Consider the following 461,373-nt stretch of genomic DNA (forward strand, 5'->3'; position numbering starts at 1 on the left):
AACGGTCGAGTTCGTGCTCCCACGCGGACACGACTAGCGTCGCAACGCCGTTACCGATCGTGTTCGCAATCGCGAGACCTGTACCCATGAAACGGTGAATGCCGAGAATCAGCACCATGCCGGACACTGGAATAAGCGGGAAAACCAGCAGCGTGGAAGTGAGCATCACGAACGCGGCACCGGCCACACCACTTGCGCCTTTCGACGTCAGCATCGCCACGCCCACGAGCGTCAACTGTTGCGTCAAGCTGAGTTCGATATTGAACGCCTGGGCAATGAATAGCACAGCCATCGTCAGGTAGATGTTCGTGCCGTCGAGATTGAACGAATAGCCCGCCGGAATCACGAGTCCAACGACCGACTTCGAGCAGCCGAGGCGCTCGAGTTTTTCGAGCATTTGCGGAAGCGCGGCCTCAGAAGAACTCGTGCCGAGCACGATCAGAATCTCTTCGCGGATATAGCTCATGAAGCGAAAGATGCTGAAACCGAGCAGCCGCGAAATTGCACCGAGCACGACGATCACAAATACGGCGAGCGTCGCATAGAACGCGCCGATCAGCTTCAGCAGCGGCACAACCGCGCCGATTCCGTAGGTGCCGATCGTGAACGCAATGGAGCCGAATGCGCCGATTGCCGCCACCTTCATGATGATGTGAACGATGCCGAAAAACGTATGAGCAAAGTAGTCGATCATTGCAATCAGCGGGCGCCCGCGCTCTCCGGTCGCTGCAAGTGCCGCGCCGAACAGCACTGAGATCAGCAGGATCTGCAGCACGTTGCCCGACGCGAAGGCGCCCGTGACGGTGTCGGGGATGATGTGCATCAGAAACTCGACTGTATTCTGCTGATGTGCTGCAGTCGTGTAACCGGCCAGAGCTTTTGTGTCGATGGTGGCCGGATCCAGATTGAAGCCACTGCCCGGGTGAAAGATGTGCCCTGCTACAAGACCTATCACGAGCGAGAGCGTCGACACGATCTCGAAGTACAGCAGCGCCTTGCCGCCGACTCGCCCCACCTTCTTCATGTCGCCCATTCCGGCAATGCCGGTCACCACAGTACAGAAGATGATCGGGCCAATGACCATCTTGATGAGCTTGATGAATGCGTCGCCGAGCGGCTTCATCTTCACGGCGAGCGACGGCGCGAAATGCCCGAGCAGCACGCCGATAATGATCGCGGCAAACACGTGGAAATACAGCGTTCTGTAAAACGGCTTCTTCGCGCCCGGCGCGGACGAGGTCATGACGGCACTCTCGCTCATGAAGCCGCTCCGAATCGGCAAACCCGGGAATCAGTTCTAGTCATCTTCGTCTCCATCGAAATTGATGAGCGGAAAGTCGATAAATGTCGCTTTCCGCATGCCTGCCGTCTCACGCGGCAGTTCAGGACATGATTGCGGCTGCAACTACACGTCGAAGCCGTAAAGCCGCGCGGGATTCGTCACCAGCAGTTTTTCACGCAATGCCTCGTCCGGGCAGAAGCGTAATAGCAGATCGACCAGTTCGCCGTCGTTCGGCATGTCCTTGCTGATGTTCGGATGAGGCCAGTCCGTGCCCCACAGCACACGGTCCGGCGCGGCTTCGATCAGCGTCTGGGCGAACGGAATCGCATCGTCGAAAGGCCGGCGGCCTGCAGACACGCGCTCGGAACCGCAGACTTTGACCCATGCGAGCGGATTGCGCATCAGTTCGAGCAGTTGCCGGAACGGCTGTTGATCGAGGCCTGCTTCGGCGCGCACGCGACCCATGTGGTCGATCACGAACGGCACCTTGATACGCTCGATCCGCTCGGCGTACTGCAGGATATCCTGCGCATCCAGATGCAGCACGACATGCCAGCCCAGCCGCTCGATCCGCTGCAGTACCCGGTCGAACACGTCGAGATCCGGCGCGCCGCCAAGATGCGCGACGAAGTTGAAGCGCACGCCCCGCACGCCGCGTGCGTCGAGGTCGGCGAGTTGTGCGTCGGTCACATCGCCGTCGACTATCGCGACACCCCGATAACGGCCGTTGCCACGCGCTATTGCATCGAGCATCGCGGTGTTGTCGGTGCCGTGACAGCTCGCCTGCACGATCACACCGCGGCTCAGGCCGAGAAAATCATGCAACGCGACCAATTGATCGAAAGGCGCATCGGGCGGCGTGTAGCTGCGATCCGGCGCATACGGAAAAACTTCGGCGGGACCGAACACATGGCAATGCGCGTCGCAGGCGTTGGCGGGCAATTGCTGTGCGGGCCGGACAGGATGGGGATCGGGCGGCAAACAGGATTTCATGGAAGCGTCGTCTCTATCTGGATGGCCGCGCGGCGCGGCTCTCTATGTAAGCTGGTAGGTAACCTGCCAAATGAGTTGGCAAATGAGTTGGCAGATAAGCTGGCAAATGAGCTGCCAGGTAAGCTGAAGTAAGCCGATTGTCGCGGGGAGCGTCGCTCGATACAATCGCTATACCAAACTAGCTGATATGTGAATTTCACATACCTCCCGCCATGGACCTCAAGCAGCTGGAAGCGTTTGTGCATGTGGCCGAACTCGGCAGCTTCACCCGCGCCGCCATTACGCTCGACACCAACCAGCCTGCGCTGAGCAGGCTCGTGCGACAACTCGAAGTGGAATTGCGCCATACGCTGCTCGAGCGAAATGGCCGCGGCGTCGCGCTCACGCCCGCAGGTCAGCGAATGCTCGCTCATTCGAAAGGGATCCTTTCGCAGGTCCAGCGCGCGTCGCAAGATCTGGACGAGTTGCGCGGTACCGTCGGCGGGCATTTTTGCATTGGCATTACACCGAGCTTCGCGAAAGTGGCGACCAACGAACTGGTGCGCAGCTTTCGTACGTCGTTTCCCGGCGCGACCATTTCCGTTGCAGAAGGTCTGTCGACCTATCTGATCGAATGGCTGATGATGGGTCGTGTCGATGTGGCAGTTCTTTACGACACGTTCGATACACCGCTGATCGACAAACGCACCGTATTCACCGAAGAACTCTTTCTGATCGGTGCTGACAGCGAAGCGCAAGCCGAATCCGCACGCGAGCCGGTGGATGCAATCGCGTTGCGCGATATTCCGCGTTATCCGCTGGTGATTCCCGGGCGCATGCACGCAATCCGGCGCATGCTCGAATCAGTCGCTGCCGAGCAAGGGGTAAGGCTCAACATCGAACTGGAGGTAGATGCGGTGTCGTCGATTCTGGATCTTGTCAGCGAAGGCATCGGCTACGCAGTGCTGCCGCTCAACGCAACCGTGAGCGACGCGCTCAAACGGCGCTTTAGCGTCACACGGATTACCGAGCCGACTTTATTCAGCCGCCTTGCTATTGCGACGAGCAGCAAACATACGTTGTCGCAACTGGCGGTTCAGGCGATTGCAATGCTCGAAGAGCGGGCATTGCCCCTCTACAGTACGGTGCGCAGCAGGTAAGAAAAGAGGACGTCTTCGCCATAAGGCTTGCAGTACTTTAAATCGCTAATCCGTAATCACCACGGCAACCGCTTTTGCGTGGGTCAATTCAAATGTACCGAGCCGGCCCGCGCGAACGTCGAGTACCAGGCGCTCGAGAAACTCCACTTCGCGTTCGCGTTGCACGTCGTCGCTGGTTGCGGCCGCAATCTTGTCGAGGCACATCCGCCGGCGCGCCAGCAGGAAATTCACGGCACTAGTACGCCGCATAAAGAACTGCTCCATCTTCGTGTGATCAACGCATTGCTTGTTCTGGAAAGCGACCATAGCACGCGCATATGGAGCAAAAGAGCGGCGCAAAGAACTCGAAAGGAACACCGCTCGGCTGTCTTTTTCTGCTCTCGCCCCTCCCGATCAACGTTCGAAAATTTAAGCGCCGCTTTAACTGCAATTGCCTTCTGTTCGCGGCCGCAAACGCCAACATCGCGCCAATCCAGCCGTAGCGACGGAATTTCCCGGAGCGCATCTGGCAGCGCGCGACGCTTGCCGCTTTGCTATTGTCAGCCGCCAATACGATACTAGTAGCCTGTACGTATTCCGCCTTCGAGGAACTGCTAATGACTGCCCTGCTCACTCGCGAACTCGCTTCGAAATTCGCCAACCTTGCGCTCGCCCACCTCACGCGCGAATATCCGAACAAACTCACGCATTCGCTTGCCGGCCCCGAAGACGTCAAAAGCCCTCGTGCATTGCATCCGATCTTTTATGGCAGCTATGACTGGCACTCGTGCGTGCACGGCTACTGGCTGGTTCTTCATTTAATAGAGCGCTTTCCGGACCTGCCGGAAGCGGCACGTATCGTCGCAGTGGTCGACGAGCACTTCACCGCGGCAAACGTGGCCGGCGAGCGCGCTTATCTGGACTTGCCGCACAACCTTGGCTTCGAGCGGCCGTATGGCTGGGCATGGCTGCTCGCGCTCAGCGCGCAGTTGCATTCGTTGAAGCTGTCGGATGCTGCGCGGTGGGCGAAAACGTTCGCGCCGCTGACCGAAGTTTTCGTCGAACGCTTCCAGACGTTCCTTCCCAAGGCCACCTATCCGTTACGTGTCGGCACGCACTTCAACATGGCGTTCGCGCTTGCACTCACGCTGGATTTCGCGCGGCAAACGTCACACAGCCAGCTCGAAGCGCTGATCGTCAGTACCGCGGAGCGCTGGTTTTTGCACGACGTGGGTTGCCAGGCATGGGAGCCCGCAGGCGACGAGTTTCTGTCCCCTTCGCTGATGGAAGCCGAGTTGATGCGGCGTGTGTTGCCGCCCGCTCAGTTCGTCGACTGGTTCGGCCGCTTTCTTCCCGATCTGGGTGCGAAAAAGCCCGCGACGCTGTTTGAACCGGTTACCGTCACTGATCGCACCGACGGCAAGATTGCTCACCTCGACGGCCTCAATCTGAGCCGTGCATGGTGTCAACGCTCGCTGGCCCGCGCGCTACCGGCGCAAGACATACGGCGCGCAGTGCTGTTCGATTCGGCCGAGCGGCATTTGCAAAGCGCACTGCCTCACGTGGCGGGAGATTACATGGGCGAGCACTGGCTGGGCACGTTCGCTACGCTCGCACTGGAAGCATGAGTTGGGTGCAGGCCGGCTATGTCCGGCCTGCAAAACAGATCTGCGTGGGGCGACGGATCAACTCACAAATCGGGCGACAAATCGCGCGCCTCAAGCCGGACCTCTCGTAGAGCCCGCGAATCCGCCGCCACCTGCATCACTGTGTCGACAGCTTCTTCGGCTTCGCCGGCGCCTGGACCTTGTTGTACTGGAATTCCGGCGTTGCCTTCAAGGCTGCCTTCGTCGCGCCGGCCAGATAAAAATTGCCCGAGCGAATGTCGAGTGCTGCGATAGGCACCGCTACGTCATGCGACGCAACGCCAAGGAAACCGCCCGCAGCGACGATTGCTGCTGAAAGCGAGCCGTCCGGTGCCACCACCAGATCGCGGATCGAGCCGATCTTCTCGTTCTGGTCGTTGTACACAGCCTTGCCAAGAATGCTCTTCTTCACGCTCCAGCCGTTCAGCAGCGCATTGGACTGCTCGACGGTGACACTCAGGGGTTGCGTGCCGGCGACTTGCGCCTGCGCGCCAAAGCTCGTTGCAGCTACCGCGACAGCCACCAGAAGTTTGCCCAAAGTCATTCTATTTACTCCCTTTTTAGAAGATCTGACCGGCGCATAACCGCGCCGAACGAAACGCTGCGAAAGCATCATACCGGCTGCGACGCGCGGCTGCATGCTCGGTGACACAGGGGCGCAGCGCGCTGCATAGACAGGGCGGTAAAATCGCATCGGGCGATAACGCGCTGTTTCCGAGGTGGTGAGTTTGACTGAGCTTGAACACGGTTTCATCTTGACGCGGCACTGGCGGGACACACCCGCCGGCACCGAAGTCGATTTCTGGCTGGCAACGGACGGCGGGCCTCGTCATATCCGTCTGCGCCATCAAACATCGGTTGCATTCATTCCCGCTGAACAGCGCGAGCGCGCCGAAACCATCCTGCGTCGCGAAGCACCGCTCGATCTGCGTTCACTGGAACTGCGCGACTTTCATCATCGGCCCGTGATGGGACTGTATTGTCCGCAATATCGTCAGTTGACCGGCTTTGAAAAGCGCCTGAAGCAAGGCGGCGTCGACGTCTATGAAGCCGACATCTTTCCGCCCGAGCGCTACATGATGGAGCGTTTCATCACCGCGCCGGTCATGTTCAGCGGTGATCATGCACGCGACGGCGCGCTCGTGAATGGCGAGTTGAAACCGGCAGCGGACTATCGTCCTTCATTGAAACTCGTGTCGCTCGATATTGAAACGAGCGTCCACGCCGAACTCTATTCGATTGCACTCGAAGGTTGCGGGCAGCGTCAGGTGTATATGCTCGGGCCGCCGAACGGCGACGCGAGTGAACTCGACTTCGACCTCGAATACTGCGAAACGCGCGCACAGTTGCTCGAAAAGTTGAATACGTGGATGGAGCGACATGATCCCGATGCGATCATCGGGTGGAATCTCGTGCAGTTCGATTTGCGTGTACTTCAGCAGCATGCCGAACAATACCGCGTGCCGCTTCGGCTTGGACGTGGCGGCGCCGCGATGGAATGGCGCGAACATGGCCTCAAGCAGAACCATTATTTTGCGGGCGCGGCCGGGCGGCTAATCATTGACGGCATAGAGGCGTTACGCTCCGCGACGTGGAGCTTCCCGTCGTTTAGTCTCGAACACGTTTCACGCGCTGTGCTCGGCGAAGGCAAAGCTATCGACAATCCTTATCAGCGCATGGATGAGATCCAGCGCCGCTTCGACGAGGACAAGCCGGCACTCGCCCGGTACAACCTGAAGGATTGCGAACTCGTCACGCGCATTTTCGCCAGAACAGAACTGCTGCCGTTTCTGCTGGAACGCGCCACCGTAACCGGCCTGCCCGCCGATCGCAGCGGCGGTTCGGTTGCGGCGTTCACGCATTTGTATATGCCGCGAATGCACCGGCAAGGCTACGTCGCACCTAATCTCGGCGACGTGGCGGGCGCAGCAAGTCCCGGCGGATTCGTCATGGACTCACGCCCTGGACTTTACGATTCAGTGCTGGTGCTCGATTACAAGAGCCTGTACCCGTCGATCATTCGTACGTTTCTGATCGACCCGGTCGGATTGGTAGAAGGCATGCTGAATCCCGCCGACGATCAATCGGTGCCGGGCTTTCTCGGCGCCCGCTTCTCTCGCACGCGCCATTGCCTGCCGTCGATTGTGAGCCAGGTCTGGCAAGGCCGCGAAACAGCGAAGCGCGAGCAGAACAAACCGCTCTCGCAAGCATTGAAGATCATCATGAATGCGTTTTACGGCGTGCTCGGCTCGACCGGTTGCCGCTTTTTCGACCCGCGGCTTGCGTCGTCTATCACGATGCGCGGTCACGAGATAATGCACCGCACGCGCGAGCTGATTCAGGCCGAAGGTTATGAAGTCATTTACGGCGATACGGATTCGACCTTTGTCTGGCTCAAGCACGCGCACGGCGAAGAAGAAGCGAGCCGCATTGGACGAACGCTTGTCGACCATATCAACGCATGGTGGCGGCAGGATCTGCAACAGCGTTTCGGGCTGGAGAGCGCACTCGAACTGCAGTTCGAGCGGCATTACCGGCGGTTCTTCATGCCGACCATTCGGGGCGCCGAAGAAGGCAGCAAGAAGCGCTATGCGGGGCTTACTGTTTTGCCGGACGGCAGCGAAGAGATCGTCTACAAAGGACTCGAAACGGTGCGCACGGACTGGACTCCGCTCGCGCAGCAGTTTCAGCAGGAGCTCTATCGGCGCATCTTCACACAGCAGCCTTATCAGGACTACGTGCGCGACTATGTGCGCGATACACTCGCAGGCAAGCTCGACGATCAGCTCGTCTATCGCAAGCGCCTGCGCAGGCCGCTTGGCGACTATGAACGTAACGTGCCGCCTCACGTGCGCGCCGCGCGTGTCGCCGACGAATACAACCGCCGGCAAGGACGCCCGCTGCAATATCAGAACGGCGGCTGGATCAGCTACGTCATGACGATCGCCGGACCCGAGCCGCTCGAAACGCTACGCTCGGCCATCGACTACGAGCACTATTTGACGCGTCAATTGCAACCTGTTGCAGACGCAATCTTGCCGCTGCTGCGCGACGACTTTACGCGGCTGACGTCCGGGCAGAAACAGTTGTTCTGACGCGGTGCCAGCAGCGTAAAGTCGGGCAAGCCATATCATTCAGGCTTACTGCGGCGCCGGAAAGCCGAGCGCGTCCGCTTTGGTTCGCAACTCGGCAAAACGGCCACCTGGCGCGCTGATCGCCGTGTTGGGCACGGCCTGGCTCCTGTCGAGTTGCTCAATGCCGCTCGCGCCCGAAGTCGCCGTCGATACATTCGAGCAGGCGGAGCCAAAGGTGCCTTGCGTCACCGCGATCGCCGGCGCGTCGGTGCGCGCGGCGTCGGTGAAGTCGAGCGCATAGGCCAGGTTGAAGGTTGTCGAATCGCTCGCGCGCACGCCGAGCGGGTCCAGACCGAAGCGCCATGCGAGCAACTGGTGAATGGAACTCGGGTCGAACGGATAACGCGACACGTAGTTGGCGCGCACACGCGGTCCGAGCAGCATGCAGGGCACGCGGAAACCGAGCCGGCCGTCGTTGCCGAGTGCGGCCTCGGCGGCGGACACCGGCTTCACGGGCGGCGCGACATGCTCCATGAAGCCGCCCCACTCGTCATACACGATGATCATCAGCGTCCTGCTCCAGTTGGGGCTGGTGCGTAGCGCATCGTAGATCTGGCCGAGCAGCACCTGGCCGTTGCGCACGTCGGCGTGAGGATGGTCGTCGTTCGACGTGCCCTGCGCCTCGCCGCCAAAGCTCGGCTCGACCATGCAGAACGACGGCAACGTGCCCGCGGCTGCGTCGGAGAGAAAGTTGGCAAAGAGCTTCGAGCGGCCCACGTAACGCGTGCCGTAGAGCGCGGTAAACGGCACGTCATGGAAGTAGTAGGTGGACGAGACGTTTTTCGCGTCCAGGCGATCCCAGATCGTTGGTAGCGTCGACGTGGCGAGCGTGTCCGATAAGCGGTCTGTTTCGCCGCTGTGCAGATAGACGCGGTTCGGATAAGTGTCGGCCAGAATGCCGCTCATGTAATAGTCGCAGACGGTGTACTGCGGTACCGCGCCGCGATAGAAGTCGAGGTCTGCCGCCTGGAAATAACCGATCGGCAACAGGTCGCCACGCGCGAGGCTCGTGTTGGGCGTGAGCAGGAAGCCATTCATTGCGCCATTGGCAAGATGAACGCGTCCGGCGTCGTATGAGTGATTGGGGTCGGCGAACGAGCAGGCCTGGAAACCATAGGCGGCGTTCGAGGGGAGCGAGAACGGCGTGTGAGTTTCGCCAAATGCATCTTTGAAATTTCGACCGCTCTGTGCAGTTTCCGCATTGGGCACCCAGCCTAGCAGATGGTCGAACGAGCGATTTTCCATGGTGACGAGCACCACGTGGTCGATGCCCGAGGTGGCCGGATCGGGTAGCGCGGGACGCGGCAGATTCGCGCGGCCGGGAGGAATCGTGCCGACGGCTGGCGTTCCTCCGGAGCCGCCGCTGCTACCGCCTCCGCCGCCTCCTCCGCACGCCGACAGTGCTATCGAGCCTGCCAGCGCGGCAAGAACCTTGCGGCGGCCTGCATCGGGCGGATTGGTTGGCCTGGTCGTCATGATCGTCTCCCTTTGTTAGCTGCTTGCTGTTTTCGCGGAAGAATTCGCGTGGCGGATTTTTACCGCCGGGCGATTTCGTGCAACGAGGGAGCAATTACTGTTCCGCTAAAAAGAAAAGCCGGGCTGACAACGCAGCCCGGCTTCTTACACGGCAACAGGATTGGGCCAGCAATGGAAAACGGTAAGTGAGATGCCCACGCCGCGCCGGGCCTGAGCGATGCGGCACGGCCGGAAACAGCGACCTGCTGCAAGCCTTCGCAAAGCTCCAGGTTCAGGCCTTATGCGTCGGCAACCGGACTACTGATGAAGCGCAGCGCAAGCCGGTTCATCACGATTGCAACGGCCGCGATGATGGCGGGGACAGCCAGCACCGAGAACACTACCTGGAAGCTGAACCCGAGCGACAGCAGCGCACCGCCTACGAGCGAACCCAGAATCCCGCCGAGGCGCCCGAACCCGAGCATCCAGCTCACGCCCGTCGCCCGTGCCCGCGTCGGATAGCAGCTCGGCGCCAGTGCATTCAAGCCGGTCTGCGCGCCGCTCATGAAGAACCCCGCACACGTGACGAGAACCGGCAGCAGGCTCGACTTGAGCGTGCCCATGCCGAGCGCAAAGATGAATACGCCGCCCAGCAGGTAGGCCGCACCGATCACGCCGTTGCGGTCCAGACGGTCCATCGCGAAGCCCACCGCCACCGCGCCGACAGTGCCGCCCAACTGGAACATGCCGGTGATCGCGGCCGCGCGCTCGACGGGCAAACCGGCGTCCTTGATCAGCGTCGGCAGCCAGCCGGTCAGCAGATAAATGATCAGCAGTCCCATGAAATAGGTAAGCCACAGCATCAGCGTGCTGAATGCGTAGCCGTCGGCGAACAGCATCCGCACAGGCGCCTTGGCGGCGACCACCGGTTCAGGCGCCGTAAAGCGCACGTCGCTGCTGAATTCGTGGCCGCATACGCGCCCGAGCGTCGCCGCAATACGTTGAGTGGGCAGTTTGCGCACCAGCATCAGACGCGCGGATTCAGGCAGCAGCCACAGCAGCAGCGGCACGCTCACAATCGGCAGAATTCCGCCGAACATGAACACCGCGCGCCAGCCGTAGTGCGGGATCAGCGAAGCCGCGACGAAGCCGCCCGCGCCGGAGCCGAAATTAAAGCCCGTGAACATGATCGTGAGCAGCAGCGAACGATTGCGCGACGGCACATATTCGGAGAGCAGCGTGGTCGAATTCGGCATGGCGGCGCCAAGGCCGAGGCCCGTGAGAAATCGTAGCGCGACGAGTTGCACAGGCGTTTCGGCGAATGCGCAAATCAGGCTGAAAAAGCCGAAGCAGAACACCGAAGCAATGAGCACCTTCTTGCGTCCAATGCGATCGGCAACAGGACCCGCAGCCAAAGCGCCGACCGCGAGGCCGACCATGGCAGCGCTCATCACCGGACCGAACGCGGTGCGGCTCACATTCCAGTCATGCATGATGACGGGCGCAACGAAGCCCATCACGGCCGTGTCCAGGCCGTCCATCATGACGATCAGAAAACACAGAACGAGCACGAGCCATTGGTAGGGCGACACCTTTCGTGCGTCGATAAACGCCTTGATGTCGATTGAATCTGCAGATTTCATGCATGTCTCCGAAGAAAATAGTTTCCCGTCCCGGCTTTCCGTGGAAGCCGGGTTTTGTTCTTGCATCGAAATTGAAGGAGCCGCCAGCGCGCGGCTCAAGTGCTGCGCGCTAAACGGCGTCGGGCACGTTGCGCGTCTTTAAAAACGCTTCGAGGGTTTCGCCACGCATGCTTGCGTACATGCCCAGGTTGGTGATCTTCACCACGCGCGCGAATTTCTCGAGCACGAAGAAGCACACGCCGTAGCGGATCAGGCCGATCCAGTCGGCGTTGTCGACCAGCGTGCGTTCCTGCGGCGTGAGACCTGCCTTGTCATACGCCGCCTGACGATTTTCGAGCCACAGTGCGCGCGCCGCCGCTTCGCGCATCTGCCAGAAGAAGCGGTTCAGGCGCATCGCCTTGATGCTCTGGCGGATATCGAACGGATACGTGCCCGTCAGTTCTTCGACACCGATCAGTTGCGGATTCATTGCGCCACCTCGTCTTCGTAAATCGTCACGGCCATTGCGGTGCTCGTTGCAAGGTAGTAATTGCGATGCAGCTCGCGGACCTTTGAACCGAGCGCACCGCGCATGGCGAGCCACATGATCGTTTCGACGCTTTCCGCGCCGCCGAGGCGCACGTAATCGACATGCTTCATCGCGGCAAGACGTTGCGGTTCATGAACGATCAGGTCGAGGAACTCCATGTCCCACTCGGTGTTGTTAAAGCCGCTGCGCTCGCCGTGCACCTGGTGCGAAAGACCGCCCGTACCGACCACTACCACGTCGAGATCTTCTCCAAACGATTCGATCGCGCGGCGCAACGCCTGGCCGAGGCGATAGCAGCGGTTCGCGGTCGGTAGCGGATACTGCAGCACGTTGACCTGCACGGGCACCAGCGCAAGCGGCCAGCCGCCGGCATGAGGCAGCATCAACGAGAGAGGCGAATTGCAGCCGTGATCGAGCGGACGGTCCTGAAAGATTGTGAGGTCGAACTCGTCGTTGACCAGTTGCTCGGCAATGTGGATTGCAAGATCGGGATGGCCCGCGATATCCGGAAGAGGACGCTTGCCCGCACCCTCGTCCGCGAATTCATGATTGCCCGAGACGCCCAGAGCGAATGTCGGGTAACAGTCGAAGAAGAAGCTGTTCGCGTGGTCGTTGTAGAACATCACCATAGCGTCCGGCTTACGCTCGGCGAGCCAGTTCGCCACCGGCTCGTAGCCCTTGAAGAGCGGCGCCCATGCCGGGTCGTTCTGCTTACCCTTGTCGTACGCCATGCCGATAGTCGGCACATGCGAGGTGCCGATACCACCAATGATCCTTGCCATTTCGTTTGTCTTCCGTCGCTTCGTGCTGCGCAATTACTGCGGGCCAATCGGATACGTTGCAGGAAGGCTGAACACCTTCTCGCATTTCACTTGGGATACCAAGATAAGAGTTGCGCGGCTTTGTAGGAAGTACGGGTAAACCAATGTTACGGGGTCAATGAGTGCCTATATGAAGCCCCATTGCAGACTGTCTGAGCCTTGTATCAGTCCTGAAAGCCTTCTTCCGCTTGGAGCGTTTTGTATCCCAATTTCCCGTGCGCAGCATTTTCCAACGAGTTTTGGTGACAGGTAGCCATAAACAAAATAGATGCCTCTGAAACCAACTCGCAAGGTATGTCTCTACCGTGGTGCCGCGCGTTTTGCGTGGCTATACTGGACGACGTCCAATGAGCAGATGACGATGAACGAAACGACACAGCAGGCTATTGTTCAGACCTTACGCGAGAAGATCCTGGCAGGAGAACTGTCGCCGGGCCAACGCCTCGTCGAAGCGCAACTCGCGCAATCGCTCGGTGTATCACGTACGCCGCTGCGCTATGCACTCAGTGTGCTGTCTTCGGAAGGACTGCTCGACCGCTCGGGCGCGCGCGGCTATATAGTCCGCCGCTTCAGCGTACGCGACGTACTGAACGCAATCGATGTGCGCGGCGTACTGGAAGGTCTCGCCGCGCGTGCGGTCGCCGAGAGCGGCGTGGACGTCGCACTTGCCGCCGCACTCGACGATTGCCTGCGCGAAGGCGACGACATCTTTCGCAACGGCAACCTTCAACCCGGCGACGACGTGCGCTATGCGGCAATGAATGGGCGCTTTCATTCGCTCATCATCGCGGCAGCGCAGAACACGGCGGTTAGCGCCGCGTTGAGCCTGAACGACAAGATTCCGTTCGTCTCGCCCTTCACCATCGCATTCGACGAAGCCGCACGCGAGCGTCAATTCATGATGCTGATGTACGCGCACCGACAGCACCACGCGATTGCGGACGCGTTGAAGAAAGGCGAAGGCGCGCGCGTCGAGGCGTTGATGAAAGAGCACACGCACATATCGAAGGAAAGTCTGAATCTGTCGCTGCCGGCATTGCATCTGATCGCGGGCGCCGCATGACGCGCGACGCATCGCTCGTTGCCGTCAGAAACGACGCGCCCGGCAAAGCGCCTGCGAAGACCACGGCGCCCGCAAGCAGCAAGGACCTGCTCAATCTCGCGCAACTGCGCGCCTTCCGCCTTGTCGCGGACATGGGCAGTGCAACGCGTGCGGCCGCCGCGCTGTTTCGCGCTCAATCGGCGGTGACGCGCTCGGTTCAGGAACTCGAGTCGGCAGTTGGAGAACCGCTATTCGATCGCGGTCCTTCGGGCATGCTGCCCACCCCCGTTGGCCGGGCGGTGCTGCTTCGCTGCGAACGGATATTCGTAGAACTCGAAGAACTCGCACAATGGTGCGCTGCGCGGCAGGCACGCCGCCGCCCTGCTGCTGAAGGCGCACTGCCGGCCTATCTGCTGAACACACGGCGGCTGCAGATTTTCGTCGCGCTTGCACGGCACCGTCATATGCCGAGCGCGGCCAAAACGTTCGGTATCAGTCAGCCCGCCGTCAGCACCGCGGTTCGCGTGCTCGAAAGCGGCTCGGGACTGAGCCTCTTTCACCGGAGCCCCCGCGGCATTCTGCTCACCGCCGAAGGTGAAACGTTTCTGCTGCATGTGCGGCGCGCGTTGAACGAATTGCGCCACGTGCCCGACGATATCGCCGCCCTGCGCGGCAATATTCGGGGCGCGGTAACGGTCGGCGCGCTGCCGCTCGGGCGCACGCTGATCCTTCCCAAAGCGATTGCGAAATTGAGCGCGGACAATCCGGGCGTGCGGGTAGTCACCGACGAAAGCGCGTATGAAGCGCTGGTCGCGGGATTGAGAGCGGGTGACATCGACTTCATTCTCGGCGCGCTGCGCGACAACGACTCGACGAGCGGCCTGAAGAACGAGCGCTTGATGTCGGAAGACATGGTGCTTCTCGTGCGGCGCGATCATCCGCTTACGCGCGCTCATGAGCCGAACATCGCGGATCTGCGTGACGCGCAGTGGATCCTGCCGCGCAGTCACGCGCCCGCGCGAGCGCTGTTCGAAGCCCAGTTCAAACGGATGAAAATCAAACCGCCACTGCCCACGGTCGAAACCGCCGACCTCGCCGTGATTCGCGGCCTGCTGCTCGGCACCGACATGGTGGCGGCGCTGTCCGCACAGCAGTTGCACTACGAGGTGCAAGCGGGGCAACTCGCGGTACTCAAGGTGCCGCTGCACAACACGCGGCGCGAGATCGGGCTGACGATGCGCGCGGCCGGTACGCCCTCACCGGCGGCTCGGGCGCTGATCGACGCAATTCGTCTGTCGGTGGTCGAGCTCACGCGCACAGTCAGCGTCGCGGCTAGTTAGCGGCGGGTTGCGGCGACTGCCCGCTGATGGTCCGCTAGCGACCAGCAGCCAGGACCGCGGTCGTATCCGTCGCTAGACCTGCGGCTCCCATACCGAGGAAGGAATGCCGACCACACCGTCGAACAGCCAGCGCGCGGTGCGCAGCAACGCCGCGCTCAGCACTTCGGGCCGCTCGGGCTCGCCGCCGAGCGTGAGTTCGACGGTGAACTCGCCGGTCGGATGCTCGACGGAAACCCGCTTGCGTGCGCCTTCGAGTTCCACTTTCGCAATGCCGTCGCACACCGTACCGGGCAGCACCGCCGCCGTCGCCACACTGACTGCGCCGAGCACGCCAATCGATGCATGGCAGCGGTGCGGAATAAAACTGCGCGTGGAAATCGTGCCGCCGTTGCGCGGCTCCGCGACGAGGCACATCTTCGGTACCGTTCGGGCGCTGACGTCGCCAAGGTTCATCATCGGGCCCACGGCAAGCCGGATTTTTTCGATGCGCGCCTTGAGTTCGTCGTCTGCGTCGAGTTCTTCGCGCGTTTCATAACCGGTGCGTTGCAGGTCGCGCGCTCGCATCAGCACGAGCGGCATGCCGTTGTCGATGCACGTCAGTTCGACGCCTTCCACGGTGTCCTTGAGTCGTCCCGTCGGCAGCAGCGCGCCGCACGTCGACCCGGCCGTATCCCGGAACTCGAGCGGAATCGGCGCGGCGCCGCCCGGCACGCCGTCGATGCGCGCGTCGCCTTCATACGTCACGCGGAAGCCCGGCGTGCGGACCGTTGCAACCGCGATCTGCCCGGTGTTGACCATGTGAATCGCCACGCGCGTGATGCCGTCTTCAGCGTTGACGAGTCCGCGTTCAATCGCATACGGCCCGACGCCCGCGAGAATGTTGCCGCAGTTCTGGCCGAAATCGACGCGCGCCTCGTTGACGACGACCTGCGCGAACAGGTAGTCGACGTCGGCGTCCTCGCGCGACGATGGAGAGATGATCGCGACCTTGCTGGTCAGCGGGTCTGCACCGCCGATGCCGTCGATCTGCCGCGGATCGGGCGAGCCCATCACCGCGAGCAGCACACGGTCACGTTCGGCGGGCTCAGCGGGCAAGTCGGACGCCATGAAAAACGCGCCTTTGGACGTGCCGCCGCGAATCATCATGCAGGGAATGCGGGTCTGGGTGCGGCTTTGCATCGCGAGTCTCCATCGCTAATGGGCGGCTCTCATTGTAGTTTTCGATGCCACCGGCACAGCACCTAAAGCGGCCTGCAAGTCCATCCAATCTGTTTATCGACTATGCCTGATGGCGATCTGCAGCCTCGTTGCAAGCCGCCTGGAATGGCACGAATGCGAGCCTGCTGGCATGCGTTGACGCAACGTCCGCGTGAAACCGTTTTCTCCATACGAAATGCACGCGTTTGCCCATCGCCGGGGATTGGCTTCAAAACCGCCTTCTATTCGACCAATTGAAGCTCGGCCACCCAGCGCACACTGACATTGTGCCAATTGCGTCAGGAGCCTCAGATGTCTTCCCGTCATCGCCAGAATCGCCCGTTCGACGAAAACCTGCTCGAGCCGGCAACGGCCGAATGGACCAACCCTGCGCCCGACGCCGATGCGCAAACCATGCACGGCCTGCACATTGCTTCGCAGAATGTGTTGCACCTCGCGACGCAGACGTACAATGCTGCGGCGCGCGGCGACGATGCAGCGGCACAGGCAGCGCGCGCGTCGCTGGAACAGCAACTGGGTCTGACCACGCGTCTGATCGACGAGCTTGTTTCCGGCGGAGCCGACCAGCTCACGATGCACTGACCGGCCCCCAATAAAACAAGGCCGACAGCAATAACCGCGGTTTCCAATCTTCGAGACAAGAAATGAGCGCTTTGACGGTAATTCTCTGCATCTGGGCAATGGTTGCGTTCTGCGCGGTGCTGTTCATCCGCGGAGCCACGGCGCGCGTCGAGCGCCCCAGGAAGTCGACACAAAGCCGTCCGGCGCGCTTCTCAATCGCCGAATAAGGGCTCGGCGGGGCGCGATGCAGCGGGGCTCGCTGGATTGTGGTGAACGGTCGTTGCACGGCGCCGCTTGGGTGCCGTCATTCCCGCGCCGGCCAGGGCAAACCCTGCGCCGACCAGTCGAGTTCGACGCCGATCACCGAACGCTCGTCCGCGAACTGTGCAGCGAGCGTCACTGCGATGCACGGCCTGCCACTCGCTAGCGAAAGGTATGGATTGCTGGCGATCGCGACACCCGGCAACAGCACGGCATTGCGATAGTACGGCCGATGATCCCAGCGCGCGTCTCGCGGATTCGCCACCGGATGCAGCGAAGCGCCTTCCATGCTCCACGCCGGCCCCGGCACTTCGGGACCGAGCTGGCGTCCGGAAGCGTCGAGGATGAAGCAGCTTACGCAACGCTCGAACGTCGCCAGAGAAGAGAACGCGCGATCCATGGCTACGCCGGCATGCAACGCGTCCGCGGCCTCGCGCAACGCCACGCGGTACGGCTCGACCACGGATTCGAACAACGCATGCTGATGCGCGCGGCCCTGCGCGATCATGTCGAAAGCATCGTCAATTCGTAGATGCACGGAGCCAGGCGAAACGATCTGCGCTGCCGGCCGCCCAAGCAGATACCCTTGCGCGAAGTCCACGTTCGATTCGACGGCGAGAATCAGCTCCTCGGTCGTTTCCACACCTTCCACTACCACCAGCATGCCGGCCTGATGCAACAGCGACACGAGCTTCGGCAAGATCGGCTGTTCGGTGCCGTGGCTCGTCGCGCGTATCAGTTCGCCGTCGAGCTTGACGATATCCGGACGGATGCGCAGCAGCCGGTCGAGGTTCGACTGGCCGGCTCCGAAATCGTCGACGGCAATCAGGAAACCGTGTTCGCGATACAGCGCCGCCGCGCGCGACATCTCGCCGACACTGCCGCCGTGCGACTCGAGAATTTCCAGAATCACCTGTTGCGGCGCGAGTCCCACCCTTCGCACGATGGCGGCGAGGTCATCCGCATAACCGTCGGCGACGAACGTGGCCGGCAGAATGTTGAGAAACAGCCAGCCGTCGGCGGGCAGCGACGCGCGTGCGTTGGCAAGGTGCACGGCATGGCTCGCGCGGTCTAGCACGCCTTCGTCGTTGGAGGGCTTGGGCGCGAACAGCGCCGCGGGCGGCAGCAGCGTGCCGTCGTCCAGCTCGCCCCGCAGCAGCGCCTCGAAGCCCACCTGCTTCTGATGCGACAAGCTGAAAAGCGGCTGAAAATGGGAGGTGAGGTAATAGTCTTCCCATCGATGCCGCGAGTTCGACGCGCCCGCCGAGCCCGCCGCACCACAGGCGTCTTCGATCAGCGACTGCAGCGGTGCCTGCGGCAGCGGACGCTCCGAGCACACGCGATTCCTGCCCGAATGCTTGGCGCGCAGCAACGCTTCATCGGCGCGGTCGAGCAGCACCATGATGCTTTCGCCGCTGCGGTGTTCGGCCACGCCGAAACTGGCAGTCAGATTGCCGTCCGGGCGCTCAATCTCGGCAATTGCGCCGCGCAGCCGCTCGGCGAGGCGCAGCGCGCCGGCCAGTCCGTCGCATAGCAATATGGCAAATTCTTCGCCGCCGATCCGGCTCACGCTGTCCGTGCCCCCGGTTCCGTCGAGCAGCACCTGCGCGACCTCGCGCAACGCAAGGTCGCCCACCCCATGACCGAACCGGTCGTTCAACGACTTGAAGTTGTCGATGTCCAGAAAGATCGCGCTGACCTCTCCGCCCTGCGCCACGTCCGCGAGCCGCCGCTCCGCCTGGGCGACGAACGCGCGGCGGTTTTGCAGACCGGTCAGTGGATCGGTGGCCGCCAGTTGAGCCAACTGGTCCTCCAGCAGGAAGTGATTCCGCCGGAACCGGTAGAAGCCGAAATGAAATACGACCGAGGTCGGCAAGCCGATCGCCGCGATCCACATCCACATGACGACGTCGACGTCGGCCGTGCGCGGCGCGCCAGGCAGCAGCGGGATCGCTGCCGCATAGAAGAGCGCGCTGCCGACAAAGAAATGCGTCGGCGTGAGCCAGAGCGGCGCGGCGCAAACCGGTATCACGACCATCGCCGGCAGCGTCCACAGCAGCGGCTGTTGCAAGCCCACAACATTCAGCGCGAGTCCGCCGACGAGCGCGAGCGAAAACGCGACGCCGATTGCCCCGAAGGTCCACGTCGACTTCGCACGCGGGATGGCCAGCACCAGCAAAGCCAGCACTAGCGCACAGCCAAGGCGATACGCAAGCGGCGCCGCCGGTCCGCCGACAAACGCGCGCGCCGCGACGAGAGAGAGGAACGCAACGACGGTGAACGCCATTGTCACGGTCGACAGCGGACGCTGATGTTCAAGCGAGCGCCGGTGAAAGCGCTCGCGCAGACTGGCATCGGATGAGTGCTGCGTCGAAGTGAGGAGCATAAGGATGGGCTACAGGGCAGGTCCGGTCACTCTATCCATGTATATCGGCAAACATCTGACGAATGTTGAGCCTTTCCAAAAATATCCGGCAATAAATACGCGGGCGCTCGCTCGGATCAGGCGACGCAGCGACTGGGCCGCGCCCGCGCGCCGAATCCGCAATGCTCGGGGCTCGGCGATCATACTCCCGGCCGGAAATTAATTCCGACAAGATACAACCCTTGGCGGAAATGCACGTCGGTAGAAAAAGGAAGGCAAAGATCCTCAATGCCTTGAACAAAGTAGCCGTTAATACACCTGGAAGTTGTGAGCGCAACAGTCGTTTGCGAGCCACAGACTCATGGCAGAAGTTGCAATGCTTCGTGGTCCTTCTGTATGCAGCATAGGGTTCGCACGTATCGGCCAGGTGACCGAAAGTGGCTAAAAGTTAATGTCTTAAGTAGACTGCTTCAAAGTGTGCGGAAGCGCCTGGTGAAAGCGGTAAAACTAACCTACGCGGCCTTGCGCGAGTTATGCGAGCACTGTCCCTGCACCCGGTCGTCGCGGTCCTTTTTAGCCAGTTGGCATCGACGGCCATTTTCCAGAAAACATGGTTCCAATCCTCGATTACCTGCTCGGACGCCAGATGTCACCGCAATGGCGGGGCATGCTTTGCGCCTTGGCCTCGGAGTTCGAGGCGCAGATCGGCCGCGATGAATTGCGTCAACTGATGCACCGCGTGGGAAGTCGTTTTGCTGCGGCCCATCCGCTGCCTGCCTGCGACTCGACCACCGACCTCGAGCGGACCCTGAACGAGCGTTGGCAGGAAATCGATTGGGGATATGTCGAACTCGCCGACGACTCCGAGTCGCTACGCATCGTTCACTACTGCGCGCCGCTGCCGGCGTTCGGCAACGACGCGCTCGCGTGGACCCCGGCGTTCCTGGAAGGCGCGTATCAGACCTGGTTGAGCGCGCTTGGCGCGCAGGGCTTGTCAGTCGCACAAACCAGCGAGTATTCGCAAGACACGGCGCTCGAGTTCCGTCTCGGCCGTCATGCAGCGTGAAAGCCGTAACAGGCCAGGGCCGAGCTGCGCGCAGGACCGGTGCGCGATCAGCAACGGGCAGTCAGGTTGGGCACTGGTTTCGCGCCGCGACCGGAAGTAAGGACCGGGCAACGTAAAGCACTAATGAATGGCGGCAACATGAGTTCATCAAGCGACATCGAAAAATTATTCGATCACTTCGGCGGCGACGCCAACGCGTACCAGGAGATCGGGCGCGAGAACGAGGCGCATTCGGCGCGCACGCGCTGGCCGTTGCTGGTGACGCTCGATCTCAAGCAGCCGCTGATTCCCCCGATCGGGCAGCGCGCACAAGCAAGACCTCAACCGGTGGCCGATGAGGCCGCCGCGTTCGCCGTCGACCGTCAGGACCCGGCCACGCCGAAAGACGCGGCCTCGGTGACGCGCGCAAAGGCACCGCTTTTCACGCGCTCACATCGGCGCGACATTCCGCCGGTTGTCGTGGCTGCGGCAACGCCGGCCGCGCCGCGCGGCGCATCGCGCTTCGGTGCGCCCGAAACGCATGGCGAGCTCACGCAGGCAACGGCTTCGAAGGCGGCTGATGCTGCGTCGATGCCGGTTTCGTCTCCGGTTCCACCGGCAACGAGACAGGGCGAGCCGGTGGCTGTTGTCGCCCCTACCGCCAAGATCGCATCTATCGCCCCGCTCGCGCCAGTTTCCGCCGTGCCGCCGATCCCGCCGATTCCGCCCTTCATGCAGAGTGCGCCGGCCATCGCTGCTGCGAGCAATCCGCCCGCGGCATCGGCGCCAACATCTGCGGCCGCACCGGCATGGGCACAAGCGCCGGCGCCTGTCCGTTCCGGTCCGGGCGCCGCCCGCACGCCCCACGCCGCGCCCGCCCCCGCCTCGGCCCGCACGCAGCCCTTCATGTCTGCGCCAACGTCCATGGCAGCTTCGCAACCGACGTCGATCCTCGGCAAACTGTTTAGCTCGCAAGCGGAGACCGCGCCGCTCCACGCGGCCGCGCCCGCCACGCAAGCGGTGCCGCTGCAATCGCTGTTCGACCGCCTGCGCGGCACGCCGCGCGCAGCCGCGGCGTCGGCAGTCAGCGCCGAACCCGCCGAGTCCAACTCGTGGCTCGTCAACCGCCCGCGTCGCTCATGAAAGTCATTGCGGTAGTGTCCGCCAAGGGCGGCGTCGGCAAGACGACCCTCGCCGCGAACCTCGCTTCGGTGCTCGCCGCGAGCGGCCGCCGTGTGATCGCGCTCGACCTCGATCCGCAGAACGCGCTGCGTCTGCACTTCGGCGTGCCGCTCGACAGCATCGACGGCATCTCGCGTGCCACGCTGACCGGCGACGCATGGCAGTCGGTCATGTTCGACGGCGTGGACGGCGTCACCGTGCTGCCATACGGCGCGGTACTGGAAGACGACCGCCGCCGCTTCGAGGCGCATGTCGACCAGGACCCGCTGTGGCTCGCGCATGCGTTGCGCAGCTTGAGGCTCGAAGCATCCGACGTCGTAGTCGTGGACACACCGCCGGGTTCGTCCGCGTACGTGCGCGCCGCCTTGTGCGCGGCCACTTTCGCGCTGAACGTGGTGCTGGCGGACGCCGCTTCTTACGCGGCGATCCCGCAAATGGAGCGGCTGATCGACACCTACGCGGCGCCGCGCGCCGAGTTCGGCGGCGTGGGCTATGTCGTCAATCAGATCGACCAGTCGCGCCAGTTGACCAAAGACGTCCTCAAGGTTCTGCGCCAGATGCTCGGCGAGAAACTCTTTCCCGGCGTGATCCATCTCGACGAAGGCGTGAGCGAAGCACTCGCCTGCGACACCACGCTCATCCACTACGATCCGCTTAGCCAGGCCGCCGCCGACTTCCGCGCGTGCGGCACGTGGCTGATGTCGGCGGTCGACGCGATCGCTGTCTCGCCAAGGAATGTCGCATGAGCACGACTCATCCCGAAGGCATTGAAGCGAGCGAACCGTCGCGGTTCGAACGCTTTGTCGACGCACGCTTCTGGAATAGCCGCATCGTCACCGGTCTCGTCACGCTGTTCGCACTGGTGATGCTGTACTTCGTTTTCACGGTGCCGCTCGCTTTCTACGAGCAACTCACGTTCGCCACCTGCTGCTTCGTCACCGCGCTGCTGTTTCGCCGCCTGCAAGGCCGTTACGCGACGATGGTGATGATCATGCTCTCAGTGGTGACGTCGGGCCGCTACATGTACTGGCGGCTGACCTCGACAACTTATTGGGAGCATCCGCTCGACGCCGCGTGGGGTCTGCTGCTCGTGTCGGCGGAAGTCTATTCGACGCTCGTGCTGCTGCTCGGCTACTTTCAGACTGCATGGCCGCTCAAGCGCAAGCCGATGCCGCTGCCCGCCTCGCGCAGCGACTGGCCGACCGTCGACGTCTTCATTCCCACTTATAACGAGCCGCTTTCGGTGGTAAAGCCGACCATCTACGCAGCGCTCGCGCTCGACTATCCGGCCGAAAAACTGTCCATCCACGTGCTGGACGACGGCCGCCGTCCCGAGTTCAAGGCGTTCTGCGAGGAAGTCGGCGTCAACTGGACGATCCGCACGCACAACCGCCACGCGAAGGCGGGCAACATCAACGAAGCGTTGAAGATCACCAAGGGCGAATACCTCGCCATTTTCGATTGCGATCACATTCCGACGCGCTCGTTCCTGCAGATCGGCCTTGGCTGGTTCCTGCGCGACAAGCTGCTGTCGATGCTGCAAACGCCGCACCACTTTTTCTCCGCCGACCCGTTCGAGCGCAATCTCGGCACGTTCCGCAAAGTGCCGAACGAAGGCGAACTGTTCTATGGGCTCGTGCAGGACGGCAACGATCTGTGGAACGCCACCTTCTTCTGCGGTTCTTGCGCGCTGCTGCGCCGTACCATGGTCGAGGAGATCGGCGGCATTGCGGTAGAGACCGTCACTGAAGACGCTCACACCGCGCTGAAGCTGCATCGTCTCGGCTACACCACAGCGTATCTGGCGATTCCGCAAGCCGCGGGGCTCGCGACCGAAAGCCTGTCGGGTCACATCGGCCAGCGGATTCGCTGGGCGCGCGGCATGACGCAGATCTTCCGGATCGATAATCCGCTCACGGGCAAGGGCCTGAAGTTCGGCCAGCGGCTTTGCTATCTGAACGCGATGATGCACTTCTTCTACGGCATCCCGCGTCTCGTGTTTCTCACAGCGCCGCTGTCGTATCTGTTCTTCGGCGCGCATGTGATCGAAGCCGCCGCGAGCACCATCGCCATCTACGCATTGCCGCACATGATGCACGCGAGCATTACCAATTCGCGCATGCAGCGCTCGTTCCGCCATTCGTTCTGGGCCGAGGTCTATGAATCGGTGCTGGCGTCGTATATCACCGCGCCCACCTTGCTCGCGCTCATCAACCCGAAGCTCGGCAAGTTCAACGTGACGGCCAAGGGTGGCCAGATCGAGAAGAACTATTTCGACTGGGCGATCTCGCGGCCGTATCTGTTCCTGCTGTTGCTGAACCTGATCGGCTTCTGCGTGGGCATCGTGCATATCTATCTGAACTGGCATACCCGCAGCATCGTGCAGACCACCGTGCTGAACCTCGGCTGGACCACGTACAACATGCTGATTCTCGGCGCGAGCGTGGCTGCCGCGAGCGAGCGCCGGCAGATTCGCGCGGTGCATCGCGTGGCGATGGAAATGCCGGTCATGCTCAAGTTCTCCACGGGCCGCACGCTCGCCTGCAAGACCATTGACTACTCGGAAGGCGGCGTAGGTGTCGCGTTACCCGCGGCCATTCAGGTGCCGATGCACGAGCGTGTCACCGTGTCGCTTTTTCGCGGCGACGAGGAATACGCGTTCCCCGCCACGGTCGGCTTCACGGCGCCGGGCCGGGTCGGCCTGCGCTTTTCCGCGATGACGCGCGAGCAGGAATACGAGTTCGTCAAGACCACGTTTGCACGCGCCGACGCCTGGACCGGCTGGGCCGAGGGGCGCCAGCAGGACACGCCGCTGCGCGGGCTCTCGCACGTGCTGACGGTGGGCGTGCGCGGCATCGCAGGCCTCTTCGAGCATCTCTACAACGACCTGCGAAGCTCGATGAAAAGCCGTCCGGTGGACGTCAAGAAGCTAAAAACCAAAGACTGATCTATGCGCAACTGGATGGCGAAGGGAAGCATCGAACGCTCGAATCAGCAGCGTTACGAGTCGCACAGTGACACAAACTTGCAGCGCCGCGACGCGCAGCGCCCTCGCTCTTCACGGCTGACGCGCGGCGTCGCGTGCTGGCTCGCGTTGCAGACCGCATTGGCCGCGCCGCTCGCGTCGGTGGCCGAAGCGGCCGCTGCGGGGTCGGGCACCGTGGGAAAGGCAGACACGGCCAACTCAGCCAACGCAGCCGACACCGCCGCGCCGCGCACGCAAGCCGCGCTTCGAGCGCAGGCAACGCCGCCCGCAGCGGCGGCTGGGAACACGGCAACACATGCAACCGGCACGGGCAACGGCCCCGCGCCGAGTCCCGCCGTACCCTACGACCCGGCGATGATCGCGCAAGCGCCATTGGCTACGCCTACGCCGGCGCTCGCCGCGTCGGCGGTCAAAGCGCTGGGCGTCAAGACGCCGACCACCGCCGAACCGGGCACGCTGGTGCCGGGCGGCCGTCGCCAGACGCTCACGTTCGCCGACCTTGGCGCGCTCGATCCGCTGCAGTTGCGCGGCACCGACGGCCAGAACGGCGTCGCGTTCTCGGTGCGCGGCGACGAGGTCGTAACGGGCGCGATCCTGCATCTGATCTACAGCTACTCGCCCGCCCTGCTGCCGAACATCTCGCAACTCAAGGTGCTGGTAAACGGCGAAGTCGCGGCGACGCTGCCCGTGCCGCGCGACCAGGCCGGGATGCTGGTCGCGCGCGACGTGTCGCTCGACCCGCGCTTCGTCAGTGAATTCAATCACCTGAACGTGCAGTTGATCGGGCATTACACGGCGAGTTGCGAGGACCCGGCGAACTCGTCGCTATGGGCCACCGTCAGCAATGCAAGCTCGCTCGATCTGACGTACGCGTCGCTCGCCAGCAAGCCGGATCTCGCGGCCCTGCCGCAGCCGTTTTTCGACCGACGCGACGTACGACGCCTCGAACTACCGTTCGTATTCCCGCAGAAGCCGACAGCCGGCACGCTCGAGGCAGGCGGCATCGTGGCCTCGTGGTTCGGCGCGCTCGCCGGCTATCGCGGCGCGCTGTTCCCGGCGCAGCAGGACAACGTGCCGCTGTCGGGCAACGCCGTCGTGTTCGCCACCGACGACCAGCGCCCCGCCGGCGTCACGATTCCAGCCATCTCGGGCCCGACCATTGCCGTGGTCGACCGTGAAGCGCCGGCGCGCGGCAAGCTGCTGCTGGTGCTCGGACGCACCGACGCCGAACTGAAGATCGCCGCGCGCGCGCTCGGTATCGGACAGAACACGCTGACCGGCCAGAGCGTGACGATTACGCGGCTCACCGAACTCGCGAAGCGCGCGCCGTACGACGCGCCGAACTGGCTGCCCACGCATCGACCGGTGCGCTTCGGCGAGCTTGCCGACGCGCGCGACCTGACCGTGTCGGGCTACGACGCCGACACGGTCCACGTGAATCTGCGCGTACCGCCCGACCTGTTCATGTGGCATACCAAGGGCGCGCCGATCGACCTGCGCTACCGCTACACGGTACGTCCGCAGCGCGACCGCTCGTCACTGAACGTCAGCGTGAACAGCGGCTTCGTGCAGGCGCTGCCCATTCCGGCCGAGTCCAGTTCGGTATTCGACCTGAGCCATTATTTCGCGCGCGTGCTGCCCGACAAGACGGCCGAGGCGCGCCGTACCCTGCATATTCCGCCGCTGCTGCTGACCCCGCGCGCGCAACTGCGCCTGCACTTTTACTATGACATTCCGAATACCGGCGAATGTCATGGGCGGCTGCTTGAGAACGTGATCGGCGCGGTGGATCCGAATTCGACGATCGACCTGTCGTCGTTTCCCCACTACATGGCGTTGCCCGATCTCGCGGCGTTCGCGAACAGCGGCTTTCCGTTCACGCGCATGGCGGATCTGTCGGAAACGGCGGTGATCCTGCCGAACGACGCCGACTCGAGCGACTACAGCCTCTACCTGCTGACCATGGGACGCATGGGCGCATCGACCGGCTATCCGGTCGCGGGCGTGACAGTCGGCACCGCCGACGACGTCGACAAATACGCCGACAAGGACCTGCTGATTTTCGGCGCGCCCGGCAAGCAACCGCTACTTCAACGCTGGGCCAAGTCGATGCCGTTTTCGAGCGACGGCGACTCGCGCACGTTCCAGCTGTCCGACATCGTCTTCAAACTCGAGGACTGGTGGCACGGCGAGCGCGGCGTCGAGCGCCTGCCAGCGCGCGCCGACCTCACGCTTGTCAGCTCGAACGGCGACGCGCTCCTGACCGGCTTCGAATCGCCGCTGAAAAAGACCCGCAGCGCGGTGGCTCTCGTGAGCGCGGCCGGGCAGTCGGACGCCGATCTGTCGGCCGCCCTGCTCGACGCCGACGTGCTGCCGGAGATTCAAGGCGCGATGGCCGTGATCCACGGCCGCACGGTCACGATCACATCGAACGGCGACGCGTACTATGTCGGCCATTTGTCGCCACAGGAGTATCTGCGCTGGGCGCTGTCGTCGCATCCGTTGCTGCTGATGCTGGGCGGCGTGCTCGCGGCGCTGATCATCGCGGCGCTGTTCTACCGGATGCTGCGCTCGGTCGCGGCGCGCCGTTTGAAGGACTAACAGGACTGACATGCGGGTTCGAATCAACAGAAAACAAGGTGTGAAATTGGCGCTCTCGCTGGCGCTGGGCGTCGCGGCATCGGCGGCGTGCGCGAACGTGCTGAAGGTCGCGCAGAATGCAGCCGCGCCCGGCGCGTGCGGCGACTGGACTGGCTATCGAACTTTCGTCGAGCGCTTCGTGCAAGCCGACGGTCGCGTGATCGATTACTCCACGCCTACCCAGCAGACCACCTCCGAAGGCCAGTCGTATGGCCTCTTCTTCGCACTCGTTGCGAACGACCGCGCCACGTTCGACCGGCTGCTGAACTGGACGCGCACCAACCTCGCGGGCAATCAGTTCGATCCGCAAAATCTGCGCTTGCCGTCGTGGCAATGGGGCAGGAAATCGGACGGCTCTTACGGCGTGCTCGATCCGAATTCCGCATCGGACTCCGACTTGTGGATCGCCTACGATCTGCTGCAGGCCGGGCGCCTGTGGCATGACGCGAGCTACACGCAGCTCGGCCAGGCGCTCGCGGCGCGCATCGCGCGTGACGAGATGACGAACCTGCCTGGCGTCGGTCCGATGCTGCTGCCCGGGCCCGAAGGTTTCAAAAGCGGCGGCGTGACGCGCCTCAATCCGAGCTACCTGCCGTTGCCCGTGCTGCGCGCGCTTGCCCATGAAGTGCCGAACGGTCCGTGGGCGAAGCTCGCCGACAGCGCCTACAAGTTCGTCAAGACAACAGCGCCGCAAGGCTTCGCGCCCGACTGGGCGGCGTGGCAAAACGGCCAGTTCGTGGTCGACCCGAAAAACGGCGACACCGGCAGCTACGACGCGATCCGCGTCTATCTATGGGCGGGCATGGCGTCTCCTGCCGATCCGCTTGCGAAGCCATGGCTCGCCGCGCTCGGCGGCATGCGCGCAAAGGTCCAGCAAAACGGCTTCCCACCGGAGAAGGTGTCGTCGACCAACGGCTCGGCGAGCGGCGAAGGCCCGCTCAGCTACTGGGCCGCGCTCGCGCCGTACTTCAAGGCGCTCGGCGACGCGCACGGCCTTGGCCTCGCGCGCACGCATCTGGCCGCGCTCGACGCCAGCGTGCCTGGCCGCGAGCCCGTTTACTACGACAGGGTGCTGGGCCTGTTCGGCACGGGTTTCATCGACGGACGCTATCGCTTCGACGAAAGCGGACGCCTCGTGCCCAGCTGGAGAACCGCATGCGATTGAGCGCCCTCGCGTTGTCAATGCGCTTCGCGCTGAGCCTCCCGCTTGCCTGCTGCCTCGCGGCGGCCGCACCCGACGCGTTGGCTCAGGCGCCGGCACCAGGGTCGAAAGATCCAATGGGCGTGCTGATCGATCAGGGCAAGTACTGGCAATCGCATCAGCGCGGCGACCTCGCGGAGCAGGCCTGGCTGAAGGTGTTGCGCATCGACCCGAAACAGCCCGACGCGTTGTTCGGCATGGGCATGGTGCTCGCCGACCGCAAGGACGGCGCGGGTGCACAGCAGTATCTCTCGCGACTGAAGGCGGTGGCGCCGAACTACCCGAGCCTCGATGAACTCGGCCGGCGGCTCGGTGAATCGAGCCTGCGCGACCAGACCGTGAACGACGCGCGGCGGCTCGCGCAAAGCGGCCAGAGCGCGAGCGCGGTGCAGGAGTATCAGCGCGCGTTGAGCGGCAAGCCCGCCACGCCGGCGTTGCAGCTCGAGTACTACCAGGCGCTGTCGGCTACGCCGCAAGGCTGGGATCAGGCGCGTCGCGGACTCGAACAACTCGCGCGTGATAATCCGGACGATCCGCGTTACGCACTCGCCTACGCTCAGCATCTGACCTATCGCGACGTCACGCGCCGCGACGGTATCGCGCGGCTGCAAAAACTCGCCGGCGACAGCACGGTGGGCGCGTCGGCGAAAAAGAGCTGGCGGCAGGCACTGCTCTGGCTTGACGCGCGCCCCTCGGACGCCGCGCTGTACCAGGCGTATTTGCAAAGCGCGAACGACGACGCCGCAGTCAAGGCGCGCTTCGATTCGATGGTGCAGCAGGACAAGGCGGCACGTGAGCGCGCGCAGGAAAACGCCTCCGTCGACGCACGCGGGCGCACCGTCGCCGAGGGCTTCGCCGCACTCGATCGCAACGACGCGGCCACGGCGCGCGCGAAATTTTCGTCGGTGCTGGCTAATAGTCCGAACGACACCGACGCGCTTGGCGGCATGGGCATCGCCGCGCTCAAGCAGGAGCACTTCGCCGAAGCTCGCAACTATCTGGAGCGCGCGTCGCGCAACGGCAACCCGGCTCGCTGGAAAACCGCGCTGGATAGCGCGACGTACTGGACCTACACGAGCGACGCAATCGGCGCGCGCAGCAACGGCGAATTCGCGAAGGCGAAGTCGCTGTTCGAACGCGCCATCGCGATGAATCCTTCAGATGTCACCGCGCAAGTGCTGCTCGGTGAAATGCTGCTTGCGAACCGTGACGCGGCCGGCGCCGAACAGGCATACCGGATGGCGCTGCGCCGCCAGGCAGACAACCCCGACGCCATTCGCGGACTCGTCGGCGCGCTGGCCGCCCAAGGTCGCGGCGACGAAGCGTTGCAATTCGCCAATCGACTGAACACGGAACAGCAGTCGAAGGCGGGCGGCATCAATCGTCTGCGTGGAGAAGCGCAGGCGGCTCAGGCGCGCGCGGCCGAAGCGCACGGCGATCTGGGCAGCGCACGCAGTCTCTTCGAAGACGCGCTGCTCAACACGCCCGACGACCCGTGGCTGCGTCTGGACCTCGCGCGTATTTACGTGCGCCAGGGCGCGGTCGCGAACGCGCGCAGCATGATGGACGGCCTGCTCGCCGCGCATCCTGACATGACCGATGCGCTGTATGCGAGCGCGCTGCTGTCGGCGGAAACGCAGGACTGGTCAGCCGGTCTCGCCCAACTCGAACGCATTCCTGTCGCGCAACGCACCGACGCGATGGCGGCGTTGCAGCATCGGCTGTGGGTGCATCAGCAGGCCGATCTCGCCACACGCATGGCGCGCAGCGGTCAGACCCAACAGGCGCTCGCAACCTTGCGCGCAGCCGAGCCGGTGGCGGGGAACAGTCCCGAACTGATCGGCGTAATCGCCGCGGCCTACCAGCAGGCCGGCGATCCGAACCGCGCGCTGAGCCTGGTGCGCAGAGCGATGAACGCGGCACCCGGCAACACCGATCTGCTGCTGCAATACGCGGGCATTCTGTCGGCTACGCAGCAGCAAGCAGAGCTCGGCATGGTGATGCGCCGTCTGTCGTCGATGCAATTGACGCCGCAGCAGCGCACCGACTTCGCCAATCTGAATCTCGGCATCGTCATCAAACAATGCGACGCCGTGCGTCAGCGTGGCGACCTCGCCAGCGCCTACGACGTGATCGCGCCGTGGCTCGCGGCGATGCCCGACAATCCCGACCTGCAGGCCGCTTTGGGCCGCCTGTATGCGTCGGCCGGCGACGACCGCAACGCGCTCGAAAGCTATCGCGTTGCATTGCGGCGCAAGCCCGACGACCTCAATCTGCTGCAGGCGGCGATTTCCGCCGCGTCTGGTGCGAAGCAGTTCAGCTACGCCGAATCGCTGGCGTCGCAGGCCTTGAAAGCAGCGCCCAACGACCCGGGCGTGCTTGCCACCGTCGGCCGAATGTATCGCTCGGAAGGCAAGCTGTCGCTCGCGTCGACCTATCTGCAGCGCTCGCTGGTCGCCGCCAACACACCGCTGATGGCGAATGCGCCGCGCAATACCGCGGCGAGCAACGTGCCGCGCGGCTGGGAAGCAGCGATGCGCCGTATCGGCGCGACGCCGTTGCCCGGCACCAATCCTTTCGAGGGAAAAACCGCGACGCTCGCGCCGACCGAAGCCGATAACGCAGCGCCCGGCTTCAATGCTTCTTCGAACGCCGCGCGAGCTTCCCTTCCGTACTCGCAGTCTTCCTTGCCGACACAGACCGTGCCGAACTATCCGCCGCCCATGCAGCCCGCGCCATACGTCGCACCTTATGCGGCACCCGCGCAGCCCTACACGCCGAACAGCGCGCCCGCCGCGCTGCCGTACAACGCGCCTCGTCAGGGGGCCGACGCTGGCGGCTATGGCGAGGACAGCTACGGATCGAGCCAGTCCGGCGCACCGTTGCAGCCCTACCCTGGGCAGAACGGCCAGGCCGCCCAGCCGCAGATGCCGATGCAAGCTCCGATGCAGCCGGTGCAGCAGCAATACAACCCGGCTTACGCGCAGCAGGCGCCGTATCCGCAGCAGCAATACGGCACGCCCGATGGCTATGCGCCGACGCCCTGGCCCATGTCGCCCGCCGCGCGCGAGGCGCAGGCCAATGCCGGGACGATGCAGCCGCAGCCGTATGGCTCGACAACCGCAGCCGCAGCGAACGGCAAACGCACCGCGAGCAAAAAGCAAAGCGCGTCGAAGAACAGCCGCAACGCAGCCGGTTATGCACAGCAACAGCAACCGTATTACGGACAACAAGCTTATCCGCAACAGCAGCAACCGCAAGGCTACGCGCAACAGCCTTATCAGTCGTATCCGCAGCAGCAGGGTTATGGCCAGCAGCCGTATCAGCCCTATCCGCCGCAGCAGCAGGCCTATGGCAATCAGGACAATCAGGGCTATTACGGGCAGCAACAGCCTTACATTCCGCAGCCGCCGAGCGGCTATGCGCAAGCGTATTACCCGCAACAGCCGGGCATGAACGGCAGCGGCGGCAATGGCGCGAACTACGCGCAGCCAAACGTCGCCAATGCGCAGACCCTTGGCGTAGCCGAGGAACTGGCGCAGGTCAATCGCGAGCAGGCGAGCACGGTCTCGGGCGGCATTGTGTTTCGCAACCGCAGCGGCGAGGACGGCTTGTCCACGCTCACCGACATCGAAGCGCCGATACAAGGCCGCATCAAGGCAGGCAACGGCCATGTCGTGGTGACGGCAACTCCCGTCACGCTGGATGCCGGCACCGCGGCAGGCAACGTGTCGACGCTCGCGCGTTTCGGCGCGGGGCTGTCGAACAGCACGTCGGCAGCGGCGGCCGTTGCGGGCACCAACAATTACGGCAGCCAGACGGCGAGCGGCGTGGGCCTGTCAGTTGGTTACGAAAGCCGCAAGCTCAGCGGCGATATTGGCGTGACGCCCATCGGCTTTCGCGAGACGAACATAGTAGGCGGCGCGCAGTACAACGGCGGCATCACCGACAAGGTCTCCTATTCGCTCGCCGTCGCCCGGCGCGCGGTCACCGACAGTCTCTTGTCGTACGCCGGCACACGCGACGCTGCGTCCGGCCTCGAATGGGGCGGCGTCACATCGACCGGCGGCCTCGCGAGCCTTGCGTGGGACGACGGCACCAGCGGTCTGTACGTGAACGCGGCGTTCCAGTACTACGACGGACACAACGTCGTGACGAACACAGCCTGGAAGGGCGGCGGCGGCATCTACACGCGCCTCTTCAAGGACGCCGACCAGACGTTCACCATCGGTGTGAACACGACGCTGATGGGCTACGACAAGAACCTGTCGTACTTCACGTATGGCCAGGGCGGCTACTTCAGCCCCCAACAGTACGTGATCCTGAATCTGCCGATCGAATGGACTGGCCGCAACGGCGCCTTTACGTATGACCTGAAGGGATCAATCGGCGTGCAGCATTACCGGCAGGACGCATCGAACTACTTCCCGCTCGGCAACTCGGGCTCGTTGCAAGCGGCGGCTGCGGGTCAGGCGGCGCTAATCGGCAGCGGTGTCGATAGCGGCGCCCAGTACCCGGGGCAAAGCAAAACCGGCGTGTCGTATTCGCTGAGCGCTGTAGGCGAATACCAACTCGCGCCGCAACTGGCGTTCGGCGCAACGGCTTCGCTCGGCAATGCTTATCAATATCGCGAGTGGCTTGCCGCAGTCTACGTTCGCTACAGCTTTACGAGGCAGACAGGCCTGCAGCCGTTCCCGCCCACACCGCTCAGTTCGCCGTATTTGTCGCTGTCCAACTAGCGCACGTTTGATCGGGCTCGCGCGTCTGATTCCGCGGCGGCCCGATTTGCTGGACCGCCGTCACGGCGTTTTTCAGGCCGCGTCGGAGCCGGTTGCGTATTTGCGGCAATGCTCGAGGTATCCGGCGGCGTGACTGCTCACCAGTTGCACGATGCTTTTCCAGAGCCAGCCCGGTGCGTCGAGTGTCTTCGAACGGTTCTTGCGCAGCTCGGCGAGCCATGCCTTGCGTTCGGCAAGATGCATTTGCCGCGCGTGCGCCTTGCCCACTACCAGCGCAAGAAAACGCGCCGCCTTCGTCGCTTCGTCGCGAGTCAGTTGCTCGATCGTCAGCTTCATGTCCTGCGGCAGCAACTCGCGTATCACCACCGCGCGATCCGCAAGGCGCGCCGATCTCATCCGGTCGCCGAGCGAAGGCGACAGATGCCGCGCGCCCTCCACCACCCGCTCCGCGTTGTCGCGTGGCATTCTCACGCCCGCATAGCGAGGCGCCGCAGCGGGCGCTGCCTCCTTGATGTCGATCAGGCACAGATCGTCGCCGTCCACTGCAGCGCCGTCGATGTCGAGCAGCACCGCGTAGCGCAGCCGTCCGAGCGAACTGCAGCCCTTGACCCAGTAGGCGGCGTCGAGCACTTCGACGTCCGCCTCATCGCCTGCGCCACGCAATGCAGTCGCGAGTGCGGCAACTGACGTTTTACTGAACAGCTCGTCGATCTCGCGCCGCTCGTTTTTGGCAAGCGGCCAGAAACGGGAACCGAGCGGAATAGTCGGCTCGCTATCTTCGATACGCTCTTCGGCAAGATGGCGCCATGAACGCCGCACCGCTTCCTTCATCACGACGCGCACCGCCTCCGGTTTCTCCGCGTGAATGTCCGCCTCACCCGCGCTCTCGTCGAAGGCGCGTTCATAGCCGTCGGCCAGCGCCTCCATCATCTGAACGATCGTCACGCCTGGCAGGTCGGAACCGCGCGCTGCCGTCGCGAGCGAAAGCCCGAGCCGGATGAGGTCGTGCGCGGGATTGCCGATCACCGTCTGATCGAGATCGCGAATCTGGATCTCGACGCGGCCATTCGCATCGGCGACGGGCCCGAGATTGCCCGTATGGCAATCGCCGCAGATCCATACACCGGGACCTTCGGGTAGCGCGTGCCCTTCGATTCCGTCGAGCCACTCATAAAATCGGTTCGTGCTGCCTCGCACATACGCATGCGCGGAGCGCGCCATTCTCGCGTTGCGGCGCGCGGTCAGAAGCGGCTGGCGCGCTTCGGCTTCGGGGAGCTTCTTCGCCCGCTTGCTGAGCGGTTTGGACAGCTTGTTTGTTGTGACGGGCTTCTTCGCCATTTGTACGGTCCGCTCTTATCGATATTCGAAGCCGGCGCGGCACGTGTCCTCGCCAGCGCTTGTCGCGCGCATTGTCGCGTGCGCAAGCAACGACCTTCAGCAGGAATCGCGCCTATCGTGTGAAGCATTCTGTAAGGGCACATGAGGCTTCAACGGTTACTAGTGCGAGATATAAACCGCCGCCGGAGAATACGTTCTGAAGTTCTCTCCGACGTATGGGCATCGGCGCTTCTTTCCGCTTCCGGATGCGCTTGCGCACAGTGCGCAGGTAAAACTTGCGAGAGCATAGGGGCGACCGAAGGCTAAAGTGTGCCGGCGCCATACGAAGCCTTTACGCGCGCTATGTGAACCGGCAGACTGGAGGCCCACACATCCATGTGACCCTCTGTGGAGCGCAGCATGCCATTTCCGGCACAAGATCACGGCTGTCCTGGTTGGGGCGGCGAGATGGCGCGGCGCATCAGCGAATTCGACTGGTCCGCAACCGACGTCGGCGCGATCCCGAACTGGCCCCGCAGCCTGACCGCAACCGTGCAGCTGCTGCTTGCCTCGCCTGTGCCGCTCGTGCTGCTGTGGGGCAGAGCCGGCCACATGATTTACAACGACGCCTACGCGGTTTTCGCGGGCGGACGGCATCCGTATCTGTTGGGCTGTCCCGTCGAGACAGGCTGGCCCGAGGTCGCCGACTTCAATCGTCACGTCATGAATACGTGCCTTGCCGGCGGCACGCTGTCGTATCGCGACAAGGAACTCGTGCTGCTGCGCGAAGGCAAGCCCGAAGACGTGTGGATGGATCTGTACTACAGCCCCGTTGCAGACGACAGCGGCGCGCCTGCGGGCGTACTCGCCATCGTTGTCGAGACGACGGGGCGTGTGTTGACCGAGCGCTGGCGACAACGCGCCGAAGCCGAGCTGCATGAGACGAACGAACGCCTGCAACTCGCGCTGAATACGGGTGCCGTGCTCGGCACGTGCGTCGTGGATATGCGCACTCAAAAGATCACTGGCGACGAGCGCTTCGCCCGCACTTTTTCGTTGTCGGTGGACGAGGCCGCTCGGGGCGTCGATCACCGCGCGGCGACAAAAATGATCCATCCCGACGATCAATCGCTGCTCCAACATCTGACCTTCAAGGCGCTGTCCGGCGGAAAACCGTTTCGCGCCGAGTACCGGATTCGCCGCCCCAATGGCGATTACGTGTGGGTGCAAGCGAACGGCCAGTGCGAATTCGACGATAACGGCGTACCCACCCGGTTTCCCGCCGTGCTGATCGACATCCACGAACGTAAGATCGCCGAGCAGTCGCTGCGCCAGTTGACGGAGACGCTTGAACAGCGCGTTGCCGATGCGGTCGCCGCACGCGCCTTCGCAGAAGAACAGTTGCGCCAGGCGCAGAAGATGGAAGCGATCGGCAGCCTGACGGGCGGTGTCGCGCACGACTTCAATAACGTGTTGCAAGTGATCAACGGCAATCTGCAAATGATGGCCGCCGACACCGGGGATAATCCCGCAACGCTGCGCCGTTTGTCGGCGGCGACCGATGCCGTGAAGCGCGGCGCGAAACTGGCCGCGCATCTGCTGGCGTTCGCGCGCCGCCAGCCGCTTTCGCCGACGGTGCTCAATCCGCGCCGGCTGCTCGCGGGCATGAGCGAGATGCTGCACCGCGCGCTCGGCGAGACCATCACGATCAAAACGATATTGAGCGACGATCTGTGGAACGTGCAGGCCGATCGGAACCAACTAGAAAACGCGCTGCTCAATCTCGCGATCAACGGACGCGACGCGATGAAAGCCGACGGCACGCTCACTGTCCGTGCCGCGAACCGTGTGCTGGATGCCGCGTTTTGCAACGACCACGCGGAGCTGTCGCCGGGCGAATATGTCGTGTTCTCCATCACCGATACCGGCGCGGGCATGCGGCCAGAGGTGCTTGAACACGCGTTCGAACCGTTCTTCACGACCAAGCCGAACGGTCATGGAACGGGCCTCGGCCTCAGTATGGTGTTCGGCTTTGTCCGGCAAAGCGGCGGCCATACGCTGATTGAAAGCGAGGTGGGACAGGGTACGACCGTGTCGCTGTACTTCCCGCGCTGCTGCGAGCCCGAAACTCCCGAAACCGTCGATCAGACCGCCACGCCGGTAGGCGGCGGCGAAACGATCCTCGTTGTCGAAGACGATGCGGACGTGCGTCTGACCGCCGTCGAAATGCTCGCGCAACTTGGCTACAAGGTGCTGACTGCATCGAGTGGCGATGCGGCGCTCGAATTCATCCAGAGTGACATGCCGATCGACCTGTTGTTCACCGACGTGGTGATGCCGGGCAAGATCAAAAGCGTCGAACTGGCGCGCCGTGCCGCGGCGCGCTCGCCCGCGGTGCCGACCTTGTTCACGTCCGGTTATACGCGCGACGAGATCGTCCATCACGGCAAACTCGATGCCGGCATTACGTTGCTGTCGAAACCGTATCGACGCGACGATCTCGCGCGCAAGGTGCGAAGTGTGCTGCGTGCGTCGGCAGGGCCGGTTGCCGGTGCAACGCATGTCGGCAAGATGACCGACCGGGAGATCGCTGCGTGCGTGCCGCCCGTGGCCTACGATCCGTCGAGCGTCGAGACGCCGGGCGTTGAGATGCCGGACGGCGATGCGCCGGGCGTCGGCACGCCGGACGGCGCCGCGCGTGGGCCTGAAGCTCCTCAAGACGTCGCGCCCGAAGCTGCGCCGGCGCGCTCGCCGGCTCACGTGCTACTCGTCGAGGACGACGCCGATTCGCGCGAGGCGCTGAGCAGCCTGCTCGGCGCGCTGGGTCTCGACTGTACGTCGGTGGGGAGCGCGGAAGAAGCGCTGCCGCTCGTGCCGGCGCAACGCTACGACATTCTGTGCACCGACATCACGCTACCGGGCATGTCGGGCGACAATCTCGCGCGCGCGGTCCTGCGCGCACAGCCGGACGTGCAAGTGCTGCTGGTGTCCGGTTACGGCGCGCATGCGCCGATCGGCGACAGCATTCCCGGCGCGCGGATGCTCGGCAAACCGCTCGACCTCGCCCAGTTGCGGCGCGAGCTTGCGCAGTGGCTCGATCCCATCGAAGCCGCCTGGTGACGCCGGGCGCCTCCTGGCGCGGCGTGCGCTTTTCGCACCGCAAGCCGGAATGCGGCATATATTGGTTTATATCGATGAAGCCGCGCGCGGCGCGAAGCGCGCAGCGCATACGCGCCCTGGTATGATGCCGGGCGCGCGCCTGCTTTCCTGTCGCGTGGGCGCTTGACCTTCCGCCGCTTTTTGTCACGAGAGCCATCATGCCTTCCCAACACGACCCAGCCCCCGCTGCGAGCCCAAGCCCGACCAAGGCGAGGCGCAAAGAGCTGTCCATCACGGCGCGCAATCTTCTGATGGTAGCCGTCGGCGTGCTCGTCTTCGCGATAGTCTCGGGTGTGGTGCTGTATCAGCCGATCGCCTATGGCGATGCAATCCCCAACTTCGGCATCATTCTCATGCTGACGGTGCCAGTAATCGCGGGCGTCGCGTTCCGGGTGGGACTGGATGCGTGGCTCGACCGCGAGTAATAGAAGAGCGGGCAGCGGGTCGCTACCCCGCCCCACCCGGCACCACCACCCACACCTCCAGGCCGCCGCCCTCGCGCGCGTGAAACTCCACCCTGCCACCGTGCAGCCGCGCGATCCGCTCGACAATCGCGAGCCCAAGCCCCGTGCCGCCGCTATGCGCTCGCGCGTTCCTGCCGCGTTGGAAGGGTGCCTTCAACTCCTCGAGTTCTTCCGCCGATAACCCCTTGCCGCGGTCGCCCACTGCGACATACACCGTGTCGTCGGTCGCCCAGCTACGCACCGCCAGTCCACCGCCGCCGTACACGATCGCGTTCTGCATCAGATTCATCAGGAGCCGCATCATGCTCACCGGGCGATAGGGAATCAGCGGCAAGCGTGCGAGCGACAGTTCGAACTCATGCCCGAGTCCCGCGAAGTCGCCTGCAAGCCGCTCGATCAACGCGTTCAGATCGCCGGGTTCGGCTGGCTCCCGCTCGCCGCTGCCTGCGTAGTCCATGAACTGCTGCAAGATGGTTTCGATCTGGTCGAGGTAGGACTCCGCCGCCACCACGAAACTGCTGTCGCTGCTCTCCGGCATCGCCATGGCCATCGAAAGGCGGAGCTTGGTGAGCGGCGTGCGGATGTCGTGCGAGATGCCGGCTAACATCAGCGCGCGGGTCGCTTCCGCTTGTTGCAACGCGTGCGTCATCTGATTGAAAGCGCTGCTGACGGCGGCAATTTCCAAAGGGCCGGTGGTCGGCAACGGCGGCGGCGCGTCGCCGTCGCTCAGGCGCTGCGCCGCGCGCGTCAACTCCTGAAGCGGCCGGTTCAGGTGAAGCTGAATCGCGTAGCCTGTCAACGCCGCCAGCGCGGCAAGGCCGAGCGACAGCAGAATGGCCGCATCGAGCCCATTGCCCTGGGCGTCTTCGGGAATCGGCAGTGCAATCCAATACGGTGCAGCGGATGTGTTGGCCTCGGACGCGGCGGCGCCCGAGGCGACGGCTGCCGAAGCCGCGCCGCCCGGTCCATCGGCGGGCGCATGCATGCGAATCCAGAGGCGTTGGCCTCCTTCGGTCTGCCAGCGCGCCTCCATGTCGGCCGGAAGATGTTCCCGCAGACTTTCGAGAAACACCTTGCGCTGATAGTTGCGATACCCGCGCAAGACACTCGACGGCGGCTCCGCCAGCGCACTGCCGGGAAGCCGCGCACGCGCGTCAAGACGCGCAGCCAGCGCATCGCGCGCGGCGCGCGGCGTGCTTTGCAGCAGGTTGTCGAGCGTCGTCACATAGGTGGCGAACACAGCGGCCGCGCGCTCCACGCGAGGCCGCTGCACATAATGCAGCAGCACGCCGAGCGAGCACACCTGGCTCAATACGACGAGCGCGATCAGCAATGCAATATTGCGCGCGAGCAGTGTCCGCGGCAGCACCCGTTGCAATAGTGGACGGCTCATGAATCGACGTCCGCGATCAGCATGTAGCCGACGCCCCACACTGTCTTGATGAAGCGCGGCTTGGACGGATCGTTCTCGACGATCTGCCGCAGGCGCAGCACCTGCACGTCGATGCTGCGGTCGAGCGCATCGTGATCGCGCCCTCGCGCGCGAGCGAGCAGATTGTCGCGGCTTACCGGCCGGTTCGGCGACGACGCGAGCGCAACCAGCAGCAGCATCTGCGCCGAGTGGATTTCGAGCAGCGCGTCGCCGCGCATGAGTTGCTGTTTGCCGACATCGAGCACGAATTCGCCGAAGCGCACGCGTTGCGACGTGACCGTCACTTCGCCCGAAGCCATTTTCTGACGACGCAGCAGTGCATTGATTCGCGCCACCAGTTCGCGCGGAAGAAAAGGCTTCGCAAGATAATCGTCGGCGCCGGTTTCGAGACCCAGCACCCTGTCGAGCGGATCGCCCTTCGCGGTCAGCATCAGAATCGGCAACGTCTGCCCTTGCTCGCGCAAACGCGCACAGATCGCGAGCCCGTCCTCTTCGCCGATCATCAGATCCAATACCAGCAGATCGAACGGCTCGCGCTCGAGATAGCGGTCGAGCCGCTTACCGTCTTCCGCGACTCTGACGTCGAAGCCCTGCCCGCGCAAGAAACGCTGCAGCATGTTGCGCAGTTCGACTTCGTCGTCGAGCACGATGATTTTAGCGGGGCGATCCATGCGAAAGCTCCTCGTTTCAGGCGTCGTTTCGTGTTTTGCGCGCGGCCTGGCGTTCGGCAATGCGCTGCAATAACACGTAGAACGACGGAATGAACAGCACGGCAATGCACGTTGAAGCCAGCATACCGGAGAACACCGCGATACCGAGCGAGCGGCGCGCGCTCGCACTGGCGCCGGTAGCTACCACGAGCGGCACGACGCCGAGAATGAACGCGAACGACGTCATCATGATGGGCCGAAAACGCAGGCGCGCCGCTTCGACGGCGGCTTCTGCAATGCCCACGCCTTGCATACGCAAATGCCGGGCGAATTCGACAATCAGAATCGCGTTCTTCGCCGACAACGCGATCAACAGTACAAGGCCAATCTGCGTGTACAGGTTATTCGCGGCGCCGAGTAGTGCGAGCGTGCCGGCCGTGCCCAGCAGCGCGAGCGGCACGGCGAGCACGACCGCGATCGGTAACAGCCAGCTTTCATATTGCGCGGCGAGCACGCAAAACACGAGCAGCACACCGACTGCGAAGACCCAGTATGCGGAGTTGCCAACCAGCTTTTCCTGGTACGACATCGCGGTCCATTCATAGCCGATGCCGGCCGGCAGGATGCGCGCGGCTTCCTGCTCGAAGGCCCGGATCGCGTCCCCGGTGCTGTAGCCGCTAGCCGGGTTACCGTTGATGGCCGCCGCCGGTGCAAGGTTATACAGCGTCGCGACCGCCGGACCGACGCTCGTATGCGCGTCGATGAAAGTGCCCAACTCGACCATATGTCCGCTATTGCTGCGAATCTGCAAGCGGCGAATGTCGTCGGCCTCGCGGCGAAACGCGCCGTCCGCCTGCACGAATACGGGGAACGTGTGATTGAATGCAGTGAACTGATTGACGTAGGCCGAGCCCACGTAATCTTGCAGCAGATCGAACACATTGCCGACCGGCACTTGCAGCGATTCCGCCTTCGTGCGGTCGAGCGTCAGTTCGACGCTCGGCACCGAGGCGCGAAACGGACTGAACACGCGTTGCAGTTCCGGACGTTTCGACACGCTTGCGATCAGCGCATCGGTCGCGCTTTGCAGCCGCCGATAGTTCTGCGAGCCGTCGGTAAGCATCACCTGCATCTGCACGCCGCCGCTGTTGCCGAGCCCCTGGATCGGCGGCGGCACGATGACGACCGAGCGCACGTCGGGCAGCTTCGCCAGTTCCCTGTTCATGCGCAGATACAGCGAGCGGAGGTCCTCGCCCTTGCCGCGCTTGCTCCAGTCGTCGAGCGTGACGTAGATCAGCGCGGAATTCGGCAACGACGCGTTGTTATCGAGCGGCGAAATACCGCCGATCGACACCACGTGATTCACGCCGGGAATCGCGCCGATCCGCTTCTCGATCTGTGTGCTGGCCTCGCGCGTTCGTCCGAGCGATGCCGCGTCGGCGAGTTGCGCGGCAATGAGCATGTATCCCTGATCTTCGAGCGGAATGAAACTGGTCGGCACGCGCGTCAGCAGGAACGCCGATGCCGCGCCCAGCGCCAGCGCGATAACGAGCGCGAGCTTGCAGCGCGCGACGAACCACGAAACCGCCTTGACGTAGCCGTTCTCCACGCGCGCATAGGCCCTGTCGAACACGCGGTACACCACGTTCGGTTTGCCGGGCCGCTGGTGCCGCAACCAGCGCACGCTCTGCACCGGCTTGAGCGTCACCGCATTGATCGCGCTGATGATCGTGGTCGCAACCACCACGAGCGCAAACTGCCGGTACATCTGGCCGGTGACGCCGCCAAGAAACGCCGAAGGCAGGAACACCGACACCAGCACGAGCGTAATGCCGATGATCGGGCCGAGCAGTTCATGCATGGCGTCGATGGCGGCCTGCTTCGGCGTCTTGCCCTGCTCGATATGCTGCGTGATGCCTTCGACGACGACGATTGCATCGTCCACCACAATGCCTATCGCAAGAACGATCGCGAACAGCGTCAGCAGGTTGATGGAAAAACCCATCATGTAGATGGCGCCAAACGTGCCGACAATCGTGACGGGAATCGTCGTGGCAGGCACGAGCATCGCACGCCAGTTCTGCAGAAACAGCAGGATCACCGCGAGCACGAGCAACGCCGCCTCGAAGAGAGTCTTATAAACGTCGATCACGGATTGCCGCACGAAGGTCGTCGTATCGAAGGGCAATTGATAGGTGACGCCCTGCGGCATGTCTTTCGCGAGACGCGCCATGGTCTCCTTTACCGCATTGCCGACCTCCAGCGCATTTGCTTCGGGTAACTGATAGATCGCGATTCCGGCAGCGGGCTTGCCGTCGAGATTGAAGAACTGGCCGTAGCTCGACGAGCCGAGCTCGGTGCGTCCGACATCGCGAATGCGCACGAAATGGCCGCCGTCGTTCGAATCCGCCTTCACGATGATGTCGTCGAATTCATGCGGATCGGAAAGCACGCCACGCATCGTCACGGTAAGCTGGAACGCCCGGCCTCCCGCGTTGGGCTCCGAGCCGAGCTGGCCCGCGCTCACGTCCTTGCTCTGGCTCTGTATGGCCTGCATTACGTCGGCCGCGCTCAGATTGCGCTCGCTCAACTTCTGCGGATCGAGCCAGACCCGCATGCTGTACTGGCCGGTGCCGAACACGGTGACGTCGCCGACGCCCGGCAAACGCGCAAGCGTGTCGCGCAGATAAATGACCGCGTAGTTGCTGAGAAAAAGCGAATCGTATTTCGGGTTCGGCGATTGCAGCGTGTACAACTGCAAAATCGCCGTGGAGCGCTTCCTCACGGTCACGCCCTGCTGCTGAACTGCTTGCGGCAGTTGCGCGGTGGCCGCCGACACGCGGTTCTGCACGAGCACCTGCGCCTTGTCGACATCGGTGCCCACGGCGAACGTGACGGTGAGCGTGTAAGTGCCGTCGTTCGTACTCGTCGACTGCATGTACAGCGCGTTCTCCACGCCGTTGACCTGTGCTTCGATGGGCAACGCAACGCGGTCGATCACCGTCGTCGCGCTCGCGCCCGGAAAGTGCGCGACCACCTGCACGGTAGGCGGCGTGATCGGCGGATATTGCGCGACGGGCAGATTGATGAGCGCGACCGCGCCGAGCAGCATCGCGATCAACGCAATCACGTTGGCGAATACGGGGCGCTCGACAAAAAAGCGGATCATGAACGGCCCTGCGCTACGGCATCGACTGTCTGCACCTTGATGCCCGGCGCGACGGCGAGACCCCCGCCTGTCACGACCCTGTCTGCCGGACCGAGGCCGCTCTTGATCGCGCGCAGCGAACCGTACAGGCTGCCGGTCGTGACGCCGCGCTTCTCGGTCACGCCGCCGGCATTCACGACCAGCACCGATGCGCCGGCCTGCTCGCGCAGCAACGCGGTTTCCGGCACGAGCAGCACCTTCTGCGGCTCACTTACCGTAATATGCACCTCGACCGACATGCCCGGGATCAGATGCGTGTCGCGATTGGCGATATCAGCGCGCAACTTGATCGCGCCGCTCGCCGGATCGACTCGCGTATCGACGAATTCCAGCGCGGCGTCCTCACCTTGCTCCGGCTTGGCGCCGATCAGATTGACTCGCACGGTGCGCGGCGCTCGCGTAAAGAGGCCGATGCGGTTCGCGTCGCGCTCGTTCAACGTGAAGTTCACATATACCGGCTGGATGCGATCCAGCGTGGCGAGTTTCGTCGAATCCGATCCGCCCACCACATTGCCGACATCGAACGCGCGCGCGCCGATGCGGCCTGCGAACGGCGCGCGTATTTCCGTGTAGCCGAGATTGATGCGCGACATGTCCCGCTTCGCAAGCGCCTGGTCGCGGGTGGTCTGTGCCTTTTGCAGCGACGACTCCGAAGTCGCGTTGTCCGACGTGAGCTCCTTCTGGCGCTTCAGTTCCTGATCGGCGTTATCGAGCGAGGCCTGGTCGTAGACGAGTTGCGCGCGATACGTGTCCGGTTCGATGCGAAACAGCAGTTGCCCTTGCTTTACATTGGCGCCGTCTGTGAAGCCGATTTCCTTCAGTACGCCCTGAACGCGCGCGACTAGCGTGACGGTTGCCGACGGTGCGACGCTGCCGGTCAGATCGAGTTGCTCGCGCACTTCGCGCGACTCGGGATGCATGACGCTGACTTGCGGCAACTGCGCGGCCTGTGCGGCTGGGGCATTGCCGTCGTGGCAACCGCTGAATGCCGCGCTCAATGTCACGCTCAACGCCACGCTCAATGTCGTCAGCAGGGCAACGCGAGGCAAGGCGCGCAACGGACGGTACAACGCGGCGTGAAACGCTGGACGTCGCGGCTCTGCCGGCACGCGGGCATTCGCTGCGCCCTCGCCCACTGCTCTTCGATTGGCCATGTCGTTATTCCCCGCTTCGTTATTTACTGCCCGGCGGCGAGTTCGCGCTCGCACGCGCCAGCGCTGAATCGGCAGGCGGGTTCAACAGACGCCCCCAATCCGTGCGCCGCGCCATCTCTTCGGCGATCCGTTCGCTGACCACCTGCTGACCTTGCGCGACTTCCCATCCTCCGCCAAGCGCGCGATACAGCGACACCGCAGCAAGCGCCGCAATCCCCTGGTTCTGCGCGAGCGAATCGCCGTCGCGCAACGCCGAGCGTGAAGCGTCCAGCACCGAGTCGTAAGTCACGGAGCCGGAGCGATATTGAATGTTGGCAAGCCGCAATGCGCGCTGCGATGCGTCAGAAGCGCGCGACGACGCCGCCAGCGCATCGAGCGATGTGCGAAGCGCGGCAATCGCGTCTTCCACTTCTTTTTGCGCCTGCAGCACGGTGTTCTGATAGTCGAGCACCGCTTCCTGGAACGCCGCATCCTGGATTCGCACCGCGTTCTGAAGTTGCGCCCGGTCGAGAATGGGCAGCGAAATGCCCGCCGAGAAAAGACCGATCGTCTTGCCGCCCCATTGCGTTAGTCCAATGCCATGCTGTTCGCCGGATGACAAGCCGAACAGTCCCGTCAGCGATAACGACGGGTACAGCTTCGCCTTCGCCGCGCCGATCAGCGCCGACTGCGCCGCCGCGTTGAGTGCGGCCTGGCGCACGTCGGGACGGCGCCGTAATAGATCGGCGGGAATGCCTACGTCGATCTGCGTCGGCGGCACGGGGATCGCACTGCTGCCTTTCAGTTGCGCGTCGACGGCGTCCGGCGGATCGGCGAGCAGCACCGCGAGCGTGTCGCGATCCTGCACGCGCGCCTTGATGAGCGGCGGGATCTGCGCCTCGGTTTCGGCGACCAGCGTGGCGGCCTGCTCGACGTCGAGCTGACTCGACGCGCCGCGTTTGTAGCGCGCCTGGGTGAGCGTGAGGCTATCCTGGACGGACTTGAGGTTCTGCCGCGCTACGGCGATGCGTTGCTCCAACGCGCGCAGATCGATATATGCGTTGGCGACATCGGCGAACATCGACACCAGCGCGTTGTCGTACGCCGCCTCCGACACGCGCAATTGCGCGCGATCCGATTCGATCTGCCGGCGGTATTTCCCCCAGAAATCGATCTCCCAACCGGCGTTCACGTGCAGATGCTCGGCCCATAAATGAGCCGGCGGTATCGGCCCGACCCCGCTCGCGTTGATATGGCTCGCGCCAACCGACGCGCTGCCCGATTGCGGCAGGAGATTTTCCCCGCTGATCGCAAGCTGCGCCCGCGCCTTGAAGATATGCAGCCCCGCGACCTGCAGCGACAGGTTGCGCTCATAAGCGCGTTGTTCGAGCGCGCTCAGCACCGGGTCGTTGAACGCTTTCCACCACGCGGCCTCGCCGGCGGGCGTGCTCTGCGCGGCAGGCGGCAAGCTCTCCAGCCACTGGTTTTCCAGCGTGACGTCGGGCTCCCTGAAGTCCGGGCCAACGCTGATGCAACCGCTCAATGCCACGCCCATCGACACGACGATCGATGCGCTTACAAGACGCAAACGGCTTGACGGGGCAGGTTTCATCGCGTGAATCAGGCGTCAATGGTTGAGGGAGGGGTTCATGACGGTTGCGACAAGCGCGCGGCGCCAGCATCGTGTGGTTTCGCTGCAAGGCGCGCCGCTCAGTGCACCGCGCAGTGCCCCACTTAATGCGCTGCACCGCGTTCGCGCATATACGCCTCGATCTCCGGCAACGTGATGTAGCCGAGCTTCTGCGTGTCGATCTCGTCGAAGTGACTAGCGACCATCGGCATGCCGGCCGCGGCCTGCTCTTTCGTCAGCTTGCCGTCGTGCGTGGTATTGGCGTTCGCAAAACGCGTTTGCAACTGCGCAACCATGCGCTCCATGCGCTGCGGATTACCGCCTTGCGGCGCGGCCTGAGCGAACGTGACGGTGGACGCGCAGCACAGCAGGACGGCGGCGAGCAATTTTTTCATGACTGACTCCTTCGATAAGCCACCGAGCGTCGCCTGCCTGTGCCGCGATCCGTTCAATGACAGGCCGAATTCTTGTGGAACCCACGCCCCAAAGCAATTGCAGAGTTATGTCGATTAATGTCATGAAGCGCCGGGCGCCTTGGGAAGCGCCGGGGCGCATGGCGGAGTGCCGCCGTGTTGCCGCCGTTTATCGCTGCTCATTGCCGTTTATGGCCGTCAGTAGTGACGTATCGACGGCCACAGCTGTCCATTGCCTCGCGCGGCGACAGGCGCGGCGTGACATCGAATGAAATGAACGAGTGCTACCGTCAGGCGACGATTTGCGTAATTCTGATCTCGCGCCGCTCCGTGATGGAACGGGCCGATAGCGGCAGTGGCGCGTGCTTGAGCATACGACATGCGGACTGCAAGAACGCCTGGTGAATTCCCGTTGTCCTGAGGAATTGGGGAACACTACTTGCTCACCCACACAGGTAGTGCCGGAGCAGATTTACCGTTCACCTCTTTTTCCCGGACCACGTCGATGAACTACCCGAACCTGGACAGCGAGATCGCCCATCTCGAACTCGTGTTGGGGCGGATTTCGGTCAATGACCGCATTCCTCTTTCGTATTGGGAAAACCGCGTGCGCCTCCTGTCGCGTGCGGCGCTGGTGCCGGTGCAACGAGCCCGGCTGGCACGTCTCGAAGCCGTGCTCGGCGCATTGCGGGATTCCGAAGAAGCCGTCTGCGAAGCGCCTGGCATGCGCTCGAAGGACGTCCGTTCATGACCGAGGCGACCAGGGAACCGAAACACAAAGCACCCAATGCAGCAGCCGGCAGCGACGCGCCACGCGCGCAGGACGCCGGCGCAGACTCGCCTCATCTGAACGAGGGAGAGCAGGACCAGGCGGCGCATCACACCGCCCCGCACGCGCTCGTGCTGCATGAGATCGTCCGCGAAGAGGGCGAAGCCGCGCTCGAGCGGACCATCGGCGCGTTGATCTGGTCATCGCTCGCCGCCGGTCTGTCCATGGGATTTTCGTTTCTCACACAAGCCGTGCTCGATGCGGGCTTGCCGGACACGCCATGGCGCCATCTGGTGTCGAGCTTCGGTTATTCGATCGGTTTCGTGCTGGTCATCATGGGACGGCAGCAGCTTTTTACCGAGAGCACGCTGACCGTGGTGCTGCCGGTATTGACGCGGCGCGATCCACGCACATTGCTTAAAGCGATGCGTCTATGGGCCGTGGTGCTCGTCTTCAACCTCATCAGCACATGGATCTTCGCGGCGATGCTACGCATTCCCGATGTCTTTTCGCCCGCGGTGGTGGATGCACTCGGCGAGGTATCGCGTGCGGCGGTCGGCTCGGAACACATGCTGCCGACCATGGTGAAGGCGGTCTTCGCGGGCTGGCTGATCGCACTGATGGTGTGGCTGTTGCCGAGCGCGCGGTCCGGGCGTCTGTTGACCGTGCTGCTGATTACCTATGTGGTCGCCGTCAGCCATCTTTCGCACATCATCGCCGGATCGACGGAGGTTGCTTATGCGTTCCTGAGCGGCGACGCGAGCCTGCACGATTATTTCTTCCGTTTTCTCGTGCCGACGCTCGTGGGCAATACCGTGGGCGGGATGTCGCTGGTTGCGCTGCTCAATCACGCGGCCATCGCGCCTGAAATAAACGGCCATCGCTGAGCACGTTCAGTTGCGCGAGCGGCTCGGCGCCGCAAATGCGGCGGCACTCGTGGCTCGCCGCGGCGGCCTTCACAGGCCCTCGCGGCGAGCCGTGCGTCAGCCGATCAGAATCCGCGCGCCGAGCGCGAGCACCAGCGCGGGCAACATGACCACGACGCCGACCTTCAGGAACTTCCCGAAGCTGACGTCCTCGCCTTCGCGGCGGATTGCGTTGAGCCAGAGAATCGTCGCAAGCGAACCGGTGATCGACATGTTGGGTCCGAGGTCGACGCCGATCAGCAGTGCGTCGATCACGCGCTCCGGGCTATGCGCCTGCATCACCGTGGAACTGGCGATCAGCCCGGCCGGCAGATTGTTCATCAGATTGCTGCCGATCGCGATGGCGCTGCCGGCCCAGCCGGCGGTTGTCATTTCGTTGTGCGCGGCCGCCGAACGCGTTAGCTCTGCCAGCGTGCTGATCACACCGGTGTAATCGAGCATTTCGACGAGAACGAACAGCGCGGCCACGAGCGGCAGCACGCTCCACGATATCTCGCGGATCATCGGCAGCGGCGATTTGCGCTCCTGGATCAGCACGACGAGCGCGGTCGCCGCGCCGAGTATCGCAGTGGGCAGCCCCAACTGAATGTCGAACGCCGATACCGCCAGCAGCACGACGGCGGTCACAGCGATGCCGGCGAGCGCCACGCGTCCGCTCGACGAAAGCTGAAGCGGCTCGAGATTCGCCTCGCAGCTGCCTGCGAGCGCCTTGCGTTGGGTCCAGCGCAGCAGCGCATACGTGGCGACGATCGACAGCAGCGACGGCAACGCGAAGCGCATCAGCCACGGCACGAGCGCGGGCGTGTGATTGCCGTACAGCACGATATTGGCCGGATTGGAGATCGGCAGCACGAAGCTGGCTGCGTTTGCAATGAACGCGCACACGAACAGTAACGGCAGCGGGTCCGTCTTCGCCTTCTTCGCGGCGGCGAACACAGCCGGCGTGAGGACGACCGCGGTGGCGTCGTTCGACAGAAAGGCGGTAATCACCACGCCGACCAGATAGACCAGCATGAAAAGCTTGCGCGGCGAACCTTGCGCATGGTTGACGGCAAGCACCGCGACCCAGTCGAACAGCCCTTCCCGGCGTCCCACCTCGGAAAGCAGCATCATGCCGGACAGGAACAGATAGACGTCAGTGCCCTTGCCGACGGCTTCGACCGCGAGATGCAACGGCAACAGGCCGAGCGAGACCAGCAGCAGCGCGCCGGCCACCGCCCACACCGCTTCCGGCCATTTGAAAGGACGGGCGATCACGCCGGCCGTCGCAAAGGCGGCAATACCCCATGAAAGGAAAATCGAAGTCACAACGAAAGCCCTGAATGGATGGTTGTACGTGGGCAAGGCCCGGTGCGCAGGATACCCCAACTCGGCCCCGCCTCCGCTTGCCTCGCCCGACGTTGCAAGTCGCGAGCCAGCACGCATTACCGTTACCAGTACAACAATGTGTTCTCGCGCCCCCGCCTATTCAGGCTCTATTGACCTGCCTACTATTCGCACTCACTGCCACGACGCATGACCGACGCGAATGAACGACATATCCCGCCACACTGATACAGGCCGTTACCACAGCGCCGCAATCGCACTGCACTGGCTGATCGCCGTGCTGATCGTCGGCGGCTTTTATCTGGGCTGGATCATGACGGACATTCCCGGCTTCACGCCGACGAAGCTCAAGTATTTCTCATGGCACAAATGGATCGGCGTCACCGTATTGATGCTCGCCGTGGCGCGCGTTTTGTGGCGAGCGACGCATCGCGCACCGGCTCTGGATAGCGCGACACCCGCGTGGCAGAAGGCGGCGGCGCACGTCGTCCACGGCCTGCTGTATCTGCTGATGCTGGCGATTCCGGTGTCGGGCTACCTCTACAGTTCGGCGGCGGGCATTCAGGTGGTGTATCTCGGCATCGTGCCGCTGCCGACCTTCATTGGTCCGGATCCGGCGCTCAAGGCGACGCTGCGCACGGTGCATGTGCTGCTCAATTACACGCTGCTCGCGCTGGTCGCCATGCACGTGCTGGCGGCGCTGAAGCACCAGTTTGTCGACCGCGACGGCCTGCTCGCGCGGATGATTCCGTTCCTCAAATGACACTCATCGGCGCCCATTCGCTACAGCCTGTTGGCAATCAAATTCTTCACTGTGCGCAATGAACGCGCACGGGTTCGATAGGATGCGTATCACCATGAAAAACACACTCCATCACTCCATTCTCGCCGGCGTCGCCGCCCTTTCTCTCTTCGGTGCGGGCCTCGCGCATGCCGACGTCGACACGAGCAAAAGCACCGTCATTGCCACGACGAAGCAAATGAACGTGCCTGTCGACGGCAAGTTCAAAAAGTTCTCTGCGCAACTGTCGTTCGATCCGGCGAAGCCGACCGCGGGAAGCGCGAACGTGTCGATCGACACCGGCAGCTACGACCTCGGCGCGGACGACTACAACAAGCAGGCGCAAGGCAAGGAATGGTTCGACAGCGCCACGTATCCGGCCGCAACGTTTGTTTCCAGCGCGATCGCACCGGCGGGCGGCAATCAGTACAAGATCACCGGCAAGCTGACCATCAAGGGCAAATCGCAGACCGTGGTGGTGCCCGTCACGATTGCAAGCCAGGGCCCGACGCAGACGTTCGACGGCTCGCTGCCGATCAAACGCTCCCAGTTCGACGTCGGCACTGGCGAATGGAAGGACACGTCGGTCGTAGCCGACGAAGTCGTCATCAAATTTCACCTCGTCGCTTCGAAGAAGTGATTAAAAAAACCGAAGTAAAACCGCAAGCCTCATAGCACTTTTCGAAACCTGGAGAACATCTTGAAGAAACAATTTCTGATCGCCGCCGGCGCTCTCGCCGCCGCATTGTCGTTCAACGCAATGGCCGCCGACACTTACCAGCTCGATCCGACCCACACGGCCCCGAGCTTTGAAACCGATCACTTCGGCGGCGTGTCGATCTGGCGCGGCAAGTTCAAGAAGAGCAGCGGCACCGTTGTGCTCGACCGCGCGGCAAAGACGGGCACGGTCGACGTGACGATCGACATGAGCTCGGTGGATATCGGCAATGACAAGCTCGATTCCGAACTGGTCACCGACAAGTTCTTCGACGTTGCGAAGTACCCGACCGCAACCTACAAGGGCACGCAAATCCGCTTCGACGGCGACAAGCCGGTTGAAGTGATCGGCACGCTGACCATGCATGGCGTGACCAAGCCGGTCAACCTGAAGATCGAGTCGTTCAAGTGCTTCGTGAACCCGATGCTCAAGCGCGAAGTTTGCGGCACCGAATCGACCGCAACATTCAATCGCGATGACTTCGGCGTCGACTTCGGCAAGACCTACGGCTTCAAGATGCAGACCACGCTGCACATTCAGGCCGAAGGCATCAAGCAGTAAAGTCACGCCGGGCGCGGCCACGCGCCTGCCCCGCGCGCGCTCTCGCAGCGCGCGCATTCAGCCACGCTTTCGCTCAGGCGCCCGCGAGCGAGCGGAAGTCGTCCACGGTCTCAGTGTAAGTTCCGGTTTTTCCGTTCGACGTGACCGTGATGGTCACGCTCGACTCGTCTTTCGGCGTGATGGTCTCCACTGTGTCGCTCGTCGACAACTGGATCACGCCGCCAGTGACCTTGCCGCCGTTGACCTTGACGGGCGTGGGCGTGGACACGGCGAACGCGATCGTCGCGTCGGCGGCGTTCACGCTGATGTCGCCGCTGGTCGCGAGTGTATCGGTGACCGGATCGGCGCCATGCACACGCGAATACGTCAGCGACGTGATCGTGATCTTTCCGCTGATGCTGCCGGAGCCGGCCGTCTGGTTGCGATCGAGCGTCACCGTTGGGCTGCTCGCGATCGTCGTCGTGATGCCGGTGGCCGCGTTGTAGCTCATCGTGTAGCTGACCGTGCCGTTGACAACGGTCTTGCCGTTCGACGACACCAGTGTCAACGCATTGGCCGTTTCGATCGCGCTGTACGACCAGTCGTTCGATGCGTTGCCGACAATGCCGTGCACGTTCTGAATCTGCACGCTGACGGTGCCGGTAATCGACGCGCTGTCCGACACGCCGGGCGCCTTCACCTGCCCTACGCATTGATTGAAACCGACCGTCGCCGTCTCGCCGCTTTGCAGTCCGCTCACACCCGCACCCTGTGCGAGGACGCTGATCGAGCCGCTCGCCGGACACGAGGTCATGGTGTTGCCCGCGCCCGCCGTCACGCCCGTCAGCAGCGATTGCACGACCGACGTATAGATCGCCGCGACGCCAGGGCCCGACAACATGCCGAACGCGCCCGCATATCTTGCGACGTGCTCGCTCTGCACCGCCGACGACAACTTCAGCACGTTACTGCCGCCACTGCTGCCGCCCGAGCCGCCGCTGCATGCGCCGAGAACGGCGGCTGCGGCGACAGCGACCGCAACCGCGGCGCCAGATGAGCGGAACGTTTTCGAAACAGACATCACTACTCCAGATTTGAAAGGCTTCAATGAGTTGATTATCGAAGCGCGCCCGCTCGTTTCATTTGCCGAATAGCCCTTTAAAACGGGGTTAATCCGTCAAGGCAACGCGCTTTAATCGCCGGTTCGGAACAAGTTACGGGGCATTATTTCCGCTTCCGGCAAAGCGCCATACTTGAGCGCGAAGAGCCGCCACAATCCCCCGCTGTTCATTCATTTGAACCTCGCGATGAAATCGTAAAGTCCTCGCCATGCAATTGGTTCGTGTCGGGAGACAAGTGGTGGGACAGGTGAAACGGCAGGTAAAGAATACGGCTCTCGTCGCGATGGCCGCATTGGCGGTCTTCGGAAGCACGGCGCACGCGCAGGAGATTTATGTACACGGCGGCACGCTCGGCGCGGGCATCGGCGCGGCTTTGCCGCTCAATTCATGGGCGGGCGTGCATGCGGAATTCGAAGGTCTTGGCTTCTCGCATTCGGTCAACGTCGACCAGAACAAATACGACGGCCATCTCAAGCTGCTGCAAGGCGGTCTTTATCTCGACGTGTTCCCGTTCCAATCAAGCGGTTTTCGCCTGACGGCGGGCGCATTGATCAACGACAACGAGCTTTCGGCTCACGCCGTGCCCAATGCGGACGGCAACTACAAGATCGGCGACGACTACGTGCCGGCCGTGGGCGCCGCGCCTTCGGCCACGGTCACGCTGCCGCGGGTAATGCCGTATGTCGGGATCGGCTATGGACATAAGCCGGTTTCCAAGGGCTTCGGCCTGACGTTCGATCTGGGCGTTGCCTACGGCCGTCCGCGCACGCACTACAACGTGCCCGCCATTTACTCGATGTTCACGACTCAGGCAAACATCGACGAGCAGGAACAGAAAATCAGCAATACGGTGGAGCGCTACAAAATCTATCCGGTCCTGCAGATCGGCGTGACTTATCGCTTCTAGTCGATAGTCGCGGCCAGGCTTGAGTCGCGTCGCGATGCTGTCATCCAATGCGGCAGGCCCTTCGAAGCGTGGCAACGCGCACGCGTTCCCACGCCGCCGCTTGAACCGCGGTTTCTACGCTGTTCTCATTTGGAAGCATTGCAGTCGCCAGTGCCCCAACTGCCTGTGCCCTTGTGTTTGAGCGCAATGGTGAGCGTGCTTCCTCTGTTCGCCGTAATCATCTGTCCGTAACTGACGGTCGGAATGAACTGGATATCCGGCGCGACCGCGACAGGCGGATTGCGTGAACCATCGATCGTCAGGTCAAGCTGCACGGTGACGGTGTCGATATCGACGTCCCCGTCCCGCTTGCGCGCCGCCTCCTGCTTCCTGAAGTTGCACAATCCGTCGAGGACCTGTTCGAGGGCGGTCGGAATATCGACCGACTTGCCAGGAGGAATCGGCGGCGTATTGCAGCCGGCAAGCAGCAAGGGAAAAACGAACACAGGCAGACAGCGGTGGGCACGCATCAGCATCTCCTTTTCCGATCGGTATGACGAACGGCATATTGGGTCGCCACGAGTTAGATATTGTCCTTGCCGGCAATCAGCCGCACGCCGCCGCCGCACGCCGCAGGCGAACTAGAAGCTCACCGCAAATCCGAACGACACGCCATGCACATTGTGTCCGAACACATATCGCACTACCGCGCGCGTCCTGGTGATGATGACCGGATACCGGCTGCTGTCGAGTTCGAGGCCGACGCCCAACGAGGTGAGGTCGTTGAACCCCAGCACACCCGCGCTTTCGCCGAAATAATGTGAGTAAGCCGCTTCGAGCACATAGCGGACTGGCCGGTCCAACGCATGCCATCCGGTAGGCGCGCGCCAGCGAGTCCACAGGCTGACTTGCTGCGCCATGGCGGAACCCTGCACTGCCTGGGACGAACCGCCGAAGCTGCGCAAATAAATGTCCGTGGCCCGCAACTCAGCGTCGATTTCGTAGTTGTCACGGTAGCGCTCATAGTCGAGCATCAGCGACCCGCCGTAGCCATACGCGTCCAGCGAACCGTTGTCGAGAAACTGGAGGTTGGCATCGGTGGCGCGATTGAAGATCGTTTGCCCGACCTTCAGATCGCTGGAAACGCGGCCTAGCGTTCCGTTAAGGATCGGACGAAACACCAGTTCATTCGTGATCCGAAAATCCCAGCCGATGCCGACCGTGCCGCTGAACGTATTCCATTTTGTCGGCACCGGACGCTGTGCCGAGCCGTCGGACGCGACGAACACCGGATCGTAGCGACTGTAGGCGAGCGTGCCCTCCATGTACAAAGGAAACGACCGGCTTAACGTGAACCCGCCGCCAAGCTGTGTCTGGCCGAAGCTGGGATTGCCGGTAGTGCCGCTATTAACCGCCAGGTTACTGGTCGTGACGTCCGGAACAGTCGTATAACTCATGACGGCGAGCACGGCGTCCGCGTGCTGTTTCACGTTACCCCCGACCACAGCCGGTCCCGACGAGCGGCCCGGAAGGTCCTGCCCAAACGAAAGGCAAGGCAAAACGCTGAAGGCTATGGCTGCACATGCCAACGACGCCCGGCGTCGCCCATGGAGCCGCAGTACATGCATCGTCCGATCGACTGTAAGTCTGTCCGCGCCCAGTACGAACCAGCACACAGCGTACAGAACGCACATTGCACACTCCTGTATGTTGGGCCATTGCTTCCTGGTTCCGAAACACACGCCTCGTGCGGCGTATGACGTTTGCCTTGCTTATTCGAGCACCCAAAGTCGGCGGGGCACATGTCGAATTCAGAATAGACAAAATGCGCCGACGTGGCGGGAATATCGCCGCCGTACAGCGCCTACTTGTTCAGACGCTCCATCACGGCATCGTCGTGCCCGGCGGGCTGGCCGAAGCGGGAAAAGGCATCTGCGCGGGTCGCTGATCGTCGGGATCCGCCAGCGATGCCGCAGGCGGTCCGATGAATACTGGCAGTAGCATGACATCGCGCTCGGCAGCCGGCATTCTCGCGAGAGCATGCAGCGTCACTCTTGTCATCCAGCAGACATCGGCCGGGGTTGCAGTGGAAGGATTCGCTGTATATGCCATATACCGATCGACATTGGCCGGATCGCCGCCTAGTTCGATGACCACGGCACGAGACATTGCCTCGGACGCTGCCGCGTATTCTTCCCGCGTCGGCACGCGTACCGGCGCCGCCGAACCGCTGCTCACCATGATCTTGTAGACAAGATCGAGGTATAGCTCCGCTTGGGCGTCGGACATCTGCGCGATCGTGACGCGGTTCATTATCGTTACGATGTCGACGAGCCCAAAACAATTGACCGGGACCAGTTCGTCGAGCACACGGGTGAGCAGCACGAGGTAGCGCGATCGGTCGGCCGGCGTGAGACGTGCAAGGCCACTCGACATCATGGCTTCACGCTGTTCCGGATCGAGCAGCACATGAACGAGCGCCGGTGCGCCGCCTGGCACACGGGCACCGATAACGGGGTCGCGCGCTACCTTGTCGAACCACTCGAAGATGATGCGGGCTTTGGTCGAACCCTGGTTGATCCCGTACTGCCGCAGGATTTCATCGATATCGACAGCGCCGCGTTGGCGCGAAGCCGACCCGGCTGCAGCAGCATCCGGCGACTCATCGTGGAAGTCCAGATGAACCGCCGCATTCGCGCTCAACGAGATGAGGAGCGTGAACCATACAGTCAGCCGCAGCATCTCTCTCTCCGCAGTAGCGACAGGCGCAGGGCTCGCGATACGTTTCAAAATACATCCGGTCTTTTCTCCATGAACACGCAGAGCGGCATGAAGATCGACGCTGCGAAGCCCGCCGCCCAGTGACTCGATATACGGCCTCTTCTTCTCGTGCGCGTTTCTCTTGTGTGCTTCTCGTGTACTCAGTTGCCGATCAGGGCGCGAGTGTGACGGGCGATCATCAGTTCCTCGTTGGTCGGGACGATCCACACGCCGACCCGACTAGTGGGTGTACTGATGCACGAGTCGTTCGCCTGATTTGCGTCGGAGTCGATGTCGATACCGCACCACTGCGCGTATTCGCCGATACGCTGCCGAACCTGTGTCGCATGCTCTCCGATGCCTGCCGTGAACACCAATGCGTCGATGCCCTTGAGCGCCGCGATCAGCGAGCCAAGCTCGCGGCAGATCCGATACACATACAGTTCGACGGCGAAGCGGGCACGAGGATCGTCGCTCGCGAGCAGCACGCGCATGTCGCCGGAAATGCCGGAAACGCCGAGCAAACCAGACTGCGAGTACAGCAGGTTTTCCACTTCCCGCGTGGTCATGTTCAGTTCGTTGAGCAGATACAGGATCACGCCGGGGTCGAGGCTGCCTGAGCGCGTACCCATCATCAGGCCGTCGAGCGCCGTGAAACCCATCGTGGTCGCGACACTGCGGCATGCCGACAGCGCACACAGGCTCGCCCCATTGCCGAGATGCGCGACCACCGTGCGGCCGGCCGCGGCTGCCGGCGAGATCTCCGGCAGCCTGCTGGCGATGTACTCATACGACAGTCCGTGAAAGCCATATCGGCGTACGCCGCGTTCGGTAACTGCAGCGGGCAGCGCGAAGGCCTTCGCCTGTTCGGGTTGCGTTGCGTGAAAGGCCGTGTCGAAACAGGCGATTTGCGGCATCGCCGAATTGCGCTCCGCGATGATTGCGATCGGCTTCAGGTTATGTGGCTGATGCAGCGGCGCAAGCGGCGTCAGCGTGTGGAGTTCCGCGAGCACGCTTGCATCGACGAGCACCGGTGCGACGAAACGCGCGCCGCCGTGCACGACGCGATGCCCGACCGCCGTGAGGCGATGGCCTTCGCGGTGTCCGCGCAAGAAGTCGGCGATATGCGCGATCGCCCCGGCGTGGTCCAGGCTCGCGCCGTCGCCCCACGCGTGAGCGCCGGCCTGCGCGCCGGCCGCATCGAAGGCAGCGAAGTGCGGTGAACTGAAAAGCCCGTCAATCTGACCTCGCAGCACACAGGCGAGCTCGGCAGTTTGCGCATCGAAGGCGCTGAACTTGATGCTCGACGATCCAGCGTTGAGTACCAGGATGACGTCGGCCATGATCTACACCACGAGCCGATCTTCGCGGCCCTTGCTCGCCACCAGCGCCGCGACCGCGCACGACGCGAGCCGCGTGATAATCGAATCGGCGCGGCTCGTCAGGATGATCGGCACGCGCGCGCCGAGAACGATGCCCGCCGCGTCCGCGCCGGCTAGAAACGAAAGGCTTTTTGCCAGCATGTTGCCGGCTTCGAGATTGGGCACCATTAGAACATTGGCGCGCCCCGCAACCGGCGAATCGATCTTCTTCATGCGCGCCGCTTCGAGGTCGATTGCGTTGTCGAGCGCGAGCGGCCCGTCGACGAGCGCCCCTGTGATCTGATGACGATCAACCATCTTGCAGAGCGCCGCGGCTTCGATCGTCGACGGGACCTTCGGGTTCACGATCTCCATTGCCGAGAGAATCGCGACCCGCACTTCGTCCACGCGAAGCGCATGGCCGAGATCAATCGCGTTTTGCAGTATGTCGGCTTTTTCGGCGAGCGTCGGTGCTATGTTGATCGCGGCATCGGTGATGATCAGCGCGTTTGCGTGCCCCGGCACGTCCATCACGAAGCAGTGGCTCACACGCCGTTCGGTGCGCAAGCCGCCCTCGCGGTGGACGACGGCGGCCATCAGTTCGTCGGTGTGAAGGCTGCCCTTCATGATTGCCTCAGCCTTGCCTTCGCGCACCAGTTCGACGGCTTTCGCCGCCGCCGCGTGACTGTGCGGCACGTCGATCAGCGGATAGCCGGCTATCTGCAGCCCGCATTCTTCGGCGACGGCGCCAATGCGCTCGCGCGGACCTACGAGAAGCGGCGCAATCAGCCCCATCTGCGCCGCCTCCACGGCGCCTTCGAGCGATGCGCGATCGCATGGATGCGCCACGGCAGTCGTTAACGGCGGCTGGCTTTGGCAAAACGCGATAAGCCGTTGATACTTCTCGTGCGTACGCTCCACGATTCCTCCCGTGCATTGCGACAGTCGATGTGCCGCGCGCGGCGACACCGGCGACGCTGGTCATAGCCCGTTCAGAACGACTATCGCCGCCGCGCGCAGCCGCGGCAATAGGACTTTGGACCGATCTCCCCCAGCTTGACTTCGCGAGCCGCGAGTCGATCGACGCCTAAAACCGTCCGCGTCGCGTGTTGTCGTACATAGGATCGGGTGCCTTCTGCGTTTGCCGCAATATGCCTGCGTCGTCGAAATAGAAGTGGAAGATCATGTGATTAATATTGTTCTCCAGATAGCGATACGACCACACGTCGCGCTGCATTCTCTGAAAGCGCGCGGTTTCGAACGGGCGCCCGAAGTTGATGAGCACATCGTCGCGCGTCCACTTGCCGACCTCCGCGCGATAGAACTCGCTCTCCTGCAGCACCTGACGCATGCTCACCACTTTGCCGGACGCGTCGATATCCGCGACGGTCGTCGTGGTGCCCATCGGTTGCGTCGGCCACATCAGCCGCTGGCCGCCATCCGGCAGCTTGTAGGTCTCCTTGGGCGGGCCGAGCCGCGCAATCGCCGTCGACTGATCCGCGCCGGCTTCCACCTGCTGATGAGGTTGCACGCAGCCCATGAGCCCGGATATCAGCGCGCAAATCAACGCACATCTGATCTGACTATTCATGAACTTCTCCCATCGCTGATGAGTGCTCGCTGTCCCGTCTTTGCGCGGAGCCCTTCCTCAAATTGTTGCGAGCGAAGGCGGCGCGAGCATATCGGACGAAGGTCCTACGCTCGAAACTGTGGAGTGATGGCTAGAATCAGATTTTTGGCCGAGCAGGGATTGCCGCGAGTCAAGTGATCGTTCAGCGGCTCGCATTTGCGGCGTCTACTCAAAAACCGATGCACTAACGGGCGACTGGCTTGAGGCGTCAGTTGCGTGCCCGGAGGTCGAGGCGCCGCTGGAGGGCTCGTTGCCAGCTTCGTCCACGCCGCTTTTGCGCGAACGCGTTTGGATTCGGCGTCAGTACGATCGCCGTGATGGCACTCGAAATAATTAGAGTCGACGCAATGCCCGCTTACTGCACTAGCGGGCTCCTCGTTGACACGAAATACGGCGGCGGTCGGACCGCCGTCCGGCTTCGAAAGAATTCGGCGGACAGCGCATGATCCGCCGCAATCGTTAGTGCCTTTCGCGGCGATTAGTGCTTGCGGCAATGCGCGCGACAACCGGTACCAGGCGAGGATTGAACATGGGTATCGAACTGGCGCGACCGCTCGCCCGCGCGACGATTGCATCGATGGTGACTCGTGCGACCGCGCGTTGCGCCCGTCTCGCGAACTGCTTCAGTTGCCGGTTACTGACCGGATGCCTCGCCCATACCAACGCTGCGAACCAACCGATAACCGTCCATCCCAGCAGAATGTTCACCATGGTCACCGCGAACGCGTCCTCGCGTTCTCTGGCGTCGGCGATCATTGCGGGTACCAGGTACAGCATCAGCGCGCCGACAAACAATGCACCTTCGATAATTTTCAACATTTCGACACCTCGTGACAGCTTCGCTTAGCAGACGGCTTGCAGATTAATGGCCCGAGTACACATGGCCGACAGAGTCGGCAGTTTGACGGCCGCCGGATTCCGAAGAGGACGCAGCTACGCCGCCATACGAATCATTGACAGAACCAGCTGCACTGTTGCGTTCCGCTGCAACCGTCTGGGCACTTGGGCCCCGTTGCGAAGCAGGCGCCCCCACTGAAGGGCGGTAAGAAGGCGCAGGACCATAGCCGCTGGCAAACACAGGAGCGGCAAACGAAGTAGTGACGGCGACGAGCACAGCTGCAAGAAGTTTGCTTTTCATGATGACTCTCCGATGCGATTCTGAGGCAGCGCGAATCGGTGAGACACGCGCCGTTGACAAGAGTCAGTGTAGACGGCGCCTATCCTTTTTCTATACCCATAGGGTGAAATCACAATTGCTGCAGACCGAACAATGCCTCGCTACAAGGCCATGGCGGACTCGCGGGCCTGCTGCGGTTGGAATGGTTCGCATCGGGTAAGTCGAGAGACCTCCAATATCGGGGTCCCCAGAACATAGACGTGAAACAGGACTGAGCCATTGCGGCCAGCCTCGTCGGCCATGGTTTTGCGCGAGCACCTGGTGTTTCACCGTTTGCTCGCGCGCCGTCAGTGTATTGTCAGCTTCCGCCAAAGAAGATGTTGCATTGCGGGTTCACTCTGCACGGCCGGGCATGTTTCGAGCCGCTTTGTACCATCGTATCGGAGGTGCCACCGTACGCTTCCATCCCCGCACTTGGGTTGGAAACCTGCACCTGACCGCTGTCTTGCGGAGCGGCCTGAGGCGCTTTGGGCGTGCCTTGCGAATGCGCCAGCCCGGCGATCAAAAGCAGCCCAGCAACCGATCCAACCATCCGTCCTAGTTTCATATTGCCTCCTGATCCGCGTTGGATTATCCATTCATGCCGTTTCGTTATTCGCGCGGCGAAGTCGAAAACCAACACGCGATTTTCGGATTCAGGAAGCGCGCCTGCGGCCTGCGGGTCGAATCGCCCGAGACCGTGATCCAGGAAAGTTGGGAAGATACGAAGTGCAGTGCGCCCGGCCGAGACGGGGACGCAAGTTGGCGTGCGCATTGGCAATGCCGATAGATTTTGTGGACCCCTCGACACGAATAGTCGCCCTGCAACTACGTTATAGCGCGTGGGATGACGATTCGTTAGTGATTATTCGACCTCTCTCATGCGGGAAAACCGCAAAGCGATTCTTTGCCACGTTTTAGCCGGCGATGGTTGCTGGGGCGACCCGCTCGCCTCTGACCGAGCACAGTGAACGGTTGTGTTGGTTTTTGGCGCGCTACAACACCTCGCCGTGTTTGATCGAGTCCAACAACGGGCCGCTGCTGCGGAACCGCTCTGGTCGTTCGTTGCTTTACCAGCGGGCTTCGCAGGCGCGTCAGCGGTTTCGAAGCGTTGTCGGCACACTAGTTGCAAACGGTAGCTGCGCCACCAGGAGACAGTCATGATGCGGCTCTTTGCAAACTCAGTGCAATCGAAACCGACGTACGGCAACGCAATCGTCGTCATTGGCGCTATCGCATTCGTTGCGGTATGCGCGACCGGAATTGCTGCGTTCGCCGGGTTATTGCCCCAATCCGAAAGCGTCGCCGCCACAGTGACCGCGACACCGTTGGTGGACCTGCAGACTCAAATCAAACAAACAATCACGAGTCCATGATTCGGGAACCGCGAGAAGCGCTAGAAGCGCTAGAAGCGCGGATCGCATTTGCATGGAGTCGCGAATAGTCGCCGCCGCTCGGCCACGTTCTTCGCCTTTGCGTTTCGTTGTCCTACCATATCAACTACGGTAGGTTTGCACGCAACGGGCTGCGCCTCGTCTTCAAGCCTTGCTTCGTGTCCCGTCGCGTTTTGCGCATCTCCTCCGCGTTGCCGCGCCGCACATCGGGCAGATTGGCCGCGCACACGTCTCTGAACAGGAGCGGCCATGAAACGGATCGTCGTGATCGGCGGCGGCTTTGCTGGGTTGTGGAGTGCCATCGGCGCGGCCCGCAAGCTCGATGAGCAAGGCGCGAGCAATCAGGTCGAAGTCGTCATGATCAACCCGCACGCGCATCACAGCATCCGGGTGCGCAACTACGAAGCGGATCTCGCGGCCACGCTCGTACCGCTGAGCGATGTGCTCGGCCCCGTCGGCGTGCAATGGATCCAGGGCGCAGTTACGGACATCGATGTCGCCGGCAAACAGGTCACGTTGAGCGTCCGCGGACGCACTACGCCGCTGACTTTCGACAAGCTCGTGCTGGCCTCGGGAAGCCGCCTTGTCGACGCGCCGATTGGTGGGCTCGCGGACCATGCATTCAACGTCGATACATACGAAGGCGCCGAACGCCTCGAACGACGGCTTCTGAAAATGGTGCATTCACACGCTGCTGGAAGTCTGACCTTCGTTGTTATCGGCTCAGGCCTCACGGGCGTGGAAGTCGCCTCCGAGTTGCCGCATCGTGTGCGCGACCTCCTGGCCGCGAGCGGTGAGCGCCTGCGTGAGAGCGAGGTTCGCGTCATGCTGATCGAGCGTGCGCCACGGATCGCGATGGCGATGGGCGGTGCGCAACCGGTCATCGAGCAGGCATTGACGCAACTCGGCGTCGAGATGATGACCAATGTCGAGATCGAGCAGATTGACGACACTGGGATGACGCTGGCGGGCGGCAAGCGCGTCGACGCATCGACGATTATCTGGTGTGGCGGCATGCATGCGAGTCCGTTGACGCGCTGCATTCCTGTCGAGCGCGATGCGCTCGGGCGGGTGCCGGTCGACGAGAACCTGCGCGTAAAAGGTGTCTCCGACGTCTTCGCAGCCGGCGACGTGGCGCGCGCGCTGTTCGAAGACGGCAAGCATGAATCCGTCATGTCCTGCCAGCACAGCAGACCGATGGGGCGTTTCGCGGGGCACAACGTCGTCTGCGATCTGCTCGGTCTGCCGATGCTGCCGCTCGACATCGACTGGTACACGACCATTCTCGACCTTGGCGCTTGGGGCGCGGTCTATACGGAAGGCTGGGAGCGCAGGCTCGCCGCACAGGGTCAGCAGGCGAAGAACGTCAAACGGGTCATCAATACTGAGCGGATCTATCCGCCCCGCACCGGCAACCGCGCGGATCTTTTTGCGGCGGCGGCTCCGATTGTGCAGGCGCCGCCACCCATCCGCGGGTAACACGCCGTCAGCGCTTCGCGCGCTGGTGAATCGGTGTTCGGCAAACGGACTGCCGGCTTAGGTTCACGCGCGCTCCAAACCTGCGCGCGCGCCGCTTTGTCATCAGCGTCCGGGATGCTCTCCGAAGTACGTTCGAGCCCTTATGTGGTATTGCTCACAAATTGTTGCACTTTGTTTCAATCCGCCGAAGTCCCCGCCTGGCAACGGTTTTCACCCATCGGAACAGCTCGCGCGCGGCCGGGCTCGCCGTAGCAGGGTGAAGATTTCAAACGCCATACCGTTAAAGAACTTAACAAGTGAGGGACACACACCATGAAGATTGAACCCAGCAACTACCCGCTCGCGGCGCCGCGCAACACCACGCAGCGCGCAACGAACAACAGCGACACGAATGGCGCGATCGAATCCGTGAACCCCGCCGGCACTTCCGGTACGCAAAATACCGAGGTGAATCTCACGTCAATGTCCGCGCTACGCTCGTTCAGTGATCCGGATATCGATACCGCGAAGGTCGAGTCGATCAAAGCCGAGTTGCGTCAAGGCACCTACAAGATCGATTCGGGCAAGATCGCCGACGGCGCACTGAACTCCGTGCGCGAGTTGCTGCAAACGAGAACCCGGTAACCGGCGACCGAACCTGGCGACACTGCCGCGTAGGTAGCTCACGTCGCCGCGCAGCTCGCGACGCCCGCCCCAACAACAACGGCGCCCGCTCCTGCCGCTGCGACTGCTACTGTTTTCCCCTGATGGCTCGCGTCAAGCCTTGCTCGTCATAGGGTTTGGCCAGAACTACCGCCCCGGCAAGCCATTCGTTGCTCAACACGCTCGGGTCTGGATTGCCCGATGCAATCACGACATGCAGCTTCGGGTACTTCCTGCGCGCCTGAACTGCAAGCTCGCTGCCCGACATACCGGGCAAGCCCAGGTCCACGACCAGCACGTCTACGGGATGGGCGTCCAGAATCGGCAGCGCCTGTTCGCCACTTGCCGCGGTGAACACCCGGTGCCCCAGACTTTCGAGCATGTCTCCGGTGGACATCAGGATCAATTCCTCATCCTCGACCAGCAGCACCCGCAGCGCGGGGGACGCAATTTCGACGACAGGCCGTTCACGGGTAGGCCGCGCACGGACCGCCGGGGCCGGACGCTGGCTGTTCAGTTGCCGTTGATTTGCCAACACGTGACGGAGCCTTCGCGCCAAAGCCTCCCGGGTGTACGGCTTACTCAGCAACTCGATGCCTTCATCGAGGCGGCCGCCATGCACGATCGCGTTTTCCGTATAGCCCGACGTGAAAAGCACTGCAATGTCCGGCAACCGCTCCCTCGCCTTTCGAGCGAGTTCGGGACTGCGTAGCGGGCCAGGCATCACCACATCGGTGAAGAGCAGGTCGATCGGCACGCCGCTTTCTATGATGGCCCACCCGCTTTGCGCATCTCTCGCTTTCAGCACCCTGTATCCGAGGTCCGTGAGCATATCGACGACCGTATTGCGCACGTCTTCGTCATCCTCCACGACCAGGATAGTTTCCGTTCCCCCGACCGCCGGTGCAGTTTCAGCCTCTGGCGTGCGGTCCTCCTCCTGGCGGGACCGCGGCAAGTAGATACGGATGGTGGTGCCTTCGCCCACCTCACTGTAGATTTTTATGTGGCCTTCCGACTGCTTGACGACGCCCCACACCATGCTCAGGCCAAGGCCGGTTCCCTGCCCTTCCGGCTTCGTGGTGAAGAACGGTTCGAACGCGTGCTCCATGACTTCTCCCGACATTCCTGAGCCCGTGTCAGTGACGGCAAGCATCACGTACTGTCCTGGCCGGACGTCGGGGTGGGCAGCGGCATAGACGGCATCGAGCGACGCATTGCCGGCCTCGATCGTCAACTTGCCACGGCCTTTCATTGCGTCGCGCGCGTTGATGGCGAGATTGAGCAACGCGTTCTCCACCTGGCTCGGATCGACCATGGTGTTCCAAAGACCGCCGGAAATGACGGTTTCGATCTCTATCTCCTCGCCCAGAGCGCGACGCAGCATATCGTCCATGTCGCGGATGAACCGGCCAAGGTTGACCACCTTCGGCCGCATCGGCTGGCGTCGCCCGAAAGCGAGCAATTGCGAGGCAAGCTTCGAGCCGCGCGTGACCCCGGCCAGCGCGTTACGTAAGCGCCTTTCCCCGGCTTCATGACCATTGATATCTCTCGCCAGCAACTGGAGATTGCCCGCTATCACCTGCAGCAGGTTGTTGAAATCATGAGCGACGCCACCGGTCAGTTTGCCGATGGCTTCCATTTTCTGTGCGTGGCGCAGCGCCTCTTCGACGCGCTCACGCTCCTCGGCCGCGGTAAGTAGCTGTTCGTTCGCGGCCTGTAGTTCCAACGTCCTTTCGACGACCTTCGCTTCCAGCGTCTCGTTCAGGCGTAGCTGCCGTTCCTCGCTTTCACGCAAAGCCTGCTCGGTCAGCGTTCGTTGCGCGATTTCAGTCTGAGCCGCCTGATACAACCGTGCATTGTCGATGGCGATCGCCGCCTGGGCTGCGACGCCGAGCAGCAGGCGCTCGGCGCGCTCGGTAAATACATCCGGTTCGGGATGACCGAAGAAGAGCCCGCCCAGCACTTCGCCGGAGCGCGACACGACCGGAGCCGCCAGATAACTGCACACGGGCAGATGCCCTTCAGGCATGCCGAAATACGGCGCGCTATTGCCGTAGCGCGGGTCCCGCTTGATGTCGGCGGAGCGCACGATAGCCTCGCCGTTGAACGTCGGCGCGAACACCTTCGTGTTGCGCGGCATTGGAAATTTCGAAAATGCTTCGCGCGGCACGCCCGAGATCGAATAGAGCGTATAGCGCTCGCCACGCTCGTCGAGCACATTGTAGAAAAACGCTCCAAAAGCGGCGCCCGTGAGTTCTTTCGCGGCATCGGTGACGACCTGCACCGCCTGGTCCAGATCCAGTTCGGCCGCGATCGTCGCGCCGATTTTATTGAGGATCTCGAGCAGGTTGGCCTCGTCGCGCAGAGCGTGGCTCATCTGCCTGCGAAGGGTCGCCATGGCCAGCGCTGAGTCGACCCGCGCGACGAGTTCGCGCGCGGAAAATGGTTTGACGAGGTAGTCGTCGGCGCCGGCAGCCAAGCCATCGAGGCTCGCCTCCTCCCCCGCTCGCGCCGACAACGCGATGATGGGCAGGTCCTTCAGCGTCGCGTCGCCGCGGATGGAACGTATCAAGCCAAAGCCATCGAGCCTCGGCATCATGATGTCGGTGAGCAGAAGATCGGGACGGCGGCGGCGAATCGTCTCCAGTGCAGCCTGCCCATCCGCGACGACTTCCACGTGGTGAGAACCGCCCAGCAGACGTTGCACGTAGGCCCGCATGTCGGCGTTGTCGTCGGCCAGAAGAATGTGGGCGCCATCGGTAGCGGGCCGCGCCGCAGCCGTAACGGACTCGCCGCTTCTGTCTCTGCTCGAAGTCTCGTGAGGCGCCTCCGCGTCTGGCAACCAGCGCTCAGCCTCGCCGACGTAGGCCTCGACACGTAAGGCGCTCGAGCCGACCGGTCCTTCATGTTCGATCAGCGGAGTCGCCAGGTGCTTCGCGCCAAAAGGAATCGCAACGGTGAATACCGTCCCTTTGCCGATCTCGCTTTCTACGCGAACCGTGCCGCCATGCAGCCTGACAAGTTCCTCGACGAGCGCGAGACCAATGCCGCTGCCCTCGAATGAGCGACCGCGGGCTCCCTCGATACGGTGAAACCGCTCGAAGACCCGTGGCAGTTCCGCCTCGGGAATACCGGTCCCGGTATCGCGAACAACCAGTTCAGCCTTGTCGTGCTGCCTCAATTCGACCGATACCCCGCCTTCAAACGTGAACTTGAACGCGTTGGAGAGCAGGTTTAGAACGATTTTTTCCCACATGTCACGGTCGACATAGACCGGCTGTGTGAGCGTCTCGCAATCGACCGTCAAGGTCAGCCCCGCACGCTCCATGGCCGAGCGGAAATTGCTGGCGAGGTCCGTGGTCAGTTGCGCAAGATCCGTGGCTTGAAAGCTGGCCTTCAGGCGACCTGCCTCGATACGCGAAAAATCCAGCAGGGAATTGACGAGTTTCAGGAGCCGCAGGCCGTTGCGATAGGCGAGCTGAATTTGCCGAAGCCCTTCTTCGCCAAGTTGCTCCGGATCGGCGAGCAACTCTTCTATCGGCCCTAGCATCAGGGTCAAAGGCGTACGAAACTCATGACTGACATTGGAAAAAAACGTCGTCTTTGCTCGATCGATCTCGGCCAACGCTTCGGCACGTCGCCGTTCTTCCTCGTAGGCGCGAGCGCTCGCCAGGCTGGTCGCGATATGTGAGGCGGCTCGCTCAAGGAAGGCCTGGTAGTCGTCGTCGGCGGCGCCGCGTGGGCTTATCCCCGCGACAAGAATGGCGGCAACCGTTCCCGGGTGCGCCGTCGCCTGAATCGGAAGGATGAGCGCCTGAGTACACGGCTCGGGCCACGGACCGCCCGGGAGCGGCTTCGTGAAACGTTCGGCAAGATCTTCCACGAGGCGTTTCTGCCCTGTGCGCAGCACGCTGGCCAGAGGCCACGGCGTGTCGGCGTCGCCAAGGTCGATCACCGCCGGCGCAGCCGCACTGTCCCGGTCGACGCCGGTGAGTCCCATCAGGTGCGCCTGCTGTGCGTTGTCGTCGATCCGGTAAAGCAGACTGAATGGCACATCGACGCTTTTCGTGGCGAGCAGCGTCGCCGCGACTGCAAATACCTCTAGCTCATCGCGCCTCGCCGCCAGGGCCTCGGCAAGTTCGCGCAGCGCACGCTCACGCCGCTCTGCCAGAACCGAGGACGTCGTTTCGAGGACGGCATTGAAGATGCCCTCTACCTGTCCACCTTCACCCCGGATCGGGCTGAACGTGAAATTGAAATAGCACTCTTCGGTGTATCCGTGGCGGTGCATGGGCAGCAATTGGTCATGCTGCCAAACCCCGGCTCCGGTCTCCTGCACTTGATGAAATAGCGGACCGATCGTGTCCCAGATCTCGGGCCACACTTCCCTGCCCGGCCGACCCAAGGCACCAGGGTGCTTCTTGCCGGGAATGGAACTCCACGCATCGTTGTAGAGCAGCGCCAGTTCCGGTCCCCAGTAGATGGCGATGGGGAAGTTGGCTTCCAGACAAATGCTCAACGCGGACCGCAAGCTCTGTGGCCACGTTTCCGGTTCGCCTAGAGGCGTGGCGCTCCAGTTATGCGCGCGCAACAGCGCGCCCATTTCGCCGCCGCCATAAAGGAAATCATGAGCCACAGACACTGCTGCACGTTTTGCGTCGGATGATGTCTGGTCGCTCACGGCCACCTCAACGGGACAAAAAGGCAGACATTATCCTTCAAATAATGCGGTTCGTTGTGTGGTCATGTCGGACGATTGTCGTTGCCTCCGTGTTGACTCTTTGGCCCTTTCGCGGCCCTTGCATCGGGGTGGGCAAACAGTGCAAAAGACGCGCGTGAGAGCAAAATTTTCCGCTTGTAAGATCGCGACGTTTCGGGCGTCGGTCACTTGTCCCGTTGCTTGGATAGCTAGCGTCCCGCACGCGCAAAAATTGCGTACGCGCTTGTCACCGGCACGTGCGGTCGGGAATTCCGATGCAAGCATGCCGTTTCGTGGTTCAACTTGTGCAACACGTCGACCAACCTCGGCGACGGCAGGCGCGACAGACCGTTAGTTGCGTCAGAGAAGCCGCACGCCTGACGCAAAAACTGCACAGACGATGCGACGAGGACAAGGCCGCCCACCGCCTTCGGTCGCTGGCGCTTAGGAAGTTTTATACCGGGCGTGCGCCGCTAGCCACGCGACTTGCGCAGCGCCTCGCCTTTATGAACCGCGCGCTTGCCGCTCTTCTCGCTCTCCACTTCATACGACGGACTGGACGGCGATGCCGCAACAACGTGTCCATCGACTTTCGCGCGCTCGGTAATGACGCGTTTGACGTGTCCGTGCGTCTCGCCCTGCGGTGTGTTCCAGCTGACGCGATCCTTCGGTTTGAGATCCTTGCTCATTGCGACTCTCCGTTCATCAAGTGGTGGGACCTGGCTGCGCAGTCGACATGCCGCGCACGACATCAGTAGCAGTCACCAGCAATCACGTCGGCATCGCTCCATCGTTCGGACGATGGGGAGTCTCGCCTGCGATGGCCGCTCCTGTGCGGTCGTTGCGAACGTCGCCTTGCTGCCACGTCGACGCCTGGTCGTCCGGCAAGCAATCTCCCGTGCTGAGCGAGAGCAGCACGGGCACCGACTTGTACGACGGCGTCCCGCTACGCGCGTCGCAGTCGTGTAATGCGATGAGCCCGTTCGCCTCGGGATAGTAGGCGGCCATCGATCCGCGGGGAATGTCGTAAGCGACCGCCGTCAGCCCGCACAGACGACGCGATCCGCCGAGGCTCACGGTGTCTTCGATCGCTTCGACATCGACGAGATCGCCATGCTGCAGACCGCGCGAGTCGAGATCCTGCTCGTTGACGAAAATCACATCGCGACGACCCGATATGCCGCGATAGCGGTCGTTGTAGCCGTAAATGGTCGTGTTGTACTGATCGTGGCTGCGTATCGTGGCGAGCAGTAGCGCGTCGCTGCGATTCACGCGCGGATCTTCCATGACGCCGCTATGGGCGATGAAACGCGCGCGGCCGTCGGGCGTGTCCCAGCGGCGCGCAGACGCGGCGTTGTAAAGCCGGAAGCCGCCCGGTTCGCGTATGCGCTCGTTGTAGCGCTCGAATTGCGGAAAGACCGCTTCGATCAGGTCGCGAATGCGGCTGTAGTCCGCGACCCAGCCATCCCAGTCGAGCGTCGGATCGTCGAGCGATGCTTTGGCAATGCCTGCGACGATCGCCGGTTCCGAACGCAGATGCACCGACGCTGGCGGCAGCGATCCTTGCGACGCATGCACCATCGACATGGAATCTTCGACGGTGACAGACTGAGGCCCGCTTGCCCGGACATCCAGTTCGGTGCGCCCGAGACACGGCAGCAACAGCGTCTCTTTTGCGGCCAGCAGATGCGAGCGGTTCAGCTTCGTGGCGATATGCACAGCCAGGTCGAGCTTGCGGATCGCGTCGAAGCAGACGCCGGGGTCCGACATCGCGACGGGCAGATTGCCGCCCAGACAGATCAGCGCCCTCGCGCGGCCGTCGCGCATTGACTGCATCGCAGCAATCGCGCCGTGCCCGTGCTCGCGCGGAGGCTCGAAGCCGAACACGCGCTTGAGCGAATCGAGGAACGCAGGCGGCGGCACTTCGGTGATGCCCACCGTGCGATCGCCTTGCACGTTGGAATGGCCACGCAGCGGACAGATGCCTGCGCCATCGCGTCCAATGTTTCCTCGCATGAGCAACAGATTCGCAATCTGCTGGACGTTCGCGGTCCCGCTGCGATGCTGAGTGATGCCCATGCCATAACATACGATCACGGCGCGCGACTCCGCATAAATGCGCGCAAGCTTTTCGATCTCGTCGCGCGCAACGCCCGACGTCGACACGATCTGGTCCCACGGCGTGGCTTCCAGATCGCGCACCAGCTCGTCGAACCCGGTCGTGTGTTCGTCGATGAACGCGCGATCCACTACGCCCTCGCCTCCGTTACCGCGGTTCTCGCGGTCCATGTCGAGCAGCGTTTTCATCATCCCTTTCAGGACCGCGACGTCGCCGCCGATCTTGAGTTGCACATAGTCGGTGGCAATGGGCGTAGAGCGCCCGGTCGCCATTTCCATAGCGTCTTGTGGCGAAGTGAAACGCTCCAGTCCGCGTTCGCGCAACGGATTGAGCGCCACGATTTTCGCCCCGCGCCGCGCCGCGGCGCGCAGCGTCGCGAGCATGCGCGGATGGTTGGTGCCGGGATTGTGTCCGATGCAGAATATCGCGTCGCAATGATCGAAGTCGGCGAGAGTGACCGTACCCTTGCCGACGCCGATCGATTCGGGAAGACCCACGCTCGTGGGCTCGTGGCACATGTTCGAACAATCAGGGAAGTTATTCGTGCCGAACCGGCGCGCGAGCAGCTGGAACAGAAACGCCGCCTCGTTCGACGCCCTGCCGGACGTGTAAAACTCCGCCATGTTCGGATCGGGTAAGGCACGCAGCGCGGCGCCGATACGTGCGAACGCCTCGTCCCACTCGATCGGCACGTAACGGTCGGTGGCAGCGTCGTAGCGCATTGGATGAGTCAGCCGCCCCTCGTCCTCAAGCGCGAAGTCGCTCCAATGCCACAGTTCGCTGAGTGAATGCCGTGCGAAAAAATCGGGTGTCGTACGTTTGCTCGTTGCTTCCCAAGACACAGCCTTCGCCCCGTTTTCACAGAACTCGAACGACGACGTGCTGCGCGGGTCCGGCCATGCGCACCCTGGGCAATCGAAACCGGCCGGTTGATTAACCTTCAACAGCATCGTCGCCTCGCGCGCCACACCCATCTGCTGGCGCACGGCGCGAGCCACTGCCTGCAACGCTCCCCAGCCGCCAGCCGGGCCGCCATAGGGCCCGACGCCTGGTACATCCCGCTTGCTCATTTTCTGGTCCTCCGGTAAGCATCTGCGGGAGTGCGCAAGCGTTGTGCCCATGGGAGCGGCGGCGTTTTGGACTTCGCGCGGGCGGGATGTGGGGTGGATATCGCTGGCTGCAGGTGGCGGTGTGGATTAAAAGCTCGCGGATTAGTTTGGCTGCGCGTTTCCGAATTCGCGATCTTGCTAAATGAATGTGGTCAGGATTTGAGCGCTTCGCGAAGTTGGCTCATCCAGGCTTGAATAATCTTTTGGGACGCGGATTTGTCGGTTCGGCTGGATGCGGGCGTCGGCCTGCGTTGGGGTGTATGCCGAGGGCTCTGTGCGGCCACAAACAGTCACTCGACGCGAGCATCTGAATCGTCAACTATCGACGACGCCGGGCCTTGCGTTGTGCGCTAGGCTTCAAATGCAAAATAAGCGCCTGCACAATTCGGAAAACAGCGATGACGACGGTGTTCGTAGACACGACCGAAATTACAGACTGGCCCTCTCTTCATCGGGTCTTCTCGCGAAACTTTGGCTTCGCGCCGTTTTACGGCAATAACTTGGATGCGCTAATTGACTGTTTGGGTTACCTCGACGAGCCCGAAGCCGCGATGACGCAGGTGCACGTGAGCCCAGGATGCACACTAACGATATTACTTGGCGGTGTCGACAGTTTCAGAAAGCGCTGTCCGGACCAATTCGCGGGCTTGCAAGACGCATGCGCTTTTGTGAACTGGCGTCGTACGCGCGAGCACGGAGGTGCTCTGGTCGCACTCGCGTATCACGACTGATGCAACGGGCAACGGACGGCCAGATTGAGACGTTCGACAGAGCCGCATAGATCGTCAACAATGCAATGTCTGTCTGGACGCGACATATCGCATTCAATTTGAAGTAACCGATAGCGTCGTCGATTTGCTTCAGTGTCAATACCAGGATTCACGTATGTCCCGCTCCGAACGTCTCCTTCATCTCCTGCAAGTGTTACGTCGTTATCGACGTCCCGTGCGTGGCCAAGCCCTGGCCGAGGAGCTCGGCGTGAGCATCCGCACGCTATACCGGGACATCGCCAGTTTGCAAGCGCAAGGAGCAATGATCGAGGGGGCACCGGGCATCGGTTACGTTATGAAACCGGGCTTCATGCTGCCGCCGATCATGTTTCGCTCAGAGGAACTCGACGCCCTGGTTCTTGGCATGCGCTGGGTGGCCGATCGCTGCGACAACACGCTGTCGTCCGGTGCGCTGAGCACGCTTGCTAAGATAGCCGCCATACTGCCCACTGAACTGCGTCGCGAACTGGAGAAGTCTTCGCTGCTAGTCGGCGCGCCGTTGACGAGACCTGTCCACAAAATCTCGCCTGACCTTCTGCGTGCCGCAGTCCGGGAAGAGCAGAAGCTCAATATTACATACGTGGACGCCAGTGGTATTCACTCGCGGCGTGTCGTTTGGCCCTTTGCCTTGGTGTATTTCGACCAGGCGCGGGTCCTGATGTGTTGGTGCGAGCTTCGAGCTGATTTTCGGAATTTCCGTTCGGACCGCATCTCGAACGTCGAGCAGTTGGAAGAGCGCTACCCCAAAAGGCGGTCAACACTGCTTCGTGAGTGGCGTAGGCTCAATCACGTCGCCAGACGCACCATACTGCCAGAATCTGACAGTATCGACCATTAGACTGAGCTCCCTTTCTTGGCGAGGAGTTCAAAATGAAGTTCGCATCGGTTCGTGTTGTTACCCGGCATATCGATGGGCTGGTGGAGTTTTATCAAAGGCTTTCCGGTATCGAGGCTGTACGTCCGGCCGATGGATTTGCCGAAATGCGGTTCGAAGGAGCGACGCTTGCGATTTCGTCCGAGCATCTGATCGAGCTTTTCAATGTCGGTGCTGCCACTGCGGCTGCAAATCAATCGGCGATCCTGGAGTTCGAAGTGGAGAACGTCGACGCGGTGTTCGAACGGATGAAGGCGTCCGGGACAAACATCGTGATGCCGACGACGTTGATGCCGTGGGGCAATCGCTCGCTCTTGCTACGCGATCCGGATGGGAATCTTGTCAACATATTTTCCCGCTCCAAGCGTTGAGGAAAATCGCGGTCACGGCTGCCGGCCGCGTCGTTGTTCGTTCGTTGTGAGCGGCCGCTTCGGGCAGATGCGGCCGTCTCCAGTGGGTCGCGTGCGGCCAATCGCCGTCAGGCAGAAAACCGGCCATCAGCGTTCATTTGTCGACGGCAGTACATAGGCGTTTGAACCTCGACAAACCGGCTGTTGTCAGGCGCTTGAACGGTCTCGTATCCGACTTGACGTGCAGCTAATTGACATGCGCTGGGGTCCAATAATCCTGTTTCCGGGCACTACGGTTTCGGGAGTGTTTGCGCGGTGCTAATGAGGTTTTGCGGCACAATCCGAATGATGCCGTTCCGCGGACTATCGATATCTGCAATCAACAGAAACGAGAGAGACACTGTTAAAGGCATGATCACGAGGAAGCGGTTTTTGGCGTTTGCATTTTTGACGCCATAGCCCACTAGCAGATTGCTGAACAGGCCAATGACGATCATTAATATCCATGCGGCTACAGGGATTCGATTCCACCATGCCGCCTGCGTGTAGCCTTGTGTGTTGATTACATCGTTCATGCCCGCGATGGCTAGCGCGCTAAGTGGGCTCGGCTGTTTAACGGCGCCGGCCTTGGCTGCAGTCCACAGTTTGGCCTGCATGTCCGCGGTCGCGGCATCGATTTGCTGGACACGTTGAAGGTCTCGGGTCTGGTAAAACTCGACACGCAATGCGAGATACTGCACGAGGAGCGAGCGGACCACGGCCGCCTCGGCGTCGGCCAGCAGTTCAGCGCGGACGAACTCAGTTCCGATCGCGTTGGCTTCTTCCTCTTCGAGGTTTTTTCGCTGGTCATAGCGGCCCACTGCCATGGACAGACTAAATCCGATGACCAGCGCGAGCAAAGTCAGCGTTGCGGACTGAACGATCTTGAAGTCATCACGCGTGTCTTCGTCGATTTGTATCCGCGAGCGCAGAGTGCGGCTACCCAGCCGGGCCGCAATCGACATCAGCACGAAAGAGATGGCAAAGAGGACAAATGGGTGTCTCACCAGTTGCTGCATGATCGCTCCTTTGGATATGTAGTTCTCTTTCGAGGAGTTGGCCGCTTACGCCTCGGATGACGAATTCCGCTTCAATACGAACCGCAAGCTTCTGTGTACGACAATTGCCCGTGCACCAAATGGCATTCTAGGAGGTCAAGGGCGCGCGCTTCTCGAACTTTGATGTGTACTGAGAGCAGTCGGCCCGCGCCCCATGCGGGCGGCTGAGTTCGGTCGGGTCCGAAGGCTGGGGCCGAAGTCACTGGGCATGCGCGCCTTTCACGCGTGGTCTTTGGCATTCGGCCACTCTCCGTCAGTCGAGCATCTCGGGTAAATTGCCGACAATTACAAACAAGGAGCTGAATTCATGGACTGCAGGAGGCAAGTGAATCCGGAGCTTAACGGTTGGGACGGGTTTGTCAAAGCGTTGGCCCCAGAGCGGAAGGTGAACAGCACTACCGACGAACTGATGAGGTTGGTTGCGGACCACACCATTGCCACGGCTCTTTGGGGTTGCCTGAAGTCAGATGCGATCCGATGGCTGTATAGCGAAGTGCCGATGTTGGACAATCAACGTCCCATCGATCTGTTGACCAGTTCAGAGGGAACTCAGCGTGTGAAATGGATCTTGGTTTCTTCGCCTTGGTGGTGAGACCTCATAGATCCCTGATCTACTTAACCGGCAACTGCACGACAACGAGGAAAGGGACTCACAGGAAGACTCATGTCTGCCGAGAGCCTCGAATCGTGAATGCCCATGACGCCCGGTCAGCGGCCAGGCAACAAGCACACATCACAAACCGCCCGGTATCGGCCATTTCCACGCCTTCTTCGCGTCATAACCAAACCGCATTACCGACCTAAGTCAGCAAGCCCCCGTCGACCGTGAGAATTGTTCCAGTGACATGCCTTGCCGCCGGGCTTGCAAGAAAAGTGACGGCCGCGGAGATGTCAGCCGGTGCGGCGAAGCGTCCCAACGGCGTAAGGCTGCGCTGGAATTCCGCGCTCTCGCCGTTAGCCGGGTTCATTTCGGTATCAGTCGAGCCCGGTTGAACCAGATTGGCAGTGATGTCCTTCGAGCCCAACTCCTGAGCCAGCCCCCGTGTGAACGACTGCAGCGCGGACTTGGTCATGTAGTAGACCGTTCCCGGTGACCCCACGATGCGATCAGCTCCGGCGGAGCCGATCGTAATTATGCGACCGCCCGCTTTGAGATGAGGGATGGCTGCCTGCGTCGCGAGAATGGGACCGCGGACGTTGACCGCAAGGAGAGCGTCGATGTCCGCCAGGTCGAAGTCGGCGATCGTGTTGTAGCGAGCGATGGCCGCGTTGTTGACGAGAATGTCGAGTCCACCCAACGCGCCGACGGCCTCATCGACTGATCGCCTGATGGCGGACGGATCGGCACTGTCGGCTTTGATCGCGACACCGCGGCGGCCCAGTTTCTCGATCGAGGCCACAACTGCCTGCGCCCGCTCGGCTGAGTTCTGAAACGTTACCGCAACGTCCGCGCCCTCTTCTGCAAGCGCCAGTGCAATCGCGGCGCCGATGCCCCGCGAGCCGCCGGTGACCAATGCCCGTTTTCCGACAAGATTGTTGTTCATTGTCCGCCTTTTATGTAGTGATCGATGCACAAATGGTAGGATCGGTGGCACGGACAGTCAAGATATTTATGTAGTGATCGATGCAGAAAAAATCAGAGAAAACTTCCATGACCATTGCACGCCCACCTCGTGGCCGCGGCAGGCCACGCGCTTTCGATCGCGAAGCAGCACTGGCGCAAGCCATGAGGCTTTTCTGGATCAAGGGTTATGAGGCGACCTCAATTGCAGACCTGACCAACGCGCTCGGCGTCGGCTCGACCAGCCTCTATGCCGCTTTCGGATCGAAAGACGAGCTATATGCCGAAGCGATGCGGCTTTACTCGACGACCTACGAGCATCTGGTCCTGGGAAGGTTTCGCCAGGCTGTTACCGCACGCGAAGCGGCGTTCGCCTATCTGTGGGACTCAGCCATGGCGATGACTGGGGCAGATTGCGGTTTGCCACACGGCTGCATGGTCACACTGGCCACCGTCGGAAGCGATGGCCATGCCGAGCTTGACGACTTGATGCGGGCCACGCGAGGTGGAGCGTTTGATGTGCTCGTCTCGCGCCTGGAAAAGGCCGTTGCTGAGGGTGAGTTGCCGGAATCCCTTGATATAGCGCAACTCGCGAGGTTCCTGCAAACAGTTCAAAGCGGTATGGCGATCCGAGCGCGGGACGGCGCCGAAAGAGCAGAACTCCAAGCCGTCGCTGAGATGACGATGGCTGGATGGGAGGAACTGGTTCGCCACGCCGACACACGTGCAAAGTCCGATTAACACATTGATTTGGACAGCGAAGTATGTCGTTGAGCTTGATTGGTGCGGAATGCGCGCGCTGAGAGATCAAAGGCGAACGGCGAGGCTCTCCGACAGGATCGATCGAGGTTTCGCGCCACCGAATCTTTCCAGTTTCCCCTACCGGCTTCGCAACGAAGATCAACCATCAGTCAGTGAGACTCGCCCGAAATCACGCCGACACCAGTGGCGGCATGTCGTCGGGCGGCGACTGCACCGAATCGGAAGACAGCGCAGCGTGCAGCGTAGCGGGATCGAACCGCCAGGACTCCGGCATACCCAGCGCTGCCCCGATCGACTCCGAACAGTGCCAGCGACCTCGATGACGGCCGCCGCGCCGCAGGAAAGCGAAGACAGGTGCGAAGTCGTACGGTTCGCCGAAATGATCGTTGAACCACTCCACCGCAGCCCGCTCCGTCACCGGATCGGCCGCGAGTCCGACAACATCCCATCGCGCTGGATCGAGCTTCGTAGTGATGAAGCGCACGCTGCCATCCTCGAACGACGACGATGCGCACAAATGCGCGTCGATGATTGGAGCGACGACAAGTTCGCAATGCGAATAGGGACTGTTTGTCCACCACCGGATCAGGCGGTTTAATTTCCCGGCCAGGCCGGGACGCGTTCTCTTGTAAAAAGCAACCTTCATCGATTAGCTCCAAGTGTCAGCTCGCACGCGCGGCCGATCGTCGTCAATTAAACCGAAACACTAGCTGCTGATTCTTTCTTGCGCGAATGTGACATTCACCGCTGCGTGATCGATTTTCACTCTCCGATGCTCTGCCTTCTATGAAGCCCGTAGATCAATCCAGGTGGCTACCGTCGTGCCGCTGCCCGGCGCAGATCTAACGATTAGTCGTCTGACGTAACTGCCTTTGAGTATCGGTTAGCAATATCGGTGTCCGAATCTCAAGAAGCAAGTTGCAAATAGATACGAGATTCGCGTTATCGCGCGGCATGTGCAATTCGCGTTTTGCGATTGGAAAGCAGTACTTATCCTCTGCCGAAACCCCCGCCGTTTCAACTTTTTGCGCCTTTATCGCCCGATTTTAGGCCGCAATCGCATACTCCGAAACCTTTGTTCTTAAATAGTTGCATCCAGGGTGCCACACGCGGCACCGTTGGCCGCGCCATTTTTCCGGCGACATCAATCAGGTTGGCCCCTAGCGCTGGTCGGTGCGGCGCATCTCGCAGGTTCAGGACGCTTGATTCATTTGAGAAGCCGGAGGCAGTCGATGAACGCAGGACGGAGCGAATCTATGGCTAAAAAGGGCCTCTTTTTCTCGATCGTCATCGCCAACTACAACTATGGGCATTTTCTTCGACAGGCTATTGAAAGCGCCTTGACGCAAGATTGGGACCGGCTGGAAATCATCGTTGTGGACGACGGATCGACAGACAACTCGGCCGACGTCATTCACTCGTTTGGTGAAAAAATCACCGCGATCTTTAAAAAGAACGGCGGGCAGCGGGACGCCAACAACGTAGGCTTCGCGAGAAGTACAGGCGACGTCGTCATCTTCCTCGATGCGGACGACGTGCTAATGCCCGGTGCGTTGCGCGCCATTGCTTCAGTATGGCGGACCGGCCTGAGCAAGGTACAGGTACTGATGGAGCGCGTCGACGCGCAGGGCCGTCGCATACAGAACGAGAATGCGATTCCAAAGATTCGAAATGTGATCCCGAAGATCCCGCCCGGTCTATCGTCGGAAGCGATCCGTCACTGGGCTTATGAAACGTCCGAATACCCAACGCCGCCTGGATCGGGAAATGCCTACGCACGCAGTTTTCTGGAAAAGATCTTTCCACTGGATGCGAGTTACGATTCATTCACGGACTCAACGTGCATCGCCATGGCGCCCTACCTCGGCGATGTAGAAACGATTGCTGCGCCCTTAGTGCTCTATCGCATGCACGGCGCGAATGACAGCGCCATGAGCGCGAGCACGAGCAACTTCGGACGAGAGATCGCGCGTGCACTCAAGCGTCACAGCGCTGCCTGCAAGGCCTGCGCGATGACCGGCCGGCCTGCACCGCCGCTCAGCACCCTGTTTTGTGCACCTCACTTGTTGCAATTGCGCGTCGCCTCTCTACGGCTCACACCGCGACAGCATCCCTTGCCCGGCGACAGCAGAATTAGAGCCCTGCGCGACGCCCTTTCCATTCCTTTTCGCGCAAGTTTCGAGCGCCCTGCTTTCCGCTGTCTTATCGCCGGTTGGAGCATTGCCACGTTGCTCGCGCCGAAAAACATTGCCAGCACGCTCATCCGCCGACGGTTCATATGAAAGCGGTCGCAGGCCGTCAGATCCCTCCTTACCTTCGCGCGTGACACATCATGAAGGACATGACAGTCATCATATGCAATCACAATTACGAACAGTTCCTGGCGGAGGCAATCGATTCGGCGCTTGCACAGGACTACATGAGCACTTACGTCATAGTGATCGACGACGGATCAACAGACGGCTCGCGCGCAATCATCGAAGGCTATGGTGCTCGCGTTAGCTCCGTCTTCAAGGACAACGGCGGCCAGGTGTCTGCCTACAATTTAGGGCTGCATCTTGCCAGAACGGATTACGTGCTGTTCCTCGATGCTGACGACGTCCTTTATCAGGGCGCCGTGTCCGAAGTGATGCAGCGCTTCGAGAACGGAAATCTTGCAAAAGTGCAGTTTCAGCTAGACGTGATCGATCACACGAGCAAGCAGATGGGCGCGTATGTACCTCATTCTCGAATCGATGGCGATTGTCGAAAGCTTTTGCTCGATGGGTGGCTCTATCCGTCACCGCCGGCGTCTGGAAACGCCTACAGCGTCAGTGCTCTTAGAAAGATCTTTCCTGTACCCGAAACGATCAAGGACCGGTATGGCGCAGATTTCTATGCAATTTATGGGTCGGCTCTAGTTGGACCTGTATCGAGTATCCCGGTGTCGCTCGGCGGATACCGCGTATATGCAAGCGCAGGGAGAGACGCATTGTTTGCTAACTCTGATCAGCAGGAAAAGGCCCCGAAGGCATTCCCGTCCCGCTGGGTGACCCTTCGGGAACTGGCCTGGTGTCGCATGGGAATGCAACTGCCGGCCGACTTCCACGATTTCGCATACGAACGAGCTCATTTCTATTCAAGCGTCTACCATGCTCCGTTGACGACCCGTTGGCGTTGGATGCTAAGAGATTCGCACCGGTATCTGCATGCCATTGTGGCGAACCCTTTCTGGAGCCTGAAGAAGAAGTTGGGGACACTCGCGCTATCCAGTTTGTGTCTGTTTCCATACTCCCCTGTCGCAGACTACGCGGTTCGCTACATCTGCAATCCCCTGGCCCGGTGCAGCGCCGCCCGTTAGGAAGAAGGACGGTGTTCCCTCGTTATGCAAGATTCGCGCATGACGAAGGCTCGAACCCAAGCCCTCCTCTGACGTTCACTAAGCTTGTCTAACTTCGAACGGCGCTGATATGCCTCATCACCAGTCACAGTCAACCGTCGGCCTGTCCAGCAACGAATACATGGCGGGCGAAGACCTCTCCTTGGCGCGATCTGTGGACGATCGCGCGCAGACAGATAAACCCGTCACACGGATGACGGATGCAGCGGCTCCATCTGTCACTGTCGTCATGGCGAACTTCAACGGTGAACGCTGGATCGGCGAAGCCATTCAGTCGGTCCAGAGACAGAGCCTTGAAGACTGGGAACTGATCGTCGCGGATGACGCGTCAACTGACGCTAGCGTGGAAATCGTTCGCGCCTTTGCCGATAACGATTCCCGAATCAAGCTTCTGACCGCATCGTTCAACGCGGGGCCGTCCACTGTTCGTAATCGTGCGCTGGAATGCGCACGAGGACACTGGATTACGTTTTTGGACAGTGATGACGTCCTCGCGGAAGGACGCCTCGAATCGCTGCTGCAGCGCGCGGAGAGTTCTGGTGCAGGCATCGTAGCGGACGATTTACTTATCGTGGACGAGGAGGGCTCGCTCACCGGACATTCCCTGCTGGGCCTTGAAAGCTTCAAAAGTTTCGATGCCGTCTCTTTGATCAAAGCGCCACGCCTGGCGTATCTTAAGCCTATGATCAATGCCGAGCTCCTGACTGGACTTCGGTATGAAGAGCGGCTTCGTTCCGGAGAAGACTTCGATATCCTGTTGCGCTTACTGGCCAAGCACGATGCAAGAATAATTGTCTATCCGGCAATGGGTTACCGCTACCGGCGCCGTGGTGGTTCGCTCTCCTCTGACAAGTCAGCGGACCGGCAGACGCTACGAGGCATGCTTGACGCAAATGCACGTTTCCGCGCATCGCACACACTCTCTGCACGTTTGGCCGCCGCGTGTGCGCGCCGGCATTGGTCTCTCAAGGCGTCTCTTCACTGGGTCGATGTGACCGAAGCGATTCGTGAAAAGCGTTTCGTGACCGCCGTTAGACACGTGATCGATCACCCGGGAGTTCTCAGTTGCGTTATGCAGTTCTTCAACAAACGGCTTTCCCTCCTCATATCCCGGAGCAAGCGCCGCGCTAGAACATTTGGCCTATGAACCGAGCGACGCGACAACGGCAGTCGTGCACCGCGTAAGCTCTCCTTTGACGCTGCCTCCAACGTTTCAAGTTCCAGAAGACGACATCGAGTAGCCGACAGGAAAGCGGTGTTGGCGAAAACCATTTCCTTTCTGAAGGGTGGAAGACACTGATGAATGCTACGAACCTTGTGCTCGAACGGGTCATCAATCAACGATTCGTGTCAGCGGGCATCCATCGGCTCTTCTCGGCCAAGCCTCCCTTGGAGGAGGTCGATGCGCGGCGAATATGGACCGGGAATGGCCTGGTCTCTTTCGACGCCTTCGACACCCTGATAACGAGGCCTTTGCACAGGCCATCCGACATGTTCCTGCTAACGGGGTATCGACTGCAACGCGAATTTGGCTCGCTTATCGATCCCAGCGAATGGCTGAAAATCCGGCAAGCAGCGGAGTTCAGGGCCCGCAAGGCAGGAGTTGAACGTGAAGTGACGCTCGACGACATCTACGCGGCCATCGCAGCGTCGTCGGGCTTGTCGCACGATTTACTGGAAGCAGCGCAGGCCATTGAAGTCGAGCTCGAGAAGCGTTTGATGCGACCCATCGCCGGTATGGTTGAGACTCTCAATCGTTTTGCGTCACTCGGCAGAACGGCAATTATTTCGGACATCTACTTTTCCAATCGGGACCTGGAAACGATGTTGAGCAGTTGCGGCGTGTATATCAGCGAGGGTGAACTTTTTGTTTCATGCGAGAGGGGCCGCGCAAAAAGGACAGGGTCCCTCTTTCCGCTTGCAAAGGGCAGTAGCAAGAGCCATCTGCACGTTGGCGACAGCGTATTTTCCGATGTCTTCCAGGCGTGGCGTGCAGGCGCTCGCGTAGCACCGTTCTTCCGCGGGGCACCTAGTCGCCTGGAGCGCGAACTCGGCAAAGGCGCGATTGAGCCGCACCTGCTCGGATCTGCGCTGTCGGGCAGCGCGCGTACCGCCCGGCTGCGTTTTACGGCTATTACTAGCCACGATCAGTCGATTGCCGAAATATCGGCGGGCTTCATGGGCCCGTTGCTCCTCGCGTTCGTTGTGTGGATACTGAAACAGGCCCAAAGCAGGAAAGTCGACAAGCTGTTTTTTCTGGCGCGTGACGGCCAGATCCTTATGTCCATTGCAAAGAAGATCGTGGCGCTATATGGCATTCCGATCGAGCTGCACTATCTGCACGTATCGCGGCAATCGCTCCACTTACCCGCACTCGTCAACGTGTCCGACGGAGATCTGAGTCATTTCGGCTTTACGCCGGGAAGTTCTCTTTCTGACATATTGGAAAAGTTCGACGTGGATATCGGGCATCCGGCCATTTCCGGTTTGCGACAACGTCTTCACATTAGCTCCCCTGATGCGCCGCTGAGCGCCTCTGATCTGGAGCAACTAATGCAGCATATGCAGGCGGACGACGAGGTGGTGAATCTCATCAATGCGACCGCATCTTCTGCTCGGCAACTGCTTCTCGACTATCTGGAACAAAAGGGATTTCTCGCCGACGGGAACGTCGGTGTCGTGGATATTGGATGGCGGGGGAATCTACAGCGGTCGCTGGCAATGGTGGCGTCCACCCGCGAAGCAGGTTTCAGTCGGCGTCTATCGGGCTTTTACTTTGGGCTTCATCGTCGCCCGGAAAACTGCGGTAGTCTCGACGACTATCTGAGCGAACCCTTCGCGGCGCCTCTACGGCCCTTTGTCCGAGGACCAATATTTGAGGCCCTTTGCGCAGCGGACCACGGCACGACGACGGGTTATAAACGAGGAGACGATGGCATCGTTTACGCAGAGCTCCTTACTCAGGACAATCCGCAGGCCATGGCGTGGGGCTTGAGACTTCAACATAATGTGATCAATGCGTATGTCGATGACGTATTGGCCGTTCTCAGCGAGGCCGATATCGACATACTTGATTCTTTGCAAGGGATCACGCAGGGAGCCGCCATCGTAACCAGACTCGTCATAGGCTCACCCACCCGTAGTGAGGCGAGCGCATTAGGCTCCTTTCCTCATGCGAGCGATCAGTTGCACAGAGTGTTCGAGGAGGTCGCGCCACCCCTGCCGCTCAGCGCCCGCAAGTGGATGTCGAGGCTGGGCGCCAAAGATGGAAAACCCTTAATTTCAGAATGGCCCGAGGCCAGCGTAGTCCGGGCGGTGCCCGCTCTCGGAGCCGGGTTAATGCTGGGAAGTCTTGGCGTGGCAAGATGGTTGCGCACCCGGGCGATGGCCCGATAGTGCCGCCCCACGCTGCATTCAAGTATGCGGTAATAATGCCGAGACACAGCCAGGCTGTCGTGGGCATGCACCGTGCAGAGAAGGGACATCTGGAGGCGGTTGCGCGCGTTCAGACAGCCTTCGCGTGGTTTTAGCGCGGCACTTCCGGGCCCATCAACATCTAGCTCACAAAGCCGGACCAACGGAGTACATGCGGCGCATGCAGTACTTCCGCGATTCAACGATGTCAACAACGCGGACCAAGACAAGCAGACGTGCGGCCCGTTGTTAGCTTCCTGCCACAGGCAGTAACCCGTCAGATCCGCCGTCGCGCCGTATTGCGCTGAGAAGGCACCCTCCAGCCGGAGAAGCAGAATGGATAGACGAAACAGCATCCGTACCGTTGGGTTCGTGTACGGCGGCTATGTGTTGCGGTATCTGTACCTCATCATCGTCGTACCTTTTTACAGCAGGACGCTTGGTGTTGACGGATACAGCCGCGTGCTGGCGTCCATGTCGCTGATGAGCGTGATCTGGATGCTGGTCGCCTATGGCTTCGAGCCCGTCGGCATGCGGGACATATCGAAAGCCCAAACGACCGAAGAATGTAATGAGATTCTGTCTTTGCACTTGAGCGCGCGTCTGGTGCATGCAATCGTGGGTGGCTGCGCGGGGCTCGTCGCCACCATGTGCTCTCCTGTACTGTCCCAAACACCTCTGATCGGTGTGATGGCCACGCTGTTGGGAATTGTGTCCGGGGCCAACCTCGGTTGGCTTTTTCAGGGCCGTCACCAGTTTCGAACGCCCATCATCATCGAAGTCTTCGGTTTCGCGTTGAGCCTGGTTCTGGTGCTGACGATCGTACGAGGCCCCCGCGACGCAGTATGGGTCGTCGCGAGTCTACTCATCTCAGGTGTAGCGTCATCGGTTATTTCTTATGGGCTCGCAATCTCACAACTGGGGTGGCCACGCCTCCGATGGACAGGCACCATTTCCCTGATACGGAAATCAACGATGCTGTTCATCTACTCTTCCGCGTCGAGGGTTCTGACAGCTTCATCTACTTATCTTTTGACGCTGCTATCTACGCCCGCCCAGGTGGGCTATTTCGGCGCGGCAGAACGTTTTGCAGCATTAAGCCTTGGATTGATGGGGCCGGCGGCCCAAGTGTTCATTCCTACCATCACGCGCCAACTCGCCCACGGCGACAAGGAAGGCGCGAACCAGACGACCCGGCGCGGCGCAATGCTGCTTATCGGATACGGATTGCTAGTATGTTGCGCCGCGCTTACCCTGTCCCCTCTTGTATTGCCTCTCATACTGGGTGATTCTTTCGCCCACAGCGCTCACATACTTCAAATCTTTGCCTTGATGTTCCCGTTTGCTGCATTCAACGAGTTCATCGCCGGTTACGTGTTTTTGCCGCGGAAAAAGGATCGCCTGCTTGCCACGGTCGGAATCGCATCCGCGTTCGTGAACATAATCCTCGCGCTCGTGCTTGCTCCTCACTACGGCGCCGTTGGACTCGCTTTCGCCCGGGTGATTGGCGAGACAACGCTATCTGCAATGCTAATGGTGATCATGATTCGACTCCGACTGGTTCTCTTGATACCCGGTTGCGAGCGAGCTCTGATATTCATCAGGAACGCGTGTGGGATCCGTGATCCGTTGACTGCGCCGAAGGACAAGTAATCAGGTTGCCGCCATCCCGCCGTTCAAGCGACGCCTTGATTACTGGTATCGGTGATGGAACCTCGTACAATTGGGGAATGATTCCAATGTGAGGGGTCCGTATCGCCATGCAGCCCGGTGCCAATCTGAACCTGATCGAAGTCGCAACTACAGAGTCAGGAAGGCGCAGTCATTTTCCGTCTGGCGAATGACATGATCGAGCATTTCAACGAGGTGGCAAGGCTGTCTCGTGCCATCGTCAGAGCCAGTCGATCATTGAACCACGTGCAGATGCCTGGTTGCGTAGTATCGGATCAGCGCTCCGTTTCGAAAGCGTGAACGGATTGGTGCGCAGTGATACGGTCGCATCTGTGGCACGCGGCCGATACTCAGACTGGGCACATTGAAAGCCAAAGAGATTCCCCCTAAAGCCCACATATTCACCGATAGCAAACAGCCATGGTTTTCTAATTCCAGATGGCATTCAAGCGTCAGGTATGCACAGATAAAATATCAAACCTTATGGGAATCTTAAGCACAGTACCGCCTACCTGGGAAAACGATAAGGACAACTGCTTACGGGAATGCATAAGCTATAGCAACGTCTACTATCTCTTCCGGCGCGCCGTTGAGATAGGTCCACTCCAACGACGATGATGGGAGGTGTACGATGCCGAAGCACCTGTTGGCGAATGCATTGGTGGCGTGTGCGGCTATTGCGATTGCGGGTTGTGGCGGGGACGAACTCAGCATTAGCGGCCCGCACCATGTATCGGACATCGCGGTCCCCAACATCAAGGCAGGCGTAAACTTCTCATTCGACATCGGCGTCGTCTCGGGTAGCCGATACTATTTCACCGACAGGAATAACGCATCTCTGGATCAGATCGACATACCGTCGAAGACCTTCGTCAAAGCCATTCAGGGAAGTGGGCCTCTCGCGTTCACCGGGCTTGGCCCCGGGCCGAATTCGCAGGCGGGTCCGGACGGCGCGACGGCTGTCGGCAACTTTATCTACGTGGGCGACGTGAACTCTGTGAAGGTGGTCGATCCCGCTGTTGGCGCCGTGACGAACAAAATCACGGTTAGCACGACGGGCGTTCGCGCAGATGAAGGTTGTCTGGATCCCACGCATGGCATCTTCATGATCTCCAGCCCGGAAGAGACGCCCCCGTTCGCAACATTCATCAACACGTCCACGCAGACCGTCGTCGCCAAGGTGACGTTCACGGATCTCTCGGGCAAGCCCACCGCGGGCCTCGAAGCGTGCCGGTACGACGCCGCCAGCGACAACTTCTATGTGAACGTTGACGGCAGCACAGCGAATCCTCATGGCGAACTGGTGAAATTGCCGGGAGCGTCCATTCGAGCAATTCCGACCGGTGGCAGTCAAAACTACACGTCGCTTGCGGGCGTAGCGATGTACCCGGAAGGCAATTGCGATCCCACAGGGCTGGCACTGGGCCCCGGCAACGATATTGCGGTCGGGTGTCGCGAAGGTACGACTGGCGCTCCGTTGCTCATGCAGATCTTCAACCGTTCGAACGGTGCACTGGTGGCGTCCCTGAACGCTGGCGGCGGCGATCAGCTTGAATATGATGCGCCCACCAATCGCTACTACAACGCGGCGAGCCGGTGGACGTCTTCTGGCAATGCGTCGACGAACGGCACCTGCTCGGCCGCGTCGCCATGCACGCCCGTGTTGACGATCGTCGACGCGGGCAATCGCAGTGTCGTCGCCCGTCTTAACACGGGCAATAACGCGCATTCGGTTGCAATCGACCCGGCGACCGGGCTCATTTTTGTTCCATATTCTTCCGCGACATCGCCGGCGGGATGTCCGGGTTGCGCGGCGAACGGGTTCGTCAATGGCGGCGTGTCGGTATTCGCCGCCAGATGAGGCGCGGCAGTGCTGCGGGCTTCCCTTGCGCGGCATCTGAAGGCGGGGTAGCGTGCTCAAGGTGGTCGCGGGTCGTCGCAATCGCCCTTCTGGATGTGCGCAGCGACCCTGACGGGCTTGGCGTCAGGGTGGCTCGCGAAGGCCGGAGCGAGTAAACAAACGATACTGTGTCGCCCCCGCGCCAACTACACGTTGGCGGTCACGTCGTACTCGAAGAAATTGGCGCGCAATACGGCTCTATTCGAGTAATCTCGGCAGACGTACACGCAATGAAAACGCTGGCGCCACTATTAGGATCAAGTTCAAAAAGCAATAGGTTGTCGTCTGTCCTCGTGAAGCAAACGTCACCTACGGAGTTATCTTGAACGAAAGCGTCCATAGATACGTCTGCGATCTTTACCTCAAGTAGGGTCAGCGTAATGACGCAGTCTGGTCCACGTGCAACCCAGTTTGGGTCATCCTGGCCCCAATGTCGCAATTCGATTGCGACATCTACCTCTCGGGCATCACGTTTTCCGTACCCCATCTTGATAGACAGCACATGTGCATCGTGGAAAGCCGGCCAGTATCCGAATAGCTTCTTGAGCAAGATGGAGTTGCCTACCTCGCCCCACCCATAGTCATCTACTTCACACATTATTTGGCCCCATTCCGCAACGGTGTTTGCACCCGTCGAATCATCAAGATTGCGATCGGTCATGACGACCTTCTGACAAGGGCGGCGACAGCATTGATCGCGCGCCAACGCCCAAATCAAAATCCATTTTCAAGGGATCGGACAAAGCGGAAGCCCTTCGTCGCGGTCAAAATTCGGCCCGGCGTTATGACCGTGCGGCCTCATCCCATCGTGAGAATGGTCACCGTGATACTGAGCCGACAAATCACCATTTGAATCGTAGTAGTTTACTTTGGGCTTAAACGGATGAACGATAAACCCGCCCGGTGGCCCGCCGTAATCGGCATGAGTTTAGACTCGCCAAACGGATCGTTGAATTGCACCGGATTGCCGTTGACGTAAGCATACGCATTCGTCTGCCCACTCGCGTAACCGATCGGGTCTTCACTGATGAATCGCGCTGCGCCTGGACTGTAATACCGATTCCGGTAGTAATACAACCCGGTCCCGTCATTCTCCCGTCCTGTGTACTGCTGCGTGTTCGGATCGGCCAGCCCCGTCTGCATCGTCGCACCATACGGCTCATACCAATATTGCGTCTGAGTTCGCTGTTGCGCATCCGCCAACGCGAGCACATTGTCGGCGCCCCGGCTTCCTTCCCGACAAATCCGCAGACCGGATTCCACGAACCCTGACAAAAAATACTGTACAAACGTACAGTCCCGGTAAAATACCCGTCAAACGCACGTGCCCTTGCCGCACGCTCCTTTCTGAAGGTGCGGACGAGCGCCCCTTTGGCCGGGCGGCACCACCGAACGCCACTAACGAGCAAACACGGCATGCCAGATGAACGGCGCATAGCCCACATCGACATGGACGCATTCTTCGCGTCTTGTGAACTGTCGCAGTATCCAGAACTACGAGGCAAGGCCATGGTGGTTGCCGGTCGTCGCACGGACGCGCCGCGGACCAACCCGGACGGCACACGCGAATTTTCGCGCTTACGCGACTACGTAGGCAGAGGCGTCTTGACCACCGCCACCTACGAAGCGCGCGCGTTCGGAGTTCACTCCGGCATGCCCACCATGAAGGCCGCCCGGTTAGCGCCGGATGCGATCATCCTTCCGGTGAACTTCGACCTCTACCGAACGTATTCGCGACTGTTCAAAGATGCAGTGCGGTCAGTCACTTCGAGCATAGAAGACGTCGGTATCGACGAAGTGTACGCGGACGTCTCGCTCACGAGCGGCAGTTCAGAGGAAGTAGCGCGCAAGCTGAAGTCGGCGGTGTTGGAAGCAACGAACCTCACGTGCTCCGTGGGAATCGCACCCAACAAGCTGCTTGCAAAGCTGTGCTCCGACATGCAAAAACCCGACGGCATCACGATCCTGAAGTTCGAAGACGTGCAGTCCAGGATCTGGCCAATGGCCGCGAATAAGATCAACGGTATTGGCCCCAAGGCCAGCGCGAAACTTGCGTCGTTGGGAATAACGACCATCGGCGGAATCGCTGAGCGCGACGAGTCGTGGCTCATAGAGCACTTTGGCCGAAGCTACGGTGCATGGCTTCGCAGAGTGTCCCACGGTCTTGACGAGAGGCCCGTGGTGACATACAGCGAACCGGTCTCGATGAGCCGCGAGACCACATTCGAACGGGACCTTCATGCCGTACGGCATCGGCAGGAACTGGGCGCCGCATTCACCCGTCTGTGCGAACAGGTGGCAGCCGATCTGCAGAGAAAAGGCTATCTGGCGAAGAAGATCGGCATCAAGCTTCGCTTCAACGACTTCAAAACAGTCACGCGCGACATCACGCTTCCCGAACCCATTGCCAATGCAGAAGCGTTGCGTCGCGCCGCGACCGACTGCCTGAAAAGAGTGGAGCTCGTTAAATCCATCAGGCTGCTCGGAGTCAAGGCCGGCAACCTGCAACCCGCCGGACAGGTTCCGCGTGACGAGCCGGCTCAGTTCACGCTTGATTTCTAGTTCGTGCGCCCGGTTCCATGCAGCGTGACACGGAGCGCCGAAGCGGTGGCTACCCGTTCAGGCGGACTTTCCCTTTACCAGTGACGAATATGAAGCCGGTGCCGGTGGCGTGTTTGCGTTCGCCCCAGCATTGCCCACACCGTTTCCGACACCATTCCCCGGCAGTTTCGCCGCATTCGAACGTACCGACAGCGCGACGCTGTCCGCAAGCGAAGCAGCAATCGAAAATGCAAACGTATTGACGCCGTTCGCGCTTTGCACCGACACGCTGCCGCGATGCATCTCCGCAATCGCCTTAACGATTGCGAGACCCAGGCCGTGGTTTTCTCTGCTATTGGTGCGCGACGCTTCAGCACGATAAAACCGGTCGAACAGATGTTCGAGCACGCTGGGCTCGATCGGCTCTCCGGGATTTGCAACTTCAATGCGCACCTGTTGCCCGTCCCGCACAATGCGCACGTTGATCTGCGCACCCGGCTGGCAATGCTGGATCGCGTTCATCAACAGATTCGTGCAGGCGCGACCGAACAGCGAGCGGTTCACATGCGCTGCGGCGTCACCATGCAAGCGCGCATGCACGCGAGCTTCTTCGAGGGGAATCTCCAGAAACTCCAGCGTGTGCGCAACTTCAGCCGCGAGCGATACTTCAACGAGGCCCGTTGCACGCTCGCCCTGATCGGCTCGCGCGAGGAACAGCATGTCGTTGATGATCGCGCGCATGCGTTCGAATTCCTCGAGATTCGACTGCAGCGTATGACGCAAATCGTCCACGGAGCGGTTGCGTGTCAACGCCACTTCCGTCTGCCCGATCAGGATCGTGACAGGTGTACGCAATTCGTGCGCGACGTCCGCATTGAACGATTCGAGGCGGCAGTACGCACCGTCGAGGCGTTCAAGCGCGCCGTTAAAAGAATTAGCAAGGTCATTCAATTCATGCGGCAACGACGTGGTATTCAGCCGTTGCGAGCGATTGTTCGGACTGACGGCGGATGCGTCGCGGGTGAGACGCGTCAACGGTGCGAGGCCGATGCGCGTCACCGAATAACTGAGCAGCAGCACCGCGAGGCTGCCGAGCGCCGACAGCGCCGCAAGCGCGAAGCCGAACACGCGCATCGTGCGAATGTTCGGCGAATAGCTCGATGCGACCTGCAACTGCATGGGGGGCCGCGTCGAATAGCCGGGAATGGACACCGTGGTGGTGAGCATGTCTTCACCGCCGCCCGCCGGCCTCACGCGCGCGTAGCCGCCGGGCCAGGTCTTCACGGTCGAACCCTCGATGGGCTTGCCATAGTTGTAGGACGGCTCGATGCTCGTTACCGCATATACGGTGCTGCGGTCATGAGGCGTCATGTCGGTGAGCTTCTCGCGCGACATGCGCCATTTTTCAGGTGTCAGCCCGTGATTGCAGATGAGCCGCGCGATCTGGGCACGGTCGTCGAGCGACTCGCGCAAGTGGTTCTCGAGCTGCGAGCGCAACACCGCAAAAAGCCCCGCGCCGACGAGCGTAAATACGAACAGCGCGACGAGCGCGAACATCAGTGCGAGGCGCCGTGCTATTGAACGGTTCATGGCTGTTCCGCCTCTTCGCGCACTTCGAGCACATAGCCCATGCCGCGCACGGTATGCAGCAGTTTGGAAGAAAACGGGCCGTCGAGCTTCGCGCGCAATCGCTTGATCGCCGTTTCCACGACGTTAGTATGACTATCGAAGTTGACATCCCAGACGAGTTCAGTGATCGCGGTCTTTGACAGAATATCGCCTTGCCTGCGGGCCAAAACGCTCAGCAGCTGGAATTCTTTCGCGGTGAGATCGAGACGCACGCCCTCTCGCGTCGCGCGCCTTCCGATCAGGTCGACGAACAGATCGCCGACTGAAATGAGCGTGGATTCCTGCGAGCGCGTACGGCGCGCCAACGCGTGCAGACGCTCGACGAGCTCGAGAAATGAGAATGGCTTGGTCAGATAGTCGTCGGCGCCTTCGCGCAGACCGCGCACGCGGTCGTTCACATGATCGCGTGCCGTCAGCATGATGACGGGCGTCGACTTGCGCATGCGCAGCGCCTTCAGCACGCTGAAGCCGTCGCGTTTCGGCAGCATGACGTCGAGCACGATCACGTCGTAATCGAACTCGGTGGCCAGATGCATGCCCTCTTCGCCATCGAGCGCGACGTCCACGACCCAGCCCTGCTCTGTCAAGCCGGAGCGCAGGTAGTCCACCACCTTGTGCTCGTCTTCAACAATCAGCAATTTCATGCGCGTCCCCTAGTGTCTGCATTATACGAAACGCCTCGTATTGCTTCCGTGCACTATGCCGCCTCACTGCGCAGCGGCACGCGTCTGGACGGGCCCGGCGCCCTCCGGCTGCACGTCCTGTTGTCCAACCCTTGATTCGCCGCTCGCCGGTCCCGTGCTCGCGTCCCAGCCGCCGCCCAGCGCCTTGACGAGCGAGACCGAAAGCGTCATCTGCTGGCCGCGAATCTGCGCGTCCTGACGCTTGCTGTTGAGCAACGACTGCTGTGCGGTGATGACATCCAGATACGCAACGAGGCCGCCCGAATAACGGTCGTTGGCAAGCGCAAGCAGACGTTGCGAATCCGCGACCGCTTGCTCCGATTGCTTCGCCGCGCCGTCGAGCACGGCGAGACCCGTGATGCCGTCCTGCACCTGCTGGAATGCGTTGAGCACCGTTTGCCGATAGTCGGCCTCGGTCGCTTTATAACCTTCGCTTGCGAACTGCACGTTGGCCGCGCGGCGCCCGCCGTCGAACAGAACCTGGCTCGCTGCCGCCCCGAGCGTCCACATCAGCGTGGGCGCGCTCAGCAAGCTCGCGAACTGCGTGCTTTCCCAGCCGATGCCGGGCGTCAGCGTGAGGCTCGGAAAAAACGCCGCCTTGGCAACGCCGATCTGCGCATTGGCCGCTGCCATTGCGCGCTCCGCCGAGGCAATGTCGGGCCGCCGTTGCAACACGTCGCTCGGTACGCCGAGCGCAATCGCGGGCACCTGGAAGTTCAGTACCTTCGGCTCGATTGCGAATTGAGGTGCGGGCACGCCGACGAGCGCCGCGAGCGCGTGCTCGAATTGCGCGCGCTGGTTCAGCAGCAACTGCGCCTGCACACGCGTCGTGTCGAGCAGCGACTTTTGCTGCAAGACGTCGAGCCCCGACACGGCGCCGAGCTCATGTTCGGAGTTCACATAATCGAGTGCTTTCTGCTGCAGCGTGACCGATTGGTTCAACACGTCGATTTCGGTGTCGAGCTCGCGCAATGAGAAGTAGTCGCTCGCCACCTCGGTAGTAAGCACGAGCCGCGCGTTGGCGAGGTCGTCTGCAGATTGCTCGGCGGACGCCGTCGCGCCTTCCACCTGACGGCGTATGCGGCCAAAGAGATCGGTGTCGTAGCTGATCGTGGGACCGATCTGCAGATTGTTCTGCACCGTCGACGTGGTCGGCACGCCGTAGTTCGTGCGCGGTCTGTCGCGAGAGATCCGGAAGCGTGACGCCGTTGCGGCGAGGTCCACTTCGGGAACCTGCTGAGCACGCGTATTCGCAAGCGTCGCCTTCGCCTGAGCGTAGTGTGCGCTCGCGGCCACGAGCGTCTGATTCTGTGCGAGTGCCTGCGTTTCCAGCGTGGCGAGCGTGGAGTCGCGATAGACGTTCCACCAGTCAGGGTCCATCGGCGCATGCGACGGAGCCGCGACACGCCAGTACGAATCGGTCTTCCATTCGGGCGGCACCTCTGCCTGCGGCCGCTTGTAGTCGGGGCCGACCGTACACGCCGCAAGCATGGCCGCACTGGCAGCCGCACCGACCGCCGCGGCAGCCCTGACGACGCCCCTGCCGCCGCGCGTGGGTTTCACGACGCCCCCTTCGTGTTCTTCTGCGGTTGCGCGATCTGGACATGATCGCCGTCCGCGATCGAATCACTCGGGTTGATGATCACTCTGTCGTTTCCGTCAATCCCGCTTTCTATTTCGAGCGTCTGTCCGAGATCCTGCGCAATCACGATCTTGCGCAACTGCACAATGCCTTTCGCGTCGACGACTGCAACCCGCGGACCTTCGGCGCGAAACAGCAATGCGTTACCAGGCACCATCCATTGCGCGCGGGCAGCCGACGGCAGCGCCACTTGCACATAAGCGCCCGGGCGCAGCTTGCTATCGGGATTCGGCAATGTCACCTCGACTTGCAGCGAGCGAGTCGGCACGTCGATCGCGCCCGAGATATGCGTGACGGTCCCATGAAACTGCTGGCCGGGAAGTTCAGCCTGCGTGACCACCACGTTCTGCCCGACCGCGACGTTCTGCGCATACGCCTGCGGCAGTTGCACATAAACCCGCAGCGGGTCCGACTGCGCAAGCGCGAACAGCGCCCGGCTCGTACCGCTACCGGCATCGATCAGATCGCCTACGTCGACGTTGCGTTGCGTGACCACGCCGGCAAACGGCGCGACGATCCGCTTGAACGATTCGAGCTGGCGCAAGCGCTGCACGTTGGCGTCGGCGGCGGCCAGGTTCGCCACGTCCTGCGTATACGTGCTCTGCCGTTCGTCCAGCTCCTGTTGCGAGACCGCATCGCGCTGACGCAATTGCTGCCAGCGTTCGAGCGAGCTCTTCGCAAGCGCAAGACTCGAACTGGTTTGCTGGCGCTGCGCGAGTGCCTGCGCGAGTTCCTGATCGATTTCCGGCGTATCGAGTTCGGCGAGCAACTGCCCCTGCTTGACGCGCGTGCCGATGTCGGCGTACCAGCGCAGCAAATAGCCGGTCGAGCGCGCAAAGATCGGCGATTCGACACTGCCGCGCAGCGTGCCCGGCAACGTGGTGCTGCCACCGCCTTCGGCCCGCGTTGGGCTCGTCACGGTCACGTATTGCGTGGCGTTCTGCTTCGTCGTTTGCTCGACGGTGCGGTTTTGCATGAGGTTTGCAATTACGGTGCGCAAGGCTCCCAATGCGAGCAATGCCAGCACGATCCAGATGGCAATCTTCGCGCGCTTCCATTCGCGATTGCGCGGCGGCAGTGCATGGCCGCTTTCGGTCTCTCGCGACGGAATCGCCAGCGATGCATGAGTTTTTTCGGTCATCTCAGTTAGCCATCTCGGTTAGCTAGCTCCGTTAGCCTGGGTAGCCGTTTTCTTCACGTTTCGGCAATGTGTCTGTTCGTGCCTGTTCGACTTCAGGCCGGTTGTCCGGCGCCGTCGTTGCCACTCTCTTCGTGATCGTTGCGATGGCGACGCGCGAGGCGCGTATGAATGCCAGCGAACACCAGCGGCACGAAAAACAGCGTGGACACCGTCGCAAACAGCAATCCGCCGATCACCGCGCGGCCGAGCGGCGCGTTCTGCTCGGCGCCTTCGCCGAGACCGAGCGCCATCGGAATCATGCCGATGATCATTGCGAACGCGGTCATCAGCACCGGGCGGATGCGGCTCGCTCCCGCTTCGAGTGCCGCGGTCAGCGGTGGCGCGCCGGCGGAAAGCCGCTGACGCGCGAACGCAACCATCAGAATACTGTTGGCAGTGGCGACGCCCATCGTCATGATCGCGCCCGTGAGCGCCGGCACGCTCAGATGCGTGCCGGTCAGGAACAGCATCCACACGATGCCGGCGAGAGCCGCAGGCAAAGCGCTCACGATAATGAGAGGATCGACCCACGACTGAAAATTCACGACGATCAGCAGGTACACGAGCACGATCGCCATCGCCACGCCGAGGCCGAGCCCGAAATAGGAACTGCGCATCGTCTGTACCTGGCCGCGCACGGTGATCTGACTGCCGCGCGGCAGTGACGCGCGCGCCTGTTCGACGAGCTTGTCGACCTGATCCGCGACGCTGCCCAGGTCGCGTTTATCGACGCTCACGTAAAGGTCGATGACCGGCCTGATGTTGTAGTGTGTGACTACCGCGAACTGGTTTTGCGGCTGCACGCGCACAAGGTTGCCGAGCAGTTGCGTCGGCCCCGTTGCGGAGGCCGACACTGGCGTGCGCAACAGGTCGTCGATCGAGGAAATGCTGTACTGCGGCGTTTGCACTGCAACGTTGTACTCGACCCCGTTGCGGTCGTTGTACCAGAAGCCCGGCGACGTCTGCGAACTTCCCGATAGAGAAATCAGCACGTTTTGCGCGACATTGCTGGCCGTCAGATTGAGTTGCTGCAAACGGGTGCGGTCCATTTGCAGGTTGATGGCGGGCTCGTCGAGTTTCTGCTGAATGTGCGTGTCAACAGTGCCTGGAATCATGCGCACCTGTTTGAGCAGCTTGCGCGCGACGTCGAAGTTGCCCTGTTGATCCGCGCCGGCGATCTGTATATCCACGGCCGCCGGAAGCCCGAAGTTGAGAATCTGGGTGACGATGTCCGCCGGCTGGAAGAAAAATTCCACGCCCGGAAAACGTTGCGGCAGCAGGGCGCGCAGCTTGTCCACATAGAGTTGCGTCGGCTCGTGACCTTCTTTCAACGCGATCTGTATTTCGCCGTCGAGCGTGCCGATCGTCCCCGCATTGCTGTACGACAGGTTGATACCGCTGTACGGCAAACCAAGGTTGTCGAGGATCGTGCCGAGTTCTTTCTCGGGCACGACTTCGCGGATCACCTTTTCGACTTCGTCGGCAAGACGCGCGGTTTCCTCGATCCGTGTGCCCGTCGGCGCGCGCATATGCAAGCGGATATTGCCCGCGTCGACACTCGGGAAGAAGTCTTCGCCCAGCACGAACGCGAGCCCCATCGACACCACGCAAAAGCCGAGAAAAATGCTGCCGAAGCGGGCGCGGCGCACGAGCAGACTGCTGAGAATCACAATGTAGGCGGCCCGCATGCGCTCGAAGCCGTTATCGAAGCGGCGATAAAGACGTGCGAACAAACTCGGCTTCGCATCGGACCTCGGCTTGTGCGCGTGGCCCATCAGCAGCATGGCCAGCGTGGGCACGAGCGTGCGCGACAGAACGTACGACGCAAGCATCGCGAAGACCACCGCTTCGGCGAGCGGCACGAACAGATAGCGCGCCACGCCTGTCAGAAAGAACATGGGCACGAAGACGATGCAGATACATAGCGTCGAGACGAGTGCCGGAATGGCGATTTCACCTGCGCCTTCCAGAATCGCATCATGCAGGTTGGTGCCCATATGCAGATGCCGTTCGATGTTCTCGATCGTTACGGTCGCATCGTCGACGAGGATACCCACCGCGAGCGCGAGGCCGCCGAGCGTCATGATGTTGATGGTCTGCCCGAGCGCATGCAAGGCGATCAGCGACGACAGGATCGACAACGGAATCGAAATTGCGATGATGCAGGTGCTGCGCCAGTTGCCGAGAAACAGCAGAATCATCGCGGCGGTCAGCGCCGCGGCTACCACCGCCTCGCGGACCACGCCCTGCACTGCCGCCTTCACGAACACGGACTGGTCGAACAGCGCGGTAATCTTCAGATCCGGCGGAAGCGCCGCGCGCGCGGCCGGCAGCAAGCCATGCAGCGTGTTGACGATCGAGAGCGTCGACGCACTGCCGTTTTTCAGCACCGACATCAACACGCCGCGATGGCCGTTCTCGCGAACAATATTGGTTTGCGGCGAAAAACCGTCGCGCACGTGAGCGACTTCGCGCAGATAGGTCGTCGCGCCGTTGACCGTGCGCACCGGAATATCGTTGAGCCCTTCGAGCGTGGCCGGCGAGCCGTTCATGTTGATCGTGTATTCCTTCGGTCCGATCTTCGCCGTGCCGGTGGGCAGAATCAGGTTTTGCGCGTTGAACGCGCTGACCACGTCCAGCGGCGTGAGACCTTTGGAGAGCAACGCGCGTGTATTGAGGTCGACGGAGATCAGCCGCGATTTGCCGCCATACGGATAAGGCACGGCCGCGCCGGGGATCGTCACCAGTTGCGGCCGCAGGAAGTTCAGCGCGGTATCGTTGAGCTGTTGCTCGGAGAGCTTGGTGCTCGACAGGCCCAGCTGAATCACCGGAATGCTGGAGGCCGAATAACTGATCACCAGCGGCGGCGTGGCGCCCGGCGGCATCTGCTTGAGCTGCGCCTGTTCAACGGCCACCGTCTGCGCAATCGCGGTCTGTATGTTCGCGGTCGGCTGCAGAAACACCTTCAGGATCGTGATACCCGCGAGCGATTGCGACTCGATATGCTCGATGTCGTTGACGGTGGTGGTCAGGCTGCGTTCATTGACCGAGGCGATCCGGTGGGCCATGTCCTCGGCGGACAAGCCGTTGTATGTCCAGATGATGCTGACTACCGGAATGTTGATTTCCGGGAGCACGTCGACCGGCGTGGTGAACAACACGAAAGGCGTCGCCAGCACGATCAGAATGGCCATCACGATGAACGTGTACGGCCGCTTAAGCGCAACGTTGACAATCCACATGAAACGCGCCTGAGTAAAGTGCAGGTGACTGCCGGGAGCAGGTAAGGATGGGGAACTGGCGCTTATGCTAGATCGCTAGCACCAACACCTGCATGACGCGAAAATGGCGAGAATGTCAGGAAGCTAATCGTAAGGAAAAGCCAAGGACGGACGGCCGTCCGTTAGGGCCGGCCGCCGTCATATTTCAGTCAGCCTACGCTTTTTTCATACCTTCACTTCGCGAACAGCGACGACATGTCGGCGAACGCCTTGAATTCGAGCGCGTTGCCCGACGGATCGAGAAAGAACATGGTCGCCTGTTCGCCGACCTCGCCCTTGAAACGCACATGCGGCTCGATGATGAAGTCGATGCCCGCTTTCTGCAGCTTGTCCGCGGCGGCCTGCCATTGCTCCATTGAAAGCACGGCGCCGAAGTGGCGCACCGGCACGGCGTCGCCGTCCACCTTGCTGGTCTGGCGGTGTCCCACTTCCTCCGGCGCGAGATGCGCGACTATCTGATGCCCGTAAAAATTGAAATCGACCCATTGCTCGGAACTGCGTCCTTCGGGGCAGCCGAGCAACTCGCCATAAAACTCGCGTGCAGCGGCGAGACTATGAACAGGAAACGCCAGGTGAAACGGCGGCAAAACGGTGTCGGCAACGCTCATGATGTGAGGCTCGCTGGTTGAGTGGGTATTACGGTTGATGATTTCGACGGCAACGTGCCTGAGCAACCTGCCTGAGTCGCCATTAGCTTAACCACAATTAAAATTGGTGAAAAACGATATATATTTGATCTGACCAACACCAGAATCGATCAATCGAAGCATGCTTTCCGAACTCAAGACTTTCATTGCCGTGAGCCAGTACGGCACCTTTTCCGGCGCGGGGGCTCGCATCGGGCTCACGCAGTCGGCCGTCAGCGCGCAGATGCAGCGGCTCGAAGAAGAGCTTGGCTTCGCGCTGTTCGATCGCACGGGCCGCTCGGCCACGCTTAACGATGCGGGACGCGAAACGCTCGCGCTCGCCGAAGAACTGATGACGCTCTACGCGCGTCTGTCTGAACGGGGCGCGGTCGCAGCGGAGAGCGGCATGCTGCGGATAGGCGCCATTGCGTCGGCGCAAGTGTCATTTCTCGCGGATGCACTGTCGCACTTCAGGGTGGACCGCCCCGGCTGGCGAATTCGCGTCGTGCCCGGCGTATCGCTCAATCTGCTCGGGCAGGTGGACTCGGGCGAACTGGATCTGGCCGTCATCATCAAGCCGCCGTTTGCACTGCCATCGGAACTGGAATGGCGCACGCTCGTCACTGAACCGTTCGTGCTGCTCGTACCGAAAGCGCTTGCGCGCGGCAAGCGATCGTGGCGCGAGTTGTTGAAAAGCGAGCCGTTTATCCGCTACGACCGCACCTCGTTCGGCGGGCGCCTGGTCGACCGCTTTCTGCGGCGCTCGCGGCTGAATGTACAAGACGTGCTGGAACTCGACGAATTGCAGGCTATCGTGCAACTGGTCGCACGCGGCATCGGCGTCGCATTGATCCCTGACACTGCGGGCCTCGGCAAGTGGCCCGCCGGCGTGGTCGCCCTATCGCTCGAAGAATCTACGTTTCACCGCGAGATCGGCCTCGTACAGCGTCCGCGGCATAGCCGGCAGGCGGTGGCCGGCGCGCTTGCCGAGTGCATCGGCACGGCGGCGAACAAATAAAAACGCGGCGTAGATGAAGAGTTGCGCACGAGTGTGCCGATCGACGCGCGTTCAACTGTATCTGTGCGCTGCATGCTTCGACGCGCAGAATCGTCGTTCCCACTGTCCGCCCCTGAGCCGCAGCCCATGACGCCTACTGCTTTTCTCACCGCCGATGTCCTGATCGCCTATAGCGCCTACTTCGTCGGCACGGCAAGCCCCGGCCCGAGCAATCTGGCGATCATGTCTCTCGCTATGAGCGCTGGGCGCCGCTCGGCGCTCACCTTCGCGTTGGGCGTGGTGTCGGGATCGTTCTTCTGGGCGCTGCTGGCTTCGCTCGGTTTGTCGGCGGTACTTGCCACATGCTCGGAATGCCTCGCCGCGATCAAGGTCGCCGGTGGCATTTATCTGCTGTGGTTAGGCGTTAAATCGGCGCGCTCGGCCTTCGCTCCCCGTGCAATGCCCGCGAGCGAGGCTCGCCGCAACGAGCCGCTCACGCGGCTCTATCTGCGTGGCCTGCTGCTGCATCTGACCAATCCGAAGGCCGTTCTCGTGTGGATGTCTATCGTGTCGCTCGCCATGTCGCCAGCGGGCGGTACGTCGCACATCGCGCCAATCGTGCTCGGCTGCATGTGCATTGGCGCGTCCGTGTTCAGCAGTTATGCGCTGCTGTTTTCAACGGCATCCGCGCGGCGCGTCTACGTTGCAATCCGGCGCTGGCTGGACGGCTCTCTCGCGATCATGTTCGGCATTGCGGGCCTGAAGATGCTGACGTCGAAAAGCTAACGCGTTCATTTCGCCACGGGCTGGTCCACGCCTGCCGCGCGCAGTGCTTCGTGCAACGTGCCGAAAATACAGCTTCCGTCGATGATCGGCGTGATACCGTGCCGGTCCATATCCGAGCGCAAATAAGGGTTCACACGAGCGAAAATCACGTTGATGCCACTTCGTTTCAGCAGCGCGCATAGCTCGCCCACGGAGCGCGACGCCGAATAATCGAGGTCGGTGATCGCGCTCGCATCCACCACGAACCAGCGCACCGTGCTCGGCGCGTGGTCGATCAGACGCCGGGCGTCGTCGACGAAAAAGTGGTCATTCGCATAGAACAGGTCGGCGCCGAAGCGATAAACGATCAAACCCGGCGCAGTCTGTGAGCCCGGAATCGCGGGCACCGGTACCCAGACGCCGTCGTCGCCGGGCGCGAGAATCATCGTATGCGGACGGTAGCTGTGGCGCACATGGCGCAATAACGACAACGCGACCGCCACCAGAATGCCGTGTTCTACGCCGATCAGCACCACGGCTGCGGCCGTGAACACCGCGAGCGCGAACTCACCCGGACTCTCGCGGCGAATCGCGAGCAAGGTCTTCAGGTCGATCAACCCGACCGCGATCGTAAATACGATGCTTGCCAGAATGCAGCGCGGCAGATACTGCAAGAACCGGCTGAAAAACAGCAGAACGACTACCACGACCGCTGCGAATACGATCTGCGCGAACTGGCTGCGCGTGCCTGCCCGATCGGCCATCGCGGTCTGCGTCGGACTGCCGTTCACCACGAACGCTCCGGAAAATGCAGCGGCTGCGTTGGCCGCGGCGATGCCGAGCAGGTCGGCATTCGTGTCAGTCGCTTCGTGGTGACGTTCGGCGAACACGCGGCTCGCCGCGGCGCTTTGCGCGACGATCATCACGAAACACGATGCGGCGACCGGCACGAGATCAAGCATCTGCTCCCACGTCACCGACGGCATGCGCAGCGGCGGCAAGCCTCCGGCAACCGGGCCGAGCACTGCGATGCCACGCGCGGCGAAGCCGTACATATCGCTCGCGGCGATTCCGGCCACGACCGCAATCAAGGGCACTGGCAAACGCGGCCACACACGTTTGAAGAGTAGAACCGCCACGACGACCAGCACGGAAATCGCAAACGTCGGGACATCGAGTCGCGCCCAGTCACGCGCGACGAGAACAAGCTGATCCACACTGCGCGCCGCGTGTCCTGTCAGGCCGAGCATGTCGCCCAGCATCGCAATGCCCACTTGAACGCCGACTCCGGCAAGAAAGCCTACGAGCACAGTGCGCGACAGGAAGTCGGCTAGAAAGCCCAGTTTGAAGATGCGCGCCACGAACAACAAGGCAGCGGTGAGCAATGCGACCATTGCGGCGAGCGACGCGTATTCCGGGCTCGAAACCGGCGCCATGGTCGACAGGCGGCTCGCGAAGATGGTGGCGGTGGCTGAATCCGCCGCGACGACGAGGTGCCGCGATGCACCGAAGAAGGCAAACGCGATAAGCGGCAGAAAGACGGTGTAAAGGCCGGTAACAGCAGGCATGCCCGCAATGCGCGCGTAGCCGAGCACCTGTGGGATGTCCATCGACGCGAGTTGCACGCCCGCCAGCGCATCGCGCAACGCCGCCGCGCGGCTCAATGGAAGCACGCCCTTGAGCACGCCTGCGCGTGTCGCCAGATTCCCCAGAAAGTCTTGCATACGCGATGCCGCCCCAAACTCAGGTTATCGCGCATCGTGCCGCGATTCGGTACCTGAAGGCAAGGCCCGCAGACAGGAGCGGCCACAACTAAAGGCCGGCAACGGCATTTACCTGCCGGTGTCGGCGAAAATCGCAGCGTTGAGAATCAACGTTTGAAGTGACCCGTGCGCGGATCGACATGCCGCGCGAAACCGAACAGCGCCGCAATGCAGATCGGACAGGCGATAAAGAAAACCGCCAACATCTCACACCCCGTAACCAGTTTTCGTTGCTCACGAGTCTACGCGATAAGCTCGCGGAGACAATGCGCGAAAACCGCACAGCACTGTTGCGGACTATTACACCAGTGCCAGGCCCCGGCGCATTTTAGCCCGTGAAATAGCGGCTAAAGGTGCAAAGCGTTTCGTCGGAGCAGATGCCGGTGGTGTTAGTGGGCTCGCGCAAACGTTGTCGCGACTACCGCGTCGCAAGGAGCGCCGACATTCCTGCTCAGTGCGCGAGGAAGGTGTTTTTGACGCGGGCATCCGCGAATCGTGTTGAAACGTGTGGCAGCAGCGGCTCGGGTCAATAAAGAGCCGCGCGGGCGCAGCGTTTATAATCCGGCATGACTCGAATCCCGCACCACTTCTCCCCGCCTCCCGCCGCGCACGGCTGCCACGCTTGCCGCCACATCCGGGCGGTCGCATGAAAACGCCGAAACGTTTGCTCCCGCTAGTCGAAGAAGGCCTGATCGACGAAGTCATATCCCAATTGATGAGCGGTAAGGAAGCCACCGTGTACGTGGTGCGCAGCGGCGACTCCACGCGCTGCGCGAAGGTCTATAAGGATGTCAAACAGCGCAGTTTTCGTCAGGCTGCCTCGTATCGCGAAGGTCGCAAGGTCAAGAACAGCCGTCAGCAACGCGCGATGGAAAAAGGCAGCCGCTACGGCCGCGAAGTGCAGGAACAGGCCTGGCAGAACGCCGAGGTCAGTGCGCTTTTCCAGTTGGCGAACGCCGGCGTGCGCGTGCCGCAACCCTTCATTTGCAGCGACGGCGTATTGCTGATGGAACTCGTGACCGACGCGGATGGCAATGTGGCGCCGCGTCTGAACGATGTCGATATGAGCGAGGCGCGCGCGCTCGAACTGCATGCACTGCTCGTCAATCAGGTCGTGCGTATGCTGTGTGCCGGCATGATTCACGGCGATCTGTCCGAATACAACATTCTGCTTGCCGCCGACGGCCCCGTGATCATCGACCTGCCGCAAGCGGTAGACGCCGCCGGCAACCTGGAAGCGCCCGCGATGCTGGAACGCGACGTGAACAACCTCGCCACGTATTTCGGCCAGTTCGCGCCGGCGTTGCTGAAAACGAACTACGGCAAGGAAATCTGGTCGCTTTATGAAGCCGGCGCGTTGCACGTGGATGCACAGTTGACGGGTCACGTCGAAGCCGATACGACGCCGGTCGATCTGGAAGCGGTGCTGCAGGAACTCGAGGACACGCGGCTCGAAGAAGAGGCGCGCCAGCGCCATGAAGAAGCGCTGCGCAGCGGCGCCTAACGCTCAACAAGGGCTGCCGGCGGTCTCCGGGAAGAGACGATCAAGCGCCGCCGAAGCACGACGCACTAATCGAAGCGGGCTTGGCGCCCGGCGCCGGCCCCACCGACTCGCGCATTGTGACGCTCACCGGAAACTCGCGGAATATCTCCCACGTCGTTCGATAACACTGGTTGAGAAGCCAGCGCACCGCGTTTTGCGTCAGTTCGGCGGTTGGAATGTGCACCGACGTGAGGCCGGGCGCCGTGTAAGCGGCGGAATAGTCGTCGTCGTAACCGATCACCGATAATTCGTCCGGCACCGAAATGCCGGCTTCGTGGAAACGCGCGAGCGCGCTGACCGCCATTGTGTCGTTCGCGCAGAATAGACCCGTGTAGCGCCGCTTCGAATCGAGCAGTTTCTGCGCGGCAGCGTAGCCGCCTTCCGGCGAGAAGTCTGATTCGATCAAGGTCACGTCGCTGCGCGAAATGCCCGCGCGTTCGAGTTCCGCGAAGAAGCCTTCGAGCCGCGTCAGGTTGTCCGAAGCCGTAAAAGGCCCGGAAATCAAGGCGATATCGCGGTGCCCGTGCTCAAGCAGCGTGCGCGCCGCCAGTTCCCCGCCGTACCGATGATCCGCGCAAAACGACGCCTCCGGGACCTGGTCGAACGCTCGATTGAGGAACACCATTTTCGGATGCATTCGATGCAGCATGATCAGGTCTTCATCGTGCAGATCATGGCTGATCACCACAACGCCGTCGCAATCGCGGCCAATCAGAAAACGCACCGCCTCGATAGCCTGCTCGCGCGGCGACACTTCTCCGCAGCCGGTTGCGACCACCACATGCCGGCGCACGGCGCGCAACTCAGTGTCGGTCTGTTTCAGGATGGTGCCGTAATAGGAGCCGAAAAACGTCGGCACGAAAATACCGATCATGCCGAGCGACTGCGTGGCCATCGCGCGGCCGATGGACGACGGACGGAAGTTCAACTGCTCGATTGCAGCCCGCACGCGCGACGCGGCGTCGGCTGAGACCGGGCCCTTACCGGATATAACGCGGGACGCGGTCGACATGCCCACACCAGCCAGCGCCGCGACATCTTTCAGTGTTGCCACACGGTTCTCCGTCACACCTTGCCGTTTTCAACGACCCTCACACCGGCGCGCTACAACCGCGCGCCGCTCGCCGCGTCGAAGAGCGAGACATGTGTGCTGTCGAGCGAGAACGCCAGCGTATCGCCGGGCATTACCGGCGTCTTGCTTTGATCGATCGACGCGATCTGCACACCATGATAGTCGAGCCAGACGACGCGGTGGTTGCCCATCGGCTCCACGAGCGAAATTTTCGCGCGCTCGCCAGCGCCTTCGCCCTGCGTCGGACCAATGCGCACGTCTTCTGCGCGAACACCTAGCACGCATGGGCGGGGTGGCGATTGCGGTTGTGATTGCGGCTGTGACTCGCCGAATCGATCGGCGAACGCATAGTTCGACACGTCGAGCCGCCACTGCTCCGTGCAGAAATGCAGCGCGCCGTCGCGCTGCTCCAGCGTGCCGTTGACCAGGTTCATCGCAGGCGTGCCGAGAAACGTCGCGACAAAGAGATTGGCTGGCCGCGCATAGACCTCGGCAGGTGTGCCGAACTGCTGGATCGCGCCGCCTCGCATCACGGCCATGCGCGTGGCGAGCGTCATCGCTTCGACCTGGTCGTGCGTCACGTAGATCATCGTTGCGCCGAGACGCTGGTGCAATTGCTTCAACTCGCGGCGCAGTTCGGTCCGCAGCTTGGCGTCGAGATTCGACAGCGGCTCGTCGAATAAAAACACGTCGGCTTCGCGCACGATCGCGCGGCCGATCGCCACGCGTTGCCGTTGGCCGCCCGACAGTTGCGCCGGCTTGCGTTTGAGCAGCGGGCCGAGTTGCAGCATCTCGGCGGCACGCCCCACACGCCGCGCGATCTCTGCCTTCGGCGTACCGTTGATGCGCAACGCAAACGACAGATTGCGCTCCACGCTCATCGTCGGATACAACGCGTATGACTGGAATACGAGTGCAATGCGCCGATCTTTCGGATCGGCCCACGTCATGTCTTCGCCGGCGATTTCAATGCTGCCGTCGGTCACGTCGATCAGCCCGGCGATACTGTGCAGCAACGTAGACTTGCCGCAGCCCGAAGGTCCGAGAAGCACGACGAATTCGCCGGGTTGCACGTCGAGATCGAGATTTTCGATCACTGTGTTGCCACCGAGCCGGATGGTCAGATTGCGCACCGCAACGTTCGCCGCGTGCGCGGTGTCGGCGGCGTCTGCGACGCCAGGCATGTTGTCTGTTCGTGCCGTGTCCGCGGATTCTGTCATGTCAGCCGCGCCTGTCAGTGGACTCGCGAGGGTGTTCGCCTGTTTAACCACGTAGGTCATCGCTTTATCCTTTGACCGCACCGGACGCAATGCCGCGGACAAACCAGCGGCCCGAATTGAAGTACACAGCAAGCGGCACCAGCGAGGTGAGGATCGTCGCCGCCATGTTGACGTTATAAAGCCGCTCGCCGGTCGTCGTATTGATGATGTTGTTCAGTTGCACGGTCATCGGCAGATTCTTCGTGCCGGCGAACACGAGGCCGAGAATGAAGTCGTTCCAGATGCCCGTCACCTGCATGATGACCGCCACCACAATGATCGGTGTCGACATAGGCAGCATCAGCTGAACAAAGATACGCCAGAAACCGCCGCCATCGATGCGCGCCGCCTTGAAAAGTTCTTGCGGAATCGACGCGTAGTAGTTTCGGAACAGCAACGTCATCACGGGCATGCCGAAGATCGTATGAATCACGACGATACCCGGCAGCGAACTGAACAGATGCACGCTCGCGAGCACTCGCACGAGCGGATAGACCATCACTTGCACAGGGATGAACGCGCCCATCAACAACACGCCGAACAGCACGCCTGCGCCGCGCGGACGCCAGAAAGACAGCGCGTAACCGTTCACCGCACCAATCGCAATAGAGAACACAGTGCTCGGCACGACGATACGCACGGAGTTCCAGAAGCCGACCTGAATGCCATTGCAATCGAGCCCCGTACACGCGGACTCCCACGCGGCGCTCCACGCATGTAGCGTGAAATGCGCTGGGAGAGCGAGCAGATTGCCGAGGCGGATCTCGCTCATCGGTTTGAAGGACGTGACTAGCATCACGTAGAGCGGCAGCAGAAAAAATAGTGCCGCACTGAGTAGAAACAGATAAACGCCGACGCGCGCCGGGGTGAATGCCGTACGGCGGCGCCGCTTTGACGCACTATGCGGCGCGGCGCTTTTCAGCGGAGAACTGAGGGTGTTCATCACACTTCCTTGCGCAACGCCGCGCGGCTGCGGGCATAGAAGAACGGCGTGAGAATCGCGAGCACGGTTGCGAGCAGAACGATCGAAGCCGCCGACGCGAGGCCGATGTTCGCGCGGCCAAACAGATAGTCCATGATGAACTTCGCCGGCACCTCGCTCGCGGTGCCGGGGCCGCCTTGCGTCATCGCCACGACGGCGTCGTAGAGCTTGACGACCATCACGAAGAGCAGCACGAACGCGGTGGAGATCGACGGTCCGAGCATGGGCACGACGATGCTCGCATAGACCCGCCAGCGCGGAATGCCGTCGATACGCGCGGCCTTCCACAGTTCATCGTCTATTCCGCGCAAGCCCGCCAGCAGCAACGCCATCACGAGACCCGACGCCTGCCATACGGTGGCAATGACGATTGTGTAGATCGCCCAGTCCTGATCGACGATCCAGTCGAAGCGCGCATGAACGAAACCGAGCTTGTGCAGCACTGCCTGCGCGCCGAGTTCCGGATTCAGAATCCACTGCCAGACGAGGCCCGTAGCCACGAACGACATCGCATACGGATACAGAAACACCGTGCGCAATGCACCTTCAGCGACGACACGCTGATCGATGAAGATGGCGAGCAGCAAACCGATCACCATGCACGCGACGATGAAACATGCACCGTAAATCACGATGTTTTGCAGCGACAGCAACCACCGGGCGTTGTTGAAGAGCCTCACGTATTGCGTCAACCCCGCGAAGTCGCCCGATGGAAACGTGCGCGAATTGCTAAGCGAAACACGCGCGGTCCAGACCATCGTGCCTAGATAGGCGAACACGACGGTCAGGATCATCGGCAGCAATGCGAGCCATGCCGCAATCGAAAAACGCTTCTTCAGCTGCTTTTTCAAGGGCTTTTTCGGCGACCCGGACCCGGACCCGGCTCCGGGCCGCGACGCATGCAGCTTGAGCGCGTGCATATTGCGCCTAGCTCTTCAACGCGCCGGCAAACGCTTTCTGCGCGTCGTCGACCGACTGGTTCTTGTTCCAGAAGTTGGTGACGACGTCGATCAATGCGCCTTGCGTATCGGGTGAAAGCAGCATTTCCGGATTCGGCAACTGGCGCGACTTGTCCTTCATGATAGCAATGCCCTCCTTCGCGCAAATGTCGAGACTGCCCGCATCCACATCGGGGCGAATCGGAATTGAGCCTTTCTTCGCGCTGAATGCGACTTGCGCGGGCGGCGAGGTCATCACTGTGGCAAGAAGGTTCTGTGCTTTCACAGTGCTGGCGTTATCGCTCTTTGGAAACACGAATACGTCGCCCGCGACGAGGTATGGCGAATGCGGGCCGAAGCCAGGGAAGCAGCCAAATTCCTTGCCCGCGCTCTGCTTCGCCGCCGAGAATTCGCCCTTCGCCCAGTCGCCCATGATCTGCACACCGGCCTTGCCGGAAATGACGAGTGCAGTCGCATCGTTCCAGTTGCGGCCCGGAGAACCGGCGTCCACAAAATCGTGCAAGCGCTTGAATGCAATCAACACCTTTTTGAACGCGTCGGATTTCACCGCATTCGCGTCGTGGTCGCGATACACCTTCAGATATAGATCAGGGCCGCCGACATCGGCGAGCACGGCATCGAAGGTGATTTTTTCCTGCCACGGCTGACCGCCGAATGCGAGCGGAATCACGCCTGCGGCTTTCAGCTTGCCGAGATCGGCGATGAACTCGTCGTAGCTTTGCGGCTCAGCGGTAATGCCGGCTTTCTGAAACGCGGGTTTCGAGTAGAAAAACCAGGCCGGCATGTGAATGTCGACGGGCGCCGCATAGTAGTGCCCTTTCACCTTGATACTGTCGAGTATCGACTGCGGGAACACCCCGCTCCAGTTCTCTTTCGCGGCGACGTCGTCCACATTGTTGAGCAGCCCCTGATCGATCAGATCATGAAACTGTTTCGACGTATTGAACTGCGCTGCCGTGGGCGGATCGCCGCCGACGATACGGTTGATCGCGGTGGAGCGCGCCTGATCCGCGCCTGCAACTGCGTTGTCGATCCACTGACCGCCGGCCTTGTTATAGGCATCGGCGAACTGGCGGATCGCGGCGGACTCGCCGCCCGACGTCCACCAGTGAATGACGTTGGCTTTCAAAGGCTCAGCATACGCGAGCACTCCATGCATCGCCAATGCCGCAACCATGGCTCGCAAGACCGTTTTTCTGCTGTTCATCCCGTCTCCTCCAAAGGCTCGCGCCCGTGTTTCAGGTCGACATGCAAATCGGCTTCTGTTTCTTCTTCGTTGCTCTATCGTTGCTCTTTCCTTTGCTTTTTCGTTCACTCTTACGCGCGTTGGCTTCTCTCTTTGCGCTCCTCGAGGAATTGCGACACCAGTTCGGCGCTGCGCTTCATCGTGCGTTTTTGCGTGACGTAATCGACATGTACGATACCGAAACGGCGCTCATAGCCGAATGCCCACTCGAAGTTGTCCATCAGCGACCATAGGAAATAGCCGCGTATATCGACGCCGGCCTTGATCGCTTCGTCCACCGCCGCGAGATGACGCTTCAGAAACGAAATGCGTTGCGTGTCGTTCACGCGTCCGTCGATCACCGTGTCGTCGGAGGCCATGCCGTTCTCGGTGATGTACACCGGTGGCAGGTTCGCATACTCGCGGTTAAAGCCAATCAGCAGATCGCGCAAGCCGTCCGGATACACTTCCCATCCCATCTGCGTGCGCTCGACGCCTTCGAGCGGCACTTCCGTGAAGCCATGTGCGCCGTCGCTCGCGACATTGGTGCGGAAGTAATAGTTGATGCCGAGAAAATCGAGCGGTGCGGAAATGATCTGCATGTCACCGCCGAGTATCAACGGCTCGGTGCGCGGCCACAATTCGAAAAGCGCCTCAGGATAAGCACCTTTCAGCAGCGGATCCAGAATCCACGCATTGTGCTGGATCTCGAACAGTTGCGCGGCGCGCTGGTCTTCGGCACTGCCGCTGTTGGGCGTGCCGCGCCCGATATTCGCGACGATGCCCTTTTGCGAAGAGGGATCGTTCTCGCGCAGCACAGGCAACGCGAGCCCATGCGCAAGCAGCAGGTGGTGCATTGCCTGCGTGGCGAAGCGTCCGTTGGCGAGACCGGGCGCATGATGGCCGTTGCCATAGCCGAGATATGCGGAACACCACGGCTCGTTGAGCGTCGCCCATGCATCGACGGTGCCGGCCAGCTCGCGGCTCATTAGATCCGCGTAATCCGCGAAACGGTATGCGGTTTCGCGGTTGAGCCAGCCGCCGCGATCTTCCAGATGCTGCGGTAAATCCCAGTGATAAAGCGTCACGAAGGTGGTGATGCCCTTCTCTTTCAGACGCGTCAGCAGGCGCTTGTAGAAGTCGAGTCCCTTGCGATTCGGCGCGCCGTTGGCGTCCATCACGCGTGGCCACGCAATCGACAAGCGGTAGCCTTCGAGGCCAAGGCCAACGAGCATATCGACGTCGGATTCCCAGCGATGATAGTGATCGCATGCCACGGCGCCGCTGTCGCCGGCGAGCACTTTGCCGGGCGTCGCGCAGAAGGTGTCCCAAATGGATGGCAGGCGGCCGTCTTCGTCGACCGCGCCTTCGATCTGATACGAAGCGGTGGCTGCACCCAACAAAAAGTTCTTGCGCCACAGTGCCGAGTCGGCGGCAGGCGTGAACGGATCGGCGGACGAATGAGAGGAAAGTGCGTCGTGTGCCACGGATTCTCCATGCAAGCAAATGCTCGGCTGAGTTGAGTGAACCGGGTACGGCGAGATACGAGGAGCGACTGCGTTGACATCCGCGCAGGGGGAAGTGGAAGCGCTTCCACACAACGCTCGCGAACAATATCAGTGGCCTCTTTGACGCAGCAATCAGGGTTTGTCTGGAGCGGTGCTGGCATGCCGTTTCAACGCATGCCCGATGCATTGTTCAGTCGCGCGTTAGCGGAAATGCGACGCGATGGTGGAGCCTTGCAATGTGCTAATCGACTGCCAAGACCTGCCTTTCCCATTACGTTGCTTGCGAGTCAGCAGAGCACGGCTTCTGACCGCAGAGGTCACCGCTATGTCTGGAGCAGGATTTTACGGGCCACGCCCGCTTCTAATGTGACGGCTCAATTCAACGGGCAGTAAGCGCCACCCCCGCCACCTCCGCGCGCTTCGCGACAAAATTCCAACGCAGCGCAGTGGATGTCTCCACGGGCGCCGGCAGAAGCCCCGCTCGGTAGAACGTGTCGGCGATCTTTTGCTGTTCACCGAAGTTTTGCGCCTCCACTGCCCGTACCGCGTAACTGCGGCGTGCGTTCGCGCGCTCGATCGTCGCAGCATCCAATCCCCAGATGGGCGCGAGCAGCTTTGCTGCATCGTCGGGATGGCTGCGCACCCAGGCTCCCGCCGACGACAACTGCGCGAACACAGTGCTGATCACCTCCGGGTGGGCTGCGGCAAAGCTACTCGACGCGAGGTAGTACCGCTGATACGAGGCAAGGCCGGCGCCGTTGGCGAGGATGCGTACGTCCGGTGCCTGATCGACAGACGCGACATACGGATCCCAGGTGACCCACGCGTCCACGCTGCCGCGCTCGAATGCGGCGCGTCCGTCGGCGGGCGTGAGATAGCTGATGCGCACGTCGGCGGGTGCGAGGCCCGCCTTGGCGAGCGCGGCGAGAAGCAGGTAATGACTGCCGGCGGCCTTGGTCACCGCGATGCGCCGGCCTTTCAGGTCGACGAGCGTGCGCACGGGGCCGTTGCGCTTCACGATGATCGCCTGCGCGCCTGGCGACGGCGCTTCTTGTGCAACATATACGAAGCGCGCGTGAGCCGCCTGCGCGAACACGGGAACCGTGTCGGCAACGTCGGCGCTGAAGTCGACCGCGTCGGCGTTGAGCGCCTCCGTCAACGGCAGGCCGCTCGCAAACTCGTTCCAGCTAATGCTCACGCCCAACGGCGCCAGTGCCTGCTCGAGCGAGCCGCGCGCTTTCAGGATGGTAATGAGCGTCGAAGACTTCTGATAGCCGATCCGCAACTTCAACGGAGCCGGAACATTACCTGTGGTTTGCGCCTGGGCTGCGCCGACAGCGAGCAGCGTGCTCAACGCCACGCGGGCGAGCAATCGAAAGATAGAAAGTGTCACGGCTCGAAATTCCGATGAGGTCGATACGATCAGACTGCGATCGTAGCAACGACGGATCGCACGGATAAGCGAGCGTTTTAACTATGCTTAGCAGGGGAACGCATAACGCCTGGTGTCGTCGCGACCTCCTGCACAGCAAGCTCTGACACGCCCGCGATAAACACCGCGCATCCGGAGCGGAGGTCTGACCGTATATCCGTCATGGGGCCGCGTTGCCGGCCGGCCTCGTCGATACAGTCCTAAAGCCGGAAGACAAGGCGTTGCTCGTCGACGCGCACCTGGTTGCACCTCGCCGCGTGGCAACCGGGCGTTTTGCAGCGGCACAAAAGGCTCAGACGCTGGCACCGCCCGCGCCGGGTTTCAATGGAGAGAAATCATGGAAAAGTTGAGGCAAAACCTGGTCTGGGCCAGCATCACTGTCGCCACGGTCTGCGCGTGCAACGCCGCTTTTGCTCAGGCGGGTGGCAATGGCAATGGCGGCAACGGCAGCGGTGGATCTCATGGAGCAGCGACTGCAGGCATGACTTATCACAGCGAGCCCGTCTCCAGTCCATGGAACCGCGTTCCCGGTGACACGGCAAATCAGCCGAGAAGGTCCGATAAGGACAAGCAGAACATGTCGCCTGACGCCAATGGAGAGTCGGTCAAGACCGGACAGTGAGTAGGCGTGGAACGTCGTCGCTTGTCACGCATCGGCGGCCTTCCCGCTTTCTGGGAAATACAGGGCTCCTCGCACGCAAGTGTCTGGTCTTACGCATCAGAGACCGTCAGCGAGAGGGGTAAGGACGATAGTTAAACATCGTCGTGCTAACAACTCTTGCAGCAGCGACGCGGCATCTGGCAGGCTCGCGACCCCCAAGAGTTATCGTCGGCATCAACTGCCCTACTCCAGTGCTCATGGACGCGCGTTCTAGCGCCTTCCTGAGCCACTCGGCGAGCGACGATCCGCCTCTGCCCCACACCAGAACTCTTCGATGTGCGAACCGTCGTCACGCGTCAGCGCAATGTGCTCAGGCGAGCGGTCCGACGGATGCGAGCCTATCGAAGATATCTTGACGCCTTCGTCTCTCATCAAAGGCATTAAACGCCGAGCCGCGAGCGGCGTTCGAACCACATTCCCCGATGAAATATGCCACGCGCATATGTACCGCCCCTATTTAATCCTCGTCTGATAGTCGCGGTCCGCCACTACGTCCAACATTATTGCGGCATGAGCCGACGATCGCGGCTGCGCGTGTCTTAAACGGGCTCTGTCCAGTAAGACAACCACCTCGACACGGCAGGACACGCCGCTTTCGACTGTCGGTCACTTGATAAAAACAGGAATCGCGGATGAAGGATGCAACAACCGGTAGAGAAATGGGCCGCCTTGGGGACTCGACGAACCACGGCGGCGAAGTCATCGAGGCAGCGTCAAACCTCACACATCTCGGCGTGGGCGTCGCACTGGACGGACACCTTGTGAAGTGCCCGGACTGCGGCGGCGCCTGGCCAATTATCGCTACCGGCAGAACCACGCATGCAGGTCGTCGCGTCGCGCTCATTGGCGACAGGACTGCATGCGGAGCCACACTCATCCGGGCGTGACGAACTTATGATCTGGCATGTCAACACGCGAAGTATCACGTTCAGCGGACGCGCCCTTCCTGAAATAGTCGGCATTGCCAGCGCCCGCAATGAGGTGCGCGAGCCGATGCTCGCCGTGCGTAGTGTGCGCGGGCGTGAAGCGGTGGGAGAACTGTTTGAGTATGTGGTCGTCGCGGAAAGCCAAGTTGCTCTTCTGTTAAACGCCACTGATGCGACGCAGATCGATCTGACGCAGATTGTCGGCACTGACGGCACTGTTGCAATCGAAATTTCAGGCATTGGCACTTTTATAGCGGGCCAGCCGGGCGACATCGGGCGTTCGAACATCGGTGCCGATGTCCGTTACATCAACGGTGAAATCGTCTCGGCGCGCATCCAGTGCGTGGAAGATCGCGCGGCCGTCTATGAGTTCGTATTGCGCCCTTTCATATGGCGGGCTACGCAGAATTCCGACTCTCGAATTTTTAGCGGTACTGTCGTGGATATTCTGCAAAAGGTGTTCGCGCGATATCTGGGCTCGGTCGACTGGCGGATTGGCGGCCCGTGGAACGGCATGCGTCGCTACCCGATGCGCGATATGGTGCGGCAGGCGTGGGAGTCGGACTGGACTTTCGCACTCCGACTCATGGAAGAGTGGGGTCTGGTGTTCTGGTTCGAACACGCGAAGGACCGGCATACTCTCGTCGTTTCCGACACGTCAGGCGGGTTCCACCGGCACGGCATTGCCTATGAGGCACTGCGTTTTCACACGGGTGGCCGGATTGACGAGGAACACATCAGCAGCCTGGCCGTAACGCATACCGTGACGGCGGGGAAGGCGTGCGTCAATGACCATGACTACATGCAGCCACGTCTGCGCCGGTCCAATGCGCCGAACCGGCAGACATACGAAGCGGCTGGCGGCACAGCCGACCCGAACATCGAAATTTACGCGCCGGCCGAGTTCGCGCAGCCCGATACGTTCCCATCGTCCTACCCCCACGACGCGAGGGAGGAAGGCCAGTATCTGGCGCGCGTGAAGGTGGAAGCAGCGCGCTGCAAGGGATTGCGTGCGAAGGGCACGGGTCGTCTGCGGGGGCTGCAGCCGGGTCGCACATTCAGGCTTGTCAATTATCCGCAGGACAGCGCAAACCGCGAGTATCTGGTGCTCGCCTGCGAACTGGATATAAGCGAAGTCGGCACGTCAACGAGCGCGTGGCGCACCTATGCGGTAAAGGCAGAGTTCGAACTCCATCCGGTTGGCGAGTATTACCGCCTGCCGCAACTGACGCCGAAACCGCGCGTCGAGGGTTACGAGTATGCGGTGATCGTCGCGCCCCAAGACCGGGAGATGTGGATCGACAGCCGGAACCGGCTGCTAATACAGTTTGACTGGGACCGCGAGGGCCGATTCGACGGCGCAACGTCGATCTGGGTTCGGGTCGTCACGCAATGGCAAGGGGGCGAACTCGGCGTTGTGACGCCGGGACGCGCCGGGCAGATGGTCGTGGTTTCACACGTTCACGGCGACCCGGACCGGCCCGTTGTGGCGGGCTTCGTCGCTGACCGTTTCAATACGCCACCGTGGGAACTGCCCGCGAACGCTGCCTTAAGCGGCATACGAAGCAAGAGCCTTGACCACGGCGCGCAGTCGAACCACCTGGCGCTAGACGATACAGCAGGAAAACTTCAGGCTCAACTTGCGAGCGACCACGCCAAGTCGAGTCTTAGCCTGGGGCATATCACGCGGATCGACGGTAACAAGGGACGACAGGACGCGCGCGGCGAAGGCTTCGAATTGCGTAGTGACCGCTGGGGCGTTCTGCGCGCTTCGATGGGATTGCTATTCACTTCATGGGGGCGCTCGGGGGCAGCGGGCAAGGTCAAGGACATGGACGAGACACATGCCCGGCTGACCGAGGCGCGCAGCATCCACGAAGAACTTGCGCTGTCCGCACAGCAGCACGGCGCCCAGCAAGCCACAGGGGCGCAACGGGATGTTGTGAAGGCGCTCAGCGATGCAAACGCCGCGCTACGTGGCAGGGCGTCGGACAGTGCCCGCGACTTTCCCGAGTTCGGGCAACCTGACATTGCAGTGTCCAGCGCGGCGAATCTGCATGCGGCGGCGCAGGACAATACGCATATCGTCAGCGGGAAACATACGGCATTGACGGCGGGCGGTAACGTCGCGATTGCCGCGCTTAAATCGCTGTTTGCTTCCGTGCGCGAAGCGATTGCATTTTATGCCGGCAAGTCGATAACAATGATCGCCGCGACCGGGCGCATACACCTCGAAGCGCGTACCGATGCACTCCAGGCAATCGCGCGGGAGGACGTGACGGTGACCAGCCAGAACGGATGGCTGCGGCTGGCCGCGCTGAAGGGTATTGAAATCAACGCGGGCGGAACCCTGCTGCGGTTGACGCCGCAAGGCGTCACAGTTCACACAAACGGGCATTACCTCGTTCACGCAGCGAGCCACGCGACAGACGATCCGCAGGCTGCGCCGGTCATGTTACCAGTGACGCAGGAGAACCCGGGGCGGCTGGCTGCGCATCATGTTCTGGTTGAGGACGGCGGCGGGTTCATCCTCGGTGGCCAGCCATACCGGATCACGCTGGATGACGGTCAGGTGATCGAGGGCGTGACGAACGGGCGCGGCGAGATGCAGGTGGCGACGAGCAACGCTGTCTCGTTCGGCCTTGTGGAACTCATGTCGCAAAGCGAACCGGATAAGGTCATATCGGCGAGCACGACAACGGTGTGGCGCGATGACAGTCTGCCCACACCTGAAACGGTCGAGATGCCGGAAAAGCGCACGACGAAGGTGGGCGGCAAGTCAGCCGAAACGCCGGGAGAAGGGCTGACGGGGGATGGCAAGCCGCCTGTGTTCGTTGGGTGTGATCCGATGAACTGGGGATTGCGGACCTGTCACCTGCTCAGGAATGCGAAGGGCGCAGATACGCCGCCAGCGTTCCAGTACCGGAGTGATATCGAGTATCCGGTTGCAAAGAGCTACACGGCCGCTGTGAAGGAAAGTCTTTGCAGGATCGAGTGGGCGAGTCTCGCGGGAAAGACGGATAAGGAGCTGGCGGCAGTCATCGTGCCTGCGGTCCAGGGGCCGATCTGGAATGCGTTGCAAGCGGGGCCGTTTGGATTGCCGGAGAGGGTCGCGAAGCAAGGCGGTGCAATGCCCGACATCGTGATTGTGTCCGCGAAAAACGCACCGCAATATAACTTTCCAAATGCTGCGCGTGGGGTTTTTACAGCCGGGTTGTGGACGCTCTGCCTGTCGAGATGGGACATTGATGAAATTATCAGGAGCGTTAAGGGCGATCTAGAAACGAACGTCACGCTGATTGGTTTCGCTGACACGATTTATCACGAAGCGCGGCACTGCCAGCAGCTATTCTGGCAGATGGCGCTGCTCAGCGCATTCCCCGACGATTACAGGGAATTCTCCGGTATGCGGGAGTGTTTCCGGCAACTCGCCGGCGAAGAAATGTTCAGGCTAGCCTGTGCCACACCATTCCCGAATGACAGTCTCGCCCGCGCAGGCATTCACGCGATGCTGATGTTCTATTACTACTGGGTTATTACCCAGATGAAGGGAGTTGGGTACTGGAAATTCATTGAGGTTGATCTAGACAAGGTTGAAGCTGAGGTCTGCAAGGTGAGAAACGTCACACCTGAGCAGGCCCGAGTAATGGCAGTCACGTATGCGAGTTATCTACATGAACAGGATGCATTCTTGTGTGGTGAAGTGGTTTAGTATTGCTGGACTGGCCGTTCTCAGTTGCGTAACCCAGGCACATGCACAAGTGTCTACGCCCACGTCATCCAGTCAATTGGAGCGCGCTGAAATGAGTGACGACATTACGCCGTCGCAGGAACGGGCGCTACTCCGACTGCTTGATAAGGTCATGGAAGTTATGCGGGATGACAGGCCGCTCGAACCGGACGACCCTGCTTTTGGGGAGCTTGAATCGGCCGCATTTTTCAAGCTTGCGGAGGCGGGAAAAACTTACACGTTCCGAAACAATGCCTTTCCTGACGCAACAGTGGATTTGACTACATGGACTGATCCGCTTGATTATTCCGACGACAGGACGCGCGTGCAAGCGGTGCCCGCCTACTTCAATCTATGGTTCCAACACCCTCCTGCAGGCATCAATCGCCGCCTGCTTGAACAGCGTCTCGATTTGGCCAACTACCGGGTAGACGCGGACGGGCGGAGGGAGGAAGGAAACGACCTCGGCCATAGTGTGCCGCCCGCTACCCTGTTGCACACTTACCGCTACCGGGCGAATGATGGCGAGCACGGCCGGTTTCCCGTCGATGTCGAATTCTTCTTCTTGGACGCTTTGCCCAATGATCTCTCCAGTAAGGTCCTGCTTATAAAGATCACTATCGTTCGTGCCTACCCCTATCTCACGCCCGCGATGCGCAAGAAAAAGCGCGAGGAACAGAACCAGAAAAAGCGGCAGACGTACGGGTACATGAACCTGTGTACTGACGCGCCATGCCCGGAATCCGGCGTATGGGAAGGCTGGACAAAGGACGGCCCGACTGACGTGATGCGGTTCGAACGCGGGCAGAAGTTTGACGCTGTGCGCACCGTGTCGCTGGAACAGGGGGGCTCATGTCCGATGGTTCCCGGCCAGTGGTTCTGGCTATGCAGTATCAATGAGGAAACCGGCACCGTCTGGAAGGGCATTGCGCTGAAGGGATAAGAGAAGGCGACTCGTCTTCCACGTATACGGGTTTTCTACATGAACAGGATGCATTCTTGTGTGGTGAAGTGGTCCAGTATTGCTGGATTGGCCGTTCTCAGTTGCGTAACCCAGGCACATGCACAAGCGCCTACGCCCACGTCATCCAGTCAATCGGAGCGCACTGAAATGAGTGACGACATTGCGCCGTCGCAGGAACGGGCGCTACTCCGACTGCTTGATAAGGTCATGGAAGTGATGCGGGATGACAGGCCGATCAATCCCGACGATCCCGATCTGGGGAACCTCAAATCGGCGGAACACTTTGTCCCTGGGGAAGCTGGAATAGGGTACTCCTTCCGGAACCGCGCTTTTCCTGATGCGACGGTGGAACTGACAACCTGGACCGACCCGCTCGACAATTCTGACGACAGGACGCGCGTGCAAGCGGTGCCCGCCTACTTTGAACTGGCATTCCATAACGCCCTTGCCGGAGTTAGTCGCCGCCTGCTGGAACAGCGCCTTGATCTTGCAAACTACTGGGTAGACGCGGACGGGCTGAGGAAGGAAAGCAACGACATCGGCCACAGTCTGCCGCCCTTTGCGCGGGAGCATCGTTATCGCTACCGGGCGAATGCGGGCGAACACGGCCGGTTTCCCGTTGATGTCGAATTCTTCTTCATAGACCCCGCGCCCGATGATCTGTCGAGGAAGGCACGGCTCGATCAAATTACCATCACTCGCGACTACCCCTATCTCACGCCCGCGATGCGCAAGAAAAAGCGCGAGGAACAGAACCAGAAAAAGCGGCAGACCTACGGCTACATGGAGCTGTGCACGGGCGCGACGTGCCCGGAATCCGGCACAGTCTGGAAAAGCATTGCGCTAAAAGGATGAAGCTCCTTCACCCCTCTTACGCAGCACATAATGCGCGACGCCCCATTCCTGTCCGTGCGCATAGCCGAACAGTTCGGCGACGGCCATATAGAACATGCGCCAGCGCTGGAAAGCCAGGCGAGCATTGCCGCTTGCCGCGAGAAGCGGCAACACTCGCTCTCGCGCAGAGTCGAGAGAAGCCAGCCACTGATTGGCGGTCCGTTCGTAATGCGTCCCGTCAATCCACCACTGACGCGTCACGCAGAGATCGTCCTGAAAACGCAGCAACAGGTTTGCGGAAGGCATCGTGCCGCCGGTGAAGAAATGGCGCGACATCCAGTCGCTGCCGTCGCGCACATCGAAAGAATATGCGAGCAGCCGGTGCGCGAACATGTGAACGAAAAGCCGCCCGTCGTCACGCAGCCATCGCGCGATCTTCGCGAGCAGCAAGCCATAGTGCTTCATGTGCTCGAACATCTCGACGGAAACGACGCGGTCAAAGCCCGCGTCGCCCGGCGCGAATTCGAAGGTCGTGACGTCGCCCGTCACCACGCGCAAATTGGAAAGTCCGCGCTCGGTCGCGCGGTGCTCGATAAACGCGCGCTGCCCATGCGAATTCGAAAGCCCGACGATCCGTGCACGCGGATACCGCTGTGCGAGCCACAGCGATAACGCGCCCCATCCGCACCCAAGGTCGAGAATGGACTGCCCGTCCTCGATACCTGCACGCTGAGCGTACAGCGCCAGCATAGAATCTTCGGCCTCGGATAGCGTTTCATCGCCCCTTGGATAATAGCCGCAGGAGTACTTGAGACGCGGACCCAGATGCGCCTCGAAGAACTCGCCGGGGATCTCGTAGTGCTGCGCGTTGGCCGCCTGCGTTTCAATCGCGATCGGCTTTGCGCGCAGATCGTCGATGAGCAGTTCGAGCGCCTCGCCACGGCGCTCTCCGTCGTTTGCATGTTCATCGGCGAGCCGCCTCGCCATCAGCGCCCGCATGCCGGCGCGAATCGCGAAGTCCGGCAGCCAGCCGCGCTCGCACCAGCGAATCGTCCAGTTCGGGTCATAGGCGCTCGCGGCCGGTCTGCCGGATGCCGGTTCGACGCGTCGGGACGCAGGCGTGGACGTGACGGTAAAGGTCATGATCTCAGTTCCTCTTCGAGTGTCGGTCGTCCGAATCCAGATCGTTACCGTGTACGCGGGCGCCCGCGCGTGGCGGCCACGGGATCAACGCGCTTGTCGTCGTCATGTATTCGCGGTAGCCGGTGCGGGTCTGGACGAGTCGCGCTTCGAGCATCGGCACACCCGATACCTTCATGAGCAGCCAGGCCATCGCGCAGGGCGGCACGAGCGTCGCCCAACCCCACGGCAGGCTGATCGACCACGCCGCACAGGCGCACCAATGCAGGCATTCGAAGAAGTAGTTCGGATGTCGCGAGTAGCGCCACCAGCCGACAGTGCAGACGCGGCCGCGATTGCCCGGATCGGCGACGAAGCGGCGAAGTTGGCGGTCGGCGGCAGCCTCGCCTGCGAGCGCCGTCAAGCCGATTACAAGTGCCGCGACGATAAACCCGAACGAGGGTATCGCCTCGCTGTACGCAGGCACCAGGAATGCAATGGACAGCACCATCGACATCAGCGCTTGCAGCAGGAAGAACGCCAGCATGTTGCGCGGCGCGGCGGCGCCCCAGCGCTCGCGTAGCGCCGCGTAACGGGCGTCTTCGGCCTGTCCGCTGTTACGGCGCCAAAGATGCACCGCAAGCCGAAGTCCCCACACGCCTCCGCTAACTGCAACCGCGGCGCGGTTCAGCGACGCGCCGGGCCCGGCCGCCGCGACAAAAACCGCGACACCGCCAAGCGTGCCTGCCCAGACCGGATCGATCATCCCCGCATTGCGCGTACGCAACTGAACGACCCAGACACCGACAAACGTTATGACGAGGCCCGCGAATGCGAGCGCAAGGGTGGCGGCAACTGGCATGCAGAATTCCGAAGCGACGAATAACGGAATCTACGGATGCCGCGGTCAAACGGATGCAACGCGCCGCTCTCTTCTTATCAGACGCCTGAGCGGACCTGACCCGTGGCAACGACCGGCCCGGTAGGCTGCCCCGTCTGCGACCCGCCCAGCGGTTCGAGCGAGACGGCCAGCACCGCGCGTGCGCTCAGTTGCGCAACGACGGCGTCGGCAAGCGTCATGCGCGCCGGTGCATCAGCCGGAAACACACCGAGCGAGATTGGTTTGTCGCCTGGCGGAATGAGCCACAGTTCGGTTGCGCGGTCTGCGGCGAACGTCGGCTTGACGGCCGGCACCACAACCATCTCGCGACGCAGCAGATCGACCGTCGCTGTCCAGTGGGCGACACCATCTGGGCGTGCGATCGTCGCGACCATATAGCCCTGCACTGGATTGACGGCGACGTTCGCGGGACGCGGCGCCTCGCGCAGCGAGACCAGGTTCACCGCGACGAGCGCGAGTGTCGCGAGGCTCGCTCCGATACCGACGAAGCGCCACAGGCCCAGGTTATTCCACCAGCCCTGCCCGCGCGCGGTGTCCAAGGCCGACGACCGCGCCGGCAGGAAGCCGAGATCGCGCTGGATGCGAGTCCACACGCGCTCAGGTACGGCCACGGGGCGCAGGTGTTCGGCAAGCGGCGCAAACCGGTTCTGCCATCGCGCAAGGGTCGACGCAAGCACGGGGTCAGTGGCCACGGCGTCTTCGAGCGCGCGGCGTTCGTCTGCGTCGAGGACGCCCAACGCATATTCTGCGCAGCGCAGTTCGGATTCGTTTTCTGCGGGCGTATTCATCGCTCGAGGCAGGTCTTGAGCTGCATCAGGCTGCGCCTGATCCAGCTTTTTAATGTGCCGAGCGGCACGCTCAGATGAGCAGCCAGCTCGCTATAAGTAATGCCGCTGAAGAACGCCTCGCGGACCGCGCCCCGCTGCTGCGGTCCAAGCTGCTCCATGCAGCGCTCGAGTCGCACGCGCTCTTCGCTCGCCTCGGCAAGCGCCACCGGCGTGAGTCCTTCGTCGACGATTTCCTCCGCGGACTCGTTATCGAGCGGCGTCTCGCGGTGCTGGCGCAAGCGGTCGATCGTGCGGTTGCGCGCCAGCGTCACCAGCCACGTCATCGCGCCGCCGCGCGCGGGATCGAACACATCGGCGCGTCGCCAGGCGGCAGTAAAAACGTCCTGTAAGAGATCTTCGGCTTCGGCGCGGTCGTGTGTCATGCGCAAGATGACCGCGAACACCCGGCTTGACGCGAGACGGTACAGCTCGGCGAATGCGACTTGATTGCCGTGCGCCGTGGCCTGCAGCAATCCGTTCAGGTGCGCCCGCCGCTGCGCGTCATTGCCGCGTCCGTCCGGGTCTGCCTGCGTAGGCGAGACCGGTTCGTCGTTGTCTGCGCTATTCGACTTATCATTCATGCGCGGGTAGTGGCGTGCATCGCCCTCACGGATTAACCTCACGCAATATAGCATCGACAGCCGCGGTCGCGGTGGACTGGCGGTTGGACGAGCAGTTGGCCTGACGGTCGACCTGACAGTCGGCCCGCCACCTGGCCTGCCAGTCGACGAAGGCCGCGTATCAAGCATGAAGGGTCCTCCTGCTCTCGTGTCGTGAATCCCTATCTACGACTGAGCGGGTCGGTTGGACGCCTTGCATGACGCAAATCCCGACTCACCGCGTGCTTTCATCGAATCCGGCACACATGCTGCATCCGGTTTCGCCTGTCGTTCGTAACTCTGCCCGAGGACGCGCACTCCCCTTTAACTTCCAATAGCCACGCGCGTCCCATGATCGGGAGATGCGCACATGAGTCAGGCCAGCAGGACCGTCCCATTGACGCGAGGCTCACGCGTGGCGGTCATAGGTGCGGGTATTGCCGGCCTTGCGAGCGCCTATCTGCTCGCGCGCAACCATCGGGTGACGCTGTTCGAATCCGCAGGCTACCTTGGCGGTCACACCAATACCGTCGATGTCAGGCTCGATGGGCACAGTCATCCCGTCGATACCGGCTTTCTCGTCTTCAACGATCGCACCTATCCGAACCTGATCGCGCTGTTTGCGGAACTGGGCGTGAAGTCGCACGCGAGCGACATGAGCTTTTCCGTTTCGCTCGACAAGGGCCGCCTCGAATGGGCGGGCACCAATCTGAATACGCTATTCGCTCAGCGGCGCAACATGTTCTCGCCGACCTTTATCGGCATGCTGCGCGATGTATTTCGCTTCAACGGCAGCGCGGAGCGCAACCTGGGAATCGCCACAGCAACACGCGTGTCGATGGGCGAACTGCTGACAATGGGCGGCTACGGCCATGCCTTTCAGCGTCACTATTTACTGCCGATGGCCGCGGCGATCTGGTCGAGCGCAACGGCCGACATACTTACTTTCCCCGCCAGCACGTTCCTGCGCTTCTGTCTGAACCACGCGCTGCTTCAGGTGAACCGCAGGCCGCAGTGGAAGTCGGTGATCGGTGGAGGCCGAAGTTACGTGCAACGGATTGCCGCAACGCTCGACGACGTGCGGCTCAGAACCTCGGTGCGAGGAATCCGGCGCGGCGACCAGGGCGTCGACGTATTCACCGACGATGGCACGCAGCACTTCGACGCAGCGGTGCTTGCAACGCACGCGCCGGCCACGCTGCACATGCTGGAAGACGCCGATGCCGACGAGCGACGCGTGCTCGGTGCAATCGCTTACCGGCCCAACGTGGCGGTGTTGCACACGGACACGAGTCTGCTGCCGCGGCGTCAGCGCGTCTGGTCGGCGTGGAATTACCTGGGCAGCCGCTGCCACGACGGTACGCAGCCAGTGTGTGTGAGTTACCTCGTCAACCAGCTCCAGCGCTTGCCTTTTACGACGCCGCTCATCGTGACGCTGAACCCGCTGACCGCGCCTGAGCCGGGTACCGAATTGCGGCGCTTTGTCTACGATCACCCGCTTCTCGATCTCGGCGCGATCGACGCGCAGCAACGTCTGCCGATGCTGCAGGGCAAGCGACGCACGTGGTTCGCCGGTGCATGGACCGGTTATGGATTTCACGAGGACGGTCTCAAATCCGCGCTGCGCGTGGCCGCCGATTTCGACTCGTTTCCTGCATGGGCAAAGCTGTGAAGCCCGGCACCGCCGATGGCAGCGCAAGCGCCACCGCTATTCAGGAGCCATCCGCCTGGCTGCTCAACTGCCGGATCATGCATGAGCGTCTGCGGCCGAAGCGTCATCGCTTCGTTTATCCAGCGTTCTATGTACGCGTCGACCTCGATCGGCTCCACTCGATCGGCAATGCGTGGTTCGGTGTCGATCGTTACCGGCCGCTCAGCTTGCGCCGCCGTGACCACGGTCCATGCGACGGCAGCGATCTCGCAACTTGGATGCGGGCGCAACTACGTGCCGCCGGCCTCCACGAAGCCGACGGCCGTATCTGGCTGCAAGCATTCCCGCGCGTGTTCGGCTATGCGTTCAACCCGATCGCATTCTGGTTTTGCCACGACCGCGATGGAGGCCTGCGAGCATTGCTCGCCGAGGTGCGCAACACGTTTGGCGAGCGCCACTGTTATCTGCTGCACGCGCCTGATCGCGAGGCGATCACCCGCTCCACCGTTCTGCGCTGTAAGAAGGTGCTGCACGTGTCGCCGTTTTGCCGTGCCGAGGGCGGTTACGTGTTCCGTGTCGGCGAGACGCGCGGCAACACATCGATCTCGATCGATTACCACGACGCGCAGGGACTCCTGATTCGCACGGCGCTGCATGGAGCGCTCGTTCCGCTAACAAGCACAAGCGCGCTAACCGCGCTCGCGCGTCAGCCGTTCCTGTGCCTCGGCGTGGTCTTCCGCATTCATTGGCAGGCGCTGGGTCTGGCGATGAAGAAAGTGCCGTTTCATGGCAAGCGTCCTGTGCCTGATCCCGTCACTGACAAGTCATCGACGCAGTCGTGACTGCGGAACCGTCTTGCGCTGCACAGTCCATTTCGCTGAATGAGGAGTTTCATTTATGGCGCTTTCGAGAACCGTTTGCGGTGACGAGGCTACGCCGCCGTCGGCGCGTCTATTCCTGTCCTTGCTCGAACGGATTCAGGCCGGACATCTGGTCGTCGTTACGCCCGATGGCCAGCAGCGCACCTTCGGCGATCCCCATGGCACGCCGCGCGCCCGGCTCGAACTTCGCGATTGGCGGGCATGCGGCGCGATACTGCGCAAGGGCGACATCGGCTTCGCGGACGCCTGGCGCGCGCGCTGGGTGGATACGCCCGATCTCGTCACGCTACTGCGAATAGCGATCCGCAATCAGAATGCTTTGCAGCGCACTGTGTATGGCAACTGGCTTGCCCAAATCTGGTATGGACTCAGGCATCGGCTGAGGCGCAACACCCGCGCGGGAAGCCAGCGCAATATTCACGCGCATTACGACCTCGGCAATGCGTTCTACGCGCGCTGGCTCGACCCGACCTTCACCTACTCCAGTGCTCTATTCGACGGCCATTTCGAGCGGACGCTCGAAGCGGCGCAGCAGGCCAAATATCAGCGCATCGTCGATACGCTCGAATTGCGCGCCGGCATGCATGTTCTGGAAATCGGCTGCGGCTGGGGCGGTTTTGCGATGTTTGCAGCACGCCAGGGAATTCATGTTCATGGCGTGACAATCTCGTCGGCGCAACTGCAGTTCGCAAAACAGCGTGTAAGCGAGGCGGGTTTGAGCGAGCGCGTGCACCTTGAACTGCGCGACTACCGCACGCTGAGCGGCCAGTACGATGGCATTGTGTCGATTGAGATGTTCGAGGCGGTCGGCGAAAAATTCTGGGCCATGTACTTCCGCACTTTGCATGACTGTTTGCGGCCGGCGGCTCGCGCGCTGGTGCAAACCATCACGATCGGCGACGAGCACTTTGCCGCGTATCGCTCAAGCAGCGATTTCATTCGCGAGTTCGTTTTTCCGGGCGGAATGTTGCCGAGCCCGCAGCGTTTCATCGACACGGCGCAGCGCAACCATTTCTCAGCGCACGCATCGTTGTCATTCGGTCGCGACTACGCGGAGACTTTGCGCCGCTGGCGTCTTGCGTTCGAAGCGGAGGTCGACACCATCCGCACCTTGGGCTTCGACGAAGTTTTCATGCGCACATGGCGGCTGTATCTGGCCTACTGCGAAGCGGGTTTCGACGAGGGCCGCACCGACGTCATGCAGTTCGTGCTCAGCAAGGCGGGCTGACCGGCTGTGCTGAAAATGGCATCACCGGACCAAACGGCGGGCGGCGGCAGGTGAAAACCGCGCTCCCCACGTCTGAAGTTTCACAACCACTGCGCGCAAACAAACGCGCCCGGTTTTCTTGCGTGCGCGACCGCTCACACAACCGCCCTGCGGGTATGCTTACTGCTTCCTCGCAAGCACGGACCGCAAAACGTCACGGCTTGTCGCGCGACACAATGGAGAAAGCACATGCGCCTCGATGATGAAGTAGAAAGCCAGAACGTCGAAGACCGGCGAGGCGGAGGCATGCGGATGGGCGGCGGCATCGGCATTGGGACGATTGTGATCGCACTGGCCGCGTCGTACTTCTTCGGCATCAATCCGATGACCATAATCAACGGTGCGCAAGTGCTGCAAGGCAACGCGCCGCAGCGCAGTGCGACGACAAACGCACCGCCCGCCGAAGATGCCGGCAGTCACTTCGTGCGCCGTGTGCTCGGCAACACCGAGCGTACCTGGCAGCATATCTTTCGCACGCAGTTGAATCAGGACTATCCGGCGCCGAAGCTCGTGCTCTTCAGCGACGCCACGCCCACGGCATGCGGCACAGGACAGTCCGCGATGGGGCCGTTCTACTGTCCGCCAGACCGCACCGTTTATATCGACTTGTCGTTTTACCGCGAGCTGCGCGAGCGCTTCGGCGCGGGCGGCGACTTCGCGCAGGCGTACGTCATCGCGCACGAGGTCGGGCATCACATACAGAACGTGGTGGGTATCTCGGACAAGTACGAAGCGGCGCGTGCGCGCATGTCGCCGACGCGCGCCAATGCGCTGTCCGTGCGGCTCGAATTGCAGGCGGATTGTTTTGCCGGCGTGTGGGCAGCGGTCGCACAGCAGTTGAATGCGAAGCTGATGGAACCGGGCGACTTCGAGCAGGGGCTGACCGCAGCAGGCGCGATCGGCGACGACCGGTTGCAGCGGCAATCGCAGGGACGCGTCGTGCCCGAGGCGTTCACGCACGGCACCAGTGAGCAGCGGCAGCGGTGGCTGCGACGCGGCCTCACGACGGGCGATGTCCGCCAGTGCGATACGTTCTCGGCGCAGTCGTTGTGATGTCGGGGTGGCGTCGGGCGTAGCGCGGTGAAAGGCTACATGAGCGGCCCCATGAGCGGCTACAGTGTCATGCCAGCAGCGCGCGCGCTTTGTCGCCGCGCGGCGTCAACACAGCGAGCACTGCGGCGACAATGAACAGCGCGGGGACATCGCCCGCCAGATGGCCGAGATGGCGCGCTCCGTCCATCTCGACGCCAAAAGACTGCACGGCCATGATCGCGCCGTGCACGACGCTCGACCATACCGTGAACCAGATCAGGCTCAGATGCTTGAGCGGATCGCGCGACGCCCTCAGCAGGAACACGCCGAGCGTCGCGTAGATGCCGACCATCATCAGCGGATAGTCGGAGTGACCGCTGTGCCAAGCCCAACCGGACGGCCACAGGATCATGAGCGGCCCGAACGCGAACAGGGCGATCAGACCTACGACGATCAGGACGATACGCAAGGCGGCGAGTCGTTGAGCTTCGTTCATTGCGGGTCTCCGGAGTGCGGCGCGTGCATCGACCACGATACTCCGCGCGCGTGGTGAGCGTAGTGCCTCGCGCCTCGTACATGGACGCGTTTGCACCGAGCTTTCTACCGCGTCCAGCGAGCGTCGCGCATTATCGAAATCCCTACAAACAAAAAACTAACATTACAGAACACTTTCATCTATAAAAGCAGGAGTGCGGCGAACAGCCTTGTCTTGCCGCATACCCTCTGCCCGCCGGCCTTGCCGGCGGGCTTTTTTTGACTCATACGCATGAGTCGCCACAATTCCTTCATTTGCCTTTCATATCAGGAAAGTCCCGTTACGAGACTAGTGTTTCTTTCGCTTGACTTACTTGATATATCACATACTGTATGGGTTCGACCAACGCTTTCACGACGTCTAAAGGTCGGTCGCGGTGCGAGCTACCGCAATCAAAAGACAAGGCATGCCAAAGGAGACAGTGATGAAAACGGATCATCAGGAAGGAGCGTCGTCGTGGATAGCGTCACCGTGGGTGCAACTCGTATTCGGTGTGATCTGCATGGCAATGATCGCCAACATGCAGTACGGCTGGACCTTGTTCGTCAATCCGATCAACGAAAAATACCAATGGGGTCGCGCGGCGATTCAGGTCGCGTTCACGATCTTCGTGGTAACCGAAACGTGGCTGGTGCCCGTTGAAGGTTATCTGGTCGACAAGTACGGGCCGCGTCCGGTCGTAGTCGGGGGCGGTCTGCTATGCGGAATTGCGTGGGTGCTTAACTCGATGGCGTCGTCGCTGCCCTTGCTCTACATCGCGGCGGCGATAGGCGGCGTCGGCGCGGGCGCGGTCTACGGCACTTGCGTGGGCAATGCGCTCAAGTGGTTTCCCACTCGTCGCGGACTTGCAGCGGGGATCACGGCAGCCGGTTTCGGTGCGGGGTCCGCGGCCACCGTCATTCCGATCTCCAACATGATCAAGAGCAGCGGGTACGAAGCGACGTTCCTGTCGTTCGGCCTCGGCCAGGGCATCATCGTCGTCCTGCTCGGGCTTGCCTTGCTCGCGCCGCCGGCCAGTCTGCTCGCCACCGCAAAAAGCACGATCAAACGCGTGGTCTACAACGCCACGCCGCGCGAAGTGGTCAGCTCGCCGGTGTTCTGGGTCATGTACCTGATGTTCGTGATGATGGCTGCGGGCGGCCTGATGGCCACCGCGCAGCTCGGACCGATCGCAAAGGACTTCGGCCTGCACGACTCTCCAGTTTCGTTGCTCGGATTGACGTTGCCGGCGCTGACGTTCGCATTGACGATCGATCGCGTGCTGAACGGTTTGACGCGGCCGTTCTTCGGCTGGATCTCGGATCGCATCGGCCGGGAAAATACGATGTTCATCGCATTCGCGATCGAAGCGGTCGGCATTCTGGCACTGTCGAAATACGGCCAGAGCCCGGTGGCGTTCGTCGTGCTGACCGGTATCGTGTTCTTCGCGTGGGGCGAGATCTACAGCCTGTTCCCCGCCACGTGCGGCGATACGTATGGACCAAAATTCGCGGCTACGAATGCGGGCCTGCTCTATACGGCAAAAGGCACGGCTGCGCTGCTCGTGCCGTTCACCAGCGTCATTACGGCGGCAACCGGCAGCTGGCATGCCGTCTTCATGCTTGCGTCCGGCATGGCAGCAGCCTCCGCGCTGCTCGCGCTCCTGGTGCTGAAGCCAATGCGCCGCGCGCATGCGGCTCGTCACGCGAGTCCGGCGAGCGAGAACACCTATAGCGGCGCATTGATAAGCGAATCGGCGCGCGTCTCGGCCGACGGTGGTTGATCAGCCTTAATCGAATCGGCCGCATCGCCGCATAGCGGCGACTGCGTGCCCTCGAATCCGGGAGTGCGATCTCCCAATCCGCACCACCGACCGAATGGTTGAACATGAGCGGGAATAAATGACGGGCTGCAGGTGTTCAAAGGACGAGGCGCGCTGTAGCCTGAGGTTCGACGAACAGGCGAAGCGCAACTTGTAGTCGCCTCTATCGTCATTCCACATTACCGTGAGCCACACATGAACGTATCCGAACGCCTCGCGCAGTTGGGGCTCCAGTTGCCGCCGCCGATCAACCCCCTCGGCTCCTATCGAACGGTATCCGTTTCAGGCAATCAGCTCTACGTGTCCGGTCTCGGTCCGTTCGAGGATGGCAAGCCGTTGGTCGGCATTGTCGGCGCCGACATGTCTGTCGAAAGAGCACAGCACGCGGCGCGTCTGACCATGCTGATGATCCTCGCCTGCGTCGATCAGGCGTGCGGGCTCGACAACGTAGACAGATGCAGCCGGCTGACTGTCTACGTGCGTGCTGAACAATCGTTCACGCAGCATCCCCAAGTGGCCAATGGCGCGAGCGACCTTCTGCTGTCGTTGTTCGGCCAGAGCAAGCTTCCAGCGCGAAGCGCCCTTGGCATGCACACGTTGCCAATGGGCATCCCCGTCGAGATCGACAGCATCTTCGAGTTGAAGGGCTCAACATGAGCCGGCAAGCCCAAGAAACTACTCCCCATATCCCACGCCGTTGCGGCGCCTCAACTGCACGACATCGCGAAGCGGAGGCGCCCCGAACAGCCGGCTATATTCGCGGCTGAACTGCGAAGGGCTGTCATACCCTACCCGGACAGCCACCGACCCGACATCTCCCTTCTGTCCAAGCAGCAGCTTTCGGGCTTCGTGAAGCCGCAGTTGCTTCTGATACTGCAGCGGACTCAGCGTCGTGACGTTCTTGAAGTGATGATGGAACGACGACACGCTCATGTTCACCTCTTGCGCCAGCATCTCGACCCGCAAGATCTCGGTGTAGTGATTCTGAATCCACTCGATCGCGCGCGCGATCCGGTAGGTCTGACTCCCATTCACGGCAATGTGCCTGAGCCGCTTGCCCTGCTCGCTCGTCATCAACCGGTAGAGCAGTTCCTTTTCGATGAGCGGCGCGAGAACCGGAATGTCATCCGGAGTATCGAGCAATCGCACGAGCCGCAGCGCCGCGTCGAAAACCGGTGCCGACAGCGAGCCCACCGCGATGCCCTCGCCCGCCGACACGGCCCCCGGTTCCGGCAGACACAACTGCGTCGCCAGTTCCGCGATGGCCTGCGGATCGAGCGTGAGCTTCACGCATAAATAAGGCGCTTCGGACGACGCTCGCGTGACCTGCGATGTCATCGGCAGATCGACGGACGTCACGAGGCAATGCAGATGATCGTAGTCGTAAGCCTGCCCCGCGACCACGACCCGCTTGGCCCCTTGGGCCGCGAACACGAACGCGGAGTTCGTCACGCCGCAGCCGAGATCGGCGGGCGCCGAGTACCGGTAAAAAGCGAGCGAGGGAATCGCCGTCTGATGCGCGCCGTCGACTGGGGCGAACCGGCTGACGAGCGCAGCCAGTTCGCGGCGTGCCGCTTCGCGCGACACCGAGGGATCCATCCCGGAAGAAGCCAGATTCATGTGCATTGAACTCCGTTGACGGAAGCGAGCATACTCAACCGCTGCCGGACTGCCACCTCCGGCTCGTTGGATTTGCAGAATTGTTCAATATTTTTGCAGGATTGTGTAAGCAGAACGCGCAGCCGTCGTTCACACTGCCGCGTACACCCGGCGCCAAGTTCGGGCTTTCCCCACGGAGAGGTTCCATGTCCACATCGTTTGTCCTGAACGGCAAGAACGTCACGCTCGACGCCGATCCCACCACGCCGCTCCTCTGGGCCATTCGCGAGAACGCCGGCCTGCACGGCACCAAGTTCGGCTGCGGCATGGCGCAATGCGGCGCCTGCACGGTTCATCTCGAAGGCGAGGCCACGCGTTCGTGCGTGCTGCCGCTCGCCGCCGTGGCGGGCAAGCGCATCACGACCATTGAAGGTATCGAAAGCCGGCCTGCGAAGGCGATCCAGGCCGCATGGGTCAAGTTGCAGGTGCCGCAGTGCGGATACTGTCAGTCAGGACAGATCATGTCGGCCACATCCTTGCTCGAACACAATGCCACGCCCACCGACGCGGACATCGACGCTGCAATGAACGGCAATCTGTGCCGCTGCGCAACTTACTCCCGCATACGCGCGGCCATCCACGAAGCCGCCGCTACCCTGAAGGCCTGACCATGACGACCGGATCTGATCTCACCGACGCAGTGCGCCCGTCGCGCCGGACTTTCCTCAAAGCAGCCGGCGCCGTGGCTGCCGTCGGCGCGAACATCGGCCTCACTATCGGCTTCGAGTGGGCCGGCATGGGCCGCCGCGCGCTCGCGGCCACCATGCCCGACGCGACGTTTGCACCCAACGCCTTTCTGCGGGTCGCGCCGGACAACAGCGTGACCGTCATCGCGAAGCACGTCGAGATGGGCCAGGGCGCGTACACCGGTATCGCGACGATCGTCGCCGAGGAACTGGACGCGAACTGGCAGGACGTACGTGTCGAAAGCGCACCCGCCGACGCCAAACGCTACGCGAATCTGGCCTTCGGCACGATGCAGGGCACGGGCGGCAGCTCGGCAATGGCGAACTCGTGGATGCAACTGCGCGAAGCGGGAGCGAAAGCGCGCGCAATGCTGGTCTCGGCCGCCGCGGCGCAATGGCAGGTGCCCGCAACGGAACTCGAGACGCGCGACGGCAGCGTGCATCACGCGGCCACGAACCGCAGCGCAACGTATGGCTCGCTCGCGTCGGCCGCTGCACGGCTGCCGGTGCCGCAGAAGGTCGCGCTCAAATCGCCGAAAGATTTCCGTTTGATCGGCCATCAGTTGCCGCGCGTCGACGTGCCGCCGAAAACCGACGGCACCGCGCAGTTCACGCTCGACGTCACGTTTCCCGGCATGCTGGTCGCGCTGCTGCAGCGTCCGCCGCTCTTCGGCGCAACGGTCAAGTCGTTCGATGCGTCGGCGGCCAAGGCAGTGCCCGGCGTCGTGTCGGTCGTGCAGGTGCCGGGCGGTGTCGCGGTGGTCGCAAAGGGCTTCTGGGCGGCGAAACAGGGCCGTGATGCACTGAAGGTCGAATGGGACGATTCGAAAGCGGAAAAGCGCAGCTCGGACGCCATCATGGCCGAATACCGGCGGCTCGCCGAGCAGCCGGGCGCAACCGCCCGCAAGGACGGCAACGCGGAACAGGCGCTCTCAGGCGCGGCGAAGAAAATCTCCGCATCGTACTCGTTCCCGTATCTCGCTCACGCGCCGATGGAACCGCTCGACGCCGTCGTCAAGCTCACGGCCAACAGCTGTGAGATCTGGGCCGGCGATCAGTTCCAGACCGTCGACCAGGCGAATGCCGCGCGCACGGCCGGGCTCGATCCGCAGCAGGTGAAGATTCACACGCTGTATGCGGGCGGCAGCTTCGGCCGGCGTGCGAATACGCGCTCGGACTATATCGTCGAGGCTGTCTCGATCGCTCGGGCGCTGGGCGCGAACGGCACGCCGGTCAAGCTGCAATGGACCCGCGAAGACGACATCCACGGCGGCCTGTATCGGCCCATGTATTTCCACAAACTCGACGCAGGGCTGACAGCGGACGGCAAGCTCGTCGGCTGGCGGCATCGGATCGTCGGCCAGTCGATCCTCGGCGACACGCCGTTCGCGAGCGTCATGGTGAAAAACGGGATCGACGCGACCTCGGTCGAGGGCGCCGCCAACCTGGCCTACGCGATCCCGAACATCTCGGTCGAACTGACGACCACCCAGACCGGTGTGCCGGTGCTGTGGTGGCGCGTGGTCGGCAGCTCGCATACGGCATTTGCGGTCGAGGCTTTCATCGACGAAGCCGCGCACGCCGCAGGCAAGGACCCGTTCGCTTTCCGCCGCGATCTGCTCGCGCACGAACCGCGCATGCGTGCCGTGCTCGAACTCGCCGCGCAGAAAGCCGGCTGGGACCCCGCCAAACCGTTGCCTAAGGGCCGCGGGCGCGGCATCGCCGTCGCCGAAGCGTTCAAGACGTTCGTCGCGCAAGTGGCCGAGGTTTCCGTCGATCAGGACGGCAACGTGAAAGTGGAGCGCGTTGTCTGTGCGGTGGATTGCGGCACGCCGATCAATCCGGACGTGATCGCGGCGCAGATGGAAGGCGGGATCGGTTTTGGCCTCGGCGCGGCGTTGCACAGCGCGATTACGTTGAAAGACGGCAAGGTCGAGCAGAACAATTTCGACTCTTATCAGGTGCTGCGAATCGCCGAAATGCCGAAGGTCGAGGTGCATATCGTGCAGTCGGGCGAAGCACCGACGGGCGTCGGCGAGCCCGGTGTCGCGCCGGTCGGGCCGGCAGTTGCCAACGCGATTTTTGCAGCCACGGGCAAACGGCTTTACGACTTGCCGTTCCCGGCCGCTGCGGGGAAAACCGTCTGACAGGCACTCGCGAGGCGACTGGCTTTCCGGCCGGAAGCCTCGCGGCCAGAGCACGACACCGTGACTAACACATTGAAAATAATTAAATAAACGTCCCGATGTGTCGATAACAGGTTCAGCCGCTTTTCCGTTGCGGTTGGACTTTACATGCAGAGCTCATACAACCCTTGGCTAGTGGCAATGTCGTTTGTCGTGGCGACGCTCGCGTCGTACACGGCACTCGATCTCACGGGACGCATCTTCGTGCTGGCGTCGCCGCGGTTGCGGCACGTCTGGCGCATGGGCGGCGCGGCGGCGCTCGGCGTCGGCATCTGGTCGATGCACTTCGTGGCCATGCTGGCATTTTCGCTGCCCATTCCGCTCGGCTACGATTTCGCGGACACGGCCTATTCACTCGCACTGGCTATGGGCGCGTCGTATCTCGCGCTGTGCCTCACCACTCAGGCTCGAATTACAGCCACGCGACTGCTGGCAGGTGGCGCCTTCATGGGCGCAGGCATCGCAGGCATGCACTACAGCGGTATGGCTGCTTTGCGCATGTCGCCCGGCATCGGCTATCGACCGGCGTGGTTCGCTGCTTCGCTCGCGATTGCAGTGGGTGCTTCAACGGCCGCGCTGTGGATGGCGCGCGCGCTCAGTAACGACGACGCACGACACGTGCTGCGCAAGCGCTTCGGCGCGGCCCTCGTAATGGGCATCGCGATCAGCGGCATGCATTACGCCGGCATGGCCGCCGCCGAGTTCGCGCCAGACGCGATCTGCGGCGCGGCGGCCGGCGTGAATGCCGCATGGCTCGCCACTTCGGTGATCCTGTTCACGTTCGCGATACTGATCGTCACGTTGCTGCTGTCGCGGTTCGATGCGCGCACGAGCTTTCTCGTCGGCGCGGTGTCGAAACTGAACGGGCAGATTCTGCGTCTCGCCACGCTCGACACGCTGACCGGACTGCCGAACCGCGCCACGCTCACCGATCGCATCGAGCGCGCGATTCATGCGTCGCGCCGGCAACGTTCGCTCTTCGCGATCCTCTTCATGGATCTGGACGGTTTCAAGACGATCAACGACTCGCTCGGCCACTCGGCCGGCGACCAGGTACTGTCCGCGTTCGCGCAACGCCTGCTGGTTTGCGTGCGCGCCGGCGACACCGTCGCGCGCCTCGGCGGCGACGAATTCGTGGTGTTGTCGGAGAACCTGGCTTCGCGCAACGACGCGGCCGCGCTCGCCGAAGGCGTGCTCGAGCGCATGCGGCGCGATACATGGGCCGACTCACAACCGCTTCAGGTGATGCCGAGCATCGGCATTGCGTTGTTTCCCGAGGACGGCGACACGGTCGACACGCTGCTCAAGCATGCGGACGCCGCAATGTACGAAGCGAAGCGCGCCGGCCGCAGCACCTACCGCTTCTTCGAACGCAGCATGAACGAAGCCGCGACTCGCACGCTGCAGATCCAGAACGCGTTGCGCGAGGCGTTGGCGGAGCGTCATTTCACACTGCACTTCCAGCCCAAATTCGACGGCAAGAGCGAGTCGCTTGCCGGTGCTGAAGCGCTGATCCGTTTGCACCATCCGCAACTGGGCACGCTTGCTCCGCTCGAATTCATTCCGATTGCGGAGCGCTCCGGGCAGATCGTGCAGATCGGCTACTGGGTATTGCGCGAGGCCTGCCGGCAGATTCGCCGCTGGGCCGCGCAAGGCCTGCCGCAGGTCAAGGTGGCGATCAATCTGTCGCCGCGCCAGCTATTGCAGGCGGATCTCGTGCCGACCATGCTCGATATCGTGAAGGCAGAGGGCGTTAGATGCGAACAGATCATGTTCGAGATCACCGAAACGGTGGCAATGCATGACGCGCCGCGAACCATCGACATGCTTCGGGAATTCCAGGCAAGCGGCTTCGAAATCGCAATCGACGATTTCGGCACCGGCTATTCCAGCCTCGCGTATCTGCAACGGTTTCGCGTGAAGCAACTGAAGATCGACCGCTTCTTCACCAACGGTCTCGATGCGCACGGCGCCGAAGGCAGCGCGATTGTCTCGGCGATCATCGCACTCGCACATTCGCTCGAAATGGATGTGGTGGCCGAAGGCGTCGAAACCGAGACGCAACTGCACATGCTCAAGGCGATGCGGTGCGACGAGATGCAAGGCTTCCTGCTGGGCAAGCCGCTGACCGCGGACGACTTCGGCGATTTCCTGCGGGGAACCGCGGTGACGGAGGAGGTCTGCTAAACGGCGCAATCGGCGAACGCCTGTTGCTGCTTTGATGAGATCAGATTCAGTCGCGCGCGACGTCGGCTATCGAGGTAAGCGATGCCGGCGCGTGAGCGACGTCGTGCCGAGTGAGCTTGCCGTCCACCGTCGCGCCGCAATCCATGCGCAATTGCTGATAGTAGATGTTGCCCGTCACATGCGCATTGACCTGCAACTCGACGAAATGGTCGGCAATCACGTCGCCGACTATCTTGCCGTTGATCATCACGTCGTAACCGTGCACGTTGCCTTCAATCGATCCCCGGTCGCTCAGCACGAGCAGCGTCTGGCCGCCGGGCTCGCCGCTGACGTTGCCCTTCACGTGACCGTCGAGGCGCAGTCCGTCGGTGAATTGAAGATCGCCCGCGATGCGCACGTCGTGCGCGATCAGTGTGGCGAGCTTCGTTTGCTGGATGCCCGCGGTTTTTTTCTTGCTGAACATAAGTACTCCGGAAATGTAGAGGTGTGTCGCGTGGATCAGGGCGATGCCGCGCCGGCTTCTAGTGGCGGCTAGTGGCGCCTAACGACGAGACGTGGCGGTCTGCCCGAGCGTCTGCATGGGCGGCGCGCTTCTCTTCTGGCCGCGCAGGAACTGCAATTCTTCGTTGAGCCGCGCGACGTCGGCCGCGGCGCTATCGGCCGTTTTCTGCACTGCTGCGCGCGCCGCCGACTCCTGCGCTAAAGCAAGGCGCGCGCGGGCCAGCTCGATCTGCTCTGCGCGCTGATCGTCGGAAGCCGGGGGGCATTGCGTGAGCGGCCTACCGCTGCCGCGCGTCTCGCCGATGACCACGCCCGCTCCGCCGGCGAGCGCACTGAGCGCACAAACCAGCGCCCATACGGCGATGCGAAAACGCACAGAGCGCGCCGGCGCAAGCGTGTAAGCGCGACGCGTCAGAGCGTCGGCATGGCGGGAAAGAATGGGATCAGCCATGAGATGCAGGGGCGAAGAGCGCGAGGTAGGCCGCGGGATCGACGGGCGCGCCGTTGACCAGCACCTCGAAGTGCAGATGCGGACCCGTCGAGCGTCCCGTCGATCCGACGTCGGCAATATATTGGCGCGGCAGCACCAGATCGCCGACATGCACGGCGATGCGCGACGCGTGGCCATAGCGCGTCATGAGTCCGTTGCCATGATCTATTTCGACCGCGTTGCCATAGCCGGATTTTTCGCCCGCGAGCACCACGCGGCCGCCTGCCGCGGCCAGTATCGGCACGCCGGTTCTGGCGACCAGGTCGAGACCCGGGTGAAAACTCAGCCGATGCGTGAAGGGATCGACGCGGTTGCCGAACGGCGAACCGAAACGCGCGCCGTCGGCGGGCATGCGGCCGGGAAACGCAGCATAGGCCATCGCGTGCGCGGCGGTCTGCCGTTCGAGTGCATGCAGCGTGGCGGCCATGCAATCGATCTGCTCGCCGGTGTCTTTTGCATCCGCGCGCGCACCCAGATGCCGCATGACGCTGCTACACCGACGCGGCGGCAGAGACGGACCGCCCTCGCCTTCGCTATCGGTTGCGTCGCCATCGCCGCCCGAAGCGGGCGATGCAGGGACCGGCGCGCCCTGCGCAACCGGCGCCGAGCGCGGTGTATTCAGACGCGCTTCGAAGTCTCGCAACGCACCGACTTGCGCGCTGAGACGCGCAATGCGCGGCTCGATTTGCGCCATTGACGCATTGAGCTTACCGAGCTGGTCGATCGCATAATCGCGCTCGATGCGGTTTGCGGTCTGCATTCCAGACGCATCGCGCGCGGACCAGCGCACGCCGATCGCAATACCCGCAACCAGCGCAACAACCGCGGCCGCACTGGCGGCGCCGAGCGCGCGCGTCAACGCAAACCGGCGGGTGACGAGGCCGACGGAACCGCTAGCGAGCCGAGTGCGTGCGCGATACACGGACGACATCAGCGCGTGCCCCGCCGCGAACCAAGCACAATGCGCGCATGGCGCAGCGCAGCGCGCGCTGGCGTCGTATGTGAAGCGGACATGAAACGGGCTAACTCAACTGACTGCATTCGGCATCGACCGGGCAGATGCCGGCGGCGGTAATCGATAGAGGGCGCCGATTATCGCCTTGCCGCCGCAAGAAGCATCTCAAATACGCGGTGCGCAGCGGCTCGCTTCGCTCAAGCCGTTTCCAATGCGGCGAGGCGCTCCACCAGTTTTTCGCTCGCGCGCGTCATCGGCAGGCGAAGTTCGTCGCGTATCAGGCCTTGCGAAGCGAGCATCGCTTTGACCGGCGCGGGATTCGGTTCCGCGAACAGCGTGTCGATCAGCGGCGCGAGCGCGTGGAAAATGTGACGCGCTTCCTCCAGCGCGCCGGCCGCAAGCGCGCGATACAGCGCGACGAACCGCTCGGGCTGCACATGCGCGGATGCGGCAATCGCTCCGCTGCCGCCAAGGCACATTGTGTTGAACATCTGCATGTCTTCGCCTGCAAGCACTTGCAAACGACCGTCGCGAATCAGCGCGAGTGTGGTGTCGAGCGAGCCCGCGCAATCTTTTACCGCCTGAATGCGCGGATGCGCGGCGAGCGTCATCAGCGTGTCCAGTTCTAGCCGCACACCAGTTCGATACGGAATGTCGTAGAGCACGACTGGCTTTTCGCTCGCATCGGCAAGCGCCATGAAGTGTCCGACGATGCCTGCCTGCGACGGCCTGATGTAATAAGGCGCGGCCATCAGCACGCCGGCAATCGGCAGCGAATTCAGCTGCGCGATGCGCTCGCGCATGCTCTGCGTGTTATTGCCGGATACGCCGACGACTACCGGCAATGCCGGCTTGGCATCGGCGCTTGCGTCGGCACGCGCGCCGCCCGCTTGCGCCGCGTCGAGGATCGTTGCGAGCACGGCGTCCTGCTCGGCTGCGCTGAGCGCAGCCGGCTCTCCGGTCGTGCCTAACGCGACAATCCCGGCTATGCCCGCGCCGGCATAGCGGCGCACGAGCGCACGCAGCGCGGCATGATCGACCGCGGCGTCGGCGAAAGGCGTGATGAGTGGAACCCAGATACCCGAAAAAATGGACATGTCTTTCCTCTTACGTCGATGAGCGACCGTATCGATTCCGGCAGCATGCGAAGGAGAAAGACAGGAAGAACACTTGAAGCGCTTGATCCGCCGTTCCGTCGCATCTGACGGAACAGCGTGCTCCGGTCAGATGAGCGGCTGTTTTTTGGCTTTAACGTTGAACTCACGGCTCAACTGCTCGCCGTTCTGCGAGGCAACGAGCGAATGGCGCGCGTGCGCATTCGCAACGCTTGCGAAAGCGGACCGGGTTGCGGTCGACGAGCAGAGTCGGAGTGTTTGGCGAAGGCGCATGAAGCAGAGTGTAACCGGGGCCGCGGCGGATTGGGAAAGCGCGGCTCAAAATTGCAGGGAAACGGGATAGGTTGCGCTACGCCTTATTGCAAATCAAGGTCTTAGTAAGGAATCCGATTACGCGCCAGATGACTCAGAACCCGTAAACTGGACTCGCCGGATTTGTGATGCGAATTCATTGGATTTGCCGGAGTTTGAGAGGGCCCTGCGTTGCGCCGGTTGGCGAAAGCTGTGTGCGGCCAACAAGCGTCGTTCGCTGCGCTCGAGTAACGGACGGTGGAGCGACTGCCTCGCACCGGAAAGCGGCCGGTCAGATTCGATGGGACGACGCCTGCCGCGTAAACACGCATGGAGCAGATCCTCGAACGGGTCGAGTAACGTTTTCGTCCGCGCGACCTGAGAAAGCGTACGCGGCTCGTGCGCACTTAGATCAAACACCAACGGACGCGAGGAGCTAGGGTACGTCGTCGCCGCGTATCGACTCAAGGCCACGGACTAGCCTATGCGGACTCGCACTTCGCTTGTTCGGTGCTAGTCCCATTGGCGTCGCTCTACGCGTTGATCTTCACGCTCGGCGTCCGCCGCATAATTGCGAGCGAGTTCATCGAGTACCCCGGCTGTCCGAGGCCATTCGCTAAGGGCGGCATATAGGCGTCGATACTTCGCTTCCAGCGCGCGTTCCTGTTCTCCTCCGTCGTACATTCCGCGCGTGGTCACACCCCGGCGGTTCACGACGCCCAAGACGATTCCGTGTTCGAGCTCTTTGCTCCGCGTAGCTTCGATAAGCTCTCTTACTGCCTTTGGCGGCCACATTCCGTCTGAGTCTGACTTCGACGCGGCCAATATGTTGCCTATGCGTTCGTCACCGACTTCCCGTCGACCGCTCTCCGAACAAAGCGTTCGAACCGTCTTGACCCAAGATTGCAGCGCTGCACCATCTATGTCGCCGGCATCGTTGGCGCCTGGAACGTAATCCCAGTCGTGCAGAACGTTCCATGCGTGAGACGCTATATCCGACGCCTGCTCCGCATCCTCGGATTCCAACTCTTTTATGCCACTTTCAGGAGAAGGCGCGTAAATCGCCTTCAATAGCATCATGAAGAAACTGGGATCGGTGGCTAGCGCTTTCTGCAACTCTTTAGGGCGACGCTCGGAGTACTGGAGTAGAGCAAAGTAGGCCCACTCGATACGAGCAATGGTGGAGCGATCCGTGCAATCTATCGAATCCAACCAACTGAGCAACTGCGTAACGTGGTAGCCAAACATCGTCGCTTCATTTGGGTCTGCTGCATCGGCACCCTTGCTTTCCTCGACCGCTGCGAACAATGCCCGAACGACCAAAGCTGGAGAGAAACCAATTTCTAGATGCTGAGCAAAGAAATGTACTGCATCCCTCGCACGATGCTCGTTGATCAGTTGCTCAGCGGCGAACGCGATGTCTTCGGGAGGACCAGAAATTCTCCACGTTGCTACACCTTGCCAGTAACGTCGCGCCATCTCCGGGCCGGCGGCGCTTGCGACTTCCCAAGTGCGCCGAACGCCTGGTAACGCATGCAATATCCGCAAGATCGCATCCGCCCCCCAACCCTCTACCGTTGCCATCTCGAGTAGAGCGTCACACCAGCTATCACCAATATGGCCGCTGCGCCCGGCAATCAAGGTCTGCGCAAGCCTGCGTTCGCCGTCGTCCTCACTCCGTAGTCCCACTCTGACCAAATCCAGTTGGAACTTGTCGGGTAACGCAGCGATCACGACAGCCTCCGCCACCCAGCCGGGCGATCCGGAACGACGTGCGAGCGTCATAACTGCAACGACTCCATCCTGGTCGACCAATTGTGTTAATGCCCGTACCCGGTAGCCCTTGATGGCTTGTTCCGTGGCCTGCCAATCTCCGCCCGCCGGCGGCTGAGGCAACCCGCAGCCTGGGGAGAACGCCCAAACGACGCGATCGATCGGATCTGTTGGTTCCAAGCACTCGTATGCTTCTTGAAGCTCCTTCAACTCCGGCTCCGGCAATGACCAGTCCGCGCTGGGGAAGCTGCGATGGTGATGCAGGAATTTGCGAATGACGTCGCGCAAGTGAGTGCGATCTTCTGCATTGTCGATATTGGGCAATGACGCAAGCAATAGCCGGCGCATATCGGCGCGGCGATGCTCTGGAAAGCTAGCCATATGTTCAATGAGTTGCATCCAGCGCTGTGCGCTGTGCCGGACCTCTTCAAGCAAACGGATCGCGATCTCGTCTGCGCCGCGAGCTACCAGTTCATGTGTGATTGCTTCCTTGCTTTCAACGCCAAAGTCCCGCCACTGAGGTAGTGAAGTCGGGAAGGACGTGTCGTACGACCGGGGCGCGATAGATAGCATCAGTTTCCAAGCCACAGCAGGCCTGGAGGTACGGAGACGATCCAATATACGCAGGCGCTCGTTCAGCGACGCGAAAGTTTGCGGTGACCACAGCAAGAAAATCGCGCGCAGGCTCCTGTCCGGCCTGTTGCCTTGACGACCACCTGGATCAAGCGCGGCTAGGTCTGACAGTGCGTAGGACACGGCGCCGAGCAATGCCGGAGACCATGCAAGTTGTTCGAGTGCCCAAAGCAGCCCATTTAGATGATGACTTGAGAATAAAGGATTATCGTCCTCGTCGAACAGTTCGACTATGGGTGACGGTGACTCGACTAAAGCATCGTCCAGAGCTTGCAAGAAGGCTCTGGGAGCCGCCTCCGCCAATCTCGGCGATTCGGCATCCAGCGTCCACCACAGGGCGGCGTCTGACTTTTGGAACAGAGTCTCGATCGCGAAGCTAACCTTAGACTCGCACCGTGTCACGTTCTTCGCACTGTTCGCTAGCGTCGCCATCAGAATGAGGGTTTCCGCCATGCTCTGCCGTAGGAGCCGCGAATGAGCCAGCCTAGTCCCCTGCGATGACGCGAAGAATCGCTCCCTGTTACTGAGCGCGAACTGAGGGTCGCGCTCAGTAAAGACTTTTGCGAAAAGATCAAGAAAACGATCAATGTCGCCGTCTGTGAGGAACGGGGCCAGCAACAGCCAGGCATCGCGGCGCGATGCTACTCGCCAGGCATTGTCCGACTTGCGCAAAGGACCGTCGAGGACATTGGTCAAGGGTACCAGGCCCCTTGCCATATCGCTGTAAGCGTGTCCGGACAGGCTCTCCAGCACTGCGCAATCTCCCGTTATGCCTTCATCCCAGCCTCCGGCAAGTATGGCCGCAACCAATGCGCGGTTGGGTACGTTCTGAGCCCAACTCGGTAGTCGACCAGGTGCGGAGGGTATCAACCGGCGGATGACGGCGAGGCTTCGCGCCGAGTCCCCGGCGAGTCGGTCAGCTTCTGCCCGTTCGAAGCCCATACTACATAGCGCCTCACTGATGAAATCGCGGCGAGGACGTGGTAGCACGAGTCCGGTTGCTGTGCGCCCTGCGTCAGGACCAAGAGCGAGGAATACGTGATGTCCTCTCGCAGCAAGAAGTTGAGCCAGTCCAGCGTCGGCGGTGCGAAGGGCAATGATCAAAGGAGACGCCGCGTCTCCGAGGATGCGAGCGACATCTTCGTTTGCTGCTACGAGAGCACGAGAGAGATAGATCGCCGCGTATTGAGGCGGCAACTCCATGATCGCAGAGTGGAAGAACGCGAGGGCTTCTTCCGTGGACTCGGCCTGAACGGACAACACGGAAGGGGTGGCCCGCAACCAACGCAGCGCGTGGGCAGCCTCCTCGTCACGACCAGCGAGCACTAGGTCGGCAGTGAGCGGGGGGATGGTCGCCAATGACCATTCGACCCATACGTCAGCCAATGCACCGATGCCTTCCGGGCGCCTGCGAAGCCGGGTCGCTAACCAATAGGCGACGGCTGGGTAACTGTCGATCCAATGGACGAGGTCGTCTGCATCCAAAGCTTTTACGTCCGCCCATGTACCCTCAGCCTTGCGTTTGACCGCCCATTGATCCTTGCCTGGCCAACGCCGCGGAGTAACGAACACGTACGTCGCGTCCTTCGGAGAGACGGCGCCTGGATCATTCGTTCTTTTCTCATAGTCTTCGTCGGCCTTTGCCTTGATGCCGTTTCTCTGCGAGCCGACTTCCCAGGCTGACGTACCGCGCGGAACCGGATCAACGGCGACCGCCGCGTCGCAGGTGCCATCCCAGCCCGAGTACTGGACACTATCTCCCGCAGGAAATCGGAGTTGTGCGGCGTTGCTGCACGTTGCAGAGATCAGTCTACTAAGCAGTTCCGGCATTGCGGCTTGACCATCCCGCCGGTCCGCCCAGTCTGCAAGATCAGATGCTTCGATCCAGCGTATCGGCTGGCCTGAAGGTATGAGTGCCGGCGCGGCGTGCGGCAGATCGAAGAGTGCCCCCCCTCCGTAGAAGGCCACACCGGCTGACTCCAGCGCCGATCGGATTGCATCCGAGTTGTTCGCCATCGGCGTGCGCTGGCCGCGCTCGAAATCAGCGACGGTTGAGGCCGCAACCCGAGCTTGCTTAGCTAAATCCTGCTGCGACCAGCCCAAGAGAGCACGTCCGGCGCGTACTTGCACGGGGGAAATGGTTTGACTCATAGATTTACATCAATGTCATATTAAATAACTGACATCAGGTTATTTTCTAGCGATACTTTCGTCAAGCGGAGGCGTTCGAGACACAGTCAACAGATAGAACATAGGGTTTCTACCGTTAAAGGCGAACGTTAAATTACGATTTATCGTCGGTTTTTACGAACGACACGTTTTCGAGTGCCCAGCAATCTGTTCTTTATAAAGTCGGGCCCAAGAAAATGGGTCGCACGGATCATGGTCTCGTGGGGCCTCGCCATTGCCTGCATGGTGTTCGTCCGTTCAGAGACAACGTCCTAGGTTGCACGTTTCATAATCGGCGCTATCGAAGCGGGATTTACTCCGGGCGTGGTGTACTACCCGTCGACGTGGTTTCCAGCGAAATACCGAGGCCGCGTGACCAAGCTTCTTTTTCTTGCACTCGTCGCCTCGGGCGTACTCAGCGCCCCTCTATCCGGCTTCATTCTTGGCCACTTTGACGGGGTTGCAGGACTCCCGGCGTGGCACTAGATATTTTCACAAGCGGATGCCTTGCGTCCTGCTCGGCATCATTGTGCTGTTCCGATTCGATGACCGGGTCGAACGCGGTCGGGCTGACGCTGAAGAGAACACGCTGCTGCGTTCGACTCTCGACGCTGACGCGAACAAAGTCGTGAGCCATTCGTTTCTAGCGGCATTGAAGCCGTCGGCCTTTGTGGTACTGGCGCTCGCGTACTTCCTCATGCACTCATACGGGATGAACTTCTTGATGCCCCAACTCGTGCGCACTTCGGGAGTACGCGACGCGACGACGATCGGCATGTTGACCGTGCTTCCCTAGACACCGCGACGCCGTTCGAGCAGACCGAGTTATAGATTCGTGTCTTGCAGTTGCCGCTGCATTGTTGACTTGCAGAGACGATAGTATCTGCAAATGTATTGCATCAACCGGTTGATTCTGCGCGCTACTGTCACTAAGAAGCCGACTTGGATGACCGGACTACTCCGCTACCGGCCGTCGAAACTCTGACAGCGCGACCGGCAGCAACGGGTATGAACTGCCGGCCACCTACCCAACGATCAAGCCACAGCGGCTGGTGTTGCTAGCTGTCGCTGCCGTTCCAGATAGTCCACGCAATCCCATCCCTTCCTGGCCAAACAAACCGCGCGCTAAACCAAGCCAACCTCCGCTCACCGACAAAATGCCTTGACTTCTACAATAGGCGAACTAATATACGCACCGCGTATATCCGGCGCAGCCATTTTCCGACAGGTGCCTTCATGAGCGTCCCGCAACAAGCCTTTCTCCGCGACGCCATGCGCCGCCTGAACATGACCCGCGAGACCTTCGCGGGCCGCATCGGTGTGTCCCGCCGGGCGCTGGATACGTGGTTGTTGCCCGACGACTCCCAGGAATCGCGGGCCATGCCGGAGATCGTCGAGCGCTTCGTGTCGGAAATCGTCGTGCATGGCGAGCCGGGCGAAAGATATACGCAAAGCGTAGATTCGCAGTCGCTCGCGAGCCAGATGCTGTGGGAAGGCAAGCCGCAGTTGCTGTCGGTCGACCAGTTCTCGCGCGACTCGGTGGAGGCGTTGTTTCGCGTCGCGGACATCATGCAGCCCATCGCACGGCGCCGCAAAATCTCGCGGGTGCTCGAAGGCGCGGTACTCGGCAATCTGTTCTTCGAGGCAAGTACGCGGACTCGCGTGAGTTTCGGCGCGGCATTCTGCCGGCTCGGCGGTTCGGTGTGCGACACCACCGGCTTCACGTTCTCTTCCATGGCCAAGGGCGAGTCGATCTACGACACGAGCCGCGTGATGAGCGGCTACGTCGACGCACTCGTCATCCGTCACCCCGAGCAAGGCTCGGTGGCCGAATTTGCGCGCGCGACCAATGTGCCTGTGATCAACGGCGGCGACGGCCCCGGCGAACATCCGAGCCAGGCGTTGCTCGACCTTTACACCATTCAGCGCGAGTTCTCGCGGCTCGGCAAGATCGTCGACGGGGCGCACATCGCGCTCGTCGGCGACCTCAAATACGGGCGCACCGTGCATTCGCTGGTCAAGCTGCTGGCTCTATATCGCGGCATCAAGTTCACGCTGATTTCGCCGCCCATGCTGGAAATGCCGGGCTACATCATCGAGCAGATTTCGCGTAATGGGCATGTGATCGAGCAGACTCACGATCTGCCAACCGGACTGCGCGGCGCCGACGTCGTGTACGCCACGCGCATTCAGAAAGAGCGCTTTACCGACGAATCGTTCGAAGGCTACACGCCCGACTTCCAGATCAACCAGGCCTTGGTAGACAGCGTGTGCGGCAGCGATACGCTCATCATGCACCCGCTTCCGCGCGACAGCCGGCCGGGCGCGAACGATCTGAGCGTCGATCTCAATCACGACTCGCGGCTCGCCATTTTCCGGCAAACCGATAACGGCATTCCAGTGCGGATGGCGATCTTTGCGGTGCTGCTCGGCGTCGAAAAACTGGTGCAGCATTCCATGCGCGACGCTGCATGGCGTCCGCCCGCATACCTCGGCCCCGATGATGCAGTGTTTCACGGCATCGACTGACGCCACGAAAAGATTAGTTCGGTTACCGAATCAAAATCGAATCAGAGCAAACACGCGGCACGAAGCATGAGCGTCAGGCTATCGTGCTACCGCCGTTGCGCCTGAAGGTATTTGCAAAGAACTGCACCTGATACTGCACCGCGTTGGCCCAGTACTTCCACGTGTGGCCGCCCGGCCGCTCCGCATAATGATGCGGCACGCCCAGTTCGATGAGCCGCGCATGCAGCATCCGGTTCGACTGCACGAGTGAATCGTTCATTCCGCAGTCGATCATCAGCGCAATATGCGCGCTCGCAAAGCTGCGCGCATGCTCGACGATAGGCTCGTCGTTCCAGAAGTCCGCATGCCTCGCAGGATCGCCGAACACCTGGTCGATGCCCGGTTCATCTTCGCAACCGCGCGGATCCACCGCGCCGCTCATGCTTCCCGCCGCCCCGAACTCGTCTGGCCGATCCAGCGCAATGTGAAGCGCGCCGAACCCGCCCATGCTCAAGCCGGTGATCGCGCGCCCTTCTTTCGTCGCAATGGTGCGGAAATGCATGTCGATGTACGCCACGACCTCGGTACCGACGTAAGTCGTGTAACGGCTGCGCGAGTCGACCGGACTGTCGATATACCAGCTTTCGCGGCCGCCATCGGGCATCACGAGTATCACGTGGTAACGGTCGGCGAGTCTACCGATGGGCGAATTGGCGGCCCAGTCGGTGTAGTCGCCGCCCGAGCCGTGCAACAGATAGACGACCGGAAAGCGGTCAGCCGCGTTGCCGCGCCCATAGCTGTCGGGCAGTACGACTGTCGCTTCCAGCGACTTGTGCATGGCCGCGCTCGGAATCGTCACGACACGGGACTGAAAGGCCCATGCCGGAGCGGCGACAAGCATCATTACGATCAGCCAGCAAAGACGCGCCTTACTCATGTTGTCGCTCTCCCTTTCTACGTGTCCGGGAACCCAGCGGGCATACCAACGACGCAAGCCATACGGGGCGGCAATATCCAGCGACGACTCTAGCAACGGCGACTTACAGCCAAATTTCAGTAAACCCTAAGATTGGTATCACGCGATGCGCAGCGCATGCTTTCGAGCATGCGTGGGCAATGCAACTATTTGACGTGGACACCGAAGCCCTCGCGACCGGGTGCAATGTCGTCCTTCAACGTAAGCTCGGGAATCCGATAATCGCCGCCGTTCTGCGCGCGGAAGGGTAACGGCGCCGTGTTCCAGAGATTGTCGAGGCGCTCGCCGAGCGCGTTGCGCACTTCGGCATATTTCTGTTCGTCGATGCGGCTCGTGCGATGCACCACGAACGGCGGCAGTACATCGAAGCCGGGGTAATACAGTATGCCGTGCTGGATCGGGAACAACAGGTCGTCGATCGGACCGTTGATTCCGCGCGGACTATAGTGCGATTCCCATCCGCCCGTCGTGACTACGAGCATCGCGCGTTTCCCGGCGAAGTTTCCCTCGCCGTAACGGTCGCCCCAGCGCGCGTCCGAGTGCTCGCCCACGCCGTATGCCAAGCCGTATGCGTAGACCCGCTCTACCCAGCCCTTCATGATCGCTGGCATTGAAAACCACCACAGCGGAAATTGCAGAATCACCGCGTCCGCCCATTTGAGCTTTGCCTGCTCCGCTGCGATGTCCGCGCTTTGCAGTCCGTTTTCGAACGCATATTTCGACGCGCGTGAAGGATCGAAGCGATCGCCGGTCGTGTGAGCGACGCTATCGCCTGCATCCAGCGCCGCCTTCCAGTTCATCGCATACAGATCGGAAACCTGAACAGCGTGCCCCGCGTCGCGCAGGCGCTTGACGGAAAACTCCTTCAGCGATCCATTCAACGACCGTGGCTCAGGATGAGCATAAACAATGAGAACGTTCATTTGCGCTTGCCTCTTTCATGTCTGGAAGAACACACGATAGGCGTCGCCGCGGTATATTAGAAATGAATTGCTGATATGACAGGTATTACCGTGAATAATCTCCGCAAGCTGGACCTGAACCTTCTCGTTACGCTTGACGTTTTGCTGGCCGAGCTGAACGTGACGCGCGCGGCTGAGCGGCTGAATTTTTCGCAACCTTCCGTGAGCGTGCATCTGGCCAAGCTTCGCGATCTGCTGGGCGATCCCCTGCTGCTGCCCGGCCCGCGCGGCATGCGTGCGACGGCCCGTGCCGAGGCGCTGCGCGAGCCGTTGCGGCAAGCGCTGGAGGCATTAGAGCAAGCCGTGGCGCCCGCGCGTCCGTTCGACCCGGCACAGGCTGCCCACACCTGGCGCGTTGCCGCGACGGACTACGCTGAATCGACCATCGTCTTGCCGGCGTTGCCGGGCCTGCGCGCGGCGGCGCCCGGCACCCGCCTCGCCATAGTCGAAGCGGCGCCGCCCCGCATCGCAAGGCAGGCCGAACAGGGCGAGATCGACCTCGGCTTTCACACGAGCGAAGGAGCGCCCGCCGGTTTGCGACGAAGAGTGCTGTTCGCCGAGCGCTACGTGCTCGCCGGCCGCGCCGGTCACCCGCGCCTGAAACGGCGGCCGACGCTCGCGCAATTCTCGAAGTTCGAGCACGTGATCGTGTCGCCCGACGGCGGCGGATTCGCCGGCGCGACCGACGAAGCGCTCGCCAAAGCCGGCCTCTCGCGCAAAGTCGTGCTCTCGGTGCCGCACTTTCTCTTCATGATTTCCGCGCTTGCCAAGACCGACCTCGTGGCGATGGTGCCCGAGCGGCTGGTCCGCGACAACGCCGCACTATGCGTGGTCCAGCCGCCCGTCGAGGTGCCGGGCTACGAAATGGCGATGCTGTGGCACGAACGGTCGCATCGGGACCCGGCTCACCAGTGGCTGCGAGCGCATATTGCGGATTCCGTTTGAAGCGACGTGGCCTTAACACGTGGCCTTAACACGTGGCATTAACACGTTGCGTTAGCCGTTGGCGCGGCCAATGGCATCCAGTTTCGCGAGTATTTCATCGTTCAACTCGATCTGTGCGGCGTGCAGGTTCTCGCGCAAATGCCCGACGGACGACGTGCCCGGAATCAGCAGGATATTGGGCGCGCGCTGCAGCAGCCATGCAAGCGCCACTTGCATCGGCGTTGCGCCGATCGTTGCCGCGATGTCGGTCAGCGCTGACGACTGGATCGGCGTAAAGCCGCCCAACGGAAAGAACGGTACATAAGCAATGCCCTTGGCCGCCAGTTCGTCGATCAGCGCGTCGTCGGCGCGGTGCACCAGGTTGTAGTGGTTCTGCACGCAGACGATCTTTACGATGCGCTGTGCTTCGGCAATCTGCGCCGGCGTGGCGTTGCTCAGGCCGATATGGCGAATCAGCCCGCGCTGTTGAAGTTCGGCGAGCGCGGTGATCTGCTTTTCGACCGATCCTTCGCTCGGCGCGTGCACGTCGCCCATCATCCGCATATTCACCACTTCGAGCGCGTCGAGCCCGAGGTTGCGCAGATTGTCGTGTACGCCGCGCTCGAGATCCTCGGGCGCCTGCGCCGGCAGCCAACCGCCGTCGCTGTCCCGTACCGCGCCGAGCTTCGTGACGATCACGAGATCGTCGGCATACGGATGCAGCGCCTCGCGAATCAGCTGGTTGGTGATATGCGGGCCGTAAAAATCGCTGGTGTCGATGTGATTGACGCCGCTAGCCACCGCTTCACGCAGCACGGCGATCGCTGCGTCGCGGTCTTTCGGCGGCCCGAACACGCCGGGTCCCGCGAGCTGCATCGCGCCATAGCCCATGCGTCGCACCTCGCGGCCGCCGAGCAAAAATGTCTTTGTCATATCGAGGTTTGTCATGGTGCTCTCCTGTCTTTGTAGGTGAGCCCAGTATGGCGGGGATTGCACCGTTTAATAAAGCGGGCTAACGTGCACGGGTTGTTCAATTTTGTGAACAGTGACATGGAACTAAACGACCTGACCGCTTTCATTTCAGTCGCGCGCGCGGGCGGCTTTCGCGACGCTGCGCGCACGAGCGGCGTTTCCGCGTCGAGCTTGAGCATTGCCGTGCGCCGCCTCGAAACGAAGCTCGGTCTGCGCCTGTTGAACCGTACGACGCGCAGTGTCGCGCCGACCGAAGCCGGCCTGCGTCTGCTCGAAAAACTGACGCCGCTCTTCAGCGAAATGGAAGCGGCGCTCGACGTGCTCAACGTGTTTCGCGACCGGCCAAGCGGCACGCTCAAATTGAACGTGCCGGCGAGCGCCGCGCGCATGGGACTGCCTGGTGTGATAGCGCCGTTTCTGAAAGCCTATCCGGACATACGGGTGGAAGTGGTCGTCGAAGACGGCTTTGTCGACGTGCTTTCCATTGGCTGCGACGCGGGCATCCGTTACGACGAGCGGCTCGACCAGGACATGATCGCGGTGCCGATCGGCCCGCGCGTGGAACGCGTCGCCACCGCCGCCGCGCCGGAGTATTTGGAGGCACGCGGACGCCCGCAGCACCCGCGCGACCTCCTTACGCATGCTTGCCTGCGCGTCCAGTTTGCCGGCGGCGCGACGCCGACGTGGATCTTCGAGCGCGACGACGAAGTGGTGCAACTGAATCCGTCGGGACCGTTGCTCGTGCGTCCCGGCGCAGCGCTCGACCTCGTGATCAGCGCAGCGCTCGCGGGCGTGGGCGTAATTCACCTGTTCGAAGACATGCTGAAGCCGCACCTCGACAGCGGCGCATTGCAGCCTGTTCTCGAACCTTGGTGGCAAAGCTTCTCGGGACCCTTTCTCTACTATCCCGGACACCGTCACGTGCCCGCGCCCTTACGTGCGTTCGTCGATTTTTTGAAGGACCGCAACGGTTAAGTGGACGGGGCCGCAAATTCGACGCCGCGCGGGCGATTTGCTGTGATAATGGGCTGCCGCCACCGCAGCGCACGCACATTTTCGAACTCAAATCCACCGCACCATGAAGAACGACACACGCGTTAGCCCCCTGCGCAACTTCGCCGAATTCGTTCGCGCCGAGCGGGTTCGTTTGACCGAACAATGGATGAACGCAGTTTTTGGCGACGTCGATCTGGTGGAAGCCGATAAGCTCACGTATCAGCAACTCGCCGATCACCTGCCCGAAATTCTCGACGGCCTGTGCGCGGCGCTGGAGGTCGACGATCTGGAACACGTCGAAACGGAGATCGAACGCGACGCGCGCAAGCACGGCATAGTGCGCTGGCGTCAAGGCTACCGGATCGAAGAACTGGTGCGCGAACTGGATCTGTTCCACCTGGTTCTCGCCGATGTACTCGACGAGTACGCGACGCGGGACAACGGATTCACCCGCAGCCACGAAAAGCGCGCGCGCCGCCTGATTGCAGAAGCGCTGAGCATGGTCACGCTTGCGTCGATCAAGGAAGTGGTCAGCGAACGCGACCGCAAGATCGACGAATACACCGGTCGGCTGGAGCGCGCCAATCACGAATTGACGCTGAAACAGCGGCTCGTCAGCGAGTTGTACGAGTCGCGCATGCACATCACGCGCAGTGTCGTGCACGATTTGCGCAACTTCCTGAATTCGTTCTCAATGGCGCTGCAACTGATCGCTCGCGTACCCGCCAAGGCCGACACCGCGTTGCAGCTAGCGAACCGGCAGGCGGCGGACATGAAGGCGCTTGTCGAACAGATGGTGGAGTACTCGGTCATCCTCGGCGACGGTACGCCGCTCACGCTCGAACAGGTCGATCTACACGAACTCTACGAGGAGCTTGTGGCGTCGTCGCGGCCGTCCATCGAAGAGAAGGGGCTGACGCTGCGCGCGGCGTTCGATCCGGCGCTGCCCGCCGTCACGTCGAACCGCCTGAAGATCAAGCAGATCGCCGTCAACCTGCTCACCAATGCGACCAAATACACCAAGTCGGGTCAGGTCGAGCTGTACTTCCTGACGGCCGGTCCGCAGCACTGGTCGATCCGCGTGTCGGACACCGGCGTGGGCATCGCGCCCGCCGATGCCGACCGGGTGTTTGCCGAATTCGAACGCGCCGCCGGCGAGGAAATTCCCGGCACCGGGTTGGGTCTCGCCATCGTCAAGGAACTGTGCCGCGTGCTCGACGGGCACATCGACTTCGCGTCACGCGAAGGCGTGGGCACCACCTTCACAATCCGCTTTCCGTTGACGCTCGCGGAACCGGAAGAAGAGGCGTAACAGCAGACGCGGCAGACTGCCGATCACGGTGTCGCTGCGCTGCTGGTCATGCGCGGGCATGCGCTCATTGCGCCATCGCCGTTGTTCAACCCGTGCATCACAACCTCTGAAGATGTCCCGTCGCGGCGCGCGAGTTCCGCAAGATCGAGCAAGGCGGCGTAGCGCGCGGGGCAATCCGCAGACGGAACGAGTTCAGGAAGTTCGCGCGGCAACTCCGGATTTGCCATGAACCTCTGCACGGCGATCACCAGCGCGGTCGCCACGATGATCGTCGCCCATACGCTTGCTTTGCGAACCGTGGATGCATCCGAGGCCCGCAAGCGCCGCCGGCGTGACGCGGCAACACTTTGCTCGTCTGCGTTCGCGCTGCCCGGCGGCATCCCTCGTGTGACTTTGACGCGGCTCGGCCGACGGGCGCGGCCGGCTAGAGTAAAGCGCATTCTTAATGACATGGCGTTCGCTCTTCACGCCCAGTGCGCCGGTACATACACATTGCCGACCCAATGGCCCGGCACCCAGACTGCCGGACGCGGCGCGGGCGCAAGATAAACGCGGCGCGGCGCTACGTAGACAACCGGCGGCGGCGCATAGACCACTGGCGGAGCGACATAAGCAACGGGCTTCGGCGCGATCACGACAGCCGGCGGGGGCGGCGGCGGTGCATACACCACGGGCTTCGGCGTCACGACGACAGCCGGCGCGGGCGGCGGCGCATAAACCACGGGCGGCGGCGCCACTACGACAGCGGGCGCGGGCGGCGGCGCGACATAGACAACCGGCTTGGGTGCAACGACGACGGCCGGCGGCGGATACACCACCGGTTTCGGCGCGACGACGACGGTCGTGCCGCCCGTCGCCACAACGCCCGTGCTCACCACGGTTCCACTCGAACTCACCGTATTGCCATGCGTGCCGGTCACGCTGGTGGACGTCGTCACTACGCCGGGCGCTACCCTCGTCGCCGTGCCGGAATGTGCGACCGTGTTTCCATCCGATCCAGTGACCGTTCCCGAACGCGAGCATGAAGCGCCGGCGCAGCTGGTCGACGCCGAGTGATCGACCGTATCGCCGTTGGAGCGCGTCACCGATCCCGACGACGAGTACTGCCCAGCGCCCGTCTTCGTTACTTCGCCGGAGGTGGTCGCCGTCTTGCCATCCGGTCCGGTGAGCGCGCCCGTATGCGAACACGTGCCGCCCGCGCAACTGGTGTCGCCAGAGTGCTGCACCGAGTTTCCGTAGCGGCCCGTCGCAGTGCCCGAATTCGAAAACTGACCGGGCGAATTGCGAGTGACCGTGCCGGTGTTGGTCGCGGCACCGCCATAAGGTCCGACGACGCCACCAGCATGCGAGCAGCTGCCGCCGCCGCACGAGCCATAGTGGCCTTCGTTATAGACGCCGCGCGACGTGTAGGCGGTTCCGTGCTGCGACCACGCGAATGCCGACGCGCTGCCCAGTGCGAGCATTGCCGTTGTTGCAGTCAGCGCGAGCTTGCGCAGTGTGCGGCGAGCGGAAGGCGAAAAAGAAGTGACGGCCGCAGATGAAGCGCCGCTGACCGGGACTGCGAACGAATGAGTTTTCACGGGTATGTCCTTCGTGGAATCAGGCCACGTCGTGCGACTGCTGCTGCTGCGCTGTGTGGCGATGAACGGACTATAGGAGGACGCGCCGTGACAGTCAGCAGTGAAGATATGTCACGCTGTTTCATCGTGAAAGAAGCCCTCTGGGCAAGGCTCCGCGAGCATTTTGCAGAGGCGGTGACATACGCCGACATACTTTGCATCGGTGAAAACGCATCGTGCCGCATGGCTATCCGGGCGATGAGGCGACGAGGCGCTGCACTGCGGCTACGGGAAATAGCGGCCGATTTCCGTTGACAACGTGTGCGGCAAAACGGCACACTCAATTCATGTTGACGCACATCTCCATCGCCGTAGCGATTAATCACCCGAAGCGAGCCATCATCGGCTGGCCTATGGGAGCATGTTTGCGTTAGCAGTCTGAATCTGCAAAGCAAGACCCCAAGGCCCCGCCGGTAACGGAAGGGGCCTTTTGTTTTGTGGGCGCCTCTGTCGGCCGGCTCCAAACCGGAGAGCAAGATGGATCAGGCAAGCCCGCAGTGCATGGAAGACGACGCACATCGTTATGCTTATTACCAGGACGAGCGTCTACCGAAGGTGGTCGTGCATTTCCCGGTCGTGCCGGGCGCGACGCTGACATGGCGTGTCGAAGCGGACAGCACGCTTACGGTGAAGGGGGCGCGCCTTTGGCTGACCCGCATCAGTTCTCCGTATGATCACTGGATCGCGCCGGGTCAAACGTTCAGCCTGCAGCGCGGCGAACGCATATGGCTCAGCGCTGACGGCGAACGAACAGCGCATGTCTCGCTGAGCTCCGCGCTGCCCGCGAAAGGCATTCTCGCGCGCTGGCTCGGCCGGCTCGCCGGTTTGAGCCTGGGGCCGCCGAGCCCGCGCTGACATGCGTTGTCAGGCTCCGCGCATGTCGCGTGAACTCGCAGCATGCGCAGCACGAGCCTGAAAAAACAACGGCGCGATGGCCGGCAAGTCCATCGCGCCGAGCAACGACATACGCTTCATTGAGGCGTGCTTTGCGCTGCGTCTTGCGGCGTGACTTGTACAGCTGCGGCCGAAACGAATACCGCGTGAATCGTGTCGCCCACCTTCACGTCTGCAAGATCGACTTGCGGACCGACTTCGAGCGTTTGGGTCTGATACGCGCCGCGCAGAGTGACAAGGCGCCGCTTGCGATCGATCTTTTGCACGGTGGCAAGCACTTCGACCTGACGCGCCGATTCGAAGCCGCCCGACGCAGGTGTGTAGACCTGCGTATCGACGCGTTCACGAATGCCCTTGCCTTTTCCTGTCACTCGCTCGGCCTTGACCAGCAGCGCGTTTTTATACAGCGCATCCACGTGGTCGCCCACCTTCAGTTTTTCGAAACCGGCGACTTGCTGGCCCACGAGCACGATCACAACGTTGCCGTTCGCCCCCTGCAGCGTGAGCGAGCGGCTGCCGGGATCGATGCCCACGATGGTGGCCTTCATATGCACAGGCTGCACGGCACTGACGACACCTTGCGCGGCGCTCGCCAAGGGCTCTTGCGCCCACGCCGGCTGAGCCGCGGCGAGCACCGCTGCCGTCAATGCTGCTCCTATCGTCGCTGCATTCATTTACGCTCTCCTTGAAAAATCGTCCCGGTCACGTTGCCCATTTCGCATAATGTCCAATGGGAAATATTCAGGACGCTTGACTAAAGATGTAGCGCAACGATTGTACATGCCTTACAGAAAGCTTCAATTGCGAGCCGGTACGACGCTTGCCGACGCGCGACGCAAAAAGAAACAGCCTCTTCGCGGCAGCGAAGAGGCTGTTCAGAAACGCAAAGCGCGGCACGCGCGCTAGACCATCACACGCGTTCGATTGCGATTGCGATGCCCTGCCCCACGCCGATACACATCGTGCACAGTGCGAAGCGTCCCTGCGTGCGTTGCAGCTGGTACATCGCGGTCGTCACGAGGCGCGCGCCGCTCATACCGAGCGGATGACCCAGCGCGATTGCGCCGCCGTTCGGGTTCACGCGTGCGTCGTCGTCGGCCACGCCGAGCGTGCGCAGCACCGCAATACCTTGAGAAGCAAACGCCTCGTTCAACTCGATCACGTCGAACTGATCGATGGTCATGTTCAGGCGCGCCATCAATTTTTGTGCGGCGGGCGCCGGGCCCATGCCCATTATGCGCGGTGCGACACCCGCCGTCGCGATGCCGAGCACGCGGGCTCGCGGCGTGAGGCCGAACCGCTTGGCCGTCTCTTCGTTGGCCAGCAGCAGCGCCGCTGCGCCGTCGTTCACGCCCGACGCGTTGCCTGCCGTCACGGTGCCGTCCGGGCGCACGACGCCCTTCAGTTTCGCGAGCGTTTCCAGGCTCGTCTCACGCGGATGCTCGTCTTGCGACACGGTGATCGGATCACCCTTCTTCTGCGCGATCGTCACGCCGACGATTTCCTGCGCGAGCGTGCCGTCCTTCTGCGCGCGCGCGGCTTTCTGCTGACTGCGAAGTGCGAACGCGTCCTGATCGGCGCGGCTGATGTTGTAGTCGGTCGCGACGTTTTCGCCGGTCTCCGGCATCGAGTCGACGCCGTACATCTGCTTCATCAACGGATTGACGAAACGCCAGCCGATGGTCGTGTCGTAGATGTCTGCCTGGCGCGAAAACGCGCTCGTTGCCTTGCCCATGACAAACGGCGCGCGGCTCATGCTCTCGACGCCGCCCGCCACCATCAACGCGGCCTCGCCTGACTTGATTGCGCGCGCGGCGATGCCGACCGCGTCCATGCCCGAGCCGCACAAGCGGTTCACGGTCGAACCCGGCACGTCTTTAGGCAGCCCTGCGAGCAGCAACGACATGCGCGCGACGTTGCGGTTGTCTTCGCCAGCCTGATTCGCGCAGCCGTAGATGACGTCGTCGATGACGCTCCAGTCGACGTTCTTGTTGCGCTCCATCAGCGCCTTCAGCGGCACCGCGCCCAGATCGTCTGCGCGAACCGACGACAGCGAGCCTGCATAGCGGCCGATGGGGGTGCGAATCGCGTCGCACAGGAATGCTTCGGTCATGTCATGTCTCCAGTGATGTGCTGCGCGCGCCGCGCCGTCAGCATGAATGCGTGGCACGGGCGGATGCGTCGAGCATCGGCCGGGCGGCTGCCGGGCAGCCGTCACGTGAATTCAGCTTAGCGCAGGATGGTGAACGATGCGTTCGAGTTGACGGCCGTTTTGTTCTTTGTGCGAACATACGGTCATATATCGAACAACAAGGCTCGATAATAGGCGCGTGGCGGAAACGCTGTCAAGCGCGCTCCGCCCGTCATCAGGGAATACGTGAGAGGCGTCAGCCGCGCCGGGCAAGCGTCTGACAATTGATGCGCCCGCGCCGCCGCCGCGCTGCGGGGCCGCAACGCGAGGTCTGGCGGGCGCTTTAGTGACCTTCTAATGGACCTTCAGCGAAACTTCAGCGAACCTTCACGCCCTCGTCTGCGATATAGGCGCGGATCACGTCGGCAAAGGTCTGCTCGCCGCGCAGGCCCAGTTGTTCGGCGCGCGATGTGTCCCAACGTCCTGGCCAGCTACCGACGATTTTTTCGATGCGCGCGTCCGGCTGCCAGACGATCCGCTTCGCGACCTCGTCGCCAGCCACTTCGCGCAGCGCCGCCACCATCTCGTCGACGCTCACGGAGATGCCCGGCAGATTCAGCACGCGTTGGTTGCCCAGCGCGGCGGCATCGAGTTCGAGCCCGGCGATCAGGCACTCGATCGCTTTGCGCGGCGACAGCAGCCACAGCCGCGTGGCGCCGTTGACGGGGCACACAGCCTCTTCGCCGTTCAACGGCTCGCGGATGATGCCGCTTGCAAACGACGACGCCGCCGCATTCGGCTTGCCGGGCCGCACGCTGATCGTGGGCAGCCGCAGCACGCGTCCGTCGACGAAACCGCGCCGCGAATAGTCGTTGAGCAGCAACTCGGCAATCGCCTTTTGCGCGCCGTACGACGATTGGGGATTCAGCGCAGTATCGTTCTGCACGATGTCGGGCAAGTCGCCGCCGTACACCGCGACCGAACTCGTGAACACCACGCGCGGCCGGTGTCCGCGTTCGCGGCAAACGTCGAGTAGCAGGCGCGACGCGTCGAGATTGATGCGCATGCCGAGATCGAAGTCGGCTTCCGCCTGACCGCTCACGATCGCGGCAAGGTGAAAGATCGCCGCGGTGTTGCCGTCGATTGCACGCTCGAGCACGCTGCGCTCGGCGATATCGCCCACTTCGGTGCGCACGCGGCTGTCGCCGAAATTGTTCGCTTGCACGACGTCGAGCAAGACGAGTTCGGTGATGGCTTGCGGCGCACCCTGCGCGTCGTTCAACGAACCGCGCGAGAGCAGTTCGCGCGCAAGGCGTTGGCCGAGAAATCCCGCGCCGCCGGTTATCAGTACTTTCATGATTGGCTAGTGTCCTCGTTATATCCTGATCAAGCAGCGTTCAGATAGGGTTTGAGCCAGCCGAGCCCCGCGGAAGTCGCGGCGCGCGGGCGGTATTCGCAGCCGATGTAGCCGTCGTAGCCGAGTGAGTCGATGACATCGAAGAGATACGGATAGTTGATCTCGCCCGTATCCGGCTCGTGCCGCTCGGGTACGCCTGCAACCTGAATGTGACCGATGCCCGCCTGATCGCGCTTGAGCTTCACCGCGAGATCGCCTTCCACGATCTGACAGTGGTAACAGTCGAACTGCACCTTGAGATTCGGCTCGCCGACTTCCGCGCAGATTGCTTGCGCCTCGTCCTGCCGGTTCAGAAAAAAGCCCGGCATGTCGCGTGTATTGATCGGTTCGATCACAATCATGATGCCCTCGGCTTGCGCGGCCTTCGCGGCATACGCGAGGTTTTGCAGATACACCTCGCGATGCCGCTCGCGCGGCTGATCCGCGCCGATCAGGCCCGCCATCACATGCAGCTTGCGATTGCCGATCACACGCGCGTATTCGAGAGCGGTTTCGATGCTGCGGCGGAACTCGTCCTCACGTCCGGGCAGCGTTGCGATGCCGCGCTCTCCGCTCGCCCAGTCGCCTGGCGGCGCGTTGAAGAGCGCTTGTGTCAGACCGTTGGCGTCGAGCCGCGCCTTGATTTCCGCGGCGCGAAAATCATACGGAAACAGAAACTCGACCGCTTTGAAACCGTCTTTTGCGGCAGCAGCGAAACGGTCCAGAAAAGCGTGCTCGTTGTACATCATCGACAGATTGGCGGCGAAGCGAGGCATGGCGGCAACTCCTTTGAAGCTGTGTTCAGCGCGCGGCAACCGAAGCTGTGCAGCAACGTATGCGCCGCGCGGCGCTTTTAGCGATTGACCAGTCTGGCCGGCGTGAGCCACGTAGCAATCGCGCCGATCACCAGCATGCCGGCCAGCACATACATGCCGGTCTGCGTGCTATGCGTGAGATCCTTCAGGTAGCCGATCATGTAGGGACTCGCGAAACCCGCGAGATTGCCGATCGAATTGATGATCGCGATGCCGGCCGCTGCGGTCGCGCCCGACATGAACGCCGTCGGCAGCGACCAGAAGAGCGGCGCGCAAGTCAGCACGCCGGCAGCGGCGAGCGACAGAAAGGCGATGGACACCACCGTGTTGCTCGCGAACGAAGCCGCGACCGTGAAGCCCACGGCGCCGAACAACGCCGGCACGATCAGATGCCAGCGGCGCTCACGGCGCTTGTCCGCGCTATGTCCCATCAGATTCATCACGACGATCGCGCAGACAAACGGAATCGCGCTCAGCAGACCGATGTTGAATGCGCCGCTCACGCCCGTGGATTTGACGAGCGTCGGCATCCAGAACGTCAGGCCGTATTGCCCGGTGACGAACGCGAAGTAGATGAGCGACATCCACCATGTACGCGGATCGCGGAACACCGCGCGCAGCGAATGAGCGTTTGCTTTTTCCTTCGGCTGCGATGCGGCGATTTCATCGGTCAACAGGCGCTTTTCGCTTTCGCTCAGCCACTTTGCGCTCGCAATTCCATTGTCGAGATACAGGATCGTGGCGATACCGATCGCCACCGCCGGAATTGCTTCGATCAGGAACATCCATTGCCAGCCCTGGAGACCGGAGCTGTGATGGAACGCCTGCATGATCCAGCCGGACAGCGGATTGCCGAAGATGCCCGACACCGGAATGGCCGACATGAACACCGCAATGATCTTGGCACGCCGATGCGACGGAAACCAGTAAGTCAGATACAGGATCACGCCCGGATAAAAACCTGCTTCGGCGAGACCAAGCAGAAAGCGCAGGATGTAGAACTGAGTCGGCGTCTTTACGAACACGAATAGCGCTGACATGACACCCCAGGTAATCATGATCCGTGCGATCCAGATGCGCGCGCCGAGCTTATGCATCAGAATGTTGCTCGGCAACTCAAACAGGAAGTAGCCGATAAAGAACACGCCTGCACCGAGGCCGAACACCGTTTCGCTGAACGCGAGGTCTTGCGACATTTGCAGCTTTGCAAAGCCGACGTTCACGCGATCCAGATACGCGACCACGTAGCAAAGCATCAGAAATGGCACGATGCGCCAGAACACTTTCTTGTATGTGCGCTCGACTTCCGCGGCGCCGGGTTGACCCGCGGCCGCCGCGAACGGCTGGCTGGATACGGCCTGATACGAACTCATGCAATGTCTCCTGGGATGGTTGTATAACGCGTCGCCTTGGGCGATCTGATTGATGTGAGCGGTTGCTACCAGCGCGCGCCGAACGCGCTGCGCAGTTCTTCGAGCGACGCTTCGTCGAGCGGCGCCGGTCGAGGATTGGTCATGAGCCACAAACGCGCGGTCTCTTCGAGTTCTTCAAGTGCATACGACGCATGCGCGACGGAACGTTCCCAGACCACTGGGCCTAGGCGCTCGAGCAGCACCGCGCGAACGCTATCGGCGAGCGCGGCGATCTGCGCGGCCACTTGCGGATCGCCGGGCCGGCGGTAACGAATCAGCGGCACGTGGCCCACTTTCATCACGTAGTACGGCGTGATCGGCGGCAGTACGTCGGTCTCACTCCACACGCCCGCCAGTGTCAGTGCGACCAGATGCGTCGAATGCGTATGCACGATGCCGCGCGTTTCGCCGTTGCGCGCATAGATGCCGCGATGCAGCGCGAGCGTTTTCGAGGGCTTGCCGCCCGACACCGCATTGCCATCGAAGTCGACCTTGGCGATATCGGCCGGATCGAGCCGACCGAGGCACGCATCGGTCGGCGTGATCAGCCAGCCGTCATCGAGCCGCGCGCTGATGTTGCCAGCGCTGCCGACTGTATAGCCTCGTTGATAAAGACTCGCGCCAGTCACGCATATTTCCTCGCGTACGCGCGCTTCGTTCGTGGCGTGGACTGCGGGCGCGTTGCTCATTGCGCGGCTCCGTTCAGATGACGCAGCGCTTTTTCGAAGAAATCCGTCGTGCCGAAGTTGCCGGATTTCAGTGCCAGCGCGAGCGGTTGCGCGCCCACGGTTGCCGTCGCCGGAACGCCGGGATCGATCTGCGCGCCGATGCGCAACGTGCGGACATTCAGCGCCTGCACGACCGCGCCCGAGGTCTCGCCGCCCGCCACGACGAACTTGCGCACGCCGCGTTCATGCAAGCCGCGGGCAATCGCCGCCAACGTCGATTCGACCAGATGTCCTGCCCGATCCACACCGAGTTCGCGCTGCACCGCTTTCACTTCGTCGGGCGTGGCGGTCGCGTAAATGAGCATGGGTTCGGCTTTGTCGAGATATGTTTGCGCGAAGGCCAGCGCCTGTTCGACAACCGCTTCGCCGCGCGCTGCCGCAAGCGGGTCGATGCGAAACGCAGGCCGTGTTTCGCGCCAGGCGGCGACTTGGGCATTGGTCGCTTTCGACGCGCTGCCGGCGAGCACTGCGGACATTCCTTCGACGTGGGGCAGTTGCGCGGCATCAGCTTGCGAATCGAGCAGGCCCGCGCGACGGAAGTTACCCGGCAAGCCCAACGCAATACCCGAGCCGCCCGTGATCAATGTCAGATCGGCGCACGCTTCGCCAAGCACGTGGAGGTCTGCGTCGGAGACCGCGTCGGCAATTGCCATGCGCACGCCCTGGTTACGCAATGCGTCGAACGATTCGCGCACGGCCGATACACCTTGGGCCACCGCGTCGTAACGCACGAGCCCGACTTTCGATTGCGTCTGACGTTGCAACACGCGCACGAGGTTGGCGTCGCGCATCGGCGTGAGCGGATGGTTCTCCATGCCCGACTCGTTGAGCAACGTATCGCCCACAAGGAGATGACCGCGAAAAATGGTGCGGCCGTTCTCGGGGAACGCGGGGCAGGCAATCGTGAAAGCACTGGCAGAACCTTGCGCGGATAGCGCATCCAGTAACGCATCCGTCACCGGCCCGATGTTGCCCGCGTCAGTCGAATCGAAGGTCGAGCAATATTTGAAAACGAACTGGCGGCACCCTTGGGCGCGCAGCCAGTCGAGGGCGGCAAGCGATTGCGCGACTGCGTCGGCTGCGGGGATCGTGCGCGACTTCAGCGCGACCACGAGCGCGTCGGCTTCGATCGTTTCTCCCTTCTCCGGCACGCCGATGGTTTGCACCGTGCGCATTCCGCCGCGCACCAGCATGTTGGCGAGGTCGGTTGCACCGGTGAAATCGTCGGCGATACAGCCGAGCAGCGCGCGTTGTGTCGTAGCGGTCATGACGCGCTCCTGTTCACTTTGCCGCCGGCACGTCGATGCCGGGGAAAATCTTGATAACCGCGGAGTCGTCTTCGCCGCCGTGACCGGCTGTGGACGCCATCATGAACATCTGATGCGCCGCCGCCGATAGCGGCAGCGGAAATTTCGAACGGCGCGCGGTATCGAGCACGAGGCCGAGATCCTTGACGAAGATGTCGACGGCCGACAGCGGCGTGTAATCGCCGTTGAGTATGTGCGGTACGCGGTTCTCGAACATCCACGAATTGCCGGCGCTGTGCGTGATCACGTCGTAAAGTGCGTCCGGATCGACGCCTTCGCGCAAGCCGAGCGCCATCGCCTCCGCGGCCACGGCGATATGCACGCCGGCCAGCAACTGGTTGATGATCTTGACCTTCGATCCCGCGCCATGCGCGGAGCCCAGGCGATACACCTTGCCCGCCATCGCGGCAAGCACGTCCTCACAGGCCGCGTAAGCGGCGGCGGGACCGGACGTCATCATCGTCATCTCGCCCGATGCGGCGCGCGCCGCCCCGCCCGAGACCGGCGCATCGAGCATCTGCAAACCTGCTGCCTCAATCCGCTTGCCAAGTTCGATTGCGAAGTCGGGCGCGACCGTCGCGCTCGCGATCACGACGCCGCCCGGCTTCATCGCCGCGACCGCGCCTTGCTCGCCAAACAACACCGCCTCGGTTTGCGCGGCGTTCACGACCAACGTGATGACCACGTCGCATTGCGCACCGAGTTCGGCGGGCGACGCGCAACCCACGCCGCCTTCTTTTACGAACGCCTGCAGGACTTCGCTGCGCAGATCGCACGCGTGGACCCGCAAGCCCGCACGCAGCAACGAACGCGCGACGCCCAAACCCATTGCACCGAGACCGATGACACCGACATTTCTGGACATGCTGCACCTCTATGGAATCTGTTACGCGCTTGTGGGAATTGCATCGCGTGCGCCGAGCCCACGGCACTCGCCGGCGTGCCACGGCATCAGCGAATGCCCGCTTCCGCGAGCCGCCTTGCCGCGTTGTACATGTGCGTTTGCGCCGCGTTGCGCGCGGCCATGGGATCGCCGGCACGAATTGCGGCTGCAATGGCCGCGTGCTCTTCGCGCACCTGACGCGAGAAGTCTTCGCGCAGTGCCTCGTTGCGGCGCGTGACAACCGTCCCGGCTTCGAGATACTGATTCAGGAACGTCAGCGTCTTGAGGAAATACGGATTGCCGGTTGCTCCCGCAATCGCGCGATGAAACGCGACGTCTTCGGTCACGCCGTCCTCGCCTTCCGCGACGGCTTCGTCGATCTTCGCGAGAGCCGCGTCGATGGACATCATGTCGGCGTCGGTGCGGCGCATCGCGGCCTCGGATGCGACTTCCGCTTCAATCGCCCGCCGCAGCGCGAGAATCTGCACGACCGACCCCGGCTCGACCGCTTCGGCGTAGTCGATACGCAGCGGCCGGATCGCGCCGTGCGCCGCGATGAAGACGCCGCTGCCCTGGCGCGGCTCGACCACACCTTCGTTCTTCAGCCGCGAAATCGCCTCGCGGATCACCGTGCGGCTCACGCCAAATTGCTGCGCGAGCACGGCCTCGGTGGGCAGCTTGCCGCCACGTGCGAAGGTGCCCTTGTCGATCTGCTTGAGAAGCTGCTGCGCGACGGTGTCGCTCAGTGCGCGGGCTGGAATCTTGTCGAACATCGATCTCTCGATTGTCATGTCATCGGGTCATCATACAAATTTTCGATGCCGGTTACATCCACGCAAACCCTGGGTTTTTTGTCCGAAGACCCGTGAAGTTGGCGAAACAGAAGGCTTAAGCTATCGTCACGCCTTTGCGCACCGTCGCGACGATCGAGTCACCGCGGACGGTATCCAAGCCTTACGAACGCACGTTTCGCACACATTTCCAGGTCCATGAGCAAAGCCCCGCCGCCGTCCCCCGACGTTTCCGCCAGCGCCGAACCGGCCCCGGACAAACCGGGCGACTCGTACGTGCAATCGTTCGCGCGCGGCCTCGCGGTGATTCGCGCGTTCGACGCGACGCGCCCCGAGCAGACGCTTACCGACGTCGCCGCTGCCACGGGCCTCACGCGCGCGGGCGCGCGGCGCATCCTGCTGACATTGCAGACGCTCGGCTACGTCGAAGCCGAGGGCCGCCTGTTTCGGCTGACGCCGAAAATTCTCGACCTCGGGTTCGCGTACCTGACGTCGATGCCGTTCTGGAATCTGGCTGAGCCAGTTATGGAAGAACTGTCCGCACAGGTGCACGAAAGCTGCTCGGCGGCCGTGCTAGACCGCACGGAGATCGTCTACGTGTTGCGCGTGCCGACTCACAAGATCATGACGATCAACCTGTCCATCGGCAGCCGCCTGCCGGCGTATTGCACGTCGATGGGCCGCGTGCTGCTCTCCGCACTCGACGACGAGACGCTCGAAACCACGCTGAATTCGTCGCCGCTCTACGCTCACACGCCGCGCACGGTAACGGACAAAGAAGAACTGAAGAAACTGATCGCGCAGGTGCGCCGCCAAGGATGGGCGATTGTCGATCAGGAACTGGAAGGCGGTTTGATTTCGCTGTCGGCGCCTATCCGCAATCGTCAGGGACGCGTGATCGCGGCAATGAATATCAGCGGCAACGCGCAACGCAATTCGGCCAGGCAGATGGTCAAGGCGTTTCTCGAGCCGCTGCAGCAGGCTGCGCAAACCGTATCGGAGATGGTGGCAAGGCGTGGTTGAATCAGCGGCAGTTTTGCCACCGCTGTTCGAATGTTCACGCCCCGCGCCCGCAACTGTGGTCAGCGGCTGAGGTACCGCTCCACCAGCCGCGTCCAGAATGCTGCACCAACCGGCAGGTTCTGGTCGTTGAAGTCGTAATGCGGGTTGTGCACCATGCAGCCGTCCTCGCCCACTCCGTTGCCGATGCGTAGAAACGTGCCCGGCCGCTTCTGCAGCATGAATGCGAAGTCCTCGCTACCCATCAGTATGTCGGTCTGCGCAACGACCTTGTCGTCGCCTACCAGTTCGCGCGCCACTTCTACCACGAAATCTGTTTCGTCATCCGAATTAACGACGACCGGATAACCTTCGATATATTCGACCACGGCCTTGCCGCCATAACTCGCGGCCTGCGTTTGCGCGAGTTCGGTAATGCGCTTTTTAAGCAACGCACGCACTTCGGGGCTGAACGAACGCACGCTCAGTTCGAGTCTCGCCGTGCTCGCGATCACGTTGTTTGCTGTACCCGCATGCATCGAACCGACCGTCACGACCGCAGGCTGCGACGGATCGACGTTACGCGCGACGATGGTCTGCAACGCCATGACGATGCTTGCCGCCACCACCACCGGATCGACCGTCAGATGCGGGCGCGCCGCGTGGCCGCCCACGCCTTCTACCGTGATGATCGCCTTGTCGCCCGCCGACATGAACGGCCCCTTGCGGAACAGCAGCACGCCCGGCTCCGCGCCTGGATGATTGTGCAGACCGAACACGGCGTCGCATGGAAAGCGCTCGAACAGGCCGTCTTCGATCATTTTCTTCGCGCCGCTGTCGATGCCGCTTTCTTCGGCCGGCTGAAAGTACAAGTGCACCGTACCTGAGAAATTGCGCGTGGCGGCGAGACGTTGCGCGGCACCGAGCAGAATTGTCGTGTGGCCGTCGTGGCCGCACGCATGCATCTTGCCGTGCGTGCCGCTCGCGTAAGGCAGACCCGTTTGCTCGATGATCGGCAGCGCGTCCATGTCGGCGCGAATGCCGATGCTGCGCTTGCCGTCGCCTACTTTGAGCGTGCCGACCACACCGGTTTGACCGACACCGCGCGTGACCTGCCAGCCCCATTCCTCGAGCTTCCCGGCGACGAGCGCACCGGTTTGCAACTCCTCGTAGGCAAGTTCCGGATGGTGATGAATGTGATGGCGAATTTCGCGCAGGCTTTCGGCGGCAGGGATCAGATCGGCTACTTCGGTGTAACGCGCGCTTTCGCTCATTTGCAAGAGACTCCGTGAAGTGAAGCTGCATGAAAGCGGATGCCAAGGCAGCAGTAAGGCTGCCGCCTGCTTACCGCTGACGCAGAGAAGGCGAGAACTATAGCCCGGCTTTAGCCTCGAGAAATCCGATCAGCGCATGGCCCGCCTCTTCCAGTTCGCCTGAATTGTCGATTAATTTGCAGCGGACGCCATCGGGCAAAGAAAAAGGCGCGTGCCGTGCGAGCCGCGCGGCTACTTGTTCCGCCGATTCCCGCGCCCGCGCGCCGAGTCGCGCTTCGAGAATATGCGGCGCAGCGTCCACGTGCACGACTTCGGTACGAGGATAGCGCGCAAGCGCATGATGCAAGTACTGGCGCGAGCCATTGACGACTACCGTGCAACCGCGCGCGAGCCATGCGTCGAGTTCGATACCCACGCCATAGCGCAGCGAATGACTGGACCATTCGAGCGCGAAGAGACCCAGCAACGAACGAGCGGCGAATTCCTCGACGCTTAACGCGATATGTTCTTCGCCGTTCCCGCTTGGCCGCGTAATGTAACGATGCGCGAAGAGAATCGGCTCGCCCGCAAGGCGTTTGCGAGCGAAACCCAGCAACGCGTCTTTACCCGCGCCGGACGGCCCCATCACATAGACCAGGCGACCTGTCATTGGCCCCTCACCTCGTGGCATTGAAACGGCACACTTTGCCATAACGCGACGCTTTGCGGGACCCGCTCAGCGCGACGTTTTCAAGTGGACAGCGGCACGCGCTCCGGTTCGTCTGTTTCGAACCAGGCGGGGTTACGCGCGGCGATGGGACCGAGTGACACGAGGATTTCACGCAGATGGCTGCGCATGGCGTCTTCGGCGGCGATGGGATCGTGCGCGCGCAAGCCGGCCAGGATCTTCGCGTGTTGCTTGATCAGCAGATCGAGGGGCGACACGTCCGGCAAACTCAAGTAGCGCACGCGATCCATTTGCGCCTTGATGTCCTGAATGGTTTCCCACGCGGCAGTGCAGTCTATCGCCTGCGAAATCGCGTAGTGGAATGCTTCGTCGAGCGCGAGGAACGCGGCCGTGTCATTCGATTTTGCCGCGAGCTTCTGTTCGCGCAGATTGTCGGCGAGCGCCTGCAATTGCTCATCGGTAATCGACACTGCTGCTTTGCGCACTACCGCCGTCTCGATCGCTTCGCGAATAAAGCGCCCTTCGCGCACCTGGCGCGGAGAGATGCGCTTCACGAAGGTGCCGCGTTGCGGCAAGACCTGCAGCACGCCCGCTTCGACCAGTTTGATGAATGCCTCGCGCACCGGTTGCCGCGACACCTGAAACATGTCCGACACTTCCTTCTCCGAGAGCGGCGTGCCGGGTACCATCTGGCCGACAAAAATGGCCTGTCGCAATGCGCGGAAGATCTGCTTGCCGATGGGCTCGTGCGAATCGAACGATACGTTCTCAGTCAGATCGGGCAGCGGGACATGCACGCCCGCCTGCGCGCCCGCACGACGCCGCGCACGAGGTTCGGCGAGCGTGGCGTTCGCTCCAATGGGCGGCTTGCTGGCGGAGAGATTCCTGGTCGACATTTTGCAAACTACGAAAGAGCATCGAGTGGATAGCTGCCTCGGCGCATCGGTGCGTAGCCGTTACTAAATGCACGGTGATGCACCCTGCGAAGCTGTGCACCATACTACCATGCACGTTCCACCGCCAGCGTGCTTGCGCGCGGCTCGCGAATCCACACGAGGGAGCACACCGCGCCGAGTACCGCGATCCCTCCCGCAAGCACGAATGCGCTGCCATACGCGCCGTGGGTCGCCTGAACGATGAAGCCAGTCACAGCCGGCCCGATCACGCCCGCAAGATTCGCCAGCAGATGCACGAAGCCGCCGACGCCGCCCACGTGTTCACGCGGAACCGTGTCCTGAATGACGGCCCAATAAACGGCGCCCGTCACATACAGGAAGAAGATCGACACCGACATCAGCGCAACCGCGCTCTCCGTGCTGGCCACGCGGCCCGCCAGTGCAACGCACACCGCCGCCGCGCCGAGACATGTCCCCAGTACGATCTTGCGCGACAACAGCGGCTTGCCAGTCAAACGCAGAATCAGGTCGGAGATAAAGCCGCCGGCCGCGAGGCCGATGCTGCCGAGCACCCATGGAATCACCGTGGCGATGCTCATGTCATGCAGGCTCAGGTGGTGCGCCTCGGTCAGATAGGTCGGAAACCACGAGAGAAAGAAAAACAGCACGTAGTTGTACGAGAAGAACGCAAAGGCAGTTGCGAGAATAATCGGCTTGCGCAGAAAGTGACCGAGGCCGAGCTTCGAGCCGTCGGCGGAATGCGCGAGTGCATGTTCATCGGCCTGGCCTGCGAGAATTAATTGCATCTCATCGCTTGTGACGCGCGAATTCTGTTGCGGATGCTCGGTCGTGGTCGCGGCCCAAAAGACGAGCCATAGCAGCCCGAGCAACATGATCGCGACGAACGCCCAACGCCAGCCGAACTGCACCGCCATGAAACCCACCACCGGGCCCGCCAGCGCGCCGCCGAGCGGCGTGCCCGAACTGATCACGCCGATCGCGCTCGCTACCTCCTTGCGAGGAAACCAGTTGTTGACCATCTTGCTGTTCGACGAGCTGAACGGCCCCTCGCCCATGCCGAACAGCACACGCAACACGATCAGCGAACCGATGCCGGTCGCGAGCGCCGTGGCGCCGCAGAACAAAGACCAGACGCCCATCGCAGTGCCGAACACGCGTTTCGCGCCGACCTTGTCCGACAGCACGCCGCCAACGAAATTGAACAACGCATAGCCCACGAAGAAACTGCTGAACACAACGCCCATTTGCGCGTGCGAAAAGTTCAGGTCTTTCTGGATGAGCGGCGCGGCGATGGATAGTGCCGAGCGGTCGAGATAATTGATGACGCCCGCCAGAAAGAGCAGTGCGACAACAAACCAGCGTTGACTCTTTATCATGCGATGTCTCCTTCATTGCGCCTCTTGCCGGGCGTTGGAACGGCTTGTGAATGTGTTGCGCCCATCGAGGAACGTGTCTGCAACGCGCCTGCGGGCGTGCGGGTTCAGTCGAAATTCAGATGTACCTTCATGGACTGCGAGCGGTCCAGAGCGACCTCGAATGCCTGGTTTGCATCGCTCATCGCAAATGCGTGCGTCATTAGCGGACGCAGGTCGACCTTGCCCGATGCGATTTCATCGGCGGCAATCGCATATTCGTCGGCAAAGCGAAACGAACCTTGATAGCGAAGCTCTTTCGACATCACAAGATTGGCCGCAACCGGCGACTGTCCCGCAGGCAAATTGCCGACCTGGATTACCGTGCCGCCTGCACGCGCTGACCGCAAAGCCGTTTCGAGTCCCGCGGGACTGCCGGACGCTTCGATCACCACATCGAACGTGCCGCGCTGTGCGGACCATTGCTCGATCGTCGCGCTGTCGGCGGCATTGACCGTCTGGTCCGCGCCGAGTTGAGCGGCAACCTGCAAAGCCCGGCTCGACAGATCGACGGCGACGACCCGATGTGCGCCTGCACGCCGCGCCACCGAAAGCAGGATGCAGCCGATTGGGCCGCAGCCGATCAACAGCACGCTTGCGCCGACCAGCGAGCCTGCCCGTTTCACCGCGTGCAGCGCGACGGCGAGCGGCTCGGCCATCGACGCCTGCGCAAAGTCGACGCTGTTCGCGACCGGAATGCACTGGCGCGCAGCCACGACAATGTACTGGCGGAACATGCCTTGCGTGTGAGGAAACGTGGACGCGCTGCCCATGAAGCGCATGTTCAGACAATGATTAGGCATCCCTACCGTACAGTACTTGCATGTTCCGCATGCGAGCCCTGGGTTCACGGCGACGCGCTGACCCGGCACAAGGCGCGCATCGACGCTCACGCCTTCACCCAGCGAATCGATTTCGCCCGCCACTTCGTGCCCGAGCACGAACGGCTCGCGCACCGCGAAATCGCCGCTTTTGCCCTTGAAGTAATACGAGAGGTCGGAACCGCAAATACCGCCGGCGCGCACGCGCACTCGCACCTGACCGGGGCCCGGCTCCGGCGGAGCGACCTCGTCGATGCGAATCAGTTTGGGTTCGTGAAGCACGGCTGCAAGCATGGTGGACTCCGGTATGACAGATGCGCGAATTCGATTGATTCGATCAAGCGCGGCAAAAGGCGGGGTAAATAAGACTTCAGCGACGGCGCTGCATCACTCGTCGGTCACCAGTTCCATAGCGTGCCGTCCTCGAGACGTGCAACGGGCAAATAAGCCGGGTCGTAGGGGAAACGCGCAGCGGCGGCTTCGTCGATGTCGACCCCATGGCCCGGTGCATCGCCCGGATGCATCATGCCTTGGTTGAAACGCCATGCATGAGGGAACACTTCAAGCGCCTCTTTGGGAAAGCCCATATATTCCTGCACGCCGAAGTTCGGCACCCACAGGTCGAAATGCAGCGCCGCACCCATGCAGACCGGCGAGAGATCCGACGGCCCATGACAGCCCGTGCGCACCTGGTAGAGCGAAGCAAAATCAGCAATGCGCCGAAGATGCGTAATGCCGCCCGCGTGCGTCAACGTCGCGCGGATATAGTCGATCAGTTGCTCCTCGATCAACTGCTTGCAGTCCCAGATACTGTTGAACACTTCGCCGACCGCAATGGGCGTGACCGTATGCTCACGTATCAGCCGGAAGCCAGCCTGGTTCTCGGCGGGTGTGGGGTCTTCCATCCAGAACAGACGATACGGCTCAACCGATTTACCAAGGCGCGCCGCCTCGATCGGCGTCAGGCGATGGTGTACATCGTGCAGCAAATGCGTATCGAAACCGAACTTCTCGCGCACCGCTTCGAAGAGTTTCGGCACGAAGTCGAGATACTTTTCCGACGACCAGCTTTGCTCTTCAACAGCGCCCTTCGTCGCCGGCTCGTACATGCCGCTGCCTTTCGATACGCCATATACCGAGCGCATGTTCGGCACACCGCATTGGATGCGAATCGCCTGATAGCCTGCCTCGATGTGCTCGGCGTAACGGTCGAGCGCTTCTGGAATATCCCGGCCCGTGGCGTGTCCGTACACCATCACGCCTTCGCGCGACGCCCCGCCGAGCAGCTTGTACAGCGGCATTCCCGTGACCTTGCCGAGGATGTCCCATAGCGCCATGTCGACCGCGGCGATGGCCGTCATCGTGACTGGACCGCGACGCCAGTACGCGCCTTTGTACAGATACTGCCAGGTGTCTTCGATACGGCCCGGGTCGCGGCCGATCAGTAGCGGACAAACGTGGTCTTTCAGATACGAGGCAACCGCCAGTTCGCGACCGTTGAGCGTGGCGTCGCCGATACCGTGCACGCCTTCATCGGTGACGATCTTGAGCGTGACGAAGTTGCGGCCGGGGCACGTGACGATCACATCGGCGCGAACGATTTTCATGTTTCCTTCCTTGCTTCAATCAGGTCTGGCGTGACACCGAACGCGAGCTTGACGCTGAATTCACGGCTGCGGTGTCATGGCGCTTTCAACGAAGCATGCGACTGCATATCCGGCTTCAGCCTGCTTGCCTCGAATCGTTTGAACGATGCTACCATACAAGTATATTGACACGTCAAATCAGGGTTTTCCCGCTGATTCACGGCGTTTCAAGCCTGTCACGTCATCTGGACTTCACACCATGAGCACGCCAGCTTCATTGCCTCGCCTTACCCGTCATGCGTTGTCCGCCCTGAGTCAGCATGTGTTGTCACCGGGGCATGCTGCGTGGCGCGAGCCGTCCATCGGCATCGTGCATCTCGGCATCGGCAATTTTCATCGCGCGCATCAGGCGCTTTATACGGAAGAAGCCATGCTCGCCGAAGGCGGCGACTGGGGCATCTGCGGCGTCACGCTGCAAGGCGACGTGGCGAAGCGCAATGCGCTGATGGAGCAGGAAGGTGTGTACAGCGTCGTCGAACGTGGACCCGAGGGTGCAAAGGTCACGGTTGTGCGCGCATTGCGCGAAGTGCTTGCAATGCCGCACGACCACGACGCATTGTTCGCGCGGCTCGCTGATCCGTCCGTGCGGATCGTTTCGTTGACGGTCACGGAAAAAGGCTATTGCCGCAATGCGAAGACCGGCGACGTCGCACTCGACAATCCCGCCGTCGTACACGATCTATCGCATCCGCATGCACCGCGCAGCGTGCCTGGCATTCTGGTTGCCGCGTTGCGCCAGCGCCGCGATGCCGCGAGAGAACCCTTCACCGTGCTGTCGTGCGACAACCTCGCGCACAACGGCGCCGCTCTGCGCCAGGTGGTATGTTCTTTTGCACGCGAGTTCGATCCGGCACTCGCTGACTGGATCGCAGTGGAAGTTGCGTTCCCGTCGACCATGGTCGATCGCATCGTGCCGGCCACAACCGACTCCGAGCACGCCACCGTGGCAGCGGCGCTCGGCTATCGTGACGCCGCGCCCGTGCCGTGCGAACCGTTCCGGCAATGGGTGATCGAAGATCGTTTTCCGGCGGGACGTCCGGCGTGGCATGCGGTGGGCGCACAACTCGTCGACGACGTCACGCCGTTCGAACTGGCGAAGCTGCGCATGCTCAACGGCACGCATTCCACCCTCGCCTATCTGTCGATGCTTGGCGGCTTCGCCACGATCGACGAGGCGATCGCCGACCCCGCCATGCGCAATCTCATCCACGCGATGATGACCGAAGAAATCGCGCCGACGCTGAACATGCCAGCGTCGTTCGACGTCGCCGACTATCGCGATGCACTGCTCGCGCGCTATGCGAACCCGGCGCTCAAGCACCGCTGCGCGCAGATTGCGATGGACGGCAGCCAGAAGATTCCGCCGCGCCTCCTTGGAACCATCGCCGCGAGAATCGACGCGGGGCAGCCGTTCACGCGCCTCGCACTAGCGGTCGCGGGATGGATGACATTTTTGCGCGGTTATGCAGACGACGGTTCGCGCTATGACATCAGCGACCCGCTCGCCGAAAATTTGAAGGCGCTCGCGGCATCGGCGAATGGCGATCCTGAGGCGCTGATGGATGCGCTGCTCGGCGTGCGCGAAATATTCACCGCGGAGTTGGCCGCGCAGCCCGCGTTCAGAGCGGCGTTGCTTCATGCGTTGCAGTTGCTGCAAGACAATGGCGCACGCGCAGCGGTAGCGGCATTGCAATAACGCGCCGCATTTCATATGTCAGCCAGGCCGTGGGCTCGGCCTCGTGTCACTCGGTCGCACTTTCGCCGGCTTGCAAGTGCACGGCTTCGGTCTGGTCCGCCTGCTTGCGCCGGCGTGCCTCGAGCACGTCGCGATAACGCAGATATGCGCAACGTCCTCCCGATTTCGCCGCATACATCGCGGCGTCAGCGTTCAGCAGCAGTTCCTCCGCCGTGCCGCTGTCGTCGGGGAACTGGCTGATGCCGATGCTCGCGCCCACCGTCATGCCCTGGCCGTCCATCACGATCTCTTCGTTGAGCGTAATCATGATGCGTGAGGCGATGCCCGGCGCCGCCTCCGCCGAGCGCGGTCCCTCGATCAGCACGATGAATTCGTCGCCGCCGAGACGCGCGACGACATCCGCCGAATGAAGCACTTGCTTGAGCCTCAGCGCCACCGCAACAAGCACCTTGTCGCCGACCGAATGGCCGAACTGGTCGTTGATCTGCTTGAAGCGGTCGAGGTCCACGAACAACACCGCGAGTCCTTCGCGGCGGCGCGTCGCATCGTCGATTGCACGCTCGAGCTTCTCCATGAACAGCATGCGGTTCGGCAGTCCGGTGAGCACGTCGTGCGTGGCGAGATGCACGAGTTCGCGCTGTTTGACATGCAGCGCGTCCATCTGCGATCTGATCTCGCGGCGCAAACGATCGAAACAACGCGCGAGTATGCCGATTTCGTCCGTGCGTTTGACCGGCAATGTCTCCATCGCGTGTTCGGCGAAAAGATGCGTGGCCGCATACGCGAGGATATGCAACGGCTTGGTTAGCGCACGCGCAAAAAGAATTGCGAGAAGCAGTGCGAGCGCGCTGAAAATCAACACCATGCGAATGATGCTGCCGCCCAGCAGTTGCGCGCCCGACAACACGTCTTCGAGCGGCTTGCCGAGCCCGATCACGATGAAGCGATTGCCCTCGGACGCGCCGAACGGCCTGCGCACGAACGCGAGTACTTGCCCCTCCGCCTGACGCGGTCGCGCGAGACCATTCACGAGTACTTCGCTTTCCTTCTGCTCGAAAAGCGGCTTGGTAACGGCAAAGCTATCCTGCATCAGCACGCGGCGGCCGCTATCGAAGCCGAACGTTTTCGACGCATCGGGATGAACCAGAAAGTCGCCCCATTCGTTGGCGAGATAGACCTCATAGTCGCTTGGCAAATCGCTTTGCAGGCGCTTGAGCAGATCGGCGAGATTGATATCGATCACGACGACGCCGACCACCGAGCCTTGCGCGTTCGCGACGGGCGTGCCGACCCGCAACGTCGGTTTGCCCTGCGCCGCGTGAGCGCCGTACTCATGATTGACGGCAATCGGCGACGTGTAAATGCGTCCGGGCGAAAATGTGAGTGGCTCGAACACATACGGGAACTGCCCTTTCTCCTGAAGATCGCCGCCGTCCACGCGCATCAGTCCGTCGGCGTCGCGGTCAAAGCGAATGATTTCGAGGCCGTGATGCGCGCGGCTGATAAGCCGTATCTGCAGGTACTCGGCGTGATGGATCATGAAGCTCGAGTACACCTGCGCGAGCCGTTCGCGCGACGCGCTCGCCGCCGATCCGTCGCCGGTCGCCAGGACCTCGGCCGACGAAGGCAAGCTCGCGAGCACGAGTGCGTCGGCGCCCACGTCGTCGATGGAGGCGGAAAAACGCTGACCCAGCAATTCCGTGGACGTCAGCAAGCTGTGGCCGGCTTCCTTCACGAGCATTGCGCGGTTCGCGTGATACGCGTAATAACCGGTCGCGCCCGATGCCAGCACGCCAATGCAGGCGAGCAGAAGGGACAGCTTGAAGGTGAGGCCGGGGCGGATCATCAGAAGCGCTCCGAGCGGTCACCGGAGACGATTCTGATCCACAGGTCCTCGCGCCGTTGAATGTTTTCGACCGGACCAATCCACACGATGCGAGCGCTGTCGCTATGCGCAGCCGGATCGGTCAATGTGTTCGCGAGTCCTTGCCGCTGTGTCAGTAACCGGCTGACTTCCGGTTCGAGCATGTAATTGATCCATGCGAGCGCGAGCGCCGGATCAGCGGCTGCACGCGTCATCGACCAGCAATCGAGCCAGGCCAGCACGCCTTCGTCGGGAATCACGTAGCCCACGTCGGCGCCGGCGCGGCGCAGTAATTCCAGTTGCTGCGTGCCGTAGTTCCCGAACATCAGCGCGACGTTATGCTGGATGAAAAACGCGGTCGCCTCTTCAGGCAGCGTGTAATAGGTCAGCAGGTTGCGGCGCAGATCGACGAGCTTGTGCGCAATCGCGCGCATCTGCGTGGCGTTCAGATTGAACGGATCGGGATAACCCAACGCGAGCGCCGTGAACGAGAAATTGTGCTGCGCACTATTGAAGTCCAGCACCTTGCCGCGGTATCGCGGGTTCCACAGTTCGCGCATCGAGCGCGGCGCGACTGCGACCTGCTTGCGGTCATAGATGAGGCCCATCGACGAATAGGTGAACGGAATCGCATACACCTTGCCGTCCGACATGATTCCTTCAATCGCCGAGCGCGCCTGAAAACGCGGCAGTTGTCTTGCCGTATTGGGCAGACTTTGCAGATCGAGCGGCGCCAGCAGATTCGCGTGCGTATAGCGCTGGATTTCCGCGGTGTTCGCCGCGAGCACGTCGAAGCGCGGCGCGTTTCTGGCATGCAGCTGGGCCCATAGCGCTTCGTCGGAATCCACGAGCGTCACTTCCACTTTTACGTCGTAACGCAACTCGAAGTTCCTCACGACGTCGGCATCGGCGTACCCGGGCCACGCAAGCACATGCAAGACTTTTTTCGCGACCTCGGCCGACGCGCTCGATAGCAGCCCGAAACTGAGAAACGCGCCCACAACGAGTCGCAAGAAAACCGCGCACCCGCTACGCGCTAATGGCCCGCGCGAGGACGCAAGCGCAATTCGCTGCTGACCGGGCTGCGTAAAACAGCGCACTCCATCTGCCGTCGAAATCATGTGCATATGCAACACCGTTTTGCAGAAGGCAGTTCCCGCGAGCAAAAGCCCGCGTAAATGACTCGCGAATCAATACAGGAGACGTTTCCTCTGACCAGAACTGCTCTGTGCGCTGCGTGGAAGCGCGAGGAGCAACGATGATAGCCCCAAGCAATATGTTTTTGGTCTCATTACCGCGTCAATGCCTGGAAATAACTGACCCTCGGCGGGACACGACGGGCATTCATCACGTGATAACGGCAGGCGCTTAACGTTCTTTAATTAATTCGACGAATTAAATGAACGCGTGATTGCTAAATCTATTTAACGATTCGCATTACGACCGGGTTACTACGTTATTACGACATGCGCCGACAGCCGGCCATTCGATGCCGCCCGCATCGTCGCGCGACAATGCGCTCCTCCGGGCGCCTCTACTGCCAACGCATCGCTCATGCGCCATCCGGTATTTCACTAACTACCCAACATTTTTGAACTGATAAGCTTGGCGCGCGCTGCTGGCCGCCCCGGCTGGCGGCTTCAACCCAGGCCCGGTCGTGAGTCGCGCCGGGTTTCCCGCAGCGGCACAACCGCGTGCGGGAGTATTTGAACTACACCGAGGAGTAAAACAGTGAAAAAACTGCTAGCGGCTTTGACGGTTGCTCTGCTTGCCACCGTCTCGATTGGCGCACACGCTAAAGATTGGTCCACCATCCGTTTTGGCGTCGATGCCAGCTACCCCCCGTTCGAGTCCAAAGGCTCCGACGGCAAGCTCGTTGGCTTCGACATCGACCTCGGCAATGAAATCTGCGCGCGCCTGAAAGCCAAATGCGTGTGGGTCGAAAACGACTTCGACGGCATGATTCCGGCCCTGAAGGCGAAGAAGTTCGACGGCGTGCTGTCGTCGATGTCCATGACGCCGCAACGCGCCGAACAGGTCGCGTTCTCGTCGAAGCTGTTCAATACGCCGACGCGCCTCGTCGCAAAGAAGGGTTCGGGCATCCTGCCGACGGCTGAGTCGCTGAAGGGCAAGACGGTCGGCGTCGAACAGGGCACGATCCAGGAAACCTACGCGAAGACCTACTGGGAACCGAAGGGTGCGAAGGTCGTGCCGTATCAGAACCAGGACCAGGTGTATGCCGACTTGCTGTCGGGCCGTCTGGACGCAGCGTTGCAAGATGCGGTGCAAGCTGAAATCGGCTTCCTGAAGACGCCGCGCGGCGCCGGCTTTGACTTCGTCGGCAAGAACCTCGACGATCCGAAGATCCTCGGCAACGGCGCGGGCATCGGCATGCGCAAGGAAGACACGGATCTGAAGGCGAAGGTCGACAAGGCGATCGCCGACATCATCAAGGACGGCACGTACAAGAAGCTCGAGAAGAAGTACTTCGACTTCGACGTGTACGGCAGCTAATAGGCCGGCTTGTGTCAGCCAGGGCCGCCACGCGCGTCTAGCGGCGCGCTGAACGGCTCGAAAAAACGGGCCCCGCCATGCGCGGGGCCCGTTTCGTTTTTGAAGCCGCCACGACCACGCCCCGCGCCGTATCGGCTAAGATCGTGCGATCGATATGGCGCCGGGCAGTTGTGAACAACTGGCGTCATCCAGGCTTTTCCCCTCAAATCAACGAGATAGCGGCGCGCCGCACTTTCCCGCGAATTCGACAACCATGCAAACCCAATCCCATCCGCTGATCGCCCCGACGCTCGGTACCGCCCGCAACCTGACCAGTTTCCATTACGGTCCCGGCGGCGGACAGAAGATCTACATCCAGTCGTCGCTGCATGCCGACGAACTGCCGGGCATGCTTGTCTCGTGGGAACTTCGTCGCAAGCTTGCCGCACTCGAAGCAGCCGGCAAGCTGCGCGGCGAAGTGGTCATCGTGCCGGTGGCCAATCCCATCGGCCTGAACCAGCACTTTCTCGGCCACCTGACCGGACGCTTCGAAACCAACACCGCGCAGAACTTCAACCGTAACTTCCATGATCTGTCGGCACTCGTCGCACCGGTAATCGAAGGGCGCCTCACGGATAACATCGACGCCAATCGCACGGCGATCCGCACCGCGATGCGCGAGGCGCTCGACGCGCAGACGCCGGCCACCGAGCTCGAATCGCAACGTCTCGCGCTGCAAAAGCTTTCATACGACGCCGACGTCGTGCTCGATCTGCATTGCGACTGGGAAGCCGCCATGCACCTGTACACGAACCCCGACCTGTGGCCCGAAGTCGAGCCGCTCGCGCGCTATCTCGACGCAAAGGCGTCGCTGCTTGCGCTCAATTCGGTGGGCAATCCGTTCGACGAAATTCACAGCTTCTGCTGGTCGGATTTGCGTGGCCGTTTCGGCGAGCGTTTCCCGATTCCGAACGGCTCGATTTCGGTCACGATCGAATTGCGCGGGCAGCGAGAAGTGTCTTACGAGTATGCGGAGCGCGACGCGCAGGCGATCGTCGAATATCTGACCTCGCGTGGCGTCATCGAAGGCACGGCCGCGCCGCTGCCGCCGCTCGAGTTCGCTGCGACGCCGCTCGCAGGCGCCGAGCCGATTGTCGCGCCGATCAGCGGCGTGCTGGTGTATCGCTGCGAAGTGGGCACCTGGGTCGACGTGGGCCATGAAATCGCGGACATCGTCGATCCGTTGACTGACCGCGTCGTGACGCTCAAAAGCAACGTTGCCGGCGTGCTCTATGCGCGGCATCTGACGCGTTTCGCCACGGCCGGCCTCGAATTCGCGCGCATTGCCGGCGCGACCGCGTTTCGAAGCGGCTCGCTGTTGAGCAACTGATTCGCGGCTTGACGTTAAAGCGAGGGCGCCGTGAAGGCGCCCTCGCTTGTTATTGCTACTGCTCCTGTTCCAGCCGCCGCCCGCTAGGCACGCGACACCGAAAAGTGCTTTAAAACGCGGGGATGATCGCGCCTTTGAACTGCGTGTCGATGTACTTGCGTACTTCATCGGACTCGTAAGCCGCGACCAGTTTCTTCACCCAAGGCTGATTGCGGTCCTTCTCGCGCACCGCGATGAGGTTTGCGTAAGGCCCCTTGAGGTCTTCGATTGCAATCGCGTCTTTGGTGGGCTGCAAGCCCGCCTTCACTGCATAGTCGGTATTGATCGACGCCGCGTCGAGGTCATCGAGCGCGCGCGGCAATTGCGCGGCGTCGAGTTCCACGATCCGGATTTTCTTGTAATTCTCAGCCACGTCGAGCGGAGTCGCATTGACGCCGTTCGTGCCGACGCCCGGCTTCAGTTTGATGACACCGTACTTCTGGAGCAGGAGCAACGCGCGGTTGCCATTGGACGGATCGTTCTGGATGCCCACTTTCGCTCCTTCGGGCAAGTCCTTCAGCGACTTGAACTTCTTCGAATAAAAGCCCATTGGCGACACATACGTCAGGCCGACATTAGCGATCTTGTAGCCGCGCTGTTTGATCTGGCTATCGAGAAACGGCTGGTGTTGAAAACCGTTAGCGTCGAGATCTCCGGCGTCTAGCGCAGCATTCGGCTGCACGTAGTCGTTGAACTCGATCACCTTGACGTTGAGCCCCTCGCGCGCCGCCACTTTCGTCACGACCGACCAGATCTGTGCATCGGGGCCGCTCATCGTGCCGACCTTGAGTTGCGGGCCGTCTGCATGCGCAAACGTTGTCGTGAGCGAGAGAGCGGCGACACCGGCCAGCGCGAGCACATTTCTGATGATATTGCGGCGTTGCATGCGTTTCCCCATAAGCGGTTTGATTGACAGGCGCGCATCGTCGCATGCAGCGGCGACCGCCTGAAACCAATCGTTTTTCACACGCTTATATGAACGGGCGCGAAGAAGCTTATGCGCGAGATCGCCATTAACTGTCGCTTGCGCGCGACAGATTTCAAAATCAATGCGCCTGTCACATACCTTACTCAGCGTTCCCTTAAATTTCAGCCCGTCGCACGACCTTGCCGAAGAGCATCGCATTGCGATCGCTTAATTTTTAATCGGAGAACGTTTTGAACAAAAAACTATTGACCGCCGCTACCCTCGCAGTCTTCGCCAGCGCCGCACACGCACAAAGCAGCGTCACGCTGTATGGCGTGATCGATGCCGGTATCAGCTATGTGAACAACTCGAAGACCGCCACCGGTCACGACAATCTCTTCAAGTACGACGACGGCGTGGCGCAAGGCAGCCGTTGGGGCCTGCGCGGCACCGAAGATCTGGGTGGCGGCCTGAAGGCGCTGTTCGTGCTGGAAAACGGCTTCAACAGCGGTAACGGCACGCTCGGCCAGGGCGGCGCGTTGTTCGGCCGTCAGGCGTATGTCGGTCTGTCGCAGAACAATGTCGGCTCGCTGACGTTCGGCCGCCAGTACTCGTTCTCGACCGACTATCTCGGCGGCAGCTACTCGACCGGCGGTCAAACGGTCGCGGGCAACTACGCTTACCACATCAACGACGTCGACCAGTTGACGTCGAGCCGTATCAACAACTCGGTCAAGTTCAGCAGCGCGAATTTCTCGGGCCTGACCTTCGGCGCGATGTATGGCTTCTCGAACCAGGCTGGCGCATTCGCCGGCGCGCCCGCAACGGGCACGGCCGCAGCACCGGTCGCAGGTTCGTCGCGCGCTTACAGCTTCGGCCTGAACTACGCTAACGGTCCGTTCGGCGTGGGCGCGGCATACACGGATATCCGCTACCCGAGCCAGGCAACGCCGGCATTCTCGACGACCATCGCAAACGTGACGACGGGCAACATCCGCGATCTGCGCACGTTCGGCGTGGGCGGACGCTACACGATCGCCGCAGCGACGCTGTGGGCGTTGTACACGAACACGCGCCTCGAGACGGTCACGGGCGGTGCGACGACTTTCGCCGCGTATGAAGCGGGCGCGAAGTACGCGTTCACGCCGGCACTGACGGCAGGCGCGGGCTACACGTACATGCACCTGAGCAACGCGAATCGCGGCCACTGGAACCAGGTCGACCTGAGCGTCGACTATGCGTTGAGCAAGCGCACCGACGTGTACGCACTGGGCATCTATCAGATCGCAGCGGGCCGCAACGGCACGCAGGACCTGCAGGCGCAGATCGGTTCGAGCACGAGCTACTTCAACACGTCGGGCACGGGTGCGGACAACCAGCTGGCATTCCGCGTGGGCGTGCGTCACAAGTTCTAAAGCGCAATCGGGCCGGCGCAGGCCTCAGCGCCTCGCCGGCGCTCTGTGTTGAAACGCCGCTGCTTTCGAACCAGTTCCACAAGTTGTAGCGGAGTCGATTGCCCGGCGTTGCAACTGGACATTACGCAATCACGCAGTTATTCCTATCGGTAAGACGCCGGCGCCGCTGGCGTCTTACTGCTTTCGCTTCCCCCTCGCAGTTCAAAGCCAACCAATATCGATTCGCTCAGCCGCGTCCGCACGCCTGTCATTTCAAGAATACTTGAATTATCGAATCGACAGCCCTATCATGCTGCGATGGACTCGAACCTCGTTGTACGCGCGCTCGGCGCGCTGGCTCATGAATCGCGACTCGCCATTTTCCGGGCGCTGGTGGTAGCTGGTCCCGAAGGCATGGCGGCAGGGGACATCGCGCAGCAGGTCGGACTGTCACCGTCGAGCCTGTCATTCCATCTGAAAGACCTTTCGCACGCCGGGCTGGTTACAGGTCAGCAGGAAGGGCGCTTTATCTATTACTCGGCCAACTTCGAAGCGATGAGCGGACTCGTCGGTTTCCTCACCGAGAACTGTTGTGCGGGTGCGGGCTGTGCAGTTGGAGCCGCGCCGCAGTGTAAAGGAGCGGCGACATGAACTTTGCCAACGTCGCCATCTTGCAGCGCATCTCAGCAGCCGCCACTATTCCATTACGGATTCACCCATGAGCAGTCTCGAGCAAACGGCACGTCATTCAAAGTCGCCTTGTATCGGTTTCTTCGAGCGGTATCTGACGGTGTGGGTCGCGCTTTGCATCGTTACAGGCATCGCGCTCGGGCATTGGCTACCGCTGGTGTTCCAGGCAATTGCACGCATGGAAGTGGCGCACGTCAACATTCCGGTCGGCGTGCTGATCTGGGTCATGATCGTGCCGATGCTCATCAAGATCGACTTCGGTGCGATGGCGCAGGTGAAGGAGCACTGGCGCGGCATCGGTGTCACGCTGTTCGTCAACTGGCTTGTGAAACCGTTGTCGATGGCGCTGCTCGGCTGGATCTTCGTGCGCCATGTCTTTGCCGCATGGTTGCCGTCGGGCCAGCTGGACAGCTACGTCGCAGGACTTATCCTGCTCGCCGCCGCGCCGTGCACGGCAATGGTGTTTGTCTGGTCGCAGCTTTGCAAGGGCGATCCGTACTTCACGCTCTCGCAGGTCGCGCTGAACGACGCCATCATGATCGTCGCTTTTGCACCGATCGTTGCACTGCTGCTCGGCCTGTCCGCGATTGCAGTCCCGTGGGACACGCTTATCGCTTCAGTGGGGCTTTACATCATCATCCCTGTTGTCATTGCGCAGATCGTGCGCCGCCGGCTGCTTCGGCATGGCGATGCGCGCTTTCAACACATGGTCGCCCGACTAGGCCCCTATTCGATCTGCGCGCTGCTCGCAACGCTCGTGCTGTTATTCGCGTTCCAGGGGCGGGCCATTGTCAGCGAGCCGCTGGTGATCGCGATGCTGGCCGTACCGATCCTGATCCAGGTGTTGCTGAACTCGGGCCTCGCCTATCTGCTCAACCGCAAGCTCAGTGTCGCGCACTGCGTGGCCGGTCCGTCGAGCCTGATCGGTGCGAGCAACTTCTTCGAATTGGCAGTGGCAACCGCCATCAGCGTGTTTGGATTCCAGTCGGGCGCAGCACTCGCCACCGTAGTCGGTGTACTCATTGAAGTGCCCGTCATGCTGCTGGTCGTCGGCGTCGTGAACCGGACGCAACATTGGTACGAAACCCGAACATATTGAGGACAAACGATGCGCGTGACCATCTATCACAACCCCGACTGCGGCACGTCACGCAACGTGCTCGCGCTGCTGCGCGAAGCCGGTGAAAACCCGCTCGTGATCGAGTATCTGCAAAATCCGCCTGATCGCGCAACGCTCGAACGCCTGATAGCCGACAGCGGAATGGCGGTCCGGGACATGCTGCGCACGAAGGGCACACCATACAAGGAACTCGGACTCGACGATCCGGCAGTGAGCGACGCAGAACTGATCGACGCAATGCTCGCCCATCCGATACTGATCAACCGGCCGATAGTCGTGACGCCGCAAGGCACACGCCTGTGCCGCCCTTCCGATGCAGCGGCCGGCCTCCTTGCAAGCATGCCCGACCGCGAAATCCTGAAGGAAGAAGGCGCGCCTTTTATCGTGGCCCGGCGCATCGCACGTGACAACGCTGAGTTTGTGCAGGCACTGCGCGATGCGGAACTTCCCGTCAACGATCTTAGCGAGTCTGGCCGCTCGTTCTTCACGTTCTCGACGCTGGCAGGTGTCCATCTTGGTTATGGCGGATTCGAGCAATACGGACGCGATGTACTGATCCGGTCGCTTGTCGTGGCGCCCGAGCAGCGGCGCAAAGGCATCGGCCGTAACGTGCTCGCCGTTCTTTTGCGCGAAGCTTTCGATGCGGGCGCCCGCACCGGGTGGCTGCTCACCACGAATGAATCGGCGTTCTTCGAGAAGTCCGGCTTCAAGCCGGTCAGCCGCGACGCGGCCCCCGCATCGATCCTCGCCACACGTCAGGCTACCGACTTGTGTCCGTCGAGCGCCGTCCTGCTTTCGCGTGCCATCACCCTTTAAGCGCCATAGCCCATGCCGACCGATCTGCCGAACATCAGCCCTCTTCATCTCGACATACCCGATCTCACGAAGCTCGAGCCACGCGCGCTATCGCAACACCCGCCGCGCATTCTTCTTCTATACGGCTCACTCAGGCCAACGTCGTACAGCAGGTTGCTGACGCTGGAAGCAGAGCGGATTCTTCAGCAGTTCGGCGCGGAGACAAAGGTGTTCGATCCGCACGGCCTTCCGCTTGCCGATAGTGTCCCGCCGGACCACCCGAAGGTCGCGGAACTGCGCGCGCTATCGATATGGTCCGAGGGTCAGGTGTGGTGCAGCCCGGAGCGTCACGGCGCGCTCACAGGCGTTTTCAAGAATCAGATCGACTGGTTGCCGCTCGATTCCGGCAGCGTCCGTCCCACGCAGGGGCGCACGCTGGCAGTCATGCAAGTGTCCGGCGGCTCGCAGTCGTTCAATGCAGTCAACGCGCTGCGCGTACTAGGCCGCTGGATGCGCATGGTGACGATCCCGAACCAGAGCTCGGTGGCCAAGGCATTTCAGGAGTTCGACGAGAACGGACGGATGAAGCCGTCGCCGTACTACGATCGGGTGGTCGATGTCATGGAAGAGCTCTTCAAATTCACGCTGCTCGTACGCGACCGTTCCGATTACCTGACCGACCGCTACAGCGAGCGCAAGGAGCGGGCACCGGCAGCCGTAACGGCGCTTGCGAGTGCCGCCATGAGTCATGAACAGAGTGCTCAAATTGCCGACACGGACGACAGCGAGGTTGAGTAGCGCTCGCTGCCATCCGAGTGAACGGCCATGAGGCGTTCCAGTTCGCCTCGCATCGACGCATCGTTATACAGCAGGTGCACGTCTCGCGGGGCGCTGCGGCAGAAGCACGATACAGGCGACGATAAACACAAGCAGAATCACCGACGCGTATAAGCGACTCACGTGCAACCCGCCCTCCGCGACAGGCTTGTCGAGCAGATCTCCAAGCGTCGCGCCGAGGGGACGCGTCAGAATGAACGCTGCCCAGAAAAGCGCCGTGCGAGACACGCGCGACCAGAAATACAGGGCGGCCACCACGAGCAAGCCCGCGCCGAAGATCATTGCTCCGTATTCGTAACCCACGCCGAGCCCGCCGCGATCTTCGCCCGCGACCCAGTCTCCGAGAGCGGTGCCGAGCGTTTGCGAGAACAGGATGGTGACCCAGTAAAACCACTCCGCTTTAGCCGTGACGATACTTTCCACTGACACCGTGCCTTGCGAGCGATACCAGGCCGCGAGACTCGCCGCTAGCAATGCGACGACTAACGCGACGCCTCCGGGGTAACCGATGCCGAGCGATCTATCCGCGAAGTCGGCCATTGTCGTGCCAAGCGTCGTGGTCGCGATGATGGTCGCCCAATAAAGGAACGGATGGAAGTCGCGCGCCTTGATCTGCGCGGAGACGAGCGCGACGAAGAACACGAAGAAGATCGCCGAGCCAATCAGGTAACCGAGCTTCAGCGACATCGACACCCAGTCTCCGCCCGTTTCACCCAGCGTGGTGGCCGCGACCTTGATCACCCAGAAGCCCAACGTCACTTGCGGCACTTTGCTGACGGCCTGGTCTGCAAAGTTCATGGCGCTGTCTTTCATCAGTCACTCCTTTTTTCGTAGCTGCATTAAGCACGCCAATTTAAACGCCCGAGGTTAACGCTTGCTTAAGCTGGCGGAGTTATTGGCGTTCGCAGCCGGGAATAAGTTACCCGCTACACCGGTTAACCGATGCAGAGCACGTCAAAACGAACTCAAACCGGGTTCGGTCGATACGCTCTTAATCCAGGAGCACTGCCATGAAACGCACGTATGCAGACCGCGCAGTATCGCGCTCATTCATCACGATGGTGGCGAGCACCGCGTTGATGATCACATCGACATGGGCGCACGCACAAGCATCGCCCTCCCCCGGCTCGCATCAACTTACGCGTGCTGAAGTCATGCATGAACTCGAAGAACTCGAAGCCGCCGGATATAACCCGTCTGTCGGCGACGACCCCAACTATCCGGCCGACATTCAGGAAGCAGAACGAAAAGTTGCCGCGATGCATGCGGCCCAGCAGAACGCGTCCGTCGACGGCCAACCGGCAATGCAGTCAATGCCGGCAATGCCGATGCAGTGAGAAGAACAGTCGCCGATCTAACCCACGCTACGAGAGAACCTATGCGCCAACCTTGTAAGGCCGCGTCATCAACTCGAGAAAGTGACCATCGAGGTCGTCGAAATAGAGTCCGCGGCCACCGTTGTGCGTGTACGTTTCTCCAGCGCGCCGTTTGCCGGGATCGGCCCAGTATTCGAGGCCTCGCTCGCGTATACGCGCGAACGCGCGCTCGAATTCTTCTTCGCTGATTAGAAATGCGTAGTGCTGCATGGAGATCGGATCATCGCTTTCATAGAAATCTAGCGACACGTCATTGGCCATTTGCACGACCAGCATTTCCCCAAACGGAATCGGAGCCGGAAGGCCGAGAATGTCCCCCAGAAACTGTGTCGACGCCTGCTTGTCCCGGCACCAGACAATAGTATGGTTTAGCTGCACGCTCATGCTGCGCCTCCATCCGGTAGCTACGCATTGAATCAATATACTCGAAGCCTAATTAGCCAACCGCTCCGTCCTGCAAGTCGTGGGCTATGAAGTCGACAAACGCGCGAATGCGGTTCGACATCTGATGCCGCTGCGAGTACACGGCGAAGATATCCGCGTTCGGCGTCTCGTGATCGGGCAGCACCACAACGAGCGAGCCATCGGCCAGATACTGTTTGATGTCCCACTCCGCGCGCAGCAGAATGCCGTGCCCTTCGAGCGCCCATTTCACCGCGATCTCGCCGTCGTTGGTGGTCAGCGTGCCCTTGATCCGCACCGCTTCCGTCTTGCGCGACGCACCCTTGCCCGACGTCAGTCGCCACACGCCATACGCTTCGTCGCCCTGGCGAATGCCGATACAGTTGTGCCGCGTCAGATCGTGCGGCGTCATCGGCAGGCCGTGCGAGGCGATATACGAAGGCGCCGCGCACAGCAGACGCCGGTTGCCTGCGAGGCGGCGCGCGACCACCCGCGTATCGGGCGGCTCGCCAAAACGGATACAGACGTCGAATGTATCGTCAGTGAGCGGCGGCGGCGTGACCGATAGCTGAAGCTGCACCGACACCTGCGGATACTTCGCGACAAAACGCGAGATAGCAGGCGCCACGTGGCTGCGCCCGAACCCGAGCGTCGCGTTGACGCGCAGCAGCCCTTTCGGACTCTTCTTCGCCGAACCGAGCAACTCCGCAAGTTCGTCGATCTCGTCGAGAATCCTGCGCGCATGCTGCAAATACAGCTCGCCTTCGGGCGTGAGCATCATCCGGCGAGTGGTGCGATTGACGAGCGCCACGCCGGCGCGGCTCTCCATCTGCGTGAGCCGCTTGCTCACGGCCGCTGCGGTCAGCCCCAGCTCACGTGCCGCCGCGCTCAGGCTGCCGGACGCGGCGAGCGTGGAGAAAAAGCTCAAATCGGCCGGCTGGACGGTGTCGCGCATCGGCGTCACTTGTGAATTAGAGTTAAAGATGCTTTGAGTCTAGCACCGGTTTTTGCGTCCAGATATCGATAGAGTCACTCACATCTACAACATCTGAAGGACCGGAGACATGCAAACCTATCGCATCGCAACCATTCCCGGCGACGGCATCGGCAAGGAAGTCGTGCCGGCGGGCGCGCAAGTCCTCGAAGCGCTCGCCAGAACCACGAAGTCGTTCGCGTTCGAATTCGAGAACTTCGACTGGGGCGGCGACTATTACCGCAAGCATGGCGTGATGATGCCGGCAGACGGACTCGACGCGATTCGCGGCAAGGACGCTATCCTGTTCGGCTCGGCGGGCGACCCGGACATTGCGGACCACATAACGCTGTGGGGACTTCGTCTGAAGATCTGCCAGGGCTTCGACCAGTACGCGAACGTGCGCCCGACCCGCATCCTGCCCGGCATCGACGCACCGTTGAAACGCTGCAAGCCCGAAGACCTGAACTGGGTAATCGTGCGCGAGAACTCGGAAGGCGAATATTCCGGCGTGGGCGGCCGGGTTCATCAGGGCCACCCGATTGAAGCTGCCACCGACGTGTCGATCATGACGCGTGCCGGCGTCGAGCGCATCATGCGTTTCGCCTTCCGCCTCGCACAGTCGCGTCCGCGCAAACTGCTGACGGTGATTACGAAAAGCAATGCGCAACGTCACGCAATGGTGATGTGGGACGAGATCGCGCTACAGGTCTCGAAGGAATTCCCCGACGTCACATGGGACAAGGAACTGGTGGATGCGTCCACGGCCCGCATGATCAATCGTCCGGCGAGCCTCGATACGATCGTCGCCACCAATCTGCACGCGGACATTCTCAGCGATCTCGCCGCCGCGCTCGCCGGCAGCCTCGGCATTGCGCCGACCGGCAACATCGACCCGGAACGCCGCTTTCCGTCGATGTTCGAACCCATCCACGGCTCCGCGTTCGACATCATGGGCAAGGGTCTCGCCAATCCGGTCGGCACCTTCTGGTCGGTCGTGATGCTGCTGGAACATCTCGGCGAACTCGATGCCGCAAACCGCGTGATGCAGGCAGTGGAAGCCGTGACCGCCGACAAGTCGCTGCATACCGGCGACCTCGGCGGAACGGCGACTACCGCGCAGGTGACCGCTGCCGTCTGCGCGTTCATCGAGCGGGCCGCAGCGCCCGCTGCCAACGCCGCGTAAGTCTGGATCACGCGACCACAGTTCGCGCCGTGTAACGCGCGCCGGAACAAGCGCTTCATAAGCGCCCCAGAAGCGCTTCACGAGCGCCTAACGACAGCCGCCCGACAGCCGCCCAACAGCCGCATCCGACGGCTGCGGCGCGCGCGGCGCTGCGCTGCGTTTGCAAGCGAGCACAGCCCACGCCTCCAAGGAGGAGACAATGATGACTGACCTCGAAAGCCGGGTGTCCCGCAAGCTCATGCTGCGGATTATCCCGTTTGTAATGCTGCTGTACTTCGTGAGTTTTCTGGACCGCGTCAACGTGGGTTTTGCCGCGCTGACCATGAACAAGGCCATCGGTCTTTCACCGACTGCATTCGGATTCGGCGGCGGCCTCTTCTTCATCGGCTACTTTCTGTTCGAGGTTCCGTCGAACCTGATTCTTCACAAGGTCGGCGCGCGCCGCTGGATTGCGCGCGTCATGGTGTCCTGGGGCATCGTCTCGCTGGCTTCCGCGTTCGTCGTCGGGCCCAACAGCTTCTATGCGCTGCGCTTTCTGCTGGGCGTGGCCGAAGCGGGCTTCTTTCCCGGCATCATCCTGTATCTGAGCTTGTGGTTTCCGACTCGTCAGCGCGCGGTCGCCGCCGCATGGTTCATGGCGGCCGCGCCGATTTCCACCGCTATCGGCTCGCCGATTTCCGGCGCGATCATGAAGCTTCCATCGATAGCCGGTTTCGCGGACTGGCAGATGCTCTACATCCTGGAAGCGCTGCCGGCTGTCGTCCTCGGCTTCTTCGTGCTGAAGTATCTGACCGACACGCCGTCGAAGGCGCAATGGCTTGCGCCGGAAGAGCGCGACTGGCTGATCGCGAAACTGAAGGCGGAAGCCGACGCACGCCAGTCGCACGCAGGCCACACGGCCGGTGCAATGAGGGCACTGCGCGATCCACGCGTTCTCGCTCTGGCGCTGATCTACTTCGGGACCTCCGCGGGCTTGTACACGCTCGGCTTATGGGCGCCGCTGATCATCAAGCAGTACGGCTTCGGCTCGTTCGAAACGGGCCTGCTCGCCGGCATCCCCAGCATCGCCGCCGTGGTCGCAATGATCCTGTGGGCGAGGCATTCGGATCGTACCGAAGAGCGTACATGGCACGTCGTCATTCCGTGCGCGCTGGCCTGCCTTGGCTTTGTGTTCGCAGGTAACGCCTCAACAGCGCTGATGATCGTGCTCGCCCTCGTCATCGTGAACGTCGGCATCAGCGCGGCGAAGGCGCCGCTGTGGGCAATGCCGAGCATGTTCCTGTCGGGCGCCGGCGCGGCCGCGGGAATCGCCATGATCAACTCGATCGGCAATCTCGGCGGATTCGTCGGTCCGTTCGCCATCGGGTGGCTCAAGAACGTGACGGGCGGCTATTCGGCGGGCCTCTATGTGGTCGGCGCGACGCTGGCTCTGTCCGCTGTCGTCACGCTGATGCTGAGCCGGCAGTCGAAGCAGACACCGGTGGCGGCCGGCGAGGGCCACGGCCACTGACGGCATACGCTCGTCCGGGAACTGGGAACAGGATTCTCCGTCGTGACATCCAACGTCGTATGCAACGAAACGTTGGTCGAACGGGAGAATCCGCATGAAACTCACCCACCCTCACTGGCTAGGCGCGCTGGCGCTCGTCAGTCTCGCTAGCTGGGCTCAAAGCGCCGGTCCGACCGATCCGCAGATCGCGGCGATCGTCGTCACGGCCAATCAGGTCGATATCGACGCCGGCAAGCTCGCCGAGTCGCGCTCGAAGTCGAGCGACGTCAAGGCGTTCGCGCAACAGATGGTCACCGATCACGGCGCGGTCAATCAATCAGCCAGCGATCTCGTGCACAAGCTGAATGTGACGCCCGAGGACAACGGCACGAGCCAAAGCCTGAAGCAAGGCGGCGATGCAAACCTCGCGGCTCTCAAGAAGCTGAGAGGCTCGGCCTTCGATCGCGCGTACATCGATCATGAAGTGACCTACCATGAAAACGTGCTTGATGCGCTCGATAAAACGCTGATTCCGAGCGCAAAGAACGAAGAGCTGAAAGCGCTGCTCGTAAAGGTCCGGCCCGCCTTCGTCGCGCATCTCGAGCATGCGAAGCATCTGCAGGCGTCGCTGGAGAAAAGCAGTGGTTAAGCGGCGGTGTGCGCCCGGCGCCGCCGTTCGTGGATGTACGGCGCTCGCTTGTGCGACGCTGGCATTGCTTGCGGCAAACGCGATTGCGGCGCCGAAGACATATGTGGTCGCGATTGAGAACATGCAATTCAATCCGCCGGATTTGACCGTGAAGCGAGGAGACCGCGTTGTATGGATCAACAAGGACATCTTTCCCCATACCGCGACGGCCGAGACTCGTGCATTCGATTCGCGCAGCATTGCCGCGAGCGCATCATGGTCGTACGAGCCGGGCAAGGCCGGCACTTTTCCCTACGGATGCACGTTTCACCCGACCATGCACGGTGCACTGACCGTTCGATGAGAGCCCGCTCGCAATGACCGAGACAGCCACTGTGCCGTCGATATCCGACGCCGACGACGATCTCGCGATCGTACGGCGCATAGTCGCTGGGGATCGGCCCGCATTCGAGTTGTTGATGCGCCGCCATAATCGACGGCTTTACCGGCTCGCGCGCGCCACGCTGCGCGACGACGCTGAAGCCGAAGACGCCCTGCAGGACGCGTACCTCCGCGCGTATCGTTCGCTGAGCCAGTTTCGCGGCGACTCCGCGTTGTCGACCTGGCTTTCGCGCCTCGTGCTGAACGAGTGCTACGGCCGGCTGCGCCGTCATGCGCGCCGCGAAAATGTCTTTCCGATAATCAGTTCGAACACTGCCGACCTCGATCTCGAAGCCATGCATCCGTCCGACTCTGAATCCCCCGACCGCGCCGTGGCGCGCGCGGAAATGCGGGCGCTGATCGAGCGCAAACTCGACGAGCTGCCAGAATCGTTCCGCACGGTATTCGTCCTCCGTTCAGTGGAAGAGCTGAGCGTCGAGGAAACCGCGCAATGCCTCGACATTGCCGAAGCCACCGTGCGTAGCCGGCATTTCCGTGCGAAAAGCCTGCTGCGCGAATCACTGGCGCGAGACATCGACCTCGCAGGGAGCGAACTGTTCGGGTTCGCCGGCGCGCGCTGCGACAGGATCGTCGCGAATGTGATGTCGCGAATCGACACGCGCGGCGAAAGGAGTTAGACGTCTGAAGCGCCGCAAGCGACGCCGGCAGACATAACGCCATGTCATGGCCGCTCCAACAATTGCGGCGTTGCCCCGGTCAAATTGACTCACTATATTTCCAGTCAAGCCAGCGCTATTTGCCCCTCCGGCCGCAAGCCGCAGGCGCATTCGCGCCGACCTGGATGATGTCTTTCGCTTCAACCGTATCGAGGAGAAGTCGTGATAAGCATGCCAAGGTTGCGCCCGTTTGCCATGACTCTTGTGTTGAGCGCAATGAGCATGGCGCCTGCTCTCGCCGCAGGAAAAATCACCTTCGTGTCGCAAGGCGGCACGTATCAGGAAGCCCAGACCAAGGCGATTCTCGACCCCGCTGCGAAGGAACTGGGCATCACCATCAACCAGGACAGCATTCCCGACGCGTGGCCGCAGATCAAGGCTCAGGCCGTTACCGGCAAGCCGATCTGGGACGTGGTGGACACGCCCACCTCCAACTGTCTGCGCGGCGGCCGCGAGGGGTTGCTCGAGAAGCTCGACTTTTCGAAGATCCCCAACGCTGCCGCGATGCCGGAAAAGTACCGCACGCCGTACTCGGTCGCGTATGAGTTCTATTCGACTGTGATCGGCTACAACAAGAAAACGCTGAAAAAGGCACCGCAAAGCTGGGCCGATTTCTGGAACGTGAAGGCGTTCCCAGGCACCCGAGCCTTGCGCAACGATCCGCAAACGGTACTGGAAGCCGCCCTGCTCGCCGACGGTGTGCCGCGCGACAAGCTGTATCCGCTCGACGTCGACCGCGCGTTCAAGAAGCTGCAACAGATCAAGCCCGACATCACCGTGTGGTGGACTTCCGGTGGCCAGTCCGCGCAATTGCTGCACGACGGCGAGGTCGACATGACGATGATCTGGAACGGCCGCGCGAGCGCGGTGCGCAAGGACAATCCCGATGTCGATTTCACATTCAACGACGGCATTCTGCAAAACACGCAGTTGTGCGTGCTGAAGAACGCGCCGAATCTGACCGACGCGATGCGCTTCCTCAACGCTGCAATGTCACCCGAGTTGCAGGCCAACCTGCCGCTTTACATCGACTACGGTCCAGGGAACCCCGCGGCGTTCAAGACCGGCAAGATCACGGCCAAGCGCGCAAGCGAATTGCCAAGCTCGCCGGAGAACGCCGCGAAACAGGCACTGATGTCTGAAGATTGGTGGGCGTCGGATGCAGGCATCCAGGCAAAAGCGCGGTGGCTGAAGTTCATGCAGTAGCTTGCGCACTGCTCGCCATACGATTGAAGCGCCCGCGGGAACACGGTTCATCGCGGGCGTTTTGTACCTTGCGGCGCTCATTGCATCCAGCGCATTCATCGCATGGATCGCATTTACAGCCACGAGCCCCACAGTCTTTATCTATCCAACGTGATCGATTATCTGATTCTTGGCGGCGGATCGGCAGGCTGCGTGCTAGCTGCTCGTCTTTCCGAAGACGCCAGCAAGACCGTGTGCCTCGTCGAAGCGGGTCGCGACATCTCGCAGGCGACAATGCCAGCCGACATTCGCAGCCGCTATCCCGGTCGCGCCTACCTCGACAGCACGAACATCTGGCAGCAGTTGAAAGCGCGCATGAGCGCGCCTGCCGCATTGCGCCGCTATGAACAGGCGCGGTTGCTCGGTGGCGGCTCCGCGATCAACGCATTAATGGCCAACCGCGGCGCGCCCGCCGATTACGACGAATGGCAAGCACTCGGCGCGCAGAGCTGGAACTGGGAAGCGTGTCTACCCTACTTTCGCAAGCTCGAAACGGACCATGATTTCGGCAATTCCAGCGACGTCAGTATCAGCGCCCTGCACGGCGCGAGCGGCCCGCTGCGCATTCAGCGCACTGCGTGGACGCGCATCTCGCCGTTCGTGAAAGCCGTGCTCGATACGTTGAAACATGATTATCCATTGCGCGCCGATCAGAACGGCGCGTGGGAAGACGGCACCTTCATCGGGTCGATCGCAGTAAGCGCGGGCGGCGAACGCATACCCACGTCCGTTTGTTATCTGGACGAAGCCGTGCGCGCGCGATCCAACCTCGCCGTTTGCACCCACGAGACCGCCGAACGCATTCTGTTCGACGGACGGCGTGCGGTCGGCGCACGCATGATCCGGCCGGACGGTACGCATCACGACATTCGGGCCGGCTGCGTGATCGTGTGCTCCGGTGCTATTCACTCGCCGGCGCTGTTGCTGAGAAGCGGTATCGGTCCCGCTGACGAACTTGCCGCACTGGGCATCGACGTGCTCGCACATCGCGAAGGCGTGGGCCGCAATCTGATGGAGCATCCGTCTATTGCGGTGTCCGCCTATCTGCCTCGCGCGGCACGCACGCCCTTTCGCCACGAGCATCACGAACAGGCAATCGTGCGCTTTTCGTCGGGCTTGCCCGGCACCGTGCCGGGCGACATGCACGGCGCAATACTGTCGCGCTCGGGTTGGCACTCGGTCGGCTACCGTCTCGGCACGATGTTTTTCTGGGTCAACAAATCGTATTCGCGTGGACGACTGAAACTGAAATCGTCGAGCGCGTTCGATGAACCCGAGGTCGACTTCGCCATGCTGTCCGATGCGCGCGATCTCGAACGGCTGAAGCTCGCGCTGCGGTTAGGCGCACAGACTCTGTCCGCGCCAGCGATGGCCGCGCATCTCGGCACAGTATTCCCGTCGAGCTATTCGCCGCGGGTCGCAGCCGTTGCAGTGCCAGGCGCGTGGAACGCGTTGCAGCGCGGCGCGCTGAGCTTGTTGCTCGACATCGCCGGCCCGTTACGGGCGTCGCTCGTGCGGCGCGTCGTGACTCAAGGGGTGACGCTGAGCGAACTGCTCGCCGACGACACCGCGCTCACGCAGTTCGTCACGCGCTCCGTGGGCGGCACCTGGCATCCGTCGGGGACCTGCCGCATGGGCGCCGCCGACGATCCACTCGCTGTCACCGATGCGCGCGGCGCAGTCTACGGTGTCGAACATCTACACGTGTGTGACGCGTCGTTGATGCCGTCTATTCCGTGCGCCAACACGAACGTGCCGACCATCATGATCGCCGAGCGCATCGCCGATCTGCTGCGCGGCCGTTCGAGTGGCTCCTAATCGCCGTAGCCGACGATACCCTTCACTTCGAGAAACGCCTCGAGGCCCCACTCGCCGTACTCGCGGCCGTTGCCTGACTGCTTGTAGCCGCCGAACGGCGAGCCTGGGTCCCACGACGGATAATTCACATAGACGCTGCCCGCGCGCAGACGGAACGCCACACGCCGGGCGCGCGCCAGGTCCGCCGACTGCACGTAGGCAGCGAGGCCGAATGGCGTATCGTTCGCGATTGCAATGGCATCTTCGTCGTCGCGATACGGCATGATCGCGAGAACGGGACCGAAGATTTCCTCGCGCGCAATCGTCATCGACGGGTCCACGTTCGCGAACACCGTGGGCCGCACGTAGTAGCCGCGCGTCAAACCGTCGGGCCGCCCGGGGCCTCCCGCCGCCAGTTGCGCGCCCTCCTCGACGCCCTTTTCGATCAGCCGTTGCACGCGAGCATATTGCACGTCACTGACGACCGGGCCCATCGTCGTCGTTTCGTCGTCTGCACGACCCACGCGGTGTGCGGCCGCCGCGCGCTGTGCAATGCGCACGGCCTCTTCGTGCCGCGCTGCCGGCACGAGCATGCGCGTCGGCGCGTTGCACGACTGGCCGCTGTTGCTGAAGCACGAGTTCACGCCCGAGGTCACAGCCGCTTCCAAGTCGACATCGTCGAGAAGAATGTTCGCCGACTTGCCGCCCAGTTCCTGATGCACCCGCTTGACGGTCGGTGCGGCGAGCTTTGCGATTTCGACGCCCGCCCGCGTCGATCCTGTGAACGACACCATGTCGACGTCCGGATGGCTGCACAGCGCGGCGCCGACAGTCGGGCCATCGCCATTCACGAGATTGAACACGCCGGGCGGCACACCGGCTGCGTCGAGAATCTCGGCAAACAGCACGGCGTTGAGCGGCGACACTTCGCTCGGCTTGAGCACCATCGTGCAGCCGGCCGCGATCGCGGGAGCAACCTTGCAGACTATCTGATTGATCGGCCAGTTCCATGGCGTGATCAACGCGACCACGCCGACCGGCTCATGATTGACGAGCGTCGTCCCTTTCTTGCGCTGCCATGCGAACGTCTCGCACGTTCGGAGCAGTTCTTCGAGGTGACGCTTGCCGAGCGCGGCCTGCCACGCATGCGAAAGCGCTTTCGGCGCGCCAACCTCGCGCGAGATGATGTCGGCCATGTCGTCGTAGCGCGCCATATAGGCGTCGAGTATCCGGCGGATCAGCGCGATCCGCCCGGTAGGCCCGATCTGCGAGAACGACTCGAACGCGCGCTTCGCGGCGGCCACGGCGCGCTCGACATCGTCTGCATTGCCTAGCGCGATTTCAGCGAAGACTTCTTCCGTGCAAGGATCGACCACGGGCAGACGTGCGGTGCCCGACGGCTCGACCCAGGCGCCGTCGATATAAAACTTCAGTGCGTTCGACATCCGCTTCCCATAGAGAAAGTTCAAAGACATCACGCCCGCGCCGCCGAAGAACGGCGGCTCACGACGACGATCATCACGAGACACAACGTCAACGCGGTCAGCATCGTACTGATCGCGGCGATGGTGGGATCGATCTCGTCGCGCAGCGTGACGAACATGCGGCGCGTGAGCGTCTGGTTCGTGCCGCCCGAGATGAACAATGCAACCACCGTTTCGTCGAGCGCCTGAATGAAGACGAACACCGCACCCGAAATCACGCTCGCCTTGATCTGCGGAAGCGTCACCGCAAGAAAGCTGCGCAGGCGATTCATCCCGAGGCTGCGCGCGACCATCTCCTGCGTGCGGTCGAACGTGCGCAAATCGGCGCCCACAGAAATCAGCACATAGGGCAGGCCGAGCATCGTATCGGCGACGATCAGGCCGCCCAGCGTATTCACATAACCGGCCTGCGTGAATACGAAAAACACGCCCACCGCGACGATGATGATCGGCACCATCAGCGGCAACATGAGCAGCGTGCGCAGATAGCGCATCGACCAGTGCGTGCCGTGCTGGATCGCATAGGCCGCGGCGATGCCGAGCGGCGTCGCGAGCACCGCTGCGCATACGGACGCCACGAGCGTCGTGCGAGCCGCGTCGATCCACGCGGGGTTGTCGAAGAACGCGTGATACCAGCGCAATGAATAGGCGGGCGGCGGGAACGTCATGAAGCGCGTGTCGGAGAACGACAGCGGCACGACGATCAGCACCGGCAGCATCAGAAACACGAGAATCAGCACGACGAGCACGCCGAGCACGACTCTGCCGAACGGGATCTTGTTCATTTCGCGCCCAGGGTCTTTTCCAGGGGAATCACGCGGCTCGCGGCATAGAAAATCGCGAACACGCAGAGCAGCAGCACGACACTGACCGCGCTCGCAGCGCCCCAACTGTTATAAATCTCGACGTTGCGACTCACCACCATCGACACCATGATGGACTTGCCCCCGCCCATCAGTTCGGGCGTGATGTAAAAACCGAGGCACAGTACGAATACCAGCGTGGCGCCTGCCACGACGCCGCTCATCGATAGCGGCAGGAACACGCGCCAGAACACGTGCATTGGCGAGCCGCCGAGACTGGCGCCGGCCTGCGAAAGATTAGCGGGGATTTTCTGCATCGCCGAATACAGCGGCAACACCATGAAGGGCAACAGAATGTGCACCATCGCGAGAATGGTGCCGAACTGGTTATACGCAAGTTGCACCGGGCGATCGACAAGACCCGTCGCAAGCAGCGCCTTGTTGATGAGACCGGTGCGCTGCAGCAGCACGAGCCACGCATAGGTACGCACGAGCACGCTGGTCCAGAACGGCAGGATCACCATGCCGAGTATCAGCGCACTCCATCGCGGCGATACCGACGCCGCAAAGTACGCAACCGGATAGCCCAGCAGCAACGTCACGCCCGTCACGATGACGCTGAGCTTGAACGTCATGAGGAACGTGTCGAGATAGGTGCCCGTGAAAATGCGCCGGTAATTGACGAGCGTGAAGCCGCCGTCATGCCAGATGGACTGCCACGACAGCCATGCAAGCGGCACCACCAGGAGCACGACCACGACGAACAATGCGGGCGCGAGCAGCAGCAGCATCGCGCGGTCTTCGCGTTGCTGGTGGCGCACCGACGGGTCCGTGGCAAGTGTTTGCATCAGGGCGGGGTCCTGGAGAATCCGTTTGGCTGTCGTCATCATGCACCCACGGCGTCGAGAAACTGGTACCACGCGGCAACGACGCGAACGCCCGGCGCGCGCAACGAATGGAACGGCACGGGCCGCAAGCCTTGCTGGCCGAGCAACGCGAGCTCAGGCGTCTCGCCGAGTGCGAGCGCTGCGGCATGCTGGCCAAGCAGGCTCGCCATCGCGACACCCGCTCCGTTATACCCCAGACAAAAGGTCGTGGCGTCGTCGCTGCGGCCAACATGCGGCAACGCATTGAACGTCATGCCGACATAGCCGGACCACTGATATTCGATACGCAGATCCGCGAGATCGGGAAATAGCGCGACCATCGCGCGTCGCAGCGCGTCGAAGCCGGTCGCCTGGCCTTCCTTGCCGAACGCGTCGCGTCCGCCGAACAGCATACGGCCGTCGACCTTGCGAAACCACTTCATCATGCGCCGCGTTTCCGTATAGCTGCGGCGCTGCGTCATGAGCCGATTATCGAGTTCCGCGGGCAGGCGTTCCGTCGCAATCATTGCGCTGCGAAACGGCACGAGTTCACGCTGGTAGGCAGCGGTCGCGGACGTGAGATCGGAGTACGCGTTGGTCGCGACAATGACTTGTCTCGCGCGCACCGTGCCGCCGGGCGTTCGCAGCACGACGCCGGCGGGCCCGCCTTGCGAACGCGTCATTTCCACAACCGGCGTCGTTTCGTAAATCGGCACGCCGCGCGCAGTGAGGCCTCGCGCGAGCCCGTACACATATTCGAGCGGCAAAATCGTGCCTGCATCCCCGCTCAATACGCCGCCCACAAACTCGCTCGATCCTGTCTCGCGCCTCACTTCTTCGCGCGACTGCACTGTCATCGACGTGTCGCCCAACTGCGTCCGCACCCAGTCGGCTTCCGCACAGATCGCGGCGAACGCGCGCTCGGTGTGCGCGCAACGCAAGCTGCCTGTGTGCTCGAAGTGTGCTCGTTCGAGCTTGAACTCGTCGATGAACGATTCGACCACTCGCACGCCGTCGTGCGCGAGCCGGTGCATGCGCTTCGCGGTATCGAGTCCGTGCAGCTTGTCGATCTGCGGAAACGACAAACGGAACTTCGACGACACCACCCCGCCGTTGCGCCCGCTCGCGCCCCAACCGACCGGGTTCGCATCGAACACGGCGCAATCGACGCCGCGCTTTTGCAGCGCGTACGCGGCCGACAGGCCCGAATAACCCGCGCCGATCACGGCCACGTCGACCGCCAGATCGCGCGCGAGCGGCGCGCCCGTGCTCACGGGCGGCTGCCGTTGCGCCACGCGGGCGGCCATCGCACGCCATAGCGAGTCGGGCTGCGGCCGCTGCGAGTCGTTGTGGAGGGCGGGCGCGAGCATGGCTTAAGCAGCGCGCGCTTCGGCTTCGACCGCGTCAGCGAGCGCGCCGAGCGTTGCGAATTTGAACGTGGGCGCGGTGACGGCTTCGGGCACCGGCGTCGCGCCGAAACCCTTCATGCCCTGGCGTCGCTCGATCCAGCAGGTCGAGTAACCCAGCTTCGTCGCGATGCCGATGTCGTGATACTGGCTTTGCGCGGTGTGAAGGATCTCGTTGAACTTGAAGCCGAATGCCGCCTGACGTCCGCGGTTGTACGCAAAGAACTGCGGGTCCGGTTTCGCGACGCCCGTTTCGTCACAGCACACGGTGTCGTCGAAAGGGTCGCCCAGGGTATGTGCGTAGGCCGACAACGCGACGCGGTCCGCGTTGGTCATCGCGACGAGGCGATAATGTTTGCGCAGGCGCTTCAGGGCCTCGACCGAGTCTTCGAACGCGGGCCACTCCAGCACGTCGCGCTGGAAGGCCGCCGCGGATTGCGCGTCGTCGGGCAGGCCGAGCTCGCCGGCAAGATACAGATACACGTTCGCCATTTCGTGGCTCGAACGACCCGGATACTTCGCGCGTCCGCGCATATACGGCTCGAAGATCTGGTCGTCGGTGAGATCTTTCGCCGCCGCGCCGCCAAGGCTCCGCACGGACGCAAGCACGCCCTGTTCGAAGTTGATCAGCGTGCCGACGACGTCGAACGTCAGGACCTTGAAATCGGTGAGCTTCATTGCATCATCCTTTTGCGGGTTGCGTTAATTTCGTAAGACGTATGCCCGGGCGGGCGGGGAGAGTCAGGCGGGCACGACGATCGTGTCCTGCGGATCGAGCACAACGGTCATCTGTTCGCCCGGTGACGGAATGCGGCTACGTGCGTTGTGATTGCCGGGCTGGCGCAGACTGATCGAGGTGCCGTCAGCCAGTGTCGCGAACACGCGCAGGCTTTCTCCCTGGTACAGCACTTCGGTCACGCGGCACGAGAGCCGGTTGGCGGCAGGCTCTGCCGGACGGGCGTCGATCACGAGCTTTTCTGTCTGCACGGCAAGCAGCAAACGCTCGCCGCGCGGCAACGGGTGCGCGGTTCGCAACACCGCGTCGCCGAGGCGTACGGCGTCGTCGCCGGCGCGGCTCACATCGAGCAGCGTCGCCTCGCCGATAAAGCTCGCGACGAACGCGTCGCAAGGCCGGTCATAGAGACGCTCGGGCGTATCGATCTGCACGAGCTTGCCGTTCTTCAATACGGCCACGCGATCGCTCATGGTCAGCGCCTCGCGCTGGTCATGCGTCACGTAGACAATCGTCGCGCCGAGCTTGCGATGCAGACGCCGCAACTCGATCTGCATCGTTTCGCGCAGCTGCTTGTCGAGCGCGGAAAGCGGCTCGTCCATCAGGATCAGTTGCGGCTCGAAGACCATTGCTCTTGCAAGCGCGACGCGTTGACGTTGACCGCCGGAAAGCTGACTGATGCCGCGGGACTCATAGCCGCTCAGTTCGACCATCGCGAGCGCGTCGGCCACTTTCGCCGCCCACCCCGCTTTCGGATCGCGGCGCGCGCGCAGCGGGAACGCGACGTTCTCGCCCACCGTCATGTGCGGAAAAAGTGCGTAGTTCTGGAACACGATGCCAATGTTGCGTTTGTGCGGCGGCGCAAATGTAATGTCCCGCTCGCCGACCCACACCGAGCCGGAACTCGGCTGAACAAAGCCGCCGAGGATGCCGAGCAGCGTCGTCTTGCCGGACCCGGACGGTCCGAGCAGCGACACGAACTCGCCTGGCTCGATGTCGAGCGAGACGTCGTCCAGCGCGATTACGGGTCCATAGCGCTTCGCTGCCGACCGGATGGAGACTCCTGTTTTCGCTCGTGCGTCCATTGCGTTTGCTCTCGCTGAAGGGCCTGCATTAGGGAAAATATAGGTGTCAAACTTTTTGGCGGCAATTCCCAAATTGTTGGATCGGGCATAACATCAAGTCATGCCGAATCTACGCAAAAAACTGCCGAGCGCGAATGCGCTGTTCGTCTTCGAGGCTGCCGCTCGTTGCGGCAACTTCACGCGTGCCGCGCAAGAACTCTATGTGAGCCAGCCTGCCGTGAGCCGTATGCTCGCCCGCATGGAAGATCACATCGGAGTGCGCCTCTTCGAGCGCGTGCGCGGCGGCATTGAACTCACCGAAAGCGGGCGGATTCTGTACACCAAGATCTCCGAAGGATTCAACGGCATAGAAAGCGCGATACGTGAAATAGAAGCGCGTGCTACGGGCGTGGAATCGGTCACGCTGTCGGTATCCACGGGATTTACGACGCACTGGCTGATGCCGCGCATGAGCCGCCTGAACGAGGCGTTCCCGTCAATCGATCTGCGGTTTCAGCTCATTTCCGGGCGCATTGGTGGACCGCTTGTCGATGTCGATCTGGGCATGCGCTTCATGCAGGCCGGCGACATCGACGAAAACAGCGTGCTGGTTATGCCCGAAACCCTGTTGCCCGTGTGCAATCCGCGCTATCAGGAAACGTCGCTCACAGACGCCGGCCGTGAGCACGGCGACACCGTCATCGTGATGGACGACGAAGAGCGCGGCTGGCACCATCGTTTTGGAGCGTTCGAGCAGCACGGCCGGCGCGTCGCGAGCATGCTCAGCTTCAACGACTACGCGATCGTCGTGCAGGCGGCGCTGCTCGGCCAGGGCATCGCGCTTGGCTGGCTGAACGTGGTGTCGCACTGGCTGTCGCAACGCGCACTCGTCCCCGCTGAAGAAGAAATCCTCGTGACCAATAGGCGCTGCTGTCTGGTGTCGCCCGCGAACCGGCCTTTGCGGCCCATCGTCGCGAACGTGCGCGACTGGATCGTCGAGGAAATGCGGGCCGATTTACGCACGTTGGAGAGCGCGTACCCGCAATTGGGATTGCGCGGGGCGTTCAAGGAATGCGGCGTCGCTATCGTTTGACGGCAGGTAATGCAGTGCCGCCGCCACGTCGCTGTGAGAGCGCGTGGTGCGCGGAAACTCCGGCCGCAGTGTGCGCGGGCCAATTCCGAAATCGCCTGCGAGCAGCGAGACAACGCGACGGACCAACGGCAGATCAAAGCCCGTTTTTCATCGTGTGCATCAAGTCGCCGAACGACTGACGCGTATTGACCGCATTGACGATGTCAGCGAGAAACCAGGGAAGAATCAATTGCGTGCCGGGATCGGTGACACCGACGCTCAGCGCCGGCGGCCTTGCGACCGGCGCGGCTGCCGTGGCTGGCTTTGCGCCCTGATAAGCGGACGAGGTGCGAGTTTCGGTGGTAGCCGAAACGTGTGAGGCGACTGGCTCGCCGGGCGGCGGCCACGCCGACGAACAGCCGGCCAACAGCATAGTGGCGACGGCAATAACGGCAGTAGCGGCAACGTAGAACGGCTTCATGATCGACTCCAGCCTACGTGATTTGGACAGAACTGCCTGGCAGGAAGTTCGTCGACTTAGGCACGCCGAATGGCGGCGTGGGCGTGCCAGTTCCTAGTGCCCCGCTGCAGCGGCCGCCGCAGCATTCGTCTTGCCCGGCTTCGTCACCCAGATCAACGGAATGATCAATACGAAGATCACAGCCGACAACCAGAAAATGTCGTTGAGTCCAAGCATGGCGGCTTGGGTGTTCATCGAGTGTTCGAAGAATGCCATTGCTTGAGACCGGCTTCCTCCCAAAGCAGCTTGCGCCGAATCCAGTGCCGTAGTGAAAACAGGGTTGGTGACGCCCGTCTGCTCAGCCAGTCTCGCGTGATGCAAGATGGTGCGATCGTTCCAGCCGGTTGCGGCAAGAGACGTTCCCACTGCGCCCGCAAACACCCGCACGAAATTCGACAAACCCGCGGCGGCGGGAATCTTCTCGGGCGCGAGGCCGGAAAGAATGATTGCGGTCAGCGGCACGAAGAACAATGCGGTTGGTATGCCCTGCAACAAGGTGGGCAATACGAGCGTCCAGGTATCCACGCCTGTCGTGTAGTGCGAACGCATGAAGAACACGCCCGCAAAGCCGACAAAGGCCAACGTTGCGAGAACGCGCGCATCCGAGCGCGGCATGATCTTCGCCATCACAGGGGCAAGGATCACGGCGAATATGCCGAGCGGCGCCGTCGCGAGACCTGCATCGACGGACCGGTAGTTCAGGTAACCCTGCATCCACTGCGGCAGCAAGACGAGGTTGGAGAAAAACACCGCATACGCAACCGAAATCGCAACCGTGCCGCCAAGAAAATTGCGGCCGCCGAACAGCCTCAAATCGATGACCGGGTTCTTCTCGGTCAGCTCCCAGATCACGAAGAATGCGAAGCTGATCCCTGCAAAGACAGTCAACGCCACGATTACCGGGGAATTGAACCAGTCGAGGTCCTTACCCTTGTCGAGCATGATCTGCAGGGAACCGACCCACGCGATCAACGAGATCAGCCCGATCTTGTCGATCGGCGAACGCTTCGTTGGGGACTCGCGCGTGCGGTAGATCGCCCATGTCACACCCGCAGCAAAAAGCCCAACCGGAATGTTGATGTAGAAGATCCACGACCACGAATAGCTGTCCGTAATCCAGCCACCGAGCGCAGGCCCCGCAATCGGGCCGACAGTCGCTGTCATTGCCCAGAGCGCCAACGCATGCGAACTCTTCTCCTTCGGATACGAGCCCAGCAGAATGGCTTGCGAAAGCGGAATCAACGGGCCCGCTACCGCGCCTTGCAAAATGCGCGCGGCGAGCAGAACCGGCAGATTCGGCGCTATTCCACATAGCCACGAAGACATGACGAACAACAATATCGCCCAGACGAACAGCTTGATCTGCCCGACACGCTGCGTGAGCCAACCTGTCAACGGAATCGAAATTGCATTGGCTGCGGCGAAGAGCGTGATCACCCATGTTCCTTCATCGACCGATACGCCGAGGTTGCCCGCGATAGTCGGGATAGCCACGTTCGCAATCGAGGAGTCGAGCACATTCATGAACGTGGCCAGCGCTACGGCAAGCGTTGCGAGCACAAGCTTGCCGCCCGTCAAAGGCGGAAGCGTTGCAGGTCGCGTCGATTGATTCATTTCATCACCTGTTGAAGGTTGCTAATATCTGGCTTGTCAGCTAATCGCAAAAAAAAATGTAGAACACTCGCCGCGTATTCAGCCTGCTTTGCGCGTCGCACTCTTTTGCACGCCAGCCGTTGCGGCTGTGCGTGCCATCGGCATGTTCTGCGCGATGATCCGGGCGATCTCCGCATCTGCATCCGCGCCGTACTGCGCAAATACATCGGTGCGATAGGTAGTATTCACCGCGGCACCGAGTTGGGTTCCCGACTGGTCGCGAGTTTCGACATCGACCTGCATCGACAATCCGATCCGCAGCGGATGTGCGTCCAGTTCCTTCTGATCGAGCTGAATGCGCGCGGGCAGACGCTGTACGACCTTGATCCAGTTGCCGGTCGCATTCTGAGCGGGCAGTACGGCGAACGCCGAGCCGGTTCCCGCAGAGAAGCCCACCACGCGGCCGTGGTATTTGACGCTCGAACCATAGACATCGGCGGAAAGCGTGACCGGCTGGCCGATACGCATGCGCCTGAGTTGGCTCTCCTTGAAGTTCGCATCGACCCACACCTCGTTGAGGGGGACGATCGCCATCAACGGCGTGCCGGGCGCGACTCGTTGACCGACCTGTACAGAACGGCGTGCCACATAGCCGGTCACCGGAGCAGGCAAGGTGTTGCGCGCGTAGTTCAGATAAGCGTCGCGTACTTTGGAAGACGCCGCCAGAACGTTCGGATGCTGTTCGATCGACGTGCGGTCGGTCAGTGCATGGTTTGCTTCGGCCTGCTGACGCGCGGCGTCGAGCGCGGCTTGCGCGGCGCTGACCGCATCGCGCGCGTGTGCTACGTCCTCACCGGACACCGCGCCGGTTTCCGCGACCGCCTGACGTCGCTTCAGATCACTGACGGCGCGCGCGAGATCGGACTCGCGCTGCGCGACCGTTGCCGCGTAGTAGTCGTTGTTCACGTAAAGACCGCTGACTTGCCGCACGGTCTGCCCCAGCGTTGCTTCGGCATTGGCAAGCGCGTCTCTGGCATCCGCGTTGTCGAGCGTCACGACCGGCGCGCCTTGCTTGACGATCTGCGTATCGTCGGCGTTCACTGCAACGACGGTGCCGCTGACCTGCGGCGTCAGTTGCACGAGATTGCCACTGACGTATGCATCGTCGGTAGCCTCGTGATACTGACCGGTCGTCACGTAATACACGCCGTACGCTGCGCCGGCTGCCACTATCGCGGCGGCCAGCAACGCGAGCAGCAACTTGCGACGCGTGTTGCCTTGCGTTTGTTGGGGTTGGTCTGCGTCCGCCTTCGCTCGGTCGGCGTTGATGCTATCGCTCATTTTGTGACTCCTGACAGGATCTGGAATACGTCGCGCTCAACGCACAGCGACGACTGGATTGGGTTTGACTGCAGGCGCGGCACCGGCACTCTGCCGAGCGGCGTCGGTATCGGCACCGGCATTGTCGGAATAGCCGCCGCCCAGCGCCGCTGCCAACGCGATCTGCTGATCGCGCCGGTTCATCTTCAGATTCGCGACCTGCTCGTCGGCTTGAAGCGCCGTGGTATCGGCGTTCAGTACCGTGAGCTGATTCGCGAGTCCCGCCTTGTATTGCACGAGCGCCAGTTGATCGGCGCTGCGGGCGGCTTCCTGCGCGGCTAGCGCGTCGACGAGCTGCTCGTCAGTGGAACGGATTTGCGCGAGTTGAGTGGCAACTTCGGACAGCGCGGTGACGAGCGTCTGGTTATATGCAGCGACGGCGTAGTCGAAATCGGCATAGCGGCCTTTAAGTTGCGCCCGCAACTGACCGCCGTCGAAAATCGGCAGATGGATCGCCGGACCCACCGATGCCGTGCGGCTCGCCGCATTGAGGAAGCGGCCGAAGCCGAATGCGTCGAGGCCAATAGCCGCACTGAGGTTGATGTCGGGATAGAACTCGGCCTTGGCCTCCTTTACGTCGTGCACGAGCGCGTCGACACGCCATTTAGCGGCGACCAGATCCGGGCGCCGGCTGACGAGGTCAGCGGGCAGATTGGCCGGCAGACGCACTTCATCGCCGATACCGAGCGACGGACGGGAAATCGCAAGACCTCGGTCAGGTCCTGCGCCGAGCAATGCGGCAAGCTGATATCGCGTGGTGAGAATGCTGCCGTCCAGCGACGCCAGCGCGGCCCGGCTGCTAGCGAGGTTCGCCTGCGCGGTCTTGCGCTCGACCTGCGTGTCGAGTCCAGTTGCAATCCGGCCGGCCGTAATGCGATCAATCTGTTCGCGCTGCGTCACTTCCTGCTGCGCGATGTCGCGCAGCGCAAAGAGACGAGCAAGCTGGTTATACGCGCGCGCCGTGGCGGATGTCAGCGAGAGTCTGACGACTTCCGCATCGGCCTTGCTTGCTTGCAACTGCGACAGCGAGGCTTTCAGGGCTTCGCGATTCTTGCCCCACAAATCCAGGTCATACGATGCGGACAGCAAACCCTTGTTCTCTGATTGCCATGACCCGCCGTACGGAGGCGGCACGAGTGCCGTGCTCGAATACTGCTGCCGCGTGAACGAGTAAGTCGCCCCGACTTGCGGCATCGTGCTCGCCTTCGCCGTCTCGCTGTAAGCAGCGGCGGCGGCAACGCGTGCGCGCGCCTGTTCGATCGACGGGTTGCCTTTCAATGCTTCCTCTAGCAGCGCCTTCAGTTGGGCGTCGCCGAACTGATCGGCCCAGTCGACGGCGGGCCACTGACCGCTGTCAGCAGGAATGCTTTGCTGCGTCGCATAGGTATCTGGCGTCGCAAGCTGCTTGTCGCTCGAGATACCTGCATAGTTTGCGCAGGCCGATAGCACTGCCGCGAAGATCACCGTCATGCCGGATTTCGCAATTCGCGTTCCGATCATTCGTCGATTTAACTGTCTATTCATTTTCTGACCTGTCAGATATATGGACAAAAAATTTTGTGCGAACGCTTCGCTCAATCTTCGAGAAACTTGAACAGCAGACGGCGCAGCTCATGGAATTCGGCCTTGGTGAATTTCTTCAGCCGCTTGTTCAGCACGACCGGCACCCTGTCGGGCAGGTGGTCTGCCACTGCTTCGCCCTTCTTTGTCAGCTTCAGGTTGACGACCCGGCGATCTTCAAGACTGCGGGAGCGCTGAAGCAAACCCTTCGTTTCGAGTTTGTCGAGCATGCGCGTCATCAGGCCGGTGTCTATACCGAGCAACGTGGACAGTTCGAACGGAGTGCTCGCAATGTCCTGGCGCATGGACAGAAGAATGCCCATTTGCTGAGCCGTGATGTCGAGATCCTTGAGTTCTGCGTCTATCTCCGTCACCAGAAGGTTGCGCGCCTTGTTGATGGCGAATCCCACGCTCTCGGTCACGGTGAAATTGTCGCTCGTGTAGTGGTTCATCTTTGCTCCTTGCCTGGAGAGCAATATATCTGCATTGTCAGATATATCCAAGCTCGATGCTGGACATCAATGTTTCAAATATTGCGCTAACCGGAGACTTCCGGTCCTGCCGCGAAGAGGAATTGCCGCGTGCCCGCGTCATTCGCGGGCGGGGTCGCGCTCAATTCAATGGGCCGGGCATCGTCGCCCTTCTTACACGCCTTCGACGAGAACGGCGCGATAGCGCGCGCCTTTGAACCGGTGCTGCGCGACTTCCTGATATTCGGGACCGTCGTACCAGGCACGCGCTTCCGCAGTGGACGGAAACTCAACGATCACGACACCCTCTGGCGCTTCGCCCTCCAGAACCTGTTGAGGTCCATAGGCAGCGAGAATCTTGACGGGATGGCCTTTGAAAGTGGCGCCGACCTTGCTCTGATAAATGTCGAGTTCCTGCTGGTCCTGCGTGCTTTCCTTCGTGAAGACGATATATGTGGCCATGACATACGCTCCTGCGTTGGTGGGAAGGTGCGTACGATGATGCCATGAAATCGCATCGTGCTTCGGCGTACAGCGTCGCTGCCAGGTTGTCCGTCACACTGGCACGTCGTGACCGCTGGCATTGCTTATCCGCGATGGTGGGCCTGGCGCAACCGCGTTGCGCGTCATCGCCTCGCTCGCCCGGGCGTGAATGACCGAGCGTCGGCAGTCGAGCGCTGTGTGAATTGGGCGCCGATGGTCTGCCGCGCGCGCGAAAGCCGGCTCATGACGGTTCCGATGGGCACGCCGACCACGTCGGCCGCTTGCGAACAGCTGAGCCCTTCAACCGCGACCAGGAGCATCACGATCCGTTGCGCTTGCGGCAAACGCTCGACGGCCGCGATAATCAGGTCGAGGCCGTCTCCCGGATCGCGCTCACGAGAATCGCGCACGGTAACTGGAAAGTCGTTATCGCACTCCGTGATCGAACGGCTTGGCAGCTTCCGCGTGCGCAGTTCGTCGGTCCATGTGGAATGAATGATCGAGAACATCCAGCTTAGCGGCGGAGTGCCGGGCTCTAACTGGTCGGCGCGCTCGAGTCCCCGCGCACAGGCGCGCTCAAGTACGCGTTCTGCGTCATGCCGGTTACGGCACAGTCGAATAGAGAACGCCCAAAGGCGCGGAAGCATGCCTGGCAGAAGACTGTGCAACTTCCCGGCATCTGCTGTTGACATGATCGACTGGGTGAAAACGGGTTACCGGACGACGCGCCCGCCGGGAACCGGCGATGATCAAGGGCCGACGGAAGTCGCGGTCGAACTGTGCCGCGACCACCGCGACTACCGCAACCAAACGCAACCAACGCAACGCAACAATGCGCCGGTCATTTCCCAGTAGCCCAATGCGAGTTGCGCATCAGCTTGCTGAAGTCTCTGCGGACGAAACCAGGGTCCTTGTAGGCCATGACATCGGCCAGACCTGTTCCCTGCGTGGTCTCCGGACGATGCTTGAGGCTATCGTAGAGGGCCTGCATGAAGTCCTCAGCGAATTGCGGCGGATGCGGATGAGCCGCCTCGACGGCGCTCCGCTGAGCGACTGTGAAGTCGTCATAGCCTGCGCCCACGAGATCCATGTTGGCGCCTTCGGCAACCAGTGCGGCCATGGGGAACAGATTTGCGGAAATTCCATTGGTCGTGTGCAATGCAATTGCAAGCCAGACCATCTGGCTATTGGCGTCGGAAACGCCGTGACTTCGCAAAAAGTCACGTGCCGCGTTCGCGCCATCCACTTCATAGCGCAAGTGGCTTTGCCCATAGCCGGCCGTCAGGCCGAAATCATGGAACATGGACGCAACGTAGAGAAGTTCCGGGTCGAACGCGAGACCTTTGCGCTTTCCTGCCAGGGCAGCCCAATAATAGACACGCGCGGAATGCTGAAACAGAAAATCGCCCTCTGAATCGCGAATGAGTTGCGCTGCGTCGCGCGCCAATTTGCTGTCGGGGATTTTTACGCCAGAAACCTGGTCGCCGGCATTCGCCGTGGATTGATTGAACGTGGGCTGCGCTTGCGCGTGCGCGTCGAGGGTCGGGACCATTCCCCCAACCGCAAGAGCAACAGCGGCGCAAATTGCAGCGACAGTACTGCGGGACTTCATGATGTTCTCCTTCTCGCAAAGAAATGCGCCCTTAGCGGGTAGTTCGCTGTTCCCAATTCGAGTTGAGAATGATGCTGCAAACGTTCGTTCGCACGAATTCCGGGTCCTTGTAGGCGAGGAAGTCGTCGTTGAATGTGCCGAACGTGCTGCCCGGGCGATGCTTCATACCGTGATAGAAAGCATCGATGATCCTGTTTGCAAAACCGGGGTCCCGGGGATACGCAGCAATCACCGCGTCGCGCTCTTCGTCGGTGAATTCGTCGAAGCCGCGCCCCGCTACGTCCATTCCTGCGCCTGCCTGCAACAGGGCAATTTCGCCGTGCATGTGTTCCGGGATGCCAGGCGTCGTGTGCAAGGCGACGGCATTCCAGACCTTGTCGATATCCGCCTTGGCGATGCGGTGGCTTCGCAGAAAATCCCGCGCGGCGTTCGCGCCGTCCACTTCGAAGCGAAGCTGGCTCTCGTGATAGATCGACGTCAGACCAATGTCGTGGAACATAGCCGCGACGTAAAGCAATTCCGGATCGAAGGTCACGCCTTTGCGTTCTCCGAGCAATGCGCCCCAGAGATACACGCGAGCGGAGTGCATAAACAGCAATTCATCTTCCGTGTCCCGAATAAGCTCGGTGACCTCACGCGCCAATTTACTGTCAGGTATCTTCACGCTGGATTTTCCGTTCGTCTGCATCGCTCTTCTCCATTCATCTGGTCCTGCATCTACGGGCACCTGGCAACGGCTGCTGCCTGTCGCTGGCTCGCGCACCGACTGCGTACTTCAATGAAATCGCCACTGTCGAGCCGCTGTATAGGGAGGAAGTTACGCTTCTATCGGGCCACAATACAGACCCAAGATTGACGATTCTGGATGTACCATTGAGGGCTATGACGACGCTCCCAATTGGCCTGGATCGCTCCGCGAGCACATCGCTGTCCACACAAATCTACGGCGCGGTTCGACACGCCATAGAGACGGGGCAGCTTGCCGCTGGCGCACGGCTGCCATCGTGGCTGGATCTGGCCGCGCAGATCGGCGTCTCGCGAGGCACAGTCCGTGTGGCCTATGAACGTCTGATCGATGAGCAGTTCGCGGTCGCTTGTGGAGCGGCCGGCACCCGGGTTGCCGAGCGGCCGCCTTTGCCTGCATCGCCCGCCCGGTCACCGGAAGCGCCGCCGTTCCCCGATCTGTTCCACGCATTCGGCGCGGCTCCTTTGGCGTTCCAAATGGGTGTGCCTTCCGAGGACGCCTTTCCTTTCAAGCTATGGTCGCGTGTACTCACGCGCGCGGCGCGGCGGGCTGCGGCTGCGCCGGTCGGCTACCCTGATCCGCGGGGCGATCCGGACTTCCGGAAGGAAATTGCAGCCTATCTGGGCGTAGCACGAGGATTGCGGTGCAGTCCGTCACAGGTTCTCGTCACTGCGGGATTCTCGGCAGCACTCGGCCTCGCTATCAGGGGACTCGGTGTTGAAGGCAAAGAAGCATGGTTAGAAGATCCGGGTTTTCCGCTCACGCGTACCGCGCTCGATCTGGCGGGAATGACGGTGAGAGCCATTCCAGTCGATGCAGACGGGCTCGACGTGGAAGCCGGCATCCGGAGTTCTGCTGAAGCCGCTCTGGCAGTCGTGACACCGGGCCAGCAGGCGCCCCTCGGAATGGCCATGTCGCTCCCCAGGCGGCTAGCGTTGCTCGCATGGGCTCGACGAAACGACGCATGGATCATCGAAGACGATTACCTCAGTGAGCTCCAGTTGAAGGGCCGCGCAGCGCCGGCCTTGGCATCGCTGGATCCAGACGGACGGGTGTTGCATATCGGCAGCTTCAGCAAGACTATTAGCCCGGCGCTCCGACTTGGCTTTCTGGTGGTCCCGGTTGAAATGGTTCGCCGTTTTGGCGACATCGCAGCGTGCCTGATGCCGGCACCGGGGTCGTTCGTGCAACACGCCGTGGCAGAGTTTCTGCGCGATGGGCACTATCTTCGGCACCTTCGGCATATGAAGCGTCTTTACGCCACGCGGCGCGATAGCCTGCTTCGTTGTCTCAATGAGTTGGCGCCGGACTCGATAAAAGTGCACGCGGCTGCGGGTACGGCCATCGTGACCACACTTCCCCGCTCTACATCTGACGTAGACATTGCCATGCGAGCATTGCAATCCCGCCTGGCGCCTGCGCCTTTGTCGCCTTGGTATCTGCAGTCTTCTGGCCCACAGGGCTTATTGCTGAGCGTGACCAACCTCGATGAACGCAAGATGGTCGAACACTGTCGCCGGCTGGTGGAAGTGGTTCGCAAGGGTGGCTAGGCGACAGGCAATGCGGGCTTGCTGCCCGCTGAATGGTACATAAAGAATGTTCATTCTTGGTGCTTTCTTGTGGTCCGGCCCGGACCCACAATGCGAGAACACCAAGGAGATGCAACATCATGAACATTCGATCTATCGCCGGTGCTGTCGCCGCAGGCATTGCTCTTTCCATTGCCGTACCGGCTACCGCGCATGACACGGCTGAGACCGTCACGCCGAACTTCCAGCACGCGATTCCCAACATCCCCGGCAAGTCGTTGATTGCGGTCGTTGTCGACTATGCGCCCGCCGCAGCGTCACACGCACACGAGCATGCGAAGTCGGCTTTTATCTATGCATACGTCGTGTCGGGCGCCATCGAGTCGCAAGTCGACGACGGCCCGAAGCGGATCTACCACGCCGGCGAAAGTTTCTTCGAGGAGCCGGGCGCGGTTCACCGTATTAGCCGCAATGCAAGCAAGACCAAGCCGGCAAAGTTGCTGGCGGTGTTCGTGGTGGACAGCAACGACAAGGCCCTGACCACCCCGGTCGAGTAATCAGTACATCAAGGAGTAAAAGTATGAGCATGCGTCTGGACTACAACCACATCGCACCTGCGGGCGCGAAAGCCCTCGGTGGTGTTTACGGCTATGTTGTGCAGAGCGGCCTCTCGCCTGTTCTCGTGGATCTGGTCTACCTTCGCGTTTCGCAGATCAACAACTGTGCGTACTGCCTCGACATGCATACACGCGATCTGCTGAAAAAAGGCGTGAAAGTCGAAAAGCTCGCGCTCCTGCAGGCCTGGGCGGAAGCCGGCAATCTGTTCGACGAACGTGAGCGCGCCGCACTTGCGTGGGCCGAATCAGTCACACGTGTTGCACAGACCGGCGTACCCGACGAAGCCTACGAGGCAGTCCGTGCAGTGTTCGACGAGCGCGAACTGGTCGACCTCACAATCGCCATCGGACTCATGAACACTTATAACCGCATGGCGATCAGCTTCCGGAACACACCTCAGGCCGCAGTAGGACGGTGATAACGCTTCGCATCGCTGCGGACACATCAATCGGGACACATCGCAACGGCGTCGTTACCCAACCAGTTCGACCATCACGATGTCGGTGTCGTCTCGCGCTGTCATCGTAAGCTGCGATTCGCCGGTAACCACGACTCCATCGCGTGGCGCGAGCCGAACCTCTCCCACGTCGAGGCGGCCATGATCGGTAACCAGATACGCGTGGCCTGGCGGACGCAACACGTGATGCAGCGTTGCGCCTTCGCGTATCGTCGCGATGCGCACGCGAGCGTCGGCATTGATAGGCAACGCGCCTGCACGCACGTCGTCCGGATCGCCGCTCGCCAGCGTGACGAAGCGGCCTTCGCGACACTCGCGCGAACAGACACGCGTCGCCCAACGCGGCGTACCACCCAGCGTGCGCGGGTGCAACCAGATCTGAAACAGCCGCGCCGGCGAACTCTCCTCGTTGCGCTCGGCGTGATGTACCGCGCAACCCGCGCTCATTGCCTGCACGGAGTCGGCGACCAGACGTGCCCGATTGCCGGCGTCGTCTTCGTGCGTAATTGCGCCTGAGCGCACCCACGTCACGATCTCGACTTCACGGTGAGCATGAAGGCCGAAGCCCGAGTGTGCCGCGAACTCATCGTCGTTCCATACGTAGAGCGCGCCGAGCGGCACATGACCGGCGCGTCCGCACCCGCCAAACTGGAAATGCAGCCGCGCTTCCAGCCAGTCGCGACTGATTACATCGAGCGACAGAAAAGGACGATGTTCGATCATGATGTGCCTGAGTTGGATCGCGCGCACGCGTGCGCGCGCCGGTGCAATCGTCGAAGACTGCACCATACGCGCCCTCGCGTGCTCAAGGAACGCTTAGACCTGCTGCTGGCCGCCGTCGACGAACAACTCGGCGCCGTTCACGAAGCTCGCGTCGTCGGAGGCGAGGAACAGTGCCGCGCTCGCGATCTCGCCAGGCTCGCCGAGGCGGCCCATCGGGATCTGGGCGGCCAGGTAATCGGCCAAGCCTTGTTGCTGCGCCGCGTCCGGACCGGCGAGGTCGAGCAGGCCAGGGGTGCGGGTTGCGCCAGGGCTGAGCGTATTGACGCGGATGCCGCGGTCCTTGAGATCAAGGATCCAGCTGCGTGCAAAGGCGCGCACTGCGGCCTTCGAAGCTGAATAGACGCTGAATGCAGCCGTGCCCGAACTGCCAGCCGTCGAACCCGTGAGGATCACCGACGCACCTTGTGTGAGCAGCGGCAGCGCTTTTTGCACGGTGAACAGCACGCCCTTCACGTTGCGGTCGAAGGTGTCGTCGAACTGTTCTTCGGTGATGCTGCCCAGCGGCAGCATGGAACCGCCACCAGCATTGGCGAACAGCACATCGAGACGCCCCTTCTCCTGCTTGATCTGCGCGTACAGCGCGTCGAGTTCATCGAGCTTTGCAGAATCGACGCGCACGCCGGTCACGTTGCCGCCGGCTTCGCGAATTCCCTTCACTGCGGCGTCGAGTTCGGCCTGACGGCGACCGGTGATATAGACATGCGCGCCTTCTGCTGCAAAGCGTTGAGCAGTGGCGAGGCCGATGCCGCTCGTTGCGCCGGTGACCAGTGCGATCTTGTTGTCGAGTTTGCGTGCCATGGTGTTTCTCCTTCAATTCGATAAGTGGATGACTACGTCGGAAAACTACGCCGGGTGTTTCGTGCTGCGATGTAAGGAGAATATCGACGCAGCCATCTTTTCGAAATAGAATTGATTGCAATCTAACGTTTCAAAAATGAAATGATGAGGCGAGATGGCGAAACTGCCTGATTTCGAGGGACTGGCGATGTTCGCGAAGGTCGCTGAGGAGGGATCGTTCGCGGCCGCCGCGCGCGCAGTGGGTGTGTCCGTTGCGACGGTGTCGCGCGGCGTCGCTCGCCTGGAAGACCGGCTGGGCGCGCGGCTTTTCAATCGCACATCGCGTCAACTGGCGCTCACCGAGTTCGGCCGGACGATCTGCGAGAAAGCGGGCCAGATTTACCGGCAGGCCGAGGAAGCAGAAAGTGCCGCCCGCGAGATGTCGGTGCAGCCGCGCGGGCTCGTGCGTCTGGCGGTGCCGATGTCGTTCGGGCTGCGCTGGGTCGCGCCGCTCCTGCCGGCATTTTTTCGCGCATATCCGGAGGTGTCGATCGACCTGCATCTGTCCGATGCGCCGGTCGACCTGGTTGCTGACGGCTTCGACGCCGCGCTTCGCATCGCCGCACTGCCCGATTCGTCGCTGGTGGCGCGACGGATATGCGCGGTAACGCAATACGTAGTCGCGTCACCGGACTATCTGAAGCGTGAGGGACGGCCTATGCATCCGCGCGAACTGGTGGACCGCCCCTGCCTTTCGTATGCGTATCGCGCACGCAGCGATGTGTGGCGCTTCACGAACGACGCGGGCGAGGAGGAACCGATCATGCCGATCGGTCCACTGCGCGTGACGAACTCCGACGCACTGTTGCCCACGCTGCTCGATGGTCTGGCGATTGCGGAGTTGCCCGAGTTCATCGCCGGCGAATATCTGGCCGATGGCCGCCTGGAAGCAATCCTCACCGACTGGTCTTTGACGAAAGGCGGCCTTTACTTCGTCACGCCGTCGGCGCGCGCCCGGCCCGCAAAAGTGAGCGCGCTGTCCGACTACTTCGCAGAACATCTTTCCGATCCGTCGTGGCGATGGCCAAAGTGATCTGCTGCAGTGTTTTCATGTGGGCTAACCGGAGAGACGTTCATCATTGAATGGGTGCAACGACGCATCCGGGCTGCGCCTAGCTTTCGCCGAATACAATGCAAGACGAAGAAGGGTCGCTTCGACCGACCCGTATAAAACACAGTGATCGATGAAAGTCCCCAAAACGTCTGCTAATGCTGAGCCCACGGCGGCCGACCGCGGCAAGACCGCACGCCCGGCCGCGGGCGCCATCGCACCGCACAATTCGCACAATCCGGACGAACAGAACGCTCCCCACGATTCGCGCGCTCGCAGCATCGCTCTCGCGGCGAGCCTCGCCTTGATCGCCTTTTCGCTGCGCACGCCGATCACGAGCGTAGGGCCGATCCTGCTCGAAGCAGTGCGGGCCACCAACCTTTCGCGCACGGGCGCGAGCGTGCTGACGACATTGCCGTCACTATGCTTCGGTCTTTTCGGACCGCTCGCGCCGCTACTCGCGCGGCGCCTCGGCAGTGAACGCGCATTGCTCGCGCTGCTGTTGCTGCTCACGCTGGGTACTGCGTTGCGCGTCTTTCCCGTGTGGGAGGCGTTGTATCTCGGCCAGATTGTGGCCTGCTTCGCCATCGGCTTGATGAATGTGTTGTTGCCGGGCGTAGTGAAGCGCGACTTCCCGCACCACGTCCCGCTGATGACTGGAGTCTACAGCGCGGCAATGTGCGTCGGCGCCGCCGCGGCGGCGGCCGGGACGGTCCCCGCGGCCCATGCGATCGAATACCTGCTGGGCGGCGCGAGCGGCAACTCCTGGGCATGGGCACTGGCGCTGTGGGCGTTGCCCGTCGCGTTGGCCACGCTGGTCTGGGGCGTGCGTCTGCCGAAGAAGTCGACCCACGCAGGAAGACACGCGCAAGTCGTTCGCGGATTGTGGCGAGATCCGCTCGCGTGGAAAGTCACGCTGTTCATGGGTTTGCAATCGTCGCTGGCGTACATCGTGTTCGGCTGGCTGCCGACGGTGCTTCGCACGCGTGGCATGAGTGCGGTCGATGCCGGTTTCATGCTGTCGCTCAGCGTGGTCACGCAGGCCGCGTCGTCGCTACTGCTGCCGTTTCTGCTGACGCGACTGCGTGATCAGCGCGCGGTGAATGTGGGCGCGTTACTGTCGACTGGCGTGGGTCTGATGGGCTGCTTCTTCGCGCCTGCGTCAACCATGTGGATCTGGGCGCTGCTTCTCGGCGCCTCGCAAGGCGCGGCGTTCACGCTCGCGCTCACCGTCATCGGCTTGCGCTCGTACGATTCGCACGTGGCCGCGCAACTCTCCAGCATGGCTCAGGGCATCGGCTATCTGATCGCGTCGTGTGGGCCGTTCATCGCCGGATCGCTGCTCCATGCAACCGGCTCGCTTTACAGTCTCGCTGCTTTGTGCGCGGGTATCTGCGTCGTGTCTGCGTGGTTCGGCTACGCAGCGGGACGACGGGAACACGTCAACGCGCATCTCGAGTCGACGCATTGAAGACGCAATAAATACGCTGCCGTCGTGGGCAACGGCCCGTTCGTAGCCGACGTGCGCCGTGACAACACGCGTCATGGCAACGTATCGGAAAGGCTCATTGCGGCGCGGTTAGCTGACCTGCTGCTCACCGGGTACGAGCCATTGCCTCGCCTTGCCCGCGCTCAATGCCTCGGCCAGTTCGGCGAGCGGCATGGGTCGGCCGATGTAGTAGCCTTGCGCCTCGGTTGCGCCGATGTCCCGCAATGCAGCCAGAGCGACCGCATCTTCGACACCTTCGGCCACCACGCCCAGACCCAACGATTCCGCCATCCGCACGATCGCCCGGACGATGGCGCGCGTGCGCGGACTCGACGTCAAGCCGACGATGAACGATTTGTCGACTTTCAGCGCACTGAAGTGATACTGATGCACATAGCTGAGCGACGAAAAGCCGGTGCCGAAGTCGTCGAGCACCACCGACACGCCGTTGTCGATCAGATGCTGCATCGTCTGCCGGGCGACTTCCGGCTCCGCGATCAACGCGCCTTCAGTCAGTTCCAGACGCACGCGCGACGGTGCGACGCCGTGCTGTTGCAGCAGCGCGAGCACGTCGCCGGCGAACTCCGCGCGCGTCATGCTGTAGCTCGAACAGTTGACATGGACGGGAGGCCAGCCGGCGTGCGCAGGCTGCGCGAGAATTGCCGCGACGCAATTGAGCATGTACAGATCGAGCCGGCCGATCAGCCGCAGTCCTTCCATCGCCGGCAGGAATTCTCCCGGCGCGAGCAGGCGGCCATCTTGCTGCCGCCAGCGTACCAATGCTTCGAGCGAGGTCAGACGGCCTGTGATCGTGCAGATGATCGGCTGGAAGAACGGGATCAGTTCGTCGTCGCGTTTAAGCGCATTTCGTAGCGCGCCTTCGCGCCGCATCCGGTCCGAGACCTCATGGCGCAACTCCTGATTGAACACCACGTAACTATCGCGGCCACCGTTTTTCGCGCGATACATCGCCGTGTCGGCGTCGCGCAAGAGGTCGGCCGGTTCCCTGTGAAATTCATGCTCGACGGTCACGATGCCGATGCTGCATGACGAGAAAACGACGTGATCGTCGATATGAAACGGCAGGTCGAACACCGACAATATCCGCTCGGCGATGGTGACTGCCGCTTCGAGCGACGCTTCGGGCGAGAGGATCGCAAACTCGTCTCCCCCGAGACGCGCGAGCATATCGGTTCTGCTCAGGCAGTCGCGCAGCCGTTTCGCCGCCGACACCAGCAGCTGATCGCCGAAATGATGGCCGAGACTGTCGTTGACTACCTTGAAGCGGTCCAGATCGAGGAACATCACGACCAACCGTCTTCCGGAATCCAGATGCCGGATCCATTCCGCGCCGAGCCGCTCGAGAAGATGGCTGCGATTGGGCAGCCCGGTCAACGAGTCGTGGAAGTTCTCGTGCAACAGTTGTGCGTTTGCCCTATCCAGTTCGCGAGTGCGCTCCTGCACGCGCGCTTCCAGTTCGAGGTTCGCGGCATACAGTGCATCGGCGGCGCTTCGTCGCGACAATGCCGTATCGATGTGACGCGAGACGAACGTCAGCAACTCCTGATCGCGGGGCGTGTACTGTACGTCGGTCGAATAGCTCTGCACCGCGAGCATGCCTCGCACCTTACCCGCTTCGAAAAGCGGCACACCTAGCCACGAACGCAGATTCAGGTGGTCGTGGTCGAGTTCGACCTTGCCGTCGCGGATCAGGCGCTCCGCATCGGTACGATTGAAAAGACACGGTCGACGCTGTGCAATAACGTATTCCGTGAAGCCGCGTTTATAGCGCCTCGGAGCCGGCTGCTCGTCAACCAGTTCATCGACGTAATAGGGGAAAGAAACCGTTGCTGTCGCCTCGTCATACAGTGCGATATAGAAGTTGTGCACGTACAGCAGTTCGCCCAGAATGCGATGCAGGCTGCGGAAGAACTCGACCATGTCCCCCGACGCGCTCGACAACTCGGCGATACTAAAAAGCGCACTTTGCAGATGTTCCGCGCGTTTTCGTTCGGCCACTTCCTGCCGGAGTGCGTCATTCAGTTCCGATAGTTCCGATGTCCGGCGCGCTACGATATTTTCGAGGTTCGCCCGGTGAAGAATGCGGTCGAGCGCCATTGCCACATGACGCGCGACCACGAGAAACAGCGCCCGGTCGTCGGCGCTGTATATGCGCGATACGTCATAGACCTGCATGGCGAGCATGCCAAACACCTCGTCCGATGCGTTCTTCAACGGCGCGCCCATCCAGAATTCGGGGCGATCTCCGACGCAAAAGAAGCGGCCTGCCGCTTCCGCCTCCTGAATTCCGGCGGCGTCGATCAATAACGGCTGTCCGGTCGTCAGGACCTGTGCGGTCAGCGACAAACGATCCGGATCGAGCATGTCATAGCTTTCGGATTCGAGCGCGTCTACGTCGATCACATCCACGTAATACGGATACGTGATACGTCTGCTTTCCGGTTCATACAGCGCGAGATAAAAGTTCTCTGCATCGATTATCGTGGCCAGCTGCTGGTGAACGGCATGCAGGAACGCGGAGCGCTCGCCGGTCGAACTGGCCAGGTACGCGATTTCGTGGAGCACGCGCTGCGTGTGTTGCGCGCGCACGAGCGCGTCGCCAAGCAGTTGCAGTCCCAATGTGTTGGCGAACGCCGCGAGTGCTTCGTCGTTCGCGTCTTTTAGCGGCGCGAGCAGCCAGCCGAGCGCTTTGTCGCCGGTTCCGGTCGGCCAGCAATGTAATGCTTGCGACTCGCAAAACGGGACTAACGCGTCGTTCGCGAGGGCCTCGGGCCAGACCGTTTCGGCCCCGGAATATGCCGCAAGGCGCAGCTTGTCTCCCGCGCGATACCATGCCCAGTCCCGCCCGCGCATTCGATCGCGGGAGGCTTGAAGCAGTGTATCGACCCGCGCTGCCGTCGTTACCGACGTAGTCAGCTCCGCCTCTGGATTTGCGACATCGGTGGTCTGGTTATCGCTCTGACCGTTCCCCCAGTCGCGTCGGTGTCCGGAAACAATATTCATCAACGCTCCATGCATCTCTCATTCTGCATGCATTAAATCAGGTAGCGACCGGCCCCGGTCCGCGTGCCTTTTGTAATTTGCCTACCCGCTATCTGATAACGGCATCAAGGCCTCGATACTTTATCCCATCCCGTTTCCGGCCCATTCGGATGGCTGTCATTCCCGTGCCCGATCAATGCGCGATACGTGATTTTTCGGAAAGCAAGCGTTCGGAATATGTCACTTGCCCATGCATTTGTGGCTACCTAGCATCAGTCCGACTAGTCGCAGTGGGAGCGCTCGGTACAGCCGGAGCGGGCCCGATCTTTCCTCTCAGACAGACTCTCACGATGATCGACCCCAATAAAAGCAGGCGCGCCAGTATCGTGGTATTCGCGCTGCTCTATCTCGGCTACTGCATTTCGTACATAGATCGCGCGGCGATTGCGCTGTCGCTCGTCGCCATCGGCAAGGAATTCAACGTTGGATCGGCGGCGCTCGGCGTCGTCATGAGCACCTTCTATATCAGCTACGCCGCGATGCAGATACCCGGCGGCTGGATCGCGGATCGCTGGGGCAGCAAAAAAGTCATCGTCGTATCGGTGGCATTCTGGTCGCTGTTCACGCTGATGACGGGTCTCGCATGGTCGCTGGCCTCGCTGATCGCGATCCGCTTTATCTTTGGTCTCGGCGAAGGCGGTTATCCCGGCGCCGCCGTGAAAGGCGTCACCGAATCGTGCGCGCGTGCCGATCGCCCGAAAATGTCCGCATTGCTGATGTCGTCGAACTACGTGGGCAGCTTTATTGCTCCGCTTGCGATCGCGCCTCTCATTCTGTACCTGGGATGGCGCCACGCGTTCGTCGTGGCGGGCATTGCCGGCGTCGCGTTCGCACTGTTCTACCTGTTCGCCGTCAAGGACACGCATCAGAAGCGCGATGCGTCGGGCCGTGCCACACGCATCGACGGTGCGGCGACGCGCGCGCTCCTCAAGATGCCGCTGATGTGGAAGATCCTGCTCACGTGGTTCGGCATGGGCATCGTCAACAAAGGTCTGGATGCATGGATGCCCGCGTATCTGCTGACCGAGCGTCATCTCGATCTGAAAGCGGTCGGCATGTTGACGCCGCTGCCCTTCGTCGCCGCGAGCATTTCGACGGCGCTCGGCGGCTGGATTCTTACGCGCTGGTTCGATGGCCGCGAGAAATGGCTGATGGCCGCGTGCTGCGTGATCTCCGGCTTTTTCCTCTACGAGATGTATACGGCTGAAACCGTGACGGGCGTGATTGCATTTCAATCGATCGTGTATTTTTTCAAGTCCTTCGTATTCGCGGGTGTCTTCGCGCTGCCCACGAAGTTCCTCCCACAGAAGTTGATCGGTACGGGCGCAGGCATGGTGAACTTCGGCGGACAGGTAGCAGGTTTCGTCGCGCCGGCTGTCATTGGGCTGCTCGTGTCCATGACGGGCAACTACAACGCCGTGTTCGGCTTCCTGATCGCGGCGACGGCGCTCGCGGCGGTCACGAGCCTGTCGATTGGGCTCGCAAGCGAAAACGATGCGCGCCGTCTGGGAGCCGCTGAAGAAGCCTGATTGCATGATCGCAGTGTGCGGGCGCTATGATGCGGACTACGCGTCACTACATCGATCCAGCATGAACGCCCGCATTCTTCAGGAAGCCGCCGTCCGTTACTTTCTCGAAGTCGTCAACACCGGGTCCATCGCCGACGCCGCGCATCGGCTGAACGTCGTGCCGTCGGCGGTGAGCCGGCAGATCACGCGGCTCGAAGGCGAACTCGGCATGCCGCTCTTTGTGCGGCAATCGCGCGGCATGGTGCCGAGCAAAGCAGGAGAAATGCTCGCAGCCTATGCGCGGCGCTCGCAACTGGACGCCGAACAGATTTCGCTCGAAATCGACGCGCTTCGCGGCGAGGCGGCCCGCAGGATTCGCATTGCATGCACCGAAGGTTTCGCGGCAGCTTTTCTGCCGCGCGCAATGGCCGATTTCCGCCGCACCGTCGCGCCCGCATCGTTCGAAGTCGTGGTGGATACCGCCGCGGGCGTCACCCAGCGTGTCCGCGAAGCCGGAGCCGATGTCGGACTGACCTTCAGCTTCGGTCCCGCGAAGGACATTCATGTCGCGTTCTCAGCGCCTTCGCCCATGTTCGCGATCGTTGCGGCGTCGCATCCGCTCGCGTCATCGCCGCAGGTTTCGTTTCGCGAATTGCTCGCCTACCCGCTCGCGTTGCCCGGCGCTCATTCGACGCTGCATACGCTCATCGATATCTATTGCAGCCGCGAAGGCGTAGCTTGCAAGAGCGTGCTCAGCAGCGCGACGCTAGAAACGCTGCTCGGCTTCACGCTCGCAAGCGACGCGGTCACATTCAGCGGCGAACTCTTCGTGCGTCCGCGTCTCGCGACCGGGGAACTGGTCGCGTTGCCTGTGCCCGAGTTCGCGACGAGCGAACGCGCCATCGAAATACAAACGCTCGCGCGGCGTGAATTGCCGCCGCTTCTGCAGTCGTTCGTCGAGCGCTTGAGCGATGAACTAACGCCGCCGGCGAGCGTTGTCCAAAAGTGAAGTCAGCGTTCGATAAACATCACTAGCCGCTCAATTTCTCGTCGTCTACATTGAGCGCACTCTTTGTATCATTGCCAAAGGATCGCTCGATGACCGACCGTCACGAACTCACGCGTCATAGCGCCGTCGCGCTGCGTGCGCTCTTGCAGGCGCGCGAAATCTCCGCCGTTGAATTGCTCGATGCCTGCATTGCGCGCATAGAAGCGCTCAATCCGTATGTGAACGCGATCACCGCAACGAGCTTCGAGCGCGCTCGCCTCGAAGCGCGCGCCGCCGATGCCGCGTTCGCGCGTAGCGCCACGCTGGGGCCGCTGCACGGCCTGCCGATCGCCATCAAGGATCTCGAAGAGACCGAAGGCATTCTGACGACGTACGGCTCGCCGCTGTATCGGGCGAACGTGCCCGCACGCGACAACACGCTCGTACGGCGTTTGCGCGCGGCGGGCGCGATCGTCGTCGGCAAGACGAATGTGCCCGAATTGGGCGCTGGCGCGAACAGTTTCAATCCCGTTTGGGGCGCAACAGGCAACCCGTTCGATCCGCGCCTGAACGCCGGCGGATCGTCGGGCGGATCGGCGGCTGCGCTTGCACTCGACATGGTGCCGCTTGCAAGCGGATCCGACACGGGCGGCTCGTTGCGCATTCCCGCTGCGAAGTGCGGTGTGGTCGGATTGCGCACATCGCCGGGACTCGTGCCGAGCGACCGCAAGCCGCTGGGCTGGACACCGATTGCCGTTGTCGGGCCGATGGGCCGCAACGTCGAAGACACGTGGCTGCAACTCGCGGCGACGGTCGGGCAATCGGACAGCGATCCGCTCGGCTATCCGTTCACAATGGCGCCCACGATGGACGGCCGCGCGCTCACCGACCTGTCGAAGCTGCGTATCGGCTACACCGAAGACTTCGGCGTCTGTGAGGTCGATGATGAGATCCGCGCCGTGTTCCGCCGCAAGATCGAATTCCTGCGCGGCCATGTCGCCGTTTGCGAGCCGGTCGAAGTCGATTTCGAAGGCGCACATCGCTGCTTCGACGTGCTGCGCGCGGAGGCTTTCGTCGCGGGCCTGCAAAAGGCCTACGAAACCAATCCTGAACTGCTCGGGCCGAATCCGCGTGCGAACTACGAAATGGGCATCGGCATGGGACTCGCCGATTGCGTGCGCGCGCACGCCGATCAAACGCGGCTGTTCCGCCAATTCCAGACGCTGTTCGACCGCTACGATCTGATCCTGTCGCCGACCACGCCCGTGTCGCCGTTCCCCTGGACGCAGCCGTATCTGAAGTCCGTGAACGGCGTCGAGCTGGAAAACTACTATCGTTGGCTCGCGTTGACCTATGTGGTGACGCTCGCGACAAACCCGGCCTTGTCGTTGCCATGCGGCGTCGATCATCGCGGCATGCCTTTCGGGCTTCAGATGATTGGTGCGTTCCGCGGCGATCTCACGTTGCTCGATGCAGCGCGCGCATTCGAAACGCTCTTCGCGTCGTCCGATGAAACGCGCCGTCCGATACCGGATGCCGCGAAACTGCGCACGTCCGATGTCGATCTCAAGTCCATCGTCACACATCCACCCGTGTTCGATGCCGTGGCTCCTTCGAACAATTCCGCTTCCTCTTCAACGTCCGCCGTCTGACCGAACATGATCGATTCCATTTATGGGAAGCCGCTCGACGCGTGGCTTCGCGACTATCCGCTCTTGCGACCTCTCATGGAGCTTCAGCCCGTCGAATGGTTCAACCCGGCTGTCGCGCCGCTGGTCGATGCGATTGACGACATTCCGCTCGATGCATCCGATGTCGCCGACGCGAGCGCACGCCTGCAACGGTTCGCACCGCTGCTCGCGCAAACCTTCGACGATGTCCGCGAAGCGGGCGGCATCATCGAATCGCCGTTGACCGAAGTGCCCTTGTTCGCGGACGCATTGAGCCGGCGTTACGACGTCGAGGCACCTCGTCGCCTGCTACTCAAGCAGGATAGTCATCTGCCCGTTTCCGGTTCGATCAAGGCGCGCGGCGGCATCTACGAAGTGCTCTTTCATGCTGAGCAACTCGCGATACGCCACGGCCTGCTGAATGAAGGCGACGATTACCGCATGCTGGCCACCGACGCGTGCCGCGCGCTCTTTCGCAAGCACAGCATCGCGGTAGGCTCGACGGGTAACCTGGGCATGTCGATCGGCATCGCGAGCGCGACGCTCGGCTTCACAACTACTGTGCACATGTCCGCCGATGCACGTCAATGGAAGAAAGACCGTCTGCGGGCGCACGGCGTGACAGTCATCGAATATGCGGGCGATTACGGCGAAGCGATCGAGAGCGGCCGGCGTCTCGCGTCGAACGATCCGCTGTGCCACTTTGTCGACGACGAGAATTCGACCACGCTGTTTCTGGGTTACGCAGTCGCGGGCGAACGCCTCAAACGCCAGCTCGATCTCGCGAACGTGCCTGTCGATGCCGGGCATCCGCTTTTCGTCTATTTGCCATGCGGCGTCGGCGGCGGTCCGGGCGGCGTCGCGTTCGGTCTGAAGCTTGCATTCGGCGATGCAGTGCATTGCGTCTTCGCGGAGCCGACGCACTCGCCATGCATGTTGATGGGCGTGCTTACCGGTTTGCACGAGAAGCTCGCAGTACAAGACTTCGGTATCGACAACCTGACGGCGGCCGACGGACTCGCGGTCGGTCGCCCGTCGGGCTTCGTCGGCCGCGCGATGCAGCGGATGATCGACGGCTACTACACGATCGACGACCACGAGTTGTACGCCCTTCTCGCACTGATGGCGGACACTCAGGCCATTCGGCTGGAGCCGTCCGCGCTTGCGGGCGCGCCGGGTTTCGCGCGGGTATCGAAAGAAGCGCAAGGCTATCGCGCGCGCATGGCTCTAGGCGACGCAGCCATGCGCAATGCGACACACGTCATCTGGGCGACGGGCGGCGGCATGGTGCCGGAGGTTGAGATGTCGGCTTATCTGCAAACCGGCCGCGCCGCGTTGTACGGCGCGTAGACATCTGGCGGCGCGGTTTCCGGCGCCGCCACCTCCATGCGCGTGCACAGTTGTTTCGAAATGCTGCTCACTCACGACCGCACGCGAAGCGTCGGCTAGACACCGTCGTGAACGACATCGTGCAGTGCTCCCGCGAAGACCGTCCCTCTTATCGGTTCAGTACTTCAGACGAGTCGCGATGAAGCAAGATTTCGACACGTTTTGACAGAAACTGGAAAGAAACGCCGGCCCTCTCCCCTTAGACTTAATCCCGTCGCCCGAAGGGTTGTGGTGCAAGTATTCGTGCAAAGCGTGACGTAAAGATAGCCAAAGCATTTTTTCGTAAGGCCGCAGATGAAGGCCGAGGGCCTGCTGCCTGAGGACACGAAGGGGAACGCGGTCACCACCGTAGCGGGCATTGAGTTGATGCACCGCATTCGCAAGGGGCAATTTTGCCCGAATTGCCCGTACCTCAAAGATGCCACCATGCCTACCGCCTGGAATTTGGTCCTCGCTGCTCGACAAGGTGTCCTGATCTGGTGGCGTTAGTTCGCCGAAATCGTCCATTTGCCAGAGCATGTTTACTCCGAATTCCATTCCCTATCAGCAACAACCTGGCTTTCAGCGCACCTACCGCCAAGGCCGCCTGAGCCTGGGTCTTTTCTTTCCCCTCGAAGCCTTCACCGGCGATACGCCGAGTATGTTGGACCAGGTGAGCTTGGCCCAACGTGCCGAAAAGCTGGGTTTCTCTGCCCTCTGGTTTCGCGACGTGCCGTTACGCGATCCCAGCTTCGGTGACTCGGGCCAGGTCTTCGATCCCTGGGTCTACCTGGGTTTTATGACGGCACACACTCGCTCGATTGCGCTGGGTACCGCGTCGGTCATCCTGCCAATCCGCAATCCCCTACACACAGCCAAGGCCGCAACCAGTGTCGATCAGCTCAGTGGTGGCCGCCTGCTGCTCGGCGTGGCTTCCGGTGACCGTCCAGTAGAGTTCCCTGCATTCGGTGTCGACCCGGAGCAACGCGGCAGCCTGTTCCGCGAATACCTCAAGGTGTTTCGCGAGGTTCAGCTCACCAGTTTCGTGCCTTTAACCTGGCCCGGCGGCAGGCTTGAGGGGGCAGACCTGATTCCCAAGCCGACCACGGCGGAAATTCCTTTCTTCGTCACTGGCCATAGCCGCCAGACACTTGAGTGGATCGCCCGCTACAGTCATGGCTGGATCACCTATCCGCGTGCACCGAAGGCACAGCAGCTGATTGTCGAGCGCTGGCGCACGGCGGTTCGTGCCGAATGTGGTGAACAGTTCAAACCCTTCACTCAGTCGCTATACATCGACCTGACAGATAACCCGCAGACACCACCACGGCCGATCCACCTGGGCTATCAACTGGGGCGATATCACCTGACCGCGCTGCTGCACAGCTTGCAGGAGGAGGTCGGCGTCAACCATGTCATCATCAATTTGAAATACGGCCAACGCTCCGCGGGTGAGGTCATTGAGGAACTCGGTCAGTTCGTTCTACCTGACTTCGTGATGTCGACATGAGCCGGCATGGTGCTGGAAAGCACCGCACGGGGAAGCCCACGCTCAGGTGGTCGAGACCTGACCGAAGAAGGCCAGGATGCGAACCGCGATACTCTCGCGCGGCATTCAATTGACGAATCTCTGGAGAGCAGACGAACATGAAAACAGTGGTCGTAGCAGGCGCGGTCGGAGTTATCGGACGCGGAGTGCTCGCACACTATGAACCCAGGGGCGTCGGCCTGGTCGCCGTTTCCCGACGCGCACCTGATTTCCCGACGCGCGCCAGGCATTTGGCGGTCGACCTGCTGGACAGGGAGTCCTGCGAGGCGCTACTTGCACAAGTACCGGAAGCGACGCATCTCGTGTTCGCAGCCTACCAGGAGAAGCCGACGCCTGCGGAACTGGTCGAGGTGAATCTGCGGATGCTGAAGAACATGGTTGAGGTTATGGAGAAGCACGCGCCGAACCTGCAGCACGTCACGCTGATGCAGGGAGGCAAGGCATACGGCGTGCATATTGGCCCGATTCCGTCGCCCGCGAAGGAGAGCGATCCGCGCCATATGCCACCGAACTTCTATTACGACCAGGAGGATTTCCTTCGGGAACGTTCAGTCGGCAAATCATGGTCCTGGACTGCATTGCGTCCCGAGGGTGTTGCAGGGGTTGCCGTGGGCAATCCCATGAATCTGCTGATGGTGATTGCAGTCTATGGAACGTTAGCGAAGGCCCTGGGCGTTCCAATGTGTTTTCCCGGCCCCCGCGCCGCTTTCGACGCGCTCTACCAGATTACCGATACTCGAATTCTCGCGAGCGCCGTCGATTGGGCGGGCGAGACCGACGCATGCCGAGGCGAGATTTACAACATCACGAATGGCGATTACTTCAGATGGTCTCGCGTCTGGTCGCGTCTGGCGGAGTTTTTCGATGTGTCGGCCGGTCAGCCGTTCCCCATGCTGTTACAACAGATGATGGCCGACAAGGCAGAGCTGTGGAACAGTCTGGTCGAGAAGCACAACCTTCGAGACTACCCGTACGACCAGATCGTGTCGTGGAAGTTTGGCGACATGATTTTCAAAACGACCTTTGACAACATCTCTAGCACGATAAAGGCGCGCAAACATGGCTTCCATGATTGCATCGATTCGGAGGAGATGTATATCGAGATGCTGACCGAACTCAGGGAGCAACGCTACATTCCCTGATTGTGCTGTGTGTCCGGTGGTACGTGGCCTGCTCTGCCGCGTGTCGATCAGGATGAGAGTGGTGGCGTGACAGTGCCGCAGACTTTCCCCATTCAACCGCCTCGCGCAGGCAAGACTCCCAACGTCCCGCCACTCAACGGAAGACGCGATCCCGGTCATGGAAGCGTTGCATCCAGTAGGGGAACGGCACTGATGGTTCAGATACTTCATCGAGCCGCGCGCACTGTTCGGAGGTTAATACGAGATTTTGTGCATCGAGATTAGCTGCGAGTTGCTCACACGTGCGGGCTCCGACGATGACAGAAGTGATCTGCTCGCGCGCAAGCAACCAGCCTAATGAGACTTGAGCCGGCGTGGCCCCTAGTTCGTCGGCGACTTCACGCAATACTGCGAGGATCGGCTCCGCCCTGACTGTATCGACCGGCGGAAAGTCGAGCTTCGCACGCCGCCCGGCGGCTTGGTCATTCTGCGAGTACTTGCCGCTCAGGTAGCCACCTGCGAGCGGACTCCAGACAAAAAGGCCGATTCTGTTTGTCGCTGCAACCGGCATGATTTCGTGTTCGATATCGCGGCTCGTCAGCGAATAGTGCACCTGATTGCTGACGACGTGAGCTCGATCGGTACGGGACGTTATGCCGATGGCCCGCTCCAGATCGCCTGCACTGAAATTGCACACACCAATATGGCGGACCTTGCCCTGGGTGACGAGGTCGTCCAGAACACGAAGCGTCTCGTCGAGCGGAACCAGCGCGTCACGGTCATGCAACTGGAACAGGTCGATGTGATCGCGACCCAGTCTCTTCAGGCTTGTCTCGACCGAGCGCACGATGTGTGAGCGGCCCAATCCTACTTCGTTCTGGCCGGTGCCGGTGCGTAGCCGAACCTTGGTCGCGACGAGCATTCGATCTTCGTCCAGCCCCAGCGCTTTCAGGACATGGCCCACGACCTCTTCTGAGCGACCCTGCGAGTAGGCGTCCGCCGTGTCGATCAGGTTGACGCCGCGTTCCACGGCCATTGCGACGAGCCGGGCGGCCTGATCGCTGTTCAAGCCGGCAATACTGCCCCAGATGCCCGAGCCAGCTCCAAAAGTCATTGCGCCCAGGCTCAGCCGCGAAACCCGTAGACCAGTTCTGCCAAGCGTGCTGTATTCCATCGTGTAATCCTGGTTTGAACGAAATCCCGATGTATCGGTAAAGTAAGACCCTGAGTCCACGCATCCCGCATCGGCTCTGGTCAGGTGCGACGCGACACAAGCTCGCCCAGAACGGTCTCCAGTTCGACGTGGCCTCGCAAGATTTCGTCAGAACTGCTTTCGAAATCGATCCAGCCTTCGTTGAAGCCGTCCAGCATGCGCATGCGAGGTAGAGGATGTTTCATGCACTGCGTGCGGAACAGCGCTTCCCACGTCTGCCTTTCGACGGCTTCCGCACGTACAGGACGACTCAACACAGTGGCGAAAGCCGCTGCGAGATCGTTAGGACTCGCTCGGCGCGGCCCCTCAAGCTCGACGACGCGCACACCGCGCCACGTCTGCTGGAGCAGTTCGGCAGCAACGCGGCCCACGTCCGCGGTGGCGACCATCGGCACAGGCTTGTCGAGCGGCTGCAGGTAACTGGCAATGACGCCATCGTCGCTTGCAGACGCAACATCCCACGCGGCGTTCTCCATGAACCAGCCAGGCCGCAGGAACGTCACGGGCATCGGCATCTCGCGCAGCGCCTGCTCCATCAGCGTGCGTTGAGTGAGCAGGTTGACCTCGTCGGCCTGTGCGCCGATCGTCGAGAGGCAAACGACCTTGTCCGGCCGCGCCTTCAGGAGTGCTGCGCACACAGCCTCTATCACTGCACGCGCTTCAGGAAACCCGGGCTCCGGATCGAACTCCGAAGGCGGCAGGATGAAAACGCCCGTCGCGCCCTCGAACGCGGCAGCGAGCGACGAAGGGTCTTCCATGAAAGCCGTCGCGATCCCGCAACCTCGCTCTGCCCACGCCTCTGCCCGCGTCGCATCGCGCACGACTGCGCGCACCGGCTGACCAGCAGCCAGCAGTTCGCGGGCCACTGCGCCACCCACCTTGCCGGTGATTCCTGTGATTGCATACATTGCTCGTTCTCCATGTGTGGATATATCGGTTGACGCAGGGTGAATGTGCCGACGGTCAATCGCTCAGGCGCGACGCAAACCGTCGTAAAACGCCTTCTCGAACTGTCCGTAGAGGTCCACTACGCGCGCATCGTAGAAGGGCAGCATTTGCGTAAAGAGCGATCCGGCGACACGCTTGACCGGATCCACCCAGAAGTAGGTGTTCAACAATCCGGCCCAGCTCACACTGCCTGCGCTTCGTCCGTGGGGTCCTCGCTCTGTATTGATGTCGAACGACAGCCCCCACTTGTGCGCGGTGCCAGGAAACTGATCGAAGCTGTTCGACCACGACGGCTGCGCCGTCCTCATTTCCGCGACCTGCAGATCGCCAATGTGATTGCGGAACATCGTCGCGACGGTGTCGGCGCGTAGCACGCGTTCGCCGCGATACGTGCCGCCGTTCAACAGCATCTGCAGGAACGCCATGTAGTCGCGCGGCGTGCTGAAGAGTCCGCCTCCGCCCATGAAAAATTCGGGGCGCTGGTTGGTTTCGAACGGCTCAGGCGCGAGTGAGCCGTCCGCCTGACGCCTGTGCATGGTGGCGACGCGCTGCTTCTGCTTGCTACCGATGAGAAATCCCGTGTTGCGCATGCTCAGCGGATCGAAGATGTGCTCACGGAAGTAGACTTCCAGCGACTGATCGGTCACGGCCTCGACCAGCTTGCCGACCCAGTCCATGCTGATGCCGTACTCCCAGCGCTCGCCCGGCTCGAACTCGAGCGGCGCCGCGAATGCACCGTTCATCGAATAGCCGATGTCCGGCATGCCCGTCACCGTCTCGTACCGGCTGAGCTTGTCGCTCCAGATGCTGTACGTAAATCCGGAGGTATGCGTGAGGAGATGGCGTACCGTGATCGCATTGCGCGCGGGACGCAGCTTGGGTTGCCCGGAGACGTCGAATCCGTCGAGGATTTGAGGCGACTTCAATTGCGGCAGGATTTCGCCCGCAGGTTGATCCAGCCGCAGTCTGCCCTGCTCGATGAGTTGCATGCACGCGGTTGCGGTAATCGCCTTTGTCATCGACAGGAGCCAGAAGACTGTGTCGGGACTAATGGCCTCGCCAGTGCGGGCGTTCGCCCGGCCACATGCTCCCTCGTACACCAGTCCGCGGTCGGTTGCGCCCATGGCGACAACACCGGCAACCGTGCCGTCGTCCACTGCCCTCTGCAGGCATTGATCGATCGAACGGTAGGCCGGGTGACGGGCCAGCGCGGCGTCGCCACTCGCGCGCGGCGATACTGCCCGCGCGTCGCGGCTTGCGACGCCACCAAGTGTCGCAAGAGCCAGCAGGCTCGACGCACCCTTCAGAAGACGACGACGATCTGTTTGAACTGCCATTTTCCGTTTCTTCCCGAATGAATGAATCGCGGCATTACAGTGCTTCAGTGATGGGCGAAAACGCGCGCCGCGAGCGGTTTCCGTTGAAGCGTCCAGCGGATGTTTCGGTGAGACGTATTCTGGCCAAGCACTTAAAGAAACAAAATGACAAGGATGTCATCAGATAAGTGACAGAGCGTCACCGATTTGGCATGATCAACGGACACGTCCACTGCTGCGCGGCGCAGCGTTCGATTTCACGCGGTCGATTGCGCTCCGCCAAACGTATTAACTCGAGCAACCATGAGATCCAGTAGCGAGAAGCTTTCCGGCAGCATTAGCGTGTTCGCCGCCGTAGTGGATGCGGGAACGTTTGTGGCCGCGTCGGAGGTAATAGGAATGACGCCGCCGGGCGTCAGTCGGGCGATTGCGCGGCTGGAAAAAAGGTTGAACATCCGGCTCTTCAGCCGGACAACGCGCTCCGTCTCCCTGACTGAAGAGGGCCGCCGCTTTTACGAGCAGGTCATGCCCCATCTCGCCGGACTTGAGGAAGCAGCGGCCGCTGCGGCAGGCGGCGCGTCCGCTGTGCGTGGAAAGCTGAGAATCAATCTGGATCCTGTCGTCTACCGGACCATTCTCGGGCAACAACTCGATGCGTTCATGGACGCACACCCCGAACTCGAAATCGAGTTCATCGCGCGAGACAGTCTTGGCGACCTCGTCATGGACGGCTTCGACCTCGCCGTGCGATTCGGCGAACCCAAAGCGTCTACCCTGATCGCGAGAAAGCTGCTCGACACCCGCATCGTGACGGTCGCAGCGCCCTCGTACGTTGCTCGCTGGGGACGGCCGGCAAAACCCGAGGACCTGCAAGGTCGAAGCCACAGATGCCTCGAATTCCGCAACCCGGAGACAGGCAAGCCGTTCCAGTGGGAATTTCATCGCAAGCGGAAACGCATTGTGGTCGACACTCAGGGACGACTCACGGTCAACGATCCGGGTGCCTTGCTCAACGCATGTCTCGCCGGCTCCGGGATTGCGCAGATGTTGCTGTTCGGTGCCGAGCCCCTGATTGCCGACGGCCGGTTGGTCAATCTCTTTCCCGAGTGGGTAGACGAACGGTATCCGTTATACGTCTACTACGCATCCCGGCACCACGTGCCGGCAAAGACCCGTGCTTTTCTTGACTTCGTGGTGGAACTGACAGGCAATCACGAGCGCGCCGGCACGCGCTAGTGCTGTTTCGGCGAACTGGCGAGGCAATATCGAATGGCCCAGTTCTGGCCGGAAGTAAATCGCGTCGTTTTTCCGTAGTCACGCGCGGTCCGAACAGTGCCTAGGCGTCTGTACCGGACACCATCTTTAAATCCGTACAGGTACTGTACCGGCAACGCTCGCTAGAATGCTCCAAAGTCCTCTGCCAGTCTTTGGAGTCCGCCATGTCTTACTTCACGCTCAGCGCGCTGCCAGCCGGCATCCTGTTCGCGCTCGTCACAACGATCACGCCAGGTCCGAACAACACCATGCTGCTGGCTTCGGGCGTCAACTTCGGTTTTCGCCGCACGTTGCCGCATCTGTCGGGCATTAGCGCCGGCGTGGTGCTGTTGATGCTGTCGGTGGGCATCGGTCTCGGCGAAGCCTTCATTCAGTTCCCGGTGCTCTACACGGTGCTCGAAGTCGCGAGCGTCGCGTACCTGCTTTACCTCGCGTGGAAAATCGGCACGTCCGGCGAATTGAAAGTGAAGCAGGGCGAGCGCAGGCCAATGAAATTTCATGAAGCCATCGCTTTCCAGTGGGTCAATCCGAAGGCATGGATGATGGTATTGACCGCCGCCACCACGATCCATTTGAGCGAGAGCTACAGCATGAACGCGATAGCAATGGCGGCGCTGTTCTATGTGATCGGCTTTCCGTGCATCTGCCTGTGGGCCGGTTTTGGCACCGCTATGCGCCGCGTGCTGTCCGACCCGAAGCGCCTGCGCGTCTTCAATATCGCAATGGCGCTGCTGCTGGTCTGCTCGCTCTATCCGATCGCACTGAAGCTGATCGACACCATCCGCGCGTGAGCGCGTGGGGCGCCCTGTCCATCCGGGCACCTGCGTGCGGCTAGATCACGCCACGCCCAACCTGCTCGATGAAGCGCCACAACGCGTCGTCGGTTGAATACGGGGCGTTGAAGCGGAACCAAGCGCTCGGCGCGTCGTCGGGACGGAAGTAGGAGCCGGGCGCAAGCCAGATGCCGTGCGTGAGCGCGGCGGTCGCCACGTCGCCGGCGCGCGCGGCGTCAATCGGCAAACGCGCCCATAAAAAAAGCCCTGCGCGCGGGCGATGAAACACTTCTAGCCCGAGCGAATCCAGCCGCTCCTCGACGGTTGCGTGCGCGAGCTTCAGCCGCTCGTTCACGGCTTCCACGTGACGCGCGTAGCGCCCTTCGAGCAGCACTTTGTCCACGATCCGCTCGATCGCTTCCGAAGACGTCAGCCCCACCGCCATCTTCGTGCGCGCCAGCTCACGCAACACCGCGCGCTCCGCGACCACATAGCCGCAGCGCAGTCCCGGCGTTACCGTCTTCGAAAAACCGCTGACATACAGCACCCGCTGCAAGCCTTCCATTGCGGCGAAAAGCGGCGCACCGGACGGCGCCAGCTCGCGGCTCACGTCGTCCTCGATCACCCACATGCGCTGACGCTCGGCGATCTGCAGCAAGCGAAACGCGGCCGACATGCCGAAGGTCGCGCCGGTCGGATTCTGCAGCGTCGTGTTGACGAAAATGGCCTTGGGCTTGTGCTGCGCGACGAGCGTTTCGAGTACATCGGTATCGACGCCCGCGGGGGTGCGCGGCACGCCATGCACGACCAGTCCCGCCAGCTTGAGAATCTGCAGCAGGTTGCAATAACCCGGATCTTCGACGATCACCGAATCTCCCGCGCGCAGCAAGGTACGCACGATCAGGTCGAGCCCCTGCGTCGCGCCTTGCGTGAGCAACACGTTCGACACGTCGACCGGCAAGCCGCGCCGGTCGAGCTGCTCCGCGATGCGCTCGCGCAACGGCGCGAACCCGTATGGATGCCCGTAATCGCCGAACCGCGCCGCAGGCACGCGGCTCATCGCACGCAGCGCGTGCTGCAGACCCGTTTCGTTGATCCACTCGTTCGGCAGCCAGCCGCCGCCCGCCTTGATCGGCACCGAATGATCGGCGAACACGTCGGACAGGAGCCAGGTCGCGGTGAGGCTCGGCGGCTGCCAGTCGGTCACCGCAGGCCGCGCGGACGACGGGCGCGCCGCCACGCGATACCCGGAGCCGCGCCGGGCGACCACGAGCCCCATCGACACGAGACGGTTGTACGCTTCCGTCACCGTGAACGTACTGAGTTCGTGACTCTGGGCCAGTTGCCGGACGGAGGGCAGCAACGCGCCCGCGCGTAACGATTGAGCCTCGATCGCCCGGGCGAAGCCTTGCACTACCTGCTCGACCAGGGTCGGAGCGGCGCGCCGGTCGCGCTCGAGGTTCAATTCGATCATGGTCAGGACGAAAAAGGCGGCCGGCGAACGGCCCTAAATGAATGTTGCGGAAACGGCGCGCGGCTGCCTGCCGTTCCACGCTAGATCCGCGCTCGATCCACGCGATACGGTCGACACAGTTGCCGCGAATCCACCAACACAGTTAGCGCGACACTGCGTCAACTGTTTATGCCGCCATTAAACCGCGAACGCTACAGTTTTGGCTATGCCCACGGGAAGTGCCCTCGGGGTGCCTCGACGGAAATGCTTCAGGGGCGCCCCAACGGAAGTCCCTATCGGGAAACCACTTCGAGGAGAACCCATGACTTCGCGCCCCGTCATCGACGATCTGTCGTCTTTCTGGATGCCCTTCACCGCCAACCGCCAGTTCAAGGCCGCGCCGCGCCTGCTGGAGTCGGCGAAAGGCATGTATTACCGCAGCACGGACGGCCGCGAAGTGCTCGACGGCTGCGCGGGTCTCTGGTGCGTCAACGCGGGACACAGCCGCGACGAGATCGTTGCCGCCATTACGCAGCAACTCTCCACGCTCGACTTCGCGCCGACTTTCCAGATGGGCCATCCGCTCGCGTTCGAAGCGGCCACGAAGGTCGCCGAGCTGATGCCCGAGGGCCTCGACCGCATCTTCTTCACGAACTCGGGTTCCGAATCGGTCGACACCGCGCTGAAGATCGCGCTCGCCTACCACCGCTCGCGCGGCGAAGGGCAGCGCACGCGCCTGATCGGCCGCGAGCGCGGGTATCACGGCGTGGGTTTCGGCGGCATTTCGGTCGGCGGCATCGCGCCTAATCGCAAGACTTTCTCCGGCGCGTTGCTACCGGCGGTGGATCACCTGCCGCACACGCACAACCTCGAACACAACGCTTTCTCGAAGGGCCAGCCGGCTTGGGGCGCGCACCTCGCAGAGGAACTGGAGCGCATCGTCACGCTGCACGACGCGTCGACGATTGCCGCGGTGATCGTGGAACCGGTCGCCGGATCGACGGGCGTGCTGATTCCGCCGCAAGGCTATCTGCAGAAGCTGCGCGAAATCTGCACGAAGCACGGCATCCTGCTGATTTTCGACGAAGTGATCACCGGCTTCGGCCGCGTCGGCAAGGCCACGGCAAGTGAATATTTCGGCGTGACGCCGGACCTCATCACGATGGCCAAGGCGATCAACAACGCGTCGATTCCGATGGGCGCGGTTGCGGCAAGCCGCACGGTGCACGACACGATCGTCAACGCGGGCGCGCAAGGCGCGATCGAGCTATTCCACGGCTACACGTATTCGGCGCACCCGGCGGCCGTCGCCGCGGCTATCGCGACGCTGGACCTCTATGGCCGCGAAGGACTCTTCGAGCGCGCCGCGTCGCTTGCGCCGACGTTCGAAGCCGCCGCTCACTCGCTGCGCGGCGCGAAGCACGTGAAAGACATCCGCAACCTTGGGATGATTGCGGGCATCGAACTCGAACCGCGCGACGGCGCGCCCGGCGCACGCGCTTACGAAGCATTTGTCAAATGCTTCGAAGCGGGCGTGCTGGTGCGCTTCACCGGCGACATTCTTGCGTTCTCGCCGCCGCTCATCATCAACGAAGAGCAGATCGCGCACATCTTCAAGACTGTCGGCGACGTATTGGCCACCGTGCAGTAAGGTCCACCCCGGCTCAATGATGCGCGCGAGCCGCGCGCGTCTGAGCCGCCTTCTTGGCCGCCGCCGAACGGCCGGCTGCACCCTTGGTCGCAGCAGCCTTCTTGGCGGCCGCCGAGCGGCTCGCCGCCGGACGCTTCGCTGCGGCGGTCTTTGCCTGCTTCGACATCGCCGAAGGCGATGCGCCGGCCTTGCTCTCGCGCTTCAGCGCATTGGTGGAGGCGCGTGAGCGCTTCGCCGTCGACTCCTTGCTGGCCGTCTTTTTAGCGGTGCTCTTCTTCTGCCCCGCAGCGCTGTCCTTCTCGGCTTTCTTGCGCGTGGCCTCGCTTGCGGCGCCTTTCTTCGGCGCCTTCAGATCCACGCCCGCGCGACGCGCTTCCGAGAGGCCAATGGCGATCGCCTGCTTCGGCGACCTCACGCCGTGCTTGCCGGCGCGCACCTTGTCCACCTGCTCCTTGACGAACTCTCCAGCTTGCGTGCTTGCTGACTTGCCGGCGCGTTTGTCGGCTTCGGCACGCTTCACGGTTTTCTTTTCGGGCATGACGGTTCTCCGGTTGAATGTGGCTCTCATCGCTGAGCAATGCGTGTGCCGGGGTGGTCATTCAAGCTGCCGGGACTCGCGCCGTTCACTTCGACGGCGTATGGTGTCATCAAGAGTTGGCACTTGACCGGCTCGAACGGGAGACATCCATGAAGATCCCCACCGTGCGCGCGGGTGCGCATATTGAAGGCGTGCATTGGATTGCCGAATACGCGGAAGACGTCCACGAGATTCGCATCTTCCGCGAGGGGCAGGAAATCGACGTGCACGACGCGCCTTCGTCGCTGTTCGGCGACGAAGAGAACGCCGGCTCAAAGAGTACCGCGGATCATCGCGCGGCCGAGGCAGCCGTGCTGGCGTATCTGAGGCGCTTTGTGGCCGAGCACGACGCCGAGGAATAGCGCCTTCGGCTCAAGCGAGCCGGCCGGAAGATCGGCCGGCGGCCCGGCGCCTCATCCACGCCTCGTCGGCGCCGGCATGGATGGACGCCTGCGGCATGGACCGCCGCAGGTGTGGCGGCACGCTCGCGCCGCCACAGGAAGCTTACTCGGCGGGCCGCAGCTTCTTCACCTCGGCGTCCGACGGCTGAACGCTCGCGCCGTCGACATAGCGATACGACGTCATCACGCCTTTGCCGTCCTTCAGACCGGTCACGCCGACGTAAGCACCCATCGTTGACTGATTGTCCTGCGCGCGATAGGTGATCGGCCCGAACGGCGTTTCCACGCCAAGGCCCTTGAAAGCCGCCGCGAGCTTGTCGGTATCGACGGAACCCGCCTTTTTGATGCCGGCCGCAATCGACATGAGCGCCGAATAACCGACCACCGAGCCGAGCCGCGGATAGTCGTGATACTTCGCCTGATACGCGTCGACGAATTTCTTGTTGGCCGGCGTGTCGATCGAATACCACGGGTAGCCCGTTACGATCCAGCCGGCCGGCGCTTCGGCACCCAGCGGATCGAGATAATCCGGCTCGCCCGTCAGCAAGGAAACGACGCTGCGGTCCTTGAACAGGCCGCGCGTATTGCCCTCACGCACGAACTTGCCGAGATCGGCGCCGAACAGCACGTTGAAAATAGCGTCGGGCTTGGCGTCGGCGATTGCCTGCGTGACCGCGCCCGCGTCCACGTTGCCAAGCGGCGTGGCCTGCTCGGCAACGAACTGCACGTCAGGTTGCGCGGCGCTCAACAGTTTCTTGAAAGTCGCGACCGCCGATTGTCCGTACTCGTAGTTCGGATACACCAGCGCCCAGCGCTTCTTTTTCAGCTTGGCCGCTTCGGGCACGAGCATCGCAACCTGCATGTACGTGGAAGGACGCAGGCGATACGTATATTTGTTGCCGTCCGCCCAAACGATCTTGTCGGTCAGCGGTTCGGCGGCAAGGAAAAAGATCTTCTTCTGCTTCGCGAAGTCGGTGAGCGCGAGCCCTGTGTTCGACAGAAAACCACCGAACAGCAGTTGCACCTGTTCCCGCGCGATCAGTTCCTGCGCGACGCGGATCGTGTCGCCGGGGTTGCCGTTGTCGTCGCGCGAAACGACTTCGAGCTTTTTGCCGAGCACGCCTCCGCCAGCGTTGATCTGTTCCAGTGCAAGATTCCAGCCGTTCTTGTAAGGACCGAGAAAGGCCGGCTGCGCCTTGTAGCTGTTGATTTCGCCGATCTTGATGGTCTGCTGTGCGTTCGCGGCGAAGGCGGCGAACGACAGCACCGTCGATAGCGTGAGGCGAGAGATCCATCTTGCGCGCGTGGTCATGCGTTTCTCCGTATCAAAGGGATTGCGGGAATGCGTTGGTTTTCTGTCCGGCATTGCAGCGGCGCTCGAACGAACGGTCGACCGTTCGCTGCGTGGCACGCTCACTCGGCGACCGGCGTTGCGCGAATCCGCGCGACGCTTGCGGCAACGTCCTGCCAGGCCGGCTTGCCGCCCGCGAACTGCTGCCGCAGATACGTCACGAGTTCGGCGACCTGGGCGTCGTTGAAACTGTCGCGGTAAGCCGGCATCGTACCGAGTTCGGGCCGCGCAGGCGAGCCGATGCCGTCGAGTATCACGCGGATCAGATTATCGGGCGTCGCGCTGTGCAGATTCGTATTGAGCGCCAGCGACGGATGCGCGCCGAACAGTTGCGGCCCGCTGCCCGTGTGGTGACAGGCGGCACATGCACCGTCGAAAAGCCGTGCGCCGACGCCGGACGGCGTCCCGGTGATCGCGCTTGCGTGTTCGTATTGACGCGCCATCGCGGCGGTATCGACATTCGCTTCAACGGGATTGAGCGACGCAAGGTAGTTTGCCATCGCGCGAATATCGCTGTCGGGCAACGCAGCGAGATCTGCGACGACCGGCGCCATCGGGCCAGCCGCAACGCCATGCAGCGGCGCGTGCCCGAAGCGCAGATAGCTGAACAGTTCGTCTTCGCTCCACGGCACAGGCGAGTTTGAGAGCGACGACAACGCGGGCGCTTCCCAGCCTTCCGCGCTGCCCCCGCCCATGAACGCCGCGCCGGTCTTCTCGGCGCCGAAAGCGTTGCGCGGCGTGTGGCATGCGCTGCAATGCCCGAGACCGTTGACGAGATACGCGCCGCGATTCCACTGCGCGCTTTGCGTCGCGCTCGCAACGAACGTATTGCGTCCGAGGAACAAGCCATTCCATGCGGCCATCAGCGGACGCGCGCTGAACGGAAACGGCAGCTTCGTTTCCGGCGGACGGAAGCGAACCGGCGTTTGCGACATCAGGTACGCGTAGAGCGCCTTGAGGTCGTCGTCGGAAGTGTTCCTGAACGACGTGTACGGAAACGCCGGATACAGCCGATGGCCGTCGCGGCTAACGCCTTCGCGCATCGCGCGAACGAACGCTTCGAGCGACCATGAGCCGATGCCCGTCCGCGCATCGGGCGTGATGTTCGTACTGTAGACCGTGCCGAACGGTGTCTCGAGCGGCTTGCCGCCGGCGTTCGGCACACCGTTGCGCGCCGTATGGCACACCGCACAATTGCCGAGCGAGGCCAGCAGCTTGCCGCGCGCGACGAGTTCCGGCGCGAACGCACTGGCAAGCGGCGGTGCGATCGGCGCAATGGGCGGCGGCGCCCACGCCGACGCACCGAGCCAGCCCGCAGCGCCCGCGGCAAATGCGCCGAGAAAACCCAAACGCCAGCGCTTTTTGCGGCGCGACGCGGCGTCTTGGGCCTGCGCATCGGCGAGCGCGGCGCGGATCGTTTCGGGCGTGAAAGGAGGCTTGCGAAAACGCACGCCGGTCGCGTCGTACAGCGCATTCGCAATCGCCGCCGCGCCGGGCAGCGACGCGGACTCGCCCGCGCCCATCGGCGGCTCGCCGTGGCGCGGCATCATCACAACGTCGATCACGGGCACTTCACGGAACGTGAGGATCGGGTACGCACCCCACTCCTGACTCGTCACCGCGTTCTGGTCGAACGTCACGCGCTCTTTCAGTGCGCGGCTCGTCGCCTGAATCACGTTGCCGTGAATCTGATGACGCACGCCGTCGGGATTGATCATGGTGCCCGTGTCCTGGCCGACCACCACGCGCGTTACCGCGAGTTCGCCGCTTCGGCGGTTCACTTCGACGTCGGCGACCCACGCGCACCACGCCGCGCCGAAGCCGGGAAACTTGCTGTGCACATAGCGTGCGTAAGCAATACCGCGGCCGCGCGCGATGTCGCCCTCCTCCCGCGGCTGGTCGGTCCGCGGCTCTCGCGGCTGCCAGTCCGCACGCTCGGCGACCGCCTTCACGAGGTCGACGGCACGGGGGTCGCTCAAATGCTTCAGGCGAAATTCGACCGGATCGACGCCCGCTTCGGCCGCGAGTTCGTCGATGAACGACTCGTGCGCGAACGTGTTCGGCAACGCGGACACGCCGCGCAGCCACGACGCACGCACGATGGGCGGCGTGTCGTCGCAGACCACGCGCATCGACCGATAATCGTATGGGGGCACCGCCGTTCGGTCGCCCATTTCGAAGACCTGCGGCTGCGCGGACAGCACGCCGGTCAGCAGCAGCGCCAACGTAGGTGCGTCATTCGACGGATAACGCGTCGCGAAGTCGTAAGCCGCCAGTTCGCCTTCGGCGCTCAACGCGCCGCGCACATCCATCAATTGCGCCGCGCCCTTCGGCTCCCACGCATGCTCGTCCTCGCGCGACAGTTGCACGCGCACCGGGGCGCCGGTCGCGCGCGAGAGCAGAGCGGCGTCGGCGGCGACATCATCCGCGCAATTGCGACCGTAGCAGCCGGCCGCATCCATCCGCACGATGTCGATGAGCGCCTCGTCCATCGACATCAGCAATGCAAGGTCGGCGCGCAGCGAATGCGGGTTCTGCGTACCCGACCACACTTTCAGCGCGCCCTCGCGATAATCGGCGACCGCGCACGAAGGGCCGATCGACGCGTGCATCTGAAACGGCCACACGTAAGTGCGATTCAGCGTGCGGCTCGCGTCCTGCGAAAGCGCCGCGTCGACATCGCCGTCGATCACGAGGTCGCGCCGTTTCGCCGGATTTGCACGCAATGCGGCTTCTACTTCTTCACTGGTTTCGAGCGGCGGCAACGGTTGGGCGGCTTTCCACTGCACATGGAGCCGCTTCGCGGCCTGCTGCGCGACTTCTTCACGTTCAGCCACGATGCCTACAAAGTCGCGTATGACGACTACTTTGACGATGCCGGGCAAGTCGCGAATCGATTCTTCGTCGACATGCAGCAGGCTGTTGCCGACAAAATCGCCCTGCGCAATCCCCGCATACGGCGGGCGCACTACGCGGCCGTGCAGCATGCCGGGCACACGCACGTCGTGCACGAAGCTCAATTCGCCCGTTGCCTTCGCGGGAATGTCGACGCGCGGCGCGCTCTTGCCGACAATCTTGTAGGCGTGCGGCGATTTCAAAGGCGCGTCGGTGGTCAGCTGCAATTCGACTCGCTGCCCTGCGATCAACTCGCCGTAGCCGATGCGTCTTGCTTTCTCTACCGCGTTGTCGCCGTCTTGTTCGAACACCATGCCGTCGCGTACAGCGAGCTTTTCCACATCCACGCCGAAGCGCGCCGCCGCCTGCGCGAGGAGCCATTGACGCGCCTGCGCCGCCGCATGCCGCAGCGGCACTGCGGTTATCTGCATCGTGGCGCTTGCGATAGTCGGCCCCTGATTCGGCGTTTCGTTCGTATGGCCAAGCACGATCGAAACGCGCGTCAAAGGCAGATCCAGTTCTTCTGCGACGATCTGCGCCAGCGCGGTGCCGATGCCGGTGCCGAGATCGACATGGCCGTTGAAAGCGATCGCGCTGCCGTCGTCGCGGACGGCGAGAAACATATCGGGCTCGCCTGGAACAAACGACGACCGCGAGCCGGGTTGCCCGACAGCCGGCTTGACCGGCGCTTGCGGCGCGCGCATGACGATCAGCACGCTCTGCGCGTCATACAACTGCTTGCGCGACGGCACAGTGGCCCGGCGGTCGACGCTGATATCCGGTCCTGTCATGCGCGCGCCCCTTCGGAAGCATTCTTTTGCGACGCGAGTAGTTCAGCGGCGCGCTGCACAGCACGCACGATCTCCACATGTGTGCCGCAGCGGCACAGGTTGCGCGACAACTCGCGCCGGATCGTTTCCACACTGGGATGCGGATCGCGATCGAGCAACGCCTTCGCCGTCATGATCATCCCGCTCAGGCAATAGCCGCATTGCGCAGCCTGCTCTTCGATAAAAGCCTGTTGCACTGGATGCAGCGCGGCGCGTGTACCCAATCCTTCGAGCGTGGTAATTTCGCGGCCTAATGCCACTTTGGCGGTCGTCACGCACGCACGCGTCGGCACGCCGTCGAGCAGCACCGTGCATGCGCCGCATTCGCCCAGTCCGCAGCCGAATTTTGGACCGTTGAGCGCGAGATCGTTGCGCAACAGATAAAGCAGCGGCGTGTCGGCGGCGGCGCTGACGAGATGCGTCGCGCCGTTCACTTTCAGCGCGAGCGGCGCCGGCCCGTTCACGAGCACACCGCGCGCGCTAAACGTTGCGTGCTCACAGCACGACCGGCACTTCGGTCGCGGGCGGCGTATTACGACTGCGCCTGCAACGGATCAAACCGTCGATCATCACCATGCCAACGCCCGGAATGTCGCCGAGCTGCACGCTTTCGAGCAGCGTGTCAGCCGCCGTATGTTGTGCGCGGTCCATGAAGACGAGGTCGGCGGGGCGTCCCACTTCGATCAAGCCCTGCCGCAAGTTCCGCTGACGCGCGGTATTGCCGGTCGCGAAGCAGAACGCGATTTCAGCGGGCACATCCGCGAGACTGGAAATGAGCGCGATCATCCGCAGAATGCCCAACGGTTGCACGCCGGAGCCAGCGGGACTGTCAGTGCCGAGAATAATGCGGTGCGGGCATTTCAGTTCGACCGCATGACGAGCCGTCAGCAATGCGATGCGTTCGTTGCCGTTGTGCACTATCTCGAGCGCACGGCTCGACTGCTCGCACAAATCGCATACATGCCGGTAAGACAGCGACGTATGCCCGCCGTTGATATGGCCGATCACGTCGGCATCGGCTTCCAGCACCACGTCGCGGTCGATCAGACCGGAGCCGGGAATCGAAGGGCCGCCCGTATGAATCGTGCTCTGAATGCCGTACTTACGCGCCCACGCAACCATCTGCGCGGCCTCCTCACCGGCCTTCACGCTGCCGAGACCGACTTCGCCGAGCAGCTTCACGCCCGCTTCGGACAGCTCCTTGAAATCCTCCTCGACCATGCCTTTCTCGATGACCGGCGCGCCCGCCATCACCTTGACGCCGCCGCCGACACCCGCGCCGCGCATGCCTTCGAACGAACGCTGCGCGGTGATCGCCAGCGCCTTCACGCCGAGCACATCTTTCGGACGACCAGGCAAATGCACTTCGCCGGCGGAGATCATCGTTGTCACGCCGCCGTTCAGATTCGATTCGATCCAGCCCATCTGGTTCTGGCGCGGCGTCCAGTCGCCGAATACCGGATGCACGTGCGAATCGATCAGGCCGGGCGCGACGGTCGTACCCTTGCAATCCACCGTGGTGCGCGCGCCTTCAAGGTCGCAGTCTTTCTCTTTGCCCACAGCAACGATCACGCCGTCGTCGATCACCAGCGTGTCGGCGTCGAGAATCGGCTGATCGATGTCGCCGGATAACAGCAGCCCGATGTTCGTTACCGCGACCTTGCCCGACAAGCCTGTCAACGTCTCTGCTGCCATCTGCCTCTCCTTTCGCAACGACTGTCCTAATCACGCGCGACTCAAACGCTCAGATAAGCGCGCCTCACTGTTTCGTTACTTGCCAGTTCGCCGATCGTGCCGCTAAAACGGATCTGCCCTTTTTCGAGCACATACGCGCGGTCGCTGACCAGCTCCGCGAAGTGCAGGTTCTGTTCGGATAACAGAATGGATAGCCCTTCGCGCTTGAGTTCGAGAATCATATTGGCCATCTGCTCGACGATCACAGGTGCCACGCCCTCGGACGGTTCATCGAGCAACACGAGATACGGGTTACCCATCAACGTGCGCGATACCGTGAGCATCTGCTGCTCGCCGCCGCTCATCTGGCCGCCGGGGCGTTTCGGCATTTCGCCGAGATTGGGAAACAGACGGAACAGCTTCTCCGGCGTCCATTGCGGCGCGCCTTCGCGCGGCGGCTGGCGGCCAGTGTCGAGGTTCTCCATCACTGTCAGATCGGCAAAGACACGCCGGTCTTCCGGGACGAAGCCCATGCCCATGCGAGCGATCTTGTAGGGCGCGAACGCAGCAATATTCTGGCCGCGAAAGATGACTTCTCCCTGGCGGCGCGGCAGCAGGCCCATTACCGCTTTCATGGTGGTCGATTTGCCTGCGCCGTTGCGGCCCATCAACGCGACAACTTCGCCGCGGCCCACTTCCAGGCCGACATCGAACAGAATGTGAGCGCGGCCATAAAACGCGTTGAGGCCCGCTACTTTCAGCATCGGCTCGCTCATTGCAGCGCTCCCCTTGCAGCATGGCCAGCCGCCATGTCGTGCAGCGCAGCGTGCGGCTGAAACGTCTTGCCGGTGCCGAAATACACTTCCTGCACGCGCGGGTCGTTACGGATCGTGTCACCGTCGCCCTCGGCGATCAGCTTGCCGCGCGCGAGCACGATCATCCGGTCGGCGTAAGCGAACACCACGTCCATGCTGTGCTCGGTGAACAGCACGCCGATTTTCTGCTCCGTGACGAGCCGCTTGGTCAGCGCCATCAGTTCGTTGCGCTCCTTCGGCGCCATGCCTGCAGTAGGCTCGTCCATCAACAGAAGCTTCGGCCGGTTCGCGAGTGCAATGGCCAGCTCGACACGCTTCACGTCGCCATACGCGAGAACGCCGCATGCGCGGTTCGCGTCGGCGGCCATGCCGACCTGTTCGAGCAGCGCGAACGCTTCATCTGCATAGCGCGAAGCCGCGGGCTTCCACACGCCGAAGGTTTTGCGTTCGCGTGAGACAAGGGCCATCTGCACGTTTTCGAGCACCGTCATTGAGTTGAAGGTCGCCGCGATCTGGAATGTCCGGCCCACGCCGAGCCGCCAGATGTCGCGCGGACGCATGCCGACGAGTTCGTGTCCGTCGAAACGGATAGAGCCTGACGAGGGCGATAATTGTCCGTTGACCATGTTGAAGCAAGTGGACTTGCCCGCGCCGTTAGGCCCGAGCAATGCGAGAAGCTGTCCGGCTTCGAGCGTGAACGAAACGTCGTCCACCGCTTTCAGGCCGCCGAACGATTTACAGAGGCCGGATACGTGCAGCAAGCTCATAGCCCCTCCTTGATCGCCGTGCGTTGCGACGGTTGCGGGCCGCTCTTCTCAGCGTTGTCGGCCGTGTCATCGCCAAAACGATCGCGGATAAAGCCGACGATGCCCTGCGGAAACGCGATAACCAGCAACAGAATCGTGAAGCCCAGCAGCGCTTGCCAGTAATCGGTCTGCCGCGCGACGGTGTCCTGCAGCCACGTGAAGACAGCCGCACCGACTATCGGCCCGGTGAGCGTTTGCAAGCCGCCGAGCAGCACCATCACGAGGCCGTCGACGGAACGGCTCACGCTGATCACCTCCGGCGAAATCGTGCCCTTGGAGAACGCATACAACGACCCTGCGAGACCGCAGAACAGCGACGCGATCACGAAAGCGGCCCATTGCACGCGCTTCACGTCGATGCCGATCGCCTCCGCGCGCAGCACCGAATCGCGCGACGCGCGCATTGCATAACCGAGCGGCGAGAACAACATGCGGCGCAGGAGCCATACGCCGATCACCGCACACGCAAGCGTCAGGTAATAAAACGCCACCGGCGACGACAGCCAGTTAGACGGCCACAAGCCGAGAATGCCGTTGCTGCCGCCCGTCACATCGTCCCATTGGAAAACGACCGACCACACGATCTGCGCGAACGCGAGTGTCAGCATCGCGAGGTACACGCCGGAAAGGCGCACGCAGAACCACCCGAACACCAGCGCGCCTGCAACGGCCAGAAGCGGTCCGAGCATCAAGGCGGCTTCCATCGGCAGATTCAACACCTTGAGGAAGAGCGCGGCGCCATATGCACCTAGCCCGAAATACGCAGCATGACCGAACGAATGCATGCCGCCGGGCCCCATGATGAAATGCAGACTCGTCGCGAACAGCACGGCGATGAGAATTTCCACGAGCAGCACCGGCATATACGGGAACGCATTCGCCGTGAGCGGCGCGAGCAACAGGACTAGCAGTGCAATCGCGGCAAGCCATTTGAGCCGCTTTCCCGCAGGACGCAGAGGCGCTTCGGGCGCAGCCATGCCCCGCACCGCGGCACTCGCGCGACCGAGCAAACCCCAGGGCCGCACCACGAGCACAACAGCCATCACGACGAATTCCGCAACCAGCGTAAAGCGGCTCAACGAGAGACCGACGCCGAATAACGTCACATGTCCGATGCCGATGCACAGCGCCTTGATCTCGGCGATGATCAGCGCCGCGACGAACGCGCCCGGAATCGACCCCATGCCGCCGACCACGACGACCACGAACGCATTGCCGATCGTCTCCAGATCGAGCGAGAGGTTCGCCGACATACGCGGCCCTTGCAGCGCACCGCCCAATCCGGCGAGAAATGCGCCGACGAAAAACACGCCTGTAAACAGCCAAGCCTGATTAATGCCGAGCGCGCCAAGCATCTCGCGATCGTGAGTGGCCGCGCGCACGAGCGTGCCCCAACGCGTACGGGTCAACGCATACCAGAGCAGGAGCAAAACCACCGGGCCGATGACGATCAATGCGATGTCATACGTCGGCAACGGATGGCCGAGAAAATCCACCGCGCCCGCAAGATGCGGCGCGCGCGGTCCGAACAGATCTTCGGGTCCCCATAGCCACAACGCGGCGTCGCGAAAGATCAGTACGAGTGCAAACGTGGCAAGAAGATGGAACAGCTCAGGCGCCTGATAAATGCGCCTGAGCACGATCACCTCGACGAGCGCGCCGAGCACCGCCACGACCAGCGCGGCGGCCAGCACCGAAAGCCAGAAGCCGCCCGCGGTGTGTCCGAAACGGCTGGCGATGCTGTAGGCCACGTAGATGCCGAACATGTAGAACGAGCCGTGCGCAAAGTTGACGATGCGCGTTACGCCAAAGATCAACGACAAGCCGGCGGCGACGAGAAATAGCGTCGACGCGTCGGCGAGTCCGTTGACCAGTTGTACCAGCAAATTCGAAAGCATCGAGACCCTCGGCAGCTTGCTGACGATCCACGCGCAAAACGGCAAGAGGCTCGAACAGCAGACGTTGCGGCGCGTACGGCACCGTGCTCGCACGCATCAACGGCAGCACACTACCTGAAAGAAAGCCCTTGCGGGAAGCCGTGAAAAAATCGCGTGCAAATCCCGGCGCAAGCATCAGCGCAAACCATCCTCGCCCTTGATTTGACTTGCCTGCAAACCGCCGACACGCGGCAACGGCCGGCCCGACGCGGTCACGGCCACCGCGACCACGATCTCGTTGGCGCGCGGCGCGTCCGACACGCGCGCCTCGATCGCGTCGAAATGACTGCGCACGAAAGCGGCGTCTTTATGGCCGAGCGGCACGTCGATCGCGGTGCCGAGCGTGCCCATTTTTTTCGCCGACGGCACGAGCGCCGCGCCCTTTTCGACCGCCGCGCGCAACGGCGCGCCGAGCTTCGGGTGCAGAATCGCGGCGGCGTGTTCGAGTTCGCCCGCCTCGCCGACAATCGCGGCCTTGCCGTAACTTTGCGCGTCGCCCGGTTCGATGCCGAGCGCTTCGACGCACCTCTTGCCGAGCAGCGCGCCCAGTTCCTCGCCGGCCTCGATCAGTGCGTCGAGCTTCGCTTCGAAGCGGCCCGCATACGGGTTGTCGATCACCGCGATCGCCACCGCGCGGCGTGCCGGCGGATCGACGTTCTGACCCATTTCAATGCGTGTTTCGTCCACTTGCACGACTAGCTTGCGAAGCCTGATTGCCATTTCGCTCTCCGTGTTTCCATGCCTGCGTTGCTCTGTGTTGCTCTGTATTGTTCGTGCGCCCGTTGCAACCTTCACCGTGGTTTAGCGCAGGCCGTCCTTGCCCACAATCGCCTCTTTCGCCAGTCCGCCGACGCGCGCATGCACGCGATGACCGGTGCTCATCGCGAGGATGTACACCACTTCGTCGGCGGACGGTGCGCCGGGCACGCGTACTTCGATCGCGTCGAAATGACTGCGCACGTAGCTCGCATTCACATGCGTAAGCGGTACGTCGAGCGCGGTGGACGGCGCGCCGATCTTTTTCGTCGACGGCACGATTGCGTTGGTGGGCACGCCGTTTTTCTCCAGCAACTCGCGCATCGCATAGCCGCCTGGCACATGCCACAACGCGCCGTGTTCGAGTTCGCCACGCGAGCCGACAATCGCGCCCTTGCCATAACCTTCGATCGACGCATGCGGGACCGCCATCGCCGCGAGCAGCCGTTGCGCCATGTCGACGCCGATGGGCTTGAGCGCTTCTATCGCGTGTTCGATGTTCGCTTCATAGCGGCCGGCGAACGGGTTCGTCATCACAGCGGCAATGGCACCGCGGCGCAACGGCTGTGCGGGCGCGGGGCCGAACTCGTGGAAGATGTCTTCGACGTGCGTCAGCACGCGGCGTATTTCGAACACGGAACCTCCGTTGTTGTTTGAGCGCGATGCGAAAGCAACCCGCTCGTGCCGTGCATACCGGCGACTCGCACTCGTCCTTGCAAGAACAATGCGGCGCCTTCAATGATCTCGCTATCGAGCAAACGCCGCGCGGCCTCAACGCCGCGTGCAAGTGCGAAATCGACGAGCGGCTGTGGCAGCGAAGGCACGTTGGCGGTAACAAGCCGGTCGCCCAGATCGGTGTCGTCCTTCAGCGACGAAGCCGGTACACGTACGATGCCTGCATGATCGAGATTCACGGCGTTGGCGATCATCGTCGCGGCAGCGTCGGCGCTTGCCGCATTGCGTGCGAGCACGGTCACACTGTCCGCGATGCCGAGACTGAAACTGCGGCCGCGCCAACCACTCGTGGCAATGCCGCGAACGGGCGCGTTCGCGTCGAGCGTGAGATTGGCGTCGAGCGCGTCGCCGCCTCGGCGCTGCACCTTCGCGAGCGCTTGCGAGACGTCCGCAAAAACACCGACGCGATATTGCCTGCCTTCCGTCAAATAAAACGCTATGTCGCCGCCATTGTTGATGAACGCGCGAGAGATGCCTTCACGCGCGAATGCAGCGATCAGTTCGTCGGCGACGCTGCCTGCAACGGCCGCCATTGGCGTGATAAAACGCGCGCGGTGCGGATGGCACGCGGACCACATGCGGCGCGCAACATGGCCTTGCAGCGCGCAATCATCAGGCGACGCGTCGGCGCTGATGGGCCGCCGAAGCATTTTTAATTCACCGACCAGTTCAGGCAATACGTCCACGAAACGCGTCCAGCACGCATCAAAAGCAGCTTGCAGCGCGGCGGGTTCTCCGTCGGCGCCGAGGATCAGATCGATCGGCCCGTGCTGCCAATGCCAGCGGGTTGCGTCGATGCGGATGCGGGTTGGGCTCATAGCGTTGTCGTGACAGTCCGGTTAGCCGAGCATTGGCGGCATGACGGGTGGCCACGGGTTGTCCGGATTGGCGGCCACCATGCGGCGCGCAAGCGGTGCGCCTTCGGTATGCTCCGGACCGTTGATCAACACGTTTTCCAATGAACGCACTGCATCCAGATGGCCGCCGAGATCGCGATAGGCGTCGTACGTCATGGTGAATTCGATCGGCGCGACAATCGCGGGCGTCGGTACAGTACCGAACGACCGGTCAGGCATGCGCGATACGTCGACCATCACGGTAATGCCGCCGCCCGGCCACACATAAGCCGGCGCGCCGCCGCATGTCACGTTGACGAGCTTCTGCTTGATCGCGCGCGTGAGCAAAACAGGGTTCTCGGTCGCACCCGCGCGCAGACTGCCGCCCGCGCCGCCGAGAAACAGCACCGTTGCAAGCGACGGCTCGCAGTTTTCGCCGATCCGCTCCACTGTTCTGCGCACCGCATCGGGCATCTCGGCCATGCGCGGAACGAGATCCTGATCGAGCTCATACCACTGCGCGTGTTCGCCGGTGGTCGACACCATCAGCAGGCGCATGCCGGGTTTCGCAAGTGCAGGATCGAAGCCTTCGATAATCGCAAGCGGGTCCTGAATGTCGGTGCCGCCCCAGCCAATGCCGGGATTCGCCACCTGAAAGTAGCGGCCGGGCGTCGACTTGCGTCCGCGAATCCTGATGCCGGAGCGTGTCATACCCAGACAGCGCCCCGCCTGATGTTCGGTCAGCACGCCGGTGATGTGATCGTCCACCACGACGACTTCGTCCGCGTGTCCGAACCATTGTTTAGCGAAGATACCGATAGTCGCCGACCCGCAACCCACGCGCATGCGCCGCTCTTCGACACCGTCGACAACCGGCGCGGCACCGGCGCGAATCGCGAGGCTCGCGCCGCCGTCGATGCTCAACTCCACCGCCTGTTTATTGCCGAGGGCGAGCATCATGTCGCAAGTCACGCGGCCTTCTTTCTTGCTGCCGCCGGTCAGATGATGCACGCCGCCGAGACTCAACATTTGCGAGCCGTATTCGGCCGTCGTCACATGCCCGACGATCTCACCTTGACAGCGCACGTTGGCCTGCTCTGGACCGAGAAAGCGGTCAGTGTCGATTTTTACCTTGAAGCTGCAATAGCTGAAAATGCCTTCGGTGACGACCGTGATCATGTCGACGTCGTCGCGCTTCGAGGCAACGATAAAAGGCGCGGGTTTGTAGTCGGGGTAAGTGGACGATGCGCCGACACCGGTCACGAAAAGCGCCTGTTCGGCAGGATCATTTTGAGCATCTGACGATGCACCGAATTCGACCGTGGAGTCCGCTTCGTTTGCGCGGGATAGAAACACCACCGGGTCGACGCGAATGAGCCGTCCGCTTGCATTCGCATAGCGATCGCATGCGCCGGTACGGCCTTCCGATATCTGACACAGCACCGGACAGGCATTGCATTCGATCTTGTTCGACGCCATTCGCTCGCTGCGCGGCGCCGCCTTCTCGAGCACGGTGGGGCCGGGCGTCGAGGCGGTTTCGCCGTCGACGCGCTCCGCACCGAAATCGACCTTCGTATGTTCTGTCATGGTGGGGTTCCCATACGACGACATTACAATCGGTCCTGCCCGGCTGACGAATAGCCCTTGTTTCAAGGGACGTTTCGTGTGACTCGCGAATTTCATGTTGCGGTCACTTACCGTTCGTGTAGTATCCGCTACACCAAAGTTCTTGCAAATCTACTCGATCAAAATAGACTGCGCAATGTGTTTCCCGTGCGTATGCGGATGGTGCAACGCGGCATTTAAAGAGCGCGCGTTGGATCGATCTTCCAGTTTGCGCCGAAGCAGTGGTACTCGCAGCATTCATAACACCCGGCAGCACTCGCACTATGCAAGGCCCGCTGTATGATAAGGACGCGTATCTGCCCTGGCGAACAGCAGCCGCAAGGTCGCAAGGTGCAAACCGTTTAACGACGCCAAAAGAGATATTGGACCGCCATGAGTTCCACTGCCGCTCGCAAACCGGGAGCCACCGGCATCCGTGCGAAACAGGCGCAAGACACGCGCGCCAAGATACTGAAAGCGGCAATCAAGGTCTTCGCGAAGCAAGGCTATGCAAGCGGGCGCGTGGAAAGTATTTCGAAGGCTGCGCGCTCGCACGACCGAATGATTTATTACTACTTCGGCAGCAAGGAACAGTTGTTTATCGAAGTACTGGAAACGATCTACACGCAGTTCAACGAAGCGGAGAGCAAGCTCGATCTCGACCTGGACGATCCGGTGCACGGCCTCGAACAGATGGTCGAGTTCGTCTGGCAGTACTACCTCGACCACCCCGAGTTCGTTACGCTGCTGTCGAGCGAAAATCTGCATCAAGGCAAGCACGCCAAGAAGTCTTCGAAGCTGAAGGAGATCTCGGGCTATGCGATCTCCGTGGTGCAAAAGCTGTTGGATGCAGGCAAGGCACAGCGCGTTTTCCGCGCCGACGTAGAGGCGCGCGACGTGTATCTGCTGATCGCATCGCTCGGCTATTTCTATAACGCGAACCAGTACACGTTGGGCGCGTTTCTCGGCGAGTCGCTAATGGACAAGGCGGCGCTCGCGCATTGGCGCGAAGTTATCAAGGACACCGTATTGCGCGCTGTCCGGATCGACTCGGTAGCTCAGGTGCGCCCGGATGCAGCTGCCGGGACTGACGTCGATGCCAATGCACGTCGCGGAACCGAGCCCGCACGGCGCGCAATGTAAAAACGCGCGCCGTATCGGGCGCGCGTCGTATCGTTAAAGCATGACTGCAGCCAGCCAACTTACTGCTTCGCTGCGGCGTCGTCCTCGCGGAACAGTTTGTCGGCGAGATGAAACGCGGAGTTGGCCGCCGGCACACCGCAATAAATGGCGGTTTGCAGCAACACCTCTTTGATCTGTTCACGCGTCACGCCGTTGTTTTTCGCCGCGCGCAAATGCAGCGCAAGTTCTTCGCTGCGATTCAACGCAACCATCATTGCAATGGTCAGCAGGCTGCGCGTGTGCCGCGGCAAGCCATCGCGCGTCCAGATTTCGCCCCACGCATAACGCGTAATGAAGTTCTGAAACTCTTCAGTCAGCTCAGTGCGATTCGCGAGCGAGCGGTCCACGTGCGCATCGCCCAACACTGCACGGCGCACGCCCATTCCTGCTTCGTATCGGTCTTCGTCGTTCATTTCGGCTCCGTCAAAAAGTCGATGACTGTCTTCGTGAAAGCATCGGCCTTCTCGATGTTGGAAATATGCGACGCGTCCAGCTCGACGTAACGCGCGCCTGGAATCGCCTGCGCGAGTTCGCGTCCTTGCGCAGGCGTCGCCGCGACGTCGTGCGTGCCGCTGATCACGAGCACCGGCAGCTTGATGCCGTGCGTTTCGGGGCGAAGATCGGTGGCGTCGATCGCATCGCAATTCGATGCATAACCTTCCTTGTCCGTGTGCACGAATACGTCGCGAATCATGGCGAGCACCACCGGCTCCCGCTCGATGTAATCGGCAGTGAACCAGCGCGGCAACACCGCGTCCGACAGCGCCAGCATGCCCTCCGTGCGCGCTCGCGCGGCGCGCGGCACCCACACTTCCGGCGAGCCGATTCGCGCCGCCGTATTGGCGAGCACGACGCGCTCAAAACGATTCGCATGACGAGCGGCCAGCGCGACGCCTGTCAGCCCGCCCATCGACACGCCGCAAAAATTCGCGCGCGCGATCTTCAGCGTGTCCATCAGGCCCAGTACGTCGCCACTCAGTTGTTCGATCGTGTACGGACCTTTCGGCGCTTCGGAATGGCCGTGGCCGCGCGTGTCGTAGCGCAACACGCGGAAGTGCTTCGACAGCGCCGCGACTTGCGGCGTCCACATGGACAGGTCGCTGCCGAGCGAATTCGACAGCAAGATCCACGGTGCATTGCCGTGACGGTCGCCGTCGATCCGATAGTGAAGCTCCGTGCCGTTGACTGCGGCGTAAGGCATGCCGGTTACTCCTTCGAAGGGGCGCGCTCTGAACGCGCGGTATGAAGCGCCAGCGCGGCGTCCACATATGCGTGCGCCTGGCCGACGTATTGAGCGGGGTCGAGCAGTTGTTTCAGGCGCTCGACCGAAAGATGCTGGGTCACGGCCGCATCTGCGGACAGCACATCGAAAAGCGTCTGGCCGTCGTGGATTGCGGCTTTCGACGCGCGCTCCACGAGATGATGCGCGTCCATGCGGCCGATGCTGTCGCCGAGCGCGAGCATGACCGCTTCGCCGAGAATCAGCCCGTGCGTGACGTCGAGATTCGCGGCAAGGCGCGGCACGTTCACGTTGAGTCCAGTCGCGATCTGTTCGATGTTGGCGAGCGCGCCGCCAGCAAGCCGTGCAAGATCGGGCAGCGCGTCCCATTCGGCCTGCCAGCCGCCGAGCGCGCGCTCGTGTTCCTGCACCATGCCCGCGAATACCGTGGCGACGAGTCCGGGCGCACGCGTGGCCGCCGTGAGAACCGCTGCGCAGCCAACCGGATTGCGCTTGTGCGGCATCGTCGACGATCCGCCTTTGCCCGCAGCGGCAGGCTCGGCGAGTTCGTCGATCTCGGTTTGCATTTGCAGCGAGATGTCGCGCGCGATCTTTCCGAGCGTGCCGATCAACATGCCGAAGAACGATGCGCTCTCCGCGATCCGGTCGCGCTGCGTATGCCACGGCAATGTGGGCACCGTGAGGCCGAGTTCTTGCGCGAGCGCTTGGGTGACTTGCGGCGCAGCATCGCGAAGGCTCGCCAGCGTGCCGGCCGCGCCACCGAATTGCAGCACGAGCGCGCGCGCACGCAGCGCATCGAGCCGCTCGCGGTGACGCAACAACGCATCGAGCCATTGCGCGAATTTCAGGCCGAGCGTGATCGGCAACGCCTGCTGCAACCATGTGCGGCCGATCATCGGCGTCGCGCGATGGGTGGCCGCAAGTTTCGCGATTGCGTCGCAAGTGGCTTGCAAACCGCTGTCGAGCAGATTGAAGGTGTCGCGTAGTTGCAGCACCGTTGCGGTGTCGATGATGTCCTGGCTCGTCGCGCCCCAATGCACGTATTTCGACGCTTCGGCGTCAGCCGCTTTCACGCGTGCGGTGAGTTGCTTGACGAGAGGAATCGCGAGGTTGCCGCCGAGCGCCGCGTCGCGCGCTAGCGCGTCCGCGTCGAGTTGATCGGCGTGGCACGCTGCTTCGATTGCCTGTACCGCCGTTTCAGGAATCACATGGTGCGCTGCCGAAGCCCGCGCAAGCGCCGCTTCTACGTCGAGCATGCGTTGCAGCGTGGCACGCGGCGACCAGATGTCGTTCATCGGCTGTGTGCCGCAAAGAAGGCCGGTGAGGCGACCGCTGGAGTCGAGCATGATGACGTGGATGGCCGGATGATTTTATTGAATGTAGCACTGCTCGGCGAAACGCGGGGCGCACGGCAGCATGCGTGCCGCCGCGCGCCCGCTCGCCATGCCGCGATTACGCGGCGCGCGCGTCCTGCGTACCGTCGATCAGCGGCACACCCGTGAGTTTGAGCAGCGCGTCGAAGTCGATATCCGAGAAAATCTCGCGCACCACGAGGCCCTGATCGGTGACGTCGATCATGGCCAGGTCCGTGTAAATGCGATCGACGCAACCGACGCCCGTCACCGGGTACGTGCATTCAGCGGCGATCTTGCTCTCGCCCTGCTTGGTCAGGTGCTCCATCATCACGTAGACCTGTTTCGCGCCGATGGCGAGATCCATCGCGCCGCCGACAGCAGGAATCGCGTCCGGTGCGCCCGTATGCCAGTTCGCGAGGTCGCCCTTCGCCGACACCTGGAACGCGCCGAGCACGCAAAAGTCGAGGTGGCCGCCGCGCATCATCGCAAACGAATCGGCGTGGTGGAAAAACGCGCCGCCCGTCAGCAGCGTGACATGCTGCTTGCCGGCGTTGATCAGTTCATCGTCTTCCTCGCCCTTCGCGGGCGCGGGGCCCATGCCGAGCAGGCCGTTTTCGCTGTGCAGGAAGATTTCCTTGTCGGCTGCGAGGTGGTTCGCCACCAGCGTCGGCACGCCGATACCGAGGTTCACATACGCGCCTTCCGGAATATCCAGTGCAACGCGCTTGGCCATTTCATCGCGGGTCAGTTTCTTCATGTCGGTCTCCGGTTCAGGCGGCAGCGTCGCGGGGATTGGGCAGCGGAGCATGTGCCGCTTGCGGCACTTCGATCACGCGTTGCACGAAAATGCCCGGCGTCACGATGTTTTCCGGATCGAGCGCGCCGAGCGGCACGACTTCCGACACCTGCACGATCGCGGTTTTCGCCGCACTTGCCATGATCGGCCCGAAGTTGCGAGCCGTCTTACGATAAACGAGGTTGCCCCAGCGGTCGCCCTTATACGCCTTGATAAGCGCGAAATCCGCATGCAGCGGCGACTCGAGCACATAGTGCCTGCCGTCGATCAGTCGCGTTTCCTTGCCTTCAGCGAGCTTCGTGCCGTAGCCGGTCGGCGTGAAAAATCCGCCGATGCCCGCGCCCGCCGCGCGGATGCGCTCGGCCAGATTGCCCTGCGGCACGAGTTCGAGTTCGATTTCGCCGGCGCGATACAGCGCGTCGAACACATACGAATCCGTCTGGCGCGGAAATGAGCAGATGATTTTGCGGACACGCTTTGCCTTGAGCAGCGCTGCAAGGCCAATGTCGCCGTTACCCGCGTTGTTGTTGACGATGGTGAGTTCGCGCGCGCCTTGCTCGATCAGCGCGTCGATCAGCTCCGACGGCATGCCGGCCGTGCCGAAGCCGCCGATCATGACAGTCGCGCCGTCGTGGACGTCGGCGACCGCCGACTGAAGTGACTCGAAAATCTTGTTGATCATGTCGAATTTCCTTGTGAGGCGCTACGCACGCCGGGCATCGCCGTGACGGCTGCCTACGCGGGCGGTCTCCAGACAGATGCGGGCCGTGCAAACCTTGGGGCTGCTTTCGCCCGTTCTCCACCGCCTGGTTCCATTGAGTCCGCGCGGCGATTCTGTGTGCGACGAATCATCTGCCAGCTCGCTCGGTTTGTTCGCAAAGTGAACAGTGATTCGTTTAGCGAACGATTCGGCGATTATGGTTGCGCTTTAACTGCATTGTCAAGGCGCGGACTTTCCCTTAATCATAGGTTGCCAACGTCCGGGGTGCGCGCCTGTTGGTCTCGCGTGCACTCTTCCGGCTCGGCAAGCAAAAGAAACTCCACTATCCCGCATGGCAATTATTCGGCTACCCTTTATCCATATATCGAATAGCACCTACGGCCGCCGGCCTAAAAGCATGTCGGACAACAACCTCGATCTGAATCTGATCCCGTACCTCGTCGCAATGGAGGACACCCGCAACGTCAGCCGCGCGGCCGAGCAACTCGGTGTAAGCCAGCCGCGCGTGAGCACGGCACTCGGGAGGTTGCGCGAGTATTTCGACGACCCGCTGTTCGTGCGCACTTCCAAAGGTATGGAGCCCACGCCTCGCGCGCTCGCCATTCTCCCGGCCGCGCGCGACGCGCTTCTGCGGATCGAGAAAGGCATGCTCGACGCGCAGGAGTTCGACCCGGACACGAGCACGCATACGTTCTCGATCGCACTTTCCGACGTCGGTGAGATCGTCTTTTTGCCACGGCTTTTGCAACTCTTCGCCGAGCGCGCGCCGCATGCGAACCTGCGTTCCGTATCGCTGTCGCCAGCGCATGTCGAACGCGGGCTCGAATCGGGCGACGTCGATCTGGCGGTCGGCTACTTTCCGGACCTGTCGGGTAATAACTTTTTCCAGCAGCGGCTCTTCACGCACCGCTTCATTTGCCTGATGCGCGCCGGTCATCCGCTTTCAAAGGCGCCGCTCACGCTCGCGCAATTCGTCGCGTCGGGGCACGCGGTGGTGCGCGCCGAAGGGCGCAGCCAGGAAGTCCTCGAACAATATCTGGTGAAAAAGCGCATCAAGCGGCGGGCGGTGCTGGAGACGCCGCACTTCATGAGCCTGCCGTTCATCCTCGCGCGCACGGATCTGATCGCGACCGTGCCGCATGCGATCGGCTTCGCGTATGTGTCGGAACATGCGTCGATCACGCTCGTCGAGCCGCCTCTGCCGCTGCCGCGTTTCGATTTGCGGCAGCACTGGCATCGCAAGTTTCATAACGATCCGCGCGGAAGCTGGCTGCGCGGCGTGGTCGCGCAGCTCTTCAACGACGCAATGGACGAGTGGCCGAAATGAAACCGTCAGCCCCGCGACGTCGGAAGGGGCATCGGCACGATCCGGCCTAAAACATGGAACAATGAGCCCACTCATGAACCCGCGCGCTCCATCCTGGCCCGACGCGCGATCCCGGAGGAGCGACGGATGACCAGCAGCAAGACAGAACAAACCACACCGGCGGCCACGAACGGCCGTCCGAGCCGTGAAGAAGCAGAAGCAGCCGTGCGCGTGCTGCTGCGTTGGGCCGGCGACGATCCGCAGCGCGAGGGCCTGCTCGACACACCGGCGCGCGTGGTGCGCTCTTACGAAGAGTTCTATGCGGGCTATCAGGTCGATCCGCGCGAAATCCTCGCTCGCACGTTTTCCGAGGTGGACGGCTACGACGAGATGATCGTGCTGAAGGACATCCGCTTCGAAAGCTATTGCGAACATCACATGGTGCCGATCATCGGCCGCGCGCATGTCGCGTATCTGCCGCAGCACCGCGTCGTCGGCATCTCAAAGCTCGCTCGTCTCGTCGACGCATTCGCGAAGCGCCTGCAGATCCAGGAAAAGATGACCGTGCAGATCGCCGATACGTTGAACGACGTACTGCAACCGGCGGGCGTGGGCGTCATTCTCGAAGCCGCGCATCAGTGCATGTCGACGCGCGGCGTGCACAAAGCCGGCGTGACAATGGTCACGTCGCGCATGCTCGGCACGTTCCGCACGGACCCGTCCACGCGCCGCGAGTTCCTGGCGATCGTCGGCAATCCTGGCGCCGTCGCGGTGCCCAACACGTAAGAGCACGTTTCCAGCCGAACGCGCAGCACCACGCGTGGCTCACGCCGCCTTGCGCGTGCTGCGCGGTTGCCCGAACGTCGCGAGCATCACGGCGCCGAGCACACAGGCAACGCCCGCGAGTTGCGCCGCGCTAACCGGCTCGTGCAATAGCAGCGCGGCCAACGCCAACGCACTGACCGGCACGAGCGCGGTCGTCGAGCCGGCCTCCGCGCCGCTCACGCGCGCGGCGCCTTCATACCAGAGAACGAAGCCGGCCACGGTCGGCACCAGCGCGTAATACAGCACGCCGCTCAGAGCGCCGGCGTCGAGCGGCAAGCTCCAGGGTCTTTCAAAGTACGCGGGCACGATCGATACCGCGAAGCCGATCCCGCACATCAACGCCGACAACGGCAGCGGCGCAACCGGCGTGCGCAGCTTGCGATTGAGCAGAATGAAGAGCGCCTCGCAGACAATTGCCGCGAACACCAGCGCGTTGCCCACGATAGAAGAACCGCCCGGATGGGACGCAACGCTTTCGCCGCGATGCACGGTGCAAGCAAGCACGCCCGCCGTGGCAAGACAGACTGCACCGAGCAGCGAAGGCGACGGCCGCTCGGCCAGCGCCAGCATCGCGACTATCGCCGACACCGCGGGCAACGTGCCGGCGATCACGCCCGCATCGCCGGCGGAGGCGAGTTTCATCCCGCTGATGAGCAACACCGTATAGCCGACGCTGCCCGCCGCGGCCTGCGCGACCACGAGCGCGGCGTCGCGCCGGTCCAGACGCGGCCAGCGCACGCCGCGCCAGCGCATGATCAGCACAAACAATGGGAACGCAATCGCGAAGCGCAGCGCGGTTGCGCTGAACGGCGGCAATCCCGCCGCGATCGACTTGCTCACCACCACGGTGCTGCCGACGCCGACCATCGCCAGCGCGCAGCACATATAACCGATGTACCGTGAGTTCATCCGGCATCTCCGAGGCAAAGGGACGAGCACGCAGCTTAGACATGCGTCGGCAGGCGGTCTTGAACGAAATTGCAGCGCGTCGCGCAGTGGCCCCGCGGGAGATCGATCGAGTATCCTGATCGAAGGGAGAAGCCACAGCGCGACGGGAACGGTCTTTGCATCGGCAGTCGAGCCAGGCAACAATAGGCGCGCTTTCAACTTCCCAACAAGAACCCAGGAGCCGCTCAATTGGTAGAGTTTCCGTCGTCGGCGGTATCCACTTGGGGCGGCGCGGTCGTCTTCGGCAACGTGCTGTTGACGCGACTCGGCGTGCCGATTCCCGCCGTCCCCGTGTTGCTGTTTGCCGGCTCCGCGATCGCGGCGGGCACGCTGTCGTTCTGGCCGGTGCTATGCGCCGCTGTGCTCGGCGCGTTGATCGGCGACGGCCTGTGGTTCACGGCCGGCCGCCTCTACGGCCGCAGGCTGATCGGCGTACTCGGTCAACTGCTGCCCGCTCTCGATGCCCGGGTCGAACAGGCGCGCTCGATGTTCGAGCGCTTCGGCGTGCCGCTGGTGTCCATCTCGAAGTTCGTCCCTGGCCTCGCGCTGATTACGCCCCCGCTGATGGGCACCACGGCCGTCGATGCCCGCATCTATGCGATCTGGGACCTGACTGGCGCAATGGCGTGGGCCGCTTTCTGGCTGCTCGGCGGAGCGGCAGCGGAACGGCAATTGCACATACTGTTCGAGTTCGTTAGAGCGCAAGGCGGCACGGTGATCGATTTGCTGCTGGGCGCCGCGTTGCTGTATCTCGCCTATCGACTTTTTCTGCAGCGGCGGGCACGCCGGCAAGCTGCGCTCGCCGATGGCGGCGCGCAACCGCAAGCGTCGAGCCGCGCGGCGGCCCGCAAGCCGACACCCAAGGTGCTCGACGCACGTCCGCCGGGCGCGGCGCCCGACGCAGAGTCGCCGATTCCGGGCGCGTTCGCACTCGACCCGCACTCGCCCGAACAGATCGACTTCGCGCTGCGCGCTTACGACATGGTGATTTACTGCGTGTGTCCGGACAGCGCGACGGCTGCGGAGATCAGTGTGCGGATGCGCAACTACGGCTATACGCGGATTCGTGCGCTTCGCGGAGGGCTGGATGCATGGCAGCGGCGCGGCTTCCCGGTGGGCCTGCTGCTGGCCGACGAGCCGAGCGCGAGCCGGCCAGCGCAGTCAGTTGGCGGATTGCGCGGCGGACTACATGGTGACGCAAGAAACGCCGTGACACTGCGCGGCTTCGCGCCGCGAAGCCGCGCAAGCGCATGAGTGCCGGCTGCGCCGTTCAGGTTAACCTCGCCTCGTGTGCTTCAAGCTAGTCAATAACGGCGCGTGCTAAGTCATCGAACGCATGGGCGACTGCGCGGCAGAGACGCGATTGCGGCCCGCCGCTTTTGCCACGTAAAGCTGCCGGTCGGCCGCGGCGAGCAGGTCGAATGCGTTCGCACCTTGCGCGGGCACGCAGGTCGCGCAACCGACGCTCACCGTGACCGCCACTGTGTCATCGCCGCCTTGCAGAATGTCTTGCGCCTGTACTCTTCGGCGAATCTTTTCGGCGACCGTGAGTGCTCCGTCGGCCGATGTGTCCGGCAGTATCACGGCGAACTCCTCGCCGCCATAGCGAGCGACCACGTCGACTGAACGGCGCACCGCGGTCGATATGCATTCGGCCACCGCGCTCAGTGCCTCGTCGCCGCTTGCATGCCCGTGTGTGTCGTTGAAGTGCTTGAAATGATCGATGTCGATAAAGAGTGCCGACAGCGGCTGGCCCGTGCGCCGCGCGCGACGCCACTCTTCGTCGAGCCGGTTATCGAGCACACGGCGGTTGCTAAGCCCGGTTAGCGGATCTGTAGCGGCGAGGCGCGTCAGCGCAGCCTGCGCCCGCAACTTGCCGCGCAGCGCAAACGCCAGCAGCCACGACACCGCCACGAAGACTGCGCCGAACGCGAGCGTCAATGCGCCGCTAATCGTCGCGCGACGACGCCACGGCGCCAGCACGTCGTCGACGGCGGGCGCAACAACCGCAATCAGCGAGGTGCCCGGCACGTGCGCGTAGGTGAACATGCGCTCGACACCGTCGACCGCGGAAGGCGCCACATAGGAACCGGCGTTGTGCGCGGCCATGCGGACGAAGCTCGGAGACCTTGCAATGCTCGCGCCGATATCTTGCGGCGAGTACGGCTTGCGCGCGATGAGCGTGCCGTCGTCCATCGCGATGAATACCGAGCCCTGCTTGCCAATGTTGATTCGTTCGAGCAGGCGCTGGAAGTACTCGATGCGAATCGCAAGCAATGCGACGCCGGCAAAGTTGCCATTGGCGTCGTTGACCCGCCGGGTGAGCCCGATCGACAACTTGCCATCGCGCAAGCGCGAGCGGAACGGATGCGACAGATAAAGACCCGCGGCCGCGTTGCGCCGATGGACCATGAAATAGTCGCGGTCAGTAAAGCGGGCATCCCGGTTGATGTCGCCGCTTTGCGAAGCGATCACCTCGCCCTGCGGGCCCAGAATATACGCGCCGCCGAGATACGCGGCCGTCGTAGCACGGTCGAACAGCACTGCTCGCTGCGCGTCGGGAGGCAGCCCGGCGCCCAGGTGACGCTGCGCGCCATCGGCCATTGCCTGCAACGAGAGGTTATAGATTTCGACGTTCCTCTCCAGATCGCTGGAAATGATCGACACAAGGTTCTGCGACGTTTCGCGCGCATGGTCGAGCGCGTCAGTGCGGCCGCTAAGGAGCGTCAGCAACGTGAGCGCCGCCATCGCCACCGCGACCAGCGTACCGGCCACACCCGCCAATACCGGACGATTGCCCACATAACGCGCGACGCTGCCTGCTCCATGCCGGAAGGTCCTGCGCCAGCGTCGCCCCTGCAAATGCGCTCGATTTGCCACCTGCGCGTTGCCTCCATTGCAGGCGGGCCGCATGAGCGTGCGGGCCGCCATTCGAAATTATGCGCGGGTGCATTGCCTGCCGCGTGTCAGGCCGCGTTCGCGCTATAGCTTGCGCAACAGTCCTGCCGCCGAACGCATGCGGCGTTTGCGCTCCTTGTGCAACCACTGCAGCACGGCGTCGGTGTCGCCCGATCCGGCAAACAAGGCCGCATTGTCGCGCAGCAACATTTCGCTCGCGACAATATCGTTTAGCGTTCCGAAACGTTTTTGCACCTGCTTGAGCCGCTTGAGCGTGCGCTTGTGGCTGCCGCTCAATACCGGCTGAAAAAATTCGAGCAGATAGCGAAGCTTCTTGCCGGCTTTCCTGACGTCGTGAAAAGCGGCGTAATTAGAAGGTTTCGCGCGGCGCGCGCGCCTCGCGCGCTTGAACAACGAACGCTCCGACGCTGCCACCCGTTTGCCCGCGAACTTGCTCAGCGGAACGCGTTCGTGCGTCGTATTGATCTCCGTGGATGCGCTCGTCAACGCCTCGCGCAGCAGATGCTTGACGTCCGCGTTCGACAGCGTTTCGCGGCTCGTCGCAAGCGAATCGCCGCGCGCCTGCTCCAGCTTCGGCGCGAGGCTGCGTGCACCGCTATCTTCCTGGCCGAGCAGTTCGATCAGGATGTCCCAGTCGCGGGTTTTGCCGGCTGCAGTGGCCAGATACTTGTACAGCGCGCGCTGCCGCGTGTTTTCGCCCTTCTCGAGGAGCGGCGCGAAGGCCCACCACAACGACCGCAAGCGGCGGAGCGAAACCCTCAGCTTGTGCAGCGCTTCCGGCGATGGATCTTCGCGTACTGCGGTCGCGAACGCTATCGCGTCGTTCACGAGCGGGGCCGCATACGACGCGAACGCCGCGTGCGCCGTGGGCTCTTGCACAACCGGATCGGCGACCGACGCGCCTTCGTCCGCCTTGCGGCTTTCCTTGCGACTGTCGCGCGTCATCGAACTTCCCCCGAAAGGTGTACCCCGCATCCTCAGCGTAGCAAAAACGATTCCTGTGCGCTATGCAGAGCTGGCTTCGGGCCGTGAGGCAAGGCGCCGCCCGCCAAATGTCGGTGGATGCCCGCTCATATGCGTCCGCCGATGCAGATGTCATCGTACAGACACATATGCCCCGCAGGATCGGCAATTCACCGACATTCCTCCAGGGGCACACCTCATGCCGGAACTTTCATACCCGCAACCCAGCGCGGCCAGTGGCAAGGGGCGCAATCTCGGTCTCGTGATCTTCCTCGCCGTAATCGTAGCCGGCGTGGGCTATTGCGGTGTGCAGCTCGCGGGCGATCTCCAACCCGTGCGAGAGGGTTCCATCCTGCCGTATCTGCTGCTCGGCGTCGCCCTGCTGATCGCACTTGGATTCGAATTCGTCAACGGCTTTCACGACACCGCGAACGCCGTGGCCACCGTTATCTACACGCATTCGCTTGCATCGAATCTCGCGGTCGTGTGGTCCGGCGCGTGGAATTTCCTGGGCGTGCTGACCTCGAGCGGCGCGGTCGCGTTCGGCATCCTCCAACTGCTGCCGGTCGAGCTGATCCTGCAAGTGGGCAGCAGCGCGGGCTTTGCGATGGTGTTCGCGCTGTTGATCGCGGCAATCATCTGGAACCTCGGGACCTGGTATTTCGGCTTGCCGTCGTCGAGTTCGCATACGCTCATCGGCTCGATCATAGGCGTCGGCCTGATGAATCAGTTGATGCACGGCGTGAACGGCACGAGTGGCGTGGACTGGACCCAGGCGCTTGGCGTGGGCAAGTCGTTGCTGTTCTCGCCGCTCATCGGTTTTCTCGCAGCCGGACTGCTGCTAATGATCCTGAAAGCAGTCGTGCGCATTCCCGCGCTGTATGCGGAACCGAAGGGCAAGGAGCCGCCGCCGTTCTGGATTCGCAGTCTGCTGATCCTCACCTGCACCGGCGTTTCGTTTGCGCACGGCTCGAACGACGGCCAGAAAGGCATGGGCCTCATCATGCTGATCCTGATCGGCACGGTGCCGACGGCATATGCGCTGAACAAGGCGGTGACGCCAGCTCAGACGCAGACGTTCGTCGCGGTCGCGGAGCAAACGTCGGGCGCTCTCGCGCGCTACACGAACGGCGCGCCGCCTTCCGCCAATCCGCGCGCCGATGTCGAAGCCTATGTGCGCACGCATCAACTGACGCCCGCGACGGTGCCTGCCTTGAAGCAACTCACGGATATCATCGCGCACCAGGTCGGCACATCCGGTTCGATGGCGGCTGTTCCGCAAGGCATCGTCGACAACGTGCGCAACAACATGTACGTGGCGTCGGAGGCGATTCGGCTGATGGACAAGGCGAAGCAACCCGCCTTTGCGCCGGAAGACGCCAAGGCGATCAACAACTTCAAGGGACAAACCGATCACGCCACGAAGTTCATCCCGACGTGGGTGAAGGTCGCGGTGGCTATCGCGCTGGGCCTGGGCACGATGGTCGGCTGGAAGCGGATCGTGGTGACCGTCGGCGAAAAAATCGGCAAGCAGCACCTGACGTATGGACAGGGCGCGTCGGCCGAACTCGTTGCGATGATGACGATCGGCGCGGCCGACATGTATGGCCTGCCCGTGTCCACGACACACGTTCTGTCTTCGGGCGTGGCCGGCACGATGGCAGCCAACGGCTCTGGCTTGCAATGGGCGACCGTGCGCAGCCTCGTGCTCGCGTGGGTGCTGACGCTGCCCGCCTCTATCGCGCTCGCGGCCGGCTTGTACTGGGTTTTCCGCGCCGTGTTTTAAGCAGTCCGTTCGCGGTCGTTCATGCATCTGCATGCATGGACCGGCATAACGAAAAAAGCGCGGCATATGCCGCGCTTTTTCGTTTCTTCTACTTCAGATATCGGCCCGGTCGAACCGCTCAATACACCTCGGGCACGATCATCGAAGCCGGCACGGGCTGACGGCTGTACTCGTCGTGATAAACGCGCGCCGGCAATTCGACACGCGGATGCTCGATCTCGTGATACGGCACCTGGCTCAGCAGATGGTGAATGCAGTTCAGGCGCGCCCGCTTCTTGTCCACTGCCTGTACGACCCACCACGGCGCCTCGGGAATATGCGAGCGTTGCAGCATCACCTCTTTCGCGAGCGTATAAGCCTCCCAGCGACGCCGGCTTTCCAGGTCCATTGGGCTGAGCTTCCACTGCTTCAGCGGATCGTGGATGCGGTTCTGGAAGCGGATTTCCTGCTCTTCGTCGGTGATGGAGAACCAGTATTTGACGATCTGCACGCCGCTGCGCACGAGCATCTTCTCGAACTCAGGCACCGAGCGAAAGAACTCTTCGTATTCTTCGTCGGTGCAAAAATTCATTACGCGCTCGACGCCCGCGCGGTTGTACCAACTGCGATCGAACAGCACCATCTCGCCACCGGCGGGCAGCTGCGACACGTAGCGCTGGAAATACCATTGCGTGCGCTCGCGGTTGTTCGGTGCGGGCAATGCCGCAACGCGGCATACGCGCGGATTGAGCCGCTGCGTAATGCGCTTGATCGCGCCACCCTTGCCCGCAGCATCGCGCCCTTCGAAAATCACCACGAGACGATGCCCCGTCTGCACGATCCAGTCCTGCAATTTGACCAGTTCGCCCTGCAAGCGGAACAGTTCGCGAAAATACATCTTGCGTGCTTCGCGGTGCTCAAGCGTGAAGCTCTCCGCACCGTCGAGGATGCGGTCGTCGACCTCCATCTCGAGTTCCTCGTCGTACGCGTCGATGAGGTCTTCCTCGAAACGGCGTTGCCGCTCCACGAGCAACTCGGCTTCAGGTCTCGGATCCTGCTCTTTCATTGCGGCTCTCCTGGCGACGAAAATGATCAGGCGCGCGGCGGCAAAAGCGACGCGGGCGCGCCCGATTATCGGTGCGTCCGGTGTCAGCCGTGTTACCGCAGCCTGTTAATGATAGCGAGTTTCACGCCGACGCCGCCCGCTAGCGCAACGGTTTTGCGAAGCTGAGCTCGTGGCCGTCCGGATCGGAGATGTGAAAATAGCGCTCGCCCCACGGCGCATCGGCGGGCTCGAGCGAGGGCTTGAATCCGGCGGCCAGCGCCTTGCGATAGATCGCATCGACGTCCGACACATAGACGATCACGCGGCCCCACCAGTTGACCGGCGCACGCGAATCGGCGATCAGGTTCAGATACGTACCGCCAAACGCGAACGACGTAAATTCGGCTTGCCCGCCGCCGAATTTGAGTGGGAAACCGAGGGCTTCGTAGAAGCGCACCGCTTCGCGCATGTCGCCGGTGGCGAGCGTGATAGCGCTGAGCGACTCGATCCGCGGTTCGGCCGGTTCGGCCCCGGACGATGAAGCTGACGAAGCCGAAGCATCGGTCTCGCCGGATGGATGAGCGGGCAGGTTCATGACGGCGGTCTCCTTGGCGTGCGGTCGCGGACGGCTCGCGGTGGCATCACAGTGTCTCACACGCCGAAAGCTTGCTCGACGTCGGCGATGGCCGCGCACGCCAGATTCCGGTGCATCTCTGCCCGGGAGAGCCACGCGGGCGTAGCCGGATTCGCACTTGAAAAGCTCAGCCGCGCCCCGCATCTGCAATTCCGTTTATCCGGAGCATCGCCATGGGAAGCCGTCCACGCTTCATCGATGACCTGTCGCGCGCCGCATCCGACGCCCCCGGGCCAAACCACCTCAATTCTCTATCCGACGACGCCCTGCTCGACGCCTATTCGCGCACCGTCATTGGCGCGCTGGAACGCGTGCAGCAGGCCGTCGCCTTCATTTCCGTCGAACGCCGGCTGGCGGGCGCCGCCATGCGCGACCGCGGCGCTCGCGGCGGCACGGGCTCGGGCTTCATCTTCACGCCCGACGGCTACCTGCTGACCAACAGCCACGTCGTGCATGGCGCGACGCACATCCAGGTCACGCTCGCCGACGGCTCCAGGTTCGACGCCGATCTGGTCGGCGACGACCCCGGCAGCGATCTGGCCGTGCTGCGAATCGGCTCGCCCGAGCCATTGCCGCATGTGGAACTCGGCGACTCGTCGAAGCTGCGCGTCGGGCAGATCGCCATTGCGGTCGGCAATCCGCTCGGCCTTGCGCAAACGGTGACGACGGGTGTCGTATCGGCGCTCGGCCGCTCGCTGCGCTCCAATTCCGGCCGCATGATTTACGACGTGATCCAGACGGACGCCGCGCTCAATCCCGGCAATTCCGGTGGCCCGCTCATCAATTCGGCGGGCCAGGTGATCGGTGTGAACACCGCGATCATTCCCGGCGCGCAGGCCATCTGCTTCGCCACCGCGATCGACACGGCGAAGTGGGTCATCATGCAGATTTTCGCGCATGGCCGCGTTCGGCGAGCGTATATCGGCGTGGCGGGAACGACGACGCCGATATCGCGACGCGTACAGCGCTACTTCGGTTTGAGCGCGCAAAGCGCCGTGCATGTGATGGAAATCGTGAAAGGCAGTCCTGCTGCGGCGGGCGGTCTGCGCACCGACGACACCATCGTCGCAATCGACTCGCTGCCGGTGCAGGACGTGGATGCGCTGCAACGCACACTCGACGCTTCGCGGATCGACAAGCCCGTCAACGTGACGGTGCTGCGTGGCGCGCAGCGGCTCGAACTGACGCTGACACCGGTGGAACAGGCAAGCTGATCGCGCGTGAAAAAACCTCGGGCTCTTTCGAGCGCGAGGTCTTGTGTTCGTGAACGGCGCATCGCGATCGACACGCCGTCCACACCGTTCGAAAAACGCTTACTGAATGATCCGCGTGACGCCACGGCCGCGAGGGTCGGCTGCGGGCTCCGGCGTGTCGTCATTGATCTTGATGGCCTGAATGTCACCGTTGAAGTTCTGGGCCTTCAGCGTATAGCCCTTTGCTTCGACCTGCTTGGCGAGTTCGCCATCGATCGGCTGGTACGGCTCCCAGAAAATCGTATTCGGCGGCAACAACTGGTGATGGAAACGCATCGCGCCGACCGCTGCCGGCAAGGGCATGTTGAAGTCGTAGATGTTGTTGATCACCTGGAAGATCGACGTGAAGATGCGCGAGCCGCCCGGCGTGCCGATGACGAGCGAGACTTTGCCGTCTTTCGTGAGAATCGTCGGGCTCATGGACGACAGCGGGCGCTTTTTGGGTTCGATCGAATTCGCGTCGCTGCCCACCACGCCGAACATGTTGGCCACGCCCGGCTTCGCGGAGAAGTCGTCCATCTCGTCGTTCAGCACGATGCCCGTGCGATCCGCGACCACGCCCGAACCGAAGTAACCGTTCACCGTGTAGGTGTTCGACACTGCGTTACCCCACTTGTCGACCACCGAGAAATGCGTGGTTTCCGCTTTCTCCGGCATCGACGTGCCGAGTCCGGGCTGCACGCTCTTGGTGTCGGACGGGGTTTCCGGGTTGACCTCAGAGGCGCGCTTCGCGAGGTACGCGTCGTCAGTCAATTGCGCGACGGGCACCTTGTAGAAGTCGGGGTCACCGAGATATTGCGCGCGGTCGGCGAACACGCGCTTTTCAATTTCCGCAATCAGATGGATGTATTGCGGCGAATTGAGCGGGACGTCCTTGAAGTCGGCTTCGCGGTCGGCCTTCATCTTCAACAATTGCACGAGGCCGATGCCGCCCGAGCTGGGAGGCGGTGCGGTGTACACGCGGTAGCCTTTCCAGTCCGCCTGGATCGGCTGGCGCCACACGGCTTTGTACTGCTGCAGATCCGCCTTCGTAATGAGGCCGTGGCCGCGCATGGATTCCGCGATCAGGTCGGCGGTTTTGCCCGAGTAGAAGTCTTTCGCGCCCTGGTCCGAAATGCGCTGCAAAACGGCGGCAAGATCGGGTTGCTTGAAGTTGACGCCTTGCTTCAGGTTGCCGAAGTAGGTGTCGAAGTTCGTCTTGCCGGCGAATTCTTTCGCTGCCGCGTCGCGACGCTCCTGCAGTTGCTCGCTGACCGTGAAGCCGTCGCGTGCATAGTGGATGGCCGGTGCGAGTACCTGTTTCCATTTCAGCTTGCCGAAGCGGCGCTGCGCCTGCCACATGCCGTCGACGGTACCGGGCACGCCCACGGCACGGTAGCCGTACAGGCTCATGCCCTTGATGACCTCGCCCTTGTCGTCCAGATACATGTTCTTCGTCGCCGCGAGCGGCGCGCGCTCACGATAGTCGAGGAAGTACGGCTTACCGCCCACGTACAGCGTCATGAAACCGCCGCCGCCGATGTTGCCCGCTTCCGGATAAGTCACGGCAAGCGTGAAGGCGATGGCGACCGCGGCGTCGACGGCGTTGCCGCCTTCCTTGAAGATCTGTTCGGCGGCGTCGGCGCTGTACTCGTCGGCAACCGCGATTGCGGACGCGGTCAGTACAGCGGGCTGGGCTTTCGCGGGCGGCTTCGCGACTGCCGGCGTGGCCTCGAGAAATCCGACCGAAACAGACAGCAGTGCAGCCAGCGCAAATCCGCTAGCAGACGATTTGGCGTTGCGGAACAACTTCATTGATATCCCCCAAGACGACTGTTTCACCAGACGATAACTTCCGTTCCCTTGGGGCTTATAACATGTGAACAGGCTCTTTGCGAAGCAGCGGTAGCCCGTAGGAACACTGCTGCGGCACACAAAACCGTAAGTCGCGTGTCTGCGTCAAGCCGTGCCGCGGCGGCCACGGGCGATTTCGTCGCCGGCGTCGTGCGGCAAGCGTGCCGTGACCGGAATGGACAGGAATGAGAACAGGCCGACTACGACAAAGGCCGGCCAGAAGTCCGAGAACACGATGCTCGAATGACCCTGCACGTTGTGCGAAATCTGCAGCACGATGCCTGCGATCGTCACGCCCAGCCCAAGTGAAAGCTGCTGGATCACGCTTGCGACGCTCGTCGCGCGGCCCACGTCGCGGCTTGGAATATCGGCGTAGGCCAACGTGTTCAACGACGTGAACTGCAGCGACGGAAAGAAGCCGCCGACCAGCACGACGCACCAGATCAACCAGTGCGGCGTGCCGGGAAAGAACAGTCCGTATATCGCGATGGCAATGCCCGCGCAGCCTGCGTTGACCATCAGCACCGTGCGAAAACCAAAGCGTCCAAGTATGCGCGAGGTCGCCGCCTTCATGAAGATCGAGCCGAATGCGGACGCGCATGTGATCGAACCCGACAGAAACGGAGTCATGCCGAGGCCTTCCTGCAACGCAAGCGGCAACAGGAACGGCACGGCGCCGAGACCGATGCGAAAGAGCGAGCCGCCCGCCACGCTTGCGTGAAAACTCGGAATACGCAAAAGGCGCAGATCGAGCACCGGCAACTCCACGCGATTCGCGTACAGCACGTAACCCACCAGCAACACGACACCCACAGCGCACATGCCGATCGATACGACGTTCGGCACCAGCTCGCCGCCCACCAGCGAAAGCCCCAGCATGAACAGCGACGCGCCGCTCGCGGACAACAGGAAGCCGGTCCAGTCGAGCCGGCCTGGATGCGCTTCTCGCACGTTGGCGATGTGCTTGTTGGCGAGCCAGATGCCGAGCAGACCAATCGGAATATTGACGAAGAAGATCAGGCGCCAATGCAGATACGTGGTGATGAAGCCTCCGAGCGGCGGCCCGACCACAGGCCCGAGCAGCGCGGGCACCGTCAGATAATTAACCGCGCGTATGAAGTCCGATTTCGGCACCGAACGGAAGATGATGATGCGCCCAACCGGCACCATCATCGCGCCGCCAATGCCTTGCACGAAGCGGGCGGCCACGAACATGCCGAGCGAGGTGGACGCCGCGCACATCAGCGAGCCTGCCATGAAGATGCCGATGGCCGTGCGAAACACGGTGCGCGAACCGAAACGGTCCGCGACCCAGCCGCAGATCGGAATGAAGACGCCGAGGCCGATCACATACGCGGTGACAGCCAGCTTGAGGGTGATGGGGTCCTGACCGAGATCGCGCGCCAGAACGGGCAGCGACGTCACGATGACCGTGCCGTCCACGTTTTCCATGAACATCGCACACGCGACGATCAGCGGAACAATGAAAGCGCCTAAAGCGAAAGGCATTGGCAGGGCGACGGTTGGCAAGGCCGTCGATATAAAGCGTCGATTATGGCATTGCAGCGGCAATGCAGGTTGCGATGCGCGCTGGTTAGCCCTTGAACGACAAAAAGCCGGCATTGAGCCGGCTTTTTGCTGAGTGTCTCGCGGTCAAGCGGATGTCAAGCGGATATCAACGCGACGCGCTGACGAGCGGCTGCAACTGCGGCAGGATCTCCGTGGTCGCACGGGCGACGTCGTTCGGGAAGTCGATTTCGATCCACGGCGCGCCGGTGACGTCGGCCGTGTCGAACACCTGGCTGCGTTCCAGCAGCAGGTCGCGCACAGCTTCTTCGTGCGGCAGATTCGCCCGGCCGCTGTCGATATAGCCCGCCACGATCTGCGCAAAGCGCTCGGCCGTTTCCTGACGGAAGCGGAAAAAGCCGACCGACTCGCCGATGGTGTCGTACTCCAGATTGACCGCCAGCTGCTTGCGCAACTCGACCGGCACGCCGTCTTTCAGGCACAGCTTCACGGGCTCGTCGCCGGCTTCGAAATCGCGGTCGATCAACAGACGGTTGACGGTCTCGCCCGCGACCAGCGCGCTCAGGATGCGCTCGTCGTACAGCACGTCGGCGTCCATCAGCAGCACGTCGCCGCCCCGCGTCAGCGCCTCGGCCACCGTGTGCACCGTCAACACGCTGCCCAGGTCGTAACGCGTGTTCAGCACCGTTTCAACTTCGTGCGGCCAGTTGATGCGCGCCAGTTCCGCCTGCACCGACTCGGGCTGGAAACCGAGCGCCAGCACGACTTCTGTTACGCCGGCGGTTTCGAGCATCTGCAGATGCCGTTCGAGCAGGCTCATACCGTCGAACTGCAACAGGCACTTCGGGAACTGGGCTTCCGGCGGTTGCTGGAGACGCAGGCCGAGGCCCGCAGCGAGGATGATGGCACGCATGCGCGGTCCTTTGAAAAGATACGGAGTTTAATCGACAGCGGGAACGCGCCCAAGGGCGCGCCGCCTTTGCCAGCTTCGTTCGCTGAAGTGCAAGACCAGCAGACCCGGCAAGCCTAGCAGGATTTCGCGCGCGCGCTTGGTCAGCGACAACGCGAGCGCCGCATCGGGCGGCAGACCCACCAGCGGCGCAAGCAGCAAGTAGCCGCCTTCCTGCACGCCGAGCGAGCCGGGAATCATGAAGGCCGCGCCACGAATCGCCTGACCGACGCTTTCGAGCAGCAGCGCGTCGACCCAGTCGACCGGATGGCCGAGAAAACGCAGCGCGAGCCAGACTTCCATGGTACCGACGATCCAGCCAGCAAGACTCAACGCAAAGCTCGCGGCCACGCGGGCCCGCTCGCGGTACATGGCCTGCACGGCGGCGTCGACGGCTTCGGCGCGTGTCATCAGCCCGGACCAGTCGCGTTTGCCGAACAGTTTCGATGCCACGCCGAGCAGCCGGCCGAACAGCCCGCGCCGTTGCGCATAATAAAAGCCGACGATCATGCCGCCAAGCACCGCCGTTGCAATGAGCGTGGCGGTTTGGAGGTCGTGCAGCGCGCCATGTGCCGCGTAAGCGCCGAACATCAGCAGCCCGAAGAGCGCGAAGATGATTTGTGCGAGTGCCTGGGCGGTCGTGCTCACGGTGATGGCCGCGGCCGCGTCGCGCATCGGCATGCCGCGCTGCGACAGCTGCCGCACCATCACCACCGGCCCGCCGATCTGGCCGGCCGGCAGCAGACTGTTCACAGATTCGCCGATCCAGCGAGCGAACAGCGCGTCACGCACCGACAGGTGGTGGCGCCCGCCGTCCCGGCCGCGCGGCAACAGCACCGAGATTGCGCCGGCGTCGAGCGCGAGCGGCACCACGTGAAACGCGGCGACGAGCGCGAGCCCCCAACCGGCGGCGAGCAGCGTCGACACCACCGAACCGAAACCCTGCCACGCGAGCAGGCCGACAAACAGCGCCGTCCCGATCGACAGCAGAATCAGGGCAGCGCGACTCATGCGCGGTCCTTGTCGCGAGGTTTCGCCTGAGTCATTTGACGAAACACCTGGCGGAAGCCGAAATACGCAATGGCGTCTTTCATGTTGGAAATCAGACGACGCCACGGACGCATGTTCGGATCGGTGACGTATTCAAAAGTGAGCGACACACGCATCTCGTTTGGCCCGGCCGGCGTGATGCGATGACGCAGCTTGTCGCCGTCGAAAAACACGAGGCCGCCAGGCGGAATCTGCACCGAGCCGGGCTGATCCGGCACATCCGGATTGCGCGTGTGCAATTCATAGTCGAGACGGCACGACGATTCGTCGATTACGCCAAGCAGAAGCGTGTAACGGCGGCCGTCATAGTACGAAGTGTCGTAGTGCCAGCCAATGTGATCGCCTGGCCGCGTGTAGTAATACAGCGCGTACGCGTGCGGATCGTCCGCTGGCGACACTTGCAGCTTGTCGCCGCTCAGCTGTTCAAGCCAGCCGATCAGTTCCTTCGAGCGATACAGTTCGGCGATGAACGGCGCAAGACGGTCGATCGTATGACGGCTCACGCTGCCGCCCTGCTTGTGGCCCGGCAGGTAGTTGCGGTTGACCTCGTCGAGCAGCGCACGCGCGCTGTGCACCAGTTGCGCAGTGACTTCCGGCGCGAGGAAATCTTCCAGATAGAGAAATGCGCCCTGCTCGGCGAAGTCCTTGCGCAAGCGCGGATTGTCGAACGTGCGCGTGCGGCTCGCGAGCGCACGGTCGGCGTCCGGCGCAGCGGGCGCCGCCTGCATCGCGGGCACGGCATGTTCTGTGTGAATCGATGCGGCCACGTCGTCTTCGGCGTGTGTACTCATTTGCCAGCCAATACTTGATGGGTTTCAGAAGCACCCGCGCCAGCTGCAGCCGGCTGCGCGGTACGGCGCGAGACGCGCCAATAGTCGATCATCACCCACACGGCGAAGAGCGGTGCGCCGATCGAGGCGGCCACGACGAACGGCATCACGACGCTCGTCAGCGTGACGATGGGCAGCAGGTACAACACGTCTTCTGTTTCGAAGCCGCCCACGGCGGCCTGCTTCGTGCCAGCCTTGCCGGCCATTTCCTCGATGCGCATGCGCAGGAAGAAAATCAGCGCGACGGCAATGCCGGCAATCGCGCCCAGCCAACCCGGTGCGACCGTAAGCCCGCCGATATTCGACGCGCTCATGCCCATACCCATGCCGATAAACAGCATGACGGTGACGAGTGCATCGCAAGCGAGGTCGTAAAAATGACCGATCCGGCTCGACTTGCCGCTGATGCGCGCGAGCTCGCCATCGGTATGGTCGACGAAGTTGGACAGAACGATCAGAACCGCGCCGGCATTGGACCACGCGAAACCGCCGCGCGCGAGGCACAGCGCGCCTGCGACGCCGATCAGCAGACGCAGCGTGGTCAGATGATTGGGCGCGACACGCGTGTTAACAAGCGGTGTCACGAGCCGGCGGGCTAACCGCGCGTCCCAGGTTCGGGGCGGCGGAACATTAATTGGAGTCTGGGGTCGCGAATTCATAACCCGGAAATATATACGGGATCGAGAAAGATTGCTTTCTTCGCGTTCGTTTCTTTGTGCCTGATCGGACTCGCGAACGGTTTGCCGACTGCCCATACATGAAGCAGGATTTGCCGAATCGCGATAAAGTGCGAATCCTGTTGCGCCTGCCTCCGCGAATAGCCTCGATGTCAGACCGTCTTCGCGTTTTGCGCGGGATTTGTTTTTATCCGTGCGACCCGTTGTGCACGCACTACAGCGCACCACATCGCAGTACTCGAATTCGCCGCCTTTCGCCTATGAAACGCTTTTTTCCATCTGCCGCTTCGCGCGTCTTCTGTATAGCCGCACTCGTTGCCGCCGCCCTCGCGATGCCGCTAGCCGCTTGCGCGACCGCGCTCGACGCGCCGCTTGCCTGCAATGAAAGCGGTCATCAATTCATCGCCGATCTTGCCGGCAATCAATTGATCGACCCGAAGCCGACCCGCGTCGAAAGCAACTCGATCAACGCATTTTCTCCCGCGCAAGGGGCGGACCTGACCGCGTTCGGCTTTCACATTTTCGCGGTGGTCGGGTATGAGAAGGACGATCCCATGTTCCGCGTTGGAGAAGGCGAGCCGGTTGCACGCTCGGCGTACGGCGTGGTCGTGTTCGGGAGCGAATCGAAGGTACGGGCCGCCGTGACGGCGACCGGCGGCACGGCAATCGTGCACCGCGTAGCGCCGCTCATCACGGCGATCTTCTGCAAGCGAAGTTGAGGCGGCGCTTCACTATCCGCGCCGCCTCTCACCAAATTACAACTTGATCGACGTCGGATCGGCCGTCAGATAGCCGACCGTCGCGCCGAAGCGGTCCTTATAGTTGGCCCGCACGAGCGGATCGAGCGCGGCCTTGACCTTGTCGTGCAACGGGCTTTCCCAATCGCCCACGTGCTGGAAGTTGCTCATCACGTAGGTCCAGCCGTTGATCTCGTCGACGGCGTGCAGGCCCGTCGACTCCGCGCCCGCCGGACACGACAGCACGCGCGAGAGCGTCTTCGTGTCGACGTTGTATGCCCACAGGAAGTTGTTCACGTGCATGCTGCTGTCTTCGCCGATGAAGAGCGTTCGCAACTTTTCCGAAAACTTGAGGTTGTCCGGGTTCGCGATACGGTCGGCGTTCGCCGTGTTGCCGAGCGCGTCGGCGGTTGACAGGTCTTCGCCGACGAGCGCCGCGGGCGCCGCCATATCGACCGGCACCCAGTTGCTATTGATCGCGCCGCCGCTGCGGTCGGTCTGGCCGCCTTTCATATTGAGCGCGTAGACCGCACCGGCGCTGATGGCTTTGTCGACTGCCACGTCCGTCGACGCGGCATTGCCCCGCACCATCGATTTCTCGACACGCGACATCGCCGAATACAGCACCTTGTCCTTGATATTGACGGTCGTGCCTTCGAGTTTTGTGAAGCCCATGCTGCCGCCGACGAGCGCCGCGTAGCGATGCGTCTCGAGGAAAGTCGCGGCTTTGGTCATGCCCGGCTTCACGCGGATCCAGTTGAACGTACCGTTGAAATTGATCTTCGTGTACGACGTGTCAAGCGGATCGGCGGTCTTGACGTCCATGATGTCGGCCGCGGTCAGCGTGTTTGCGAGCGACTCGATTTCGTCGCTGGTTGCATGGCCCAGGTTGATCCACGAAAGCGTTGCCGCGCCCGCACCGCTTGACGACACCTGCGTCCACTTCGCCACATAGAGCGTGCCCGCCGACAGGTCGGCCTCACGGTCGGCAACAAACATGAAGAGCCCGCCGTTGGTGGCGTCGTCGCCCATCAGCACCGTGCGCTTGTCCGGCATCACCTGAACCAGTTCGTGCGAAATGCGGCCAAGGCAGTAGTGCTTTTTGATCGTGCCGGTGCCGTCCGGGTTGACGGTGACCTCGGGCAAATGGCCATAGTGATACGGATTCGCCGTCGTCTCGCTGCCGAACAGGTTGCGGCTAAAGCCCTTGAACTGGCTATTTGAGGAGATAGTCGCAGCGTCCGGCTCGTACTCTTCGCTCGACAAATGCGTATTCCACGGCGACAGGCTTGCGCCGCAGGTGATCCACAAGCCATGCACTTTCGACGTATCGACGTTGTGATAGCCGACGAGCGTGAGCTTGCCGGTGGCCGGGTCCTGGTCGAGCGTCAGCACGGCGATCGGCGACGGCAACTGACCGTACATCGACACGAGGCTCTGGTCGCGCGTCGCGTACTCGAACTGCACGACTGCGAACACGGCGTTGCCTTTGATTCCCTTCACGGCCGGATTGTCGAGACGAATCAGCGAACTGCCGTCCGGGCAATCGGAGTAGAACTGACGCTCCTTGCCCGCAACCGATTTGTCGATGATCGGCTGATTGTTGATGTCCACGTAGCCGCCGGCAAGAATCGTCCCGCCCTTGATGTTCGGCACCATGTCGCCGGTAACGAAGAACGGCTGGTATGAGAGCTTGAACGTGCGGCTGCTGCCGTCGCTCAACTGCACGGTCAGCGAAGAGCCCACCGTGGTTTTCGCCATTGCGGCGGGATCGGCCAGCGTCGGCGCCGCCATTGCGCTGAAAGCCGCCGACACGAAACTGGCGACCGGCTTGGCCGGCGTCGCGAGGTCGTCGCTGCCGCCGCACCCGCTCAGCATGGAAGCCGTGGCGAGACCGCCCAACGGGAACATCGGCAACATCGGCACGCCGGAGAACAGTTTCAGGGCCTTGCGGCGGGAAGGGTCGAACGGCTCAGCCATGTTGTCGTAATCCTGGTTGTGGGTGGCGTGGATAGCTCACAGCCGGCACGACTGGGATTCAGACCGCAGGGTTCGCGCTCGCGCCGCTATGACGCGAGGATTCTATGAAGCGAATGTGAAAGTATATTGACAGCCGTTGGTAATGTTAGCCGCGACAACAACCGACGTTAACAACTGGTGTTAGCCGGGACGCCGGAAGTCATTCTCGACCCACGCCGAAGCGCTCGCCTTGCTGAGCTTGAAATTAGGCGCGACCTGCACTTGCGCGAGTTGCTCGCCGAATGTGTCGAGCGCTGTCAGCAGCGCGTAGGGTTCGTCTTCATCGGGCACGATGTCGAGCGTGATGTCGAGTTCGTTGTTGCCGTCCGCGCTCGACACGCGTACTTCCTTGTGAAGTTGCGCGCGCAGTTGCTGCTCATGACGGCGCAGCACTTCAGACGCGGTTTTCACGAGCGTGTTGAACGCGCCCGTGTCGAGCGGCTTCGGGTCTTTCTTGTTACGACCCATTGTCCATGGGCCGACAAGCGCGGGCTCGGCTTCGCCGTCCTTGATCATTTCGACGGCCCAGCCTTCGTCGTCTTCATTCTTGATGACGCGAGCGGTCCAGCCGTCGTCGCGCCAAAGACGCGCTTCGTGCAGCGTTTCGGGCTCGCCTTCGATCTGCGTGGTATCGGGTTCGGACGCGCCTTCCGTCGTGGGATCAGCAGCTTGGTCGGACGAGGGAAGGGTCGGGTCGGTCATTACAGGTTCACTCACTATCGCTGGACTAGAAACACATATCGAGCATGCGATTCTACCCGCCTCCGGCGCGCCGGCCGCCACGCTCTGACGAACGGACAAGTCATGGCAGTTGTTTCGCCGGTCGAAATACTGCATTTCGCCATTTGAACGGAACTAATAAGCCCATTATAAAAATAGAAAAAATTTTGCGTCTTGCCGCGTATAAAAATTGATAAAACGTTGGCCTTTAATGGAAGGCAATGGGAAGGCAATGCAGATATCAGAACCTGCAACGAGTCGAATAGAGCTTCGGACAAAGAAGACTTTATTGCGTGAAATGCCGGCAATTCGGCCTCACGCCAGCAGCTTCAGCAAGAGTTCTGGCAGTAATGCACTTTGAAAGCCGTCGCGCGCCAGCAACAATAAAATAAGCTTGAATGCGGAGCCATAATCACGTGCATTGTTATTTTCCTTTATTTTTGCGCACTTACGTCATTCGCATATGTTCATTACGGATTCTGGAAATGAGTGTTGCGCTATTTGTGCAATTGGATAAGCGAATAGCGGGAATACACTTCACAGCGGATCGGCACGTGGCCGACGCGATCAGCGCGATCCACGGTCCCACCCCGAATGCGATTCTCGATGCATTGTCCCTGGAGTCATGAAATGAAAAGAACCCTCATCGCAGCAGGTCTCATGGGCGCATTCGCGCTCAACGCACACGCACAAAGCAGCGTCACCTTGTACGGCACACTCGACGCCGGCCTCGTGTATTCGAACAACCAGGGCGGCCACAGCAACTGGCAGCAAGGTAGCGGTTCGGTGTCGAACACCTACTTCGGCCTGCGCGGCAGCGAAGACCTGGGCGGCGGTCTGCACGCCATCTTCACGTTGGAGAGCGGCTTCAATCTGAACAACGGCCAGTTCTCGGAAGGCAACACGCTCTTCAACCGCCAGGCATTCGTCGGCTTGAAGAGCGACCAGTACGGCACGCTCACGCTCGGCCGTCAATACGACTCGGTGGTCGACTATCTCGCGCCGCTGTCGGAAGCGGGCGCAGGCTACGGCAACAATCTCGCGGCCCACCCGTTCGACAACGACAACCTGGACAACTCGTTCTCGATCAAGAACGCGGTCAAATACACGAGCGCGAATTATGCGGGTCTGAAATTCGGCGGCCTGTACGGCTTCAGCAATTCGGCTGGCCAGTTCTCGAACAATCGCGCATGGAGCGCGGGCGCTTCGTATGACAATGGTCCGCTGAGCGTCGCGGCGGCTTATCTGCAACTGAACAAGTCGGGCAGCTCGAATCTGGGCGGCGCGGTTTCGCAAGGCGACGGCACCGCGCAGATCGCGGCAAACCTGCAGCGCACGTATGGTGCGGGCATCAACTACACATATGGTCCGGCAACCGCGGGCTTCGTGTACACGCATACGCAACTGGACGGCATCACCGGCATCGACGTCGGCGGTGCAACGCTGCCAGGCATTGCCGGTACCAACCTGCACATGGACAACTACGAAGTGAACGGCCGCTACGCGCTGACGCCGGCAATGAGCCTCGCGGCTTCGTACACGTTCACGGACGGCAAAGTGTCGGGCTCCAACGGCTCGGGCGATCCGAAGTGGCATACGGTCTCGCTGCAAGGCGACTACTCGCTGAGCAAGCGTACCGACGTCTACGTTGAAGGCGTGTATCAGCATGCATCGGGCGAACTCGGCAACTTTGGTTCGAACGTAGCGGCGATCAATACGCTCGCGCCGTCGTCGACGGGTAACCAGGTTGCCGCCGCTGTCGGCCTGCGTCACCGCTTCTAACTCTCCACGCAGTGCTTGCAGCGCGAGCCTACCGTTTCGCGCTGCTTCCGAACCCGCCCGTGACACGATCACGTCGCGGGTTTTTTTGTGGGCGCGACGTTTCAGCTTGTAACGAAAGTGACGGCGCGAGCGCGTGCTCGGTATACTCGGGCGTCCGCATTTCTCTTCGTGATCGGGCGTGTTCGCTGCGTGTGGTTTCAGCGAGGTTTCAGCGAGCGCCCAATGCAAGTGAAAGGCGGCTTTGTCGCGAAGCATCGCATTGCATTGATTGCTGTATGACTCGGTGCATTGACCGCGCTATGCTTCGCCCGCACAAGGTTCCCGAAAAAATGTTCGGGGACGCCGACGACCTCACCATGAAACGAATTTTTCTGCTTGCTCCCGCCGCCGTGGCGATCGCCACTCTCGCGGCTTGCGGTTCCTCTAACGGGCCTTCCGCACGCGACGCGTCGCAGCCCATGATCTACGTGTCGTCGCAACGTGCTCCCGCGTACATTGCCAGTTGCCTGGAAAGCCGCTTGTCGAGAGTTCGTCTGTCGCGCGTGGGCAGCGCGACAGAGATCGCGGTCGGCTCAGATTCGAACAATTCATATTTCGTCACGTTGACGCCGTCGAACGCGGGCTCCGTGATCAAGGTCATGCATCCGGCCAACGCGCCCGACGATCCACCGGAACCGGAAATGCGCTTCAATATCGCACGTTGTGCGACCTGAGTATTGCAGCCGGCGCGCGTGGTCCATGTTGAATGCGCCGTTGTTTAATGCGTGACACGCGATGCCGCGACACGTTTTTACCGGCGTCCCGGCTATTCTTCTGCGCGTCTATCTGCGACCGTAGCCGCCCCTCTTCTTCACGCGACGCGCTGCGTCGTGAATTCCGATGGCATCCAGCAAAGCACATCACGCAACCGGTTTCGCGGCGGGCGTCATTGCCGCGGCGGTCGTGGCGCGCATCGGCGGCGGTCACGACGGCGCGTTTTATATCGGCGTACTGATGAGCTTTATCGCGGGCGTAGCGGGAAGCACCGCGCCGGACTGGCTCGAAGTCGCGTGGTGGTCGCGCGCACGCCGGCTGTGGATCGCGCATCGCACGTTGACGCATTGGGGCATCGGCTGGATCGCGCTACTCGCCGTTTCGTACCGTGGACTCGGGCATTCGATTTATGCGGCGCCCGCGTTCGGCTTCGCATGCGGCGGCCTGATGCATCTGCTCGCCGACTGGCCCAACCCGCTCGGCGTACCGTGGATCGCCGGACGGCATTCGCTGAATCTATGGAATAGCGGACATTGCGACCTGATCGTAGTCGCGGCTTCGTGGGCGGCGGCCTGGTTTGTCGGTCGGCATGTTGGACTGCCCGGCATGCACGGACTAGACCTCTGGCAGCACCTGCGCTTGTGAATCCCGCGTTCGTATGGTCGCAGCGTGAGTCCGCATTAACGCATCGCCGCAGCGTAGTTCGCGGGCGTGACACCGAGCAGGCGCACAAAAGCCCTCGTCATGTGACTCTGATCGGCAAAGCCCGCAGCGGCAGCCGCGTCGGCGAGCGACACACCGCGCGCTATCCATTGCCGCGCCAGCACCACGCGCCGTTGCATCCGGTATGCATGCGGCGGCAAGCCGATTTCATGCGCAAATGCTCGCAGCAACTGGAAGCGGCTCATGCCGGCTTCGCCGGCGAGATCGGCAAGTGTGAGCGGCGCTGACGGATCGTCGTCGATGCGCGCTTTCGCGCGTGCAATCGGCCCCGCGCGACGCAACGATAAAACATGCGTTTCACTGCTCGCCTGCGCGGTTGCGTGAGCGCCAAGCAGATGCGCAAGCAGTTCGAGCAACGCCTGTTCCCGCGCCAACGCATCGGGTGTGCCCGGCACCTCTACCGCCACCGCGAATAATCGTTCGAAAAGATGTTTCAGCAGCGGGTCGTGCACCACGGGCTGCGTGAGTTCAATCTCGCGCGCCGCCGCGCCGCTCAATTCCGCCGCCGCGCTCACCAGCATCGACGGCTCGAAATAGAGCATGCGCCACGCGCGGCCGCGTTCATCGAGCGGACTGCCGTCATGCACTTCGCCGGGGTTCACCATGATCGCGTCGTTGGCGCGCGCTTCGACGGGGCCGCGACCGCTCGCCGATTTATGCCCGCCACTGACAATCACACCGACCCCAAAGCGGTCGTGCGAATGGCGCGGAAACGCATGCGCGGTTTGCGCCACCGTTGCCTCGACGCCTGCAATCGCGCAACGAGGCATGTGGACGCGGCCACGCGACGCGTCGCGCCCGCGCATCAACGCCGCCCTTCTTCGCCCCGCTCCCCTTCGCGGACCTTGCCTTGCGACACGCTGCTGCCCGGCGGGACGCTATGCGTGAGCCACACATTGCCGCCGATCACCGAGCCGCGGCCAATTGTTACCCGTCCGAGGATCGTCGCGCCGGCGTAGATCACCACGTCGTCTTCGACAATTGGATGCCGCGCATTGCCCTTGATCAGCGCGCCGTCGATATCCGCCGCGAAGCTCTTCGCGCCCAGTGTCACCGCCTGATAAACGCGCACATGCTCACCGATGATCGCCGTTTCACCGATCACGACGCCCGTGCCGTGGTCGATGAAAAAGCTCGGGCCGATCGTCGCGCCAGGGTGAATGTCGATGCCGGTCGCCGAGTGCGCGATCTCGTTGATGAAGCGCGCGAGCAACGGCACGCCGAGACGATGCAGCGCATGTGCAAGGCGGTGATGCGTCATCGCCCATACGCCGGGATAGCAGAGCAGGATTTCGGTGATGTGCTGCGCGGCCGGGTCGCCTGTGAACGCCGCCTGAATGTCGCTGACGAGCAGCGCGCGAATGCCAGGCAACTGCGTGCCGAACTGGCGCGCAACCTCGAAGGCACGCTCGCGCAGTTCGGTGTCGGGCGTTTGCGCGTGTTCCGGCAGAAACCGCAGCGCGCGGCGGATCTGCTCCGCGAGCAAACGCAGCGTGCTTTCGAGCGTGTGTCCGACGTAGTAGTCGACGGTTTCGTCAGTCAGATCCGGCGCGCCGTAGTGCGTGGGAAATAGCGCCGCGCGCAGGCCCGCGACGATGTTGACCACCGCTTCGCGCGACGGCAGTTCGCGAATGCCGAGCGGATGCCGCGTACGATGCAACTCTTCGCGTGACGCACGGAGGTCCGCGACGATCTGTTCAAGGCCCCAGTTGTGGGTAGGCGCGTTAGGCATGAGGGACAGCGCCGTGCGGGGAGCACGGTACGGAGTGAGTGTCCCGAGAGATTACCGCGTTTTGCCACGGCTCGCGCAGCGTTGCGCGCAAGGCAAAGGCGAAGGTGCGCTTAGATGGTCAGACTGCTCGCGTCGATCCAGCGCACCGCCCAGTCGCGCGCATGAGCAATTGCGGCGGCCTCGTCGCGAAAGCACAGGTCCGTCGGGAAAAAACGGTTGGCGACGAGTTCACCGTCGCTCGACCGCGAGATGACGACGTAAGGTTGCCAAGTGCCGTCGCCGGCGCGCGCCGGTGCGCAATTTAACAAATAGCCGCGATGTGTGAATGCAGCATCGAAGTGCATGTGTCACCCGCCCTGACGGCCCCGTAGAATGTTTTGAGTAAGCCCGCGCTCGTTGCACCGGTGTTGATAAACAGCGATGTGAATCTCGCGAGAACCCGATTAAGCGCTGTTGCAGAACACGCCCCGCTCGCCGGAGTATGATCATACTCTGTAGAAAATGCGCGTTCATTAAAAAAAACGAAAGACGCGCGCACGCAATCGCCTTGGTGAGGGAACGGACCTTGCAGTTCTGAACCCAACTTCTTGAAAGGAGAATGCATATGAACACCCATTTCGACAAGGCAGCAGACGCCGGCAAGCCAACTGTCCCGAACGGCCCGCGTACGGCCGAATCGCACAATGACCGGACACACGACAGCACGGTCGACACCGACGGCAAGAATCACGAAGCCGCGCGCATTGCGGGCCAGAGCCCGATAGCAGTCGACGAAATTACGACCAGCAACGCGACGCTCGTCAACAGCGTGCCGGAAGCGCACGACGGCATGGCCGGGTTCGACAGCCGCGTGGGCGGCAATCATCTGCTGCTCGCGCTCGAGCCGGGCTATACGGTCATCGACAAAGGCATGTTCGAGCCGCAGGCGCTCCATTCGACCGATGATCTGTTCGACTATTCGCGCCCAGGCGAAAACCGCCATGAACGCGGCCGCATCCATTACGCCCTTAATCATTTGCGACCAACACGGGTGATCGAAATACAGCGGGTGAAATAATCTGCCGATTTGCACTCGCGTTTGAATCTGGACGAAGAGGCCGATTTGTCGGCGGATATCAACGCGCGCATTGTTTAAATAACGATGCGCGTTTTTTATCGCCTTGCGTGGATTAGAAACCGACGGTTCGAAGACCTCCTCCCAGTCGCGGCTTTTTGTACGACCCGGCGCGGCGCACAATCGTGGCACATCAAACTCAACGGAGCGGTAGATGAAAAAGATCGTCGTGATTGGCGCCACGGGCACGCTGGGCCAGGCTGTTACTGCGGAGCTGAAGGCTCGCCATGAAGTTATCGAAGTGGGCGCGACGCGCGGCCAGTATCAGGTGGACAGCACCGATCCGGCGAGCGTCGAGCGGCTCTTCCGCGAACTCGGCAAGGTGGATGGCGTCGTCACCACAACGGGCAAACTGCATTTCGGCCCGCTCCAGCAAATGAGCGTCGAACAGTTCTGGGTCGGGCTGCGCGACAAGCTCATGGGACAGATCAATGCCGTGCTGGCGGCGCAGAATTACGTGAACGACGGCGGCTCTTTCACGCTGACGAGCGGCATCGTGGGCGATGAGCCGATTCGCGAGGGCGCGAATGCGACGACCGTCAATCTCGCGCTCGAAGGTTTCGTGCGCGGCGCGGCGATCGAACTGCCGCGCGGTATCCGCATCAACGTCGTAAGTCCGACAGTGCTGACCGAATCGATGGGCGCGTATGCGCCGTACTTTCGCGGCTTCGAACCGGTCACCGCGCAACGCGCCGCACAAGCGTACCTACGCAGCGTGGAAGGCGCGCAGACGGGCCGTGTGTATCGCGTCGGCTACTGAGCGCCAGCTTGTGATACGCGTAACGCCGCTCAATGCTTCTGTTCCTTCACGCGCGAGACGATCTGGGTGGGGCTCACGAACTGCAGCGCGATCAACACCCAGACCAGCGTGATCGCCATGTAGATCATCGCCATGGCGTCGATGGATTGCGGCGCGCGCACACCGGTTGAGAACACCGCGTAGTACAGGGCGACCACGAGCGTTTGCGTCCCGGGCCCCGCCGTGAAGAACGTGAGTTCGAACATACCGATGGTGCGCACCAGCACCAGAAGCGCCGCCGCCAGCATGCCGGGCACGAGCAGGGGCAGCAGCACGTAGCGGAAATAGCGGAACGTGTTCGCGCCGAAAATCCGCGCGGCCGCTTCGAGGTTCGGATCGATCTGTTCGATGAACGGCGTCATCACGAGAATCACGAACGGCAGCGCGGGCACGAGATTCGCAAGTATCACGCCGCTCAGCGTGCCGGCCAGACCGATCTTGTACATCGCGGTCGCCATCGGAATGCCGTAAGTGACCGGCGGCACCATCAACGGCAAGAGGAAAATCAGCATTGCAATGCGCTTGCCGCGAAACTGCACGCGCGCGAGCGCATATGCTGCCGGCACGCCGAGCAGCACCGACAGCAGCACGACCGCGCCGACTACTTCGACCGTCACCCACAGCACGCTCGCCAGCTGGAAATCGCTCCACGCCTGCGCATACCAATGCAGCGTGAAGCCCTGCGGAAGCAACGTGCCGAACCAGCGCGTCGCGATCGAATTGACCGCTACGGTCGCGATCAGCAGCACGACGTTGGCAAGGAAAAACACCATCGCGCCCCACACGATCACGCGCCATACGCGGCCTGGCACGCTCGCACGCTGCTTTACGCGCCTCGGCTCGCGTGCGTCGTCGCCCTGCTGTTTGGATTCGGACGCGGACCATGAAGCCGGCGCGCCGCCACGCTCGGTCGTCATCAGCCTTTGCCTCCGGTTGCAGGGCCGCTGTAAAAGAAGCGGCGCGCGCCTAGCATCGCGGCCACTACCAGCAACTGCACGAAACCCATCACCATCGCAATCGCGGACGCGAGCGAATAGTCATAACTTTCGAACGCGGCCTCCGCTGCCGCAATCGACATCACGCGAGTCGGCCCCGCGGGTGCGCCAAGCAGCACCGCCGATGGAAACACCGAAAACGCCTGCACGAACGAGAGGCAGGCGGCCATCGTCAAACCGGGAACCAGCAGCGGCAAATAAATGCGGCGAAACTGCTCCCACGGACTCGCGCCGAGCGTCGCGGCGGCGCTCGCGAGCGTCGGGTCGATGCCGGTCACGTACGACAGCGTCAACAGAAACGCGAATGGAAATCCGGACACGATCAGCGAGATCAGCACGCCCCAAAAGTTATGTGTGAGCCGAACTTCGCTCGAATAGAGATGCATGCCGTGCAGCGCCTGCGGAAACCAGCCGTTGGGTCCGAAGTAAGTGAGCATGCCGTCGGCGATCAGCACCGTGCCGAGCGTGACGGGAATCACCAGTAACGTGGTCACGAACTTTTGATACCGCGAATGCCGGCGCAACGCGAATGCGACGGGCACCGACACGCCGACGTTGATCAGCGTGGCCGGCACGGCCAGCTTCAGCGTGACGATGATGGTGGGCCACATCGACGTGTCGGTGAAGAACGTCAGATAGTTGGCCCATGCACTGCCGCCGTTCATCGGCCGGAACGACAGCGCGAGACCGTATGCAAACGGATAGATAAACAGCGCGACGATGACGAGCAACGCCGGCGTGACGAGCCACGCCTTGCTATCGCGCTGCGCGGCGGGCGCGACAGGCGCCGACGGCATGGGCGTGCTCATGCCGCCTCGCCGTCATAAACAAGCGTGCGCGAAGGCGGCACACGCAAGCTGATATGTTGTCCTTCGACGAACTCTCCCGCGACGCGTGCCCACAAATCGCCGAACGCGGTCTTCACGCGCAGCAGAGAACTGTTTCCGCCGTATTCGACGACGGTCACCAACGCGTCGAACGCATTCTCGGTTCCGGGCGCCGTGCGCTCCATGTCCTCCGGGCGCAGCGCCACACTTACGCGCTTGCCGTTGAAGCCCGCCATCGGCGTGCCGATCAGACGGACACCGTTTGCGCTCACCGCGACGCCTTCGCCTTGCATGCCTTCGAGCGTGAATTCAGCGACGTTGCGATAGCCCATGAAACGCGCGACATGCAGATTCTGCGGGCGCGTATAGACCTCTTTCGGCGTGGCGACCTGCTGCACGACGCCCTCTCTCATCACGACGATGCGGTCGGCCATCGAAAGCGCTTCGTCCTGATCGTGCGTGACGTACAGCGTCGCGCGTTCGAGTTGGCTATGAATGCGGCGGATTTCGGCGCGCATCTCGATGCGCAATTTGGTGTCGAGATTCGACAGCGGCTCGTCCATCAGGATCAGCGGCGGCTCGATGACGATCGCACGCGCGATCGCCACGCGCTGTTGCTGGCCGCCCGACAGTTGCCCGGGCAGCTTGCGCTCGTGGCCGACCAGTTGCACGAGTTGCAATGCCTCGCGCGCGCGCCGCATGATTTCGCTTTTGCCAACGCCGCGCATCTTCAGCCCGAAGCCGACGTTGTCGAGCACGCTCATGTGCGGAAACAGCGCGTAGTTCTGAAACACCATGCCGAAGCCGCGTTTTTCCGGCGGCAATACATCGATGCGCTTGTCGTCCAGCCAGATGCCGCCGCCGCTCAGCGGCTGCAAACCCGCGATGCAGTTCAGCGCCGTCGACTTGCCGCAGCCCGAAGGCCCGAGCAACGCAATGAATTCGCCGCGCCGGATGTTCAAATCGAGCCCCTGGAGCGCGGCGATCGACTGGCCTTCCGCATTCGTGAAACTGCGGCTCACCGAGTCGAGCCGCAACTGTTCGAAGTGATGCTTCATGGCGGTTCCCTGATGCGCGTGACGCGTCACGCGCGAATCGCACTCGCACGAGTGGGCGCGGCTATCCGGCTTCGGTTATTTGGTCTTTTGAGCGCCGACTTCCGTGTCCCATTTCCTGAAGGCGGCCACCATCGCAGCCGCATTGAGCGGCAACACGTGCGGGCGTTCCGCCAGCAGCTTCGCGTACTCGGGCCGCCCGTACTTCTTCAGGACTTCCTGGCTATGCGCGGGGGCCTGCTCGACAGTGACGCCTTTGATCGCCGGACCCGGATAGAAGTAACCGTCGTCGTAAGTCATGGCTTGCTGCGCAGGCTCGAGCATGAAGTTCATCAGCTTGTAGAGCACGTCCAGCTTTTCTTTCGGTACGCCCTTGGGCACGACCATGTAGTGCGCGTCGTTCACCCACGTCATGTTGTCGAACGCCTGCACGCGGAAATCGGCGGGCACGATGCCGAGCGCGCGCGGATTGATGTCCCAGCCCGTTACCGTCACGGTCATGTCGCGCGTGCCTTCGCCCAGCTCTTTCATCACCGCGGACGTGCCGCCCGGATAGTAAGGAATGCATTCGTTCAGCTGCTTGAGGAACGCCCAGGTCTTATCCCAGCCGTTGATGGGGTCTTGCGGATTCTTGTCGCCGAGCACATAGGGCAAGCCCATCAGAAACGTGCGGCCCGGTCCCGAGTTCGCGGGCCGCGCGTAGATCAGCTTGTCCGGATGCGCCTTGCACCATTGCAGCAGTTGCTCGGGCGTTTTCGGCGGATCGCTGACCTTGGCGGGGTTGTATTCGAGTAGCGGCCCGGCCGGCATATACGCGACCTCAAGACCATAGCCTTGCGCCAGATCCTGCATCTTGCGCGGGCCGGGCGCGTATTTGTCGAGCACGCCGGGGAATTGCGCCGCGTTGTCGGGCAGCAGCTTGGTCCAGAGGTTCTGCTCGATGCCGGCTGCGAGGGCGTCGGTGCCCGTCAGTACCAGGTCTATGTCCGAGCGGCCCGCGCCCTGCATAGCCTTGATCTTGCCGGGCAATTGCGGGGCGGGCGCGTTGGTGTAGGTGATATTCGCGACGAGGTTCGGGTACTTCGCTTTGAACGCCTCGAACCCGGCGCGCGTAAGTTGGAGATCGCCGGCGACGTCGACGATATTGAGTGTGACTGGATCAGCCGCGTGAGCAGCCGACCCGAACGCGGCGCTCGCCGCGAGACATACCGACACCAGCCTGAGCGACAACCTGTGCGGAACAGTCATTGCGTCTCCTCGCTTCTTGGTATGAAGTCCGCCGGACGACTGCGCCGGGCGTCTTGTTCAACCACTGCAACATAGCGAAGCGCCACATCCGATGTCAAGCAAATACTATTGCTCGCGTTTTCCCCGACATTCCGCGCATTTTCGCCCGAAGGCCTTTGGTCTCAATGATTTGGCGCGCTTGTATAGGAGGGCAAACCCCGAGCCGCGCGACCGCGTAAAGAGGCTTGTCAGGCAACTATCACGGACCGCTCGTAGGCGAAGCACGCGATCAGCCGCCGCGTACGCCTTGCGTGTTCACATAGAGCGAGTACAGGCCGTGGCTCGCCGCCATGAAAAGCCGGTTGCGATGACGTCCGCCGAAGCACACGTTCGCACAGCGCTCCGGCAGCGCAATATGGCCGATCGCCTCGCCTTGTGGTGTAAAGACGCGCACGCCGTCGAGTTCGTCTGTGCCCATGCCCCAACCGCACCATAAATTCCCGTGGACGTCGACGCGAAAGCCGTCCGGCGTGCCGGGGCCCGCGTCGATCAACACTCGGTTGTTCGACAGCGCCGCGCCGCTTCCGTCTAAATCGACGTCGAAAGCGCGAATCTTGCGGGGCTCGCCTCGCGATTCGACGATATAGAGCACGGACTCGTCCGGCGAAAACGCAAGGCCATTCGGTCCGAGAATGTCGTCGGCGACTACGCTCACCTCGCCCGTCTGGCCGTCGATGCGGTACACGCAGGCGGGCAGCTCCGATTCCTGCCGCTCGCCTTCGTAGAAGCCGTCTATCCCGAACGTCGGATCGCTGAACCAGATCGAACCGTCGGATTTGACGACGACGTCGTTCGGCGAATTGAAACGCTTGCCGCGATAGCGATCGGCGAGCACGGTAATCGAGCCGTCGTATTCGGTGCGGGTGACACGGCGCGTCAGATGTTCGCAACTCACGAGGCGGCCTTGCCGGTCACGCGTATGGCCGTTGGCATTGTTTGACGACTGACGGAACGTGCTGACCGTGCCGCTCGCCTCGTCCCAACGCAAGACACGGTCGTTGGGGATATCGCTCCACAGCAGATAGCGGCCGTCGCCGAACCAGACCGGCCCTTCCGACCAGCGCGCGCCTTGATACAGACACTCGACGGACGCTGACGCAAGGGTCAGCGACTTGAAGCGCGGATCGAGCACGCGTACGGAAGGATCGGGATAGCGTCGGCTGTGGTCGGTCATGCTGCCTCTGTCTGATTGGATCAATGGGCCCGGACGCGCGCGTGCTCTCTTTCGAGCGCGAGCAACGCATGCGCCGCGCCGGCGATCTTCGCATGATGTTCGGGCGGCGTCGAACTGAGCAGCGGCAGGATCGGCCCCATGTCGGCGATCTTCGAGAACGTCACCGCGTCGTGCAGCACGCGGATCAGCGAGATGTCGTCGCGCAAGGTTTCGAGCGGCAGGAACGCGTCGTAAAGACGTTGTGCGGCGTCGTTGTCGCCGGTTTTCACTGCGTGCAGCAGGGCCGTCACCATGTGAGGCGCGATACAGCCCGAGCCGGTTGTCCATGCCGCGAGGCCGAACTCGCGCAGATGCACGAGCGCAGGCCGCTCGCCCATGCCCGACACGATCTTGGCCGCCGGCACATGTTGCAGCAGGCGGCGCAGGTAGGGATCGTCGGCGGGATTCTGGCGCACGATCGCATACTTCACGGCGAGCAGCGTGCCCCGCTCAACGAGGCGCGCGAGCGTCTCCACGTCCACATAGTCTTCGCTTTTGATGTACAGCGTGAGCGGGACGCCCGCCGCGTCGACAATCCGCGTCAGGCCTGCTTCGACGCCCTCTGACGTCGTAAAGCCGGCGAGCGGCAGCACCATTGCCGTTCGATAGCGGGTCTGCGCGAGGATGCGCGCCTGATCGAGCATCTTTCCGTAGTCCGGCCCGATGGCGGGGATCACGCGCGTGTCGGCGCCCGCCACATCGGCCAGCAGGTCGAGCAGATCGCGATATTCGCTCACGGCTGTGTGATAGAGGTTCGCGTTGCCGCCATAGAGCAGTGTGCGCACGCCGCCTGCCTCGATATGGCGGATCAGCGTGGCATTCTGGTCGGCGTCGAGTGGCAGGTCTGCGCGGCGTGCCAGCGGCGGCACGGCCATAACCGAGGCCGCGAGTTCGCGGTCGTCAAACGGAGATTCGTTCATAAGGCGGACACCCGAAAAGTCGTAGCGTCTACGGTAGCATCTGCCTCGAAAAGTTGTCAAACAACTTTGTCCGCAACGATTCCACGATCGTCGCGTGCGGCAAAATGTTAAGACGCTTCACCACGCTTTCGTATGACAATAGAGGGGAATGAGCTGCATAGTGCGAAACGGTGATTTACGCAGCAGAAGCGGCCGGGCCAAGCAAAGACGTGGCATGGCGAATGGAGCGGTTTTGCCCGTTTATTTGGCATTCGCGAAACGCGATATGAAAGGAATGGATCGACAAAAGCTCAACACCCTGCTGCTTGGGGATTGCAGCGAAATTCGCGGTACACGCAAATCTACGTCGGGCGAATGCGCATGCAGGTTTATTCGCGTTCCGTTAAACGTGAGTTAAAGGCCGCGTATAGAGCGGACGGCTCCAGGTTGCAAAACATTTTTTAGTGATAAATTGTCCGCACTAAAGCAGTCGCACATAAAAACCTGCGCAAATAACCATACAGGCTATTTGCGAGTCTGAGAGAGTGGAAATTGGCGCTACATTTTATCGAGCAGATGGCACCGCTACTGGAGGCCGCCGACGAAGCGGAATGGTTCAGCGCGGTGACCGGTCTTGCGGAGAGCTGGGGATTCGACCGGCTTCTGATCGCAATGCTTCCGCGCCCGACCATTCGGCTTGAAGACGCTTACATTCGCAGCACCTATGCGCCCGCGTGGCGCCGCACCTACGACGAGCAAGGCCTGGTTCATATAGACCCAACGGTCGCACATTGCGCGACACGTTCGTCGCCACTAGTGTGGTCGCCGGAAATCTTCACGACGGCGCCGCAGCAGTCCATGTACGAAGAAGCGCGCGCCCACGGCTTGCGCGCGGGCGTGACACTGCCGATTCACGGCCCGAATCAGGAGGCCGGCATGATGTGCTTCGTGAACGACGCCAATCCGACGGACACCTTCTGGCGTCATATCGACGTGGTATTGCCGAATCTCGTGCTATTGCGCGACCTGGTGATCGACACCAGTCAGCGCCATTTGCATGCGCACACGCAAAGTTTGTTGCCCAAGCTGACGCCGCGCGAACGCGAGTGCCTTCAATGGACCGCGCGCGGCAAATCCACGTGGGAAATTTCCCATATCCTGAACTGTTCGGAAGCCGTGGTGAACTTCCACATGAAGAACATCAGGACCAAACTCGGCGTGAATTCGCGGCGCGCAGCAGCCGTGATTGCGACACAACTGGGGCTTATTGACCCGGGTTGAGCAACGCCGCCGCGTCGCGGCTGTGAAGCACCCGCTCGGCCCGGCCGAGGTCGGCGTCGGAAACGGTTTTCGTGAAGTACAGGCCCAGCAGGATCGAGACGGGCGCGGGGATTTCCGCACCGGACTCGAAGCGGCTGCCGCGCGATTGCGTGACGCCGAAGCGAGCCCAGAAGCGACGCTGGCTTTCTTTCTTCTTTTTGCGGTACGCAATGATCAACACCCGATCTACCGCTGTGGACGGCTCCGCCGAACGCGTTTGTAGACCGGTTTGCGGTTGCCAGTGATTGTCGAGATGTTCCATTTTTGTGTCCCGTCGGTTGAGTGCTGTTTCCTGTCTCAAATTCTCCGATATCCGATAAGCATGCACACCTATCCAGGTAGATAGGTAGCGGAACGATTCAGAATGCATAAGTTTTCCTGCGTATTGGTTTCCCCAACACGTTCAGGAGAACGTCATGCAAACAGCGATCCGGATTGGAATGCGTCAAGAGTTCGACAACGAAGACATCAACGAGATGTATCGCCTGCGGGCACGGGTGTTTCACGGACGGCTCGGATGGGATATTCCGACCATAGCGGGCATGGAAATCGACGGCTACGATGCGCTGGGACCGCATTACATGCTGATCCAGGCCGACGACCGGCGCGTGCGTGGCTGTTGGCGCCTGATGCCGACCGAGGGACCGAACATGCTCAAGGACACCTTTCCTCAGTTGCTGCATGGCGCTGCGGCGCCGGTCGGGCGGCATATCTGGGAATTGAGCCGCTTCGCGATCGACACGAGCGGCGAGGAAAAGTCGTTCGGCTTTGCCGACGTGACGATGCAAGCAATTCATGAGCTGGTCGCCTTCGCCGACCGCATGGGCATCACGCGCTATGTGACGGTGACCACAACCCCCATCGAGCGGCTGTTGCGCAAGACCGGAATCGAGATAAGCCGTCTCGGCTCACCGCTGCAGATCGGCGTGGAACGCGCGGTGGCGCTGGATATCGCCGTGAGTCCGAAGACCCGCACGGCGTTGTTCGGGCCGATCGCCGCAGCCGCTTAGCTACACCTCGGTGGTCCGCTGCTCGCCGCCGGCCGCGCTTCGCCGTGTTGGCAACGGCCGGTTAGACGGCGCGCAGCGGGCCATGCGACGCTTGCCTCACGAACCAAACATCCGTTCGAGCGCGTTCTCCAGGTGCGCTCGCATTGCCTGCCCCGCCGCCTGCGGGTCCTTGCGGCGGATCGCATCGAGCACCGCGCGGTGTTCCGCCTGCACGAGACGCTGCCGCTCCACCGTTTTTACGAGCGACAGGTTGCGTGACAAATTCATGCTGAAAACTATCTGTTCCTCGATGAACGACATGACCGTGATGAAAAACGGGTTCTTCGACGCGCGCGCCACCGCAAGATGAAACAGGAAGTCGTCCGACGCGCCAATGCCGCGCGTCTCGATGATCCGTTCGAGTTGATCCCATGCGTGCTCGATCGCCGCAATGTCGTCGGCGTCGGCTTTGAGCGCCGCGTGCTCGGCCGCGCCGGCCTCCGTGACAATGCGAAACTCGTAGCAGCGGCGGATGTCGGACAGCGTCTCGAGCGGCGCGAAACGCCGCACGTCCGGGTCGGGTCGCCGCGCGACTGTCGTACCCGAGCCATGACGCGTCACGATGATGCCGTCAGCCCGCAGCCGCGCCAATGCCTCGCGCACCGTGGGTCGCGAGGTCGAGAAGCGTTCGGCGAGCGCATGCTCGGTAGGCAGCCGCTGGCCTTCCTTGTATTCGCCTTCAAGAATGCGATTCAGGATGTCGCCGTAGATCTTGTCGGGCAAGCCCGTCGTTTTTCGCTCATTCATCGGCCGGGCGCAGCAGCTTGTCAGAGTAGATCCCGATTGTAAGGCAAACCGCGGCGGCAATCGCCGCGCTTCGGGGTCGCTGCATCGGGCAAAGAGCGCCCACGCGCCTTGAAACGGCGGCCGTCTAGCGGAAGCAACGTCAAAATTTGTGAACCGGTTGATTTACATCCTGGCTGAAGCGGCGTTTCTGAACGATTATTAAAGCTCGCAACCTGATCTGGAGCGGAAATGTACACACGCATTCTTGTGGCGGTAGACGGCAGCCAGACTTCCCGCCGTGCTTTCGAAGCAGCGCTCGCGCTCGCCCGAACCAACGGCGCTGTTTTGCAGCCCTTGTACGTCGTCGAAAATACGCCAATGTATTTCGAAGCGCCGGGCTATGACCCTTCAGTGCTTCGCAATAGTCTCATCGAACAAGGGAAGGAACTCGGCGTGGAGCTCGCGCGCGAAATGGACGCGCAAGGCGTGAAGGGAGAGATCGTCGTGACCGAAGCGCCGTCGCTCGACGACGTTTCCACGGCCGTGCTGAAAGCCGCCGCCGACTTCAACGCCGACTTGCTCGTCATGGGCACACACGGCCGGCGCGGATTTCAGCGCCTGATTCTCGGCAGCGTCGCGGAGCGTTGTGTGCGCCAGGCTCGCTTGCCGGTGCTGCTGATCCCGTCCGCGGCGAGTAAATCGTCCGGCGATGCGCAAACGCCAGACTGACGCCGCGAGCGTCACGCCAGAGAGTAGGTGGCAAGTAAGTGAGGCAAGCCGCGCCGCGTGCACGATCGATCCTACGTCGGTCCGCCTCGCTGCAATGCGCGATGCGTGACGTGGTCGTCGAGAAGGCGCCGCATCGTGGCCAGCAACGCGGGCCCATCCACCGGCTTGCGCAGAAACCCGTCGAAGCTGACGAAGGCGGGAGGGCTCGGCTCTCCCGAAACGAGTATGAAAGCGACGTCGGCCAGCCCGGGCAGTGTGCGCAAGCGGTGACATAGTTCACTGCCCGACATGGTCGGCATGCGCCAGTCGGCAACCACGACATCGACGGGCGAAGCCATGAACTGAGCTAGCGCCGACTTACCGTCCAGCGCAGTTTTTACTTCGTAGCCCTCGGCGGAGCAAATCGCGCTCCACGCGTCCAACGCCTCGGCGTCGTCATCTACCAGCAGTACGGTTGCCATGTGCAATTGTCCTATCGCTTCGACAACCTGCGTCGCAACGCGCATGCCAACGCGCTCCTCAATTCGCGCCAATCGGCCTACGCGCCGCAACATGCATGCGAAGCGGGAAATGGCGAAGCGGTCGCGTCGCAGCATACTGATTGCCGCGCGCGAGCACCTCGCCTGTTGCTGTTAACAATAGCAACTCAATTGCAACCCGGTGGGCAAACTGCTTGACGGCGCAACTTTAGGCGCGCGCCAATGCGGCTGCCACCAGGCGCTGCTGTTCTACGCGATGCGCGCGTATCGACGAATCCGCGCCCGACGGACTCTCGCGCCGGCACACGTCGAACACGCGGCAGTTCGCCGGAACCGCTCCTTCTATGTCATCGCGCACGAAGTGCCATGCGCCATGCTTCTTTTCCTCTTCCTGGGCCCACACCACCTCCGCAAGGTTCGGGTAAGCGGCGAGCGCAAGCGCAAGCTCGCTCGTCGGAAACGGGTACAGCTGTTCTATCCGGACGAGCGCAGTCTGCGTGTCGCCAGAAGCATCGCGCGCCGCCTGCAAGTCGTAGAAGAACTTGCCGCTGCACAGCACGACGCGCGTCACGTCTGCAGGCAACGCAGCACCACTGTCCTGCAGCACCGGAGCAAACGCACCGTCGATCAATTTGCCGAGCGGCGCATGCGAACGCTCATTGGCATGAAGCTGCCCCTTCGGCGACATCACGACAAGCGGCTTCGGCTCGACGCTCAGCGCCTGTTCGCGCAGCATATGGAACCACTGCGACGACGTCGACGGCATCACGACCTTCATGTTCCCGCCTGCGCACAGTTGCAGGAAGCGGCTGAGATACGCACTGGAGTGCTCCGGACCGACGCCTTCATGGCCATGCGGCAGCAGCATCGTCAGACCGGACGGTTGATCCCACTTGTACTCGCCCGCGGCGATATATTGATCGATGATCACTTGCGCGCCGTTCACGAAATCGCCGAACTGCGCTTCCCAAATGGCAAGGTGGGAGGTGGACTGAACGCTGTAGCCGTACTCGAAACCCAGCACGGCCTCCTCGGTCAGCGGTGAATTGATGATGTCGAACTCGCCCTGATGCACGCCCAGATTTTGCAGCGGCACATAAGGCTCAGTTGCGCCGGAAGCCGCGCCAGAAGTTGCGCCTTGCGAGTGCCACACTGCATGCCGATGCATGAAGGTGCCGCGGCCCACGTCCATGCCGGAGATGCGCACACTGTGCCCGTCGTCGAGAAGACTTGCATACGCGAGGTTTTCCGCGAAACACCAGTCGACCGTCGCGGTTTCCGCTTCCACGCTCCGCTGCCACTTCGCCGTGATGTCGCGCACGAAGTCATGTAGACGCAACCCGGGCGGCGTGCGAGTCAACGCTGCAGTCAGCGACTGCAAGCGGGCGAGCGACAACGGCCGCGTGCGCTTCGTGCGCCTGGCAGGTTTCGCGGGGTTCGCGGGTCCGGCACCGCTCGTCCGGTCGGCGCGTTGCTGCGACAACGTTTGCGGAGGCGGCGTCAGAAGATCCTTCAATACATCGGCGCGCAACATCTCGAGTGGTGTCTCCTCACCGATGGCCGCGTGATAAAGCTCGGTGACGGTCTGATGCGCCGAGATTGCCGCCTGCTGCGACGGTTGCGTCAGAGCCGGAATATCGTGTTCCGAATGACCGAGGCGCCGATATCCGATCAGATCGATGACGACGTCGGCTTCATACTCCATCCGGTACTGCAATGCGAGCTTCGCGGCGCGCAGGACCTCGTCGGGACGGTCTGCGTTCACGCGGATCACGGGCGCGTCGATCATTCGCGCGACGTCCGTGCAATAGGAATGGCCTTCGGTGTCCATCCGGTTCGGCGTCGTGAAACCGATCTGATTGTTCACGATAACGTGGACCGTGCCGCCCAACGCGTAACCGTCCTTACGCGTCATGTTCAACGTTTCCATTACGATGCCCTGGCCCGCGAATGCCGCGTCGCCATGCACGACCACCGGCAGGCATCCAAAGCCGCGATGTTCGTCCTGGTATGCACGCGCCATTCCGCTCACAACCGGATACACGCTTTGCAGATGCGACGGATTGTGCGCAAGGAAAATCGCGGCGTCGCCATGGGGCGTCTGTCTGACGGTGCTGCCGCCGAGGTGATAAGGCAGATCGCGCTGCGTGGCCGCGACATCGGAATTCGGATCGAGGCAATCGACGAGCTTCGCCGGATCGAAGCCCATCAAGTTGACGAGCACATTGAGGCGCCCCCGATGCGGCATGCCCGCGAATACCTGCTGAACGCCTTGAGCGGCAGCCTCATCGACAATTGCTTCGAGAAGCGGCACGAGACTTTCGCAACCTTCGAGTGAGAAGCGCTTCGCATGCTCGAAAACCGCCGCCACATGACGCTCCCACATTTCGGCGGCGATCAGGCGGCGCAACAGAGCGCGACGCTGCTCGCGGGCTGGCAACGGCGCAAGCTGTTCCGACTTGAGCATTGCGGATAAACGCGCGCGACGCTGCGGATCGCGAATGCCGGTCAGATCGAGGCCGATCGCGCCGCAATACACGCGCCTCAGTTGGCGCTCCAGTTCATGCACCGCCGCCGACGGCGGCAGCAGCGGGTTTTCTGCGCCAATCGGCTGCGCCGGGTCCAGCCCATGAAACACTGGGTCGAGCTCGGGCACGTCGGGCAAGGGCGTGAGGCGCAGCGGATCGAGCGACGCCTGACGATGACCGTGTTGACGGAACGCGTCGATGAAGCGCCGGACCTGCAACGTCCGCGCTACCGGCGACAGGTCGCCTGCCGGTTCGATAACCGCGCTGGCCGGCGAGCGTGAAAGAACAATCGATTCGGAAGAGACGTGTGACATGTTTTGATAGCGTGCGGAAGAAACCGTTAGTCGGATTTCGCTGTCCGCATTGCGATGCTCAGGGCGCAAGCCCTCCACGGCAACATGACAGTTGGCCGCGATCTTCGGCAGACAGCGAAACGGAAAGGAACGCGTTGCGGATGCAGGCTTGCAGAGCGCTCGGACTTCTATTTGTTATCGAGCCGGTCCGCGCGACCGGCTCGTGTCTCCGTCCGTTGTCCGCCTCGACTTCTACTGCGCAGACATGCGCGCGTTGAGCCACGCGCCTGACGCGCCTGCTTCGCTCATGCCGTCCGTGCGAGGCGCGTGCAGTTCGTTCGCGGCGCGCCATTGCTTCGCCGTGTCGCCGTTCAGCTTGAACGTGCTGACCGTATCGGTGAGCTGTTGCGCCTGGTCCTGCAAGGCTTGCGCGGCAGCGGCGCTTTGCTCGACGAGCGCGGCGTTTTCCTGCGTCACCTTGTCCATTTGCGTGACCGCATGGTTGATCTGCTCGATGCCTTCGCTTTGTTCCTTGCTGGAGGAGCTGATCTCCGCAACGATCTCGGTCACGTGGCGAATGCTCTTGACGACTTCGCTGATGATCTGCCCCGCGTCCTCGACCATCTTTCCGCCGGTACCCACCTGATTCACCGAGTCCGCGATCAGCTCCTTGATTTCCTTTGCCGCGACGGCGCTGCGTTGCGCAAGTCCGCGCACTTCGCTCGCGACCACCGCGAAACCGCGGCCGTGCTCGCCTGCACGCGCCGCTTCGACGGCAGCGTTGAGCGCAAGAATGTTCGTCTGGAATGCGATACCGTCGATCACGCCGATGATCTCGACGATCCTGCGCGACGATTCGTTGATCGCGCTCATCGTGCTCACGACCTGATTCACCGCGTTGCCGCCCTTCACTGCCACGTCCGAAGCGCTCGAAGCAAGCTGGTTCGCTTCACGGGCGTTGTCGGCGTTCTGCTTGACCGTCGACGTAAGTTGCTCCATGGCAGCCGCGGTTTCTTCGAGCGAACTCGCCTGATGCTCCGTGCGGCTCGACAGGTCCATGTTGCCGCTCGCCACTTCGCGCGTCGCCTGGCTGATCGTGTCCGTGCCCTGACGCACTTGCGCGACGATGCCGTGCAAATTGCGCGTCATGCGTTCGAGCGCGGTCAGCAGGCGCCCCACTTCGTCGGTCGTATCCACATGCAGGTGATGCGTGAGGTCGCCCGCCGCGACCGCTTCCGCGAGGCTGACCGCGCGATTGATCGGCCGCGTAATGGTGCGCGTGATGAAGATGCCCGTTGCGATTGCGATCAGCGTCGCGACCAGTGCGAGCAGGATCATCTGGATTTTCGCGCGATGCGCTTCGGAAACCGCATCGGCCACGTCGTGCGCCATCCGCTCCGCCTGCACGTCGACCATTTTGTCGACAAGCAGGTAGTACGCGTCCTGAAGCCGCGCCATGTCGCCCTGATAGACGTCGCGCGCTTCCTGCTGCTGGTTCTTGCTCACCAGATCGAAGAAAGCTTTGACGCTCACCCCGTAGGCCGAGCGCGCGTCGAACTGCTGCTTGAACAACGCCTTCGTGTCATCGCTCGTGAGAAACTTTTCGAGCTGCCCGTAGGCTTGCGCATTGGCTTTGCGGATGGCCGCATAGTCGTCCATATACTGCTTGGCCTTGTCCGGCGAGGTAGTCAGCAGCAGATTGCTGAGAATGCCGTTCGCCTTGTAGCCGTTGCTCTTGATCTGATTGCTGAGCGCAATCAGCGTGTAGCGATGACTGACGATCTCGTCCATCTTCGTGTTCGTGGACTCGAGATGCTCGATACCCACGATAGCCGTGCCGACGAGCAGCGCGACCATCAGCGCGAAGGCGGAGCCGAGCCTAACCCCGATTTTCAAATTCGAAATCTTCATGTGTCTAATTCCTTGCCCTACCGCACGATAAAAGTTGTCGCGAAACAGCCGTTGCTTAAGCCTGAAAGGTGCGCCCTGTCTCAAGGCGGTTCATTTCGATGACGTTTGAACCGCCGGCGCGCGCCGACGCGGGCGCGTGTAATCCGCCCCTTCTCATTGCCGCCGCTTTCTTCAGACAATATGACGACACATTCTGGGAAACCTTGAGAGCTGGTCGCGCTAGAAAGTGAAAATTTCGCCAAACGTTTGCGTCGGCGCGGGAAAGGCCCCTGTTGGAGCGACAAGATGAGAAGGCGTAAATGCGGTTTGCGGAACGCGGGGGGACGGTTTTATGCGCCGGTCGGCTCTGACAACGCTCAAACGGCATAAGCGGGAACGCGCGTCATTTTGCCGCGAAACAGGGGACAGAGCCGGTGGGACAATTGGTGCATTACCCCTGACATTGGCTCAGACATGCTTACCTCTACCGCTGCACAATCCGCCCTCGCCGCCGACTCCGCTGCTTCGCCGGGCCCGGCCGTCAGTTCGCCGCCGCAGCAGCGCAGCCGCCGCGCCACGCCGCGGGCCGCCGCTGGACGCACCGGCACCCGCAGCGCCGCGCGCTGCTCCAGCTGTGCGATGCGCCAGCTATGCATGCCACAAGGGTTGGCACCCGACGAGTTGTCCAAGCTCGAAACGCTCATCTGCTCCGCGCGGTCGGTGCATCGCGGGGACACGCTGTACCGCAGCGGCGACAGTTTCGACAACATCTATGCGGTGCGTTCGGGCTCGATGAAAACCGTCATGGCGCATCGGGACGGGCGCGAACAGGTCACCGGCTTGCGGCTTGCGGGCGAGGCGCTCGGCCTCGACGGCATCAGCGACGACCGGCACGCATGCAGCGCGCTGGCGCTCGAAGACAGCACGGTGTGCATCGTTCCCTACACGGCGCTCAAGTCACTGTGCCGCGAAATCGGCTCGATGCAGGAACGCCTGCACAAACTGTTGGGCGAGCAGATCGTGCGCGAAGCGGCCCAGATGATGGTGCTCGGCTCGCTTTCAGCCGACGAACGAGTCGCGGCCTTTTTGCTCGACGTGTCGGAGCGCAACGCTCAACGCGGTTATTCGTCGGCAGAGTTCAACCTGCGAATGACCCGTGAAGACATGGGCAGCTACCTCGGCATGACGCTCGAAACCGTGAGCCGCACCCTGTCAAGATTTCAAAAGCGCGGCCTGATCGACACACAAGGCAAGCACATTCGGATCGTCGATCTGGACGGATTGCGCCACGTTTAGGCTCGGCGCGAGGGCGCGGACCGTGCGGCCGCGTCGTTTGCCACGATTTTCCGGTGGAGTTCGTGCCTTGGCATGGCATCTGCAAGCGGGTACAGTCTTTGTTTAGTCCGTCCCCCCGCAAGGAGACCCGGCGAAATGAACCGCGACCCCGGTCCACATCATCCGCTCGTTCAACGTTTGAGCGACGCGCGTCAAGTTACCGACGCCCTCTTTTCCATCGTCAAGCCCGAGTTCCTGTACGAGAGACCGATCCGTGAACGGCACCGGATTGTGTTCTATATCGGGCACCTCGAAGCTTTCGATCGTAATCTGTTCGACAAGCGCCTGTTCGATCTCCCCGCGTTCGATGAGCAACTCGATCAGCTTTTCGCATTCGGTATCGACCCGGTAGACGGCGGTTTTCCGACCGATCAGCCTGGCGACTGGCCTTCGCTCGATACCGTGCGGCAATACGGGTTGAACACCCGCCGACAGATCGACCGCGAACTGCAGGCGCTTACCGATTCCGCGCGAGTCGAGGCTTCCGGGCAATTGCTCAACGTGGCCATCGAGCATCGATTGATGCACGCCGAGACGCTTGCCTACATGCTTCACCAATTGCCGATCGAGCAGAAGGTGACGGATTTGCGCGAGCCTGTCGTGCACGGTCCGGGGCGCGTGAACAGCCTGTCGCCGATGGTCAGCGTGCCGGCCGGTCCGGCTGTGATCGGCATGCCGCGCGACAGCGGCCGCTTCGGCTGGGACAACGAGTTCGGTGAATTGCACGTGGACGTGCCTGCGTTCGAGATCGACCGCTATATGGTCACGAACGCCGCGTTTTGCGAGTTCATCGAAGCCGGCGGTTATCGCGAGCGGAAATGGTGGACGGAAGAAGACTGGGCCTGGAAGGAAGCCGAGCGCATACAGCATCCCGCGTGCTGGTCGCGACGCGAGGCGAGCGGCGAACGTGGTGAATGGATGCTGCGTACCATGTTTGACGAAGTACCGCTTCCACCCGACTGGCCGGCATACGTGAGCCACGCGGAAGCGAGCGCCTACGCGCGCTGGGCGGGGAAGGCGCTGCCGACAGAAGCGCAATGGCAGCGCGCGGCGCACGGTGCGCCGCATGCGGGCTCCGGCAACTTCGACTTTCGCAGTTGGGATCCGCGTCCGGTCGACGCTTATCCGGACAATGTCAGCGAGTTCGGCGTTGAAGGCCAGTACGGCAACGGCTGGGAGTGGACTTCCACTTTGTTCGACGGATTGCCGGGGTTCGAACCGTTTCCGTTCTATCTGGGTTATTCGGCCAACTTCTTCGACGGCAAGCATTACGTGCTGAAGGGCGGATCGGCGCGCACCGCACAGTGCATGTTACGACCGACATTCCGAAACTGGTTTCAACCACATTACCAGTACGTTTATGCGGGATTTCGGTGCGTGAGGTGATTGGCAAATAAAGCATAAAGCGATTGGTTTGGGCTGACTGCAGCGGCCCCGTCGACAACTGCATCAGTTCCCAACACAGCGTGAGGAAGTGCCATGCGCCGCCCTTTTTCCGCAGTTGTGACGTGTCTCGCCGCAGCAGCGACGCTCCTCGTCGATCCGGCTGCATCGCTAGCCTGCACTCGCGTCGTCTATCTCGGTGACAACGACGACGTTATCACCGCCCGGTCGATGGACTGGAAGCTCGACGTCGCCACTAACCTCTACATCCTGCCGCGTGGCATCGCCCGCACCGGTGAATCCGGTCCGAACTCTCTTAAATGGACGGCAAAATACGGTAGCGTCGTGGCTACCGGTTATGACGTCTCCACCACCGACGGCATGAACGAAAAGGGGCTAGCCGCTCAACTGCTCTGGCTCGTCGAGTCGCAATATCCTCCCTTCGACAAAAACTCGAAACCGGGACTCACTATCGCCGCATGGGCGCAGTACGTGCTGGACAACTTTGCGACCGTCTCGGAAGCCGTAGCTGCGCTTGAGAAAGAGCCGTTCACAATCGTCACCGACAACGTCCCCGGAGAACAGCGCCTCACCACACTGCACCTCGCCATGTCGGACGCGACTGGCGACAGCGCCATCGTCGAGTACATCGGCGGTAAGCAGATCATCCATCATGGTCGGCAGTATCAGGTGATGACCAACTCGCCGACCTTCGACGAGCAGCTTGCACTCAACGAATACTGGAAACAGATCGGAGGCACCGTCTGGCTGCCTGGCACCAATCGCTCTGCTGACCGGTTCGCGCGCGCCTCGTTCTACGTCAACGCGATCCCTAAGAGTGAAGACCCTGCCATTGCACTTGCCAGCGTTTTTAGCGTGATCCGTAACGCGTCGGTGCCGTTCGGGATCACTACCCCCGGCGAGCCCAATATATCGTCCACACGATGGCGCACCGTCGCGGATCACAAACGCATGCTTTACTTCTTCGAATCGGCCCTCACCCCGAGTACTTTCTGGGTCGATCTCAAGAAGGTCGACTTCTCCGCCGGCGCACCTGTCAAACGTCTCGACCTCGGCAAGGATCAGCGCAATACATTCGGCGGCGAAGTCTCCAAGGACTTTCAACGCGCACCCGCGTTTCCCTTCCTCGGCATCGACGCCAGCAAGTCCCGCTGAGGCGTCGCGTTACGGCGTCCATGATTGCCTACGCGCCTTGCTGTGAAGTTACCCGCACTATTGGTCAGCTTGGCCTCCGGCTCGAGATTTAAACGCACGGACTGACCGCCTCGGAAATGACAGGCGAAGCGACGGCTGACTGGAACGTCTGACAGGACGTAGCAGCACGAGCGCATGCGGCCCGGCTATTCAGCCGTCGCCCTGTAAGGCGAAAAACTCCCGATCACGCAGCGGCCGCAGTGCGGAGGCGATTGACGAGAGCTGCCGGAGTGGTATGAAGGACTCAACGGCGTGCCCGTGTTGCGCGGCGCGCTCGCGAGCTTGCAGGGAAGAATTGTCGAAGCGAAGGATGTCGGCTCGCATGCGGTGCTGTTCGTGGAGACGACTGAGATCGGAGTGCGTAGCGACGGTGACAGCCTGATTTATTTCGACCGCAACTTCCACCGCGTGCCGCGCGCGTGGAAAGGCGCGACCGGTCGATGAACGGACCTTGCGCCAGCTGCGATTTGTCATGCGGGCAGCGAGACGCTTACTGCGTCACCAGGGCCAACAGCCGCCGATGCGACTGCCGGTTGACGAGCCCAAGCGGTCCGTCAAAACCCCGTACTTTCGAAGGCCGCTTGCATCCTGAACCATCGGACGGACTCACGCGGAGATGCAGTTCCTTTCCCCAGTCTCGATGCCGGATAGACATGGGCAAACTTGCGGATGATCGTGCTTCGTCGAGGTATTGCCCTGCCGACCGGACGCTTGCCCGACCTCCCGGCATCACTCGCGGCCGCCGCTCAAAGCTGGGCACGAACGCGGTGGATTCGCGAAGTCTGTATCAACTTTAAAAAGGCTTGCAGGATTGGGGAGTTGTCCCCGCGACGATAAAGACAGGACAACTCGATTTCCCGCAACTGTGTCGATCTGAGCGGGCGGTACACAACGCCAGGCAGCCGAAGATTGACTGCCGATTCCGTGGTCACGCAAATGCCGAAACGGCTCGCAACCAATGCGATGCACGTCACCACGTCCTCCACTTCCTGCTCAACACGCAGTTGCACATTCTCGGCGCGAAAAGCAGCGGCCACCTCCTGCGCGAGGCCATGCACGGGTGCGTTGGGATAAAGAATCATTCGCTCGTTGTCGAGATCCCGCAGCGTCACCGACTTCTTCGCGCACAGCCGATGTCCTTCGTACAGCGCAACCAGAAACGGTTCTCTTAGAACCCAATCAACCGCGATATCGGGTTCGTTGGGCACGAGACGATTGAAACCGATCGTGATGCGCCGCTCACGCAGCGCATTAATCTGCTCAGCCTTGGACATATTGTGCAAGCCGATCTTGACCTCTGGCCGTTCGGTATGAAACGCGGCGAGCAGCCGGGGAATGACGTTCAGAATCCCCGAACTGAAAATGCCGACGTCGAGCCGTCCCAGGTAGCCCTGGCCAGCTAATTGAGTCTGTTCCTGCGCACGCCGCGCAAGAGCCAGGATGTTGGGCACCTCTTCCATTAACGCGCGCCCCGCCTCGGTCAGCTCGGCGCCCTTCGTGGTTCGGACGAACAGTTGCGTACCTAGTTCCTGTTCGAGTGCACGGATGTTACGTGTGAGCGGCGGTTGCGCCATGTGCAGACGTTCCGCCGCCCGTCCGAAGTTCGCCTCCTCTGCCAGCGCCATGAAATAGCGCATCTGCTTCAGGTCCATGTTTCCTCCACGTACTGCGCAGGCTCCGATACCCATTCGGTATCAATATGGGTCCAAACGGTATTGGACCGTCATGGCTTGCATCGTACATCATGACCTCGCTCATATCACGTCAGGAAACGAGTCATGCCAATCATCCACATCTCGCTCGTCGAGGGCCGCGACGCGCAAGCCGTCAAGGCGTGCCTTAAGGCAATCGCCCGCACCGTGCACGAAACCCTCGGCGTGCCCCTGGAAAGCATTCGGGTCTTTGCAAACGAGGTGCCCTCGACACACTGGGCAATAGGCGAGCGTACCAAGGACGAACTGGGCTCCCCTGCTCTGGAGAACGGCAAATGACGCCCCTCCTTATCGAGGAAGCCGCTGCTGCGCTTGCAACTGCTCAGCGCAGCGGCAAATACCTCGCGCCGTTGCGCGAAACGTACGATCAACTGAGTATCGACGACGCATACGCGATCCAGCGAGTGAACACCGAGCGTCGACTGGCCGAAGGCCGCCGCGTCGTCGGATGCAAAATCGGCCTCACATCGGTCGCCGTGCAGAGGCAGCTCGGTGTGGACCAGCCCGACTTCGGCATGCTCTTCGACGATATGGGGTATGGCGATGGAGAGCCGATTCCATCATCGATACTCACGCAGCCCAAGGTCGAATCCGAAGTCGCATTTGTCATCGGACGTGACATGACGATGGACAACCCCACTCAGGTCGACGTGCTCAACGCTATCGAGTACGCGCTGCCTGCGCTGGAGATTGTCGGCAGCCGGATCGCGGACTGGAATATTCGCATCACCGACACGATTGCGGATAACGCGTCCTCGTCGGCGTATGTGCTCGGCACCATCCCACGCAAATTGTCTGAATTCGACCTGCGCTTGTGCGGCATGGTGATGGAGCGACGCGGCGAACCAGTATCGGTCGGCGCAGGAGCCGCCTGTCTGGGAAATCCCGTCAATGCGGTTGTCTGGCTGGCCCGGACGATGGCATCGCTAGGCCAACCCTTGAAAGCCGGAGACCTGGTGCTGTCAGGCGCCCTCGGACCCATGGTCCCCGTCGTTCCCGGAGACGTGTTCGAAACTCGCATCCACGGACTGGGGTCCCTGCGTGCCGTATTCGAACCGCTATCAAAAAACGAGGTGCGCTCATGAGCAACATTGCAGAACTCGCCAAGCTGCTCGACGATGCGGCGCTAAACGCAACGGAGGTCACGCGGTTCGATCGCGAGGGCCGTCTGTCACTTGATGAGGCATACCGTATTCAAGCCGAATCGATCCGCCGTCGACTCGACCGCGGTGAACGCCGCGTCGGTGTGAAGATGGGTTTTACCAGCCGGGCCAAGATGGTCCAGATGGGCCTGTCCGATGTGATCTGGGGACGACTGACCGATGCAATGCAGATCGAGGAAGGGACAGCGATTGATCTTTCGCGCTTCATTCATGCCCGCTGCGAACCGGAGATCGCTTTCATACTGAAGCGGCCGCTCGAAGGGAATGTCACGGGACCACAAGCCCTCGCGGCGGTGGAAGCGATCGCTCCGGCGATCGAAATCATCGACTCGCGCTACAAGGATTTCAAGTTCTCGCTGCCAGAAGTGATTGCCGACAACGCGTCCTCTAGCGGTTTTGTTATCGGCGCCTGGTGCGATCCGAAGATCGACTTTTCTAACCTCGGGCTGACAGTGAGCATCGACGGGCGGGTCGTCCAGGTAGGATCCACCGCCGCACTGCTGGGTCATCCTTTACGTTCGCTCGTAGCCGCCGCCCGTTTATCAGCGGAGGCTGGCGAGCCCCTTCAGGCCGGATGGATTGTCATGGCGGGCGGTGCTACGCCGGCGGAGTGGATCAAGCTGGGGCAGTACACGTCAGTCGATATGGAGCAGCTCGGCAGTGTTGGATTTCACGTCGCGGCGTGACCCCAAATCTCGGAGTGGATATGAACGAAAAGGTAAAAGTTGCGATCATCGGTCCCGGCAACATCGGGACCGACCTGATGATAAAGGTGATGCGCAACAGCCAGCACCTCGAAATGGCTGCGATGGTGGGTGTTGACCCGAAATCGGATGGGCTCGCGCGCGCTGAACGGATGGGCGTGGCGACGACAGCGGAGGGGATCGACGGGCTGCTGAAACTCGATGTGTTCAAGAACATCGATATCGTTTTCGACGCCACATCGGCCAGTGCGCACAAGCATCACAACGATGTGCTGCAAAAGCACGGCGTGCAGGTTATCGATCTGACACCGGCTGCGGTTGGTCCATATGTGATTCCGGCGATCAATCTCGAGGCCGAAAATGCGTCCAACATGAACATGGTCACGTGCGGCGGTCAGGCGACGATTCCGATCGTTGCAGCCGTGTCGCGTGTCGCGAAGGTCCACTACGCGGAAATCGTCGCCTCTATCTCGAGCAGATCTGCGGGGCCGGGCACGCGGGCAAACATCGACGAATTCACTGAGACCACGCGTAGCGCAATCGAGACGCTGGGTGGGGCAACTCGCGGCAAGGCAATCATCGTGCTCAATCCAGCGGAGCCGCCATTGATCATGCGCGATACGGTGTTTGTATTGTCCGATCTGGTAGACGTGAACGCGGTTGAGGACAGCGTCGCACAGATGATTACCAGCGTGCAGGCTTATGTTCCCGGATATCGCCTGAAACAGAAGATTCAGTTCGACATCGTCTCGCCGGAAGAGCCGCTGAACGTGCCGGGTCTCGGTGTAAAGCACGGGTTGAAGACGTCGGTATTCCTTGAAGTAGAAGGCGCCGCCCATTACCTGCCCTCGTACGCGGGCAATCTCGACATCATGACGTCGGCGGCGCTCGCGTGCGGCGACATGATGGCGCGCCGACGCCTCGCTGCCGGCGTGGTCCGAGGCCAGAAGGAGCCTATTCAATGACATCGTTCGACAAGAAACTCTATATCTCCGACGTAACGTTGCGTGATGGCAGCCACGCAGTCCGTCATCAATACAGCATTGCCAACGTCCGGGCAATCGCGAGGGCGCTTGATGAGGCCGGTGTCGACAGCATTGAGGTCGCGCACGGCGATGGCATCGAAGGCTCGAGTTTCAACTATGGTTTTGGTGCGCACAGTGATGTCGAATGGATTGCTGCAGCGGCGGAGAGCGTCAAAACCGCGAAGATAGCGACGCTGCTGATTCCCGGCATTGGCACCATCCATGATCTTCGCAACGCATACGATGCGGGCGCACGCGTCGTGCGCGTCGCCACGCACTGCACCGAAGCCGACGTGTCCCGCCAACATCTCGAATTTGCTCGCGAACTCGGCATGGATTCCGTCGGATTCCTGATGATGAGCCACATGACCACGCCGCAGAAACTTGCGATGCAGGCGAAACTGATGGAGCGGTACGGCGCGACCTGCGTCTACGTCGTGGATTCGGGCGGCGCACTTGGCATGGCGGACATCCGGGACCGTTTCCGCGCTTTCAAGGACATATTGGACCCGCAGACCCAGACCGGTATGCATGCACACCATAACCTGAGCCTTGGTGTCGCGAACTCGCTGGTCGCCGTCGAAGAGGGTTGCGATCGCATCGACGCGAGTCTTGCCGGGATGGGTGCAGGCGCAGGAAACGCACCGCTTGAAGTGTTTATCGCCGCAGCTCAACGTCAGGGCTGGAATCACGGCTGCGACCTGTACCGCCTGATGGACGCGGCCGACGATCTGGTGCGTCCGTTGCAGGATCGTCCAGTGCGCGTTGACCGTGAGACGCTGGCGCTCGGCTATGCCGGCGTGTACTCCAGCTTTCTGCGGCACGCCGAACTTGCTGCAAGCAAGTATGGTTTAAAAACAGTCGATATCCTCGTGGAACTCGGCCGGCGCAAGATGGTTGGCGGACAGGAAGACATGATCGTCGACGTGGCTCTGGATCTTTTGAGCCAAGGCGCACACGAGCGTAATAGAAGCGCATTACATCGTGCATAGATATCGGGCCGTAGCAACAGCGCTTGCGATCGGATTATTCGGTCCAATGCCTGCTACGCGGAAATGCTGCAATTGACCGGCGACGAGCCAACGACGATATGTACGAGTTTACAGCCCCTTTTCAAGACCCGTCCGGTTCACCGATTCGTGAGCTGTTCAAGTATCTTGCCGAACCCGGGATGATTTCATTCGCAGGCGGTTATCCAGCTAGCGATCTTTTTGACGTCGACGGTTTGGCATCTGCCCAAAAGCGCGCTTACCGGAATTCGAACCGCTGTCTGCAGTACGGACCGACGGACGGACTGCCTGAGCTAAAGAGTGAGCTGGTAAATCTGATGGCCCGTCGCGGCGTAACCTGCGGTCCGGGCGAACTGCTCGTGACGACGGGTTCCCAGCAAGGACTGGATCTACTGTTGCGCGTTCTCGTCGCACCAGGCGATGTCGTACTCACCGAACAACCAGCTTATCCCGCGACGTTGCAGGCTCTGAAGCTTCAACAAGCCAAGATCGTTACGGCGCAAGTAGATGGCCATGGCCTCGATGTAGACAACCTCGCTGCGCTTCTTGAATCGGGAGCAGTGCCGCGACCGAAGCTGCTGTACACGGTGCCAACTTTCGCGAACCCGACCGGCGCGACCATCACGCGAGAACGACGCATCGCGTTGCTCAAGCTTGCTGTCAAGTACCGGTTCGTTATCGTTGAAGACGACCCATACGGCGATCTGCGTTTTTCGGGAGACACCGTCCCATCAATTCTTGCGTTGACGGCGGAAGTCGAGGGTTCGCGCGACTGGGTGGTTCATTTTGCAAGCCTCTCAAAGATTGTCGCGCCGGGGCTGAGAGTGGGCTGGTCAATTGCGCCGGCTGAAATCACGCGACGTTGTGTCATCGCGAAACAGACGGTGGACCTATGTAGCGCTCCATGGACCCAAGCGATCGCGGCGGAATATCTGGCGGACGGCGCTTTGGAGCGCCATCTGCCGCGCATCACCACGATGTATCGACGCAAGTGTGACGCGCTGTGCAATGAACTGCGCTGGCAACTGGACGATGCCATTCAGTTTCATCAACCCGAAGGCGGGATGTTCGTGTGGGCGCGAATCGAAGGGATCGATTCATCAGAACTCCTCTGGCACGCAATCGAAAACAAGGTCATCTTCGTCCCAGGTAAGGCGTTCTTCGCCGATAAGCTGGACGTAGCATCACTGCGTCTTTCATTCGCTGCCCCCGGCGTTGAGGAGATTCAGGAAGGCGCAAGGCGGCTGAAGCGTGCGTATGAAGCAGCACTCGCAGCGGGCACATCATCGGTCCAATCCTCCGGGTCGTAAAAGAACGGCCGAAGAAGGTTTGATGCGGTGAAGCGGATCTCCGCCCACACGTCGTCGCTCGTTAACATCCGGCCCATCTCGGCCCGCTAGCACAAAAAAACAAGGTGTAAACACGTTTCACCAATAATCCAGATCAACTGTGGAGGTAGACATGCAGGATTACTCATTAAAAAAGAGCCTCAAGCAACGACACATCACGATGATCGCGCTAGGCGGCGTCATCGGCGCAGGCCTGTTCGTCGGCTCCGGCTCCATTATTGCAACCGCCGGCCCCGCGGCGATTCTGTCGTACCTGATCGGGGGCGTGATGGTGACGCTGGTCATGTTCATGCTCGGCGAAATGGCGTCCCGCAATCCTGACAGCGGCTCGTTCTCCACGTATGCGAACAGCTATCTCGGCGAATGGGCCGGCTTCGCGGTCGGCTGGCTTTACTGGTTCAAGTCGATGATTACGATCACCGTGGAGGCGATCCTGCTCGGCGCGATCCTCCACGACTTCCTGCCATGGCTACCGGTCCCGGCTGGCGCGCTGTTCATGCTGATCGCGCTGATGGCGACCAACGCGTATTCGGTGCGCGCGTTCGGCGAAGCCGAATACTGGCTGTCGTTCGCGAAGGTCGCAACGATCATCGTGTTCATGGTGCTTGGCGCGTCGATCCTGTTCGGCCTCCAGCCGGGCATCCCCGCGCCGGGGTTCGTGAACCTGACTGACCACGGCGGCTTCATGCCCAACGGCATTTCGCCTGTGATCTCCGGCGTGATGGTCGTGATCTTCTCGCTTGGCGGCAGCGAAATCGCGGCAGTGGCCGCAGGTGAATCCGAGAACCCGGGCAAGAACGTGGTCCGCGCCATCAAGAGCGTGATCTTACGCGTGATGGTGTTCTACGTCGGCTCGGTGTCGATCCTGATCCTGTGTATGCCTTGGACCGACAAGGCCAATCTGAAATCGCCGTATGTCTCGCTGTTCAGCATGGCGGGCTTCACCGGCGCGGCTGTCGCAATGAAGATCGTGCTCTTCGTGTCGTTCATGTCGGTGATGAACTCGTTCCTGTTCTCCAATTCGCGCATGCTGTTCTCGCTGAGCCAGCGCGGCCATGCGCCCGCGATGTTCGGCCGCACCAACGCAAAGGGCGTCCCGATGAACGCGCTCGTGCTGTGCCTTGCGGTTTGCGTGTCGATCCTCGGCATTCACTTCCTGAGCGGCGGCGACCTGTTCCTGATGCTCGCGAAGAGTAGCGGCGCGTTCGTTATGATCGTGTGGATCTTCATTATCGTCGCGCACTTCGCGATGCGCCGCCAGACGAAGCACGAGCAACGCGACCCGGCTGAGTTCCGTGCGTGGTGTTATCCAGTGTCGAACTGGGTCGCGCTGCTTGCGCTGGTCGCCGTACTCGGGTCGCAGGCATTCAACCCGGAATCGCGCTTCCAGTTCTGGTTCGCGGTATCGACGGCGCTCGCGATCGTCGCGTGGTACTACGTGCGGCGCAGGCATCCGTCGTTCGGGCAGACGTCCGGCGCGAAGGTGCGCTGACATTGCGGCCCCCGGGCGGGCATTCAGCCGAATAGAACGACCTCGTGCGCCATGCCGTTCATGAGCAGGTGTGCGACGGTCGTTCGGACGACCTCGAACGAGTGTTTACCGGCATCTCCAGGTGGGTCGACATGCCTCAAGGAGCCTCTCTCAACGAGCCGACCCTGCCACGCGGATTCAGTCCGTGAAAATTCCACGAGCAAAAGGCCGCAGAGTAAGGCACTGCGTTTCCCGGACTTTAAATAGCCCAATGCGATTTTTGAACTGATTCGTGCCGAACTCAACTCAGCGCTTTCTTTGCAAACTCCTCATTCCAAAGGACGAAAAACGTCATCGAACTTCGAGAGATCGGGCATCTTCATAAGCGGCTGCTGATCGAGCGTGGCGATATACGCTCTCCAGTCCGACATGATGCGGTCCCGCTCGGCGTCCGGGCAATATGGAACGTGGTAACCCACAAACGGCTCGACGACATCGAATCCGACATATCCAAGGGTGCCTTGAAAGAAGTGACGCATCATGCCGCGCACGAGTTCGCCGTGCAATGCGCGTGGACCGAACATATGATCGCGGCCGCCCAGTGTAATCGCAGTCACAGCCCTCTTTCCAACCATGCTGCCGCGCTCATAGATTCGCTTTCCGCCATAAAACGCACCGGATAAGAACACCCGGTCGATCCAGCCTTTCAGTATGGCGGGAGTCGAGAACCAGTAGACAGGAAAAACGAATACCACTGTATCAGCCGCGAGAACCCGGTCCACTTCGCGCACGATCTCGGCATTCAAACTGCCCTGTTTCAGCCCGTGGCGCTGTTCCAGCGAGTAGACCAGGTAGTCGGGATCGGATCGCGACTCGAAGTCGTTCGCTGAAGCGACCGGATTGAAACGTTGTGCATAGAGGTCAGATAGCGTCACCGAGCAAGACCGGCCTTCGAACTCTTCGATAGCCGCGTGAGCCAGTGCCGTGCAGAAAGATTTCGGCTCCGGGTGAGCATGGACGATCAGGACATTATTCATTCGACCTCTCCAGATTGCTTACCGGAATAGCGAACACGATTGGCCGCTTCTGGAATCAGAACGTTCAGCGCCTCGAGTTCGAACAACGCTGCCTGTTTTGCGCTCCGATGCGCACCGTCATCAATCAGTCGCCGTATTTGCCGCATGACGTGAGGCTGTTTGTTCGCGATTTCTGCGGCGTATTCCTGCGCCAGGACGTCGACCTCGGAAGAGTCCGCCAGCCGCGATATAAATCCTGCTGAAAGTGCTTCCTCTGCACCGATCACTCTTGCGGACATAAGCCAGTCGCGCGCACGAATATCTCCCACCCGTCGCGCAAGCAGTGCGCTCGCGCCAGCCTCGGGGACGATACCCAGTCGTGCGAAGGGAAAACAGAATGTCGCGGAATGAGATGCGACGACGTAGTCGGCACTCAGAAGCAAGGTCGCGCCAAACCCTACCGCAGCGCCGCGCACGGCCGCGGTGAACGGCTTATCGAGCCCGAGAAGCGCTGTTATACACCGTATGATCGCGCCATTTTCGGGCTGAGGCCAAAGCGTCGCGAAAGCTCCGATATCATGTCCAGCACAAAAACAGTCGGACGTTCCTTTAATCAGCACGGAGGCAACACGGTCGTCGGACCGGGCCTCGACGAATGCGTCGGCCAGCGCGCTGAACATTGACTCGTCCAACGCATTGCGCTTCTCAGGTCGGTTCAAGCTAATGGACATGACACCGTCGAGCCACTGCACGGAAACATGCTGGTTCATTCGTTTCCTCCTCCTGGTTTATTCATGCGGACGCTCGCCATTGATGCGCAGGAGCCGACAAAGCGGCCAACAACGTATCCCGCTTTGCCATCGCTTCATCAATCGCTCTTTCTTTGACATGCCCGTAACCGCGAATCGAGTCGGGAAGCTTTGCCAATTCGATGCACACGTCCGGCTTATCGGCGAGATGCGTTAGCGCGGTTCTGATCCACAAGCGGTACTCACGGATCAGTGCGCGCTCCCGTCTCCTTTCTGCGGTGTGGCCGAACGGGTCGAATGGTGTTCCCCGCAAGATCTTCAGTCGTGCCAGCAATGGAAAAACGTGGCCGAGCCAAGGCCCAAACTCTTTCTTGATGAGTTCGCCCTTCTCGTTCTTGCGCGATAGCAACGGCGGAGCAAGGTAGTAGCGAATCTTGAAGTCTCCCTCGAACTGGTTTTCAAGGGATTTTTTGAATCCGGGCAACGAGTACAACCGTGCTACCTCATACTCGTCTTTATAGGCCATCAGCTTATACAGGCCCTCGGCAACAGCCAAGATAAACGCCTCTCGCTTGCCGTGCGATCCGACTTGCGCCGCAATCTCACTGACAAAGGTCTCATACTCGCGCGCATAGCGTTCGCTTTGATATGCAGCGAGCAACGACACTCTCGACTGGATCAGTTCGTCCAGCACGACCTTTTTCTTCTGGCGCCAGACAATCACCGATTCGACTTCCTGACCGGCGGCAAAGCGGGCGGGATTCACCGCGAGCCAGCGTCCAATCTGGAATGCCAGCTTGTTCTTCTTGACGGCTTGACCGTTGAGTTCGATCGCGCGCTCAATCGACTCGCGAGCCAATGGGATCAAACCCTGCTGCCACACGAAACCCAGCATGATCGCGTTGGAAAATACTGTGTCTCCCAAATGTCGTCTGGCAATATCCTGCGCGTCGACCCAGTCGACGAAGTCGTCACCGCACACTGACTCCACATGCGATTTCAGTTCCGCCTCAGGCAATTGCCAATCGCGGTTGGCGACAAACGCTGAGGTGGGGGAAGTCTGTCCATTGATAACGACGCGCGTTTTGCCTTTTCTTATTCTCGAGAGCGTGTCGGGCGCCGCCGTCACGACAAGATCGCAGCCAATGATGAGATCCGCTGCGCCCGATGGAATTCGCGACGCGTACATGCGCTCCCGCTTCGATGCTAGTCGCACGTGACTCCACACCGCGCCACCTTTCTGAGCCAGGCCTGCCATGTCGAGAACGGTACATCCATGTCCTTCCAGGTGCGCCGCCATACCGAGCAGATTGCCGATCGTCACGACACCTGTTCCGCCGACACCGTTGATCAAAATGTCCACGGTGTCGGTCATTGGCGGTGAAGCGGGATATGGTAGTTCAGGCCAGTCTGCCATCATGGCTTCAGGCGATTTCTTCGTTTGGCTCGATCGAAGCTTCCCACCCTCGACTGAGACGAAACTCGGGCAGAAACCTTGCACGCATGAGAAGTCTTTATTACAGCTCGACTGATTGATCTGGCGCTTTCGCCCCAACGGCGTGTCGAGCGGCTCGACCGACAGGCAATTGCTTTGGACAGAGCAATCGCCGCAGCCCTCGCAAACATCGCTATTGATCGCAACGCGCTTCGCCGGATCGGGATAAGTGCCTTTCTTCCGGCGACGCCTTTTCTCGCTAGCACAGGTTTGATCGTAGACGAGCACTGACACCCCCTCGTAATCACGAAGGTTGCGCTGCACGGCGTCGAGTTCTGTACGGTCGTGAACGGTGGTCCCCGCTGCGAAAGTAACCCCTTGTATGCGATATTTTTCGATATCGTCGCTGACCACGGCAATTCGTCGCACGCCCTCTGCGGCAACCTGGCGCGTGATGCCGTCGACGGTTAATTCGCCATCGACTGGCTGACCGCCTGTCATCGCAGCGGCGTCGTTATAGAGAATCTTGAAGGTCATCGATACATGCGCCGCGACCGCCTGACGAATTGCGAGCGAACCGGAATGGAAGTAAGTTCCGTCGCCAATGTTCGCGAAGATATGTTTGCGCGTAGAGAACTGCGCCTGGGCGACCCAAGGAACACCTTCACCGCCCATATGCGTATAAGACTCGGTACGACGATCCATCGAGCTCGCCATATAGTGGCAGCCGATACCAGCCGTTGCGCGCGACCCCTCTGGGACGCGAGTAGAAGTATTGTGCGGACAACCGGAACAGAAAAAAGGTTTTCTGATCGCGCCCGCGACGCCCTGTACCCGCCCAACGGCCTCGAGCGCAGCTAAGCGCGCCTCGATCTCCCGCTTCCGCGTTTCAGTCCAGCCCGCTTGCGCTCGCAACCTGGCGACGATCGCGCCGGCAACTTCCACGGGCGTCAACTCATAGTCGCTTCTCAACAGGCAGGCTTCTCCAGAGCGATTCCATTCGCCACCACTCGCTCCACTGCCCTTACCGGAGACGCGAACCAGCGGAAGCCCATTCAATGCATCGGAATAAAGCTCGTCCTTGATTTGCTGTTCGATGATCGGACGCTTTTCCTCGACGACGAGAAGTTCATCGAGGCCTGCCGCGAAGTCTCGGAGAATCGTCGGCTCCAGAGGCCACACCATGCCGATTTTGAGCACAGCCAGGCCATTCTTCTCCACATCGTCGTCACTCAATCCCAGTAACCTGAGCGCCTCCATGACATCGTTGTATGCCTTGCCGGCGCACACGATCCCCAGCTTCGATTTCGGCCCTTTGATCCGAATGGAATTGAGACGATTCGCCCGGCAGAACGCCAACGCCGCAGGCAGCCTTTTGCGTACGATTCGCGGCTCCTGTTCGGCCCATACATCGGGCGAACGGATGTGAAGATCATCGTCGGCGGCAAATTCTTTGTCGGGCAACCGAATGTCGATGCGATGAGGATCGACGTCGGCAACGGCGGACGTTTCGATCACGTCGGACACACATTTCAATCCGACCCACAGTCCAGAATATCGCCCCATTGCGATGCCGAGCACACCAAAGTCGAGATAGTCCTGCACACTCGCCGGATAGAGAACCGGAATGAACGCAGCAATCAATGCCTGTTCGCTCTGATGTCCAAAAGTGGATGACTTGGCAGTGTGATCGTCCGCTGCCGCAACCAGCACACCGCCGAGAGCCGATGTGCCGGCACCGTTGCCATGCTTCAAGGCGTCGCCGCTGCGATCTACGCCCGGCCCTTTGCCGTACCACATCGAAAAGACACCCTCGACCGTGGACTCCTGCGGAAAGAGCGCTAGTTGCTGGGTGCCCCACACCGCGGTCGCCGCGAGATCTTCGTTGATAGCGGGAAGGAACTTGATCTGATGCTGCTTGAGCACAGCTTCGGCTGACCAGAGTGCGGTGTCGAAGCCCGCCAACGGCGAGCCGCGATAGCCGGAAACGAATCCGGCAGTACTCAGTCCGGCGTCATTGTCGCGAATGCGCTGATTGATCATCACGCGAATGAGCGCATGCGAGCCGCTCATGTACGCGTAGCCCCGCTCCTTTCGATACTTGTCATCGAGGCTGACCTCAGAAGTTGGCGCTGTCTCGACTTCGATCACCGGATTGTTCACTGCCGTCTCCTTCCGTATTTTTTCATCGACCGAAGTCGAGCCGGGTTCGAGTATAGGACTCGACTTTCTTCAGGAAAACAGCACCGCATGTCTACGGCGGTCGGAAAGCGCTAAACGGTCTTCAACACCTGCTACTCAAAACTAATCGCTTTAAGCTGGAAGTGATCTGTAGCTCCGTACGGAAGTAAAAAGTGCTCGGCGGCCGGCGAGAATCGATTCTTTTTCGAATGCCATTCGTTTTTTCGCTCATGGCAGATATGGTCGACCCTCTTCACGCGAGAGGACACCTTGTCAAAGCGGGAATAAGAACTTCCGAACGGCGTTCCACCAGATACCGTTAATTGAATTGGTCGAGAGACAGCATAGCCGCGGGCGCGCCGCCGAACAGCTTATGGATATTCATCGATTGGACCGACAAGCCGCATCGCGCGTAAAAACGGTGGCACATAATTGAGCCGATCTCGTCGCAAACTTAACTGAGCGATATGCTGCTCGCGCTACAGGCGTTTATGCCGGAAGGTGTGAAATAGACTCGGCCGGAAGGCGGAATGTTCGTCTGGCTACAACTGACGAATGGCATGGATAGCAGCAGGCTTCTGCAGGACGCATTGGACAGTCATGTCGCATTTGTGCCAGGCGGCACGCGCACGAAGTTACTCGACAGGGCTCGGCCCGCGCTCGAGATAGGTAGACAACGCAATGTAGCTTCGTGTGCCGGTGAAACCCTCAATAGAGTGAATCCGCTCCAATAGATCCTCGAGGGTTTGCGTATCCCGCGTACGGACCTTTAGCAGCATGGCACTATCGCCCGTCACGGTGTGGATCTCTTCAACATCGGGGAGTTCTTTCAACTTGAGGAGATGGCGCGTGACGAGATAACTCGGCGTGTCGACGTGCACGAAGGCAAGCAATGGCCTGCCCAGCTTAGAGCCGTCGAGCGAACAAGCTGTCTTCTTGATGACGCCTTCGCGCTTAAGTCGTTTGACACGCTCATGCACCGCCGGCGCGGACAGATACAGCAGGGCTCCCAAGTCGGCGTAGCTTCGGGTGGAATCGTCTGCGAGCAGGTTGAGCAGTTTGCGATCCGTTGCATCGAGTTTTGCCGGTGCGGAGGTGATCTGCCGCATACCCAGCCCTTCTGCAGCCTCTCGCGCCGTAGCTTCCTTACCTGTGGCCATCTTGATCTCACACGGATTGTCGGTGTCTGGTCGCTCAAGCATAGACCATTACCTGAATGCCATACAAGGAAATATGGCTTTCCTCTAAGCATATCAAGCTCACTCGATGAATGGGCTCGACTTTATCAAGCAACTCACTGGAGCGCCGCATAGTGCGGGCTGGATTGGGAGCACGGTGAAAGGACAATCCGACAAAGTACCGCCGCGTATGTCTTCGGTAAGCTGAAGTACTGGACGGACCTCGCCGTCCCGCGGACAAAAGCGACCATGCATGCAGTTATTTCGCACCCCTTGGCATCACGCGCTAAGACGGCCACCCGGAGGCGTGAATTTCGCTGCATTGGCCTTAACCGCGCATGACGATCTCTCTGCACGACCGGCGCGATTGCAGCGAGCTTTACGCGGCTTCTGCCAACTCTGGCCAGGCTGCGGTTTCGGCTACATGCTCGCGCAGATGTCGCCGCGCGACGTCCTCAAACTGTTCGTGCCACCGCGCAACGTCGCCCTCATCGTGGACGTCTTCCAGTTCTTGCAGAAGCGCGATAACGCGTGGTTCGTAAGCGTTGACGCCTGACATTGCCAACGCGCGAAGCAATGGACCACCCTCGCCCGCCTGGTAATATCCAATACCGAACTCTTCCAATGCGGGCGAGTAGTGCTCGTCGTGAATCAGCGCGCCGATCGCGCAGCGGCGGCCATCGCGCCCACGCAGCCGACAACTACCGCTGTCGTCTTCCGACACTGCCATTTGCGCGAGAAGATGCGAGCGAACCGTCGTGAAGATCTGCTGGAGACTTGTCATGAAACTGCTCCGCATCTTCACGCAGCGCGCTGCAAGCTATTCGCCGACAGTCCGAATCTGCGCGCGATAGAGCGCAGCCGCTCGTCCCATTCCCAGATGCCGAAGACGTCATGAACGTTCTGCAGACAGCTCAACAATTCGACGGTCTGTGGCGAATAGATATTGAGGCGTGCGCGCAACAGTGCGCGCTTCAGTGCAGCGACCCCTGCGTCCATGTAGGTGGGAATCTGCAGCGCGTCGGCGAGGACATAGCGAACCGGCACTCCTTCCATCGACGTGCGGTAATCAATCGGACGGATCATTGCGCCGATCGGGCATCCGCCGCAACGGCCGCGGTACGCGCCGCCGCCCTGCGGAAGCAGCGCGGCGTTGCCTTGGTTCATAAGATGCGCCACGCTCGAATCGAAGATCTGTTGATGAGTAAGAAATCCCGCTGCCACGGTTTGCTCCGACGAATTAAACATATACACACTATCGTCCGCTGACGCGTTACCTTGTATCCAGAAAAACCCTGTTTTTACCTAAATGGAACAAAAGGACGCGTAATTTGTACCGAAAAAAGTGCGACGTGAGCGTTCGCTGATCCATGTTCGACGTCGCTGGCAGTGTGCCGTTAAGATGAGAGCGCGAGTGCATGAATTGGCGCGGTCCCCAAGCGCGGCAACCACTGCATCGGTAACCCTCAACAAGATCCAAACTCAGCACCAAGCGGCCGGGCAATAGACAGCAATATTTTCGCTATGGAAAACCGGCAAGTTGCCTATCAACATCGATTTCGCTTTTTCTCCCATTGTCGATACCTTGTGCAAGAAAGCGTGCTCGCCTACAAGGCGCTTGTGCGCGCGTTCCTGTCTTTCAACGTCATTCACAGTGCGCTCGACAAATCCGATTTACGTATCAGGAGTACTTAGGAGAGTGCGGATCGTCATGTTTTCCCGAACTTCCAGGACCATGCAAGGAATCGCGCGGCCGACTTGCCAACAAAGTGGTCCGCTACTATTGTCCCTTAGTCCACACATGGACATGTCACGACATGCCTTTAGCATAATTGCGGCTCGGCTCATACCTTGCTCGTGCAAACGTGTATAAATATTTCAGATCGCCTGTGTTTTACTCTGCCACGCGAGCGACACTCGCATGGAGTTATTGAAGATGACCACAAGTCAAGATCCGCAAGTCGAAAGCGATATCGCCGTACAACTCGCAGCCGAGCGTTCTACCAACGCCCGGCTACTCAAACTTATTAACGCCCACTCGAAGATCGCGGCGACCAAGCTGAATCTGGATACCTTCTTTTCCGTAGTCACCGACGCGCTGCTCGATCTGGTGCCCGCGGCCCACGCATCGGTAGTGGAATGGGTCGACGGCGACGACATGGTGTACCGCGCATGCAGCGGGTCGATAGCGCGGCACGTCGGTTTGCGCCTGAAGCGTGAGGGAAGTCTCTCGGGTCTGTGCTCTGTCGAGAACAAGCTGCTCTATTGCCGCAACACTTCCAACGATCCACGCGTCGACAGGCAGGCGTGCGAGCGAGTGGGAGCCGCTTCGATGATCGTCGCGCCACTTGCCTACCACGCGGAAGTGGCAGGCGTCGTCAAGCTGATGGCCGACACGCACGATGCGTTCTCTGCCGAAGACATTCAAACCCTCGAGCGGATCACTTCGCTCGTCGCGTCCGGTATGGCGCATCAGCGCGTATTTGCCGAGAACCAGACGCTGATCGAAGAAAACGCGATCACCATCGCAAAGCTGCGTACCGAAATCGGTTTGCGCGAAGCCGCGGACAAGAGACTCGCCTCCTCCCTGCGCCGCCGCAGACTCGTGCTCGACACTACGCATGACGCTTTCATTTGTACGGACTCGAACGGCATCATCATCGACTGGAACGATGCGGCGAACCGCACGTTCGGCTATTCACGCGACGCCGTGATCGGCCAGCCCATGCTGTCACTGCTATTCCCCGAGCGCTGCAAGGCCGAGTACGCTCAGTTGGACATCTTCGAGTTCGACCGGAAGCAGCCCGGACACAGTCCGCGCACGGAACTGACCGCCGCGCGAAGCGACGGCAGCGAATTCCCGGCAGAACTTTCCGTGGCCGCTGTGCAATACGACGGCAGTAAAGAACTCGCGTACTTCGTGCGCGACATCACGGAGCGCTTCAACGCGCGCGATCTCGACAAGCGCTTTCGCGTGCTTGTCGATGCGATCAGCGATTACGCCATCACGTTGCTCGACGCCGACGGGCTCATCACCACCTGGAGTGCCGGGTCCGTGCATGTAATGGGCTACCATGCCGACGAAGTAATCGGCAAGCCACACTCGCTTTTCTACACGCCCGAAGACGTGTCAGTGGGCAGGCCGCAGAAAGACCTCGACCAGGCCGCGCGCGAAGGCCGCAGCGAAATGGAAGAGTGGCGTGTGCGCAAGAACGGCACGAACTTCTGGGCCAACACCATCGTCACGGCGCTGCGCGATCCCAACGGCGCGCTGCAAGGCTTTGCGAAGATCACGCGCGACATGTCGCGGCGGCGGCGCATGGAAGAACTCGAAGCATCAAGCCAGCGTATGAGCCAGTTCCTCGGCCTGCTGGGGCATGAATTGCGTAATCCTCTCGCTCCACTGCGCAACGCCGTTAGCATGCTGCAACTCAAATCGAAGGGCCACGAAGCATTTCTGCCAGAACACGAGCTTATAGACCGTCAGCTGTCGCACCTCACCCGTCTGGTCGACGATCTGCTCGACGCCGGGCGCGTGACGCTCGGCCGCGTACACATCACGCCTACGCCGTGCACGTTGCAGGCAGTCGTTGAGCTCAGCATAGAAGGCAGTGCGCCGCTTCTGGCAGCGCGCAACCAGACATTGAACGTGTCGATGCCCGAAGAGCCGATGCGCGTCAACGGCGACCTCACGCGTCTGGTGCAGGTCGTGCAGAACCTGCTAAACAACGCATCGAAGTTCAGTCCCATTGGTGCGTCAATCGACTTGACGGTATTTGGATCCGCACGGCTGCTCGCCATTCGTATTGACGACCCCGGCCGCGGCATCGAGCCCGATGCGATCGATGCGATGTTCAATCTGTTCGTGCAGGAAACGCCAACCGAAGAACAGGCCGATAAAAGCGGCCTTGGCATTGGACTCACGCTCGCGCGTGCAATTGTGGATCTGCACGGCGGGCATATCGACGCGCGTAGTGCAGGACGCGGCAAAGGCAGTTCGTTCACAGTATGGCTGCCGGGGTACGAAAGCGAAGTTGCCGACGAAGAGACACGCGAAAATCCGCCCGTCGCGCCGCCGCAAGCAAACCTGCGCGTACTCGTTGTCGACGACAACAACGACTCTGCGGACAGCATGGCCGCGCTCGTCGAAGTGCTCGGCCATGAATCGCGCGCAGTGTACGACGGCGCCGCTGCCGTCGAGCTCGCGAAACAGTGGCAGCCGGCGCTTGTCCTTCTCGATCTTTCGATGCCGAAGATCACCGGCTTCGATGCGTTACCGCAGATCCGCGCAGCCCTGCAGGAGCCCGGCGCGGTGATCGCGGCAATGACAGGACTCGGCACCAGCGAAGACCGCGCGCGGACCGCGGCAGCAGGCTTCGATTTGCATCTGACCAAACCGGTCGGTCTCGACGATCTGGAAGATGTGCTGCGTCTTGCAGGCAAAAGTTCTGTGACGTGAGAGCGCGATGGGTGTCGGCTCGGACGGCGCTCAGGTCATTTCATATCGGCCGGCTCACACGAGCCTAACTCCTGCTCGAAAACAGGTCGGCCACAACGGAGCGCAACCAGCGATTGCCCGCCTCGTGATGGTACTTCGCATGCCAATGCTGCCGGACCGCAAATTTATCGACCTGGAACGGACAGGAGTGAACTGCAATGTCGTTCACTCTTGCCAATGTCTCCCCGATGTTTCGTGGCAACGTGGCGATCAGATCGGTCGACTTGATGATCGAGCCGAGCCCGAGCATGCCCGGAAGCTCGAGCACAACATCGCGTTCTATGTTCTCGCGCAACAGCGCCTGCTCGAGCAGTTGTGCGCCCGTCCCGGCAGCAATGGTCACGTGCCCCTCGCGACAGTACTGCTTGATGCTGAGCCTGGTGCGCACACGTGGATGGTCAGGATTGGCAAGACAGACCCAATCCTGCATATAGAGCTGTTGCTGATACATGCCGCTGCCGAGCCACGGTATATGCCCGATCGCCAGATCGGCCTCGCCGGATTCGAGCGCGCGCTCCGTGTTTCCATCGATTCTCGCGGCTTCCAGCCGGATACCCGGCGCGTGGGCGCGCACGTGTGCCAGCATCCTGGGAAGCAGCGTGATGTGACTCGCATCCGTCATGCAGATGCGAAACCGGCGCTTTGCCGTGTTTGGATCGAACGATATCTCCCACGCCGAAAACCGCCGAAGCGACTCAAGGATCTGCCTGCACGGTCCGATCAGCGCATCCGCCTGCGGTGTCGGCGTCATCCCGCCTGGTGTACGGACGAACAGGGGGTCCTGCAGGTGTTCCCGCAGACGCCCCAGCCAGATGCTGACCGTGGGCTGACTCTGCCCAAGTTGCTCGGCAGCGCGTGTGACGCTCCGCACGTCGTACAGCAGGTCGAAGAGCTGCAGTAGCTTGAGATCAGGTAGCTCGGGGCTATTCATGGCGATATTGTCGAATGTAATGTCGCCATTGTATTCATTGAATTATCCTTAAGCGCGCACTCCTGTATCTTGCACCCCGCGCCTCGCCCGACGCATCAGCTATCAGGCGGTAGCCGACACTGCCGCCCGCAGTCCGAGCGAGTAGCTGTCTATACCAAATCCGCAAATCTGTCCCTTCACGATCTCGGCGAACACCGAATGATGGCGAAAGGCTTCGCGCGCGTGAATGTTCGACATATGAATCTCGACGATGGGTACGGTCAGGATGGCGAGCGCGTCCCGAATGCCATAGCTATAGTGCGTCCATGCGCCGGCATTGATCAGCACGCCATCGACTTTATCGACGAAAGCCTGATGGATCCGCGCACACATGTCCCCTTCGCTGTTGGTCTGGTAACTCTCCACCGTCACGCCAAGCTCCGTGGCCAGCGCCTGAAGTTGAGCATCGATGTCGGCGAGCGTGGCAGTTCCGTATTGAACCGGATCGCGCTTGCCGAACATGTTGTGATTAATGCCGTGCAGCATGAGGAAAGTTTTCATGAGTTATCCATACGATGTTTAGACTGGCGTCGTTTCGACAACGGCGCCGGTTTTCGCTGCCATCACGACCGCTTCGGTAATGCGCAGATTTTGCAGGCCGTCGCGCGCGGTGACGATCGGTTCCGCTTCGCCTCGCACGACTTGCCCGAAGTGTTCCATCTGATACTTGAGAGGATCGCCGCGCATCACGGCCTCCACGCCGACATCGAACGGCTTCCACCAGGATCGATCCTCAGCCTTCCCGTAGGTCTTGAGGCGCATGGTCGGAATCGACAATGATCCGAATGTGCCGGCGATCACATAACAGTCTTCGTCAGCGTAGGACGCGTAGGCCTTGTTCTCTTGCGACGTCTGTTCCCAACTCCGCGCGCTGGCGGCCGTATCCGATAAAAGGAACGTGCCGAGTGCGCCGCTCGCGAAACGCAGATTGACGGCGACGGTATCCTCGACTGCATAGCCGCGCGTCGCATTTGACGAAAACGCCTGGACCGCCACGATGTCGCCGCATAGCATTCGCAGGTTGTGGATGTCGTGAATCATGTTGAGCAGAATCGGGCCTGCGCCCGGTTCCTTGCGCCACGGCGCGTCCTCGAAATACTGATCGGGCTTGAAGAACATTGCGCTGCCCATAACCGCAACTATCGAGCCGAGCCTGCCTTCGTCGATGATCGCCTTTGCGCGCGCCATGATCGGACTGTGCGCGCGGTGATGACCGATCAGCACGCTTGCGCCATAGCGGTCGGCATCGGCGACGAGTGCTTCGGCCTGCTCCACCGTGGACGCTATCGGCTTCTCCAGCAGCATCGGCACACCTGCCTGCATGCTCAAGCGCCCGTGTTCCAGGTGAAGCGTGTTCGGCGTTGCAAGAACCACACCGTCCGGACGATCTTGTCTGAAGAGTTCATCGAGCGAGCGGTAATGCGGCACATGTCCTTTCGCGGCAATGTCGGCCGCCGCGTCTGACGGATCGACCACCGCCGACAGGACACAAGTCGCGTTTTCCCGGACGACACGAATATGCTCGAGACCGATATAGCCGGCACCCGCTACGGCGATACGCGTTTTCTTCATATCACTCTCCGTGTCTTCCGAGCCGGCGTGAATCGCCCACATCGAGATCAGATTGAACACGATGGCGAACGCGACGACCGGTTATAAGCCACAGCCTACTCGCGATAACGAAATTCCGTCATATGTCTCGCTTTGCACGCGGCGTTTTCTCGTCGCGTCAATCCAGCGGAACGGTCAGTTGGTCGATAATCGCGTGCGTGCGCGGACGCACGCCTCGCCACCATGCGAACGCTTCCGCGGCCTGTTCGACCAGCATGCCGACGCCATCCGCGACACCTTGCACGCCCGCGTGACGCGCTAGCCGCAGGAACGGCGTGAGACCCTTTCCGTACGCGAGTTCATACGCCGTGCCGCTCGCGCTGAAAACGCTCGGCGGAACAGGCGGCCGTTGCCCGGTCAGGCTCGCGGACGTCGCGTTGACGACGAGGTCGAACTGTCCCATCGATTCAAGCTCCGCATAGCCGCACGCGACGAGTGTTGCGTCAGCCGCAACCTGTTCGACGAGCGCCTTCGCCTTGTCCACGTGCCGGTTAGCAATGACGAGTCGTGCAGGCCGCGCCGCGATGAACGGCAGCAACGCGCCGCGCACCGCTCCGCCCGCGCCAAGGACCAGCACGCGCTTGCCCGCCATCGGCTGATGCAGGTTGATTTCAATGTCACGCACGAGTCCGACGCCGTCGAAGTTCTCCGCCACGATGCGCCCGTTCTCGAACTTCATCGCGTTGACGGCCCCCGCGAGCGCAGCCCTTTCGCTGCGCTCGTCGGCCATGGCGAATGCCTGTAGCTTGAACGGCGCAGTGACGTTCATGCCCTTGCCGCCCGCAGCGATGAAAGTTCTCACCGTATCGTCGAAGGCATTGGCCGGTTCCAGCGGCCCTTCGATGGCGTCATACGTCATGTCCTGTCCGGTCTCTTCTGCGAAAAGACCGTGGATCAGCGGCGATTTCGTATGTCCGATCGGATTGCCGATTACCGCGTATCGATCGCTCATTGCGCACCCGGCTTCGAGAAGAGCACGCCATCGGTCTGCATCGCGTCGATCTCGGCCGCGCTAAAGCCCAGCGATTGAGCCACTTCCTCGTTGTGCTGTCCGAGGTCGGGGCCGACTTCGCGTATCGACGTATCGCAGTCGGAGAAGCGGAACGGCAGGTTCGGCAGACGCAGTTTTCCGAAGCGCGGATGGTCCTGCTCGATCACCATGCCACGGGCGACGATCTGCGGATCGGCGACAACTTCATCGATGCGCTGAACCTTCGCGCTCGGCACATCGACGCTGTCGAGCAAGGCCAGCACTTCCGCGACAGGCCGCGCAGCTACCCACGGTTGAACGACTGCGAGAATGGCTTCACGATTCGCATTCCGTCCGTTCAGACTATGGAAGCGCTCGTCGTTGCCGAAGCCGACCGGACCACCGTGTTGCTCGACGAGTGTCGCGAAGCGCTTCCACGAATCGTCCACTTGTGCCGCGATGACGAGATCGCCGTCGGCCGCGCGAAACACGCCGTACAACGTCGATGTCGGCATGTCGTGGCCCGTTTGCTCCGGCACCACGCCTTGCATCGTGTAGCACTGCACCGCATATTCATGCATCGAAAAGAGCGCGTCATACAGCGCCATGTCGATGTGCTGGCCGCGTCCGCTCTTCACCCGGCCGAGCAGCGCGGCGTTGACAGCCGCGACCGCATGAATGCCGGTGTACATGTCGCCGAGCGAAATGCGCATGAGCGGCGGCGGCTCACCGGGGTTGCCGATCATCTGCATGATGCCGCTCTTCGCTTCCGCAATCAGGCCAAAGCCCGCGCGATGCGCATCCGGTCCGGTATGTCCATACGCGGAAATCGAGCAGTAGACGAGGCCCGGATTACGCTCGGACAACGCGGCGTATCCGAGCCCGAGCTTGTCCAGCGCGCCCGGCCGGTAGTTCTCGATGAATACGTCGGCGGAATCGCACAGACGCTGCATGAACGCCTTGCCGCGCGGATCTTTCATGTTGACGCTCACGCCGCGCTTGCCCATGTTGAGCTGCAGGAAGTAGGCGCTTTGCTGGTCGTCGAGGACGGTGGCGTGCTGACGGCCTGCGTCGCCGCTGCCGGGACGCTCGACCTTGATGACTTCCGCGCCGAGCGCCGCAAGGCATCGGCCGACATAGGGACCGGCGAGAAAGTGGCTGTAATCGACAACGCGGATACCTTCGAGTGGACGCGCCTGCATCATTTCGCTCCCGGACGGCGCGGGATCATCAGACGATGTTCGCCGCGTTGAACGACTTCGCCGTTCTGGTTGATCAATTCCGACGGCAGCACGACGATGCCCCAGTCCGGACGGCTCTTGCTCGCGCGCATCGAGCCGACGCGGAACTTCACATGCAGCACGTCGTTAGCCTTGATCGGCAGCAAAAAGTCCCACGTCCAGCCGAGAGACATGCCAGGCAGAAAGCGATAGTCACTTTGCGTCTTCAGGCCGTCGGCAATCGACAATCCGAAGAGACCATGCGCGACGATCGAACCGAAATGGCTCGCATTGGCGTATTCGTCGTCGACATGTACCGGCGTGTGATCGCCTGTGAGATCGGCGTAGGCGAGGATGCGTTCTTTCGTGACGGTATAGCTGGGGCTCACGCACTCGTCGCCTTCCCGCGCATCGTCCCAGTATTTTTCGGTGATGGTAGTGGTGCTCATGCTCACGCCTCCGCGCGTGGGTTGATCGCCAGCGCCTGCGCGACGCACGTAGCAGGTTTAGCCTGAATGAGTTCGACAGCGAGGCCGTCGGGCAGACGCAGCCAGTTGCGGCCTTGCGGCATTTCTGTGACGCCGAACGCTTGCGCGGCGGCAAGCGCGGCTTCGAGGTCTTCGCACATGACGCCGAGATGCGCGAGCCGACCCTCGGGGCCCTCATGCTGTGGCGCGCTGATGAACTGCAGACCACCCAGCGTCCAGTACTGACGCGGCTCTTCGCGCGTGCCGTCGACTTCTCGCATCGTCATGCCGAGCACATTTTCGAAGAAGCCGATGTGCCACTGAATGTCCTTCACCCAGATGGCGACGTGTTCCAGATAGGCTCTCGTCGCGCTCATGCTGCGGCCCCTACTTTCTGGCGGTCCGTCATCGCCCGTTCGATGCCCTTGATGCAAGCGACGAGCGTCGAGTTCACCGGAGTCGGCACGTTGAGGCGCTCGCCCCAGCGCACGACCGCGCCGTTGATAAAGTCGATTTCGGTGATGGAAGACTTTTCGAGGCTTTGCAGCATCGATGTCTTGAATGCGGGCGGAAGACCTTCGGCGGCCATGTTCCAGGCGTCTTCGGCATTCGTGATGGAAAGCGTGATGCCGGCGGCCCGGGCCGCTGCCATTGCTTCTTCGACGGCTGCGAGCGACGTCGCTTTCAGAACAGGTTCATCGTAGAGCTGGCCATAGGTGAGCTGCGTGATGCCCGTGATCGCGCCCGTCGCGACGTTGATGAGCAGCTTGTCCCACATCGTGCCGAGAATGTTGTCGCTGACCGTGGTCGTCAGACCGGCGGCGTTGAACGCATCCGCGATTTCTTGCGCACGGCTCGTGATGCGGCCGTCGAGTTCTCCGATGATCGTGAGTTTGCCCGTCACGCCGGCCTGGATATGGCCAGGCCCTCTCAGGACGCCGCCGACATACGTCTTGCCGGCGAGCACGCGCTCGCGTCCGACGATCTCGCTCAACACGTCTTCGTGGCCGAGACCGTTCTGCAACGACAGCACGACCGTTTCCGGACCGACGAGAGCGAGCGCGCCGCGCATCGCCTGATCGGTGTGAAAGGACTTGACCAGCACGATAACGAGGTCGACGGGGCCGACTTCTGCCGGATTCATCGTCGCGCGGACCTTGACCTGGCGCGTGCCGCGCTCGTCGTCGACTTGCAGACCGTCGCGGGACATGGCTTCGACGTGCGCGGCGGACCGGTCGACGAGCCACGTCTCATGGCCGCCTTCGGTCAGTGCGGAGCCGATTGCGCAACCCAGCGCTCCAGCCCCCAAAAATGCGATCTTCATATGCGTCTCCTTGAACGCAAACGAAGATACGGCTCCGCGCACATGCTGGCAATGCAATGGCTTTAATAGCCGCATTGCGTACGGCAATAATGGGGTAGGTCCTCAGGCGACGTTACGGCACGGAAATGCAGACGCCGATCGCGCCCGGCAGCCTGCATTCCGCCATTGGGGTCTAGACGCGCCGAGGTAAAGCGTCAGCCCGGCAACAACCCGGCCTGCCTATAACTATCCATGAGCGTGTCGAACAGCGCGATGTCCGCGCGACCACGTGCCATGAGCTGCGCACCGGCGACTGCGGCATAGATGGCGCAGGCGCGTTGGCGGGCCCGCTGTGCGTCGACGATCTTCGCCTCTCGAAGATTTTTTTCCAGCCATGCGACATTCACGTCTGCAAAGGCCTGAACCTCTTTTTTCACTCCTTCGGGGAGATCGTCATACTCTGCGGCCATGAAGCTGCTCAGGCACATGCGGTTGTCGCTCTCGAGCGACTTGCGAAACGTCTCCGGATATCGACGCAGGCTAACAAGCGGATCCGCCGACTCGGTCGCAAGCGCTTCCAGCACCGCCGCGGAATCTTCCCAGTAGCGCCTGGCAACGGCCGCAGCGAGGTCTGCCTTGCTTGCGAAGTGATGGTAGATGCTTGCAGCCTTGATCCCCACGTCCTGCGCAAGGTCGCGAATATTCAGTCCGCCGTACCCGTGGGCCTGCGCCATTCTTGTAGCCGCGACGACAATTCTGTCGCTCGAACTTCCGGCGGCCTGATTCTTCATGGCAAGTCTCCGCAAAAAACTGTTGACTGCGCGGATTGTAGCGCCTAAAGTCCAACCTAACAAACGTTAGGTATAACGACTCGGGGCCGACTAGCCGTCGGCTTTTTTAACGCGGCGTCCACCTATCGAACGTTAGGTAGGACGCTGTCTATATCATCGAATCAGCCACTGATAGAGGAAGTTATGAGCTCGGAAATCTTTTTTCAGGATGCAACGCGACTGGCAGAACTGATCCGCAAGCGCGAAATCTCCCCGGTTGAAGTCATGCAGGCGCACCTTGACCGGATTGAAGCGATCGATCCCAAGGTCAACGCCATTGTTACGGTCGCGGACGATGCAATGAAAGCCGCGCAAGCCGCCGAAGCGGCTGTGCTCGCCGGACAGACGCTCGGGCCGCTTCACGGTGTGCCCTTCACTGCCAAAGACTCGATCGACACAGCCGGTGTGCCGACGCAGCGCGGCTCGCCTATTTTCAAAGGGCGCGTGCCTGACGCCGACGCAGTGAGCGTTGCTCGGCTGAAAAAGGCAGGCGGCATTCTCCTCGCAAAAACCAATCTGCCCGAATTCTCTTATTGGATTGAGAGCGACAACCTGCTTAGCGGTCGGTCGAACAATCCGTGGGACCTTGACCGGACACCCGGTGGATCAAGCGGCGGCGAATCGGCGGCCATTGCAGCAGGTATGTCGCCGTTGGGACTCGGCACTGATCTCGCCATCTCGGTGCGTGGGCCGGCCGCGCAGACCGGCATCGTCTCGCTTAAGGCAACCCACGGGCGAGTACCAATGACCGGCATCTGGCCGCGGGCACCGCGCCGCTTCTGGCATGTAGGTCCCATGGCGCGTAGCATCCGCGACCTTGCACTCGCCTTCTCGCAGTTGGCGGGCCCCGACGGGCAGGACGCTTTTGCGAGCAGCACCGTGCAATTCGATGCCGGAGTCGTGCGTTCGCATGATCGACCGTTGAGAGTGGGCTGGATGGTTGGGCCGGGCTTCGGACCGGTCGATCCCGAAGTCGCCGCGACTGTGCAGTCGGCGGCGGAAGCGCTCAGGAGCGTGGGCTGCATCGTCGAGCCCGTCAGTATTCCCGCGCTGGAACGTGACTTCGCTCTGGATGTGTTCAACCGCCTGCACGTTATGGAGATGAAGCCCGCGTTCGCGGAAGCCACGGCGGGCCACGGTCAGGACGAACTGTACAAGATGGCGAGAACAATGCTCGCGTTGCCTGACACGTCCATGAAGGACTATATCGACGCCGAACAGGCCGCCGAGCGTCTGCGGGACGGCTACGCCGAATACTTCACGAGATACGACGCGTTGATTACCCACGTCCTGCCGATCCCCGCACACAAACATGGCGTCGACACGTTCACGATCAACGGTGAAACCGTCGACGCCAGGTATCTGCAGGGCGCCACGGTTCCGCTCAACGTGACCGGTTTGCCCGGCATTTCGATGCGATTCGGCACGAGCAAGGACGCACTGCCTATCAATGTGCAGATCGTCGGCAGCTGGCAGGCGGAGTCCACCATCCTCCATATCGCGTCATTGCTCGAATCCGTGAGCCCCGTGCGCGATCAGCATCCGAAGCTCTGATGCGGTTGGCCGTTTGGTTCGGTTTCGTTGCGCCGGACTCGTCCGCGAGTCTGGCGCACACGGGCGCCTTAACCGCGGCGACCGTCGAACGAACATCTCAGCGGCGCTTAACGTTGCGTTCCCGGCTGGAAAGCCTCACGGTTAGCAATGACGTAATCGTGGACGGAAATCGGCTTTTGGCCCGTTATCTGTTCGACCAGATCGTTAGTGCCGGCGAACTCGCCCGCCTGATAGCCGCTATACACCGACGTAATGTGCTGGATGAAATACGGCGGCAACCCAAACTGGTTGAGACGCGCCTCGAACGATTCGACGCTCTCTGCTTCATAACGCATTGGGCGGTCGAGCGCATCGCCGACTATTCTCGCCATTTGATCGTGATCCAGTTCCTCCGCGCCGAACAACGGATATGTCTTGCCCGCGTGAGACTCAGGGTTCAGCAGGATGCGAGCAATCACACGTCCCTGATCGGCGGCGGCGATCGGTGCGTGACGGCCGCTACCGGCGGGAACGCGCAGCACGTTATGGTTCGCGATCTCCGAGCGCTGAAATCCGTAACTCAGCCATTCCATGAAGAGTGTCGGCCGCAGATGAGTAACGGGAACTCCGGACCAATCGAAGACGCGCTCGCCATACCAGTGCGCAAGCGATGCATGGCTCCTTGCGTCGGCGTTCGCGGAAATCTGCGACATATTGACGATCGAGCGAACACCTGCAAGTTTCGCCGCGTGAGCAAAATACGCAGTCGCATCGACGAGTTGCGGTTGCATGATCGGGTACACGAAATAGGCACCTGTCACGTCGCGTAGCGCTGCCTGAACCGCGTGACTGTCGAGCAGATCGCCCACAACAACTTCAACGTCGCTCGTGCGTAACGATGCGGCGCGCTCGTCGTCGCGATGGACCAGAGCGCGCACGCTTGCACCGCTCGACAAAAGCTCCTCGATAGCGGCACCGCCCGTTGCACCGGTCGCGCCCGTAATCAGATAAACATCATGCTTCATCTCATACTCCAGATTGGAATGTGAACACGTGCGCGACGCGCTTCGCTCGGCGAAGTGCCGGCTCTTTCGTCCAGGCGGCTCTCAGCCTGCCGTCTCACGCAGAGGTGCAGGCGGAACCACGACCTTGACGAGGCCTGTCTTGACGTCGTAAACCAGTCCCGACACGATCAGGTTATCGGGAAGGTTTCTGTTCGCGCGCAGTGCGGCGACATCGAGCGCCACCGCCTCGTATGGCTCCGTGACAGCGAGCTTATCGAGCGCGTCCGTCTCGACATCGAGATGCTTCGCGAGCAAGGAGGGCGCGTGCTTGTAGCAGCCGATAATTCCGCAATCGGTGTGTTGCAGCAGGACGAGATTGCGCGCACCGTCCGGGCGTCCTGCAGCTTTCGCGACGACGCTCAGCACTGCAAGCGTTTCAAGCAACGGTTTGTTCACCCGGCCACCGACATTGCGAATGACGGCCGCCTCACCCTGCTTCAAGCCCAGCACATTCGCGGGATCGACGCGAGGGTCGACACAGCCGACCACCACCGTTCCCGTCGACGGCATCATCTTCAGATCGGGCGCAAACGTGGTGTTTGCGAAGCCGGCGTTGCGCTCCAGCATGACATCGTTGAAGTCCATTTTGCTTACTCCTGCGTTGATGGCTCGAAGTGGCCAGGTTGACTCTCAAGCGTCTCGCGCATCGCACTCGCGAGATGCGCATTCGACGACGGTATTGCGCGATTGCACACGCGGTTCACGCGATCTCTTCCAGGTCGCTGGCTGGCTCTTCTCCCGCTGCACGCACCGAGCGCTCGATAACATGAAGCTTCGGTGTCCGATCGATTACGAGCCCAAGCACGTCGGGACGGCTGTAATGACCGCGCGAGTCCATCATCCGTTTGCGCTTGTCGATCTGCCAGAAATCCAGATCGGCGATGATCTCGCCCTCTCCTTCACGCAGCGGCGCGCCACCCATGTACTCGCCCTCCGGTGAAACGATGGCGGTGAAACAGCCGCTCGAGATCGGGCCGATCTGGGTTGTATTGGTATCGTGCAGAATCTGCTGTTGCTGTTCGGGCGTCAGCCAGGCGGTCGCATTGACCACAAAGGCTCCCGCCTCCAGCGCGTGCTGGCGGATGTTCACGGAGATCTGCTCTGAGAAAAGATCGCCGGCGAACGAACCCGGATACATCGCCGAATGGATTTGCTCTCCGTCGGCCATCAGCGCATAACGCGCGAGCGGGTTGTAGTGCTCCCAGCACGCCAGCTGACCGACCCGGCCCACAGCGGTATCGACTGCACGCAGGCCTGAGCCGTCGCCCATTCCCCATACCATTCGCTCGTGGTAGGTCGGCGAGAGCTTGCGACGCCGCTGCACGAGCGTGCCGTCGGCGTCGAACAATAGTTGCGTGTTGTAGATCGTGCCGCCGTCGCGTTCGTTGACGCCAATCGATACGACCATTCCGGCCTGGCGTGCCGCTTCGCCTATTGCGCGAGTCGTATCCGACGGAACGGTCACCGCCTGTTCGAGCAGCTTGTAATGCTCGGCGCCCATTGCAAAAGGCGATTCGATGAACGAGAAGTACGGATAATAGGGAACGACGGTTTCGGGAAACGTCGCGAACTGGACGCCCTGCTTGCCGAGTTCGAGAATCTTTTTGACGACTTTGTCGACAGTGCCTTCCCGGCTATACAGGACAGGCGCGATCTGGACTGCTGCGGCGCGGACGATTTTCGACATGATGATGTTCCTTTGGCTAGCTGCGATGCGATTAAGAGAAGTGCTTGAACCTTAACGTCGCGAGCCATTACGATCCATGTCGTTGTTGCCACCATTCAAGACATTCGTGGCCCGACCGCAGTAAGCTGGCTATCTGGATTCACAAGTCCGCCATCGGAGAATTCGATCCAGACGGCGTTCGTTCACACCACGTTCATACTGCGTACGGCGGAATCAGATATGCACCGGATTGGCTTTGTAGTGCCAAGAAGATTTCAGATGTTGAGCCTCGCGGCTCTTACGGTGTTCGAGATCGCGAACATGCCGCCGAGAGGCCCGTGCTATGAAGTCCATCTGTTGTCCGAACACGGTGGTCCGGTTGTATCTTCGGGCGGTATGACGTTGGAAACCGAAGCGTTCGGCGATCCGGCATTCGACACGGTCATCGTGGGCTCTATTACTGAAATGAAAATGCCCGCTGCCGATGCTCCCGTGGTTGCGTTCGTGAAAGAGGCAGCGAGAGCATCGAGACGAGTAGCTTCGATCTGCAGTGGCGCATTTGTCCTCGGCGAGGCAGGACTTCTGGATGGCAGACGCGCAACCATGCATTGGGCACACGCGTCCGAATTCAGGGCGCGCTTCCCGAATGTCCGCACGGAAGAAGACCGGATATTTGTGAACGACGGTCCACTGTGGACTTCGGCGGGAATGACGGCGGGGATCGACCTCGCCCTGGCCTTGCTCGACAACGACCTCGGCCCGGACGCCGCAAAAATGGTTGCCAGACTTCTCGTCATGAATCAGCGACGATTGGGTGGCCAGATGCAGCATTCAGCACTGCTCGACATGACGCCGAAATCCGATCGGATCGAACTGGTCCTCGCGCATATTCGCCGCAACCTGCGCAATCCACTCACCATCGAGGAACTTGCGAATGTCGCAAACCTCAGCCCGCGCCAGTTTAGCCGCGCCTTTGCCACCGAGACCGGTCAGTCGCCCGCCAAAGCTGTCGAACAATTACGCCTCGAAGCAGCCAGATTCATGATCGAGCAAGGCCGCCACACCATTAACGTGGTGGCGCAGGAAACAGGTTTCGCGGACCGCGAACGTATGCGCCGCGCGTTCGTGCGGACGTATGGTGTACCCGCCGATATTCTGCGCAGGAGCGCCCGGCGCGAACCGGCCGCTGACAATTGAAGGCGCTTTATGGCGGGGGCATGGTTGTCGCGTGCCGAATGCCGACTTCCGGTCGAACGTTGATTCGCTCCGCCATTAGCGATACCTTTACGTCTATCCTGGTCGTCGAGTGCTGGTCAACGAGGGAGGATCGTTTCGTGAAAAGCGCGTGGGCTTTCTCATGCATCGTCGCCATGAGCGCGATCCTCGGCGGATGCGGCAAGGGCGGTTCGCAAAACGTCACTGAGGCATCGGGCGCATCCGCGAGCCAGTCGCCGGCTCAGCCAGCGCAGGGTGCGAGCGGCACACTCACCGCATCAGGCGCGCAAGCGACGGGCGCACTGGGCACCGTCACCAAGGCGCAGTTGCCGGGGGAAGCAGCCGAGACACTGCGGCTGATCGCAGCGGGCGGTCCCTTCCCTTTTGCGGACGACGGTGTGCTGTTTCGTAACAGCGCGCTTTTGCTGCCCAAGCATCCGCGCGGTTACTACCACACATACACGGTTCGCACCCCGGGCTCGACGGATCGCGGGCAGCGCCGGATCGTATGCGGGGGACCGCGCAAGCAGACCAGCGACTGCTATTACACCGACGATTACTACGCCAGTTTCAAGCGCATTGCAGGATGACGAGCGGCGCTGATCCGTTAAATGTCGATCCCGCTCACACGTCCGGATTGTTTTTTATAAAGCCGGTGAACGCGCTATACGACGGAGTGATGGGCGTACCGTCGAGCATGATGCCGTACGTATCGTTTCCGCTATCGAGCACATACAACATGACCGACTGGATGCTGTGAGTCTTTCTCGCGGAATAGAACTCGCTCAACTGGCTCGTGATGTAATTTGCCCGATAGGCCTGCGTCCGCTCCGGACCCGTGTTCCACTCGCTGATGATGAACGGCACGCCATAACGCGCTTTGCAGTACGTCGGCAGATCGAACCCCGGACTCTGGCCGTCGGCGGGAATCGCGAAGATGTCGCCGTAAACTTCGTAGTTATGCCAGGTGGTGATGTCCCAACGAACCTTGGGGTAACCCGTGCTGCTGTCGGGCTGATTGCCTTCCCACAATGCATCGGATGCGCCGATATCGTTCACGCAGAAATTGACGCCGCATTTCGCCGATGGCTGTACTGACTTCACGCCGTCTATCATGCCGCGCAAGACGCCGCGCAGAAGCGGCCAGTTGGTGTTGTTGAAGTCGGCAGCCTTGGTGCCGGCGTTGGTGTCGTCGAGAATGATCGCTCTGTCACGGGTCAGTTCGTTGCCGCATTCGTACATCGTCACGCCGTATGGCATGAGTGCGCGAGCTACCGTCGCGCCGGAACTGAAGCCCGCGTTGTAAGCCGCCGACTCGCTTGCATAGAGAGTGCCGTCGTTGGCGTAGATCCCTTGCTGGATCAACGCGAACACCTGAAGCCCTGCCGTCTGGAATGTCCGCGCGATGTCGGTCACCGGGCCGAGTTGCGATGAGTCCGCCGTGCAGCCGACACGATAGATTGTGCAGCCCATCGTCTTCAGAACAGTGACGAGTTGCGTGGGCGTGTACAGGTAGTCGTGGTGACCGTTCATGCCGTAGAACGAACCCGCGGCCGGTGCCGTAGTAACGCGCGGGTCCGAGCAGGCGAGCCATTGAGCCTTGACCTCAGCGTTGACATAGAACTGACCGCTGGTATTGCGCAGGTAGATTTTGCCGCCGTACCACAGCGCGATCGATACGTTGTAGTTCGTGCCCGCCACCACGCCGTTCTTATACGCGACGCCATTCACCAGGGTCCACTTTGCGCCCGTGCTGTCGATGATGTAAGGCGCAGACGGCATCGTGGTGCCGTCTGCCGAAGTGCCGCCGGTCAGCCGAGGATCGGCGCACCTGATCCAGCCCGTACCGTTCCATTGGTAAAACTCGCCGGATGTGTTTTCGGCGTAGACGGCTCCGGTGTAGTACATGGCGAGCGCAACGTTATAGTTGTTCCCCGCTACTACACCGTTCTTATAAAGCACGCCGCCCGTAATGGTCCAGACCGCGCCCGCGCTGTCGATGATGGAGCTGGCGGGCGGCATGGCCGTGCCGTTTGCCGAAGGCGAGGCGGTGGTGCGCGCCGTGGCACGCGCGGCGGAATTGCCGCTCGCAGTGCGCGCGGCAACCTCGCTGTCCTCACCTCCACCTCCGCCGCAGGCGCTAAGAACACAACTTCCGCCAAGGGCAACGAGCCCTCCAATAAATTGACGCCGCTTAACCATGGTGATTTTCTCAATCGATAAATAGCTTTGAATTTCGTTCGGGCTGCTAACGATCAAGAACATCGCTTCCCAAACTCCACCGCGGATTTGGCCCGCTTCAGCGCGTAAGACCTGGCGATGCCGACATTACCCTTCGTTGCGCCACGCACTAGGCGCAGACCTCAAGAAGGGAGGGAATCAGCAATTATTTCCGGTCACTGTGCTGCAGGCTGCAATTCCTACTTGCTATATCGGCCTGAGATGTGAGAACTGCTGCGTTTGCGGCGAATAGTATGAATTTTGCTGTGAGGGGGACGAGAGACGAAGAATCGCCTTTCTTCCGAGGAAAGGCGGGAGAGCGTTGTCTGTGCGGTTTTTGGGGCCGGAGGTTGGCCCTCGTGTCGAACGGCCGTTCTGGCCGATCATTGGCAATCAGTGTGCGATCGGCAGGAGTGTCGCGCGAGCGCCAGCACAGGGCGGGTGGCGATATCAGATGGCGTAGTGCCGCGTGCCGGTCGCTCACGGATTGCCCGCCATCTCTAGATCAATTGATACGGCTCAAGATGACTTCACCTGCTTGGCGCCGGGTATGTCTTTCGCCGCGCCAAGCGCGCCGACGAAGTCACCACTCACAAAACTTGCTCGGGGTGGCAGCGTCGGCCGTAGTTCGCCGCGCCGCCGGCCTTCCTCTTACGCACTAGACGAGCGCAGCGAACTGCGGTGCATGGTTCGTGCGGAACACCGCGACGGCGTCGCGCAGAGATCGCGCCTGCTCCGACATCGCCTGAGCCGCCGCCGACGCCTGTTCGACCAGTGCAGCGTTCTGTTGGGTCACCTGGTCCATCTGTACGACGGCGTGGTTGACCTGTTCGATACCGGTACTCTGCTCGCTCGACGCGGCCGAGATGTCAGCAATGACTGTCTTTACCTGATGCACTGACTGCACGATATCCTCGATGATTCCACCAGCGTTGTGCACAAGCTCAGCGCCCGCCGCCACGCGCTGCGATGACTGGCTGATCAATGCTTTTACTTCCTTCGCGGCAGCCGCGCTTCGCTGTGCAAGCGCACGCACTTCGCCAGCGACAACTGCGAAACCTCGCCCTTGTTCGCCGGCGCGGGCCGCCTCAACGGCCGCGTTGAGTGCCAGAATGTTTGTCTGAAAAGCAATACCCTCGATGACCGCGATGATCTCGCTCACTTCCGACGAGCTCTCGCTAATACCTTCCATGGTCCTGACCACGCTCTGCATCACGGTGCCGCCGGAGCTCGCAGTGTCAGATGCCTTTTCAGCAAGCGACGACGCGAGTCCCGCGTTCCCTGCATTCTGGCGCACCGTGCTTGTCAGTTCTTCCATACTGGCCGCCGTTTGCTCCAATGAGGCGGCCTGCTCTTCCGTACGTGCGGACAAACTCAGATTGCCTGCCGCGATTTCCGAACTCGCCATCGCAACGCCATCCGCGTTGTGACGCACCGTACTCACGACGCTTAGCAAACTGGATTGCATGTCGGCGAGTGCTCTCAGCAAAGCGCCGAGTTCGTCCGAGCGATCTACATGTATCTTCGAAGTGAGGTCGCCCTGCGCAACGGTACGCGCTACCTCTACCGCAGTGGCAAGCGGTCGCGTGATTGAGCGGCTGAACAGCATCGCACCGCTCAATCCCGCGGCGAAGGCCCCCATCATCAACACCAGACTGATTGCGCCGGCCCGACGCGCGTCTTGGTCGGCTTGCGCCGACATCGCCGCTGTCTTCGTCGCGATTTGCTCGACCACTTCACCGAGCAAATGCGCCGGTTCGCGATCGACGCCGGCGACGGCCCGGTCGCCGACTGTCGGCTCGAAATCGTTCGCCTTGAACGCTTCCAGTCCTTTGCGATAGCCGTTGCCCATGCTTGTATGCGCGTTGCCAAACCGCTCGACCAACGCACGCGTTCCAGGTTCATCAAGCGTTGAAAGCAACACTTTCGTTTCTTCGTCGACAAGGCGTTCCTGTTTTTCGAAGGCGGCCCAGCCTTTGTCGAGTTTCGCGGGGTCCTTGCCACGCAACAGCACGTCTTTCCATTCCTGAACTTGCAGTTTGAAGTTCACAAGGATATTCGCGGCCATTCGCTCATTCGCGACGTGTATGCGCACAAGCTCGTCGTACTCGCCAAGCGAGCGATGCATCGAGTACAGGCCGTACATCGCGCCGGCGAACATCAGGAAGAGTGCCGCGGCAAAACCGAGGGGGAGCTTGAATGCGAGTTTCATGCAAGTCTGAGAGAAGGAGTGGGTACCGTACCGTGCGCATCGTGTCGGGCACTATTGCGGTCTGCGGTCGGGCGCTTACTCTCAGGGTTTACGGCAGTGCGTAGATGGATCTGAATAGTGAAAAACAGATTGTGGCGGGAACGCACAGAGACACTGTTCTGGCACCGCTAATCCAAACACACTACAAAAAATGCTTAGGCATGGCCGCGCGAATGCGCAGTCATGCTCCTCGCGCGGATCGCGGGTCGCGCTGCGATCGACCTGCGCAAACCGGGCCCGTTGGATCTTCGCCGAACCCGGCCTGCATGCAGGTCTCCGCCATGCACTCACTGATGAGAGAACGCCCTCATCCCGCTGGCTTCAGGACTACTTTCGTCCAACCGTGATCGCGCGAGTCGAAGTGCTGGTAGGCCTCAGCCGCCCTGCTCAGTTCGAGCTCATGTGAAACGATAAAAGAGGGTTTCGCCCTACCCGCATGAATCAAATCGCGCAACTGGCGGTTGTAGGCTTTGACGTTGCACTGCCCGGTGGCGATATGCTGGCCCTTGAACCAGCACATTCCCCAGTCGAACGCAATCTGCCCCTTCTTGGCCAGGTCGTCGGGTGCGCCGGGATCCTGTGGTGTGAATACCCCGACCACACCGATACCGCCGGTGAACTTCACCGATTGGACGAGATTGTTCATGGTCAGATTCGGAACCTCCTTTCCGGCAGGATCATGGCATTGATAGCCGACGCACTCGCAGCCGACATCGGCACCCAGCCCATGAGTGAGCTCCTTGATCCGCTCGACTGGATTGCACTTCGAATCGTCGATGGCGACTGCACCGATTGATTCCGCCAAACGGAGCCGGTCGGGATGACGATCGACCACCATCACATTGCAGGCGCCCTTGACCATAGCTGCATGCGCGGCCATCAGCCCGACTGGACCCGAGCCGTAGATGACGACTGCATCGCCCGGCCGCATTCCGGCGAGCTCGGTGCAATGCCATCCGGTCGGGAAGATATCGGCCACCATCACATAGTCGTTCTGCTTTTCCTCGGCATCAGGAGGCAGCTTCAGGCAGTTGAAATCGGCCCAAGGAACGCGCAGGTATTCCGCCTGTCCGCCCTGATAGGGTCCCATGTCGGCGAAGCCGAAGGCAGCGCCTGCCATGCCGGGCTCAGGATTGGCAGCAAGGCAGAATGCGGTCAATCCCTTTTCGCAATTCCTGCAATGCCCACAGCTGATATTGAACGGCATGCACACCCAGTCACCGACTTTCAAACGTTCAACGGCCTGCCCCACTTCGGTGACCTGGCCGAGATTCTCATGCCCGAAAACCCTCCCCTTTTCAAAGTCGGTCCTGCCTTCGAACATATGCAGATCCGAACCGCAGATATTGGTGCTTCTGATCTGCACGATCACATCAGTCGGACGCTCGATTTTTGGATCGGGCACGTTCTCCACGCTGACATCGCGCGGCCCTCGATAGACAACAGCTTTCATCAGGTTGCTCCGGTTACGCGCAAGCCTGCCTGACCCTGCTCCCTCGATTGATGGAAGTCGTGAGTCGGAGCGGGCAGCGCTACCACATGACCCTCCGCTTATGCCCCCGGGCGTCGTACCGGTTTCGAATACCTGTGCGTTGCCAGGCCGTTCGACCGCGTGGTTCCCAGCGTCTTTGACGTCGTCCCAATGCTACGCAACCAGCCGCGGAGGGTTTTCTCCATCGGATCAGCTGGTCGATTCGCACAGACGTCGTTTGGGGCAGCAATGGATATTCCAGACGAAAGCGATGCGAGCCGGACGCGACGTGCATTTTCGTGCCATCTCTCGCTTCCCATGCCAATCGCAGCGTACCCTTACGCAGCAGTTCGCTGGCATCGAACGTCGACGCCAAAGTTGCGCGCCGGGCCGGTGCTTTCTCTTGTACTTGCGGGGACCGATGTCGCCGAGACGGTGTGTGCGTAATTACAAAGGACGGATCAAACTGTCCACGTTGAATGCGTCGCAATGGGTCGTGTGTCCAGTTGATGACGTGTGTATGACGCATACGCCAGCCAGATCTACGTTCGTCGAAGCGCCGGGAAGGTCTCGTCGATCAGTGCACCTTACATGTGCGGCGGGTCGGTTTTCGTCATCACGTGTCGCGTCATTGCGCGTGCCGCAATCCAATGCCTGACACGCGCATCGTCTGTGAAGAACCCGAGAATTCTTCCGGTAAGTGCCACAATAAACATGGCGTGCATGTGCAAGCCAACTCTGGTTACGGAGGCAAACGTGATTCACATCGCAAACGCATCGGCGCGAGTACCGGCAAAGAAAATCTACGCGCTCCGTTTCTCGCAATACTTTGCGTCGGTTCTCGCTGGCGCGATGTTAGTCACAGCTTCGGTACAGGCTCAGTCCCCTTCGTTCGACTCGTTTGCCGTGCCGTCCGGTAGCGCACCGCACGATGTCGCGCCAGAGCCTGGCGGTGCCGTCTGGTACACCGCGCAGGGGCAAGGCGCGGTCGGAAGGCTGGACCCGCGCAACGGCAAGACGGAGCGGATTGCGCTCGGCAACGGATCGGCGCCGCATGGCGTGATCGTCGGTCCGGACGGAGCCGCATGGATTACCGATGGCGGGTTGAACGCGATCGTACGTGTCGATTCGAAGACACTCGCTGTCACGCGCTTCCCGTTGCCCAAAGACAGGCAGAACGCCAACCTGAACACCGCCGTTTTCGACAAACGCGGGCATCTGTGGTTTACAGGACAAGGCGGAATCTACGGTGAGCTAGACCCGGCAAACGGCAAAATGCGCGTGTTCGATGCACCGCGCGGGCCGGGTGCCTATGGAATCTGTGTCACCCCTGACGGCAGCGTGTACTTCGCTTCACTGGCTGGCAACTACCTCGGCCGCATCGACCCGGTGAGCGGCACGGCTCAAGTCATCGAGCCGCCGACACCGGAACAGGGAGCGCGCCGCGTATGGTCCGATTCGAAAGGTCGCGTCTGGATCAGCGAGTGGAACGCGGGAAAGGTGGGAGTGTTCGACCCGGCAGCGCATCGGTGGCGCGAATGGAAACTGCCGGGCGCCGATCCGCATGTGTATGCAATATTCGTCGACGACAAGGACATCGTCTGGCTCAGCGAATGGAGCGCTAACGCGCTCGTGCGCTTCGACCCACAAACGGAACGATTCGAGACGTTTGCGCTGCCTCGCTCACATGCGAACGTACGCCAGATGATGGGCCGGCCGGGAGAAGTCTGGCTGTCCGAGTCTGGCACGGATCACTTGCTGCGCTACCGGTCGAGCACAACGGTTGCCGGCAGCAAGTAACAGCCCGCGCGCCTCAGCCCAGGCTTTAACTTTCCTTTTCCCCTGCATACACTAGATTCGAGCCACGTGACCCGTCGCGGGGCACAAGGAGGACGACCATGACTCCCTGGGAAATTCAAGGCACCGAACTCGTCAATTGCAATTGCTCATACGGCTGCCCCTGCCAATTCAACGCCCTGCCAAACAACGGTTTCTGCGAAGCAATGGGCGCCATCTCGATCAGCAACGGTTATTACGGCGACGTGCCGCTAGACGGCGTCAAGCTTGCGGTCGTGTTTCAGTGGCCCGGGCCGATCCACGAAGGCAAGGGCAAGTGCCAGCCGATCGTCGACGAACGAGCTAGCCCCGCGCAACGAGAAGCCATTCTGAAAATCATGACGGGGCAGGACACCGAGCCGTTCGCAACGATGTTCGCCGTTTTTGCATCGACGGTCGAGCATGCATTCGACCCGGTCTTTACGAAAATCGACTTCGACGTCGATGTCGACGCCAGGCGCGGCCGGGTTCATGTCGAGGGCGTATTCGACGTCGTCGGCGAACCGATTCGCAATCCAGTAACGGGCGACGAGCACCGCGTCCGGATCGACCTGCCTCACGGGTTCGAATACGAACTTGCCGAGATCGGCTCCGGCACGAGCCGCTCGCAGGGAAACATCGCACTGGATCTCAAGGGGACTTATGCGCAGTTCGCGCAACTGCACCTGAATAACAAAGGACCGATCCGGCATCGCGCTGCGGCATGAGCAGCTTCGAGATTGTCGTGGGGCGTGAGCGCGTGATTACCGCGCTCGGCATTGTCGCCGTTGTCGCGTTTTCGTGGGCCTACGTGTGGACAGGCGCGGGAATCGGCATGTCCGCGCTGGAGATGACAGCCGTCGCGCTGTTCCCTCATCGACTGGCAGATGGCGGCGGGGGAATGGATCTGTCGTTGCCCACCGTGATCCTGATGTGGTGGGTGATGATGATCGCAATGATGACACCCAGCGCAGCGCCGCTGATACTGTTATATCGACGCGTGTTGCGGCACCACGCGTCCACCGAATCCAGTTCGGCCGTCCCGTCGATGTTTCTGCTGGCCGGTTACCTGACCGCATGGCTGGCCTTCTCAATCTGCGCGGCATCGCTCCAGGAACTGCTGCAACCGACCGGCCTCATTTCGGAAATGATGCTGTGGTCGAGGAGCGCTCCGCTTTCCGCGATTGTTCTGGCCTCGGCGGGCCTCTACCAGTTCTCGCCGCTTAAGCGCGCCTGCCTCGCGCAGTGCCGTTCACCTGTCAACTTTCTCACTTCGCACTGGCGCCCTGGCGTTGCAGGCAGCTTCCTGCTCGGAATGCGTCATGGAATTTACTGCGTGGGCTGTTGTTGGCTGCTGATGGCATTGCTGTTCGTCGGCGGCATCATGAATCTCATCTGGATCGCCGCGCTGGCGCTGATCGTTTTCGTGGAAAAAATCCTGCCCGGCGGGGAGCGAGTCGGCCGGGTGCTGGGCGTCGTGCTGATTGTTTGGGCAGGCGTTACTTTGCTGGTGTGATCCGCTTTTCTCTTCGCAGTCGATCGTGTGAATGACCCGACAACTCCGTCCGTCAGTAATCAGCTCCCCTTAGCAAAGAAACTCCGTTGTGAATGCGCTTGCGTGACAAGCGCATTCACGAGCCCGGCCTGAGACGTCCGAAACTGACGACACCCGGCGGCATAATGACCGGCCCTGAGTGTCGTCGGGCGCATTGAAGGGCGTCATGCAGATCGGCCTGCGCGTCGCCGCATCAGTTGGCGCAGCGACAGCGCATGAAGCAGGATGGACCCTGGTACTACGAATGCAGGAGTCAGCACATCTGGATAAGCGCCGGCGCCGATGCTTGGCACGGCTGGAACGATCAACTGGAATGGGCCGGGCGAAGTGATCATCCCCAAGGTAATCGCGACGGCGAAATCGGCGAGGCCGAACACGTTCCAGGCGATCGCCGCCTTCCGCCCTTGTTCTGCACCGCTCGCCACGGCAATTGCCACCGGCACGGCGAGCAGGCCGGTCAGCACATCGCCGATTCCCGCCGGCAAGGCGAACACGCCTGGCAGCAACCCGTGCAGCCACGCAGCGAGCGCCCAACTGCCGAATATCCGGTAAAGCTGCAGAGCGACAAGCCAGCTTGCCGGCATCGCATCGAGCACCCGTCCCACCCGCGTTGACAACAGCAGCAGCGGAGCGCCGATCATCACCGGCACGAAGATCGCCAACGGCAACATCGGCAAGGGCGAGGCATCCGTGCGGAAGGCGCCATTGATCGCCGCGCTCCAGACAACAGCGAACCAAAGCGTGTCTGGGATCATGACCGCGAGCCAGGTCGTACGCCGTTCGCCCGGCGTCAGGTCCGTGCTTTCAAGGCCGAGCCACAAACCCACCGCGATCAACGCATGAGCCGTCAACTGATGAGCAGTGGTCGGTACACCGCTGGTCGGGATAATCGGCTGCCAATAGATCAATACGATCCACAGCGCCACCAACGGGATGAGCCAAAACAGGCTGCGCCACGCGGGAGCGCGCGGGACGATATCGACGGGGACGCGGACGGCGGTCATCAGCGGTTCTCCAGGTGATTTGCAGTCTTCGCGGATGCTTTCTCGAACACCGCTGTCAAGATGCCGAGTCGGCCTTCCATGAGATTTCGGCCCAGGTTGGTGGTGAGCTGGGCGAAGTCCAACCCCATCACCACGCCGAGATTGGGCGAGGACGGCGGCCCTGACTCACGCAACTGCACAAACCACGCCTTCGCTGTCCCGGTGTCGTCTTGCGATGCCAGCGTGCTGAAACCTGCCTGTTCGATCGCCGCGTGCGTTTCATCGGCCGTGAGGAGAAAGCTCGTTGCCGGCGTCCGCGCCCAGGGAACGGGATAGTGCGGCTCGCCGCCGTTTGCGACGACGTCGAACGTTGCAAATCTGCCGCCCGGCTTCAGCACGCGCCGGATCTCCTGGTACAGCCGTGGGCGGTCCGCAATGTTCATTGCGACGTGCTGCAGCAATACGGCGTCGAAACAGTTGCCGTCGAAGGGAAGATCCAGCGCGCTGCCGGCATGGAACGACACCTGTTCACTCTGCCCTGTGCGCCGGCTGAGATAGCGTGCGGCATCCACGAACGGCTCGCTGAGATCGATACCCGTCACGCGGCAGCCGTACGTTGCAGCCAGGAAACGGGCCGGCCCGCCAACACCCGACCCGACGTCCAGCACCGACATGTCAGAGGTGATGCCGGCCAGCGCGGCAAGCTCGGCGGTGGCAGCAATACCACGGGTGTGAAACTGGTCGAGAGCGGCCAGTTGCTCGGGTGTGAGCGGCTGATCTTCCGGTCCGAAAGCCGCGAGCGCGACCTTCAGCCGCTCGGTCAGTCCGGTCGCTCGATAGTGATCACGCACGCCATCAAGTGCATCGTCCATTGCAAGGTTCCTCCACGGTCCTGACGCATTGTCGAGAGCTTGCGAGTCCCCATCGGTACGACTCCTTGCCCACAGGCATAGGTGTACCATCGTCTCTCGCGAGCGACTATTCATCACAATGTTGACGGGCTATGAAGCAGATCTTCACAGTCAGGCAGGGCGCGCTCGATGGCGTGGAGGCGTTCTTGTGCGTTGCCCGGCATCGCAGTTTTCGCAGGGCAGCCGCGGAACTCGGCGTGACGCCGTCGGCGATAAGTCAGGCGGTGCGTGTGCTGGAAGAGCGCATTGGCGCAGTGCTCTTCATACGCACCACGCGTAGCGTCGGCCTGACCGAAGCAGGCGAACAGTTTCTTTCGCGCGCAAAGCCTGCGTTCGAGGAACTCGTCGCCGCCAGCGACGTTGCGCGTGGTCTCGGCCAGCGGCCCAGCGGACTGCTGCGTCTTTCGGTGCCGCGCGCAGTGGTGCCACTGCTGCTCGATCCCCTGATCGCATCGTTCCACCAGTCTTATCCCGAGGTCGAAGTGGAGATCGCCGCAAGCAGCGAACTGGTCGACCTTGCAACTGAAGGGTTCGATGCCGGTATCCGGCTGGGTCAGTTCGTCGACGCGGACATGGTCGCCGTGCCGTTGACGCCGCCGCTTCGTTTTGTCGTTGTCGGCAGCCCGGCCTACTTCGCGGCGCGCAGCCGGCCGGAGCACACCGACGATCTGCGGCAACACGCATGCTTGCGATGGCGCAAATCCAGCGGCGCGCTCGCGCTATGGTCATTCACCAACGGCGGCAACGCGATCGAGATCGCCGTAAGCGGCCCTTTTATCGCCCATGATTTCCCCACCATGCTGGGTGCGGCAATGGAAGGTATAGGCCTTGCCCAGTTACCCGAGCCGATGGTCGCCGAAGGACTGCGAACCGGAAAACTGGTAGAAGTGCTGAAGCCGTTAGCGCCGGTGATACCAGGCGTGTTTCTGTACTATCCAAGCCGCCGGCAAGTCATGCCGAAACTGCGCGCCTTCATCGATCATGTGAAGAGCCGCCAGGCAGAGCAAGGCAAAGTCCCACATACAAGATGACGATGGCGATCATATGCCGGATGCGTTTGCTGGCAGCTCACCGTCGCGAGCGGGACAAACCCGCGGTGCCCGAAATTCCTAAACTAAGGTAGCCGGGCTGACGCGCGCATCAACAGCTAGTTCGCAAGTAACACCGCGTCATGGTTGCGCGAGCCGGTTCAGCGACGGCCCAAAATAGCCTGCCACCCAGGTGCCGTTTGCACCGAAGTCCCATGTCGGTCCGAAGCTTGCAGGATCCCGCAATTCCAGGTCGGTGAGTCCGCTCGAACTGGCCACCGCCGTGCCCGAACCGACGCCGGCTTGCGCGCCCGACGACTCACTGTTCCAGAAAACGTCGTTGGCGATGCTGCCGCTATTGTTGCCCGCGATGCCGCCCACTGTCGCGTTGGCATCCGGCGTGAGCTTCGCATACGCGTACGACTGCTCAATGCGGCCAGTATTGTTGCCAACCAGTCCGCCGACCGTCGTGCCTCCGCTCATCTGGAACGCGAAGGCGTAAGAACGCACGATGTCGCCATTGTTCGTGCCGACCAGTCCGCCAAAAGTGCTCGGCGCGCCGGCTGTCATCGAGTTGAGCGAATAGGAACGATCGATGTGTCCGTCGTTGCGCCCGACCAGCCCGCCCAGTTCACCCGTGCCGGTGATGTTCACACCCGCCCACGACCGCTCGATGTTGCCGAAATTCTCGCCGACCAGCCCGCCGATCACCGAGTTCGCGTTGCCCGTCGACGTGATGATGCCTGTCGCGCCGACATTGATCAGCGTCCCGTAATTGACCGCCGCGAGCAAACCTACAGGGCCCGAGGACGACGTCCCCGTGCCGTCTGCCAGCGTGAAGTTGCGCACCACCCCATCTTTGCCGATCACGTTGAACATTCCGGCATTAGCGTCGAGATGAAGATCGGCCGGCAGATGGCCCATGCCGTCGAACTGGCCGGTGAATGGATGGTCGGCGGAGCCAATCCCGCCGAACTCGCCCGCATCGACGAATTCGATTCCGCGCGGAGCCAGCGCATAGTTGCCCGCGAGGTTGTTGTTCACCGCGCGCAGGTCGTCCAGCGACGCGATTAGCTGATAAGCCGTGAATTGCGTGAGCAGCCCACTGAACGGCGCGGCCTGCCAGGACGGATTCGTGACGACCGTGCCGCGTGTGAAAGTGCCGTTGATGTCGTAAAGCGCCGTGATGATGCCGGTGCTTCGCGACCAGTCGAGCGTGCCCTGATTGATCACGCTCCCGCCGTTGTCGAAGCCATAGTTGTCGGCGGAAAGCGTCAGCGGGCCTGCGCCGATGTTGGCGATTGTGACGCGCGGCGCGATGGTCAGCGAGTGCGCGGCATTGAGATTAAGCGACGCGTCACCGCGCCAGCGCAGACTCGCTTCCACGTCGATGTTGCCTTTGCCGTTCGCGCCCAGCTTGCCGTCGGCGCCATTCGCCAGCACGTTGACCGACGCGCCGCGGCTCAGGCTGGCGCCGAGCGTGTCGGCGGTACGCGCATCGACGGTGAAATCTCCGGTTGTGATGTTCCACTGTCTGGCCTGGACGTCTGCGCCGCCCACCTTGACGCTGCCGCCGGACATCTCGACTACGCCGCGGCTGCCGTCCGCGTTGCGGGCGCTGATCTGAGCGCCGCGTGCATCGATGTTGCCTGTGTTGACGCGGTAGTTTGTGGTGGTGTCCGCGACGAGCCAGACGTGTCCGTCGCGCGTCGCCGTGCCCGTCGCGCGCAGCGCACCCGAGTGACCGGCCAGCGCGAAGATGTTGCCGTCCGCCGCCTGGAGGTTGATGGTCGCCGCTTCGACGGTGCCCGTGTTCCTGATCGTGCCGCCGCTTCCCACATCGACGGAAAGCTGCTGATAAGCGCTATCGTACAAGCGCACCTGACGCCCCACGGCAGATTCCGCGTTGCCGTTGGGCGCATCTATCTTTCCTGCATTGACGACCTTGCTGGCCGATATAAGCAGAACGTCGCCGCCAGACGACGAGATCCTGCCGAGGTTGACGACATTCGCCGTGGAATTCCCGGTGTAGGCCGTTCCGCCGATCGCGCGCGGATTGAGGAAGCTGTCGTCGGAAACATCGAGGGTCGATGCCAGAAAGCGGCCACCCGTCGAAATCACGCCGGTTCGACCGATCAGCACGCCATTTGGGTTGATGAGATACACACTGCCCGTCGCGTTGAGCGCGCCGTAGATCGCGGACACATCGCTGCCGGTCACGCGGTTGAGCGTCGCGCCCGTGCCGTTGTTGATCGACACGGTGTTCCCCACACCGATCGAAAAACTGTCCCAATTGATGATGCCGCGCCCGCCCGCTTGCGTGATTTTCAGGTTCCGGCCGTTCTGCGCGATGCTGCCCGTGGTGCCGACGAAACTGCCGCCCTGGGGCAGAGGTCCTGCCGCGACACTCGCCTGACCGTGGAGAAGCGCCGCCGCGGTAAGCCCTAACCCGGCCCACCGTTTTGCTAACGACCGCCGACGATCATGGAGTGGGCGCGTGCCACGCGCTAGCGCTGCAACGGTCATAGAACCCCCTTTTTCCGGCATCAATGTTTCGCCATCCTGAGCGAGTGCGCTCGACATCAGGCCAGTGGCGCACGTTCATTGATCTGAAGGTTAGCAGGGGGAACAGCCGTAGTCAGTCAAAAGTTAGTAGTTTGCGCCCTGCCTTTTCGCGCGCGTCATTTGCAGCAAAAGACGAACCCGACCGAAAAGACGGCACGCTTATTTGATGACCTTGCGCCAGAACACCAGGTATGCAGCCGTGCCGGATGCGACAAGAAGGATTCCCCACATAGGGATCATGCTGATGAGAACAGAGGTGGCAGACATTTCATACTCCCGGTTAGCGCGATTACGTTTACAACACCACTGCTTCGTTCTTGCGTGCACGACGCGATCAGCAGGTGTTGTGTTCAACGACGTATTGATGCTAACGCTCCGTCAGGTCGTTTCCCTGCGGTCCCCTGTCGCACCAGTTTGCGCCCGATCAACGAATATCACGTTGTCGATTGCGGTGTACCGGTGCATGCGTTGTTACTCATTTACTGCGCGAATGCCTTAACCGCCGCTTTCAGGATCTTCGCCAAGGCTGCTGGATTGCCAATGCGAGCCGTTGGGCCAGCAACGGATAGCGCGCCGCGAACCTGCCCTCCACTCACCATCGGCACCGCGACGCAAGTCAAGCCGGCGATCAATTCTTCCGCATCCAACGCGTATCGCAAATCGCGCTATGGCAACAGTTCAGGATCGCCGCGGAGCCCGGAGGCGCAACCGCTTTCGCCGCGCTGACCTCGGGCGCCTGTGTGCGCTCGCCCGGTGAAAAGATCGCCGTCGTGATTTGCGGTGGCAACGCCGAACCGGCGTCGTTCGCGTAGTGCGTCGCAAGCCGCCGCTCTCTCAGACAGCGCGCGGTTGCCGCGGACAGCATGCACGCCAAGCGTTTCAGGTACGCAAGGACCGCAATCCTGTGCGTACTTCACTGGCCAGGATCGTCGGCACCTCCCATGCCGGAAAATGGCCGCCCGTTTCGGGCTTATTGAAGTAGATCAGATTGTGATACGCCTTTTCGGTCCAGCTCTTCGGTGCCTGGTAGTTTTCTCCCGGAAACGCGCTGATCGCGGCAGGCACGTTGACGTCGGCCGCCAGAAAGAAGTTGGCGCGCGACTCCCAGTAGAAGCGCGCCGCCGACACGCCAGTATTGGTCAACCAGTAGAGCGTGATGTCGTCGAGCAGGTCGTCGCGCGTCAGCGCCCCCGAAGAGTGACCGTTGACTGGATGACCGAGCACGGCCGCACTCAACGCCGCAGCGGGCTGACCGTAGCCGTCGCCATGGTCGAGCATCCAGGAAGCCAGCGCGACGGGCGAGTCGGCCAATCCGTATAACGTCTGCGGGCGGGTACCCATTTCGAAAGCGTAGCCGCGCTTTTTCTTCGCGTTGACGCTCAATTGTTCATATGCGTGTCTCTCTTCGTCGGAAAGACCCGTTGGCATCGGATCGCCCGATGCGATTGACTTCAGGATATCGGCTGGCACTGATGCGGGGAAATTCACGTGAATGCCGATCAGTTCGGGTGGTGCCTGCTTAGCCATGATGTTCGAGACAATTCCGCCGAGGTCACCGCCTTGCGAAGCAAAGCGCTGATAGCCGAGGCGCTTCATCAAGACGACCCACGCGCGCGCGGTGCGCTCCGGTCCCCAGCCCGTGGTCTGAGGCCGCGCCGAAAAACCATAGCCCGGCAACGACGGAATGACGAGGTGAAACGCGTCCGACGCCGGTGCGCCATATGCGGTCGGATTGACGAGCGGATCGATGATCTTGAACTGTTCAATCACCGAGCCGGGCCAACCGTGCGTCACGATCAACGGCATTGCGTTTTCATGCTTTGATCGCACGTGGATGAAATGGATATCGAGTCCGTCGATCTCGGTCATGAATTGTGGATACGAATTGAGCCGCGCCTCGCACTTGCGCCAGTCATAGCCCGTCGCCCAATAATGCGCGAGCCCCTGAATGGTCGCGAGTTGAACGCCCTGCGACTCGTCGGGCACCGTCTCACGATCCGGCCAGCGCGTCGCGTTGATGCGACGCCGCAGGTCGACGAGTTGCGACTCGGGGACGTGAACACGGAACGGGCGGATTGCTGTCTTGTCGCCATTCGCGGGTTCCGTGATCTTGCCTATGGCCTGATTCGTGTCGGCGAAAGCGAACTGGCTTAGCGAGCCTGCGGCGAGCGCCGCAGCCGTCATGCCGACAAAGTGCCGGCGAGATGTGGATTGAGGGATGTCGTTCGACATGGTATCGGTCTCCGGTTCCGTTCAGATTGTCGCGCCGCGCGTGAAGTCCGCGACATACAGCTTGACGAAGTCATACATGCTCGTGGGCTTAAGAATGGGCCGTTCATCGCTCGCATTCGTCGTCATAGCACTTACCTCAGAATGTTGAAACGTGTCTCACCATCGATAGAACGGTCAGTCAGAATGGTGGCGGTCATGCAACCGGTGTGTGAACGTCATCTGCACTTTTCGTATCGATCGCCACCGGATGCACAGTGCGCTCGTGAACGTGAGCCGTAGGCGTACGGTCGATCATCAGACTCAGAAGTTCAGGGCGGTTGTAGTGGCCGGCGGAATCCATCAGCATCTTGCGGCGGTCGATCAACGTGAAGTCCAGATCGACGATCACTTCGCCTTCACCCGAACGCAGCGGCTCTGCCATCAGAGTGCCGTCTGGCGATACGATGGCGGTGAAACAGCCGCCTGATATCGGTCCAATTCCACAGCCGGTGTCCTTCATGATCTGCGCCTGCTGCCCGGCATCGAGCCACGCCGTTGCGTTGACAACAAATGCGCCGGACTCGAGCGCATGCTGGCGAATGTTGATTTCCATTCGTTGCGCAAAGCCGTCGCCGAATGCCGAACCGGGGTACATCGCCGAGTGGATTTGCTCGCCGTCGGCAATCAGCGCGTAGCGCGCGAGCGGGTTGTTGTGTTCGAAGCACGCAAGCTGGCCGATACGCCCCACTGCACTATCCACGGCGCGCAAGCCTGACCCGTCCCCCTGGCCCCAAATCATGCGCTCGAAATGCGTCGGCGTAATCTTGCGCCGCCGCTGAATCAGCGTACCGTCTGCATCGAAGAGCAACTGCGTGTTGTACAGCGTGCCGCCGTCGCGCTCATTCACACCAATCGACACCACCATACCGGCCTTCCGCGCGGCATCGCCAATTGCGTCGGTTGCGGCAGAGGGTACGGTCACGGCCTGTTCGAGCAGTCGCAAATGTTCGGTGCCGGACAGGAGTTCGATGCCCGTCTGCACCGCTGAAAAGTACGGGTAATACGGCACGACCGTTTCGGGAAAAGTGGCGAACTGCACACCCTTCTCACCGAGTTCATGGATCTTCTGCACGACTTTTGCAACGGTACCCTCACGGCTATAGAGCACGGGGCTAATCTGGACTGCGGCGGCTTTGACGACTTTCATGACAGACTCCTTGACTAGAACATTAGGACGGGCTTTGAACGATGTTGCGTATGCAACATTCACAGAACAATTTCACGCGGCGCGCAGCGCCAATTCGCGAGCGATATTCATGAGGTCGTCGACGCCCTCGTTTCCGAGAGCATGCGTCGCGTGGCTCTGTGCTGATGACCACGCACTCGCGGCGCGCCTGAGCAGTGCGTCGCCTTCGACGGTGAGCGAAAGCGGACGGCTCCGCCCGTCGCCCGCTGGCGCGCCTTCAGCCACCCAGCCCTGAACGATCAGCGGTCGCAGGTTTCTGGTCAGCGTGGACCGGTCGTGACGGCTCCGTCGGCCGAGCTCGGATCGGCTGATCGGCGCCCACTCTGCGATTAGCACGAGCAACGAGAACTGCGGCGCGACGATGCCGAACGGCCGCAGCGCGTCGTCATAAATCGCGGTCAATACGCGGGAAATCTGGCGAGCGCGCGTAAGTAAACAGTTAGTCGCGATATGACTGCTCAGCGATTGGCTAATAGCGCTGTTCAGTTCATTCGTTGGGCTTGGATGGTGCTGCATATGCAATACCTCAAATGGTCCTGCGCGGCTGTGTCATGCTCCGCATGCGATGGAGGTATTTGAGCGTATGGACGTATCTCAATCGTGTCGAAAAGCCGTCTGTGTGTATGCACATGTACCCTTGTGCCTTCCAGATACGTTGGGATACAAAAAAGTGTTTAACGTGGCTTCGTGCGGTTCTTGTACGAATATCGAGGGCTGACCGATCTCTGAGCCACCACTGCTGGTTGGCGAATTTTGCTGGCGCAGGCGGTCGAGGGGTGCAACGCTTATCGGTAAGTAATCCGATACAACTCCGGCCCGCGCGCTAGCACTTTGCTAGAGAATCGCACGATTCCGGTTGTAAGTGCCGCCAACGTCGGAGCGGTCAGTTACGTACTGAGACCTCATAACCGAGCAGATGACAATGCGGGAGCAAGCGCGCCTCGCTGACGAGACCGTCAGAGAGACGCGCCGCATAACGCCCGATTGCTGCACCTGCGAGACAGTGGCCGACTCAGTTACGGGCTGTCGCCGACCGAATGGCGGTTCGCAAAGTACATCGGCCTTCCAATTGATCGGTGTCAGCGGATCGTTGGCCGGATTTGCTTCGCCAACGAACCTTCGCGATTCCCGGCCATGCGTACGGGTAGCAAGGCGCACGCATAGGACTTCGCGATCGAAGTCCTGCCGCCCGTGAACGCCAGCGCCGCAGCGGGAGTCGTATGGGAGGAGAACGAACTCATCCTATCAACGCAAACCGTCGCAGCGATCCGTATTCACGTTTTGGGTTTCTGGCGTACATCAGTCTGCGAACATTATTGCGGGCTGTACGATCATCTGGAAAGGCTTCGTCGCTGCAGGCGTCGCGCGAGCATTTCGGGTACCAGGAAAGACTTCGAAGTCCGGCGTAAATTGAACCAGGGTGCTGCGCAGTTGTTCGAACGGGCGACGGTCGCCGCCGAATTGGGCCTTACCTTCCGCCTCCAACGCTTCGAAGCTTTTGGAGCCCATCATCACCTGGTTCAGATCTGTACGATTCAATGTGATTGTCAGATTGGCATTGGGATCCTGGAAGCCTTTGATATTTGTGAGCGTGGAATTGCTCATCTCGATCAAGAACTTTTCACCGGTGTCCGGTGTAACCAGATTGATGGTGAACTTCATTCCCTCGGCCTTGCGGCTATCCATGCTGATGGCAAGGTAGTCGAGCCATTGCTCTGTGGTCATCGCACGAATAACATCTGGGCCTGTCGAGGAAGCCGCCACTCCGCTCGGTATCCCGCTGCGCAGTTCATAGGCAGTGTTTAAAAAAGCGTTGCGTACGCTCGACGATTCCCGCTGATAGCCAATTTGCTCGAACGCGTCGGCGAGAAGGTTGCGTGCCACCTGATTGCTCGGCTCAGCCAACACTAGCCGGTTGAGTATTTCGCTGGCTTGCAGGTACTTGCCCTGCCCGATCAATTCGCGTCCTTTGGGAATGATCTTCGCAGCGCCGCCCATCATTTCGACATAGAGGGGGGCGCTATCGCGGGGCGATAGCGGAATGAGTGTAGTGGGATTGCCGTCCCAGTAGCCGATAAAGCGGTTGATGATAGCGCGGGCATTGACCTCAACCGAGCCGTGATAGCTGCGTGCCGCCCACTGACGTTGCAGGCTCGGCGGCACGCGGTAGACATTCTGAACTTCGTTGATCGTTACACCCTCGTTGGCCAGATGCAATACCTGATTGTTCATGTTGGCGTAGAGATCGCGCTGCGCGCGTAGCACTTCCTGAATCCGGGCGTTACCCCAACGTGGCCAGCTGTGCGAGGCGAACATCACTTCCATGTCGGGAAAATTGTATAGCGCTTTGTTGATTTCCTTCGACCAATTGAGCGCATTGCGGACCGGGGCGCCGCGCAGCGTGTAGATGTTGTGGATTGTCGCGGTGACATTTTCTGCGCCCCAGAAAGCTTTCCACTGAGGGAAGTAGGTGTTCATCTCGACGGGGGCTTCTGTGTCGGGCGTGTTCTGAAAAATCATCTTCACGCCATCTACGGTGAGGCTCTCGAAGTCCTTCGAAATGGAGACATTGGGCGGGATAAGGCCGACGCTACCCGACGCGACATTCTTGCCGATCGCCTGGTCCACATGGCCGAATGGACTACGCTCCAATAGCGTACCGTACTGAATGCGGCTACGGCGCGTCATCGCGTTCCCCGCAAAGATGTTCTCGGAAATTGCTTCTTGGAGGAACCCCTCTGGCGCAATGATTTTGACCTTGCCCGATTGCACGTCGGCCTCGTTTACCACACCTCGCACACCGCCGAAGTGATCGATATGTGAATGCGAGTAAATCACTGCCACCACTGGACGACTACCCAGTTTCTCATTGGCGAACTTCAACGCGGCCCGTGCGGTTTCAGCCGCGGTCAGTGGGTCAAAAACGATCCATCCGGTGTCGCCTTTAATGAAGGTGATGTTTGCAAGGTCAAAGCCCCGCACCTGATAGATTCGTCCCGGGACTACTTCATAGAGGCCATAAGCCATATTGAGGATGGCCTGGCGCTGCAGCGAAGGGTTGATACTGTCAAAGTCCTTGCCTTCCAGCAGAAAGCTATAACTTTGCATATCCCACGCGACGTTGCCGGCGTCAGCCATGATCTTCTGGACCGGCGGCACGGCGATGAGGCCTCGCTTGTTTTCTTCAAAGTCCCGTTGATCTTCGAAGGGTAATTGTCTCTTGACTCCGTTGCGCAATTCGACGGTGAACCGGGAGGGCACTTTTCCCTCGCGATGAAAATGCTGGCTTGCATCGGCGCCAACCGCCGTATCGCTTTCACCCGCAGCTGCCTGGGCAAAGAATGCCGCGACGCTTACAACCGCGGCACCGATGGTCCGAATCAACGATTTTTCGAGGAGATACATATGTCCTCCAAAGTATGGTGATGTCCGCTGTCATACTTATTGACAGCGCGCCGATTGAAGAAATCGAGGTCAACCAGCCTGCAGCGCAATGGGAGCGCGGCCATTGGCGCAAGTAACAAGCGGGCCCGCCAATTTCAGTTTGCGGAAATCGAACACACTCCTGGTTATGTTCGTCGGGGCCCCCTCTCGAAAGCACCCGAAAGCGAATTCGACGCTAAACGTTGCATACGCTCCTCAATTTTCTCGACAGCCATGGCAGTCGCCGGATACGGCATGAAGCACTGAACCGGACCGGTTAATGTAAGCGCGGTAGGCGTGCCGCCGCGCCCGAAGCCGGCCGACGATCAACCACTGACTGTCACTTCGGGAAAAGCAGGGTCACGACGAGGCGCGCGCCCCAGCCGTGAGGGCCGGTATCCGGGCTTGCGGCCCAGTAACGCACTCCTGCGCCGATGTTCACAGGCAGTTCCCCGATCTTGAGCAGCTTGCTGACAGTTGCGTTGATTGGAGTCGACCACTGATGCCGGTTCCAGTTGTATGTCGATTCCGTGTTCAGAACGAATGTCCAAGCGTCCTTTGTCGTGTAGTTAAGGAAAGGCTGCATGAACGTCGAGCTCACGCCTGCGCGGTTGCCATCGCCGGCAAATGACCACAGGTGGTTGGCTAGAAAGCCATACGTCCAGCCGTTAGCCTGCCAGAGCAGCACAGCGGTTGGCCCGGCGCCCCACTTCTCGGCACCCAGCAGCCGGTCGGTAGATACCGGCAGAAGAAACACTGGACCCACACCCCAGATCAGTCCGCCTTGCGTGGGCTTTGCTGGCGAAAAAAAGAAGCTCTGGACGACATCGCCTAGACCGGTCTGCGATCCGGAACCGGGCGCAACGTTGTTTTGCGAAACAATCGGCGCGATGGTGCGCGAAATGAGATTCCAGTTGCCATTTAGACGAAAGGGAATCACTGGCTGGAAGTTCAGAAGATATCGGTCTCCGTCCCTGTTGGCTCCGATGTTTGCATCGTAATTGAACTGGAACGGGACACTGATCAATGCGGCGACCGGGTTGCTCAGTTGCTGCGCGAGGTCTGCATCACTCTCCGCGACCGCGGGCATCGGTATCAACATCAGAGCGACGATTCGAATAGCTTTGCGGAAAAGCAAGCAGACGTCAGTCATGCTTCGCTCCTCAAATCGCGCAACTCTGCTCGAACCGCGCAGGGACGCTCGAGGTATTTGCATATGATCCACTTTCGCGGTCAGCCAAGCCCTTCTGCCCGCCTCCGAGTCTTGACACCTCAGCGGGTCCAGGAGATCCGTTGCGAAGAACTGCCTTGAAGAGCTATACGAGGTAATGGCCAATGAAGATAAGTCGGCGCCATACATCCGACCTCAATTTGACCAGTATAGTCACGGATCTTGAGGCGACGGTCACTAATTATGGCGAGAGATCTCCCGGCGAAACCTTCCGTGCCAACCGACTCTAGCTGCTTGCATTACACCTATTTCCGATTCGAGCTGTCGCGCCTGTTCTCCGTACGGCCGGACCTCTTGTTCTTCGCGCGACACCTTCAGACGAAGAACTCTGCCGTACCACCGGATAGGTGGTACATGGATCGAAGAACTTTTACGTTCCCATCCTGTTGCATCGCAGCCAATTAGTGCCTCGGCGTATCGCGTCGATCGTACCTCGGACATTCGCTTTCGCCACCGCGTCCACAAATTCATCATTCTTATCCGAGCTGAACGCGGTCGCTCTCTTCTGCTCCAGATAGTAAATCGCGATCGGGGTGACGGCGGGCTGTCAGACGCGGCGGTTCGCATGGCGGACTTGGCCCGGCGTTAGTTGCGTGTCACGCGTTGGCCCACGTGGCATGGAGTCAGGAAATGTTTTGTCCGTGATGGCAGCCATTTATGACGCCGGTTCAGATCTCGCAGTTCGAACGTCGGCGCCGAGCCATTTTCCGAGCAAGGGTTCAACCCACGTCAGCACCAGAAGAAAGCCAATTGCGACGCTAAGATTGAAAATCAGATGCGCCCATGCCACCGCCATGCCCGGATTGGCGGTCAGTTCCACCATCGCTCGCGAGAAGGATCTCAGGAATGGGAAGTAACACAGCACGCCGGCTGCGTTGAACAGAAAGTTGGTAATTGCCGTGGCCCTGGCGACAGAACTCATCCCGAGGCCTGCAATCAACGCAGTCGATGTCGAACCTACGTTAGAGCCGATGACGATCGGTATCGCTGCCTGGGGCGGCAGCACACCTTGCTGGACAAGGAGAATTGCCAGACCAGTGGTGACACTGCTGGACTGGACCAGAGCGGTAAACACCAGGCCGGCGAGCACGCCTGCCCAAGGAGCCTCTGCAAGTGCGAGCCATTCCTTGAACTGTGGGCGCTCTTGCAGAGGCTTCAGCTCCGCGGATATCAGATCCAGCGCGAAGAAGATCAATCCAAAATAGAAGACAGCTTTCCCAATGTACCTTGCGCGGACCGGCAACACTGAAATCAGGGCCCCGAGCACGATGAATACAGGACCGATGCCCGTAAGCTTGAAGGAGACGAGCCAGGCGGTTGCCGTTGTTCCCACATTGCTACCGAGCAGGATCCCAAGACTGGCCCGGAAGGAAATGACGGATGCGTCGACCAGGGTGACTGCAAGCGCTGTGATTGCACTGCTTGACTGCACAATCGCTGTCGCGAGCGCACCGACCAGAAACCCAAGCCAGCGGCTCGCCGTGACGCGCCCTAGCCACGACTGCAGCGCCGTGCCCCCCACGTCCTGGAGTTCGCGACTGAAGCCCTGAAGGCCGTACAGGAAGAGGAGAACTGCGGAGACCGCGGCAAACAGTCCCTGGATTGGTGTCATGGCGACCTCCCTATCCGTTCCCCGCTATGCGGGAAAGACGTTCAAGTGCCGAAACCACGTCGATGGAAGACAATGCTTTGGCGAAAGGCAGTATGTACTCGCTCCGGGGTTCTGACCAGCCGTTTACGCCCGCAGTCGTCAGGCAATGCACCGGCCGAGACAGTCGGCCAGTTGTGCCGACGTCAGACGCTTCACATCGGCACACACCGCGTTGGCCACCGCGTTGGCCACCGCGTTGCGACGCATCGCGGTGGGCAAGTTATCCGCGGATCTCCGGAACAAATCTGAATGGGTAGTCGGGCTCTTTGTACCCTCCGGGCTTCTGTCGTTTGGGTAGCGTGACCTTTTCGCGCGCCACTTCCTCATAGGGAATCCTGCTTAGTAAGTGGCTAATGAGATTTAGGCGTGCCCGCTTTTTGTCATCCGACTTCACCACGTACCAGGGCGCGAACTCCGTGTCTGTCGCCCTGAACATTTCGTCGCGTGCGCGGGAGTAGTCGTACCACCGCTGGTACGACTCAAGATCCATCGGCGACAGCTTCCAGATCTTGCGCTGATCGTGAATACGCGCTTCCAGTCGACGCGTCTGTTCTTCCATACCGACTTCGAGCCAGTACTTGAGTAAAATGATGCCGGAATCAGTCACTGCCCGCTCGACCAATGGCGCGTCTTTCAGAAATGTCTTCGCCTGTTCTTCCGTGCAGAACCCCATGACCCGTTCCACCCCGGCGCGGTTGTACCAGCTGCGATCGAACAAGACGATCTCACCGCTCGCGGGCAGATGCGGCAGGTAACGCTGCATATACATCTGGGATTTTTCGCGGTCCGACGGCGCTGGCAATGCGACGACGTGAAAAATCCGCGGACTCACGCGCTCGGTAAGCGCCTTGATCGTCCCGCCCTTGCCTGCACCGTCGCGCCCCTCGAAAATGACACATACCTTGGCGCCCGTTGCAATGACCCATTGCTGGAGCTTGACCAGTTCGACGTGAAGGCGAGCGAGCTCCTTCTCGTACTCCCGGTTACCCAGCTGGTGCTGCCTGTTTGCCTCGGGTGGCCGTGCACCGACCTTTGCATCCTTCATCGCCTTTCTCCACGGCATCTCGGATTTGCTGCCGGTGACAAACTATGTGCACTACCATCCGGTATGGCAATAGGCATTTAGAGCAATCCTCATGTTTGTCCGGAGGCAGGAGACGATCTCTCCTGATCCTGTCGAACCTACAATCGGCAAGCGGCTCGTCATGTATGTCGTGAGAAGCATGGTCTCTATCCACCTGACATGAAAACCCGTTCACGTATGGTTCGCGCTGTGCGCCTTTGGGGGTTTGGGCTTGTGGCGCTCGCGATTGCCCTGCTTGGGTTGCGCGCTTACGATGCGCGAACAGGGCCTCCTCTTGAACGATGGCACACCTATGTGCCGGACGAACTTAGCGCAGAGCGGCTTGATCAGAGCGACTGGCCAATCTATCTGCAGCACGAGGACACGCTGTTCGACGAGGTGCGCAGACAGGTCACTGATCGCCTGCCTCCCGAGGCACGCGTGCCGTCGAACCGCTATTTCGAGGGCAGCCCGATCTACCCGCCGCGCTTCGATCACGACTGGAACCGATCGTATGAAATGTTGCCAGCTGGCAATCCCGTCGGAGCAGTCGTCCTGCTTCACGGCCTGACCGATTCACCGTACAGCCTGCGGCACATTGCACGGCGGTATGTCGAGCACGGATTCGTAGCAGTCGGCATTCGCCTTCCCGGGCACGGCACGGTGCCAGGCGGTCTGACAAACGTCGACTGGAAAACATGGATGGCAGCGACACGACTCGCTGTGCGCGAGGCGCAGCGGCGCGCGGGCCCGAACCATCCGCTTCACGTCGTCGGGTTCTCAAATGGCGGCGCGCTCGCGATGAAGTATGCGCTCGACAGTCTGGAGGACAACACGTTAGCCCGACCGTCACACATCATCTTGATCTCCCCGATGATCGGCATTACGCGCTATGCACGATTCGCGGGTCTGGCTGCCCTTCCAGCACTGCTGCCGCCTTTCGAGAAGGCCGCATGGCTGGGTATCGTGCCGGAATTCAATCCCTTCAAATACAACTCGTTTCCAGTCAATGGCGCGCGACAGTCGCACGGTCTCACAATTGCATTGCAGGAGCAGATTGCCCGCCTCGCCCAAAGCAGCAGCCTCGACGGCATGCCGCCGGTATTGACCTTCCAGTCGGTGCTCGACTTTACCGTGAGCACGTCGGCAATCATCAAGCGGCTCTACGTCATGCTTCCGGACAATGGGAGCGAACTGGTCCTGTTCGATGTGAACCGCCGTGCAAAAGTCGGGCCGCTGATTGATCCGGCATCGTCACGGGCGTTGGCAAAGGTATTGCCAACGCTGCCGGTTGACTACCAGATGACGACGATCGGCAACTTGCCTGATGGCGCTGACGACGCGGTCGAGCGCGTAGTCGAACCGGGTACGACGGTAGCCCGCACGCGCAGTCTTGGTCTTTCGTATCCGCCGCAGATCTTCTCGCTTTCACACGTGGCGATTCCGTTTCCACCCGACGATGCGCTTTACGGTACGCAACCCGCGAACGCAGCAAACTCGCGCTACGGTATTTCGCTGGGCGCATTTGTGCCTCGCGGTGAACGGGGCGCGTTGACGATCAGCCTCGATTCCATGTTCCGGATTTCGTCGAATCCATTCTTTCCGTATCTGCTCGCGCGCATAGACGAAGCAATTGCCGAGTCACTGCACGCGCACAGTACTCAATCCAGCCGTGCACGGCGCGCGAATTCCGCGCCGGCCGTACCTTCACTGGGACCCGATCCAGAATTTGACGAGATGCAACGAAGGGCGCTGGACATGGAGCAGGATCCGGAGAACATCCCCTGATCCCACACTTTTAAATCGATGGCGTTCCGGACATCGACAGCCGACTCCCGGCCGGGTGTAACGAATCGTTGTCACGGAAATTCAGAGCCCATTCGAATCCCCATTTCGCTGCTGAGCAAACGGGAACGGGAACAGTCCGTCTGCCTTCATCGTCATTGGCGAACTCAGGGCATGCCGGAGTAAGCGCATGACTATGCTTAGGAGCGCAACAGAATCGGCATCCGCAATGATCAGCGCAATGACGAAACTAAATGACGAGTGGGTGATTGATGTTTGCTTTTCCGGCGTATGCAGCTAGATTTAAAGTCAACACGGTTAGCAAAGCAGTCGAAACCGAAGGGCGGTTTGGGGACGGCTCTCAGTTCGGGGCATCTCTTCTGAAACGCGACGAATGATGTTCCGATGTCAGATCCGGGCGCCCCGAAGAGTTCTCAGGCAAACATCCTGAAAAACGGCGGAGATCGTCTCTATGGAAATGACGTCATGATCCGGCGCTGTCGCATCCGCGTCTGGCATCCCATCCGTCAGCCAAGCGGTGCCGTCTGACGCACCGCCGTGCTTCATCCGCTGACGATCCAGGTGGCTTAAACGCAAGGTCGATGCAACTATTCCTTCTTCCTGTCGGAGGAAGCGCAATAAACGGACGAGCATGTGCGCTTCGGTCCATCTGGTTTCAAGGTGTGGATCACTGTGAGCTTGCGCCCGGGTGCCTTCCATGTCGAAAGAGAGAAAGATGTCGAGCAGCCATCCCTTTCGCGATGTGATCGTGTGCTTGACGTTCGGCACGCTGGCGGCGACAGCGTCGGCGCAAGCGGACCAAACCAAGACAGAGAACGGCTGGACTTTCGAAATATCGCCTTATCTCTGGATGTCGGGAGTTCGCGGCGACGTAGGCGTGTTCGAACGCCTGCCGCCTTCCTCGATTGACGTGAGCTTTGGCGACATCTTCAATCATATCGATTGGCCTGCGGTCGTTTTCGTGAGCGGTGAAGCATGGAAGGGCCGCTTCGCCATTCTTGGCGACGTACAGTACATAAAACTAAAAGCGAGTGCATCGACGCCAGGCCCCTTGTTTGGGACGGGAACGCTCGTACAACAGAACTTCCACAGCATGATCGCCGGAGCCTACCGGTTCATTGACTCACCGAAAATTACGGTCGATGGCCTTGCGGGGGCAAGAATTTTCTACGTCAACAACGAGCTCACACTGACCAGTGCCCTCCTTCGCGGGAGAAGCGGCAGCAGCAGTGACGCATGGGTGAATCCGGTCATAGGCGTGCGCGGGACGTTGCCGTTCGCTACCGGATTCAGCGTCGACGGCTACCTGGACGCCGGAGGATTCGGAATTTCGTCCGATTGGACATGGCAAATCTACGGTGGCGTTGGTTACCGCTTCAAGAAATGGCTCACCGCCTACGCCGGATACCGCTATCTCGATGTCCGGCATAGAAACGGTGGATTTCTCTACGACGTGACGCAGCAGGGACCGGTGCTCGGCATACGATTTATCTTCTAGGATGAGAGCCAGACGGTCACCGCTCGTGTCAACGAACGAGCGGATAGTCGCCGTCAGCCAATGTGTCCACGTTCCAGTTGCAGGCGCACAACCGATCCGTCAGCGGTCGAACGGGACCGGAAGCAATGCTATGAGAGAGATGCTTGAGCCTCAATCCACCAAGTCGTCGCCAATGATCGGACGTGGCGACATTTTCGGTGGCGTGGCGGCGGGTGTTGTCGCGCTACCGCTGGCGCTCGCCTTCGGCGTCGCATCGGGACTCGGCCCGGTGGCCGGCCTTTACGGTGCCATTGTCACCGGCATCGTCGCCGCCCTGTTTGGCGGCACGCCGGTGCAGATCACAGGCCCGACCGGGCCGATGACGCTGGTCGTTGCAGGTGTGCTGGCGGCGAACATGCTTTCTTCTGGCAGCGCGAACCTTCCACTCGTCGTTGGAATCTTCGTGGTCGCCGGTTTCATGCAAATCGCTTTCGGTCTGCTGCGCATCGGGTCCTATATCCGATATGTGCCCTACCCGGTCATCTCGGGCTTTATGAGCGGCATCGGCGTGATCATCATCACGCAGCAGGTCTTTCCGATGCTCGGCGTGGACGCACCAGGATCAGACCCGTGGTCGATCCTCAGCCAGTTGCATTTACTGGGAGGCAACATCAAGTGGAGCGCCGTTGCGCTTTCCGCGTCGACGATCGCGATCGCATTGCTCCTGCCCCGATTCACCAAGGTAATCCCGGCCTCCCTCGTGGCGCTGATCGTGCTGACGATCACTGCAGTGATGCTGAAGCTCGACGTCCCCGTAATCGGTGAAATCCCGTCCGGATTGCCGACCCTGACGATGCCGGCGTTCGACTTGCACCGGCTGCCTTCCCTCGTGTCTGCCGCGCTCCAGCTATCGCTACTAGGCGCCATCGACTCGCTGCTGACAGCGCTCGTAGCCGACAACCTCACGCGTACGCGGCACGACAGCAACCGCGAGCTCATCGGGCAAGGCCTGGGCAACATCGCAGCGCCGTGATTGGCGGACTGCCCGGCGCCGGCGCCACCATGCGCACCGTTGTCAACGTCGATGCAGGGGGAAGAACACGCCTGTCGGGCGTGATCCATGGACTCTTCCTGGCAGCCGTGCTGCTTGGCCTTTCAGGATTGCTTCAGCACGTTCCCCGTGCAATTCTCGCTGGCCTGCTGGTGACAGTCGGAATCGGCATCATCGATCGCCGCAGTTTCCGCCACCTGCTTAAATTGTCACGGTCGGATGCCTTTTTAATGCTCCTCGTGCTCGCGCTAACCGTATTCACCGACCTCATCATCGCGGTGGCCACGGGCCTCGTCGTCGCTTCGTTTGTCTTTGTGAAGAAGGTGGGCGACATTACCGAGCAGCGGACGATGCTTACCCCAGTCGCTGATGAGCCTTGGGCGGACGAACTGACCATTCCCGCCGGACTTCGCGACAGACTTCTGATCAAGCACGTCGACGGGCCGATCTTCTTCGGCTTCGCCAGCAAGTTCCTCGACATCGCGCGTCAGGCGACACTCCTGAGCAGGCTGTTGGTATTGCGCATGGATCGCATCTCGTACATGGACCAGACTGGCGTCTATGCGTTGGACGATGCACTGGTGCGGCTAAACGCAGCCGGGGTGCGCGTGCTGGTCGTTGGCGTTTCGGTGTCGCAGCGCGACCTTCTCGAGCGGCTGCAGGTAATCCCGGCGGTCGTACCCGAGCGCGACATCTTCAACAACTTCGACGAATTGAAGAAGGCGCTTCCAGTGATCATCGGAGACCTTCACGCGAAATGAAGACGACACTCCGTCAGATGGGGGCGGCGATCGCCCTCGGCTTGCTGCCCCACGCGATGGTCTCCAGTCGACCGAACTCTTCGGCCACTCGCCGCTTTCCATCGTCAGCGTCTCGTAGCGGCAAACCTGAGTCATTCGGGCGTTGATTCGCCGCGGTGTCAAGTCAAGACCGACCGAAAGCAACGTCAGGAATTACGCGTTTGCAAGCGTTCAAGTCTGTCTTGCTTCCAACTCATCAACCGCGGCTGCGCTTCTTCCGTTCCCGCGGCTCCGCGCCGGTTTCCACCGGAGTGAACGGTGCCTGGAATCGACTCACGAGGAAATCAATGAATGCGCGCGCGCGGGCTGTTTGATTCTTCTGCCTCGGGTAGTAGACGAATAAGTCGGCGGACGGAAGAACCGTGTTAGGCAGCACAAGTTGGAGGCGCCCGCTCTGCACATATTTGGCCAGGTCCCATTCAGACCGTATCAATATTCCGTGTCCTTCAAGCGCCCAGCGAAGTACGATGTCGCCGTCGTTACTCGACAAGGCCCCTTTGACCTTGATGGCCTCGGTGTGGTCATTCACGATATAACGCCAGACGCCATACGCGTCGTTATTCTGGCGATGGATGATGCAACGATGTTGGGCTAGATCCTCGACGCGCTCTGGTGTGCCGTACTTCTCCAGGTATTTTGGCGAGGCACAAAGGAAGCGGCGATTGCTCATGATCCTTCGCGCGCTCAAGCGAGTGTCCGGAAGTTCGCCGAATCTTATCGCCATGTCGAACGCGCCTTCGACAAGATCGACTGGACGATCGGTGACCTCAAACTGGATTTCGACGCTGGGGAAGCGTTTTGCGAATTCCGAGACCAACGGCGCGATTGTTGTTCGGCCGAAGCCGAGCGTCGCATTGACGCGCACGAGCCCTTGAGGGTCACCTTTCGTTCCCGAGATCGCTTCCTCCATTTCGCGGACCTGTCCGACTATCTGCGTTGCATACCGAAGATATGTTTCGCCTTCAGGCGTGAGACTCACGCTCCGGGTAGTTCGATTGACAAGTCGTACGCCGAGTCGCTGTTCAATGACGCCAAGCCTCTTCGTCGCAGCCGGCGGGGACAGGTCGAGAGCTCGTGCGGCGCCTGACATGCTTCTGAGTTTCGCCAGAAGTATAAAAAACTCGAAATCAGTCGCAGTCTGCGTCTCAGTATTCACTGGAATTGAAAAGTGATGTGAATGAAAGTGCAGTTTAGCAGTCTTTTTCACGGTTAATCTACGTCCCATGTTGCAGCCGACGAGTCGCAACACCTCGTAAAACTCTGGAGACGAAGCCGTGAGAATCGTTGAAATCCGCGAAAAGACCGTTCCGATCAGTTCCCCGATCCGCAATGCCTATATTGACTTCAGCAAGATGACGCTGAGTCTGGTCGCAGTCATCACCGACGTGATTCGGGACGGCAAGCCGGTAATCGGCTACGGCTTCAACTCCAACGGCCGGTACGGGCAGGGCAAGCTCATGCGTGAGCGGTTCATCCCTCGCATTCTCGAAGCTGACCCCGCCTCGCTGGTCAACGATGCTGGTGACAACCTCGATCCCCATAAAATCTGGGCGACGATGTTCACCAACGAAAAGCCCGGCGGCCACGGCGAACGCTCGGTCGCAATCGGCACGATCGATATGGCAATCTGGGATGCGGTCTCGAAGATCGAAGGGAAACCGCTGTTTCAGTTGCTGGCGGACCGCTACGGCAACGGCCAACCGGATCGCAAGATTTTCGTGTACGCAGCAGGCGGCTACTACTATCCGGGCCAGGACCACGAGAAGCTGAAAGACGAGATGCGCAGCTATATCGACCGCGGTTACACCGTGGTGAAGAAAAAAATCGGCGGTGCATCGCTCGACGAAGATCTTCGCCGCATCGACTCGATCCTCAGCGTGCTGCAAGACGACCAGAAGCTTGCCGTTGATGCGAACGGTCGCTTCGATCTGGACACCGCAATTCAGTACGCAAAGGCGCTCTCTCAATACGATCTGTTCTGGTACGAGGAACCGGGCGATCCGCTCGACTTTGAACTGCAAGCCACGCTGCGCAACTACTACGACAAGCCGATGGCGACGGGCGAAGACCTGTTCTCGATGCAGGACGCGCGTAACTTGATCCGCTATGGCGGCATGCGTCCCGACCGCGACTGGCTGCAATTCGACTGCGCGCTGAGCTACGGTCTGGTGGAGTATCTGCGCACGTTGGACATGCTGCGTCAGCACGGCTGGTCGCCGAGCCGCTGCATTCCCCACGGCGGTCACCAGATGTCGCTGAACATCGCCGCTGGCCTTGGCTTGGGCGGAAACGAGTCCTATCCGGACCTGTTCCAACCGTACGGCGGCTTCCCCGATGGGGTCAAGGTCGAGAACGGCTATATCACGATGCCGGACCTCCCGGGTATCGGCTTCGAGGGTAAATCGGATCTCATTGCCGAGATGCGCAAGCTGTCGGCATAAACACTCAGCGGTATCAGGGCATCGGCGGTCCTCGTCGATGCTACGCCTATAAAAAGATCAATTCAGGCGCACCTCGGCCGTGCTCACCACAGCGGATTATGCCGCTGTGGATGCTCGTCCGTACTCTACAAATAGACGCCAGTCATAGGAGACAGACATGCTGGTATCGAAAGTCAGGAAGACGCTCTCGAAGCTCTATGTGCAGGTTCTTATCGGGATCATCGCCGGTATCCTGCTGGGCCACTTTTATCCGGACGTTGGTTCCCAACTCAAGCCCCTCGGTGACTTGTTTATCAAGTTGATCCGAATGCTGCTTGCACCGATCATCTTCGCGTCAGTGGTTGTCGGCATTGCCCGCATGAATGATCTTCATGAAGCGGGCCGCGTCGGCGTCAAGGCGCTGCTTTACTTTGAAGTCGCATCGACGATCGCACTCCTCGTTGGGATGGTCGTCGTGAATGTCTTCAAACCCGGTGTCGGCATGAACGTCGATCCGTCGCACATCGACGGGTCTGCGATCTCGACCTATACGGCTGCCGCCAGGCAACATGGCATGCTCGACTTTTTCACGAGCATTGTCCCGAACAGCATCGTTGGCGCGTTCGCCAACGGCGAGATGCTGCCCATCATTTTCTTCTCGCTGCTGCTCGCCATTTCTCTCGCCAGGCTAGGACCTCGGACGGCACCGTTTGTAGACATGCTCGATATGTTCCTTCAGGGCATGTTCGGGGTGGTGCGGATCGTCATGTACGTCGCACCTATCGGTGCGTTCGGCGGCATGGCCTTCACCATCGCAAAGTACGGGATCGGCACATTGGCTTCCTTCGGCCAGTTGATGTTGTGCCTCTATCTAACGTCTATCTTCTTTGTGGTTGTAGTCCTCGGACTGGTAATGAGGATGTGTGGATTGTCGCTGTTCAAGTACCTCCGCTACATCAAGGACGAGATCCTGATCACGCTCGGCACGGCGTCCACGGAAGCGGTACTTCCGCAGATGCTGGTCAAGATGGAACGGATGGGCTGCTCGCGACCCGTTGTTGGAATGGTGTTGCCTACCGGATACACCTTCAATGCGGACGGAACGGCGATATATCTCACGATGGCTGCCCTGTTCATCGCGCAGGCGATGAATGTGCATCTGACGATTTGGGATCAGTTGCTTGTGTTGGGCGTGCTTCTTCTCACTTCGAAAGGCTCGGCGGGAGTCGCGGGTGCTGGATTTGTTGCGCTGGCCGCGACGCTCGCGTCGATGCACAAGATTCCGGTCGAAGGTTTGGTCCTGCTTCTCGGTGTCGATCGTTTTCTTAATGAAGCTCGGGCCGTGACGAACCTGATCGGCAATGGGGTTGCAACTGTCGTGGTCGCGCGTTGGGAAGGACAGCTCGACATGAACACTGCGCGTGCGGTGCTGAATCGTACGTACGTTGATGAATTCGAAGAACTGCAGCCGATCGACAATCCGGCCATCGCATCCGCATCTGCGGGCGACGCATCCGTCCGATCGAACGCTCATTGAGCCTCCACAACATCACTCTGCAAATTGGCAGTCACCCTTGGGCGACTGCCAATTTTTTTTGAGCATTGCCGAAACGACCAAGCAAACGGATAAAGAAGGTTTTCGCGAAGCCGCGCTCAACTATCATGAGTTCCCGACGCCAGAGAAGACGGCAAGCGCGTACGTCGGCTTCAGCGCAATTGCTGACATTTGAATGACCGCGGCCTTTTGCGGGCGGATGGCCGGTAGTGGCCGAACCCGTCCGCTGCCCCATCCCATGAAGTGACAATGGCGGCCCGCCGATCATCGGCTTATTATCCCGAAAGGTCGTTGAAAACTAGTGTGGGGGCAAAGATTCCACTTGCCCGGCGAGAATCTTCATAACAGCGAAATGCCTTTCCGCAAGCTTATGCGGTCAGGTCGAGGCCACTTCGAGTGGACACACCATGCTTGGACCTCTGAGACTTTTCGTGCTGCTCTGGTCGCTGGCGGTCATGGCGCCGACCGCGCATGCGAGCACAATCGGTGTCGTCCTGCCGGGCTCATCGCTTGTCTTCTATCAGACATTGCTCAAGGGAATACAGCAGTCGGCCCTTGATCATCGTGTAGATCTGCTGATTCGCAACCCGTCCGACGGCGAGTCGCTCAATACACCGAATATCCAGCTGCGCATTATCGAATACATGGTGACGCAGGGAGTCTCGGGCGTGGTACTGGCACCAGAACCATTGGCCGGCGACACGCGGGTTTCAGTCCCGGTCCCCGTGATCCTCGTGGATCGATACAGCGCCGATTACGATGGAATCTCGACCGTCTACACAGACAATTTCAGCGCTGGCAGGAAGGCGGCGCTCAGCCTGGTACCGGTTCTGAAAAAGGGCGCCAAGGTGGCAATGCTGCGGCTCGCGCCCAACGTGAGTTCGACTGTTGCGAGAGAAAGCGGATTTTTAAGCGTTGCCCGCAAAGAGGGATGGGATGTGGTGATCGATACCTACGTAGGGTATCGACCGCGCGATGCCGAAGTGCTGATCGCCGAGGTGATAAAGAGCTACCCGGGCCGCCTCGATGCCGTTTTTGCGCCGGCTGAACCGATTGCCTACGGCGCTCTGCGGGTGATCGAGACTGCGGCAATCGGCCAGCGCCCGCGCCTCGTGCTATTCGACTGGCGTCCGGAATTCCTGGAAGGCCTCAAAAAAGGAATCGTACATGCCGCCATATTGCAGGACCCTTACCGTATGGGTTACCTCGCCTTGGCGTCCATGGTCGAGGCACTGCAGGGCCATCCGCCACCCCGCACTCTCTTCGTCGACGTGGTCACCGTTACGCCACAAAACATGAACGATCCGGCGATCCGGTCGTTGCTGGCGAAGTACACCAGATAAGCGGAGTGAGCCACGAGCGCCTTCAGTACCGCTCCGCGCACTCAGAAAAGCGCAGCCGCGTCGGCGGTCATTCCACCAATGCGTTCGCGTACTCACGCATCGCTGCGCTCATGGGCAACACCCGTTCCCTGAGATGAGCATGAAGATATCGGACAGCCGGCGAGAACTGACGACGGTGCGGACAGACCAGGTTCAACGGCGCTGTTTCCCCGGGCTGGTCAGGCAACAGGACATGTAACCGGCCGGATATCACATCGTCGTGCACGTCGAGCCACGATTTATAGGCGATGCCGCGGCCTTCCACCGCCCAGCGTCTCGCGATTTCCGCATCGTCGCAAAGCAGCACGCCTCTCACCGTGACCTGCCGCCGCACGCCATTGGACGGAAACGACCAGCGGTCATAGACGCGACCTGCCAGCACATAGGGCAGGCAATCGTGCAAAACGAGTTCGTCCAAAGAAGCGGGCGAGCCGCGGCGCTTCAGGTACTCCGGCGAAGCCACCAGCACCCTTCGATTGTTCTCGGCGAGTGCGAGCGCAACGTAGCTCGCCTGCTCCGCAGACCCATAGCGGATTGCCACATCCACCGGATCGCGGAAGACGTCGGTTACGTGATCCGACAGGGAAAGCCGCAATGTCAGCTTCGGATGTTGATCGCGGAACGTACCAAGCCAGGTCAGCAGGTTATTGCGGCCGAGATCGGAAGGCGCCGCGATCCGCAGCATGCCTTGCAGCGCATGTCTTTCTCCATGCAGACGTTCGCGGCCTTCGTGAATCATCGACAGAACTTCTTCCGCATAGGGAAGGTACTGCTCGCCTTCTGCAGTCAGCTTGAGGCTGCGAGTGGACCGCGCAAAGAGCCGGATATCAAGCTCCCGCTCGAGCCGCAAAATCGCTGCGCTGACCTGGCCGGGCAGAAGGTCCGCCTCTCTCGCCGCGTTTGAAAAGCTGCCGAGCGCAGCAGTTCTCACAAAGAGTTGAAGGTCTTCTAACCGGACCATTTTCATTCCAGGAGTGAAAGTCTTCCCTAATGTAACCGGTTTTTCGCACGATGAGGTCGCGCCAGAATTCAGCCACACGTCAGCGATACATGAGCAAGGTGAGCGCTGAAGTCCTTCAAAACGTACGTGGAGCATGCGCATGAAAGCAGTGGTCTATACACAGCACGGTCTTCCCGCCGAGCATCCGGATTCCCTCGTCGATCTCGACCTGCCTACGCCTGAACCGGCATCGCGCGACTTGCTGGTGAAGATAGACGCGATCGCGATCAATCCGGTGGATACGAAAGTGCGCATGGGCTCGCCGACCGAAGCGCCGCGCGTACTCGGCTGGGACGCCGTCGGAACCGTCGAGGCCGTGGGCGACGACGTGTCGCTGTTCGCGCCAGGAGACAAGGTCTTCTACGCGGGCAGCATTGCCCGCCCCGGCGCGTACGCGCAATACGCGCTCGTGGACGAGCGGCTTGCCGGCAGGAAACCTGCCTCGCTTTCAGATGCGCAAGCCGCCGCGCTTCCGCTGACTTCGTTGACGGCGTGGGAACTGCTCTTCGACCGGCTCGGCGTAGCCGAGCACGCAGGATCCGGCGACGCGCTGCTGATTGTTGGCGCTGCCGGCGGCGTCGGCTCGATGCTCACGCAGCTTGCAAGCCGTCTGACGAAACTGCGCGTGATTGGCACGGCGTCCCGCCCTGAAACGCGTGAATGGGCTCAAGCGCTCGGCGCGCACGACGTGATCGATCACTCGCGACCGCTGCTGGAAGGCCTGCGCCGTATCGGTTCGCCGCAGGTGCGTTACGTCGCGAGCCTGACTCAAACGGACCTTCACTATCCGCAGCTCGTCGAGGCGCTGGCGCCTCAAGGCCGGCTCGGTGTGATCGACGATCCGGACACGCTCGACGCGATGCCGCTCAAGCGGAAGTCCATTTCTCTTCATTGGGAGCTGATGTTCACACGGTCGCTGTTCGAAACCGCTGACATGGTCAGGCAGCACGAAATCCTGAACAGAGTGTCCGCACTGATCGACGACGGCACGCTGCGCACCACGATGGCGGATCACTTCGGAACCATCAATGCGAAGAATCTGCGCCGCGCTCATGCGCTGATCGAAAGCGGACGCGCTCGCGGAAAAATCGTGCTCGAAGGTTTCTAGTTCGCCGCACTGGTTCATCACGCCACCTGCCATCTGCAACATCACACACAACTGGAGAACGACCATGCAATCCATCAATCAAGGCGGTAAAAAAAGCCGTGCGATGCGGCGCGCCGCAATCGCGCTGGCCGTGAGCCTGAGCTTCGGCAGCTTCGCCTATGCGGCGTCCGTCCAGGCGCCATCGCAGGCGCCGTCAGCAGCGGCGCCGTCCAGCGAGGCGACGGAACGCACCATCGGTTCGATAGAAACGGTGGCGACATTTTCTGGGCCGATGCCTACCGGCGTGACCGTCACGGAAACCGGACGGATCTTCGTCAACTTCCCGCGCTGGGGCGACGACGTTCAGGCCACCGTTGCCGAAGTGCGCGACGGTAAAGTGGTCGCGTATCCGAATGCGGACATCAATCGTGCGGACGTTTCCCACGCAGCCGCGCACTTCCTGAGCGTTCAAAGCGTGGTTGCAGACGGCCGCGGACGTCTGTGGGTACTGGACACCGCAGCGCCCAACTTCTCGAGTCCGGTAGCGGGCGGTGCCAAGCTCGTCGCTATCGACCTCGCTACCAATCGCGTGGTGAAGACGCTCGTCTTTCCGGCCAACGTCATGCGCGCGCAAACCTACGTGAACGACGTGCGGTTCGACTTCCGCCTGGGCAAAGCGGGCGTCGCGTATGTGACCGACTCGTCGTTGAGCGGCACCGGTGGATTGATCGTCATCGACCTCGACTCGGGCAAGGCATTGCGACGCCTGACCGGTGACGTTTCCACATCGGCCGATCCGGCCTTCGTACCCGTGGTCGAAGGCGAGACCCTTAAAGTGCGGGATGCAAACGGCAAGAGCACGCCGTTCACCGTTGCATCGGATGGCATTGCGCTTTCGCCGGATGGCGAGACGCTCTACTACTGCCCGCTTTCAAGCCGGCATCTCTACTCGGTGCCGACCGCCATGCTGCGCGACCCATCGATCAGCGAAGCCCAACTTTCAGCCGCTGTAAAAGACCTCGGAGAGAAAGGCGCTTCAGACGGACTCGAAAGCGACGCGAACGGCGCCGTCTACGCAGGCGACTACGAACACGACTCCATCCGCAAGCTCGAACCGGGCGGCGAATGGCAGACCATCGTGCATGACCCGCGCGTGCTGTGGCCGGACACACTGTCGGTCGGCACCGACGGATATCTGTACTTCACGGCGAATCAACTGCATCGTCAGCCTGTTTTCCACGGCGGCAAGGACGAGCGCAGGAAGCCCTACGCGCTCTTCCGTGTACGTATTGGCGCAGGCCCGGCCCCGACGTTCTGACACATCGCATCTCCCCAAAACTGAAGTCCATCGTCAATCTCGGCGATGCGACTTCAGGTTGGTCACCTTACGCACTGGCCCTTCGCAGTGACGGCAATCGCGAGCACCAACACGCTTGCACTGCGAACAGACAAGAGTATATGATCCATATACGTTTCATATACGGATGGCAAAAATGGGCATCGTGAATATTGACGACGACTTGCACGATCAGATACGCAAAGCGAGCCAGGTGTCGTGTCGGTCGATCAACGCACAAGCGGCGTTCTGGATCAAGATTGGCATGCTGTGCGAAATGAATCCGACGCACAGTTTTAGTGAAATCGTTGCGCGCGAACTGCGAGCAGCAGGCGTGGAGACGCGATCCGTCAAGGTGGCGTCCACGTGACCAAGCGGCCAGAAGAAATCGCGTTGCTCGCGGAGTCCGGCAAATTGCTCGCGGATGTGTTCGGTCATCTCGACAGGTTGGACATAATCGGCATGTCGACCATGCAGATCAACGATCTGGTCGATAGCCTCATCGTCAACGGACTCAATGCCCGTCCGGCGAGCAAAGGCCAATACGGCTATGCCTACGTACTGAATTCATCGCGCAACAACGTGGTTTGCCACGGCGTTCCGTCTTCAACGGAAATATTGGAAAGCGGCGATATCGTGAATTTCGACATCACGCTGGAAAAGAACGGATACATCGCAGACTCGAGCAAAATGTATCTGCTAGGCGAGGTATCGCCGTTAGCCAAACGGCTCGTGGAAGTCACGTATCAAGCGATGTGGAAAGGCATCAGGGCCGTTCGTCCTGGCGCGCGACTGGGCGATGTCGGGCATGCAATCGAGCGGCACGCACGGCAAAACGGTTATTCGGTCGTACGGGAATATTGTGGACACGGCATCGGACGCGAAATGCACGAGCCGCCTCAGGTGCTGCATTGGGGAAAGCCGCGAACCGGTCTGGTGCTGCAAGAGGGCATGGTCTTTACCATCGAGCCGATGATCAACCAGGGGCGACATGCCGTTCGGACTGAAGACGATGGCTGGACGGTCGTCACGAACGATGGAAAGCTGTCCGCACAATTCGAGCATACCGTCGCCGTCACCCGGAACGGTGTACGCGTCCTGACGTTGCGTCCGGACGAAAGAACGTTGAACTGAAACCCGCCGGGCTCAACACCGGCGACGGAAGCTGCGAGCTCGCGAACGCGCCATAACGGCGAGCGCTCACGACGCGGCAGTTTCGTATGGCGGCCCACAGACCGGGCACCTCCTTCCATGCACACTCAGTGCGTCGCTCCGCGCGGCTTGGCACTCACCTCATCTCGTGGATATGCAATGGAATGGAAAAGCCTGCTTACTGAATTCCCGGTCTGGGTGATTGGCCGCTTGACCCCGTCGCGGCATGACCCTCGTCGCAGTACGCCGCGTGAAATTCTTGTCCTTCGACCGAACGATTTTGGTGAATTGCTGACTGCGACGCCGACCTTCGAGGCGCTCAAAAAACGCTTCCCGGCCACCCGAATCGTTGCCGGCATCGGCAGCTGGGGGCGCCCGATTCTGGAGAACAATCCGTTTATCGATGAAATCGTCGAGATCAATGCACCATGGAACAACAAGATCGTCGAGAACCGCTCGCCCGGTGACGTCGTGCGTTTCCTGCTGAAGTCGCCGCAAGTCGCCGCGCTGCGCAAGCGAGGCGGGTTTGACGTCGGAATCGACGTCCTCGGCAGTTACATGGGCGCGCTCCTGATGATGCGGCTTGGTGTGCGATATCGCATCGGCGTGCGCGGGTATCGCGGCGGCCACAGCGGGTGTCACGCTTACATTGATTTTGCGCGCCGCCAATCCGGTCGCGCCGCGCTCGCGCAAGCCGAGTTGCTCGGCGCAACGGAGCTTCCCGACGCTCGACCTCAGCTTTTCCTCACGGCAGCCGAACGGGCAAGCGCCGACAGGATCTGGACAAATGACTCCGCAGAAGTTGGCACGACATGGCGAGTGCTGGTTGGCGTCGGAGCGGGTGTTCCCACCAAGGCTTGGGATCCCCGGCAGTTTGGGGCAGCGCTCTCGCAGATTGCGTCCGCATTGCAACAGTCCGGCGACCGCTGTGAGATTCTTATAGTTGGTAGCGAGGCCGACAAGGTGCGTGCCAACGAAGCGATCGTCGCCGCGGGACCCAATGTCCCGGTGCGTTCGGTCGCGGGCGAGGTGCCGATGCGAACGGTCTTTGCGCTCGCCGAAAATGCGAATGCCGTCCTGACGAACTCCTCGATGCTGATGCACGTGGCTGCCGCCTTCCACCGGCCGACTGTCGCAGTGCTCGGCGGCAGTATCACGAGGCCGGCGGTTCACGACGCAATCTGGGGATACCCGGAACACTATAAGAGCGTCGCACCGGATGTTTATATCGAAGGCCAACCCGAGAAAAACTGGCCAGGCGTCGAGCGGGTTGTGGACGCCGTGCTGAGCGCATTGCAAACGCAGCGTACTTGCGTGAGTACGGTGTAGGTTGGATGGGACCTTCGGCGGTCCTATCGCACCGCGGCGCTCAAGGAGCCGTAGGTGGTGTCTCATCGGCGAGCGTGCGGCGCCCTGCTTCGAGGATTTCGTCTGCGAAGGCGGGATCGGCATCTGCAATCGCGCGCGACAATACGAGCGCCCCGACCATCTGACTGAACGCCGCAATGGCGTCCTGGCGGGTTTCTTCCGGCGTCGCGCCTTCCTTGGCGATCATGGCCGCAAACCGGTCGAGATAAGCCGCCAGGCCGTGCGCGTAAGCCACACGCGCGGCGGCGGTCATCCGGGGAGCGTCGCCAACGAATCCAGACAGCGGGCACCCCGCCTCGATATTGTCGCGGTGCCGGGTCGACAGATAGCGCGCGGTTTGCTTGACCAGGCTACCGGCGTTCGGCGAATCCGCATAGTCTTGCATCGCCTTTTCCATCACCGCGGCGACCAGCGCGTCCTTCGACTTGAAGTGGTTGTAAAAGCCACCCTGCGTAAAACCGGCTTCTTTCATCAACTCCGCGAGCCCTACAGCGTCGACGCCGCGAATGCGGAACAGCCGCTCGGCGGCCGCGACAATCGCGCTCCGGTTTTCGGCGGCCTGTTGCCGAGACACACCCATCGCTCCCTCCCTTATCCAGACAATCGCATCGATTAACAAACACAATGTCGATCACCATTGACATACCTAGTCCGCGTCGACACAATGCATCAAAAGACGATGTCGATCGACATTGACATAAGTCTAGCGGACTTTCGGGCGTGATGGGAAGCGAAGCCGACGGGACGGTCCACAAGGCAATACATTCCGAAATACGCAAGGAAGTTTTTGATCAGTTGCCATGCGCCCGGTGAGCCGGCGCGCCTGCGATTAACCGTATGAAGGATTCGTCATGAAAATCGAAGGTTCTGTTGTTTTCGTAACGGGCGCGAACCGCGGCCTTGGTCTCGAGTTTGCGAAACAGGCGCTCCAAAGAGGGGCGCGCAAGGTTTATGCGGGCGCGCGCGATCCGGCCAGTGTGGCGCTGCCGGGCGTCGTGCCGGTGAAACTGGACGTGACCGATCCAGCGGCTGTCGCCGCTGCCGCCGAGGCGGCGGGTGACGTCACGCTGCTGATCAACAATGCGGGCATCGCACGGCTTGGCAGCCTGACGGACGACGGCGCGATCGACGCGTTGCGCGATCACCTCGAAACCAACGTGTTCGGCATGCTGGCGATGTCGCGGGCGTTTGCGGGCAACCTCGCCCGCAACGGCGGCGGCGCGATCCTGAACGTGCTTTCGGTCGCGAGCTGGGTGAACCGGCCGATCCTCTCTGGTTACGGCGTGTCGAAGTCGGCGGCGTGGGCGCTGACCAACGGCCTGCGTCATTCGTTGCGCGAGCAGCATACGCAAGTTGTCGGGCTTCATGCCGGCTTCATCGATACAGATCTGACGCGCGGGCTGGAAGTGCCGAAGGCGACGCCGGCCGACGTCGTGCGTCAGGCATACGACGCAATTGAGGCCGGCGCGGAGGAAATATCCACCGACGAGTTCACGCGAGAGGTAAAAGCCGCACTGTCCTCGGGCGTCTATCTCAACGAGCCGGTTGCTCATTAACGGCATCGGAGCGCTCGTCCGTCGCATGCGAAAGCGTGCGACGGACAGCACGACGAACGTCCACGTCAAATGAACCTTCGTGGCAACAGCAACGGCAACGGCAACGGCAGCAATTAGCGGCGCCGGCCCCGCTCACTCACGCGACCTTGAGATCTTCGCGAGTGACTGCTGTTTCCGGATGATATTGATCAGGCTAAGCAACGCCGGGTGGTTGTATCGACGACCACTGTAGTACATGTGAAGTGGATCCTCAGCGCACGCGTGGTCTTCAAGCACAACTCTCAGGGTACGCCGCGCCAGCTCATCGGCGATTCGAGCCTCCAGCAGATACGCTATGCCCATTCCCGCCTTGCACGCGCTAATCGTGGTCGCGGTGTCGTTGATCGTGATCGGCCCGGGCACCCGGATCGGGGTTGTTTTACCTGCAACGCTGACTTCCCAACGGTAGCTCGAATTGTCACCGAGCAAAAGCTGAAGGCAGTTGTGCTCGACCAGTTCGCTGACGTGACGAGGAGTGCCGTGTTTCTTCAGGTATGCGGGCGACGCGGCCATCACCCATCGCTGCGGGCCGGTAAGCGGCACTGCAATCATGTCTTCGGGAACATGATGACCGTAGCGAATCCCGGCGTCGTATCCTTCTGCAACGATGTCAATCGGCCGGTTGTCGACCACGACCGTAAGCTGCACATCGGGGCAAAGGCGTGCGAATTCCGGCAATGCCGGTGCGACCAGCAAGTGGGCGGCATCCGCGAAAACATTCAGACGTAAAGAGCCGAGCCGCGCAGTACCCGGCGCTTCAAAACTCTCGAGAGCCGAACCGATCTGATTGAAGCCTTCTTCCAGCCGGGAAGCGAGATCGAGCCCCGCCTCCGTGGGCGAAACCGCCCTGCTCGTCCGGTTAAGCAGCTTTGCGCCGAGGCGGTCTTCCAGTCGCCGCATCGCGTGACTGACTGCCGACGGCGTCTGCCCGAGTTCGATTGCAGCCAGCCGGAAACTCCGGCACCTGACTATCGCAAGAAACAGCCTTAAGTCCGCAAAATCGATCCGGTCGTTCTTTGCCATGATGAATGCTGTTCATCGTTCCAGTGAATCCGTTTCATTCTACGGTATGTAATCATTTTCTTCGTCGCGAACCCCGGAGCGCTGCGGCGTACGCCCCGCTCATGTTTATCCATTCGGAGGAAATTCCATGCATGGACTTGAGCAAATACAGATCGGCGATCTGAAGGATACGAGAGTTCTCGTCACGGGCGGCTCGACTGGAATCGGAGCGGCTGTTGTTCGCGCATTTGCCGCACAGGGCGCGCACGTGGTCGCGCATTTCAACGAGAGCGAAGCGGCTGCGCAAGCGCTGCGTGCGGAATCGCCGGAGCGCATTCATCTTGTCCAAGGCGACGTCAGCGAGCCGGGCGAAGCATCGCGGGTCGTGAAGGAAGCGGCGCAACTGCTGGGCGGACTCGATGGGCTCATCAATAACGCCGGTGCCATGTTGGGACGGTTGGCATCTATAAGCGCCTCGGACAGCCACTTCGAACGCGTCGTCAACCTGAACGCAAGGTCGGTTTGGGAAGCGACCTCGGCTGCCCATCCGTTTCTCAAGGAATCACGTGGTTTCGTCATCAATACGTCGTCCGTTGCTGCGCGTACGGGCGGCGGCGCAGGAGCGGTGCTTTACGCCGCGTCAAAAAGCTTTGTCAGCAGTTTGACCCGTGGCCACGCAAAGGAATTTGTAAACGACGGAATCCGTGTGAACGCAGTAGCACCCGGACTCATACAGACGCCGTTCCACGACAAATACACGCCGCCGGAAATCTGGGCGTCGCAGACTGCCACGGTGCCGATGGGCAGAGAAGGCCTGCCGGAGGAGTGCGTCGGCGCGTTCCTGTTCCTCGCGTCTCCCGCCATGTCGGGATACATCACGGGGCAGATCATCGAGGTCAACGGCGGACAACTCATGCCATGAACGGAGAATCAAGATGAAAGAACGGAAGTTCGGACACGCAGAAAAGAGCGTCTCTGAAATCGGGTTTGGCGCGTGGGCCATTGGAGGTTCATGGGGCGACGTCGCCGAGAGCGATGCAAAGGCGGCTCTGCATGCGGCGCTCGATAGCGGTACAACCTTCATTGACACGGCCGACGTTTACGGCGACGGCCGCTCGGAGCGGATCATCGCGGACGTGCTCAAGGAACGTTCGGGACCGCGGCCATTCGTTGCGACCAAGGCCGGGCGGCGACTGGACCCGCACGTGGCGCAAGGCTACACCGCGGCGAATCTGAATGCTTTTGTCGACCGGTCCTTGAAGAACCTGGAGATGGAGCGGCTCGATCTCGTACAGCTTCATTGTCCACCGACCGAGGTCTATTACCGGCCGGAGGTTTTCGATGCGATGGACCGCATGGTCGCAGCGGGAAAGATCAGCAGCTACGGTGTGTCGGTCGAGAAAGTCGAAGAAGGTCTGAAAGCGATCGAATATCCGGGTGTGAAGTCGGTACAGATCATCTACAACATTTTCAGGCAAAGGCCGGCCCGCTTTATTCAGGAAGCTCGTGACCGAGGAGTCGCCGTTATCGTCCGGGTGCCTCTTGCGTCGGGCCTGCTCACCGGAAAAATGACGCGCGAGACGACGTTTGCGGCCAATGACCATCGCCTTTTCAATCGTAACGGCGAGGCCTTCGACAAGGGCGAAACCTTTGCCGGCGTTCCTTATGACGTCGCTCTGGAAGCCGTCGACGAAATCCGCTCACTCGTCCCGCAAAACGCCACGATGGCGCAGTTTGCGCTTCGCTGGATCCTCATGAACGATGGAGTGACGACTGTCATTCCAGGGGCGAAGAACGCAGCGCAAGCCAAAGCAAACGCTGAGGCGAGCGAACTCCCGCCCCTGACAGATTCGGCCATGGAGGTCCTACGCGCGCTATATCTGCAAAAGATCGCGCCGTTTGTCCATCAGCAGTGGTAAAGCCTCGTTGAGAAGCCGTCGAACATTGCTTTCCGGTTACCGGCTGGAAGCACCGGCAACCAGCGAAAACCAGCGACAACCAGTGACAACCAGTGACAACCCGGGCGGCCCGCATCACGAGGAACGCATTCATTGCCCGCCCGGCGGTTGCACATGACACCGCCAACGCGGCTCAATGTCCGAAGTAGATCCGCCCGGCACCGTCCACCGATGCCGGCGCGCCTGCTTGCGACGAGCCGTTCATCGACACTCCCCCGACCGATGTCTTATACGTAGCAGTCTGTGCGGCGGACACCTTCGCCTCTGCGGTCTGAATGTCCGCGGGATACTGCGCGTCCGATGCGACCGGACGATATCCGGCCATTTCAAACTGCACGAGATCGGCACGCACTTCCGCACGCGTCACCGGCTGATCGACGGTTTGCGCGAAAGAAAGCGCGGGCGCGGCCAGTGCGCAGGAAACGAGAACAACGTTGAGCAGTGCTTTCATGATCATTCACCTGTCTGTAAGTTGCGGCCACATTCACGATGAGCGCGGCCCGGATTCCCTCCGTTGCGATTCGTGAAGGGTTGAACGGATTGTGGGCAATGAGCACTGACCCAATGCTGACCAGCGCATTACAAGCTTGTCATCTTCGAGCGCGCTCAGCGCCCCTTGCTTTCTGCCGTCGCCCGCTCGTCTTTGCTCCCACGCAGATAACAGACTTGTAATGACGCCGTCACTTACAAGTCAGTGACGGATCGGCACACTGCGACGTCATCAGCCCGCCGCATTGCATCGCTTGGACGCACCGCGGCACGGGCCATCTCTCTAGCCCATCGTCCAAGGAAATGTCATGTGGATAGTCCGACTGGCCCTGCGGCGGCCCTACACCTTTATCGTGCTGGCCGTGCTGCTGTTCATACTCGGCCCGCTTGCGATCATGCGCACGCCGACCGACATCTTTCCGAACATCGACATTCCCGTGGTCAGCATTGTCTGGTCGTACAACGGCTTTTCCGCCGAAGACATGGCGCACCGGATCACGTCGAATTACGAGCGTGCGCTCACGACGGACGTCGACGACATCGAGCACATCGAGTCGCAGTCGTTAAACGGCGTCTCAGTCGTGAAGATCTTCTTTCATCCCGGCGCCGACATCAACCGCGCGATCGCCGAAGCCGCATCGAACTCCGCGTCGATCTTGCGAGTCCTGCCGCCGGGCACCTTGCCGCCGAACATCATCACGTATAACGCATCGACGGTGCCCGTCCTGCAACTGGGCCTGTCGAGCGACACGTTGCCCGAACAGACGCTCTACGATCTCGGCAACAGTTTTATCCGCACGCAGTTAGCCACCGTGCAGGGCGCGGCGGTGCCGCTGCCGTTCGGCGGCAAGATCCGCCAGATCATGGTCGAGCTCGATCCAAAGGCGCTGCAGGCGAAAGGACTCGCACCGATCGACGTCGTCAACGCGGTCAATGCGCAAAACCTGATTCTGCCGGGCGGCACCGCGAAAATCGGCTCGCGTGAATACAACGTCGAGATGAACGGCAGCACGAAGAGCGTCGCTGCGCTCAACGATCTGCCGATCAAGACGGTGCAAGTTGGCGTGGTGTACGTTCGCGACGTCGCGCATGTGATCGACGGTTATGCGCCGCAGACCAACATCGTGCGCAGCGACGGCAAGCGCGCTGCACTGCTGCAAGTCGAAAAGACCGGCAGCGCGTCGACGCTGACGATCATCCAGCAGGTCAAAGACATGCTGCCTAAAATCGCGGCCGGTTTGCCGAAAGCACTGCACATCACCCCGTTATCGGATCAGTCCGTGTTCGTGAAGTCGGCCATTTCGGGCGTGGTGCGCGAAGCGCTGATCGCCGCATGCCTGACGGCCGCGATGATCCTGCTGTTTCTCGGCAGCTGGCGCGCAACGCTGATCATTGCAGTGACGATTCCGCTCGCCGTGCTGACGTCGCTGATTGCACTTGCAGCGCTCGGGCAGACCATCAACATCATGACGCTTGGCGGCCTTGCGCTCGCCGTCGGTATTCTGGTCGACGACGCGACGGTGGCGATTGAAAACATCACGCACCATCTGGAAAAGGGCGAGCCGTTGCATGATGCGATCCTGAACGGCTCAGGCGAGATCGCGGTGCCGACGTTCGTCTCGACGATGTCGATCTGCATTGTGTTCGTACCGATGTTCCTGCTGTCCGGCGTCGCGCGTTATCTATTCGTTCCGCTTGCGGAAGCGGTCGTGTTCGCGATGTGCGCGTCTTACTTTTTCTCGCGCACGCTGATCCCGACGCTCGCAATGTATCTGATGCGCGCGCCGTCCAAAGAAGGCCACAATGCGCAGGGACGCTTTGCTGCAGTGGCGCGTTTCCAGGCGCGCTTCGAACGGCACTTCGAGGCGTTGCGCAGCGGCTATCGTGCGATGCTGGGACGCGCGATCTCGGGACGCCGCCGTTTCGTGCCGGTCTATGTCGCGCTGTGTCTCGCGTCGCTGATCCTCGTCCCGTTCGCCGGCCGCGACTTCTTTCCCTCCGTCGATACCGGTCAGATCCGGCTGCATCTGCGCGCACCGACGGGCACCCGCATCGAGGAAACAGCGCGCATCACCGATCAGGTCGAAGCGAAGATTCGCAGCGTGATCCCGAAGTCGGAGCAGGCGGCCGTGCTCGATAACATCGGTGTGCCGGTCAGCGGCATCAATCTGACCTACGACTCGTCCGATCCGGTCGGCCCCGAAGACGCCGATATCCTGGTGACGCTGCAGCCCAAGCACAAACCCACCGCGCAATACGTCGCGCAACTGCGCAACGTGCTCGCCGCGTCGTTTCCGGGTGTGACGTTCGCGTTCCTGCCCGCCGACATCGTCAGCCAGATCCTCAACTTCGGCCTGCCCGCTCCTATCGACGTGCAGATCGTAGGCAATCAGCTCGACAAGAACCGCGTGGTGGCCGACCGGCTGCTTGCGCAGTTGCGCGGTGTACGCGGTCTCGTCGACGCACGCATCCAGCAGCCCGGCGACGCGCCGACCATCGACGTGAACGTCGACCGGACGAAGGCTATCCAGGCGGGCCTCACGCAGCGCGACGTCGCACAGAACATGTTGATCGCGCTCTCGGGCAGCTCGCAGACTACGCCGAACTTCTGGCTCGATCCGAAGAACGGCGTCAGCTATCCCCTGCTGGCCGAGGTGCCGCAGTACGACATCGACTCGCTGCAAACGCTCTCGAACATTCCGTTGACCACGAATCAGGCCACGGTCGCGCCACAGAACCAGCTCGGCACGCTCGGCACGTTGGATCGCAGCTCGCAACAGGCGATGGTCTCGCACTACAACGTGCAGCCGGTGCTCGACATATTCGCGGCGACGCAGGGACGCGATCTGGGCGGCGTCGCCGCCGACGTATCCAGAATCGTCGACGCGGCGCGCGCGCAGTTGCCGCCCGGTTCGTCGATCGTGATGCGCGGCCAGGTGCAGTCGATGAACGAGTCGTTCGCCGGTCTCGGCGCCGGGCTCGTGTTCGCAATCGCGCTCGTCTATCTGCTGATGGTCGTGAACTTCCAGTCGTGGCTGGACCCGCTGATCATCATCAGCGGCTTGCCGGCATCGCTCGCGGGCATCGCATGGATGCTGTTCGCGACGCATACCACGCTGAGCGTGCCGGCTCTTACTGGAACGATTCTCTGCATCGGCATTGCAACGGCAAACAGCATTCTCGTCATCAACACGGCGCGCGAGTCGTTGCAGGCCGGCATGGAGCCGCTCGCCGCCGCGCTCGATGCGGGCTTCAACCGCTTCAGGCCCGTGCTGATGACCGCGCTCGCCATGCTGATCGGCATGCTGCCGATGGCCCTCGGCCTCGGCGACGGCGGCGAACAGAACGCCCCGCTCGGCCGCGCGGTGATTGGCGGCCTGGCATTCGGCACGCTCTCGACGCTGATGTTCGTACCCGTCGTGTTCGGGGCGGTACATGCGTGGCTCGCGCGGCGTCGCGCGGCTCGCGCTGCCGCCGTGCCGATGAATACTCAAGCTCGATAAGGAAAAGCCATGACTCAGTCCAACCTTCCGCAGGACCGCGATGGCCCGGCATCGACGGAGCTTGCCGTACCCGCTCGCAACGACACCGCCGTGCAACCCCCGAAGCGCCGCGCGCTCCTGCTGCCCGCCGCCCTGCTGACGATTGCAGCGGCCCTGCTCGCAGTCGGAATCGTGCCGCGTCTGCATGCGAGTACCGAACTCTCGCAACAGGTCGCCGCGCAACGCGAAACGATCGTCGATGCTGTGCGGCCGAAACCGGCGCCGGTTTCGCAGGAACTGTTGTTGCCCGGTTCCGTGATGCCGTATGCCGACGCGTCGATCTATGCGCGCACGAGCGGCTATGTTCGGCATTGGTACGCGGACATCGGCACGAAAGTCCGAGCCGGACAAACGCTTGCCGACATCGAAACGCCGGAGCTGGACGCCCAGTTGCAACAGGCACGCGCCGACGTGGCCACCGCAAACGCGAACTACGCGTTCTCGGACAGCACCGCGCGGCGCTGGCAGACGATGTTGCAAACGCAATCGGTGTCGCAACAGGATGCCGATTCGAAGACGAGCGACAGCGCCGCGAAACTCGCCGCGCTCGCGTCGGCACAGGCGAACGTCGCGCGCTTGAGCGAGCTCGTGTCTTACGAGAAAGTCACCGCGCCGTTCGACGGCGTCGTCACCGTGCGCAACGTCGATGTCGGGGCGCTCGTAACATCAGGAGGATCGCCGGGTCTTGCAAGTGCGCCGGGAGAGCTTTTCCACGTCGAGCAGACCGACCGCTTGCGCGTTTACGTGAACGTGCCGCAGGACGACGCCGGCAGCGTCACCGCAGGCACACAGGTCTATCTGACCACCCAGCAGTATCCGGGCCGCTCCTTTGCGGCGACCGTCGCGCGCAGCGCCGACGCAATCGATTCTGTCAGCCGGACTCTGCGCGTTGAGATCGACGTCGACAATCGCGACGGCGCGTTGTTGCCCGGCGCGTATGCACAGGTTCATCTGGCGTTGCGCACGCAGCACCCCGCGCTCGAACTTCCGGTGAGCGCATTGCTGTTCAGACCCGATGGCGTCACGGTTGCGGTGATCGGACAGGATGGTCGCGCGCATCTTCGCAAGGTGACCATCGGCCGGGACTTCGGCACCTACGTTGAAATCGCGACCGGCGTCACGTCGACAGATCAGGTCATCGACAATCCGGGCGATGCGCTCGCGGACGGCCAGCCGGTGCGCGTCGCAGCGGCCGCGGCACGGCACGGTTAAGCGATCCAGGAGACGGCTCATGCTCACTCTTCTTCATCCATTCGCCCGTCGCAGCGCGGCTATCGTCACCGTCTGCGCGTTGACTGCGTGTTCGACGCTGCCCACGTATCATCAACCGGAAGCGGCCGTGCCAACTCAATACGCAGGCGCTGCGGCGCCGGGTTGGAGCGTCGCTGCGCCAGCCGATGCCAAGCCGCCCGGCCCGTGGTGGACGCTCTTTCACGACGCCGAACTGGACCAGCTCGAAGCGCGCGTCGACGTGTCGAATCAGACCGTGGCGAAAGCGGTAGCGCAGTTGCAGGCCGCCCGCGCGATGCTCGACTACCAGCGTGCCGGCTACGCACCCACGGTAACGGCCGGCGCGGCGCAGTCGCGCACGAGGTTGTCGCAGAACGTGCTCGGGCATTCGCTCGCGGGACAGACGGTGCCCGACTACTCGGTGGGCGCCACCGCGAGTTGGGAGCCCGATCTGTTCGGCCGGGTGAAGGATGCAACCGTCTATGCGCGCGACAACGCGCAGGCAAGCGAGGCGGACCTTCAGGCCGTGCGCCTGTCGGTCGCCAGCGATCTCGCGACCGACTACGTCGATCTACGTTCGCTCGATCGTCAGAAGAAGCTGCTCGACGACAGCGTTACCGCATATGCCGCGGCCTTGAGCATCGTGCAACAGCAGTTAAAGGACGGTGCGATCGACGCATCGGCCGTTGCGCAGGCGCAGACGCAACTGGAGAGCACCCGCAGCCAGGACACCGACATCGACGTACAGCGTGCGCAGCTTCAACACGCCATTGCGACGCTGATCGGCATGCCGGCGTCGTCGTTCGCACTGGCCAGTGAAGTGAAAAGCGTGGGATTGCCGCAGATTCCAACGGGCGTGCCGTCGCAACTGCTCGAACGCAGACCCGATATCGCAGCCGCCGAGCGGCGCGTCGCGGCGGCCAACGCTCAGATCGGCGAGGCGCGCGCCGCGTACTATCCCAACCTGACGTTGTCGGCCACGGCCGGACTCGAAAGCACGTTCTTCGCGCCGTGGCTCACGGCGCCCAGCCTCTTCTGGTCGCTCGGCGCGCAACTGGCCGGCACGCTGTTCGACGGCGGCCGCCGCGATGCCTCGTTGAAGGGCGCGAACGCGCAGTACAACAGCGCAGTAGCGGATTACAGGCAGACTGTGCTGACCGCGTTCCAGCAAGTGGAAGACAACCTGTCCACGCTGACGACACTGGCTAGCGAAGCGGACAGCCAGCAACGCGCGACATCGGCCGCTGAGCTGTCGTTGAAGCTCACGACGAACCGCTATCAGGCAGGAGCCGTCAGCTACCTGGATGTCGTGACCGCACAAACCATTGCGTTGACGAATGAACGCACGCAGGAACTGATCGACGCACGGCGTGTTGATGCCAGCGTGCAGTTGCTAAAAGCGCTGGGCGGCGGCTGGAGTCGCACCTCGCTCGATGAAAGCGGGAATACGGCGGCGACCGCGCCACCGGACTCGCCTTCTAAGCGGCCGCAAACGTGAGGATGAAGCGTGTACCGGCCGCGTCGCTTTCGGCATGCGCGCTGCCGCCATGCAGTTCCATGATGGTGCGGACAATGGCAAGACCCAGACCCGCAGATCCGGACGCATTCGGCTCGCTTTTGCGCGACGGGTCCACGCGATAGAAGCGGTCGAACACCCGCTCGAGCAGGGCCGGATCGATCGGCTTGCCCTCGTTCGCCACGGTCACACGCAGCGTATGCGGAGCCTCGGCGGGGGCCTGTGCATCCAATGTGATCGTGGCCCCGCGCGGCGTATAACGGAGCGCATTCGCAAGCAGATTATTGACGGCGCGCCGGAACAGTTCCACGTCGGCGCGCAACTGGCCGCCGCCTGTTACGCGAATCTGCACGCCGGCTTCGTCGGCGACGCCCTCGAAGTATTCGGCAATGCGCGACAGCTCTTGCTGCGCATCGACCTGGGTCAGCGTCTTGACGAACTGCGGGTGTTCGGCGCGGGCTAGAAACAGCACGCTTTCGATCATGCGCGACAGCCGTTCGCACTCTTCGAGATTCGATGCGAGCACGGACCGATATTCATCGGCCGAACGAGGGCGAGCCAGCGCGACTTCAGTCGATCCACGCAGATTGCCAAGCGGCGTGCGCATATCGTGGGCGAGGTCCGCCGTGTATTGCGACATCCGTTCAAAGCCGCCGTGCAGGCGGTCCAGCATCGCATTCAGCGACGCGATGAGCGCGGCCAGTTCATTCGGCGCACCATCGGCTTCGATGCGCGTGTGCAATTTGTCGACGGTGACGGTGGCCGCGCTGCGCGCCATCTCGCGCAATGGCCGCAACGACTCGCGCACCAGCAACCAGCTCATCAGGAACGCGAGCAGCATACCCGCGAGACCCGCGACATACAGCCGATCGCGATACCGGTCGAGCAGACGCCAGCGGTCCGCCATATTGCGCGCGATGATGATCGTGACCGGCGTGCCGTCGCGCAACATCGCATCCGCAGCAAGTCCGCGCACCGGCACGTCCTGCGAGGTGCGCCACTCTGCGATGTCCGCTTCGGTGATGCGTTGCGAGGCGCCGATTCGTTTCATGAGCGCAGGCGACGGCGTCGTAGTGTCGGCAATGGCCGCCGTGTTGTGTTCGAACAGCAGCTTGCGCTGCGGATCGCGTACTTCCATCGACAGCGCCAGGTTGCCCAGCACCTGGCTAGTCAGACGGTCGCCGTGGCTGCGCAGTTCGTCGAGCGTATTGAGCTCCTGCGCGAGACGCCGCGTGTGCCGCGCGATCAGCACGATATCGAGGTCGTCCTGCTGCTTGACCTGGCGGTCCAGCGCGAAGTACAGCACGCTGCCGACCAGCGCGAATACGAGCAGCGTCGTGCCCGCGAATGCGAGTGCAAGCGTAGCGGTCAGCGAGCGTGCTGCCATCAGTCCGGCTCTTTCGCTTCAATTACGTATCCAACGCCGCGTACGGTCTGGATCAGCTTGACGGGAAAAGCGTCGTCGATCTTCGCACGCAAGCGGCGAATCGCCACTTCGACCACGTTCGTATCGCTGTCGAAATTCATGTCCCACACGTATGAAGCGATCTGCGTGCGGCTCAGCACCTCGCCCTGACGGCGCAGAAGCAGTTGCAACAGCGAGAACTCGCGGGGCGTCAGATCGATACGCGTTGCGCCGCGTTTCACGCGCCGCCGGTTGATGTCCATTTCCAGGTCGCCGACCGCCAGCAGTTCGCTCTCTCGCGGCGGACCGCGCCGCGCCAACGTACGCACTCGTGCCAGCAGTTCGACAAACGCAAATGGTTTGACGAGGTAATCGTCGCCGCCCAGTTCGAGACCGCGCACGCGGTCGTTCACGTCGTCGCGCGCGGTAAGGAACAGCACCGGCGTGGTATGAGTCGCGCGCAGTACTTTCAGCACGGCCCAACCGTCCATTGTCGGCAGCATCACGTCGAGGACGATCACGTCGTAGTCCTGCTCCTGTGCAAGCAGCAGGCCGTCGGCGCCGTCGTTGGCGAGGTCGACGGAATAGCCCGATTCTTCCAGGCCCTTTTTCAGGTACGCGCCTGTTTTCGGCTCGTCTTCGATCACCAGGATACGCATCACCAGCTCCGGCGTCATTGGATCAATCCCGTCATTTTAAGGGACTGGACGAATGTTACCGAAATGTTCCAAATGTTCCGTCACGCCGCGGTGTTCGAAGGCCGTCGCCTCGCTCTTTGAGTAAGTTTTTACCGGGATGTGCCCGCTACGGGCGATGGCTTCTCACTCGGAGGCGACGGAATTCGCGCCGAGCAAAGGCGTGTGTCCGGTATAAGACGGCAGTCCAGACAACACGCCTTTGAAGTCGCTCAACACGTCGCCTACTTCGAGTCCCTTGTCGCTCAGCCGGAATTGCCGGATCGAGCGTTCGTGCATGTTGGTCCGGCTTTTGACGGCCGACACCGCAGTCAACACCGAGCCTTCTGCTTCGAAGAACCGGAACAGCAGCAACGCATCGCTCAGGTAGCTCACGTCGATATTGCTCTGGATCTCGCCGATGATCCCGTGCTGACCGAGAACGAGCAGAGACATGACGCCCTGCTGGTTCAGATAGGTCAGCAGCTCGTGCATCTGCAGCATCAGGTATTTTTCGCCAGGCATCGCCTGCAGATATGCATTGAGGCTGTCGATAGCCACCACGCGCGCACCGTGCGTCTCGACCGCCGCCTGAACGCGGTGAGTAAATTCTCCTGGCGAGAGCTCCGCTGGATCTATCGGCTCGATCGACAGGAGACCGCTTTCGAGGTGAGGCGAAAGATTCATGCCGAGCGCTGCTGCGCGACGCAGTAGTGTGCCGAGCGTTTCGTCGAAGAGATAGTAGACGGCGTGCTCGCCCCGTTCGAGTGCCGTCTGCAGGCACCGGAGCACGGTAGTGGTTTTGCCCGCGCCCGACGGCCCCACCAGCAGAGTATTCGTTCCGCGCGCAAGGCCGCCGCCGAGCAGCGCGTCGAGTTCGGGCACGCCGGTCGACAGATTCTCGTGGTCGAACTGTACGTGTCGATCCCCGGCCACCAGCGTCGGAAAAACCTGAATGCCGCCGCTTTTCAACGTGAAGTCGTGAAAACCTCCCTGAAAGGCCACGCCGCGCATCTTGACGACGCGCAGACGCCGGCGCTGCGTGCCGTATTCGTGCGTGACCTGATTCAGGTTGATGACCCCGTGCGCCAGACTGTGCAACTGCACGTCGCCGGCGTCGGAAGTCTCGTCGTCGAGCAGCAACACCGTGCAGTTGCGATTGCCGAAAAACCGCTTGAGCGCGAGCAACTGCCGCCGATACCGCAGCGGACTCTGCGACAGAAGCCGTAGCTCGGACAGGCTGTCGAACACCACACGTGTCGGACGAGCCTGCTCGACCTCTCGCATCACATTACGCACCGTTTCGCCGAGTTCGAGCTCGGCCGGATTCAGCACCGTCTGTTCGTACTCAGGCGTGAGCCCTTCGTCGCTCAACAACTCCACGATTGCCAGACCGTCGAGCGACCATCCGTGAGTCGCCGCAACGGAACGCAACTCGGACGCGGTCTCGGACAGCGTGACGTAGAGACCGGTATCCCCCAGGCGCTGACCTTCGAGCAGGAACTGCAGTGCAAGAGTCGTCTTGCCCGCGCCGGGCGGCCCTTCGACCAGGTAGACCCGGCTTGCCGTAAGACCGCCGGCCAGGATCTCGTCGAGGCCGGCAACGCCGGTTGATACGCGGTGGTCCATGTGACTGCCACGGAGGTCAGAACTTTGATTTTCCATGAGAGGTAAAAAGACGCCGGCTGTGCCGGCATCGGAGTCAGGAAGAACGTCGGGAAGCGCGTGCCGCAGGGCGCGTGCTTGCAACGCCGCCAGCCGGCAGGCCGTGTTCGCGCGCCCAGATGATCGCCTCGCTGCGGCTGTGCAGACCGAGCTTCGCGTATAGCGTGCTCACGCGGCTGCGGACGGTGTTCGGAGCCACGCCGAGTCTCGTGGCAATTTCCTTGTCGGCCAGCCCCTCGCAGATCAGCGCGAGAACGTCGCGCTCGCGCGGTGTCAGGTCCGAAATCGCCGCATCGATCTTGCCGGGTGCCGTCCCGCTGCGGATATGACGAAGCTTGTCCAGAATCGACCGGCTGAACCACGACGCGTCCTGCATGACCGCTTCGATCGCGAGAAGGAGTTCGAGCTCGGTGCGTTTGCGCTCGGTGATGTCCTGAAACACCATCAGCACGCAGTCGTCGCCATGAATGGGGACCGACTCGGCGGAGATCAGGCAGTCGACCGCAAGCCCGGCCCGCGTGCGCACCTTGAACTCGACGTTGCGCAGGTTGCCCGACGTGGCGAGCATCTGCTCTATCTTCGCGTGCGCATCCTCTGCGTCCCAGAAGGTCGATTCTTCGAGCGTGTGACCGACAAGTTCTTCGGCCGCGAAACCCGTGGCGTCGAGAAACGCCTGGTTCGCCTCGAGCAGCCTGAGCGAATCACGTGCGTAGACGATGGTCGGAATGGGAGCCATCCTGAATGCATTCGCAAACTGCTCCTCACTGCGACGCAGCGCCTGCTCGGCCTTTCTGCGCGGCTCGAGATCCATGAACGTGAAGAGCATGCACGGCTCGTCGGCGAGATCGATCGGCTGTCCGGCGACGATAACCAGCTTGGACTCCGAGTCCGCGAGGCGCAGCAACGCTTCCATTTGCGGAATCGTCTGCCCTGCTGTCAGACGCTCGACGGCCAGCTCCTTCTGCGAAGCATTTTCCAGAACATCCAGTTCATAGACTGAACGCCCGATTACCTGCTCGCGTGTATAGCCCGTCATCTCGACAAAGCCGCGGTTGACCTTGATGAAGCGCAGATCGCTGAGCCTGCAGATAACGGCAGGTGCCGGGTTAGCGCCGAATGTCTTTTCGAAACGCTCTTCCGCGCTTGCCCACTCGGTTGCATCGTGCAGGATGAGCACGAGACAATCCGGCTCGCCGTCCGTGTCGGTAATCACCAGACTTCGCACGCGGTGAACCCAGCGCGGCTCTGCTTGCCCGGCGGGTGCGACCTCCACCAGTACGTCGCTAAAAGATTCACCGGCGACCACGCGATCGATCGGGTAACTGCCTGGTTCGATGCGGTGATTGTTCCGGTAGCGAAGCTGGAATCTTTGGCGGTACTCGGACACATTCCGGCCGAGTTCCTCGATGCTGCTGGCGCCATGCATGTCGAGGGCGGCCTGATTGGCCCAACGAATGCTCTGGTCGGGTTCGATGAGAATGACCCCTTCGCTCAGGCCTGCGATGATCTGCTGGAGCTGACGGCGGTCAGTTTTCGGGCGTTGCACGGAAGCGTCCATCGCGGCTGGCTGTTCTGTTCGGGCGCCGCGTCGCGGCAAGGTTCAAGGACGAAAGCGCCCGCGGCGGCGCACCGGCGCATTCGCCGGTTGCAACCGCCTGGGTCGCGCACACGCCATGGAAATCGTCCCGAACGGCATATGCGGCAGCAACATGCAGAACGTGCGGACAGGGTCTTCCGGACGCGTTCGCTATCGCGAGATTATCAGGGATGTATTTACCGACCGGTAGCCGCAAATGCACCCAAAGGGTGGGGGCAATTGCATGTTGACAGCAAGTGATTCTGCCCTCTTAGCGTCCAAAGTTCCGGTTCGAATGTCGGTCGGGAACTTTCCGAGCGCCGCTCTTCCTTACCTTATGAAAGACAATGGTTTTGTTTGGTGCAAGACGGGAGACAAAAATGAATCACCCACGAGGAAGGACGACTCAGACCAGTGAAGCGCAAGGCTCGGTAAAGGAAGCGATCGGCAAGGTAATCGGCGACACTCATGCGGAAGCAGAGGGGGCGGCCGAGAAAAAGGCCGCGAGAGAACGACGCACACAACGATCCACGCAACGATCCACGCGTGAAGAAGAGCGGCGCGCGCACGCAGGACCCCGATCACGCTCGTAGCGTTGCGCCGCCGCTCGGTATGCTTCAACCCACGTCATCGGGAACCTAGATTCGGAGCAGTTCCCGAATGGCCCTGAAGAGGCTCGTCGGCTCGACGGGTTTCGGCATATGCAGGTCGAAGCCGGCCTGCAATGCACGAGCCCTGTCTTCCGGACGCCCGAACGCTGTCACCGCGATCGCGGGCGTCTGATTGGCCTGCTGCCGCAGTGAGCGGATAAGCGAATAGCCGTCTTCGTCCGGCATGCCGATGTCTGAAAGAATGACGTCGAATTGCTCCGCATCGATCTGCCGACGCGCTTCGGGCGCCGATTCGGCACCCCGCACTCCGGCTCCAGCGGACTCCAGCACGGCGAGCATCGCATCGCGCACGTCCGCTTCGTCTTCGACCAGAAGCACTCTGATGCCGGCAAGCGCTTCGTCGCGGGACGATGTCACTATGTCGGTCAGCGGCGGTCCAGCCGGTGGCTCTCTATCTTCGGCCAGCAAAGGAATGTGAACGACGAAAGTGCTCCCACGCCCATCGCCTTCACTATGGGCCGTGATCGATCCGCCATGCAGCGTCACGATGCTCTTCGCGATTGCGAGACCAATACCGAGCCCGCCGAAGCGGCGTGTCGTCGCCTGTGAAGCTTGTGCAAATGGCTCGAATACGTGGTTGATGAAAGAAGCGGGAATTCCCGCTCCATTGTCCTCAACCCGTATCTCTGCCCAGTTGCCTGCGCGACTGGCAACGATCCCGATTTTCCCTTCAGCCTTCGAGTACTTCAGCGCATTGCTGAGTACATTGGAAAACACCTGACGCAGCCGGAGCGGGTCGCCCTCCACGAGCAATGTGTCTGCCAGCCGCGGGACGATCTCGACTCCCTTAGCGCGCGCAGCCAACTTAACGTCACTGATTTCGGCGACGAGCAGCGGCACGAGATCCACCTCGCTCGAATTGATGAACAGCTTGCCGGCGGCGATCCGGCTCAGATCCAGCAGGTCGTCGACAAGCCGCGTTTGCAGTTCGACGTTACGGTCTATCGCCTCGATGCCGCGCGCGATGAGTTCGGGATCGGTGTTTTCGTGTTGGAGAAGATAGAGCCACGACTGCATCGCATTCAGTGGCGTTCGCAGCTCGTGAGACACGGTAGCAAGAAAGGCATCTTTGAGCTGATTGGCGTGTTGCGCCTCTAACCGCAACAGCCGCTCGTTTGTCAGAAGCCGGTCGCGCTCCATTTCAAGCGCCTTGTGAGAAGAAACGTCGATGGTGATGCCGTCGAACCGCAACGGCCGACCCGCTTCGTCTACATGTGTTCGTCCCTTGGCACGAATCCACCGGATATCGCCCGATGGCGAAGCAGTTCGGTATTCGATGTCGTAGGGGACACCTTCGTTGACCGCCTTCTCGACAGCGTCCCGGGTTTTTTGCCTGTCGTCCGGGTGAATCCTTGCGTAGAACAGGTCAAAGCCGACCTCGGCGTTTGCAGGCAGCCAGAAGTGCTCCTTGCACTTGACGTTCCAGATGATCCGGTCCAGCGGAATCGGACAATGGAACGTGCCGATTTCGGCTGCCTGGATCGACAGATCAAGACGCTCGCGTTCTTCCGTGAGACTTTGCGCGTTGATTAGCGTTTCTTCGACATCGGTGATCATCCCCACCCATTCGTAGATCGCGCCGCTCTCGTCATGCGAGCCCGCCGCGCGAATCTGGCAACGCCTGTAGGTCGAAGATGCGGCGTGCCACAGCCGGACGTCCGCGCGATACGGCCCGTCTGTTTCGAGAGACCTGTTCAGCGCTGTCTGCGCTACGAGCCGATCGTCCGGATGGATCATTTCGGCCCACCCATAACCTTGGTGCTTCTCCCAAGGCTGCCCCGTATAGCTTTCCCACGAAGGTTGCGGCACCACGAACCTGCCCATGGCATCGCACACGTAGGCCGCCGAGCTGGCCACCTTCACCAGCGCGTGATATCGGGCCTCCAACAGCAATCGGCGCAATTCCGAATCGTCACGAGCGTCATCGTTCCCGGACGCGGCAGTGCCCTCTAACTTTCTGCCTGCCGCTGAAACCTCGCCCGCGGCGTCTTTGGACTTCACCAGCACCACCATCGCTGGCACCGCGCCGGTGGCATCGTCCACGGCAAGAGGATTGAATTCGATCCACCACGTGATGCCCGACTCAGAACCAGCAGCATTCTGCGCGACGTCCGCATCGATCGCAGCGTCGGCAATGACGACGCTCTGCGTTCGACCTTCTTCAAATGCTCGGGCCGCGACCGCCAGAAGTTTTGCTCGCGACGCCTCCCTCGACAGAACCGGCAGCTTCTCGATGACGAGAGAAACAAGGCTCGTGGACACCGACGGTGACGGGCGATAGTCGAACAGGTCGCTGAAACGGACGTTAGCTTCAATTACGGTCAAGTCACGAGCGAGCACTGCACACGCAGCGGGATTCGCCTCTAATAGCGCGACAGCCAATGCTCTAGTGTTAGCAAACATACACAGTTCCACCGCAATCGAAATCTTCTAAAGTTGCCTGCTCAACGGTCTCCACGGCCTGCGCAGCGCGTTCGCGGGTGCCGTTGGCGCTGGCATGATTAAACGTATCCGCCACCGGTCGAGCTGACCAGGCGCGGCGCTTCGTCATGTGTCATTGCGCACACACAATTGCGGTTAGCACCATCGGAATCACCGAATGAGTGACGGCATGGCTGCCCGCCGCAGCCAGTTCACGCTGCACCGACTCGGACGAACCGAACACGACCACGCCATAGAGCGGCGCGGACGCTGGCTTGCCGGTGCCGGCCGCGAAAAGCGGATCGCCGGGCTGATACCCAAAAATCGCCTTCACCCGGAAACCGAACGCGGTCAGATGTGCACCGCGGGTTGGGCGGAACGCGTTGACTGAATCCGGCTGAACGCGGTTGGCTGGCGTCTCAATCGATTGCTGATCGACCAGTTCCTCGACGAAGTCATGGGGCGTGTCCTCGCATGCCATTTCCTGATCCAGTGCATGACTGAATGCCGGTGTCGACAAAAAGAGGGCGGGCGTCAGCAGCCATAAAAAGAGTCGCATTGGGTACTTTTTCAAAGTCATCGTTACCCCGGTTGTAGTCCTTGTCTTGCATCAACGATAACTGCATGCAACCGGCCTGGCTGCAAATGCGTCAGCATTATTTGTACCGACGCGCTATCGTCCGTCGCGATCGGGCACACATTCGCGTGCAGCAGCGGTCCGCCCGGCGCGCAGCGGTGCTCCTTGACGATGCAACGAATCGTCTGACGACACCGGTTTTGGAGCTAAACCGACTTACGTCCATTTCCAGGTGACGCGCTGTTGGGCAGCAAGCAACACCGCGCCCGTCTACAGCCCCCTTCGCTCACTCATTATTGATCGACCTCGAATGCAGTTGTCCATCTGCCACTCTTTATCTCAGGACGGGCAACGACAAAAATGCGGTCAGTCATGCCGGACCGCCCGGTGCCACGACATGCGCCTCGTCAACGAGGCATCTACAGGAGAAGCACTATGCCGTTTGCAAATTACAAGTTCCCGGAAGGCATTCTGGACCACGCGCGCAAGGAAGAGATCATCCATCGCACTACGGCGATGTTCGTCGAATACTTCGGTGAAGGTGTCCGTCCGTATTCGATGGTTCTTGTCGAGGAAGTTGCCGACGGAGGATGGGGTCGCGCCGACGAAACCCTGACGCTCGAAAAAATGGGACTCGCTCCGAAGTCGAAATAACTGTCGTTCGGGGAACGCGCAGGGTTCACCGGACTACTCGTTCCGGTCCGTGCGCGGTCCGGCACCCTGCTCTCACCCGGTCTTTTCAATTCATGCGGAGCCTGGCTATGGATCTCGACACGCAGGAACTCGACACCCGCAACGCAGATGCGACGGCTCCGAAGCTGATCATTCCGCAACTCGGCCGGCTCTATCGGCTCTTTGATCCTGTGTCATACGCCGTATTGCGACTTGGTTTCGGCATTGTCCTTCTCACCCACGGACTCCCGAAGGTGCTTGGCCACTCACATGGATCAATGGACAATCCATTGGCGAGTTCCATGCGGCTGATCGATTCCAGACTTCACCTTCCGGCAGCGGAAATGCTTGCCTATTTCGTGACCTTCCTCGAGTCGGGCGGCGCGTTGTGTATCGCCCTGGGATTCATGACGCGCATTTTTGCCGCAATGATTACGTTCGAGATGATCGGGATCTGCTTCGTCCTCGCGCCAGCATGGGTCTGGCTGGACAAGGGCATGGAATATCCCGTCCTGATGGGCTTGCTTGCGCTGCATATTGCGTTCACGGGCGCCGGCCGCTATTCGATCGACAAGGCCATCGGTAAAGAAATTTAACGCACGCAGCTTGATGCGGCGTTGTCCATCGCGCGCCGCGAGCCGCTTGTTCACGCCTGTATCGCGGTCGCTTTTTGCGGTGTGCCAGTGCGCCGCGCCTCATAGTCAACCACCGCGTGCACCCGGGTAAACGCCCATTTGTTCCAGCGATGCCGCGATTTACTGTATCGATACACTAAATCGATACAGTCGCGCGTTCTGTCTTGCCGCGCCCGACAAACTCGTCCGCGGTCAACGCGGCATCCAGGAGACAACACCATGCATTCCATTTCCCGGCGACGGTTCCTTCAGACTGCTTCGGCAGCTTCGCTTGCAGCCGCGGGCGCGGGGTTTCCCGCGATCGTGCGTGCGCAGCCCGCCGCCACGTTGCGGCTGTCGTCGTCCATGCCTCCCAACGAAAACGCCGCGCACTACGTGTGGTATCAAAACCTCGCGGCAAACCTGAAAGCGAGCGTCGGCGATCAGATCCGGATCGACTACTTCCCGAATAACCAGCTCGGCAAGGAAAGCGACGTGGTGCAGCAGGTGAAGGTCGGCGCCGTCGACATGATGGTCACCGGCTCGTCGATCTGGGCGACCGTGTTGCCGGAACTGGGCATGCTCGATCTGGGCTATGTGTTCGACAGCTTCGACCACGTCGGGCGCGCCATGGACGGCACCGTCGGCAAAACGTTCGACACGATGCTGCAACAGCGTGCGGGCTGCTCGGTCGTCACGTGGGGCTATTCGTTCGGCGCGCGCAACGTGTTCACGAAGAAGCCCACGCAATCGCTTGCCGACATCAAGGGCGTGAAGCTGCGCGTGCTGCCCACGCCCGCCTTCATGGAAACCTTCAAGCTGATGGGCGCTGTACCGACGCCCATTCCAATCGGCGAGTTGTATATGGCCGCGCAAACAGGCGTCGTCGATGGCTTCGAGCATGACTGCGCGACCGTGCTCGCGAGCAAGTACGACGAAGTCGTGAAGTCGTGCTGGCAGACGCAGCATGTGTTCAGCCCGCTCGTCGTCGCGATGGGCCGCCGCGCGCTGGCGAAGATTCCGGAGAATTTGCGCCCCGCGTTTCAGAAAGCGGCGCAAGACGCGACGGTGAAGCAGCGCGTCGTAGCCATCGAAACGGCTGCCCGCGCCGAGCAGGAGTTGAAAAAGCGCGGCATGACGTTCTATCCGATGTCGAAGGCCGACCGCGACACCGCGCGCGGCGAGATGCAGTCGCAGTTGTACGCTAGCTTCTCGAAGCAGTATCCCTCGACCGCGCCGCTCTTCAGCGCAATCGCCGCAGCGCGCGGCTAACGAGGCAGGCACACCATGACCACTTTCTCCGCGACGCCCGGGCCGGAAACGCAACTCGCCGCGCCGGGCTTCGGCCATGAGACCATGCTCGCGCGCGGCCTCGCCCGTCTCATGCGCTGGATCGAATACCTGTGCGCGGCGGTGCTCGCGGCCGATGTGCTCGTGGTGTTCCTCTCCGTGATCTACCGCTATTTCCTGCATGATCCTTTCGACTGGGCCGAGGAAGTCGCCGGCGCGCTGATGATCGTGCTGGTGTTCTTCGGCGCCGCCACGGTGCTTGCGCGCAGTCAGCACGTCGGCGTCGACCTGTTTCGCGGCATGCTGCCAAGGCGCTGGCAGCCCGCGCTCGTTCATGTGGGGCACTGGGTAATCGTTGGCGTCGCGGGCAATCTTTGCGTGTCGTCGTGCCTGCTGCTGGTCGATTCGTACGGTCAGATGACGCCGAGCGGCCTCCCCGCATGGATCAACGTGTATCCACTCGTCATTGGCAGCGTATTCATGACGATCTTCGCGCTCGCCAACGCGGTGAACGGCGCGCGCAAGACCGTGCTGGGCACATTGGTCGGTTGCCTGTTGCTCGCAGCGGCCGTGTTCGCGTGGAACGCCTCGGTGCCCGCTCACGCGATCAAGCCCGGCTCGCTGCTGATAGCCGGCTTCGTCGGCGCACTGGTGCTCGGCGTGCCGATCGGCTTCGTGCTCGCGTTCTCAGCGCTGCTGTATTTCCTCGCGGACCCGTCGCTGCCGATGCTCGTCTACTCGCAACAAGTAATGGCCGGCACCGACCACTTCGTGCTGCTCGCCATTCCGTTCTTCGTATTAGCCGGCCTGCTGATGGAAACCAACGGCATGTCGTCGCGACTGATCGAACTGCTGCTGCGGATTTTCGGGCGCGTGCGCGGCGGCCTCGGGCTCATCACGATCATGGCGACGGCCTTCTTCTCCGGTGTGTCCGGTTCAAAGCTTGCGGATATCGCGGCCGTCGGCGGCGTCGTGATGCCAGCTGTGCGCCAGAGCAAGGAAGATCCGAACGAAGCCGCAGCGTTGCTCGCCTGCAGCGCCGTGATGGCCGAAACCATTCCGCCGTGCGTGAACATGATCATCATGGGCTTCGTCGCGAACATATCGATCGCGGGGCTGTTCCTCGCGGGCGTGGTGCCGGCAGCCGTCCTTGCGGTGGCGTTGGCGATCGTCGCGGTGATTTTCGGGCGCCGCATCAATCTCGCCGATGCGCTCACCAATCCGCGCGCGTGGATGCCGCTGCTCGGCGGCGCGCTGGTCGCGCTCGTCATGATCACCATGATCGGCAAGGGTGTGACTTCGGGTATCGCGACGTCAACCGAAGTGTCCGCATTCGCCGTGGTCTATGCGCTTATCGTCGGCTGGCTGGCGTTTCGCGAGCTGACGCCGAAATCGGTGGCACGGGTATTCGTGCGCTCGGCATCGATGGCGAGCAGCATTCTCTTCATCGTCGCGGCAGCATCCAGCGTGTCGTTCGCGCTGACCATCGAGCAGATCCCCGCGCTCGTCTCCGATTCGATGATCGCCTTCGCGCATCAATACGGTCCGACGATGTTCCTGCTGCTCTCCGTGCTGATCATGATCGTGTTCGGCGCGGTGCTGGAAGGCGCACCCGCGCTCATCATCTTCGGCCCGCTGCTTACTCCGATCGCCACGCAACTCGGCATCAACCCGCTGCATTTCGGCACGGTGATCGTCGTCGCAATGGGCCTGGGTTTGTTCGCGCCGCCGGTCGGCCTGGGCCTCTTTGCGACCTGCGCCATCACCGGCACGGAAATGAAGGCTGTGGCGCGTCCTATGCTCAAATATCTGCTGGTGTTGTGCATTGCACTGGTGGTGCTGGTTCTGGTGCCATCCTTTTCGTTGTGGTTGCCGACCCGGCTCGGCCTGTAGCCGGCAGATGCAAAACCTTATGAGCACCATTCAGGATGTCGCCCGCGAGGCCGGTGTATCCGTGAGCACGGTATCCAACGTACTCAACGGCCGCACCGACCAGATGCGTCAGGAAACGCTCGCGCGCGTGCAGGCCGCGATGAGTTCGCTGCAATACCGGCCGAGCACGCTCGCGCGTCAGCTCAAGACGGGACAGACGCCGCTCATCGGACTGCTCGTGCCGTCCATCGCCAATCCAATGTACGGCTATATCGCACGCGAGGTCGAAACGTATGCACAGGAGCGCTACGGCTACCGTGTGATGATCGGCAACACGTATCGCGATCCGGCGAAGGAAGCGTCGTTCTTCGAAGACCTGCTGTCGCAAGGCGTGCGGCGCGTGATCGTCATCTCGTCGCTTGCGAACGAGCGCCATCTGGAAACCGCCGTCGAACGCGGCATGGTTGTTGTCAGCTACGACCGCCGCGCGACCGAAGGTGAGACCACGCGCGTCGAACACGTCACGCCGGACAACTTTGAAGCAGCACGCATCGCGACGCGCCATCTGATCGCGCACGGCCACGCGCGGCTCGCCTTTGCAACGTTGACCGGCGTGACGATGAGCCGCCGCGACAAGATCAACGGGTTCCTCTCGGCAGCACAGGAAGCGGGGCTATCAGAGGAGGCGCGCGTGCTCGACAGCGGCCCGGTGAACGAATACGGCGACTCGATGATTGCTGAGAACGGTCGCGCGCTCGCGCGCCTGCTCTCGCAAGACGACGCGCGCCCGACCGGCATTGTCGCGGTCAATGACCTGATGGCGCTCGGCCTCATGGCAGGCCTGCGCGAGTGCGGACTGCGCGTGCCGGAAGACGTGTCGATCGTCGGCATGGACGGGCATTTCCTCGCGGCGATTTCAAACCCCGCGCTCACAACCGTGCAACTTCCCGTGCCGGCGATGGCCGCCGCGATGGTGGAGCGCGCGATGCGTCCGCACGACGAACCCATGCCTGCATCGGAGCAGGCGCTGTTCACGGATATCACGCTCGTGGAACGCGAATCGGTCGCGCGCCCGGGCAAAACCGCGGCGAAAGCGAAGCAAGCCAGAGAGACAGGATAAGGACATGAACAAGGTATTCGTGAGTCATCCCCGGCACATGCTGGATCATTACTTCGGCACGCGCGCCGCGGCGGCGCTGGCGAAGTTCGCCGACGTCACGTACAACCCCGAAGATCGCGAACTGACGCTCACTGAACTTGCCGACGCCGCGCGCGAGGCCGATGTCATCATCGCCTACCGGCAGACGCCGGCGCCGCGCGCGTTGTTCGAAGCGCTGCCGAAGCTGGCCGCCTTCGTGCGCTGCGCGGTGGATATCCGTACCGTCGATGTAGATGCGGCGAGCGAACTCGGCGTGCTCGTCACGCAGGCGAGCGCAGGCTTCATACCGGCCGTGTCCGAGTGGGTGATAGGCGCAATGCTCGATCTCGCGCGAGGCACCACCGCGTATGCAGAGGCGTATCACCGGCACGAATCGCCTGTTCCGAAGATGGGCCGCGAGTTGCGCGGCAGCACGTTCGGCGTGATCGGGTATGGGCAGATATCGCGCTACCTGTGCCCTCTCGCGTCGGCCTTCGGCATGCGCGTGATCGTGTCCGATCCGTATGCGACGATCGACGACACGCGCGTACAGCAAGTCGGCCTGGACGATCTGCTCGCCGAGTCGGACTTCGTCGTCTGCCTTGCGCCCGCCACGCCGCAGACTGCGAACCTGATGAACGCGCAGACGTTCGCGGCGATGAAAGCGGGCGCGTACTTCATCAATGCGGCCCGCGGCGAACTGGTCGACGACGCCGCTCTGCTCGCCGCGCTGGAGTGTGGCCACCTGGCAGGATGCGCGCTCGACGTGGGCCGCGCGGCAGATCAGATGCCATCGCCTGAGTTGGCGGCCCATCCGCGCGTGATCGCGACGCCGCACATTGGCGGACTGACGCCGGGCGCCATCGAGCATCAATCGATGGAAACCGTCGCGCAAACCGGAGCACTGTTTCAGGGCCGCATGCCCGCGGGCGCGGTGAATGCGGAGCACGCGCATCGCGTCTCGGGCTTTGCCATGCCGACGGACGCGCGATGACACCTCCAATCGACTTCGAAGGCGCATGCGATTGCCATATCCACGTGTACGAGGAAGGCTATCCGCTCGCGGCGAGCGCAACCTTCACGCCGCCGCCGGCACCTGCATCGGCATATCGCGAAGTGCAGCGCGGGCTCGGTTTGTCGCGCGCAATCGTCGTGCAGCCGACGGGGTATGGCTTCGACAACCGTTGCACGCTCGCGGCCATCGCTCAGTTGGGCGACGGTGCGCGCGGCGTCGCGGTCGTGCCGCCCGATGTCAGCGATGACGAATTGCAGCGCCTGCACGATGCCGGCATACGTGGCGTGCGTTTCATGATGCTGTCGGGCGGCGTACTGCCGTGGAGCGTGATCGAGGACATGTCGGCGCGCATCGCACCGATGGGTTGGAATATCAACCTGCAGCTGGATGGGCACACGTTGCCTGCTCATGAAGCGATGCTGGCGAGCTTGCCGTCGAATCTTGTTATCGATCATCTCGGCAAATTTCTCGCGCCCGTCACACCGGAAAGCGAAGGGTTCGCGTCGTTGTGCCGCCTGCTCGACGGTCCGCGTTGCTGGATCAAGCTGTCCGCGCCCTATGAAAGCTCGCGCAACGGCTCGCCTGATTTCGACGACGTGTCGTGGCTCGTGCGCACGCTTTCAAGCCGATTTCCGGAGCGCGGCGTGTGGGCGTCGAATTGGCCGCATCCCAACGTCAAGCCCGTGCCCGACGACGCGCGCATGCTCGACTGGACGATGCGGCTAACGGAAAGCGACGAAGTTCGCCGCAAGATGCTTGTAGATAATCCGGCTGAGTTGTATGGGTTTTAGGCGAGTTCCAGACGCGCCGGGCCCACACATTTCGATCTGCAGTTCAAGTTCCGATGAAACGAATATGCGAAAATACAGCACACCGTTTCCGGAGCAAGCATGGCAGAACTGCCTTATTCCGCTTCATCGGCAGCTGAGGTCGACTGCGCGCGAGAACCCATTCATATCCCAGGCGGTATTCAGCCGCACGGCTTTCTGTTCAGCATTGCCCCAGACGGAACGTTGTTGCAGGTCAGCGCCAATATCGCGAGCCTGACAGGCTCGCCCGCGGAGAACACACTGGGCGGCTCGATAGCGAGCATTCTCGGCGAAGAATGGGCGGCCCGCATCGTCAACGGGCTTGCCTCGCAGGTCGATGACGGCATCCCGCTTTACATCGGTTCGATGAGCGACCCGCGCGGTGAAGAGGCATCCGGGCGGCCATCACCCTTCGCCGTTATCGTGCATCGCTATCAGGGTGTCGCGATCGTCGAACTCGAGCCGGCGCTGGGAACCAGCGACGTGTTTTCGTCGATGTATCCGCTCGTGCGCACATTCATCAACCGCCTTGAAGAGGCGAACAGTATCGAGTGTCTCGCGCAACTCGCCGCCGACGAAGTGCATCGCATCACCGGTTACGGCCGCACTCTGGTCTACAACTTCGACGAAGCCGGTATCGGTCACGTGATCGCAGAACACGTCGAACCGGGGTACGCGTCTTACATCGACCAGCACTTTCCTGGCTCGGACATTCCAGCACAGGCGCGTGCGCTATATATACGCAACCGCATCCGCTTGATCGCGGACGCCGGATATCAGCCCGCGCCGCTCGTGCCGTCCTTGCACCCGTCGACAGGCAAGCCCACCGATCTGACCTACGCTTCGCTGCGAAGCGTATCGCCTGTGCACGTGCAGTACATGAAGAACATGGACACGATGTCGTCCATGTCCATGTCCATCGTAGTTCGCGGAAAGCTGTGGGGCTTGATTTCCTGTCATCACGATAGCGGGCGCGTTCCGCCTTTCGAGGTACGCACCGCGTGTGAACACATTGCACAAGTGCTGTCGCTGCAGATCGAAGCGAAAGACGAACATGCCGAAGCCGCGTACCGACTCGAATTGCGCCGCACCCTCACGCGGCTTCTCGGTGCAATGGCAGATGCGGACAGTTTTACCGACGCGCTCGTCAACGATCCTGGCGACTTCCTCGGACTGACCGCATCAGACGGCGCAGCCATCGTCGTTGACGGTCGAGTGCTGCTCATCGGTAGCACGCCATCCGAGGCGGACGTCGGGAAGCTCGTCGAATGGCTGGATACCAAGTCTCAGGAAACGTTCGAAACCGACGCCCTCGCGTTCACCTGTCCGGTCGTGCCAGCCAATCCAGGTTATGCCGGCCTGCTGTCCGTATCGATTTCGACGTTGTTCCGGAATTACGTGCTGTGGTTCCGCAAGGAAGCCATTCAGACAATCAAATGGGCGGGCGATCCGCGAGAAAAGCTCGCAAGTCTTTCGCCTTCGCTGTCTCCGCGCAAGAGCTTCGACGTCTGGACGGACACGGTACGCGACCGATCGCTCGCATGGCGCCCTGCTGAACTGGAAATTGCTTCGGAATTCCGCACTGCCTTGCTCGGCATCGTGCTGCGCCGGGCCGAAGAACTCGGGCAACTCGCGCACGAACTCGGACGTGCGAATGAGGAATTGCAAGGTTTCTCCTATACGGTATCGCACGATTTGCGGGCGCCTCTTCGGCACATCGCCAGCTTCGCGGATCTGCTGCGTCAGATGGAAAGCGGCGCGCTGTCCGAGCGCGGCCAACACTTTCTCGAGCGGATCATTTCATCGGCGAAATTTGGCGGCGAGCTGGTAGACGACCTGCTGGCGTTCTCGCAGATGAGCCGCACGGCGCTGCGTCCGCAACTGATCGACGTGCAGGAACTGGTCGACTCCCTGATCGCCGACGAACTCAAGCACGCGTCCGAGCGCAACATCACGTGGCACGTGGGCGACCTCGGCCAGATTACGGCGGACCCTGTGCTGATTCATGTCGTGCTGCGCAATCTGATCGAGAACGCCGTCAAGTTCACCGCGACGCGCGATGCCGCTGTAATCGAAATCGGCCGTTACGCAGGGGAAGATGCACTGGCCGGCCACGACGTATTCTTCGTGAAAGACAACGGTGTCGGTTTCGACATGCTCTACGTCGGCAAACTTTTCGAAGTCTTCCAGCGCCTGCATCGCATGGAAGAATTTAGCGGAACCGGTATCGGCCTCGCGACCGTGAAGCGGATCGTCGAACGTCATGGCGGTGAGGCGTGGGCGGTCGGCGAAGTGGACAAAGGGGCAACCGTGACATTCTCACTGCCCCGTTCGCTTGCGGCTGTTGCAACGGGGAACGAAGAATCGCCGGCAGTCTCCGCGGCACGCCCAGACAACTTGATGGCGCACAACCGGACGCGGTCTGATCGGAGAGCTGAAACGAAGATGAAAGGAGAATGAACGCGTGCTAAAACCAATTTTGCTGGTTGAAGACAATCCCAACGACATCGAACTGACGCTGATCGCGCTGGAGAAAACGCGGCTTGCGAATCCAGTCGTGTCGTTGCGCGACGGAGAAGAGGCGTTGCAATACCTTCGCCGTGAGGGACAGTGGGCGGACCGAGGTGCGGAGATTCCGGCGGTCATTCTGCTGGACAAGAAGTTGCCGAAGGTAGACGGTCACGAGGTGCTAAAAACCGTACGCGCCGACGAAGATCTCAGGCGCATTCCGGTGGTGATGCTTACCTCATCGCGCGAAGAAAGCGATCTGCTGCGCAGCTACGATCTGGGCGTGAACGCCTACGTGGTGAAGCCCGTTCAGTTCGAAGACTTCATGGACGCCATCAAAGACCTTGGTGTGTTCTGGGCCGTACTCAACGAACCGCCGCCTCTGCCGCGCTGACGCATACCTCGCCAGCATGCGTGTCAATCACGCTCAATGCGTGGCTGACAGTGCGGTTCACGCACGCTGCCCGTGGTGAGCCGAAGAGGCGCTGCACGGCTTAGCGATACACAGGCAGGCGAACCCGGAAAGTGGCGCCATGCCCGAGGCCGGCGCTTTCGGCGAAGATCGTGCCGTTATGCAGGTCGACCAGGTTATTCACCAGCCACAAGCCTAAGCCGAGCCCGGCAACGCGTCCGGAACCGTTGCCGGCGAACTGCTGGAAACGTTCGAAAATCTGCTTGAGCGAATTTTCATCCAGGCCCACGCCGGTATCGCGCACCGCGAGTTCGACATGTTCTGCGCCGGCTGTGACGGATAGCTGGATGAATCCGGTCGGACAAAACTTCAGCGCGTTCGACAACAGGTTCCACACAACCTGCTTCATGCGGCTTTCATCGGCGAGCACGGTGACAGATGCGAGATCGTCGGCGACGAGACGCAAGCCTTTTGCCTCGACGTCCATACGCATGTCTTCCGCGACGTTGCCCGCGAGCGCACCCAGATCGACCGGACTCAGATTGACCGACAGCTTGCCCGTAACAATCGCGCCGCTATCGAGCAGATCGTCGACCATATGTGCGAGTTGCCGCGCATTGCGGCTGATAACGCCAGCGGCGCGCGGCGCTACCTGCGAAGCGTCTTTCGTGCGCTCGAGCAAATGAGTCCAGGATACGATCGCGGCGAGCGGCGAGCGCAATTCATGACTGACTGTCGTGACAAAGTGGTCCATCGCCGTGGCGAGGCGCTCGCTCTCCTCACGCGCCCGCTTCTCCGACAACGCGATTTGCTGCTGCTCCAACTCGGCTTCTTTTCGGGTCGTGATGTCGAGGGTAAATCCAATGACTGAATTGAGCGCGCCATCGGGCAGGAATCGTCCCACGCCGCGCACCAGAATCCAGCGGATCGAACCAGTCGCCCAGCCGACTCGGAAATCCACTTCGAAATGCTCACGGCTGGCGAAGGCGCGATTCATTTCATCGCGCAAACGCACACTGTCTTCCGGATGCGCGATCTCGCCGAAGAGTCGCTGCTCAGTCAGCACCGAACTGTGCGACAGACCGAGGTTCGCCTTGCACTGATCCGTGCAGTCGATGCGCATTGTGCGCGGATCCAATTCCCATGCACCGAGTTGTGAAAACGCAAGCGCGAGTTGAAAGCGTTCTTCGTTCTCGCGCAACTGCTCTTTTGCTTCCTTCGCCAGCAGCAGACGCAACTGCGCCTGCGAACGAAGCTTCGCGCGCTCGCGCTGATTTCGCTCGTATTCGTCGACACGGTCGGTGACTTCGCTCACGCGCAAAGCGATATCGCCGCCTCTTTGCGTCGAGTCCAGCAAGGACGCCTTGATCTTCCAGTAACGTGGCGCAAGCTGCGCGGAAGAGCCATCGGGATCTGAGGCAGCGGCGCGCGCCGCATCCTGAGCGCGCCGTGGACTTTCGTAGCGGAACAACGTCGACCATTTTGGCTCGCCAGGCGCGAGGTCGAGCAGCACGCTATCCAGCCACGAGCGCCGGGCCTCGCGCTGCTCCTGGGGACCGAACTGGTTGACCTCATAAATCGATTTGCCCAACAGGTCACTCGACGATTGGCTCACCAGTTCGCAATAGCGTGCATTGGCAAGCTGTATTTCGTAATGCCGGTTGAGAATCAGATAAGCCTCGGGTAGCAGGTCGAAAACCGACGCCGCGTCGAGCGGGTGCGACGGCGTTGGACCGTCCTCTTGGAAGCGATTCATTACGTGTGCCGCCCGCGGTTATTCGCCGCCCGCGAAGGTGGCCATGGCGGGACGCGGCACGAGTTCGATGAGGTGGTCAAACGCGTCGCAGGCGCCGCGGCACGCTTCTTCGATACTGGCTTGAGTTTGCATATCGACGTCGGCGCACATTGCGCGAACGAACGCCGGCCAACGCACACCAAGTGCCTCGCGGCCCGCCTTCAGGTATCCGAGAGGATGAGGCGCGAGCCGTTCTTTCAGGCGTTCGTATAAAACCGCGCCGCCCAACTGCGAACCTTCGATCACATAGCACACGCCCCAACGATAAGCGGCGCTCTTGCTGCCGGTCCAGTGACATGTACTACTTACTTCCTGGGCACCAGTGTGATCTTCCAGTTTTACCGATGCGTGGGCCAGATCCAGGTCGATCAACGCTATCCGATTACGGGTTGGGAGCAGCGCCGGTGCCTGAGGTCCATCGCTGAAATGCGCTAACCAGGCTTCGAGTTGTACGAGCCATTCGCGAAGAATGACCAGATGCGCGACGTAATCGCCGAGCGCGACACTGTCGACCGACAGCGGCATCAGGAGGTGAGTCGACTCGTGGCGTTGCGAGGTTGCTGCACGCAATGCGGTGAGCACCTTGTGCGGGCCACTAGCTGTACCTGTGGGCTGGCGGGCGATGTCGGATTTTTGGGTCAACGTGCTGGCGAAAACTGGAAATGGCTGAAGCGAATGACGGGAGGAGGCTTGACGAGACGCTGCGTGCGATGGGCGCCGCGCAGGAAACGCGTGCCATTGCAACTGGGCGTACTGCATCAAATGATCAGTTGGAAGAGGGGCTAATGTCAAGCACGCAAAGCGCGCACTGGGGCCAAACGCTCGAATGAAACGCGTGATCGAAACCGAACCGCATGCTGCGCATCTTGAGACGATTGCGCGATTTGTTGAGCGCGCCCAGCGTTCTGCGTTTGCGGGCGCGGTTCTACAGTACGTCATCGATCGCGCGAAGCCGGAACAGTCTAGCGCGACGCAACTCCTGGAGGATCGGTGATGGACACCAATCGTGGCTCAGTACCCGTTGCATTCTTCGGTATCGCGGTGGGCGCCCTCGCGCTCGCCAATCTGTGGCGCGTGGCGATCAGGCTCTGGCACTTGCCCGCCGCCATTGGAACGTTGACGACGGTAGCCGCGTTAGTCGTGTGGCTCGCCATTCTCGTCGCCTACGGGCTGAAGTGGCTGACACGCACTGCCGAGGCTCGTGAGGAAATGCAGCATCCGGTGCAGTCGTCGTTCGCGGCGCTTGCGCCCGTATCGAGCATGCTGGCCGCGCAGCTTCTGCAGCCGCACGCATATCGCCTCGCGCTTGCGCTGTTCGGTGTGGCCGTGGTCGCGCAACTGGCACTCGGCGTGTATCTGCATGGACGACTCTGGCAAGGCGGACGTAAGCCGGAACTCGTCACGCCGGCCATTTACCTGCCGACCGTGGCGCCGAGTTTCGTTGCGGGCACGGCGGCGGTGGCCTTCGGTTTTCATCAGTTGGGCGGGTTGTTCTTCGGTGCGGGCTTGCTGTCCTGGCTTGCCATCGAATCGCTGATTCTGCATCGTGCAGCCGTGCATGAACCGCTGCCTGAAGCACTGCGTCCCACGCTCGGCATTCAGCTCGCGCCGCCGGTGGTGGGTGGTGTGACTTACCTTGGCTTGACGAGCGGCGCACCTGATCTGTTCGCGCTGATCCTGCTCGGATATGGGGTTTATCAAGGACTGTTGCTGTTGCGGTTGCTGCCGTGGATTCGTCAACAGGCTTTCGTGCCTGGTTACTGGGCCTTCAGCTTCGGCGTAGCCGCTTTACCGACGATGGCGCTTCGTATGGTCGAACGAGGCACGGCAGGAGCCGTTGAATGGGCTGCACCGGCTCTGTTCATCCTGGCCAACGTGATCATCGCGATTCTGGCATTCAAGACGCTTGCGTTGCTGGTGCGGGGAAAGCTGATTCCGCCGGCCGCGGCACCAGCTGCAGGCGCTCAATCGGCACTGCAAACACCGGCGGATTTGCGAGTGACGCGGGCGGGCTAGCCCGCGGCATGCCCCGCTGCCGACGTGCCGGCGCCCCACACCGTTGCAATCGGACGACATGACTGCAAAAAGTCAGCGTCCGTTTAATTTGGTCGAAATATGATTGCGCCCGCGCCCACGAACGCGCTATGCCCGCGGGCCACCGACCATACACGGGGGCTCGCTCGATAAACAAGCACACGGAGATTCCGGTGAATAAAACTATTACGAGCGCCATCGGCGGCGCACTTCTGGCCATCGCTGCGCAATCCGCTTTTGCGCAAAGCTCGGTCACGCTGTACGGCATCGTCGATACCAGCATCCGCTATCTGACCAATGCGAATGCAAAGAACGACAGCGAAGTCGCAATGGGCGTCGGCCCGATCACCGGCAGCCGCTGGGGCCTGAAAGGTAACGAGGATCTGGGCGGCGGTCTATCCGCGGTCTTCCGGCTCGAGAACGGCTTCAATCTCTGGAACGGTCAGCTCGCGAGCTCCGGCACGCTCTTCAACCGGATGGCCTATGTAGGCTTGTCCAGCAACAAGTACGGCACGGTCACGTTCGGCCGCCAGAACACGCCGCTGTTCGATCAGCTCGGCAACGTGTACGACCCGCTGACGGTTGGCAACTACGATCAGGATGGATGGCTGCCGGGCGCGCTCGGTTATGGCCTGCGTCAGAACAACTCGGTTAAGTACAGCGGCCAGTTCGGCGGTTTGAATGTCGAAGCCATGTACGGCTTCGGCGGCGTGGCAGGCAGCACCGGCGCGAACAACATGTATGGCCTGACGGCGTCGTACACGTACGGCGGCCTTTCGCTCGACGCGGGCTACCAGCAGAACAGCGACGCGAACAACCGCAAGTTCAACGTAGTCAACGTGAGCGCGGTCTACGCATTCAGCACGGTCAAGGCATACGCCGGCTGGCTGCACGCGCAGGACAACACCGGCATGGTCGACCTCTTCATGGCGGCGGCGAACTCGCCGGCAGCAGGCTGGACGACGCCGGTGACCAACACCAATCGCATCGACGACGGCTTCTATCTCGGCACCACGTGGCAGGTCACGCCGCCGCTGCTGCTGACCGCCGCGGCCTATTACGACCACTCGCGCAACGCGCTGAATGCGGATCAAACCACGCTGAGCCGCGGCACCCGCTACTCGGGCGTGCTGCTCGCCGAGTACTCGCTGTCCAAGCGCACTGAAGTGTATGGAACGGTCGACTTCATTCGCGGCACCGGTGCGGCAACCGCCGACTTCCCGGGCCGCAATAACCAGACCGGCGTTGCCGTGGGCCTGCGCAACATCTTCTGACGCCCCGGTCCGCTTCCGGCGGACCAGTGAAGCCCGGCACGGCTGCTCATGTACCGGGTTTCACTGCCTGCATGATGGCAGCGACGTGAACACTCAACCCTTCGCCAGAAACTGCAAAAGCTCCTCGATGGCTACGGGCTTCGAGAAGAAATGGCTGAACCCGGCCTCGGCTGCTTCGGTTCGAAACGGCGCGGTCGAATAGCCGCTCAAAGCGATCAGCTTCAGCGATCCCAACGCGGGCCTGGCGAGCAATGCCTTCGCCACGTCGAATCCCGACATATCGGGCAGGCCGAGGTCCACCACGCCCACCGTCGCCGGGAAGGTCTCAGCGAGTTGCAGCGCCGACGCACCGTCGTATGCGACTTTGCACTGGTGCCCATGCATGTCGAGCAGCGCAGCGAGGGCATCGGCCGAATCGCGGTTGTCGTCTACAACCAGCACGTTGTGCTCGACGTTCGCCCACGGCGTTTCGGCGTGAGTCACAGGTGCGTCGCTGGTCACCTCTTCGTGAACGATCGGCAGCGACACGACAACGCGCGTTCCCTTGCCGGGACCGTCGCTGTACGCCTTCACCGATCCACCGTGATCGTTCACGAGCCGCTCCACGACCGTCAGCCCGATGCCGAGTCCGGCATCCTGCCTGCCGATACCAATCGTCGCCTGCGCGAAGAGATCGAACACGTGCGGCAGCATGTCGGGATCGATACCGATGCCGCGATCCGTAATCGCAATCGTCACCTCGCTGTCCGTGTTCGTGACCGTAATCGCGATGGTGTCGGGCTGTGGCGTGTATCGCGCCGCGTTGTGGATGATGTTGTTGAACACCTGCTTGAGCCGCGCGATATCGACGCGAACCGAGGCAAGCTCCGCCGGATAGTCGATACTTACCGTGTGGCCGCGCCGTTTGATTTCGGCCTGAGCCATCTCGATCCCGCCTTCGATAAGCGAATCGACACGCACCACCTCGGTCTGCAGTTCGACCTTGCCGCGCGTAAGCCGTGACACGTCGAGCAGATCTTCGACCATCCGCGACAGTTGCGCAGTTTGCCGTGCAATTACAGCGAACGTGTGGCCGGACTCGCCCGTCCCAGCACGCGCCTCCAGTTCGAGCGACAACGATATGGCTGCCAGCGGATTTCGCAGTTCGTGCGCCAGCATGGCGAGAAACTCGTTCTTGCGGAGGTCGGCATCCTCAAGTTCAGCGCGCTTGCGACGAAGCTCTTCAAGCGCGAGAAGCATTTCCCGATTTTGCTGCTCGAGTTCTTCAACCGGCGTCTGAGGTTTGCGCTGAGTAAGTTGGCCGACGAGCGTGCCGAGCGCGCGCATGGAAAGACGTGCGGTGCCCCGAGGCAGGAACATTTCGAGCGTTACGGTCGTACCTTTGCCCGCCTGTGACTGCACAAAGAAGCCATCCGCCATGCGTTGACTGCCCGGAATACCCACTCCGGTGGAGCCAGGCCGACCGCTGGGATCGACCAGCAACGCATCGAGATTGGGAATGCCCGGACCGTTGTCGCTGATTTGCGCGACCACGCACTGGGTCTCCGCCGCGTCGGTGGCGTCGCCGACAAAAAAGGTCAGCATGCCGCCGCCGGCAAACTGCACCGCGTTGCGCGCAATCTCGGAGACGGCGGTGATAAAGCGCGTGCGCTGCAAATTGTCGAGGCCGAACAGTTCGCCGATCTGACGCGAACGGTCGCGCACCGTGACGAGGCTCAGATTGGAGCTGACGGGCGTCGCGAGGATTCTGTGTCGCATGTCAAACCGCCTTGACGACAACTACAGTCGCGTCGTCCGCGTCGCGGGCGAAATCGCGATGCAGCACGCTGGCGATCAGGCTCGGGTGCCGGTGCGTCAAACCGGGATGGCGGTTCAGATTCCAACGTGTGGAGAGGCCGTCCGTGGTGGCAATGAACACACTGCCCGGCACCCAGCGGGCTTCCCCAGGGCGGACAGCGCGGACGTTGTAGCCGACCGTGCCGTCCATGGAAAGCAGGTGCTGCGCGCTCTCGCCGGTATGAACGACACTCACGATATTACCGATGCCCGCAAACGACAGAACAGCGCTCACAGGCTCGAACTTCGCAATCGCCATGACTGCGCCGCGCGTCGCCTTGATGCCGGAATGAACGTCGCGCATCACGTCTGCGGGCAGAGCAACCGGATCGGCTGCCATGAAAACGTCGACGGCACGACGCGACGCCTCTGCCGCGAGCGGCCCATGCCCGAGGCCGTCGAGCAAGGTCACCCACATGCTGTCCGCCAAATGGCGCACGGCCCATGCGTCGCCGTTGACGTCCTGGCCGAGTTTCGGCGTGGACCTCGCGCCGACCTGAAAACGGGAAAGCTTTGCGGCTGGCTTATCTGCCACCCGCGCGAACAAAGCCGTGCCGTTACCCGTGACCGAATAAATGTCGAACAGCACCGAGTGACGGGCGATCGTTCCGAGACCGGCGCCGAGGCTGCCGCCCGTCGAGAAGCCGTCGGAACATGCGGCACCGAGATTGGCGATACCCGGACCGCGGTCGAGTGCGACCACGTCGAGACCGCCCGCGCCGCCGTCAGCACTCTTCAACACGATCTCGCCATGGCCCGCGTACTTGAGGATGTTGGTGGCCGCTTCGGTGACGATCAGCGCGGCGTCTGCCTGCGATTTTTCGGGCAGGCCGAGCGATTGCGCCATCTGAACCGCACGCCTGCGCGCGTCTGCCACGCCGCTCTTGTCGGCGAGGGTTAGCGTCGTTTCCATTGAATGATGCTCACTTTGGTCCCCACGCCTACTGTCGACGTAATGTCGAACTCATTGACGAGCCGTCGTGCACCGCCTAATCCAAGCCCCATGCTTTTGGCGGTGCTGAACCCGTCCTGAAGCGCCCGCTCGATGTCCGGAATACCCGGCCCCGTGTCTTCGAAAACGAGCTTGATGCCAATACGGCCGTCGCGCTGGACTTCGGAGATGGTGAGTTTGCCTCCCTGGCCGTGCACAAGCGTATTACGCGCAAGTTCGCTCGCCGCCGTAACGAACTTGGTTCGGTCGAGCGTGCCGAAGGCCAGCCGCGTTGCCCACTCCTGAACCGTCTTGCGTGCAAGGTTCACCTGATCGGCCGTTCGAACCTCGAGGACGGATTCGCTTAAGGTAACGATGAGGGGTCTCCCGCGTCTTCGAGCGACCTGCGCAGCAAGGCCATTCCCTTGTCTACGTCGAGCGCCGTGCGGATACCGTGCAGCGACATGCCCAGTTCGACCAGCGTAATAGCTACAGCAGGCCGCATGCCCACCAGCACGGTGGTGGCGTCCATTACCCGCGCCATCGCTGCGATGTGCCCGAGCGTACGGCCAATGAAAGAATCGACGATCTCCAGTGCGGAGATGTCGATCAACACGCCCTTTGCATGCGTACGCTCGATCCGTGACGTCAAATCGTCCTGCAAGCTCATCACCAGTTCGTCATGCAGCTCCACCTGAATCGAGACGAGCAGGAATTCGCCGAGCTTGAGGACAGGGATCTGCTCCATCTCAGTGGTCCTGCTTGGCGGTAGCGAGTTTCGTCACCGTCATGCCCACTCGTCGCAAAGCGATTTTTAGCGCTTCGGCAAGCGTTGCCTTCGTGACGACGTCACCGAGATCGACGCCAAGGTGGACGATAGTCTGCGCAATCTGCGGACGAATTCCGCTGATGATGCACTCCGCGCCCATCAGCCGGGCGGCCGCGACGGTCTTGAGCAGATGCTGCGCGACCAGCGTGTCGACGGTCGGCACGCCGGTGATGTCGATGATCGCGATCGCCGCCTCGTTTTCGACGATGGAGTCGAGCAGGCTCTCCATGACTACTTGAGTACGCTCGCTGTCGAGCGTGCCGATTAGCGGCAGCGCGACGATGGAGTCCCACAGGCGCACCACTGGTGTAGTGAGATCCAGCAATTCTTGCTGCTGGCGTTCGATGATCTGCTGGCGGCTCGCCTGATACGCTTCAATGGTGATGAGGCCCAAGCTGTCGAGAGTTTGAGTCAGTTTCCACAACTCGTCGCCGAGCGCTTCCAGGTTCTTGCCGAGCGACTTGCGCAGTGCTTCGAAAAGCGGCTTCTTCAGCGAAAAAATGAAAGTGGCAGTTTCTACCGGGGAGAAGCCCTGAATCACACGTTCCCGGGACAATGCGGTCAGATGTGCGCGGACAGGTTCCCATGCCTCTCCGGACAACTGTTCGTCGTAGCTGCTTTTGACAGCGCTTGCAAATAGCGCGAGAAATGCACGCGATGAGTCGCGCACATTAGCTTCCGAGATGACACCTTGGCGGACGCCGCCAGATATCTGCCCGGCTACCCACGCTTTCAGAACGGCTTCTTCATTTTTCTCAAGTATGGTTGCCAAGTCATTTTGTTCGCTCAAAGTCCGCTCCTGTATTGGTGTCGTTTGGACAGAGCGACATCATACCTGTGGGTTGACGGTTCCGTTACATTCAGCTCTTCCAATATGTTGGGCGAGCCCACACAACGTTGCTGACCGGTCAACGAATCTATTGCCCTACCACGCAGGTACGTTCACCCATCCGGCCGACACGGCATGCCCCTTGCGGCCTCAAACGTTGCGGCGCTGCATGACGTGGCGCCGGTTCACCTCGCCGGTCGATGCCAGAGATTCTTCCGACACAAGCAGCTACGTGCCGTGCATGGTCGCCGTGCTACATCTTCCAGGCGTCCCTTTCTAACTGAACGTCCGCTTCTCCGGGAGGCAACTGATGGACATGCCCGAATCGGCCAAATCCAAGTCGCAATCCGCTGATCGCGCGGACACGTCTGATGCAAACAATGCGTCCGACGAATTGCGCGTCACTGCCGTGCAAGAACAACTGCAGGTCGACGTCGACAGAATCGAGACTGGTTCAGTCCGGGTCCGCAAGGTCATTCAGGAGGAGACGAAGCCGGTTTCCGTGACCCTGCGCGAGGAGCACGTTGAAGTTCGGCGCGTGCCGGTCAATCGGCCTGTCGATGAGCGCTACGCGCCGCGGCAGGAAGGCGACACGCTCATCATTCCGGTCTTCGAGTACGTGCCGGTAGTAAAAATGCAACTCGTATTGAAGGAAGAGGTGCACGTAACGACCGTCGAATCACAGCATGAAGCAGTTCGTGAATTCATTTTGAAGTCCGAAGAATTAGTTATTGAGCGCCGCGAAGGCACGGACGGCGAGTGGAAACCCGAAACGGACACCGAGTAGCGCGTTCTGGGAACGGTCGTTGCGCGACAGGCGGAACGCGTTCCACTTGGACTTGCGTAGGCCTGGTTCAACCTTTTTGGAGATCTGCAATGACTCACACTATCATCGGTGTATTCGATTCATTCGCGCAGGCGGAAGCCGCAAAAAGCCGCCTGGAAACTGAAGGCGTTCCGGCTGCGAACATGGCCGTGCATGCTCAGGACGCAGGACTCGACGCGTCCACCACAACCGATACGGGCCTCGGGACAACACCGGTCTCTTCGACAGACGCCACTGTCCACGAGCACGAAGGCGCGATGGGACGCATCGAACATTTTTTCAAGCGGCTCTTCGGTGACGACGACCGTCCGGAAGAAGCCGGCCACTATCAGGAAGCCGTGCGTCGCGGCGGTGCATTGCTGTCTGTGGATGTGGATGACGAATCGTCTGTGGAGAGAGTGCAAGAAGCGTTGTACGCCACGGGTGCCGTCGACATCGATTCGCGCGTTGCACAATGGCGCGGCGCGGGCTACACCGGATACGACCGCAACGCGCCCGCCTATACGAGCGACGAAATAGCGGCCGAACGCAAGGCGTTTCCAGTCGTACAGGAGTCGCTCGAAGTCGGCAAACGCGAAGTCTCGACGGGAGGCGTACGTGTTTATTCGCGCGTCACTGAGACGCCCGTGAGCGAAGCGGTTACCCTGCGCGAGGAACACGCCACGATAGAACGGCGCGCGGTGGACCGCCCCGCGACTACCGCCGACCTGACCGAGAGTTCTGTCGAGGTTCGCGAAACTGCGGAGCAGGCCGTGGTCGCAAAGACAGCTAGAGTCGTTGAGGAAGTGGTGGTCGGCAAGGAGTCGAGCAGTCGCACTGAAACTGTCAACGACACAGTCCGCGGTACCGAAGTCGAAGTTGAGCGGGTGGAAGGAACCGACAAGACCACGCGGCTCGATGAGGTTGGGAAGAAGCCAATCTAAGTTTAAGGAACGGTGAGGCCGGTTGCGAAACAGAGGGTTCGAGCCGGCCTTGCCTGCTTCACTTCTTGATCTTGCCGCGCACAGTCGAGACGTCGCGCGTTGCAACCGGCCGTGCCTCGTTACCCCACGCAGTACGCACGAAGCTCAAGACCCTGGCGATCTCTCTGTCGGTGAACTGATTCCTGAACGCCGGCATCTCACGATGTATTGGTCCATTCTCCGTCTGCGGACTGGTGCCGCCCTCAAGAACGAGCCGGATCAGCGACGACGTGTCCGGCGCGAGCACTGCCGGATTGCCCGCCAGCGCGGGGAATTTGTGTGGTTCCCCACGCCCGTCGGCTTGATGACACTTTGCGCAAAACGACATGTAGAGTCCGGCCCCGGGCCGTTCCACCTCACCCGCCTTCAACGACACAGCCGTCTCCTGTAACTTCTGCGTGTTCGGCTTGTAAGCACCGGAAGTCTCCCGCGCGGGGAGGCTCTTCAGATATCGAGCGACGGCGTTCAGGTCGTCGTCGCTGAAATATTGCCCGCTGTCCTCGACCACTTCCACCATGCTGCCGAACGTGACGACATGCACATCCACGCCGTGGCCGGACTTGAGAAACGAGGCGATGTCGCGCGGCGATAGACGCCCTAGTCCGGAACCCGGGTCCCCGGTGAGGTTAGGCGCAAACCAGTGATCGTTCGTGCCGCCTGTCAGGTATAGCTTCGACGATTCGTCGTAGCCGCGCTCCTCGAACCCGGGGCCACGAGGCGTATGACATGCGCCGCAGTGGCCGAGCGATTGCACGATATAGGCGCCTCGATTCCATAGCGCGTCGCGTTTACCGTCCGGAATGAACCGCTCGTGCTGCACGAATGCGAAATCCCAGAAGGCGAGGCCCCAGCGCTGACTGAACGGGAACGGCAATTTCGTTTCAGGCGGCCGGTGCGCAACCGGCTGCACGCCATGCATGAAGTACGCGTAGAGGGCGTGCATATCCGAGTCGTTGATCTTCGTGAACGACGCATACGGCATGGCCGGGTAAAGGCGCTTGCCGCCGGGCGCCACGCCGTCGCGCAGCGCGCGCTCAAAGTCGGCATAGCTGTAGCGGCCGATTCCGGTTTGCGGGTCGGGCGTGATGTTAGTCGAATAGATGGTGCCGAACGGCGAGCCCATAGGAAGGCCGCCGGCGAACGGCGCGCCCTGCTTCGGCACCGTATGGCAGCCGGCGCAGTCGCCAAGCTTCGCGAGATAGGCGCCGCGTGAAATCAGCGCGGGATCCGACAGTGAAACTTCATCGTCGACGCTTGGCGAATCCGATTGCGCCAGGCTGTGCGCGCACAGCGCTGCCACCATCGTCATGGCGAGCGTCAGAGCGAAAGCAGTGAACGCGGCGCGCGGCCGAATCCGTTTCATGTCAGTCATCGCCACGCGCTGCACGGTGAGACGAGCAGTACGGCCAATCCTGCCGTGACCAGGCCGACGAGAAAGAGCACGCTGAGTATGAGCCCTGCCATCGCGAGAAAACGGGTTCTTCCCGCTGTTGTGTCGGACACGGAAGTAGCAGAATCGGGGCGCGCGCCGCGCGCTATGCGCCAGCTTCGCAAGGCCACCCACACACCCGCGATACCGACCAGCAGCGCGACGATACTCATCGCGTTCAACGCCGGCATGAGCCACGACCATTGAGGCGCGGGGAGCGCACGCCGATGCGGGTAGCACGCCTGGGAGGCAAGCGTCTCGCCAACTTCCGTCTGCAACCCCCATGCTGCGGCCGCGCCCAACAGACCGAACAGCATCATCAGCGCCCCGCCGCGCCGTGGGTAGGGATTGAGACGGTCGGACCTGCGGCCGGCGTCTTGCCGCGCGGTCGCCGGGTCCGGCTCGCCTGGCGGCTTCTGATAAAGCTCTGCGGCTAACATCATCGCGCTCCTAGAAAAGAAAAGGCGTGACGTACAGCGTGGTAAAAATAAAGAGCCAGACGACATCGACGAAATGCCAGTACAGGCCGCCGATTCTCAGCGCAGCACAGCGCTTTTCGTCGAAGTAACCCAGCGCCGTCCAGCCGAGCAGACAGGACAGCACGATAAGTCCGACGAGCACGTGGATCACGTGAAAGCCCGTGATCGTGAAGTACAGCGATCCGTACAGATGCGTTGCGATGCCGTACGGGTGGTCGTGCCACTCCTTCATCTGAATGCCGACGAAGACGACGCCGAGAACGATCGCCAATGCCATCGACCCCACCGCCCAGCGGATTCTGCGCCGGCGCACCAGGCGCTCGCACAACCACACGAACAGACTGCTCAAGAGCAGGACGCACGTATTGAGCGCGCCGATGCCGATCTTGGGCAGCCCTTCCGGCGGCCAGTGAATCTCGGTCTGCGAGCCGAGATACAGATACGAAAAGATCAGATAACCGAAGAGCGACGCTTCGGTGGCGACCGTCGCCATCATGCCCCACCAGCCGCTCGATAATTTGCCGGCGCTACCGACAGGAAGAACCGGCACGTTGTCCGTCAGCTCACTCATGACCGGCCCCCGCATCCCGCACCGGCTCCGGCTCGCGCTGTATCAGCAATCGTTCGGGCCACAGCCATAACAGAATCGCCGCGCCGCACGCAGCTACCATGGCCCCCGCGAAGATCCAGGCGCGCAGCAGCATGGCAACGAACAGCAGCGCACTGAACAAGCCGAGCAAAAACGGGGCGTAGGAATCGGTCGGCATCTTAAGGATGATGTCGGGCCTGGCATCGAGCGGTGTCGTGCCGAGCGCCTCACGGCCATGATCGAGCAGGAACCCTTCATCGAGCTTCGAGTTGCTGCCCTCTCCAATCCGGTCTTCCCACAGCGGATTGCGGCTCGCCACGACGGGCACGACAGCGAAGTTGTAGGGCGGTGGCGGCGACGGTACGGACCATTCGAGCGATGCGCCGTCCCACGGATTGTCGCCTGCCGGTGCACCGCGCCGCAGGCTCACGGCCATGTCGATCAGAAAGATGAAAATGCCAAGGGCGAATATGAATGAGCCGATGGTCGTGATCATGTTCGTCGTGTCCCATCCGATGTTTGCCGGGTAGGTATAGACCCGACGCGGCATGCCGAGGAGGCCCGAGATGTGCATCGGGAAAAAGCCGACGTTGAAACCGACAAATGTGACCCAGAACGACAGCTTGCCGAGCCGCTCACTGGTCATCCGGCCGGTGAACTTGGGAAACCAGTAATAAATGCCCCCGAGCACGGGAAATACGTTGATGCCGAGCAGCACGTAGTGCAGGTGAGCCACGACGAAGTAGGTGTCGGTCAGTTGCCAGTCGAATGGCACCGCCGCCGTCATCACACCTGAGACGCCGCCAATCACGAACATCAGCACGAAGCCCGCGAAAAACAGGAACGGCACGCGATAGACCGGCCGTCCAAGCCAGATCGTTGCAATCCATGCGAAGGTGGCGACGGCGCTTGGGATCGAGATCAACGTACTTGCGGCGCCGAAGAAAGCCAGCGCAAGCGGCCCGATTCCCGTCGCGAACATGTGATGAATCCAGACCACGAATCCGATCATCATCGTGGCGACGGTCGAGATGGCAACGGGTGTGTAGCCAACGAGTGGCCGGCGGCAAAACGTCGGCAGCGCATCGGAAACGATGCCCATTGCCGGCAACACCACGACATATACCCACGGATGAGCGAACATCCAGAACATGTGCTGCCATAACATCGGCCGGCCACCGTGGGTGACATCGAAGAAGTGCGTGCCGATCTGCCGGTCCAGCCACAGCATGAGAAACGCAAGACTGACCGATGGCACCGCCACCAGGTTAGCCGCCGACGCAGTCAACGTGCCCCACACCAGGATGGGCAAGCGGTCGATCGACATTCCCGGTGCACGCATGCGCAGTAGCGTGACGACGAAGTTGACCGATCCAACCGTTGTCGACACACCGAGCAGCACCATGCCGAGCGCGTAGACGTCGATGTTCGGTCCGGTGTTGTATTCGAGATTCGCGAGCGGCACATAATTGAACCAGCCGGCATTGGGAGCCTGGCCGAGTGGAAAGCTCGCATAAAGAAAAATGCCCGCGAAGAGGAAGATCCAGAACGACAACGCGTTAAGCCTTGGAAATGCCATGTCCCGCGCGCCGAGCACGAGCGGCCACAGGTAGTTCGAAAAGCCGGACAACACGGGAAGCGCGTACAAAAAGATCATCGTGATGCCGTGCATCGTGAAAAGCTGGTCGTACTGCTCCGGCGACAGAAGATGCGCGTTCGGCCGCGCAAGCTGTACGCGCATGATCAGCGCCTCGATGCCCCCGGCGATCAGAAAGACAAAAGCGGTGACGATGTAGCGCAAGCCGATTTGCTTATGGTCCACCGTCGAGAGCCAGCCGCGCCAGCCAGGTTCGCTTTCCCACAGTTCGCGCAGGCGCTGCTCGCGCGGCGAACCTTGCGGCATGCGGCCGATTTCCGGTCGGCGTGCGAGCCGCAGGTCGGGCGTGTCGGGTGCAAGGTCGGCCATGTTCTTCCTTGTCGGATGGAGGCGCTTCAGCGGAGCGTCGCTAAATAGGCGGAGAGCGCAGCGGCATCCTGCACGTTCAGCGTGAAGCTGGGCATCAGCGAATCGGGTTTTATCTGTTGGGCGTGCTCGATCCAGTCGAGCAGGTGCGTCGGCGTATTGGTCAATGTGCCCGCTGCAAGCTGCTGGCGTGAGCCCACATGAGTAAGGTCCGGAGCCTGCGCACCGGCTGCGTCGCTTCCCCGTACCGCATGGCAGCCTGCACAGCGATCCATGAAAATCTTCTGTCCGTCTCTCACCTGGCCGTTGGCCGGCAGAGCCGCCTGACGGATCTGCGCGCTCCGCCAGGCATCGAAATCCGCCTGCGGCTGCGCGATGACGTCGAACGCCATATGCGCATGCTGTGAGCCGCAAAATTGCGTGCACTGACCACGGTAGACGCCTGGTGCATCCGCCTCTATCCATTGCGCGTTGACCTGCCCCGGAATTGTCTGCGTCTTGCCGGCAAGGCGCGGAACCCAGAATGCGTGGATCACGTCCGCGCTCTTCAGGCTGATCTTGACTGGCACGCCCACGGGAATGTGGATCTCGTTGGCTGTTGCGAAATGGTTCGCCGGCTCGGTGTCGTCACCGTAGTCGATCTTCCACCACCAGTCGTAGGCGGTGACGGTGATAGTCAGGCCCGGTGTGAGCGAAGGTTGCGCGACGGCCTCCAACGTAACGAGCGTGTAGAAGAGCGACACCAGCAACGCGACCGTAGACACGCCCACGCCGATGTAAATCCACGCCATTCCACCGCCTTCCTTGCCCAACACTCGCTCTGCGGTCGGCGGGCGCCGCCGCATGAGTGCGCCCGCCAGCAGAACGGCAATGATGACGACAACCGCGACGCACATCGCAGTCAGACCCCAGCCGAGGTGCATGGTCGGGGTCGCCGCGGGGCCCGCGGAATGCAGGAAGTATTCGAGCGGCGCGTCGGCGTGCGCAGGCGGCGCGGCAGTAAGCGCCGTTAGAAGTGCAAGCTTGAACCCGCTGAGGTCCCATCGATGCAGGCGTCCGACAGGAAAATCGCTGACCGTCTGACTCATCTTTGTTCTCCGGCCCGGCACGTAGGCCGACTCGCAAGCGGTTATATCCTTACATGTGCATTGCGGTTGTCGGAGCGAACCCCGCGCATTACGTGTCACAACGTGATGTATTGCAAAATTCTTGCCTGGCGTCGGAAGTTGGATCTTGCGCCGTGGCGGCTCTGAAGCGCTTGTAAAAACCGTCGGGCGATGTAACTTCGATGAAGCATGCGCTCACCGCGCGAACCACAGACGTGCGTCGTCGCGAACACCCCCGTTCGGATAGCACGAAATAAAATGTAAGGATTTGATCGATGCTGCCAGTGTTCGCCGCATCTCAACGCGTCTGGACGGTGGATGATTGGCTAACGTTGAGCCTGGTGATGTGATGCCGGGCAAGACACGGACTCGCAAATCCCACTATGTACGTCGCAGACCGGCATCTTTCAAAAAGGATATGCCGCTAGTGCGTGCACATAACTTTCAAATGAAGCGCAAGAGGAACCCGTGATCAGGTCGATTCACCGAGTCATCATATTGGCTGCCGTCCTCATTTCAAGTATCGACTGCGGCGCGATGGCAGTTGCTTCGCAGCATGTCGGCCTGACACGATCGGACTCGTCGTATGCGTCGCAGGCGAGCCTGGCGCCTGCGAGGTTTCAACAAGCTGACGCGAGCAAGCGTTCATATTCTCCGCTATTGACTTCGATCTCTGCGGCGCCGCCCGCTGTGGTGCTTGTGGAACGGCCAACGCTGGTTGATCTCCGGCGAGACCAAGGTGAAGCTGGCGGCGCACAAGCCTGGTTCCCCGTTCCAGGCTATCAATATTGGAACCGCCAAACCATTTCGACGGATGACTCGTTCCCATTCGAAAGCGCGCCCACCTATCTGCGTTGGGACTGCATCGCGTTCCCGGTATGGTCGGTTGTCTTTCTATCTATTGGTCTCGGCTTAGCAGCAAGCTGGGCAATTGGGCGGCCGCTACGCAGTCTCTCGACAGCGTTTAGCAAGATTGGCAGCGAACACCGTCCCCATGAAATCATTCCGGAAAGAGGTCCGAAGGAGTTGCGGCGACTGGCGCAGGTCTCCAATGAATTGCTCGCTCGGCGCGTCGACTCGCGTGCAGAGCAATCGTCCACGCTCGTGGCACTGCAACTACATCTCGAATCGCACGCAGCCCGACTGCGTGACCGTGCGCTTCAGGTGAAGGAATGGCATAAACGCGTGGCGCTCGTAGAGGACATCGACCTCTTCTCGCATCTTGCCCGGCAGTTCGTCGAAGGGGCTCAGCCCTCCACCGGGCCGCAGACCGATCTGTCCGTGGAAGCATTCATCCACGATCGATTCGTAATGACCAGTTCGCTGGAGGCCAACCTGTTCGTCTGCACGTTCGAAGCGGGCGCAGAATTCAAGCTGCCGCGCCCGGTTCTCGAGCGCGTCATGTTCAATCTGGTCGACAACGCGCTGGAGCATGGAATTCCGCCGATCGAAATTAAGACCTCGCGAACCCGAGCCGAGTGGATCCTGAGCATCAGGGATCACGGTGCAGGAATCACGCAGTCAAGATTGGCAGATGCAACCGCAGCATTCGTACGCCTAGGCAGCGCCGACCATACCGGACGCCATTGGGGACTCGGGCTGGCTCTGGTCAAAAAGCTCGTGGCGAGCGCAGGAGGCCATCTCATTCTTGGCAATCATCCTGGCGGCGGGCTGTTAGCGCGCCTGGTGTTCCCAAAAAGCGAACGGCCATAGCGGACACGCTCTCGTCGGCTGACCGAACCGGGAATCACGACACGTCGGCGCCCTCTGGCCAAACCACGGCAGCCACGGATCACCCAAAAGCTTCCGCCGGGAAGACGCCCGGCTGAGCCCATGCGGACCACGCACTCGACCGCCTGACATCCCGGCGCGCTGGCGCAACTCTTGCGACGGAGCGGATGGCACGGGCCTCCAGAGCCCCGCGTGACAAACCGCTGACAGGGCGCTGCCCGGTAAAAACACAAAATGACTAACTTCGCACCCTCCCCGGGGGACGTTTCGGGAGAAGAATCTTTCCAGCTTCTCGTCGCAGGCGTTAGGGATTACGCGATTTTCATGCTGGACGCAGAAGGTTTTATCAAAACGTGGAATGCAGGCGCCCAACGCTTCAAAGGCTATGCTCCCAGGGAAATTCTGGGTCAGCACTTTTCCGTTTTTTACACAGACAGTGACCGCGCCGGCGGCCGCCCGGCCCTCGCGCTGCGAACTGCGCGCGACGAGGGTAAGTTCGAGGATGAAGGCTGGCGGGTCCGAAAGGACGGCAGCCAGTTCTGGGCGAGCGTGGTAATCGATCCGCTGCGTGACGATTCCGGCAAGCTCATCGGCTTCGCCAAGATCACACGCGACATCACGGACCGGAAGATGGCCCAGGAAGCGTTGCGTGAAAGCGAGGAGCAGTTCCGGCTGCTGGTTCAGGGCGTCACGGACTACGCGATCTACATGCTTTCGCCAGCCGGCGAGGTGACTAACTGGAACGTCGGCGCGGAACGGATCAAGGGTTACACACGCGAGGAAATCCTCGGCAAACACTTCTCGTGCTTCTATACCGACGAGGATCGCGCGAGCGGCCTGCCCGCGCTGACGCTGTCGACCGCGGCCGCGGAGGGCCGAGCCGAGCGCGAAGGATGGCGGGTCCGCAAGGACGGCTCGCGGTTCTGGGCTCACGTGGTGGTGGATGCAATCCGCAACGGCGCGGGCGAACTCGTGGGTTTTGCGAAAGTGACGCGCGACGTCACGGAACGCAAACAGGCGGCGGAGGCCCTGGAACGCGCCAACGCCGCACTGTTCCAGTCACAGAAGATGGAATCGCTGGGCCAGTTGACCGGCGGCGTCGCGCACGACTTCAACAACCTGCTCGCAGTCATGTCGAACGGACTCGATGTGCTGTCGCTGCGCGTACAGGACCACGCCGATCTCAAGATGCTGGAAACCATGCAACGCGCAGTGGCGCGGGGCGCGACGCTGACACAGCAGTTGCTCTCGTTTGCGCGCCAGCAGCCGCTCAAGGTCGAAAGATGCAATCTGAACGCGGTAATCCGCGGTTTTGAAGCGGTTCTTCGCCGCGCGGGAAACAGCACGATTGAACTGGAGATCAGGCCAGAGCCGCGGCCGCGGCCCGTGCTGCTCGACGTAGCCCGCTTCGAGGCCGCGCTGCTGAATCTGATCGTCAATGCGCGCGACGCAATGCCCGCAGGCGGAAAGATCGCGATTACCGTTGAAAACGTCGAAGTCCGCGAAGGCACGGTTGGCTCGCTCGTCGAGGGCCCGTATGTCAAGGTCTCCGTGGCAGACACCGGCTCGGGGATGCCGCCCGAGGTTGCGGCGCGCGCGTTCGAGCCGTTCTTTACCACCAAGGAGGTCGGCAAGGGCACCGGTCTCGGTCTAAGCCAGGTGTACGGTTTTATCTCGCAGTCTGGCGGCGACGTGCTCATTCGCAGCGAACCGGACATGGGCACGGTCGTCAGCATGTATCTGCCGATAGCGAATAGCGCATCGGGCGACGCGGACTCTTTAGCCGGTCCGACGCTCGATACGGTGCTGGTCGTGGAGGACGAGCCGGATTTACTGGACGCGACGGCGGCGCTCTTCCGCAGCCTCGGATACGAAGTACTGACCGCGAGCAACGGGGCTGAAGCGATGAACGCGTTGGGTCGTCGCGACGATATCCGCGTCCTGTTCACCGACGTCGTGATGCCCAAGGGAATCGATGGCATCCAGCTCGCGCGGTCAACGCGCGATCGCCATCCCGAGATCAGGATCGTGCTTGCATCGGGGTATCCTCTGCCCGCCCTCAAGGCACAGCACGGCAATCTCGACGACTTCGCGTTTATCCATAAACCGTATCGGCTGGCCGATCTCGTGCGAACGCTGGGCATGGCGACGTAGCCGCAGATCGTGTTGCGGGTTGCATGATATGGCCGTACTGTTGACGCACGCGTTACGCGGCGCAACCACGGCAACAAAACCGACCGCTAATCTGACATCACCTTCCGGAGGAAAACATGGCAAACGTCGAACAATTCAAGGACGACCTGGAAAATAACGCTGACGGCCTGGTGGGCGGAAGCCGGGGCGACTTCATGGAAGCGGTGGGCGAGGCCGTCTATGCCCGCGTCGACAGTCACCAGCTGGACGGCATCATTGCAGCGTATCTGACGCTGCAGGAGGTGCTGGACGAGAACGCGGACAACCTGGACGACGAGGCCGACGAGGCGATCCAGAACGCTACCGACGAATTCAATGAGACGGTCGGCAAGATCCTCGGTGTGTAGTCGTCGGCCGATCGTGACCGCGCGTTGCGGTCATTCAAATATCGGCGGGCGGCAGGTCAGCGCAACGACGAAAAGCTTGCGCGAATTTCCTGCGTGAAGATCTGCGGCTGTTCCCAAGCCGCGAAGTGGCCGCCCTTGGGAAGGCGGTTGTAATGCATCAGCTTCGGGTACGCCTGTTCCGTCCAGCTGCGCGGCGCGGCGTAGATCTCGTCGGGAAAGACGCTCACGGCGACCGGAATCAGTACATGTTTCGGCGCGAAAAAATTCAACTTGTTCTCCCAGTACAGCCGCGCCGACGAGATCGCCGTGCCCGTCAGCCAGTAAAGCGTGACGTTATCCAGAACGTCGTCGCGTGTCAGTCCTTCCGGCTGTCCGTCGAAAACGCGCGCGATCATCGCCTGGCTGCTCGCGTCGTGATCCAGCATCCATGCAGCAGAACCGATTGGCGAATCTTCGATACCGTAGAGCGTCTGCGGACGGTTCGCCATTTCGAGCGCATACCCAAGCCCGTGCTTGTAGAAGAAATCGAGTTGGTCGAAGGCATGCTTTTCGTCGTCTGACAGGTTGGCCGGCGCAGGCTTGCCGTATTTCAACGCGTCGGCGATGTCGTCCGGAACAGTGGCCGGCATATTCGTATGGATCGCAAGCAAACCGGGCGGCGTCAGCAGCGCCATCTGCTCGGTCACGGCATTGCCCCAGTCGCCGCCCTGCGCGACATAACGTGTGTAGCCGAGCCGCTGCATGAGCACGACCCATGCACGCGCGATGCGCCCAGGGTCCCAACCGGTCGTCGTCGGTTTGCCCGAAAAACCATACCCCGGCAACGACGGGATCACGACATGGAACGCGTCTGCGGCCGTGCCACCATGAGCGGTCGGGTTCGTTAGCGGATCGATGATCTTCATTTGCTCGATGATCGAACCCGGCCAACCATGCGTGACGATCATCGGCATCGCGTTCGCGTGCCTGGACCGCACGTGGACGAAATGAATGTCGAGTCCGTCGATTTCGGTGACGAACTGCGGCTGAGCGTTCAGTTTTACTTCCACCTTCCGCCAGTCGTAGTCAGTAGTCCAGTAGCGCGCGAGGCGCTGCATCGTCACGAGCTGCACGCCTTGAGTGGCGTCGGAGACAGTTTCGCGCGTGGGCCACTTCGTCGCCTTGATGCGCCGTCGCAAGTCGGCGAGTTGCGCGTCCGACGCGTGAACGCGTAACGGACGCAGCGCAGTCTTGTCGCCGCCGCCCGGCTGCGAGGTGCTCGTAATCGATGTATCGGCAAACGAGAACCGTGGCGCTGAACCTGCGGCGACGACGGCTGCCGCCGCACTGATGAACTTGCGGCGCGAAAAGACTTCCGGAAGAAGATCGTCTGACATGCCAACTCCTTCGAACGCAGAACTACTCGATCGCATGCGGCCTTCAATTCCCGGGCTCGGACACAGTGAGCTCATTGTTCACGTGGCTGACACCTGCAACCTTCGAAGCAGCCGCTTGTGCAGAGTCGATCTGCGACTGATCCGGTGCGGTGCCCGCAAGCGTGACCGTGCTGCCGTGCGCCAGCACGTTGATGTGCGAAGAGTTCAGCCCCTTCACCTTCGTCAGCGACTGACGCACTGCGTGGCTTAGCGCGCGATTCTCGGCTCGCATCTGCTTCTTGCTGGCGCCGCCGGCACTGGCAGCCGATGAGTCGGCAGCCCACGCGGCGCCAACGCCGATAAGGGAAGTCGCCGTGAGTGCCGTTGCCGCCGCCACGGTGAGGATGATTGCTCTGGTTTGCATGCCTGACTCCTTTCGGTGATAAGTTCACGCACGATGCATGGGTACGTCGGATAGCAGTCTTTATTACATGACACTGCGTGCGTCGTTTCAATCGTCATCGGGTATGTGAAACCATGCTGCCGGTATGCCTTTCATAAACCAAAGAGAGCGCGACTACGGGCACAACGATTGACTCGGTGAATTCCACATCGACTCAAGCCGCGTCGGAAGCTAGCGGCAGCGTGAAGAAAAAGCGCGCACCGCCATGCACCGACGCGTTGTCGGCGTTAATTTCTCCACCGTGCATTTCAATGATCGAGCGGCAGATTGGCAGACCCATGCCCATGCCATTTACCTTGGTCGTGAAGAAGCTCTCGAATACGCGCTGCATGTTGGACTCGTCGAGCCCCGGGCCGCTGTCTTCCACGAAACAGGTGACACTCGTGGCATCGGGCAGATAGGTGCGAATCGTTATGTTGCCGTGCGGGCGTGACGTCGTTTTCATGGCCTGCATCGCATTGACGACGAGATTCACGATCACCTGTTGCAACTGCACGCGATCCGCAAGCACGGCGGCCGCCGGCTGCGCGCGCTTACGCATGATCGTGACGCCGAGCGCGTTCACATCGTGACGCAGGAACACCAACGCTTCATCTATCAACTCATCGAGCAGCGCGATCGAGCGCTTCAAGCCCTGGCGCACCGCCATGGTGCGAATGCGATCGACGATGTCGACCGCTCGCTGCGCATCGATTTTAATGCGCTGATTGATGAGCCGCGCCTCTGCCACATCGGGCGTCTCGCGATCGAGCCAGCGCGTGCCAATCGAGCTGTTCATCGCGATCGCCGCAAGCGGCTGCTTCAACTCGTGAGCGATGGACGCGCTCAACTCTCCGAGCGTTGAAATGCGCGCGGCGTGCGCGAAGTCGGCCTGAAGGCGCTGCAGCATTTCTTGCGCGCGGACGCGCTCCGTCAGATCGACGAGACTGATCAGCGCAATGCCGAGATCTTCGGCCGCGCCAGGACGCGCGACCGTCAACAGCACGTCGATGACGCGCCCGTCGAGCGTGGGAAGCCTGGTGGTTTCCTGAAAGAGCGGTGCGCCGCCGTAACGGCTTTCCAGCGCGCGCCTGAACGTGTCGGGGCTTTCTCTCCATACCCACGGCGACGGTCCTAGCAGCATGCTCCGGTCGTGCGCGCCGAACATTTTGGCCGCGTGATGATTGACCTCTTCGACGATGAGCAGCTCCATCGCACGATCCAGCCATCCGGGATGATGGTCTATGTACTCCGACAGATCTTCCACGCCCTGCCCACGCAGCGACGACAGCAACGCGATCAGCGGTTGCGCGTCGATCTGCCATAAGCCCACAGGCATGTCGAAAAACAGACTGCGATAACGGTGCTCGCTGCGCAGCAACGCGGCATGGGCCTGCTTGCGCGTCGTGATGTCCTTGAGTGCTCCGAGCACCCGAATGCCCGCGTCGGCGTCGGCGATAACGTGCGCGAGCAATTGCAAGTGCCGCACAGAGCCGTCCGGCATCAGCAGCCGGTGCTCGACATCGAACGGCTGCCGGTCATGCGTTGCCCGATCGAACATGAGACGCACGAACGTCGCGTCGTCGGGATGAACCCGCGCCAGCATGAGTTCGAGTGTAGGAAGCGTGGCGAGATCGTAGTCGAAGATGCGAAAGCTTTGCTTCGACCAGAACAGCTCGCCGCTCGACACATGCCAGTCGAAGCTGCCGGTGTTGCTGAGCCGCTGTGCGTCGGCGAGCAGCGCTTCGGCGTGTTGCAGGTCGGCATAAAGCCGCGCGGTTTCGAGCGACATTGCAGCCTGAGACGCGAGCATTCGCAACACGACCGTGCGCGGCGGCGTGAATACATTCGAAGCCAGGTTGTTTTCCAGGTAGAGCACGCCAATCATCCGGCTGCGCTTGATGAGCGGCAGACACAGGATTGAGCGGCAATCGTGACGCATCACGTACTCGTCGGACGAGTAAGGACTGGTGGACGATGCATCGTCGAGTAACAGACTGTCGCCTGTACGCATCACGTATCGCAACACGGATTCTGGTAGTTCTGCGTGTTCAATGGGCAGTCTGGGCAGACGCACCTCGACGGCATCGGCCCTTGTCGTCGCTTCTGCTTCCACGCGCAATTCGTTGCGGCGCTTGAGCACCAGCACGCAGCGATCGGCGCCAGCGTGTTCAAGCGACAACGCCATTAACGTATGGATCAACTCGTTCAGGTCGATATCGCTGAATATCGCGCTCGACACGTTGACGACGGTTGCCAGGTCGAGCTGTTCGTTGGACATGGCAATGGTGCCGTCGGATTTCGATGTACCGGGACGCGCTCGTGGATGACTGCGCGTCAACTGGGTGACCTTGCTCCAGGCGCCCCAGCGCTCGTAACAAGAACGGGCGTTCATCAGATACGTATCCGCGACTGTCTCGAGACCGCGGTCCGCGTAAAAGCGCGCCGCCAGTTCATGCGCGAGCGCCTGGTTCTGAATGAAACCATGCTCGCGGGCCGAGCGCACGGCCTCCTCATAGTGATGCATCGCATCGGAATCGCGGCCTTCGAGACGCGCGAGCTCCGCCGAAATCAGCGCATGACGATGCCTGAAATTGCTCGGGCAGTGGCTCGTCCAGACAGCGAACTTTTCGCACGTCGCGTGAATCGCGCGACGACGGGTGACTCGTTGTTCGTCGCCGGCCGATGTGTCGAGCGCCGCAAGTGTCAGCGCGTGGAAGAAGTAAAACGTCGCCTCTATCGGCAGCGCCATCGCGGCGTCGATCACAGATTGCGCGCAGTGTGCGGCGTGAAGCGCATCGTCGTATCGTCCTTCGAGATAGGCGAGCATCAGATTCATGATGTGGTGAAACGCGATGCCGCAGCCGAAATTCGACTTCGCGATAACGGCGAAAGACGCGTCGCCGTCGAATGCCGGCGCATTCGTGAGTGCCCCGCCGCCTGCCTCACCTTGCAGCGCCGCGACAAAATGCTGCTGCAGCCGAATGGTTTCGTAGACAGCGTCATTGCGGCTCTGGCGTGCGAACGAAGCGTGCCGCTCGGAACTGCGCTGCACGTCGGAAAGCGGTGTGCCCTTCTCGATCATTTGCCAGACCGTGGTGAACGCGAGGTACCCGGCAAAAGCCAGATCCCCCACGTCGAGACACGCGGCGCTTGCTCTTTCGAGTATCGGCAGATCGGTTACGACGTGACGCCGCCAGAAGTTGATGTGATTGCCGTGCAGATGGAGCAACTTGCCTTTGAAGCGCCGGTTGCCGAACTTCTCGTTCAACCTGAGCGACATCTCCGAGAACTGCACCGCGGACTCGATGTCTCCGAAACTCGACACCAGCATCAACGCGTAATTGCCATAAGCGAAGCTGGACTTGTCGGTGTTGCCCCCGCGCAAGGACAGGTTCACCGCCTGAAGCGTTATGAGCGGATAAAACGCCGGCCGGGCGATGAACGCGCAAGGCATCGATTCAACCAGCAGGTCTACGATCGTCAAGGTGACCGGGTCCGATGCGACCGGCGCATCTACGAGCGTGTCGATGGCGCGGATGGCGAGATTGAGCGGGATCTTCCGCAACTCGGCTTCGACCTCGCTACTGACGGCGTCGTCGTGCAGCGGCAGCAGCACGCCGAAATCGCGCAGCGCGAGGCGAGCCACCTCGAAGCTCTCGTCATACCGCCCGGCGACCTGGTATAGCTCCATGCGCAAGCCATAGACCTTTGCGCGATCCAGGTTCGAGCGCGACCGATCGAGCATCATGTCGAACAGCGTATCGGCGTCGGCGAAGTCACCGGCCAGATACTCGCATTCGGAAAACGCCAGATAAAGCTCGAACGTGCGCTCGTAATGACGGCTCCACGCGTCCGCTCCAAGCAGGGCGACGCCTTGTGCCAGATAAGTTCGTGCTGACGCGAACGCGGTCGAGTGCATCGCTCGCTGTCCCGCTGCATAGTTCAGCTCGACCGTACGCTCAAGCTCGTCCGCGTCGGTCATGAGCGAAGCGCCGCGGTTGAGATGATTGACGATATCGAAGAGGAACTCGTCGAGTTCGCCCGCCGCGCGTCCGGAGGCCAGCGTGCGGCCGATGTGCAGGTGCGTCGCCGCGCGTTCGCTCTCGGGAATCAGCGCGTAGGCGCCCTCCTGAACGCGATCGTGGGCAAACACATAGGCATCGTCGACACGGTGCACGAGCCCCGCTTTCATGGCCTCCCAAAGCTTCGCATCGATCGATGCCGCAGGCTCCCCATGAACCAGCTTCAGCGCGTCGATCTTCGCGACGTTGCCGAGAATGGCGAGCCGGCTCAGCGCGTCGCGTGTATCGTCCGGCAAGCGGGACAGTTTCGCTGCCATTAGTTCGACCACGTTTTCAGTCAATCTCTTGGCGCGGATGCGAGGCAGATCCCACGTCCAGATCGCGGCACGATGATCGAACGCAACCAGGCCCTCGTCGGCAAGCGTCGTCAGGAACTGGATCACGAAAAACGGATTGCCGCCGGTCTTCTGATGAACAAGCTGCGCAAGCGGCTCGGCAGCCGCCGCGGAGCAGCGCAGCGAATCGGCGACGATCTCCGTGACACTGCCGGCGCCAAGCGGCGCGAGATCGATGTGCTGCAGCGTCGTGCCGCGGCCCGTTTCCGTGCCGCTCATATCTTCGATTATTCGCGTGAGGTGATGTGCCGGATCGATCTCGTTGTCGCGATAAGCACCGACGAGCAGCACGTGCATCACGTCCGGATGCGTCGCGAGGTGTCCGATCAGATCGAGCGTGGCAGCGTCGATCCACTGCATATCGTCGATGAACAGCGCGAGCGGATGCTCGGGCCGCGCGAACACGCCGAGCAGGCGGCGAAATACGATATGAAACCGGTTGCGTGCGTCGTGAGGCGGCAACGCCGGAACCGCGGGCTGCTCCCCGATGATGAGAGCGAGTTCGGGAATCAGACCAACCATCAGTTGGCCATTCGGCGCAAGCGCCTCCGTCAACTCACGCCGCCAGCGCTCCAGTTCGGTATCGGTCTTGTTGAGCAGATCGCGGACGAGCGCCCGGAACGCCTGGGCCAGCGGCACGTAGGGCGTGTCGCGTTTGAACTGGTCGAACTTGCCTGAGGCGAAGCGTCCGCGTGACGGCACCAGTGCCTTGTGCAACTCGTTCACCACCGACGTCTTGCCGATCCCCGCATAGCCCGAGACAAGCACCACCTGCGCGTCGCCGAACGTCACGACGCGATTGAAGGCCGCCAGCAGCGCATCGATCTCCGATTCGCGTCCGTAGAGCTTTTCAGGAATCATCAAGCGGTCAGACACATCGTGCTTGCCGAGCACAAAGGGCGAGATTTCCCCATCCGCTTCCCATGCGGACAAACACCGTTGCAGATCGGCCCGAACGCCACCGGCAGTCTGGTAACGCTGCTCCGCCGTTTTGGCGAGCAGGCGCTCGACTATGTCGCCGACCGGCGCAGGCAGCCCTTCGACACGTTGCGCCGCGGGCACCGGCCTGCGAGCGATATGACAATGAATCCATTCGATCGCTTCGGACGCGACGAATGGGGACGAACCCGTCAGCATCTCGTAGAGCGTCACGCCGAAGGAATACAGATCGCTGCGCGCATCGATCGAACGGTTCATGCGGCCGGTCTGCTCGGGCGCCATATACCTCAGCGTTCCTGCGATTATCTCCGGCGGCGCGGGCGGCTGATGTTCGTGTGGGAGTAGCGACGCAATGCCGAAGCCGGTCAGGCGGACATTGTCGTTCGCATCGACAAGCACATTGGCGGGCTTGATGTCCTTGTGGATGATTCCGCGCTCGTGCGCGTGTCCGATCGCCTGAGCGAGATTCACGGCGATGCGCAGGCACCGCGCCAGTTCGAGTGGCTTGCCGAGAATCCGGATCAACGGATCGCCGCCGCTGTCGTCGAGAACCAGCACGGGCGGCACGCGCCCAAGGTCGAGCGCGAGTGGCTGCGCGGCCCACTCCGGTTCGAGCAACGGCGCAAGACCGTATTCGTGCTCGAGCCGCATGATGCTCTGCGACGCGGGCTGCGTGGCCACTCGCGCGAGCATCGAGATATGCGAGCCGGGCCGCTGTGCACGGCACAACAACAGTTCGCCGTCTTCGTGCAGCGGTTCGAGCGAAAAGCCGGTGAGATCCATGGAGATGCTCCTTCTCGCTGCTCTCTTCCGAGGAAGGCGATACATGCCCGAAGGACACGTATTGCTCTGCGAAGCGAAAAGTAGCGTAGCATGCGAGGAGCGCAATCCCCTCGAATGAGTCGCCTGATCCGGCGGCTAGCGCCAGAGCGAGCCCGTGTAATCCGCGAGCCTCGCTTCCACGTCCGTCACCTTCTGCAAGCCGAGATCCATCAGTTGGGCAATCTTCTCCTGCGCGACCGGGCGACCGACCGACGCGATGAAGGCGTCCCACTCGGTCGCGACGCTCGCGTCAGGCGGCAGGGTCTGCGCGTTGACGTGCTGCTTGATGACCGAAAGGGATTGCCTGTCGAACAGGCTGATACGGGTGGCGAGGTCGTCGACGAACGTATCCAGTTCGCTGTCCGGCATCGAGCGATTGACGTACCCATAGCGCTCGGCCAGCGCGCCGGGAAAATCGTTGCCGCTCGTCAGCACCTCCAGCGCACGCCCGCGGCCGATCAGCCGCGAAAGACGCGTCATTGGCCCGCCGCCGGGGACAAGCGCTACGCCGATTTCCCACTGCGACATCAAGGCGTGCTCGTTGCTGGCAAAGCGCATGTCGCTCGCCAATGCGAGTTCGCTGCCGACACCTGACGCACGCCCTCGAATCTTCGCGATCGAGATGACAGACGACCGCCCGATGCGCACCAGCATATCGGGCAGCGGCGGCATGCCCGTTGGTCCCGGCGGCATGCTCGTGGTCGCGTCGAGCGGCGGCACAAAGTCGTAGTGCGTGAGAAAGAAGCCGGGCACCGCGCTCTCGAACACGACCACTTTCACGTGCGGGTCCGCTTCAATCGCGCTGACGACCATGTTGAGCTGGGGCGTGGTATCGGGCCCGAAGATGTTGAAGGGCGGATTGTCGAAGATGACACGCCAATAAGACGGGCTGGGACGTTCGATTCGGATCTGCGCGTTGGGACTATCCTGGGTCATGACGCTCTCCATGCAGGCAATATCGGTTCGATGATGCGGGCTATCCGCGCAGCACTTTCAACAGGTCCTGCGCAACCGATTTCGACGAGGCGGGATTCTGTCCAGTGATCAGCCGTCCATCGATGATCGACAGCGGCTGCCAGTCGTCGACTTTCTCGAAGCGGCCGCCCAGGCGCTTCAACTCGTCTTCCACGAGGAAAGGCACGACATGAGTGAGCTGCACCGCCTCTTCCTCCGAATTGGTGAATCCGGAGACGCGCTTACCCTTGACGAGCGGCTCGCCGTTCGCCTTGACATGACGCAATACACCTGGCGAATGGCAAACGAAGGCGACAGGCTTACCGCTGTCGTAGAAGCGCTCGATTAGCGCCACCGACTGCGGATCTTCAGCGAGATCCCACAAAGGTCCGTGGCCACCGGGATAGAACACCGTGTCGTAGTCGTCGGCTTTCATGTCGCCGAGCTTCGCGGTGTTAGCCAGCACACGCTGTGCGGCGGGGTCGCTCTTGAAGCGTTCGGTGAGTTCGGTCTTGCCTTCCAGCGTGTCGCTTTTCGGATCGATGGGCGGCTGTCCGCCTTTCGGTGAACACACCGTGACATCGACGCCCGCGTCGAGAAACGTGAAATAAGGCGCTGCAAATTCCTCCAGCCAGAAACCCGTTTTTCTGCCGGTGTTGCCGAGTTGGTCATGTGAAGTCATCACCATCAATATCTTCATGGTCGCACCCTCGTTGGAATATGACGTCGTGCCACGCGGTCGCGTGGTGCAGGAACTATAGGCATGGAACTCGCGCCGGGGGCGGCTGGCGCATACCAACGTATAGTGATCTATACAAGGTCGCGCACCACGGGCTACGTTGACCAGGTGACTTGCGGCCGTGCCATCGTTCGGTGGAACGGCTGTTGCGAATGCACCAGAATGTTGCCCTTTGGCGTGTAGCAACAATTGACCTGTAACGATTCTGTTTGGTCGGCAATCGCCAACGTACCCGGCTGCAACTCGACAGATTTTTCCCATGGAAGTCTGCTAGAGTTAGCCGCATCGCTGACGCAAACCCTAATGACGTCAGCGCTTCAATCGCAAAACCGGCCCGCAAACATCAGGCCGGCTCGGCCACGCGGCCGCTTCGATGGTCTTTCCCCTCGCTCACTTTCCATCGAATCGGTCTTCGTTCGCCGGACGCAACTGCCCGAGGCCCGAGCGGCGCCGCCCCTACATCCGGCGCGTCGGAACGGAGCTTCGCCAAGTCCGTTTTTCAACGGCCCATTGATCGTGCGTCGCCTACTCCCGCAGGAGCAGACATGGTGCCCAGATCGCAGTCCACATTGAACAGTACGAAGGCGGAAAACGAGACGCCGGTGGTGTATGTCGTCGACGATGACGAGTCCATTCGCTTCACGCTGCAGAGCCTCGCTCGCTCTGTCAGGCTGCGGGTCGAGACGTTCGATTCGCCTGCGGACTTTCTCGCCTTCCCGAAGCACGACGCGCCGAGCTGCCTTATCCTCGATGTGCGGCTTCGCGGCGCAAGCGGTCTCACGTTTCAGGCGGAACTCGCGCGATACGGCCTTCGCATGCCGATCGTATTCATGACCGCGTTCGGCGACATCGAAATGAGCGTGAAAGCAATGAAGGCGGGTGCGCTCGACTTCTTTCAGAAGCCTTTTCGCGAGCAGGACATGGTCGACGCAATCGCGGATGCGCTGAAACGCGATACCTTGCGTCGAGCTTCCGATAGAGCACTGGCCGGCGTGATCTCCTCGTTCGAGTCATTGACAGTCCGTGAGCGGGAAGTAATGAAACGGGTCGTCACAGGCATGTTGAACAAGCAGATCGCGTATGAGTTGAATCTCAGCGAGATCACCGTGAAGATCCATCGCGGACAGGTCATGAAGAAGATGGCGTCGCGCAACTTGCCCGATCTTGTCAGAAAGGCCGAGGCGCTCGGCATGGAAGCCACGCGCGGCAATTCATCGGCTCTTCTGTCCACTGCGCGGGGCGCGCCAGGCGAGAACCCAGGCGTCGGTCGGCGCATCTAGCGTGTCGGGATGGCAATCAGACCTGCGGCTGAGCCGGTTCAACGATATCGCCGGCGCAGACGACCACATTCCTTCCCCGTCTTTTGGCCGCGTACAGCGCCAGATCGGCGGAACTCGTCAATTCTTCCAGTGACGACGGATGCGACCGCCGACCGGTCGCGCACCCAATGCTGACCGTGAACGGTGGAATCGCCTCGGACGACGCTGACGGCTCCCGGTGTTCGACTTCTCGACGTATAGCTTCACCGATCTGAAACGCTCCCGCTTCGTCGGTATTGGGCAGCACGACAACGAACTCCTCTCCGCCGTATCGCGCGGCGAGATCGCCACGACGACGCACGTGCCGATCGATACACTCCGCCAGATGTTTCAGCGCAATATCGCCTTGGGCGTGACCGTGACTGTCGTTGTATTGTTTGAAGTGATCCGCATCGACAAACAACAGCGACAACGAACCATCGCTGCGCTGCAGTCGTTCCCATTCGTTTTCGAGCGCATTGTCGAGCGCACGCCGGTTTTTGAGCCCTGTCAGCGGATCGGTTTGCGTTAGCTCCGTAAGCAGCACTTGCGTATTCGCGTGGTCGCGCAGAGCAAAAGCGAGGAGCCAGACCACGGTGCAAAAGGCAACGCTAACAGACGAAGCGGAAACTCCGACTATCCACGACAATCGTTTCCACGAGGCCAGAACGTCGCTTTCCGCTGGCGCGACAACGGCAATGAGCGGCGTGCCGGGCACACGCTGAAACGTGTAGAGACGTAGTACTCCGTCGGAAATCGACGGGGCACTATAGAACCCGGAGTCATGGTTCACCATGCGCGGAAAGGCCGGTGACTTGCCTACGTTGACCAGCCCGGCCTGCGTGAGAGGGGGATTCCTCGCCACGAGCGTGCCGTCCGTACGAACGATCGCGGCGACACCGTGCGACCCCACGTCCAGTTTCGCAAGAAGCTGCCTGAAATATTCGACGTCGATCGCGACAATCGCCACTCCGCCGAACGACCCGTCGGGACGATTAATCCTTCTGCTCATCGCAATGGATTGGGCTCCCCTCCGCGACCGCGCCGCATACACCGACGAGACATAAAGCCCGGCATCCGCGGACTTGCGATGCGCGATGAAATAGTCGCGGTCGCTGAAGTCCCAGGTGTGGGACCTGGAACAGCAGCCGTCGATTACACGACCACGATCATCGGTAATTCCCGTGCCGGTGACATACTCGGCAGCGGTCCGGTCGAACAGCAATTCGTGGCGCAAGCTCCGATCCATGGTCTGGATAGCAGGCTTGTCGAGCGCGGCGATCAGCGTGCGCAGCGAATTGTCAGACGTTTCAATTGTTCGAGCGATGTTGGTGGCTAGAACCGCGGTGACATTCCGGGACGTCTCATGGGCATGCTGAATCGCGGCGTCACGGGAGGCGAGGAGCGTGGCGAGGCTGATAGCCATCACGCCTAATGCCATCAGACTCCCTAGCGCACCGACGATCAATGGATGCCGGCCTGCGAGAACAGCTAGTTTTCCGGTGGTAATAGAAACGGACACTGTAACGTTCTGGTTAGTACACTCGGTTCAAAAATGTTCCTCCCGCGCGGTAACATTGCCTCCCGGTAAAGCGGGTTTCTGTCGTGGAACAGAGGACTGCCGGAGTGTCGTGGCTAGCCGATGACCGGGTTTACGGCAAAGGCGGTAAAAAATGAAGTCCCGGATCCAGCCGCAAGCATATCTTGCCGGCGGAGGTTTGGCACAGCAGTGGTTCAGCGGCGTGTTGAACGCTGGAAAGAACGCGCGGTCTAGAATCGCGGGCTGGATTCAACCTCCTGCAGCGGAGCACCGCACGATGAAACGAATCTCTTTCGCCAACCAGCTTGTGCTTCTCTGGGCGTTGATCGCCGTGGTCTGCACACTGCTCGCCGGCGTAATCTGGCTGCTGTTCCAGACGGACCAGAGCCGGCAGATTTCCGCTGCGAGTCAACAATCCATCGCGGCTTGCGAGCATGTGGCGTCTCGTTACTCGTTGTCTCGCCTCGCCGCCAACAATCCTTACGATGCCGACCTGATGCATGCGGTACTCGATACCGTCCTCATTCAGGCGCCGAAAATCGAAGGAGGCTTCTGGAAGAACGATGCCGCGGGGCCATCTCATGCCTCTGAAGACACGTCCCGAACGGCGAACAGCTTTCTTGCCTATTCATTCCCAACATATGAAGGCACCGGCGTTAAGCGCGATATCCCACAGGCAGAAACACCGCTGATACTTCGCGCGCTGCACCGGGCCGCTTCGGCAGGGGCGACCGTTTCTGATTCCGTTCCCGCAGGAGAAGGCGCAACCGTCGCCTCTGCGTGTCCCGTGTCCGGTAGCCCCGCGCTCTATGCATGGACCCTGACCAGGGCACAAGCTCCTCTCGGGCAATATGGGCACATGCTGATGCTATCGCTGGTCGTCGTTCTAACGGCCATTCTGCTTCTCGCTCTTATTCTGGGTTTGGGCTTGCGCCGTTGGCGGAAAAACCTGTCGCAGCTCGAGCAGTCTTTATCGTCCGGGACGGCAGCGTCGTGTTCCGAGCTTCCGTCTCCAGGCGAGCCCGACCTCGACAAAATCGTCAATGCTGTCAACGTCTTCGCTGCGCGCCTGAGGGAATCGCAAGCCCAGGCCTCCGCCTTGCACGAGAAGTTATCGCAAGCCGAGCGGTTTGCCTCTCTCGGCAAACTGGCCGCACAGGTCGCGCATGAAATTCGTAATCCGCTTGGGGCCGTCAGGCTGAAGCTGGAAAACGCTCTGGCCCATGGAGGAGACACACCGCGTCAATCGCTGACGTCGGCTCTCGGCCAGGTGGAGCGCATAGAAACTCAGGTAACGAGTCTGCTGGCTTTGACGCAGCCAGTCACCCTCGCGGTGCAGACAGTCGACGCCGCACAGTGGGTGACGTCGACCGCCGCGACACATCAGGAGCAGGCAAGGATCAAGGGCGTGACGCTCAGCGTCAATGCTGACCTCCCTGCGCCGTCGGAGCCGGGTGCTGACGCCGCGCCGGCGAAGTTCGATCCCTTACAGATGGCAAGAGCAGTCGATAATCTGATCCTGAATGCAATCCGGCACGCGCCGCCGCAAGGCAACGTCACCGTCAACGCGAATCGCGTCGAAACCAGTCACACGAGCCTGATGCGAATTGCTGTCGTCGATAATGGCCCGGGAGTGGCGTTAGCCGACCGCGAACGCATTTTCGAACCGTTCGTCACGGGTCGGCCCGACGGGTCGGGACTCGGGCTCGCAGTGGCGAGAGAGGTGGCTACGGCGCATGGCGGCCGCGCGTACGTAGCCGATACGGAGAGCGGCGCGTGTTTCGTCATTGAGGTTCCATGGCACACATACTCGTAGTCGACGACGACGACGGCTTTCGCGAAGGCCTCGTCGAAACGCTGGTTGACCTCGGTCATAGCGTGGACGAGGCACGCTCCGGCGAACAGGCGCTGGAAACGCTCGAGAGCACGGGCGCGCCATTCACCTGCATGTTCCTGGATTTCCGCCTGCCTGGCATGGACGGGCTTGCAGTGCTGGACGCTCTTCGAAAAACGGCAAAGGGACAGGCGTTGCCGGTGGTGATGCTCACGGGTTTCGCATCGAGCGATAACACGATTGGGGCAATGACGCTCGGAGCGTTCGACCACTTGACCAAGCCGGTCGGTAGACAGGCAATCCAGTCGCTACTCGCGCGCATCATCGCCTCCACGGGCACGAGTGAGGCCGCCGCGAACACATCGCATCCGTTCAGCGCAGAGTCGGCGGGCGCGAAGCCCCGGCTACTCGGAGTGAGCGAGACGTTGCGCGAGGTGCAGAAACAGATCGGACGCGCGGCATCGTCCGAAGCAACCGTCCTGTTTACCGGCGAAACAGGAACAGGAAAGGAGGTCGCCGCGCGCGTGCTTCATGACGCGTCGAGGCGCAGCGGCAAGCCGTTCGTCGCAGTGAATTGCGCGGCGATACCCGCGGAACTCCTCGAAAGCGAATTGTTTGGTCACGTCAAAGGTGCGTTCACGGGTGCAACCGCGGACCGGCCCGGCTGCTTCGCAGCGGCTGACGGCGGAACCTTGTTGCTCGATGAAATCGGCGATATGCCATTGCCGATGCAGGCCAAACTGTTGCGGGTAATCCAGGAGCGGCAGATCACCCCGCTCGGTTCCAATCGCGTGATTCCCGTCGACATCAGGCTGGTTGCCGCTACGCACAGAAACTTGCAGACCATGGTCGAGGCGGGGGAATTCAGGGAAGACCTGCTTTACCGGCTGAACATCATTCCAATCGCATTACCTCCGTTGCGCGAGCGGCTGGCGGACATCCTTCCGCTAGCCGAACACTTCCTTGCTGAGGTCGCGAAAGCGAGATCACGCGAACTGCGTTTGTCGCTGCCGGCGCAGCATCTGCTCGTGGGTTACGCATGGCCAGGCAATGTGCGCGAATTGAGAAATGCAGTGGAACGCGCCGGCGCACTCGCTCCGGGAGCGATGATCACGGCGGAGGATCTCGGCTTTCTCAATGGCAAGCCGGACCTTGGCGAGCCACTAGTGGGTACAGGCTTGCTCGAGATGACGCTTCCCGACGCAGTGGAAACACTCGAGCGCGCGTTGATCTCCCACGCGTTGACGCTTGCGAGCAATAACCGCGCGGACGCAGCCCGGCGCCTCGGAATCAGCCGCCAGACGCTCTATGCAAAGCTGGCCGCGCTCAAGATCGAGTGAGGTGTCAAGCAAGCCGACACCAGGTGTCTGGATCATGGACAGATATCCTGCTGCATCGGGCGCGAAACCCCTTTCTAAAGGGATGCGCTGCATGGCATAGCCTTTGCAAAAGTCTCCGTGTCGTTCATCGGAGAACATCATGGCTGTCAACCAATCCATCCAACCTTGCGTGCATGCCACGCCCGCAAGTCACACGCACTCCATCGCGAAGCTCGCGCGGGCCGTAGCACTCTCGCTCGGTGCCGTCACCATTGCTTGCGCTGCTCAAACGCGGCCCGCCGAAGGCCCGGGCGCGCCTCCATCACCACCGGTCGCGGGCATGCCTGCGCCGGCAATCGCAGGACCCGACGCCCCTCCTCCACCGGCACGTGCACCCGTGCTTCCGACAGATGAGCAACAGGTACGAGTCGCGAGCGGTACGGTAAGCCGCTTTGTGATTAATCCTGAGGGCGATGTCGATGGCTTCGTTCTGCATGACGGCTCGCTGGTCCGCTTCCCGCCGCATATGGGCTCGCAACTGGTGAGCGTCGTTCATCAAGGCGATCCGGTTCGGATTGCCGGCGTGTCCAATGGCGCGGGCGACGTCTCAGCGCAGCAGATCACGAATGAACGGACGTCGCAGCAGATCGTCGATCAGCCGCCGCCGATCGGCGCAACGCCAATGCCGCCCGCACTACGCGGCGCGGGTCTCGTGAAACTCAGCGTCAAGGGTCCTGTTGCGCGGGTCATGACGGCGCCCCGCGGAGAGCCCGACGGCGTGATGCTCGCCAACGGCACCATCATCAGAATGCCGCCGCCCGTGGCGCAACAGTTTGCGAATCTGATGCGACCGGATGTGGTGGTTGCCGCGAGCGGCTACGGAACGCGCAATCAATACGGCGAAGCATTGCAGGCTACTGCATTCGGCGCGCCCGGCAACGTCACGCAGTTGTACAGCGACACGCGCAACTAATTAATCTTTACTGGAGCTACACCATGCATTGGATCGACCCAACTTGCCTGCAGGAAACCCGCGGTACCGTCAGCCAGTTTCTGCTGAATTCACATGGAGAACTGGACGGCCTCATTCTCGGCAACGGCAGACAGGTGCATTTCCCGCCGCATCTGTCCGGTCAGATCGTCAAACACATCAGCGTGGGCGACAAGGTTCGTGTGCGCGGAGTCAAGCCGCGGGCCGCCGATATCGTCGCTGCTGTTCAATTGACGTCGGCAACAGGCGTTGAAATTGTCGACGAAGGCCCGCACGGTCATGGCAAAAAGCACGAGAAGCCACATGCGAACACGTGCCCCATCGAGTTAAGTGGCGAAGTAAAGCTCTCGCTTTATGGGCCGAAAGGAGAACTGCGCGGTGCATTGCTGAGCGACGGCACTTCCCTGCGGATGGCTCCGCACGCCGCAGACGAACTGTCCAGTTACCTCGCCCCTGGCGCGCACATACAGGTGTGGGGTCACGCAGTGAAGAACCGGTACGGAAAGACCGTCGAAGTCGAGCACATCGCGGAACTCGTCGATGACGATGACGATGACGCTTCGATGAACGCGGACTGATCGCGAACTCATGGCGGCAAGCGAATTCGAACCGCACCGTAACGGGAGGAAATGGTGAACGCGGATCGTGCACAGCAATCAGTGGAGTGCGAAGTAACCGTGCGTCCATCGTCCCGAAGCCTGCGCGGTCTCGATGCGCTCAATTTCCTGATGGCCGATGTTCGCGACGGTCTGGGGCCCTTCCTGTCGGTGTATCTGAAGGGTACCCAGCATTGGAGCTCGGGGAACATCGGCCTCGTCATGGCCGCGAGCGGTATTGCAGCGGCAATCTGCCAGATCCCCGCCGGCCTGATTGTCGACGCAGTTCGCGTGAAGCGGCTGCTGATCGCGATATCGGGTTTGCTGGTGGCAGCCGGATGTATTCTGATCGCGTTTTTTCCGAAGCTGCCCACCGTGCTCGCCGCGCAGATCACGCTTGGCGCAGCGTCCGCAATCATTCCTCCCTGCCTTGCCGCGCTGAGCCTTGGCGTGGTTGGTCACCGTCTCATGCCCGCACGGATCAGCCGAAACGAAGGGTTCAACCACGCAGGGAACTTCACGGCTGCAATTCTGGCGGGCGGGCTTGGACAGTATGTCGGCGTTAAATGGCTGTTCTACCTCGTATGCGCGTTTGCAATAGCGAGTGCCCTCGTGGTCCTGCTGATCAACCCGAAAGAAATTGACCATGAGCTTGCACGCGGTGCCGACAGCACTTCAAATGAGACCACGCGCCACAACCCGCTCAGCTTCTCGGCGCTATGGAAGAAGCGTGACCTGAAGGTGTTCATTGTCTCCGTGATGCTCTTTCACTTCGGCAACGCGGCCATGCTGCCGCTTGCGGGCCAGGTCATCGCTAAAGTGCATCCGGGAATGGACGTCATTGCACTGAGCGCGTGCGTAATCGCGGCGCAACTCGTCATGGTCGCGGTCGCGGCGGGTGTGGGTCGCGCGCTACGCAGGGGAATTGGACGCAAGAGCATATTCCTCGTTGCATTGGCTGTGCTGCCGGTGCGGGGTGTGCTCTTTTCTATGACCAGCAGCCCGTATGCGGTGGTTCTGATCCAGTTACTCGACGGGATTGCTGCGGGTATCTTCGGTGTGATCGGCGTGGTTATCGCGTCCGACGTGATGCGCGGAACGGGTCGGTTCAATCTTGCTCAGGGTCTGATGGCGCTTGCGGTCGGAATAGGGGCGGCACTCAGCAATGTGACGGGCGGCTATGTCGTCGAGAAGTTCGGCTTCGCCTCGGGGTTCCTCACTCTGGCTGCAATCAGCGTGTTTGCGCTCGTCTTTTTCGCGGTGTTCATGCCAGAGACACGACCCGCCGACGATGCCGAAGCTGCTCCAGACGCGCGGCCGTCAGAATTGATCTCCGCTCGCAACTGATTGCACAGAGAGTAAGTGCTTTTTCTGGCAATTGTGGTTTTGCACAAACCCGTCATAACTCGTTATACGCAATTTCAACGGTTACAATTTGGATCAGGTTACCGGAGAACGCCTGATGCCCGCACAAGAATTCCTGATACTCGCCGACAACCCTGCGCTGGATTTTCTCAACACCCTCGCGCAAGGTGATGACGGGCCGGTGGAGTACCTGTCGACCAATAAAGACGTGATAGCCTGGCTGCAGAGAATGGGCTATCTCGGTGAGCGGGGCCCGCGCGCCTTTCCGCGTGACGTCCTGGCAGAGAGAGCGCGGGCGTTGAGAGAAATGATCCGGAAACTGCTTACGCAGCGCAAACTTGGCAAGAACATTGATATAGGTGCGCTCAACTCGTTTCTAATGCACGGCAGATACACCGTGCAACTGGCGCGGGCAAGCAACGGCGAGTTGGAAGTCAAAGATCACTTTGATATGGACACACCCGAACAGCTTTTGGCACCCGTAGCCCGAGCTGCTGCGGAGCTGATCGCGACGGGCGACTTCGATCTGGTGCGCAAGTGCGAGGCAGACGATTGCGTACTATGGTTCTACGACAGGACCAAAGCGCATCGTAGAAGGTGGTGCAGCATGGCCCTTTGCGGGAACCGTCACAAGGTCGCGCAATTTCGCCAGCGTCAGAGAGACAATGCGGAGCTTGACTAAAGCGCTCAGCGAGCAAGTACATTCCGTCCGTCCTGGCCTTCACAGCAAAAGGCTGCCGCTCGTTCGCTTCGACTGCGCTCAGTCGAAGCGATCACGACGCACCGCGAATCAAGCAAGTTAACCAAGCAACTCCCTGATCGCCGAAGCAATCTCTTGCGCGTGCGTTTCAAGTGCGAAGTGTCCGGTATCGAGCATCGTCACCGTTGCTTGCGGGATATCGCGGCGAAACGCCTGAGCGCCAGGCGGAATAAAGAACGGATCGTGCTTGCCCCAGATAACCAGCGTAGGCGGTTTCGCGTCGCGGAAGAACTTCTGGAAATTCGGGTACATCTTCACATTCGACGCGTAGTCCAGGAAAAGATCCAGCTGGATATCTTTCTGGCCTGGACGCTCCAGCAGCGCTGCATCGAGTGTGTAGGACTCAGGTGCGATCGAGTCCGGATTCGATACGCCGTGCACATACTGAAACCTGGTTCCTTCGTAGTTCAACACTGCGTCGTGCACCACTTGCCGGTTGGCCGCCGAAGGTTCGGCCCAATACTTTCTGATCGGCGCCCATGCGTCGCCCAAACCCTCTTCGTACGCGTTGCCGTTTTGCGAAATGAGTGCACGCACGCGATCCGGGTACTTTACTGCGAGACGAAAACCTGTCGGCGCGCCATAGTCGAACACGTAAATCGCGTAGCTCGTAAGTTCGAGCTTGTCGACAAAGGCCGCCACTGTCTCCGCCAGAGCATCGAACGTGTATTTGTAATGACGCGAGGCAGGAACGTTCGTAAAGCCGAAGCCAGGTAAGTCTGGCGCGATGACCCTATAGCGGTCGGCGAGTCGTGGGATCAGATCGCGATACATGTGGGACGACGAAGGAAAACCGTGGAGAAGCAGGACCACCGGTGCGTCTTTCTCGCCTGCTTCCCGATAGAACATATCGATGCCATCCGCCTCGATACGCTTGATCGATACCGATGGAATGTTGTTGCCGTTAGACATGAAGACCTCCAGTAGAGACGCAGGATCGAGCCGACTACGCTGCGAGTTGTGGCCTCTATCGTAGACGTCTTTGGTAACTTTTCAAAGTTGTTTTTACCAGTTACCAGATCTGTGTGTGGATTGTTGCCCTGGACAATCCGGCGGGGCGGCCCTACACGCTCAACTCCAGCGAAGCGACACGCGCGCGAGGAGATAACCGGCGAGGGCCGGAATCGCCATCCCGATCGAATACCAGGCCGCCCAGAACGGCACACTCATCTCGGGACAGCGGAGCACATAAGCGAGCGTGGCAAGCGCTCCGGACAGCAGACCAGTGGCTGCACCGGTCAACCGCAGCCGCGTAGGCGCGAGCCCCCGCATCGCCCACGACAATGCAAGGTAGCAAGGCACCGACAACAACGCGATCAGAAGAGGACACTGTCTCCACGTATGACCGAATAAGAGCGCCTCGCGGTCCGCAGCAGGAGCCGCCGCCAGCACGGCAATCGCTGCCGCCCACACCGCCGCATATGGCAATGCGAGTAAAAACCACGCGCGTCCCGGCGACAAACCGGGAATCGACAGCCGCGCGGCGACAAGAATGGCGGCGGCTGCGGTCAACAGAGGAAACGCGAGCTTGCTCCAGAACAAGGGCCTGGTGAAAAGCGCGGCAAGGTCAGGCTGCACTCCGCGGCTGACGACGACCGCTGCGAACGCCGCCAGCACGCCGATAGTCAACGCAATGCAGAAACGGTTGAGCACGGCACGCCGGCTTTGCGGTACGAGGCCCCCCGCGAGAAGTGAAATGACCTGATCTGTGTTCATGTTGCCTATCCTCGAATCAGGCGCGACAGCGCCTTGATGCCACGATGAATGCCGACCTTGACTGCGGCTTCCGAAAGCCCCGTCAACTTCGCGGTTTCTGCTACTGACATGCCATGTAGCCGGACGTGCTGAATTGGCGCGCGCTGACGCTCGGGCAACCGTTCGAGCAGGCTGCCGATGTCGCGCCGCGCATCGAGCGATTCGGTTTCGGACACTGCGAACAGTTCTGCATCGTCGACAATCGGATCGTGTAGCGCCTCGCGATGGGCACGAGCCCGCAAAAAATCCGCTACCTTATGGCGAACAATGGCGGACGCCCATGCGGTCAACGGCACCTGATTCCGATAGGTGTGCAGCCCGTTGTGAAGTGCGAATAACACTTCCTGAAGCACGTCTTCGACGTCGTCCTCGTAGGCGCGTAAGCGTCGTCTCAGCATGCCGCGCAGATAACCAGAAAGTATTCGCAGAAACGACGCATACGCCGTCGCATCGCCGTCGATCGCCCGGTGTAGCAAAGCTTTCAATCGTTCTTCCACTCCATTCGCAGCCGCGCGATGGGTCGTTTCATCGGGCGCGATCACAGACACTTATCCATCGTCCCTTGCTCAATTAAAAATTTCATGCGGGCGATGCTGCGCCCGCCACACCTCATAAGTGTTAAGTCGGCGGAAGGCGCCCGATAGTTACAGCATCCTCGAAAAATATTTGTACGCCCAGATGCGCTGGCAGCCACTAGCGAACCGGCGTCATTGATAACCCACGAATTGCCGGAACACTGTAACCACACCGCCGTTTCTCGCGACTTACCGGATAGCAGTCGCAACTTGCCTCGCTTCACGGGAAGCCGGCACGACTACTTCTTACCGTTCCGAGAAAAGGGCTTTGAGCATGTCCATCATCCGTTTGATATCCGGGGTTATCAGCCCTACGTGGCTTGCCGCGCGCCTCGCGCGCTGGTCCCAGCTACCGCTGCGTTTAATCGTGGGCTACGGCTTCATTGCGCATGGCTACGCGAAGATTGCCAAACATCCAGAAAACTTCGCGGCGATTCTTCACGCGCTCAATGTGCCGGCTCCGCACTTCATGGCATGGGCCACGATTGCAATCGAACTGTTAGGCGGCTTTGCGATTCTGGTCGGTGCATTCGTGCCTCTCGTCACCATACCGATGGTGGCAGTGCTGCTCGTCGCAATCTTCACCGTACACCTGCCATTCGGTTTTACATCGATCAAGCTGATGGCGGTCACGTCTTCTGGTCCACAATTCGGCCCGCCCGGGTACGAGGCCGACCTGCTCTATCTTGCGTGCCTCGCCGCGCTGGTGTTTCGGGGCGCGGGTCCGCTCTCCATCGACAACCTGCTCCCATGGCCGAAGGCTCGCGTCGATACCGCAGCATGATCGACACCCGAGCAAAGCTGGGAAAGCTGAGCGGGCGTACGTGCTCGCCGAAAGCTATCCGCACGCTTTCCGTTTCAACTTATTCCGCATAGAGTACCAAGTGAATATCAAACATCTTTGTCTTGCCTTCGCATTCACCGCCGCTTCATTCTTTTCAATCGGCCATGCATCGGCGCAGGAGAAAACCCGCGCCGAGGTGCGCCGAGAACTTGTTGACGCGCAAGACAATGGCTTGAACTTCGTGACCGATGCGTCGTATCCCGACGTGAGCCCAATTTATCAGCATCAAGTCGAACAGATGAAGATGCTGCATAGCGGAAAAGGCCCCGCGCCTTCGAGTGCGAGCGACGCGGGTCATAAGCGCGAAGCGCCAATGGACAAGAGCAAATCCAGCGATGAATGCGTCGGGCCGCCCGGATTCTGCAACCCGTATTTCGGCAGTTAGCAGCAGTGTTAGTGACTGCAAACACATCAACCGCACTGGGTCATTCAAATGTCGATCACCACGTCGTCCTGCGGTTTGCAGCAGCAAATCAACACGTTCCCGCGTGCCGGTGGGTCGAGCGGATCGGGATCGTAGCTGATGGAACCGGAGACCAGTCCGCTCTCGCAGTTGTGACAGACGCCAGTGCGGCACGACCATCTAACGGGCACATCGCATGCCTCGGCTAACTCCAGAATGCTTTGATAAGTCGAGCCGTTCCAGCGCGCAGCAATGCCACTGCGCGCGAACGAGACCAGCGGACCGGTGCTGGCCTCGTTTATGGGGCGATGCGGCGTTCGTTTCTGCGAATCGACGATACCAGGATTCAACGACTCTCCGCCGTTGAAAGTCTCTGCATGAATCCGCTCCGGTGCAATCTCCAACGCGGCCAGCGCTTTCTTCATGTCGGCCATGAAAGGCGCCGGTCCGCACAAATAGACATCTGCGTCGCGAAAAACGCCAACCTCGCTGAGGATTTGTTGCGACAGTCGCCCGGTCGCGTCGAAATCTTCGCCGAGCCGGTCATTCGGTCCTGCCGCGCTATACGAAACGTAGCTGCGTCCATGCGCGAGCGCGAGCATAAGGCGCCGCGCTTCCACGGCAAATGGATGATGCTGTCGATCACGCGCGGTATGCAGCCACAAGACCTGCCGCGTCGACTGTTGCGACGACAGCGCGTGCAGCATAGCCAGAACAGGCGTTGCGCCGATTCCTGCGCTGAGCAGTACTATCGGGCCGTCTCCAGGCTGCAGGACGAAGCTACCACGGGGCGAACTGACATCGAGTGTGTCGCCTGCGTGCACATGGCTGCGCAACCAGGCTCCAGCCAAGCCGTTGGGCTCGATTTTCACGCTTATCCGGTAGCTTCCTGCGGACAGCGGGCCCGAGAGCGAGTAGCTGCGAAATAGCGGCGGGCCGTCCGCGGTCGGTTGAAGACGCAACACGAGATACTGGCCAGGCAAGGCCGGTTGCAGTTGACCGTCCGCACTTTTCAGCGTGAACGACACAACGTCTGCGGATTCCTCGTCGATCGCGGCCACCGTGAGCGGCCGGAATCCAGGCTGAACCGCGTGGCGCGCCGCCGCGGGCGCTAGCCCGGCGTTCCCACTCTCCGCGCCGGTCGTGCGGCTTTGAAGTAACGCCTCGAACGAGGAACGCCATCCCGGCGACAGCGCTTTGATTCGCAACGCGCGTTCGAGCAGGTCCAGCGGGTGATCCGGCGAATAGAGCAGCGCATTGATCTGCGCGACGGTCATTTGCTCTTCTGCCTCGCCGACTTTCACTATCTCATCGCCCGCGCCCACTTCGCCCTCTTGCACGACGCGCAAATAGAACCCAGGTCTTCCACTCGATGTGAGCAACGCCGGCATTCGCGGCTCGTTCATTCGGATGCCAACGCGATAGCAGGTTACGCGCGGTTGCGTCACCTCGAACAGCGCGTTGCCGATTCGATATCTGTCGCCAACGCACACGAGCGCGTCGGGCAGTCCTTCGACCGTGAAGTTCTCGCCAAACTGTCCGTGCACGAAGTCGGACCTGTTCAACTCCTGCTGCCAGTGACGGTACGAATCGGTCTGATAGACGAAGACGGCGCGCTGTTCACCACCGTGCCCGGCCAGGTCACCTTGACCGTCGCCCGCCAGATTCAACCGTGCCGCCCAGCAACGACCTTGCACGGGACTCTTCCAGATGCCGGTGTAAACAGTACGGCCTTTCCATTCGATGTCTCGCGGAAGTCCAACATTCACCGATAGCAGTCGAGCCATTATTTGCTCCGCAGTTGGGCGAGTTCGCGACTGGGCCGCGCCGCGATCGCTGTCCGGCTTCGTCCAAGACATTGAGACTGAATAGTAGGTGGCCCATAGAGCCGGCGCAACGAACGTTTTATGGCGTTTCGCGCTATGGGCGAGAGGACATCCTTCCCGGTCGGGACGCGGCCTGTACGCAGTTCCCATCGATGCAAAAAATTGTAGACGACTGGTCTACTATACTATATAGTCCGCACATGGCTACCGCAAACATCACCGAGTCGGCTGACACCCGCGACAACATCATCGCCGTCGGGCAGCGAATCATCGGCGCGAAAGGTTTTTCAGCCGTGGGGCTGAACGAGATCCTGTCCGCCGCTGGCGTGCCGAAGGGCTCGTTTTATCACTACTTCGGTTCGAAAGACGCGTTTGGCGTGGCACTGCTCGAAAGCTATTTCGACGAATACCTGGCTGACCTGGACAATACGCTGGGCGAGCCCGGTTTGACGATGGCGCAGCGCCTGATGAATTACTGGCAGATCTGGCAGGAGACTCAGTCATTCTCCGACTGTCAGGGCAAGTGTCTCGCCGTGAAGCTCGGCGCGGAGGTCGCGGATATGTCCGAGGCCATGCGCGCCACGCTCAAACGCGGCACGTCGGGCATCGTCGAAAGGTTGGCGCGCGCTATTCAGGGCGGCGTGGAGGAAGGCTCTCTCTCGGTCAGCGAAGACCCGTCGAGCGTAGCGCAAAGTCTCTATCAGCTGTGGCTGGGCGCGAGCGTGATGGTCAAGATCGTGCGCAATCTGCAGCCGTTCGAGACTGCCATGGCGAGCACCCGGTTGATGCTTCACCCCGTTTCCGGCTAGAAAACAGATACGCGCCACCTTATGAAGTACCTTTTCTCACCGCTTTTTACTAGACGACTGGTCTACTAGACAGCAGACTAACCGTCCCACTTGAAGGAGCAACAACATGAAAGTACTGATGGTTCTGACCTCGCACGATCAATTGGGCAACACAGGCCGCAAGACGGGATTCTGGCTCGAAGAACTGGCAGCGCCCTACTACGCGTTCAAGGACGCGGGCGCGGAGATCGTGCTTGCGTCGCCGAAAGGCGGCCAGCCGCCGCTCGATCCAAAGAGCAACGAGCCGGCCAATCAGACCGATGCGACCCGTCGCTTCGAGGCCGATGAAGCCGCAAAGGCGCAGCTTGCGGCCACGGTTCGCCTCGACAGTGTTTCGCAGGCGCAGTTCGACACGGTCTTCTATCCCGGCGGTCACGGGCCATTGTGGGATCTCGCGGAAGACCGGCATTCCATTGAATTGATCCAGTCGTTCATCGCGGCCGGCAGGCCCGTTGCGCTTGTCTGCCACGCTCCGGGTGTGCTGCGCCATGTCACCACGCCGGACGGCAAGCCGCTGGTCGAGGGCAAGCAGGTCACGGGCTTCACGAATTCCGAGGAAGCCGCGGTGGGGCTGACCGAGATCGTGCCGTTCCTTGTGGAAGACGAACTGAAGGCGCGGGGCGGCATTTATTCGAAGTCCGACGACTGGGCGCCGTACGTCGTCACCGACGGCCTGCTGATTACCGGTCAGAATCCTGCTTCGTCGTCGTCCGCAGCCGCAACTTTGATGAAGCACCCGGCACTTCGCGCGCAGTGACAAACAAGGGCTCGCCAGCGCAGGCTGTCATGGCTGCCGTATGGCCCGCTTGTGGCAGCTTATGCAGCTTGTCGCAGGCGCGCGAGCACGGGTATCGCGGGCGACACCCCGATGTCACTTGCCGCCAGTGACATCGAGGAAGGTGCCCGTGATGAAAGATGCCTCTCCGCTTGCGAGCCATAGGATTGCCCGCGCAACTTCCTCGGGCTGGCCGCCTCTTCCCATCGGAATCGAGTCTTTGACGCGATCGACTCGTCCAGGCTCGCCGCCGCTAGCATGCATGTCAGTGTAGATGTGCCCGGGGCGAATACAGTTGACGCGTATCCCGTCCCGCGCGACTTCCTTGGCGAATCCGGTAGTGAATGTCTCGACGGCACCCTTCGATGCAGCGTAGTCGACATATTCGTTCGGACTGCCAAGCCTGGCCGACGCCGACGAAACGTTGATCACGACACCGCCGCGCCCTTTGTAACGATGCGACATGCGCTTCACCGCCTGTTGCGCACAAAGGATCGGGCCTATCGCGTTGACGGCGAAGATGCGCTGCATCCGCGCGAATTCGAGATTTTCCAGTGCGGACTGCTGCGCAATTATCGCGGCGTTGTTCACCAGCACATCGATCCGGCCGAACTTCTGGT

Annotated in this window: 392 protein-coding genes and 2 pseudogenes (2 of these 394 running past the window's edge); 173 read left to right on the plus strand and 221 right to left on the minus strand. The window is 61.4% G+C overall.

Annotated features, from left to right (window positions below; genetic code table 11):
- Together J2W46_RS03130 and J2W46_RS03135 are read right to left on the minus strand one after the other, a co-directional pair.
- Positions 1–1,261, minus strand: partial view of a dicarboxylate/amino acid:cation symporter gene (locus J2W46_RS03130; protein ID WP_020066389.1) — the 5' portion only. The gene continues 41 nt to the left of window position 1, outside the view; 1,261 of the gene's 1,302 nt are visible here — the first part of the coding sequence; it begins with the start codon at positions 1,259–1,261; its stop codon lies off the left edge, out of view.
- Positions 1,262–1,405: 144 nt separating this feature from the next.
- Positions 1,406–2,275 carry an amidohydrolase family protein gene (locus J2W46_RS03135; RefSeq protein WP_088173980.1) on the minus strand — a complete coding sequence of 290 codons (870 nt, stop codon included), beginning with the start codon at positions 2,273–2,275 and terminating at the stop codon, positions 1,406–1,408.
- 212 nt (positions 2,276–2,487) lie between these two features.
- On the opposite strand from J2W46_RS03135, the gene J2W46_RS03140 reads away from it, so the two are divergent.
- On the plus strand, positions 2,488–3,414 hold the full coding sequence (locus J2W46_RS03140; RefSeq protein ID WP_310351212.1) for a LysR family transcriptional regulator: 927 nt from the start codon (positions 2,488–2,490) through the stop codon (positions 3,412–3,414).
- Between the two features lie 45 nt (positions 3,415–3,459).
- Here the strand turns inward: J2W46_RS03140 and J2W46_RS03145 are convergent, their stop codons facing one another.
- Entirely contained in the window at positions 3,460–3,663 is a 204-nt protein-coding gene (locus J2W46_RS03145) for a hypothetical protein (RefSeq protein WP_310351213.1), read from the minus strand.
- Positions 3,664–4,010: 347 nt separating this feature from the next.
- Here J2W46_RS03145 and J2W46_RS03150 point away from each other — a divergent pair, with 347 nt between their 5' ends.
- Positions 4,011–5,021, plus strand: coding sequence for a DUF2891 domain-containing protein (locus J2W46_RS03150; RefSeq protein ID WP_088173981.1), 1,011 nt, complete (start codon positions 4,011–4,013; stop codon positions 5,019–5,021).
- A 136-nt stretch (positions 5,022–5,157) separates the two neighbouring features.
- Here J2W46_RS03150 and J2W46_RS03155 read toward each other — a convergent pair whose 3' ends face one another.
- Positions 5,158–5,583 carry a PRC-barrel domain-containing protein gene (locus J2W46_RS03155; RefSeq protein WP_020066394.1) on the minus strand — a complete coding sequence of 142 codons (426 nt, stop codon included), beginning with the start codon at positions 5,581–5,583 and terminating at the stop codon, positions 5,158–5,160.
- Between the two features lie 184 nt (positions 5,584–5,767).
- On the opposite strand from J2W46_RS03155, the gene J2W46_RS03160 reads away from it, so the two are divergent.
- Complete coding sequence (locus tag J2W46_RS03160) at positions 5,768–8,134, plus strand: DNA polymerase II (protein WP_310351218.1); 2,367 nt, start codon at positions 5,768–5,770, stop codon at positions 8,132–8,134.
- Between the two features lie 45 nt (positions 8,135–8,179).
- Here J2W46_RS03160 and J2W46_RS03165 read toward each other — a convergent pair whose 3' ends face one another.
- From J2W46_RS03165 to J2W46_RS03180, 4 genes are all read right to left on the minus strand, one after another.
- Entirely contained in the window at positions 8,180–9,649 is a 1,470-nt protein-coding gene (locus J2W46_RS03165; RefSeq protein WP_310351221.1) for an alkaline phosphatase family protein, read from the minus strand.
- Between the two features lie 278 nt (positions 9,650–9,927).
- Positions 9,928–11,271 carry an MFS transporter gene (locus J2W46_RS03170; protein WP_310351224.1) on the minus strand — a complete coding sequence of 448 codons (1,344 nt, stop codon included), beginning with the start codon at positions 11,269–11,271 and terminating at the stop codon, positions 9,928–9,930.
- Positions 11,272–11,380: 109 nt separating this feature from the next.
- On the minus strand, positions 11,381–11,740 hold the full coding sequence (locus J2W46_RS03175; protein WP_088173983.1) for a protocatechuate 3,4-dioxygenase: 360 nt from the start codon (positions 11,738–11,740) through the stop codon (positions 11,381–11,383).
- On the minus strand, positions 11,737–12,582 hold the full coding sequence (locus J2W46_RS03180; protein WP_087753432.1) for a gallate dioxygenase: 846 nt from the start codon (positions 12,580–12,582) through the stop codon (positions 11,737–11,739). The genes J2W46_RS03175 and J2W46_RS03180 overlap by 4 nt, the downstream gene beginning before the upstream one ends.
- Before the next feature lie 400 nt (positions 12,583–12,982).
- On the opposite strand from J2W46_RS03180, the gene J2W46_RS03185 reads away from it, so the two are divergent.
- Together J2W46_RS03185 and J2W46_RS03190 are read left to right on the plus strand one after the other, a co-directional pair.
- Positions 12,983–13,684, plus strand: a complete 702-nt coding sequence (locus J2W46_RS03185; protein WP_310351227.1) for a GntR family transcriptional regulator — start codon at positions 12,983–12,985, stop codon at positions 13,682–13,684.
- Positions 13,681–15,003 (plus strand): LysR family transcriptional regulator, encoded by a 1,323-nt coding sequence (locus tag J2W46_RS03190; RefSeq protein ID WP_310351228.1) that lies wholly within the window; start codon positions 13,681–13,683, stop codon positions 15,001–15,003. Before J2W46_RS03185 ends, J2W46_RS03190 begins: the two co-directional genes overlap by 4 nt.
- A gap of 72 nt (positions 15,004–15,075) precedes the next feature.
- Here J2W46_RS03190 and J2W46_RS03195 read toward each other — a convergent pair whose 3' ends face one another.
- Positions 15,076–16,182, minus strand: a complete 1,107-nt coding sequence (locus J2W46_RS03195; protein WP_310351229.1) for a 4-oxalomesaconate tautomerase — start codon at positions 16,180–16,182, stop codon at positions 15,076–15,078.
- Positions 16,183–16,512: 330 nt separating this feature from the next.
- On the opposite strand from J2W46_RS03195, the gene J2W46_RS03200 reads away from it, so the two are divergent.
- Positions 16,513–16,803 (plus strand): hypothetical protein, encoded by a 291-nt coding sequence (locus tag J2W46_RS03200; protein ID WP_310351231.1) that lies wholly within the window; start codon positions 16,513–16,515, stop codon positions 16,801–16,803.
- Positions 16,804–17,086: 283 nt separating this feature from the next.
- Here the strand turns inward: J2W46_RS03200 and J2W46_RS03205 are convergent, their stop codons facing one another.
- Positions 17,087–19,429 (minus strand): bifunctional diguanylate cyclase/phosphodiesterase, encoded by a 2,343-nt coding sequence (locus tag J2W46_RS03205; protein ID WP_087753435.1) that lies wholly within the window; start codon positions 19,427–19,429, stop codon positions 17,087–17,089.
- A 589-nt stretch (positions 19,430–20,018) separates the two neighbouring features.
- Between J2W46_RS03205 and bcsD the strand changes: the two genes are divergently transcribed.
- The 7 genes from bcsD (at position 20,019) to J2W46_RS03240 (ending at position 33,201) form a co-directional block, all read left to right on the plus strand.
- The gene (gene bcsD, locus J2W46_RS03210) at positions 20,019–20,474 is read left to right on the plus strand and encodes a cellulose biosynthesis protein BcsD (RefSeq protein ID WP_310351234.1); all 456 of its coding nucleotides are present in this window, start codon (positions 20,019–20,021) and stop codon (positions 20,472–20,474) included.
- Positions 20,475–20,612: 138 nt separating this feature from the next.
- Complete coding sequence (bcsP, locus tag J2W46_RS03215; RefSeq protein ID WP_310351235.1) at positions 20,613–21,596, plus strand: cellulose biosynthesis protein BcsP; 984 nt, start codon at positions 20,613–20,615, stop codon at positions 21,594–21,596.
- Positions 21,593–22,381 carry a cellulose biosynthesis protein BcsQ gene (gene bcsQ / locus J2W46_RS03220; RefSeq protein ID WP_020066408.1) on the plus strand — a complete coding sequence of 263 codons (789 nt, stop codon included), beginning with the start codon at positions 21,593–21,595 and terminating at the stop codon, positions 22,379–22,381. The genes bcsP and bcsQ overlap by 4 nt, the downstream gene beginning before the upstream one ends.
- A complete protein-coding gene (gene bcsA, locus J2W46_RS03225) occupies positions 22,378–24,582 on the plus strand; it encodes a UDP-forming cellulose synthase catalytic subunit (RefSeq protein ID WP_020066409.1) in 2,205 nt (734 codons plus the stop codon). Before bcsQ ends, bcsA begins: the two co-directional genes overlap by 4 nt.
- A 3-nt stretch (positions 24,583–24,585) precedes the next feature.
- Positions 24,586–27,222, plus strand: coding sequence for a cellulose biosynthesis cyclic di-GMP-binding regulatory protein BcsB (bcsB, locus tag J2W46_RS03230; RefSeq protein ID WP_310351239.1), 2,637 nt, complete (start codon positions 24,586–24,588; stop codon positions 27,220–27,222).
- A gap of 10 nt (positions 27,223–27,232) precedes the next feature.
- Positions 27,233–28,426, plus strand: a complete 1,194-nt coding sequence (gene bcsZ / locus J2W46_RS03235; protein WP_310351242.1) for a cellulose synthase complex periplasmic endoglucanase BcsZ — start codon at positions 27,233–27,235, stop codon at positions 28,424–28,426.
- Positions 28,417–33,201 carry a cellulose synthase subunit BcsC-related outer membrane protein gene (locus J2W46_RS03240; RefSeq protein ID WP_310351244.1) on the plus strand — a complete coding sequence of 1,595 codons (4,785 nt, stop codon included), beginning with the start codon at positions 28,417–28,419 and terminating at the stop codon, positions 33,199–33,201. Before bcsZ ends, J2W46_RS03240 begins: the two co-directional genes overlap by 10 nt.
- Positions 33,202–33,273: 72 nt before the next feature.
- Here J2W46_RS03240 and J2W46_RS03245 read toward each other — a convergent pair whose 3' ends face one another.
- Positions 33,274–34,539: a DUF2252 domain-containing protein gene (locus J2W46_RS03245; RefSeq protein WP_310351252.1), complete on the minus strand. Its 1,266-nt coding sequence runs from the start codon at positions 34,537–34,539 to the stop codon at positions 33,274–33,276.
- Positions 34,540–34,938: 399 nt separating this feature from the next.
- Here J2W46_RS03245 and J2W46_RS03250 point away from each other — a divergent pair, with 399 nt between their 5' ends.
- A complete protein-coding gene (locus J2W46_RS03250) occupies positions 34,939–37,638 on the plus strand; it encodes a response regulator (protein WP_310351253.1) in 2,700 nt (899 codons plus the stop codon).
- A gap of 197 nt (positions 37,639–37,835) precedes the next feature.
- Positions 37,836–38,102: a hypothetical protein gene (locus J2W46_RS03255; protein WP_027804371.1), complete on the plus strand. Its 267-nt coding sequence runs from the start codon at positions 37,836–37,838 to the stop codon at positions 38,100–38,102.
- Between the two features lie 22 nt (positions 38,103–38,124).
- Here the strand turns inward: J2W46_RS03255 and J2W46_RS03260 are convergent, their stop codons facing one another.
- The 6 genes from J2W46_RS03260 to J2W46_RS03285 form a co-directional block, all read right to left on the minus strand.
- Positions 38,125–39,534, minus strand: a complete 1,410-nt coding sequence (locus J2W46_RS03260) for an ATP-binding protein (protein ID WP_310351257.1) — start codon at positions 39,532–39,534, stop codon at positions 38,125–38,127.
- Positions 39,531–40,244, minus strand: coding sequence for a response regulator (locus tag J2W46_RS03265; protein ID WP_087753442.1), 714 nt, complete (start codon positions 40,242–40,244; stop codon positions 39,531–39,533). The genes J2W46_RS03260 and J2W46_RS03265 overlap by 4 nt, the downstream gene beginning before the upstream one ends.
- 16 nt (positions 40,245–40,260) lie before the next feature.
- Positions 40,261–43,392, minus strand: coding sequence for an efflux RND transporter permease subunit (locus tag J2W46_RS03270; protein WP_310351261.1), 3,132 nt, complete (start codon positions 43,390–43,392; stop codon positions 40,261–40,263).
- A complete protein-coding gene (locus J2W46_RS03275; protein ID WP_310351262.1) occupies positions 43,389–44,585 on the minus strand; it encodes an efflux RND transporter periplasmic adaptor subunit in 1,197 nt (398 codons plus the stop codon). The genes J2W46_RS03270 and J2W46_RS03275 overlap by 4 nt, the downstream gene beginning before the upstream one ends.
- Positions 44,586–44,604: 19 nt before the next feature.
- Positions 44,605–46,176, minus strand: coding sequence for an efflux transporter outer membrane subunit (locus tag J2W46_RS03280; RefSeq protein ID WP_310351265.1), 1,572 nt, complete (start codon positions 46,174–46,176; stop codon positions 44,605–44,607).
- A 122-nt stretch (positions 46,177–46,298) separates the two neighbouring features.
- Positions 46,299–46,589: an EF-hand domain-containing protein gene (locus tag J2W46_RS03285; protein ID WP_310351266.1), complete on the minus strand. Its 291-nt coding sequence runs from the start codon at positions 46,587–46,589 to the stop codon at positions 46,299–46,301.
- A gap of 523 nt (positions 46,590–47,112) precedes the next feature.
- Here J2W46_RS03285 and J2W46_RS03290 point away from each other — a divergent pair.
- On the plus strand, positions 47,113–47,358 hold the full coding sequence (locus tag J2W46_RS03290; RefSeq protein ID WP_020066425.1) for a hypothetical protein: 246 nt from the start codon (positions 47,113–47,115) through the stop codon (positions 47,356–47,358).
- The gene (locus tag J2W46_RS03295) at positions 47,355–48,263 is read left to right on the plus strand and encodes a formate/nitrite transporter family protein (RefSeq protein ID WP_087753446.1); all 909 of its coding nucleotides are present in this window, start codon (positions 47,355–47,357) and stop codon (positions 48,261–48,263) included. Before J2W46_RS03290 ends, J2W46_RS03295 begins: the two co-directional genes overlap by 4 nt.
- Before the next feature lie 96 nt (positions 48,264–48,359).
- Here J2W46_RS03295 and J2W46_RS03300 read toward each other — a convergent pair whose 3' ends face one another.
- On the minus strand, positions 48,360–49,610 hold the full coding sequence (locus J2W46_RS03300; RefSeq protein ID WP_310351270.1) for an arsenic transporter: 1,251 nt from the start codon (positions 49,608–49,610) through the stop codon (positions 48,360–48,362).
- A 220-nt stretch (positions 49,611–49,830) separates the two neighbouring features.
- Here J2W46_RS03300 and J2W46_RS03305 point away from each other — a divergent pair, with 220 nt between their 5' ends.
- The 3 genes from J2W46_RS03305 to J2W46_RS03315 all read left to right on the plus strand — a co-directional run bounded on the left by J2W46_RS03305 (position 49,831) and on the right by J2W46_RS03315 (position 51,688).
- Positions 49,831–50,391: a cytochrome b gene (locus J2W46_RS03305; RefSeq protein ID WP_310066409.1), complete on the plus strand. Its 561-nt coding sequence runs from the start codon at positions 49,831–49,833 to the stop codon at positions 50,389–50,391.
- Positions 50,392–50,485: 94 nt separating this feature from the next.
- Entirely contained in the window at positions 50,486–51,049 is a 564-nt protein-coding gene (locus tag J2W46_RS03310; RefSeq protein ID WP_087753604.1) for a YceI family protein, read from the plus strand.
- 60 nt (positions 51,050–51,109) lie between these two features.
- Positions 51,110–51,688 (plus strand): YceI family protein, encoded by a 579-nt coding sequence (locus J2W46_RS03315; protein WP_020066430.1) that lies wholly within the window; start codon positions 51,110–51,112, stop codon positions 51,686–51,688.
- A 73-nt stretch (positions 51,689–51,761) separates the two neighbouring features.
- Here J2W46_RS03315 and J2W46_RS03320 read toward each other — a convergent pair whose 3' ends face one another.
- Positions 51,762–52,748: a hypothetical protein gene (locus tag J2W46_RS03320; protein ID WP_310351273.1), complete on the minus strand. Its 987-nt coding sequence runs from the start codon at positions 52,746–52,748 to the stop codon at positions 51,762–51,764.
- Positions 52,749–52,996: 248 nt separating this feature from the next.
- On the opposite strand from J2W46_RS03320, the gene J2W46_RS03325 reads away from it, so the two are divergent.
- Positions 52,997–53,695, plus strand: a complete 699-nt coding sequence (locus J2W46_RS03325; RefSeq protein ID WP_374726801.1) for a hypothetical protein — start codon at positions 52,997–52,999, stop codon at positions 53,693–53,695.
- Between the two features lie 125 nt (positions 53,696–53,820).
- On the opposite strand, the gene J2W46_RS03330 is transcribed toward J2W46_RS03325, so the two are convergent.
- The 9 genes from J2W46_RS03330 to J2W46_RS03370 form a co-directional block, all read right to left on the minus strand.
- On the minus strand, positions 53,821–54,204 hold the full coding sequence (locus J2W46_RS03330; RefSeq protein WP_310351276.1) for a hypothetical protein: 384 nt from the start codon (positions 54,202–54,204) through the stop codon (positions 53,821–53,823).
- A gap of 111 nt (positions 54,205–54,315) precedes the next feature.
- Positions 54,316–55,302, minus strand: coding sequence for a hypothetical protein (locus J2W46_RS03335; RefSeq protein ID WP_143266588.1), 987 nt, complete (start codon positions 55,300–55,302; stop codon positions 54,316–54,318).
- 256 nt (positions 55,303–55,558) lie between these two features.
- A complete protein-coding gene (locus J2W46_RS03340; RefSeq protein ID WP_310351279.1) occupies positions 55,559–56,416 on the minus strand; it encodes a hypothetical protein in 858 nt (285 codons plus the stop codon).
- A 179-nt stretch (positions 56,417–56,595) separates the two neighbouring features.
- A complete protein-coding gene (locus J2W46_RS03345) occupies positions 56,596–57,777 on the minus strand; it encodes an acetate/propionate family kinase (protein ID WP_310351281.1) in 1,182 nt (393 codons plus the stop codon).
- A 3-nt stretch (positions 57,778–57,780) separates the two neighbouring features.
- Entirely contained in the window at positions 57,781–58,716 is a 936-nt protein-coding gene (locus J2W46_RS03350; protein ID WP_310066401.1) for a phosphate acetyltransferase, read from the minus strand.
- Between the two features lie 166 nt (positions 58,717–58,882).
- Positions 58,883–59,386 (minus strand): hypothetical protein, encoded by a 504-nt coding sequence (locus J2W46_RS03355; protein ID WP_087753455.1) that lies wholly within the window; start codon positions 59,384–59,386, stop codon positions 58,883–58,885.
- Between the two features lie 498 nt (positions 59,387–59,884).
- A complete protein-coding gene (locus tag J2W46_RS03360) occupies positions 59,885–60,244 on the minus strand; it encodes a superinfection immunity protein (RefSeq protein WP_204521774.1) in 360 nt (119 codons plus the stop codon).
- 43 nt (positions 60,245–60,287) lie between these two features.
- On the minus strand, positions 60,288–60,563 hold the full coding sequence (locus J2W46_RS03365; protein WP_084690047.1) for a hypothetical protein: 276 nt from the start codon (positions 60,561–60,563) through the stop codon (positions 60,288–60,290).
- Between the two features lie 337 nt (positions 60,564–60,900).
- Complete coding sequence (locus J2W46_RS03370) at positions 60,901–61,356, minus strand: hypothetical protein (protein WP_310351286.1); 456 nt, start codon at positions 61,354–61,356, stop codon at positions 60,901–60,903.
- 385 nt (positions 61,357–61,741) lie between these two features.
- Between J2W46_RS03370 and J2W46_RS03375 the strand changes: the two genes are divergently transcribed.
- From J2W46_RS03375 to flgM, 3 genes are all read left to right on the plus strand, one after another.
- Positions 61,742–61,957: a hypothetical protein gene (locus tag J2W46_RS03375; RefSeq protein ID WP_020066440.1), complete on the plus strand. Its 216-nt coding sequence runs from the start codon at positions 61,742–61,744 to the stop codon at positions 61,955–61,957.
- A gap of 267 nt (positions 61,958–62,224) precedes the next feature.
- Entirely contained in the window at positions 62,225–63,454 is a 1,230-nt protein-coding gene (locus J2W46_RS03380) for an NAD(P)/FAD-dependent oxidoreductase (protein ID WP_310351289.1), read from the plus strand.
- Between the two features lie 312 nt (positions 63,455–63,766).
- The gene (gene flgM, locus J2W46_RS03385; RefSeq protein ID WP_131321253.1) at positions 63,767–64,078 is read left to right on the plus strand and encodes a flagellar biosynthesis anti-sigma factor FlgM; all 312 of its coding nucleotides are present in this window, start codon (positions 63,767–63,769) and stop codon (positions 64,076–64,078) included.
- 106 nt (positions 64,079–64,184) lie between these two features.
- On the opposite strand, the gene J2W46_RS03390 is transcribed toward flgM, so the two are convergent.
- From J2W46_RS03390 to J2W46_RS03400, 3 genes are all read right to left on the minus strand, one after another.
- Positions 64,185–68,783 carry a response regulator gene (locus J2W46_RS03390; RefSeq protein ID WP_374726802.1) on the minus strand — a complete coding sequence of 1,533 codons (4,599 nt, stop codon included), beginning with the start codon at positions 68,781–68,783 and terminating at the stop codon, positions 64,185–64,187.
- A 485-nt stretch (positions 68,784–69,268) separates the two neighbouring features.
- On the minus strand, positions 69,269–69,484 hold the full coding sequence (locus tag J2W46_RS03395) for a hypervirulence associated TUDOR domain-containing protein (protein WP_020066445.1): 216 nt from the start codon (positions 69,482–69,484) through the stop codon (positions 69,269–69,271).
- Between the two features lie 82 nt (positions 69,485–69,566).
- Complete coding sequence (locus J2W46_RS03400) at positions 69,567–71,984, minus strand: FdhF/YdeP family oxidoreductase (protein ID WP_087753461.1); 2,418 nt, start codon at positions 71,982–71,984, stop codon at positions 69,567–69,569.
- A gap of 437 nt (positions 71,985–72,421) precedes the next feature.
- Here J2W46_RS03400 and J2W46_RS03405 point away from each other — a divergent pair, with 437 nt between their 5' ends.
- The 3 genes from J2W46_RS03405 (at position 72,422) to J2W46_RS03415 (ending at position 74,038) form a co-directional block, all read left to right on the plus strand.
- On the plus strand, positions 72,422–72,754 hold the full coding sequence (locus tag J2W46_RS03405; protein WP_087753462.1) for a barstar family protein: 333 nt from the start codon (positions 72,422–72,424) through the stop codon (positions 72,752–72,754).
- Positions 72,755–72,908: 154 nt separating this feature from the next.
- Positions 72,909–73,631 carry a helix-turn-helix transcriptional regulator gene (locus J2W46_RS03410; protein WP_310351302.1) on the plus strand — a complete coding sequence of 241 codons (723 nt, stop codon included), beginning with the start codon at positions 72,909–72,911 and terminating at the stop codon, positions 73,629–73,631.
- A 32-nt stretch (positions 73,632–73,663) separates the two neighbouring features.
- Complete coding sequence (locus J2W46_RS03415) at positions 73,664–74,038, plus strand: VOC family protein (protein ID WP_204521779.1); 375 nt, start codon at positions 73,664–73,666, stop codon at positions 74,036–74,038.
- A gap of 269 nt (positions 74,039–74,307) precedes the next feature.
- Here the strand turns inward: J2W46_RS03415 and J2W46_RS03420 are convergent, their stop codons facing one another.
- On the minus strand, positions 74,308–75,075 hold the full coding sequence (locus J2W46_RS03420) for a bestrophin-like domain (RefSeq protein WP_310351305.1): 768 nt from the start codon (positions 75,073–75,075) through the stop codon (positions 74,308–74,310).
- A 448-nt stretch (positions 75,076–75,523) separates the two neighbouring features.
- On the opposite strand from J2W46_RS03420, the gene J2W46_RS34330 reads away from it, so the two are divergent.
- Entirely contained in the window at positions 75,524–75,706 is a 183-nt protein-coding gene (locus J2W46_RS34330; protein WP_374726808.1) for an antitoxin Xre/MbcA/ParS toxin-binding domain-containing protein, read from the plus strand.
- A 208-nt stretch (positions 75,707–75,914) separates the two neighbouring features.
- On the opposite strand, the gene J2W46_RS03425 is transcribed toward J2W46_RS34330, so the two are convergent.
- A complete protein-coding gene (locus J2W46_RS03425; protein ID WP_204521781.1) occupies positions 75,915–76,658 on the minus strand; it encodes an SDR family NAD(P)-dependent oxidoreductase in 744 nt (247 codons plus the stop codon).
- 80 nt (positions 76,659–76,738) lie between these two features.
- On the opposite strand from J2W46_RS03425, the gene J2W46_RS03430 reads away from it, so the two are divergent.
- The gene (locus J2W46_RS03430; RefSeq protein WP_310351308.1) at positions 76,739–77,416 is read left to right on the plus strand and encodes a TetR/AcrR family transcriptional regulator; all 678 of its coding nucleotides are present in this window, start codon (positions 76,739–76,741) and stop codon (positions 77,414–77,416) included.
- Between the two features lie 190 nt (positions 77,417–77,606).
- On the opposite strand, the gene J2W46_RS03435 is transcribed toward J2W46_RS03430, so the two are convergent.
- Positions 77,607–78,083, minus strand: a complete 477-nt coding sequence (locus J2W46_RS03435) for a hypothetical protein (RefSeq protein ID WP_310351311.1) — start codon at positions 78,081–78,083, stop codon at positions 77,607–77,609.
- Positions 78,084–78,693: 610 nt separating this feature from the next.
- On the opposite strand from J2W46_RS03435, the gene J2W46_RS03440 reads away from it, so the two are divergent.
- The 6 genes from J2W46_RS03440 (at position 78,694) to J2W46_RS03465 (ending at position 87,762) form a co-directional block, all read left to right on the plus strand.
- Complete coding sequence (locus tag J2W46_RS03440; RefSeq protein ID WP_020066453.1) at positions 78,694–79,719, plus strand: glycosyltransferase; 1,026 nt, start codon at positions 78,694–78,696, stop codon at positions 79,717–79,719.
- Between the two features lie 50 nt (positions 79,720–79,769).
- Positions 79,770–80,777: a glycosyltransferase family 2 protein gene (locus tag J2W46_RS03445; RefSeq protein ID WP_020066454.1), complete on the plus strand. Its 1,008-nt coding sequence runs from the start codon at positions 79,770–79,772 to the stop codon at positions 80,775–80,777.
- 109 nt (positions 80,778–80,886) lie between these two features.
- Positions 80,887–81,963 (plus strand): glycosyltransferase family 2 protein, encoded by a 1,077-nt coding sequence (locus J2W46_RS03450; protein ID WP_310351314.1) that lies wholly within the window; start codon positions 80,887–80,889, stop codon positions 81,961–81,963.
- 152 nt (positions 81,964–82,115) lie between these two features.
- A complete protein-coding gene (locus J2W46_RS03455) occupies positions 82,116–84,212 on the plus strand; it encodes an HAD family hydrolase (RefSeq protein ID WP_310351317.1) in 2,097 nt (698 codons plus the stop codon).
- Positions 84,213–84,566: 354 nt separating this feature from the next.
- Complete coding sequence (locus tag J2W46_RS03460) at positions 84,567–85,883, plus strand: oligosaccharide flippase family protein (protein WP_310351318.1); 1,317 nt, start codon at positions 84,567–84,569, stop codon at positions 85,881–85,883.
- 649 nt (positions 85,884–86,532) lie between these two features.
- A complete protein-coding gene (locus J2W46_RS03465) occupies positions 86,533–87,762 on the plus strand; it encodes a YncE family protein (RefSeq protein WP_310351319.1) in 1,230 nt (409 codons plus the stop codon).
- A 199-nt stretch (positions 87,763–87,961) separates the two neighbouring features.
- Here J2W46_RS03465 and J2W46_RS03470 read toward each other — a convergent pair whose 3' ends face one another.
- The gene (locus tag J2W46_RS03470) at positions 87,962–88,462 is read right to left on the minus strand and encodes an immunity 50 family protein (protein WP_256972121.1); all 501 of its coding nucleotides are present in this window, start codon (positions 88,460–88,462) and stop codon (positions 87,962–87,964) included.
- Between the two features lie 203 nt (positions 88,463–88,665).
- Positions 88,666–89,064, minus strand: a complete 399-nt coding sequence (locus tag J2W46_RS03475; protein WP_310351322.1) for an RHS repeat-associated core domain-containing protein — start codon at positions 89,062–89,064, stop codon at positions 88,666–88,668.
- A 153-nt stretch (positions 89,065–89,217) separates the two neighbouring features.
- Between J2W46_RS03475 and dinB the strand changes: the two genes are divergently transcribed.
- The gene (gene dinB / locus J2W46_RS03480) at positions 89,218–90,363 is read left to right on the plus strand and encodes a DNA polymerase IV (RefSeq protein ID WP_310066382.1); all 1,146 of its coding nucleotides are present in this window, start codon (positions 89,218–89,220) and stop codon (positions 90,361–90,363) included.
- Positions 90,364–90,420: 57 nt separating this feature from the next.
- Here the strand turns inward: dinB and J2W46_RS03485 are convergent, their stop codons facing one another.
- From J2W46_RS03485 to J2W46_RS03510, 6 genes are all read right to left on the minus strand, one after another.
- Positions 90,421–91,932: a heavy metal sensor histidine kinase gene (locus tag J2W46_RS03485; RefSeq protein WP_310351325.1), complete on the minus strand. Its 1,512-nt coding sequence runs from the start codon at positions 91,930–91,932 to the stop codon at positions 90,421–90,423.
- Entirely contained in the window at positions 91,929–92,615 is a 687-nt protein-coding gene (locus J2W46_RS03490; protein WP_020066467.1) for a heavy metal response regulator transcription factor, read from the minus strand. Before J2W46_RS03490 ends, J2W46_RS03485 begins: the two co-directional genes overlap by 4 nt.
- A 63-nt stretch (positions 92,616–92,678) precedes the next feature.
- Positions 92,679–94,145 carry an efflux transporter outer membrane subunit gene (locus J2W46_RS03495; RefSeq protein WP_310352023.1) on the minus strand — a complete coding sequence of 489 codons (1,467 nt, stop codon included), beginning with the start codon at positions 94,143–94,145 and terminating at the stop codon, positions 92,679–92,681.
- Positions 94,146–94,213: 68 nt separating this feature from the next.
- Entirely contained in the window at positions 94,214–95,437 is a 1,224-nt protein-coding gene (locus J2W46_RS03500) for an efflux RND transporter periplasmic adaptor subunit (protein WP_310351330.1), read from the minus strand.
- 92 nt (positions 95,438–95,529) lie between these two features.
- On the minus strand, positions 95,530–98,718 hold the full coding sequence (locus tag J2W46_RS03505) for an efflux RND transporter permease subunit (RefSeq protein WP_310351333.1): 3,189 nt from the start codon (positions 98,716–98,718) through the stop codon (positions 95,530–95,532).
- 212 nt (positions 98,719–98,930) lie between these two features.
- Positions 98,931–99,365, minus strand: a complete 435-nt coding sequence (locus tag J2W46_RS03510) for a VOC family protein (RefSeq protein ID WP_027776038.1) — start codon at positions 99,363–99,365, stop codon at positions 98,931–98,933.
- Positions 99,366–99,525: 160 nt separating this feature from the next.
- Here J2W46_RS03510 and J2W46_RS03515 point away from each other — a divergent pair, with 160 nt between their 5' ends.
- Together J2W46_RS03515 and J2W46_RS03520 are read left to right on the plus strand one after the other, a co-directional pair.
- Positions 99,526–100,401 (plus strand): LysR family transcriptional regulator, encoded by an 876-nt coding sequence (locus J2W46_RS03515; RefSeq protein ID WP_310351337.1) that lies wholly within the window; start codon positions 99,526–99,528, stop codon positions 100,399–100,401.
- 126 nt (positions 100,402–100,527) lie between these two features.
- On the plus strand, positions 100,528–101,166 hold the full coding sequence (locus J2W46_RS03520; protein ID WP_020066473.1) for a LysE family translocator: 639 nt from the start codon (positions 100,528–100,530) through the stop codon (positions 101,164–101,166).
- A 5-nt stretch (positions 101,167–101,171) separates the two neighbouring features.
- Here J2W46_RS03520 and J2W46_RS03525 read toward each other — a convergent pair whose 3' ends face one another.
- Positions 101,172–102,869: a SulP family inorganic anion transporter gene (locus J2W46_RS03525; RefSeq protein WP_310351340.1), complete on the minus strand. Its 1,698-nt coding sequence runs from the start codon at positions 102,867–102,869 to the stop codon at positions 101,172–101,174.
- A 685-nt stretch (positions 102,870–103,554) separates the two neighbouring features.
- Here J2W46_RS03525 and J2W46_RS03530 point away from each other — a divergent pair.
- Positions 103,555–104,412: a PA4780 family RIO1-like protein kinase gene (locus J2W46_RS03530; RefSeq protein ID WP_087753485.1), complete on the plus strand. Its 858-nt coding sequence runs from the start codon at positions 103,555–103,557 to the stop codon at positions 104,410–104,412.
- 40 nt (positions 104,413–104,452) lie between these two features.
- On the opposite strand, the gene J2W46_RS03535 is transcribed toward J2W46_RS03530, so the two are convergent.
- The 7 genes from J2W46_RS03535 to J2W46_RS03565 all read right to left on the minus strand — a co-directional run bounded on the left by J2W46_RS03535 (position 104,453) and on the right by J2W46_RS03565 (position 112,810).
- Positions 104,453–105,505: a LacI family DNA-binding transcriptional regulator gene (locus tag J2W46_RS03535; RefSeq protein WP_310351347.1), complete on the minus strand. Its 1,053-nt coding sequence runs from the start codon at positions 105,503–105,505 to the stop codon at positions 104,453–104,455.
- Between the two features lie 50 nt (positions 105,506–105,555).
- A complete protein-coding gene (locus J2W46_RS03540; protein WP_310352025.1) occupies positions 105,556–106,707 on the minus strand; it encodes an ABC transporter ATP-binding protein in 1,152 nt (383 codons plus the stop codon).
- 100 nt (positions 106,708–106,807) lie between these two features.
- Positions 106,808–107,725: a carbohydrate ABC transporter permease gene (locus J2W46_RS03545; protein WP_310351349.1), complete on the minus strand. Its 918-nt coding sequence runs from the start codon at positions 107,723–107,725 to the stop codon at positions 106,808–106,810.
- A complete protein-coding gene (locus tag J2W46_RS03550) occupies positions 107,725–108,684 on the minus strand; it encodes a carbohydrate ABC transporter permease (RefSeq protein ID WP_310351352.1) in 960 nt (319 codons plus the stop codon). Before J2W46_RS03550 ends, J2W46_RS03545 begins: the two co-directional genes overlap by 1 nt.
- Before the next feature lie 7 nt (positions 108,685–108,691).
- Positions 108,692–109,930, minus strand: coding sequence for an ABC transporter substrate-binding protein (locus J2W46_RS03555; RefSeq protein WP_087753490.1), 1,239 nt, complete (start codon positions 109,928–109,930; stop codon positions 108,692–108,694).
- A 110-nt stretch (positions 109,931–110,040) separates the two neighbouring features.
- Positions 110,041–111,435 carry a GH1 family beta-glucosidase gene (locus tag J2W46_RS03560; protein ID WP_310351357.1) on the minus strand — a complete coding sequence of 465 codons (1,395 nt, stop codon included), beginning with the start codon at positions 111,433–111,435 and terminating at the stop codon, positions 110,041–110,043.
- Positions 111,436–111,835: 400 nt separating this feature from the next.
- Positions 111,836–112,810 carry an aliphatic sulfonate ABC transporter substrate-binding protein gene (locus J2W46_RS03565; protein ID WP_374726809.1) on the minus strand — a complete coding sequence of 325 codons (975 nt, stop codon included), beginning with the start codon at positions 112,808–112,810 and terminating at the stop codon, positions 111,836–111,838.
- A gap of 415 nt (positions 112,811–113,225) precedes the next feature.
- Here J2W46_RS03565 and J2W46_RS03570 point away from each other — a divergent pair, with 415 nt between their 5' ends.
- The 5 genes from J2W46_RS03570 to J2W46_RS03590 all read left to right on the plus strand — a co-directional run bounded on the left by J2W46_RS03570 (position 113,226) and on the right by J2W46_RS03590 (position 120,024).
- Entirely contained in the window at positions 113,226–113,510 is a 285-nt protein-coding gene (locus J2W46_RS03570; RefSeq protein ID WP_310351359.1) for a hypothetical protein, read from the plus strand.
- A gap of 698 nt (positions 113,511–114,208) precedes the next feature.
- The gene (locus J2W46_RS03575) at positions 114,209–114,436 is read left to right on the plus strand and encodes a PAAR domain-containing protein (RefSeq protein WP_374726810.1); all 228 of its coding nucleotides are present in this window, start codon (positions 114,209–114,211) and stop codon (positions 114,434–114,436) included.
- Between the two features lie 7 nt (positions 114,437–114,443).
- The gene (locus J2W46_RS03580; RefSeq protein ID WP_310351364.1) at positions 114,444–118,187 is read left to right on the plus strand and encodes a type VI secretion system Vgr family protein; all 3,744 of its coding nucleotides are present in this window, start codon (positions 114,444–114,446) and stop codon (positions 118,185–118,187) included.
- A gap of 91 nt (positions 118,188–118,278) precedes the next feature.
- A complete protein-coding gene (locus J2W46_RS03585; RefSeq protein WP_310066368.1) occupies positions 118,279–119,148 on the plus strand; it encodes a hypothetical protein in 870 nt (289 codons plus the stop codon).
- Between the two features lie 168 nt (positions 119,149–119,316).
- Positions 119,317–120,024, plus strand: coding sequence for a hypothetical protein (locus J2W46_RS03590; protein ID WP_310351366.1), 708 nt, complete (start codon positions 119,317–119,319; stop codon positions 120,022–120,024).
- Here J2W46_RS03590 and J2W46_RS03595 read toward each other — a convergent pair.
- From J2W46_RS03595 to J2W46_RS03610, 4 genes are all read right to left on the minus strand, one after another.
- Complete coding sequence (locus tag J2W46_RS03595) at positions 120,013–121,146, minus strand: SAM-dependent methyltransferase (RefSeq protein ID WP_310351368.1); 1,134 nt, start codon at positions 121,144–121,146, stop codon at positions 120,013–120,015. The genes J2W46_RS03590 and J2W46_RS03595 overlap by 12 nt on opposite strands.
- Before the next feature lie 4 nt (positions 121,147–121,150).
- Positions 121,151–121,984, minus strand: coding sequence for a DUF1295 domain-containing protein (locus tag J2W46_RS03600; protein ID WP_204521808.1), 834 nt, complete (start codon positions 121,982–121,984; stop codon positions 121,151–121,153).
- A gap of 77 nt (positions 121,985–122,061) precedes the next feature.
- Positions 122,062–122,811 carry an anti-sigma factor gene (locus J2W46_RS03605; RefSeq protein ID WP_204521809.1) on the minus strand — a complete coding sequence of 250 codons (750 nt, stop codon included), beginning with the start codon at positions 122,809–122,811 and terminating at the stop codon, positions 122,062–122,064.
- Entirely contained in the window at positions 122,808–123,431 is a 624-nt protein-coding gene (locus J2W46_RS03610) for a sigma-70 family RNA polymerase sigma factor (RefSeq protein WP_310351372.1), read from the minus strand. Before J2W46_RS03610 ends, J2W46_RS03605 begins: the two co-directional genes overlap by 4 nt.
- Before the next feature lie 388 nt (positions 123,432–123,819).
- Here J2W46_RS03610 and J2W46_RS03615 point away from each other — a divergent pair, with 388 nt between their 5' ends.
- The 4 genes from J2W46_RS03615 (at position 123,820) to ypfJ (ending at position 128,301) form a co-directional block, all read left to right on the plus strand.
- On the plus strand, positions 123,820–125,121 hold the full coding sequence (locus J2W46_RS03615) for an NAD(P)/FAD-dependent oxidoreductase (protein WP_310351374.1): 1,302 nt from the start codon (positions 123,820–123,822) through the stop codon (positions 125,119–125,121).
- Positions 125,106–125,942: a DUF1365 domain-containing protein gene (locus J2W46_RS03620; protein ID WP_310351377.1), complete on the plus strand. Its 837-nt coding sequence runs from the start codon at positions 125,106–125,108 to the stop codon at positions 125,940–125,942. The genes J2W46_RS03615 and J2W46_RS03620 overlap by 16 nt, the downstream gene beginning before the upstream one ends.
- Before the next feature lie 55 nt (positions 125,943–125,997).
- On the plus strand, positions 125,998–127,209 hold the full coding sequence (locus J2W46_RS03625; RefSeq protein WP_310351380.1) for a cyclopropane-fatty-acyl-phospholipid synthase family protein: 1,212 nt from the start codon (positions 125,998–126,000) through the stop codon (positions 127,207–127,209).
- Positions 127,210–127,437: 228 nt separating this feature from the next.
- Positions 127,438–128,301 (plus strand): KPN_02809 family neutral zinc metallopeptidase, encoded by an 864-nt coding sequence (gene ypfJ / locus J2W46_RS03630; RefSeq protein ID WP_020066496.1) that lies wholly within the window; start codon positions 127,438–127,440, stop codon positions 128,299–128,301.
- Positions 128,302–128,368: 67 nt separating this feature from the next.
- On the opposite strand, the gene J2W46_RS03635 is transcribed toward ypfJ, so the two are convergent.
- Complete coding sequence (locus tag J2W46_RS03635; RefSeq protein ID WP_087753505.1) at positions 128,369–128,776, minus strand: DUF6632 domain-containing protein; 408 nt, start codon at positions 128,774–128,776, stop codon at positions 128,369–128,371.
- A gap of 463 nt (positions 128,777–129,239) precedes the next feature.
- On the opposite strand from J2W46_RS03635, the gene oxlT reads away from it, so the two are divergent.
- Together oxlT and J2W46_RS03645 are read left to right on the plus strand one after the other, a co-directional pair.
- On the plus strand, positions 129,240–130,577 hold the full coding sequence (gene oxlT / locus J2W46_RS03640; RefSeq protein WP_020066498.1) for an oxalate/formate MFS antiporter: 1,338 nt from the start codon (positions 129,240–129,242) through the stop codon (positions 130,575–130,577).
- A gap of 234 nt (positions 130,578–130,811) precedes the next feature.
- Complete coding sequence (locus J2W46_RS03645; RefSeq protein ID WP_310351385.1) at positions 130,812–131,273, plus strand: RidA family protein; 462 nt, start codon at positions 130,812–130,814, stop codon at positions 131,271–131,273.
- A gap of 18 nt (positions 131,274–131,291) precedes the next feature.
- Here the strand turns inward: J2W46_RS03645 and J2W46_RS03650 are convergent, their stop codons facing one another.
- Positions 131,292–132,236 carry an AraC family transcriptional regulator gene (locus tag J2W46_RS03650; protein ID WP_088174270.1) on the minus strand — a complete coding sequence of 315 codons (945 nt, stop codon included), beginning with the start codon at positions 132,234–132,236 and terminating at the stop codon, positions 131,292–131,294.
- A 185-nt stretch (positions 132,237–132,421) separates the two neighbouring features.
- Between J2W46_RS03650 and J2W46_RS03655 the strand changes: the two genes are divergently transcribed.
- The 3 genes from J2W46_RS03655 to J2W46_RS03665 all read left to right on the plus strand — a co-directional run bounded on the left by J2W46_RS03655 (position 132,422) and on the right by J2W46_RS03665 (position 137,334).
- The gene (locus J2W46_RS03655) at positions 132,422–132,883 is read left to right on the plus strand and encodes a (2Fe-2S)-binding protein (protein ID WP_310351388.1); all 462 of its coding nucleotides are present in this window, start codon (positions 132,422–132,424) and stop codon (positions 132,881–132,883) included.
- Positions 132,884–132,885: 2 nt separating this feature from the next.
- A complete protein-coding gene (locus J2W46_RS03660; protein WP_310351390.1) occupies positions 132,886–135,108 on the plus strand; it encodes a xanthine dehydrogenase family protein molybdopterin-binding subunit in 2,223 nt (740 codons plus the stop codon).
- Positions 135,109–135,255: 147 nt separating this feature from the next.
- Entirely contained in the window at positions 135,256–137,334 is a 2,079-nt protein-coding gene (locus tag J2W46_RS03665) for a putative bifunctional diguanylate cyclase/phosphodiesterase (RefSeq protein ID WP_310351392.1), read from the plus strand.
- A gap of 46 nt (positions 137,335–137,380) precedes the next feature.
- Here J2W46_RS03665 and J2W46_RS03670 read toward each other — a convergent pair whose 3' ends face one another.
- The 5 genes from J2W46_RS03670 to J2W46_RS03690 all read right to left on the minus strand — a co-directional run bounded on the left by J2W46_RS03670 (position 137,381) and on the right by J2W46_RS03690 (position 145,243).
- The gene (locus J2W46_RS03670; RefSeq protein ID WP_020066504.1) at positions 137,381–137,797 is read right to left on the minus strand and encodes a bactofilin family protein; all 417 of its coding nucleotides are present in this window, start codon (positions 137,795–137,797) and stop codon (positions 137,381–137,383) included.
- Between the two features lie 78 nt (positions 137,798–137,875).
- The gene (locus tag J2W46_RS03675) at positions 137,876–138,286 is read right to left on the minus strand and encodes a hypothetical protein (protein WP_310351394.1); all 411 of its coding nucleotides are present in this window, start codon (positions 138,284–138,286) and stop codon (positions 137,876–137,878) included.
- The gene (locus J2W46_RS03680; protein WP_310351396.1) at positions 138,279–139,256 is read right to left on the minus strand and encodes a M23 family metallopeptidase; all 978 of its coding nucleotides are present in this window, start codon (positions 139,254–139,256) and stop codon (positions 138,279–138,281) included. The genes J2W46_RS03675 and J2W46_RS03680 overlap by 8 nt, the downstream gene beginning before the upstream one ends.
- Positions 139,257–139,477: 221 nt before the next feature.
- Complete coding sequence (dapA, locus tag J2W46_RS03685) at positions 139,478–140,377, minus strand: 4-hydroxy-tetrahydrodipicolinate synthase (protein ID WP_310351398.1); 900 nt, start codon at positions 140,375–140,377, stop codon at positions 139,478–139,480.
- 822 nt (positions 140,378–141,199) lie between these two features.
- Positions 141,200–145,243, minus strand: a complete 4,044-nt coding sequence (locus tag J2W46_RS03690; protein ID WP_310351400.1) for a helix-turn-helix domain-containing protein — start codon at positions 145,241–145,243, stop codon at positions 141,200–141,202.
- Positions 145,244–145,889: 646 nt separating this feature from the next.
- On the opposite strand from J2W46_RS03690, the gene J2W46_RS03695 reads away from it, so the two are divergent.
- Entirely contained in the window at positions 145,890–146,057 is a 168-nt protein-coding gene (locus tag J2W46_RS03695) for a hypothetical protein (protein ID WP_310351403.1), read from the plus strand.
- Between the two features lie 440 nt (positions 146,058–146,497).
- The gene (locus J2W46_RS03700; protein ID WP_027776072.1) at positions 146,498–147,790 is read left to right on the plus strand and encodes an aspartate carbamoyltransferase; all 1,293 of its coding nucleotides are present in this window, start codon (positions 146,498–146,500) and stop codon (positions 147,788–147,790) included.
- A gap of 73 nt (positions 147,791–147,863) precedes the next feature.
- Here J2W46_RS03700 and J2W46_RS03705 read toward each other — a convergent pair whose 3' ends face one another.
- Positions 147,864–148,706: an alpha/beta hydrolase gene (locus tag J2W46_RS03705; protein ID WP_310351408.1), complete on the minus strand. Its 843-nt coding sequence runs from the start codon at positions 148,704–148,706 to the stop codon at positions 147,864–147,866.
- A 185-nt stretch (positions 148,707–148,891) separates the two neighbouring features.
- Positions 148,892–149,668 carry an NAD(P)H-dependent oxidoreductase gene (locus J2W46_RS03710; RefSeq protein WP_310351411.1) on the minus strand — a complete coding sequence of 259 codons (777 nt, stop codon included), beginning with the start codon at positions 149,666–149,668 and terminating at the stop codon, positions 148,892–148,894.
- Between the two features lie 75 nt (positions 149,669–149,743).
- Between J2W46_RS03710 and J2W46_RS03715 the strand changes: the two genes are divergently transcribed.
- On the plus strand, positions 149,744–150,652 hold the full coding sequence (locus tag J2W46_RS03715; RefSeq protein ID WP_310351413.1) for a LysR family transcriptional regulator: 909 nt from the start codon (positions 149,744–149,746) through the stop codon (positions 150,650–150,652).
- Positions 150,653–150,703: 51 nt separating this feature from the next.
- On the opposite strand, the gene J2W46_RS03720 is transcribed toward J2W46_RS03715, so the two are convergent.
- Positions 150,704–151,579: an aldo/keto reductase family oxidoreductase gene (locus J2W46_RS03720; protein ID WP_310351414.1), complete on the minus strand. Its 876-nt coding sequence runs from the start codon at positions 151,577–151,579 to the stop codon at positions 150,704–150,706.
- 102 nt (positions 151,580–151,681) lie between these two features.
- On the opposite strand from J2W46_RS03720, the gene J2W46_RS03725 reads away from it, so the two are divergent.
- The gene (locus J2W46_RS03725; protein WP_204521828.1) at positions 151,682–152,578 is read left to right on the plus strand and encodes a LysR family transcriptional regulator; all 897 of its coding nucleotides are present in this window, start codon (positions 151,682–151,684) and stop codon (positions 152,576–152,578) included.
- Between the two features lie 103 nt (positions 152,579–152,681).
- Complete coding sequence (locus J2W46_RS03730; RefSeq protein ID WP_020066527.1) at positions 152,682–153,911, plus strand: sensor histidine kinase; 1,230 nt, start codon at positions 152,682–152,684, stop codon at positions 153,909–153,911.
- Positions 153,912–153,934: 23 nt separating this feature from the next.
- Here the strand turns inward: J2W46_RS03730 and J2W46_RS03735 are convergent, their stop codons facing one another.
- Together J2W46_RS03735 and J2W46_RS03740 are read right to left on the minus strand one after the other, a co-directional pair.
- On the minus strand, positions 153,935–154,363 hold the full coding sequence (locus tag J2W46_RS03735; RefSeq protein WP_310351417.1) for a hypothetical protein: 429 nt from the start codon (positions 154,361–154,363) through the stop codon (positions 153,935–153,937).
- Positions 154,364–154,375: 12 nt separating this feature from the next.
- Positions 154,376–155,491: a hypothetical protein gene (locus tag J2W46_RS03740; protein ID WP_310351420.1), complete on the minus strand. Its 1,116-nt coding sequence runs from the start codon at positions 155,489–155,491 to the stop codon at positions 154,376–154,378.
- A gap of 516 nt (positions 155,492–156,007) precedes the next feature.
- Between J2W46_RS03740 and J2W46_RS03745 the strand changes: the two genes are divergently transcribed.
- Positions 156,008–156,385 carry a DUF2917 domain-containing protein gene (locus tag J2W46_RS03745; protein WP_087753523.1) on the plus strand — a complete coding sequence of 126 codons (378 nt, stop codon included), beginning with the start codon at positions 156,008–156,010 and terminating at the stop codon, positions 156,383–156,385.
- A 116-nt stretch (positions 156,386–156,501) separates the two neighbouring features.
- Here the strand turns inward: J2W46_RS03745 and J2W46_RS03750 are convergent, their stop codons facing one another.
- From J2W46_RS03750 to J2W46_RS03790, 9 genes are all read right to left on the minus strand, one after another.
- Positions 156,502–157,098, minus strand: coding sequence for a hypothetical protein (locus tag J2W46_RS03750; RefSeq protein WP_020066531.1), 597 nt, complete (start codon positions 157,096–157,098; stop codon positions 156,502–156,504).
- 236 nt (positions 157,099–157,334) lie between these two features.
- Complete coding sequence (pcaF, locus tag J2W46_RS03755; protein WP_020066533.1) at positions 157,335–158,537, minus strand: 3-oxoadipyl-CoA thiolase; 1,203 nt, start codon at positions 158,535–158,537, stop codon at positions 157,335–157,337.
- Between the two features lie 394 nt (positions 158,538–158,931).
- A complete protein-coding gene (denD, locus tag J2W46_RS03760; RefSeq protein ID WP_310351422.1) occupies positions 158,932–159,912 on the minus strand; it encodes a D-erythronate dehydrogenase in 981 nt (326 codons plus the stop codon).
- Positions 159,913–159,941: 29 nt separating this feature from the next.
- Complete coding sequence (gene otnI / locus J2W46_RS03765; protein ID WP_131318216.1) at positions 159,942–160,727, minus strand: 2-oxo-tetronate isomerase; 786 nt, start codon at positions 160,725–160,727, stop codon at positions 159,942–159,944.
- 77 nt (positions 160,728–160,804) lie between these two features.
- On the minus strand, positions 160,805–162,139 hold the full coding sequence (locus tag J2W46_RS03770; protein ID WP_020066536.1) for an MFS transporter: 1,335 nt from the start codon (positions 162,137–162,139) through the stop codon (positions 160,805–160,807).
- A gap of 65 nt (positions 162,140–162,204) precedes the next feature.
- A complete protein-coding gene (gene otnC, locus J2W46_RS03775) occupies positions 162,205–162,867 on the minus strand; it encodes a 3-oxo-tetronate 4-phosphate decarboxylase (protein ID WP_310351426.1) in 663 nt (220 codons plus the stop codon).
- Positions 162,864–164,174, minus strand: coding sequence for a 3-oxo-tetronate kinase (otnK, locus tag J2W46_RS03780; protein ID WP_310351428.1), 1,311 nt, complete (start codon positions 164,172–164,174; stop codon positions 162,864–162,866). The genes otnC and otnK overlap by 4 nt, the downstream gene beginning before the upstream one ends.
- Before the next feature lie 13 nt (positions 164,175–164,187).
- Positions 164,188–165,078, minus strand: a complete 891-nt coding sequence (gene ltnD, locus J2W46_RS03785; protein ID WP_114199315.1) for an L-threonate dehydrogenase — start codon at positions 165,076–165,078, stop codon at positions 164,188–164,190.
- Between the two features lie 86 nt (positions 165,079–165,164).
- Positions 165,165–165,869: a FadR/GntR family transcriptional regulator gene (locus J2W46_RS03790; RefSeq protein WP_020066540.1), complete on the minus strand. Its 705-nt coding sequence runs from the start codon at positions 165,867–165,869 to the stop codon at positions 165,165–165,167.
- A 216-nt stretch (positions 165,870–166,085) separates the two neighbouring features.
- On the opposite strand from J2W46_RS03790, the gene J2W46_RS03795 reads away from it, so the two are divergent.
- The gene (locus tag J2W46_RS03795) at positions 166,086–166,910 is read left to right on the plus strand and encodes an IclR family transcriptional regulator (protein WP_020066541.1); all 825 of its coding nucleotides are present in this window, start codon (positions 166,086–166,088) and stop codon (positions 166,908–166,910) included.
- A gap of 59 nt (positions 166,911–166,969) precedes the next feature.
- Here J2W46_RS03795 and J2W46_RS03800 read toward each other — a convergent pair whose 3' ends face one another.
- The 6 genes from J2W46_RS03800 to manD form a co-directional block, all read right to left on the minus strand.
- Entirely contained in the window at positions 166,970–168,160 is a 1,191-nt protein-coding gene (locus tag J2W46_RS03800; protein WP_310351429.1) for a M20 aminoacylase family protein, read from the minus strand.
- A gap of 97 nt (positions 168,161–168,257) precedes the next feature.
- Positions 168,258–168,809, minus strand: coding sequence for a phosphonate metabolism protein/1,5-bisphosphokinase (PRPP-forming) PhnN (phnN, locus tag J2W46_RS03805; RefSeq protein ID WP_088174251.1), 552 nt, complete (start codon positions 168,807–168,809; stop codon positions 168,258–168,260).
- A gap of 80 nt (positions 168,810–168,889) precedes the next feature.
- Positions 168,890–169,723: a GntR family transcriptional regulator gene (locus J2W46_RS03810; RefSeq protein ID WP_020066544.1), complete on the minus strand. Its 834-nt coding sequence runs from the start codon at positions 169,721–169,723 to the stop codon at positions 168,890–168,892.
- A 104-nt stretch (positions 169,724–169,827) separates the two neighbouring features.
- A complete protein-coding gene (locus J2W46_RS03815; RefSeq protein WP_020066545.1) occupies positions 169,828–171,120 on the minus strand; it encodes an MFS transporter in 1,293 nt (430 codons plus the stop codon).
- 104 nt (positions 171,121–171,224) lie between these two features.
- On the minus strand, positions 171,225–172,271 hold the full coding sequence (locus J2W46_RS03820) for an L-idonate 5-dehydrogenase (protein WP_310351431.1): 1,047 nt from the start codon (positions 172,269–172,271) through the stop codon (positions 171,225–171,227).
- A gap of 104 nt (positions 172,272–172,375) precedes the next feature.
- A complete protein-coding gene (gene manD / locus J2W46_RS03825) occupies positions 172,376–173,584 on the minus strand; it encodes a D-mannonate dehydratase ManD (protein ID WP_310351434.1) in 1,209 nt (402 codons plus the stop codon).
- A gap of 238 nt (positions 173,585–173,822) precedes the next feature.
- Here manD and J2W46_RS03830 point away from each other — a divergent pair, with 238 nt between their 5' ends.
- Positions 173,823–175,319, plus strand: coding sequence for a mannitol dehydrogenase family protein (locus tag J2W46_RS03830; protein ID WP_310351437.1), 1,497 nt, complete (start codon positions 173,823–173,825; stop codon positions 175,317–175,319).
- Positions 175,320–175,365: 46 nt separating this feature from the next.
- Here J2W46_RS03830 and J2W46_RS03835 read toward each other — a convergent pair whose 3' ends face one another.
- Both J2W46_RS03835 and J2W46_RS03840 read right to left on the minus strand, forming a co-directional pair.
- Positions 175,366–177,165 (minus strand): diguanylate cyclase domain-containing protein, encoded by a 1,800-nt coding sequence (locus tag J2W46_RS03835; RefSeq protein WP_310351440.1) that lies wholly within the window; start codon positions 177,163–177,165, stop codon positions 175,366–175,368.
- Complete coding sequence (locus J2W46_RS03840) at positions 177,165–178,310, minus strand: extracellular solute-binding protein (RefSeq protein WP_310351442.1); 1,146 nt, start codon at positions 178,308–178,310, stop codon at positions 177,165–177,167. The genes J2W46_RS03835 and J2W46_RS03840 overlap by 1 nt, the downstream gene beginning before the upstream one ends.
- Before the next feature lie 604 nt (positions 178,311–178,914).
- Here J2W46_RS03840 and J2W46_RS03845 point away from each other — a divergent pair.
- Together J2W46_RS03845 and J2W46_RS03850 are read left to right on the plus strand one after the other, a co-directional pair.
- Complete coding sequence (locus tag J2W46_RS03845) at positions 178,915–179,697, plus strand: ABC transporter substrate-binding protein (protein WP_020066551.1); 783 nt, start codon at positions 178,915–178,917, stop codon at positions 179,695–179,697.
- A 253-nt stretch (positions 179,698–179,950) separates the two neighbouring features.
- On the plus strand, positions 179,951–181,066 hold the full coding sequence (locus tag J2W46_RS03850; RefSeq protein ID WP_020066552.1) for a succinylglutamate desuccinylase/aspartoacylase family protein: 1,116 nt from the start codon (positions 179,951–179,953) through the stop codon (positions 181,064–181,066).
- 109 nt (positions 181,067–181,175) lie between these two features.
- On the opposite strand, the gene J2W46_RS03855 is transcribed toward J2W46_RS03850, so the two are convergent.
- Complete coding sequence (locus tag J2W46_RS03855) at positions 181,176–181,991, minus strand: MetQ/NlpA family ABC transporter substrate-binding protein (RefSeq protein WP_288827952.1); 816 nt, start codon at positions 181,989–181,991, stop codon at positions 181,176–181,178.
- Positions 181,992–182,263: 272 nt separating this feature from the next.
- Between J2W46_RS03855 and J2W46_RS03860 the strand changes: the two genes are divergently transcribed.
- From J2W46_RS03860 to arsH, 5 genes are all read left to right on the plus strand, one after another.
- Entirely contained in the window at positions 182,264–183,427 is a 1,164-nt protein-coding gene (locus J2W46_RS03860) for a porin (protein ID WP_020066554.1), read from the plus strand.
- A 297-nt stretch (positions 183,428–183,724) separates the two neighbouring features.
- Positions 183,725–184,057 carry an ArsR/SmtB family transcription factor gene (locus J2W46_RS03865; protein WP_310066330.1) on the plus strand — a complete coding sequence of 111 codons (333 nt, stop codon included), beginning with the start codon at positions 183,725–183,727 and terminating at the stop codon, positions 184,055–184,057.
- Between the two features lie 67 nt (positions 184,058–184,124).
- Positions 184,125–185,195 (plus strand): ACR3 family arsenite efflux transporter, encoded by a 1,071-nt coding sequence (gene arsB / locus J2W46_RS03870; protein ID WP_310351445.1) that lies wholly within the window; start codon positions 184,125–184,127, stop codon positions 185,193–185,195.
- A gap of 9 nt (positions 185,196–185,204) precedes the next feature.
- The gene (gene arsC / locus J2W46_RS03875) at positions 185,205–186,032 is read left to right on the plus strand and encodes an arsenate reductase (glutaredoxin) (protein WP_310351448.1); all 828 of its coding nucleotides are present in this window, start codon (positions 185,205–185,207) and stop codon (positions 186,030–186,032) included.
- Positions 186,033–186,044: 12 nt separating this feature from the next.
- Positions 186,045–186,809, plus strand: a complete 765-nt coding sequence (gene arsH / locus J2W46_RS03880; protein ID WP_310351449.1) for an arsenical resistance protein ArsH — start codon at positions 186,045–186,047, stop codon at positions 186,807–186,809.
- A gap of 63 nt (positions 186,810–186,872) precedes the next feature.
- On the opposite strand, the gene J2W46_RS03885 is transcribed toward arsH, so the two are convergent.
- Positions 186,873–187,661 carry a COG4705 family protein gene (locus J2W46_RS03885; protein ID WP_020066559.1) on the minus strand — a complete coding sequence of 263 codons (789 nt, stop codon included), beginning with the start codon at positions 187,659–187,661 and terminating at the stop codon, positions 186,873–186,875.
- Positions 187,662–187,858: 197 nt separating this feature from the next.
- Here J2W46_RS03885 and J2W46_RS03890 point away from each other — a divergent pair, with 197 nt between their 5' ends.
- Complete coding sequence (locus J2W46_RS03890) at positions 187,859–188,185, plus strand: DUF4148 domain-containing protein (RefSeq protein WP_310351450.1); 327 nt, start codon at positions 187,859–187,861, stop codon at positions 188,183–188,185.
- 39 nt (positions 188,186–188,224) lie between these two features.
- Here the strand turns inward: J2W46_RS03890 and J2W46_RS03895 are convergent, their stop codons facing one another.
- Both J2W46_RS03895 and J2W46_RS03900 read right to left on the minus strand, forming a co-directional pair.
- The gene (locus J2W46_RS03895) at positions 188,225–188,608 is read right to left on the minus strand and encodes a VOC family protein (protein ID WP_088174237.1); all 384 of its coding nucleotides are present in this window, start codon (positions 188,606–188,608) and stop codon (positions 188,225–188,227) included.
- Between the two features lie 52 nt (positions 188,609–188,660).
- Positions 188,661–189,581, minus strand: coding sequence for a LysR substrate-binding domain-containing protein (locus tag J2W46_RS03900; RefSeq protein WP_027804395.1), 921 nt, complete (start codon positions 189,579–189,581; stop codon positions 188,661–188,663).
- A gap of 109 nt (positions 189,582–189,690) precedes the next feature.
- Here J2W46_RS03900 and J2W46_RS03905 point away from each other — a divergent pair, with 109 nt between their 5' ends.
- The 7 genes from J2W46_RS03905 (at position 189,691) to J2W46_RS03935 (ending at position 197,083) form a co-directional block, all read left to right on the plus strand.
- On the plus strand, positions 189,691–190,785 hold the full coding sequence (locus tag J2W46_RS03905) for a tartrate dehydrogenase (RefSeq protein ID WP_020066563.1): 1,095 nt from the start codon (positions 189,691–189,693) through the stop codon (positions 190,783–190,785).
- Positions 190,786–190,984: 199 nt separating this feature from the next.
- Positions 190,985–192,295 (plus strand): MFS transporter, encoded by a 1,311-nt coding sequence (locus J2W46_RS03910; RefSeq protein ID WP_310351455.1) that lies wholly within the window; start codon positions 190,985–190,987, stop codon positions 192,293–192,295.
- A gap of 94 nt (positions 192,296–192,389) precedes the next feature.
- Complete coding sequence (locus J2W46_RS03915; RefSeq protein WP_310351456.1) at positions 192,390–192,923, plus strand: DUF4142 domain-containing protein; 534 nt, start codon at positions 192,390–192,392, stop codon at positions 192,921–192,923.
- Complete coding sequence (locus tag J2W46_RS03920; RefSeq protein WP_310351459.1) at positions 192,916–193,266, plus strand: cupredoxin domain-containing protein; 351 nt, start codon at positions 192,916–192,918, stop codon at positions 193,264–193,266. The genes J2W46_RS03915 and J2W46_RS03920 overlap by 8 nt, the downstream gene beginning before the upstream one ends.
- A gap of 13 nt (positions 193,267–193,279) precedes the next feature.
- Positions 193,280–193,981, plus strand: coding sequence for an RNA polymerase sigma factor (locus J2W46_RS03925; protein ID WP_310351462.1), 702 nt, complete (start codon positions 193,280–193,282; stop codon positions 193,979–193,981).
- A gap of 234 nt (positions 193,982–194,215) precedes the next feature.
- Positions 194,216–195,226 (plus strand): ABC transporter substrate-binding protein, encoded by a 1,011-nt coding sequence (locus J2W46_RS03930; RefSeq protein ID WP_310351463.1) that lies wholly within the window; start codon positions 194,216–194,218, stop codon positions 195,224–195,226.
- Positions 195,227–195,376: 150 nt separating this feature from the next.
- The gene (locus J2W46_RS03935; RefSeq protein ID WP_310352028.1) at positions 195,377–197,083 is read left to right on the plus strand and encodes a GMC family oxidoreductase; all 1,707 of its coding nucleotides are present in this window, start codon (positions 195,377–195,379) and stop codon (positions 197,081–197,083) included.
- Here J2W46_RS03935 and J2W46_RS03940 read toward each other — a convergent pair.
- The 6 genes from J2W46_RS03940 to J2W46_RS03965 all read right to left on the minus strand — a co-directional run bounded on the left by J2W46_RS03940 (position 197,080) and on the right by J2W46_RS03965 (position 203,439).
- Positions 197,080–198,507 carry an aldehyde dehydrogenase family protein gene (locus J2W46_RS03940; RefSeq protein WP_310352030.1) on the minus strand — a complete coding sequence of 476 codons (1,428 nt, stop codon included), beginning with the start codon at positions 198,505–198,507 and terminating at the stop codon, positions 197,080–197,082. The genes J2W46_RS03935 and J2W46_RS03940 overlap by 4 nt on opposite strands.
- A gap of 29 nt (positions 198,508–198,536) precedes the next feature.
- Complete coding sequence (locus J2W46_RS03945; protein WP_087753552.1) at positions 198,537–199,331, minus strand: ABC transporter permease; 795 nt, start codon at positions 199,329–199,331, stop codon at positions 198,537–198,539.
- Complete coding sequence (locus J2W46_RS03950; protein WP_310351469.1) at positions 199,328–200,239, minus strand: ABC transporter permease; 912 nt, start codon at positions 200,237–200,239, stop codon at positions 199,328–199,330. The genes J2W46_RS03945 and J2W46_RS03950 overlap by 4 nt, the downstream gene beginning before the upstream one ends.
- On the minus strand, positions 200,236–201,585 hold the full coding sequence (locus tag J2W46_RS03955; protein WP_310351471.1) for an NAD(P)/FAD-dependent oxidoreductase: 1,350 nt from the start codon (positions 201,583–201,585) through the stop codon (positions 200,236–200,238). The genes J2W46_RS03950 and J2W46_RS03955 overlap by 4 nt, the downstream gene beginning before the upstream one ends.
- A gap of 3 nt (positions 201,586–201,588) precedes the next feature.
- Positions 201,589–202,299, minus strand: a complete 711-nt coding sequence (locus tag J2W46_RS03960) for an HAD-IA family hydrolase (RefSeq protein ID WP_310351473.1) — start codon at positions 202,297–202,299, stop codon at positions 201,589–201,591.
- 63 nt (positions 202,300–202,362) lie between these two features.
- On the minus strand, positions 202,363–203,439 hold the full coding sequence (locus J2W46_RS03965; RefSeq protein WP_310351474.1) for an ABC transporter ATP-binding protein: 1,077 nt from the start codon (positions 203,437–203,439) through the stop codon (positions 202,363–202,365).
- A gap of 100 nt (positions 203,440–203,539) precedes the next feature.
- Here J2W46_RS03965 and J2W46_RS03970 point away from each other — a divergent pair, with 100 nt between their 5' ends.
- Positions 203,540–204,511, plus strand: coding sequence for a LysR family transcriptional regulator (locus J2W46_RS03970; protein WP_020066577.1), 972 nt, complete (start codon positions 203,540–203,542; stop codon positions 204,509–204,511).
- Between the two features lie 133 nt (positions 204,512–204,644).
- On the opposite strand, the gene J2W46_RS03975 is transcribed toward J2W46_RS03970, so the two are convergent.
- The 7 genes from J2W46_RS03975 to J2W46_RS04005 form a co-directional block, all read right to left on the minus strand.
- On the minus strand, positions 204,645–204,971 hold the full coding sequence (locus J2W46_RS03975; RefSeq protein WP_088174228.1) for a hypothetical protein: 327 nt from the start codon (positions 204,969–204,971) through the stop codon (positions 204,645–204,647).
- A gap of 93 nt (positions 204,972–205,064) precedes the next feature.
- Positions 205,065–206,624 (minus strand): DHA2 family efflux MFS transporter permease subunit, encoded by a 1,560-nt coding sequence (locus J2W46_RS03980; RefSeq protein ID WP_310351477.1) that lies wholly within the window; start codon positions 206,622–206,624, stop codon positions 205,065–205,067.
- 78 nt (positions 206,625–206,702) lie between these two features.
- Positions 206,703–207,944 (minus strand): HlyD family efflux transporter periplasmic adaptor subunit, encoded by a 1,242-nt coding sequence (locus tag J2W46_RS03985; RefSeq protein ID WP_088174226.1) that lies wholly within the window; start codon positions 207,942–207,944, stop codon positions 206,703–206,705.
- Positions 207,945–207,980: 36 nt separating this feature from the next.
- A complete protein-coding gene (locus J2W46_RS03990; RefSeq protein ID WP_374726803.1) occupies positions 207,981–209,507 on the minus strand; it encodes an efflux transporter outer membrane subunit in 1,527 nt (508 codons plus the stop codon).
- Between the two features lie 50 nt (positions 209,508–209,557).
- Positions 209,558–209,995 (minus strand): MarR family winged helix-turn-helix transcriptional regulator, encoded by a 438-nt coding sequence (locus tag J2W46_RS03995; RefSeq protein WP_020066582.1) that lies wholly within the window; start codon positions 209,993–209,995, stop codon positions 209,558–209,560.
- Between the two features lie 192 nt (positions 209,996–210,187).
- Entirely contained in the window at positions 210,188–210,475 is a 288-nt protein-coding gene (locus J2W46_RS04000) for a DUF1330 domain-containing protein (RefSeq protein WP_020066583.1), read from the minus strand.
- Positions 210,476–210,639: 164 nt separating this feature from the next.
- A complete protein-coding gene (locus J2W46_RS04005; RefSeq protein ID WP_310351482.1) occupies positions 210,640–211,188 on the minus strand; it encodes an RNA polymerase sigma factor in 549 nt (182 codons plus the stop codon).
- On the opposite strand from J2W46_RS04005, the gene J2W46_RS04010 reads away from it, so the two are divergent.
- Complete coding sequence (locus tag J2W46_RS04010; protein ID WP_193610938.1) at positions 211,187–211,351, plus strand: hypothetical protein; 165 nt, start codon at positions 211,187–211,189, stop codon at positions 211,349–211,351. The two genes, J2W46_RS04005 and J2W46_RS04010, sit on opposite strands and share 2 nt — an antisense overlap.
- Here J2W46_RS04010 and J2W46_RS04015 read toward each other — a convergent pair.
- Positions 211,338–212,108 (minus strand): HD domain-containing protein, encoded by a 771-nt coding sequence (locus J2W46_RS04015; protein WP_310351487.1) that lies wholly within the window; start codon positions 212,106–212,108, stop codon positions 211,338–211,340. The two genes, J2W46_RS04010 and J2W46_RS04015, sit on opposite strands and share 14 nt — an antisense overlap.
- A gap of 31 nt (positions 212,109–212,139) precedes the next feature.
- Positions 212,140–212,796, minus strand: coding sequence for an HD domain-containing protein (locus J2W46_RS04020; protein ID WP_310352032.1), 657 nt, complete (start codon positions 212,794–212,796; stop codon positions 212,140–212,142).
- Positions 212,797–212,990: 194 nt separating this feature from the next.
- Between J2W46_RS04020 and pdxR the strand changes: the two genes are divergently transcribed.
- From pdxR to J2W46_RS04035, 3 genes are all read left to right on the plus strand, one after another.
- Positions 212,991–214,403 (plus strand): MocR-like pyridoxine biosynthesis transcription factor PdxR, encoded by a 1,413-nt coding sequence (gene pdxR / locus J2W46_RS04025; RefSeq protein WP_310351490.1) that lies wholly within the window; start codon positions 212,991–212,993, stop codon positions 214,401–214,403.
- A 119-nt stretch (positions 214,404–214,522) separates the two neighbouring features.
- Positions 214,523–214,939, plus strand: coding sequence for a cupin domain-containing protein (locus J2W46_RS04030; protein WP_204521856.1), 417 nt, complete (start codon positions 214,523–214,525; stop codon positions 214,937–214,939).
- A gap of 23 nt (positions 214,940–214,962) precedes the next feature.
- On the plus strand, positions 214,963–215,418 hold the full coding sequence (locus J2W46_RS04035; protein WP_310351493.1) for a carboxymuconolactone decarboxylase family protein: 456 nt from the start codon (positions 214,963–214,965) through the stop codon (positions 215,416–215,418).
- A gap of 54 nt (positions 215,419–215,472) precedes the next feature.
- Here J2W46_RS04035 and J2W46_RS04040 read toward each other — a convergent pair whose 3' ends face one another.
- Together J2W46_RS04040 and J2W46_RS04045 are read right to left on the minus strand one after the other, a co-directional pair.
- Positions 215,473–216,180, minus strand: coding sequence for a pirin family protein (locus J2W46_RS04040; protein ID WP_310352035.1), 708 nt, complete (start codon positions 216,178–216,180; stop codon positions 215,473–215,475).
- A gap of 93 nt (positions 216,181–216,273) precedes the next feature.
- Complete coding sequence (locus J2W46_RS04045) at positions 216,274–217,038, minus strand: SDR family NAD(P)-dependent oxidoreductase (RefSeq protein ID WP_310351496.1); 765 nt, start codon at positions 217,036–217,038, stop codon at positions 216,274–216,276.
- A 154-nt stretch (positions 217,039–217,192) separates the two neighbouring features.
- On the opposite strand from J2W46_RS04045, the gene J2W46_RS04050 reads away from it, so the two are divergent.
- The gene (locus tag J2W46_RS04050; protein ID WP_020066592.1) at positions 217,193–218,110 is read left to right on the plus strand and encodes a LysR family transcriptional regulator; all 918 of its coding nucleotides are present in this window, start codon (positions 217,193–217,195) and stop codon (positions 218,108–218,110) included.
- Between the two features lie 151 nt (positions 218,111–218,261).
- Positions 218,262–219,599 carry an MFS transporter gene (locus J2W46_RS04055; RefSeq protein WP_204521859.1) on the plus strand — a complete coding sequence of 446 codons (1,338 nt, stop codon included), beginning with the start codon at positions 218,262–218,264 and terminating at the stop codon, positions 219,597–219,599.
- A gap of 108 nt (positions 219,600–219,707) precedes the next feature.
- Here J2W46_RS04055 and J2W46_RS04060 read toward each other — a convergent pair whose 3' ends face one another.
- A complete protein-coding gene (locus J2W46_RS04060; protein ID WP_310351502.1) occupies positions 219,708–222,641 on the minus strand; it encodes a sensor domain-containing phosphodiesterase in 2,934 nt (977 codons plus the stop codon).
- 329 nt (positions 222,642–222,970) lie between these two features.
- On the opposite strand from J2W46_RS04060, the gene J2W46_RS04065 reads away from it, so the two are divergent.
- From J2W46_RS04065 to dsdA, 4 genes are all read left to right on the plus strand, one after another.
- Positions 222,971–224,209 (plus strand): MFS transporter, encoded by a 1,239-nt coding sequence (locus J2W46_RS04065; protein WP_310351504.1) that lies wholly within the window; start codon positions 222,971–222,973, stop codon positions 224,207–224,209.
- Positions 224,210–224,270: 61 nt separating this feature from the next.
- On the plus strand, positions 224,271–225,197 hold the full coding sequence (locus J2W46_RS04070; RefSeq protein ID WP_227471191.1) for a LysR family transcriptional regulator: 927 nt from the start codon (positions 224,271–224,273) through the stop codon (positions 225,195–225,197).
- An 89-nt stretch (positions 225,198–225,286) separates the two neighbouring features.
- Positions 225,287–226,828 carry an amidase gene (locus J2W46_RS04075; RefSeq protein ID WP_204521863.1) on the plus strand — a complete coding sequence of 514 codons (1,542 nt, stop codon included), beginning with the start codon at positions 225,287–225,289 and terminating at the stop codon, positions 226,826–226,828.
- Positions 226,829–226,834: 6 nt separating this feature from the next.
- On the plus strand, positions 226,835–228,196 hold the full coding sequence (dsdA, locus tag J2W46_RS04080; RefSeq protein WP_310351510.1) for a D-serine ammonia-lyase: 1,362 nt from the start codon (positions 226,835–226,837) through the stop codon (positions 228,194–228,196).
- Positions 228,197–228,352: 156 nt separating this feature from the next.
- On the opposite strand, the gene J2W46_RS04085 is transcribed toward dsdA, so the two are convergent.
- Positions 228,353–228,754: a hypothetical protein gene (locus tag J2W46_RS04085; protein WP_310351512.1), complete on the minus strand. Its 402-nt coding sequence runs from the start codon at positions 228,752–228,754 to the stop codon at positions 228,353–228,355.
- On the opposite strand from J2W46_RS04085, the gene J2W46_RS04090 reads away from it, so the two are divergent.
- Together J2W46_RS04090 and J2W46_RS04095 are read left to right on the plus strand one after the other, a co-directional pair.
- The gene (locus J2W46_RS04090) at positions 228,753–229,724 is read left to right on the plus strand and encodes an LLM class oxidoreductase (RefSeq protein WP_288828001.1); all 972 of its coding nucleotides are present in this window, start codon (positions 228,753–228,755) and stop codon (positions 229,722–229,724) included. The genes J2W46_RS04085 and J2W46_RS04090 overlap by 2 nt on opposite strands.
- A 137-nt stretch (positions 229,725–229,861) precedes the next feature.
- The gene (locus J2W46_RS04095) at positions 229,862–230,905 is read left to right on the plus strand and encodes an SDR family oxidoreductase (protein ID WP_310351513.1); all 1,044 of its coding nucleotides are present in this window, start codon (positions 229,862–229,864) and stop codon (positions 230,903–230,905) included.
- A 133-nt stretch (positions 230,906–231,038) separates the two neighbouring features.
- Here the strand turns inward: J2W46_RS04095 and J2W46_RS04100 are convergent, their stop codons facing one another.
- From J2W46_RS04100 to J2W46_RS04110, 3 genes are all read right to left on the minus strand, one after another.
- Positions 231,039–232,058 (minus strand): aldo/keto reductase, encoded by a 1,020-nt coding sequence (locus J2W46_RS04100; protein ID WP_310351515.1) that lies wholly within the window; start codon positions 232,056–232,058, stop codon positions 231,039–231,041.
- 80 nt (positions 232,059–232,138) lie between these two features.
- Positions 232,139–233,005 (minus strand): NmrA family NAD(P)-binding protein, encoded by an 867-nt coding sequence (locus J2W46_RS04105; RefSeq protein WP_310351516.1) that lies wholly within the window; start codon positions 233,003–233,005, stop codon positions 232,139–232,141.
- Between the two features lie 63 nt (positions 233,006–233,068).
- A complete protein-coding gene (locus J2W46_RS04110; protein WP_310351518.1) occupies positions 233,069–234,382 on the minus strand; it encodes a serine hydrolase domain-containing protein in 1,314 nt (437 codons plus the stop codon).
- Between the two features lie 282 nt (positions 234,383–234,664).
- On the opposite strand from J2W46_RS04110, the gene J2W46_RS04115 reads away from it, so the two are divergent.
- Both J2W46_RS04115 and J2W46_RS04120 read left to right on the plus strand, forming a co-directional pair.
- Positions 234,665–235,597, plus strand: coding sequence for a LysR family transcriptional regulator (locus J2W46_RS04115; protein WP_027804406.1), 933 nt, complete (start codon positions 234,665–234,667; stop codon positions 235,595–235,597).
- 203 nt (positions 235,598–235,800) lie between these two features.
- Entirely contained in the window at positions 235,801–236,427 is a 627-nt protein-coding gene (locus tag J2W46_RS04120; RefSeq protein ID WP_310351521.1) for a LysE family translocator, read from the plus strand.
- A gap of 40 nt (positions 236,428–236,467) precedes the next feature.
- Here J2W46_RS04120 and J2W46_RS04125 read toward each other — a convergent pair whose 3' ends face one another.
- Positions 236,468–237,883 carry an aminotransferase-like domain-containing protein gene (locus J2W46_RS04125; RefSeq protein WP_088174207.1) on the minus strand — a complete coding sequence of 472 codons (1,416 nt, stop codon included), beginning with the start codon at positions 237,881–237,883 and terminating at the stop codon, positions 236,468–236,470.
- A gap of 301 nt (positions 237,884–238,184) precedes the next feature.
- Here J2W46_RS04125 and J2W46_RS04130 point away from each other — a divergent pair, with 301 nt between their 5' ends.
- Positions 238,185–239,513, plus strand: coding sequence for an aspartate aminotransferase family protein (locus tag J2W46_RS04130; RefSeq protein ID WP_027776251.1), 1,329 nt, complete (start codon positions 238,185–238,187; stop codon positions 239,511–239,513).
- 13 nt (positions 239,514–239,526) lie between these two features.
- Here J2W46_RS04130 and J2W46_RS04135 read toward each other — a convergent pair whose 3' ends face one another.
- Positions 239,527–240,051 carry a DUF6496 domain-containing protein gene (locus J2W46_RS04135; RefSeq protein WP_204521871.1) on the minus strand — a complete coding sequence of 175 codons (525 nt, stop codon included), beginning with the start codon at positions 240,049–240,051 and terminating at the stop codon, positions 239,527–239,529.
- Between the two features lie 149 nt (positions 240,052–240,200).
- On the opposite strand from J2W46_RS04135, the gene J2W46_RS04140 reads away from it, so the two are divergent.
- On the plus strand, positions 240,201–240,452 hold the full coding sequence (locus J2W46_RS04140) for a hypothetical protein (protein ID WP_020066610.1): 252 nt from the start codon (positions 240,201–240,203) through the stop codon (positions 240,450–240,452).
- Between the two features lie 142 nt (positions 240,453–240,594).
- Here the strand turns inward: J2W46_RS04140 and J2W46_RS04145 are convergent, their stop codons facing one another.
- The 11 genes from J2W46_RS04145 to J2W46_RS04195 form a co-directional block, all read right to left on the minus strand.
- The gene (locus J2W46_RS04145; protein WP_087753582.1) at positions 240,595–241,803 is read right to left on the minus strand and encodes an ABC transporter substrate-binding protein; all 1,209 of its coding nucleotides are present in this window, start codon (positions 241,801–241,803) and stop codon (positions 240,595–240,597) included.
- 101 nt (positions 241,804–241,904) lie between these two features.
- Positions 241,905–245,528 (minus strand): molybdopterin cofactor-binding domain-containing protein, encoded by a 3,624-nt coding sequence (locus tag J2W46_RS04150; protein ID WP_310351523.1) that lies wholly within the window; start codon positions 245,526–245,528, stop codon positions 241,905–241,907.
- Positions 245,525–246,031, minus strand: a complete 507-nt coding sequence (locus J2W46_RS04155) for a (2Fe-2S)-binding protein (RefSeq protein ID WP_027776255.1) — start codon at positions 246,029–246,031, stop codon at positions 245,525–245,527. The genes J2W46_RS04150 and J2W46_RS04155 overlap by 4 nt, the downstream gene beginning before the upstream one ends.
- Positions 246,032–246,062: 31 nt before the next feature.
- Positions 246,063–247,262: an amidohydrolase family protein gene (locus J2W46_RS04160; RefSeq protein ID WP_020066614.1), complete on the minus strand. Its 1,200-nt coding sequence runs from the start codon at positions 247,260–247,262 to the stop codon at positions 246,063–246,065.
- 41 nt (positions 247,263–247,303) lie between these two features.
- On the minus strand, positions 247,304–248,017 hold the full coding sequence (locus tag J2W46_RS04165; RefSeq protein ID WP_310351524.1) for an ABC transporter ATP-binding protein: 714 nt from the start codon (positions 248,015–248,017) through the stop codon (positions 247,304–247,306).
- Positions 248,014–248,823: an ABC transporter ATP-binding protein gene (locus tag J2W46_RS04170; RefSeq protein WP_020066616.1), complete on the minus strand. Its 810-nt coding sequence runs from the start codon at positions 248,821–248,823 to the stop codon at positions 248,014–248,016. The genes J2W46_RS04165 and J2W46_RS04170 overlap by 4 nt, the downstream gene beginning before the upstream one ends.
- Positions 248,820–250,760 (minus strand): ABC transporter permease, encoded by a 1,941-nt coding sequence (locus J2W46_RS04175; protein ID WP_087753613.1) that lies wholly within the window; start codon positions 250,758–250,760, stop codon positions 248,820–248,822. The genes J2W46_RS04170 and J2W46_RS04175 overlap by 4 nt, the downstream gene beginning before the upstream one ends.
- Positions 250,761–250,934: 174 nt before the next feature.
- Complete coding sequence (locus J2W46_RS04180; protein WP_310351529.1) at positions 250,935–251,519, minus strand: amino acid synthesis family protein; 585 nt, start codon at positions 251,517–251,519, stop codon at positions 250,935–250,937.
- An 81-nt stretch (positions 251,520–251,600) separates the two neighbouring features.
- The gene (locus tag J2W46_RS04185) at positions 251,601–252,191 is read right to left on the minus strand and encodes an amino acid synthesis family protein (RefSeq protein ID WP_310351533.1); all 591 of its coding nucleotides are present in this window, start codon (positions 252,189–252,191) and stop codon (positions 251,601–251,603) included.
- The gene (locus J2W46_RS04190) at positions 252,167–253,108 is read right to left on the minus strand and encodes a UPF0280 family protein (protein WP_310351536.1); all 942 of its coding nucleotides are present in this window, start codon (positions 253,106–253,108) and stop codon (positions 252,167–252,169) included. The genes J2W46_RS04185 and J2W46_RS04190 overlap by 25 nt, the downstream gene beginning before the upstream one ends.
- A gap of 21 nt (positions 253,109–253,129) precedes the next feature.
- The gene (locus tag J2W46_RS04195) at positions 253,130–254,713 is read right to left on the minus strand and encodes a 6-hydroxynicotinate reductase (protein WP_310351539.1); all 1,584 of its coding nucleotides are present in this window, start codon (positions 254,711–254,713) and stop codon (positions 253,130–253,132) included.
- A 411-nt stretch (positions 254,714–255,124) separates the two neighbouring features.
- On the opposite strand from J2W46_RS04195, the gene J2W46_RS04200 reads away from it, so the two are divergent.
- Positions 255,125–255,874, plus strand: a complete 750-nt coding sequence (locus J2W46_RS04200) for a TetR family transcriptional regulator (protein WP_131318304.1) — start codon at positions 255,125–255,127, stop codon at positions 255,872–255,874.
- Positions 255,875–255,933: 59 nt separating this feature from the next.
- On the opposite strand, the gene pcaC is transcribed toward J2W46_RS04200, so the two are convergent.
- The 5 genes from pcaC to J2W46_RS04225 all read right to left on the minus strand — a co-directional run bounded on the left by pcaC (position 255,934) and on the right by J2W46_RS04225 (position 259,986).
- The gene (gene pcaC, locus J2W46_RS04205; protein ID WP_020066623.1) at positions 255,934–256,326 is read right to left on the minus strand and encodes a 4-carboxymuconolactone decarboxylase; all 393 of its coding nucleotides are present in this window, start codon (positions 256,324–256,326) and stop codon (positions 255,934–255,936) included.
- Positions 256,323–257,114 (minus strand): 3-oxoadipate enol-lactonase, encoded by a 792-nt coding sequence (pcaD, locus tag J2W46_RS04210; protein WP_310351544.1) that lies wholly within the window; start codon positions 257,112–257,114, stop codon positions 256,323–256,325. Before pcaD ends, pcaC begins: the two co-directional genes overlap by 4 nt.
- Positions 257,115–257,119: 5 nt before the next feature.
- Entirely contained in the window at positions 257,120–258,499 is a 1,380-nt protein-coding gene (locus J2W46_RS04215; protein WP_310351546.1) for a 3-carboxy-cis,cis-muconate cycloisomerase, read from the minus strand.
- Positions 258,500–258,605: 106 nt separating this feature from the next.
- The gene (locus tag J2W46_RS04220; RefSeq protein ID WP_020066626.1) at positions 258,606–259,265 is read right to left on the minus strand and encodes a 3-oxoacid CoA-transferase subunit B; all 660 of its coding nucleotides are present in this window, start codon (positions 259,263–259,265) and stop codon (positions 258,606–258,608) included.
- A gap of 13 nt (positions 259,266–259,278) precedes the next feature.
- Positions 259,279–259,986, minus strand: coding sequence for a 3-oxoacid CoA-transferase subunit A (locus J2W46_RS04225; protein ID WP_020066627.1), 708 nt, complete (start codon positions 259,984–259,986; stop codon positions 259,279–259,281).
- Between the two features lie 436 nt (positions 259,987–260,422).
- Between J2W46_RS04225 and J2W46_RS04230 the strand changes: the two genes are divergently transcribed.
- Positions 260,423–261,352: a LysR family transcriptional regulator gene (locus tag J2W46_RS04230; RefSeq protein WP_020066628.1), complete on the plus strand. Its 930-nt coding sequence runs from the start codon at positions 260,423–260,425 to the stop codon at positions 261,350–261,352.
- Between the two features lie 126 nt (positions 261,353–261,478).
- Entirely contained in the window at positions 261,479–262,117 is a 639-nt protein-coding gene (gene folE, locus J2W46_RS04235) for a GTP cyclohydrolase I FolE (RefSeq protein ID WP_020066629.1), read from the plus strand.
- Positions 262,118–262,156: 39 nt separating this feature from the next.
- Here the strand turns inward: folE and J2W46_RS04240 are convergent, their stop codons facing one another.
- The gene (locus J2W46_RS04240) at positions 262,157–263,065 is read right to left on the minus strand and encodes a DMT family transporter (RefSeq protein ID WP_310351549.1); all 909 of its coding nucleotides are present in this window, start codon (positions 263,063–263,065) and stop codon (positions 262,157–262,159) included.
- A 228-nt stretch (positions 263,066–263,293) separates the two neighbouring features.
- Here J2W46_RS04240 and J2W46_RS04245 point away from each other — a divergent pair, with 228 nt between their 5' ends.
- Positions 263,294–264,358, plus strand: a complete 1,065-nt coding sequence (locus J2W46_RS04245) for a VTT domain-containing protein (RefSeq protein WP_310351552.1) — start codon at positions 263,294–263,296, stop codon at positions 264,356–264,358.
- Positions 264,359–264,424: 66 nt separating this feature from the next.
- Here J2W46_RS04245 and J2W46_RS04250 read toward each other — a convergent pair whose 3' ends face one another.
- Together J2W46_RS04250 and J2W46_RS04255 are read right to left on the minus strand one after the other, a co-directional pair.
- Positions 264,425–265,984, minus strand: a complete 1,560-nt coding sequence (locus tag J2W46_RS04250; protein WP_204521883.1) for a sensor domain-containing diguanylate cyclase — start codon at positions 265,982–265,984, stop codon at positions 264,425–264,427.
- Between the two features lie 102 nt (positions 265,985–266,086).
- Positions 266,087–266,968, minus strand: a complete 882-nt coding sequence (locus tag J2W46_RS04255) for a CHAD domain-containing protein (RefSeq protein WP_310351554.1) — start codon at positions 266,966–266,968, stop codon at positions 266,087–266,089.
- A gap of 217 nt (positions 266,969–267,185) precedes the next feature.
- Between J2W46_RS04255 and J2W46_RS04260 the strand changes: the two genes are divergently transcribed.
- Entirely contained in the window at positions 267,186–268,772 is a 1,587-nt protein-coding gene (locus tag J2W46_RS04260) for an inorganic phosphate transporter (protein WP_310351557.1), read from the plus strand.
- A gap of 118 nt (positions 268,773–268,890) precedes the next feature.
- Here the strand turns inward: J2W46_RS04260 and ppk2 (J2W46_RS04265) are convergent, their stop codons facing one another.
- Positions 268,891–269,817 carry a polyphosphate kinase 2 gene (gene ppk2 / locus J2W46_RS04265; protein WP_020066635.1) on the minus strand — a complete coding sequence of 309 codons (927 nt, stop codon included), beginning with the start codon at positions 269,815–269,817 and terminating at the stop codon, positions 268,891–268,893.
- A gap of 139 nt (positions 269,818–269,956) precedes the next feature.
- Complete coding sequence (locus tag J2W46_RS04270) at positions 269,957–270,391, minus strand: VOC family protein (RefSeq protein WP_020066636.1); 435 nt, start codon at positions 270,389–270,391, stop codon at positions 269,957–269,959.
- Positions 270,392–270,603: 212 nt separating this feature from the next.
- Here J2W46_RS04270 and J2W46_RS04275 point away from each other — a divergent pair, with 212 nt between their 5' ends.
- Positions 270,604–271,644 (plus strand): S1C family serine protease, encoded by a 1,041-nt coding sequence (locus J2W46_RS04275; protein WP_020066637.1) that lies wholly within the window; start codon positions 270,604–270,606, stop codon positions 271,642–271,644.
- A 99-nt stretch (positions 271,645–271,743) separates the two neighbouring features.
- Here J2W46_RS04275 and ggt read toward each other — a convergent pair whose 3' ends face one another.
- From ggt to J2W46_RS04305, 6 genes are all read right to left on the minus strand, one after another.
- A complete protein-coding gene (gene ggt, locus J2W46_RS04280; protein WP_020066638.1) occupies positions 271,744–273,477 on the minus strand; it encodes a gamma-glutamyltransferase in 1,734 nt (577 codons plus the stop codon).
- Between the two features lie 144 nt (positions 273,478–273,621).
- Positions 273,622–275,139: an MFS transporter gene (locus tag J2W46_RS04285; protein WP_310351560.1), complete on the minus strand. Its 1,518-nt coding sequence runs from the start codon at positions 275,137–275,139 to the stop codon at positions 273,622–273,624.
- Between the two features lie 52 nt (positions 275,140–275,191).
- Positions 275,192–275,956, minus strand: coding sequence for a phosphocholine cytidylyltransferase family protein (locus J2W46_RS04290; RefSeq protein ID WP_020066640.1), 765 nt, complete (start codon positions 275,954–275,956; stop codon positions 275,192–275,194).
- Between the two features lie 27 nt (positions 275,957–275,983).
- Positions 275,984–277,003, minus strand: coding sequence for a flippase-like domain-containing protein (locus J2W46_RS04295; protein ID WP_310351562.1), 1,020 nt, complete (start codon positions 277,001–277,003; stop codon positions 275,984–275,986).
- Positions 277,000–277,833, minus strand: coding sequence for a HalD/BesD family halogenase (locus J2W46_RS04300; protein ID WP_020066642.1), 834 nt, complete (start codon positions 277,831–277,833; stop codon positions 277,000–277,002). Before J2W46_RS04300 ends, J2W46_RS04295 begins: the two co-directional genes overlap by 4 nt.
- Entirely contained in the window at positions 277,830–278,531 is a 702-nt protein-coding gene (locus J2W46_RS04305) for a CDP-alcohol phosphatidyltransferase family protein (protein ID WP_027804410.1), read from the minus strand. Before J2W46_RS04305 ends, J2W46_RS04300 begins: the two co-directional genes overlap by 4 nt.
- Positions 278,532–278,809: 278 nt before the next feature.
- On the opposite strand from J2W46_RS04305, the gene J2W46_RS04310 reads away from it, so the two are divergent.
- Positions 278,810–279,268 (plus strand): hypothetical protein, encoded by a 459-nt coding sequence (locus J2W46_RS04310; RefSeq protein ID WP_310351564.1) that lies wholly within the window; start codon positions 278,810–278,812, stop codon positions 279,266–279,268.
- A 36-nt stretch (positions 279,269–279,304) separates the two neighbouring features.
- Here J2W46_RS04310 and J2W46_RS04315 read toward each other — a convergent pair whose 3' ends face one another.
- Positions 279,305–281,266 (minus strand): PhoX family protein, encoded by a 1,962-nt coding sequence (locus J2W46_RS04315; RefSeq protein ID WP_310351567.1) that lies wholly within the window; start codon positions 281,264–281,266, stop codon positions 279,305–279,307.
- A gap of 180 nt (positions 281,267–281,446) precedes the next feature.
- Positions 281,447–282,007 (minus strand): hypothetical protein, encoded by a 561-nt coding sequence (locus J2W46_RS04320; RefSeq protein ID WP_088174183.1) that lies wholly within the window; start codon positions 282,005–282,007, stop codon positions 281,447–281,449.
- 648 nt (positions 282,008–282,655) lie between these two features.
- Between J2W46_RS04320 and J2W46_RS04325 the strand changes: the two genes are divergently transcribed.
- The 3 genes from J2W46_RS04325 to J2W46_RS04335 all read left to right on the plus strand — a co-directional run bounded on the left by J2W46_RS04325 (position 282,656) and on the right by J2W46_RS04335 (position 285,205).
- Entirely contained in the window at positions 282,656–283,807 is a 1,152-nt protein-coding gene (locus J2W46_RS04325) for a porin (protein ID WP_020066647.1), read from the plus strand.
- 356 nt (positions 283,808–284,163) lie between these two features.
- A complete protein-coding gene (locus J2W46_RS04330) occupies positions 284,164–284,520 on the plus strand; it encodes a hypothetical protein (protein ID WP_027776285.1) in 357 nt (118 codons plus the stop codon).
- Between the two features lie 166 nt (positions 284,521–284,686).
- Complete coding sequence (locus J2W46_RS04335) at positions 284,687–285,205, plus strand: metal-dependent hydrolase (protein WP_020066649.1); 519 nt, start codon at positions 284,687–284,689, stop codon at positions 285,203–285,205.
- A 35-nt stretch (positions 285,206–285,240) separates the two neighbouring features.
- Here the strand turns inward: J2W46_RS04335 and J2W46_RS04340 are convergent, their stop codons facing one another.
- The 3 genes from J2W46_RS04340 to J2W46_RS04350 all read right to left on the minus strand — a co-directional run bounded on the left by J2W46_RS04340 (position 285,241) and on the right by J2W46_RS04350 (position 287,359).
- Positions 285,241–286,089 (minus strand): AraC family transcriptional regulator, encoded by an 849-nt coding sequence (locus tag J2W46_RS04340; RefSeq protein WP_310351570.1) that lies wholly within the window; start codon positions 286,087–286,089, stop codon positions 285,241–285,243.
- Positions 286,089–287,015 (minus strand): serine O-acetyltransferase EpsC, encoded by a 927-nt coding sequence (epsC, locus tag J2W46_RS04345; RefSeq protein ID WP_020066651.1) that lies wholly within the window; start codon positions 287,013–287,015, stop codon positions 286,089–286,091. Before epsC ends, J2W46_RS04340 begins: the two co-directional genes overlap by 1 nt.
- A gap of 110 nt (positions 287,016–287,125) precedes the next feature.
- Positions 287,126–287,359 carry a hypothetical protein gene (locus J2W46_RS04350; protein ID WP_020066652.1) on the minus strand — a complete coding sequence of 78 codons (234 nt, stop codon included), beginning with the start codon at positions 287,357–287,359 and terminating at the stop codon, positions 287,126–287,128.
- 260 nt (positions 287,360–287,619) lie between these two features.
- On the opposite strand from J2W46_RS04350, the gene J2W46_RS04355 reads away from it, so the two are divergent.
- Both J2W46_RS04355 and J2W46_RS04360 read left to right on the plus strand, forming a co-directional pair.
- A complete protein-coding gene (locus J2W46_RS04355; protein ID WP_087751049.1) occupies positions 287,620–288,072 on the plus strand; it encodes a DUF3005 domain-containing protein in 453 nt (150 codons plus the stop codon).
- Positions 288,073–288,283: 211 nt separating this feature from the next.
- A complete protein-coding gene (locus tag J2W46_RS04360) occupies positions 288,284–288,889 on the plus strand; it encodes a short chain dehydrogenase (protein ID WP_310351574.1) in 606 nt (201 codons plus the stop codon).
- 29 nt (positions 288,890–288,918) lie between these two features.
- Here J2W46_RS04360 and J2W46_RS04365 read toward each other — a convergent pair whose 3' ends face one another.
- The 6 genes from J2W46_RS04365 to J2W46_RS04390 form a co-directional block, all read right to left on the minus strand.
- On the minus strand, positions 288,919–289,845 hold the full coding sequence (locus tag J2W46_RS04365) for an ABC transporter permease (RefSeq protein ID WP_087751051.1): 927 nt from the start codon (positions 289,843–289,845) through the stop codon (positions 288,919–288,921).
- Complete coding sequence (locus J2W46_RS04370; RefSeq protein WP_020066656.1) at positions 289,845–290,732, minus strand: ABC transporter permease; 888 nt, start codon at positions 290,730–290,732, stop codon at positions 289,845–289,847. Before J2W46_RS04370 ends, J2W46_RS04365 begins: the two co-directional genes overlap by 1 nt.
- Entirely contained in the window at positions 290,729–291,808 is a 1,080-nt protein-coding gene (locus tag J2W46_RS04375) for an ABC transporter ATP-binding protein (RefSeq protein ID WP_027776294.1), read from the minus strand. Before J2W46_RS04375 ends, J2W46_RS04370 begins: the two co-directional genes overlap by 4 nt.
- Before the next feature lie 75 nt (positions 291,809–291,883).
- Positions 291,884–293,053 (minus strand): ABC transporter substrate-binding protein, encoded by a 1,170-nt coding sequence (locus tag J2W46_RS04380; protein ID WP_020066658.1) that lies wholly within the window; start codon positions 293,051–293,053, stop codon positions 291,884–291,886.
- A 268-nt stretch (positions 293,054–293,321) separates the two neighbouring features.
- Positions 293,322–294,266 (minus strand): SMP-30/gluconolactonase/LRE family protein, encoded by a 945-nt coding sequence (locus J2W46_RS04385; RefSeq protein ID WP_310351578.1) that lies wholly within the window; start codon positions 294,264–294,266, stop codon positions 293,322–293,324.
- A gap of 20 nt (positions 294,267–294,286) precedes the next feature.
- Positions 294,287–295,225, minus strand: coding sequence for a dihydrodipicolinate synthase family protein (locus tag J2W46_RS04390; RefSeq protein ID WP_310351579.1), 939 nt, complete (start codon positions 295,223–295,225; stop codon positions 294,287–294,289).
- Positions 295,226–295,780: 555 nt separating this feature from the next.
- On the opposite strand from J2W46_RS04390, the gene J2W46_RS04395 reads away from it, so the two are divergent.
- On the plus strand, positions 295,781–296,485 hold the full coding sequence (locus J2W46_RS04395) for a helix-turn-helix transcriptional regulator (protein ID WP_020066661.1): 705 nt from the start codon (positions 295,781–295,783) through the stop codon (positions 296,483–296,485).
- Here J2W46_RS04395 and J2W46_RS04400 read toward each other — a convergent pair.
- Positions 296,469–296,786 carry a helix-turn-helix domain-containing protein gene (locus J2W46_RS04400; protein WP_020066662.1) on the minus strand — a complete coding sequence of 106 codons (318 nt, stop codon included), beginning with the start codon at positions 296,784–296,786 and terminating at the stop codon, positions 296,469–296,471. The genes J2W46_RS04395 and J2W46_RS04400 overlap by 17 nt on opposite strands.
- A 154-nt stretch (positions 296,787–296,940) precedes the next feature.
- Here J2W46_RS04400 and J2W46_RS04405 point away from each other — a divergent pair, with 154 nt between their 5' ends.
- The gene (locus J2W46_RS04405; RefSeq protein WP_020066663.1) at positions 296,941–297,534 is read left to right on the plus strand and encodes an acyl-homoserine-lactone synthase; all 594 of its coding nucleotides are present in this window, start codon (positions 296,941–296,943) and stop codon (positions 297,532–297,534) included.
- Positions 297,535–297,630: 96 nt separating this feature from the next.
- On the opposite strand, the gene J2W46_RS04410 is transcribed toward J2W46_RS04405, so the two are convergent.
- On the minus strand, positions 297,631–298,320 hold the full coding sequence (locus tag J2W46_RS04410; RefSeq protein WP_310351580.1) for a FadR/GntR family transcriptional regulator: 690 nt from the start codon (positions 298,318–298,320) through the stop codon (positions 297,631–297,633).
- A 228-nt stretch (positions 298,321–298,548) separates the two neighbouring features.
- On the opposite strand from J2W46_RS04410, the gene J2W46_RS04415 reads away from it, so the two are divergent.
- Entirely contained in the window at positions 298,549–299,028 is a 480-nt protein-coding gene (locus tag J2W46_RS04415) for a universal stress protein (RefSeq protein ID WP_204521896.1), read from the plus strand.
- A gap of 71 nt (positions 299,029–299,099) precedes the next feature.
- On the opposite strand, the gene J2W46_RS04420 is transcribed toward J2W46_RS04415, so the two are convergent.
- The 3 genes from J2W46_RS04420 to J2W46_RS04430 form a co-directional block, all read right to left on the minus strand.
- Positions 299,100–299,489: a response regulator gene (locus J2W46_RS04420; protein WP_027776302.1), complete on the minus strand. Its 390-nt coding sequence runs from the start codon at positions 299,487–299,489 to the stop codon at positions 299,100–299,102.
- A gap of 226 nt (positions 299,490–299,715) precedes the next feature.
- Entirely contained in the window at positions 299,716–302,349 is a 2,634-nt protein-coding gene (locus J2W46_RS04425; protein ID WP_310351585.1) for a 2-oxoglutarate dehydrogenase E1 component, read from the minus strand.
- Between the two features lie 231 nt (positions 302,350–302,580).
- The gene (locus J2W46_RS04430) at positions 302,581–304,239 is read right to left on the minus strand and encodes a methyl-accepting chemotaxis protein (protein WP_310351587.1); all 1,659 of its coding nucleotides are present in this window, start codon (positions 304,237–304,239) and stop codon (positions 302,581–302,583) included.
- Positions 304,240–304,857: 618 nt separating this feature from the next.
- On the opposite strand from J2W46_RS04430, the gene J2W46_RS04435 reads away from it, so the two are divergent.
- The 4 genes and pseudogenes from J2W46_RS04435 to J2W46_RS04450 all read left to right on the plus strand — a co-directional run.
- Complete coding sequence (locus J2W46_RS04435) at positions 304,858–305,514, plus strand: helix-turn-helix domain-containing protein (protein WP_088174352.1); 657 nt, start codon at positions 304,858–304,860, stop codon at positions 305,512–305,514.
- Positions 305,515–305,649: 135 nt separating this feature from the next.
- Complete coding sequence (locus J2W46_RS04440) at positions 305,650–306,939, plus strand: SUMF1/EgtB/PvdO family nonheme iron enzyme (protein WP_204521899.1); 1,290 nt, start codon at positions 305,650–305,652, stop codon at positions 306,937–306,939.
- 93 nt (positions 306,940–307,032) lie between these two features.
- Positions 307,033–308,112: a linear amide C-N hydrolase gene (locus J2W46_RS04445; protein WP_087751929.1), complete on the plus strand. Its 1,080-nt coding sequence runs from the start codon at positions 307,033–307,035 to the stop codon at positions 308,110–308,112.
- 261 nt (positions 308,113–308,373) lie between these two features.
- Positions 308,374–308,595: pseudogene (locus J2W46_RS04450) on the plus strand (flavin reductase); the annotation flags it as partial.
- 302 nt (positions 308,596–308,897) lie between these two features.
- On the opposite strand, the gene J2W46_RS04455 reads toward J2W46_RS04450, so the two are convergent.
- On the minus strand, positions 308,898–309,803 hold the full coding sequence (locus J2W46_RS04455; RefSeq protein ID WP_310351595.1) for a LysR substrate-binding domain-containing protein: 906 nt from the start codon (positions 309,801–309,803) through the stop codon (positions 308,898–308,900).
- Positions 309,804–309,929: 126 nt separating this feature from the next.
- Here J2W46_RS04455 and J2W46_RS04460 point away from each other — a divergent pair, with 126 nt between their 5' ends.
- From J2W46_RS04460 to J2W46_RS04490, 7 genes are all read left to right on the plus strand, one after another.
- Entirely contained in the window at positions 309,930–310,142 is a 213-nt protein-coding gene (locus tag J2W46_RS04460; RefSeq protein WP_310351598.1) for a tautomerase family protein, read from the plus strand.
- Complete coding sequence (locus tag J2W46_RS04465) at positions 310,139–310,948, plus strand: 2-keto-4-pentenoate hydratase (RefSeq protein WP_310351601.1); 810 nt, start codon at positions 310,139–310,141, stop codon at positions 310,946–310,948. The genes J2W46_RS04460 and J2W46_RS04465 overlap by 4 nt, the downstream gene beginning before the upstream one ends.
- Entirely contained in the window at positions 310,945–311,712 is a 768-nt protein-coding gene (locus J2W46_RS04470; protein WP_204521912.1) for a 2-keto-4-pentenoate hydratase, read from the plus strand. Before J2W46_RS04465 ends, J2W46_RS04470 begins: the two co-directional genes overlap by 4 nt.
- Positions 311,713–311,732: 20 nt before the next feature.
- Positions 311,733–312,695, plus strand: coding sequence for an acetaldehyde dehydrogenase (acetylating) (locus J2W46_RS04475; protein ID WP_204521913.1), 963 nt, complete (start codon positions 311,733–311,735; stop codon positions 312,693–312,695).
- Positions 312,692–313,747 (plus strand): 4-hydroxy-2-oxovalerate aldolase, encoded by a 1,056-nt coding sequence (dmpG, locus tag J2W46_RS04480; RefSeq protein WP_310351605.1) that lies wholly within the window; start codon positions 312,692–312,694, stop codon positions 313,745–313,747. Before J2W46_RS04475 ends, dmpG begins: the two co-directional genes overlap by 4 nt.
- Positions 313,748–313,845: 98 nt before the next feature.
- On the plus strand, positions 313,846–315,075 hold the full coding sequence (locus J2W46_RS04485) for an aminotransferase-like domain-containing protein (RefSeq protein WP_310351608.1): 1,230 nt from the start codon (positions 313,846–313,848) through the stop codon (positions 315,073–315,075).
- Between the two features lie 151 nt (positions 315,076–315,226).
- A complete protein-coding gene (locus tag J2W46_RS04490) occupies positions 315,227–316,606 on the plus strand; it encodes an amino acid permease (RefSeq protein WP_310351610.1) in 1,380 nt (459 codons plus the stop codon).
- 308 nt (positions 316,607–316,914) lie between these two features.
- Here the strand turns inward: J2W46_RS04490 and J2W46_RS04495 are convergent, their stop codons facing one another.
- From J2W46_RS04495 to J2W46_RS04520, 6 genes are all read right to left on the minus strand, one after another.
- Positions 316,915–317,622 (minus strand): NAD(P)H-dependent oxidoreductase, encoded by a 708-nt coding sequence (locus tag J2W46_RS04495; protein WP_310351613.1) that lies wholly within the window; start codon positions 317,620–317,622, stop codon positions 316,915–316,917.
- Positions 317,619–318,371, minus strand: a complete 753-nt coding sequence (locus tag J2W46_RS04500; protein WP_310351615.1) for an enoyl-CoA hydratase/isomerase family protein — start codon at positions 318,369–318,371, stop codon at positions 317,619–317,621. Before J2W46_RS04500 ends, J2W46_RS04495 begins: the two co-directional genes overlap by 4 nt.
- A 22-nt stretch (positions 318,372–318,393) precedes the next feature.
- Complete coding sequence (locus J2W46_RS04505; RefSeq protein WP_310351618.1) at positions 318,394–321,948, minus strand: indolepyruvate ferredoxin oxidoreductase family protein; 3,555 nt, start codon at positions 321,946–321,948, stop codon at positions 318,394–318,396.
- A gap of 653 nt (positions 321,949–322,601) precedes the next feature.
- A complete protein-coding gene (locus J2W46_RS04510; RefSeq protein WP_179214145.1) occupies positions 322,602–323,075 on the minus strand; it encodes an Lrp/AsnC family transcriptional regulator in 474 nt (157 codons plus the stop codon).
- 448 nt (positions 323,076–323,523) lie between these two features.
- Positions 323,524–323,928: a hypothetical protein gene (locus tag J2W46_RS04515; RefSeq protein ID WP_087751951.1), complete on the minus strand. Its 405-nt coding sequence runs from the start codon at positions 323,926–323,928 to the stop codon at positions 323,524–323,526.
- 17 nt (positions 323,929–323,945) lie between these two features.
- Positions 323,946–324,311 (minus strand): hypothetical protein, encoded by a 366-nt coding sequence (locus tag J2W46_RS04520; RefSeq protein WP_310351621.1) that lies wholly within the window; start codon positions 324,309–324,311, stop codon positions 323,946–323,948.
- A gap of 769 nt (positions 324,312–325,080) precedes the next feature.
- Here J2W46_RS04520 and J2W46_RS04525 point away from each other — a divergent pair.
- Positions 325,081–327,603, plus strand: a complete 2,523-nt coding sequence (locus J2W46_RS04525) for a PAS domain S-box protein (RefSeq protein ID WP_310351624.1) — start codon at positions 325,081–325,083, stop codon at positions 327,601–327,603.
- A 64-nt stretch (positions 327,604–327,667) separates the two neighbouring features.
- On the opposite strand, the gene J2W46_RS04530 is transcribed toward J2W46_RS04525, so the two are convergent.
- The 9 genes from J2W46_RS04530 to J2W46_RS04570 form a co-directional block, all read right to left on the minus strand.
- Positions 327,668–328,573: a LysR family transcriptional regulator gene (locus J2W46_RS04530; RefSeq protein WP_020066708.1), complete on the minus strand. Its 906-nt coding sequence runs from the start codon at positions 328,571–328,573 to the stop codon at positions 327,668–327,670.
- Positions 328,574–328,675: 102 nt separating this feature from the next.
- On the minus strand, positions 328,676–329,113 hold the full coding sequence (gene aroQ / locus J2W46_RS04535; protein WP_204521921.1) for a type II 3-dehydroquinate dehydratase: 438 nt from the start codon (positions 329,111–329,113) through the stop codon (positions 328,676–328,678).
- An 18-nt stretch (positions 329,114–329,131) separates the two neighbouring features.
- Complete coding sequence (locus J2W46_RS04540; protein WP_310351629.1) at positions 329,132–330,184, minus strand: Gfo/Idh/MocA family protein; 1,053 nt, start codon at positions 330,182–330,184, stop codon at positions 329,132–329,134.
- Positions 330,185–330,341: 157 nt separating this feature from the next.
- The gene (gene aroE, locus J2W46_RS04545; RefSeq protein ID WP_088174159.1) at positions 330,342–331,175 is read right to left on the minus strand and encodes a shikimate dehydrogenase; all 834 of its coding nucleotides are present in this window, start codon (positions 331,173–331,175) and stop codon (positions 330,342–330,344) included.
- Complete coding sequence (locus J2W46_RS04550) at positions 331,172–332,395, minus strand: CaiB/BaiF CoA transferase family protein (RefSeq protein WP_310352043.1); 1,224 nt, start codon at positions 332,393–332,395, stop codon at positions 331,172–331,174. Before J2W46_RS04550 ends, aroE begins: the two co-directional genes overlap by 4 nt.
- Entirely contained in the window at positions 332,395–332,862 is a 468-nt protein-coding gene (locus J2W46_RS04555) for a MaoC family dehydratase (RefSeq protein WP_310351632.1), read from the minus strand. The genes J2W46_RS04550 and J2W46_RS04555 overlap by 1 nt, the downstream gene beginning before the upstream one ends.
- Positions 332,863–332,864: 2 nt before the next feature.
- Positions 332,865–333,257, minus strand: a complete 393-nt coding sequence (locus J2W46_RS04560; RefSeq protein WP_131316152.1) for a VOC family protein — start codon at positions 333,255–333,257, stop codon at positions 332,865–332,867.
- Positions 333,254–334,204: a ketopantoate reductase family protein gene (locus tag J2W46_RS04565; protein WP_310351635.1), complete on the minus strand. Its 951-nt coding sequence runs from the start codon at positions 334,202–334,204 to the stop codon at positions 333,254–333,256. The genes J2W46_RS04560 and J2W46_RS04565 overlap by 4 nt, the downstream gene beginning before the upstream one ends.
- Before the next feature lie 194 nt (positions 334,205–334,398).
- Entirely contained in the window at positions 334,399–334,974 is a 576-nt protein-coding gene (locus tag J2W46_RS04570; RefSeq protein WP_310066257.1) for a TetR/AcrR family transcriptional regulator, read from the minus strand.
- Positions 334,975–335,157: 183 nt separating this feature from the next.
- On the opposite strand from J2W46_RS04570, the gene J2W46_RS04575 reads away from it, so the two are divergent.
- Complete coding sequence (locus J2W46_RS04575; protein WP_310351637.1) at positions 335,158–336,567, plus strand: amidase; 1,410 nt, start codon at positions 335,158–335,160, stop codon at positions 336,565–336,567.
- Positions 336,568–336,674: 107 nt separating this feature from the next.
- On the opposite strand, the gene J2W46_RS04580 is transcribed toward J2W46_RS04575, so the two are convergent.
- The 3 genes from J2W46_RS04580 to J2W46_RS04590 all read right to left on the minus strand — a co-directional run bounded on the left by J2W46_RS04580 (position 336,675) and on the right by J2W46_RS04590 (position 339,297).
- On the minus strand, positions 336,675–337,571 hold the full coding sequence (locus J2W46_RS04580) for an NmrA family NAD(P)-binding protein (RefSeq protein ID WP_310351640.1): 897 nt from the start codon (positions 337,569–337,571) through the stop codon (positions 336,675–336,677).
- 81 nt (positions 337,572–337,652) lie between these two features.
- On the minus strand, positions 337,653–338,195 hold the full coding sequence (locus J2W46_RS04585; protein ID WP_310351643.1) for a carbonic anhydrase: 543 nt from the start codon (positions 338,193–338,195) through the stop codon (positions 337,653–337,655).
- 115 nt (positions 338,196–338,310) lie between these two features.
- On the minus strand, positions 338,311–339,297 hold the full coding sequence (locus J2W46_RS04590) for a nitrilase-related carbon-nitrogen hydrolase (protein WP_088174151.1): 987 nt from the start codon (positions 339,295–339,297) through the stop codon (positions 338,311–338,313).
- 219 nt (positions 339,298–339,516) lie between these two features.
- Between J2W46_RS04590 and J2W46_RS04595 the strand changes: the two genes are divergently transcribed.
- Together J2W46_RS04595 and J2W46_RS04600 are read left to right on the plus strand one after the other, a co-directional pair.
- Positions 339,517–340,473, plus strand: coding sequence for a GlxA family transcriptional regulator (locus J2W46_RS04595; protein ID WP_310351650.1), 957 nt, complete (start codon positions 339,517–339,519; stop codon positions 340,471–340,473).
- Between the two features lie 137 nt (positions 340,474–340,610).
- Positions 340,611–341,081 (plus strand): ribonuclease, encoded by a 471-nt coding sequence (locus tag J2W46_RS04600; RefSeq protein WP_027804419.1) that lies wholly within the window; start codon positions 340,611–340,613, stop codon positions 341,079–341,081.
- Between the two features lie 34 nt (positions 341,082–341,115).
- On the opposite strand, the gene J2W46_RS04605 is transcribed toward J2W46_RS04600, so the two are convergent.
- From J2W46_RS04605 to J2W46_RS04615, 3 genes are all read right to left on the minus strand, one after another.
- Positions 341,116–342,693 (minus strand): hypothetical protein, encoded by a 1,578-nt coding sequence (locus J2W46_RS04605; protein WP_310352047.1) that lies wholly within the window; start codon positions 342,691–342,693, stop codon positions 341,116–341,118.
- 676 nt (positions 342,694–343,369) lie between these two features.
- Positions 343,370–344,923 carry a methyl-accepting chemotaxis protein gene (locus tag J2W46_RS04610; protein ID WP_310351653.1) on the minus strand — a complete coding sequence of 518 codons (1,554 nt, stop codon included), beginning with the start codon at positions 344,921–344,923 and terminating at the stop codon, positions 343,370–343,372.
- 346 nt (positions 344,924–345,269) lie between these two features.
- Positions 345,270–346,415: a glutathione-independent formaldehyde dehydrogenase gene (locus J2W46_RS04615; protein WP_020066725.1), complete on the minus strand. Its 1,146-nt coding sequence runs from the start codon at positions 346,413–346,415 to the stop codon at positions 345,270–345,272.
- Between the two features lie 870 nt (positions 346,416–347,285).
- Here J2W46_RS04615 and J2W46_RS04625 point away from each other — a divergent pair.
- The 3 genes from J2W46_RS04625 to J2W46_RS04635 all read left to right on the plus strand — a co-directional run bounded on the left by J2W46_RS04625 (position 347,286) and on the right by J2W46_RS04635 (position 349,764).
- On the plus strand, positions 347,286–348,233 hold the full coding sequence (locus J2W46_RS04625; protein WP_310352050.1) for a Vgb family protein: 948 nt from the start codon (positions 347,286–347,288) through the stop codon (positions 348,231–348,233).
- A gap of 98 nt (positions 348,234–348,331) precedes the next feature.
- On the plus strand, positions 348,332–348,976 hold the full coding sequence (locus J2W46_RS04630) for a DUF1326 domain-containing protein (protein ID WP_204521933.1): 645 nt from the start codon (positions 348,332–348,334) through the stop codon (positions 348,974–348,976).
- Positions 348,973–349,764: a DUF2182 domain-containing protein gene (locus J2W46_RS04635; protein ID WP_088174146.1), complete on the plus strand. Its 792-nt coding sequence runs from the start codon at positions 348,973–348,975 to the stop codon at positions 349,762–349,764. The genes J2W46_RS04630 and J2W46_RS04635 overlap by 4 nt, the downstream gene beginning before the upstream one ends.
- A 203-nt stretch (positions 349,765–349,967) precedes the next feature.
- Here the strand turns inward: J2W46_RS04635 and J2W46_RS04640 are convergent, their stop codons facing one another.
- Both J2W46_RS04640 and J2W46_RS04645 read right to left on the minus strand, forming a co-directional pair.
- On the minus strand, positions 349,968–350,807 hold the full coding sequence (locus J2W46_RS04640) for an MFS transporter (protein ID WP_088174145.1): 840 nt from the start codon (positions 350,805–350,807) through the stop codon (positions 349,968–349,970).
- Positions 350,807–351,658 (minus strand): class I SAM-dependent methyltransferase, encoded by an 852-nt coding sequence (locus tag J2W46_RS04645; RefSeq protein WP_310351660.1) that lies wholly within the window; start codon positions 351,656–351,658, stop codon positions 350,807–350,809. Before J2W46_RS04645 ends, J2W46_RS04640 begins: the two co-directional genes overlap by 1 nt.
- A 131-nt stretch (positions 351,659–351,789) precedes the next feature.
- On the opposite strand from J2W46_RS04645, the gene J2W46_RS04650 reads away from it, so the two are divergent.
- Positions 351,790–352,728 carry a LysR family transcriptional regulator gene (locus J2W46_RS04650; protein WP_310351664.1) on the plus strand — a complete coding sequence of 313 codons (939 nt, stop codon included), beginning with the start codon at positions 351,790–351,792 and terminating at the stop codon, positions 352,726–352,728.
- A 138-nt stretch (positions 352,729–352,866) separates the two neighbouring features.
- On the opposite strand, the gene J2W46_RS04655 is transcribed toward J2W46_RS04650, so the two are convergent.
- The 9 genes from J2W46_RS04655 to ppk2 (J2W46_RS04695) all read right to left on the minus strand — a co-directional run bounded on the left by J2W46_RS04655 (position 352,867) and on the right by ppk2 (J2W46_RS04695) (position 366,097).
- Entirely contained in the window at positions 352,867–355,251 is a 2,385-nt protein-coding gene (locus J2W46_RS04655) for a two-partner secretion domain-containing protein (RefSeq protein WP_310351667.1), read from the minus strand.
- A gap of 518 nt (positions 355,252–355,769) precedes the next feature.
- On the minus strand, positions 355,770–355,889 hold the full coding sequence (locus J2W46_RS04660) for a hypothetical protein (RefSeq protein ID WP_456307029.1): 120 nt from the start codon (positions 355,887–355,889) through the stop codon (positions 355,770–355,772).
- A gap of 280 nt (positions 355,890–356,169) precedes the next feature.
- Complete coding sequence (locus tag J2W46_RS04665) at positions 356,170–357,522, minus strand: epoxide hydrolase family protein (protein ID WP_310351669.1); 1,353 nt, start codon at positions 357,520–357,522, stop codon at positions 356,170–356,172.
- A gap of 193 nt (positions 357,523–357,715) precedes the next feature.
- Entirely contained in the window at positions 357,716–358,708 is a 993-nt protein-coding gene (locus J2W46_RS04670; RefSeq protein WP_088174142.1) for a carbon-nitrogen hydrolase family protein, read from the minus strand.
- A gap of 72 nt (positions 358,709–358,780) precedes the next feature.
- Entirely contained in the window at positions 358,781–359,149 is a 369-nt protein-coding gene (locus J2W46_RS04675; protein WP_310351675.1) for a MarR family winged helix-turn-helix transcriptional regulator, read from the minus strand.
- Between the two features lie 897 nt (positions 359,150–360,046).
- Positions 360,047–362,152: an alkyl/aryl-sulfatase gene (locus J2W46_RS04680; RefSeq protein ID WP_310351678.1), complete on the minus strand. Its 2,106-nt coding sequence runs from the start codon at positions 362,150–362,152 to the stop codon at positions 360,047–360,049.
- A gap of 358 nt (positions 362,153–362,510) precedes the next feature.
- On the minus strand, positions 362,511–363,308 hold the full coding sequence (locus J2W46_RS04685) for a transporter (RefSeq protein ID WP_310351681.1): 798 nt from the start codon (positions 363,306–363,308) through the stop codon (positions 362,511–362,513).
- Positions 363,309–364,056: 748 nt separating this feature from the next.
- A complete protein-coding gene (locus J2W46_RS04690) occupies positions 364,057–365,013 on the minus strand; it encodes a Na/Pi cotransporter family protein (protein WP_310351683.1) in 957 nt (318 codons plus the stop codon).
- Positions 365,014–365,272: 259 nt separating this feature from the next.
- Positions 365,273–366,097 carry a polyphosphate kinase 2 gene (ppk2, locus tag J2W46_RS04695; RefSeq protein ID WP_020066744.1) on the minus strand — a complete coding sequence of 275 codons (825 nt, stop codon included), beginning with the start codon at positions 366,095–366,097 and terminating at the stop codon, positions 365,273–365,275.
- A 333-nt stretch (positions 366,098–366,430) separates the two neighbouring features.
- On the opposite strand from ppk2 (J2W46_RS04695), the gene J2W46_RS04700 reads away from it, so the two are divergent.
- The 4 genes and pseudogenes from J2W46_RS04700 to J2W46_RS04715 all read left to right on the plus strand — a co-directional run bounded on the left by J2W46_RS04700 (position 366,431) and on the right by J2W46_RS04715 (position 371,210).
- A complete protein-coding gene (locus tag J2W46_RS04700) occupies positions 366,431–367,903 on the plus strand; it encodes an alpha/beta hydrolase (protein ID WP_310351688.1) in 1,473 nt (490 codons plus the stop codon).
- A 715-nt stretch (positions 367,904–368,618) separates the two neighbouring features.
- Entirely contained in the window at positions 368,619–369,419 is an 801-nt protein-coding gene (locus J2W46_RS04705; RefSeq protein ID WP_310351690.1) for a hypothetical protein, read from the plus strand.
- Between the two features lie 172 nt (positions 369,420–369,591).
- Positions 369,592–370,628: pseudogene (locus J2W46_RS04710) on the plus strand (SulP family inorganic anion transporter); the annotation flags it as partial.
- A gap of 171 nt (positions 370,629–370,799) precedes the next feature.
- Complete coding sequence (locus J2W46_RS04715) at positions 370,800–371,210, plus strand: STAS domain-containing protein (RefSeq protein ID WP_310352056.1); 411 nt, start codon at positions 370,800–370,802, stop codon at positions 371,208–371,210.
- Between the two features lie 235 nt (positions 371,211–371,445).
- Here J2W46_RS04715 and J2W46_RS04720 read toward each other — a convergent pair whose 3' ends face one another.
- On the minus strand, positions 371,446–372,405 hold the full coding sequence (locus tag J2W46_RS04720; RefSeq protein WP_027804425.1) for a LysR family transcriptional regulator: 960 nt from the start codon (positions 372,403–372,405) through the stop codon (positions 371,446–371,448).
- Positions 372,406–372,523: 118 nt separating this feature from the next.
- Between J2W46_RS04720 and J2W46_RS04725 the strand changes: the two genes are divergently transcribed.
- From J2W46_RS04725 to J2W46_RS04735, 4 genes are all read left to right on the plus strand, one after another.
- Positions 372,524–373,690, plus strand: a complete 1,167-nt coding sequence (locus J2W46_RS04725; protein WP_020066750.1) for a mandelate racemase/muconate lactonizing enzyme family protein — start codon at positions 372,524–372,526, stop codon at positions 373,688–373,690.
- A gap of 157 nt (positions 373,691–373,847) precedes the next feature.
- Positions 373,848–375,206 carry a C4-dicarboxylate transporter DctA gene (dctA, locus tag J2W46_RS04730; protein WP_310351694.1) on the plus strand — a complete coding sequence of 453 codons (1,359 nt, stop codon included), beginning with the start codon at positions 373,848–373,850 and terminating at the stop codon, positions 375,204–375,206.
- The gene (locus J2W46_RS34335; RefSeq protein ID WP_374726804.1) at positions 375,118–375,399 is read left to right on the plus strand and encodes a hypothetical protein; all 282 of its coding nucleotides are present in this window, start codon (positions 375,118–375,120) and stop codon (positions 375,397–375,399) included. Before dctA ends, J2W46_RS34335 begins: the two co-directional genes overlap by 89 nt.
- 256 nt (positions 375,400–375,655) lie before the next feature.
- Positions 375,656–376,567 carry a substrate-binding domain-containing protein gene (locus tag J2W46_RS04735; protein WP_310351697.1) on the plus strand — a complete coding sequence of 304 codons (912 nt, stop codon included), beginning with the start codon at positions 375,656–375,658 and terminating at the stop codon, positions 376,565–376,567.
- A 67-nt stretch (positions 376,568–376,634) separates the two neighbouring features.
- Here J2W46_RS04735 and J2W46_RS04740 read toward each other — a convergent pair whose 3' ends face one another.
- Complete coding sequence (locus J2W46_RS04740; protein WP_088174132.1) at positions 376,635–377,567, minus strand: LysR family transcriptional regulator; 933 nt, start codon at positions 377,565–377,567, stop codon at positions 376,635–376,637.
- A 139-nt stretch (positions 377,568–377,706) separates the two neighbouring features.
- On the opposite strand from J2W46_RS04740, the gene J2W46_RS04745 reads away from it, so the two are divergent.
- From J2W46_RS04745 to J2W46_RS04765, 5 genes are all read left to right on the plus strand, one after another.
- Entirely contained in the window at positions 377,707–378,714 is a 1,008-nt protein-coding gene (locus tag J2W46_RS04745) for a zinc-binding alcohol dehydrogenase family protein (RefSeq protein ID WP_310351701.1), read from the plus strand.
- Positions 378,715–378,778: 64 nt separating this feature from the next.
- Positions 378,779–380,011 carry an L-dopachrome tautomerase-related protein gene (locus J2W46_RS04750; protein WP_310351702.1) on the plus strand — a complete coding sequence of 411 codons (1,233 nt, stop codon included), beginning with the start codon at positions 378,779–378,781 and terminating at the stop codon, positions 380,009–380,011.
- Between the two features lie 175 nt (positions 380,012–380,186).
- Positions 380,187–380,399: a ParD-like family protein gene (locus tag J2W46_RS04755; protein ID WP_310066241.1), complete on the plus strand. Its 213-nt coding sequence runs from the start codon at positions 380,187–380,189 to the stop codon at positions 380,397–380,399.
- Complete coding sequence (map, locus tag J2W46_RS04760) at positions 380,396–381,163, plus strand: type I methionyl aminopeptidase (RefSeq protein WP_310351705.1); 768 nt, start codon at positions 380,396–380,398, stop codon at positions 381,161–381,163. The genes J2W46_RS04755 and map overlap by 4 nt, the downstream gene beginning before the upstream one ends.
- A gap of 177 nt (positions 381,164–381,340) precedes the next feature.
- Positions 381,341–382,510: a glycosyltransferase family 9 protein gene (locus J2W46_RS04765; protein ID WP_310351707.1), complete on the plus strand. Its 1,170-nt coding sequence runs from the start codon at positions 381,341–381,343 to the stop codon at positions 382,508–382,510.
- Positions 382,511–382,550: 40 nt separating this feature from the next.
- Here J2W46_RS04765 and J2W46_RS04770 read toward each other — a convergent pair whose 3' ends face one another.
- Positions 382,551–383,129 (minus strand): TetR/AcrR family transcriptional regulator, encoded by a 579-nt coding sequence (locus J2W46_RS04770; RefSeq protein ID WP_310351711.1) that lies wholly within the window; start codon positions 383,127–383,129, stop codon positions 382,551–382,553.
- Positions 383,130–383,400: 271 nt separating this feature from the next.
- Between J2W46_RS04770 and J2W46_RS04775 the strand changes: the two genes are divergently transcribed.
- Positions 383,401–384,105: an SDR family oxidoreductase gene (locus tag J2W46_RS04775; RefSeq protein ID WP_310351714.1), complete on the plus strand. Its 705-nt coding sequence runs from the start codon at positions 383,401–383,403 to the stop codon at positions 384,103–384,105.
- A gap of 132 nt (positions 384,106–384,237) precedes the next feature.
- Here J2W46_RS04775 and J2W46_RS04780 read toward each other — a convergent pair whose 3' ends face one another.
- A complete protein-coding gene (locus J2W46_RS04780; RefSeq protein WP_310351716.1) occupies positions 384,238–385,167 on the minus strand; it encodes a LysR family transcriptional regulator in 930 nt (309 codons plus the stop codon).
- Between the two features lie 127 nt (positions 385,168–385,294).
- On the opposite strand from J2W46_RS04780, the gene J2W46_RS04785 reads away from it, so the two are divergent.
- Both J2W46_RS04785 and J2W46_RS04790 read left to right on the plus strand, forming a co-directional pair.
- A complete protein-coding gene (locus J2W46_RS04785) occupies positions 385,295–386,068 on the plus strand; it encodes an SDR family NAD(P)-dependent oxidoreductase (protein ID WP_310351718.1) in 774 nt (257 codons plus the stop codon).
- A 13-nt stretch (positions 386,069–386,081) separates the two neighbouring features.
- A complete protein-coding gene (locus J2W46_RS04790; protein ID WP_310351720.1) occupies positions 386,082–387,065 on the plus strand; it encodes an aldo/keto reductase in 984 nt (327 codons plus the stop codon).
- Between the two features lie 172 nt (positions 387,066–387,237).
- On the opposite strand, the gene J2W46_RS04795 is transcribed toward J2W46_RS04790, so the two are convergent.
- Positions 387,238–387,555, minus strand: a complete 318-nt coding sequence (locus tag J2W46_RS04795; protein WP_088174345.1) for a DUF4148 domain-containing protein — start codon at positions 387,553–387,555, stop codon at positions 387,238–387,240.
- Between the two features lie 346 nt (positions 387,556–387,901).
- On the opposite strand from J2W46_RS04795, the gene J2W46_RS04800 reads away from it, so the two are divergent.
- The 3 genes from J2W46_RS04800 to J2W46_RS04810 are packed head-to-tail and all read left to right on the plus strand — an operon-like array spanning position 387,902 to position 393,863.
- A complete protein-coding gene (locus J2W46_RS04800; RefSeq protein WP_310351722.1) occupies positions 387,902–391,096 on the plus strand; it encodes an efflux RND transporter permease subunit in 3,195 nt (1,064 codons plus the stop codon).
- Positions 391,097–391,105: 9 nt separating this feature from the next.
- A complete protein-coding gene (locus tag J2W46_RS04805) occupies positions 391,106–392,347 on the plus strand; it encodes an efflux RND transporter periplasmic adaptor subunit (RefSeq protein WP_310351724.1) in 1,242 nt (413 codons plus the stop codon).
- A 19-nt stretch (positions 392,348–392,366) separates the two neighbouring features.
- The gene (locus J2W46_RS04810) at positions 392,367–393,863 is read left to right on the plus strand and encodes an efflux transporter outer membrane subunit (RefSeq protein ID WP_310351727.1); all 1,497 of its coding nucleotides are present in this window, start codon (positions 392,367–392,369) and stop codon (positions 393,861–393,863) included.
- On the opposite strand, the gene J2W46_RS04815 is transcribed toward J2W46_RS04810, so the two are convergent.
- From J2W46_RS04815 to J2W46_RS04840, 6 genes are all read right to left on the minus strand, one after another.
- On the minus strand, positions 393,844–395,268 hold the full coding sequence (locus J2W46_RS04815; RefSeq protein WP_310351730.1) for a heavy metal sensor histidine kinase: 1,425 nt from the start codon (positions 395,266–395,268) through the stop codon (positions 393,844–393,846). The genes J2W46_RS04810 and J2W46_RS04815 overlap by 20 nt on opposite strands.
- On the minus strand, positions 395,268–395,945 hold the full coding sequence (locus J2W46_RS04820; RefSeq protein WP_027778691.1) for a heavy metal response regulator transcription factor: 678 nt from the start codon (positions 395,943–395,945) through the stop codon (positions 395,268–395,270). The genes J2W46_RS04815 and J2W46_RS04820 overlap by 1 nt, the downstream gene beginning before the upstream one ends.
- A 162-nt stretch (positions 395,946–396,107) precedes the next feature.
- Entirely contained in the window at positions 396,108–397,589 is a 1,482-nt protein-coding gene (locus tag J2W46_RS04825; RefSeq protein WP_310351732.1) for an ATPase domain-containing protein, read from the minus strand.
- A gap of 73 nt (positions 397,590–397,662) precedes the next feature.
- Positions 397,663–399,183: a helix-turn-helix transcriptional regulator gene (locus tag J2W46_RS04830; protein ID WP_310351735.1), complete on the minus strand. Its 1,521-nt coding sequence runs from the start codon at positions 399,181–399,183 to the stop codon at positions 397,663–397,665.
- 656 nt (positions 399,184–399,839) lie between these two features.
- Positions 399,840–402,275 carry a hybrid sensor histidine kinase/response regulator gene (locus tag J2W46_RS04835; RefSeq protein ID WP_310351737.1) on the minus strand — a complete coding sequence of 812 codons (2,436 nt, stop codon included), beginning with the start codon at positions 402,273–402,275 and terminating at the stop codon, positions 399,840–399,842.
- A 151-nt stretch (positions 402,276–402,426) separates the two neighbouring features.
- The gene (locus J2W46_RS04840; protein WP_310351740.1) at positions 402,427–402,852 is read right to left on the minus strand and encodes a hypothetical protein; all 426 of its coding nucleotides are present in this window, start codon (positions 402,850–402,852) and stop codon (positions 402,427–402,429) included.
- 453 nt (positions 402,853–403,305) lie between these two features.
- On the opposite strand from J2W46_RS04840, the gene J2W46_RS04845 reads away from it, so the two are divergent.
- From J2W46_RS04845 to J2W46_RS04885, 9 genes are all read left to right on the plus strand, one after another.
- The gene (locus J2W46_RS04845) at positions 403,306–403,524 is read left to right on the plus strand and encodes a tautomerase family protein (RefSeq protein ID WP_020066774.1); all 219 of its coding nucleotides are present in this window, start codon (positions 403,306–403,308) and stop codon (positions 403,522–403,524) included.
- A gap of 107 nt (positions 403,525–403,631) precedes the next feature.
- The gene (locus J2W46_RS04850; protein WP_310351743.1) at positions 403,632–404,138 is read left to right on the plus strand and encodes a DoxX family protein; all 507 of its coding nucleotides are present in this window, start codon (positions 403,632–403,634) and stop codon (positions 404,136–404,138) included.
- Positions 404,139–404,396: 258 nt separating this feature from the next.
- Positions 404,397–405,428, plus strand: a complete 1,032-nt coding sequence (locus tag J2W46_RS04855) for a TRAP transporter substrate-binding protein (RefSeq protein WP_087751992.1) — start codon at positions 404,397–404,399, stop codon at positions 405,426–405,428.
- A gap of 15 nt (positions 405,429–405,443) precedes the next feature.
- Positions 405,444–407,339 (plus strand): TRAP transporter large permease, encoded by a 1,896-nt coding sequence (locus J2W46_RS04860; protein ID WP_087751993.1) that lies wholly within the window; start codon positions 405,444–405,446, stop codon positions 407,337–407,339.
- 19 nt (positions 407,340–407,358) lie between these two features.
- The gene (locus J2W46_RS04865; RefSeq protein WP_310351749.1) at positions 407,359–408,438 is read left to right on the plus strand and encodes a LacI family DNA-binding transcriptional regulator; all 1,080 of its coding nucleotides are present in this window, start codon (positions 407,359–407,361) and stop codon (positions 408,436–408,438) included.
- A gap of 4 nt (positions 408,439–408,442) precedes the next feature.
- Positions 408,443–409,450, plus strand: coding sequence for a hydroxyacid dehydrogenase (locus J2W46_RS04870; RefSeq protein ID WP_310351751.1), 1,008 nt, complete (start codon positions 408,443–408,445; stop codon positions 409,448–409,450).
- A complete protein-coding gene (locus J2W46_RS04875) occupies positions 409,447–410,262 on the plus strand; it encodes an amidohydrolase family protein (RefSeq protein WP_310351752.1) in 816 nt (271 codons plus the stop codon). The genes J2W46_RS04870 and J2W46_RS04875 overlap by 4 nt, the downstream gene beginning before the upstream one ends.
- Before the next feature lie 99 nt (positions 410,263–410,361).
- Positions 410,362–412,740: an ATP-binding protein gene (locus J2W46_RS04880; RefSeq protein ID WP_310351755.1), complete on the plus strand. Its 2,379-nt coding sequence runs from the start codon at positions 410,362–410,364 to the stop codon at positions 412,738–412,740.
- Positions 412,741–412,744: 4 nt separating this feature from the next.
- On the plus strand, positions 412,745–413,182 hold the full coding sequence (locus J2W46_RS04885) for a response regulator (protein WP_027804429.1): 438 nt from the start codon (positions 412,745–412,747) through the stop codon (positions 413,180–413,182).
- Positions 413,183–413,282: 100 nt separating this feature from the next.
- Here the strand turns inward: J2W46_RS04885 and J2W46_RS04890 are convergent, their stop codons facing one another.
- Entirely contained in the window at positions 413,283–414,956 is a 1,674-nt protein-coding gene (locus J2W46_RS04890) for a sensor histidine kinase (protein ID WP_310351757.1), read from the minus strand.
- 18 nt (positions 414,957–414,974) lie between these two features.
- On the minus strand, positions 414,975–415,520 hold the full coding sequence (locus J2W46_RS04895; RefSeq protein WP_374726811.1) for a biliverdin-producing heme oxygenase: 546 nt from the start codon (positions 415,518–415,520) through the stop codon (positions 414,975–414,977).
- A 468-nt stretch (positions 415,521–415,988) separates the two neighbouring features.
- Here J2W46_RS04895 and tehA point away from each other — a divergent pair, with 468 nt between their 5' ends.
- A complete protein-coding gene (gene tehA, locus J2W46_RS04900) occupies positions 415,989–417,011 on the plus strand; it encodes a dicarboxylate transporter/tellurite-resistance protein TehA (RefSeq protein WP_310351762.1) in 1,023 nt (340 codons plus the stop codon).
- A gap of 191 nt (positions 417,012–417,202) precedes the next feature.
- Positions 417,203–418,303: a porin gene (locus tag J2W46_RS04905; protein ID WP_288826432.1), complete on the plus strand. Its 1,101-nt coding sequence runs from the start codon at positions 417,203–417,205 to the stop codon at positions 418,301–418,303.
- Between the two features lie 93 nt (positions 418,304–418,396).
- Here the strand turns inward: J2W46_RS04905 and J2W46_RS04910 are convergent, their stop codons facing one another.
- From J2W46_RS04910 to J2W46_RS04930, 5 genes are read right to left on the minus strand one after another with little or no spacing between them, the layout of a single operon-like run.
- On the minus strand, positions 418,397–420,061 hold the full coding sequence (locus J2W46_RS04910; protein ID WP_310351765.1) for an ATP-binding response regulator: 1,665 nt from the start codon (positions 420,059–420,061) through the stop codon (positions 418,397–418,399).
- Between the two features lies 1 nt (position 420,062).
- Positions 420,063–421,052: an ATP-binding protein/SpoIIE family protein phosphatase gene (locus tag J2W46_RS04915; protein WP_310351768.1), complete on the minus strand. Its 990-nt coding sequence runs from the start codon at positions 421,050–421,052 to the stop codon at positions 420,063–420,065.
- Positions 421,037–421,399 carry an anti-sigma regulatory factor gene (locus J2W46_RS04920; RefSeq protein ID WP_087752003.1) on the minus strand — a complete coding sequence of 121 codons (363 nt, stop codon included), beginning with the start codon at positions 421,397–421,399 and terminating at the stop codon, positions 421,037–421,039. Before J2W46_RS04920 ends, J2W46_RS04915 begins: the two co-directional genes overlap by 16 nt.
- Positions 421,400–421,434: 35 nt before the next feature.
- Complete coding sequence (locus tag J2W46_RS04925; protein ID WP_020066792.1) at positions 421,435–421,818, minus strand: STAS domain-containing protein; 384 nt, start codon at positions 421,816–421,818, stop codon at positions 421,435–421,437.
- 1 nt (position 421,819) lies between these two features.
- Entirely contained in the window at positions 421,820–422,689 is an 870-nt protein-coding gene (locus J2W46_RS04930) for an STAS domain-containing protein (RefSeq protein ID WP_020066793.1), read from the minus strand.
- Positions 422,690–423,038: 349 nt separating this feature from the next.
- On the opposite strand from J2W46_RS04930, the gene J2W46_RS04935 reads away from it, so the two are divergent.
- Both J2W46_RS04935 and J2W46_RS04940 read left to right on the plus strand, forming a co-directional pair.
- Positions 423,039–423,515 carry a YsnF/AvaK domain-containing protein gene (locus J2W46_RS04935; RefSeq protein ID WP_088174109.1) on the plus strand — a complete coding sequence of 159 codons (477 nt, stop codon included), beginning with the start codon at positions 423,039–423,041 and terminating at the stop codon, positions 423,513–423,515.
- An 89-nt stretch (positions 423,516–423,604) separates the two neighbouring features.
- A complete protein-coding gene (locus J2W46_RS04940; protein WP_310351771.1) occupies positions 423,605–424,477 on the plus strand; it encodes a YsnF/AvaK domain-containing protein in 873 nt (290 codons plus the stop codon).
- 58 nt (positions 424,478–424,535) lie between these two features.
- Here the strand turns inward: J2W46_RS04940 and J2W46_RS04945 are convergent, their stop codons facing one another.
- The 5 genes from J2W46_RS04945 to coxB are packed head-to-tail and all read right to left on the minus strand — an operon-like array spanning position 424,536 to position 430,064.
- The gene (locus J2W46_RS04945) at positions 424,536–425,879 is read right to left on the minus strand and encodes a c-type cytochrome (RefSeq protein ID WP_310351774.1); all 1,344 of its coding nucleotides are present in this window, start codon (positions 425,877–425,879) and stop codon (positions 424,536–424,538) included.
- A gap of 5 nt (positions 425,880–425,884) precedes the next feature.
- Positions 425,885–426,388, minus strand: a complete 504-nt coding sequence (locus tag J2W46_RS04950; protein WP_310351777.1) for a hypothetical protein — start codon at positions 426,386–426,388, stop codon at positions 425,885–425,887.
- Positions 426,389–426,395: 7 nt separating this feature from the next.
- Positions 426,396–426,995 carry a cytochrome c oxidase subunit 3 gene (locus tag J2W46_RS04955; protein ID WP_204521974.1) on the minus strand — a complete coding sequence of 200 codons (600 nt, stop codon included), beginning with the start codon at positions 426,993–426,995 and terminating at the stop codon, positions 426,396–426,398.
- Positions 426,988–428,979 carry a cytochrome c oxidase subunit I gene (gene ctaD, locus J2W46_RS04960; RefSeq protein ID WP_310351779.1) on the minus strand — a complete coding sequence of 664 codons (1,992 nt, stop codon included), beginning with the start codon at positions 428,977–428,979 and terminating at the stop codon, positions 426,988–426,990. Before ctaD ends, J2W46_RS04955 begins: the two co-directional genes overlap by 8 nt.
- 26 nt (positions 428,980–429,005) lie before the next feature.
- On the minus strand, positions 429,006–430,064 hold the full coding sequence (gene coxB / locus J2W46_RS04965; protein WP_310351782.1) for a cytochrome c oxidase subunit II: 1,059 nt from the start codon (positions 430,062–430,064) through the stop codon (positions 429,006–429,008).
- A 486-nt stretch (positions 430,065–430,550) separates the two neighbouring features.
- On the opposite strand from coxB, the gene J2W46_RS04970 reads away from it, so the two are divergent.
- The 3 genes from J2W46_RS04970 (at position 430,551) to J2W46_RS04980 (ending at position 434,353) form a co-directional block, all read left to right on the plus strand.
- Positions 430,551–431,795 (plus strand): HAMP domain-containing sensor histidine kinase, encoded by a 1,245-nt coding sequence (locus tag J2W46_RS04970; protein WP_310351785.1) that lies wholly within the window; start codon positions 430,551–430,553, stop codon positions 431,793–431,795.
- Between the two features lie 342 nt (positions 431,796–432,137).
- Positions 432,138–433,967, plus strand: a complete 1,830-nt coding sequence (locus J2W46_RS04975) for a hybrid sensor histidine kinase/response regulator (protein WP_088174103.1) — start codon at positions 432,138–432,140, stop codon at positions 433,965–433,967.
- 116 nt (positions 433,968–434,083) lie between these two features.
- A complete protein-coding gene (locus tag J2W46_RS04980) occupies positions 434,084–434,353 on the plus strand; it encodes a hypothetical protein (protein ID WP_020066804.1) in 270 nt (89 codons plus the stop codon).
- A gap of 56 nt (positions 434,354–434,409) precedes the next feature.
- On the opposite strand, the gene J2W46_RS04985 is transcribed toward J2W46_RS04980, so the two are convergent.
- The 5 genes from J2W46_RS04985 to J2W46_RS05005 all read right to left on the minus strand — a co-directional run bounded on the left by J2W46_RS04985 (position 434,410) and on the right by J2W46_RS05005 (position 443,985).
- Complete coding sequence (locus tag J2W46_RS04985; RefSeq protein WP_310351786.1) at positions 434,410–435,729, minus strand: epoxide hydrolase family protein; 1,320 nt, start codon at positions 435,727–435,729, stop codon at positions 434,410–434,412.
- 43 nt (positions 435,730–435,772) lie between these two features.
- Complete coding sequence (locus J2W46_RS04990) at positions 435,773–436,132, minus strand: BON domain-containing protein (protein WP_310351789.1); 360 nt, start codon at positions 436,130–436,132, stop codon at positions 435,773–435,775.
- 193 nt (positions 436,133–436,325) lie between these two features.
- Positions 436,326–442,292 (minus strand): AAA family ATPase, encoded by a 5,967-nt coding sequence (locus tag J2W46_RS04995; protein ID WP_310351791.1) that lies wholly within the window; start codon positions 442,290–442,292, stop codon positions 436,326–436,328.
- A gap of 135 nt (positions 442,293–442,427) precedes the next feature.
- Entirely contained in the window at positions 442,428–443,267 is an 840-nt protein-coding gene (locus J2W46_RS05000; RefSeq protein ID WP_020066808.1) for an enoyl-CoA hydratase/isomerase family protein, read from the minus strand.
- Between the two features lie 40 nt (positions 443,268–443,307).
- Positions 443,308–443,985, minus strand: a complete 678-nt coding sequence (locus J2W46_RS05005) for a type 1 glutamine amidotransferase domain-containing protein (RefSeq protein WP_310351793.1) — start codon at positions 443,983–443,985, stop codon at positions 443,308–443,310.
- Between the two features lie 584 nt (positions 443,986–444,569).
- Here J2W46_RS05005 and J2W46_RS05010 point away from each other — a divergent pair.
- The gene (locus tag J2W46_RS05010) at positions 444,570–445,304 is read left to right on the plus strand and encodes a response regulator transcription factor (protein WP_131316247.1); all 735 of its coding nucleotides are present in this window, start codon (positions 444,570–444,572) and stop codon (positions 445,302–445,304) included.
- A gap of 16 nt (positions 445,305–445,320) precedes the next feature.
- Here the strand turns inward: J2W46_RS05010 and J2W46_RS05015 are convergent, their stop codons facing one another.
- On the minus strand, positions 445,321–446,763 hold the full coding sequence (locus J2W46_RS05015; RefSeq protein ID WP_310351795.1) for a sensor domain-containing diguanylate cyclase: 1,443 nt from the start codon (positions 446,761–446,763) through the stop codon (positions 445,321–445,323).
- A gap of 376 nt (positions 446,764–447,139) precedes the next feature.
- Here J2W46_RS05015 and J2W46_RS05020 point away from each other — a divergent pair, with 376 nt between their 5' ends.
- The 6 genes from J2W46_RS05020 (at position 447,140) to J2W46_RS05045 (ending at position 453,649) form a co-directional block, all read left to right on the plus strand.
- Entirely contained in the window at positions 447,140–448,678 is a 1,539-nt protein-coding gene (locus J2W46_RS05020; protein ID WP_310351797.1) for a sensor histidine kinase, read from the plus strand.
- Positions 448,660–450,036, plus strand: a complete 1,377-nt coding sequence (locus J2W46_RS05025) for a sigma-54-dependent transcriptional regulator (protein WP_310351799.1) — start codon at positions 448,660–448,662, stop codon at positions 450,034–450,036. The genes J2W46_RS05020 and J2W46_RS05025 overlap by 19 nt, the downstream gene beginning before the upstream one ends.
- A gap of 139 nt (positions 450,037–450,175) precedes the next feature.
- Positions 450,176–450,988, plus strand: a complete 813-nt coding sequence (locus J2W46_RS05030) for a hypothetical protein (protein ID WP_310351801.1) — start codon at positions 450,176–450,178, stop codon at positions 450,986–450,988.
- Positions 450,989–451,011: 23 nt separating this feature from the next.
- Positions 451,012–451,584: a hypothetical protein gene (locus J2W46_RS05035; protein ID WP_310351804.1), complete on the plus strand. Its 573-nt coding sequence runs from the start codon at positions 451,012–451,014 to the stop codon at positions 451,582–451,584.
- A gap of 99 nt (positions 451,585–451,683) precedes the next feature.
- Positions 451,684–452,949 carry an MFS transporter gene (locus tag J2W46_RS05040; protein WP_241077850.1) on the plus strand — a complete coding sequence of 422 codons (1,266 nt, stop codon included), beginning with the start codon at positions 451,684–451,686 and terminating at the stop codon, positions 452,947–452,949.
- A gap of 115 nt (positions 452,950–453,064) precedes the next feature.
- Positions 453,065–453,649: a CGNR zinc finger domain-containing protein gene (locus J2W46_RS05045; protein WP_310351810.1), complete on the plus strand. Its 585-nt coding sequence runs from the start codon at positions 453,065–453,067 to the stop codon at positions 453,647–453,649.
- Positions 453,650–453,766: 117 nt separating this feature from the next.
- Here J2W46_RS05045 and J2W46_RS05050 read toward each other — a convergent pair whose 3' ends face one another.
- The 3 genes from J2W46_RS05050 to J2W46_RS05060 all read right to left on the minus strand — a co-directional run bounded on the left by J2W46_RS05050 (position 453,767) and on the right by J2W46_RS05060 (position 456,024).
- On the minus strand, positions 453,767–454,639 hold the full coding sequence (locus J2W46_RS05050) for an alpha/beta fold hydrolase (RefSeq protein WP_310351812.1): 873 nt from the start codon (positions 454,637–454,639) through the stop codon (positions 453,767–453,769).
- Between the two features lie 159 nt (positions 454,640–454,798).
- Positions 454,799–455,443: a DUF1109 domain-containing protein gene (locus tag J2W46_RS05055; protein WP_310351815.1), complete on the minus strand. Its 645-nt coding sequence runs from the start codon at positions 455,441–455,443 to the stop codon at positions 454,799–454,801.
- 5 nt (positions 455,444–455,448) lie between these two features.
- Positions 455,449–456,024: a sigma-70 family RNA polymerase sigma factor gene (locus tag J2W46_RS05060; protein ID WP_027778730.1), complete on the minus strand. Its 576-nt coding sequence runs from the start codon at positions 456,022–456,024 to the stop codon at positions 455,449–455,451.
- Between the two features lie 307 nt (positions 456,025–456,331).
- Here J2W46_RS05060 and J2W46_RS05065 point away from each other — a divergent pair, with 307 nt between their 5' ends.
- Complete coding sequence (locus J2W46_RS05065) at positions 456,332–456,841, plus strand: DoxX family protein (protein WP_310351817.1); 510 nt, start codon at positions 456,332–456,334, stop codon at positions 456,839–456,841.
- Between the two features lie 40 nt (positions 456,842–456,881).
- A complete protein-coding gene (locus J2W46_RS05070; protein ID WP_310351820.1) occupies positions 456,882–457,286 on the plus strand; it encodes a DUF4148 domain-containing protein in 405 nt (134 codons plus the stop codon).
- 44 nt (positions 457,287–457,330) lie between these two features.
- Here the strand turns inward: J2W46_RS05070 and J2W46_RS05075 are convergent, their stop codons facing one another.
- Positions 457,331–459,091, minus strand: coding sequence for an MOSC and FAD-binding oxidoreductase domain-containing protein (locus tag J2W46_RS05075; protein WP_310351823.1), 1,761 nt, complete (start codon positions 459,089–459,091; stop codon positions 457,331–457,333).
- Between the two features lie 239 nt (positions 459,092–459,330).
- Here J2W46_RS05075 and J2W46_RS05080 point away from each other — a divergent pair, with 239 nt between their 5' ends.
- Both J2W46_RS05080 and J2W46_RS05085 read left to right on the plus strand, forming a co-directional pair.
- Positions 459,331–459,939, plus strand: a complete 609-nt coding sequence (locus J2W46_RS05080) for a TetR/AcrR family transcriptional regulator (protein WP_131316269.1) — start codon at positions 459,331–459,333, stop codon at positions 459,937–459,939.
- 106 nt (positions 459,940–460,045) lie between these two features.
- Positions 460,046–460,735 carry a type 1 glutamine amidotransferase domain-containing protein gene (locus tag J2W46_RS05085; protein ID WP_310351826.1) on the plus strand — a complete coding sequence of 230 codons (690 nt, stop codon included), beginning with the start codon at positions 460,046–460,048 and terminating at the stop codon, positions 460,733–460,735.
- A 114-nt stretch (positions 460,736–460,849) separates the two neighbouring features.
- On the opposite strand, the gene J2W46_RS05090 is transcribed toward J2W46_RS05085, so the two are convergent.
- Positions 460,850–461,373: the 3' portion of an SDR family oxidoreductase gene (locus J2W46_RS05090; protein WP_310351827.1), read on the minus strand. The gene runs 238 nt beyond the window's last position; only the last 524 of its 762 coding nucleotides appear in the window; its start codon lies beyond the right edge, outside the window; the stop codon is at positions 460,850–460,852.

The organism is Paraburkholderia strydomiana (assembly GCF_031456815.1).
GTDB classification, from domain to species: Bacteria; Pseudomonadota; Gammaproteobacteria; order Burkholderiales; family Burkholderiaceae; genus Paraburkholderia; species Paraburkholderia caledonica.

Bases quoted from the DNA above. Each gene is read 5' to 3' on its own strand.
- J2W46_RS04755 (WP_310066241.1), top strand. From the start codon at position 380,187: ATGGGCATCGTGAATATTGACGACGACTTGCACGATCAGATACGCAAA.
- J2W46_RS03650 (WP_088174270.1), bottom strand. From the start codon at position 132,236: ATGAATCTGGCTTCTTCCGGGATGGATCCCTCGGTGTCGCGCGAAGCG.
- J2W46_RS04490 (WP_310351610.1), top strand. From the start codon at position 315,227: ATGCAGGATTACTCATTAAAAAAGAGCCTCAAGCAACGACACATCACG.
- J2W46_RS04980 (WP_020066804.1), top strand. From the start codon at position 434,084: ATGGCAAACGTCGAACAATTCAAGGACGACCTGGAAAATAACGCTGAC.
- J2W46_RS03800 (WP_310351429.1), bottom strand. From the start codon at position 168,160: ATGAGCGAAAGCGCGCGTTACACCGAAGTAGCCGATCTGATCCCTGCC.
- J2W46_RS05025 (WP_310351799.1), top strand. From the start codon at position 448,660: ATGGCACACATACTCGTAGTCGACGACGACGACGGCTTTCGCGAAGGC.
- pdxR (WP_310351490.1), top strand. From the start codon at position 212,991: ATGACGACGCTCCCAATTGGCCTGGATCGCTCCGCGAGCACATCGCTG.
- J2W46_RS04550 (WP_310352043.1), bottom strand. From the start codon at position 332,395: ATGCAGGCGCGTCCACTCGAAGGTATCCGCGTTGTCGATTACAGCCAC.
- J2W46_RS04375 (WP_027776294.1), bottom strand. From the start codon at position 291,808: ATGAAGCATCACTTCGAACAGTTGCGGCTCGACTCGGTGAGCCGCAGT.
- J2W46_RS03710 (WP_310351411.1), bottom strand. From the start codon at position 149,668: ATGAACGTTCTCATTGTTTATGCTCATCCTGAGCCACGGTCGTTGAAT.
- J2W46_RS03955 (WP_310351471.1), bottom strand. From the start codon at position 201,585: ATGCTCGCGCCCGCCCTCCACAACGACTCGCAGCGGCCGCAGCCCGAC.
- J2W46_RS04385 (WP_310351578.1), bottom strand. From the start codon at position 294,266: ATGACCGACCACAGCCGACGCTATCCCGATCCTTCCGTACGCGTGCTC.
- J2W46_RS05045 (WP_310351810.1), top strand. From the start codon at position 453,065: ATGCCCGCACAAGAATTCCTGATACTCGCCGACAACCCTGCGCTGGAT.
- J2W46_RS04040 (WP_310352035.1), bottom strand. From the start codon at position 216,180: ATGATCGAACATCGTCCTTTTCTGTCGCTCGATGTAATCAGTCGCGAC.
- J2W46_RS03725 (WP_204521828.1), top strand. From the start codon at position 151,682: ATGGAACTAAACGACCTGACCGCTTTCATTTCAGTCGCGCGCGCGGGC.
- J2W46_RS03345 (WP_310351281.1), bottom strand. From the start codon at position 57,777: ATGGCCGACGTCATCCTGGTACTCAACGCTGGATCGTCGAGCATCAAG.
- J2W46_RS05035 (WP_310351804.1), top strand. From the start codon at position 451,012: ATGCATTGGATCGACCCAACTTGCCTGCAGGAAACCCGCGGTACCGTC.
- J2W46_RS03455 (WP_310351317.1), top strand. From the start codon at position 82,116: ATGAATGCTACGAACCTTGTGCTCGAACGGGTCATCAATCAACGATTC.
- J2W46_RS03380 (WP_310351289.1), top strand. From the start codon at position 62,225: ATGAAACGGATCGTCGTGATCGGCGGCGGCTTTGCTGGGTTGTGGAGT.
- J2W46_RS03665 (WP_310351392.1), top strand. From the start codon at position 135,256: ATGCAGAGCTCATACAACCCTTGGCTAGTGGCAATGTCGTTTGTCGTG.
- J2W46_RS03570 (WP_310351359.1), top strand. From the start codon at position 113,226: ATGGAAAAGTTGAGGCAAAACCTGGTCTGGGCCAGCATCACTGTCGCC.
- J2W46_RS03260 (WP_310351257.1), bottom strand. From the start codon at position 39,534: ATGAGCCGTCCACTATTGCAACGGGTGCTGCCGCGGACACTGCTCGCG.
- J2W46_RS04170 (WP_020066616.1), bottom strand. From the start codon at position 248,823: ATGAGCTTGCTGCACGTATCCGGCCTCTGTAAATCGTTCGGCGGCCTG.
- J2W46_RS03675 (WP_310351394.1), bottom strand. From the start codon at position 138,286: ATGGCTGATCCCATTCTTTCCCGCCATGCCGACGCTCTGACGCGTCGC.
- J2W46_RS04650 (WP_310351664.1), top strand. From the start codon at position 351,790: ATGAAGCAGATCTTCACAGTCAGGCAGGGCGCGCTCGATGGCGTGGAG.
- J2W46_RS04780 (WP_310351716.1), bottom strand. From the start codon at position 385,167: ATGGCAAAGAACGACCGGATCGATTTTGCGGACTTAAGGCTGTTTCTT.
- J2W46_RS03510 (WP_027776038.1), bottom strand. From the start codon at position 99,365: ATGAGCGTTGCCGACACCGTTTTGCCGCCGTTTCACCTGGCGTTTCCT.
- J2W46_RS04805 (WP_310351724.1), top strand. From the start codon at position 391,106: ATGACTCAGTCCAACCTTCCGCAGGACCGCGATGGCCCGGCATCGACG.
- J2W46_RS04495 (WP_310351613.1), bottom strand. From the start codon at position 317,622: ATGAATAATGTCCTGATCGTCCATGCTCACCCGGAGCCGAAATCTTTC.
- J2W46_RS03185 (WP_310351227.1), top strand. From the start codon at position 12,983: ATGAACGAAACGACACAGCAGGCTATTGTTCAGACCTTACGCGAGAAG.
- J2W46_RS04240 (WP_310351549.1), bottom strand. From the start codon at position 263,065: ATGAACTCACGGTACATCGGTTATATGTGCTGCGCGCTGGCGATGGTC.
- J2W46_RS04575 (WP_310351637.1), top strand. From the start codon at position 335,158: ATGAGCTCGGAAATCTTTTTTCAGGATGCAACGCGACTGGCAGAACTG.
- J2W46_RS04220 (WP_020066626.1), bottom strand. From the start codon at position 259,265: ATGAAGAAACTGACCCGCGATGAAATGGCCAAGCGCGTTGCACTGGAT.
- J2W46_RS34335 (WP_374726804.1), top strand. From the start codon at position 375,118: ATGAATTCGAAGAACTGCAGCCGATCGACAATCCGGCCATCGCATCCG.
- pcaD (WP_310351544.1), bottom strand. From the start codon at position 257,114: ATGCCTTACGCCGCAGTCAACGGCACGGAGCTTCACTATCGGATCGAC.
- J2W46_RS03435 (WP_310351311.1), bottom strand. From the start codon at position 78,083: ATGAAGGTTGCTTTTTACAAGAGAACGCGTCCCGGCCTGGCCGGGAAA.
- J2W46_RS04785 (WP_310351718.1), top strand. From the start codon at position 385,295: ATGCATGGACTTGAGCAAATACAGATCGGCGATCTGAAGGATACGAGA.
- J2W46_RS04740 (WP_088174132.1), bottom strand. From the start codon at position 377,567: ATGGTCCGGTTAGAAGACCTTCAACTCTTTGTGAGAACTGCTGCGCTC.
- folE (WP_020066629.1), top strand. From the start codon at position 261,479: ATGACCAGCAGCAAGACAGAACAAACCACACCGGCGGCCACGAACGGC.
- aroE (WP_088174159.1), bottom strand. From the start codon at position 331,175: ATGAGCGATCGATACGCGGTAATCGGCAATCCGATCGGACATACGAAA.
- J2W46_RS04340 (WP_310351570.1), bottom strand. From the start codon at position 286,089: ATGCGCGGGCGCGACGCGTCGCGTGGCCGCGTCCACATGCCTCGTTGC.
- J2W46_RS04485 (WP_310351608.1), top strand. From the start codon at position 313,846: ATGTACGAGTTTACAGCCCCTTTTCAAGACCCGTCCGGTTCACCGATT.
- J2W46_RS03815 (WP_020066545.1), bottom strand. From the start codon at position 171,120: ATGATAAAGAGTCAACGCTGGTTTGTTGTCGCACTGCTCTTTCTGGCG.
- J2W46_RS04395 (WP_020066661.1), top strand. From the start codon at position 295,781: ATGGCACCGCTACTGGAGGCCGCCGACGAAGCGGAATGGTTCAGCGCG.
- J2W46_RS03820 (WP_310351431.1), bottom strand. From the start codon at position 172,271: ATGCTTGCAGCCGTGCTTCACGAACCCAAACTGATTCGCATCGACGAG.
- J2W46_RS03615 (WP_310351374.1), top strand. From the start codon at position 123,820: ATGAGTCAGGCCAGCAGGACCGTCCCATTGACGCGAGGCTCACGCGTG.
- J2W46_RS04515 (WP_087751951.1), bottom strand. From the start codon at position 323,928: ATGACAAGTCTCCAGCAGATCTTCACGACGGTTCGCTCGCATCTTCTC.
- J2W46_RS04665 (WP_310351669.1), bottom strand. From the start codon at position 357,522: ATGTCGAACGACATCCCTCAATCCACATCTCGCCGGCACTTTGTCGGC.
- J2W46_RS03295 (WP_087753446.1), top strand. From the start codon at position 47,355: ATGACCGAGGCGACCAGGGAACCGAAACACAAAGCACCCAATGCAGCA.
- J2W46_RS04950 (WP_310351777.1), bottom strand. From the start codon at position 426,388: ATGATGTTAGCCGCAGAGCTTTATCAGAAGCCGCCAGGCGAGCCGGAC.
- bcsQ (WP_020066408.1), top strand. From the start codon at position 21,593: ATGAAAGTCATTGCGGTAGTGTCCGCCAAGGGCGGCGTCGGCAAGACG.
- J2W46_RS04810 (WP_310351727.1), top strand. From the start codon at position 392,367: ATGCTCACTCTTCTTCATCCATTCGCCCGTCGCAGCGCGGCTATCGTC.
- J2W46_RS03715 (WP_310351413.1), top strand. From the start codon at position 149,744: ATGACAGGTATTACCGTGAATAATCTCCGCAAGCTGGACCTGAACCTT.
- J2W46_RS03485 (WP_310351325.1), bottom strand. From the start codon at position 91,932: ATGAACCGTTCAATAGCACGGCGCCTCGCACTGATGTTCGCGCTCGTC.
- J2W46_RS04425 (WP_310351585.1), bottom strand. From the start codon at position 302,349: ATGTCACACGTCTCTTCCGAATCGATTGTTCTTTCACGCTCGCCGGCC.
- J2W46_RS03370 (WP_310351286.1), bottom strand. From the start codon at position 61,356: ATGCGCACGCCAACTTGCGTCCCCGTCTCGGCCGGGCGCACTGCACTT.
- otnC (WP_310351426.1), bottom strand. From the start codon at position 162,867: ATGAGCAACGCGCCCGCAGTCCACGCCACGAACGAAGCGCGCGTACGC.
- J2W46_RS03365 (WP_084690047.1), bottom strand. From the start codon at position 60,563: ATGAAAAGCAAACTTCTTGCAGCTGTGCTCGTCGCCGTCACTACTTCG.
- J2W46_RS04200 (WP_131318304.1), top strand. From the start codon at position 255,125: ATGAGTTCCACTGCCGCTCGCAAACCGGGAGCCACCGGCATCCGTGCG.
- J2W46_RS04635 (WP_088174146.1), top strand. From the start codon at position 348,973: ATGAGCAGCTTCGAGATTGTCGTGGGGCGTGAGCGCGTGATTACCGCG.
- J2W46_RS04125 (WP_088174207.1), bottom strand. From the start codon at position 237,883: ATGATCGAATTGAACCTCGAGCGCGACCGGCGCGCCGCTCCGACCCTG.
- J2W46_RS04030 (WP_204521856.1), top strand. From the start codon at position 214,523: ATGAACATTCGATCTATCGCCGGTGCTGTCGCCGCAGGCATTGCTCTT.
- J2W46_RS04835 (WP_310351737.1), bottom strand. From the start codon at position 402,275: ATGTTTGCTAACACTAGAGCATTGGCTGTCGCGCTATTAGAGGCGAAT.
- J2W46_RS03975 (WP_088174228.1), bottom strand. From the start codon at position 204,971: ATGAAGCCGTTCTACGTTGCCGCTACTGCCGTTATTGCCGTCGCCACT.
- flgM (WP_131321253.1), top strand. From the start codon at position 63,767: ATGAAGATTGAACCCAGCAACTACCCGCTCGCGGCGCCGCGCAACACC.
- J2W46_RS05065 (WP_310351817.1), top strand. From the start codon at position 456,332: ATGTCCATCATCCGTTTGATATCCGGGGTTATCAGCCCTACGTGGCTT.
- J2W46_RS03905 (WP_020066563.1), top strand. From the start codon at position 189,691: ATGCAAACCTATCGCATCGCAACCATTCCCGGCGACGGCATCGGCAAG.
- J2W46_RS03150 (WP_088173981.1), top strand. From the start codon at position 4,011: ATGACTGCCCTGCTCACTCGCGAACTCGCTTCGAAATTCGCCAACCTT.
- J2W46_RS03625 (WP_310351380.1), top strand. From the start codon at position 125,998: ATGGCGCTTTCGAGAACCGTTTGCGGTGACGAGGCTACGCCGCCGTCG.
- J2W46_RS03790 (WP_020066540.1), bottom strand. From the start codon at position 165,869: ATGTTCGACAAGATTCCAGCCCGCGCACTGAGCGACACCGTCGCGCAG.
- J2W46_RS03555 (WP_087753490.1), bottom strand. From the start codon at position 109,930: ATGAACAGCAGAAAAACGGTCTTGCGAGCCATGGTTGCGGCATTGGCG.
- J2W46_RS04215 (WP_310351546.1), bottom strand. From the start codon at position 258,499: ATGCTCGACTCCAGCGGTCGCCTCACCGGCCTTCTTTGCGGCACACAG.
- aroQ (WP_204521921.1), bottom strand. From the start codon at position 329,113: ATGAAAACTTTCCTCATGCTGCACGGCATTAATCACAACATGTTCGGC.
- J2W46_RS04630 (WP_204521933.1), top strand. From the start codon at position 348,332: ATGACTCCCTGGGAAATTCAAGGCACCGAACTCGTCAATTGCAATTGC.
- J2W46_RS03655 (WP_310351388.1), top strand. From the start codon at position 132,422: ATGTCCACATCGTTTGTCCTGAACGGCAAGAACGTCACGCTCGACGCC.
- dapA (WP_310351398.1), bottom strand. From the start codon at position 140,377: ATGTCCATTTTTTCGGGTATCTGGGTTCCACTCATCACGCCTTTCGCC.
- J2W46_RS04850 (WP_310351743.1), top strand. From the start codon at position 403,632: ATGGATCTCGACACGCAGGAACTCGACACCCGCAACGCAGATGCGACG.
- J2W46_RS03445 (WP_020066454.1), top strand. From the start codon at position 79,770: ATGAAGGACATGACAGTCATCATATGCAATCACAATTACGAACAGTTC.
- J2W46_RS03700 (WP_027776072.1), top strand. From the start codon at position 146,498: ATGAGCGTCCCGCAACAAGCCTTTCTCCGCGACGCCATGCGCCGCCTG.
- J2W46_RS03245 (WP_310351252.1), bottom strand. From the start codon at position 34,539: ATGGCGAAGAAGCCCGTCACAACAAACAAGCTGTCCAAACCGCTCAGC.
- J2W46_RS04465 (WP_310351601.1), top strand. From the start codon at position 310,139: ATGACGCCCCTCCTTATCGAGGAAGCCGCTGCTGCGCTTGCAACTGCT.
- J2W46_RS03855 (WP_288827952.1), bottom strand. From the start codon at position 181,991: ATGCAACGCCGCAATATCATCAGAAATGTGCTCGCGCTGGCCGGTGTC.
- J2W46_RS04270 (WP_020066636.1), bottom strand. From the start codon at position 270,391: ATGAACCTGCCCGCTCATCCATCCGGCGAGACCGATGCTTCGGCTTCG.
- J2W46_RS03450 (WP_310351314.1), top strand. From the start codon at position 80,887: ATGCCTCATCACCAGTCACAGTCAACCGTCGGCCTGTCCAGCAACGAA.
- J2W46_RS03930 (WP_310351463.1), top strand. From the start codon at position 194,216: ATGACTCTTGTGTTGAGCGCAATGAGCATGGCGCCTGCTCTCGCCGCA.
- J2W46_RS04585 (WP_310351643.1), bottom strand. From the start codon at position 338,195: ATGGACTTCAACGATGTCATGCTGGAGCGCAACGCCGGCTTCGCAAAC.
- J2W46_RS04165 (WP_310351524.1), bottom strand. From the start codon at position 248,017: ATGAGCGAGCCGATGCTGAAAGTAGCGGGCCTCAACGCGTTTTATGGC.
- J2W46_RS03405 (WP_087753462.1), top strand. From the start codon at position 72,422: ATGACGACGGTGTTCGTAGACACGACCGAAATTACAGACTGGCCCTCT.
- J2W46_RS03600 (WP_204521808.1), bottom strand. From the start codon at position 121,984: ATGCCAGTTGCCGCCACCCTTGCGCTCGCATTCGCGGGCCTCGTCATA.
- J2W46_RS04350 (WP_020066652.1), bottom strand. From the start codon at position 287,359: ATGCACTTCGATGCTGCATTCACACATCGCGGCTATTTGTTAAATTGC.
- bcsZ (WP_310351242.1), top strand. From the start codon at position 27,233: ATGCGGGTTCGAATCAACAGAAAACAAGGTGTGAAATTGGCGCTCTCG.
- J2W46_RS04565 (WP_310351635.1), bottom strand. From the start codon at position 334,204: ATGAAGATCGCATTTTTGGGGGCTGGAGCGCTGGGTTGCGCAATCGGC.
- J2W46_RS04190 (WP_310351536.1), bottom strand. From the start codon at position 253,108: ATGAGCCCAACCCGCATCCGCATCGACGCAACCCGCTGGCATTGGCAG.
- J2W46_RS04935 (WP_088174109.1), top strand. From the start codon at position 423,039: ATGGACATGCCCGAATCGGCCAAATCCAAGTCGCAATCCGCTGATCGC.
- J2W46_RS04370 (WP_020066656.1), bottom strand. From the start codon at position 290,732: ATGAGCACGCCCATGCCGTCGGCGCCTGTCGCGCCCGCCGCGCAGCGC.
- J2W46_RS04975 (WP_088174103.1), top strand. From the start codon at position 432,138: ATGCTGGACGCAGAAGGTTTTATCAAAACGTGGAATGCAGGCGCCCAA.
- J2W46_RS03255 (WP_027804371.1), top strand. From the start codon at position 37,836: ATGCCTTCCCAACACGACCCAGCCCCCGCTGCGAGCCCAAGCCCGACC.
- J2W46_RS04440 (WP_204521899.1), top strand. From the start codon at position 305,650: ATGAACCGCGACCCCGGTCCACATCATCCGCTCGTTCAACGTTTGAGC.
- oxlT (WP_020066498.1), top strand. From the start codon at position 129,240: ATGAAAACGGATCATCAGGAAGGAGCGTCGTCGTGGATAGCGTCACCG.
- J2W46_RS03900 (WP_027804395.1), bottom strand. From the start codon at position 189,581: ATGCGCGACACCGTCCAGCCGGCCGATTTGAGCTTTTTCTCCACGCTC.
- J2W46_RS03180 (WP_087753432.1), bottom strand. From the start codon at position 12,582: ATGGCAAGGATCATTGGTGGTATCGGCACCTCGCATGTGCCGACTATC.
- J2W46_RS04105 (WP_310351516.1), bottom strand. From the start codon at position 233,005: ATGTATGCAATCACAGGAATCACCGGCAAGGTGGGTGGCGCAGTGGCC.
- J2W46_RS04290 (WP_020066640.1), bottom strand. From the start codon at position 275,956: ATGCGTGCCATCATCCTCGCTGCGGGCCTCGGCCTGCGTCTCCAGCAA.
- ypfJ (WP_020066496.1), top strand. From the start codon at position 127,438: ATGCGCCTCGATGATGAAGTAGAAAGCCAGAACGTCGAAGACCGGCGA.
- J2W46_RS03165 (WP_310351221.1), bottom strand. From the start codon at position 9,649: ATGACGACCAGGCCAACCAATCCGCCCGATGCAGGCCGCCGCAAGGTT.
- J2W46_RS04605 (WP_310352047.1), bottom strand. From the start codon at position 342,693: ATGGTTAAGCGGCGTCAATTTATTGGAGGGCTCGTTGCCCTTGGCGGA.
- J2W46_RS04645 (WP_310351660.1), bottom strand. From the start codon at position 351,658: ATGGACGATGCACTTGATGGCGTGCGTGATCACTATCGAGCGACCGGA.
- J2W46_RS04925 (WP_020066792.1), bottom strand. From the start codon at position 421,818: ATGGAGCAGATCCCTGTCCTCAAGCTCGGCGAATTCCTGCTCGTCTCG.
- J2W46_RS03335 (WP_143266588.1), bottom strand. From the start codon at position 55,302: ATGCATGTACTGCGGCTCCATGGGCGACGCCGGGCGTCGTTGGCATGT.
- J2W46_RS03965 (WP_310351474.1), bottom strand. From the start codon at position 203,439: ATGGACGCACGAGCGAAAACAGGAGTCTCCATCCGGTCGGCAGCGAAG.
- J2W46_RS03495 (WP_310352023.1), bottom strand. From the start codon at position 94,145: ATGCTTGCGGCGTGTACGGTCGGCCCCGACTACAAGCGGCCGCAGGCA.
- J2W46_RS04790 (WP_310351720.1), top strand. From the start codon at position 386,082: ATGAAAGAACGGAAGTTCGGACACGCAGAAAAGAGCGTCTCTGAAATC.
- J2W46_RS04225 (WP_020066627.1), bottom strand. From the start codon at position 259,986: ATGATCAACAAGATTTTCGAGTCACTTCAGTCGGCGGTCGCCGACGTC.
- J2W46_RS03460 (WP_310351318.1), top strand. From the start codon at position 84,567: ATGGATAGACGAAACAGCATCCGTACCGTTGGGTTCGTGTACGGCGGC.
- J2W46_RS03135 (WP_088173980.1), bottom strand. From the start codon at position 2,275: ATGAAATCCTGTTTGCCGCCCGATCCCCATCCTGTCCGGCCCGCACAG.
- arsH (WP_310351449.1), top strand. From the start codon at position 186,045: ATGCCGACCGATCTGCCGAACATCAGCCCTCTTCATCTCGACATACCC.
- J2W46_RS04655 (WP_310351667.1), bottom strand. From the start codon at position 355,251: ATGACCGTTGCAGCGCTAGCGCGTGGCACGCGCCCACTCCATGATCGT.
- arsC (WP_310351448.1), top strand. From the start codon at position 185,205: ATGCGCGTGACCATCTATCACAACCCCGACTGCGGCACGTCACGCAAC.
- J2W46_RS03735 (WP_310351417.1), bottom strand. From the start codon at position 154,363: ATGTCATTAAGAATGCGCTTTACTCTAGCCGGCCGCGCCCGTCGGCCG.
- otnI (WP_131318216.1), bottom strand. From the start codon at position 160,727: ATGCCTCGCTTCGCCGCCAATCTGTCGATGATGTACAACGAGCACGCT.
- J2W46_RS04985 (WP_310351786.1), bottom strand. From the start codon at position 435,729: ATGTCAGACGATCTTCTTCCGGAAGTCTTTTCGCGCCGCAAGTTCATC.
- J2W46_RS04615 (WP_020066725.1), bottom strand. From the start codon at position 346,415: ATGAAAGCTGTTGTCTATCGAGGGCCGCGCGATGTCAGCGTGGAGAAC.
- J2W46_RS04075 (WP_204521863.1), top strand. From the start codon at position 225,287: ATGACCGACCGTCACGAACTCACGCGTCATAGCGCCGTCGCGCTGCGT.
- J2W46_RS04150 (WP_310351523.1), bottom strand. From the start codon at position 245,528: ATGACAGGACCGGATATCAGCGTCGACCGCCGGGCCACTGTGCCGTCG.
- J2W46_RS03810 (WP_020066544.1), bottom strand. From the start codon at position 169,723: ATGTCGACCAGGAATCTCTCCGCCAGCAAGCCGCCCATTGGAGCGAAC.
- bcsA (WP_020066409.1), top strand. From the start codon at position 22,378: ATGAGCACGACTCATCCCGAAGGCATTGAAGCGAGCGAACCGTCGCGG.
- J2W46_RS04445 (WP_087751929.1), top strand. From the start codon at position 307,033: ATGCGCCGCCCTTTTTCCGCAGTTGTGACGTGTCTCGCCGCAGCAGCG.
- J2W46_RS04530 (WP_020066708.1), bottom strand. From the start codon at position 328,573: ATGAATAGCCCCGAGCTACCTGATCTCAAGCTACTGCAGCTCTTCGAC.
- J2W46_RS04045 (WP_310351496.1), bottom strand. From the start codon at position 217,038: ATGGCACGCAAACTCGACAACAAGATCGCACTGGTCACCGGCGCAACG.
- J2W46_RS03330 (WP_310351276.1), bottom strand. From the start codon at position 54,204: ATGCGTGCCCACCGCTGTCTGCCTGTGTTCGTTTTTCCCTTGCTGCTT.
- J2W46_RS04870 (WP_310351751.1), top strand. From the start codon at position 408,443: ATGAACAAGGTATTCGTGAGTCATCCCCGGCACATGCTGGATCATTAC.
- J2W46_RS04260 (WP_310351557.1), top strand. From the start codon at position 267,186: ATGCCGGAACTTTCATACCCGCAACCCAGCGCGGCCAGTGGCAAGGGG.
- J2W46_RS04060 (WP_310351502.1), bottom strand. From the start codon at position 222,641: ATGAATATTGTTTCCGGACACCGACGCGACTGGGGGAACGGTCAGAGC.
- J2W46_RS04295 (WP_310351562.1), bottom strand. From the start codon at position 277,003: ATGAGTCGCGCTGCCCTGATTCTGCTGTCGATCGGGACGGCGCTGTTT.
- J2W46_RS04825 (WP_310351732.1), bottom strand. From the start codon at position 397,589: ATGGACCACCGCGTATCAACCGGCGTTGCCGGCCTCGACGAGATCCTG.
- J2W46_RS03770 (WP_020066536.1), bottom strand. From the start codon at position 162,139: ATGAGTTCGTATCAGGCCGTATCCAGCCAGCCGTTCGCGGCGGCCGCG.
- J2W46_RS03415 (WP_204521779.1), top strand. From the start codon at position 73,664: ATGAAGTTCGCATCGGTTCGTGTTGTTACCCGGCATATCGATGGGCTG.
- J2W46_RS03705 (WP_310351408.1), bottom strand. From the start codon at position 148,706: ATGAGTAAGGCGCGTCTTTGCTGGCTGATCGTAATGATGCTTGTCGCC.
- J2W46_RS03305 (WP_310066409.1), top strand. From the start codon at position 49,831: ATGAACGACATATCCCGCCACACTGATACAGGCCGTTACCACAGCGCC.
- J2W46_RS03340 (WP_310351279.1), bottom strand. From the start codon at position 56,416: ATGCTGCGGCTGACTGTATGGTTCACGCTCCTCATCTCGTTGAGCGCG.
- J2W46_RS03590 (WP_310351366.1), top strand. From the start codon at position 119,317: ATGAGTGACGACATTGCGCCGTCGCAGGAACGGGCGCTACTCCGACTG.
- J2W46_RS04690 (WP_310351683.1), bottom strand. From the start codon at position 365,013: ATGACACCAATCCAGGGACTGTTTGCCGCGGTCTCCGCAGTTCTCCTC.
- J2W46_RS03285 (WP_310351266.1), bottom strand. From the start codon at position 46,589: ATGAAAAAATTGCTCGCCGCCGTCCTGCTGTGCTGCGCGTCCACCGTC.
- J2W46_RS03885 (WP_020066559.1), bottom strand. From the start codon at position 187,661: ATGAAAGACAGCGCCATGAACTTTGCAGACCAGGCCGTCAGCAAAGTG.
- J2W46_RS04365 (WP_087751051.1), bottom strand. From the start codon at position 289,845: ATGACGACCGAGCGTGGCGGCGCGCCGGCTTCATGGTCCGCGTCCGAA.
- bcsP (WP_310351235.1), top strand. From the start codon at position 20,613: ATGAGTTCATCAAGCGACATCGAAAAATTATTCGATCACTTCGGCGGC.
- J2W46_RS05030 (WP_310351801.1), top strand. From the start codon at position 450,176: ATGGCTGTCAACCAATCCATCCAACCTTGCGTGCATGCCACGCCCGCA.
- J2W46_RS03145 (WP_310351213.1), bottom strand. From the start codon at position 3,663: ATGCGGCGTACTAGTGCCGTGAATTTCCTGCTGGCGCGCCGGCGGATG.
- J2W46_RS04640 (WP_088174145.1), bottom strand. From the start codon at position 350,807: ATGACCGCCGTCCGCGTCCCCGTCGATATCGTCCCGCGCGCTCCCGCG.
- J2W46_RS03730 (WP_020066527.1), top strand. From the start codon at position 152,682: ATGAAGAACGACACACGCGTTAGCCCCCTGCGCAACTTCGCCGAATTC.
- J2W46_RS03550 (WP_310351352.1), bottom strand. From the start codon at position 108,684: ATGCACGCGCTCAAGCTGCATGCGTCGCGGCCCGGAGCCGGGTCCGGG.
- J2W46_RS04880 (WP_310351755.1), top strand. From the start codon at position 410,362: ATGGCAGAACTGCCTTATTCCGCTTCATCGGCAGCTGAGGTCGACTGC.
- J2W46_RS05075 (WP_310351823.1), bottom strand. From the start codon at position 459,091: ATGGCTCGACTGCTATCGGTGAATGTTGGACTTCCGCGAGACATCGAA.
- J2W46_RS05005 (WP_310351793.1), bottom strand. From the start codon at position 443,985: ATGAAGATATTGATGGTGATGACTTCACATGACCAACTCGGCAACACC.
- arsB (WP_310351445.1), top strand. From the start codon at position 184,125: ATGAGCAGTCTCGAGCAAACGGCACGTCATTCAAAGTCGCCTTGTATC.
- J2W46_RS04310 (WP_310351564.1), top strand. From the start codon at position 278,810: ATGAAACGCTTTTTTCCATCTGCCGCTTCGCGCGTCTTCTGTATAGCC.
- J2W46_RS03610 (WP_310351372.1), bottom strand. From the start codon at position 123,431: ATGAATGATAAGTCGAATAGCGCAGACAACGACGAACCGGTCTCGCCT.
- J2W46_RS03175 (WP_088173983.1), bottom strand. From the start codon at position 11,740: ATGAATCCGCAACTGATCGGTGTCGAAGAACTGACGGGCACGTATCCG.
- J2W46_RS04400 (WP_020066662.1), bottom strand. From the start codon at position 296,786: ATGGAACATCTCGACAATCACTGGCAACCGCAAACCGGTCTACAAACG.
- ctaD (WP_310351779.1), bottom strand. From the start codon at position 428,979: ATGGCCGACCTTGCACCCGACACGCCCGACCTGCGGCTCGCACGCCGA.
- J2W46_RS04555 (WP_310351632.1), bottom strand. From the start codon at position 332,862: ATGAGCACCACTACCATCACCGAAAAATACTGGGACGATGCGCGGGAA.
- J2W46_RS04285 (WP_310351560.1), bottom strand. From the start codon at position 275,139: ATGCCGGCTTTTTGTCGTTCAAGGGCTAACCAGCGCGCATCGCAACCT.
- J2W46_RS04990 (WP_310351789.1), bottom strand. From the start codon at position 436,132: ATGCAAACCAGAGCAATCATCCTCACCGTGGCGGCGGCAACGGCACTC.
- J2W46_RS04000 (WP_020066583.1), bottom strand. From the start codon at position 210,475: ATGGCCACATATATCGTCTTCACGAAGGAAAGCACGCAGGACCAGCAG.
- J2W46_RS04090 (WP_288828001.1), top strand. From the start codon at position 228,753: ATGTTTACTCCGAATTCCATTCCCTATCAGCAACAACCTGGCTTTCAG.
- J2W46_RS04800 (WP_310351722.1), top strand. From the start codon at position 387,902: ATGTGGATAGTCCGACTGGCCCTGCGGCGGCCCTACACCTTTATCGTG.
- J2W46_RS03620 (WP_310351377.1), top strand. From the start codon at position 125,106: ATGGGCAAAGCTGTGAAGCCCGGCACCGCCGATGGCAGCGCAAGCGCC.
- ppk2 (WP_020066744.1), bottom strand. From the start codon at position 366,097: ATGAAGGATGCAAAGGTCGGTGCACGGCCACCCGAGGCAAACAGGCAG.
- J2W46_RS34330 (WP_374726808.1), top strand. From the start codon at position 75,524: ATGAGGTTGGTTGCGGACCACACCATTGCCACGGCTCTTTGGGGTTGC.
- J2W46_RS03990 (WP_374726803.1), bottom strand. From the start codon at position 209,507: ATGAATAGACAGTTAAATCGACGAATGATCGGAACGCGAATTGCGAAA.
- J2W46_RS04140 (WP_020066610.1), top strand. From the start codon at position 240,201: ATGAAGATCCCCACCGTGCGCGCGGGTGCGCATATTGAAGGCGTGCAT.
- J2W46_RS03410 (WP_310351302.1), top strand. From the start codon at position 72,909: ATGTCCCGCTCCGAACGTCTCCTTCATCTCCTGCAAGTGTTACGTCGT.
- J2W46_RS03155 (WP_020066394.1), bottom strand. From the start codon at position 5,583: ATGACTTTGGGCAAACTTCTGGTGGCTGTCGCGGTAGCTGCAACGAGC.
- J2W46_RS03195 (WP_310351229.1), bottom strand. From the start codon at position 16,182: ATGCAAAGCCGCACCCAGACCCGCATTCCCTGCATGATGATTCGCGGC.
- J2W46_RS04830 (WP_310351735.1), bottom strand. From the start codon at position 399,183: ATGGACGCTTCCGTGCAACGCCCGAAAACTGACCGCCGTCAGCTCCAG.
- J2W46_RS04940 (WP_310351771.1), top strand. From the start codon at position 423,605: ATGACTCACACTATCATCGGTGTATTCGATTCATTCGCGCAGGCGGAA.
- J2W46_RS03530 (WP_087753485.1), top strand. From the start codon at position 103,555: ATGAAAACGCCGAAACGTTTGCTCCCGCTAGTCGAAGAAGGCCTGATC.
- J2W46_RS04120 (WP_310351521.1), top strand. From the start codon at position 235,801: ATGTCTTACTTCACGCTCAGCGCGCTGCCAGCCGGCATCCTGTTCGCG.
- J2W46_RS04775 (WP_310351714.1), top strand. From the start codon at position 383,401: ATGAAAATCGAAGGTTCTGTTGTTTTCGTAACGGGCGCGAACCGCGGC.
- phnN (WP_088174251.1), bottom strand. From the start codon at position 168,809: ATGACAGGTCGCCTGGTCTATGTGATGGGGCCGTCCGGCGCGGGTAAA.
- J2W46_RS04415 (WP_204521896.1), top strand. From the start codon at position 298,549: ATGTACACACGCATTCTTGTGGCGGTAGACGGCAGCCAGACTTCCCGC.
- J2W46_RS03945 (WP_087753552.1), bottom strand. From the start codon at position 199,331: ATGAACAAGATCCCGTTCGGCAGAGTCGTGCTCGGCGTGCTCGTCGTG.
- J2W46_RS04895 (WP_374726811.1), bottom strand. From the start codon at position 415,520: ATGCCGCTGTCGGTCGACAGTGTCGCGCTCGGCGATTACGTCGCGCAT.
- J2W46_RS03275 (WP_310351262.1), bottom strand. From the start codon at position 44,585: ATGGCCAATCGAAGAGCAGTGGGCGAGGGCGCAGCGAATGCCCGCGTG.
- J2W46_RS05080 (WP_131316269.1), top strand. From the start codon at position 459,331: ATGGCTACCGCAAACATCACCGAGTCGGCTGACACCCGCGACAACATC.
- J2W46_RS04175 (WP_087753613.1), bottom strand. From the start codon at position 250,760: ATGCTTTCGAATTTGCTGGTACAACTGGTCAACGGACTCGCCGACGCG.
- J2W46_RS04875 (WP_310351752.1), top strand. From the start codon at position 409,447: ATGACACCTCCAATCGACTTCGAAGGCGCATGCGATTGCCATATCCAC.
- J2W46_RS04315 (WP_310351567.1), bottom strand. From the start codon at position 281,266: ATGGCTGAGCCGTTCGACCCTTCCCGCCGCAAGGCCCTGAAACTGTTC.
- ggt (WP_020066638.1), bottom strand. From the start codon at position 273,477: ATGAAGTTGTTCCGCAACGCCAAATCGTCTGCTAGCGGATTTGCGCTG.
- J2W46_RS05010 (WP_131316247.1), top strand. From the start codon at position 444,570: ATGGTGCCCAGATCGCAGTCCACATTGAACAGTACGAAGGCGGAAAAC.
- J2W46_RS03750 (WP_020066531.1), bottom strand. From the start codon at position 157,098: ATGAATGCAGCGACGATAGGAGCAGCATTGACGGCAGCGGTGCTCGCC.
- J2W46_RS04380 (WP_020066658.1), bottom strand. From the start codon at position 293,053: ATGACTGTTCCGCACAGGTTGTCGCTCAGGCTGGTGTCGGTATGTCTC.
- J2W46_RS03660 (WP_310351390.1), top strand. From the start codon at position 132,886: ATGACGACCGGATCTGATCTCACCGACGCAGTGCGCCCGTCGCGCCGG.
- J2W46_RS04590 (WP_088174151.1), bottom strand. From the start codon at position 339,297: ATGTCGAAAATCGTCCGCGCCGCAGCAGTCCAGATCGCGCCTGTCCTG.
- J2W46_RS04115 (WP_027804406.1), top strand. From the start codon at position 234,665: ATGAGATCCAGTAGCGAGAAGCTTTCCGGCAGCATTAGCGTGTTCGCC.
- J2W46_RS04855 (WP_087751992.1), top strand. From the start codon at position 404,397: ATGCATTCCATTTCCCGGCGACGGTTCCTTCAGACTGCTTCGGCAGCT.
- J2W46_RS05020 (WP_310351797.1), top strand. From the start codon at position 447,140: ATGAAACGAATCTCTTTCGCCAACCAGCTTGTGCTTCTCTGGGCGTTG.
- J2W46_RS04500 (WP_310351615.1), bottom strand. From the start codon at position 318,371: ATGAACCAGCATGTTTCCGTGCAGTGGCTCGACGGTGTCATGTCCATT.
- dctA (WP_310351694.1), top strand. From the start codon at position 373,848: ATGCTGGTATCGAAAGTCAGGAAGACGCTCTCGAAGCTCTATGTGCAG.
- J2W46_RS04355 (WP_087751049.1), top strand. From the start codon at position 287,620: ATGAACACCCATTTCGACAAGGCAGCAGACGCCGGCAAGCCAACTGTC.
- J2W46_RS04410 (WP_310351580.1), bottom strand. From the start codon at position 298,320: ATGAATGAGCGAAAAACGACGGGCTTGCCCGACAAGATCTACGGCGAC.
- J2W46_RS04015 (WP_310351487.1), bottom strand. From the start codon at position 212,108: ATGAAGTCCCGCAGTACTGTCGCTGCAATTTGCGCCGCTGTTGCTCTT.
- J2W46_RS03525 (WP_310351340.1), bottom strand. From the start codon at position 102,869: ATGCAAGACTTTCTGGGGAATCTGGCGACACGCGCAGGCGTGCTCAAG.
- J2W46_RS04135 (WP_204521871.1), bottom strand. From the start codon at position 240,051: ATGCCCGAAAAGAAAACCGTGAAGCGTGCCGAAGCCGACAAACGCGCC.
- J2W46_RS04610 (WP_310351653.1), bottom strand. From the start codon at position 344,923: ATGAAACTCGCATTCAAGCTCCCCCTCGGTTTTGCCGCGGCACTCTTC.
- J2W46_RS04540 (WP_310351629.1), bottom strand. From the start codon at position 330,184: ATGAAGAAAACGCGTATCGCCGTAGCGGGTGCCGGCTATATCGGTCTC.
- J2W46_RS04525 (WP_310351624.1), top strand. From the start codon at position 325,081: ATGACCACAAGTCAAGATCCGCAAGTCGAAAGCGATATCGCCGTACAA.
- J2W46_RS04035 (WP_310351493.1), top strand. From the start codon at position 214,963: ATGAGCATGCGTCTGGACTACAACCACATCGCACCTGCGGGCGCGAAA.
- manD (WP_310351434.1), bottom strand. From the start codon at position 173,584: ATGAAAATCGTTCGCGCCGATGTGATCGTCACGTGCCCCGGCCGCAAC.
- J2W46_RS03355 (WP_087753455.1), bottom strand. From the start codon at position 59,386: ATGAATAGTCAGATCAGATGTGCGTTGATTTGCGCGCTGATATCCGGG.
- J2W46_RS03635 (WP_087753505.1), bottom strand. From the start codon at position 128,776: ATGAACGAAGCTCAACGACTCGCCGCCTTGCGTATCGTCCTGATCGTC.
- J2W46_RS04510 (WP_179214145.1), bottom strand. From the start codon at position 323,075: ATGCGGCAGATCACCTCCGCACCGGCAAAACTCGATGCAACGGATCGC.
- J2W46_RS03960 (WP_310351473.1), bottom strand. From the start codon at position 202,299: ATGAAGCTCACCGATTTCAAGGTCCTGACGTTCGACGTCGTCGGCACG.
- J2W46_RS03470 (WP_256972121.1), bottom strand. From the start codon at position 88,462: ATGACCGATCGCAATCTTGATGATTCGACGGGTGCAAACACCGTTGCG.
- J2W46_RS03670 (WP_020066504.1), bottom strand. From the start codon at position 137,797: ATGTTCAGCAAGAAAAAAACCGCGGGCATCCAGCAAACGAAGCTCGCC.
- J2W46_RS04995 (WP_310351791.1), bottom strand. From the start codon at position 442,292: ATGGATCTCACCGGCTTTTCGCTCGAACCGCTGCACGAAGACGGCGAA.
- J2W46_RS03375 (WP_020066440.1), top strand. From the start codon at position 61,742: ATGATGCGGCTCTTTGCAAACTCAGTGCAATCGAAACCGACGTACGGC.
- J2W46_RS03465 (WP_310351319.1), top strand. From the start codon at position 86,533: ATGCCGAAGCACCTGTTGGCGAATGCATTGGTGGCGTGTGCGGCTATT.
- J2W46_RS04320 (WP_088174183.1), bottom strand. From the start codon at position 282,007: ATGACCGACCCGACCCTTCCCTCGTCCGACCAAGCTGCTGATCCCACG.
- J2W46_RS04100 (WP_310351515.1), bottom strand. From the start codon at position 232,058: ATGGAATACAGCACGCTTGGCAGAACTGGTCTACGGGTTTCGCGGCTG.
- J2W46_RS04145 (WP_087753582.1), bottom strand. From the start codon at position 241,803: ATGACCACGCGCGCAAGATGGATCTCTCGCCTCACGCTATCGACGGTG.
- J2W46_RS03190 (WP_310351228.1), top strand. From the start codon at position 13,681: ATGACGCGCGACGCATCGCTCGTTGCCGTCAGAAACGACGCGCCCGGC.
- J2W46_RS03425 (WP_204521781.1), bottom strand. From the start codon at position 76,658: ATGAACAACAATCTTGTCGGAAAACGGGCATTGGTCACCGGCGGCTCG.
- tehA (WP_310351762.1), top strand. From the start codon at position 415,989: ATGGACACCAATCGTGGCTCAGTACCCGTTGCATTCTTCGGTATCGCG.
- ppk2 (WP_020066635.1), bottom strand. From the start codon at position 269,817: ATGAAAGAGCAGGATCCGAGACCTGAAGCCGAGTTGCTCGTGGAGCGG.
- J2W46_RS04570 (WP_310066257.1), bottom strand. From the start codon at position 334,974: ATGAAGAATCAGGCCGCCGGAAGTTCGAGCGACAGAATTGTCGTCGCG.
- J2W46_RS03360 (WP_204521774.1), bottom strand. From the start codon at position 60,244: ATGTTGAAAATTATCGAAGGTGCATTGTTTGTCGGCGCGCTGATGCTG.
- J2W46_RS03205 (WP_087753435.1), bottom strand. From the start codon at position 19,429: ATGCTCCTCACTTCGACGCAGCACTCATCCGATGCCAGTCTGCGCGAG.
- J2W46_RS04660 (WP_456307029.1), bottom strand. From the start codon at position 355,889: ATGGTGAGTGGAGGGCAGGTTCGCGGCGCGCTATCCGTTGCTGGCCCA.
- J2W46_RS04095 (WP_310351513.1), top strand. From the start codon at position 229,862: ATGAAAACAGTGGTCGTAGCAGGCGCGGTCGGAGTTATCGGACGCGGA.
- J2W46_RS05000 (WP_020066808.1), bottom strand. From the start codon at position 443,267: ATGACCCAGGATAGTCCCAACGCGCAGATCCGAATCGAACGTCCCAGC.
- J2W46_RS03290 (WP_020066425.1), top strand. From the start codon at position 47,113: ATGAACTACCCGAACCTGGACAGCGAGATCGCCCATCTCGAACTCGTG.
- J2W46_RS03950 (WP_310351469.1), bottom strand. From the start codon at position 200,239: ATGATGACGACAGCCAAACGGATTCTCCAGGACCCCGCCCTGATGCAA.
- J2W46_RS04955 (WP_204521974.1), bottom strand. From the start codon at position 426,995: ATGAGTGAGCTGACGGACAACGTGCCGGTTCTTCCTGTCGGTAGCGCC.
- J2W46_RS03420 (WP_310351305.1), bottom strand. From the start codon at position 75,075: ATGCAGCAACTGGTGAGACACCCATTTGTCCTCTTTGCCATCTCTTTC.
- J2W46_RS03940 (WP_310352030.1), bottom strand. From the start codon at position 198,507: ATGTCGAACGCACTGAAGTTTTATATCGACGGCGCCTGGGTCGAGCCG.
- J2W46_RS04765 (WP_310351707.1), top strand. From the start codon at position 381,341: ATGGAATGGAAAAGCCTGCTTACTGAATTCCCGGTCTGGGTGATTGGC.
- J2W46_RS03680 (WP_310351396.1), bottom strand. From the start codon at position 139,256: ATGTCGTCCGTGTATCGCGCACGCACTCGGCTCGCTAGCGGTTCCGTC.
- bcsD (WP_310351234.1), top strand. From the start codon at position 20,019: ATGGTTCCAATCCTCGATTACCTGCTCGGACGCCAGATGTCACCGCAA.
- J2W46_RS04325 (WP_020066647.1), top strand. From the start codon at position 282,656: ATGAAAAGAACCCTCATCGCAGCAGGTCTCATGGGCGCATTCGCGCTC.
- J2W46_RS04005 (WP_310351482.1), bottom strand. From the start codon at position 211,188: ATGTCAACAGCAGATGCCGGGAAGTTGCACAGTCTTCTGCCAGGCATG.
- J2W46_RS03540 (WP_310352025.1), bottom strand. From the start codon at position 106,707: ATGCCTGGCGTCGCAGACGCCGCCGACACCGCGCACGCGGCGAACGTT.
- J2W46_RS04910 (WP_310351765.1), bottom strand. From the start codon at position 420,061: ATGCGACACAGAATCCTCGCGACGCCCGTCAGCTCCAATCTGAGCCTC.
- J2W46_RS03545 (WP_310351349.1), bottom strand. From the start codon at position 107,725: ATGAACACCCTCAGTTCTCCGCTGAAAAGCGCCGCGCCGCATAGTGCG.
- J2W46_RS04255 (WP_310351554.1), bottom strand. From the start codon at position 266,968: ATGACGCGCGACAGTCGCAAGGAAAGCCGCAAGGCGGACGAAGGCGCG.
- J2W46_RS04470 (WP_204521912.1), top strand. From the start codon at position 310,945: ATGAGCAACATTGCAGAACTCGCCAAGCTGCTCGACGATGCGGCGCTA.
- J2W46_RS04840 (WP_310351740.1), bottom strand. From the start codon at position 402,852: ATGCGACTCTTTTTATGGCTGCTGACGCCCGCCCTCTTTTTGTCGACA.
- J2W46_RS03240 (WP_310351244.1), top strand. From the start codon at position 28,417: ATGCGATTGAGCGCCCTCGCGTTGTCAATGCGCTTCGCGCTGAGCCTC.
- J2W46_RS03745 (WP_087753523.1), top strand. From the start codon at position 156,008: ATGGATCAGGCAAGCCCGCAGTGCATGGAAGACGACGCACATCGTTAT.
- J2W46_RS03795 (WP_020066541.1), top strand. From the start codon at position 166,086: ATGAGCAAAGCCCCGCCGCCGTCCCCCGACGTTTCCGCCAGCGCCGAA.
- J2W46_RS03850 (WP_020066552.1), top strand. From the start codon at position 179,951: ATGCAAACCCAATCCCATCCGCTGATCGCCCCGACGCTCGGTACCGCC.
- J2W46_RS04010 (WP_193610938.1), top strand. From the start codon at position 211,187: ATGATCGACTGGGTGAAAACGGGTTACCGGACGACGCGCCCGCCGGGA.
- J2W46_RS03840 (WP_310351442.1), bottom strand. From the start codon at position 178,310: ATGCACATGATTTCGACGGCAGATGGAGTGCGCTGTTTTACGCAGCCC.
- J2W46_RS03310 (WP_087753604.1), top strand. From the start codon at position 50,486: ATGAAAAACACACTCCATCACTCCATTCTCGCCGGCGTCGCCGCCCTT.
- J2W46_RS04815 (WP_310351730.1), bottom strand. From the start codon at position 395,268: ATGGCAGCACGCTCGCTGACCGCTACGCTTGCACTCGCATTCGCGGGC.
- J2W46_RS03925 (WP_310351462.1), top strand. From the start codon at position 193,280: ATGACCGAGACAGCCACTGTGCCGTCGATATCCGACGCCGACGACGAT.
- J2W46_RS03170 (WP_310351224.1), bottom strand. From the start codon at position 11,271: ATGAAATCTGCAGATTCAATCGACATCAAGGCGTTTATCGACGCACGA.
- J2W46_RS05015 (WP_310351795.1), bottom strand. From the start codon at position 446,763: ATGGCATTAGGCGTGATGGCTATCAGCCTCGCCACGCTCCTCGCCTCC.
- J2W46_RS03915 (WP_310351456.1), top strand. From the start codon at position 192,390: ATGAAACTCACCCACCCTCACTGGCTAGGCGCGCTGGCGCTCGTCAGT.
- J2W46_RS04130 (WP_027776251.1), top strand. From the start codon at position 238,185: ATGACTTCGCGCCCCGTCATCGACGATCTGTCGTCTTTCTGGATGCCC.
- J2W46_RS04625 (WP_310352050.1), top strand. From the start codon at position 347,286: ATGTTAGTCACAGCTTCGGTACAGGCTCAGTCCCCTTCGTTCGACTCG.
- J2W46_RS04475 (WP_204521913.1), top strand. From the start codon at position 311,733: ATGAACGAAAAGGTAAAAGTTGCGATCATCGGTCCCGGCAACATCGGG.
- J2W46_RS04890 (WP_310351757.1), bottom strand. From the start codon at position 414,956: ATGAATCGCTTCCAAGAGGACGGTCCAACGCCGTCGCACCCGCTCGAC.
- J2W46_RS04055 (WP_204521859.1), top strand. From the start codon at position 218,262: ATGAAAGTCCCCAAAACGTCTGCTAATGCTGAGCCCACGGCGGCCGAC.
- J2W46_RS04595 (WP_310351650.1), top strand. From the start codon at position 339,517: ATGCACCGGATTGGCTTTGTAGTGCCAAGAAGATTTCAGATGTTGAGC.
- J2W46_RS03140 (WP_310351212.1), top strand. From the start codon at position 2,488: ATGGACCTCAAGCAGCTGGAAGCGTTTGTGCATGTGGCCGAACTCGGC.
- J2W46_RS03200 (WP_310351231.1), top strand. From the start codon at position 16,513: ATGTCTTCCCGTCATCGCCAGAATCGCCCGTTCGACGAAAACCTGCTC.
- J2W46_RS03595 (WP_310351368.1), bottom strand. From the start codon at position 121,146: ATGACCTTTACCGTCACGTCCACGCCTGCGTCCCGACGCGTCGAACCG.
- dsdA (WP_310351510.1), top strand. From the start codon at position 226,835: ATGATCGATTCCATTTATGGGAAGCCGCTCGACGCGTGGCTTCGCGAC.
- J2W46_RS04670 (WP_088174142.1), bottom strand. From the start codon at position 358,708: ATGAAAGTCGTCAAAGCCGCCGCAGTCCAGATTAGCCCCGTGCTCTAT.
- J2W46_RS04020 (WP_310352032.1), bottom strand. From the start codon at position 212,796: ATGCAGACGAACGGAAAATCCAGCGTGAAGATACCTGACAGTAAATTG.
- dmpG (WP_310351605.1), top strand. From the start codon at position 312,692: ATGACATCGTTCGACAAGAAACTCTATATCTCCGACGTAACGTTGCGT.
- J2W46_RS04160 (WP_020066614.1), bottom strand. From the start codon at position 247,262: ATGGCAGCAGAGACGTTGACAGGCTTGTCGGGCAAGGTCGCGGTAACG.
- J2W46_RS03400 (WP_087753461.1), bottom strand. From the start codon at position 71,984: ATGAGCAAGCGGGATGTACCAGGCGTCGGGCCCTATGGCGGCCCGGCT.
- J2W46_RS04360 (WP_310351574.1), top strand. From the start codon at position 288,284: ATGAAAAAGATCGTCGTGATTGGCGCCACGGGCACGCTGGGCCAGGCT.
- J2W46_RS04715 (WP_310352056.1), top strand. From the start codon at position 370,800: ATGCTTACCCCAGTCGCTGATGAGCCTTGGGCGGACGAACTGACCATT.
- J2W46_RS04275 (WP_020066637.1), top strand. From the start codon at position 270,604: ATGGGAAGCCGTCCACGCTTCATCGATGACCTGTCGCGCGCCGCATCC.
- J2W46_RS03270 (WP_310351261.1), bottom strand. From the start codon at position 43,392: ATGATCCGCTTTTTTGTCGAGCGCCCCGTATTCGCCAACGTGATTGCG.
- J2W46_RS03605 (WP_204521809.1), bottom strand. From the start codon at position 122,811: ATGAATACGCCCGCAGAAAACGAATCCGAACTGCGCTGCGCAGAATAT.
- J2W46_RS03280 (WP_310351265.1), bottom strand. From the start codon at position 46,176: ATGAAACCTGCCCCGTCAAGCCGTTTGCGTCTTGTAAGCGCATCGATC.
- J2W46_RS04820 (WP_027778691.1), bottom strand. From the start codon at position 395,945: ATGCGTATCCTGGTGATCGAAGACGAGCCGAAAACAGGCGCGTACCTG.
- J2W46_RS03585 (WP_310066368.1), top strand. From the start codon at position 118,279: ATGAGTGACGACATTACGCCGTCGCAGGAACGGGCGCTACTCCGACTG.
- J2W46_RS04580 (WP_310351640.1), bottom strand. From the start codon at position 337,571: ATGAAGCATGATGTTTATCTGATTACGGGCGCGACCGGTGCAACGGGC.
- J2W46_RS04750 (WP_310351702.1), top strand. From the start codon at position 378,779: ATGCAATCCATCAATCAAGGCGGTAAAAAAAGCCGTGCGATGCGGCGC.
- J2W46_RS04915 (WP_310351768.1), bottom strand. From the start codon at position 421,052: ATGGAAACGACGCTAACCCTCGCCGACAAGAGCGGCGTGGCAGACGCG.
- J2W46_RS04230 (WP_020066628.1), top strand. From the start codon at position 260,423: ATGTCGGACAACAACCTCGATCTGAATCTGATCCCGTACCTCGTCGCA.
- J2W46_RS03575 (WP_374726810.1), top strand. From the start codon at position 114,209: ATGGGCCGCCTTGGGGACTCGACGAACCACGGCGGCGAAGTCATCGAG.
- J2W46_RS03645 (WP_310351385.1), top strand. From the start codon at position 130,812: ATGAACGTATCCGAACGCCTCGCGCAGTTGGGGCTCCAGTTGCCGCCG.
- coxB (WP_310351782.1), bottom strand. From the start codon at position 430,064: ATGAGTCAGACGGTCAGCGATTTTCCTGTCGGACGCCTGCATCGATGG.
- J2W46_RS04770 (WP_310351711.1), bottom strand. From the start codon at position 383,129: ATGGGTGTGTCTCGGCAACAGGCCGCCGAAAACCGGAGCGCGATTGTC.
- J2W46_RS04195 (WP_310351539.1), bottom strand. From the start codon at position 254,713: ATGACAGAACATACGAAGGTCGATTTCGGTGCGGAGCGCGTCGACGGC.
- J2W46_RS04430 (WP_310351587.1), bottom strand. From the start codon at position 304,239: ATGAAGATTTCGAATTTGAAAATCGGGGTTAGGCTCGGCTCCGCCTTC.
- J2W46_RS05055 (WP_310351815.1), bottom strand. From the start codon at position 455,443: ATGAACACAGATCAGGTCATTTCACTTCTCGCGGGGGGCCTCGTACCG.
- J2W46_RS03505 (WP_310351333.1), bottom strand. From the start codon at position 98,718: ATGTGGATTGTCAACGTTGCGCTTAAGCGGCCGTACACGTTCATCGTG.
- J2W46_RS03265 (WP_087753442.1), bottom strand. From the start codon at position 40,244: ATGGATCGCCCCGCTAAAATCATCGTGCTCGACGACGAAGTCGAACTG.
- J2W46_RS03830 (WP_310351437.1), top strand. From the start codon at position 173,823: ATGAGCACGCCAGCTTCATTGCCTCGCCTTACCCGTCATGCGTTGTCC.
- J2W46_RS04435 (WP_088174352.1), top strand. From the start codon at position 304,858: ATGCGCCAGCTATGCATGCCACAAGGGTTGGCACCCGACGAGTTGTCC.
- J2W46_RS03520 (WP_020066473.1), top strand. From the start codon at position 100,528: ATGACGCCTACTGCTTTTCTCACCGCCGATGTCCTGATCGCCTATAGC.
- J2W46_RS04070 (WP_227471191.1), top strand. From the start codon at position 224,271: ATGAACGCCCGCATTCTTCAGGAAGCCGCCGTCCGTTACTTTCTCGAA.
- J2W46_RS03970 (WP_020066577.1), top strand. From the start codon at position 203,540: ATGCCGAATCTACGCAAAAAACTGCCGAGCGCGAATGCGCTGTTCGTC.
- J2W46_RS04405 (WP_020066663.1), top strand. From the start codon at position 296,941: ATGCAAACAGCGATCCGGATTGGAATGCGTCAAGAGTTCGACAACGAA.
- J2W46_RS04560 (WP_131316152.1), bottom strand. From the start codon at position 333,257: ATGAGCGCGACGAGAGCCTATCTGGAACACGTCGCCATCTGGGTGAAG.
- bcsB (WP_310351239.1), top strand. From the start codon at position 24,586: ATGCGCAACTGGATGGCGAAGGGAAGCATCGAACGCTCGAATCAGCAG.
- J2W46_RS03580 (WP_310351364.1), top strand. From the start codon at position 114,444: ATGATCTGGCATGTCAACACGCGAAGTATCACGTTCAGCGGACGCGCC.
- J2W46_RS03515 (WP_310351337.1), top strand. From the start codon at position 99,526: ATGCTTTCCGAACTCAAGACTTTCATTGCCGTGAGCCAGTACGGCACC.
- pcaF (WP_020066533.1), bottom strand. From the start codon at position 158,537: ATGACCGAAGCATTCCTGTGCGACGCGATTCGCACCCCCATCGGCCGC.
- J2W46_RS03690 (WP_310351400.1), bottom strand. From the start codon at position 145,243: ATGAGTCAAACCATTTCCCCCGTGCAAGTACGCGCCGGACGTGCTCTC.
- J2W46_RS04050 (WP_020066592.1), top strand. From the start codon at position 217,193: ATGGCGAAACTGCCTGATTTCGAGGGACTGGCGATGTTCGCGAAGGTC.
- J2W46_RS04455 (WP_310351595.1), bottom strand. From the start codon at position 309,803: ATGGACCTGAAGCAGATGCGCTATTTCATGGCGCTGGCAGAGGAGGCG.
- J2W46_RS03865 (WP_310066330.1), top strand. From the start codon at position 183,725: ATGGACTCGAACCTCGTTGTACGCGCGCTCGGCGCGCTGGCTCATGAA.
- J2W46_RS03325 (WP_374726801.1), top strand. From the start codon at position 52,997: ATGCAATTGGTTCGTGTCGGGAGACAAGTGGTGGGACAGGTGAAACGG.
- J2W46_RS04945 (WP_310351774.1), bottom strand. From the start codon at position 425,879: ATGAAACGGATTCGGCCGCGCGCCGCGTTCACTGCTTTCGCTCTGACG.
- J2W46_RS04845 (WP_020066774.1), top strand. From the start codon at position 403,306: ATGCCGTTTGCAAATTACAAGTTCCCGGAAGGCATTCTGGACCACGCG.
- J2W46_RS04705 (WP_310351690.1), top strand. From the start codon at position 368,619: ATGTCGAAAGAGAGAAAGATGTCGAGCAGCCATCCCTTTCGCGATGTG.
- J2W46_RS04085 (WP_310351512.1), bottom strand. From the start codon at position 228,754: ATGCTCTGGCAAATGGACGATTTCGGCGAACTAACGCCACCAGATCAG.
- J2W46_RS03985 (WP_088174226.1), bottom strand. From the start codon at position 207,944: ATGAGCGATAGCATCAACGCCGACCGAGCGAAGGCGGACGCAGACCAA.
- J2W46_RS04420 (WP_027776302.1), bottom strand. From the start codon at position 299,489: ATGGCAACCGTACTGCTGGTAGATGACGACGCCGAGGCGTTGGACGCG.
- J2W46_RS04865 (WP_310351749.1), top strand. From the start codon at position 407,359: ATGAGCACCATTCAGGATGTCGCCCGCGAGGCCGGTGTATCCGTGAGC.
- J2W46_RS04180 (WP_310351529.1), bottom strand. From the start codon at position 251,519: ATGGCAATCAGGCTTCGCAAGCTAGTCGTGCAAGTGGACGAAACACGC.
- otnK (WP_310351428.1), bottom strand. From the start codon at position 164,174: ATGACCGCTACGACACAACGCGCGCTGCTCGGCTGTATCGCCGACGAT.
- epsC (WP_020066651.1), bottom strand. From the start codon at position 287,015: ATGCCTAACGCGCCTACCCACAACTGGGGCCTTGAACAGATCGTCGCG.
- J2W46_RS03910 (WP_310351455.1), top strand. From the start codon at position 190,985: ATGATGACTGACCTCGAAAGCCGGGTGTCCCGCAAGCTCATGCTGCGG.
- J2W46_RS03980 (WP_310351477.1), bottom strand. From the start codon at position 206,624: ATGAATCAATCGACGCGACCTGCAACGCTTCCGCCTTTGACGGGCGGC.
- J2W46_RS04390 (WP_310351579.1), bottom strand. From the start codon at position 295,225: ATGAACGAATCTCCGTTTGACGACCGCGAACTCGCGGCCTCGGTTATG.
- J2W46_RS04680 (WP_310351678.1), bottom strand. From the start codon at position 362,152: ATGTATCTCCTCGAAAAATCGTTGATTCGGACCATCGGTGCCGCGGTT.
- J2W46_RS03720 (WP_310351414.1), bottom strand. From the start codon at position 151,579: ATGACAAACCTCGATATGACAAAGACATTTTTGCTCGGCGGCCGCGAG.
- J2W46_RS04745 (WP_310351701.1), top strand. From the start codon at position 377,707: ATGAAAGCAGTGGTCTATACACAGCACGGTCTTCCCGCCGAGCATCCG.
- J2W46_RS03500 (WP_310351330.1), bottom strand. From the start codon at position 95,437: ATGACCGAAAAAACTCATGCATCGCTGGCGATTCCGTCGCGAGAGACC.
- J2W46_RS03835 (WP_310351440.1), bottom strand. From the start codon at position 177,165: ATGATCCGCCCCGGCCTCACCTTCAAGCTGTCCCTTCTGCTCGCCTGC.
- J2W46_RS03250 (WP_310351253.1), top strand. From the start codon at position 34,939: ATGCCATTTCCGGCACAAGATCACGGCTGTCCTGGTTGGGGCGGCGAG.
- denD (WP_310351422.1), bottom strand. From the start codon at position 159,912: ATGAAAGTACTGATAACCGGCGGCGCGGGATTTCTCGGCCAACGCCTT.
- J2W46_RS03890 (WP_310351450.1), top strand. From the start codon at position 187,859: ATGAAACGCACGTATGCAGACCGCGCAGTATCGCGCTCATTCATCACG.
- J2W46_RS03490 (WP_020066467.1), bottom strand. From the start codon at position 92,615: ATGAAATTGCTGATTGTTGAAGACGAGCACAAGGTGGTGGACTACCTG.
- J2W46_RS04110 (WP_310351518.1), bottom strand. From the start codon at position 234,382: ATGGCAGTTCAAACAGATCGTCGTCGTCTTCTGAAGGGTGCGTCGAGC.
- J2W46_RS03995 (WP_020066582.1), bottom strand. From the start codon at position 209,995: ATGAACCACTACACGAGCGACAATTTCACCGTGACCGAGAGCGTGGGA.
- J2W46_RS03440 (WP_020066453.1), top strand. From the start codon at position 78,694: ATGGCTAAAAAGGGCCTCTTTTTCTCGATCGTCATCGCCAACTACAAC.
- dinB (WP_310066382.1), top strand. From the start codon at position 89,218: ATGCCAGATGAACGGCGCATAGCCCACATCGACATGGACGCATTCTTC.
- J2W46_RS04335 (WP_020066649.1), top strand. From the start codon at position 284,687: ATGGCATCCAGCAAAGCACATCACGCAACCGGTTTCGCGGCGGGCGTC.
- J2W46_RS04860 (WP_087751993.1), top strand. From the start codon at position 405,444: ATGACCACTTTCTCCGCGACGCCCGGGCCGGAAACGCAACTCGCCGCG.
- J2W46_RS04460 (WP_310351598.1), top strand. From the start codon at position 309,930: ATGCCAATCATCCACATCTCGCTCGTCGAGGGCCGCGACGCGCAAGCC.
- J2W46_RS03320 (WP_310351273.1), bottom strand. From the start codon at position 52,748: ATGTCTGTTTCGAAAACGTTCCGCTCATCTGGCGCCGCGGTTGCGGTC.
- J2W46_RS03895 (WP_088174237.1), bottom strand. From the start codon at position 188,608: ATGAGCGTGCAGCTAAACCATACTATTGTCTGGTGCCGGGACAAGCAG.
- J2W46_RS04300 (WP_020066642.1), bottom strand. From the start codon at position 277,833: ATGAGTACACACGCCGAAGACGACGTGGCCGCATCGATTCACACAGAA.
- J2W46_RS03395 (WP_020066445.1), bottom strand. From the start codon at position 69,484: ATGAGCAAGGATCTCAAACCGAAGGATCGCGTCAGCTGGAACACACCG.
- J2W46_RS04305 (WP_027804410.1), bottom strand. From the start codon at position 278,531: ATGAATTCGCGACCCCAGACTCCAATTAATGTTCCGCCGCCCCGAACC.
- J2W46_RS04330 (WP_027776285.1), top strand. From the start codon at position 284,164: ATGAAACGAATTTTTCTGCTTGCTCCCGCCGCCGTGGCGATCGCCACT.
- ltnD (WP_114199315.1), bottom strand. From the start codon at position 165,078: ATGTCCAGAAATGTCGGTGTCATCGGTCTCGGTGCAATGGGTTTGGGC.
- J2W46_RS03430 (WP_310351308.1), top strand. From the start codon at position 76,739: ATGCAGAAAAAATCAGAGAAAACTTCCATGACCATTGCACGCCCACCT.
- J2W46_RS04065 (WP_310351504.1), top strand. From the start codon at position 222,971: ATGATCGACCCCAATAAAAGCAGGCGCGCCAGTATCGTGGTATTCGCG.
- J2W46_RS05085 (WP_310351826.1), top strand. From the start codon at position 460,046: ATGAAAGTACTGATGGTTCTGACCTCGCACGATCAATTGGGCAACACA.
- J2W46_RS04795 (WP_088174345.1), bottom strand. From the start codon at position 387,555: ATGAAAGCACTGCTCAACGTTGTTCTCGTTTCCTGCGCACTGGCCGCG.
- J2W46_RS05050 (WP_310351812.1), bottom strand. From the start codon at position 454,639: ATGTCTAACGGCAACAACATTCCATCGGTATCGATCAAGCGTATCGAG.
- pcaC (WP_020066623.1), bottom strand. From the start codon at position 256,326: ATGAACGACGAAGACCGATACGAAGCAGGAATGGGCGTGCGCCGTGCA.
- J2W46_RS04520 (WP_310351621.1), bottom strand. From the start codon at position 324,311: ATGAACCAAGGCAACGCCGCGCTGCTTCCGCAGGGCGGCGGCGCGTAC.